The organism is Burkholderia sp. KJ006 (genome assembly GCF_000262695.1).
In the GTDB taxonomy this organism is placed as follows: Bacteria; Pseudomonadota; Gammaproteobacteria; order Burkholderiales; family Burkholderiaceae; genus Burkholderia; species Burkholderia vietnamiensis.
The window spans coordinates 797,664-1,253,453 of the sequence record NC_017920.1; the positions used below are offsets into that span (position 1 = coordinate 797,664).

Here is a 455,790-nt window from a genome sequence, read left to right on the forward strand (position 1 = left end):
GTCAGCTTCGCGGACGGCGACGGCGAGCCGCTCGAGACGGTGACGCTCGACGACGTCGAGATCGACGTCGCGTTTCCCGCCCGCTTTTTCGCGCCCTGATTCCGCTTCGTGCCGGAGGCTGCATGGCGGAATACCGGTTTTCGACGACCTGGCGCGTGGACGCGCCGCTCGCGGCCGTCTGGGACGCGATCTACCAGGTCGATCGCTGGCCCGAATGGTGGAAGGGCGCGGTGCGGACCGTCGAGCTCGAGCCGGGCGACGCGCGCGGCGTCGGCGCGCTGCAGCGCTATACGTGGAAGGGCGCGTTGCCGTACCGTCTGACCTTCGACATGCGCGTGCTGCGCGTCGAGCGGCCGCGCGTGCTCGCAGGCCGCGCGAGCGGCGCGATCGAAGGCGACGGCCGCTGGTCGTTCCGCGGCGACGGCGCGCGCACCGTCGTGCGCTACGACTGGCACATCCGCACGCGCGAACCCTGGATGAACTGGCTCGCGCCGGTCGCGCGTCCGCTGTTCACGTGGAATCACGACGTCGTGATGCGCGAAGGCGCGCGCGGGCTCGCGCGGCTGCTCGGCACCACCGTCGAGACCGACGGCCGGACGTTCCGGCCGGTCGCCGGCTGTCCGGATATGTAACGGTGCCGCACCGGTCGCCCGGTCGCCGCCAGGCGTGCCGGCCGGTTTTTCGGCGCCGTGCGATGTTCGCGGAACTTGCTGCCGGCCACGGGTCAAATTGGGGCAACGATCGGGAAATCCCGTAGGGCAGCGGCGCTTCGATGCCGCGAATCGACACCTATCTCATTGTTTTTAAACGATTTGATGCCTTCTTCGAGCGCAATTCCACCGCATTCGTGCCGCTGAAAAATCCTCCTGCTCCCCTTCTTGAATTTGTCAAAACCCGTCCATATAATTAGCACTCGCTGCACGAGAGTGCTAACAATTCTCTGCCGGGCGACCAGCCGGGCAGATTCCCTAAGCGTTCTTCAATCTCATTCAAGAGAGGAGTGAATATGAACCTTCGTCCGTTGCACGATCGCGTGATCGTCAAGCGCCTGGATCAGGAAACCAAGACCGCCTCGGGTATCGTGATTCCCGACGCAGCGGCCGAAAAGCCGGATCAAGGTGAAGTCCTGGCCATCGGCCCGGGCAAGCGCGACGACAAGGGCGCGCCGATCGCGCTCGACGTGAAGGTCGGCGACCGCGTGCTGTTCGGCAAGTACGCTGGCCAGACCGTCAAGGTCGACGGCCAGGAGCTGCTCGTCATGCGCGAAGAAGACATCATGGCCGTGGTCAACGCTAAGTAAGCGTCCACTGACGGTACATATTCCCAAGAATTCAAGGAGTTAGAAGATGGCAGCTAAAGACGTCGTATTCGGCGATTCCGCCCGTTCGAAGATGGTCGAAGGCGTGAACATTCTGGCCAACGCGGTCAAGGTCACGCTGGGTCCGAAGGGCCGCAACGTCGTGCTCGAGCGCAGCTTCGGCGGCCCGACGGTCACCAAGGACGGTGTGTCGGTCGCGAAGGAAATCGAGCTGAAGGACAAGCTCCAGAACATGGGCGCGCAAATGGTCAAGGAAGTGGCTTCCAAGACCAGCGACAACGCAGGCGACGGCACGACGACGGCAACCGTCCTCGCGCAATCGATCGTTCGCGAAGGCATGAAGTACGTCGCATCGGGCATGAACCCGATGGACCTGAAGCGCGGCATCGACAAGGCAGTCGCAGCGGCTGTCGAAGAGCTGAAGAAGATCAGCAAGCCGTGCACGACGAACAAGGAAATCGCACAGGTCGGCTCGATCTCGGCGAACAGCGACTCGTCGATCGGCGATCGCATCGCTGAAGCGATGGACAAGGTCGGCAAGGAAGGCGTGATCACCGTCGAAGACGGCAAGTCGCTGGCCGACGAGCTGGACGTCGTCGAAGGCATGCAATTCGACCGCGGCTACCTGTCGCCGTACTTCATCAACAACCCGGACAAGCAAGTCGCCGTCCTCGACAACCCGTTCGTGCTGCTGCACGACAAGAAGGTGTCGAACATCCGTGATCTGCTGCCGGTGCTCGAGCAAGTCGCGAAGGCTGGCCGTCCGCTGCTGATCATCGCTGAAGACGTCGAAGGCGAAGCGCTCGCAACGCTGGTCGTCAACAACATCCGCGGCATCCTGAAGACCGTTGCGGTCAAGGCGCCGGGCTTCGGCGATCGCCGCAAGGCCATGCTGGAAGACATCGCGATCCTGACCGGCGGTCAAGTCATCGCGGAAGAAACCGGCCTGACGCTCGAGAAGGCAACGCTGGCAGAACTGGGCCAGGCGAAGCGCATCGAAGTGGGCAAGGAAAACACGACGATCATCGACGGCGCAGGCGAAGCTGCAAGCATCGAAGCGCGCGTGAAGCAAGTTCGCACGCAAATCGAAGAAGCGACGTCGGACTACGACCGTGAAAAGCTGCAAGAGCGCGTGGCCAAGCTGGCCGGCGGCGTGGCAGTGATCAAGGTCGGTGCTGCGACCGAAGTCGAAATGAAGGAAAAGAAGGCACGTGTCGAAGACGCACTGCACGCAACGCGCGCAGCTGTCGAAGAAGGCATCGTGGCAGGCGGCGGCGTTGCGCTGATCCGCGCTCGCACCGCGATCGCAGGCCTGACCGGCGCGAACGCCGACCAGAACGCCGGCATCAAGATCGTGCTGCGCGCAATGGAAGAGCCGCTGCGCCAGATCGTCACGAACGGTGGCGAAGAAGCGAGCGTCGTGGTCGCGGCAGTTGCTGCAGGCAAGGGCAACTACGGCTACAACGCAGCGACGGGCGAGTACGTCGACATGGTTGAAGCCGGCGTCGTCGACCCGACCAAGGTCACGCGTACCGCACTGCAGAACGCAGCTTCGGTTGCAGGCCTGCTGCTGACGACGGACGCAGCTGTCGCAGAACTGCCGAAGGAAGACGCTCCGATGCCGGGCGGCATGCCGGGCGGCATGGGCGGCATGGGCATGGACATGTAATCGACTTCGGTCGATGGTGTCCGGAACGCGCAGCGATGCGCGTTCCAGCCAAAAGAAAAGACCCGCAGCGATGCGGGTCTTTTTTTATCTGCGTCAGGCCTTCGCGCCTTCGCATCTTCGCGGCAGCGGGCTGCCGCGAAAGCGTCCGTCAATGCCGATGCGACGTCCTCGGCACCGGCTCGACCTTCGTCGCGCGCGGCGTGTCGGTTTCCTCGTTGCTGCGCGCCCAGAAGAACCGGTCGGGCAGGTACGCGCCCATGCCGGGCCGGAATGCATCCCGTACCGACTGGTACAGGTATTCCTGCGCTTCGCGCACCGCTTCGGGCGGTTCCTGGCCATTGGCGAGCAGCGCGGCGATCGCCGCGCCGAGCGTGTCGGTGATGCCCATCAGCCGGTGCGGCGAACGATCCCACATGTCCTCGCGCAGCTGGCCTTCCTCGCCATACAGCGTGTTGACGAGCCGGTGCGAGCCCGTCTCCGACGACAGGATGTATTCGCAGCCCTGCGACAGCAGGTGCGACACGGCCGCGTCGAGATTCGGCGCCTCGGCGTCGCCGTCGGGCTGCGCGAGCGCGATCAGCGTCGCGTGATCGGCGACCAGCAGCGTCGTCTGCGGCGCGAGCAGATCGGCGATCGACTCGCGCAGGTCGTCCGCGGCGAGCACGTGTTCGTCGTCGAGCGTGAAGTCCGGCGCGAGCACGAGCGGCACGCCGTCGTAGTCGGCGACCACTTCCGCGATCGCGCTGACGACTTCCGCGCGCGTCGCCGCGCCGATCTTGAACGCGGCGACCGGCATGTCCTCGAGCAGCATGCGCGCCTGGGCGGCGACGACGTCTGGGTCGAGGCCGGTCACTTCTTCGCAGGCGGCCGAGTCGCGCACGGTATAGCCGGTCAGGACGGACACGCCGTGACAGCCCATGCTCGCCAGGGTCATCAGATCGGCTTGGAGGCCGGAGCCGCCGGTGGGATCGGACAGGCCGAAGGTAAGGACGATCGGAGGGGCGTTGCTGGGCATGTAGAAATGGGGCAAGAAAAAAACGGGAAAGCGACTGAGATGCGGACCGCGAGGCGAGATGGGCCGTTTGGGGCCCTGTGTTGCCCGGCAGGCCGCACGTTGCAGCCATTATGCGGCGGAAACCGGCCCGCACGATGGATTTTTTAGCGCGGCGCGACATAGTCGCGCTACTCGACCGCGATTGCTAGGCAGCCCGGCCCCGACACGGTACCATCATGGCTCCCGAATTTACCGACTTTCCCGACGCGGCTTAAGATGGAATACAAGAGCTGGATGTGCCTGATTTGTGGCTGGATTTATGACGAAGAAGCCGGGCTGCCCGAAGAGGGCATCGCACCGGGCACGCGCTGGGAAGACGTCCCGATCAACTGGACGTGCCCGGAATGCGGCGCCCGCAAGGAAGACTTCGAGATGGTCCAGATCTGATCGGGACCCCGGCCCACGGACACTCCGCTCCGGCCTCGCGGCTTCCTGGCGCTTGCACGGGCCGGCCGTCGCGAGCGACTCGACGATGACAGGCGCGCGTGTCCATGACGTCCGATCCGGCGAACATTCCCCTCCCTGACGCATTGCCCAACCCGCGCGGCGGCGCCGTGCGGGCGGCCGATGCGTGGCTCGCGGCCGCCGCCGACGCGGCCGTCGGCCACGACGATGCCGCCGGGCCGCTGTCGGCCGCCGCCGCCGTGCTGGCGGAAGCCGGCTGGCTGCCGGCCGCGCGCTTTGCCGGGCAACTGGCCGCCGCCGCGCCGCTGGTGGCGACGGAACCGACTTCCGCGGCGTGGCGCGCGGCGCTCGCCGATTTCCGCGCGGCGGTCGCGCGGCACAATCTGCGCGAGCTGGCCTGCTCGCCGCTCCTCTTCGATCATTTCCGGACGCTGCGCGCGCAAAGCGCCGCGGACCTGCACGCGAGCGTGCCGCACGACGTGCTGGCGCTCGTCGGACGCGCGCTGCCGCGGGCGACGCTGCGCGCGCTGCCCGATGCGTTCGCAAGCCGCGCGCGGGCTCGTTACGAGCAGGCTTTGCTCGGCGTGCTGCGCGCGACGGCCGGCACGCCGGACACGGCGCTCGACGAACTCGACACGACGCTCACTGCGCTCGCCGACGGGTCGCCCTACGACTTCTGGCGGCTCGGCGCCGCATGCCTGCGCGCGCTGCGCGCGAGCGCGGCGCCGGAGTTGAAGCGATTTCTCGCCCGGACCAATCTGCTGCTGCGCGAACAGGCGCAGGGCCGTCGCGAAGCGCCGCCCGAACTCGTGCGCGAGACCGTTGCATTGCTATGGCGCGATTTAGCGTTGTACGGCGCGGCGGCCGAGGACGTCGCACTCGTCGACGTGCTGCACGACTACGGTCTGACGGTCGACTGGCACGTCGCCGGCACGCCCGCGTCCGAAGCGCTGTGGGAGGCCGGCGCCGCACGTGCCGAGCACGACGCGATCGCGTCGGCGCCCACGCGCCTGCTCGGCGTCGTGACCGTCAACGCGCACGCTTATGAGGATTTCCTGCAGACGGCCGACGCGTCCATGGCCGATCTGGCCGTCGATCCGGCCGCGGCCGATGCGGGTGACGCATGGCGCGCGTCGGCGGCCGCCTATCGTGTCGGCACGGCCGCGTGTGCGCTCGGGCTTGGCCACACAGCGCTGCTGGCCGACACGCTGGGGCTCGCGTGGCGTCGTGCCGCGCACGGCGTGCCGCTCGCCGACGGCGCTCGCGCCGCGCACGCTCGCGCATCCGACATGCTGCGCGCCGCGCTGCTGAAGATCGCGGCCGGCGTGGCGCCGCCCGACCTGACGGCGGCGTCCGAAGCGCTCGGCGCGGTGCTCGCGCGGGCATGAAGCGAGACCGGCCGGAGGACGGGCGGCAGCCGTCGTTTGGCGGGGCGGCAACACGCTGCCGACAGCACGCGCGCGCATGTTAGAGTGCCGTGTGATCCGCGCGCGCCGTTGCCAGCGTGGCGCGGCGTTGCTTGTTGATCGCGGCCCGGTCAGGCCGCGGCGTCTTTGCTAAAATTCAAACCATGTCAAAGCCTTCCGATCGCATCAATCTCACCAACCAGTTCCTGATCGCCATGCCGAACATGGCGGATCCGACGTTTTCGGGAACGGTGGTCTACCTTTGCGATCACAGCGAGCGCGGCGCGCTCGGCCTCGTCATCAACCGTCCCACCGACATCGATCTCGAATCGCTGTTCAATCGCATCGACCTGAAGCTCGACATCGAGCCGCTGCTGCACATTCCCGTGTACTTCGGCGGCCCGGTGCAGACCGAGCGCGGCTTCGTGCTGCACGAGCCGGTCGAAGGCGCGAACTACAACTCGTCGATGTCGATCGAGGGCGGGCTGGAGATGACGACGTCGAAGGACGTGCTCGAAGCGGTCGCGACGGGTACCGGCCCGAAGCGCTTCCTGTTGACGCTCGGCCACGCCGGCTGGGGCGCCGGCCAGCTCGAGGAAGAAATTTCCCGCAACGGCTGGCTGACCGTGCCGGCCGACCCGCGCATCGTGTTCGACACGCCGGCCGAGGAGCGCTTCGAAGCCGCGCTCGGCCTGCTGGGCGTCAGCTCGTCGATGCTGTCCGGCGAAGCAGGGCACGCATGAGCGGCGCGAGCGCGCGCGATGCGACGTTCCTGGCGTTCGATTACGGCGAGAAGCGGATCGGCGTCGCGCTCGGCAATGCGCTGACGCGCTCGGCCCGCGCGCTCGTCGTGATTCCCAACCTGAACCGCGAGCACCGCTTCAAGGCGGTCGGCGAGCTGCTGGCCGAATGGCGGCCCGACGCGCTGGTGGTCGGCCTGCCGATGCATCCCGACGGCACGCCGCACGACATGACGCAGCAGGCGAAGCGCTTCGGCAATCAGCTGAACGGCCGCTTCGGGCTGCCCGTCACGTGGGTCGACGAACGCTATTCGTCGGTCGAGGCCGAAGCCGGGCTGCGCGAGCGCAACGTCCGCGGCCGCGCGCGCACCGACATGCTGGACGCCGAGGCCGCGCGCGTGATCCTTCAACAGTATTTCGATGAATTGTCCGACCATGAGCACCATTGACGCCGACGCGCTCTATCGCGTCCTGCTCGACCAGATCCGCGGCGCGTACGGCACCGCGTTCGCCGAGCCGGGCGGCCCGCGGCTCGCCGGCATTCACAGCGGCGGCGCATGGCTCGCCGAGCGTCTCGCGCGCGATCTCGGCGCGCCGGCCTTCGGCGTCGTGAACGTCGCGCTGCATCGCGACGACTACGCGAAGAAGGGGCTGCACAGCCAGGCGAGCCCGACGTCGCTGCCGTTCGACGTCGACGGCGCGCGCATCGTGCTGGTCGACGACGTGCTGTACACCGGCCGCACCGTGCGGGCCGCGCTCAACGAGCTGTTCGACTACGGCCGTCCGGCTGCGGTCGAGCTCGCGGTGCTCGCCGATCGCGGCGGCCGCGAGCTGCCCGTCGCCGCGCGCTTCTCGGGCGGCTCGCTCGACGTGCCGGCCGACGCGACGCTCGTGCTGGCGCGGGACGACGCCGCGCAGTTCACGCTGCGCGTCGAGGCGCGCGGCGCCTGATCGAATCGCGCAACCGTATCCCGGGCCGCCGGTTCGTACCGCGGCCCGTTTGCATAGTTGGAATCACGCACACCATGACCACCGACACCACTGGCCGCACCGGCAAGCCCGCCGCGGCCGCGAGCCCCGAGCGGTTCCGCTACGGGTTCCTGAAGGGCAACCCGCAGCTCACGAAAAACGGCGAGCTGAAACATCTGCTGTCGATCGAGGGCCTGCCGCGCTCGATCGTGAACCACATCCTCGATACGGCCGAGCAGTTCGTCAGCGTGACGGACCGCGAGGTGAAGAAGGTGCCGCTGTTGCGCGGCAAGTCGGTGTTCAACCTGTTCTTCGAGAACTCGACGCGCACGCGCACCACCTTCGAAATCGCCGCGACGCGCCTGTCGGCCGACGTGCTGAACCTGAACATCAATGCGTCGTCGACGAGCAAGGGCGAGTCGCTGCTCGACACCATCAACAACCTGTCGGCGATGCATGCCGACCTGTTCGTCGTGCGCCACGCGTCGAGCGGCGCGCCGTACCTGATTGCCGAGCACTGCGCGCCGCACGTGCACGTGATCAACGCCGGCGACGGCCGTCATGCGCACCCGACGCAGGGCCTGCTCGACATGTACACGATCCGCCATTACAAGCGCGACTTCACGAAGCTGCGCGTGGCGATCGTCGGCGACATCCTGCACTCGCGCGTCGCGCGCTCGGACATCCACGCGCTGACCACGCTCGGCGTGCCCGAAGTGCGCGCGATCGGCCCGCGCACGCTGCTGCCGGGCGGTCTCGAGCAGATGGGCGTGAAGGTGTTCCACAACCTCGACGAAGGGCTGAAGGGCGTCGACGTGATCATCATGCTGCGCCTGCAGAACGAGCGGATGAGCGGCGCGCTGCTGCCGTCCGCGCAGGAATACTTCAAGACCTGGGGCCTGACGCCCGAGCGCCTCGCGCTCGCCGCGCCCGACGCGATCGTCATGCATCCGGGGCCGATGAACCGCGGCGTCGAGATCGACTCGCAGGTCGCGGACGGCCCGCAGTCGGTCATTCTCAACCAGGTCACGTTCGGCATCGCCGTGCGGATGGCGGTGATGGGCATCGTCGCCGGCAACAACGACTGAGCCCGCGTTCGCGCGCCCCATTCAAGCAATCAACGCATTCACAGACAGCGCATGAAGATTCATATCCAAGGCGGCACGCTGATCGATCCGGTCGCCGGCACCGAACGGCAGGCCGACGTATTCGTCGCGGACGGCAAGATCGCCGCGCTCGGCACGGCTCCGGCCGGTTTCAACGCAGACCGGACCATCGACGCGACCGGCCTGATCGTCGCGCCCGGCCTCGTCGACCTCTGCGCGCGGCTGCGCGAGCCCGGCTACGAGCACAAGGCGACGCTCGCCTCCGAGATGGCCGCGGCGGTCGCCGGCGGCGTCACGACGCTCGTGTGCCCGCCCGACACCGACCCCGTGCTCGACGAGCCGGGCCTCGTCGAGATGCTCAAGTTCCGCGCGCGCAACCTGCGGCAGGCGAACGTGCATCCGCTCGGCGCGCTCACCGTCGGCCTGAAGGGCGAAGTGATCACCGAGATGGTCGCGCTGACCGAATCGGGCTGCGTCGGCTTCACGCATGCGAACGTGCCGGTGCGCGACACGCAGGTGCTGCTGCGCGCGCTGCAATACGCGAGCACCTATGGCTACACGACGTGGCTGCGTCCGCAGGACGCGTTCATCGGCCGCGGCGGCGTGGCGGCGAGCGGGGCGCTCGCGTCGCGGCTCGGCTTGTCCGGCGTGCCGGTGGCCGCGGAGACCATCGCGCTGCACACGATCTTCGAACTGATGCGCGTGACCGGCGCGCGCGTGCACCTTGCGCGCCTGTCGTCGGCCGCCGGCCTCGCGCTCGTGCGCGAGGCGAAGGCCGAGGGGCTGCCCGTCACCTGCGATGTGGGCGCGAATCATCTGCACCTGATCGACGTCGATATCGGCTACTTCGATTCGCAGTTCCGGCTCGATCCGCCGCTGCGCGGCGAGCGCGATCGCGAAGCGATCCGCGCGGCGCTCACGGACGGCACGATCGATGCGATCTGCTCCGACCACACGCCGGTCGACGACGACGAGAAGCTGCTGCCGTTCGCCGAAGCCACGCCGGGCGCGACGGGGCTCGAGCTGCTGCTGTCGCTGACGGTGAAATGGGCCGACGAAACCGGCACGCCGCTCGCGCAGGCGCTGCGCCGCATCACCGCCGCGCCGGCCGATGTGCTCCAGCTGCCGGCAGGGCGCCTCACCGAAGGCGGCGCTGCCGACCTGTGCGTGTTCGATCCGCGTGCGCACTGGCGCGTCGAGCCGCGTGCGCTGAAGAGCCAGGGCCACAACTCGCCGTTCCTCGGCTACGAATTGCCGGCTTGCGTGCGCGCGACGCTCGTGGGCGGGCACGTCGCGTTCGAGCGCCACTGAACCACGCCGGATCTTCGTCATGATCGCACTTCGCAAGCTGCGTCTCGTTTTTCATCTGTTGCGCGGGATGGCGATCGTCGCGCTGCGCTTTTCGCACGTATCGCCCGCGCGCCGTGCTGAGATGACGCGCCGCTGGTCGATCAAGATGCTGCGGATCTGCGGGATGCGCGTCGTCGTCCACAACGACGGCGCGCGCATCGATGCGGGGGCGCTCGTCGTTGGCAATCACGTGTCGTGGCTCGATATCTATACGGTCAACGCGTGGCGGCCGACGCCGTTCGTGTCGAAGGCCGAGGTGCGGCAGTGGCCGGTGGTCGGCTGGCTCGCCGAGAAGCTCGATACCGTGTTCCTGCAGCGCGAGAAGCGCACCGAGGCGATGCGCGTCATGCACGAAATGGCCGAGCGGCTGCGCAACGGCGGCGTGATGTGCGTGTTCCCGGAGGGCACCACGTCGGACGGGCAGGGGTTGCTGCCGTTTCACGCGAACCTGTTCCAGGCTGCGGTGTCGGCGGGCTGCGCGGTGCAGCCGATCTGCCTGATGTACGAGGACGCGCAGGGGCGGCAGTCGGTCACGCCGGCCTACACGGGCGAGCTGGCGCTCGGCAAGTCGCTCGACATGGTGTTGCGCGGCGGCCCGCTCGTCGCGCATCTGTACGTGTGCGAGCCGATCGCGCCGGGCGGCGATCGCCGCGCGACGTCGGCGGCGGCGCGCGACGCGATCGCGGCCGCGCTCGAAGCGATGCAGGCGCAGGTCGGCAAGCCGTCGCCCGAAGCGCTGGCGGAGCTCGAGCGGCACGCATATCCGGTGAGCGAAGTCGGCGCCGCGGCGGCCGGCGATGCGACGGCCGAGGAGCCGGTGCCGGGGCGCGAAGGCTGATGCTTCATTCGGCCCGCGCGCTGTGCGTGCGGGTCATTCGCCGCCGGGCGTGCGGCACGCGTCGCATTGCACCTGCGTGACCGTGCGCTGCGCCGGGTCGGCCGTGAGCCGGACGGCCGACAACTGGTTTCCCCATACACATCCCGAATCGAGCGCGACGAGGTTGTCGCGCAGCATCAACCCGAGCGCGGCCCAGTGGCCGAATACGACCGTCACGTTTTCAGTGCGGCGTGCCGGCGCGTCGAACCACGGCAGGTAGCCGGGCGGCGCGCTGTCGGGGCCGCCGTTCGCCTTGAACTCCATCGCGCCGTCGGGCGTGCAGAAGCGCAGACGCGTGAACGCGTTGAACGCGACGCGCATCCGGTCGCGTTTTTTCAGGTTCGGGTTCCATTGGTTCGGCTCGTTGCCGTATAGCGCCTGCAGCGTCTCTCGCCAGTCGGGGGCGCGCAGCGCGCGCTGGAGTTCGTCGGCGAGTTCGAGCGCGAGCGTGACGTCCCATTGAGGCAGCACGCCCGCGTGGACGAGGAGCTTGCCGTCGTCGAAATGTGCGAACGGGCGGTGGCGCACCCAGTCGAGCAGGGCGGCGGCGTCGGGGGCGGCGAGGATCTCGCCGATGGTGTCGCCGGGACGCTCGGTGCGGATGCCGGCTGAGACTGCGAGCAGGTGGAGGTCGTGGTTGCCGAGGACGACGGTCGCGCGGGGGCCGAGGTCGACCACGGCGCGGAGAGCGGCGAGTGAGCCGGGGCCGCGGTTGACGAGGTCGCCGGCGATCCAGAGGGGGGTGTCGGAGGGCGGCGACAGCTTGTCGAGCAGCGACTGGAAAGCGGAATGGCAGCCTTGGATGTCGCCGATGGCGAGGGGGGGGGGTGTCATGAAAGGCGAATCCTTCGGGTTTCCTGGATAAACGAAGAGTAGTCGGCGGGCGACGGCATTTTCGGGATTGTGTTCTCTACAAGGTCGTTGATTTGAAAAGAAATTTCGTTCTGAGCAAGGGTGCGGAGCGCTGTATCAAGTTGTTAGCGGCATGGCTTTTGCCTGGCGCGGCTCCCTATAATTGTCGTTTTCCCGAACAAAATTAGCATTTCATGACTTTGGCGGTCATGTCGACCGGTTAAAATTCCCGGTCTGACGCGGCGACGATGGTTGCTTGCTATGAATCTGAAGCGGTCGGTGCCCAACGGCGCCTGCCGCGCATTACTAGAGGGAGCCTCATGATCCTGGTTACGGGCGGCGCGGGTTTTATCGGTGCCAACTTTGTACTTGATTGGCTGCGCGATTCCGACGAGGCCGTGCTTAACGTCGACAAGCTGACGTATGCCGGGAACCTCCGCACGCTCAAGTCGTTGGACGGTAACCCAAAGCACGTGTTCGCGCGCGTCGATATATGTGACCGTGACGCTCTCGATGCGCTGTTCGCCGAGCATAAGCCGCGCGCAGTGCTGCACTTCGCCGCCGAAAGCCATGTCGATCGTTCGATCCACGGTCCTGCGGATTTCGTACAGACCAACGTCGTTGGCACGTTCACGTTGCTCGAGGCGAGCCGCCAGTACTGGAATTGTCTGAACGACGCCGACAAGGCAGCGTTCCGTTTCCTGCACGTGTCGACCGACGAAGTGTTCGGCTCGTTGTCGGCGACCGATCCGCAATTCTCCGAGACGACGCCGTACGCGCCGAACAGTCCGTATTCCGCGACGAAGGCCGGCTCCGACCATTTGGTGCGGGCCTACCATCATACGTACGGCCTGCCGACGTTGACGACGAACTGTTCGAACAATTACGGCCCATACCAGTTCCCCGAGAAGCTGATTCCGTTGATGATCGGAAATGCGCTCTCCGGCAAGCCGCTGCCGGTGTATGGCGATGGCCAGAACGTGCGCGACTGGTTGTATGTCGGAGACCACTGCAGCGCGATCCGGGAAGTTCTCGCACGCGGTATCCCCGGCGAGACGTACAACGTCGGCGGCTGGAACGAGAAGAAGAACCTCGACGTCGTGCACACGCTGTGCGACCTACTCGACAACGCGCGCCCGAAGGCGGCCGGTTCGTATCGGGATCAGATTACCTATGTGACGGATCGCCCGGGGCACGATCGCCGCTACGCCATTGATGCGCGCAAGCTCGAGCGCGAACTCGGCTGGAAGCCGGCGGAAACATTCGAAACCGGCCTCGCGAAGACGGTCGACTGGTATCTCGATAATCAGGCCTGGGCTGACGAAGTGGCGTCGGGCGAGTACCGCAAGTGGGTCGAGACCAACTACGGGAAACGAGCCTGAGGAGCAATGCGATGGCACGTAAAGGCATAATCCTCGCCGGCGGCTCCGGCACACGGCTGTATCCGATCACGCACGTCGTGTCGAAGCAGTTGCTGCCGGTGTACGACAAGCCGATGATCTATTACCCGCTATCGACGCTGATGATCTCGGGTATTCGCGATGTTCTGATCATTTCGACGCCGCAGGACACGCCGCGCTTCGAGTCGATGCTCGGTGACGGCGGCCAGTGGGGGATGAATATCGAGTATGCGGTGCAGCCGTCGCCTGACGGTCTCGCGCAGGCGTTCATCATCGGCAAGGAGTTCGTCGGCAATGATCCGTCTGCGCTGATTCTCGGCGACAACATATTCTACGGCCACGATTTGGCGAAGCAGCTCGAGCGTGCGCACGCGCAGGAAACCGGCGCGACGGTGTTTGCATATCACGTGCATGACCCGGAGCGTTACGGCGTCGTCGAATTCGACAGGTCGTTCCGTGCGCTGTCCATCGAAGAGAAGCCAGCGCAGCCGCGTTCGAACTATGCAGTGACCGGCCTGTACTTCTACGACAACCGGGTGTGCGACATCGCGGCCGACATCAAGCCGTCGCCGCGAGGCGAGCTCGAAATCACGGACGTCAACTCGCGATATCTTGAGAATGGCGCGCTCAATGTCGAGATTATGGGGCGCGGGTACGCGTGGCTTGACACCGGTACGCACGATTCGCTGATCGAGGCGGCCAGCTTCATCGCGACGCTGCAGAAGCGGCAAGGCCTAGTAGTCGCGTGCCCAGAGGAAATCGCCTACCGCCGGAACTGGATCGACGCGGAACAGGTGCTGAAGCTTGCACAGCCGCTCGCGAAGAACGCGTACGGGCAGTATCTCAAGAACATTCTTACGGACAGGGTTGCATGGCCATCCAAGTAACGGCGACGGCGCTGCCCGAAGTCAAGATCATCGAGCCGAAGGTGTTCGGCGATGCGCGCGGGTTCTTCTACGAAAGCTTCAACGAGAAAGAATTCGCCGAGCAGGTCGAAGCCGGCGTTGAATTCGTGCAGGACAATCATTCGCGGTCGTCGAAGGGTGTGCTGCGCGGGCTGCACTACCAGATCCAGCACGCGCAGGGCAAACTCGTGCGCGTCGTCGAAGGCGAAGTATTCGACGTCGCGGTCGATATTCGCCAGCATTCGCCGAACTTCGGCAAGTGGGTGGGCGTTATCCTGTCGAACGACAATCATCGTCAGCTATGGGTGCCACCTGGGTTCGCGCACGGTTTCGTCGTGCTGTCGGACGCAGCGCAATTCCTTTACAAGACGACTGATTACTGGTTTCCGGAACACGAGCGCAGCATCGCGTGGAACGATCCGGCGATCGGGGTCAAATGGCCCATCGATTTCGAGCCGCTGCTGGCCGCGAAGGACGCGGCGGGTAAGCGTTTGAGCGAAGCTGAAGTCTATGCGTGAGTTGGGCGTGAAACCTGAGCCGACGATTCTGGTGACGGGTGTGAACGGCCAGGTCGGATTCGAGCTGTTGCGCGCGTTGCAAGGGTTGGGGCGCGTGGTGGCGTGCGATCGTCCGATGCTCGATCTGTCCGATCTCGAGCGCGTGCGTGGTGTCGTGCGCGGGCTGAAGCCGTCGATCATCGTGAATCCGGCCGCCTATACGGCCGTCGACAAGGCGGAGACGGACATCGATGCTGCGCGTCGGATGAACGCCGATGTACCACGTGTTTTCGCGGAGGAGGCAGCGCGCAGCGGCGCGGCGCTCGTTCATTACTCGACCGATTACGTGTTCGATGGCACGAAAGAGGGCGCCTATGTCGAAACTGATGCGGTCAACCCGCAGAACGTCTATGGACTGACCAAGCTCGAAGGCGAGCAGGCGATCGCCGCGACGGGATGTGCGCACCTAGTTCTGCGGACGAGCTGGGTGTACGGCCGACGCGGCAAGAACTTCCTGCTGACGATGCTGAAGCTAGCGAGCGAGCGTCCGGAACTGCGCGTAGTTGCGGATCAGATCGGTGCGCCCACCTGGTCGAAGACTATCGCCACGGCTACGTCGCACATCGTCGCACAGGCGTTGGCTGCTGATGACGCGCACTGGTGGGCGCAGCGTTCCGGCGTGTATCACTTCACGTCGGCTGGTGCGACATCGTGGCACGGGTTCGCCGAAGTCATCTTTGCCGAGGCGATGGGCGAGCGTGCGCCGAAGGTCGTACCGATACCGGCAAGCGACTATCCGGTACCTGCGAAGCGTCCGGCAAATTCGAGGTTGTCTCTCGACAAGCTGGCCGGGACGTTCGGCCTGCACATGCCGTTTTGGGACGATGCATTACGGCTCTGTCTGAGTGAGTAACTCCAACGAACTATCGACCCGTGGGGAGCGCACGGGCATCGTGATCGTCTTCTATCGGCCGGACTGCGCGTGCGTGGCCCGGGCGAATCGGCTCGCGGCTACGTGGCCATGTGTCGTCGTCGACAATACCGAATCTGTATCCACGGCGGATGCGTTGGGACTGGACGACGAGATTGTCTATCTGGCAAACGGTTCGAACCTGGGCATTGCAACGGCGCTCAACCAAGGCGTCGAGCGATTGCTCGACGCAGGGTGCACGAGTGCGCTGCTGTTCGATCAGGATAGTGAACCCTCGACGCAACTGCTGACCGAACTGCCGCAACTGCTCGATGATGAGCGTGCGCACAATCAGCGTGTGGCTCTCATCGGGCCGGCATACGAAGATGCACGCTTGGGAGGAATCGCACCGTTTGTCCGTTTTGGCTACCTGAAGCTGCAACGCGTTGAGCCGAACGGGACACGGCCGATCGACGTCGATTTTCTGATTACGTCAGGTTCTTGCGTCAATCTCGCGGCGTGGCGCGACATCGGTCCCATGGACGATTCACTGTTCATCGATTTCGTTGATCTGGAGTGGTGCGTTCGCGCCCGTTCGAAAGGCTATGCGGTACTCGGTGCGCCGACATTGCGGCTTGCGCACGAACTTGGCGGTGAACCCGTGCGCGTGTTCGGCAGAAAATATCCGGGGCATAGTGCGGTGCGCCATTATTACCTGTTCCGTAATGCCGTGGCGCTGATCAGGCGCGGTTACGTGCCCTGGACCTGGAAATCGACCGAACTCGTCAAGATGCCGTTTCGTCTTGCGATCTACGCGCTTTTCATGCAGCCTCGCCTGACTCACTTGCGGCTGTCGCTGCTGGGCATCTGGCACGGGATAGTCGGCCGTGCCGGAGCGCTCTGATTTCGTTGGCGATAATTGTTCGAAGATTCCCTATCCATTCATTTTTTGAAAGCTTGCATGCTGAATCTCTCACTCGTTGACCTCAAGAAAAGCATCGCATCGTGGCGATTGTGGACGCTGCTCGGGTGGCTCGAAATCCGGCAACGCTACGCGCGTTCGCGCCTCGGGCCATTCTGGCTAACTATCAGTATGGGCGTGATGATCACGTCGCTGGGTATCGTCTACGGCACGCTGTTCGGGCAGAAGATCAACGAGTATCTGCCGTTTCTCGCGTGCAGTCTCGTGTTGTGGGGCATGTTTTCCGCAACCATCCAGGAAGGCAGCGTCGCATATATCAATAGCGCGTCCTATATCCGGCAGATGGCCACCCCAAAGCTGATTTATATCCTGCAAGTCGTCTGGCGGAACCTGATCGTTCTCGCCCACAATTTTCTGATTGTGATCGTGTTGCTGGCGATTTTTGGCGTAAAGCGGTGGGACACGCTGCCGATCTTCATACCGGCGCTCATGATTTATGTCATCAACGCGATGTGGATCGCAATGACGATCAGCTTGCTGTCAGCGCGTTTTCGCGACCTCCCGCAGATTGTCGGCGCATTGCTCCAGGTTGCGTTCTACGTGACGCCGGTCATCTTCCGTCCGGACTCGCTGACCCGCTTCTCGTTCATCGTCGAATGGAATCCACTCGCGTATCTGATCGACCTCGTGCGTAGTCCGTTGATCGGGCAGGTGCCGAGCGTGACGACATGGGCGGTCACGATTGGCATGGCGCTGATTGGATGGCCTTTCGCGATGCTGATGACCGGGCGCTATCTCAAGCGCATTCCGTACTGGGTTTGAGGTACGTACCATGGCATACATTGAATTGAACAACGTGACGCTTGATCTGCCGATCTTCGACGTGCAGGGGCGATCGCTCAAGAAACAAGTGCTCCGCATGGGACGGCGCAACCGGATAGCCGAAGGTAACGACGGTGTCATCGTCGTGCGTGCCCTCGATAACGTAAACCTGCGTTTCGAACGAGGTGACCGCGTCGGTCTGATCGGGCATAACGGTGCGGGGAAGTCGACGCTGCTTCGCGCGATGGCCGGTATCTACCCGCCCACCGCTGGCACGCTGTCGCGCGACGGGAAAGTCGTACCGTTGCTCGATATTGGGCTCGGCATGGACGAGAATTCAACCGGTATGCAGAACATCCGGCTCCGTGGCTTACTGCTCGGGATGTCAGATTCGGAGGTTCGTGCGAAGCAACGAGAAATCGCCGACTTTTGCGAACTGGGCGACTATCTCGATCTTCCTATTCGTACGTATTCCAGCGGGATGAAAGTGCGACTCGCGTTTGCGGTGTCGACGGCGGTCGACGCTGAAATTCTGCTGCTTGACGAGGTGATGGGCGTTGGCGATGCATCCTTCATGCATAAGGCCGAGGCGCGGCTGGCGGATCTTCACAGTCGCGCTGAGATCGTCGTGCTTGCGATGCACTCGAACTCAGAGATCCGTAAGGTGTGCAACAAGGTGCTCTGGATGGAGCGCGGAAGTGTACGGGCGTTCGGGCCGACGGAGGAGATCGTGTCGGCATACGAAGCGGCAACGGCCTGAGCAATCGTCGTAAGCTCCGAACCTGATGAACGCCGCGTTGGCCGTTCGCGGGTTCGTTGTGAGGCAGGCGGCCGCGATGGCAGCGGGCGCAATGGGTGGGCCGCAAGATATGGCAAGGTGTGGGGCAAATTGAAACTGTTGGAGATACATTCGCTGGCGAAACGGGTAGCCGGAGGTGGTGGCCTCCGCGCTGTCCTGCGCAAGGCATATGGCGTATATCGCCGCGAGGGCATCGCTGGCGTGATGCACAAACTTGTTTGGCTGCGGGCCGGTGCGCCGGGGATCATTGGTCGTGACGACTATGTCGATTGGGTGCATCGCTACGACCGGGTCGATGATGCAACGCGGGATGCCATTCGGCGGCACATCGCCGGGTTCGATCGCCTGCCGGTGATTTCCGTGATCATGCCAGTGTATAACCCCAGGCCCGAATGGTTTGCAGCGGCAATCGATTCGGTACGTGGCCAGCTTTATCCTCATTGGGAATTGTGCATCGCCGATGACGTATCGACTGATCCGGCTGTTCGCCCGTTGATCGAGCGTTACATGAGCGAGGATCGGCGTATCAAGGCTGTATTTCGCGAACAAAACGGGCATATTTCTGCCGCCTCGAACAGCGCGCTGGCGTTGGCGACGGGCGAGTGGGTCGCACTCCTCGATCACGACGATTTGCTGCCGGAACATGCGCTTTACCATGTGGCTAACGTCATCGAGCAGAATCCTTCCGCGCGCATGATCTACTCGGATGAGGACAAAATCGACGAGTCGGGTGTACGTCACGATCCCTATTTCAAGTGCGCGTGGAATCCCGACTTGTTCTACTCGCACAACATGTTCAGCCATCTTGGCGTTTACGACAGAGCGTTGCTGAATGAAGTGGGAGGGTTCCGCGTCGGGTATGAGGGCTCGCAAGACTACGATCTGGCATTGCGCTGTATCGAACGCACGGATATCGCGGCAATCCATCACATTCCACACGTGCTTTATCACTGGCGAGTTCATTCGGAGAGCACCGCGTTCAGCTCGGACGCAAAGCCGTACGCTGCGGTCGCTGGAGAGCGCGCCCTCAACGAGCATTTCGAGCGGCGGGGCGTGGACTGCACAGTCGAGCACATCGGCTATGGCTATCGAGCCCGGTATGCGTTGCCGGGAAGGCAGCCGCTCGTCAGCCTGATCATTCCAACGCGCAATGCCGCCGAACTGGTGCGCCGATGTATCAGCAGCATTTTCGAGAAAACGACGTACGCCAACTATGAAGTGATCCTGATCGACAATGGTTCTGACGATCCGGAAGCCTTGCGCTATTTCGACTCGATAGCCGGGGATCCCCGTATCCGCATTTTGCGCGATGACAGTCCGTTCAATTATTCCGCGTTGAACAATGCGGCCGTTGGACAGGCGAACGGCGAGTTGGTCGGGCTGCTGAACAACGATGTCGAAGTCATATCTCCTGACTGGCTGTCGGAAATGGTTGCGTTGGCGTTACAACCGGACGTTGGGGCCGTGGGGGCGAAGCTTCTTTATCCCGACGATACAATTCAGCATGCCGGACTAGTTTTGGGAATTCTGGGCGTGGCCGGGAACGCCCATAAACACCTGCCACGCGCGGCGCGCGGATATTTTGGTAGAGCGGGCCTCATCAACGCCTTCTCTGCAGTCACTGCGGCTTGCCTTGTCGTACGCACGTCTATCTATCGCGAGGTGGGCGGATTGAACGAGCGGGATCTGGCGATTGCCTATAACGATGTCGACTTTTGCCTTCGCGTCGGAGAGGCCGGCTACCGAAACGTGTGGACCCCATTTGCAGAGTTGTACCACCACGAGTCGGCCACGCGAGGACGTGACGACGATCCTGTCAGGCGAGCGCGCTTCGAGCGCGAGTTCGAGTATATGAAGGAACGTTGGGGGCACCGCCTGAAGCACGATCCTTTCTACAGCCCGAATCTTACTTTGGCGCGTGACGACTTTGGTTTGGCATGGCCGCCGCGGGTGGAAGTGCCCGCATAGCCCCGTGTGCCGAACTTCTCGCACATGCAGTTCTTAGAGCATCATTATTTTACGGAGTTGACGTGAACGTATATCCGGTTGTCTTATGTGGCGGCAGCGGTACCCGACTCTGGCCGATGTCGCGCGGTGGGTACCCGAAGCAATATCTGAAGCTGACGGGCAGTCATACGCTCGTACAGCAGACGGTACGGCGTTTGCATGGTATGGCGGACGTGAATTCGCCGATCGTGATCACCAATACGGAGCAGCGCTTCCTCGTTGCTGATCAATTGCGCAGCATCGACGTGACGCCATCTGCGGTCGTACTCGAGCCGGTTGGAAGGAATACGGCGCCGGCGGTGGCCGCCGCCGCGCTGCTCGCACTGGAACAGACGCCGGACGCCTTGCTGCTCGTGTTGCCTTCGGATCACGTCATTCTCGACGAAGCGGTCTTCGCACGAATCGCGTCGACTGCCCGGGACATCGCGAACGAAGGCCATCTGGTGACTTTCGGTATCGAACCTACAAGGCCGCATACCGGTTACGGCTATATTCGTCGCAGCGACGCACTGGCGTCGCATGAAGGCGCCTACGGCGTGGATGCTTTCATCGAGAAACCGGACGGTGCCACGGCGGAGCGGTTTCTCGCGGACGGTGGCTACTATTGGAACAGTGGCATGTTCATGCTCAAGGCGTCCGTGTACCTCGAAGAACTAGCGCGCTTCGAGCCCGCCGTTCTCAAGCAGGTCGAACTGGCGCTCGCGCAGGCGAAGCGTGACGATGATTTCGTGCGACTCGATCCGGCTGCGTTCCAGGAAAGCCCGAATATCTCGATCGACTATGCGGTGATGGAGAAGACCCATCGCGCAGTGATGGTGGCGACAACCGGCCTCAACTGGAGCGATATCGGTTCGTGGGCAGCGCTCGCAGAGATTTCCGCCACCAACGAGAAAGGCAATACGGTGCTGGGTGATGTGCTGACAGACGAAGTGACCGACAGCTACATTCGCGCCGATCACAGGATGGTTGCCGCGATCGGTGTCAAGGATCTCGTCATCGTCGAAACGGCGGATGCGGTGCTCGTCACCCATCGCGACGAGTCGGAACGCGTGAAGAAGATCGTCGAACGGCTCAGCGCGATGGGCCGCCATGAATCGGTCACGCACCGGAAAGTCGTTCGGCCTTGGGGCTCTTATGAAAGCATCGACCAAGGCGAGCGCTTCCAGGTCAAGCGCATCATCGTCAATCCGGGCTCATCGCTGAGTCTGCAAATGCATCATCACCGCGCGGAACACTGGATCGTCGTCCGTGGCACGGCACGCGTTTTCAATGGCGATCTGGTGACGTTGCTAAGCGAAAACCAGTCGACCTACATTCCGCTCGGTGTGACACATCGTCTTGAAAATCCTGGCAAGATCCCGCTCGAACTGATCGAGGTCCAATCCGGGGCATACCTCGGCGAGGACGACATCGTCCGCTTCGAGGATCACTACGGGCGGGTGGTTGCGTCGTCGTAAGCGCCACGTTAATCGCCGAGGTCAGATCTGGCACGCTCGTCCTGGACGCGTGTCGGTAATCGAAAGCCCGGTGGCGAAGGCGGAAAGGTGGCGCCCGAGCATCCGTGCCATCCATGAACGGAGCCGCTGTCCGCCGGTTTGGAAATGAACCTAGCCACGGTTGGGACAAGGGTATTCCCCGGCTGCCAACGTAAAGCAAACATGACTATTGAAACTGCACTCAAAAAATCCCTGCTCGTCATTCCATCGATCAATGGCGCCAAACTTCTGGAGCGAATGCTGCCAACGCTTCGGATTCCTGGTGAACTGGTCGTGGTGCTGGATCAGGGGAGTGCGGACAATACTGAAGAGGTATGTCGCAGCGCAGGCGTCGGCCTGCGGCAGCTTGGGCGAGCGCATACGTACACCGAGGCGTGCAACATCGGCGCGGAAATGGCCAAGGAGCGCGGGTGTGATTTTGTTTTTGTCGCCAACAACGATCTCACGCTTACAACCGATGTGATCCGAGAGTTGCTTGCTGAGCTTTTGACGGATCCGGACCTCGCCATCGTTGCGCCGGCACAGATCCTCATCGACAAGAGCGCCACAGAAAGGAAGCTGGCCTACCGGGCATACTGGGATCTCGAGACGTTGACTTTCAAGCACGATTTCGTTCCGCCGCCGGGCGATACGAAGCGTCTGGAGGCTGATTTTTGCGAGTTGACTCTTGCTGGCGTGCGCATGTCGGTCATCGACAAGATTGGTTTTCTCGATAACGAGTATGGGTTTTATCACGAGGATGCGGACTTCGGTTTTCGCGTGCGCGACGCCGGATACACCTGCGCATATCTGACCTACTCGCAGATCGAGCACTGGACGAGTTCGACCGTTGCTGAGAAACCGAGTGAATTCAAGCGCAACTACCTCGCGAAGAACAAGCTCCTGTTTGCCCAGAAGTTTCTTGGACACTCTGTTTCCCACAGGAATCACCACTCGAAAGAGACCAATTCCTGGAACATCGTCAACAAGAATCTTCATCCCTATTTGAGGCGCTACGGTCTCGTTCATCCTGCTGCACCCGAGCTTGTCTTTTCGCATCCGGGCGCGAAGCCTTTCGATTGTCTTTATACGGTTTGGGAGACGTCGCGCTTGCCCGAGTCGTGGCTGGAGTTCAAAGAGCGCTACAAGATGGTGCTGACGTCTTCCCGTTGGGGGGTAGAGGTACTGAAGAGCGCCGGCTTTGATCGTGTTCATTACGCTCCTCTCGGTATCGAAAGCGATGTCTTTCAACCGTGGGGACCGTCGATGCGCTTTTCGGACGGGAAGACCTTTCTGTGGTTTGCCAGCAATCAGTACCGGAAGGGGCTCGACGTCATGGTCAAGGCATGGCGTTCCTTTCATCGCTTGCGGCCTGATGCCAGGCTGATCCTGATGGGCACGGGCGTATTGAAAGCCATGCCGAATCCTGACAGCACGCGCATCTGGAAGAACTTTCGCATAGCAGAATACTTTTCGGAAGGGATCGCGGTTTACGAAAGCTTCGCAGGCATGGACGAGGAGTTTTTGGCGGCGCTTTATCGCAGTGCGGATTTCACGGTTTGCTCGTCGCGCTCGGAGGGGTTCGGGTTCGGAATTGCCGAGTCCATGGCGTGCGGTACGCCAGCCATTTTCGGGAATTTCAGCGCAATGGCTGACTTTACGATTCCTGGTGCGTTGTTGTTGAACGGAACAGAAATCCCGGCCGATTACTCCGACAAGGGTTTCGGCATGATCGGCACTTGGTGGGAGCCATCCGCCGAGCATCTGGTGACGTTGCTGCTGGAGGCGAACGACATGGACGCGGCACGATACCGGCTCCTTTCGGAGGCGGGCGTTCGAGCTATTCGCACGAAATTCTCGTGGCGCGAATGCAGTCTGTCGATCCGTCGAGCGTTGATCGCGGAAAACGAGGGGAAACTCGAGGTATCGACAGCGCGGTCGAAGACGTCTTCGAATGTACGCGGCATGGGCGGAATGCAGCTGCCGTCGTCTGGCGAAGCGGGCTGGACCACGACCGGTGCGGGCGCGTCAATGAGATGGAAGGGCGTTGTCGTGCGAGGGTTCCGTCGTAGCGGCTTTCTGGCGAACTTCTTTGCGGACCGTTTGGAGCAACAGGGCTGGAAGCACGCGCTTGCGATATCGTCGAAGCAACTGATCGCTCCTTTTTTCCGGACGCGGATGCAGTGGCTCAGACACCGCATCGCGGGCGAAGGGCAGGCATCGGACCACCAGACGCCGGTTCTCCCGATCCGCTTCACGAGCGAACCGCTGGAACTGCGCGACGGGGTCCTGTTTATTGGCTATGCCGAGGGTGCATTGGGCCTGGGGCAAGCATTCCGTGCGAATCTGACGGCGGCCGAAGCGGTCGATTTGCCGTTTTCTGTCTACCCGTTCCGAGTGGGGATCGAAAGCCGATTGATCGGGGAATACATGCCCGACCGGTACGACAAGAAGCGTCCTTACGACGTCAACGTGATCGAGGTCGCTTGCGACCAGGTGCCTGCCGTGTTTCGGGAACTGGATCCACGGCTGTTGGCGCAGTCCTATAACATCCTGTGTCCGTATTGGGAGCTTGCGAGGGCGCCGGAGGCTTGGCGCGGAAATCTTGCTCACATTCACGAAATCTGGGCACCCAATACGTTTATCGCTGATGCGTTCGCGCATATCTTCGACGGACCAATCACCGTCATGCCGCCCGCGATGGATGATACCGGCGGAGATCACCCGGGGCGGGCGCACTTCGGCATGGACGAGGAGCGCTTTTATTTCATGTTTAGCTTCGATTACTACTCGTCGCCGTTCCGGAAGAATCCATTGGGTGTCCTGCGGGCATTCCAGGAAGCTTTCCCGCTTGGCGACGAGAATGTCGGGCTGGTGATCAAGTCCACCGGGGCACCCGATCACTTCCCCGACATCAAGGCCGTCGTGATCGATGCAATGCGACAGGATCCTCGGATTCTCATGTTTGACTCGAACATGGCGCGCGACGAGATGCTTGGCTTGATCCGTTCGTCGGATGCTTACGTCTCGTTGCATCGTGCCGAAGGTTTCGGCCTCGGCATGGCGGAAGCGATGACGTTTGAGCGGATCGTCATTGGTACCGATTATTCTGGTTGCACCGATTTCCTGACTGCCGAGACAGGTTATCCGATTCCGTACCAGTTGCGACCGGTGGCGTCCAACGAATATCCGTGGTCCGAAGGGCAGTCTTGGGCGGAGCCCGATCAGGCTGCCGCAGTCGAGGTGATGCGGCGCGTTGCGGCGGATCCGTCGGAAGGGCGCAGGCGTGGCAGGGTCGCGCGCGAGCGCATCTGGCGCAGCTACGGTTCTGTTCCGGTGGGCCAGGCTATGCGTGGCCGGCTCGAAGTGATTTGGGCGGAACGTCGATCCGAACGGTTGTCACGCGATTGAGAATCAGTCGCTCAACATCGCATCGCTTGAGCGCATGACGTTCACTTGATTTATTTTGCCAAGTTCCTGTCGAGATTGCGTGAAGGGGAAAATTGATACTCCTCCAACATCTCAAACGCAATTCGGAGCACTTATGACTGTGAGCCAACTGAAGCAAACCATGAAACGCTTCGCGCGACCTTTGCTGGGTCCATTGCTGTTTCGTTTGAATCGGCCGTTGATGTTGATCGAACCCCGGCTCCAACATATCGAAAACGAACTGCGATCGTCCTCGGCAACCACGGATCGCCTGAAGCAGGAGTGCAGCCGTAGCCAGCGGACGATCGACGATCTGACTAAGGTCTGGTTGCGGGTGCGGAACGACATGAGCGGAATCGACAATCGGCTCGCACACCTGTCGGACATCGAAGAAAGGCTGCAAGCGGGGATCGAAGCGCGGCTCGACGCGGCTGTCGCAACGGCGGTCGAAAAGCGTCTTGAAATGGCGTCGAGCGGCTTTGCGCAGCCGATCGACAGTCTTCGTCAAGACATGGCGCGACGCAGTGCTGAGGTCGATGGCACATTGCGCTACTTGCTCGACCGCGTCGAGTTCGTACGTCGCGAAATGATGTACGAACTGAGCTACGGTGCCGGACGCAATGCCCGCCCGGGCGTCGTATCGGATGATGTCGTCGCGAAGATGCTGGCGCCGGACAAAGTGGAGCGGGCCAAGGTTGCGGGCAATTTCAAGGTTAACCTGGGATGTGGTCACATCGCGATGCCGGAGTACGTCAATGTCGATGCCCGTGAGGTTCCGGGCGTCGATGTGGTGGCCGATGTCGGCGCTTTGCCTTTTGACAAGGGAAGCGTCGACGAAGTGTTTTCGTCACATCTCGTCGAGCATTTCCCGCAGGAGGAACTGCGTCGGCGATTGTTACCGCACTGGCGGTCCATGTTGAAACCCGGCGGACGCTTGCGTGCGATCGTGCCCGATGGGGAAGCTATGCTCAACGCGGTTGCGGCAGGCAGCTACTCTTTCGATGAATTCCGCGAAGTGTTGTTCGGAAGTCAGGACTACAACGGCGATTTCCATTTCAACCTGTTGACGCCGGAAAGTTTCACGAAATTGGTCGAAGAAGCCGGATTCGGGCAGGTCGAAGTGCCGGTCCGCGGCCGCCGCAACGGTCAGTGCTTTGAATTCGAGCTGTCCGCGATTCGCTCGGGGTCGGCGGACGAACATCAATGAGTGCCGACGGGAAACCGGCGTGCTGAATCGTACTGGCGTGCGTACTCATCATTAGAAGATCTAATCGTGCTTTCAGATACCAAGAAGCGCCGCAGGCGAATCCTTATCGTCAGCAATCTGTTTCCACCACACGTGTTGGGTGGTGCCGAGGTTGTGGCTCGCCGTCAGGCACTCGGGCTGGCGGCGAGCGGTCATGACGTGATCGTGTTTACGGGAAGGATCGCGGAAAACGCAGACGCCCGAGGCCGTCTCGATCGAGAAGATGACGACGGGATGGTTGTGTGGCGTACCAGCGTGACGTCGTTCGAAGCCAGCGACAATTTCAGGAACGACCGCGTCGCGGAGCACTTCAGGGCCATATTGAATTCCGAGCAACCAGACTTGGTCCATTTTCACAATATGGCCGGTCTCGGGATGCATCTCATTCCATTGGCGCGACGTCGAGGCATTTCGGTCGTGGTCACGCTTCACGACCTGTGGGGGCTTTGCTACCGCGGAACGAAGCTTCGCGACGATGGTTCGATTTGCGGCAATACCGAAGAGTGCGGAACCCGTTGCAGCGCATCGATTCACCCGCATGATCTGACGCATTCGGTGCCGATGCGTTTGCGGCGAGACTATATCGTCTGGTGTCTCGGACACGCTTCGGCACTCGTGTCGCCGAGTGCCTCCCTCGCCGACGCGTACGTGCAGGCGGGCGCCGCTCAGCGCGATCGAACCTTCGTCATTTCGAACGGCATTGATCTCCGTCCGTTCCGCGAATTGAAGCGCGTGCCTTCCGCTGCGATTCGCTTTCTGTGCGTCGCCTACATGGGGGAACACAAAGGAATTCCGGATCTCATCGAAGCGGCGAAACGTCTGTCTGACGATGTATCGTTGAAAGGGCGTTGGTCGCTCACGATCGCAGGTGACGGCCACTTGCTGGGAGACACCCAACGTCAGATTGTCGATTGGGGGCTCGATGAGACTGTCCACTGCCTAGGGCGCGTGCCACGCGATCGGATCATTGAATTGATGAGTGCCAGTGACGTGATCGTACTGCCCTCGCGATGGCCCGAGAACGAGCCGGTGTCGCTTCTTGAGGCAATGGCTGCCGGTATGGCGCAACTGGCAACGGACGTCGGCGGGATCGGCGCGTTGATCGAGCAGGGAAAGACGGGGACGCTTGTGCCCCCTTGGGCTCCCGACCGGCTTGCCGAAGCGATGCGGGCATACATCGACGCACCCGAGCGCGCGCGAGAAGAGGGCGAAAGGAACGTGGCTCGCCGCGAAGGGTATACGGAAGAAGCCGCTGTTGCCCGCCTGCTTGACGTCTATGAGGACGTGCTGGCGGATCCGCGCTTATTGCCCAACGAACCGATGGTGTTGTGCGCGGGCGGTGCACCGAGCCGGGAAATTGCCGATGCGGTGCAGACGCTCCATCAGACGGAAGACGAGGTCGGCGCAGGGCGGCGCGTACGCTTGTTGTGGTACGACTGGCTGCCTGCGGACGCGTGGGCGGACGCGGCGGCCTTCTGGAACTGGAGCGAGGACATCGACTTTGCAGCTGTGTTGCAGGCCGTCCGTTGGGGACTGCCGATCATTGTCTCCGCCGAATGCAAACCTCTGTCGGTGGTGGGGCAGATGTTCGGCGGCGTTTGTGCGGTCGAGTCCGTTGCCGATGTTCGGGGCCTGCTGGCGAGCGTCGCGGTCGATCCCGCAGCATTGCCTCGCGCGTGGAATCCGCGCGGCGCCGCCGACATGCTCGCGACAATCGCGCCGCAAGCGTCCTTCCATATCCCTTGCCCAGACATTTGGCCATGAATTTGATGAAAGTAGAGCAGATGCGGCGGCGTCACTTCGTTATCTGCAACGAGCGCTTGCTACCGCGCTTCGGGGTGGATCGTCTCCTGTTGGTGCTGGGCCAAAGCTTGGTGCGGCAAGGGCATCTCGTTACGTTCGTGTGTCTACGCTGCGAAGAGGCTGCGGTTCGACAGGTTTCGCCTGCCTTGCAGATATGGGACGACGTCGGGCGTCTGTCGATCGTGTACGCGGAGGAGCGCGCGGCCGAGCATTTGCGTGAACGCTGGAGTCAGATGTTTGCCGAGCAGGGGCCGGATGTCGTTATCGTTGGCGGTTGGCCTTTTTTCTCAGCAGCATCGGTGTGCGCGGAGCGCGGCGCGAAGTCTGTCTTTATCGACGCCGGCGCGGTGCCTCAGGACGGCATGCCGGAGGGCGTGCTGCCGACCCAGCGCGAATTGCGGCGCATCCGGGCGCGCGAACTTCCCCGCTTCAGCGCCGTCCTTCCAATCAGCGCGTTCATTCGCGAAACCCAGACCTTGCCGGACCGGGGAAGCGCGGAGGGCGTGGAGACTATCCTGCTTGGCGCAGATCATTTGCAGAGTTCCCTGTTTGGCGCGCCTGACGGCAGTCACGTCGATGACGAGGCATTGAGTCGCGTACGATCTCTCGTCGCCACCGGTTTCAAGCCAGTGATGCTACTGGGGCGTTTCGAGCCGCTGGGCTACAAGAATGGCCCGGTCGGTCTGCAGGTATTTGAACGTATCCACGAGGTTGTTCCTGAGGCGAGGCTGCTGGTGTTGGCGCGCGAAGGGGAATTCGCGGTACCCGAAAAAATCGCCGATGTAGTCGTATTTCTCGGTTTCGTCGGGGATGCCGCACTCAACGAGATCATGCGCCAGTGTGAACTGGGCATGACGGTATCGCTATGGGAAGGCTTCAATTTGCCATTGGCGGAAATGCAGTGGTTGAGTCGCCCGGTACTTGCATTCAGTCTCGGCGCCCACCCGGAAGTCATTGCTGATCCATGGCTGCTCTGTGGTCAACCGGACGACATGGTCTATAAGGCTGTGCATATTTTGAGGCAGGGCATTCCGTCTCATCTGACCGAGGCCCGGTTCGAACGATTTCGGTCGTCCTTTGGCTGGAAAGCGACGCTTGAACAATATCTGTCCGCATTGGCGCGCATCGCGGATCAACCTGGGGGCGAGACGCGCCGTGCGGAATCCGCGACGTCCGCCGCCCCGCGATTGGTGCTGGTGGATTGCACCAACTCAGCCGTCGATCCCGCCAACCCCGGCGTGATTCGCGTTACACGACGTTTGTGCCGCGCGCTTCAGGGTTCGGCCGTGGTGATGCCGGTGTTCGTGTGTTGGGATCCGGACATCGAAGGCTATCGGCTCCTCACCGATCGCGAGGGAGAGACGTTGGCGACCTATGACGGACCTGTGCACATCTCGTTGCGGGAGGCGTTCGGGACTGTCGAAAATTGCCTGAAGGTGCTCGGTAACGGCAAGGCTCCGGTATTTTTTTTCCCCGAGGTCGCCTTGGATGGTACGGTGCACAGGCGCGTTTTATGGGCTCGTGCGCGGGATCTCGTTATCGGCGGCATTTTGTACGATGTCATCCCGATATCGCATCCCCCGTTTTGTGCGAGAGAAGTCGTCGAGAAGTTTCCCGGCTATCTGGAGGCACTGGCTTCGTTCGATACCATCTGGTCGATTTCGCGTGAGAGTCTCAAGGAGTTCCGGGACTATGCGGCGCGGGTGGGACTTCCATGCCCGTCGGGGGAAGCCGTCTATCTGCCAGGCCAGTTCGGTGCCAGGCCGCGTGTGCAGGCATTCGCCGAAGAGCCCGGTAACGGTGTACTGACGATCCTTTGTGTCTGCAGCATCGAACCGCGCAAGAATCACCGGACATTGGTGGAGGCCTATAGGTTGCTGCGAGCGCGTCGCCCGGATCTACCGTTGCAACTCGTTCTGGTTGGGCATCGCTTCGCCGAGGCGGACGACCTGATTGCGTGGCTCCAGCACATGATGGCGGAAGATCCAAGTATCAAATGGACCGGCTTGCTCACCGATGAAGCGCTTGCGGATGAGTTTCGCCGTGCCGCGTTTACCGTTTATCCGTCAATTGTCGAGGGTTATGGGCTACCGATCATGGAGAGCCTTTGGATGGGCACACCATGTTTGTGCCACTCCGACGGAGTCATGGCCGAACTCGCGGAAAACGGGGGCTGCATGACCGTGAACATGCTTGATGAACATGCGCTCGCAGCGGCGATGGAACAATTGGCCACGCAGCCGGCGTTGCGTCGCCGTTTGACGCAAGATGCTCTTGATCGCAAGATCTTCGATTGGGCGGATTACGGCTCGGAAATCGAGGCGCGAATAGCGGCGTGCGTCGGCTAAGGTGCCTCGACCTGCTTCGACGGCGGGGCGCGGAGCAAGCGGTGCTCGCCACGGTCCCCGCCCCGGTCGACCATAGTTCAAGTGTTTTCAGATAACTGCTCCGGTGGCCACGCGGACGCGAGGGGACCGGAGCAACGAGGAGGGGTCCTTGTGCCGGGTGATTTGACGATCGAAATGCTCGTGCCGTTCTTGCGCGTCCGCCGGTGTTCGACGGTTCACGCCCGAACTCCAATGCGACCCCTAATTTCAATATATCCGACGCTCGGTCATTGGTAGTTTGGACCGATAGGGTGTGGAGACGTCTCAGGTGGGACATGCGACATGACGAACGACAGTGGAGCGAGGGGCGTACCCGTTGCGCTGGCCAACCAGCACAGCCGCACGACGTCATCAAAAAATGTGGCTTCCCACGGTAATCTGGACAACGGATTTGTTCAGTGCGGACCGTCTCACCTCAAAAATGCTCTTAGGCGCATAGTTCAGGGATTTAAAATTTCTTTATAATTTTCGCTCGCTGTAAAGTTGCGAAGGTTGTCAGACAACCATCTTGTGTCAATTTCTCCGATTTGTGGCTACGTGAATGCTCGGATCGGCGCGCTATAAAGAGAGGCTAGGCATGACCGTATCGGGCGAGCGGGTTTTGATCACCGGAGCAGGGGGTGTAATCGGCCGCGCACTGAAGAAGGAGTTGAGCGATGCTGGGTACCAGAACGTCGTTGCAATTGCAAGCAGAGACGTTGATTTGAGGGATCAGATTGCGACGGAGCGCGCATTCGACGAGTTGCGTCCGACACTCGTGTTCCATTTGGCCGCCCGCGTCTATGGAATTATGGGGAACATGTCCAACCGTGGTGTTGCGTACCTGGACAACGTCCGGATCAACACTAACGTGATCGATGCAGCGCGCCAGACTGGTTGCCGCAAGATTGTCGCAATGGGTTCCACGGCAATTTACTCCGATCGCGTCCGCTTGCCGATGTCCGAGGACGAAATCTGGGTTGGCGAGCCCCACCACTCCGAAGCACCGTATGCGCACAGCAAGCGGAGCATGCTTGCGCAACTGGAGGCATACAAGGAGCAGTACGGTATCGACTACGCATTTTGCGTATCCACCAACTTGTTTGGGCCCTACGACAAGTTTGACGAGAAGTTCGGCCACGTCATCCCGTCGCTCGTGTCGAAGTTTCACCGGGCCGTCGACTTGGGCCAACCCCTCACGGTTTGGGGAACGGGGAAGGCCGAGCGCGATTTCCTGTTCAGCTCGGACGCTGCCTATGCCATGCGTCTCGTCGCGGAAAAACATAGCGGTGCGATCAATATCGCGACAGGTGAGTCGCACACGATCCGAGATACGGTTGATACGCTGTGTCGCATCTCGGGCTACCAAGGCGCTGTAGAGTGGGATGCGACGAAGCCAGACGGACAGAAATTGCGTGCGTACGACGTGTCGCGCCTGAAGGCCTTGGGATTCAAGCCCAGAGTGTCTTTCGAGGACGCCCTTGCAGCTACCTATGACTGGTATCGCAACAATGTTGCGACCGCCAGAAAGTAGGGCGCTTCGCACGGAGCGGGCTCGTTGCTTCGCGCGCGAGCCCGCAGTTCCCTCATCCATCGTTGCTGAGCGTGCCCACCAGATGAAATTTGTATCATACGCACAGAACTTCGAAGACGTCATGCTGTGGCGCGCTCTTGCCAAGGTAGAGCGTGGTTTTTACATAGACGTTGGCGCCTCGGAGCCGTATGCGGATTCAGTCACGGCCGCCTTTTATGAGCGTGGCTGGCGTGGCATAAATATCGAACCCATGAGCGGCCCGTTTGGTCGTCTCGTCGAAGCGCGACCGGAGGACGTCAATCTGGAAATCGCCATCGAGAATAAACGAACGGCTGCACGATATTTCGCCGTCGATGGCGGTAACGGGATTTCAACCGGCGTAAAAGCGCTGGCTGACTCGTATCGCGACTCGAATTGGGACGTCAGTCAGGTAACGGTTGCCGTCACAAAGCTGAGCGATGTTTGCGAGAAATATGTTGGTGATCGATCGATTCACTTCCTAAAGATCGATGTCGAGGGGAGTGAGCGCGAGGTGCTCGCCAGCGCAGATTTTGACAAATTTCGCCCATGGATCGTACTGGTGGAGGCCACGGAGCCGAACTCGCCAGTTCCCTCTCATTACGATTGGGAGGAACTCCTGCTGAACGCGAAATATCATTTCGTCTATTTCGACGGATTGAATCGATTTTACGTTGCCGATGAGAAATTCGAGGAATTTGCCCCGGCTTTCGCGACGCCACCAAACTGGTTCGATGGCTTCGTTCGTGCTACCGAGGCAAACGCCATGCGAAAGGCGGCAAATTTGGAGGCGAATCTGTCGGATGTGATGCGGCAGTTGAACGAAGTGCGAGATGGCTGGTTGATGGAAAGGGAAGGCCGCCAGAATATGGAGAATATGTTGGCCGAAGCACAAAAGGGATGGGCTCTGGAGAAGGGAGCACGTGAAAATCTGGAGGCAAGGCTGAGCGCCATTGATTTTCAGATCGGCAATGGTACACACGAATCCAATGGTGAATCGATGCGGGGGGCCGACGATTCCGAGCCGAACGCGAAGCGCTCCATTGACAATGAAGATGTCGGTGCGTCTCTTCGGGCAGAGATCGAAGCGTTGCGTGCACAGCTTGAGGATAGCGAGAGGCGGGTGTCGGCGCTTAATCGCGAAAGCGACAGTTGCTATCAGGAACTGTACGAGTCGTCGAGACATGCCGCATGGTTGAGCCACGAAAGAATTCGTCTCCTCTCGCGTGTCGACGAGTCCGAACGGCTCATTACGACGCTACGATCGCAAAAAGAAGAATTCGAGCGGCAAAGTGCAACTCTTCAATCGCGGAACCAACAGTTGTCAGCGGAACTCGCCGCCGAGGCACGGAAATCGGCGGACGCACTCCAAGCAGTATTCGCCAGTACGTCGTGGCGGCTCACGAAACCGCTTCGTAGTATCAAGCTCGCAATTCGACGATAGTCATGGTTTCTACGGAGCAAGTTTTGGCAGCTGAATCAGATTCGATTTGCGTGATCGGGCGGTGTACGTTTGGGACGGGCATTGGCGCGGTCACCTTCGCCGCGTGTGAGTTGCTGAGTCGATATTATCGGATCTCCATTTTTCCAACGGAGCCCCACTTCCGTTCGGAACGAGAGATCGTCCTGCCGAACGGCACTGCGATTCCTGTATGCACAGACCTGTCCAAGGTGAAGGTCGCTTTTTACACAGACGTGCTGTGGAACGGCGCATACGACTTCAACTACACGCTTGTTCCGCGCGATGCGTTGAGTTTTGCCCATGTGGCTTACGATTCCGACGAGTTGCCCCCGCAGTGGGTCAGGATTCTCAACGAGCATTTCGATTTCGCGCTATTTATGAGTCGACATCTGGAAGATGTCGCGTTGAAGTCGGGTGTCGAGATCGGCGTCGGCACACTGCCGCTAGCCCTGGATATCGAAGGGCTATTGAGCCGACCCTTCAGAGCGCAGGCGGGGAGCAAGATCAAGTTCTGCTCGATCGCTGCGTTTCATGCGCGCAAGGGCGTCGAAGCACTTGTTGAAGGGTTCATCAAGGCGTTCGGATCTCGCGACGATGTCGAACTGACCGTTCACTCGAATCTTGCAATCGGTGACAGCCTCGAGCGTGTCCGGCGACTGGTTGAGAGTCGGGATGCACGAAATATTGTGATCAGTTGTGCGCCGCTCAGTGATCAGGAAAAGAACGCGCTGATCGAAGGTTGCGACATCTTTGTCAATTGCTCCCGTGGAGAAGGCTATTCCATCGGACCGCGAGAGGCACTCGCGTTGGGCAAGGTGCTGGCAATCACCAACGTCGGCGGTCATAACGACCTGTATCTCGCGCCGGGGGTGTTTGCGATACCGGCGACGATCGTGATGCCTGCGCGGTATCCGGAGATCGATAACCTCGTTGCAGGACGGCAATATGCGGCTGACATTGCCGACATCGCGATCGCGTTGACAGATGCTTTCGAGTACGTGTCGTCCGGCCTGAGTGCACAGACGATGCGCGCGCGGCGCGAGCTTGCTGCCGAATTCAGCTTTACGAACCTGGCAGTGAACTACGCCGAATTGATCGACACCCGGCTCCGGTCCTTTCGCCCGCGGGAAAATGCGTCACGTTTCGCTAGACCGCCGGCACAATTGCTTGCCACGGTCGAGCGTGCAATCGGTTCTCGTTCCGCCGCCTTACCGGGTGTGGATCGCGTTATCGTGCAAGCGCATGACGGCGGCTTCTTCTCGGTCTTCAATGTATTCATGAGCCATTTGGTGTGGGACCAGGGTGACAAGAGATGTCACATGGTGTTGCCCGACTGGAATGTGGATCGCATGATCGATCGGCTGGGCACTGACAAATTTACGAGCTTCTGCTACGGACGCCCGGGCGAGGGGAATATCTGGTCGAAGCTTTTTCAGCCCCTTTACAGTCTCACCGAAGAGGAAATGGACGATGCAGATTTTCTGTACAAAAAGGGGCGTCCACCGCTTGCGACCTTTAATGAGCACCGCGAGCCGCAGCTCACCTATATTCACGCCTATAAGCTCTATACGAGCGGACAATTTGCTCGATTTCGCCGGCAATATCACAACGTCTTCAAGGATCACGTTCGCCTTCAGGAAAAATATCAGCAGGAACTCGACGAATTTCGCACTCGCCACTTCGAGGGAAAATTTGTCATTGCGGCGCACGTCAAACATCCGAGTCACGTCATCGAACAACCCGACGGCAAGATCGCACACGTGCAGGCGTATATCGACAAGGTCCGCTCTCAACTGAACGCTCGAGGAATCGACGAGAATTCGTCGGAATGGGCTGTATTTCTCGCGACGGATCAGGATCGTGTCGTCGATGCATTCCGGGCAGAGTTTGGTGACCGGATGGCATGCTATTCCGATGTCCGTCGGACGACGAGCGCGGAAGATGCGCGCTATGATCGGCTTACGCCCGAACAGCGACGAGCAGAAGGATTCCAGGTGCAGCACCTTGTCGCTGCGAACCAGGCTAACTGGGACGCCAGAATGGCGTGGGAAGTGATCCGGGATGCGATGACGATGTCCTATTGCCACGTACTGCTGCATATCGTGAGCAATGTTTCGACGGCGGTGTCGTACATGAATCCCGACATCGAACTCGTATTCTGTTCAGCAGACGAGCCCAGCCATGTAGGCGCGTGACCGCTGCGTCTTTTATCTGAGAAAGCGTGGCATGGCCGATGGCCATCGCCATACGAGTTGAGGCAGTTGCACATGTGGAAACATCAATGGATGAAGTATCGCGCATCGCGGTTGTGAGCTCGCCGAGAAGTGGCAATTCGTGGATCCGCTCGACGATCGCGGGAGCACTCCAGATGGAGGAAATCGCGGTCCACAATTATCTCGATGCACCGTCCGCATTGCCGGCGAGATGTTTTCTGCAGATTCACTGGTACCGTGAACCGAATTTTCAGGCGTGGCTTCGTGCCAATCGATTCACCGTGCTTACGGTGGCAAGGCATCCGCTCGATGTCCTTATTTCGGCGCTGCACTACATCAAATTCGAACCGGGAACCTCGAGGTGGCTGGAGGGGAACACGAACCTGCCGGGTAACCTCACGACTGCGAGCCCCACGTCGCGCGAGTTTCTAGAATATGCTTTAAGTACCGGAGCCGAAGATCTGTTATCGATCACCTATCAATGGTGGAACGATGCCCAGGTGCTGCGCTTGCGGTACGAGGATGCGGTTCGTGATCCTGAGCATGTGCTCGGTTCGCAGGTTGCGGCCCTGGGTGGGGATGCGAAGAGGGTTCGCCCGTTGCTCGACAGCCTGAGCATGGAGAAAATGCGCGCGACGCCGAACCGGCACGGCTGGCAGGGGAAGCCTGGTCTGTGGCGTCGCTTGATTGTCCCGCAGGATGCATTTCGGATATACAAGCGACATCAGCGTGTATTCGATTGTCTTGGATATTCCGTAAAGCCATACTTTCTGACTCGCGGATCCGCACACAGGCACTGGTTGCAGTTGCTGTAGACCGGTGTCGTTGGTCGTCCGCGCGCGGTGTGGCCCACGGGCCCATCGGCGAGCGTGCGTCGACTGCCCGGTGTCCGTGTGTTGCCAGATTTTGGTCGACCGCATGGCCGGCGGTTGAGGTCACTGACCCGCCACCATCGATACCGGCAGTTCATGCTAACTTCGTGCGTCAAGCTAAGGGCGCTGGTTGCTTCCGACACACATCCGCGACAGCGTTACCGACGGCCTGTCGACGAGCTTCTCAACGAGCGTGGCGAGAAGCAGTGAGGCAGTAAAACCGAGGATGAGCGATGCGCCGGAGGCAAACAGATAGCCTACGTTTTGCAGCCTCGAGAACAACCAGCACCCCAGTGTCATCAGAACCGGAAAGTGTATGAGATAAAGACTGAAGGACATTTTGCCGAGCCATTGGACCGTTCGACCAGATCCCAGGCGTCTCAGCCTCGCACTCAAAAGAAACCCGGTAAACAGGCAAAGCGCGCTGATTTGCCATTGGAACTGAAACGCGTCGAAGGCATGCATGACCGGAAGTTTCCGAGACAGTTCAAACACGTCGGCAATGACTCTCTGGCTGGATGACACGCTCAGCCAGATACCGGTCATCAGTAGCGTGATCCCGGCTGTTTCAGCAAAAAGCCTGGGTACCGAAAACACGCGGTCGTGAACCAGATAGAGAATAAATCCGAGCACGAACAGGCAAAGGAAACTCGTTCCTGCGACCGCGATCGCTGTCAGGATCATTGCTATCGCCGCCCATCTGGCGAAACGTTTGTATAACGAGGATAACCCGATGAGGATGATCGACCCCCAGAATTCATAGTGTACGGTCCACAGCGGTGGGTCGATGGCTTGCGAGATTTGAATGACTGGATTTAGGACACTCGCATTCTCGAACAGCGAGTTGGGACCATATCCCAGCAGCAATGAGTGGAGGAGCGCATCGCTCCAGACAAGATGAGTATTCAGTGGTGCCTGATAGAGGCCGGCTAACCATGTCGACTGACTTACTGTCCATGCTTCGGTCCGTGCAAGTGGCGCCAGACGCAAGAGGGTAAATCCAAGTATGACCGCAGTGAAGACGGGCAGAAAGAGACGTACAAACCGCTTTGCAATCTCTGCGGGAACCGAGGCTTGCGATCGAGTAAATGCAGATCCGAGCACGAATCCGCTCATCACAAAGAAAACGTAGACGGCTGTGTAGCCCTGCGCCAGCATAAATAGCGGCGAAACGCTTGCGGACTGCTCCCAATCAAAATGGACAGGAGACCCGGCTCGTACGAGCGCCGGAAGAAACGCCGCGCCGTAGTGCAGTACAACGACCTGTGACGCTGCGATACCTCGCAGGCCATTTACAAATGAAAAGAACTGCTTGCTGCGCTCGAGCGTCATTGACTGCGTTGCCTTTCGTTTTTGGGAGCGAGTGCGGATTCGCTACGTCCTTGCAAACGGCTCGGAACCACGAACGGCGGCACGGAGATGGTGCTGGATTCGTATGCTCGTTGCCGTCACGCCTCCCTAACGTCCGGAATGAGCGTCTCCAGAGTCACCCCTAGCGAATCGATTCAGCGCGTTCCGCGGCTAGGGTTATTGCAAATTATTCGTCGTCTTGATGTTATTTCCGAACAAGGCTCCGCAAATCCTATTCGAGACCACTTTGCCGAAACTTATGCTTGTTGTCTCGACATATTTGTACATTAGTGCGGCAATCGGGATCGTGAGCACGGGGGTCAGGATTCCAATAACAACGCCGGAGGCAAGATAGTGCTCCCGGAAACCGTTTCCGGTCAGGCGGTCGGCCCAATGCTCCAGTAATTCGAGAGCGAGTGGGTGCAACAGGTAGAGGCTGAATGAAATATGTCCGAGGAATTGGGATATCGGCCGATTGAAGAATCGCTTTGGCCAGGTATCCTTGTCTTCAGAAATCATGGCGATAAGCAGGAATGCAGAAAGGCCTTGAAAGACGACAACATTAGGCGAATCGTATTGAGTAAACAGGATGCCGTAGATCATGAGCAGCATGACGACTGAGGCACTGACACCTGGTACATCTTTGGCGAGTTGCTTTCCGAAATTGGTGCAAGTGAGAAAGCCCAGCGCGAAGAGAAACGCATACGTCGAAAAATATGGCAGGAATCCGAGAATTGGACTGTCTTTGAATAACAGGAGCAGAGCAAGCAGAATGAAGATCGCCTGAGCTCCATATTTTTTGTAAGACCATGCGGCGATCAAGATCAACGGGGCGGCCAGCAGTTCGACAATCAATGTCCAGGCGACGCCGTACATAGTGATCTTGGTCAATGTCGCGTTGACTAGGACGAGGTGCAGGTCGGGCACGGCACCCCATCCCGCGAATTTACGCATACCGAAGAACATGAGCATGTAGGCAGCGAGCGCTACCCAGAGCGGGGGATAGATGCGAAGGATTCGCTTGATCGTGAAATCGATTGAACTCTCCGGCATACTTTTCCGCGACCGCATGAGCGACTCAAGCAATACCTTCCCGCTTAGGACAAAGAAGATGACGACCGCGAGGCTTCCGTTGAAAGTCGCAACGAGAAATTTGGTGGCGATGGCATACGAGGAGGTTTGGGCCTGCATGGGCAGCATCAGTGCTTCGTGGGCGGCTTGCGACGGGATATTGATGCCGTGATAAATCGCCACCGACAACGCTGCCCAACCTCGAAGACCATCAAGTTGTGTGTTTCTCATGTCGATCCTGCGGAATGCTTGGAGTTTTCCCGGGGGCATGTGTCCACGACTGCGATCACCGAGATGCGCGGTCCGAGTCTGTCGTACTTTTCACGATAGACGAACGCGCCGGCCGCGATGATCGCTCGTCAAATTGCCGTGGATGTGCGACACCCGTCCGATTCGATGTTCATCGATGCCCGCGCATCAACTGTCGCTGGTTCACGGGCGTAGCGCGCGGGGACGAGTCCCGGGATGCTGCCCACGCACTTGTCGACGCTAGAGATCTGACCGCATTATTCCGGTGAGTTTTCGAGCATCCATGCGAGCGTCGCCTTCAATGGAATGGACTGGACGCTTCCGATCGCTTGCTCGAGTTGCGCGCAATTTCCGATCAGCTTGAAAACCTCGTTTTCCCGCACGAACTGCGGGTTGACATATATTTCCGGTGCCTGCCCGGTCAACTCCTGCATGATGGAGAGAACATCATGAAGTGAATGTCCGGTGCCGGAGCAAACGTTGAAAGTGCGGCCGGCATAATCGCCTTCGATTAGCCGGCGGTAGGCGGAAGCCACGGAGCGAACGTCCGAGAAATCGCGCACGACGTGCAGATTGCCCAACTCGATTCGGGGCGCCTTGTCTCGGAAATGACGAACGATCTTCGGCAGCACGAACCTGTCGTCCTGCCCCGCACCCGTGTAATTGAATGGTCTTGCAATGACGATCGGAAGCGTTCCCGCCCACATCCGCGCAACCAGCTCCATTGCGTACTTGCTGATCGCATAGTCGTTTACCGGCGCGGGCGGAGCGCTTTCATCGATTATTTCCCGTTCGCTATTGCCATAGACGTTTGCGCTACTCGCGAGCAATACCGATCGGGGACGGCACCCGGCGCGCTCGAGTGCGTCGAGCACGTTGCGGGTACCGACCACGTTGGTCTGATAGATCCCTCCAACGTCGCCATGTTGCACGAATGCAATCGCCGCAAGATGCACGACCGCGTCGGGTTTTTCAGCAGATAGCGTATGGGTAAGGCCTTCGCGGTCGAGCAGATCACAGACGTGCGCTCGCCATGGAATATCTGCTTTCTTCGAGCGAACGACACCACACACGTCGTGACCGAATCGGGTCAACTCTTCCGCGAGATAGCGGCCGGTAAACCCATCCAGCCCCGTTACGAAGACCTTTGCCATGCTTTTTAAAAGGAGAACCCGGCTTCGTTCCGGCGAATATCCGCCTCGACCATCATCTGGCAAAGCTGTTCAAGCGTTGTTTTCGGCTCCCAGCCGAGTTCTTCGCGCGCCTTGGCCGGGTCGCCGATCAACAAATCGACTTCGGCGGGCCGGTAAAACTTGGGGCTGATCCTGACGATCGTCTTGCCCGAGCGCGCGTCGACGCCAGTCTCCTGTTCGCCGCTACCTTGCCAAGCGAGCTCGAAGCCCGCCGCTTGGGCAGCCATGGACACGAAGTCACGAACGGTTTCGGTGCGATTCGTGGCGAGCACGTACGTATCGGGATGCTCGGCCTGAAGCATGCGCCACATACCTTCGACATATTCCTTCGCGAAACCCCAATCGCGCTTGGCGTCGAGGTTGCCGAGTTCCAGCACGTCAAGTTTGCCGAGGCGAATCTTCGCGAGGCTGTCCGTGATTTTGCGCGTGACGAATTCCCGCCCGCGCAGAGGTGATTCGTGATTGAACAGGATCCCACTGGCACCGAAGATGTTGTAGCTCTCGCGGTAATTGACCGTGAGCCAGTGCGCATAAAGCTTGGCGACGCCGTACGGGCTGCGGGGATAGAACGGGGTCGTTTCCGTCTGGGGGACGGCCTGGACCTTACCGAACATCTCGGACGTGCTGGCTTGGTAGAAGCGAATTGCGGGATTGACGATACGGATGGCTTCGAGCAGGTTCAGCGCACCCAGACCGGTGATCTGCGCAGTCGTCGTGGGTTGGTCGAACGAGACGCCGACAAAACTTTGCGCCGCGAGGTTATAGACTTCCGTCGCCTGCGTGGTTTGAAGCAGCCGGATGCTGGATCCGAGATCAGTCAAATCGTATTCGACGAGGTGAAGCTGGGGGTGGTCGGCAACGCCGATTTCCTCGATTCGCCAGGTGTTCACGGAGCTCGTACGGCGATAAGTGCCATACACGGTATAGCCTTTCTCAAGGAGAAGCTGTGCGAGGTAAGCTCCATCCTGACCTGTAATGCCGGTGATAATTGCAACAGTCATTTGATATTCGGTTGGTTCGTGTATTAATGTTTCGGTACACCGCTACATACTCGAGCGCGTACCTGCTTCAGGGACGCTTCCAGTCGACCGTAGCGGCCGGCGCCCGCCTGCGTCAGGACAGCGAAGTCTGGCTGGCAGCAACGGACGAATTCTATCACCCAAGAAGCGCTGTTCCGCAGCGACGGGGGCGCGAAGGTTACAATTGGCGCGCCTGCCCGATCCGGCCCGGAATCCGGGTCGCATCGTTCTGCAACGAATCCCGGTACTCTTAACGTTGGCCAATCCACCGCCAGCGCGCAATCGAAGCCTGCATGAACCCTACAAGCGCGTCGCCTCCGTCCAATTGCGGACTCTCGGTTTCCATCGTCGTTTATCAACCCGATATCGCCCGGCTCGAGCAGACGCTCGTGAGCTTGAGCGCCGCGTGTGAACACATGCGTGCCATCTCGGCAGGGCGTTCGGTCGAATTGCTCCTGGTCGATAACGGTGGCCTGGGCGACGTACGCGTGATGATTGATTCGCTGCGTGAGCACGGCATCGATTGCCGTGTTCTGACGGGGCACGGCAACGTAGGTTACGGTCGCGGTCACAATCTCGCCATCAGGCAAACTACCGGGCGCTTTCATCTGATATTAAACCCGGACATCGATCTGGACGTACATGCGCTCGCAAACGGCTGCGAGTTCTTCGACACGAACCCCGACACCGGTTTGGTCGCCCCATGGATCGGCCACGACGCCGGCGATCAGCAATATCTGTGTCGCCGCTATCCATCGGTGCTCGACCTGCTTGTCCGCGGCTTCCTGCCCGTACGCATGCGTCGGTGGTTTGCTGGTCGTCTAGCTCGCTACGAAATGCGCGATTTGATCAACGATCACGACGTCGTCTGGGACCCGCCCATCATCAGCGGCTGCTTCATGCTGTTCCGCACCGACGTCCTCAAGAAACTCGGCGGCTTCGATCCGCGCTACTTCCTCTACTTCGAGGACTACGATCTCAGCGTCCGCGCCCATGACGTCGCGCGCGTCGCGTACGTCCCGTCCGTCCGCGTGATCCATCACGGCGGCGGTGCGTCCCGTAAAGGCTTCGCCCACATCCGCATGTTTGCCGCGTCGGCGTGCAAGTTCTACAACCGCTTTGGCTGGAGGCTATGGTGAGTCGCCTCATCGTCACCGGCGCGAACGGCTTTGTCGGCCGAGCAGTCTGCCGTCGCGCGCTGGACGCCGGGCACACCGTCACCGCACTGGTGCGGCGTCCGGGGGGATGCATCGCCGGCGTGCGCGAATGGGTGCACGGTGGCGCCGATTTCGACGGGCTCGACGAAGGATGGCCAAGGGATCTGGCAGCCGACTGCATGATCCACCTCGCTGCCCGCGTACACGTGATGCGCGACGAGTCGCCGGATCCCGACGTCGCGTTCGGCGCGACCAACGTCGCCGGTACCATGCGTCTCGCCAAAGCCGCGCGCCAGCACGGCGTGCGCCGCATCGTCTACGCAAGCAGCATCAAGGCGGTCGGTGAGACCGACGGCGGCACGCCGTTGTCGGAAGCGGTGAGTCCCGATCCGCAGGAGGCCTACGGTCGCTCGAAACTGCGCGCCGAGCGCGAACTTGCGCAATTCGGTGCGGTGAACGAGCTCGACGTCGTGGTCGTTCGGCCGCCGCTGGTCTACGGTCCCGCGGTCCGGGCGAACTTCCTGCGCATGATGGACGCGGTTGCGCGTGGCCTCCCGCTGCCGCTCGGTTCCATCCCGGCACGCCGCAGCATTGTCTACGTCGAAAACCTCGCCGACGCACTGATGCAATGCGCGATCGATCCGCGCGCGGCCGGTGAATGCTTCCACGTCGCTGATGACGACGCACCGTCGGTCACCGACCTGCTGCGCTTGGTCGGCGAGGCACTCGGCAAGCCGGCGCACTTGGTTCCTGTCCCGGCCGCCGTGTTGCGGGTACTCGGTGCATTGACAGGCCGCCGGGCGGCCATCGACCGCCTCACCGGCAGTCTCCAACTCGATACGGGTCGGATCACGCGCGTGCTAGGCTGGCATCCCCCTTATACGACACGGCAGGGCCTCGAAGCGACCGCGGCATGGTATCGTTCGCGCGATACACAACAATAGCCGACATGCCTTTCCCGATATCCACGTGGCTCGGTGCGGCCGCGGTGGCGCTGGCCGCCGCCATCGCGTCGACGACCATCCTGCGCGTGCTGCTCGCGACGGGCCTTGCGTGGCGCCTCGCCACCGATATTCCGAACGATCGTTCGCTCCATACGCTGCCCACGCCGCGCGTCGGGGGATGGGGTATCGTACCGGTCTGCGTCGCCGCACTGTTTGTGTTGGCGCCGCACCTGTCTCTGATCGCCATTGCCGTAGCTGGGCTCGCCGCAATATCTCAGGTCGACGACCGGCGAGGGTTGCCGGCACGCGTGAGATTTTCCGCCCACCTCGCAGCGGTCGCTGCATTGATTGTCGTATATCCTGCCGACGCGCCCTGGTGGCTGCTGGCTAGCGTGGGTTTCGTGATGGTGTGGCTCACGAACCTATACAACTTCATGGACGGCGCCGACGGCCTCGCGGGGGGCATGGCGCTGTTCGGCTTCGGTGCGTACGCGATCGCGGCCCTCGGCGGCGGCGCACCGTCGCCGGATCTGGCCGTCGCCGGCGCCGCCGTCTCGGGCGCTGCGCTCGGCTTTCTTCTGCTGAATTTCCATCCGGCCCGCCTGTTTCTCGGCGACGCGGGTTCGATTCCGCTAGGATTCCTCGCCGGCGCCATCGGTTATTGGGGCTGGCGAGCGAACGTTTGGCCGATCTGGTTTCCGGCGCTCGTATTCGCTCCCTTTATTGCCGACGCATCTGTAACACTTTTGAGACGATTGTTACGTGGCGAAAAGTTCTGGCAGGCGCACCGTGAGCACTATTATCAGAGGATGGTGCGCGCCGGCGTAGGTCATCGTCGGACCGCTCTTTATTGGTACCTCATCATGCACGCAGGCATAATCGTTGCTCTGTGGGCCAAGGGCCGCCCAGAACCGCAGCAGTGGCTGGCGTTCTTCGCATGGTACGGCGTCCTGGCATGTATCGGACTGGTGATCGACATGCGCTGGCGACGATTTCAGTCGGCCGCCGAAAATAACTCTTGAGGTTCCCGCCGATGTTGCGATCCAAGGCATCATGGCTCTCGCTGAGCGCTTTCCTGTTTGACCTGACGGCGGTCGCCGGCGCGTGGTTGTTCGCCTACCTCGTTCGATTCAACGGTAGCATTCCGCCCGAGTTCATGAGCGGCGGCTTGACCGCGCTCATCTGGGCGCTGCCCGTCTATGCGCTCATGTTTCACGTATTCGGCCTGTATCGCGGCCTGTGGGTGTTCGCGAGCCTTCCCGACCTGATGCGAATCTCGAAGGCCGTGATCGGTGGCGGCCTGATTGTAATGATCGGCGCCGTGATGTTTCAGCCGTCCCCGATCATCCCGCGCTCGGTGCTGCTCGTGTCGCCGTTGATGCTGTTTCTCGTGATGGGCGGCGCCCGCGCGCTGTACCGCGCGACGAAGGAGTTCTACCTGTACGGCGGGCTGGTCGGGCAAGGCAAGCCGATACTCGTGCTCGGTGCCGGCACGGCCGGCGCGAGCCTCGCCCGCGAACTGTCGCGATCGGGTGAATGGCGTCTGGTCGGCCTGCTCGACGACGATCCGACCAAGCGCGGGCGCGAAATCTATGGCTATAAAGTGCTCGGTTCGTTCAACGACCTGAAGCACTGGACCGACGCGCTGAAAGTGGAATACGCGATCATCGCGATTCCGTCGGCGTCGGTCGAAACACAGCGCCGCGTCGCGACGCTTTGCGTGCGCGCCGGGATCAAGGCGATGGTGCTGCCATCGCTGACCGCCCTGATGCCGGGGCAGGGCTTCCTGTCGCAGGTGCGCAACATCGATCTCGAGGATTTGCTCGGTCGCGACGCGGTGACGATCGATACACCGCACGTCGAAGCGCTGCTGCGCGGCCGCGTGGTGATGGTGACCGGCGCGGGCGGGTCGATCGGCTCCGAGCTGTGCCGGCAGATTCTCCGCTTCAAGCCGGCGCAATTGGTCGCGTTCGACCTGTCCGAATATGCGATGTATCGGCTCACCGAGGAGTTGCGCGAGCGCTTCCCCGACCAGCACGTGGTGCCCATCATCGGCGACGCGAAGGATTCGCTGCTGCTCGATCAGGTGATGTCGCGCTATGCGCCGCATATCGTCTTCCACGCGGCCGCTTACAAACACGTGCCGCTGATGGAAGAGCTCAACGCGTGGCAGGCGCTGCGCAACAATGTGCTCGGTACGTACCGCGTCGCACGCTCGGCGATCCGTCACGACGTGCGCCATTTCGTGCTGATCTCGACCGACAAGGCCGTCAACCCGACCAACGTGATGGGCGCGAGCAAGCGGCTCGCCGAAATGGCGTGCCAGGCGCTTCAACAGACGAGCGAGGGCACGCAGTTCGAGACGGTGCGCTTCGGCAACGTGCTCGGCAGTGCCGGCAGCGTGATCCCGAAGTTCCAGCAGCAGATCGCGAAGGGCGGCCCGGTGACGGTCACGCATCCCGAGATCACGCGTTTCTTCATGACGATTCCCGAGGCGTCGCAGCTCGTGCTGCAGGCATCGAGCATGGGCCATGGCGGCGAGATCTTCATTCTGGACATGGGCGAGCCGGTCAAGATCGTCGACCTCGCGCGCGACCTGATTCGTCTCTACGGTTTTTCGGAAGGGCAGATCCGGATCGAATTCACGGGGCTGCGTCCGGGCGAGAAGCTGTACGAGGAACTACTCGCCGACGACGAAACGACCACGCGCACGCCGCATCCGAAGCTGCGGATCGCCCGTGCGCGGGAAGTGCCGGACCACCTGCTCGACGAGTTGCTGCCGTGGCTGATGCAGCACCGGGTGCTCAACGACGACGAGGTGCGGCGCGACTTGCGGCGATGGGTGCCGGAGTATCAGCCGACCGTTGCGCCGATATTGCAGAGCGTGCCGAAACGGATCACTGCCAGCGAGTGATCAGTCCGGCAATCGATCGTGGCGAGGTAATGCTCGATCGCGGAATCCATGCCGTTCAGTAGCTTACTGAACGGCATTTTTCGTTGGTGGAATCGCCGCGAATAAAATCCGGTTGATGACGAGCATTGGCCGTAACGAGCAATGCCTCGATATGTCTGCATATTTGACTACCGACGATTTCCTGCATATGTTTCCCTTAAGGTAGCCGTGCGATTGCCGTAAAGAATAAAGGTGAAAAGCCAAATACGAGCTCTACGGTCCATACCAATTCGATGAAAGCGAAACATATTGCCAGGGGAATAAGCGCGGCGCTCATGGTGCTCGCGCTTGCAGGGTGCGGCGGCGGTGACGACGACGCGAGTCCGTCGGTGACGGCTGTGCAGACCGGCAGACTGTCGGCGCTGCGCGCGGCCGGCAACGTCGTGAGTGCGGCGCCGATGAGTGCGACTGCGCCGGTCCATGTTGTGCTGGTGCTCAAGCTGAATGACGCAGCCGGATTGAGCCACTTTTTGCAGGAGGCGCGAACGCCCGGAAGCGCCAGCTTCGGGGCCGTGCTCACCGCTGCTCAGATTGCCGCACGATACGCGCCCACCGCCCAGCAGGTTACTAGTGTCAAGGCATATTTGGGCAGTAGCGGCTTCACGAACATCAAGGTGGCCGACAACAACATGATTGTCGAAGCCGACGCCCCGGCCGGCGTGATATCGGGCGTGTTCCAGACGACGCTCGTACCGGTTGCGATGGCGGACGGCACCAGCACGCACATCAATACCGTCCCGGAGACGGTGCCCGATGCGATCGGGGGTGTCGTTCAAGGGGTTCTCGGCCTCGATACCGCCACTCGCCTGCGCCCGAATTTCGTGCGCGCTTCCAATGCCGCCGCTGCGCCGACTGCGAACGCATCGCCGACGACTTCCGCCGTCGCGGTGGGTCACAATCCGACGGATTTCCCCCGTATCTATTCCGTCGGCAGTGCCCCGGCGGCGGTGAATACTACAGTGGGCATCATTGCCGAAGGAGACGTGACGCAGTCCGTCATCGACTTGTCGACGTTCGAAAGCAATAACCAGTTGCCCGCCGTACCCGTTTCTGTGATTCATGCCGGGCTGTCGAGCGCGGACACGAGCGCAACCACGGAATGGTCGCTCGATAGCCAGACCATCGTCGGGATGTCCGGCGGCCTCAAGCAACTCAATTTCTACGTTGCGCGGTCGTTTGCCTGGGGCGATATGGCGCTTGCGATCAATCGCGCCGTGACCGACAACACCGCTCGCGTCATCAACATGTCAATCGGCGGTTGCGAAAACTGGGCGCCGACGGCGGTCATCGACACGTTGTTCCAGCTCGCTGTCGCGCAGGGGCAGACTTTTTCGGTCAGTTCGGGCGATTCGGGCAGCGTGGCGTACGGTTGCAGTGGCACATCGGTGCAATACCCTGCGACGTCACCGTATGTGGTGGCCGTGGGCGGCACAACGCTCTATACGAACGGGAACGGCAGCTACGCAGGTGAGGCGGCCTGGGATTCCAGCGGGGGCGGCATCAGTGGCATCGAGCCAATTCCATCGTGGCAGTCGAATGTTCCGGCGCTCAAGGGGCGCACTTTTCGGGGCATGCCGGACATCGCGTTCGACGCTGATCCGAACAGCGGCGAAGCAGTCGTCGCGGGCGGACAACTCGTGACATTGGGTGGGACGAGCCTGTCCGCGCCGCTGTTTGCTGCAACTTGGGCGCGTATGCTGTCCGGGGCCTGCGCTACGAATCTCGGTTTTGCGGCGCCCACGCTGTACAGCGCCCAGGCCAAGACGCCATCGGTCTTTCGTGATATCACCTACGGGTCCAACGGTGCATACAGTGCAGGTTCGGGATGGGATTTCGTGACCGGCTGGGGCACGCCGAACGTCAGCGCGATGTATTCCGCGATATGTGTTCCGACGGCGGCGATTTACGGCGGAGTGATCAACCAAGGTACGACGCTCAGGCCGGGGCAAATCGTGTATTCGGGTTCCGGAAGCCATCAGCTGGCGATGCAGAATGACGGCAACCTCGTGCTTTACAACACGACCAATGGTGCTGCGGTGTGGAATTCGGGTACTTATGGAAATCCCGGAGCGTATGCCGTTTTCCAGGGCGATGGCAACTTCGTGGTGTACGACGCGAGCGGCAAGGCGCTGTGGAACTCGGCGACGAGCAGCACGTCGTACAGCCAGTTTCTCGCTGTACAGGACGACGGCAACCTGGTGATCTACCGGTCGTTCGTCCCGGTATTCGCCACATCGACTGCTTCCGGCGTATATGCGAACTCTACTACCGGCCCGGCCGTCTGGAAGGGCGGCGTTGCGCTCGGTAGTGGCCAGAGTTTTACTTCGGGCAATGGCGCGAACGTGCTGGTCATGCAGGGAGACGGAAATCTCGTGCTGCTTCGTCAGGGCGTTGCGCAATGGAGTTCGGGCACGTATGGTCATCCGGGCGCATTCGCAGCGATGCAAGCGGATGGCAATCTGGTCGTCTACAGTTCGACGGGCGTCCCGCTCTGGTATTCCGACACCAGCGGCAATTCAGGCGCGGCGACGTATGTTCAGGACGACGGTAACGTCGTGATCTATGCGCCACTGCCGCGCTGGAGCACGAATACAGCAGGCGCCTAGTTGTTTCACTCGTCGCTTCGCGACCGAATATCGTACGGCACCCGTCACCGCCGGCGGGCCGTACGAGCAGGGCAACTCGCTACCCGTGTGCTCAATGCCCCCGCCTCTCCTTCCTCACCACCATCCACTTCGGCGCCCTGAACCTGACGATGCTGAGATAAAGCCAAACGTAAGTGAGCGCAAACAGCACGACAAACACGAACAGATGCACGGTATGCCGCCAGAACAGCGTCGCCGGAATCACCGCGACGAGGCACAGCAGCCACAGATAAGGTGAGGTAAGCGAATTGCGCCGCGTCAGATCATGCGCATGCTTGGTCCCCACCGCCCACCGCATCAGCCGCTTGTACACGAGCATGTGCAGATGCACGCCGTCCGGAATCCCCGGCGACATCCCGCGGATGAACTTCTTCCGGTAGATCGAGAAGCACGTCTCGAAGATCGGATACATGAACAGCAGCACCGGATACCACGCCGACACCTCGCGATTGCGCATCACGAGCATGATCGCGAGCTCCGCCAGCATGAACCCGATGAAATAAGCGCCGCCGTCGCCGAGAAAGATCAACCCGGCCGGGAAATTCCACAGAAAGAACCCGAGCACGGCGCCCATCATGATGATCGACGCCGACATCACGACCGGGTCGTTGACGTGGAACGCGACATACGCGAGCGACGCGAACATCATGAAGCTCACCATCGAAGCAAGCCCGTTGAACCCGTCGATGATGTTGATCGCGTTCGCGAGCGCCGCGACCGCGAGCACCGTGATGAACGCCGAGATGGCCACGTAGCCCAGCAGAAAGTCGAGCGGCGGCACGCTGATGCGCTTGACCGCGATACCCAGCAGCCAGAACGCGAGCGCGGCCGCGCCCATCGTGCACAGCAGCCGCGCGCGCGGCGACACGCGCTTGGTCAGATCCTCGACGAGCCCCGACAGGAACGCCGGCATCCCGCATGCGGCGATCCCGAGGATGCTGCCGGCGATCGTCGGATAGCGCCGCGACAGGATCAGCGCGGCGATGACGACCCCGGCCAGGATCCCGATGCCGCCCACCCGCGGCACCGGCCGCACGTGGAATTTCTGCACGCCGGCCAGATCGCTGTCGACCGAGAATTTCTCGTGCAGATGCGCGTAGCGGACGATGAACAACGTGACGAGCAGGGAGGCGATGAAGCCGGACGCGAAGCTGAGCATGGGATCGCTCGAAAAATGGACAGCGGATTATACAAAACCGCGCGGGTTTCCCTCCTGCCATTTCCAGTGGTCGGCGCACATCTCTTCGATGCCGAGCGTCGCGCGCCAGCCGATGATGTCGGCGGCGGCCTGCGGGTTCGCGTAGCACTCCGCGATGTCGCCCGGGCGGCGCGCGACGAGTTCGTACGGCACCGGCCGGCCCGATGCCTTCTCGAACGCGCGCACGACTTCGAGCACGCTGTAGCCCTGGCCGGTGCCGAGGTTCACGACGAAGCTCGCGTCGCGCGTCGCGAGCGCATCGAGCGCGGCGATGTGCCCCTTCGCCAGATCGACGACGTGGATGTAGTCGCGCACGCCGGTGCCGTCCGGCGTCGGATAGTCGGAGCCGAACACGCGCAGCTTCTCGAGCTTGCCCACCGCGACCTGCGCGACATACGGCATCAGGTTGTTCGGAATGCCGGCCGGATCCTCGCCGATCAGCCCGCTCGAATGCGCCCCGACCGGATTGAAGTAGCGCAGTGTCGCGATGCGCCACGACGGGTCGGACACCTCGAGGTCACGCAGAATCTGCTCGGCGATCAGCTTCGACTGGCCGTACGGGTTGGTCGCGGACAACGGGAACGCCTCGTCGATCGGCGAGCGCTCGGGCACGCCGTATACGGTCGCCGACGAGCTGAACACGAACTGCCGCACATTGCGCTCGCGCATCACCTTCAGCACGGCAAGCAGCCCGCCGAGGTTGTTCTGGTAGTACTCGAGCGGCTTCGCGACCGATTCGCCGACCGCCTTGAGCGCCGCGAAGTGGATCGTGCCGGTGATCGGGTGCGCGTCGAACACCTTGGCGAGCGCGGCTTCGTCGCACACGTCGACCTGGTGAAACGCCGGCGTCTTGCCGGTGATGCGCTCGATCCGGCGCACGGCTTCGACCTTGCTGTTGACGAGGTTGTCGACGATCACGACATCGTAGCCGTTGTCGAGCAGCTCGACGGCGGTGTGCGAGCCGATGTAGCCCGCACCGCCGGTCACGAGGATGGTGCCTTTAGCGGTCATGCTGATGCGCTCCTTCAGAGTGTGATGCCGGTCAATGTATGAATGGTCTGCCGGTAGCGTTCGACGACCTGCTGCTCGTCGAATTCCGCGGCCACCTTGCGGCGCCCGCGCGCGCCCATCGCTTCACGTCCCGGCGCGCCGAGCTCGATCATGCGGATCATCTGTTCGGCGAGACTCGCGCCGTCGCGCACGCGGCACAGGAAACCCGTGTCGCCGTCGGCGACGACGTCGCGGCAGCCCGGCACGTCGGTCGCGACGATCGGGCGGCCCATCGCGGACGCTTCCATCAGCGTGCGCGGCACGCCCTCGCGATACGACGGCAGCACGACGCAGTCGGCCGCCGCGATGTGCGGGCGCACGTCGTGCGCCTCGCCGAGGTACTCGACGACGCCTTCGCCAACCCACGCGTCGACGTCCGCGCGGCCGATCGCGCTCGGATTGTCGACGCCGAGCGGGCCGAGCAGCTGGAAGCGCGCGTCCGGATAGCGCGCACGCACCGCGCGCGCGGCTTCGACGTATTCGCGCACGCCCTTGTCCCACAGCAGCCGGCCGATCAGGATGAACACGGGGCCGCGGCCGGCCGGCAACGGCGCCGGCGCGAACTGCTCGAGATCGACGCCTTCGCCGTGCAGCAGCCGTGCGCGCTCGGGATGCGCGAGCAACTGCTCGTCGGTGAAGGTCGCGAGATCGTCGCGATTCAGGAACCAGACTTCACGCGGGAAGCGGAACGCGAAGCGGTACAGGCGCTTCGCGACGCTGGCCGCGCGGCTCTTCTGGATGAACACGTAGCCGAGGCCCGTGGTGACGGCGATCGACGGCACGCGCGCGAGCCACGCGGCGATCGACCCGTAGATGTTCGGCTTGATCGTGTAATGAAACACGAGATCGGGCTTCAGCGCGCGGTAGTGACGCACCAGCGCGGCCAGCGTGCCGAGATCCTCGCGCGGGCTGGTGCCTTTCGATGCGACGGCGAGCGCGACGTAGCGGCAGCCCATCTGTTCGAGCAGCGGCACCGTGCGGTCGTGCGGCGCGATCACGACGACCTCGGCGCCGCGCGCGACGAGCGCACGGATCAGCCCGTGTCGGTACGTGTAGATCGCCCAGGCCGTGTTGCAGACGAGCGCGATGCGCAGCGGGGAGGTGGCGGACATGAAAAAAAGAAAAAATAAAGCGTCGAAAAAGCCGGTGCGGACTACGCGGACGGCCGCGCGGCGAACAGCGTCTGCTTGATCCGCTGCAGCGTGCGATACGGCGTCACGAAATGCAGCAGGTTCTTGGCGAGGCCGGCCCAGTCGTACGGGTTCAGCACGTTGAAGTGACGCAGCAGCAGCGACAGCGTCGAGATCAGCTGGCGGCGGCGCTTGGTCGCGCTGATCCCGCCCTCGTTGAGCTCGTAATAGAGGCCGAGCTCGGGCAGGTTCGCGCAATCGTAACGTTGCATTAACCGTAAATAAAGATCGAGATCCTCGGCCGCGCGGTACTTCGCGCGATAGTTGCCGACTTCGCGCACGGCGTCGATGCGCAGCATCACCGACGGATGCACGAGCGGCGAGCGCAGAAAGCGCGTGCGGCGCAGCGTGCGCGGGTCGGCCGGCGGCGTCAGCATGAAACGCGCTTCGCCGGCGCGCGACACCACCTGTGTCCACATGCCGACACAGGCCACGCGCGGATGCGCATCGAGATACGTACGCTGTTTCGCGAGCCGCTGCGGTGCGGCGAGGTCGCCGGCGTCGATGCGCGCCGCATAGCGGAAGCCGCGCGCGGCGAGCGCGTCGATGCCGGCCTCGAGCGCGCGCTCGATGCCGCCGTTGCGCGGCATGCGCAGCACCTCGATCGCGAGGCCCGGCAGCGCAGGCGCGACGATTGGCGGCGTGCTGCCGTCGTCGACGATCAGCACGTGCACGCGCGCATCCTCGCGAAACGACGCGAGGGTGCGCACGACGTCGTCGTGCCCGTTGTAGGCCGGCATCAGCACGGCCACGTCGTCGAGCAGGGGCGGGCAATCGGAAGGCGTCATGGGCGCAGCTTGATACGGATGTAATAAAAGTTGACGGCGGCGGCCGCGACGTAGCCCGCGGCCAGCCCGACGAGCGCGCCGTACAGGCCGAGCCGCGGGATCGCGAGCACGTTGACGAGCGCGGCGATCGCGAGCGCGAGCACCCATTTCGCCAGCAACACGAATTTTGCTTGATATTTGAGAACGATAAGATTGCCTATCGCCTCGATGCCGGCCGGCACGGACAGCCAGACGGCCCAGCGGAAGATGTCGACCGACGCCTCGTAGCCGCGGCCGAACACCTTGCCCACGACGAGCGGCGCGGCGGCGTCCAGCACCAGCGCGCCGGCCGTCATCAGCGCGGCGGTCATCGCGATCAGCCGGACGATGTTGCGGCGCAGCCGCGCGACGTCCTGCACGCGGTACACGAACGCGGGCGCGATGGTCTGCGCGAGCATCAGCGCGAGCGTGATCCAGTTCTCGTTGAGCTGCTGGGCGGCCGCATAGCGGCCGAGGTCGGCGAACGACACGTGACGCTCGAGCATCAGGCGGTCGAGCTTCAGGAACAGGTACATGCAGATCAGGCCGAGCCAGAACACGGTGCCGGCCGTCGCGAAGTGCTTGAACAGCGGCTTGTCGAACGTCCAGCCTAGCGTGCCGCCGTTACGGTGGCGGTAGTAGAGCAGCAGCGCGAAGCCGATCGCCGCGGCCTCGAGCGCCCACAGCCACGCGAAGCGGGCCGGGCCGGCGGCCGCGCGCACGAGCAGCCAGACGAGCAGCGCCTTGACCAGCGCCGTCACCATGCTGGTGACGAGCTGCGGCTTGCTGTACGTCATGCTCTGCAGCCACGCGTTGATCACGCCGACGAACGGCTCGCGGAACACCATCGTGACCGCGAGGCCCGCGAGCATCGCGCCGACGAGCGGGTCGAACGCGCCGGCGCCGATCGCGATCCAGGTCGCGGCGAGCGCGGCGGCCGACACGCCGATGCGAAGCACGAACGCGCTGCCGAGCACCGCGCCCGGTTGCGTGCCGGGTTGCGCGCCGGCGCGCTGCACGATGGTCGGAACCAGGATTTCGGCGCCGCACACCCAGGTGAGCGGCGCCAGTACGAGGAGGAGCGTATTCGCATACTGCCATTTGCCGAACACGTCCGGCCCGAAATACCGGGCCAGAAGGCCGCTGATCGCGATCGCGACGCCGATCTGCGTGAGCCGTTCGAGCCCGAGCCAGACGAGGTTCGCGACGGCCTTCGCGACGTCCGGGTTGCCGAATCGCTTCAGCATGCGCGGCGGCCGCACGCGCTGGCGGCGGCCGGGAAAGCGCCCGGAGGCGGCAGGTGGGCGGCGGCGGAACGGCTAGGCATTAAAATGGCTACGATGCGCGTCATCAAAACCCGCGATTATAAGTGGGATCGGGGCCGCTCCAGCCGTCCCGTCCGTTGCGCCGAGGGGCCCGCAGTATGATGCCGGGCGCACGCGACAGGCGGCCAGACAATTTTCCATGCAGGCAACAGAGAGAGAACTGATGATCTCCCAATCCATCTTCAAGGCATATGACATTCGCGGCGTGGTCGGCAAGACGCTCGACGCCGACACGGCGCGCGCCATCGGCCGCGCGTTCGGCAGCGAAGTGCGCGCGCAAGGCGGCGACGCCGTCGTGGTCGCGCGCGACGGCCGCCTGTCCGGGCCGGAACTCGTCGGCGCGCTGGCCGATGGCCTGCGTGCGGCGGGCGTCGACGTCGTCGACGTCGGCATGGTGCCCACGCCGGTCGGCTATTTCGCGGCGAGCGTGCCGCTCGCGCTGAAGGGCGGCGAGCGCAGCGTCGATTCGTGCATCGTCGTCACCGGCAGCCACAACCCGCCCGACTACAACGGCTTCAAGATGGTGCTGCGCGGCGCGGCGATCTACGGCGAGCAGATCCAGGCGCTGTACCGCCGCATCGTCGACGAGCGCTACGACACCGGCAGCGGCTCGTACGAAGCATTCGACGTGGCCGATCAGTACATCGCGCGCATCATCGGCGACGTGAAGCTCGCGCGTCCGCTGAAGCTCGTCGTCGATGCAGGCAACGGCGTTGCCGGCCCGCTTGCCACGCGCCTGTTCAAGGCGCTCGGCTGCGAGCTGGTCGAGCGCTTCACCGACATCGACGGCACGTTCCCGAACCATCACCCCGATCCCGCGCACCCGGAAAACCTGCAGGACGTGATCCAGGCGCTGAAGGACACCGACGCGGAACTCGGCTTCGCGTTCGACGGCGACGGCGACCGCCTCGGCGTCGTCACGAAGGACGGCCAGATCATCTACCCGGACCGCCAGCTGATGCTGTTCGCGGAGGAAGTGCTGTCGCGCAATCCGGGCGCGCAGATCATCTACGACGTGAAGTGCACGCGCCATCTCGCGCAGTGGGTGAAGGAGAAGGGCGGCGAGCCGCTGATGTGGAAGACGGGCCACTCGCTGGTGAAGGCGAAGCTGCGCGAGACCGGTGCGCCGCTCGCGGGCGAGATGAGCGGCCACGTGTTCTTCAAGGATCGCTGGTACGGCTTCGACGACGGGCTGTACACGGGCGCGCGGCTGCTTGAGATCCTCGCGAAGACGGCCGATCCGAGCGCGGTGCTCAATGCGCTGCCGGACGCGATGAGCACGCCGGAATTGCAACTCAAGCTCGAAGAAGGCGAGAACTTCCGTCTGATCGAGAAGCTGCAGAGCGAGGCGAAGTTCGACGGCGCGGACGAGGTCGTGACGATCGACGGGCTGCGCGTCGAGTATCCGGACGGCTTCGGCCTCGCGCGCTCGTCGAACACGACGCCCGTGGTCGTGCTGCGCTTCGAGGCGGAGACGCAGGAAGGGCTCGAGCGTATCCAGGCGGATTTCCGCCGCGTGCTGACGGCTGCGAAGCCGGACGTTGGCCTGCCGTTCTGAGCGCGCGGCCTGACGGCCGCCAACCGGCGCGACGGTCGCACGAGCCGTCGCGCGTTTCCCCCAAAAGCGGCGCATGCCAGCGGCATGCGGCCGCTTTTTGTCTGTGCGAGCGCCGCGGCGCGATAAAATCGCGTCTTTATGCCTGTCGCCGGCCATCCGCCGGCGTTTTTTCAGCGTGCAAAAGATCCTGATCGTGCGCGTGTCGTCGCTGGGCGACGTCGTGCACAACATGCCGGTGATCGCCGATATCCGGCGTCGCCATCCCGATGCGCAGATCGACTGGCTCGTCGAGGAGAGCTTCGTCGACCTCGTGCGGCTCGTCGACGGCGTGCGCAACGTGCTGCCGTTCTCGCTGCGTCGCTGGCGCCGGAAGCCGTTCTCGGGCGCGACGTGGCGCGAGATCGGCGCATTCCGCAAGCGCGTCGCGGCCGAACAGTACGATCTCGTGATCGATTGCCAGGGGCTCATCAAGACCGCGTGGGTCGCGAGCTGGGCGCGCGGCCCGCTCGTCGGCCTCGGCAATCGCACCGACGGCGCCGGCTACGAATGGCCGGTGCGCTTCTTCTATCGCAAGCGCGTGCCGATCGCGCCGCGCACGCATGTGGTCGAGCGCTCGCGCCAGCTCGTCGCGGCCGCGCTGGGCGACCCGGCGCCGACGCCTGCCGATCCGATCGACTTCGGCCTCGATACGCGCGCGGCGGCGCTTGCGGTCGGCGCGCTCGGCCTGAACCTGCCGGTACCCTACGTGGTGTTCGTGCACGCGACCTCGCGCGCCGACAAGCAATGGCCCGACGCCGCGTGGATCGAGCTCGGCCAGGCGCTGGTGCGGCGCGGCGCGTCGCTCGTGCTGCCGTGGGGCAACGACGCGGAGCGCGCGACCAGCGAGCGGCTCGCGAAGGAGTTCGGCGCGGCCGCGATCGTGCCGCCGCGGCTGTCGCTGCCGGCCGTGGTCGGGCTGATCGACGGCGCGGCCGCGACCGTCGGGGTTGACACAGGTCTGGTTCACATCGCGGCAGCGCTGAAGCGCCCGACGGTCGAACTGTACAATTTCGCGACGGCGTGGCGCACCGGCGGTTACTGGTCGCCGAACGTCGTCAATCTCGGCACGGCGGGGCAGCCGCCGTCGATCTCACAGGTGAAGGCGGCGCTCGCGGGCTTCGGTCTGCTGTGATGCCCGCCATACCTGCCCCGCCTTGCCTGCCTGTCACGCACGCGAACCGATCATGAGCGAATCCCAGATCATCGAAGTCCCGTCCGCCGACTGGAGCGGACACAACCTGTCGACGCCGCGCGAGCAGCTGCTGGCCGCGGTCGAGGAGGGCAAGGTGCTGTATTTCCCGCATCTGCGCTTCGCGATCGAAGGCGGCGAGGAAGCGCTGCTCGATCCGGCGCTGGCCGATCCGAAGCGCAAGAACATCAGCCTCGCGCCGAACGGCGGCGCGCTCGCCGGCGTGCTCGGCGACAGCGTCACGCAGTCGGCCGTGCGCGCGCTGGTCGCGCGCTTCCAGAAGCAGGCCGGCACGCTGGTCGACGGGCTCTTTCCCGAATATCGCGGCAAGTTGCGCGTCGCGCCGACGAGCCTGCGGCTGATGCAGGTCGAGACGCGCCAGACGTCGTGGCGCAAGGACGACAGCCGGCTGCACGTCGACGCGTTCCCGTCGCGGCCCAACTACGGCGAGCGCATCCTGCGCGTGTTCACCAACGTGAACCCGGCCGGGCAGCCGCGCGTGTGGCGCGTCGGCGAGCCGTTCGAGACCGTCGCGAAGCGCTTCCTGCCGAAGATCCGCCCGCAGCTGCCGGGCTCGGCGTGGCTGCTGAACCTGCTGCACGTGACGAAGTCGCCGCGCAGCGCCTACGACCACCTGATGCTGAACCTGCACGACAGCATGAAGGCCGATCTCGACTACCAGAAAACCTGCTCGCAGCAGACGATCCCGTTTCCGCCGGGCAGCGTGTGGATATGTTTCTCCGATCAGGCTTCTCACGCTGTGATGTCCGGCCAGTTCATGCTCGAGCAGACGTTCTTCCTGCCGGTCGACGCGATGGTGCGCCGCGAATGCGCACCGCTCGGCATTCTCGAGCGCCTGACCGGCAGGACGCTGGTTTGAGCGCGCGCCGCATCGCCGCCGGCGACGGAGCCCGTTCATGCTGAGGGCGATCTATCGCGCGCTGTGGTGGCTCGTCGCGCCGGTCGCGGTGATCCGCCTCTATGTGCGTTCGCGCAAGGAGCGCGGCTATCGCGAGCATATCGGCGAGCGCTTCGGCTACGTCGCCGGCCGCTCGCCCGACGACCGTGCGCCGCTGATCTGGGTGCATGCGGTGTCGGTGGGCGAGACGCGCGCGGCGCAGCCGCTGATCGATGCGCTGATGCGTGCGCGCCCCGACGCGCGCATCCTGCTCACGCACATGACGCCGAGCGGCCGCGCGACCGGCGAGCAGCTGTTCGGCGAGCGCGTGCTGCGCTGCTATCTGCCGTACGACATGCCGGGCGCGGTGCGCCGCTTTCTGCATGCATGGCGGCCGACGCTGGGCCTCGTGATGGAAACCGAGGTGTGGCCGACGCTGATCGACGAATGCCGCCGCGCCGACGTGCCGCTCGTGCTGACCAATGCGCGGATGTCCGCGCGGTCGCACCGGCGCGCGGCGAAATTCGGCAACGCGACGCGCGACGTGTTCGGCGGCTTCTCGCGCGTGCTCGCGCAGAGCCCGGCCGACGCGGAGCGGCTGACGTCGCTCGGTGCGCGCAACGTGGCCGTGCTCGGCAACCTGAAGTTCGACATGACGACGCCGCCGGAGCTGGCCGCGCGCGGCCATGCATGGCGCGATGCGATCGGCACGCGGCCCGTGTGGGTCGCTGCGAGCACGCGCGAGAACGAGGAGGCGCTGGTGCTGCAGGCGTTCGCCGCGATGCGTACGCCCGGCGCGCTGCTGATTCTGGTGCCGCGCCATCCGCAGCGCTTCGCCGAGGTCGAGGCGCTGGTCGCGCGTCAGGGCCTGAAGTGCGTGCGGCGTTCGGTGTGGGGTGCGAATGCCGCGGCGCTCGCAGCGGGCCGGCCCGCCGCGGCGGAGCCGTTGCCGTCCGACGTGACGGTCCTGCTCGGCGATTCGATGGGCGAGCTGGGCGCGTACTACGCGGCCGCCGACATCGCGTTCATCGGCGGCAGCCTGCTGCCGCTCGGCGGCCAGAATCTGATCGAGGCGTGTGCGGTCGGCGTGCCGGTGCTGATCGGCCCGCACGTGTTCAACTTCACGCAGGCGACCGCCGATGCGGTCGCGGCCGGCGCCGCGCTGCAGGTCGCCGATCCGCTCGATCTCGCGCACGTGCTCGACGCGCTGTTCGCGGACCACGCGCGGCGCATCGCGATGGGCGCGGCCGGCTCGGCGTTCGCGGCGCGCCATCGCGGCGCGACCGCGCGCTCGGTCGACGTGCTCGCGGCGCTGCTGCCGGCCGTCGAGCGCGGCGCGCGCACGGCGCAGCAAGTCTCCGACGACGACTGACCGCGCGCCGCCGTGCCGCCCGCGGGCCGGCGTGGCGGCAGCGGGCCGCTGCCGCGCGGCGGCTCAGACCGTCAGCAATCCCTTCTTTTCGATGAACGCGATGACGTCGGCGACGCCGTTGAGCGCCTTCAGGTTCGTCATCACGTAAGGGCGCTCGCCGCGCATCTTCTTCGTGTCGGACGCCATCACGTCGAGGTTCGCACCGACGAGCGGCGCGAGGTCGGTCTTGTTGATCACCAGCAGGTCGGACTTCGTGATGCCCGGGCCGCCCTTGCGCGGAATCTTCTCCCCGCCGGCGACGTCGATCACGTAGATCGTCAGGTCCGACAGCTCGGGGCTGAACGTCGCCGCGAGATTGTCGCCGCCCGACTCGATGAACACGATGTCAGCATCGGGGAAGCGCGACAGCATGCGATCGACGGCTTCGAGGTTGATCGACGCATCCTCGCGGATCGCCGTGTGCGGGCAGCCGCCCGTCTCGACGCCCATGATGCGTTCCTCGGGCAGGGCGCCCGCGACCGTCAGCAGGCGCTGGTCTTCCTTCGTGTAGATGTCGTTGGTGATCGCGACGAGGTCGTAGGTGTCGCGCATCGCCTTGCACAGCATTTCGAGCAGCGTGGTCTTGCCGGAGCCGACCGGGCCGCCGATGCCGACGCGCAGCGGCGGCAGTTTCTTGGTGCGGCGGGCGGACGAGGAAGCAGGTGCGTTCATGGTGTGTGGAGCAGGTTCAGGAGCGGAACAACCGCGAATACTGGGTTTCGTGCCGTGCGGACAGGATGCCCAGCTGCGGCGCGAACGTGTTGACGGCGTCGGGCGGCGTCGCGAGCGCGCGCTTCACGGCCGCGTCGATCGCGCCGCGCAGCGCGACGATGATGCGCTGGCCGGCAAGCTGGCCGAGCGGCACCGCTTTCAGCGCGGCCGAGGTCTGGTTCTCGACCCAGCCGAACGCGTATGCGGCGAGCGTCGCGTCGGCGCCGGCGTCGTGCGCGGCGGCCGCGTAGGCGAACGCGGTGGGCAGCGCGATGGGCTTCAGCGCGGCGAGCGTCGCGCGGCGCGCGGCATCGCCCCATTCGAGCGAGGCGCAAAGCTGCGCGAGCGACCAGCCCATCTGCTCGGTTTCGCGGCGCAATTCCGCCGACTCGCGGCTCGCGACGAACCACGCGTTCTCGCGCGCCAGTGCGTCGGCGTCGTGCGCGTGCCAGCGCGCGAGCTGGTGCGCGAGGAACGGCAGTTCGCCGTGCGCGAGCACGTCGGTCAGCCCACTCGCGATCCAGTCGCGCGCGGTGTCGGCGTCGCGGATCAGGTTCGCGTCGAGCGCGGCCTCGAAGCCCTGCGAATAGCTGAATGCGCCGATCGGCAGCGCGGGCGACGCGAGATGCAGCAGCGCGACGAGCTCAGTGGTGGTCATGGCCGTGGTGGCCGTGCGCGCAGCCCGGGCCGTGTTGGTGATCGTGGTCGTGATCGTGCGGATGCGGATGCGCGTGCCCGTGGTGTTCGCCGAACACCTGCTGCGCGAGCGCGTAATCCTCGGCGAACGTCGCATCGTGGCCATGCTTGTGGCCGCCGCCGTAGGCGCCGGCTTCCGGCTGGAACGGCGCCTGCGTTTCGTCGACCTGCGTGCCGAGCCGGCGCAGCATGTCCGCGAGCACCGGATCGGCTTCGAGCTTCAGGTAGCCGTCGCCGATCTCGACCGGCGTGTGCCGGTTGCCGAGGTGATACGCGGCGCGCATCAGCGTGAGCGGATCGTGCGCACGCACGAGCAGCACCGTTTCGGGCGCCGCGACGATGCGCACCAGCGCGCCGTCGTCGGCGACCAGCACGTCGCCGTCGCGCAGCACGGTGCCGCGCGGCAGCAAGACGGCGACGTCCTCGCCGGTATCGAGCGTGGCCGCGACGCGGCTCTTGCAACGGGCGTCAAAGGCGAGCGTGAGGGTCGGCGCGCGCGCGACGAGCGACGCGGCGAGCTTCACGTTGGGGGCGATGCGTTTGTCGAGCGTGCGCATGAAACGAAGACCGGCAATCAGAACAGGAAATAGCGCTGCGCCATCGGCAGCACCGTCGCGGGCTCGCAGGTGAGCAGCTGGCCGTCGGCGATCACGTCGTAGGTTTCGGGATCGACGCTGATCGACGGCCGCCACGCGTTGTGGATCATGTCGGCCTTCGTCACGTTGCGGCAGTTGCGCACCGGCACGATCCGCTTCGCGAGCCCGTAGCGCTCGGCGATGCCCGCGTCGGCGGCCATCTGCGACACGAAGGTCAGCGACGTGCGCGCGAGCGCACCGCCGCGCGTGGCGAACATCTCGCGGTAATGGACCGGCTGCGGCGTCGGGATCGACGCGTTCGGATCGCCCATCTGCGCCATCGCGATCATCCCGCCCTTCAGGATCATCGACGGCTTGATGCCGAAGAATGCCGGCTCCCACAGCACGAGGTCGGCCCACTTGCCGGGCTCGATCGAGCCGACTTCGTGCGCGATCCCGTGCGTGATGGCCGGGTTGATCGTGTACTTCGCGACGTAGCGCTTCGCGCGGAAGTTGTCGTTGCGCGCGTTGTCCTCGGGCAGCGCACCGCGCTGCACCTTCATCTTGTGCGCGGTCTGCCAGGTGCGGATGATCACCTCGCCGACGCGGCCCATCGCCTGCGAATCGGACGACAGCATCGACAGCGCGCCGAGGTCGTGCAGGATGTCCTCGGCCGCGATCGTCTCGCGGCGGATCCGCGATTCGGCGAACGCGAGGTCTTCCGCGATCGACGGGTCGAGGTGGTGGCACACCATCAGCATGTCGAGATGCTCGTCGAGCGTGTTGATCGTGTACGGGCGCGTCGGATTCGTCGACGACGGCAGCACGTTCGATTCGCCGCACACCTTCAGGATGTCCGGCGCATGGCCGCCGCCCGCGCCTTCGGTGTGGTACGTGTGGATCGTGCGGCCCTTGAACGCGGCGACCGTCGATTCGACGAAGCCGCCTTCGTTCAGCGTGTCGGTGTGGATCGCGACCTGCGTGTCGGTGTCGTCGGCGACCGACAGGCAGTTGTCGATCGCGGCGGGCGTCGTGCCCCAGTCCTCGTGCAGCTTCAGGCCGATCGCGCCGGCCGCGATCTGCTCGACGAGCGGCTGCGGCACGCTCACGTTGCCCTTGCCGAGGAAGCCGAGGTTGATCGGCCAGCCGTCGGCCGCCTGCAGCATCCGCTCCATGTGCCACGGGCCCGGCGTGCAGGTGGTCGCGTTGGTGCCGGTGGCCGGCCCCGTGCCGCCGCCGAGCATCGTCGTGACGCCCGATGCGAGCGCCTCGTCGATCTGCTGCGGGCTGATGAAGTGGATGTGCGTATCGATGCCGCCCGCGGTGACGATCAGTCCTTCGCCGGCGATCACCTCGGTGGCCGCGCCGATCGCGATCGTCACGCCGGGCTGGATGTCCGGGTTGCCGGCCTTGCCGATCGCGGCGATGCGGCCGTGCTTGATCGCGATGTCGGCCTTCACGATGCCCCAGTGGTCGAGGATCACCGCGTTGGTGATGATGGTGTCGGGTACGTCGGCGGCCACGCGCTGCGACTGGCCCATCCCGTCGCGGATCACCTTCCCGCCGCCGAATTTCACTTCCTCGCCGTAGATCGTGTAGTCGCGCTCGATCTCGATCAGCAGTTCGGTGTCGGCGAGCCGCACGCGGTCGCCCGTCGTCGGCCCGAACATTTCCGCGTACGCGCGGCGGCTCAAGCGTAGTGTCATGTGCTGTTCCTGAAGAGCGGGGCGCGGCTTACAGCGGCCCCATCACCTTGCCCTGAAAACCGTAGACGGCGCGGTCGCCGGCCAGCTCGACGAGCTCGACGGTGCGCGTCTGGCCCGGCTCGAAGCGCACGGCCGTGCCGGCCGCGATGTTCAGCCGGAAACCGCGCGCGGCCGCGCGATCGAACGACAGCGCGTCGTTGACTTCGAAGAAGTGGTAATGCGAGCCGACCTGCACCGGCCGGTCGCCGGTGTTCGCGACGACGAGCGAGCGCGTCGCGCGGCCGGCGTTCAGTTCGTGCTCGCCGTCGTCGGTGAGGATTTCGCCGGGGATCATGCGTGCTACCTCGATCACGGAATCGGATGGTGGACGGTGACGAGCTTGGTGCCGTCGGGGAAGGTCGCTTCGACCTGGATGTCGGGGATCATCTCGGGAACGCCGTCCATCACGTCGTCGCGCGTGAGCAGCGTCGTGCCGTAGTGCATCACCTCGGCGACGGTCTTGCCGTCGCGCGCGGCTTCCATCAGCGCGGCGGTGATGAACGCGACCGCTTCCGGATAGTTCAGCTTCAGCCCGCGCGCGCGGCGGCGCTCGGCCAACAGCGCTGCCGTGAAGATCAGCAGCTTGTCCTTCTCTCGGGGAGTCAGTTTCATGAAGGCAGTCGTTCAGGAAAACGTAATTGTTGTCGATGCACGGGAGGCCGGCATGCTCGCGGCTCATCGTAGCACCGCGCCGTTTTCCGGGTGGCATGTATTGCTTATGTAATCAGCAAGGTGCGTGCCATGCCGCGAGCCCGCCGGCGATGCATCGATGCGCGCTCGTGGTGCGCGATGCATGAAACGGGGGCGCGTCAGATGGGGCGTTGCGTCGGATTGGTGCGTGCGCTCAGGTTTGCCAGAGGCGCAGCGGACGTGCGTCGACGCGATGCACAATCGGGCGCAGCGCGAGCCAGCAGTCAGTGAAATGGCGTTGCAACGCCTCCATCGACGTGGCGAGCGTGCGCACCAGCACGACGCCCGGCGTCACGCAGGTCGCGCCGGCGCGCAGCGTGTCGTCGAACGGCATGCGTGCGGCGAGCGACTCGGCCAGCGCGGCGTCGCATGCGGCGCCGGCCGCCCACAGCGTGCCGTACACGGGGAAGCCGGCGAGGCCCTGCAACGCGCCGCGCAGCGGATCGTGCGCGTCGAGCAGCGCGCGTTCGGTCCAGAGCGGCCGGCCGTCGGCATCGACGAGCGTCGCGTGCGACGCGATGCGGCCGGCCGACCACGTTTCGCCGGCCGCCTGCCGGCCGAGCTGCGTCGCGTCCCAGCCGATCGCGCTCGCGTGCGCGCCCAGCGACAGCGTGAAGTCGAGCGCGGCATGCGCGGCATCGAAGAACAGGTTGTTCTGCGGCAGCCAGTCGAGCTTCGCGTGCGCGCCGACCTTGATGTCGATGCGCTGCGTCGCGTCGAGCCCGTTCGACTTGTACCACTTGGTTGCGCCGGGCGTCGTCAGCACCGCATGGGTGCCGTCGCCGAGCGCGATGTCGAGGTCGAGGCGGTCGCCGCCCGCGACCCCGCCCGGCGGGTGAACGATCACCGCATGGCAGACGCCGTCGCCTTCCGGGTACAGCGGCCGCTGCACGCGCAGCGGCCCTTCATGCAGCCGGTGCACGAGCGTCGTGCGCATGCCGTGCCGCTCGAAGCCGAGTTCGAGGCGGCCGCGCCATGACTTGGCGGCGGCGGGGCGGGACAGGGAAGCGTGGGAATCGGCGGCGGACATCGGCGGGAAGCTGGGACAGGCGGACGAAACGACGATGCTAACGCAACAATATGCGCTTGGGCGGCGCGGGTTGTCGGTTGCCGCCCGCCGTCGCCTGCCGTTGCCATTACACCGCGATCAACTCGCGCACGCCGTTCGCCTCCATATCCCGTGCCTCGCCGCCCGCGACGATCTCGCCGCGGCTCATCACCCAGTAGCGATCGGCGATCGAGCGCGCGAAATCGTAATACTGCTCGACCAGCAGCACGGTCATCTTCGATTCGTCGACGAGCTGACGCAGCGTGCGCCCGATGTCCTGGATGATCGACGGCTGGATCCCTTCGGTCGGCTCGTCGAGGATCAGCAACTGCGGTTCGCTCATCAGCGCGCGGCCGATCGCCAGCTGCTGCTGCTGGCCGCCGGAAAGGTCGCCGCCGCGTCGCGCGCGCATGTCCTTCAGCACCGGGAACAGTTCGTAGATCCGGTCGGGCACCTTCGACGGCGCCTTGCGGCTCGCCGCGCCGACCAGCAGGTTTTCCTCGACGGTCAGCCGCGGAAAGATGTCGCGGCCCTGCGGCACGTACGCGAGCCCGGCCGCGACGCGCGCATACGGCGGCAGCGTGCCGAGCGCGGTGCCGCGCCACGACACGCTGCCGCTCTTCGCCGCGACGACCCCCATCAGGCAGCGCAGCAGCGTGCTCTTGCCCACGCCGTTGCGGCCGAGCAGCACGGTCAGCTTGCCGTCGTCGGCGCTCAGGTTCACGTTGCGCAGGATATGGCTGCCGCCGTAATACTGGTTCAGTGCATCGATCTTGAGCATCGCATCATCGTCCGAGGTATGACTCGATCACCGCGTCGTCGCGCTTGACCTGGTCGAGCGTGCCTTCCGCGAGCACCGCGCCTTCGGCCATCACCGTCACGCGGCCCGTGTCGCCCGCGAGCGCGGCGACGAACTCCATGTCGTGCTCGACGACCATCATCGAGCAGGTGCCGCGCAGCGTGTTCAGCAGCTTCGCGAGCTCCATCGTCTCGTGGTCGGTCATCCCGGCCGCCGGCTCGTCGAGCAGCAGCAGCGCCGGGCGCTGCATCAGCAGCATGCCGATCTCGAGCCGCTGCTTCTGGCCGTGCGACAGCTCGCCGGCCGCGCGATACGCATCGCTTTCGAGGCCGATCAGCGTGAGCGTGTCCTCGATCTTCGCCTGCGCCGCGCGGTCGAGCCGCGCGCGCAGCGACGCGAGCCAGCCCTTGTCGGTCTGCATCGCGAGTTCGAGGTTTTCCCACACCGGATGCTGCTCGAACACGGTCGGCTTCTGAAACTTGCGGCCGATTCCGGCGCGCGCGATCTCGGGTTCGCTCATCCGCGCGAGGTCGATGGTCTGGCCGAGAAACACCTTGCCCGCATCGGGGCGCGTCTTGCCGGTGATGACGTCCATCATCGTCGTCTTGCCCGCGCCGTTCGGGCCGATCACGCAGCGCAGCTCGCCCGCGTCGATCGCGAGCGACAGCTTGTTCAGCGCGCGAAAGCCGTCGAAGCTCACCTCGATGTCCTCGAGATACAGGATCGTGCCGTGCGACGTGTCGATGCCGGCGGGCATCACGCGGCCCATCGACGCGGTGCCGCTGACCGCGAGCAGCTCGTCTTCGGCTGGCGGCGTGAACTGGTAGAGCGCTGTGCCGTTCATCCGCGCTTCCCCTTGGCGAGCAGCGTGTCGACGAGGCCCATGATTCCGCGCGGCAGCAACAGCGGCACCAGCACGAAGATCAGGCCGAGAAAGAACAGCCAGTATTCGGCGAAGTACGCGGTGAAGAAGCTCTTCGCACCGTTGACCGCGAACGCGCCGACGATCGGCCCGATCAGCGTGCCGCGGCCGCCGACCGCGACCCAGATCGCCATTTCGATCGAGTTGCCGGGCGACATCTCGCCGGGGTTGATGATGCCGACCTGCGGCACGTACAACGCGCCGGCGATCGCGCACAGCACGGCCGACAGCGTCCACACGAACAGCTTGTACGCGAGCGGGCTGTAGCCGAGGAACATCAGCCGCGTCTCGCCGTCGCGCACGGCGGTGACCACGCGCCCGAGCTTGCTCGACACGATCGCGCGCGCCGCGATGAACGCGAGCACGAGCGTCGCGAAGCTGAGCAGCAGCAACACGGTGCGGGTGCCGGGCGACGTGATCGGGAAGCCGGCGATGCGCTTGAAGTCGGTGAAGCCGTTGTTGCCGCCGAAGCCCGTCTCGTTGCGAAAGAACAGCAGCATCGCGGCGAACGTCAGCGCCTGCGTGATGATCGACAGGTACACGCCCTTCACGCGCGAACGGAACGTGAAGAAGCCGAACACCCAGGCCAGCACGGCGGGCACGAGCACGACCAGCGCGAGCGCCCATGCGAGATGCTGCGTGCCGCTCCAGTACCACGGCAACTGGTGCCAGTCGAGGAACACCATGAAGTCGGGCAGGTCGCTGCCGTACTTGCCGTCGCGGCCGATCTCGCGCATCAGGTACATGCCGATCGCGTAGCCGCCGAGCGCGAAGAACAGCCCGTGGCCGAGGCTCAGGATGCCGCAGTAGCCCCACACCAGATCGAGCGCGAGCGCGGCGATCGCGTAGCACATCAGCTTGCCGGCGAGCGTCATCGTGTATGCGGACAGATGGAACGCGCTCGCCTCGGGCGCGACCAGCGCGGCGAGCGGCACGCCGATGCCGATCGCGACGCACAGCGCGATCAGCGCGAGCCACGCGCGGCGCGACAGCAGCGCCGGACGCGGCGGCAGGCCGAGCGCGAAGCCGGCGTCGCCGCGCGCGGCGGCCGCTGCGGGCTGCGGCGCGCCCGCGACCGGGTTCGACAGGGAATCGGTGATTGAAGTCATGTCAGGCCTCCGCGCTGCGTCCCTTCGGGGCGAACATCCCCTGCGGGCGTTTCTGGATGAACAGCACGATCATCACGAGCACCGCGATCTTCGCGAGCACGGCGCCCCAGAACGGCTCGATCGCCTTGCTGACGAGGCCGAGCCCGAAGCCGCCGAGCACGGTGCCGGCGATCTGGCCCACGCCGCCGAGCACGACCGCCATGAACGAATCGATGATGTAGTTCTGCCCGAGGTCAGGGCCCACGTTGCCGATCTGCGACAGCGCGCAGCCGCCGAGGCCCGCGATGCCCGCGCCGAACGCGAACGCATACGCATCGACGCGCGCGGTCTTCACGCCGACGCATGCGGCCATCCGCCGGTTCTGCGTGACGGCGCGCACGAACAGCCCGAGCCGCGTCTTCGTCAGTACGGCCCACGCGACGAACACGACCGCGAGCGCGAACGCGAGGATCACGAGCCGGTTGTAAGGCAGGATCAGGTTCTGCATCACCGACACGCCGCCGCTCATCCACGACGGGTTCACCACCTGCACGTTCTGTGCGCCGAACAGCATGCGGGTCGCCTGGATCAGGATCAGGCTCACGCCGAAGGTCGCGAGCAGCGTCTCGAGCGGGCGGCCGTACAGATGCCGCAGCACGAGCCGTTCGAGCACGATGCCCACGAGCGCGGCCGCCGCGAACGATACCGGCACCGCGACGAGCGGATACCAGTCGAATGCGGCCGGCGCGTAGCGCTGGATCAGCGTCTGCACGACATAGGTTGCGTACGCACCGATCATCAGGAATTCGCCGTGCGCCATGTTGATCACGCCGATCAGCCCGTACGTGATCGCGAGGCCGAGCGCGGCGAGCAGCAGCACGCTGCCGAGCGACAGGCCCGCGAACACCGTGCCCACGATTTCGCCGCGACGCTGCAGCGCGTGCAGGGCGTCGAGCCCTTGCTGCGCGGCTTCGCGCACGCGTGCATCGGGCTCGGCGTAGCTGCCGTCCGCGTTCTTCGCGACGAGCGGGCGCAGCTGCTCGATCATGTCGAGATCCTGGCGCGTGGCCACCACCTGCACGGCTTCGAGACGCTTGGCCGCATCGGCGTCGTGCAGCGCGGCGATCGCCCACAGCGCGTCGAGGCGGCGCTTCAGCACCGGATGGGTTTCCTTTGCGCGTGCGCGGTCGATCATCGGCTTGAGCGCAGGGTCGGGCGACTTCAGCAGCGCGTCGATCGCGTCGCGACGCGTCGCGACATCGGGCGACGCGAGTGCGAGGCCCGAGCGCGCGCCGGCGATCTTCGTGCGCAGCAGATTGTTCAGCATCACCTGCTGCGCGTCGCCGGCCGGCGTCGCGGCCTGCGTGAGCGCATCGTGCGCGGTGTCGCCGGTCTGGATCAGCAGGCGGCCGTCGGCGGTCGCGAGCGCGTCGCCGGTCGACAGCGCATCGAGCAGCGCGGCGGCGCGCGGATCGGCGTCGGTGGCAAGGCGCTCGACTGCGGCCGTCTTCGCGTCGAAGTCGTCGCCGGCGAGCGCGGCGGTATCGGCGGCCGTCAGGGCGAATGCGGCGCGCGGCAGTGCGAGCGCGAGCATCGCGCCAGCGACGAGCGCGACGAGCGCGACGGCCGCGCGGCGAAAGCGTGTAGGCATCGGGGATTCCTGTCGGGCTGGGGAAAGCGCACGCGGGGGCCGCCGCGCGGCTGCGTGCGGCGCGGCGCCGCACGCGTGAAGCTGCACACCGCGCGCGGATGCGACCGGAGCGCCGCGTGCAACGTGCGCGACGTGTGCGACGTATGCAGCGCGTGCGCTCCGGCCGGCATCAGGCGAGCGCCGCGCGCTGCCGGCGCAGGAACGCCGGGATCGAGCTGACGACGTCCGGCTTGCCCTGGTTACCCGCGATGAACGGGCTCCACGGCTGTGCGCGCACGGCCGTCTTGGTCTTCCACACGACGTTGAATTGCCCGTCGCCGCGGATCTCGCCGATCATCACCGGCTTGTGCAGGTGGTGGTTGCCGTCCATCGTGAGCGTGAAGCCCGACGGCGCGGCGACGGTCTGGCCGATCATCGCGACGCGCACCTTGTCGACGTCGGTGCTCTTCGCCTTCTCGACGGCCTGCTTCCACATGTGGATGCCCACGAAGGTGGCCTCCATCGGATCGTTGGTCACGCGCTTCGCGCCGCCCGGCAGGTTGTTCGCCTTCACCCACGCGGCGAACTGGTCCTTGAACTTCGTGTTGGTCGGGTTCTTCACCGACATGAAGTAGTTCCATGCGGCAAGGTGGCCGACGAGCGGCTTCGTGTCGATCCCGCGCAGTTCCTCCTCGCCGACCGAGAACGCGACCACCGGCACGTCGGTCGCCTTGATCCCCTGGTTGCCGAGCTCCTTGTAGAACGGCACGTTCGAATCGCCGTTGATGGTTGAGATCACGGTCGTCTTGCCGCCCTGCGCGAAGTTCTTGATGTTCGCGACGATGGTCTGGTAATCGCTGTGGCCGAACGGCGTGTAGACCTCCTGAATGTCGGCGTCCTTCACGCCCTTCGATTTCAGGAACGCGCGCAGGATCTTGTTGGTCGTGCGCGGATACACGTAGTCGGTGCCGAGCAGGAAGAAGCGCTTGGCGCCGCCGCCTTCGGCGCTCATCAGGTACTCGACGGCCGGGATCGCCTGCTGGTTCGGCGCCGCGCCCGTGTAGAACACGTTGCGCGACATTTCCTCGCCTTCATACTGCACCGGGTAGTAGAGCAGACCGTTGAGCTCCTCGAACACCGGCAGCACCGACTTGCGCGACACCGACGTCCAGCAGCCGAACACGCACGCGACCTTGTCCTGCGTGAGAAGCTGGCGCGCCTTCTCGGCGAACAGCGGCCAGTTCGAGGCAGGATCGACGACCACCGGCTCCAGCTTGCGACCCATCACGCCACCGTTCTTGTTGATGTCGGCGATCGTCATCAGCGCGGTGTCCTTCAGCGACGTCTCGGAGATCGCCATCGTGCCCGACAGCGAGTGCAGGATGCCGACCTTGATCGGGCCGGTGCCTGCATCGGCCGCATGCGCGAACGGACTCTTGCCCGCCAGCGCGAGCGCACCGGCCATCGAACCGAACTTCAGCAGACTGCGACGTTTCATCGATATCCCCTTGACGTGTTGGTTGTGCGTGCGCCGTGGGCGGCGCCGGCATCGGTGTAACGCAAGGCATGTGCCAGTCGTGTCGATGCACGCCCGGCGTGCCGTTACGGCGCGATGCGGGGCGTCGGTGCGGTGCGCGTGGCGCGTCGTGCGGCATCGGCGATCCGTCGCGGTGCGCTCGGGCGGGCGGAAATGGTGCATCCGCGTGCGGGCGCACGCATCACGTGCGCTCGGACGGGGCGGGACGGGGCAGGAGAGGGCGCGACAGGCGACGACAGGGCGGCAACCGTCGGCGGAAATGAAACGGGCGCGCAATGCGCGCCCGTTCGGCGAATCGGTGCGACCGCGGCGAGCGGTCGGCGTGGCGGCACATGACGCGCCGCGCGGAAGGTCAGTAGCGCGGCACGGCGGGATCGACGTCGCGCGACCACGCGTCGATTCCGCCTTGCAGGTTGTACAGCTTCGTGAAGCCGCGCGATTCGAGGAACATCGCGACCTGCGCGCTGCGCATCCCGTGATGGCACACGCAGACGATCTCGGCTTCGTCGTCGAGCTCCTCGCTGCGTGCCGGAATCTGCTGCATCGGGATCGACACGCTGCCGGCGATCTGGGCGGTCGAGATTTCCCACAGTTCGCGCACGTCGAGCACGACCGGCGCCGGGCGTGCCGGATCGCGCAGCCAGTCGGCGAGCATCGCGGGCGTCAGGATCTGCATGGCTGCGCCGCCGCTCAGAACTTGAAGCGCGACGGCTCGATCGCGTTCACGAGGTGGTTCACGTAGGTTTCGAACACGTCGGCGACGCGGTACTGCTTGTCGTCGATGCGCGTGATGATCTGCGCCTTCATCACCGGACGGCCGCCGACGAATGCCGACAGGCGGCCGCCGACCTTCAGCTGTTCGAGCATCTGCTGCGGCACGACCGGCAGGCCGCCCGCGACGCAGATCACGTCGTACGGCGCCTTGGCGGGCCAGCCGAGCGAGCCGTCGCCGAGCACGACTTCGGCGTTCGTCACGCCGTCGTTGCGCAGGTTGTCGGCTGCGAACTTCGCGATCGTCGGATCGATGTCGACCGCCGTCACGTGCTGCGCGCGATGCGCGAACAGCGCGGCCAGGTAGCCGGAGCCCGCACCGATCACGAGGACGTTCTCGTGCTTCTTGACCGCCAGATCCTGCAGCACGCGCGCTTCGACGCGCGGGAACAGCATCTTGCTGGTGCCGCCCGGCAGCGGCAGTTCGAGATCGGCGAACGCCAGATCGCGGTGTTCGGGCAGAACGTAGTTTTCTCGCTTGACGATCGACAGCAGGCCCAGGACGTCCAGGTCCAGCACGTCCCACGGCCGGATCTGTTGTTCGATCATGTTGAAACGCGCGTTTTCGATATTCATGGTGTGGTCACGCAGCCAAATCGGCCGTCAGCGGGGATAGAAAAACTTCTTGATTGTACCAAACGGGGCGTCGGCAAAGCCTTCAGCCAGCCTGCAACAGACCTTTACGCATTGCTCTTCTTGATCTGCGCCTCGAAGGCGAGGTCCAGCTTGCTGACCTTGCGCGGCTTTTTGGGGCCGAATTCGTCGACGAAGCGGACGAATTCGTCGAGCGGGAGCGGCTCGCTGCGTTTTTCGGCGGTGCCGCCCGAGCGGTCGACCAGATAGAACAGGCCGCCGGCCATCGCAACGGCCGCGAACTGCGGGTTGCCGGAGCGGGCCTTCAGGCGTTCGACCGCGTTGGTCGCTTTGGTGGTGCGCATGGTGCGGATGGTTGCAGAGGCGTCGAGCCCCTTACTTTATCAAACCAGCCGCCCGCATGTGCCGCGCCGCGCTAGACGGTGCGCGAATAGCGCTGGCGTGGTGTTTGCGCCAGATACGCGTCGAAGGCCATCGCGATGTTGCGCACCACCATCCGGCCGGCCGGATGGATCGTCAGGCGGTCGCCGGCGATGCTGAGCAGCCCGTCGCGCTCGAACGGGCGCAGCGCTTCCAGCTCGCGCGCGAAGTGCTCGGCGAAGTGCACGCCGTGCGCCGCTTCGATGTGCGAGAACGGCAGCTCGAGGTTGCACATCAGCTGCGTGATCACGTCGCGGCGCAGGCGGTCTTCGGCCGTCAGACGCACGCCGCGCGCGATCGGCAGCCGGCCCGCGTCGAGGGCGGCACCGTAGCCGGGCAGGTCCTTCGCGTTCTGCGCGTAGACGTCGCCGACCTTGCCGATCGACGACACGCCGATCCCGATCAGATCGGTATCGGCCCGCGTGCTGTAGCCCTGGAAATTGCGCTGCAGCGTGCCGTTTTGCTGCGCGCGCACGAGTTCATCGGTCGGCTTCGCGAAGTGATCCATCCCGATGTAGACGTAGCCGGCCGACGTCAGCATGTCGATCGCGAGGCCGAGCAGCGCGATGCGCGTTTCGGGCGACGGCAGCGTGGTGTCGTCGATCTGCCGCTGCATCTTGAACAGGTGCGGCATGTGCGCGTAGCCGAACACCGACAGGCGGTCCGGCGCGAGCTCGATGATCGTCTCCAGCGTGCGTGCGAACACGGCGACCGTCTGGTGCGGCAGCCCGTAGATCAGGTCGACGCTGACCGAATGGAAGCCCGTCGTGCGTGCGGCCGAGATCAGGTCGGCCGTCATCGCGCGCGGCTGCACGCGGTTGATCGCCTGCTGCACGACCGGGTCGAAATCCTGCACGCCGAGGCTCAGGCGGTTGAAGCCGATGTTGCGCAGATGCACGAGCGTCGCCGGCGTGACGGTGCGCGGGTCGATCTCGATCGAGAATTCGGCGTCCATGTCCGGCGCGAGCGTGAAATGTTCGCGCGTGGCGGCCATCAGCTCGGCCGTCTCGGCATCGGACAGGAAGGTCGGCGTGCCGCCGCCCCAGTGCAGCTGCGTGACCGGGCGCGCGGGGTCGAACAGCGCGGCCTGCAGCGCGAGCTCGCGCTTCAGCTGTTCAAGGTACGGGCGGGCGCGCCGGTGGTTGTTGGTCGCGATCTTGTTGCAGCCGCAGTAGAAGCAGGCCGTGTTGCAGAACGGGATGTGGAAGTACAGCGACAGCTCGCTCGACGACGCACCGGGATCGCGCGCGGCGCGCGCGTAGTCGGCCGGATCGAAATCGTCGCGGAACTGCAGGGCGGTCGGGTAGGACGTATAGCGCGGGCCGTTCGCGCCGTATTTCGCGAGCAAATCGGGGCGGAACAGGGTGTCGGCAGAACCGGAGCTCATGATGGTCTCGCGCTATTCGAATGCGTCCGAGTATATAAACGCGCGCTCCGGCCGCATTGTGTAATAACGTCGCAGCCGGCGGTGGCACAATGTGCGGTGGGCCGCCGCACGCCGCGTCCGGTTGCCGCACCGTTTTTGTTGTCCGTTCGAGAGAGCCGAGTGTCCGTCGAAATACCTGTCCGCCCGGCGTCCGCCGATGCCGTGTCGCCGCATGCGTGCCGCCCCGGCTGCGGCGCGTGCTGCATCGCGCCATCGATTTCCTCGCCGATTCCCGGGATGCCGAACGGCAAGCCCGCAGGCGTGCGCTGCGCGCAGCTCGGCGACGATCTGCAGTGCCGGATTTTCGGCCGACCGGAGCGGCCCGCGTGCTGCTCGGGGTTGCAGCCGTCCGACGAGATGTGCGGCGTGTCGCGCGACGACGCGCTTGCATGGCTCGCGCACCTCGAGATCGCCACGCAGCCTTCGCCAGACGCGGGCGCCGGCCGTTAGCCAGCCGCCGCGCCGTCGCGCCGCGGCGCGCAGGCGGTGCGCCCGTGGAACCCGCCGCGCGCGACGCCGCACTAACGTCGGTGCATCGCACCTCATCGCACGGCCGGTCGTCCGACCGCGGCCGCGCCCGATACAGGAGATTGTCCAGCATGACCGCACCTTGCACGCCCGGCCGGCGCCGTTTCGTCGCCGCCTGCGCCGGCGCACTTGGCGTGTCGATATCGCTTGCCGCCTGCGCGTCGACGTTCCCGTTCATTCCGGATCACTACACGTTCTCGCGCGGCGACGTGCAGAAGGCCGTCGCGCGCAAGTTCCCGTACGAGCGGACCGTCGCGCAGGTCGTCGACGTCGCGCTCGCGAATCCGGCCGTCAACTTGCTGCCCGACCAGAACCGCGTTGCGGTGCAGCTGGATGCGCATTTCACGAGCCCGTTCCTGCGCGAACCGGTGAGCGGCAAGTTCACCGTGTCGGGGCAGCTGGCTTACGACGCGCCGAGCCGCTCGGTCGTGCTGAAGGAGCCGGCCGTCGACAATCTCGTGCTCGACGGCGACGCGCAAATGTACGCGCAACAGGTCGGTGCGGCGGCCGGGCTGCTCGCGACGCAGGTGCTGACCAACTACCCGATCTACACGTTCAAGCCCGAGCAACTTCAATTTGCCGGCGTGAACTACGAACCCGGTACAATTACGATTCTTACAAACGGCATACGCGTGGCGATCGTCGAGAAATGACGGCGCAGCGCGCGCGGCCGGGCGGGCCGCGGCGCTGACGTGGCCGTTTCTTTCGACTACTTCGGAGTTGGGCCACGGATGGACTGGATCCTGATCTGCAAGGCATTGATCCTCGGCGTCGTCGAGGGGCTGACGGAATTCCTTCCGGTGTCGAGCACCGGCCACCTGATCGTTGCGGGCAGCTTCCTCAATTTCAACGATGCGCACGCGAAGACGTTCGACGTCGTGATCCAGTTCGGCGCGATCCTGGCGGTGTGCTGGGAATACCGCGAACGGATCGTGTCGGTCGTGTGCGGGCTGCCGAGCCGGCCCGACGCGCGGCGCTTCACGCTGAACGTCGTGATCGCCACGATTCCGGCGATCGCGCTCGGCCTGCTGCTGGAGAAGAAGATCAAGGCCGTGCTGTTTTCGCCGGTGCCGGTCGCGTTTGCGCTGGTCGTCGGCGGCGCGATCATCCTGTGGGCCGAGGCGCGGCAGCGCGAGCGTAGCGAGCCGCCGCGCGTGCAGTCGGTTGATGCGCTGACTCCGCTGGATGCGCTGAAGGTCGGCATCGCGCAATGCTTCGCGCTCGTGCCGGGCATGTCGCGCTCGGGCTCGACGATCATCGGCGGGATGCTGTTCGGGCTCGACCGGCGTGTCGCGACCGAGTTCTCGTTCTTCCTCGCGATTCCGATCATCTTCGGCGCGACGCTGTATGAAACCGTCAAGGATTGGCAGGCGTTCACGGTCGACTCGCTCGGCCTGTTCGCGCTCGGGCTGGTTGCCGCGTTCGTCAGTGCGTTCGTGTGCGTGCGCTGGCTGCTGCGCTTCGTCGCGACGCACGACTTCACCGTGTTCGCGTGGTACCGGATCGCGTTCGGGCTGTTCGTACTGCTCGTCGGTTACAGCGGATGGCTCAACTGGGCGTGACGCCCGGCGTTGAAGGCAGTGGTCAATGACGAACGGCCCGATCGGCAGATGCCGGTCGGGCCGTTTTGCGTTGCGCGGGGTGCGTCGGGTTCAGGCGGCGCGCTTGCGGAACACCAGATCCCAGACGCCGTGGCCGAGCCGCAGGCCGCGGCGTTCGAACTTCGTGACCGGGCGGTAGTCGGGGCGCGGCGCGTAGTCGGCCGCGGTGTTTTCGAGCGTCGGCTCGGCGCCGAGCACTTCCAGCATCTGTTCGGCGTAGTTTTGCCAGTCGGTCGCGCAATGCAGGTACGCGCCGGGCTTCAGGCGCGCGGCGAGCTGTGCGACGAGCGGCGGCTGGATCAGCCGGCGCTTGTGGTGGCGCGCCTTGTGCCACGGGTCGGGGAAGAAGATGTGCACGCCGTCGAGGCTTTCCGGGGCGAGCATGTGCTCGAGCACTTCGACCGCGTCGTGCTGGATGATGCGGATGTTCGTCAGGCCTTGCTCGCCGATCAGCTTCAGCAGCGCGCCGACGCCCGGCTCGTGCACTTCGACGCCGAGGAAATCGTCGCCGGGGCGGTGCGCGGCGATTTCGGCGGTCGATGCGCCCATCCCGAAGCCGATCTCGAGGATGCGCGGTGCGCTGCGGCCGAACACGGCGTCCCAGTCGGGCAGCGTCGGTGCGTACGGGACGACGAAGCGCGGGCCGAGTTCGTCGATCGCGCGGCGCTGGCCGGTCGACACGCGGCCGGCGCGCGTCACGAAGCTGCGGATGCGGCGGTGGTGCAGCGGGTTGACTTCGTCGGCGCCGTCGGCGGCTTCGTCGGGAAGGGCGGCGTCGTCCGGCGGCAGGCCGGCTTCGTTCGGATCGTCGTGCATCATCGGTGACTGAGTAAGACTCGGTTCGGGCGCGAGGCCGTTACGCGTAGCGGTGCGCCGGATGAACGGGCACATGGTACAAAAAAGCCGCCTTCGACGAGGCGGCTCTTGCGCTGGCTGCCGGGCAGCCGAAGGTGGAGCGGGCGATGGGAATCGAACCCACGTCATCAGCTTGGGAAGCTGAGGTAATGGCCATTATACGACGCCCGCAGAACGCGCAATTGTACAGGGGGGTGGGTGGGGATGGCAAGGGGGGCGGAAGTGGTATGGCTGGATCGTAGGGCGGTGGCGTTGTTCGCCGTGACGGGGAGCACCTTCGCCATTCAGTTCAGGGGAAGGCATGTCTCTTCGGTGCTACTGCGGCATCGACGCGAATTTCGCTGCCCCAACGGATGGGTCGAATACGTTGGTCAGGCGGTTCCTGTTTGAACCCCCGGCTCGATGTATTGAGGACATCAGATGGGCTACATTTTCATGACTTGTCGCCTCCGCTACAATTCCGGCGATATAACCGGGGAGCCGTCCCCGCGAGAGCGCGAGCTACGTATCGGCTTGCAATAAATAAGAAAGATGAATAACGCATGAACATGACTGAATTAGCTCAGGCAATCCGCGGTGGCCTGATTCAACAAGATCGCTTGCTCAAGACTGACATCCCGTCACTGCCGGACAATGCACTCGTACCGTGCCGGGCCGTGATTTATTCGGAGCTCGGTCGTGACTTCAGCGTCACGCTGGACATGGTGTCCACGGCAGGCGACATCGAACTCAAGACGTTGATCGCGCAGCCGATGACGCTTTGGATTCAGCAAGTGAACAAGTCTTATCTGCCGCTCAACGGATACATCCATACGGCTCGCAGGCTGGGTGACGACGGTGGGCTCTTCAGTTATCAGCTTGTCGTCGCGCCGTGGATGTATTTCCTCAAATTCCGCCGCGACATGCGGTATTGGCAGGACAAGAGCGTCGAGCACATCTTCGCTGACGTATTCGATGTGCATCCGCAGTCCCGTGGACACTATCAATTTGTATTGTCCAAGCCTCTCTCTCCGCGTTCGTACTGCCGTCAGAGCGAAACCGACTGGAATTTTGTCCACCGGCTGATGGAACAGGAGGGCCTGTACGGATTTTGGCGCCAAGGCAAAGACGGCAAGTCGCATACGCTCGTCGTGACCGACGATATTTATGCGTTGGACGAGGTGTCGCCCGACCAGATCAGATTCAATAGGTCGGGCACAGGCGGCGATACGGATGCGTTCACGCAGTGGGCGGGTTCGCGAACTTTGCAAAGTACCGCTCATGCGACCCGCACATTTGACTACAAGGCGCCGTCCCAGGTCGACAGTCCAAACGGAACGACGTTGCCGACGAAGGCCGGCCAGGGAGATTTGCCAGAACAAGCAGAAGTTTACGAGTACACGGGCGCTTATACCTATGATCGCCAGGATCGGGGTGAGCACCTGTCGAAAATTCGTCTTGAAGAATGGGAGTCACGCGCCAAGCGATTCGTCGGGATGGGTGGAGTGCGGGGGATCGACGCTGGCCAGCGCTTCAAATTGACGGGCCATCCGGAACATGATGGTGATTCGGTCGAGCAACGCGAGTTTGCTGCGATCAAGGTTCGACGCTATATCGAGAACAACCTGCCGCTGTCGAATCGCGAGACCGGGTTGCCCCATAGCATGCAATCCGACCTTGAGCGTGCAAAGGCGCGGTATACGGGCGCGTCCGTCCACCACGATGATGGTTCCGTCGGGTTCTATCTGATCGAAATGGAGGCGCAACGAACCACGGTTCCGTATCGCAGTCCGTTCGAACATTTGAAACCGGAGATGCATCTCGAGACGGCGATCGTTGTCGGGCCACCGGGAGAAGAGGTCCATACCGATCCGCTGAACCGTGTGAAGGTCATGTTCGTCTGGGACCGGCAAAACCCGGGAGATGCTGGCGCGTCGTGCTGGGTCAGAGTCGCGCAATCGGACACCGGTGGAGGCTACGGCGGCGTGCATATTCCGCGAGTGGGTGAGGAAGTCATCGTCGGTTACGTTGGGGGTGACTGTGATCGGCCGATCGTGCTGCATCGCGTCTACAACGGTGCGGCCAGTCCGCAGTGGCATAGCAACGGGATCCTTTCGGGCTATCGATCGAAAGAATACGGCGGCAGCGGTTATAACCAGATGGTGATGGACGATGCGACAGGCCAGAGCCGTGTTCAGTTGATGAGCAGCAGCGCGAATAGTTTGCTGCATCTAGGCTATCTCGTCGAACAAAGCGGAAATATTCGTGGTGCGTATCTCGGATCGGGCTTCGATCTGCGGACGGATGCATACGGAGCCGTGCGTGCTTCGCAAGGGCTATATGTTTCGACGCATCCAAAATCAGCGGACAGTCAGCAGCTCGACGTCCGCGAAGCGCAACAGCAACTCGTCAATGCCGAAAGCATGATCGAGGCGATGTCGCAGGTAAGCGAGATGCATCAGGCGGAAAGCCTGGGTGACGGACATGATGCGCTGAAGGTGTTCACCGATGCGACGCAAAGCAGCATGCACGGCTCGCGCCCAGCGGGACGGACCGCAGGAGGCGGTGCGGGAAATGTGAACGCCTTCAAGACACCGGTCATGCTGGTGTCGAGTCCTGCCGGGATCGCACTGTCGACGCAGGCATCCGTTCATATGTCGAGCGATCAGCAAACGAACCTAGTCAGCGGCCAGAGCACGTTCATCGCCACTGGGAGGTCGTTGGTAGCCAGTGTCGCGGAGAAAATCAGCCTGTTTGTACAAAACGCAGGGATGATGTTGTTTGCGGCCAAAGGCAAGGTGGAGGTACAGGCGCATTCGGACAATATCGAAATAACGGCCGAGAAAGCGGTCAAGGTCATAGCGGCCACGCGGAATATCGAGGTGGCGGCGCAGCAGGAGATTCTACTTACCTCGGGCGGTGCCTATCTCCGGCTCAAAGACGGCAACATCGAGATTCATGCCCCTGGAAAGATCGATGTGAAGGGCGCGCAACACGCATTTAGCGGGCCAACGCGGATCGACTATCCGCTTTCTCCTGCGCCGACGTCCCGAGGTGCAGCGGCGCTGCAATACCATTACCACGACGACACGCCCGTGCACGGTGCCAAGTTCACCATCCACTACGACAGCGGCGCTACCTTTTCCGGTACCGTCGACAGCAAGGGCATGGCTGACCTGACAGGGGCGCCGCATGGGTCGGGGCGTATTGAGTTGGGTGAGGACAGCCGACCGTACGAAATCAAGGCCACCGAGCAAAATCCCGGTTACAAGGCTCATTGGGACGAATTCGACATGCAAGCCACGCTGGACCGAATGCAAGGAGGTCGGGCATGAGCAGCAGTTGGATCAGCCAGGCGGCATCCGAAGTTGGTGATTATCTGTGGAGCGGCGCCGCTACAGTGGGCGACACCGTCGTAGGCGCCGTCGCAGGCGAGTTCTCCCAAAAGCGCAATACTGGTGCCATCGTCGTCGATGCGGTCGTCAGCATGTTCCCCGTTGCGGGAGAAATTACAGCCGCGCGCGACGCCATTGCAATCACGCTTCGCATGTGCGACGACCCGAAAGTTCGTGACGACGGGCGGGAGTGGTTGGCTCTTGTGCTTTGTCTTGTCGCGGTGGTGCCGGTAGTCGGAGGTTTGCTGAAGGGGATAGGCAAGTTGTTGATGCGAGCCCTCGGCAAATCCGACGATCTGGTCAAGCTATGTCAGGAAATACTTGCCTTGATCCGCAAGGCTGGCTTTGGCAATGCTGCCGAGTGGTTCCGGCAACTCGACTTCAGCAAGTATCAATTTGCAGTGAGCAACGCATTCGGCACGATGCTCGATCGCATCCGCAATGCGCTGAATTTCATTCTGAACCGCCTCGGTACTGTTATCCCGGCTCGAGTGGCGAGTTATATCCGGAAGCTGCTGCCGATGCTGGAGGAACTGCGCAAGCTGGGTGACACGAAAATCGCGCTGGCCATCAAGGACCTGATGCGCTTGCTGGAGCATGTGCGAGGCCACATGGTAGAGGGCACCTGGGTGGATGTGAAGATAGGGGGGGGTACCACTCGGACGATGACCGAGGAGGCCCGCTTGGCACACCTTGCCGAGGAGACGAAGAGCCTGGGGCACAAGCCGATGGGCAAGGAAGACTATATACACAAGGACGGATGGCCGGACCTCAGGGAATTCAGGGTGGGCGATGCAATTGGCACCTTCAGCGTAAAGACGCCCATCAAGGCAATTACACGGAGGCCGGGCGAAGTAATGATACGTGTGGTCGATAGCCGAAGATTGGATAGCCCGTGGACGATCGCCGGCAAGTTCTGGGCGGATAAACTCGCTCCAAACGGATTTTGGTGGCGTATCCGGTGCGCGATCAAGCACGCGTGGAGCATGAATGGCAGCTATGCAAGGTTGAAGGTGCCCACTCGAGAAGCCATGGAAAAGCTCGGCATCAAGGTGCCTGCTGATTGGGATGGAATGCGTCTATGGGAGGGGCGCATTGCGGAGCAATGGGACGATGAAGGAGCGGATGCGACCATGCGCTTACTGGTCGGAGGCGACCTTCAGTTCTTCGTGGACTTCAAGCATCCGTCCAACGCTCCTGTTGCCGAGTGGATTAAAACGCAGGTCAAGCCTCAGCGGACGAATTGGACCGACTTGAGGCTGCCCGATCAAGCAGAAGCTCGGGCGCTCTTCCTGGCAGAGCGGGAACGATCGGCCAAGATCAGACACGAAGGCTATGCGCGGCGAACCACTGCCGTTGTCGGAAAACAATCGACTGAAGAACAGAACCAATGATGCTGAATACTCTCACCATGACTCCAGAGCAGGAGTCCGATGCGCGCGCCAAAGCGTTTCACCTCCTCAAGAAATGGACGAGTGTTACGTTCCTCGATCATGCAGTTGATCTGTTCAGGGATTTCCTTCACGCGTACGCCAGGCAGTTGGACACGCCGAGCCCGAATCAACAGGAATTGGAGGCAGCGTATGTCAACGATTTCCTGAGCGCGTTGATAAGGATGGATCAAGGCATTGAGACGCTGCGACAAGGTGCCGACAAGCGATCGGCTTACGATGCGCTCATAACGGGGAGCGAAAAAGGTGGTGAGCTTTTGTTCGGGCGGAGTGCGCACGAGGTTGGTCGAACGTATGACCCGTTTTTCCACGCACTTGGCGTGAGGGACTCGAGATTTTCGGATTTCGAATACGCAACTGGGTATGCGGAAGGGGCGTGGATTGAAGAGTTGAGCTGTCAGGCGCTCAAGTGCACTGTCGGCCTCAATTTTTCCGAATACCTCAGCTATGGCAAGCGTGCCGACGGCGGTACTCGTGTGTTCAAGCACTGGACGTATGAGTCGTTGTTCCAGGACCCGTTGTTTCCAGCATGGCGATATTGGCCGCCCGGTCGCAGCTATCCCGCGGAACTTCCTCCGTGCCCGCCGAAGAACGAATCCGCTGCCGGAGAGATTCATAGCGGCCAGGAGATTCCAGTCGAGGGTATCTGGGAGCCATGGTTTCCGGCCGGCAAGGTCGGTTGCCCGAGCTATTTCCTGAAAGGCAGTATCGCCCACACCTACTTGCTGGAAGGCACCAACGACGAACATGCGGTGGCCTGGCGGCTGCTGTGGGAAGACAAGCGTTACCGGGACGGCAGCATTCCGGCGGAAGAGGCGACTTATTTCCCGACGCCTGTCGTGCAATCGAGGCTCCGGGCCCTGCCCGGGGAGCCTTGTCCGCGCAGAGGTTACTGGCAAAGTCCGGCTGTCAAGGATTCGGTTCACGTCGAAGCCGGAGCGCCGATGCCGGGGCCGCAGCGCACGACGTGGGGAATGGTCATCTGGCATTACGCGGACCCGCAGCCCCATCACGCGAGTTGAGCGACAGGTTTGCTGCCCATCGGGGCGACGATGGGCCCAGTCCGGTGTGCAAGACAATCGGCGCGATCGAGTGTGATGCTCGTTGCCGCCGCCGTCTATGACCTAGCGCCGCTCGCGCACAGGTCGAACAGCACCGGAATGATCATCGACGACGAGCCTGACGCGTGCCTCGAAGCGACGCGGCTCCCAAAACGCACTCGCCACCCTCCGCCCGCCCATGTCGAAAATGAACGACTCGATGTCGGAACGACACAAGCCGCGCGCGACCATTCGAACTAACGTGACAGTCCTCTCATCCGTTCGTTCTTCAGGAGCCGACATGTCCGATTTCATCACCGTGCTGCGCAAGACCTGCCCGATGCCCGTCGTCGATGCGACCAAGTGGAAGCGCATCGGCGGCGATCCGCACACCGTGAACCTCAACGCTTACGTGTCCCGCGACGGCAGCAAGATCATGGGCACGTGGATCTGCACGCCCGGCAAGTTCGAAGTGAACTACGAGAAATGGGAGTACTGCCACTTCCTCGACGGCTATTGCATCATCACGCCGGAAGGCGAGGAACCGGTGCACCTGAAGGCCGGCGACGTGTTCGTGATCGAGCCGGGCATGAAGGGAACGTGGGAAGTCGTGGAGACGGTGCGCAAGTACTTCGTGTTCGCGTGAACGAACCGTTCGGTCCGTCCGGTGCGAAAGCGCCGGTCGGAGACCGATGCGTCCAACCGCGCGCTCCGCTAATCGACGCTCAGCGCCTTTTCGATCGCGGCGATCAATTTGAACGCGTCGTCGCGACCGATCCGCAGGCCGCGGCTGGTGTACTCGCAGCCGAACGCGTAGAAGCTCGGCAACAGCGTGATCGCATCGTTCTGTCGATCGAAGTCGACTTCGCATTTCGTCAATGGAAAGAACGGACGCACTTCGACGGGCGGCTCGTACACGACTCGCGCCCTAGTACAGCTTCCGCGGCGGCAGCATGCGCTTCGCGCGGAGTCGCTGTCTCGACACGGCGCTCGCTTTCTTGCGTTTGCGCTCGGTGGTCGGTTTCTCATACCCGGTGCGGCTGCGCAACTCGCGGATGAGTCCGGTTTTCTCGATGTTTCGCCGGAAGCGGCGCAGCGCGACCTCGACTGGTTCGTCGGGCTTGAGGATGATGGTCGTCATGCAGATCCTGTTCTAAAAGCGTGTGGTGGGAAGCTAGCCGAGTCGCGTCATGACGGCGCTCGCTATCCCGTCGGACTCGAACTCGGAATATCCGGCGCCGATCGACAGTGCGCGCACGGCAGCGAACATTTGCAACTCGGGTTGATGGCGCAACGCGGATCCGGCAAGCCGGTGTTGCGGGACAGCGTCGGTCGGGGAAATCTCGTGTCGCTCGATCAGGCCGAGCAATTCGTCGATGATCATTTCGCGCTCCGAATCGCCAGCCGACTGTCGCCGGCCGCGTCGACATGCATCGGTGGAATCGGTGGAACTACGCGAACAGCGGCTGCTCGCCGCGATTGCCATCGATGACCTGCTCTGCGTACAGCACCGACGCCCGCCGCGCATCGCCCGCCGATTCGAACGGCGTCTTGCTGGCCAACCGGAACGTCTCGCTGCGGGTCAGCGTGTCGATGGTGCCGCGCAGGCAGATCTTCACGGCCGCGTCGAAGCCGCCGTCGTAGTTGTGCGCGCTGCCGTTCCGCGACGGAACGTGCGGGTAGATCAGCGGGTAAATTTCGAAGCCACGATACAGATGCATGCTCATGAGGAACTCCTCTGTTCGTCGCGACAAATCGCACGGACGAACGCAACCGACCGGTATCACCGCTACGCGGCGCGACGGGTGGGGGTGAAAAGAAAACGATGCGTGCGGATGACGGCGCAACGCAGCAAGAGGGCAGAGGGCGGGACGAGCGATCTGGGACGTGACGCGCGCTCGGATGAATTGATCATACGCGCTTCGTGGCCGATGTCCATCTTATTCTCGACGGGGGCGCTGCAAGGCTTCGACCCCTAGCGACGCGCGTCTCGCCAAGTCGCAAATCCCCGTTCGTCATCCAATATCGCGCGGTGCGCCGACGGCTCGCGGCGCGGTCGCCGACGTCAGCCGATCGCATGCATGACGACCAGCAACAACGCCCCGACGACGATCAGCAGCACCGCATGAACGCGCGTGAGCATCACGCATGCAGTCGACGCAAGCGCGATCGCGCGGGCCGGCCACCCGCCGTCGAGCGCCTGCAGCAGCACCCAGGCCGACGCCAGAATCATCCCCGCTGCAACCGGCCGCAGGCCGGCCTCGAGGGCGACTTGCCAACGTGCGCCCTGGTGCCGCCGCCATAGATGCGCGACGCCGTAAATGAGGAACGCGGTCGGCCCGAACAGCGCGAGCGTCGCGATCACCGCGCCCCAGAAGCCGGCCACCTGCCACCCGATCAGCGTTGCAAGCAGAGAGCCGGGGCCCGGCGCCATCCGCGCAATCGCGAAGTCGTTCACGAACTGTGCGGCCGTCATCCAGTGATGAACATCGACGACCTGCCGCTGGATATCGGCGACGATCGCCTGGCCGCCGCCGATGGTGGCGATCGACAGCGGCGCGAACACGCCGGCCAGCGCGACATAGCGGGACGGCGTGATCATCGGCCGCTCCCCCCGGCCGTCGCGCGCGCCGCACGACGGTATTCGAGTGCGACGCTCAGCGTGCCGCCGATCACCACGGTCCACACGAGCGGCCAGTGCAGCACGGCCACCGACACGAACGTGAGCGTCATCACCGTCAGCGGCAGCGCACGGCGCGGCAGTCGGCGCACCGCGGTGATCGCCATCGAGATCGACAGCCCGATCGCCGCGGCCGCGGCGCCGGCGAGCGCGACGTGGGCGAGCGTGAAGCGCGTGAGTGCAGAGAGCGCGACGCCGAACAGCACGATCAGCACGGCGGGCGGCGCGATGACGCCGGTGAAGCCGGCCACCGCGCCGCGCCATCCGGCGAGCCGGTAGCCGATCCAGATCGCGAGGTTCTTCACATTGACGCCCGGCAACGCCTGCGACAACGCGAGTCCGTTCAGGAACGCCTCCTCGTCGAGCCAGCGCCGCTCGTGCACGAATGCGCGCATCATGCGCCCGCTCAATCCGCCGCCAAAGCTGGTCAGGCCGATCTGCGCGAACGCGGCGAACAAGGCGAGGATGCCCGGAGGCGGGGCGATAGCGTCTGGAACGGAGGTCGGGGCGGTCGGCATCGGGCGGGCGCTGACGTGTCGGTTGGGCAGTCGCCCATGGTAGCAAGGGCTGTCTGTCGGCACGCTGACGTGGGGCCGTCGGCGCTCATCCCGCTTTCCGCCGCGCTACGCCCGCACGACCGTCACGCCGGCAGCCTCGATCGGCTCGGTCAGGGCGACGTCGGTTTCCTGCTCGACGACCACGGCCTGCGCGAGCGCCAGCTCGCCGATCACGAATTGCGACGCCGCGCGCAATTTGGATTGCGACGCGAGCACGACCGTCTCCGCGGCGCGTGCCGCGAGCGCGCGCTTGATCGCGGCTTCCTCGAAGTCGCCGGTGCTCAGGCCCGCGACCGGATGCACGCCGGTGACGCCCATGAAATACAGGTCGGCATGGATGCGCGAGATACCTTCGAGCGCCGCTGCGCCGACCGCGACGATCGAATGCTTGTACAGCCGCCCGCCGATCAGGATGACGTCGATCGACGGATGCGCCGCCAGCGCGACGGCCACGCTCGGGCTGTGCGTGACGATCGTCGCGCGCAGGTCGGCCGGCAACTGGCTGACGAGCAGCGCCGACGTCGTGCCGCCATCGACGATCGCGACTTGTCCCGGCGCGATCATCTGGGCGGCGCGACGCGCGATGCGCCGCTTTTCCGCGGTTTCCAGCGTCTCGCGCTGCGCGAACGGCGCGACGGCCGGCGACGCCGGCAGCGCGCCGCCGTGCACGCGCTGCAACAGCCCTTCGGCGGCCAGCTCGCGCAGGTCGCGCCGCACGGTGTCTTCGGATACGCCGAATTGCGCGCTCAGTTCGACGGCCAGCACCTGGCCGTCACGGGCGAGCGTGTCGAGGATCGCTTTCTTGCGTTGGGTCGTCAGCATCGCATTGCACGAAATATCTTGAAATTGCACGAAACTGCACGTTACCATGGGCGCCGTCCTATGTCGAATGGGGAGGCCGCGATGGCCGCAACGCATGAGCGCGTCCGTATCGTCGATACGACGGTGCTGTCCGATGACTGGTACGTGCTGAAGAAGGTGACGTTCGATTTTCTGCGCCGCGACGGCACCTGGCAGCGGCTGAGCCGCGAGACCTACGACCGCGGCAACGGCGCGACCATCCTGCTGCGCAATGCGGCGACGGGCGACGTGCTGCTCACGCGGCAGTTCCGGATGCCGGCGTTCGTGAACGGCCACGACGGGATGCTGCTCGAAGCGGCGGCCGGCCTGCTCGACGATGCGACGCCCGACGCGCGTATCCGCGCGGAAGCCGAAGAGGAAACCGGCTACCGCATGCGCGGCGTGCGCAAGGTGTTCGAGGCGTTCATGAGCCCCGGCTCGGTGACGGAGAAGCTGCATTTCTTCGTCGGCGAATACGACGCGTCGCTGCGCATCGGCGACGGCGGCGGCGTCGCGGAAGAGGGCGAGGATCTCGAGGTCGTCGAGATGCCGCTGCATGCGGCGCTCGACGCGATCGAGCGCGGCGAGATCGTCGATGCGAAGACCATCATGCTGCTGCAGTACGTCGCGCTGCGGGAAACCGCCGGCGTGCGCCCGGCATGACGCCGCTGCTGGTGCTCGTCGCCGGGCCGTGGCGCAGCGGCACCGACGGCGACCCCGCGCGCATCGCCGCCAACCTGCGCCGGCTCGAGCAGGCCGCGCTCGCGGTGTATCGCCGCGGGCACGTGCCGATGATCGGCGAGTGGCTGTCGCTGCCGCTTGCCGCGGCGGCCGGCGCCACGGCGATCGGTGATGCGATCAGCGAATCGTTCCTGTATCCGGCCGCGCACCGGCTGCTGCGGCGCTGCGATGCGGTGCTGCGGATCGACGGCGCATCGCGCGGCGCAGACGCGGACGTGACGCTTGCGCGGCAGCTCGGCAAGCCGGTCTACTCGTCGGTCGAGGCGATACCGGTCGTGCAGGAGAGTTCACAAGCCTGAACGCGATGCCGTGCGGCGTGTCTGACCGTGCGTGCGGCGGCTACGGCCGGTTCGCGGCGCGCTCGGCGCTTGGCGCGGCACTGCGTTGCGCCACACCACGCCACGCCGCGCCGCCGCGGCATCGCAGCATCGCGCTCGAACCGGCGTATGATCGCGCGACATCCGCCGCCTACCGTTCGATTCTTTGCCCAGCTTCGCCATGCCGCTTTCCCGTTCCTCCGATGCGTCCGCCGCACCACTCCCACTGCCCACTGATCGCGTCGGCGCCGCCGTCGAGGCGCTCGCGCGCGCCGATGCGCTCCTCGTGACGGCCGGCGCCGGCATCGGCGTCGATTCGGGGCTGCCCGATTTCCGCGGCACGGACGGCTTCTGGCGCGCCTATCCGGCGCTGCGCCAGGAGCGCTTCGAATTTCACGAGATCGCGTCGCCGCAGGCGTTTCGCGCGCAACCGCGGCTGGCCTGGGGCTTCTACGGGCACCGTCTTGCGCTGTATCGACAGACGCTGCCGCATCAGGGGTTCGGGATCCTGCGACGCTGGATCGACGCGATGCCGAACGGCGGTTTCGTGCTGACGAGCAACGTCGACGGTCAGTTCCAGAAAGCCGGCTTCGATCCGGCGCGCATCGTCGAGATCCACGGTTCGATTCACGCGCTGCAGTGCCTGCGTCCGTGCTCGGACGACACGTGGGATGCGGCATCGTTCGTCCCCGACGTCGACGCCGCCGCGTGCCGGCTGATCGGCGAGCCGCCGCGCTGCCCGCGCTGCGGCGGCCTGGCGCGGCCGAACATCCTGATGTTCGGCGATCACGGCTGGCTCGGCGAGCGCTACGACGCGCAGCAGCGCGCGCTCGACGAATGGATCGCGCAGGCGGGGCGGGTGGTGGTGGTCGAGCTCGGCGCAGGCACCGCGATCCCGACCGTCCGGCTGACGAGCGAGCGGCTCGGCGCCGATGTGATCCGCATCAACGCACGCGAAGCGCATGCGCGCCGCGCGGACGTGATCGGGCTGCAGGGCGGCGCGCTCGCGACGCTCGTCGAACTCGAGCGCGCGTGGCACGGCGGTTGAACGCGGCGGTGCGCGCCGGCCGCCGCCGGTTGCGCGGTTACGGCTGCGCGACGAGCGCCTGAACGAGCGACGGCGCGACCGGCGAACCGAGGCCCGTCACGTAGTCGTAGCCGCCGGCCGCGTTACAGATGCTGCCGCAACTGCCGTTCGACCCGATCGTGACGTCGTGATAGTCGCTGCCGTACGCGCTCTTTCCGATCGCATACAGCATGTCGTAGGTGCCGCTCAGACGGCTCTTGCCGGCCGCCGCGCGCAGCGAATTCGCGATCGCGACGAGCGCCGACCATTGCGGTGCGCCGGCGCTCGTGCCGCCGACCTGGAACCAGCCGGCCTGCCCCTGGTACGTCACCGAGTCGTACACGGCGAAGCCGCTGGACGGATTCGCGTCGTAGCCGACGTCGGGCACGCCACGCTTGCCGGCCACCGGAATCGGCCAGCCGGCCTGACCGGCCGGCTCGCCCTCGGCGGTGCTCACGCCGCCGCCGCTGCCGCTCCACGCCGCTTCGCCGACGTAGTTGCCCGCTGCGTCGACCGACAGCGTCGTGCCGCCCACCGCGACCACATACGGCGATGCGGCCGGGTACTCGGTCCCGGTGCCGCTGTCGCCGGACGACGCGACGAACGTGACGCCCGGCACGTTGAAGTGGCCGTCGTAGGCGGTTTCCCCGCTGAACTCGTTGCCGCCGAAGCTCATCGACACGACCGACGCGCCGCGATTCACCGCAACGTCGACCGCAGCCATCAGATCGGTAAAGCTCGCCGATGCGGCCTCGACCAGCACGATCTTCGCTTTCGGCGCGATGGCGTGCACCCATTCGACGTCGAGCGACATCTCGAGCGACCAGCCGGCGTCCGTCTTGGGCCGGGTGCCGCGCGCATACACCTTGGTGAAACACCCGTTCGACGACGTGCAGGCAGGCAGCGCGAACGCGTTGCTGAAGACGCCGAGATCGGCCTCGATCTTCGGGTCGTCGTACGCGTCGACGATCGCGACGACGATCCCGTCGCCCTGGTTCGCGAGCGCATCGAATCCGTACGCGTGCCGCACGAGCGCGGGCGTGAGGCCGGCGACGGTGGCCGTGCTCGCACGCGGCTTGGTGTGGAACGGCGGGCGGGCGAATCCTTTCGGCGCGCGGTGGCCTTCGATGTACGACTGCTGGGCGCCGTCGTCGGCGAGCGCGACGCTCGACCCGAGCAGCGACGCGCACAGCGCCGGAATCAACATGGATGACAGGCGAATATTGTTCATTTTGAGAATCTCCCCGTGCCGACGGATCGACGGCGAATTGATTCTATGAAATAGCCGGAATGAATTACATCGAATATCGGCAGGATGCGGGAATGTCTGGATGAGGGTAAATACGCGGAATGCCCGGCGCATGGGGCTTGTCATGACCGGAACGGACCGCCTGGCGCAGGTTTCTCCGACTTCCGAACGGCCGCTGACTCATTAATCGATTTATTTTGTGGATTTGTAATGTTCGGCGTAATTCATCGGAAAATGGCGAATCCGGCGGCCGTGTGCGAACGATACGACGCGCCGGCATTGCGGCCGCCGCACGATTGCGCATACAGTTCGGCGTACGCCGCGCCGGCCATCCGGCGCCGTCAGCAAGGAGTTTTCGTGTTCCCTTCGATCGTCGCGATCTTCGTCGGCGCCGGGCTCGGCGCCGTGTTGCGCTGGTTCCTGGGCCTCGCGCTCAACGCGTTCGTGCCGGCCATGCCGCTCGGCACGCTGGCCGCGAACCTGCTCGGCGGCTACGCGATCGGCATCGCGGCCGTCGTGTTCACGAGCCGCGTCGGCCTGCCGCCCGAGTGGCGGCTGTTCGTGATCACCGGCTTCCTCGGCGGCCTCACGACGTTCTCCACCTACTCGGTCGAAGTGATGACGCACGCGCTGCAGGGCGAATTCGGATGGGCGTTCGCGGTGGCTGTCCTACACTTGACTGGTTCGTTCACGCTGACGGCGCTCGGCATGTGGACCGCCAGCGCGTGGTTCGCGCCGGCCTGAGCGCGCCGGCATCCGGAGAACGCGATGGACACCGTGTTCCTGCGTTTCTATGTGCATGAGCAGCAGCGGCTGCACTGGAAGCCGCTATGGGAATGGCTGCTGGAGGAAGCTAACCGGATGGGCGTCGCGGGCGGTTCCGCGTTCCGCGCGATGGCCGGCTTCGGCCGGCATCGCGTGCTGCATGAGGACCGCTTCTTCGAGCTGCAGGGCTCGCTCACGATCGAGGTCGAATTCATCGTCACCGAGGACGAGGCGCGGCAACTGCTCGAACGGCTGTCGCGCGAGAAAGTGCGCGTGTGCTACGCGATGATCCCGGCGAGCTTTGGCGTGATCGACACGCTGTCGGCGCCGCCGGCCGCGGGGCCGGCGGTGTAGCGCAACGCGTCAGATGCCGAACAGCGTCAGCGACACGGCTGCGCGCGTGACGATCATCAGCAGCACCTGCACGATCACGAACAGCAGGATCGGCGACAGGTCGATGCCGCCGAGGTTCGGGATCACGCGGCGCAGCGGGTTCAGGAACGGCGCGGTGAGCTGGTAGAGGATCGGCATCGCCGGCGAGCGCGGATTGAGCCACGACAGCAGCGCCATCAGGATCGTCATCCAGATCACGAGATTGAGCGCCCACTTCACGACGGTCAGCAGCGCGACCACGACGAGCGTCGCGATCACCGCAGCCGGGTCGAAGCCGGCCATCACGACCATCAGCACCACATAGACGAGCGCGGTGAGCAGCGCGGCGACGACGCTTGCCCAGTCGATGCCGCGCACGCCCGCGATCACGCGGCGCAGCGGCAGCACGAGCCAGTTGGTGGCCTGCAGGACGGCCTGCGTGACGGGGTTGTACGGCGGCACGCGCACGGCCTGCATCCAGACGCGCAATATCAGCGCGGCGCCGAACAGCGTGAAGACGGTATTGAGCAGAAAACGGGCGATCTCGCCGAACATCGTTGGCATCCTTTTTATGCAGTCGAGTAGCGTGCGGCCGCCAACGCCGGATGGCGGCGCATCGGCCGACACCTTATCACGCCTCGTCTCGCGGCGGGGAGGGGTGCCCGGTGGTGCGCGCGAGCGACGCTTCGACGGCCTGGGCGAGCGCCGGCAGCGTGGCCGGCGGCGCCGTGCGTTGCGCCGCGAGTGCCACCGCGCGGCGCGTCATCAGCGCGTACAGCGTCGCGTGGTCGCCGCCGCGCGCCTCGAGCAGCGCGAGCTGGCGCTCGACGATGCCGGTGTCGCCGCGCGACACCGGGCCGGCGAGCGCGTTCGCGAGGCCCTTGTCGCGGGCGGTCTCGATCGTGCCGGCGAGCATCGGCAGCAGCGCGCGCAACGCGGCGGCTTCGTCGAAGCCGAGGCCGCGCCACAGCTCGACCGCTTCCGCCAGCCCGCACAGCGCGAAGCTCGCCGCGTAATGCGCGGCCCCGTGATACAGCATCCGGCCGCCGGCGGGAATCGACAGCGGGTGGCAGCCGAGTGCGGCCACGAGCCGCATCAGCGTCGCATGCAATGCGCCGTCGGCCTCGATCGTGACCGAGCAACCGTCGATGCGCGTGAGGTCGGCGTCGGTGCCGCCGAACAGGTAGAGCGGATGAAAGCCGCCGGTGGCTGCGCCTTGCAGCCGGGCCGGATCGAGCAGTTCCACCGCCGAGGCGCCGCTGCAGTGCACGAGCGCCTGGCCGCTCGCGCGGGCCGCATCGAACCGCAGTGCGGCGGCGGCGGGCGCGAGCTGGTCGTCGGGGACGGTCAGGAAGATCAGGTCGGCCGCATCGACGACCTGCTGCGGCGTGTCGACTGCCCGGCAGCCGTCGATGCGGGCTGCGAGTTCTGCGGCGGAAGCGGCCGTGCGGCTCGCGACTGCGGTGACCGGAAAGCCGGCCGCCGCGAAACGCATCGCGACGCAGTTTGCGAGACGGCCGGCGCCGATGAAGCCGAGGCGGGGAGTATCGGGTACGGACATGGGCGGGGCGGGGACAAGAACGGGGCAGCCGCCAGTATCGCAGGAATGACGACGGCGTCGCGACGGCGCGGGCACACGTGGAGCTCGTCGAGCGCGTTGGTGCTCGCCGTGGCGAGTCGTTGCAAGAATGTATGTCGTGAGCGCGGAGCTTCGAGGGAGGACGGTTACGACCCTCAAACTGAGTGGGCCGCTTGCCCATCGGAACGGTCGGCGTCTTGTCTCGAATTTGTAATCGTTCATTACGGCACGCTGCGAGCCGTGGGGGCGTGGTCCGGTAAGAACGACCGAGTGGTGTGCCCCGCGTGGGCCGGTCGGACGAAATCCTGCGTGTCGGTGCGGCACGCGATGGCCGCGCGAGCGGGGCATCGTGGTGGCCCTCGCGGCCCGGAATTGCAATTTGCAACAAATGCGCGACCCGCCCGGAGCGGGTTTTCGCTACATTGCTTGCATGCGACGTGCGCGCCTGCCGTCGCCGACCGGAGCGCACAAATTACCGCTCCAGCAGGAGAATCGAAGTGAAAAAGCTCATTCCGTTCATCGCCGCCGCCGCGCTCGGCCTGGGTGCCGCGAGCGCCGCGCAGGCCCACGTGTCGATCGGGGTCGGCATCGGTATCCCGGTTGCGCCGGCATACCCCGTGTACGCGCCGCCGCCGCCCGTCTACTACGCACCGCCGCCTCCGCCCGTGTATTACGCGCCTGCGCCGGCGTACTATGCGCCGCCGCCGGTGGTGGTCGGCGGCTATTACGGCCGTCCGTACTGGCATCACGGTTATGGCGGCTGGGGCCACCACGGCTACTGGCGCCGCTGACGCGTCGCGCGCGGCGACGGCCGCGTGAAGCAGAACGGCGCAACGCCCGGTGACGGACGTTGCGCCGTTCTTCATTTCAGGCGCCCGATGCCGCGTGGGCGGCACGTTGCGCTCACGCGGCGTGAACGATTAGATCGCGGTAGCCGCCGACGATCACGCTATAAGAGAAATACGCGAACAGCAGCGCCGACGCGACATGGCACGCGCGCATCAGCCCCGCGCCCGCACGCTTGCGGCCGTGGCTCGCGAGCGTGCAGATGAACAGCGTCCACGCGAGGCCGCCGAGGAAGAAGCCGGACAGGAACACCGAAGCCGTAGCCGGCGTGGTCGCGCCGGCTTTCGCGATCAGTGCGCCGCCGACCGCCGCGAACCACAGGATCGCGCTCGGCGACGACATCGCCAGCAGCAGCCCGCGTACGAAGCTGCGGCGCGCGCTCGCACGCGGCGCGGGTGCGTCGCCGGCGCGGTCGTCGGCATCGGCGGGCGGCGCGATCGCTTCGCGCGCCATCTTCCACGTGAGGAACAGCAGCACCGCGCCGCCGCCGATCCAGACGATCCAGCGCACGGCCTCGAACTGCAGCAGCACGGCCATGCCGGCCAGCGCGAGCGCGGCGTAGACGAGATCGCCGACGCACGAGCCGAGGCCGAGCCAGAAGCCCGGCCGAAAGCCGTGCGACAGCGTCAGCGACAGCATCGCGACGTTGACGAGGCCGATGTCGAGACACAGCGACAGCGACAGGAAGAAGCCGTCGGACAGCATCGAGGCGGGTGGAAAGCTCATCGTCGTTGCTCGGGTGGAGTCGATGGTGCGTGCCGATGCGTGTCTGCGCACGGGCCGATCAAAGTCCGATCTCCTGCCAGAGCCGGTCCACGCGCGCCTTGACGGCCGCGTCCATCTCGATCGGCCGGCCCCATTCGCGGTTGGTCTCGCCCGGCCACTTGTTGGTCGCGTCGAGCCCCATCTTCGAACCGAGCCCGGCGACCGGCGACGCAAAGTCGAGATAGTCGATCGGCGTGCTGTCGACCATCACGGTGTCGCGCACCGGATCGACGCGCGTCGTGATGGCCCAGATCACCTCGTTCCAGTCGCGGATGTTCACGTCCTCGTCCACGACCACGATGAACTTCGTGTACATGAACTGCCGCAGGAAGCTCCATACGCCGAACATCACGCGCTTCGCATGGCCCGCGTAGCTCTTCTTCATCTGCACGATGGCCATCCGGTAGCTGCAGCCTTCCGGCGGCAGATAGAAGTCCGTGATCTCGGTGAACTGCTTCTGCAGCAGCGGTACGAACACCTCGTTGAGCGCGACGCCGAGCACGGCCGGCTCATCGGGCGGCTTGCCCGTATAGGTCGAGTGATAGATCGCGTCGCGGCGCATCGTGATGCGCTCGACCGTGAACACCGGAAACCACTCCTGCTCGTTGTAGTAGCCGGTGTGGTCGCCGTACGGGCCTTCGAGCGCGTGCTCGTACGCGGCCGCCGCATTGCCGGCCGGCCGCGGCGGCGCGCCGGCCGGGGCCGGCGCGGGCGTGCCTTGCTGCGGATAAATGAAGCCTTCGAGCACGATTTCCGCGCGCGCGGGCACCTGCAGCGTGTCGACGCCGGGCGTCAGGCACTTCGCGAGCTCGGTGCGGCTGCCGCGCAGCAGGCCGGCGAACTGATACTCGGACAGCGTGTCGGGCACCGGCGTCACGGCGCCGAGCGTCGTGGCCGGATCGGCGCCGAGCACGACCGCGACCGGATACGGTTGGCCCGGATTCCTCAAGGCGAATTCGCGGAAATCCAGCGCGCCGCCGCGATGGGCGAGCCAGCGCATGATCAGTTTGTTTCGGCCGATCAGCTGCTGGCGGTAGATGCCGAGGTTCTGGCGCGACTTGTTCGGCCCGCGCGTGATGGTGAGGCCCCACGTGACGAGCGGCCCGGCGTCGCCGGGCCAGCAGGTCTGGATCGGCAGCTTGTGCAGGTCGACGTCGGCGCCTTCCCAGACGATCTCCTGGCATGCCGGCGACGACACCGATTTCGGCGCCATGTCCCACACGGCCTTGGCGAGCGACAGCAGCTTGCCGGCGTCCTTAAGGCTCTTCGGCGGATCCGGCTCCTTCAACGCGGACAGCAGCCGCCCGAGGTCGCGCAGCGAGCCGAGCGCGGCGTCGTCGCCCGCATCGACGCCCATCCCGAGCGCGACGCGGCGCGGCGTGCCGAACAGGTTGCCGAGCACCGGAAACGCATTGCCCGGCGGCGCGTTGAACAGCAGCGCAGGGCCGCCGGCGCGCAGCACGCGGTCGCACAGCTCAGTCATTTCGAGCACGGGCGACACGGGCTGCGTGACGCGCCGCAGTTCGCCGAGCGCCTCGAGGCGCTGAATGAAATCTCGTAAGTCTTTGTATTTCATGAAGATGGTCCGGATTGCCCGCGACGCGGGCAACGGTGAGCGGGCGCAACTGCCGGTGCGGCCCCGAATCGATCGCCGATTTTACCCGCGCCGCCGCGCGCCCGCCCGCCAGTGAAAAAAGTAGACCGCGCTGGAAGCCCCTTCGGCAGGGGCCTCGCGATCTGAAGGCTGCTTCAACATTACTTTTTGTTATAATTTCGAGGTTTTATAGTGTTGACGATCTATAAAACCCTGCTAGAATCCGCTCACATTGGTTGCAGGGTAAAAGGCTTCGAGCCGCCAATCACCGATCTTCGACGCAGCGCGTCACCGTCCGCCGAATCCTGCACGGCGTCTTTCGACGGTCTTTAGTCGTAGTCTCGGCCAGCGCCACCTGACGCTGGTTTTTTGCGTGAGTGCCACCGCGTGTGCCCACCTTGCACAAGATGCAAAGGTGCTGGCCTTCTTACACCGTGGCCTCGAACGGTACTTATACCGTTTCCCCGATGCTTGTGCGTCCGACCAAGGCGTGCGGCGTCGTGATTCCGCGGCGCGTATTCTGTCTCGCCATCGAGCCGAGCGAGCCGCACGAGTCATGTTCATGGGAGATGATCTGAATGAACGCTTGGTTATCGTGGCGTCCCACAGAGCAGCATGCGCAGTTCGTGCGCGACATGCTGCGCCGGGGGACGCGTGTCAGTCACCACTTATTCAGCGTTGTCGGCTGTCTCGCTGTCGCAGTTGCGCTCGCCCTCTGGCTCGTGCCGACCGTGCGCGGGAACCTCGCAGCAAAGCTGATGCCGATCGTATCCGCGGCCATGCAAGCCGGTCCGGCCCGTCTGCTGTCCGGCCATCCGCTGCCGAACTTCGCGCCCGCCGGCGCGCAGCCGCAGCAGGAAGACGCGACCGAAACGGACGCGCTCGCCGTCGGTCTCGACGTCGCGCCTGAAACCTCCGCGCAGAACGATGCGGCCGATGCGGCCCGCAACGGCCCGTCGCCGGTCGCGCTCGCGAAACTGATTCCGACCCAGCGGGTTCCGGCCGACGCCCGTGACGATCGCACGCTCGCGTCGAACCGTGAACAGGCGCTCGTCGCCACCTACCTGTCGCGCCGCTACCGGGTCGCGCAGGAGCCGCTCGGCCAGCTCGTCAAGGCGGCGTTCCAGACCGGCCGCGACGTCGGCCTCGATCCGCTGCTGCTGCTGTCGGTGATGGCGATCGAATCCGGCTTCAACCCGTACGCGGAAAGCGGCGTCGGCGCGCAGGGGCTGATGCAGGTCATGTCGAAGGTCCATTCCGACAAGTTCGAATACTTCGGCGGCACCGATACCGCGCTGCAGCCGCTCGCGAACCTGCAGGTCGGTGCGCTGGTGCTGAAGGACTGCATCGCGCGCGGCGGCTCGCTCGCGAACGGCCTGCGCCTGTACAACGGCTCGACGAACCCGGACGACAACGCGTACGGCGCGAAGGTCATGGCCGAGCGCGGCCGCCTGCGCGACGTGGCGCACGGCCGCAACGTGCCGGTCAATGCACCGCAGGCGCCGGTCCAGGCGTCGAAGCCGATCGTCACCGCGGCCGTCACGGCAGCCGCAGGCGGCGCCAAGCGCGTGCATGCGACGCTCGACGCCGCGCAGCCGCTCGCCGCGAAGACCGCGGCACCGAAGGGCGCGCAGCAGGACGACGCGAGCGTCGACACCGCGAAGCAATCGCACGGCGAGCATTCGGAACTGGGCGCGTAACGACCGCAGGTTTCACCCGCACGAATAGAAAAAGCACCCGGTCGGGTGCTTTTTTCTTTTGTATCGACGCAGATGGACCGCCGGCCGGCGCGGTGCCACGGGTTCCGTGGCTCAGTGGTGGCCGAACAGTTTGGCCAGCCGCTCGACCGCTTCCTCGAGCCGTGAATAGGCCGTCGCATACGACAGCCGGATATAGTCGCGCGGCGCATGGACGCCGAAATCCATGCCCGGCACCAGCACGACGCCGGCGTCGTGCAGCATCGCATGCGTGAGCGCGGCGCTGTCGCCGGCTGCCGGGTGGGCAACGCCGCCGCAATGTGCGTAGACGTAGAACGCCCCGTCGGGCATCACCGGGACCTTGAAGCCGAGCCGTTCGAGCGCCGGCGCGATGAAGTCGCGGCGACGCTTGAATTCGAGGCGGCGCGCTTCGTAGATGTCGAGCGTCGCCGGTTCGAAGCAGGCGAGCGCCGCATGCTGCGCGAGCGCGGACGGACAGATGAACAGATTCTGCGACAGCTTTTCGAACGTGCCGACCAGCGCCGGCGGCACGACGAGCCAGCCCAGCCGCCAGCCGGTCATGCTGAAGTACTTCGAGAAGCTGTTCACCGTGACGACGTCGTCGCCGTACGACAGCGCCGACACGGGCGCCGCATCGTAACTGAGGCCCTGATAGATCTCGTCGACGATCGTGAAGCCGCCGCGTGCGCGCACCGCCTCGACGATCCTTTTGAGCTCGTCCGGCTCGAGCGACGTGCCGGTCGGGTTCGACGGCGACGCGAGCAGCACGCCGCGCGTGCGGTTGCCCCAGCGCGTGCGGACGTCGTCGGCGGTGAGCTGAAAGCGCGCTTCCGGGCCGCTCGGCACGAGCACCGGCCGGCCTTCGGCCGCCGCGACGAAGTGCCGGTTGCACGGATACGACGGATCGGGCATCAGCACCTCGTCGTCGCGGCCGACGAGCGCGAGGCACGCGAGCAGCAGTGCGGCCGATGCGCCGGCCGTCACGACGATCCGCTCGGGGCTGATCGTGAGGCCGTACGCGCGCGCATAGTGCGCCGCGATCGCTTCGCGCAGCGGCGCAATGCCGAGCGCGCTCGTGTACTGCGTGACCCCGCGGCGCAACGCAGCCGCGGCCGCCTCGACGACGGGCTCCGGCGCGGTGAAGTCCGGCTCGCCGATCCCCATGTGGATAACATCGCGCCCGGAGGACTCGAGCCGCTGTGCCTCCTTCATCAGTTCCATCACATAGAACGGCTGGATCGCGTCGACGCGTGCGGCGAGCGTGACGAGCGAATCGGCGGTGGTATTCATCGGTCGGGCGGAGCGGGCAGGGGAAGGGGAAACGAAAAACGGGCGCGCATGCGCCCGTCGATACACGGATCAGCTGTTGCGACGCGCCTGCGTTTCGGCGGGGCGCAGCTTCGCGGCGAGCTTGTCGAGCACGCCGTTCACGTACTTGTAGCCGTCGGAGCCGCCGAACGTCTTCGTGAGTTCGACCGCTTCGTTGATGATGACGCGGTACGGCGTTTCGACATGGTGCGTGAGCTCGAACGTCGCGATCAGCAGCACGGCGCGTTCAACCGGCGACAACTGGTCGATCGGACGATCCAGCGACGGCGTGATCGCTTCGACCAGCGTCGCGTGCTCGCGAATCACACCGTGCAGGATGGCCTCGAGCAGTTCCTTGTCGGCCTTGTCGTAACCGAGCGCGCCGCGCAGTTGCGCGTCGATCTCGCCGGAGGACGCGTTCGACAGCAGCCACTGATACAAGCCCTGCGTCGCCAGCTCGCGCGATTGTCGGCGGGCGCTCTTTTTCATGCGCGCTCCTCTTCGTCGTCTTCGTCTTCTTCTTCGTCGTCGCCGAGCTGGTCGAGCGCCATCGTCAGGTTCGCCATCTCGACCGCGACGCGAGCGGCGTCACGACCCTTTTCGGTCATGCGCGCGACGGCTTGCTCGTCGTTTTCGGTCGTCAGCACCGCGTTCGCGATCGGCAGGTTGAAGTCGAGGCCGATGCGCGTGATGCCCGCACCGCTTTCGTTCGACACGAGTTCGAAGTGGTACGTCTCGCCGCGGATCACCGCGCCGAGCGCGATCAGCGCGTCGAACTGGCCGCTTTCCGCGAGCTTTTGAAGCGCGAGCGGGATTTCCAGCGCGCCCGGCACCGATACGAGCAGCACGTCTTCACCCGACACGCCGAGGCGCTCGAGTTCTTCGACGCATGCATCGGCGAGGCCGTTGCAGACGGGTTCGTTGAAGCGGGATTGCACGATGCCGATACGCAGGCCGTCGCCTTCGAGATTCGGTTGGTATTGTCCGATTTCCATGATCTGGTCCGTGGTGTGGATGAACGGTTATAGGGCGAAAGCGCCGCGGCGGGTTACGCGTTGGACGCCGGGCAGGACTTGGCTTCGTCGCCGGGCATCGGAATGAAGCCCGTGACTTCGAGGCCGTAGCCGGACATGCTGCCCAGCTTGCGCGGATTCGACAGCACCTGCATCTTGCCGACGCCGACATCACGCAGGATCTGCGCGCCGATGCCGAACGTCTTGAAATCGACCGGCCGGCGCTTCAGCGCAGCGGCCTTCTGTTCCTCGTCGAACGCCTTGAAGACGTCGATCAGATGTTCTTTCGTGTCGCCGCAGTTGAGCAGCACGATCACGCCGAGGTCGCGCTCCGCAATCTCGCGCATCGCTGCGTCGAGCGTCCACGAGTGCGTCGAGATGCCCGTCTCGAGCAGGTCGAGCACCGACAGCGGCTCGTGCACGCGCACCGGCGTATCGACGTCGGGCGCCGGCGCGCCGCGCACCAGCGCGATGTGCGGCGAGCCGCTCGGCTGGTCGCGGTACAGCACCGCGCGGAACGTGCCGTGCGCGGTCTGCATCGTGCGCTCGGCGATCCGCTCGATGATCGACTCGGTGCGGCTGCGGTACTGGATCAGGTCGGCGATCGTGCCGATCTTCAGATCGTGTTCCTTCGCGAACTCGAGCAGATCGGGCAGGCGCGCCATCGTGCCGTCGTCCTTGATGATCTCGCAGATCACCGCGGCCGGCGTGAGCCCCGCGAGCGCGGTGAAGTCGCAGCCGGCCTCGGTATGGCCGGCGCGCACCAGCACGCCGCCCGGCTGCGCCATGATCGGGAACACGTGGCCCGGCTGCACGATGTGCTCGGGGCGCACGTCGTGCGCGACCGCCGTGGCGATCGTATGTGCGCGGTCGGCGGCCGAGATGCCGGTCGTCACGCCTTCGGCCGCTTCGATGCTGACCGTGAATGCGGTGCCGTACTGGGTGCCGTTGCGGTAGGTCATCAGCGGCAGGTGCAGCTGCTTGCAGCGTTCCTGCGTCAACGTCAGACAAATCAGCCCGCGGCCGTACCGGGCCATGAAGTTGATCGCTTCCGGCGTGACGAACTCGGCGGCGATCACGAGATCGCCTTCGTTTTCGCGGTCTTCTTCGTCGACCAGGATCACCATCCGGCCGGCTTTCAACTCCGCGATGATGTCGAGCGTGGAGGCGAGCGTCATAAAGGGGCGAGAAAAAGGAAAGTGCGTATTTTACGCCAGCCGGACCGCGTTTCGGCTGGCACGGGCCGCGCGCCCGGCAAGCGCGCCGAAAAGCCGCGCGACCGGGCCGTGACGCGAACCTGCAATGCGCGACGGCAGGACGGCCGGCCGGGCCGCCGCGCCGGGTGTTGCGCCGGCCGTCGCGCCCGGTGTCACGTGTTCGTCACGCAGGGCGTCAAGCGTGGTCGTTGCGGCCGCCGAGGTAATCGAGCTTGCCGAGTTCGACGCCGTTGTGGCGCAGGATGTCGTACGCGGTCGTCACGTGGAAGAAGAAATTGGGCAGCACGAAGTCCAGCAGGTAAGACTGGCCGGTGTACTCGATCGGGCCGACGCGCATCTTCAGCACGATCTGGCGCGCTTCGCTGCCGTCGATCTGGGCTGCGTCGAAGCTCTTCAGATAGTCGATCGTCTTCTGGACGCGCGCATGCAACTCGTCGAACGACTGTTCGACGTCCGGATAGCTCGGGATATCGACGCCGGCAAGCCGCGCGGCGCAGCCCTTGGCCGTGTCGGTCGCGATGTATACCTGGCGCACGAGCGGCAGCATGTCCGGATAGAGGCGTGCGCCGATGAACACCGACGGATCGATCTGCTTCTCGGCCGCATGCGCCTGCGCCTTGCCGAGGATGTGCTGCAGGTTGGTGAGGCCGCGGATCAGGACGGGCAGCGAAGCCTGATACATCGAGATGGACATGGAAACGACTCCTGGTGGAAAAGGGAGCAGCCGGTACGCGGCGTGGCGCCGAATCCGCTGCCGTTGCATCTTAGCGCGACGCGCCGGCGCGTGCGCGCCGTTGGCCGTCCGGCCAGGTGTCGGCACGCGCCGCCGACGGCCATCGGACGACCGCGGGCCCGCGCCCGTCGCATCAGTCCCGGTGCAGGCTCTGCGACGCGCAGATCATCCGCTCGATCGCGATGCTGTGGCCGAGTGCGCCATCGGGGGAGGTGGAGGCCGCCTGCGTGCACGGTCAGCCGCACGCAGGCGTCGGCGTCGTCCGGCGCGCCGAGCGGCCGGCGCGATTCGATGCGGCCGACGGCCGCGACGATGCCGGTGAGCATCGTGACGGCGAAGGCGCCGTTCAGTGGGCGCCCGCGGGCGGCGCGACGCGCGCGACGATCCGCAGATCGTCGCCGACCCGCTCGACGCTGTGGAACGCCAGCCGCGTGCGGCCGTCGAGGCTCGTCGGCGCGGCGAGATCGAACATCGCGGCCGCGTCGCTGCCGAGCAGGCTCGGCGCCAGATAGACGAGCAGCTCGTCGACGCACTGCTCGCGCAGCAGCGAACCGTTCAGCTTGTGGCCGGCCTCCACGTGCAGCTCGTTGACGCCGCGCGCGCCGAGCGCCGCAAGCATTCCGGGCAGATCGACCTTGCCTTGCAGGTTCGCCAGCGACACGACTTCGGCGCCGCGCGACTGCAGCACGTTCGCGCGGATCTCGCCGGCGGCGTCGAGCCGGCCGCAGAAGATCAGCAGCGGCGCGCCTTCGAGCAGCCGGGCGTCGAGCGGCAGGTCGAGCCGGCTGTCCACCAGCACGCGCTGCGGCTGACGCGGCGTGTCGATGCCGCGGACGGTCAGGAGCGGATTGTCCTCGCGCACGGTGCCGATGCCGGTGAGGATCGCGCACGCGCGCGCACGCCACGCATGGCCGTCGAGACGCGCGGCCTCGCCGGTGATCCATTGGCTTTCGCCGGACGGCAGCGCGGTGCGCGCATCGAGCGAGGCGGCGGTCTTCATCCGCACCCACGGACGTCCGCGCGTCATCCGCGACACGAAGCCGATGTTCAGTTCGCCGGCTTCGTACGCGAGCAGCCCGCAGCGTACGTCGATGCCTGCGTCGCGCAGCATCCCGAGGCCGCGCCCGGACACCTGCGGGTTCGGGTCTTCCATCGCCGCCACGACCTTCGCGACGCGCGCGTCGATCAGCGCGTTCGCGCACGGCGGCGTGCGGCCGAAGTGGCTGCACGGCTCGAGCGTCACGTAGACGGTCGCGCCGGCCACGTCGCAGCCGCGCGCGCGCGCGTCCTTCAGCGCTTGCACTTCCGCGTGATCCTGGCCGGCCGGCTGCGTGAACCCTTCGCCGATCACGTCGCCGTCCTTGACGATCACGCAGCCGACGCGCGGATTCGGCGCCGTCGTATACATGCCGCGCGCCGCGAGCGCGAGCGCGCGTTGCATGTGCGCGAAGTCGGTATCGGAGAACATGCGCGCGGGCCCGGTCAGGCGGCGAGCGCCGCGAACGCGCGGCGCGCGGCGGCGAGCGTCGCGTCGATCACCGCGTCGTCGTGCGTGCTCGACACGAAGCCGGCCTCGTACGCGGACGGCGCGAAGTACACGCCTTCGTCGAGCATCAGATGGAAGAAGCGATTGAAGCGTTCGACGTCGCTCTTCGTGACTTCCGCGAAGCTCGCCGGCACGCGCTCGGCGAAGTACAGGCCGAACATCGCGCCGATCGAGTCGGCCGCGAACGGCACGCCGGCCGCGCGCGCTTCCGCCGCGAGGCCGTCGGCGAGGCGCTTCGTCTGCGCGGTGAGCGCGTCGTAGAAGCCGGGTGCCTGGATCAGCTGCAGCGTCTTCAGGCCCGCGGCGACCGCGATCGGATTGCCCGACAGCGTGCCGGCCTGGTACACGCCGCCGAGCGGCGCGAGATGGGCCATGATGTCGCGGCGGCCGCCGAACGCGGCGGCCGGCATCCCGCCGCCGATCACCTTGCCGAGGCAGGTGAGGTCGGCCGCGATGCCGTAGTGCTGCTGGGCGCCGCCGAGCGCGACGCGGAAGCCGCACATCACCTCGTCGAAGATCAGCACCGCGCCGTGCTTCGTGCACAGCGCGCGCAGCGCGTTCAGGAATTCCGGCGTGCCGCGCACGAGGTTCATGTTGCCCGCGACGGGCTCGACGATCACCGCGGCGATTTCGTCGCCGAACGCGCCGAACGCTTCTTCCAGCTCGGCGACGTTGTTGTATTCGAGGACGGTCGTGTGCTTCGCGATGTCGGCGGGCACGCCGGCCGAGGTCGGATTGCCGAACGTCAGCAGGCCCGAGCCGGCCTTGACCAAGAGGCTGTCCGCGTGGCCGTGGTAGCAGCCCTCGAACTTGACGATGCGGCTGCGGCCCGTGAAGCCGCGCGCGAGACGCAGCGCGCTCATCGTGGCCTCGGTGCCGCTCGACACCATCCGCACCTGCTCGATCGACGGCACCAGCTTGCAGATTTCTTCGGCGATCTCGATCTCGGCCTCGGTCGGCGCGCCGAACGAGAAACCGTCGGCGAGCACGCGCTGCACGGCCGCCAGCACTTCCGGATGGACGTGACCGACGATCATCGGGCCCCACGAGCCGATGTAGTCGATGTACTGCTTGCCGTCGGCGTCCCAGAAGTACGGGCCCTGCGCGCGCGCCACGAAGCGCGGCGTGCCGCCGACGGAACGGAACGCGCGGACGGGCGAGTTGACGCCGCCCGGGATGGTCTTCTGGGCGCGTTCGAAGAGGATCTGGTTGTTGGACATGAGCGAAACCTGAGAGAAGGGCGCGGGGGCCTCGTGCACGGGCCGCGGCGCCTGGGCGGAACGATCGTCTGATTGTACCGGAGACGCACGCGGCGGGCCCGGCGCGCGCGCTGCGGCCTTTGCGCGCGCGACGCGGGCCGGCGCGCACGGGGCCGGCCGGGGCGATGCGGCACGCTTTTCGGCCAGCGGCCGGGGCGATGCGGCACGCTTTTCGGCCAGCTTCTCGGCTCGAATCTCGGCCAGCTTATGGACCCGTTTACCGGCGCGGCTTGCGCTTGCCGGTCAGCTCCGCCCAGCGCTTTTCCAGCGGACCTTCGACCATCGGCTTGATCGACGTGCCGGAGCTCTGTGCATCCCAGGTCTGCACCGAGTACGGATGCACGCGCAGCGCGTCGCGCGGGATCATGACGTCCTGATGCGCGTCGACGAGCCAGTCGTAGACGAAGTCGATGCACAGCCGGTAGCCGCGCCTGGTCGTCGCGTCGGGCACCTCGTACGGCGCGCGCGTCACGTAGCCGGAGCCGAACACGCCTTTCGGCGCCTGCGCGACGCGGTGCAGGAACACGCGGTCGCCCGGCACGATGCCGCGTGCGAAGCCGCAGCCCCATACGTCGTGCACGGCGTCGCCGGCCTTCACGCGCGCGGCGACGTCGGGCAGTTCGGGCCACGGCCATTTCTTGGGGCTCCAGATCAGCAGGAAGGCGGTCATCGGTTCGGTCGTGCGTCGATTGGGTCGGATGGGGGCAGCGGCGAGCGGCAAGCTTAATACGATTGAGACGACTCGGCGCGGGCGCGCGGGCGAAGCACGCGCTCACTGCGCGTGCGTTCGCGGCCCTACGCCGACACCGGCCGACGGCCGGCGGCGCGAAAAGTTGCGCGTACAATCAAGGGCCGATGCGCCGCCCGCGGCGCGCTCCGTCGTCTTCACTGCCACGCGCGCCGCTGCGCGCGGGCTCCCATTGCGGATACCCATGTCCCACGTCGTCCGGCGCCGGCCCGATGCCCGGCTGATCCTGTTGCTCGGTGCGCTCGCCGCCTGCGGGCCGATTGCCACCGACATGTACCTGCCGAGCCTGCCGTCGATCGCCGACGGCTTCTCCGTGAGCGCCGGCGCCGCCCAGCGCACGCTCACGAGCTTCATGGCCGGCTTCTCGATCGGCATGCTGCTGTACGGCCCGCTGTCCGACACCTGGGGCCGCCGGCCCGTGCTGCTCGGCGGCATCGCGCTATTCACGCTCGCGAGCATCGGCTGCTTCGTCGCGGGCTCCATCGACATGCTGATCTTCGTGCGCTTCCTGCAGGCGCTCGGCGCGGGCGCTGCGTCCGTGCTGGCCCGCGCGATCGCGCGCGACGCGCACGAGCCGACCGATGCGGCGAAGGTGCTGTCGATGGTCGCGATCGTCACCGCGGTCGGGCCGCTGCTCGCGCCGCTGATCGGCGGCCAGATCCTGCGTTTCGCCGGCTGGCGCGGCGTGTTCGTCGTGCTGGCGTCATTCGGCGCGCTGTGCGCGGCGACCGCCTACCTGCGCGTGCCCGAAACCTGGCCGAAGGAACGGCGCAAGAGCGCGGCCGTGCTCGCATCGTTCGCGTCGTACGGGCGCATCCTGTCCGACCCGGTCGCGTGGGGGCACATGCTGTGCGGCGGGATGGCGTTCGCGTCGATGTTCTCGTACATCACCGCGACGCCGTTCGTCTACATCGAGTACTTCCACGTCTCGCCGCAGCACTACGGGCTGCTGTTCGGGCTGAACGTCGTCGGCATCATGATCGGCAACTTCGCGAACACGCGGCTGGTGGGCAGCGTCGGCTCGCTGCGCATCATCGCGGCCGCGTCGCTCGTGAGCTGCATCGCGTCGCTCGCGGTCGCGCTCGTCGCGCTGACGGGGTGGGGCGGGCTGTGGTCGATCGTCGTGTGCCTGTTCTTCGTGGTCGGCGTGGTCGGCATCCTGTCGGCCAACTGCACGACCGACCTGATGCATCGCTATCCGCACAACGCGGGCGCATCGGCGGCCGTGTTCGGCGCGATGCAGCTCGCGCTCGGTGCGCTCGCGAGCGTCGCGATCGGCGCGCTTGCGGACGGCACGCCGTTCGCGATGGGTGTGACGATCGGCGTGTGCGGCGTGCTGTGTTTCGTCGGCCGCTGGTTCGTGCTGCGCTGGCATGGCCGGCCGGTGAAGGCCGACGCCTGACGCCCGACGCGCCGCGGCTGCGGCCCGCCATGAAAAACGCCACCGGCGCAGCGCGCGCGGTGGCGTTTCGTTTTGCGGCGCGCGCACGGCGGCGAGCGCCGCCGACCGCTGCCGAGCACCTCAGTCGCGCGCGACGTCCTTCGCCGCCGGCGACGCGCCGTGGCTCAGCCAGTCGAGCACGTCGGCCGTTTCGTCGTCGCTCGCGCGCGCACGCGCCTGCGCGACAGCTTCCGGCAGTTCGCCGGCGGTCGACGCGCGGCGGATCGCGACGCCGACCGCGAGGATGTCGATCATCACCAGATGCAGGATCCGCGAGATCATCGACAACTGCGACTCGCGCATCTCGATGTGGTCGGTTTCGAGCGCCACGGTTGCGCGCTTCGCGAGCGGCGTGTTGCTCGATGTGATCGCGATCACCTTCGCGCCCGCCTGCATCGCGACGTCGAGCACGCGCAGCAGCTCGGGCGCGCGCCCCGATTTCGACACCGCGACGATCACGTCCCCCTTGCCGAGCAGCGCCGCCGACGCGGCCTGCATGTACAGGTCGCCGTAGGCGATCGTCGGAATCCCGAAGCGGAAGAACTTGTAGTGCGCGTCCTGCGCGACGATGTTCGAGTTGCCGAGCCCGTAGAACTCGATGCGGCGCGCGCCGTTCAGGATCTCGATCGCGTTCTCGACGTGCTCGAAGTTCAGGTGTTCGCGCAGTTGCAGGATCGCCGACACCGTGTTGTCGAGCACCTTCGCGCCGAAGTCGGTGGCCGTGTCGCCGAGATGCACCTGGCTGTGGCTCATCGGAATCGTGCCGGTGAGGCCGGTCGCGAGCTTCAGCTTGAAGTCCGACAGCCCCTGGCAGCCGAGCGAGCGGCAGAAGCGGATCACCGTCGGCTGGCTCACGTCGGCCTTGCGCGCGATATCGACGATCGGGTCGTTGATGATCGAGCGCGGATGGTTCAGCGCGAGATCGGCGACGCGGCGCTCGGCCGGCGTCAGCGCGTCGCGCATCTGGCGAATCCGCTCGAACACCGCCGACGACGCACCGCCCGAGCGGTTCGACAACTGCTCCGCGAGGATCGCCGACACGCCGAGGAACGCCGGATATTCGGCGGTGATCAGGTAGGTCGGGATGTTCTGCAGATAGTGCGCGAAGCGGCCCTTCGCCTCGAAGCGCGCGCGGAACGACGAGCGCGTGAACAGCTCGCCGAGCTTGAGCGCGACGCCGCCGCCGATGTAGACGCCGCCGAGCGCGCCGAGCGTGAGCGCGACGCTGCCCGCGAACGAGCCGAGAATGCCGCAGAAGCATTCGACCGTCTCGAGCGCGAGTGCTTCGCCCGCGTGCGCGCGCTCGACGATGTCGGCCGTGTCGACGCTCGCGGCGACGCGCTTCTTGTCGCGCGCGGCGAGCGCGCGATAGATGATCTCGATGCCGGGGCCCGCGCACACCCGCTCGAACGACACGTGCGGAAACTTCTTGCGCGCGTACTGCAGCACGAGATCCTCGCGCTCGTCCTGCGGCGCGAACGAAGCGTGGCCGCCTTCGCTGCCGAGCGCGATCCAGCGGTCGTCCGCCGGGATCAGGCCCGACACGCCGAGCCCGGTGCCCGGGCCGAGCAGCCCGATCACGCTGTTCTGGCGCCGCGTGCCGCCGCCGATCTGCACGCGCTGCGCATCGGTGAGGCCGGGCAGCGCCATCGCGAGCGCGGTGAAGTCGTTGACGACGAGCAGCGTGTCGAAGCCGAGCGCGCGGCGCGTCGCCTCGATCGAGAAGCTCCAGTCGTGGTTGGTCATCGTGACCTGGTCGCCGTCGACCGGGTTCGCGATCGCGATCGCCGCGTGGTTCACGCGGGCGATCTTCACGTCCTTCAGATACTTGCGGATCGCGTCGGTGAGCGTCGGATAATCGGCGCCCGGATAGACGCGGATCTGCGTGATCTCACCCGGGCCGGTTTCCAGCGCGAAACGCGCGTTGGTGCCGCCGACATCCGCGAGCAGGCGCGGGCCGTCGGCATGCTGACCCGCGACGACGGCCTTACTTTGCGCACCAGTAGACATCGAGCTGGGTCCCCTTGTCGTTGGCCAGTTGGGAAATCGCGTTGTGCTGCAGCGTTGCGGCCGCGGCTTCGAGCACGTCGCGTTTGCGGGCGCCTGCGATCAGCAGGAACAGTCGCTCGACGCGCTTGAGCGCATCGAGCGACAAGCTCACGCGTGCATGCGGCGCGGCGCCGGGATGAACCGCGACGAAACGCTCGCGGGTCGTGATCGCGTGCTGCCATTCGGGCGCGTCGGCGAAGATCGACGCGGTGTGGCCGTCCTCGCCCATGCCCAGCACCGCGACGTTCGGCACGCGATGGTCGGCATTCGCATTGAGCGCGGCGACGTGCGCGTCGAGCGGCACGCGCGTGTCGACGAGCGGCAGGAAGCGCGCGGCGCGCGCCGCGTCCTGCAGCAGCGTGTCGCGCACGAGTTGCGCGTTGCTGGCCAGGTCGTCCTCGGGTACCCAGCGGTCGTCGACCAGCGTCACGTCGACGCCGGCCCAGTCGAGGGCCGTGTGCGACAGCGTGTGCAGAAACGGGCGCGGGCTGGTGCCGCCCGACACCGCGAGCGTCGGGCGCGCGGGGCCGGCGAGGGCCGCGCGCAGCGCGTCGCCGACGGCGCGTGCGAGCGCTTCACTTTGCGCTTCCTGGGTGTCGAAAGCGTGGATCTCAATCACATCTCCTCCGGACTGCTTTGTCTGTTCAATTCATGTGAACCATCTGACACGGTGGCGCGCGCCTGTGCGCGCGCCACCGGTCTGCATCAGTTTTCCTCTTCGAGCCAGCAGGTGCCGTGCTGCGCGAGCATCGCGCTCGACGCAGCCGGCCCCCACGTGCCCGCCGCGTACGGCTTCGGCGGCTTCAGCGTGCGTGCCCATTCATTCAGGATCGGCTCGACCCAGCGCCATGCGGCTTCCTGCTCGTCGCGGCGCACGAACAACGCGAGGCGGCCGTTGATCACGTCGAGCAGCAGGCGCTGATACGCCTCCATCTGCCCTTCCTTGAAGAACCGGTCGAACGCCAGATCGAGGTGCACGCTCGCGAGGTTCATGCCTTCGCCCGGCTGCTTCGCGAGGCAATACAGGCGAATCGTCTCGTTCGGCTGCAGCCGGATCACCAGGCGGTTCGAGCCGGGGCGCAGCGCGGGCGCGCCGAGCGCCGAGTGCGGCACCGGCCGGAAGTTGACGACGATCTCGGCGACGCGGTCGGCCAGACGCTTGCCCGTGCGCAGGAAGAACGGCACGCCGGCCCAGCGCCAATTCTCGATCTCGACCTTCAGCGCGACGAAGGTTTCGGTCGGGCTGTCGGGCTTCACGCCCGGCTCGGTCGCATAGGCCGGCACCTGCGCGCCCTTGATCACGCCCGCATGGTACTGGCCGCGCACGGCGACCTTGCCGATGTCGCGCGGATCGATGGGCTTCAGCGCGCGCAGCACGCGCAGCTTCTCGTCGCGCACCGAGTCGGAATCCATCGAATGCGGCGGCTCCATCGCGACGATCGACAGCAGCTGCAGCAGGTGGTTCTGCACCATGTCGCGCAGCGCGCCCGTATTGTCGTAGAAATCGCCGCGCGCCTCGACGCCGAGTTCCTCGGCGATCGTGATCTGGATGCTCTCGACCCATTCGCGGCGCCACAGCGGCTCGAACAGCGCGTTGCCGAAGCGCAGCGCGAGCAGGTTCTGCACCGGCTCCTTGCCGAGGTAGTGGTCGATCCGGTAGATCTGGTCTTCCGCGAAGATCTCGCCGACCGCGTCGTTGATCGCGTTCGACGAGCGCAGGTCGTAGCCGAGCGGCTTCTCCAGCACGATGCGCGCGCCTTCGTTCAGCCCAACCGACGCGAGCGCGTTGCAGATCGGCACGAACAGCGACGGGCCGGTCGCCAGATAGAACACGCGGATGCCCGCGTGCGGCGCCACCGCGTCGCGCAGCACGACGTAGTCTTCCGCGCGGCCGAGATCGAGCTTCACGTATTCGATGCGCGCGAGGAAGGACTTCCACGCGCTTTCGTCGAACGCCTTGCCGGCCGCCTTCACCGCGTGCGGTTTCACGTGCGTGTCGACCCATTCGAGATAGCCGGCCTGATCCGATTCGTGTCGCGCGACGGCGACGATCCGGCCGCCTTCCGCGAGCATGTTGCCGCGGTGCGCTTCGAACAGCGCGGGCAGGATCTTGCGCATCGACAGGTCGCCGGTGCCGCCGAAAAGGACGAAAGTAAAGCTGGAATCGGTATGCATGTGTCTCCGCCGGTTGGGGTGCTGGGAAGCGATCCGTAGTGCGATAAAAATATTTTTGACACTGAATTGTAGTTTAACTACAATCCGCCGCAAGGGGTAGCACCTGGGTGAAGAAAAAAACATGTGCGGTCGACGAACTGCACGAGCTTCGCCGGTGGAGCGCCTTGTGCCGAATGTTATCGGACATTGGCGGTGCGCATGGTTCGCGCGCCGTCGCCCCGGGCTCGCGTCGCGGCATTGCGGCGGGCCAGAAACACAAAGAGGAGACACGCCGTTGAATCTCGATTCACGCTTTCTGTAAGAGCCCGGCCGGTCATCGGCCCCGTACGCTGCATGCGTCCCGCGGCTCGATTTCCCCGTCGTTTATCAAGAAGCCGGTTCCCCGCGGGGAACTTCAAGAGTTGATTCAGTCTGGAGGAGATAAGTAATGAAAGTTCGCTCGATCATGGGCGCGCTCTGCGCCGCGGGTCTGATGGCTGGCGCCGTGGCGGCGCAGGCGGCCGAGAACGTTACGGTGCTGCACTGGTGGACTTCGGGCGGCGAGTCGAAGGCCGTCGGCGTGCTGAAGGACGACCTGCAGAAGCAGGGCTACGTGTGGAAGGACTTCGCGGTCGCAGGCGGCGCGGGTGCGGCGGCCATGACGGCGCTGAAGACCAAGGTGATCAGCGGCGACGCACCGTCGGCCGCGCAGATCAAGGGCCCGCTGATCCAGGACTGGGCCGACCAGGGCGTGCTCGTCAACATCGATTCCGCCGCCACCGACTGGAAGCAGAACCTGCCGCCGGAAATCGACAAGATCATCAAGTACAAGGGCCACACGGTCGCCGCGCCGTTCTCGGTGCACCGCGTCAACTGGCTCTACGTGAACAAGGCCGCGCTCGACAAGATCGGCGCGAAGGTGCCGACCACCTGGCCTGAATTCTTCGCGGTCGCCGACAAGCTGAAGGCCGCGGGCATCCAGCCGGTCGCGATGGGCGGCCAGCCGTGGCAGGACCTGACGCTGTGGGAAGACGTCGTGCTGTCGCAGGGTCCGGCGTTCTACAAGAAGGCGCTGGTCGATCTCGACCAGGCCACGCTGACGTCGCCGCAGATGCTGTCGGTGTTCGACACGGTGCGCAAGATCCAGGGCTACTTCGACACCGGCCGCAACGGCCGCGACTGGAACCTCGCGACCGCGATGGTGATCAACGGCAAGGCCGGCATGCAGTTCATGGGCGACTGGGCGAAGGGCGAGTTCGAGAACGCCGGCAAGAAGGCGGGCAAGGACTACATCTGCGCGCCGGTGCCGGGCACCGCGAACGCTTACACGTTCAACGTCGACTCGTTCGTGTTCTTCCAGCAGAAGGGCGAGAAGAACGCGACGCCGGGCCAGCTCGCGCTCGCGAAGACGATCATGACGCCGGCGTTCCAGGAGCAGTTCAGCCTGCTGAAGGGTTCGGTGCCGGTGCGTCTCGGCGTGAAGATGGACAAGTTCGACGACTGCGCGAAGAAGTCGTATGCCGACGAGCAGACCGCGATCAAGTCGGGCGGGTTCGTGCCGTCGCTCGCGCACGGGATGGCCCAGGGCGACGCGACCGCCGGCGCGATCACCGACGTCGTGACGAAGTTCATGAACTCGCAGCAGGATTCGAAGAGCGCGGTCGCCGCGCTCGCGAAGGCCGCGAAGGTCAAGTAACGCGCGACGGGCGCCCGGCCGCGCACGCATCGTCGGCCGGGCGTTTTTGCATGTGCAGCAAACGGGCTCGCCCGCGAGCCCGTGCCGTACCCGGCGCCGGCCCGGCCTGCGCCGCCCTCGTTCCAGGAGTCGAATCAAGTGGCTGCCCCTCTTAGCGGAAACGGATCCGGCGCTGCCGTCGCACGGCGCACGTCGCCGATGTCGGCCTTCGCCGATCGCTGGATCCCGAAGCTCGTGCTCGCGCCGAGCCTCGCGATCGCCGTGGTGTTCATCTACGGCTTCATTCTGATTACCGGCTATCTGTCGCTGACCAACTCGCGGCTGTTGCCGAACTACGAATTCGACGGCTTCGGCCGCTATACGGACCTGTTCCAGAACGACGTGTGGTGGACCTCCGCCGCCAACCTCGGCTGGTTCGGGATTCCGTTCATCGCGATCTGCGTCGGGCTCGGGCTGTTCCTCGCGATCCTGCTCGACCAGCGGATCCGCAACGAAGGCGCGCTGCGCGCGATCTTCCTGTATCCGATGGCGCTGTCGTTCATCGTCACCGGCACCGCATGGCAGTGGATCCTGAACCCCGGCCTCGGCCTCGAGAAGGTGATGCACGACTGGGGCTGGACGAGCTTCTCGTTCGGCTGGCTCGACGATCCGGACAAGGCCATCTTCTGTATCGTGATCGCGGCCGTCTGGCAGTCGACCGGCTTCGTGATGGCGCTGTTCCTCGCGGGGCTGCGCGGCGTCGACGCGGAGATCTTCAAGGCCGCGCAGGTCGACGGCGCGACGCTGCCGACCATCTACCGCAAGATCGTGATCCCGAGCATGCGCCCGGTGTTCTTCTCGGTGCTGCTGATCCTCTGCCACATCACGATCAAGACCTTCGACCTGGTCGTCGCACTGACGGCGGGCGGCCCCGGCACGTCGTCGTCGCTGCCGGCCATGTTCATGTACACGTTTTCGTTCAACCGCGGCCAGCTCGGGCTCGGCGCGGCGTCGTCGGTGATGATGCTCGCGACCGTGGTCGCGGTGCTGGTGCCGCTGATGTATATGGAATCGAGGAGCACCCGCAATGCAGCCTAAGATGACGATCAGCCGGGCAGTGATCTATGCGGCGCTGATCCTGTTCGCGCTGTATTTCCTGTTCCCGATCTACGTGATGCTGTCGACCTCGTTCAAGGATCTCGACCAGCTGCGCACCGGCAACCTGCTGACGCCGCCGTCGCACTGGACCTTCGATCCGTGGGTGAAGGCGTGGAGCGGCGCGTGCACCGGCGTGCGCTGCGACGGCATGAAGCCGTTCTTCCTGAACTCGCTGCAGATGGTGATCCCGGCCGTGCTGATCTCGTCGCTGATCGGCGCGTTCAACGGCTACGTGCTCACGCACTGGCGCTTTCGCGGCGCCGACGCGCTGTTCACGATGATGCTGGTCGGCTGCTTCATTCCGTTCCAGGTGATCCTGCTGCCGATGGCGCGCCTGCAGGGGATGCTCGGCCTCGCGAACACGATTCCGGGCCTGGTGTTCGTGCACGTCGTGTACGGGATCGCGTTCACCACGATGTTCTTCCGCAACTTCTACGTGAGCGTGCCGGCCGAGCTCGTGAAGGCCGCGCGCATCGACGGCGCGGGCTTCTTCACGATCTTCACGAAGATCCTGATGCCCGTGTCGCTGCCGATCTTCATGGTCTGCCTGATCTGGCAGTTCACGCAGATCTGGAACGACTTCCTGTTCGGGATCGTGTTCTCCGGCGTCGACTCGATGCCGATCACGGTTGCGCTGAACAACCTCGTCAACACGTCGACGGGCGTGAAGGAATACAACGTCGACATGGCCGGCGCGATCATCGCCGCGCTGCCGACGCTGCTCGTCTACGTGGTCGCCGGCCGCTACTTCGTGCGCGGGCTGACGGCGGGCGCGGTGAAGGGGTAAGCGGCTCCATCCGATACGACGAACCGGCCGCGCCGCACGCGCGGCGCATCGAAACGAACCCGACGCGGCGCCCGTGTGCGCCGCGCGAGACGAGACAGAGGATTCACAGCATGGCAAGCCTTTCCATCCGTGACGTGTACAAGACCTACCCGAACGGGGTGCCGGTCCTGAAGGGTGTCGACATCGAGATCGAGGACGGACAGTTCCTGATCCTGGTCGGCGGGTCGGGCTGCGGGAAGTCGACGCTGCTCAACATGATCGCCGGCCTCGAGACGGTGACGAGCGGCGAGATCTGCATCGACGGCAAGGTCGTCAACGACCTGTCGCCGAAGGATCGCGACATCGCGATGGTGTTCCAGTCGTACGCGCTGTATCCGTCGATGACGGTGCGCGAGAACATCTCGTTCGGTCTGAACATCCGCAAGGTGCCGAAGAGCGAGCAGCAGCAGATCGTCGAGCGCGTGTCGGCGATGCTGCAGATCCAGCATCTGCTCGATCGCAAGCCGGGCCAGCTGTCCGGCGGCCAGCGGCAGCGCGTCGCGATGGGCCGCGCGCTCGCGCGCGATCCGTCGCTGTTCCTGTTCGACGAGCCGCTGTCGAACCTCGACGCGAAGCTGCGCATCGAAATGCGCGCCGAAATCAAGCTGCTGCACCAGCGTCTCGGCACGACGATCGTCTACGTGACGCACGACCAGATCGAGGCGATGACGCTCGGCGACCGCATCGCGGTGATGAAGGACGGCGTGGTCCAGCAATTCGGCGCGCCGCAGGACATCTACGATTCGCCGTCGAACCTGTTCGTCGCGGGCTTCATCGGCGCGCCGCCGATGAACTTCATCAACGGCAAGCTCGTCGAGCAGGGCAGCGGCGTCGCGCTCGAGATCGACACGGGCCTCGCGCGCAGCGCGCTGCATCTGCCGTTCGACGCGCAGCGGATGAACGGCCACGTCGGCCGCGAGGTGATCCTCGGGCTGCGTCCGGAGCGCATCACCGACGCGCGCAACGCCCATCACGGCGAGGCGTCGAAGCTGCAGCCGATCGACGTGCGCGTCGACGTGACCGAGCCGACGGGCCCGGACACGCACGTGTTCGCGCAGGTGAACGGCAAGCGGATCGTGAGCCGCGTGCATCCGGCCGCGAACCCGCAGCCGGGGCAGACGCAGTCGCTGCTGTTCGACGTGTCGAAGGCGGTGCTGTTCGATCCGGCGTCGGAAGAGCGGATCGCGTGACGCAGCGCGTGCGCTGATGCGCTGAATGAAACGGAACGGGGCCGTCGATGGACGGCCCCGTTCGTTTTCGGGCGCCGGCGCGGCACGGCATAGGGTGGGGCGCGACGATGTCAGTGCGGCAGCCGCACGTCGAATTTGAACGTCGCCAGCCGCGCGACGAGAATGAAGCCGGTCGCGAGCAGCACGCTGTACACCGAGTCGTACTGCAGCCATGCGAGCAGCAGATAGAACCAGCAGCCGGCGAACGCGCAGGTCGCATAGGGGCGCGAATCGCGCAGGATCAGCGGGATGTCGTTGCACAGCACGTCGCGCACGATGCCGCCGACCACGCCGGTGATCACGCCCATCATCACCGCGATGAAGCGCGGCATCTCGGCGTCGAGCGCGATCGCGGTGCCGGAGATGCTGAAGATGCCGAGCCCGATCGCGTCGGCGACGAGCAGCAGGCGCTCGGCCGACAGCCGCGACAGCATCCGCAGCACGAACGGCGCGAACAGCGCGAGCACGAAGATCGCGATCACGTAGTCGTCGTGCACGACCCAGTAGAACGGCCGGCGTTCGAGCAGGATGTCGCGCAGCGTGCCGCCGCCGAACGCGGTGGCGAGCGCGACGACGAACGTGCCGACCGAGTCGAGGCGGTTCTTGCGCGCCTCGATGAAGCCGGAGATCGCAAACGCCAGCGTCGCGATCGCCTCGAGGATCGAGATCGCGAGCGTGAGCCTAGGATGCGGCACGCGGCCCCCGATCGGCCGGCGACGCGGGCGGCTGCAGCAGCACGAGCACCGCGCCGGCGCCGCCGTCGTGGCCGCGCGCCTCGCAGAACGCGATCACTTCTTCCTTCTGCACGAGCCACGCGCGCACCTTGCCCTTCAGCACCGGCTCCTTGCCGATCGAGCCGAGCCCCTTGCCGTGGATCACGCGCAGGCAGCGCAAGCCCTTCTTGCCGGCTTCGCGGATGAATTCCGCGAGCGCGTCGCGCGCCTCGTCGCGCCGCATCCCGTGCAGGTCGAGCTGCGCCTGCACGATCCATGCGCCGCTGCGCAGCTTGCGCACCACGTCACGGCTGATGCCGGGGCGGTGGTAGTACAGCGATTCGTCGCTGTCGAGCAGCGTTTCGGGATCGAATTCGTCCGACAGCGTCGCGTTCAGCACCGCTTCCTCGTCGCGCTGCGTCTGCTTCGGCACCGGGTCGGGCGGCGTGCGGCCGGCGCTCGCGCGCGGCGGCGCGTTCAGCGGCCGGATCGCGCCGATTTCATTGCGGAACAGGTTTGCGTCGGCCTCCGCCTGGCGCGTGGCCTTCGCGGCTTCGACGCGCGTGCGTTCGCGCCGTTCGGCTTCGCCTTGCAGCGACTTGCGCAAGGCGCCGAGGCCGGCGAGGCCCTGGCCGCGCAAGGCGGCGGCGTCGAGCGCGGGCGGCGGCGCGGCGGGCGCGGGGGTCACGGGGCGGGCGGCGATCTGCCGCTTCGCGGGATCGCTCGGGTGGGGCTGGTTCTTCGCCATGATTCGATAACGGGGCAGGCGCGTTCGGGCGCGCGGGCACAAAAAAACCGCTGCGCGACGGCAGCGGTTGTTCGGTCGAGCCCGCTCGGCGGCAGCGAACGCCATTGTAGCGCCGTGCCGCCGCGGGGCCCGCGGCTCGTTTCTCGCGCTTACTTCTTGTCGTGCAGGGTTTCGAGGTAGCGCTGTGCGTCGAGCGCGGCCATGCAGCCGGTGCCGGCGCTGGTGATCGCCTGACGGTAGACGTTGTCCTGCACGTCGCCCGCGGCGAACACGCCCGGCACGCTGGTCGACGTCGCGTTGCCCTGCAGGCCGCTCTTCGTCAGGATGTAGCCGTCCTTCATCTCGAGCTGGCCCTGGAACAGGTCGGTGTTCGGCTTGTGACCGATCGCGACGAATACGCCCTGCACGGTCAGGTCCTGCGTCGCGCCGGTCTTCACGTTCTTGATGCGCAGGCCCGTGACGCCCGACTCCTCGCCGGTCACCTCGTCGAGCACGTGATCCCACTTGATGTCGACGACGCCTTCCTTTTCCTTCTCCAGCAGCCGGTCGATCAGGATCGGCTCCGCGCGGAACTTGTCGCGTCGGTGGATCACCGTGACCTTCTTCGCGATGCCCGTCAGGTACAGCGCTTCTTCGACGGCCGTGTTGCCGCCGCCGATCACCGCGACCTCCTGGTTGCGATAGAAGAAGCCGTCGCAGGTCGCGCAGGCCGACACGCCCTTGCCCATGAACGCTTCCTCGGACGGCAGGCCGAGATACTGCGCCGATGCGCCGGTCGCGATGATCAGCGCGTCGCATGTGTATTCGCCCGCGTCGCCGACCAGCCGGATCGGCTTCTCGTGCAGCTTCGCGGTGTGGATGTGATCGAACACGATCTCGGTGTTGAAGCGCTCGGCGTGCTCCTGGAAGCGCGCCATCAGTTCCGGACCTTGCACGCCCTTCGCGTCCGCCGGCCAGTTTTCGACGTCGGTCGTCGTCATCAGCTGGCCGCCCTGCGCGATGCCGGTGATCAGCACCGGAGACAGGTTGGCGCGTGCCGCGTAGACGGCAGCCGTGTAGCCGGCAGGGCCGGAACCGAGAATCAGGACTTTGGCGTGTTTGGGCGTGGACATGTGCGAATCCGTAAAAGGCGGCCGCGGCGTGCGGGACAAGGCTCGCCGGACGGTCTGGGTTGACCGGTATGCCGTCATAGATGGGTATCAGACGCGCATTATAAAGGCCCCGTTGCGGCACTGCCGAACGAGAGTTTCAATCGCGGCGATAGCGTGTGGCGGCGGCACGTACCGGGCCAAGCACGCGGCGGCCGGCAGGAGCGGGGGAGCGCGGCGCAGGCGGCTGCCCGGCCGCCTGTCGCGGCGCGTTGCCGCATGCAAAAGTCCCATGCATCGAATGCGATGCACGCGTAGCGTTCGGCGTGCGCGCAGGCGGCGCCTCAGTGCGCGGTGGTCTTCGCGCGATGTAACCGTCATTTACACTTGGCGGCGCAGTGCAGCGTTTACAATAAGCGGGAACGAACGACAGGCGGGCGCGCGGCCCGCCATCTTTATACGGATTCATGGCAAAAGCTCCTTATTCCGCCCAGGCACAGGCGTTGCCGCACCGGATGTCGAAGCTCCTCACGGAGATCCGCTGGATTCTCCAGGTCGCGCTCTGCGCTTTTCTGGTGATGGCCCTGCTGAGCTACAGCCGGCGCGATCCGAGCTGGACGCATGCCGCGCAGGTCGATCACATCTCGAACTGGGCCGGGCGCGTCGGCGCGTGGACGGCCGACATCATCCTGCTGCTGTTCGGCCTGTCGGCCTACTGGCTGATCGTGCCGCTCGGGCGGCGCATCGCGGTCAACTACCGGCGCATCACGCGTCACGAGGCCGTCGTCGACGAGCCCGAGCGGCCGATCGGCTGGCTCACCGAGATCTTCGCGTTCGTGCTCGTCGTGCTCGCGTGCGACGGCATCGAGGCGTTGCGGATGTGGTCGCTGAAGGTGCAGTTGCCGCGCGCGCCGGGCGGCGTGATCGGCGAGGCGGTGGCCGGCGCGATGTCGCATGCGTTCGGCTTCACCGGCGGCACGCTGCTGCTGCTGGTCCTGCTGGCGATCGGGCTGTCGCTGTATTTTCGCTTCTCGTGGCTGTCGGTCGCCGAGCGCGTCGGCGGGGCGATCCTGTCCGCCGTCAACGTCGCGAAGCTGCGCCGCGAGGCCGAGCGCGACCGCCGGCTCGGCGAGGCCGCGGCCGTGCGCCGCGAAGGCAAGGTCGAGGAGGAGCGCGTGCGGATCGAGGATCACGAGCCCGTGACGATCGTGCCGCCGGTCGTCACGCCGGCGAAGTCCGAGCGCGTCGAGCGCGAGCGCCAGGTGCCGCTGTTCACCGACCTGCCCGGCGATTCGACGCTGCCGCCGGTGTCGCTGCTCGATCCCGCGCCGAGGGCGCAGGAAGCCATTTCCGCCGACACGCTCGAATTCACGTCGCGCCTGATCGAGAAGAAGCTGAAGGACTTCGGCGTCGAGGCGAGCGTCGTCGCCGCCTATCCGGGCCCGGTCGTCACGCGCTACGAGATCGAGCCGGCCACCGGCGTGAAGGGCAGCCAGATCGTGAACCTCGCGAAGGACCTCGCGCGCTCGCTGTCGCTCGTGTCGATCCGCGTGGTCGAGACGATCCCCGGCAAGAACTACATGGCGCTCGAGCTGCCGAACCAGCGCCGTCAGACGGTCCATCTGTCGGAGATCATCGGCTCCGAGGTCTATGCGGCCGCGTCGTCGGCGCTGACGCTGAGCCTCGGCAAGGACATCGGCGGCAAGCCGGTGTGCGCCGATCTCGCGAAGATGCCGCACCTGCTGGTCGCCGGCACGACGGGCTCCGGCAAGTCGGTGGGGATCAACGCGATGATCCTGTCGCTGCTGTACAAGGCGACGGCCGAGCAGGTGCGCCTGATCCTGATCGATCCGAAGATGCTCGAAATGAGCGTCTACGAAGGCATTCCGCATCTGCTGTGTCCGGTCGTGACCGACATGCGCCAGGCCGGCCACGCGCTGAACTGGACGGTCGCGGAGATGGAGCGCCGCTACAAGCTGATGAGCAAGCTCGGCGTGCGCAACCTGGCCGGCTACAACAACAAGATCGACGAGGCGGCCAAGCGCGAGGAGAAGATTCCGAACCCGTTCAGCCTGACGCCGGACGAACCGGAACCGCTCGGCCGGCTGCCGAACATCGTCGTCGTGATCGACGAGTTGGCCGACCTGATGATGGTCGTCGGCAAGAAGGTCGAGGAGCTGATCGCGCGGATCGCGCAGAAGGCACGCGCGGCCGGCATTCATCTGATCCTCGCGACGCAGCGTCCGTCGGTCGACGTGATCACCGGGCTGATCAAGGCGAACGTACCGACGCGCATCGCGTTCCAGGTGTCGTCGAAGATCGACTCGCGCACGATTCTCGACCAGATGGGCGCCGAATCGCTGCTCGGGATGGGCGACATGCTGTACCTGCCGCCCGGCAGCGGGCTGCCGGTGCGCGTGCACGGTGCGTTCGTCGCCGATGACGAGGTGCATCGCGTCGTCGAGAAGCTCAAGGAGCACGGCGAGCCGAACTACGTCGAAGGTCTGCTCGAAGGCGGCACCGTCGACGGCGACGAAGGTTCGGCCGGCGCGGGAACCGGCGAAGGCGGCGGCGAGTCTGATCCGCTGTACGACCAGGCGGTCGAGATCGTCATCAAGAACCGCCGCGCGTCGATCTCGCTCGTGCAGCGTCATCTGCGGATCGGCTATAACCGCGCGGCGCGGCTGCTCGAACAAATGGAACAGTCGGGGCTCGTGTCGGCGATGTCGTCGAGCGGCAACCGCGAAATTCTTGTGCCGGCGCGCGACGCGGAATGAGTCCGCGGCGCCCGAGGCGCCGGCCACCCACGGAGAAAACCGGATCATGCAGCAACATTCGTTCGTTCCTTCCCTTCGTTCGACGCGGCGCTGGCTCGGCGCGGCGCTCGCCGGCGCATCGCTGATGCTCGCGGCGACGCACGCGTTCGCGGGCGGCACCGAACAACTGAAGGCCTTCGTGTCGCAGGTGCGCTCGGCGCGGGGCGATTTCACGCAGCAGATCGTCAAGGCGCCGGCCAAGGGCGCGAGCGCCGCACAGGTCGCGCCGAAGCCGAACGACAACTCGAGCGGCACGTTCGTGTTCGCGCGCCCCGGCAAATTCATCTGGACTTATCAGAAGCCGTATCAGCAGGTGCTGCAGGCCGACGGCGACAAGCTTTACGTGTACGACCGCGACCTGAACCAGGTGACCGAGCGCAAGCTGAACGGCGCACTGGGCGCGAGCCCGGCCGCGATCCTGTTCGGCAGCAACGATCTCGACAAGAACTACACGCTGCGCGACGCGGGCGAGAAGGGCGGCATCGACTGGCTCGAGATGCTGCCGAAGGCGCAGGACACGCAGTTCCAGCGGATCGGCATCGGCTTTCGCAACGGCACGCTCGCCGCGATGGAGCTGCACGACGTGTTCGGCAACGTGACGCTGCTCACGTTCACCAACATCCAGACGAACCCGCCGCTGAAGAGCGATACGTTCAAGTTCGTCGTGCCGAAGGGCGCGGACGTGATCAACGGCTGACCGGCATCGCGCCGTTTCGCTGCACGGGCCTGCCGGCGACGGCGGGCCCGTGCTGTTTTGGCGCGCCGCGCTTGCGGCGGCGCGCACCGCCGCCGGGTCGTGCGGCTGTCATAATGGCGGGTCCGGCGGCCGTCGCGGCCGCCACCGTTTGATCTGGAGCGAGGGTTCATGTCCGACCTGTTTCAAGTCGAGCCGCGCCGGCCGCTCGCCGAGGCGCTGCGGCCGAAGACGCTCGCCGAAGTGATCGGCCAGACGCATCTCTTGGGCGAAGGCAAGCCGCTGCGGCTCGCCTTCGAATCCGGCAAGCCGCATTCGATGATCCTGTGGGGGCCGCCGGGCGTCGGCAAGACGACGCTCGCGCGCCTCACCGCGCTCGCGTTCGACTGCGAGTTCATCGCGCTGTCCGCGGTGCTCGGCGGCGTGAAGGATATCCGCGAGGCGATGGAGCAGGCGAAGGACACGCTGAATCGCACCGGCCGCCACACGATCCTGTTCGTCGATGAAATCCACCGCTTCAACAAGGGGCAGCAGGATGCATTGCTGCCGTTCGTCGAGTCGGGGCTCGTGACCTTCATCGGCGCGACCACCGAGAATCCGAGCTTCGAGGTCAACTCGGCGCTGCTGTCGCGCGCTCAGGTGTACGTGCTGAAGTCGCTCGACGACGACGAGATGCGTCAGCTGCTCGAGCGCGCGCAGCAAATTGCGCTCGACGGCCTCGCGTTCGACGACAAGGCGGTCGATACGCTGATCGGCTATGCGGACGGCGACGCGCGGCGCTTCCTGAACCTGCTCGAGCAGGCGCAGACGGCCGCGTCGTCCGCGCGCGTGACGACGATCGACGCCGATTTCGTCAGCAGCGCGATGACGCTGAACGCGCGCCGCTTCGACAAGGGCGGCGACAATTTCTACGACCAGATCTCGGCGTTGCACAAGTCGGTGCGCGGTTCGAGCCCGGACGGTGCGCTGTACTGGTTCTGCCGGATGATCGACGGCGGCGCCGATCCCAAATATCTCGCGCGGCGCATCGTGCGGATGGCATGGGAAGACATCGGCCTGGCCGACCCGCGCGCGCTGCAGATCGTGAACGATGCGGCCGAAACCTACGAACGGCTCGGCTCGCCGGAAGGCGAACTGGCGCTCGGGCAGGCGGTGATCTATCTCGCGTGCGCGGCGAAGAGCAATGCGGGCTACAACGCGTTCAACCAGGCGATGGCGTTCGTCAAGCAGGACAAGTCGCGCGAGGTGCCCGTGCACTTGCGCAATGCGCCGACCAAGCTGATGAAGGAGCTCGGCTACGGCCATGCGTATCGCTACGCGCACGACGAGCCGAACGCGTATGCGGCCGGCGAGACCTATCTGCCGGACGGCATGCGCGAACCGCACTGGTACAAGCCGGTGCCGCGCGGGCTCGAATCGAAGATCGCCGAGAAGCTCGCATGGCTGCGCGAGCTCGATCGCGACGCCGGCAAGAAGGATTGAGCGGCCGGCCGCGACGGGCCTCGGCACATCAGCGCCTGCGGCCCGGCTGCTTGTTCCAGTATTCGAACGGCTCCGCGTGGCATTCGATGTCGAGTTCGGCGACGCGTGCGTGCAGCCGCTCCTGCGCGTCCGCGATCGCGAGGTTGTAGATCGCCGGCGCGATCTCCTCGACGAAGAAGTGCAGCAGCGCACCGGCCTGGATGTTGCCGATCGGCTCGTCCATGTTTTCGGTGAAATAGCGTTGCAGCGATGCGATCGCGCGCTCGCGTACGTCCTTGTCCAGCTCGATGGCCATCGGGTTGCTCCGTTGAGGGTGGTGCGGGTGCACGCGTTGCCGGCGACGTCGCGTGCGGCCGGCGCGGCACAGACGCGGGTGCGCCGCCGGATCCGATACTGCCACGCGGCCGGCTATTTGCGGCACTGTCCGTCTGGCCGATGCCGTGGCGCCGCCGCGGTGCGTTAGAATTCGCGTCTTACACAACGATTTTCCAAGTCCTCCCATGCTCGACATCCAGTTGCTGCGCAAAGACCTCGACGGCGTCGCGAAGCGCCTCGCCGATCGCGGCTACACCCTCGACGTCGCCGCGTTCTCCGCCCTCGAAGCGGAACGCCGTGCGATCCAGACCCGTACCGAAGAGCTCCAGGCGCGCCGCAACAGCCTGTCGAAGCAGATCGGCGCGATGAAGGGGAAGGGCGAGGACACGTCGGCCGTGATGGCCGAAGTCGGCGGCATCGGCGACGAGATGAAGGCGTCGGAGGTGAAGCTCGGCGAGATCCAGTCGCGCCTGTCCGACCTGATGCTGGGCATGCCGAACATCGCGCACGAAAGCGTGCCGGTCGGCAAGGATGAGGCCGACAACGTCGAGCTGCGTCGCTGGGGCACGCCGCGCCAGTTCGATTTCGACGTGAAGGATCACGTCGACGTCGGCACGCCGCTCGGCCTCGATTTCGAAACCGGCGCGAAGCTCGCCGGCGCGCGCTTCACGATGCTGCGCGGGCCGATCGCGCGCCTGCACCGCGCGCTCGCGCAGTTCATGCTCGACACGCACACGCAGCAGCACGGCTACAGCGAGACGTACACGCCGTACATCGTGAATCCCGAGATCCTGTACGGCACCGGCCAGTTGCCGAAATTCGCGGACGACATGTTCCGCGTCGAGAAGGGCGGCGCCGAAAACACGATCACGCAGTACCTGATCTCCACGTCCGAGATCTCGCTGACGAACACCGTGCGCGAGTCGATCGTTGATGCGTCGGCGTTGCCGATCAAGCTGACCGCGCATTCGCCGTGCTTCCGCTCGGAAGCCGGCTCGTATGGCCGCGACACGCGCGGCATGATTCGCCAGCACCAGTTCGACAAGGTCGAGATGGTGCAGGTCGTCGCGCCCGACACGTCGTACGCTGCGCTCGACGAGATGGTCGGCCATGCGGAAGCGATCCTGCAGAAGCTCGGCCTGCCGTACCGCGTGATCACGCTGTGCACGGGCGACATGGGCTTCTCGGCGGCGAAGACGTTCGACCTCGAGGTGTGGCTGCCCGCGCAGAACACCTATCGCGAGATCTCGAGCTGCTCGAACACCGAGGCGTTCCAGGCGCGCCGGATGCAGGCGCGGTTCCGCAACGCGCAGGGCAAGCCGGAACTCGTGCATACGCTGAACGGTTCGGGTCTGGCGGTCGGTCGCACGCTCGTCGCGGTGCTGGAGAACTACCAGAACGCGGACGGCTCGGTCACGGTGCCGGAAGTGCTGCGTCCGTACATGGGTGGCATGGAGCGGATCGACGCACCGGTGCAGGCGTCGTAACGCGGGTCTTGCGAAGCCCTCGTAAAAAATTTTCAGAAAGGGCTTGTCAGCCGCGAAGCGATCGTCTTATAATCTTTTTCTCGCGGAAACGACCAACCGCGAAATGCAGCAAGGAAGGAGAGGTGGCAGAGTGGTCGAATGTACCTGACTCGAAATCAGGCGTACGGTTTCCCCGTACCGTGGGTTCGAATCCCACCCTCTCCGCCAAAATACGAAGCCCCGTGATTCGAAAGGATCACGGGGTTTTTCGTTTTGTCCGTGCGATCGCGAACGGAAGCGGTGTCGATGCCTTCGATGCCCCGCATGCGCGCCGGCAGGCATTCCGCTCCGCAACGTCGCCAGCACCGCCCATCCCCGCGGCTTCGCCGCTTCAGCCCCGGCCCCTTACGCCGTTAACAGAAGTCAGCAACGCGCGTTTTCCGCGTCGTCGCCGTCTTCCGATTCAAGGCCCCATGAAGCTCAGTTACAAGATTCCTCTCGCATTCGCCGTTGCGCTGCTGCTGATGTTCGGCGGCGCGCTGTACGGCATCCGCATTCTCAATCGCTCGATCGACACGTTCGCCAACGACGTCCAGACGCAGGTCGCCAACGAGCGGCTCGTGTCGGCGACGCTCATTGAATTCAAGCTGCAGGTCCAGGAATGGAAGGACACGCTGCTGCGCGGCAAGCAGCCGGAGATGCTCGACAAATACTGGCACGCGTTCGAGACGCGCGAGCGCACCGTCGATACGCTCGCCGCGCAGCTCGTCAAGCAGCTGCCGCCCGGCGACAGCAGAGCGCTCGTCGAGCAGTTCACGCGCGCGCATGCGGCGATGGGCGACGGTTATCGCCGCGGCTTCGACGCATTCAAGGCCGCGGGCTTCGAGCCTTCCGCCGGCGACGCGGCGGTCGCCGGCGTCGACCGGACGCCCGCCGCGTTGCTCGAACGCGCGGCGAAGGTGATCGCCGAGCAGAGCGCGGCGGTGTCCGCGCAGGCGAGCCGCGATGCGAGCTACGCGAGCGTGACGAGCGTCGTGCTGATGCTGATCGTGCTCGGCATCGCGATGATCGGCGCCTTCCTGTTCAGTCGCGCGATCTTGCGGCCGCTCGATCGCGCGGTCGCCTGTGCGCAGGCGGTGGCCGGCGGCGACCTCACGCGTACGGTCGACGCGGCCGGCCGCGACGAGATCGCCGATCTGCTGCGCGCGTTGCAGACGATGCAGGCGAGCCTGTCGGAGGTCGTGCACGAAGTGCGCACGCACGCCGAAGCGGTCGCGACCGCGAGCGCGGAGATCGCCTCGGGCAATCACGACCTGTCGTCGCGTACCGAGTCGCAGGCCGCGTCGCTCGAGGAAACCGCGGCCAGCATGACCGAGCTGACCGGCATCGTCGGTAAATCGGCTGAGCACGCGCAGTATGCGGCGCAACTGGCGCGCGACGCGTCCGAGGTCGCGTCGGCGGGCGGCGGGGTGATGACCGACGCCGTCCAGACGATGGACGGCATCGCCGCGAGTTCGGCGAAGGTCGGCGAGATCATCGCCGTGATCGACGGCATCGCGTTCCAGACCAACATCCTCGCGCTGAATGCGGCCGTCGAGGCGGCGCGGGCCGGCGAGCAGGGGCGCGGGTTCGCGGTCGTCGCGTCGGAGGTGCGCTCGCTCGCGCAGCGCAGCGCGTCCGCCGCGAAGGAGATCAAGGGGCTCATCGAGCAATCGACGCAGCGCGTCGATCAGGGCGCGGTGCTGATCGGCCGCGCGGGCGACTCGATCCGCGAGATCGTCGGCGCGGTCGAGCGCGTGACCACGATCGTCGGCGAGATCTCGTCGGCATCGCAGGAGCAGAGCGCCGGCATCCAGCAGGTGAACGTCGCCGTCGCGCAGATGGACGAAGCGACGCAGCGCAACGCGGCGCTGGTCGAGCAGGCCTCGGCCGCGACCCAGGCGCTCGCCGAGCAGGCGAACGCGCTGCGGCGCGCGGTAGCCGTATTCAGGCTGCCGCAGGCCGCTTGAGCGGCGCGGCCGCGACCGCCTAGGCCCGCGTCAGGTCGCGGCCGGATACTGCGCGAGCACGCGTTCGCGGATCGACGGCTTGATGTTCGACTGCGCCATGTCGCCGCCGTAATGTGCGACCACGCGCGGGTTCATCACGCGATACCAGAGCGGCGGCACATAGGCGAACAGGATCATCGTCGCGTAGCCGGCCGGCAGCTGCGGCGAGTCGTCGAAATGGCGCAGCGCCTGATAGGAGCGCGTCGGATTCGCGTGATGGTCGGCGTGGCGCTGCAGCTGGTACAGGAACAGGTTCGTGACGACGTGATTGCTGTTCCACGAATGCTGCGGCGTGCAGCGCTCGTAGCGGCCGCTCGGCAGCTTGCGGCGGCCGAGCCCGTAGTGCTCGACGTAGTTGACGACTTCGAGCAGCGACGCGCCGTACGCCGCCTGGATCACGAGGAACGGGATCACGACCGGGCCGGCCATCGCGATCGCGATGCCCCACACGACGACGGTCATCGCCCACGCGTGCAGCACCTCGTTGCGCCAGGTCCACGGCGAGCGGCCGAGCCGTTCGAGGCGTGCCTTCTCGAGCCGCCACGCCGAACGGATGCTGCCGGCCACCGTGCGCGGCAGGAACGCCCAGAACGACTCGCCGAAGCGGGCGCTGGCGGGATCCTCGGCCGTCGCGACGCGCACGTGATGGCCGCGGTTGTGTTCGACGAAGAAGTGTCCGTACGCGACCGGCGCGAGCGTGATTTTGGCGAGCCAGCGCTCGAACCGGTTGGTTTTGTGCCCCAGCTCGTGCGCCGTGTTGATCGAGATGCCGGTGGCGGCGCCGAGCGACAGCGCGAAGCCGAGGTAGTCGTACCACGCGAGCGCATGCGTGCCGACGATGCGCACGCACATGAAGAAGGCGACGTATTCGACCAGCGTCGCCAGGTAGACGATCCAGCGGTAGTAGCGCGACCGTTCGAGCTGCGGCACCACGGCTTCGGGCGGATTGTCGCGATCGTCGCCGATCAGCGTGTCGAGGATCGGGATCACGCCGAAGGCGAACAGCGGGCCGAACCACCAGAACACGTGCACGCCGGTCGACAGTGCGAGTTGCGCCGCGAGGATCGGCAACGTGATCGTCACCGCGCCGAGCAGCCACAGATAACGTTTGCCATCCGACCAGCCCGAGGCCGGTCCGTCGGTCGTTGCCATCGTCTCCCTCCATTGGGGGCCGGCTGCGCCTGCAAGCGCGGCGGCCGCTCATGTCATTTCGTCGTGGTGGTCCGCGATGCGGCATGAGGCAGGCGCGGCACCGGATCGATCGTCCGGCTGTGCCAGTTATACGACGGGCGCGGCCGCTTTCCAAACTCCGGCGCTAGGCGCGAAACTCCAAACGGCGGACCGCATGTGGGGCTCGCGGGCGGGCGGCGACGCCGGGCGATTGAAACGGGCACCGCGCGGCGCGATCTGCCCGCGCGGCCCGCGTTCTGATCAGATGAATGCATGCCCGAAGCCTGTGCGACAGCCGACGACCGACGCTGCAACGAATGTTGCGTCGCAATATCGATCGCGCGACGAGGACGGCGCGCGCCGCGTTTTCGCATGTGCGGATGCCGGACGCTGACGGTTTCGACGTCTCCGCATCGGACGTCGATTGCTCGAATGCCCGAGTGACAAGCCGGGCGAGGCGCACGGTCCGAAGGCCGGACGCGATCGTCGTGACGGTTCGCCGACCGACGGCAGCATGCTGCACCTGCACAGCGGCGGCGGCCCGCACGCGCTTGCGTTGCGTGCCGACTCTCGATCGGCGCGGCCGTTTGAAAATAACGATTTGACTCATGCCCCGCTTTCGGTTGAAGCTAGTAGCTTGCTGTCCGAAGGGGGCTGTGCCTGCATGAGTTCGACCTTGACTGTTCGTCGTATCGCTGCCGACCAAGGCAGCGTGTATCGCGAACTCCGCGCCGCGTCGCTTCGTGAGCCCTACGCGCCGGGCGAAGCGCCGGAGGCCGAATTGCTGACCGTCGACGCCGACGCGGCGGCGGCCATTGCCGCGTTGCGCGCCGCGTCCGACGAGTCGACGACTTTCCTGCTGTACACCGAAGGCCATCCGGCCGGCATGATCGGCGCGTATTTCGACAATACGCGCGAGCGGCGCGCGTTCGTCAGCGAGCTGTGGGTCGCGCACGCGGTGCGTCACCTGCGCGGCGGCGTGCTGCTGCTCGAAACCGCCACCGGCTGGCTGGCCGAGCGCGGCGCGCGGGACATCTACGCATGGATTGCCGATGCGAACCGCGACGCGATCCGTTTCTACGAGCGCGCCGGCTTCGGCAACACGGGCGAGCACGCGCCGGTCGCGCGGATGCCCGGCGCGATGAAGTCGTTGTTCGTATCCCACATCGATACACCGTGACGCGCGCCGGTGCGGGCCCGCGCCGAGCGACGAAGGCCCGTGTACGCGTCCCGCTGTCCGCGCGCTGGTCGCGCGCGCCTTGCGATACCGCTTGCCAGGTCGCCCAAAAATAATGGCCGGCCGCTTGGACGCCTGTAAAATACGCAAAAAATTTTTGCAGAGTGTCCATGTCGCTTAAAAAATCGCCATTCTTCGAGCTGCGCAGCGGATCGGTCGATACGTTGCTGTTCACCGTGAAGACGACCGATCTCGATGCGTTGCGTGCCGAACTGGTCAAGCGCTTCGAAGCGACTCCCGAATTTTTCGCCGACGACGTCGTCGCGATCGACGTCCGCCGCCTGGCGGAGGGCGAACGCGTCGCTCTCTCGGACATCCGCCAGATGCTGAACGACGTGCGGATGCGTCCGGTGGGTGTCGTCGCGCAGGCGTCGCAGGCGTGGGCGGCCGAAGCCGGCCTGCCGTTGCTCGAGGCGCGCGATCGCCGCGGAGCCACGGCGAAGCCGGAGCCGGCCGACGAGGCGCAGCCGCCTGTCGCTGCGGCGGCAGCGGAAGCGGTGCCGGAACCGGCGCCGGGGCCCGTACCGAGCGCGCTGGCGGCGGGTGCGCAGACGCTAGTGATCGACCGGCCGCTGCGTTCGGGGCAGCAGATTTACGCGAAAGGGGACCTCGTGGTGCTCGCGCCGGTCAGCCACGGCGCCGAGATCATCGCGGAAGGCAACATCCACATCTACGCGCCGTTGCGCGGCCGCGCACTCGCGGGCGTGCACGGCAACCACGATGCGCGCATTTTCTGCACGTGTCTGGAGCCGGAACTGATTTCGATCGCGGGTATCTATCGAACCACCGAGAACCCGTTGCCCGCCGACATACTGGGTAAAGCGGTGCAGATCCGGCTCGAAGAGGAAAAACTGATGATCGAACCGCTGCGCCTGACGTGATTCACGCGCTGCGCTCCGGATCGATCGGCTCTCATTGACGAACACAGGGTATTGGGTAAATGGCAAAAATCATCGTGGTGACTTCGGGCAAGGGCGGCGTAGGCAAGACGACGACGAGCGCCAGCTTCGCGTCCGGCCTTGCGCTGCGCGGCCACAAGACGGCCGTGATCGACTTCGACGTCGGCCTGCGCAACCTCGATCTCATCATGGGCTGCGAGCGTCGCGTCGTGTACGACCTCGTGAACGTGATCCAGGGCGAAGCGAACCTGAACCAGGCGCTGATCAAGGACAAGAAGTGCGAGAACCTGTTCATCCTGCCGGCGTCGCAGACGCGCGACAAGGATGCGCTCACGCGTGACGGCGTCGAGAAGGTGCTGAACGACCTGGCCGCAATGGACTTCGAATTCATCGTCTGTGACTCGCCGGCCGGTATCGAGGCCGGTGCACTGCACGCGATGTACTTCGCCGACGAAGCGCTGATCGTCACGAACCCGGAAGTGTCGTCGGTGCGCGACTCGGACCGCATCCTCGGCATCCTGTCGTCGAAGACCAAGCGCGCGACCGAAGGCAAGGAGCCGATCAAGGAGCATCTGCTGATCACCCGCTACAGCCCGAAGCGCGTGAGCGAAGGCGAAATGCTGTCGCTCGAGGACATCAGCGAGATTCTGCGCATCAAGCTGATCGGCGTGGTGCCGGAGTCGGAAGCCGTGCTGCACGCGTCGAACCAGGGCTTGCCGGCCGTCCATATCGACGGCACCGACGTCGCCGAAGCGTACAAGGACGTCGTCGCGCGCTTCCTCGGCGAGGACAAGCCGCTGCGCTTCACCGATTACCAGAAGCCGGGCCTGCTGCAGCGCCTCTTCGGCAGCAAGTAACGGAGGCCGCCCATGTCCATTCTTTCGTTTCTCCTCGGTGAGAAGAAGAAGTCCGCGTCGGTCGCGAAGGAGCGCCTGCAGCTCATCATCGCGCACGAGCGGGTCGGCGGCCGTCCGCCGGCCGATTACCTGCCGGCGCTGCAGAAGGAACTCGTCGCGGTCATTTCGAAGTACGTGCAGATTTCGAACGACGACATCCGCGTGAGCCTCGAGCGCCAGGACGATCTCGAAGTGCTCGAAGTGAAGATCGAGATTCCGCAGGCCTGATCTGTTCGCTCCCTCTCCGCACGGCGGCGCCACGCCGCCGTGCGCGTCTTACGCCCTGTTGCACTTTCGGGCACGCCGTAACACGGCGCCTGTCGGCCGCTCGCCGGCCTCCCGCATTGAACGAATACGCTCGCGTCATTCGTCAATCAGGAGGTTGTGATGGCTGTCTCTACTGTTCAACGCCGTATCGTTTCGCTGGCCTTGTGCGTCGCGGGCCTGTCGGCCGTCGTCGCGCCGCTCGCCGCGCGCGCGGACGAGATTCTCGTCGGCGCGCCGCTGATGGTGCCGTCGGGCCGGATGGTCGTCGCGGAGCCGGTCGCGATGCCGGCCGGGCAGATCGTCGTCGTCGCGCCGAACGCGCCGCCGCCGGTTCGCTACGAGGTCGTGCCGGACGCGCGCGTCGGCTACGTGTGGGAGCGCGGTCACTGGCGCTGGGAGCATGGCCGTTACGTCTGGATCGGCGGCCACTGGGAAGCCGAGCGTATCGGCATGCACTGGGTGCCCGGCCACTGGGATCAGCGCGGGTCGAACTGGTTCTGGACCCGCGGCCACTGGGCCTGACCGGGGGCTGCGATGAAACGGACCGCCATCGCGATTGCGCTCGTCACCATCACGCTCGCCGGCTGTATCGTCGTGCCGGCCCGGCCGATTTACTATCGGCCCGCGCCGGTGGTGATCTACTGAGGGTCGCGCGGGTCGGCCGCCGTCGACGCCGGCGAGTCGGCATCGGGCCGTGCCGCAGAGGTGGGCGTGGCGTCGTGGCCGGCTGCGGGTGCCGATCCGGATGACGGCGATTGCGCCTGCGTCGCGACCTCTGCGTCGCCGTCTTCTTCGCGCAGCGTGTCGAGCGGATCGGCGGGCGCATCCTGCGGCTCCGTGACGCCGCTCGCGGCCGTAGCCGCAGCCGCAGCGGCAGCCGCCGCCGGTGCCGTAGCGGACGGTGCGGCGGCCGGCGGCGCGAGATAGCGCTCCGCGAGCGTTTCATAGAGCGGCGGGGCGAAGAAGCGCGCGATGCGGCTCGACACCAGCGCGGTCGCCATCAGCGAAATCACGAGCGCGTGGCCGTTGATCATCTCCATCACGATCACGAACGACGTGATCGGCGATTGCGTGACCGCCGCGAGGTAGCCGACCATCGCGAGCGCGATCAGCATCGGCAGGCTCATGTTGCCGAACGCGAGGTGCAGCAGGTTGCCGAACCCCGCGCCGATCGACAGCGACGGCGCGAAGATCCCGCCCGGGATGCCGGGCAGGTACGACCCGACCATCGACACCATCTTCAGAAACGGATAGAACACCGACAGCTGCTCGTGGCCGTCGAGCAGCCCGCGTGCCTCGGCATAGCCGCTGCCGAACGTCGTGCCGCCCGACACGATGCCCACGACGGCGATCACGAACCCGCACAGCGCGGCGAACGCGATCGGGCGCTCGCGATACAGCACGAGCAGGCGCGCGGGCAGCCAGCGTCCGGTGTTGAGCAGCAGCCAGCTGAACAGGCCGCCGGCGATGCCCGTCACGATCGCGGTGACGAGCACGGCGACCGCCAGCATCTTCGGGAAATGCTGGCCGGCGTTGATGGTGCCGAAGTACGTGTAGTTGCCGTTCACGCCCAACGCGACGACGCCGGCGAGGATGATCGCGGTGATCAGCACGCCGCTTGCGCGCGCGGAGAAGCTGCGCGTGAGTTCCTCGATCGCGAACACGATACCGGCGAGCGGCGTGTTGAACGCCGCGGACAGGCCGGCCGCCGCGCCGGCGAGCACCAGCTGCCGTTCGATTTGTGCGTTCGAGCGCGGATAGAGGCGCCGCAGGTTGAACATCAGCGCGGCGCCGACCTGCACGGTCGGGCCCTCGCGGCCGATCGTGAAGCCGCCCAGGATCCCCAGGAACGAAACCAGCACCTTGCCGAACAGGATGCGCAGCGTCAGCAGCCGCGAGCCGAATGCGCGCGGGCTCGCATGCAGCGTCGCGATGACTTGCGGAATCCCGCTGCCCTCGGCGCCGCGGAAGAAGCGGCGGGTGATCCACGCGGACGCCGCGGCGATCGACGGCGTCAGCAGCAGCGGCAGCCAGGCGGCGTGCTCGCGCATCGTGCGGAACGTGTCGTAGCCCCAGTCGATCAGCCGCGCGTACAGCACGGCTGCGAGACCGACGGCGATGGCGCCGAGCCAGAAGACGCCGAACTGGCGCCAGATTCGCAGCGAGCGTCGGGTGAGGAACGGAAACAGACGGGAAAGCGGGGCGGGAAGCTCTGAGCGGTGCATCGGCGTCGGCCGGCAGGGCAAAGACGCATTATAGGAAGATTCGGATGCCATGGGAGCATGACAAAACTTTACGAAAACGACGCACTTTGTTGCAAATGTAATGTTGGTGTAATGTGTGGGGCCGCCAAGCGTCGTTAGCATGGCGAAATGGCCGGCCATTCCCCACAAGAAAAGTGAAACGCATCCTCATCGTAAAAGTGACCTCGCTCGGCGACGTCGTCCAGACGTTGCCTGTCGTCGCGGACCTCCATCGTGCGTTCCCCGGTGTGGCGGTCGACTGGGCCGTGGACGAATCCTGCGCCGAAGTCGTGCGCTGGCACCCCGGCGTCAGCAACGTGCTGTGCGCGCCGCTGCGGCGTTTCAAGAAGCTGCGCAACGGCGGTGACTTCAAGGCGATCTCCGCGTCGATCGGCGCGTTGCGCGCGCATCGCTACGATGCGGTCATCGATCTGCACGGCGTCTACAAGAGCGCGATCATCTCGGCGCTGGCGCGCGCGGCGCGCCGCGTCGGCTACCAGACCCAGGATCTCGGCGAGACGGGCGCCCGCTTCGCGTACTCGCATCGCTTCGGCCCGCGGCCGGACTGCGACGCGTGGCACGGGATGCGCGTGAGCGCCGGCGAGGCGCTGGGCTATGTCCCCGAAGGCCTCGCCGATCACGGGATCGTCGCGCCGCAGGACGCGCGCCTGCCGGCCGCGCTGACCGACGGCACGCCGTTCGTGCTGCTGTTTCATGCGACGTCGAATCCGGACAAGCAATGGCCGGCCGATCACTGGGCCGCGCTGGCCACGCAGATGATCGCGCGCGGCGTGCGCGTCTTGCTGCCGTGGGGATCGCCGGCCGAACACGACGACGCGCAGCAGATCGCCGCGCGGGCACCCGGCGCGATCGTGCTGCCCGCGATGTCCGTGCGCGAACTGGGCGCGGCGATCGGTCTGGCGACGCTCGTGGTCGGTGTCGACACCGGCTTCGTGCATATGGCGCACGCATTGAAGCGCCCGACCGTGATGATCTTCGTCGCGACGTCGCGGCACCATTGCGGCATCGGCGGCGCGCCGCACGCGCTGTCGATCGGCGAGCCTGGTGCGCCGCCGTCGGTTGCGCAGGTGCTCGACGCGATCGATGCGGTCGGCCCGGCGCATGGCGCGCGGCGTGTGCGCTTGACGGCCTGACGGGGCTATCGACGCCGCTGTGCGCGCGAGCGCTTCACGCGAGCAACGCTTCGACCGTCACCACCGCCGCGATCGCGGCCAGATTCGCCAGCAAGGCTTCGACGAGCAGCCCGCGCCAGCTTTGCGGCCGAAAGCGCGCGGCGAGCAGCAGCGCGCTGCCGAGCGCGAGCGCGAGGATCAGCACGAGGTCGGCGTTGTTCAGATGGACGTTCATCGCGGCGCCTCCTTGAGATGGAGAAGTTCCGGGCGCGGTGCGCCCGGCTCCGAGTATAGGCAGCGCCGCGCGCCGTACAACGGGGGCTGTCCCGGAGTTCAGACGAGCGATGCGTCGCGGGTTTCGCGCATCAGCAGCACGCCGATCAGGCTCAGTGCCGCCGCGACCGACACATAGCCGCCGACCCACGACAGGCCGCCGCGCGCGGCGAGCAGCTGCGCGATGTACGGCGCGATCGACGCGCCGAGGATCCCGCCGAGGTTGTACGCGACGCCGGCGCCTGTGTAGCGGACGTTGGTCGGGAACAACTCGGGCAGCAGCGCGCCCATCGGCGCGAACGTCACGCCCATCAGGAACAGCTCGAGCGTCAGGAACAGCGCGACGAGCGGCATCGAGCCGCTGCCGAGCAGCGGCTCCATCGCGAAGCCGGACAGCAGCGCGGCGATCGCGCCCGCGGCCAGCACCGGCTTGCGCCCGAAGCGGTCGGCCGCCCATGCCGACAGTGGCGTCGCGAGCCCCATGAACACGACGGCGAAGCACAGCAGACCGAGGAAGCTCTGGCGCGGAATATGCAGCGCCGACACGCCGTACGACAGCGAGAACACCGTCGAGATATAGAACAGCGTGTAGCAGACCACCATCGCGAGCGCGCCGAGCAGCGTCGGCTGCCAGTGTTGGGAGATCAGCGTCGCGATCGGTACGCGCACGCGCTCGTCGCGCTCGAGCGCGGCCTGGAAGGCCGGCGTCTCGGCGATCTTCAGTCGTACGTACAGGCCCACCGCGACGAGCACCGCACTGACCAGGAACGGAATCCGCCAGCCCCAGCTGTGGAACTGTTCGTCGGACAGCGACAGCGCGAGCGCGAAGAACAGCCCGTTCGACATCAGGAAGCCGACCGACGGGCCCAGTTGCGGAAACATCCCGAACCAGCCGCGCTTGCCGGGCGGCGCGTGTTCGGTCGCGAGCAGCGCCGCGCCGCCCCATTCGCCGCCGAGGCCGATGCCCTGGCCGAAGCGCAGCACGCACAGCAGCACCGGCGCGAGCGTGCCGATCGTGTCGTAGCCCGGCACGAAGCCGATCGCGGTGGTCGAAATGCCCATCACGAGCAGCGACGCGACCAGCGTCGACTTGCGGCCGATGCGGTCGCCAAAGTGACCGAACAGGAACGAGCCGATCGGTCGGGCGATGAACGCGATGCCGAACGTCACGAATGCCGACAGCGCCTGCGCGGTCGCGGAGCCGTGCGGGAAGAACACGGGCCCGATCACGAGCGCCGCGGCCGTCGCATACACGTAGAAATCGTAGAACTCGATCGCGGTGCCGATGAAGCTCGCGAACACGATGCGCCGATGGCTGACGGCGCCGGCCGAGCCGGTTGCGCGTGCAACGGCCGGGGGGAATGCGGACATGGATGTCTCCGTTTTATCGTTGGGGTGTTCGGCCGCGGCGGGCGCGGACTGGCGCAGCCCGGCGCGGCCGAGCGGATGACGCGGTGGCGTTGCGCGCCGCGTGTCGTGGCGCGGGCATTGCCTGCCGTTCGACGATGGAGACGGATAGGCCGCCGCCGCCGGATGCCGGCGTGATCGGCTCGCGTGCCGGATGCGGCGTGCGAACGCGTGCGCGGCGGGATGGCCGCGCAATCGCGAAAAATTATAGCGAGCGCGGCCGCGGAGCGGTAAGTGCGGAGTGCCGACGGTTCAATCGAGCGATTGCGCCTGCGCGGACGCGGTGCTCTGCAGCGCGAAGCGGCCGTCGTCGTTGAAGAGCCAGCCTTCCAGTATCTCCAGCCGGCCGTTGCCGTCGAGCAGTTTCGGCGGCGGAGGAGGCAGCGGCGCCGAGCGGCGCAGCGACGCCAGCGCAAGGGCTTCGGCCTCGCTGTCGCCGTTGCTGCGATAGACGGAAGCATTGACGACGCGGCCGCCGCGATCGACGGTGAACGCGACGACGACGAGCGAGCGCAGCATCGCCTGCGGCGTGCCGCGCGACACGCCCGACGGGTTGTGGTCGGCCACGCACCGCGCGACTTCGACGCGATACTGGTCGAGGTTCGCGCTGCGCACGACCGACGGGATCGTCAGCACCGAGTGCAGCGACGGCGGCGGCGTGATCGTGCAGGCGGCGAGCAGCGGGATGGCGACGAGCACGGCAATACGCCGCCGGCTGGCGCACGGGCGGAGAACGGAGCGCATGGGGAAGTGCCGGAGGGTGACGATACAAAAATGATAGGCGTCCGCGCGCGGCGTGTTATCCGGGGAAACGCATAGCGCGCGAAACGCACCGTCGCGATGCGCGGATAACGGCAACGGGGGCGGCGCCGGGGCCACGTCGCGATTCGACGCGGCGGATGCGGCCACGGCCGAACGCGTTCAGTAGCCGTGCGTCACGAGCGCCAGAACGGACAGATCCGGATGCGTGCCGTCGACGATGCTTTTACCGATGTGCACGGCTTCGCGCACCGCTTCGTCGAGGCTCGCGAAGCTCTCTTCGCCGTCGGCATGGAAGGCCACCGCATGATCGGGCAGGGCGGGATTCACGCCCGGATGGCACACATAGCCGGTGTAGGTATAACGCGCGTCGCTGCCGGGCGCGAGGCCGGGCACGACATGAATTTCGAAGCCTTCGTAATCGACGTGATCGGTCGCGGTCGACAGTTCGGTCATGGCGGTCTCCGTGTGCCGCGCGCGGGGATGGTGCGGGCGGCAGCGAGTCGCGGCGGCGGTCGTGTCGCCGTGCTGATCGAATTCTAGGCGATGGCGGCGCGGGTCGTCAGTGTTGCGTGTAGTGGGCCTTCGCTGCACGAAGCGGCTCGCAGTCGTTCTCACACCCGCCACGATCCCGCGGCAGCGCCGCTCAACGGGCGCAGCGCGCGTCCTTGCGCTGAATGACGAGGATCACCGGATATTTCTGGCCGTGATCGAGCTCCACCGGGGCGACGACGGTCAGCGTCGCCGGGTCGGAATCGTCGTACACGCTGACCTGCTCGTTGCGGATGTAGGTCACGCCGGTGCAGTTCGATGCGCGCCCGTCGTCCGACACCTTGCACTGCAGCTCGTTTTCCTTCAGGTAGTTGTACGGCGTCGGGCTCGCCAGATATTCGCGCAGGCTGCGCGGCGAGCCGCCGACGCCTTTCACGTACGCGATCGCGCACGACGGCGTTTGCGCGTCGGCGTCGGAGGCGGAATCGGCAGCCGCCGCATGCGTGCCGACCGTGGCCAGCAGCGCGACGAGCGAGGAGGCGATGAAGGGTTTCATGACGTGGGTGTCCCGTTTCGCGATTCGGAGCGCCGGATTGTAACGGCATCCGGCGGCGCGCGTCGGCGCGTTGCGGCGCTGCGCGTGCAAACGCCGCGGACACAAACAAAAACCCCGTCATTCGATGAATGGACGGGGTTTGGCGAATTTCCTGGCGGAAGCGGTGAGATTCGAACTCACGGACAGTTTCCCGTCGCCGGTTTTCAAGACCGGTGCCTTAAACCGCTCGGCCACGCTTCCACGCGAGGCGTGCATTGTAACCGAAATGCCGCGTCGTTCCGCGTCAATCGTCGCGCAGGAACAATTCCTGCAGGTCGTTGAGAAAGCGCTGGCCGAGCGGCGTCGGCGCGATCTGCGTGAAGTCGCGCGTGATGAGCCCACGGCGTTCCGCTTCGTTCAGCGCCGGCTCGATCGTGCCCATCGGCAGGCCGGTGCGTTCGGCGAAGCTGTGCACCGGAAAGCCCTCCACGAGCCGCAGCGTGTTCAGCATGAACTCGAACGGCAGGTCGCGCGCGCCCACTTCGCGTTCTTCCTGCACCGGCGTGCCGGCCATCGCCTGTTCGATGAAGGTGGCCGGATGCTTGTAGCGCGCCTGGCGCAGGATCCGGTTCGGGAACGACAGCTTCGTGTGGGCGCCCGCGCCGATTCCGAGATAGTCGCCGAAGCGCCAGTAATTCAGGTTGTGCTTGCACTGATGATTCGGCTTCGCATACGCGGACACCTCGTAGCGGCCGTAGCCGGCCTCGGCCGTGCGCTCGTGGATCCATTCCTGCATGTCGGCCGACGCGTCGTCGTCCGGCACGACCGGCGGGAACTTCGCGAACAGCGTGTTCGGCTCGAGCGTCAGGTGATAGAGCGACAGATGCGGTGGCGCATACGACAGCGCCGTCTCGATGTCGGCGCGGCATTCGGCGAGCGTCTGGTTGGGCAGCGCGAACATCAGGTCGAGGTTGAAGTTGTCGAAGGTCTGCGCGGCGATCTCGACGGCCGCGCGCGCCTGCGCCGTGTCGTGAATGCGGCCGAGCGCCTTCAGATGACCTTCGTTGAAGCTCTGGATGCCGACCGACAGGCGGTTCACGCCGCTCGCGCGAAACTGCGCGAACTTCGCCGCTTCGAACGTGCCGGGGTTCGCCTCGAGCGTGATCTCGGCATCCGCGTCGAGCGGCAGCAGCGCGCGCACGTCGGACAGCAGCCGGTCGAGGCCGGCCGCCGACAGCAGGCTCGGCGTGCCGCCGCCGATGAACACCGTATGCACCTGGCGGCCCCACACGAGCGGCAGCGCCTGCTCGAGATCGGCGCGCAGCGCGTCGAGATACTCGGTTTCCGGGAAGCGCTCGCCTTTCCATTCGTGCGAATTGAAATCGCAGTACGGACACTTGCGCACGCACCACGGAAAATGCACGTACAGCGCGAGCGGCGGCAGCGACGTGAGCCGCACCTGCCCGGGCGACGTGAACGTCGCGACGACGTGCGCGCCGGTTTGCGCCGCCTGGCTCATGCGGCCTCCGGTTGCGAAGGCGTTGCGTAGACGATCATGCGTTTTCCTCTGCGAGCCGCGCGAGCAGCGCGTCGAGCGCAAGCGCTCGATGGCTGTGCGTGTTCTTCACGGCCGGCTCGAGCTCGGCGGCCGTCGCGCCGAGCGCCGGCACGTAGAAATACGGGTCGTAGCCGAAGCCGTGCTCGCCGCGCGGGGTGTCGACGATCTCGCCGATCCAGCGCCCTTCGGCGAACAGCGGCTCGGGATCGTCCGGATGGCGCACCAGCGCGAGCACGCAGCAATAGTAGGCGCGGCGGTCGTCGACGCCGCGCAGCTGCTCGACCAGATGCGCGTTGTTCGCCGCGTCGCCGCGAGCGCCGCCGGCACGCTGCGCATAGCGCGCCGAATAGACGCCCGGCGCGCCGCGCAGCGCGCGCACGCACAGGCCGGAATCGTCGGCGATCGCCGGCAGGCCGGTGAGGCGCGCCGCATGACGCGCCTTGGTCAGCGCATTCTCGATGAACGTGCCGAACGGCTCGTCGGCCTCGGGCACGGCCAGCTCGCCCTGCGGGACGATCTCGATGCCGACCGTCGAGAACAGCGCCGCGAATTCGCGCAGCTTGCCGGCGTTGTTCGACGCGAGCACGATGCGCGACAGCGGCGCGGCAGTGCGATCGTCAGACATGGTCGGCGCCCAGAACGTCCTTCTGCAGCTGCACGAGCCGGCCGATGCCGGCTTGCGCGAGGTCGAGCAGCGCGTTCATTTCGGCGCGCGAGAACGGCACGCCTTCGGCGGTGCCCTGGACTTCGACGAAGCCGCCGGCGCCCGTCATCACGACGTTCATGTCGGTGTCGCAGCGCGAGTCTTCCGCGTAGTCGAGGTCGAGCACGGGCGCGCCTTCGTACACGCCGACCGAGATCGCCGCGACGTGATCGGTGATCGGCGAGCGCGCGAGCTTGCCGGCCGCGATCAGCTTCGACACGGCGTCGTGCGCGGCGACGAACGCGCCGGTGATGCTCGCCGTGCGCGTGCCGCCGTCGGCCTGGATCACGTCGCAGTCGATGTTGATGGTGCGCGGGCCGAGCGCTTCCAGATCGAACACCGCGCGCAGCGCGCGGCCGATCAGGCGCTGAATCTCCTGCGTGCGGCCCGTCTGCTTGCCGCGCGCCGCTTCGCGATCGCTACGCGTGTGCGTCGCGCGCGGCAGCATCCCGTATTCGGCGGTCAGCCAGCCCTGGCCGCGCTCGCGCAGGAATTCGGGCACGCGTTCCACGACGCTCGCCGTGCAGATCACCTTGGTATCGCCGAATTCGACGAGCACCGAGCCTTCGGCGTGTTTCGTGTAGTGGCGCGTGAGGGCGACCTTGCGCAGTTCGTCGGCGCGACGGCCGCTCGGGCGGGACAGGGATGACGTCATCGGGAATCGGGCACGGAAGAGGAAACCCCGATTTTAGCGCCGAACGGCGGCCTTGCCCGGCGGGGTCGCGCGCAAAAATGGGATAATGCGCGCTTCCCGCCCCGCGCCTTGCAATGCGCCGGGCGCCTCGACTTATTCCCGCCCGATCCGGGCACACCCACGGCGAGACGAACCATGATCTACAGCATGACGGGCTATGCGAGCGCGACGCGCGAACTCGCGACGGCTGCCGGCAACGGCGGCGCGAGCGTGTCGGTCGAACTGCGCACCGTGAACTCGCGTTTCCTCGACCTCAATTTCCGGATGCCCGACGACGTGCGCGCGTGCGAGCCGGCGCTGCGTGAAATGCTGATGAACAAGCTGTCGCGCGGCAAGGTCGACGTCCGTATCAACCTGCAGCGCGGCGAGCAGAGCATCGGCGCGGGCGCGCTGAACCAGACGGCGCTCGGCCAGCTCGCCGAGCTCGAGCGCTCGGTGCTCGATGCGTTCCCGGGCGTCGGCCGCCTGCGCGCCGGTGAAGTCCTGCGCTGGCCCGGCGTGCTGGCCGAGAGCGGCGTGTCCGCGGACGCGATCCGCGACGCGGTGCTCGCGTGCGGCAAGGAAGCGATCGGCGAGCTGGTCGTGGTGCGTTCGCGCGAAGGCGCGCAACTCGCGACGATGCTGCTGTCGAACGTCACCGAAATGGAGGCGATCGTCGCGCGCATCACGCCGCTCGTGCCGGAGCTGATCGCGAAACATCAGCAGAAGATCGTCGAGCGGCTGCAGGAAGCGCTCGGCCTCGCGGCGCCGGAAGGCAGCGCGACGATCGTCACGCGCGAGGAAGCGGCGGAGCGCATTCGTCAGGAAGTGACGATGTACGGCATCCGCATCGACATCGCGGAAGAGCTGTCGCGCCTCACCGCGCACCTGAACGAAACGCGTCATGTGATCGAGAAGGGCGGCCGCGTCGGCAAGCGTCTCGACTTCATGATGCAGGAACTGAATCGCGAAGCGAACACGCTCGGCTCGAAGGCGGCGGCGAAGGAGCTCGCCGACGCATCGATGGCGCTCAAGCTGTTGATCGAGCAGATGCGCGAGCAAGTGCAAAACCTGGAGTAACAGAGATGAAACGATCCCCATGCTCACTACGTTCGCTGCCCCCCGAGGGGGCGGCCCGGCGGAGGCTGTCATGACCGATTCCCATCGCGACGGCCACGCGTCGCACGCGCTGCACGGCGGCGTCTATCCCGGCAACCTGTTCATGGTCATCGCGCCGTCGGGCGCCGGCAAGTCGACGCTCGTGAACGCGCTGCTGTCGAAGGACAGCGACATCTGCCTGTCGATTTCGTACACGACGCGCAAGCCGCGCCCGGGCGAGCAGGACGGCCAGCACTATCACTTCACCACCGTCGAGGATTTCCGCGCGCGTCACGCCGCGCACGAATTCCTCGAAAGCGCGGAAGTGCACGGCAACTACTACGGCACGTCGCGCGTGTGGATCGAGGAGCAGATGGCGAGCGGCCACGACGTGCTGCTCGAGATCGACTGGCAGGGCGCGCAGCAGGTGAAGCGGCAGTTTCACAACGCGGTCGGCATCTTCATCCTGCCGCCATCGCTCGATGCGCTCGAGGAGCGTCTGAAGAAGCGCGGCCAGGACGAGCCGAACGTCATCACGCGACGCCTGCTCGCGGCCGGCAGCGAGATGGCGCACGCGTCCGAAGCGGAATACGTGGTGATCAACGAGAATTTCGATCGTGCGCTCGCGGAACTGGAGTGCATCGTCGCGGCGACGCGCCTGCGTTTTGGTTCGCAGTACGCGCGACATGCGGAGCTGTTCATCGAACTCGGCATCCATCTGCCCCACGCGGAATGACGCGAGGGTAGAGGGACATAAGGTAGAATAACGACTATATTCAGAAGGAATTTCCAACATGGCTCGCATTACCGTCGAAGACTGCCTGAAGCAAATCCCCAACCGCTTCGAACTGGCGCTCGCCGCCACCTACCGCGCGCGGCAGCTCGCGCAAGGCCATACGCCGAAGATCGAAAGCCGCGACAAGCCGACGGTCGTCGCGCTGCGCGAAATCGCTGCCGGTCAGGTCGGCGTCGAGATGCTGAAGAAGGTGCCGGTGTAACGCGCATCCGGCCCGTTCCAGCCATGTAGTGCACGCGCGCAACGACTCGACCTGGAGGCGAATATGAGCACCACCCCATCGTCCGCCTCCGCGGATTCGACCACCGAAGTCACGGCCCAGTCGCCTGCGCGCCAGTACATCGACGCGGTCCTCGAACAATCCTTCCGGCATCTGTTCGGGCCGACCGCCACACCGGAGCAGCCTCGCAAGCACGGCGTCGTTTCGATCGCGAATCTGACGACCGCGCTTGCCGAGTATCTCGGTCCGGACGAAATCAAAGAGGTCAAGGCGGCGTTCCACTTCAGCGACGAAGCCCACCTCGGTCAATATCGCCAGAGCGGCGAACCCTACATCACTCATCCGGTCGCCGTCGCGGAAATCTGCGCCGGCTGGAAGCTCGACGCGCAAGCCGTGATGGCCGCGCTGCTGCACGACGTGATGGAAGACCAGGGCGTGACCAAGAGCGAGCTGGCCGAACGGTTCGGCCCGAAGGTCGCGGAACTGGTCGATGGCTTGTCGAAGCTCGACAAGATGGAATTCCGCAGCCGCGAGGAAGCGCAGGCGGAAAACTTCCGCAAGATGCTGCTCGCGATGGCGCGCGACGTGCGCGTCATCCTCGTCAAGCTCGCCGATCGGCTGCACAACATGCGCACGCTCGGCGCGGTGCCGATGGAAAAGCGCCGCCGCGTCGCGCGCGAGACGCTCGACATCTACGCACCGATCGCGCACCGCCTCGGGTTGAACAACACGTATCGCGAGCTGCAGGACATGAGCTTCGCGAACTTCAACCCGCATCGCTACGCGACGCTCGAGAAGGCCGTGAAGGCCGCGCGCGGCAATCGTCGCGAGGTGATCAGCAAGATCCTCGAGGCCGCGCAGCGTGCGATGACCGACGCGAAGATCGACGCGGAAATCACCGGCCGCGAAAAGACCATCTACAGCATCTACCGCAAGATGCGCGACAAGCAGCTGTCGTTCTCGCAGGTGCTCGACGTGTACGGCTTTCGCGTCGTCGTCGACAACCCGCTCGACTGCTACACGTGCATCGGCGCACTGCATGCGCTGTACAAGCCGGTGCCCGGCAAGTTCAAGGACTACATCGCGATCCCGAAGATCAACGGCTATCAGTCGCTGCACACGACGCTCGTCGGCCCGTTCGGCGCGCCGATCGAGTTCCAGGTGCGCACGCGCAAGATGCACGAGATCGCCGAGGCCGGCGTGGCCGCCCACTGGCTGTACAAGAACGGCGGCGCCGATCTGAACGACGTGCAGAAGCGCGCGCACCAGTGGCTGAAGTCGCTGCTCGACATCCAGAGCGAAGCGGGCGATTCGAGCGAGTTCCTCGAGCACGTGAAGATCGACCTGTTCCCGGACGCCGTCTACGTGTTCACGCCGAAGTCGAAGATCATGGCGCTGCCGCGCGGCGCGACGGCGCTCGACTTCGCGTATTCGATCCACAGCGATCTCGGCAACCAGTGCGTGGCCGTGAAGATCAACAACGAATTGCTGCCGCTGCGCACCGAGCTCAAGAGCGGCGATATCGTCGAGGTGATCACGGCGCCGTATTCGAAGCCGAACCCCGCGTGGCTCGGTTTCGTGCGCACCGGCAAGGCGCGTTCGGCGATTCGTCACTATCTGAAGACGATGCGCCTGAACGAGTCGGTGCAGCTCGGCGAGCGGCTCGTCGACCAGAGCCTGAAGGGTTACGGGTTCGCGCTCGCCGACGTGACGCCGGAGGTGTGGGACAAGCTCGTCCAGTGGACCGGCAACAAGAGTCGCCAGGAAATCTTCGCGGACATCGGCCTCGGCCGGCGGGTGGCGGCCGTGATGGCCAAGCGCATCGAAGTGCTGATGAGCGGCCGCGACGCGGACGACGATCTGCCGAAGTCCGAGCGCCATCCCGCGCACCATGCGCCGCCGGTCGTGATCACCGGCACCGAAGGCATGTCGGTGCAGCTGTCGGCATGCTGCCGGCCGATTCCGGGCGATGCGATCATGGGCTATATCGGCATCGGCCTCGGGATGGCGATTCATACGACCGATTGCCGTGTCGCGCAGCGCATCCACCGGCGCGATCCGGGGCGCTGGATCGACGTCGAATGGGCGCCGCAGCCGGGCAGGCTGTTCGACGTCGCGGTGAAGGCGCTGGTCAAGAACACGAAGGGCATCTTCGCGCGCGTTGCGGCGGACATCACGTCGGCCGACGCGAACATCGTGCATATCGCGATGGACGAAGATCTGACGCACGAGTCGACGGTGCTGCGCTTCGTCATCCAGGTCAGCGACCGCCTGCATCTCGCGAACGTGATGCGCCGCGTGCGCACCAATCCCGACGTGATGCGGATCATGCGCGAACGCTCGACCGAGGACGGCGCGCATGCGCGTCACGACGGCGGCATGCGGATCGAGCGCGAGCGCCAGGATTACTGACGCTGCACGGTTGCGGCGAGTCGAGACGGCGGCCACGGGCCGCCGTTTTCTTTGGGGCGACGGAAGGGAAGTCGAAGAAGGGAGCGGAAAGGAAAAAAGGGCCTTCCCGGAGGAAGGCCCTTCTGAGGTGGCGCGGCTGGCAGGATTCGAACCCACGACCCCTTGGTTCGTAGCCAAGTACTCTATCCAACTGAGCTACAGCCGCACGCAAGACGGTACTGCTTCAACTGTCGGAACCTTCTGCGATGGGAAGGCCCCCAAAAAAGTGGCGCGGCTGGCAGGATTCGAACCCACGACCCCTTGGTTCGTAGCCAAGTACTCTATCCAACTGAGCTACAGCCGCACGCAACAACAAACACTACTGCTTCGAACTGAAAGGGCCTTCGGTTTGGAAGGCCCTCGAAAAGGTGGCGCGGCTGGCAGGATTCGAACCCACGACCCCTTGGTTCGTAGCCAAGTACTCTATCCAACTGAGCTACAGCCGCACGCAGAAGCGGAAGTATAGCAGGGTTGTATAAAAAGGGAAGCCTTATCCGCAAAAAATGTCGCCTGATCTTGCATGCCCGCGTTCGTGTACCCTTGGGGCATCAGTCATTCACGTATCGAATCAGCATCATGAACAAGGCGTTTGTCAAAGAATCGGAAGGCGACGACGACGATCTCGACCCCGGTCAGCCGGCGATCCCGGCGGGCACCAAGAACTACATCACGCCGGCCGGCCACAAGCGGCTCAGGGACGAGTTGCTGAACCTGATCGACGTCGAGCGTCCGGAGGTCGTGCGCCTCGTGTCGTGGGCCGCGTCGAACGGCGACCGGTCCGAGAACGGCGATTACATCTACGGCAAGCGGCGCCTGCGCGAAATCGACCGCCGGATCCGCTTTCTGACGAAGCGGCTCGATCTCGCCGAAGTCGTCGACGCGAGCCGGCAGGAGAACGTCGACCAGGTGTTCTTCGGCGCGACCGTCGATTACGCGACGCCGGACGGCGAGGACCACACCGTGACGATCGTCGGGATCGACGAGGTGGACCTCGACCGCGGCTGCGTCAGCTGGATCTCGCCGATTGCGCGAGCGCTGATCAAGGCGAAGATCGGCGATACCGTCACGTTGATGACGCCGGCCGGCCCGCAACCGATCGACGTGCTCGACGTGCGCTATCCGGCGCGGGACGACGCATGAGCGCGTAGCGGCTTGCGGCGTCGCAGCGATGCGTATCGACGTCCGCGCCGTCCGCGGCGCCCGCACGACCAGCGCCCATGACGGCTGCGATGGTTCAGAAGCGGTGCCGCATGCCCGCCGTGACGGCGATCTGCTTGTTGGTCGACGACGCGCTGCCGAGCCCGTTGATGTTCGCGCCGATCGCCAAGCCGTCCGCGTTGACGCGCTGGTATTCCCCTTGCAGATACAGGTCGGTGCGCTTCGACAGCGCATAGTCGGCCTGCAGGTTGAACTGGTGCCAGCTGGGCGACTGGCCGTCGAGGCGGGCATCGGTGTAGGTGTACGAGCCGGCCAGCGAGAATGCCGGCGTCAGCGCATAGCGGCCGTTCACCTCGTAGTTGTTGAAGCGCGTGCCGCCCGCGAGCGCGATGCCGCGCGACACACCCGACTGTCCGGCGCTGATGCCGGCCGAATCGGTGAGGCGAGTCTGCGTGAACACGAAGCCGGCGGTCGCCGGGCCGAAGCCGTAGTTCAGGCCGGCGCCCCAGGTACGCTGGCGGCCAGCCGCGAAGGTCCAGTCGCCGGCCACGGCGCCCGGGTCGCTGGCCGCGAGCGCCGGCGCGTTGACGTTGTTGTTCAGCTGCATGTAAGCGGCCGCGACGTTGAAGCCGAGGTAGCTGTATGACGCGCCGACGCTGTATGCGCGATTGTTCGCGAAGTTCGTGGCGTTCGAGAAGCCGTACAGTGCGCCGAATTTCAGGCCGCCGTAGTTCACGCTCTGGTATTTGATGGCGTTGTTGATCCGGAACGAGTTGTTCAGGTTGTCGTTGTCGAACGGGTGCGCGAACTCGGTGCCGCCGTACTGCGTGCCCGTGAGCGACAGCGGCCCCAGGTAATCGACGACGCTGTCGTATTGGCGGCCGAGCGTGAGCGAGCCGAAGCCGTCATGCGCGAGCCCGACGAATGCCTGCCGGCCGAACTCGCGGCCGTTCTGCTTCAGCGTGCCATTGTTGATGCCGAAGCCGTTCTCCAGCGTGAAGATTGCTTTCAGGCCGCCGCCGAGATCCTCGGTACCGCGCAGCCCCCAGCGGCTGCCGTTGATCGAGCCGCTCGTTTCCTGCCACGCGCTGTGGCCGCCCTGGTTGTTCGTGTAGGTGATGCCGGCGTCGATCAGCCCGTATAGCGTGACACTGCTTTGCGCATGGGCGGCGATCGCCGGAATGCCGGCCAATGCGGCAACGATCAGCGTCTTTTTCATGATCTGTCTCCAAACGATTGTTGTCGATCGAAGCCGCAGCGGGCTGTCGCGCGCATCGCCATCGAGCGGTACGCGCGTGACATGTGGGGCAGCGGCCGCTCAGTCACCAATCCGTTTTGTAGTGTATGAAGCGCCGTGGCTCCGGTAGAGAAGCGCGTGCCGCAATACTGTATTTAGGATGGCGCAAGAATGGTCGCGCGGGCGGAGTGCCCCGATTATCCGGGCATTGCGGCGGCGCAACATACGATTGCAGTCGTCAGCAGTGCGTACTGACGTTGCGCCGTCGCGACACTGCCAACGCCACCGCGCAAACAATCCGATTATTGACACATCGGCAATAGAGGTTTGTGCGGAGCATGGATAATGAAAGGATGTAATCTCGTTATACTGCAGTCTCTGCTTTCCGAAGCAGACTTTTTCGTTGACGGAAAAGATCTCCAAACCTTTGTCGGCGCGACTTCCCAGTCGCGCTTTTTTTTGCCCGTCGTTCCTGTCCTTCCCCGCGGCTTCTCCCGCGCCGCTACGAGTACGAGCGTCGCTTGCGTCTCGCAGCCGGTTCCGCGTCGTTGGTTTGCGCCTGCGGCGGCGTATAGGTCCAGTCTTCCATCACGTAGTGACGGGCATCCAGCGGCGACGCCAACAGGTTTTGCCAATGGTCGCCGTGCCAGGTCGGATCGAACTCGGTGTCACACGGCGCTTCACGGGACTCGGCCAGCGCGCGGGACTTGCGGCGTGCGCGTGCGAGTCGGCTCGCGAAGCGCTTGATTCCGTCCAGCCACATGACCTTCTCCTCCAATTGCGTGACTCCAGCATCGCAACGTGGCGCGGCTTGCGCAACCGGAAAAAACCCCGAGGATTTTACCGGCATGATTCGACCCCGGTATGTTTTTCATCACTTCGATTAACGGTGATCCATGCCCGGTAATATTGACAGGGTTTTGGCGCGAATTAGTTAATAGAAGACGAGTGTGTGCCCATTCCAATGGCATTGATGTGATTTTGATAAAGAGGGCGTTAAAAATTCGCTTGACGCGCCTGGATCGTCCAATTTATAAAGTGAGCACTCCGTCCCCGGACGCAGCGCCCATTGAGAATCGGCACGCTGTTACGGGTGTTCGGGAAGCGGCTATAAATGGTAGCTTTTTTGATCTAAACGAGTGGGGAACGAAGGTATGGATACCGGTATCGTAAAATGGTTTAACGATGCTAAAGGTTTTGGCTTTATTACATCCGACAATGGCGGCGAAGATTTGTTTGCGCACTTCTCCGAAATCCGGATGGAAGGCTTCAAGACGTTGAAGGAAAACCAGCGCGTTTCGTTCGAGGTGAAGGTCGGCCCGAAGGGCAAGCAGGCAGCGAATATCCAGGCAGCCTGACGCGCCGCGTAGTACCGATCACGTCCGGCCCCCGCATAGCGGGGGCTTTTTGCTTTTCCGGCCGCGAAAACGGTCGACGGGCGGATCGATTTCGGTTGCACTGGCCCGCGACACCCGCGCCGGTGCATACTCGCGGAAGCATCGTTTCTCCCGTCTCTTCATGTCCGACCTTTATCCGTCCGATCCTGCCAGCGAACAGCCGCTCGTCTTCGTCGACCTCGAAACCACTGGTGGATCGCCCGCCGAACATCGCATTACCGAAATCGGGGTAGTCGAAATCGGTCCGGGCCACATGTCCACATGGACGACGCTGGTCAATCCCGGGCAGCCGATCCCGCCGTTCATCCAACAGCTGACCGGTATTTCGGACGACATGGTGCGCGACGCGCCGTCGTTTGCGTCGCTCGCGCCGGCGCTGTTCGAGCGTTTGGACGGCAAGCTGTTCGTCGCGCACAACGCGAGCTTCGACCGTGGTTTTCTGCGCGCAGAATTCGAGCGCGCCGGCCTCGCATTCAACCCCGACGTGCTATGCACGGTGAAGCTGTCGCGCGCGCTGTTTCCGCGCGAGTCGCGGCATGGCCTCGATGCGCTGATCGAGCGGTATGGGCTGGTCCCCGCCGCGCGCCACCGCGCGCTCGCGGATGCGGACCTGATTTGGCAGTTCTGGCGGCAATTACACACGCTCGTGCCGCTCGAGCGCTTGCGCGACCAGATCGCACGTACGACGCGCCACTTCCGTCTGGGCGGCGACTTGACCGAAGCATGGCTCGATACCGCGCCGGCCGGATGCGGCGCCTATGCGCTGTTCGGCGAGGGCGACGAAGCGCTGTACGTCGGCCGCAGCGTGCGTGTCCGGCAGCGCTTGCGTGCGCTGCTGACCGGCGAGCGGCGCTCGTCGAAGGAAATGCGGATCGCGCAGCAGGTGCGGCGCGTCGAGTGGCGGGAGACCGGCAACGAGCTGGGCGCGATGCTTGCCGAAGCGCAGTGGATCGCGCGCCTGCGCCCGGCATACAACCGGCGACCCACGGCTGCGGCCGTACGTGCCGGTGATGCGCCCTGGCCGTTCGACGGCGCGGTCGCGTTCGAGGCGCACGGCGAGCGCAGCCTGTTTCATGTGATCGATGCGTGGCGCTACCTCGGCGTGGCCGAGTCGCTCGACGCCGCCGCGCGGCTCGCGGCGGACGGCACGGACGGCGCGTTCGAGCCCCATACGCAGCGTCTGTTGCAGACCTATCTCGCGCGCGGCCTCCAATTGATCCCGCTGGCGGCGTTCGCGGCCGCCGACTGAGAATCGCGCGCGGCTGCCTGCGATCGTGGCGGCCGGTCAGCCGATCGCGCTGGCGCCGCCCGCCGAGCAAACATGGGACAGCGCGGTGCCGAGCGCCTGCGTACGCGTCGAATCGTAGCGGGTAAGCGTCTTCCAGTTCGCGATGCTGCGCGCGAGCCGTGCCTGGCAATCCGGGGCGTCGCGCACCGGCGCGGCTTGCGCGAGCGCGGCCAGCATCTTCTGCGTGAGCTGGTCGAGCGCCGGGCGCGTGCTGGTCGCGAGGTCGGGTGGCGTTCCTTCCGGAGGCCGCGTCGCGCGCCAGTTGGCGAACAGCGCGTTTTGCACGTCCTTGCTGGCGGCGATCTGGTCCTCGAAGAAGGTGCGGGCGACCGCCGCGTCGACGCCGGCTTGGACCGCGCGCTTTTCCACCGACGCGAGCAGCGCGGCTTCGCGCGGCTTGTCTTCGATCGCCTGGTGGTTGGCCCATTTCCAGCGCGCGACCGGCTCGGCAAGCGCGAGCCGCTGCGACGCAAGGGCGACGAGATTGGTGAGCGCGGTGTCGTCGCCGTCTGCGCGCGCTGCGGGCGGCGCCGAAAGGAATGCGACACCCAGCGTGGCGACAGCGAGGCTGGCACGAATGGCTTGTTTCATCGGGACGTTCGGAAGTGGCCGCAGGGGCCGTGGCGGGAAAACCAGAAGGATAGACGAAGACGGCCGCGCGGCGGAGCGACGCGACAGCGGATATTTAGCGGACGCGCCGAACCGGCACCGTCAGGCCGTTGCAGCCCGGGTGCAAAGCGATCTGCGCACGAAACGCAGCGAGAAACCGCACGATCTCGATCGACACGCGACGGTTACGGAACGGAACGCGCGATCACTTCGGCGCGTAGAGCTTGTGCTGCTCGTCGAAGAATGCCCGGACGTGCTCGGGCAACTCGGCGAGGAACTCGACGCCGACGGGCTCCGGATCCGGGCTCATTACTTGCTCGGGCGGCGGCATGCGGGTTGGTCTTTCATCCATGATCGTTTCTCCAGCGGGTTCAATAATTATCAACCTCGCGCTCGGATTTATGCCAGAGGCGAATCGTTAGTTTTTGTCTCTGTTGTATTAACGGCACATGCGTTGGCGCGCGCTGTCCGATGCCGACTATTGCGCCGCGCAGGATCGGCAACGATCGGTCCGCTTGTTATACTTCGCGCGCACTTTTTCCTCGACCGCGATGACACGAAAGACGCGATGGATCGGCCTCGTCTGGCTGGCGCTGGTACTGAACGTACTGTCGCCAGTCATCGGCTATGCGCGCGTCGCGGCGAGCGGTTCCGGCGCGCTTCCGCTCGAGCTGTGCAGTGCGGCCGGCGCCCACCGCGTCGTGTTCGCACCGTCCGCCGACGAGCAGGGCACGGCGTCGTTCGACCATGCCGCCGTACCGCACTGCGTGTACTGCCCGGGCTTCGCGTCGAACGTCGCGCTCGCCACCAGCGTGCCTGTCTTGCCCGGCTTCGTGCGCGCGTTCGCCTACCGGGCCGTCGCACCTGTCGTGCCCGATCGTCCCGGGCAGCCTATCCGACTCGCGCAGCCGCGCGGCCCGCCTGAAAACGTCCCGATCTGATTGATATCGTCCGCGCGCCTCGACGGCGCGCGTGCCGCCCGCGGGCGCGTTCCGCGCGCCACGCCTCACGCGCGCGCTGCGTGCGCTCGCGTGCTGCGGCATTCGGTCACGTTTTCAGGAATTGATCCATGTCGTTCACCTTCGCCGCGCGCCCGCCGCGCGGACGGCTCGCGCTCGCGTGCGCGACCGCTTTCGTATGGCCGCTCGCGCAAGCGGCCCCGATCGACGGCGCGTCCGCCGATCCGACCTCCGGCGCGACGCGCGTGTCCGCCGACGGCGTGCCGTCCGCTGCCGTACCCACGCCCGCACCCACGCCCGCACCCACGCCCGCACCCACGCCCGCACCCACGCCGACCGGCGACACGCTCAGCGCCGTCAGCATCACTGCCCAGCGCCAAAGCGTCGATCCCGACACGCCGGCCGTCGTCGAGTCGATCACGCGCGAGCAGATCGACTCGCACACCAACACCAGCACCGAGGACGCGCTGAAGTACGCGACCAACCTGATGGTGCGCAAGCGCTACATCGGCGACCGCAACAGCGTGTTCGCCGGGCGCGACTTCAACGAGCTGCAGAGTGCGCGCGGGCTCGTGTATGCCGACGGCCTGCTGCTGTCGAACCTGCTCGGCTCGAGCTACGCGTATCCGCCGCGCTGGTCGCTGATCGCCCCCGACGACATCGCGCGCGTCGACGTGCTGTACGGCCCGTTTTCCGCGCTCTATCCGGGCAACGCGATCGGCTCGACCGTGCTGCTGACGACGCGCAAGCCCGACCGGCTCGAGGCGTCGGTGTCGACGCAGTTCTTCACGCAGCGCTATCGCGACGGCTACGGGTTCGCGGACAGCTTCGGCGGCAACCATCAGACGGCGAGAATCGCGAACCGCATCGGCAGGTTCTGGTTTTCGCTGTCGCTCGACCGGCTGGAGAACGATGGCCAGCCGATGCAGTATGCGAGTCCCAATGCCGCGTACAACCCGCGGCTCGGCGCGGCGGTGCCCGTGACCGGCGCGGCCACCGACATCGGGCCCAACGGCAAGCCGCGCACGATCGTCGGCGCGCAGAACATCGAGCGGACCGAGCAGCTCAACGGCACGGTGCGGATGGGCTATGCGTTCACCGACCACGTCGATGCGACCCTCACGCTCGGTCACTGGGAAAACCACTACCGGCAGCACGGCGCCACCTTCCTGCGCGACGCGGCCGGCAATCCGGTGTACGGCGGCAACGTGTCGATCGGCGGCCGCAACATGACCGTCGCGCCGAGCGCATTCGCGCCGCAGCGCGGCGACCAGGAGAACTGGCTGTACGCGCTCGGGCTGAACGGCCGGCTCGATTCCGGCTGGAGGCTGTCGGGCGTGGTGTCGGCCTACGACGTGTCGCGCGACGTGCTGCGCGCCGCGTCGACTGCACAAGGCGGTGCGGGGACGCTGTTCGACGGCAACGGCACGGGCTGGCGCACGCTCGACCTGAAGGCCGAGGCGCCGGACGTGCACGGTCATACGTTCACGTTCGGCTATCACTACGACAACTATTTCCTGCGCAACGTCACGTACAACACGGCCGACTGGCTGGCTGGGCCGAGCACGTCGGTCGCGAGCGTCTACCGCGGCGATACGCGCACGCAGGCGCTGTTCGCGCAGGACGCGTGGCGGTTCGCGCCCGGCTGGCTCGCGACGCTCGGCCTGCGCTACGAGCGCTGGGACGCCTACGGCGGCGCGCTCGGCAACGGGAGCGCCACGCTCGGCTACGCCGACCGCGGCGCGAATGCGCTGTCGCCGAAGGTCGCGCTGCAATGGGACGCGACCGACGTGTGGCGCTTCCGGCTGTCGTTCGCGACGGGCACGCGTTTTCCGACGGTAGGCGAGCTGTTCCAGGGAACGATCTCGAACAACGCGATCGTCAACAACAACCCGGGCCTGCGGCCGGAAAAGGCGATCGACTGGGATTTCACGGCCGAGCGCGACGTCGGCGTCGGCGTGGTGCGGGCGAGCGTGTTCCAGAGCGACTTGCGCGATTCGATCTACAGCCAGACGACGGTGTCGGGCGCAACGACGGTCACCAATATCTCGAACGTCGACCGCGTGCGCGTGCGCGGCGTCGAGCTCGCATTCAGCGGCCGCAACGTCGGGCTGCGCGGGCTCGACATCGACGCGAACGTGTCGGCGAGCAACGCGCAGATCCTGGCCGATGCCGCGAATCCGGCGTACGTGGGGTCGCGCTTTCCGCGCATCCCGCGCGTGCGCGCGAACCTGCTCGCGTCGTACCGCTTCGACGAACACTGGCTGGGAAGCGTCGGCGTGCGCTACTCGGGCCGCCAGTTCAACACGCTCGACAACAGCGACGTGAATCCCGACGTGTACGGCGGCACCAGCAACTTCACGATCGTCGATCTGAAGGCCCGTTACAGCTTCGACCGTCACTGGAGCGCCTCGGTCGGCATCGACAACGTGACCGACCGCCGCTACTACGTGTTCCATCCGTACCCGGGCCGTACCTTCTTTGGAGAATTGAAATGGTCGCTGTGAAATCGTTCGCGGCAGCTTGCGCGTTGTGGCTCGCAACGCTGTCGTGCGCCGCCGCGCACGATCTGCGGGATACGCACGCCGCACCGCAGGCGGCCGATCCGCATGCCGCGCACATGAGCATGCAGCCGGCGCCGGCGCAGCAGAAGCCGCCGCTCGCCACCGGCACGGCGTTCGATGCGCGGCACCGGCTGTGGGTCGCATGGGTAGAAGGCGCGCACGTCGTCGTCGCGCACTCGGATGACGCGGGCCGCACGCTGTCCGCGCCGGTCACCGTCAACGCGATGCCCGAGCCGATCTACACCAGCGCGGAAAATCGGCCGAAGCTCGCGACGAGCCCGGACGGCCGCGCGGTGTACGTGTCGTGGTCGATGCCGCTCGATGCGCCCTACACGGGGATGGTGCGCTTCTCGCGTTCGCTCGACGGCGGCGCGACGTGGAGCGTGCCGATCACCGTGCATCGCGACCGTCAGGCGATCACGCACCGCTTCGACATGATGGCCGTCGACCCGGCCGGCAACATCGCGATCGCGTGGATCGACAAGCGCGATCTCGTCGCGGCGAAGGCGGCGGGGCAGTCGTACGACGGCGCGGCCGTCTACTACGCGGTGTCGCGCGACGGCGGCGCGTCGTTCGAAGCGGAGCGCAAGGTGACCGACCACACCTGCGAATGCTGCCGGATCGCGATGGCCGTCGATCCGGCCGGCCGCATCGAGGCCGTATGGCGCAACGTGTTTCCCGGGCAGATTCGCGATCACGCGCTCGCGGTGCTGCCGATCGCGGCATCGGAGCCGGTCGTGCCGTTGCGCGCGACCTTCTCGAACTGGCGGGTCGACGCGTGCCCCGAGCACGGGCCCGCGCTCGCGATCACGCCGGACGGCACGCGCCACATCGCGTGGTTCGGCGTGGTCGACGGCCGCGCCGACGTGTTCTATTCGCGCATCGACGCAGACGGGCGGCCGCGCGGCGCGCCGTGGGCGTTCGGCGCGAATCCGGCGGCGCCGGACGAACAGGCGTCGCATGCGGCGCTCGTCGCGCGCGGCGACATCGTGTGGCTCGCGTGGAAGGCGTTCGACGGCGACACGATGCACATCAGGCTGCGCCGCTCGGACGATCGCGGCGAGCACTGGTCGGCGCCGCGCGACATCGCGTCGACGTCCGGCGCGAGCGACAACCCGCAGCTGCTCGACGATGCGGGCCGCATCTACGTGTCGTGGCGCACGCGTAACGACGGCTATCGGCTGATTCCGGTGGAGGGCGCGCAATGAAGCGAGGGTGGATCGTGGCGCTCGGCGCGCTGCTCGCGAGCGTGCCGGCATGGGCCGGCGAGCTGCAGCCGCTGCGTGCGGCCGAGGTCGCGACGCTGTACGCGAGCGCGCATGAGCGGCCGCTCGCCGTCGAGATCTGGTCGCTGGACTGCGGCTATTGTCGCGAGAATGCCGCGCATCTGGTGGCGTGGCAGCGCCGGCATCCGGACGTGCGGCTCGCGATGGTCGCGCTCGACGCTTACGACGACAGCGCTGCCGCGCTCGCCCACGCGCTCGCGCAAATGAACTTGCCGCCGCAAGTGGCGCAATACGCGAACGCGGAGCCGATGCCCGAGCGGCTGCGCGCGGCGCTCGATGCGGGATGGCGAGGAGAAATGCCGCGTACCGTGTGGATCGGCCGCGACGGTGTGCGCGACGCGCGCAGCGGCTTGCTGACGTCCGACGTGCTGGACGGCTGGCTGCGGCACGGCAACGGCCGCTGACGAGGACGGCGGCGCGCGAAGGGCTGCGCGCCGCGTCTCGGTGGGCCAGAAACGAAAACGCGCCCGAAGGCGCGCGAGAAGATCGTCAGGCCGCGCGCCTGAATAGCCGGATCACGAACAGCAGGATCACGGCGCCGATCACCGCGACGATCACCGAGCCGATGAAGCCGCTGCCGATGCTGATGCCGAGCAGCCCGGCAAGCCAGCCGCCGATCACCGCGCCGACGATGCCGACGATGATGTCGACGATCAGCCCGAACCCGCCGCCCTTGACCAGCAGGCCGGCGAGCCAGCCGGCGATCGCGCCGATGATGAGCCACATAATCAAGCCATGAGTCATGGTGATCCTCTCCTTGTGTTTGAGTCGAAATGACCGGACGCCGGCTGTTCTGCCGCATGCTGCTTGAAGGCGACAGTGCGACCCGCCGCGCCGCCTTCGCAATGTAACGCGATAGACGGGTCGGAATCGTTAAGTAATGTTATGCACGCTTAAACGCTTTTTCCAGCAGATTCGCCGGCTCACCGGGCGTGGTGCGTGGGAGAGGAGAGCGGTGTCGGGAGCGATGCTGGCTGAGCGGCGGCTGCCGCAACGTGGCGCACGGCAAGGTGTCGCAGCGGCAATCACGCGGCTGCGTAGCGCAGGCTGAATGAGAGGGAGAACGGGCGCACGCGGTGTTGCACGAACGTGGGTCGGAAAAAAGAAAAGGCCTGACGAGCATTACTCGTCAGGCCTTTATGTCTTGGTGCCGGAGATAGGAGTCGAACCTACGACCTTCGCATTACGAATGCGCTGCTCTACCAACTGAGCTACACCGGCAGCAGAGAAATGAAATTATATGGTCAAGTCCGAGATCTTGGCAATAGGTTTTGCGAAATTTTTTCAGCTTGCTGCTGCTTCTACTTCGCGAAACCGTCGATCCGGCGGGCTTGCCGCTTTCACTTCACTACGATGCGGCTTGTGAGGGCCGCATCGCGAAGGCGCGATTCTACTGAGGTCGCGCGCCTTCGTCCAGTGCTTCGATGCAAATTTATTTGCCTTCGTTGTGATAGGCGGTCACGCGCTCGACTTCGTTCTTCGAGCCGAGGAACACCGGCACGCGCTGGTGCAGGCCGGTCGGCTGCACTTCCATGATGCGCTGCGTGCCCGTGGTCGCCGCGCCGCCTGCCTGCTCGACGATGAACGACATCGGGTTCGCTTCGTACATCAGGCGCAGCTTGCCCGGACGATCGGGCGTGCGCTTGTCGGCCGGGTACATGAAGATGCCGCCGCGGTTCAGGATGCGGTGCACGTCGGCCACCATCGACGCGATCCAGCGCATGTTGAAGTTGTCGCCGCGCGGGCCTTCCTTGCCGGCGTTCAGTTCGGAGACGTAGCGCTGCACCGGCTCGTACCAGTGGCGCGCGTTCGATGCGTTGATCGCGTACTCGCGCGTGTCGGCCGGGATCTGCATGTTGCTTTGCGTGAGCACCCACGATCCGACTTCGCGGTCGAGCGTGAAGCAGTTCACGCCGTTGCCGGTCGTCAGCACGAACACCGACTGCGGGCCGTACACCGCATAGCCGGCCGCGACCTGTTCGGTGCCCGGTTGCAGGAACGATTCCTCGGTGGCCTGCTTGCCGTGCGGGCAGCGCAGCACCGAGAAGATCGTGCCGATCGACACGTTCACGTCGATGTTCGACGAGCCGTCGAGCGGATCGAACACGAGCAGGTATTCGCCGCGCGGGTAGTTCGCGGGGATCGGGAAGAACGTTTCCATTTCCTCCGACGCCATCGCGGCGAGGTTGCCGCCCCATTCGTTCGCGTCGAGCAGGATCTCGTTCGACAGGATGTCGAGCTTCTTCTGCACTTCGCCCTGGACGTTCTCGCTGCCGGCGGTGCCGAGTGCGTCGCCGAGCGCGCCCTTCGACACGTTGTAGCTGATCGCCTTGCACGCGCGGGCGACGACTTCGATCAGCAGCCGCAGGTCGGCGGGCAGGTTGTTGGTCTCACGCTGCTGCTCGATCAGGAACTTGGACAGCGTGGTGCGGCGGGCAATGGACATGACAGACTCCGAAAGGCCAAAGAATCCTTGAATTGCCGCAATTTTACCCGGCACGCCCGTCGCGCCGCCGCCTTTTTTCGTCCGGTTACATGGACGCGACGCGCCCGTGCGGTGGCCCCGCCCGAGCCTGGCCGGTGTGGAGCCGATAAAAAAGCCGGCGCCGCAACGAGGCGGCGCCGGCTTGGTCGCAGCGGCAGGCGATGCGTCGCGCGCGTTATGCGAGCGCCTTCTCGACGATCTCGCGCACGTCGCGCGATTTCGCGCCGGCCGCGACCTGCTCCAACGCTTCGCGCATCCGGTCGCGCAGCGTCGGCGTGAAGCGGCGCCACAGTTCGAGCGAGCGGGCGAGGCGCGCGGCGACCTGCGGATTGATCGCGTCGAGCGCGAGCACCTGCTCGGCCCAGAACGCATAACCCGAGCCGTCCGCCGCGTGGAACTGCGCCGGGTTCGCCGCGCAGAAGCTGAAGATCAGCGAGCGTGCGCGGTTCGGATTCTTCAGATTGAACGCGGGATGCGCCATCAGGTTGCGGACCTGCGCGAGCGTCGGCCGCGCCGGCGTGCCGCGCTGCGCGGCCTGCATCGCGAACCACTTGTCGATCACGAGCGCCTCGTTCTCGAAGCGGCGGTAGAAGTCGCCGAGCGCGCGCTCGGCCGCGTCCGTCGCACCGGCCGCAGCGCCCGCCAGCAGCGCGCCGAGCGCGGCGGCGCGATCGGTCATGTTGTTCGCCGCGTCGTACTGCGCGGTGGCGATGCGCACGGCTTCGGCCGGATCCTCGAGTTCGGCGAGATACGCGAGCGCGAGGTTCTTCAGCGCGCGGCGGCCGGCCGCGTCGGGCGTCGGTTCGTACGCGCCGGGCGTCTGATGCTGCTCGTATGCGGCCAGCCACTCGGCGCGCAGCGCGGTCGCGAGCTGGCGGCGCACGAACTGGCGCGCGCGGTGCACGGCGGCCGGGTCGGCTTCGGCCATCTGGTCGGCCAGATAGGTTTCCGACGGCAGCGTCAGCGCGAGCTCGCGGAACGCGGGCGACAGGCTGTCGTCGGTCAGCACGCGGCGGAACGCGGCGATGAAGTTCTCGCCGAGCGCGAGCGGCTCGTTCGCTGCGGCGCGCGCGGCGAGCGTGAGCAGCGCGCGCGTCGCGAGACGCTGGCCGGCTTCCCAGCGGTTGAACGGGTCGCTGTCGTGCGCGAGCAGGAACGCGAGATCGTCGTCGCTGTAGTCGTACTCGACGATCACCGGCGCCGAGAAGTTGCGCAGAAGCGACGGCAGCGGCTCTTCCGCCACGTCGACGAACGTGAAGGTCTGCTCGGCGGCCGTGAATTCGAGCACGCGCGTCGTGCCCGACGCCGCGGCTTCGCCGTCGAGGCGCAACGGCAGATCGCGGCCGTCGCGGCCGATCAGGCCGAGCGCGAACGGAATCAGCAGCGGCCCTTGCTGGGTCGCGCGCGCGGCCGGCGACGCGTCGCCGTAGCCCTGCGCGAGCGTGATCGTATAGCGTCGCGCGGCCGCGTCGTAGGCGGTGCGGACCGACACGCGCGGCGTGCCGGCCTGGCTGTACCAGCGCTCGAATTGCGCGAGGTCGCGCCCGTTCGCGTCGGCCATCGCATGCCGGAAGTCGTCGCAGGTGACCGCGTGACCGTCGTGGCGCTTGAAGTACAGGTCCATCCCCTTGCGGAAGCCGTCGCGGCCGAACAGCGTCTGGTACATCCGCACGACTTCCGAGCCTTTCTCGTAGACGGTCATCGTGTAGAAGTTGTTGATCTCGACATAGCTTTCCGGGCGTACCGGATGCGCCATCGGGCCGGCGTCCTCGGCGAACTGCAGCTGGCGCAGCACGCGCACGTCCTCGATGCGCTTGACCGCGCGGGCCGCCGACGCGACGTCGTCGCCCGCGGCCATGTCGGCCGAGAATTCCTGGTCGCGGAACACGGTCAGGCCTTCCTTCAGGCTCAGCTGGAACCAGTCGCGGCAGGTCACGCGATTGCCGGTCCAGTTGTGGAAGTACTCGTGGCCGACCACCGATTCGATGTTCGCGAAGTCGGTGTCGGTCGCGGTCTCGGGGTTCGCCAGCACGTACTTCGTGTTGAAGATGTTGAGCCCCTTGTTCTCCATCGCGCCCATGTTGAAGTCGCCGACCGCGACGATCATGAAGCGGTCCAGATCGAGCTCGAGGCCGAAGCGCCGCTCGTCCCAGCGGATCGAATGGATCAGCGAATCCATCGCATGGCGCGTCTTGTCGAGATCGGCCGGTTCGACCCACACCTGCAGCAGTTTTTCCTTGCCCGAGCCGGTCGTGATCTTCTCGTCGATCGCGACGAGCTTGCCCGCGACGAGCGCGAACAGATAGCTCGGCTTGCGGAACGGGTCTTCCCATTTCGCGAAGTGGCGGCCGTCCGGCAGCTCGCCCGAGTCGACGAGGTTGCCGTTCGACAGCAGCACCGGGTACGCGGCCTTGTCGGCGCGCAGCGTGACGACGTACGACGCCATCACGTCCGGCCGGTCGACGAAGTAGGTGATGCGGCGAAAGCCTTCGGCTTCGCACTGCGTGAAGAAGTTGCCGCTCGAGACGTACAGGCCCGACAGCGTGGTGTTCTGGTCCGGCGCACATGCGCTGTCGAGCGTGAGCTCGAACGCGTCGGGCACGTTTTCGACCGTCAGCCCGTGTTCGTGCGCGCGCACCGCGCCGTACGGCGCGCCGTCGAGCCGTGCGCCGAGGAAGTCGAGCGCTTCGCCCATCAGCTCGAGATGCGGTGCGGGCGCGGCGTCCGGGTTGCGGCGCACGCGCATCGTATTCCTGACGACCGTGCGAGCCGGTGCGAGATCGAATTCGAGTGCGACGGAGTCGATGAGGAAGGCCGGCGGCGTGTAGTCGGCGCGGCGGATCACGGTGGAGGAAGCGTTGTCGGACATGGTCGTCGAGGTCGGTGGAATGGGGATCGGGCCCGCGGCGCGGGCCGGGCGAGTCGGGTCATTGTACAAAGGCTTGCGCCCGCGTGCCGCGCGAACTTTTTGCGGGCTCGGGGAGTCCGCGTATCATCGGCATCCCGTGCGCTTCGCGCGGTGCGACGCGCGGGTGACGGATCGACGAGGATCGACATGAAACGCGAATGGATACGACGCGGTGCGGGCTGGGCGGCTGCGCTGGCCGTGGCGCTGCTGACCGGCTGCACCAGCTACGTGACGACGCAGGTCACGGCCTTCTCCGACTGGAGCGGCAGCGACGCGACACGCACCTATGCGTTCACGCGCACCGACGCGCAGAAGCAGAGCATCGAGCAGTCGACGTACGAGCCGATCGTCGCGAACGAACTGTCCGCCTATGCGTTCCGGCAGGTGCCGGCCGCGCAGGCGCGCTACCTGGTGGGGCTCAGCTATGGCGTCGGCAGCGATCTGGTGACGGTGCCGCAACCCGTCTATTACGACCCGTGGTTCATCGGTCCCGGGCCGTACTGGCGCGGCGGGCCCTGGGGGCCATGGGGCCCGTGGGGACCGATGCCGGCCGGCTACGTCGCGCAGACCTATCAGGTCTACGACTACACGCTCGGCATCCGCATCACCGAGCGTGCGACCGGCAAGGAAGTCTATAACGTGACCGCGCGCACCACCGGCGACAACGGTGCGCTGCTGTACGCGATGCCGTTCCTCGCGCGCAGCGCGCTCGCCGATTTCCCGCTGTCGAACGGCGCGATCCGCACGGTGCGGCTACCGGTCGACAAGCATGGCGGGCCGGCCGCGCCGGCTGCCAACGAGCGCGCGGTGCCGGCGGTGCCGGCCTCGGCTGCGGCGGTCGCGAAGTAAATAACGCGCGCGCCGCGCGGCCCACACGAGCGCGGCCGAGGCGCCGCGCCGCGGCCCGCTTGCTTCAGGAGCCGACGCCCAGCAACGCCAGCGCGCCGAGCACGACGAACAGCACGGCCGCGATGCCGTGTACCAGCTTGGTCGGCAGCCGGTGCGCGAAGCGGTCGCCCAGCAGGATCGCCGGCACGTTGGCGAGCATCATCCCGAACGTCGTGCCGGCCACCACGCCGATGTAATCGTGGAAGCGCGCGGCGAGTGCGACGGTCGCGATCTGCGTCTTGTCGCCCATCTCCGCGAGAAAGAATGCAACGAGCGTCGCGCCGAACACGCCGAGCCGCGAGCGCGTTGCGCTCGCTTCGTCCTCGTCGAGCTTGTCCGGTACGAGAATCCACAAGCCCATCGCGATGAACGAGAACGCGAGCGCCCAGCGCATGATCGACGGCGTGACGAGCGCGCCGAGCCATTCGCCGAGCGCGCCGGCGAGGCCGTGGTTCACGAGCGTCGCGGCTAGCACGCCGAGAATGATCGGCACGGGCTTGCGATAGCGCGCGGCCAGGACGAGCGACAGCAGTTGGGTCTTGTCGCCGATTTCAGCGAGAGCGACGGCGCCGGTGGAGATCAGGAAGGCTTGAGACACGTATGGGGTTCCACGGGCCGAGGTTGTGCGTGCGAGCGACGATTCGCCGCGCGCCGGGCCCTGATGCGGCGCGCAGTGAACCATCGGTCTCGCCAGGCCACGGTGGCTGCGTCCGCCATGGCCGAACGGCCAAGTCTGTTGACGGACGCCTCCGTCACGATGCGCGCCGGTGGCGCGGGACATCGAGCGGAGCGGCTACTCCCCAATGAGCGGCGAATTCTAGCACGGCAACGCGCGCGTGCGGCGCGCCTGCGGCTGCGCCGGCGCCGGCTGCCGCGTGGGCCGCGTCGGTGCCGGCAGCCTATGTGTCAGGCGGCGGCCCGGCGTGCGGCGCCGCGCTCGTGCACGAGCCGGCCGGCCGCGTAGGTGCGGTACACCGCGCGATCGTCGCCGAGCAGCGCGAACGCGAACAGCAGCTCCTCGAGCGACTCGGCGCGCTGCGTGCGGCGCGCGAGCAGCGGCGTGGCCTGTGGGTCGAGCATGATGAAATCGGCTTCGCTGCGCGGCGCGAGCGTGCCGACCGTGTCGGCGAGATCGAGCGCCTGCGCGGCGCCGGCCGTCGCGAGCCAGAACATGCGCGTCGCGGTCAAGTGATGGCCGGACAGACGCGCGACCTTGTGCGCCTCGTTCATCGTCTGCAGCATCGAGAACGACGTGCCGCCGCCGACGTCGGTGGCGAGCGTGACGGGCACGTCGAATTCGCCTGCCTTGTCGAAATCGAACAGCCCGCTGCCGAGGAAGAAGTTCGACGTCGGGCAGTGCGCGACCACGGTGCGCGTGTCGGCCATCCGCCGGCGGTCCTCGTCGTCGAGGTGGATGCAGTGGCCGTACACGGCGCGCGGGCGCAGCAAGCCGTAATGGTCGTAGATGTCCAGATAGCTGCGATGGCCGGGGAACAGCTCGGCCGCCCATTTCACTTCATCGACGTTCTCGGCGACGTGGCTTTGCACGAACACGTCCGGATGGCGGCGCGCGAGCTCGCCGCAGGCTTCGAGCTGCGCTTCGGTCGAGGTCGGCGCGAAGCGCGGCGTGAGCGCATACATTTGCCGCCCGTTGCCGTGCCAGCGGCCGATCAGCTCGGCGCTGTCGTCGTAGCCCGACTGCGCGGTGTCGCGCAGGAACTCTGGGCAGTTGCGATCCATCAGCACCTTGCCGGCGATCATCCGCAAGTCGCGCGCGTCGCTCGCCGCGAACAGCGCGTCGGCCGACTGCTTGTGCACCGTGCAGTAGACGAGCGCGCTCGTCGTGCCGCATGCGAGCAGCTCGTCGAGGAAGAACTCGGCGACCTCGCGCGCATGGTCCGGATCGGCGAAGCGGCGCTCGGTCGGGAACGTGTACGTGTCGAGCCACGGCAGCAGGCCGGGCGCCGGCGACGCGATCATGTCCGTCTGCGGGTAGTGGATGTGCGTGTCGATGAAGCCGGGCACGATCAGCTTGTCGCGCAGGTCATGGACGATCGCGTCGCGCGCGAGCGTCGGCGCGAGCTGCGCATGCGCGCCGTGCGCGACGACCTTGCCGTCGTCGACGATCAGTAGGCCGTCGGTCTCGTAACGGGCGGCCTGGCTCGACTGCGCCGGATCGCCGTTGAAGGTCAGCAGCTGGGAACGGAAAGCGGTTTGCGTCATCACGAATGGTCCTGCATCAAGGTAAGGCGAACAGAAGAAAACGGTCGGTGCGGCCGACGGCATCGGTCGGCCGCGCCTGCATGCGCATGCGTGTCGCGACGACGAGCATGCACGCGGGCCGCGATGACGCGTACGCGCGGGAAGGGCGCGGCCGATAGCGCCGGGCTGCCCGCAGCCGGCGGCGTGCCCGCTGTTGCTCGCGCTGCCGCAGCCGGCCGCCCGACGCACCGCGCCGGCGACCTTCGGTGCGCATCGGCGCGCAGGGCCGTTTCCGTCCGGCCGACGCATGCGGCGAGGTCCGGGCTCATGCTCGCCGGGCGCGTCGCGTGCGCTTCTTGCGCTCCGTGCGACGCGTTCGCCCGACTGAGCGCCGAGCCGTGCATCGCGAAGCGGATGTCGTTGCGGCGTTTCATCTGTCTAGCGAACCTCGATGCGGGCCGTCATCCGGCGTGCCAGTACGCGTCGAGCCGCGCGATCAGCGCGTCGCGCTGCGCGGCGTCGACGAACGACGCTTCGAAGCCGTTGCGGATCACCGCGTAGACTTCGGCGTCCGTCAATTGCAGGCCGTCGACCGTCGCGAAGTAGTTGTCGTTGACGTAACCGCCGAAGTAGGCCGGATCGTCGGAATTGATGGTCACCGCGACGCCGCGATCGAGCAGCGCCTTCAGCGTGTGCTTGGCCATGTCGTCGAACACGCACAGCTTCAGGTTCGACAGCGGGCACACGGTCAGCGCGACGCGCGTGCGCGCGAGCCGTTCGACGAGCGCCGCATCTTCGATGCTGCGCACGCCGTGGTCGATGCGGTCGACCTTGAGCACGTCGAGCGCTTCGTAGATGTAAGCGGGCGGGCCTTCCTCGCCCGCATGCGCGACGAGCTTGAGGCCCAGCGCGCGCGCCTTGTCGAACACGCGCGCGAACTTCGTCGGCGGATGGCCGAGTTCGGACGAGTCGAGGCCGACGCCGATCAGCCGGTGCCGATAGCGCTCGAACAGCGGCAGCGCCGCTTCGAACGTCGCGAGCGCATCGTCCTCGGACAGATGGCGCAGGAAGCACAGGATCAGCTTGCTCGACAGCCCGCGCTGCTCGGCATCGGTGAGCGCGCGGTCGATGCCTGCAACCACCGTCTCGATCGGCACGCCGCGTTCGGTATGCGTCTGCGGATCGAAGAACAGCTCGGTGTGCACGACGTTGTCGGCGCGCGCGCGTTCGCAGTACGCGGCCGTCATGTCGTAGAAGTCCTGCTCGGTGAGCAGCACGCTCGCGCCCGCATAGTAGATGTCGAGGAACGACTGAAGGTCGGTGAACGCGTACGCGGCCCGCAGCGCGTCGATCGACTCGTAGGCGAGCTTCACGCCGTTGCGCTGCGCGAGCGCGAAGATCAGCTCGGGCTCGAGCGAGCCTTCGATATGGATGTGCAGCTCCGCTTTCGGAGCGCGTGCGATCTTGTCCTTGAATGTCGGGGTCATGGCGTCGTTCTTGGTCGGTCAGAATGTTGGGGAAGCGTGCGCGGCCGCGTTCGCGTCGACGGCCTGCAGCAACTGCGCGGCCACCGCGATCGCGATCACTTCGGGCGCCTTGTCGACGATGCCTTCGACGCCGATCGGGCAGTGCATCCGGGCGAGCTGGGCCGGATCGATGCCGATCGCCGCGAGTCGATGATCGAACTGCGCGCGCTTGGTGCGCGAGCCGGTCATCCCGAAGTACGCATAGTCGGCGCGTCGCAGGATGCGCTCGGCCAGCACGAAATCGAGCGCGTGGTCGTGCGTCGTGACGATGAAGTACGCGTGCGGCGGCGCGGCGTCGACGGCGTCGGCCGGGCTGGCCAGCGCGTCGATCGCGAGATTGCCGATGCCGGCCAGTGTCGCGGCCGGCGGAAATGCCGCATCGGGCCCGTCGATCCAGCGCACCTGACACGGCAGCGTCGCGAGCACCTTGACGAGCGCGGCGCCGATCGGGCCGGCGCCGAACAGCACGACGGGGAACGCATGCGGCGCGATCGTTTCGGTCATCAGCGACACGCCGCCGGTTTCCCACAGCAGGCAATCGGCGCGGGCGCCGGGCGCCTCGGGCTCGCTCAGCAGCGGCGCACCTGGCGAGGGGCCGAATGATACGCTACGCACGGTCGCCGCGCCGGCCGCGACGCGCTTCGCGAGCGACATGATCCAGCCGAGATCGCCGACGTCGAGCCGCTCGAACGCGAGCACGACCGCACCGCCGCAGCACTGCCCGAGGCTCGGGCCGAGCGCGAGCCGCTCGAGCCGGCGCGCATGCGCGGTGTGCGCGCCGTCCTTCAGCAACTGCCTTGCGAGTTCGATCGCTTTCCATTCGAGGTGTCCGCCGCCGATCGTGTGGCGCGCGCCGTCGCGCGTGACGAGCATCTTGGTGCCGGCTTCGCGCGGCGCGGAGCCGTCGGTGTGCGCGACCGTCACGAGCACGACTGCTTCGCCGTGCGCGAGCAGTTGCTGCAGATCGCCGAGCCAGGCTTCCATCAGCACGCTCCGTTCGGGACGACACGGCGTGACGCGCGGCGCGTGTCGACCGGCGCGGCAAGCGGTGCGGACGAGAGCGGGGCGCGCCTGTCGCACGGCCGGTGCCGGTCGACGGCGCAGCATCGAATGCGCGTGGAAACGACGCCGCACGAGGTGCGGGCGCGATGAGGGTGACGGATGCGGATGGTGTGCGTTGTCATGATGAATCCAGTCGACATTGCGGATCGGGCGCGCGTTACGCAGGGGTGTGACCGCTTGGCCTCGCGCACGTAGATCGCCATCCAGTCGGGAAGATAACACCGCGACGCGCCGGCAACATGGCGGCGCGGTGATCCGGGCTATCAGACGGCGATCATGTCGATCATAGGCCGGCTGCGCACGGGCAGGGCGCCGAGGTGCGCGGCGCGGGCGGAAACGCGCGTGCAGAGGGGTTGCGCGAGCGAGCTGGGGAATCGGCGCGGGAGGCGTTGAGGGTTCGAGCGCGCAGGTGGAGCGGCGCCGCGCCGGCTGTCTCGCGCCCGATGGACGCGGCCGGTGCGGCTCGGCCGCGTCGCTTCAGCGTGCGAGTTTGCGGCGATGGCGCCAGAGGCTCGACACGGCGGCAATCAGCATCACCGCGAACGCGATCAGCGCCCAGCCCGGCAGCAGGATGCCGAAGATCGGCGGGTAGACCGTCTCGCACAGGCCCGCGACCTTGAACATGCCGGGGAACCATTGCGCGGGCGGCAGGCTGTCGACGATCGGCTGCAGCGTGTCGAAGCCGCAGCTGAAGCCCGGATTCAGCTGGATCGACAGATGCCGGGCCGCGGTGCCGACGCCGCCGGCCGCGGCGATCGCGATCAGCAGCTCGAGCACCCAGATGCCGCGCCAGTGGCGCATCCCTGCGGCAAGGAATGCGAAGATCCCGATCGCCGCGAAGAAGTAGCGCTGGATGATGCAGAGCGGGCACGGGTCTTCGTTCTTCACGTACTGCAGATAGAGCGCGCCGGCCAGCAGCGCGATGCACACCCAGCCGAGCAGCATCAGCAGGCGGCGTTCACGGCGGAGTGCGAGCGTGTAATCGTTCATGTCGGCGGGATTCCTGTCGTTGGTCGGTCCGATAAACAATCGCGCGATTTTAGCGCGAACGATCTGGCACGAAACTGACAGATCGTTCGCGGCGGCTCGTCGCCGACGTTGGGTCCGGCACGGCGTGCGCCGTCACGACCGTTGCGCGCTCACCGGATCGTGTTCAGCACGGCCTCGACGGCCTGGCCGATCGCGAGCAGCGCATCGTCGCGGTGCGGCGCGGCCGCGAGCATCAGCCCGACCGGCGCCGCGCCGCGCGGCTGGCACGGCAGCGACAGCGCGCATGCATCGAGGAAGTTGAACGCGGCGGGGTTGCGCAGGACCAGTGCGTTGGTGTGCGCGAACGCGGCGTCGTCGGCCTCGAGGTCGGCGATGCGCGGCGGCACGATCGGCACCGTCGGCGCGACGAGCGCGTCGAAGCGCGACCACACGGTGCGCGCCGCTTCGTCGAGCATCGCGGCGCGCGCGGCGAGCAGGTCGAGATAGTCGGCCGCGCTCGCCGGCTCGCCCTTCAGAATGCGCGCGAGCACGCGCGGGTCGTACCGGTCGCGGTGCTGCGCGAGCAGCGGGCGGTGCCAGGCGTATGCCTCGATCGGCGAGAAGCCGAACCGGTTGACGTCGGGCAGCGTGTCCAGCGCCGGAAAGCGCACGTCCGAGACGATCGCGCCGGCCGCTTCGAGATGCTTGAGCGACGCGTCGAGCGCCGCGGCGACGTCGGCGTCGACGCCGTCGGTCACATAGTTCGTCAGCACGCCGAGCCGCACGCCTTCGAGCGGACGCGCGGCCGGCACATGCGGCTCGAGGCCGGCCAGCACCCGGTCGACGAGCGCGCAGCAGGCCACCGTGAGCCCGATCGGGCCGAACGAGTCGAGCGTGGTCGACAGCGGTACGGCGCCGCCGGTCGGGATCCGGCTCGCGGTCGGCTTGAAGCCCGTGAGCCCGCACAGCGCGGCCGGGATGCGGATCGACCCGCCGGTGTCGGTGCCGAGCGCGACGGCCGCCATCCCGTCGGCCACGGAGGCCGCCGCGCCGGACGACGAGCCGCCGGCGATCCGCGCGTCGCCCGGGACGTCGCGGCGGTACGGCGAGCGCGGCGTGCCGAAATGCGGGTTCAGGCCGAGGCCGGAAAACGCGAATTCGCTCATGTTGGTGCGGCCCACCAGCACCGCGCCGGCCCGCCTGAGCCGCGCGACGGCGACCGCATCGGCCTGCGCGGGCGGCGCGCCGTCGAGCACGCGCGAGCCGGCGCGGGTCACCTGGCCCGCGACGTCGAACAGATCCTTCACCGACACCGGGATGCCGGCGAGCGGCGACAGCACGATGCCCGCGGCGCGCAGCCGGTCGTGCGCGTCGGCGGCCGTGCGCGCGTGGTCGGCATCGACTTCGGTGAACACGACGGCGCCCTGGCCCGACGGGTCGGCGATCCGCTCGAGCGCGATGTCGACGAGCGCGCGGCTGGTGGTCCTGCCGGCGGCGAGATCGTCGGCAAGCTGGGCGAGCGGGGGAAACGGCGTGAAGGTGGTCATGGGCGGCTCAGGGACGAAGATGTTGGACAAGCGTGGCGCGAAACGAATCGATGTGGTGCTCGACGGCCGCACGCGCGCCCGCGGCATCGCGCGCGGACAGGCGCTCGAACAGTTCGCGGTGTTCGCGCTGGACGGCCGACAGATGCTGCGGCTGCGACAGCGTGACGAACCAGAAGCGCAGCGAGCGCTCGTGCAGCGCGCGCAGGATTTCCGCGAGCACGTTGTTGCGCGCGGCGGCGGCGATCGTCTGATGGAACGCGCGGTCGAGCTCCATCATCCGCTCGACGTCGTGCGTGTCGACGCAGGCCTGTCCGTCGGCGAGCAGCGCGGCCAGACCGGCAAGATCGTCGGGCGTCGCGTGGCGGGCGGCGAGTTCGACGCAATGCGCTTCGTTGATGCGCCGCACGTCGACCACCGCGACGATTTCGTCGAGCGACAGCGGCTGCACCAGCAGCCCCTTGCGCGGCCTCACCGACAGCAGTCCCTCGAGCACCAGCCGGTGCACGGCCTGATGGACGGGCGTGCGGCCGATGCCGGTGCGGGCGACGAGTTCGGCTTCGTTCAGCGCGGCACCGGGCGGCAGGCGCATCGTGACGATGTCCCGCTGGATCAGCGCATATGCGCGCTCGGCGAGGCTGGCGGCCGGTGGCGCGGATCTGCCGCGGCCGGCATCGGGTACGGTGTTCATGCGAGAGCGGCGTTGATCGGCCGGCCGGACGCGGTCATCGCGTGGGCCGCCGACGGCGAGGACGATCGGTGGATAGTATTGTGATATATCACTGCTGTCCACCGTGCCGGGACGGTGGCGAAGGCGGGCGCTTCGCGGGTTCTGCGCGGAATGCGACGACTTGCAACAGTATCGACAGGATGTTGCTGGTTTACCGCGCGATCGTACGCTGACGCATAATGAATCCTCGTCAATCCAATACGCGCGAGCGACGTACCAGACCATCGTCATGAGCGAAACCACGCCTTCCCCGGCCGGTCTGCCCGGCACCTTTTCCGCTTCCCCCGATTCCCGCCGTTCCGAGCCGCCGCGAGCAGCCGATGTTCCCGCCGCTCCCGCTGCCCAGGCCGCTGCCGCCCACGACGTTGCCGACGACGGCGCCTCGCCCGTGACGGCTGCGTCCGAGCCGGGTGCCGCCGGCACGCCGGGTGCCGCTGGCGAAGCGGCGCCGCCGAAGCCCGGCGCGGCGCCGCCCGGTTTCGGCGCGCAGCCGGATTTCGACACGCCGCGGCCGCCGCCCGCGAGCGCGCAGAACGCGCCGCCCGCGTACCTGAAACAAAGCGACACGCCGTGGTCGGTGGTCGGCCGGATCATCGCGGCGCGCGCGCGGCGGCTGTTCGACCGCGCCGGCCAGCGCATCACGCAGCGCACGCTGCGCATCGGCGTGTCTGCGCGGATCTTCCATCCCGAGCCGGGCGCCAAGGGGCTGCGCGGCAAGACGCTGCAGTATCTCGAGGAATCGATCGCGCATTGGGTGATGTCGCGCGACGTGCTGGTGTTCATGATTCCGACCGTCGGGCATCAGGGCATGCTGCACCCGAGCAACATCCGCCTGCGCGACTACGCGAAGCATCTCGACGGCCTGCTGCTGCAAGGCGGCGCCGACGTGTCGCCGCAAACCTACGCGGCGTCCGATGCGCGCCCCGAATGGCCGGGCGACCGCGTGCGCGACATGTACGAGCTCGAGCTGTTCCACGAGTTCGTCGAGTCCGGCAAGCCGGTGCTCGGCGTATGCCGCGGCTGCCAGCTGATCAACGTGGCGTTCGGCGGGTCGCTGTATCAGGACATCGCCAGCGACGTGCCGACCGCGAACGCGCACGTGAGCGAGCATTACGACCAGCATCGGCACGCGATCCGCTTTCCCGATTCGTCGACGCTCGCGAGCATGTTTCCCGGGCGCAGCGAGGCGATCGTCAATTCGATCCACCATCAGGCGATCCGCGATCTCGGCCGCGACCTGAGCATCGAGGCCGTGTCGGCCGGCGACGGCATCATCGAGGGCATCCGCTATCGCCGCGCGCCGTTCGTCGTCGGCGTGCAGTGGCATCCGGAGTTTCATCGCGCGGGCGGCGCCGAGCTGCTCGACTGCACGCCGCTGCTCGACGCGTTCCTGCGCGCCGCACGCGATACCCGCCTGTAAGCCCGCGTCGGGATGGCCGGCAGCAAGCCGGCCGCGGGACGACCAATTCGAGATGCGGCCGTCCGGTTTTGCACGATAATCGCGAGTCCCGATTCGTTCGCCGGAGTCTGACGTTGGCCTCTCGAGATTTTTCCCCTGCGCGTTGCGCCACGTGGGTCGTTGCAATCGCCGCTTGCGCGTACGCCGGTGCGGCGTGGTCCGACGATGCGAGCGCGCCCGTCGCCGGCACGCGCCCGGCGGTGACGAGCCTGAGCGGCGACGCGGCCTCCGCCGGACCGGCCACGTCGCCCACGGCGGCGGCCGATGCGACCGCGCAAGGCAACGTCGCCGAACTCACGCAATTGCTGCACGACGGGCGAATGGTCGAGATGCGCACGACCTACAACGGCAGCTATGGCGCGAGCCTGATGTTCGATTCGCGCGAGATGACCTATTACGTCGCGCTGTTTCAGGACAAGCAGCTGTGGCGCGTGATCAAGTCGCAGGACAAGAGCCGCGCGCAGATGGTGTACGAGAACTTCGTCCAGCAGACGGTGCAGCTCGCGGACGTCGAACTGCGCCGCACCGAACTGCAGGCGCAGAAGGTGTTCCTCGAACGCGTGATCGCACTGCAGGCGAATCGCGCGCAGCAACTGCAGGCCGATCTGAGCATCGCGCGCAGCCAGCAGGCAGAGGTCGCGCAGCGGCAACGCTCGGCACGCGAACAGGCGCAGGCGCTGCAGGTGGAGAAGCGCGCGGCGCAGTTGCAGTTGCGCGATCTGCAGGAGGAGGTGCGGCAACTCGAGCGTCAGGCCGAGACGGGGTTGCCCGCGCACAAGTGACGACGCGCCGGTCCGTGGATCGACGTACGAACGAAACCCGGCGAAGCATGCTTCGCCGGGTTTTTTGTTTGCGGGTCAGTCAGCGGGTGTACCGGTCGGGTGCGTCGGTCAGGCGGCGGTGCGACAACCGGGCGGTCCAGTCGAAACCGGTGGTGGGCATCGTGGCCCGACGCGCGGGGAGTTCCGCCTGCAACGCATCGGCCAGCGCGATCAGCGTGAGCAGATCGTCGGCTGCATCGTGCGATGCGTCGGGATGGGGCAAGCGGTGCGGGTGGTCGAGCGATGCCGTCTGCGACGTGCGGCCTGTGATCGGCCATGCGGCCGCAGGTCGCGTAGTGGCCGACGCGTAGCGTCGCGCAGATAGCGTGCGCACGATGTTCGATCGATGCGGCGGCGTGTCCGCTGCCGCGACCGACGCGAGCGGCGATGGTGCGGGCGCGGTGGCCGCGGCGCGCGCGCGGCGCGCTGCTTCCGATGATGTCGGCACGGGCTGCGCTGCGGCGCGCGGATGAGCCGGGACGACGACCGAGGCATTCGGCGCGATCGGCTCGGTCGTCGCGACGCGCACGGCAGCCGCCGCTGGCGCGGCGTGGGGCTGCATGACGGCGGCGTGCTCACGTGCGGGCTCCGGCGCGAAACGCGGGAACGGTTCATGCGTGGCGATCAACGCGCCGATGATGCCGAGCGCGCCGATGCTCCAGCACGCGGCGTGTAACGCCCGCCGATCGCGCGGGCGTCCGGCAGTACGAACGATGGACCGATCGGCGGTGGGAGCGACAGACGGCGGCTCAACGGTCAGCGGTAGCCAGCGGCACGCGCGATGCGGCGCGTCGATGTCGACGCATGAGGTCGTCAGCGTGGCGACGCAGCGCGTGCGGCGTCCGGCGCCGGACGCGGGACGGAACGTCCATTCGCGGCCGAACGACGGCACGCCGCCGAGCGGCGCGACGCGGGGGGAGGGCGAGTTTGCCTTCGACGGGAACGGCGGGCGGCTGGATCATGGACGGATACGCAGTGCGAAGCGACCACCGCGCCGGACCGGGCGCGGATCGCCGCGCAAATCCTGACATTGTGGTGAGCCGATCGCGATCGGTCGATCAGACCGATCTGATTTTGGCGTGCCGACCGCCCCGTCTGGTACGACCCGTACGCAGCGACGCACGCCGCACGGCCGGCACCGCGGGCACTGCGGGCACAAGGCAATTGTCGGCTTCGCATGGCATTATTTTCAGACCACGCCGGCGACGTCCGTGCGCGCCGGGCCGGTGCGTCGCCCATCGCGGCCTTGCCACATCGCTGCATCGCCACGGCGCGAACGCCGCCCCATTCGAGTCGAGAGAAAAACATGTCCACCACCACGCCTGCCGTCGCGACGGAATCGAAGGTCCGCACCGTATTCCGCGTCGTCAGCGGCAACTTCCTCGAAATGTACGACTTCATGGTCTACGGCTATTACGCGTCGGCCATCGCCAAAACGTACTTCCCGAGCGGCAACGCGTTCGCATCGCTGATGCTGTCGCTGTCGGTGTTCGGCGCGGGCTTTCTGATGCGGCCCGTCGGCGCGATCGTGCTCGGCGCATACATCGACCATCACGGCCGCCGCAAGGGGCTGATCCTGACGCTGGGGCTGATGGCGCTCGGCACGCTGACGGTGGCCGCGGTCCCCGGCTACGCGACGATCGGCGTGCTCGCGCCGGCGCTCGTGCTGCTCGGCCGGTTGCTGCAGGGTTTTTCGGCGGGCGTCGAGCTCGGCGGCGTGTCGGTCTATCTGTCGGAGATCGCGACGAAGGGGCACAAGGGCTTCTATACGTCGTGGCAATCGGGTAGCCAGCAGGTGGCGGTCGTGTTCGCCGCGTTCGTCGGCGTGCTGCTGAACCGTATGCTGCCCGCCGACCAGATGACGGCATGGGGCTGGCGTATTCCGTTTCTGATCGGCTGCCTGATCGTGCCGTTCCTGTTCCTGATCCGGCGCTCGCTGAAGGAAACCGACGAATTCCTCGCCAAGCATCATCGTCCGACGATGGGGGAGATCATGCGCTCGATGCTCGAGAACTGGGGCGTCGTGATCGCCGGGATGGGGATGGTGATCATGACGACGGTGTCGTTCTACATGATCACCGCGTACACGCCGACCTTCGGCAAGGAAGTGCTGCACCTGTCGTCGCTCGATGCGCTCGTCGTGACCGTGTGCGTCGGCCTGTCCAATCTCGTGTGGCTGCCGTTGTCGGGCGCGCTGTCGGACCGCATCGGCCGCCGCCCGGTGCTGATCGCGTTCACGGTGCTCACGCTGCTGTCGGCCTATCCGGCCGTGCAGTGGCTCGTGGGGGAACCGTCGTTCCTGCGGCTGCTCGCGGTCGAGCTGTGGCTGTCGTTCCTGTACGGCTCGTACAACGGCGCGATGGTCGTCGCGCTCACCGAAGTGATGCCGGCCGACGTGCGTACCGCCGGCTTCTCGCTCGCATACAGCCTCGCGACGACGATCGGCGGCTTCACGCCGGCGATCTCGACGCTGCTGATCCACGAGACCGGCAACAAGGCCGCGCCGGGCCTGTGGTTGAGCGTCGCCGCGATTTGCGGGCTGATCGCGACGCTCGTGCTGTACCGCACGCCGGAGGCGCGCAACCAGTACAAGGCGGCCTGATGCCTCGCGTGTGACACGCCGAACGAACAACGGAGCGCCTCGCCGCTCCGTTTTTTCTGTGAGCCTCGGCCGTCAGGCCGCGCGTAGCGCGTCGGCGACTTTCGCCGCGACGTCGAGCCATTGCCCCGGCGCAGGCTGGCGGACGAGCCGTGCATGCGCGTACCACGGACAGTCGTCGCCGGTGAACCAGCGCCAGTCGGCCGCGAACGGCAGCATCACCCACAGCGGCTTGCCGAGCGCGCCCGCGAGATGGGCGACGGCCGTGTCGATCGTGACGACGCCGTCGAGCCGCTCGATCAACGCGGCCGTATCGCCGAAGTCGTTCAGCCGGCCGTCGAGGTGATGCACGCGCGGATGCGCGTCGACGCGCGCGCGCTCGTCGGCGTCCAGGGCGGGCTGCAGCACGATCCAGTCGATGTCGGGCAGCGCGAGCAGCGGCGCGAGCGCATCGAACGGCATCGAGCGGTTTTCCTGCGCCTGTCGGCGCCCGGACCATGCGAGCCCGAACTTGCGCCTCGACTGCCCGCCGAGCGAGCCGCGAAAGCGCCGGCGCGCGCTGTCCGGCGCGTCGAGATAGCGCGCGCCCGCGGCGATGTCGCCCGGTTGCAGGCCGAGCAGGAACGGCAAGCTCATCAGCGTGCATCCGAGGTCCGCAGCGGGCGTTTTCGTGGTGTCCTGCGCGACCAGCGTGACGCGCCAGCGCGCGGCGGCAGGGGCGAGCAGCGCGACGAGCTCGCGCTGCACTTCGAGCACGACGCGCGCGCAGCGCGCGCGGGCGAGCGGTACGAAGCGGACGAACTGCAGCGTGTCGCCGAAACCCTGCTCGGCGCGAATCAGCAGCGTACGCGACGCGATCGGCTCGCCTTGCCAGCGCGGCAGCGTGCCGAGCGGCGTTGCGCCGGGCGTGTCGTGACGCGCTTCGTAGGCGGGCAGCCCGCGCGTGAAGTCGCCGAGCGTAAGCAGCGTGACGGCGCGGTGCAGCCGTGCGAGCGTGAGGTCAGGCGCGACGCGCAGCGCCTGGTCGAACGCGCGCAGCGCCATCTCGTGCGCGCCGAGCGCGTGATGCGCGTTGCCGAGGTTCAGCCACGCGAGGCTGAACGACGGATCGAGGCCGACCGCGCGCTCGTAACAGGGCAGCGCGTCGCGGTGGCGGCCCTGCGCGCTCAGTGCGTTCGCGAGCCCGAAGAGGGCGAGCGGAAACGGCGGGTGCAGCGCGAGGGCCGCTTCGAATGCGGCGGCGGCCTCGGCATGGCGGCCGAGCGCTTCGAACGTGTTGCCGAGGTTGAAATGCGCGGCCACGAAGCGCGGCTCGGCGGCGAGCGCGGCCTGGAAGTGCGCGATCGCGTCGTTTGCGCGCCCCATCGCGTTCAGCGCCATCGCGAGATTGTTGTGCGCGCCGGCGTGTCCGGGGCGCAGCTCGAGTGCGCGATGGAATGCGGCGAGCGCGTCGTCGTGCCGGCCGAGCGCATTCAGCGCGTTGCCGAGATTGTTGTGGATCGAGGCGTCGTCGGGCGTGAGCCGCAGCGCGCGGCCGAACGCGTCGACCGCATCCTCGTGGCGCTGCAGCGCCGCATACGCATTGCCGAGGTTGTAGTGCGCGAGCGGAAATTCGGGCGCGAGCGTCAGCGCGTTGCGAAAGCGGTCGATCGCCTCGTCGAGCCGGCCGAGCGCCTTCAGCGCGTTGCCGAGGTTGAGCTGCAGCGCGGCGTCGCCCGGGCGCAACTCGACGGCGCGGCCGACGAGGTCGGCCGCTTCGGCATGCTGCCCCTGCTGATGCCGCAGCACGCCAAACAGATGGAGCGCGTCGGCATCGGCGGGATTGGTGGCGAGCGCGGCGCGATAGCCGTGCTCGGCCTCGGCGAGGCGGCCCGCGCGGTGCGCGGCATACGCTCGGTCGAATGCGGAATCCATGACGCTAGAACTGACGGAAAGCGCGTATTTTCCCACACTGCGCATGGCGGCCCCAGATCGGCCGATCGGCATATGGCCCCGTCACGCGGAGCGGCGTAGACTGGCAGGGTCGCGTGTCATCGAGGGTCTCATGGCTGACACACTGCTCGATATTCCACCCGTGCTGATCGTCGGCGCGGGTCCCACCGGCCTCGCCGCGGCGATGAGCCTCGCGCGTGCCCGCGTGCCGGTGCGCATCATCGACCGCCTCGCGGTGCCCGCCGCGCATTCCCGCGCGATCGGCATCCAGGCGCGCACGCTCGAGCTGCTCGAGCAGCATCGCGCGGTCGAACCATTCCTCGCGCTCGGCCACCGCGTGCATGCGGCCGCGCTGCATGCCGATGGCCGCGTGATCGCACGGCTCGATTTCGATCCGCTGCACACGAGCTATCCGTACCTGCTGCTGCTCGACCAGAGCGTCACCGAGCGCTTGCTCACCGAGCATCTCGCCGGCTTCGGCGTGACGGTCGAGCGCGGCGTCACGCTCGTCGCGTGCGAGGCGGACGGCACGTCGCTCGACGTGACGCTGCGCGGCGCCGACGGCCGCGAAGCGCGCTGCGCGCCGTCCTACCTGATCGCCGCCGACGGCGCCCACAGCACGGTGCGGCGTCTGCTGCGCGTGGGCTTCGCGGGGCGTGCGTTCGAGCAGACGTTCCTGCTCGCCGATTTCGCCGCGATTCCCGACTGGTCCGACGAAGAGATCCACCTGTTTACGACGCCCGACGGCATTGCCGGCCTGTTCCCGATGGGCGGCGGCCGCTACCGGCTCGTGGCCGATCGCCCGCCCGGCGGCGACCCGTCGCCCGACGCACCGGCACCGTCGCTCGACGAGTGCGACGCGATCGTGCGCGCGCGGATGGGTATATCGATCGCGCCGAGCGACCTCACGTGGTCGTCGTACTTTCATCTGCACAGCAGGATGGTCGAGCGGCTACGCCACGGCCGCGTGTTTTTCGCGGGCGATGCCGCGCACATTCACAGCCCGGCCGGTGCGCAGGGGATGAATACGGGGATGCAGGAAGCGTTCAATCTCGGCTGGAAGCTCGCGCGCGTGCTCGCCGCCGGCACGCCCGAGCGGCTGCTCGACACCTATCACGCGGAGCGCCATCCGATCGAGCGCGACGTGTTGCGGCAGACCGGTTTCATCACGCAGATGGTCGAAGCCGACCACGGCGCGGTCAAGCTGCTGCGCGATCACGTCGTGCCGCTGCTCGCGTCGTTCGGGCCGGTGCGCGACGCGGTGCGCCGCTCGTTCAGCGAGCTGGGCGTCCAGTACCGGAAAAGCCCGCTCACGCTCGAGCGCGTGCTCGACGGCGGGCCGCGGGCGGGCGAGCGTGCGCCCGATGCGCTCGTGCATGTGATCGACGGGCCGCTCGGCCGCGCGCCGGGGACCGCGCGGCTCTACGACCTGCACGATCCGGCTAGCTTCACGCTGCTGTTGCTCGAGGAGCCGCCCGGTATGGACATGGCAGATGTCGACGTCGACGCCGGCGCAGTGCGGCCGCCGTCGGCGGATGCACAGGCGCTCGCGCAGGGATTGGAGCGGATCATGCCGGGCGCCGTGCGTGCGTGGCGCATCGCCGATGCCGAAGCCGACGGCGCGGACGCGCTTGCGCACGCGTACGGTCGCTCGCGGCCGTCGTTCTATCTGCTGCGCCCCGACGGCTACATCGCGGCGCGCGGGCGCACCGCCACCGACGCGAACGCGCTGCTGCGCCATTGCGAAAGCTGGTTCGCGGGCATGCCGCAGCCCGCGTAGCGACGCGCGTCAGACCTGCGTCAAACGCGCGTCATGGTTGCGTAACGGGCGCGTCACGCGTCCGTCACGCGTGAACGTCTGCCGGCACGAGCGACGCGCGATGCGCGGCGATCGCGTCGCGCACGATCGGCGCGGCGCGGCGTCCGGCTTCGCTCGACGGATCGTCGAGCGCGGCGAGTAGCGCGCGGCGCATCCGCGGTTCCCAGAAGCGCCGGATATGGTCGGCGATCCCGGTCAGCGCTTCGTCACGATCGGGCATCGACTCGAAAAAGGCGCCGATCTGGTTCGCCATCTCGATCAGGTGTGCGTGGTCCATGGCGTTCTCACTTGCCCGTCGTCGCAACGCCCGGCGCGCTGGCGCGGCGCTCGAGCAGCTCGAGCTGCTCCGAGTTGAAGCGTGCGTACGAGCGTTGCCAGTCGGACGGCTGCGCAACCGGCATCACCTGCACGGCTGTGACCTTGTATTCCGGGCAGTTCGTCGCCCAGTCGGAGCTGTCGGTCGTGATCACGTTCGCGCCCGATTCGGGGAAGTGGAACGTCGTGTAGACCACACCCGGCTGCATGCGATCGGACACGAGCGCACGTAGCACCGTCTGGCCCGCACGCGACTCGATGCCGACCCAGTCGCCGCTGTGGATCCCGCGGTCCTCCGCGTCGTGCGGATGGATCTCGAGGCGGTCCTCTTCGTGCCACTGCACGTTCTCGGTCCGGCGCGTCTGCGCGCCGACGTTGTATTGCGACAGGATGCGCCCGGTAGTCAGGATCAGCGGATAGCGCTGCGTGACCTTCTCCGGCGTCGGGATGAACTGCGTGATCACGAAGCGGCCCTTGCCGCGCACGAAGGTGTCGATGTGCATCGTCGGCGTGCCTTCCGGCGCCTCGTCGTTGCAAGGCCACTGGATGCTGCCGAGCGCGTCGAGCTTCTCGTACGACACGCCGGAGAAAGTCGGCGTGAGCCGCGCGATCTCGTCCATGATTTCCGACGGGTGCGTGTAGTGCATGTCGTAGCCGAGCGCCTGCGACAGCATCAGCGTCACTTCCCAGTCCGCGTAGCCGGCGAGCGGCGGCATCACCTTGCGCACGCGCGAGATGCGCCGCTCCGCGTTCGTGAACGTGCCGTCCTTCTCGAGGAACGTCGAGCCCGGCAGCAGCACGTGCGCGTATTTGGCCGTCTCGTTCAGGAAGATGTCCTGCACGACGATGCATTCCATCGCCGACAGCGCGGCCGCGACGTGCTGCGTGTTCGGGTCCGACTGGACGATGTCCTCGCCCTGGCAATAGAGCCCCTTGAAGCTGCCGTCGAGCGCCGCGTCGAACATGTTCGGAATGCGCAGCCCCGGTTCCGGCTGCAGCGTGGCCGACCATGCGTACTCGAACTGGCTGCGCACGCTCGCGTCGCCGATGTGGCGGTAACCGGGCAGCTCGTGCGGAAACGAGCCCATGTCGCACGAGCCCTGCACGTTGTTCTGGCCGCGCAGCGGATTGACGCCCACGCCTTCGCGGCCGATGTTGCCGGTCGCCATCGCGAGGTTCGCAATGCCCATCACCGTCGTCGAGCCTTGCGCATGTTCGGTCACGCCGAGACCGTAGTAGATCGCCGCGTTGCCGCCGGTGGCATAAAGGCGCGCGGCTTCGCGCACCTGTTCGGCCGGCACGCCGGTCACTTCGGCGGTCGCCTCCGGCGAGTTCTCCGCGCGCGACACGAAGTCGCGCCATTGCTCGAACGCGCGCGTGTCGCAGCGCTCGGCGACGAACGCGTCCGCGACCAGCCCTTCGGTGACGATCACGTGCGCGAGCGCATTGATCATCGCGACGTTCGTGCCGGGGCGCAGCTGCAGGTGGTGCGTCGCCTTCACGTGCGGGCCGTCGACCACGTCGATGCGGCGCGGGTCGATCACGATCAGCTTTGCGCCTTCGCGCACGCGCCGCTTCAGCCGCGAGCCGAACACCGGATGGCCGTCGGTCGGATTGGCGCCCATCACGACGATCACGTCGGCTTGGCCGATCGATGCGAAGGTCTGCGTGCCGGCCGATTCGCCGAGCGTCGTCTTCAGGCCATAGCCGGTCGGCGAATGGCACACGCGCGCGCAGGTGTCGACGTTGTTGTTGCCGAACGCCGCGCGCACCAGCTTCTGCACGAGGTAGGTTTCCTCGTTCGTGCAGCGCGACGACGTGATGCCGCCGATCGAATCGCGGCCGTACTTCTGCTGCAGCTTGCGGAATTGCGTCGCCGCGTAGGTGAGCGCCTCTTCCCAGCTGACTTCGCGCCACGGGTCGGTGATCTTCTCGCGGATCATCGGCTTCGTGATGCGGTCCTTGTGCGTCGCATAGCCCCACGCGAAGCGGCCCTTCACGCATGCATGGCCTTCGTTCGCGAGGCCGTTCTTGTGCGGCGTCATCCGCACGACCTGCGTGCCCTTCATCTCCGCCTTGAACGAGCAGCCGACGCCGCAGTATGCGCAGGTGGTGACCACCGAGTGTTCGGCCTGGCCGAGCTGCACGACGCTTTTCTCCTGCAGCGTAGCGGTCGGGCACGCTGCGACGCACGCGCCGCACGACACGCATTCCGACGCCATGAACGATTCGCTTGCGCCGGCGGCGACGCGCGACTCGAAGCCGCGTGCGGCGATCGTCAGCGCGAACGTGCCCTGCGTCTCCTCGCAGGCGCGCACGCAGCGGTTGCAGACGATGCACTTCGACGGGTCGTACGTGAAGTACGGATTCGACTCGTCCTTCTGGTCGCGCAGGTGATTCGCGCCGTCGAAGCCGTAACGCACTTCGCGCAGCCCGACGACGCCCGCCATGTCCTGCAGTTCGCAGTCGCCGTTGGCCGGGCAGGTGAGGCAGTCGAGCGGATGGTCGGAGATGTACAGCTCCATCACGTTGCGGCGCAGCTTCTGCAGCCGGTCCGATTGCGTGCGTACCTTCATCCCGGCCTCGGCGGGCGTCGTGCACGACGCCGGATAGCCGCGCCGGCCTTCGATCTCCACCAGGCACAGCCGGCACGAGCCGAACGGCTCGAGCGAATCGGTCGCGCACAGCTTCGGTACGTTGACGCCGGCTTCGATCGCGGCGCGCATCACCGACGTGCCGGCCGGCACCGTGACCGCCTGACCGTCGATTTCGAGCGTGACGTCGGTGTCGGCATGGCGTTGCGGCGTGCCATAGTCGGTTTCGTCGAACGGATCGCGCGCGCGCGCCGCTGCGGCGCTCTTGCACGCGCATTGGCCCGAGCCGCAGCCGCCTTGGCGGACGTTCTGAGTGTCGAGGGACATGCAGGGCTCCTTCTGGGTCAGGCCGCAGCCTTGACCGGACCCGACGCGGCCGGCTGGCCGGCGGCGAGCCCGAAATCTTCGGGGAAATGGTCGAGCGCGGACAGCACCGGATACGGCGTCATCCCGCCCATCGCGCACAGCGAGCCTGCGAGCATCGTGTCGCAGAGGTCGCGCAGCAGTGTGATCTGCCGTTCGGACGTATCGCCGTTGCGGATCCGCGCGATCGTCTCCACGCCGCGCGTCGAGCCGATCCGGCACGGCGTGCACTTGCCGCACGATTCGATCGCGCAGAACTTCATCGCGTACTCGGCGAGTTCCGCGAGATTCGACGTGTCGTCGTGCAGCACGATGCCACCGTGACCGACGACCGCGCCGATCGCCGCGTACGCCTCGTAGTCGAGCGGCACGTCCCACTGATGCTCGGGCAGGTAGGTGCCGAGCGGGCCGCCGACCTGCGCGGCGCGCGCCGGCCGGCCGCTCGCCGTGCCGCCGCCGTAATCGAACAGCAGCTCGCGCAGCGTGACGCCGAACGCCAGCTCGACGAGGCCGCCGTGACGGATGTTGCCCGCGAGCTGGAACGGCAGCGTGCCGCGCGAGCGGCCCATTCCGTAGTCGCGATAGAACGCCGCGCCGCGCGCGAAGATCACCGGCGCGGTGGCGAGCGTGATGACGTTGTTGATCACGGTCGGCTTGCCGTACAGACCGGCGAGCGCGGGCAGCGGCGGCTTCGCGCGCACCACGCCGCGCTTGCCTTCGAGCGATTCGAGCAGTGCCGTTTCCTCGCCGCACACGTACGAGCCGGCGCCTTTCGCGACGTGCAGGTCGAACGCGTGCGCGGAGCCGAGCACGTGCACACCGAGCCAGCCGGCTTCGCGGGCGCGCTCGAGCGCTGTTTCGAGCGTCGCGATCGCGTGCGGGTACTCGCTGCGCACGTAGATGTAGCCGAGCGTCGCGCCCGTCGCGATGCCGGCGATGATCATCCCTTCGATCAGGCAATACGGGTCGCTTTCCATGATCAGACGATCGGAGAACGTGCCCGAGTCGCCTTCGTCCGCGTTGCAGACGATGTACTTCTGCGTCGCGGCCGCCTGCCGGACGGTGCGCCACTTGATGCCGGCCGGAAAGGCCGCGCCGCCGCGGCCGCGCAGCCCCGATTCGATCAGCGTGTCGCACGCGGCATCGCCATCCATCGCGAGCGCGTTCTTCAAGCCGGCGAGGCCGTCGTGCGCGAGGTAGTCGTCGATCGACAGCGGATCGGTCAGACCGATGCGGGCGAACGTGAGCCGCTGCTGGCGCGCGAGATACGGCAGTGCGTCGACGAGGCCGACGCCGCTCGGATGCGCGCCGCCGTCGAGCCAGTTCGCATTGAACAGCGCGGGCACGTCGGTCGCCGACAGGTTCGCGTAGCCGACGCGTCCGGCAGGCGTGCCGACTTCGACCAGCGGCTCGAGCCACAGCAAGCCGCGCGAGCCGTTGCGAATCAGTTCGATGTCGATGCCGCGCTGCTGCGCGTGCGCGACGATCGCGGCGGCCAGCGCGTCGGCGCCGAGTGCGAGCGCGGACGAATCGCGCGGCACGTAGATGCGGGTCGTCATGCGGCCTCCGGCGTGTGGGCGGCGGCCTGCGCGAGCAGCGCGTCGAATTTCTCCGGCGTGACCTTCGCGTGCAGCACGCCGTTGATCGTCATCGACGGCGATTGCGCGCACAGCCCCAGGCAGTACACCGATTCGAGGGCGACGTCGGGCGGCGCGTGTGCGTCGGCAGCATCGCCGTGCGCCGCGTCGAACCGGCAACCGGTGCGCGCCTGCGCATGCTCGGCCAGCGCTTCGCAACCCATGCTGCGGCACGCTTCGGCGCGGCACATCTGGATCGTCACGCGGGCGGGCGGCGCGGTGCGGAAGTGGTGATAGTAGGTGAGCACGCCATGCACTTCGGCACGCGACAGGTTGAGCGCCTTCGCCAGCGGCGCGACGCAGCCGGCCGGCACGTAGCCCGCATCGTCCTGGATCGCATGCAGGATCGCGACGAGCGAGCGGCCGGCGCGCGCGTGACGCTCGACCAGCGCGTCGGGCGCAGGGGAATTCGGGGACATCGCTTGTGCTCCTCCAAAGTCTCATATGTGCCGGTAATTCATATAACGCACACCGCGACTTCGTTCTGATTGATTTACAACAACGATAAGCGGAAGATTTCGTGGCCGCAATAGGAAATCGGAGTACATAAATGATTCGAATCGAATGCGACGCGTATTTGACCGTGCGCGACACGGCGGGCCGTTCGGCGAGCCTGTCGGACGTCGCGCCATTGCTCGAGCTGGTGGCCGAGACGGGCAGCATCGCGCAGGCGGCGCAGGCGAAAGGGCTGTCCTACCGGCACGCGTGGGGCATGCTGCGCGCGCTCGAGGCGTGCATCGGCGGCGAGCTGATCGAGACGGCGCGCGGCAAGGGCTCGACGTTGTCGGAACTGGGGCGGGCCGTCGTCGACGCGCAGCGCCTCGCGCACACGCGCCTCGACGGGAATCTGCGGTCGCTCGCCGCCGAGGTGGCGAGCGACCTGAACCGCCGGCTCGCGCAGCGCGACGGTGCGGTGCGCATCCACGCGTCGCACGGCTATGCGGTCGCGGCGCTGGTGGCCGCGCTGGTCGATGCGCACGCGGCCGTCGACATCAAGTACCGCGAGAGCGTCGAGGCCGTCCGCGCGCTTGCACGCGGCGAATGCGAGCTGGCCGGCTTTCATCTGCCGCGTGGCGCGTTTCGCGAACAATGCGCGCAGATCTACCGGCCGTGGCTCGACGACACGCGCCATGTGCTGATTCATCTGACGCGCCGTCAGCAAGGATTGTTCGTGCCGCGCGGCAACCCGAAGCAGGTGCGCGGGCTGGCCGATCTGGCGCGCAACGATATCCGCTTCGTCAATCGGCAGCCGGGGTCCGGTACGCGAATGCTGCTCGATCTCGCGCTGCGCTCGATCGGCGTCGATCCGGAGCGGATCGACGGCTATGCGTCCGCCGAGCTCACGCACTCGGCGATCGCGGCGTTCGTCGCGAGCGGGATGGCGGATCTCGGCTTCGGCGTCGAGCCGGCCGCCCATCACTTCGGGCTCGATTTCATTCCGGTCGTCGACGAGGATTACTACTTCGCATGCGAGCGCGCGCGGCTGGCGTCGCGGCCGCTCGCCGACGTGCTCGCGTTGCTGCGCGATCCGGCGTTCGTCGAGCGCGTCGCGCATCTCGACGGCTACGATCCAGCAGCATGCGGCACGCTGATCGGCGTTGCGGCGGGGCTCGACGGGGACGCTGCCACCGTGCCGGGCGGCAACGGAAGGTAATGCACGCGCGTGCGGCGCGCGCTGCAGCAGCAGGGGATTTGCGCTACGCTTGCCGCTTGATCAACGTTCCAACAAGCACGCCGTTCAGGCGTCATCCCGCCATGAAACTTTCCGTTCCTCTCTCCGCGGCAGCGTTGACCGCGGGGCTTCTGGTCGCCGCCACGCCGTTTGCGTTCGCGCAGAACTCCCCGGGCGTGCCCGGCGGGATTCTGAGCGATCAGTTCCGCCTGAACGAGCATCCGCAGATGCCGTTCGCGGCGTCGGCGCCGTCGCAGAAATATCAGAGCGGCAAGAAGTCTGCATTGCGTCGCAAGGGCGACATCGGCGATCCGAACGGCTGCAACCTGAAGTGCCCGATGGATACGCAGTAACCACCGCTTCCCGATCGCAGCGCGCGTAAGCACAATCGCCGCGCAGCGTGCCGGTCTGCCGAGCCCCGCGAAGCCTGCCGCTTCGCGGGGCTCGCGTTTATCCGGCGCACTCGGACGGTGCCAGTGCACCGGTGGACTATAGGGTTAACCCGTAATCCTGAAAGAATGTCTTCCAGAAACCTGCCTTATTCTTAAGCAGTTGCCTACATACACTTCCATTTGTCGGCGATGAACGGGTGTTCATCGCAAGATCAGACAAATACGGAGGTAGGTCATCATGAAGTCGCTCGTTCAAGCTGTTGTCGTTGCTGCCGCTCTCGTCGCCCCGGTCGTGTCGTTCGCTCAGTCCGGCTCGGCACTCACCCGCGCCCAGGTTCGTGCGGAACTGGTGCAACTGCAGCAGGCCGGTTACAACACCGCCCGCGGCGAAGATCCGCATTATCCGGAAGCGATCCAGGCTGCGACCGCCCGCGTCGCCGAGCAGCAGCGCGCAGTCGCGCAGGCGCAAGGCGCCGATGCGAGCGGCTACGGTGCGCAAGTGCAGGGTGCGTCGGCATCGGGTTCGCGCGCGATCGGCGTGCGTCCGGCCAGCGTTGAAGAAATGAAGTCGCTGTATCGCGGCAGCTAAGCTGCGCACTGCCCGACGAAAGCGCGGGCCGGGAGCGACGAGGTGTCGTGCTCCCGGCCCGCGCGGTCGGGCGGACGCCGTTCGGCGCGGTCGATCGCCGCGCGAGCGGCTGCGGACGTCCGTCACCTCCTGCCGCCGGCGTACCGGCGGTATTCTGCCCGGCCCGTCCGGGGCTGGGCGCTTTTTCAAATGGCGCGTGACGTATCGTTCGTTGGCAACAAGCAACCCCGCAGACGCGTGTCGTGCGGGGTTTTGTTCGTCTGTACGGGAAGTTTGCGGGGCGCTGCGGGCTGGCTGTACTAGGGCAGCTGTGTTTCAACGCGGGCCGCGATCGGGCAGAGCGCCTTCCCGCATTGGAAGAGTTCGAGACACATCCGGCAGGACAGGGGCACGACACGGAAATCGCCGCGCGGCGAAATTTCGCTCCGCACGTGTGATTGTGGGCGCTCGGACCAGCCGAACGGCAATAAAAAACCCGCGAAGCGTGACGCTGTCGCGGGTTTTTCCTGGCAACGCGCCGAACTGCGTTGCCGTGTATTTGGTGGAGGCGGCGGGAATCGAACCCGCGTCCAGAAGCGCTCCACGACTAGTTCTACATGTTTAGTTCAGTCATTTGATTTAACCGCAGCGACGCGGACGAACACGCTGCACTACGGCGATTCGCTAAGTTTTCGACCCGGACGTCGCGACGCCGCCAAGGCTTAACTGACGTATATGACCTCTGTCGGTATTGCTACCGGTCTTGCGACACTAGCCCGTCAGTGAACTAGGCAGAGGACGGCGGCCGTTAGGCTGCCAGTGCGAACGTATCGTCGTTTGCAGTTACGTTTTTCCCATTGATTAACGAGGTGACGGGTCCTCGACATGCCCTAGCCGCTTCACAACCCCTGTCGAAACCAGGTCGCCCCCGCGGATAAGATCGACCATTATAGCCCAACATCGCGCAGCAGTTCGCGCAGTTGCAGCGTCGTGTCGACGAGATGCTGCGCCTGCCAGTCGGCCGGCGCAGCGCCGTCGCCGCAGTAGCCGTACGCGGCTGCGATCGTCGCCATGCCGGCCGCGGTGCCGGCCTGGATGTCGCGCAGGTCGTCGCCGACATAGACGATCCGCTCGGGCGCGAGCGTCAGTTGTGCGGCTGCGTGCAGCAGCGGGGCCGGATGGGGCTTCGAGTGCGGCGTCGTGTCGCCTCCGACGATGCAGGCCGCGCGTGCCGCGAGGCCGAGCAGGTCGGCGAGCGGTGCGGTGAGGCGCATCACCTTGTTGGTGACGATGCCCCAGCGCACGCGGCGCGCGTCCAGTTCGTCCAGCACGTCGCCGATCCCCGGAAACAGCGCGGTGTGCACGCAGATGTCCGTCGCATAGTTGGCGAGGAACTCGTCGCGCATCGCGTCGTAGCCGGGTGTCTGCGGATCGATGCCGAACGCGCCGCCGAGCAGGCCGCGGGCGCCGGCCGACGCGAGCGGCCGCAGCACGTCGAGCGGCGTCTCGGGCAGGCCGCGCACGCGCTGCATCTTGTGGACGGCGGCGGCGAGATCGGGCGCCGTATCGGCGAGCGTGCCGTCGAGATCGAACAGCACGGCGTCGCACTGCGTCAGCCGCGGTGCGTCGAGCGTCGTGCGCTCGGTCGAAAGGGAGGTCGTCATGCCGGGTCGAGGATTACGCGCCGCGGCGGCACGCGACGAGATAGTTGATGTCGGTGTCGTTCGACAGCGCAAAGCGCTTGCCGATCGGGTGATAGGTGATGCCCTTGAGCTCGACGATGTGCAGATCGGTCGCGCGCACGAAACCGGCCAGTTCCGACGGGCGGATGAAGCGCGCGTAGTCGTGCGTGCCCTTCGGCAGCATCTGCGCGATGTACTCGGCGCCGATCACCGCGAACAGGTACGACTTGAGGTTGCGGTTCAGCGTCGAGAAGAACACCCAGCCGCCGGGCTTCACGAGCTTCGCGCAGGCAGAGACGACGCCGGCCGGCGACGGCACGTGCTCGAGCATTTCCATGCAGGTGACGACGTCGTAGCTGCCGGGCTCGCGCTCGGCGATCGCTTCGGCGGCGATCGCCTCGTAATCGACGGTGATGCCGCTTTCGAGGCTGTGCAGATCGGCGACGCCGAGCGCTTCGTTCGACAGGTCGATGCCTTTGACCTGCGCGCCGAGCCCCGCCATCGATTCGGACAGGATGCCGCCGCCGCAACCGATATCGAGCGCGCGCTTGCCGGCCAGATGCGCATGCGAGTCGATCCAGCCGAGCCGGACCGGGTTCAGGTCGTGCAAGGGCTTGAATTCGGCGTTCGGATCCCACCACCGATGGGCGAGGTCGCTGAATTTCTGGAGTTCGTGCGGATCGGCGTTGGTCATGTCGGCAAACGGGTACGGAAGGAGGGCGGTGCGTCGGTACGTCAGCCGCAAGTATATAAGCGCGCGGACAACGAGGCCAGCAAGCGCCTGGACGGGCATCAATGAAAAAGCCCCGCCGGAGCGGGGCTTTGGAGCAGTCGAAACCGCGGCTTACTGCGCCGGAACGGTCGTCTTCTGCACTTGCTGCGTACCGACCACTTCGACTTCCACGCGGCGGTCCGGTGCGAGGCAGGCGATCAGTTGCTTGCGGTTCTTCTGGTTGCAGCCCGTCGTAACCGGATTGCGCTTGCCCTTGCCTTCCGTGTAGATCTTGTTGGCCGGGATGCCCTTGCTGACCAGGTACGACTTGACTGCTTGCGCACGGCGCAGCGACAGACGGTCGTTGTACTTGTCCGAACCGATGCGGTCCGTGTAGCCGGTGGCGACGACCACTTCCGTGTTCATGCCCTCGATCTTCGATGCCAGTTCGTCCAGCTTCTGCTTGCCCAGCGGCTTGAGCGTTGCCTTGTCGAAGTCGAACAGCGCGTCGGCTTGGTACGTGATCTTCTGGCTCGAAATTGCCGGTGCAGCAGCCGGAGCGACCGGCGGTTGCGGTGCCTGGGCGACCAGTGCGCCATCGCACTTTGCGTTGGCGGTGGCCGGCGTCCAGAACGCGTCACGCCAGCAGAGCTCGTTCGTGCCGTTCATCCACACCCATTCGCCCGTACCGTTCACCCAGTTGTCGTTGACGGCTTGACGCGACGCCGGCACCGACTGTGCCGAAGCGGATGCAGCCATAACTGCGGTAGCTGCAATGAACGCGAGCTTTGAAAGTTTATTCATATTTCTCCTCTCGAAATTGAGATTACCGCAGGTTTACTGCGAGCCTGTTGACGGTGACAAGTCATACATTGCTCGAAGTATAACATTGGTGCGGCACAAAAAACGCGGCACCGCTCTGTGTAGACTTCGAGCAGCGTCTAACTTTCAGTGCGTTGGCATTTTGCCATATCGTTCCCTTCCTACGAAAAAAAATCCTCCCCACCCCAAGATCACCCCCACTTTGTGGTGCATGCGCAACACTCGCCTGCCGCAACTTTAAGAAATTGTCAAGAGTGGAGCGGGGAAATTGCGGGAAACGACGCCTATGTTTACCCGCTGCCGCGACGCCACGTCGCAGGACTCGCCCGCGCACCAAAGGAGGGCGCGATGGCGGCCGGGGCGGGCATCGCACCGCAGCTCCGATTTTTGCTGTTTACATATAGTTGGGGGGGCGCGAATTGGCTGCGGATGGGCGCATGTTAGAATCTCGCGTTGCGTTGCGCATGCAGCGCCCACGCGAAAGGCGTTCGCCGTCTTCGCTCCGAAACGATACGGATACATGGATCAATTCGCCAAAGAGACCCTGCCCACCTCCCTAGAGGAGGAAATGCGCCGTTCGTATCTCGATTACGCGATGAGCGTGATCGTCGGACGTGCCCTCCCGGATGTCCGCGATGGCCTGAAGCCCGTGCACCGGCGCGTACTGTTCGCGATGCACGAACTGAACAACGACTGGAACCGCGCGTACAAGAAGTCGGCGCGTATCGTCGGTGACGTGATCGGTAAGTACCACCCGCACGGCGATACGGCGGTGTACGACACGATCGTGCGGATGGCGCAGGACTTCTCGCTGCGCTACATGCTGATCGACGGGCAGGGCAACTTCGGCTCGATCGACGGCGACAACGCCGCGGCGATGCGTTACACCGAAATTCGCATGGCGAAGATCGGGCATGAGCTGCTGGCCGACATCGACAAGGAAACGGTCGACTTCGAGCCGAACTACGACGGCAACGAAACGCAGCCGTCGGTCCTGCCGTCGCGCATTCCGAACCTGCTGATCAACGGCTCGTCGGGCATCGCGGTCGGCATGGCGACCAACATTCCGCCGCACAACCTGAACGAAGTCGTCGACGCGTGCCAGCATCTGCTGAACAACCCGGAAGCGACGATCGACGAGCTGATCGAGATCATCCCGGCGCCCGACTTCCCGACGGCCGGCATCATCTACGGCGTGGCCGGCGTACGCGACGGCTATCGCACCGGGCGCGGCCGCGTCGTGATGCGCGCGGCCACGCACTTCGAGGAGATCGACCGTGGCCAGCGGATGGCGATCATCGTCGACGAGCTCCCGTACCAGGTGAACAAGCGCTCGCTGCTCGAGCGTATCGCCGAGCTCGTCAACGAGAAGAAGCTCGAAGGCATCTCGGACATCCGCGACGAGTCCGACAAGAGCGGCATGCGTGTCGTGATCGAACTGAAGCGCGGCGAAGTGCCCGAGGTCGTGCTGAACAACCTGTACAAGGCGACGCAGCTGCAGGACACGTTCGGCATGAACATGGTCGCGCTCGTCGACGGCCAGCCGAAGCTGCTGAACCTGAAGGAAATCCTGCAGTGCTTCCTGTCGCACCGACGCGAAGTGCTGACGCGCCGCACGATCTACGAACTGCGCAAGGCTCGCGAACGCGGCCACGTGCTCGAAGGTCTCGCAGTCGCGCTCGCCAACATCGACGAATTCATCGAGATCATCAAGGCCGCGCCGACGCCGCCGATCGCGAAGCAGGGGCTGATGGAGCGGTCGTGGGATTCGTCGCTCGTGCGCGAGATGCTCGCGCGCGCCGAGACGGAGAACGCCGCGGCCGGCGGTCGCGCCGCGTATCGTCCGGAAGGGCTGAACCCGGCGTTCGGGATGCAGGGCGACGGGCTGTACCGCCTGTCCGACACGCAGGCGCAGGAAATCCTGCAGATGCGCCTGCAACGCCTGACCGGTCTCGAGCAGGACAAGATCATCGGCGAGTACCGCGAAGTGATGGCGCAGATCGCCGACCTGCTGGACATCCTCGCGCGCCCGGAGCGGATCACGACGATGATCGGCGAGGAGCTGACGTCGGTGAAGGCCGAGTTCGGCGACGCGCGCCGCTCGAAGATCGAGCTGAACGCGACCGAGCTGAACACCGAAGACCTGATCACGCCGCAGGACATGGTCGTCACGATGTCGCATGCGGGCTACGTGAAGTCGCAGCCGCTGTCCGAGTACCGCGCGCAGAAGCGCGGCGGCCGCGGCAAGCAGGCGACGCAGATGAAGGAAGACGACTGGATCGAGACGCTGTTCATCGCGAACACGCACGATTACATCCTGTGCTTCTCGAACCGCGGCCGCGTGTACTGGGTCAAGGTGTATGAAGTGCCGCAGGGCTCGCGCAACTCGCGCGGCCGCCCGATCGTCAACATGTTCCCGCTGCAGGAAGGCGAGAAGATCAACGTGGTGCTGCCGGTCAAGGAATTCTCGGCCGACAAGTTCGTGTTCATGGCGACGTCGCTCGGCACCGTGAAGAAGACGCCGCTGGAAGCATTCAGCCGCCCGATGAAGAAGGGCATCATCGCGGTCGGTCTCGATGACGGCGATTTCCTGATCGGCGCGTCGATCACCGACGGCGCCCACGACGTGATGCTGTTCTCCGATGCCGGCAAGGCCGTGCGCTTCGACGAGAACGACGTGCGTCCGATGGGCCGCGAAGCGCGCGGCGTGCGCGGCATGCAGCTCGAGGACGGCCAGCAGGTCATCGCGATGCTGGTCGCGGGCAGCGAGGAGCAGACGGTGCTCACCGCGACCGAGAACGGCTACGGCAAGCGCACCCCGATCACCGAGTACACGCGTCACGGCCGCGGCACGAAGGGGATGATCGCGATCCAGACGTCCGAGCGCAACGGCAAGGTGGTCGCCGCGACGCTCGTCGACGCCGAAGATCAGATCATGCTGATCACGACTGCCGGCGTATTGATCCGCACCCGTGTGTCCGAGATCCGCGAGATGGGACGGGCTACGCAAGGTGTTACACTCATCAGTCTTGATGAGGGCACGAAGCTCTCCGGCCTGCAGCAGATCGCTGAAGCCGAAGAGGGTGAGGGCGAAGTCGACGAGGCGTCGGACGGCGAAGCCTGAACAACGGGATGAGACTCGAGCCGCCGCGGGCGTGAAGCGCCGCGGTTGGCGAGCAACCATTCATATTTCCACAAGGGAGTGATGATGCAAAAGCAATTCAAGCAACTGGTTCTGCTGGCTGCACTGGTGCCGACGTTCGCGATGGCGCAAGCGCTGTCGAATTCCGCACCGGCTGCGACCGCGGCAGCTGCGCCGATCGACGCCGACAAGAAGGCGGCGATCAAGGATCTGCTCGACGCGATCGACGCGCCGAAGCTCGTGTCGGCAATCGGCAACAGCGCCGAGATGCAAGCGAAGCAACTCGTTCCGGCGATCCTGTCGGACGCGCTGTCGGAAAACAAGACGCTGAACGACAAGCAGAAGCAGGCCGCCGTGCCGACGCTGCAAAAGAACGCAGTGCCGAAGCTGGTCGACGGCGCGGGCAAGGTGTTCGGCACGCAGCAGTTCCAGAACGATGCGATGTCGGCTCAGTACGACGCGTACGCGAAGTACTACAGCACGTCGGAGATCAAGGATCTGACGACGTTCTACAAGAGCCCGACGGGCCGCAAGTTCATCCAGGTTCAGGATCAGGTTGGCCGCGACGTCGTCAACGGCCTGATGCAGAAGTACATGCCGCAAGCGATCCAGGCAACGCGCACGCAGGCTGACAAGGAAGTCGCCGCGGTCAAGCCGGGCAAGTAAGCGGTCCGGGCGCGCCGCCCGGCCGTCCGGTCGGGTTTGGCGGGAGCCTGATGACAGTGCGATAATGGCCGTTTGCGCGCGAGCGCAAACGGCCATTCCTTTTTGTGGCGCGGTCTTTCTGCCGGCAGCGAGCCGGCCGCAAGCCGGTCCGCGTCCGTCCCGAGGTTATTCACGATGCGCGTCTTTAATTTCTCCGCCGGCCCAGCGGCGCTCCCCGAGGAAGTGCTGCGGCAAGCCGCCGACGAAATGCTCGACTGGCACGGCAGCGGCATGAGCGTGATGGAGATGAGCCATCGCGGCAAGGAATTCATGTCGATCCACGAAACCGCGCTGGCCGACCTGCGCGATCTGCTCGACGTGCCGGCCAGCCACCGGATCCTGTTCCTGCAGGGCGGCGGCATCGCCGAGAACGCGATCGTGCCGATGAACCTGCTCGGTTCGCGCAAGAGCGCCGACTTCGTCGTCACCGGTTCGTGGTCGCAGAAGTCGTTCAACGAAGCCAAGAAGTACTGCACGCCGCATCTGGCGGCCTCGGGCAAGACGGCCGACGGTTTCACGCGCGCCCCCGCGCGCGCCGAATGGCAGCTGTCGGACGATCCGGCCTACGTGCATCTGTGCACCAACGAGACGATCGACGGCGTCGAGACGTTCGAGATTCCCGACCTCGGCGACGTGCCGCTCGTGGCCGACGTGTCGTCGCACATCCTGTCGCGTCCGATGGACGTCGCGAAGTACGGCGTGCTGTTCGGCGGCGCGCAGAAGAACATCGGGATGGCCGGCGTGACCGTCGTGATCGTTCGCGAGGATCTGCTCGACCGCGCGCTGTCGATCTGCCCGTCGGCATTCGAATGGAAGACCGTCGCCGAGAACAACTCGCTGTACAACACGCCGCCCACCTACGCGATCTACATCGCGGGCCTCGTGTTCCAGTGGCTGAAGCGGCAGGGCGGCCTCGCGGCAATCGAGGCCCGCAACATCGAGAAGGCGAAGCTGCTCTACGACACGATCGACGCGAGCGGCTTCTATCTGAACAAGGTCGAGCCGGCGGTGCGTTCGCGGATGAACGTGCCGTTTTTCCTGGCCGACGAAACGCGCAATGAAGACTTCCTCGCCGGCGCAAAGGCGCGCGGGCTGCTGCAGCTGAAGGGCCACAAGTCCGTCGGCGGCATGCGGGCGTCGATCTACAACGCGGTGCCGCTCGAGGGCGTGAAGGCGCTCGTCGAGTACATGAAGGACTTCGAACGGCGCGACGCCTGACGGCGCGCTGTTCAAACAGCACGGCAAAACGCATGGACGACGAACTGAATTCCCGCCTGAAACCGCTGCGCGACCGCATCGATGCGATCGACGCGCAGCTGATCGCGCTCCTCAACCAGCGCGCTGCGGTGGCGCTCGAGGTGGGCGAGGTCAAGAAGCACTTCAACGCGCCGGTGTTCCGGCCGGAGCGCGAGCTGCAGGTCATCGCGCGCCTGCAGGACATGAGCGCCGGGCCGCTCGCGGGCGAGCACATCAGCGCGATCTGGCGCGAGATCATGGCCGCGAGCCGCGCGCTCGAGCAGACGATCCACGTCGCGTTCCTCGGGCCGGTGGGCACGTACAGCGAACAGGCGATGTTCGAGTATTTCGGCCAGTCGATCGAAGGACTGCCGTGCCCGTCGATCGACGAAGTATTCCGCTCGGTCGAGGCGGGCGCGGCCGCCTTCGGGATCGCGCCGGTCGAGAATTCGACCGAGGGCGCGGTGTCGCGCACGCTCGACCTGCTGCTGCAGACGCAGTTGCTGATCAGCGGCGAGCTTGCGCTGCCGATCCATCACAACCTGCTCACGCAAAGCGGCACGCTCGCCGGCGTGACGCGCGTCTGCGCGCACGCTCAGGCGCTCGCGCAATGCCAGCAGTGGCTCGCGGCGAACGCGCCGCAGCTCGAGCGGCAAGCCGTGTCGAGCAATGCCGAGGCCGCGCGTCTCGCGGCGGCCGACCCGAGCGTCGCGGCGATCGCCGGCGATCGTGCGGCCGCGCACTACGGGCTGCAGGTCGCGTTCTCATTGATCCAGGACGATCCGCACAACCGCACGCGCTTCGTGATCGTCGGCAAGCAGCCGGCCGGGCAGAGCGGTCACGACCAGACGTCGCTGATCGTCTCGGTGAAGAACGAGCCGGGCGCGGTGTTCAAGCTGCTCGAGCCGCTCGCGCGGCACGGCGTGTCGATGACGCGCTTCGAATCGCGGCCGGCGCGGGTCGGCACGTGGGAGTACTACTTCTACATCGACATCGAAGGGCACCGGGACGACGCGGCGGTGGCCGCCGCGCTCGCGGAGCTCGGCCAGAAAGCCGCGTTCCTGAAGATACTCGGTTCGTATCCGCGCGCGCGCTGATGCGCGGCGGCCCGTCGCCTGCCTCGCGCGGGCGACGCGGCGAGGCGGCGAAGGGGCAGCGCCGGCCGGGCCGCGCTGCCGACGGCGGGTTCGGGCGGTATCCGGCGCAGGTCGCGCCGGGTGTGCGCCCGGTGCCCGGGATCTGGACTTCCGTGCGCGGGCATCGTTCCGCGCGCGTCACTTGGCTCATGTCGTGTCAGGCTTTGCATTCAACAAACTGGTCATTTTCGGCGTCGGCCTGATCGGCGGATCGCTGGCGCGCGCGTTGCGCGAGCGTGCCTCGGGCGGGGCGGGCGAGATCGTCGGCGTGGGCCGGTCGCGTGCATCGGTCGAGCGCGCGCTGGCGCTCGGCGTGATCGACCGCGCGGCGGCGCTCGACGATGACGCGCAACTGCGCGACGCGCTGGCCGGCGCCGATCTGGTGCTGCTCGCCGCGCCGGTCGCGCAGACGGAGCCGTTGCTCGCGCGCATCGCGCCGTGGCTGGACGCCGCGACGATCGTCACCGATGCGGGCAGCACCAAGTCCGACGTCGTCGCGGCCGCGCGCGCGGCGCTCGGTGAGCGGATCGCCCGGTTCGTGCCGGGCCATCCGATCGCCGGCCGCGAGTCGAGTGGTGTCGAAGCCGCGTTGCCGGACCTGTACGTCGGCCGCAACGTCGTGCTGTGCCCGCTCGCGGAGAACGCACCCGAGACGGTCGCGCGGATCGACGCGATGTGGCAGGCGACCGGCGCCGACGTGCGCACGATGAGCGCGGCCCAGCACGATCGCGTATTCGCCTCGATCAGCCATTTGCCGCACGTGCTGTCGTTCGCGCTCGTCGAGCAGATCCTCGGCGAGGCCGATGCGGAGCTGAAATTCTCATATGCGGCCGGCGGCTTCCGCGACTTCACGCGGATCGCGGCGTCGAGCCCTGAAATGTGGCGCGACGTGTGCGTCGCCAACCGCGCGGCGCTGCTCGACGAACTCGACGGCTACACGCGCGTGCTCGCACGGCTGCGCGCGGCGATCGACGCCGGCGACGGCGCCGCGCTCGAGGCCGTATTCACGCGCTCGCGCGCCGCGCGCAAGGCGTGGCAGGAGCGCGGCGCGCAGCCCGCTGCAGAACCGGTCAAGAAATAACAGGACGATTCACATGGACTATCTCGATCTCGGCCCGTACTCCAGTGCCTCCGGCACCGTGCGACTTCCCGGCTCCAAGAGCATTTCGAACCGCGTGCTGTTGCTCGCGGCGCTCGCCGAAGGCGAAACGACGATCACGAACCTGCTCGATTCCGACGACACGCGCGTGATGCTCGACGCGCTCGGCAAGCTGGGCGTGCGGTTCACGCGCGACGCCGACACCTGCGTCGTCGCCGGCACGCGCGGCGCGTTCACCGCGAGGACGGCCGATCTGTTCCTCGGCAACGCCGGCACCGCGGTGCGCCCGCTGACGGCGGCGCTTGCGGTCAACGGCGGCGACTACCGCGTGCACGGCGTGCCGCGCATGCACGAGCGGCCGATCGGCGATCTCGTCGACGGCCTGCGGCAAATCGGCGCGCAGATCGATTACGAACAGAACGAAGGCTTTCCGCCGCTGCGGATCAAGCCGGCGGCGATCACGGTCGACGCGCCGATCCGCGTGCGCGGCGACGTGTCGAGCCAGTTCCTGACCGCGCTACTGATGACCTTGCCGCTCGTGAAGGCGAAGGACGGCAAGATCGTCGTCGAAGTCGACGGCGAACTGATCTCGAAGCCGTACATCGACATCACCATTCGACTGATGGAACGCTTCGGCGTGACCGTCGAGCGCGACGGCTGGCAGCGCTTCGTCGTGCCGGCCGGGGTCCGTTACCGCTCGCCGGGGCGCATCATGGTCGAGGGCGACGCGTCGTCGGCGTCGTATTTCCTCGCGGCCGGCGCGCTCGGCGGCGGCCCGCTGCGCGTCGAGGGCGTCGGCCGGGCGAGCATCCAGGGCGACGTCGGCTTCGCGAACGCGCTGATGCAGATGGGCGCGAACGTGTCGATGGGCGACGACTGGATCGAGGTGCGCGGCATCGGCCACGATCACGGCAAGCTCGATCCGATCGACATGGATTTCAACCTGATTCCGGACGCCGCGATGACGATCGCGGTCGCGGCGCTCTTTGCGAGCGGCACGAGCACGCTGCGCAACATCGCGAGCTGGCGCGTGAAGGAAACCGACCGCATCGCGGCGATGGCGACCGAATTGCGCAAGCTCGGCGCGGTGGTCGAGGAGGGGCCCGACTATCTGGTCGTCACGCCGCCTCAGCGGCTCACGCCGAACGCGACGATCGACACCTACGACGATCACCGGATGGCGATGTGCTTCTCGCTCGTCAGCCTGGGCGGCGTGCCCGTGCGGATCAACGACCCGAAGTGCGTCGGCAAGACGTTCCCCGACTATTTCGACCGCTTCGCCGCACTCGCCAAGGCCTGACCGACCGTACCCGATGAAATCGACCCGACCCTTTCACCCGACCCCCGTCATCACGATCGACGGCCCGACCGCTTCCGGCAAGGGCACCGTCGCGGCGCTCGTCGCCGCGCACCTCGGCTTTCACCTGCTCGACAGCGGCGCGCTGTACCGGCTCGCTGCGCTCGCGAGCGTGCGCTACGGGATCGACGCGCAGGACATCGACGCGCTCGTGAAGCTGATCGACGACCTCCACATCACGTTTCGCGAGGGCTGCGCGCAGCTCGACGGCGTCGACGTGTCGAACGACATCCGCGCGGAGGCGGTCGGCAACCGCGCGTCGGCGATCGCCGTGCACGGCCCGGTGCGCGTGGCGCTGGTGGCGCGCCAGCGGGCTTTCCGCAAGACGCCGGGCCTGGTTGCGGACGGCCGCGACATGGGCACCGTGATCTTCCCGGACGCCGTGCTCAAGGTGTTTCTGACGGCCAGCGCCGAGGCTCGCGCGGCGAGGCGGCATAAGCAATTGATGCAAAAAGGATTTTCTGCTAATATAGATGACTTGCTCCGGGATTTGCGTGAGCGTGACGCGCGTGACAGCAATCGCGCGGCCGCGCCGCTGAAGCCCGCGGCAGATGCCAAGCTGCTCGATACGTCGGCGCTTTCGGTCGATCAAGCGGTCGATCAGGTGCTGCAGTGGTACCGGGCGCTCGGCCAGCCGGCCTGAAAAGGCGGGCAGCAGTAGGTGCTGGGCGCGCGAGCGCTCAGCGTGTTTCAAACCCTTAACCCCGTATGGTTTCGATCTGGCTCTTTCAGCCTGCCATTCCGGCCGGCGTGGCACAGCGATCCATGCACAATCCGATTTTTATGTCCGACCTGCAAACCTCCACCCCGAATACCGAATCCTTTGCGGCTCTGTTCGAAGAGTCGCTGACCCGTCAAGACATGCGCGCCGGCGAAGTGATTTCCGCCGAAGTCGTGCGCGTCGACCACAACTTCGTGGTCGTCAATGCAGGCCTGAAGTCCGAGGCTTACATTCCGATCGAGGAATTCCTGAACGATCAGGGCGAGGTTGAGGTGCAGTCGGGCGATTTCGTGTCCGTCGCGATCGACGCACTCGAAAACGGCTACGGCGACACGATCCTGTCGCGCGACAAGGCGAAGCGCCTTGCATCGTGGCTGTCGCTGGAAAAGGCCCTCGACAACAACGAACTCGTCACCGGCACCATCACCGGCAAGGTGAAGGGCGGCATGACCGTGATGGTCAATGGCATCCGCGCGTTCCTGCCGGGTTCGCTGGTCGATACGCGTCCGGTCAAGGACACGACCCCGTACGAAGGCAAGACGCTCGAGTTCCGCGTGATCAAGCTCGATCGCAAGCGTAACAACGTCGTGCTGTCGCGTCGTGCCGTGATCGAGGCAACGCAAGGCGAAGAGCGCGCGAAGCTGCTCGAGACGCTGAAGGAAGGCGCGATCGTCAACGGCGTGGTCAAGAACATCACCGACTACGGCGCGTTCGTCGACCTCGGCGGCATCGACGGCCTGCTGCACATCACCGACATCGCATGGCGTCGCGTGCGTCACCCGAGCGAAGTCCTGTCGGTTGGCCAGGAAGTCACCGCGAAGATCCTCAAGTTCGACCAAGAGAAGAACCGCGTCTCGCTGGGCATCAAGCAACTGGGCGACGATCCGTGGGAAGGCATCTCGCGCCGTTACCCGTCGGGCACGCGCCTGTTCGGCAAGGTCACGAACATCACCGACTACGGCGCATTCGTCGAAGTGGAATCGGGCATCGAAGGCCTGGTCCACGTGTCGGAAATGGACTGGACCAACAAGAACGTCGCACCGTCGAAGGTTGTCCAGCTGGGCGACGAAGTCGAAGTCATGGTCCTCGAGATCGACGAAGACCGTCGTCGTATCAGCCTCGGCATGAAGCAGTGCAAGCCGAATCCGTGGGATGACTTCAGCCGCAACTTCAAGAAGGGCGACAAGATCACGGGCGCAATCAAGTCGATCACCGACTTCGGCGTGTTCATCGGTCTGCCGGGCGGCATCGACGGCCTGGTCCACCTGTCGGACCTGTCGTGGAGCGAAGCCGGCGAAGAAGCCGTTCGCAAGTACAAGAAGGGCGACGAAGTCGAAGCGATCGTGCTCGGTATCGACGTCGAGAAGGAGCGTATTTCGCTCGGCATCAAGCAGCTCGAAGGCGACCCGTTCAGCAACTACGTTGCAATGAACGACAAAGGTTCGATCGTCGACGGCGTGGTGAAGTCGGTCGATGCGAAGGGCGCCGTGATCACGCTGACGGGCGACATCGAAGGCTACCTGCGCGCTTCGGAAATCTCGCAGGATCGCGTCGAAGACGCACGCAACGTGCTGAAGGAAGGCGACAAGGTCAACGCGATGGTGATCAACATCGATCGCAAGTCGCGCGGCATCAACCTGTCGATCAAGGCGAAGGACTCGGCTGAACAACAGGAAGCGATCCGCGGCCTGCAGTCGGACTCGAGCGCTGCTGCGACCGGTACGACCAACCTCGGCGCGCTGCTGAAGGCGAAGCTCGACGGCCAGAACCAGTAAGCCTCGCGAGGTCTGCTGAAGTATGACCAAATCCGAGTTGGTCGCACAGCTGGCACTGCGATTTCCGCAACTTGTCCTCAAGGATGCGGATTTCGCGGTGAAAACGATGCTCGATGCGATGTCCGACGCTCTGTCGAAAGGGCATCGCATCGAAATTCGCGGTTTCGGCAGCTTCGGCCTCAACCGTCGCCCGGCGCGCGTCGGACGCAACCCGAAGTCGGGGGAGAAAGTGCAGGTGCCCGAGAAGTTCGTGCCGCACTTCAAGCCCGGCAAGGAATTGCGTGAACGCGTCGACGGTCGCGCCGGTGAGCCGCTGAAGGCTGACGACCCGGACGACGAGCGTTGAGCGTCGTGCGGTTTGCCCGGAACCTGTCCGGCGAAGGCTGAAAAGAAAGCGCCCCTAGCGGGCGCTTTTTTCATTTCCGGCGGCGGCAGGACGACGCACTCCGAACGATCTGCGCTGACGCCGAAACGCATCCTTTACAATACGGGTCGATTCGGCGACGCGAAGGGGAGTCGCGCGCCGCGGCAAACCTCAACAAAGAGAGGGCTACATGAAGTTTATCGTCTGGCTGATCCGGGTATTGGTGTTCGTGCTGCTGCTGGTGCTCGCGCTGGCCAATACGCAAACCGCGACGCTGAATTTCGTTGCCGGCTACGCGTGGCAGGCGCCGCTGATCCTGATCGGTCTCGCGTTCTTCGTCGTCGGTCTGCTGGCCGGTCTGCTGTCTGCGCTGCCGTCGATCTTCCGGCTGCGTCTGGAGAACGGACGTCTCAAGCGGGATCTGCGCGCCGCGCGTGAAACCCCGGCGGTCGTCGACCAGCCGCCGATGCCGCCCGTCATTTAACACCGACGCCGCGCGAATTTCGCGCGGTTTTCGTCTCTGCTTCGATATCTCGCATGGATCTGGATTTCTGGTGGTTGCTCGCGATTCCCGTCGCGTTCGCGCTTGGATGGGCGGCGTCACGCTATGACCTGAAGAATCTCCTGTCGGAGAGCGCCAACCTGCCGCGCTCGTATTTTCGCGGCCTGAATTTTCTGTTGAACGAACAACCGGACAAGGCGATCGACGCGTTCATCGAGGTCGCCAAGCTCGACCCCGAGACGGTCGAGCTGCACTTCGCGCTCGGCAACCTGTTTCGCCGCCGCGGCGAGACGGACCGCGCGATCCGCGTCCACCAGAACCTGCTGAGCCGCACGGACCTGCCGGTGAACGAGCGCGACCACGCGCTGTACGAGCTCGGCCAGGACTTCCTGAAGGCCGGCCTGCTCGACCGGGCGGAGGAGGCGTTCCACCGCCTCGCCGACGGCGACTACGCGCTCGGTGCGCAGCGGGCGTTGCTGACGATCTACGAGATCGAAAAGGACTGGAACAAGTCGATCGACACCGCGCGACGCATCGAGTCGATGAGCGACAAGCCGCTCGGCATCGAAATCGCGCAGTTCCACTGCGAACTCGCGCAGGATGCGCTGCAGCGCAAGAACACCGCGGCGGCGGCCGAGCAGTTGAAGCTCGCGCTGGCGGCGAACCCGCAGAACGTGCGCGCGACGATCCTGTCGGGCGACGCGGCCGAAGCGGCCGGCGATCCCGCCGCCGCGATCGGTCACTGGAAGCGCGTCGATACGCAGAACCCCGCCTACCTGCCGCTCGTCGCCGACAAGCTGATGAAGGCGTACATCGCGCTCGGCAAGCCGGTCGACGGTGCGGAGCTGCTGATGGGCTATGTCGATCGCTATCCGTCGAACGATCTGCTCGACATCGCGTATCAGCACATCGCGGCCATGCGCGGCCAGGACGCTGCGCACGCACTCGCGCGCGCCCAGATGGAGAAGTCGCCGAACCTGTCGGGCATGCTGCACCTGCTGGATGCGCAGATCGCCGCGGCCGACGAGCCGCGCCGTAAGGAGCTTGAAATGATGCGCGCGCTGATCCGGCAGCGCACCAAGAATCTGCCGCGCTATACGTGCCAGAATTGCGGCTTCCGGGCACGGCTCTTCTACTGGCAGTGCCCCGGTTGCAGCGGCTGGGAAACCTATGCGCCGCGGCGCGTCGAACCTGCGATGCCGGGCTGATCCCGGCGAGCGGCGCGACGCGTGGCGGTTGCCGCCGGCTTCGGCCGGGCGGCCAAGTTAGTCAATTACCGGGACGTACCGGAACATCTATGAAAATCACCATCATCGGCACCGGCTATGTCGGTCTTGTCACGGGTTCCTGTCTCGCGGAGATCGGCCACGACGTCTTCTGTCTCGATGTCGATCCGCGCAAGATCGAGATCCTGAACAACGGCGGGATGCCGATTCACGAACCGGGCCTGCTCGACATCATCGCGCGCAATCGCGCGGCAGGGCGGCTGCGTTTCTCGACCGACATCGAGGCGAGTGTCGCCCACGGCGAGATCCAGTTCATCGCGGTCGGCACGCCGCCCGACGAGGACGGCTCGGCCGACCTGCAATACGTGCTCGAGGCCGCGCGCAACATCGGCCGCCACATGACGGGCTTCAAGGTGATCGTCGACAAGTCGACGGTGCCGGTCGGCACCGCGCAGCGCGTGCGCGCGGTGGTCGACGACGCGCTCGCGGCCCGCGGGCTCGGCGGCAGCGTCGCGCATCGCTTCTCGGTCGTCTCCAATCCGGAATTCCTGAAGGAAGGCGCGGCCGTCGAAGATTTCATGCGGCCGGACCGGATCATCATCGGCGTCGACCACGACGAGACGGGCAGCGTGGCGCGCGAGAAGATGAAGAAGCTCTACGCGCCGTTCAACCGCAATCACGAGCGCACGATCTACATGGACGTGCGCTCGGCCGAATTCGCGAAGTACGCGGCGAACGCGATGCTCGCGACGCGCATCTCGTTCATGAACGAGATGTCGAATCTGGCCGACAAGGTCGGCGCCGACATCGAAGCGGTGCGGCGCGGGATCGGCTCCGATCCGCGGATCGGCTATCACTTCCTGTATGCGGGCGTCGGCTACGGCGGCTCGTGCTTCCCGAAGGACGTGCAGGCGCTGATCCGCACGGCCGGCGAGAACGGCCAGCCGCTGCGCATCCTGGAGGCCGTCGAGGCGGCCAACTCGGCGCAGAAGGACGTGCTGATCGGCAAGATCGAACAGCGCTTCGGCGCGGATCTGAGCGGCCGCACGTTCGCGGTGTGGGGCCTCGCGTTCAAGCCGAATACCGACGACATGCGCGAGGCGCCGAGCCGCCGGCTCATCGCCGCGCTGCTCGCGCGCGGCGCGACCGTGCGCGCGTATGACCCGGTCGCGATCGACGAGGCGCGCCGCGTGTTCGCGCTCGATTTCGAAGCAGGCGCCGACGCGCTCGCGCGTCTGCACTTCGTCGATACGCAGGATGCGGCGGTCGCCGGCGCGGATGCGCTCGTGATCGTCACCGAGTGGAAGGAATTCCGCAGTCCGGATTTCACGCGCCTGAAAGCGGAGCTGAAGGCGCCGGTGATCTTCGACGGGCGCAATCTGTACGAGCCGGATGCGATGGCCGAGATCGGCATCGACTACTACGCGATCGGACGCCCGTATGTCGACCCCCAAACCGTTTCCCGTGGGTGAGCGCACGATGAGTTCTCTTCGCGAAGTGGTGCCGGTCCCGCGCGCGCAGCTGGCGAAGTCGCGCGTGCTCGTCGTCGGCGACGTGATGCTCGACCGCTACTGGTTCGGCAACGTCGACCGCATTTCGCCGGAAGCGCCGGTGCCCGTCGTGCACGTGCAGCGTCAGGAAGAGCGGCTCGGCGGCGCGGCCAACGTCGCGCGCAACGTCGTGACGCTCGGCGCGCAGGCGGGGCTGCTGTGCGTGGTCGGCTGCGACGAACCGGGCGAGCGGATCGTCGAACTGCTGGCCAGCAGCGGCGTCACGCCGCATCTCGAACGCGACGCGGCGCTGCCGACGACCATCAAGCTGCGCGTGCTGGCACGCCAGCAGCAGCTGCTGCGCGTCGACTTCGAGGCGACGCCGACGCACGAAGTGCTGCTCGCGGGCCTCGCCCATTTCGACACGTTGCTGCCGCAGCACAACGTCGTGCTGATGTCGGACTACGCGAAGGGCGGTCTCACTCACGTGACGACGATGATCGAGCGCGCGCGCGCGGGCGGCAAACCGGTGCTCGTCGATCCGAAGGGCGACGACTGGGCGCGCTATCGCGGCGCATCGCTGATCACGCCGAATCGCGCGGAGCTGCGCGAAGTGATCGGGCACTGGAAGTCGGAGGACGATCTGCGCGAGCGGGTCGCGAAGCTGCGCGCGGAGCTCGACATCGACGCGCTGCTGCTCACGCGTTCCGAGGAGGGGATGACGCTCTTCTCGGCGGCGGGCGAGCTGCATGCGCCGGCGCTCGCGCGCGAGGTGTACGACGTATCGGGTGCGGGCGACACCGTGATCGCGACGGTCGCGACGATGCTCGGCGCCGGCGTGCCGCTCGTCGACGCCGTGGTGCTCGCGAACCGCGCGGCGGGGATCGTGGTCGGCAAGCTCGGCACGGCCACCGTCGACTACGACGAACTGTTTCATTGAGCGATCGCCGCGGCCCGACCGAGCGCCGCGCGATCGTCTCGTCATTTTTCAGGCAGGATGACCATGACCCTCATCGTCACCGGTGCAGCCGGTTTCATCGGCGCGAACATCGTCAAGGCGCTCAACGAGCGCGGCGAGTCGCGCATCATCGCGGTCGACAATCTGACGCGCGCGGACAAGTTCCGTAACCTCGTCGATTGCGAGATCGACGACTATCTCGACAAGACCGAATTCGTCGAACGCTTCGCGCGCGGCGATTTCGGCAAGGTGCGCGCGGTGTTCCACGAAGGCGCCTGTTCGGACACGATGGAAACCGACGGCCGCTACATGATGGACAACAACTTCCGCTACAGCCGCGCGGTGCTCGATGCGTGCCTCGCGCAGGGCGCGCAGTTCCTGTACGCGTCGTCGGCGGCGATCTACGGCGGCTCGACGCGCTTCGTCGAGGAGCGCGAGGTCGAGGCGCCGCTGAACGTGTACGGCTACTCGAAGTTCCTGTTCGACCAGGTGATCCGCCGCGTGCTGCCGAGCGCCAGGAGCCAGATCGCCGGGTTCCGCTACTTCAACGTGTACGGCCCGCGCGAGACGCACAAGGGGCGCATGGCGTCGGTGGCGTTCCACAACTTCAACCAGTTCCGCGCGGAAGGCAAGGTCAAGCTGTTCGGCGAGTACAACGGTTACGCGCCGGGCGAGCAGACGCGCGACTTCGTGTCGGTGGAAGACGTCGCGAAGGTCAACCTGTTCTTCTTCGATCATCCGGAGAAGTCGGGCATCTTCAATCTCGGCACGGGCCGCGCGCAGCCGTTCAACGACATCGCCTCGACCGTCGTCAATACGCTGCGTGCGCTCGACAACCTGCCGCCGCTCACGCTCGCGCAGCAGGTCGAGCAGGGCTTGATCGAATACGTGGCGTTCCCCGATGCGCTGCGCGGCAAGTACCAGTGCTTCACGCAGGCCGACCAGACGAAGCTGCGCGCGGCCGGCTACGACGCGCCGTTCCTGACGGTGCAGGAAGGTGTCGATCGCTACGTGCGTTGGCTGTCCGGCCAGGTTTAAGCGCGCGCGTCGCATCGCTAGACTGGGTCTCACGGTCGGCAGCCGCCGGCCGCTTTCATCGGAGATCCAGCACATGATCAGGAAATGGTTGGCCGCCGCGGCGCTGTCCGGCGTGATCGCGTCGGCCTGGGCGGCCGTCGACGTCAACACCGCGAACGAAAACGCGCTCGTCGGCATCAGGGGAATCGGCCCGGCGCGGGCCAAGGCGATTCTGGACGAACGCAGCGCACGTGGCCCGTTCAAGAGCGCGGACGACCTCGCATCGCGCGTGAAGGGAATGGGCGGCCATACGGTCGAGCGTCTTCAACAGGAGGGCTTGACCATCGGCGCGGCAGGCGCGGCCGGTGCGGGCGCGGCTGCTGCCGGCAAGCCGGCAGCACCGAAGCCGGCCGCCGCGGCCGCCCGCACCCCACAGAAGTAGCGCACGCGCCACCACAAGATCCTTCAGGCGCCGTCGTTGGACGGCTTCCCGCGGCATGCCGCGGGTTTTTTGCGTGGCCCGTCGCGCGTGCGCGATCGCGCATCGCATCGCACCGGTATTCCATCGCCGCGAAGGGGTTGCCCGCGCGAGCGTCAGTGCTGGTTTACAATCGATCGATTGATCGGCCTCGCACTCACGGTATCCCATGGCTTACAAAACGATTGAAGACACGATCGGCAACACCCCGCTCGTGCAACTGGTCCGCCTGCCGGACGACGAGATTCGCGCGCGCAACAACGTCGTGCTCGCGAAGCTCGAAGGCAACAACCCGGCCGGCTCCGTGAAGGATCGTCCGGCGCTGTCGATGATCAGCAAGGCGGAAGCGCGCGGCCGTATCAAGCCGGGCGACACGCTGATCGAGGCGACGAGCGGCAACACGGGCATCGCGCTCGCGATGGCCGCTGCGATCCGCGGCTACAAGATGGTGCTGGTCATGCCGGAGGATCTGTCGGTCGAGCGCCGCCAGAGCATGGCCGCGTACGGCGCGGAAATCATCCTGACGCCGGTGAAGGGCGGCATGGAACTGGCGCGCGACCTCGCCGAGCAGATGCAGCGCGAAGGCAAGGGCGTGATCCTCGACCAGTTCGGCAACCCGGACAACCCCGTCGCGCATTACGAGTCGACCGGTCCGGAGATCTGGCGCGACACCGAAGGACGCGTCACGCACTTCGTGTCCGCGATGGGCACGACGGGCACGATCATGGGCACGTCGCGCTATCTGAAGGAGCAGAATCCGGCGATCGAGATCATCGGCGCGCAACCGGAAGACGGCTCGCGCATTCCGGGCATTCGCAAGTGGCCGGAAGCCTACATGCCGACGATCTTCGATCGCAGCCGCGTCGATCGCGTCGAGAACGTGAGCCAGGCCGCGTCCGAAACGATGGCGCGCCGGCTCGCGGCCGTCGAAGGCATTTTTGCCGGGATCTCGTCGGGCGGCGCCTGCGAAGTCGCGATGCGCATCGCGCGGCAGGTCGAGAACGCGACGATCGTGTTCATCGTCTGCGACCGCGGCGACCGTTACCTGTCGACCGGCGTGTTTCCTGCGTGATCGCGGCCCACGGCCGCACGCCGTCGAGCCGATGAAAAAAGCGCCGCATCGAGCGGCGCTTTTCGTTTGTGCGAACGCTGCTTATTGCGCAGACGGGTCCGTGTCGGCGGGCGGCAGCGGCAGTGCGCCGCTCGCCTCCATTTGCGCTTTCACCGCTTCGCCGAGCTGATACACGCTGAGCGCGTAGAAGAAGCTGCGGTTGTAGCGCGTCAGCACGTAGAAGTTCTTCAGCCCGAGCATGTACTCGGTCGCGTGTCCCGGCGACGGCAGGTCGACCACGGTGACCGGCGTACCGGCTTCGGTCGTGATGTTGACGGTCGGCTCGTTGAGCGTCATGCCGGCGCGCAGCAACTGCGACAGCGCCCAGTGCGGTTCGGGCTGACCGTCGGCGGCGGCTTGCGCGATGCCGAGGCTGCCGGTGTCCGGCGTGATCCGCCAGACCACCGGGCGATCGGTTTCCCAGCCGTGCTGCTTCAGGTAGTTCGCGACGCTGCCGATCGCGTCGGCAGGACTACTGCGCAGATCGACGTGGCCGCCGCCGTCGTAGTCGACCGCGTATTCGCGGATGCTGCTCGGCAGGAACTGCGGAATGCCGATCGCGCCCGTGTACGAGCCGAGCACGGTGGTCGGGTCGAGCTGGCTGTCGCGCGTCCAGACGAGGAAGTCCTCGAGGTTCTTGCGGAACGTCGCCTGGCGGCTGTCGCGATTCGGCGTGTCGGGATAATCGAACGTGAGCGTCGTCAGCGCATCGAGCACGCGGAAGTTGCCCATGTAGCGCCCGTAGATCGTTTCGACGCCGATGATGCCGACGATCACTTCGGGCGGCACGCCGAACTCTTGCGACGCGCGCTGCAGCGTCGCACGGTTCGCCTTCCAGAATTTCACGCCGGCATTGATGCGGATCGGCTCGATGAAGCGCGAACGATAAACGCGCCAATTCTTCACCGACGGCGTGGGCGCGGGCTTCACGAGCTTCACGGCGGTCGCCGAATAGCTGACGCGCGAGAACAGCGCATGCAGGCTCGCGGCATCGAAGCCGTCGCGGCTCACCATCTCGTCGATGAATGCATCGACCTTCGCGTTGTTCGCGTAGCGCTGCGGAACGATTTCTTCTTCGAAGGTCTGGCCTTGCGGCGCCGGCTGCTGCGGTTGGGCCTGCGCGACGAGCATGCCGGCGGGCTTCGTCGGCTGCGTCTGCGCGTGCGCGGGCGAGACCGCGGCCGTGGCGGCGAGCGCAGCGGCGACGAGTGGAGCGCGAACGTGCAACAGCGTGGAGAGAAGGGCGGCGGGCTTGCTGGAATTCATGTCGAAGCGGGCGGACAGGGCGGTGGGGTACGGTGCAGTATACCCGACGCATCCCGCGCGCCGGGACGTGGCGGCGCAGCGTTGTGGTAAGTTAGCGGCGAATTCGCGGCAAGACGATGGACATCATTGATGGAGACCTGCGGCGCACCCGACGCCGCGGATGACAGCTTATGGCAACCGCCTTCTATACGCACCCCGACTGCATGCTGCACGAGATGGGAGAGTGGCATCCGGAATGCCCGGCCCGATTGTCGGCGATCCAGGATCAGCTGATCGCGAGCCGCATCGACGACCTGATCGTGCACGAATCCGCGCCGTTCGCGAGCGAGGTCGCGTTGGGTCGCGTGCATACGCAGGCTCATATCGACTACATCCGCAGCATGACGCCGGTCGACGGCTACGTCGAAATCGATCCCGACACGCTGATGAATCGCGACACCTGGCGCGCCGCGTTGCGCGCGGCCGGCGCCGCGATCGCGGCGACCGATGCGGTGATCGAGGGCCGCTACGCGAATGCGTTCTGCAGCGTGCGGCCGCCCGGTCATCACGCGGAGCCTGCGCGCGCGATGGGCTTTTGCTTCTTCAACAACGTGGCGATCGCCGCGCGGCACGCGCTCGACGTCCACGGCCTCGAACGCGTCGCGATCATCGATTTCGACGTGCATCATGGCAACGGCACCGAAGCGGCGTTCGCGAACGACGAGCGCGTGCTGATGTGCAGCTTCTTCCAGCATCCGTTGTACCCGTTCTCGGGCGCCGACCATCAGGCGCCGAACATGGTCAACCTGCCGATGCCCGCGCGCAGCAACGGGATGGCGGTGCGCGAAGCGGTCGACATGTTCTGGTTGCCGCGGCTCGATGCGTTCAAGCCGCAGATGGTGTTCGTGTCGGCCGGCTTCGACGCGCATCGCGAGGACGACATCGGCAATCTCGGGCTCGTCGAGGCCGATTTCGAATGGCTGACCGCGCAGATCGTCGAGGTCGCGCGCCGGCACGCGCAGGGCCGCATCGTCAGCTGCCTCGAGGGCGGCTACAACCTGTCGGCGCTCGGGCGCAGCGTCGTCGCGCATCTGCGCGCGCTCGCCGGCGTTTGACGCGCGCGGCGAGCTGCCGCGCATCGGCAAGCGGTCGCGGCTGCGCAGCTTGCCGGCCGCGACCGCGCCGCGCGACCTGCGCGGCTACCGGCGGGCCCAGCGCGTCCACGCAGCCCGCGCGACCTCAGCCGGCCGGCGCGTGCGCGTGAATCCACGCGATCAGCGCATCGATCACGCGCTCGCGCTCGAGATCATTCATCGTTTCGTGGAATCCGCCTTCGTAGAGCGTCAGCGTGCGATCGGGCGAGCCGACGTGCGCGCCGAACGCGCGGCTGCCGTCGGGTTCCGTCAGCTTGTCACTGGTGCCGTGATAGACGAGCACCGGCACGCGCAGCGAGCCGCGGCCGCGTTCGATGCGCGCCATCGCGTCGAGGAGTTCGGCGCCGGTGCGCGCGGGCACCGCGTCGTGGTGCACGAGCGGGTCGGCCCGATTGGCCGCGACGATCGCCGGATCGCGCGACAGCAGCGCCGCATCGATCCTGATCGCGGGGAAGCTCGGCCACACGCGGCTGATGAAGCGGCTCATCGCCAGCATCCAGCGCGGCACGTCGCGCCCTGGCGCGAGCGCCGGGCTCGACAGCACGAGGCCAGCGAGCGTGTGGCCACTGGCCGGCAGGCGTTCGATCGCATACAGCGCCGCAATGGCGCCGCCCATGCTGTGCCCCATCAGGAAGAGCGGCGTATTGCCGCGCGCGGCTTCGGCAACCAGCGCATCCGCGTCGTTCAGGTAATCGTCGAAGCGCTCGACCCACGCGCGCTTGCCCGGCGACCGGCCGTGCCCGCGCAGGTCGATCGCCAGCACCGAGATGCCCGCCGCGTTCAGCCGTGCTGCCAGCCGCTCGTAGCGCCCCGCATGTTCGGCGAGGCCGTGTACGAGCGCGACCGTCGCGCGCGGCGGCGCGCTGCCGTCCGCGGCCGGCCAGCGGTACGACGCCAGTTCGAGCCCGTCCGCGGTGCGCAGCCGGCCCATTCGCGCCGGGGGACACGCGGCCGGATCCCCGGCTGCGATGGCGGCTGCGGCGGCTGCAGCGTCGGGCGGCGTGATGGCGCTCATCTGGCGGTCTCCTTGTCGATTGATATTGGTGTTCCGGATCATAGTCGCGACCTTCGCGCGCGGGAGCCGCGGCGCGCCTCTAATTTCACTGGGTTATGAAAAGAGCGAAATTGATTATTAAGGGGAATGAGGTGTTTGCGGTAAAATCGCCGGCTATTCCAGATGCATCTGGCGGCTGACCGGCGACCCTCGCCTGCCGGCCGCCGTTTTGTTTACATGATCGAATTACGCAATCTGTCGCAGCGTTTTCCCGGGCCGTCCGGCTGGGTGGACGCATTGCACAACGTCAACCTGTCGATTCCGCAGGGCGAGGTGTTCGGCATCATCGGCCGCAGCGGCGCCGGCAAGAGCACGCTCGTGCGCACCATCAACCTGCTCACGCGGCCCACCGAAGGCAACGTCGTCGTCGGCGGGCGCGATCTCACGGTGCTGCCGGCCGGCGCACTGCGCGAGGCGCGCCGCGAAATCGGCATGATCTTCCAGCACTTCAACCTGCTGTCGTCGCGCACGGTGTTCGACAACGTCGCGCTGCCGCTCGAACTGGCCGGCGCGAGCCGTGCCGAGATCGAAGCCGCCGTGCTGCCGCTGCTCGAGCTCGTCGGGCTGTCCGCGCAGAAAGACCGCTATCCGGCCCAGATCAGCGGCGGCCAGAAGCAGCGTGTCGGCATCGCGCGCGCGCTCGCGAGCAAGCCGAAGGTGCTGCTGTCGGACGAAGCGACGTCGGCGCTCGATCCCGAAACCACGCGTTCGATCCTCGATCTGCTCAAGCGCATCAACCGCGAGCTGGGCCTCACGATCGTGCTGATCACGCACCAGATGGAAGTGATCAAGCAGGTATGCGATCGCGTCGCGGTGCTCGACGCGGGCCGCGTGGTCGAGCAGGGGCGCGTGATCGACGTGTTCCTGCAGCCGCATCACGAAGTGACGCGCGCGCTGATCGGCGACGTGATCGCGCAGGAGCTGCCGCCGGCGCTGAAGGCGCGCGTGGCCGAGCGGATGAAGACCGGCAGCGGGCATCTGTTGCGGCTCGCGTTCACCGGCACGGGCGTCGACCAGCCGATCCTGTCGGAAACGATCCGCCGCTACGAGCTCGATTTCAACATCCTGCACGGCCAGATCGACGAGATCCAGGGTCAGGCGTTCGGGTCGCTCGCCGTGCTCGCTGGCGGCGAGCCGGGCAAGGTCGGGCAGGCGCTCGCGTTCCTGCGCGAGCAAGGTGTCGTGGTAGAGGAGCTTTCGTATGTTGAGTGAGATGTTCGATATGTTCGTGCAGTCGTTCTGGGAGACGCTGATCATGGTCGGCATCTCCGGGGCGGTCGGTGCGCTCGTCGGGCTGCCGCTCGGCGTGCTGCTCTATCTGACCGACCGCCAGGGCGTGCTGCAGAACCTCGGCGTGAATCGCGTGCTCGGCGGCCTCGTCAACGCGGTGCGCTCGACGCCGTTCATCATTCTGCTGGTCGCGGTCATTCCATTTACGCGGCTCGTCACCGGCTCGTCGATCGGCACGGCCGCGGCCGTCGTCCCGCTGACGCTCGCGGCGGCGCCGTTCATTGCGCGGCTCGTCGAGACGGCGTTGCGCGAAGTCGATCGCGGGCTGATCGAGGCCGCGCAGTCGATGGGCGCGACGACGTCGCAGATCGTCTTCAAGGTGCTGCTGCCCGAGTCGCTGCCGGGCATCGTCGCGGGTCTGACGATCACGTTCGTGTCGCTGGTCGGCTATTCGGCGATGGCCGGCGCGATCGGCGGCGGCGGGCTCGGCGATCTCGGGATCCGCTACGGCTACCAGCGCTATCTGCCGGAAGTGATGTGGACGGTGGTCGCGATCCTCATCGTGTTCGTGCAGATCGTGCAATCGTTCGGCGACTGGCTCGTACGCCGGCTGAGCCACAAGTAAAAAGACCTTCATCCTTCGGGGGAGACGATGCAACGACGCTTCATGCTCAAGTTCGCGGCCGCCATTAGCGCGGCTGCACTGTTCGCGAGCGCGCATGCGCAGGCCGAAACGATCAAGGTCGGCGTGACGGGCGGCCCGCACGCGCAGATCATGGAATACGTGAAGAAGGTCGCGGCGCGAAGCGGCCTCGACATCCGCATCGTCGAATTCTCCGACTACGTGCAGCCGAACGCTGCGCTCGCCGCGGGCGACCTCGACGCGAACAGCTATCAGCACGACCCGTATCTGCAGGCGCAGGTGAAGGACCGTGGCTACAAGCTGATCAAGGTCGCGGATACCGTCACGTTCCCGATGGGCATCTACTCGAAGCGCGTGAAGTCGCTGGCCGAGCTGGCGCCCGGTGCGCGCGTCGCGGTACCGAACGATCCGACCAACGGCGGCCGCGCGCTGCTGCTGCTGCAGAAGCGGGGGCTGCTGAAGCTGCGCGCGGATGCGGGGCTGAAGGCGACGCCGCTCGACATCGTCGACAATCCGCGCAAGCTGAAGATCGTCGAGCTCGACGCGGCGCAGATCCCGCGCTCGCTCGGCGACGTCGACGCGGCCGCGATCAACACCAACTACGCGATGGAAGCCGGGTTGAAGCCGAAGCAGGACGCGATCGCGATCGAGGGCCCGAACGGTCCGTACGCGAACGTCCTCGCGATTCGCGAAGCCGACCGCGCGCGACCGTGGGTGGCGAAGCTCGTCGCGGCCTATCGGAGCCCGGAAGTGAAGCAATTCATCGAACAGAAGTTCGGCGGCGCGGTGATCGCCGCCTGGTAAGCAGTCAGCGCGAGATGCAGGGCGCGCCCGGTGCCGATTAGAGTCGATGATCCAAATCCCGGGCTTTGCGCCCGGTTTTTTTCTCTTTTAAAATAGAACGATCGTTCGCTATTACCGGCGCGCCGTCGAGGAGCGCTATCCTCGGCGGCCATGATGGGCCCGCTTGGCCGCGCAATCACGGGGCCTCGCTATAGAATGGCCTCTGGTCGTATTCGTAACTTTGGAGCGTGTGCATGAAAATCCTGGTGCCAGTGAAAAGAGTGGTCGATTACAACGTGAAGGTCCGCGTGAAGTCGGACAACACGGGCGTCGACATCGCGAACGTGAAGATGTCGATGAACCCGTTCGACGAAATCGCCGTTGAAGAGGCGGTGCGCCTGAAGGAAGCGGGCGTGGCGACCGAAGTGGTCGCGGTGTCGGTGGGCGTGACGCAGGCGCAGGAAACGCTGCGCACGGCGCTGGCGATCGGCGCGGACCGCGCGATCCTGGTCGAGTCGACCGACGGCGTCGAGCCGCTGGCCGTCGCGAAGATCCTGAAGGCGCTGGTCGACAAGGAGCAGCCGCAACTGGTGATCCTCGGCAAGCAGGCGATCGACGACGATTCGAACCAGACGGGCCAGATGCTGGCCGCGCTGGCAGGTCTGCCGCAGGCGACGTTCGCTTCGAAGGTCACGGTCGCCGATGGCAAGGCCACGGTCGCACGTGAAGTCGACGGCGGTGCGGAAACGCTGTCGCTGACGCTGCCGGCGGTCGTCACGACCGACCTGCGTCTGAACGAGCCGCGCTACGTGACGCTGCCGAACATCATGAAGGCGAAGAAGAAGCCGCTGGAAACGGTCAAGCCGGAAGACCTCGGCGTGGACGTGACGCCGCGTCTGAAGACGCTGAAGGTGGCCGAGCCGCCGAAGCGCGCGGCCGGCGTGAAGGTGCCGGACGTGAAGACGCTGGTCGAGAAGCTGAAGACCGAAGCCAAGGTGCTGTAAGAGGGAGCGGAAAGAAATGACGATTCTGGTGATTGCAGAACACGACAACGCGTCGATCAAGGCCGCGACGCTGAACACGGTCGCAGCGGCAGCGAAGATCGGCGGTGACATCCACGTGCTGGTCGCAGGCCACAACGCGCAGGGCGCGGCGGACGCGGCAGCGAAGATCGCAGGCGTGTCGAAGGTGCTGCTGGCCGACGCGCCGCAGCTCGAAGCCGGTTTGGCGGAAAACGTCGAAGCCACCGCGCTGAACATCGCGAAGGATTACTCGCACATCCTGGCGCCGGCGACCGCGTACGGCAAGAACGTCGCGCCGCGTATCGCCGCGAAGCTGGACGTCGCGCAGATCTCGGACATCACGGCCGTCGATTCGGCCGATACGTTCGAGCGTCCGATCTACGCAGGCAATGCGATCGCGACGGTGCAGTCGAGCGATCCGATCAAGGTCATCACGGTGCGTGCGACCGGTTTCGACCCGGTGGCGGCCGAAGGCGGCAGCGCAGCGGTCGAGAAGATCGACGCGGCGGCAGACGCCGGCAAGTCACAGTTCGTGAGCCGTGAAGTGACGAAGCTGGACCGTCCGGAGCTCACCAGCGCGAAGATCATCGTGTCGGGCGGCCGCGGTCTGGGCAGCGGCGAGAACTACACGAAGGTGCTGGAGCCGCTGGCGGACAAGCTGTCGGCAGCACTCGGCGCTTCGCGCGCGGCGGTCGACGCCGGCTACGTGCCGAACGACTATCAGGTCGGCCAGACCGGCAAGATCGTCGCGCCGCAGCTGTACATCGCGATCGGTATCTCGGGTGCGATCCAGCACTTGGCCGGCATGAAGGATTCGAAGGTGATCGTCGCGATCAACAAGGATCCGGAAGCGCCGATCTTCAGCGTGGCCGACTACGGCCTCGTCGGCGATCTGTTCACGCTCGTGCCGGAGCTCGTGAGCGCGCTGGGCTGATGCTGCGCGCCGCTGCGGCGGTGTGCATGTTCGAAGAGGGGGCGCGATGAGCGCCCCTTTTTTGTTGTGGTGTCGCTCGAGACGAGCGGCTGTCGTTGGCCGGGCATGGTCGCGATCGTACGGTGCCGTGTGGAACGGATCGTCGCGCACGCGCGATTGGCGGCGGCGACGCGCTCGACGGGCGACGAGCGCATGCGCCGGTTGGCTGTAGCCTCGTGGCGGGTCGCCGCTCGCACCGCCATTTTCGCTCGCCGAAACGAGAAAGGCGCCCGAGGGCGCCTTTCTTGCCGATGCAGCGGACCCGTATCGCCACGGGCCGTTCCGGCTTACGCGTATGCGGGACGCGTCTGGCCGGCCACTTCGTTCAGGTAGCGATGCACCGACAGGTCGTCGGCCTGGATCGCCGGCTTCTTGCCCGAGATCAGGTCGGCGAGCAGCTGGCCCGAACCGCACGACATCGTCCAGCCGAGCGTGCCGTGGCCGGTATTCATGAACAGGTTCGACACCGGCGTGCGGCCGACGATCGGCGTGCCGTCCGGCGTCATCGGGCGCAGGCCCGTCCAGAACGTCGCCTTCGACGTGTCGCCGCCGCCGGGGAACAGGTCGTTCACGCACATTTCGAGCGTTTCGCGGCGCGCGGCGCGCAGCTTCTTGTCGAAGCCGACGATCTCGGCCATCCCGCCGACGCGAATGCGCTGGTCGAAGCGCGTGATCGCGATCTTGTAGGTCTCGTCGAGCACCGTCGACACCGGCGCGGCCGCCTCGTTGACGATCGGCGCGGTGATCGAATAACCCTTCAGCGGATAGACCGGGATCTTCATCAGCTTCGACACGAAGTTGGTCGAGTACGAACCCAGCGCGACGACGTATGCGTCGGCGCGCACCGTCTCGCTGCCGCATTGCACGCCGGCGATCTTGCCGCCTGCGATCGCGAGCGCGTCGATCGGCGTGTTGTAGCGGAACTTCACGCCGAGCGATTCCGCGAGCGCCGCGAGGCGCGTCGTGAACAACTGGCAATCGCCCGTTTCGTCACCCGGCAGGCGCAGGCCGCCGGTGAGTTTGTGCGACACGGCGGCGAGGGCCGGTTCGGCATTCTTCAGCTCGGCCGGCGACAGCAGTTCGAACGGCACGTTCGCTTCGCGCAGCACTGCGATGTCCTTCGCCGCGCCGTCGAGTTGCTGCTGCGAGCGGAACAACTGCAGCGTGCCGCCCGTGCGGCCTTCGTACTCGATGCCCGTATCGGCGCGCAGCGCCTGCAGGCAATCGCGGCTGTATTCGGCGAGACGCACCATGCGGCCCTTGTTGACTGCATAGCGCTCGGGCGTGCAGTTGCGCAGCATCTGCCACATCCATTGCAGTTGGAAGCGCGTGCCGTCGAGGCGGATCGCGAGCGGCGCATGCTTTTCGAACATCCACTTGACCGCCTTCAGCGGCACGCCGGGCGCGGCCCACGGCGCCGCATAGCCGGGCGAGATCTGGCCCGCGTTTGCGAAGCTCGTATCGAGCGCCGGGCCGGCCTCCCGGTCGATCACCGTGACTTCATGACCGGCGCGCGCAAGGTAATACGCGCTCGCCACGCCCACCACACCGCTGCCCAGAATGACGACTCGCATAGCTGCTCCAGATGGAAGGAATCAGGTCGAGGCCGGGCGCACCTGCGGCTCCGTGTAACCTCTAGCTGATCTAGTTGTTTGCGCTATGGTATTGTCGAATATGTAGGTTTTGTTATTGTATTTTTCAGATTTTCAGCACAAACACATGAGAACGCAACGTCAGCCGGTACGCACGCTCGACAAGCTCGACCGGCGCATCCTCAAACTGCTCCAGAACGACGGCCGGATGGCGATGAAGGACCTCGCGGAGCAGGTCGGACTGACCGTGACGCCGTGCATCGAGCGCGTGCGGCGCATGGAGCGCGACGGCGTCATCACCGGTTATCACGCGCGCGTCGATCCGAGCCAGCTCGGCGCGGCGCTGCTGGTGTTCGTCGAGATCACGCTCGGCCACAAGGGCGGCAACATGTTCGAGCAGTTCCGCCGCGAAGTGATGAAGATCGACGAGGTGCTCGAGTGCCATCTCGTGTCGGGCGACTTCGATTACCTGATCAAGGCGCGCATCGGCGAGATGGCCGACTATCGCAAGCTGCTCGGCGACATCCTGCTGCAACTGCCCGGCGCCGTGCAGTCGAAGAGCTATGTCGTGATGGAGGAGATCAAGGAGACGATGACGATTCCGGTCGGCGAATGACCGCGGCCGCGCCGGCGTAGTCGGTTCCGTTCGGCTCCTCCTTGGCATGCTTCACCCAATACTGTATAAATGTACAGTATTGGGTGAAGGCGAATGGGTGAGCGCATGGACGGTCGATCCGACAACGAATTTCCGATCGCGCCGCCCGTGCCCCGCAAGGGGCGCGGCGCGGTCGACAACCTGCAAGGGCGGTACGAGACGGCGCTGCGCGAGGCGGTGGACGACGGCTGGACGCACGAAGCGGACGATGCCGATCTCCCCGCGCCGTTGCGCACGCAGGTGTTCGAGGAGCGGGCCAAGAGCATCCTCACGCGCAATCAGTCGCCGGACATTCCGTTCAGCGTGTCGCTCAATCCGTATCGCGGCTGCGAGCACGGCTGCATCTACTGCTTCGCGCGGCCCACGCACAGCTATCTGGGCCTGTCGCCCGGTCTCGATTTCGAGAGCCGCATCTACGCGAAGGTCAATGCCGCCGAATTGCTCGAGCGCGAGATCGCGCGCAAGCGTTTTGTGCCCGAGCCGATCGCGCTCGGCGTCAACACCGATGCGTATCAGCCGGTCGAACGCGATCTGCGCATCACGCGCAGCGTGATCGAGGTGATGCACGATCACGGGCTGCCGTTTGCCGCGATCACGAAGTCGTCGCTGATCGAGCGCGATCTCGATCTGCTCGGGCCAATGGCCGAGCGCGGTCAGGTCATGGCCGCAGTCACCATCACGACGCTCGACGCCGATCTCGCGCGCACGCTCGAGCCGCGGGCGGCGACGCCGGCGCGCCGCCTGCGCACGATTCGCGCGTTGCGCGACGCCGGGGTGCCGGTGGGCGTCAGCATTGCACCGATGATTCCGTTCGTCACCGAGCCCGACATGGAACGCGTCCTCGAGGCCTGTGCGGATGCCGGCGCGACACATGCGAGCTACATTGTGCTGCGGCTGCCGTGGGAAGTCGCGCCGTTGTTCAAGAACTGGCTGGCCGCGCATTTCCCGGACCGCGCCGAGCGCGTGATGAATCGCGTGCGCGACATGCGCGGCGGGAAGGAGTACGACTCGGATTTCTCGAAGCGGATGAAGGGCGAGGGTATCTGGGCCGATCTGTTGCGTCAGCGCTTCCGCCAGGCCGTCAAGCGGCTCGGGCTGAATGAGCGCGGGAACGGCGTTCTCGACATGTCGCGGTTTCGCGCTGCGGCGCCCGCGCGCGTGAGCGCGCAGCTGGCGGCGGCGAGCCGCGCGAAGCCGCGCGACGATACGCAGCTGAATCTGTTCTGAACTGAACGCGCGCGGCGGCGCTTATTGCGAAATCTGCTTGGCGGCTTCGACTTGCGACTCGAAGTACGTCTGGAACGACAGGGCGAGTGCGGTCATCAGCAGGAACGCGCCGATCAGCAGCGAGAAGATCACGACGAAGATCACCGTCCAGCCGGAGCGGCTGTGCTTGCCCGTATCGGCATTGAATTGCGCGTCCCACTTTTCGTCGGGGCGCAAGCCGTATACCAGCGCGGCGAGAAACGCGGCCAGCAGCGAGATCGCGCCGGGCACGGCGAGCCACCAGCCGAGGCCCGCGCTGCGCTGAGTCGCGGCGAGCAGCATGAACCCCGGGATTCCGATGATCGTCGCGAGCAGATGCGCCCAGCCGTACACGTCGCGAAAGCCGTACAGATAGAAGCGGTGCGCGCCGAGCGAGCCGAACAGGAACGCGAGGGCGGCGGTGAGCGTCTTCGAGCGAAAGCGGCGGGACGGGGCGGTGCTGCTGGACATGGGCGGCGGCGGAATTATCGTGGGGATCGGTGGCCGGCGTACCGGCCTGGGCGCGCGGCCCGGCACGCATTCTACGATGCGCGATCGGGTGCGGTCACTGGTTGCCTGCGTCAAGGTGCCGCATAGGTGACGCGGTAGATGGCGCCCGCGTAATCGTCGCTGATGAGCAGCGAGCCGTCGGGCAGCGGCAGCACATCGGTCGGGCGTCCCCATACGGAGCCGTCCGCGCGCAGCCAGCCGGTGACGAACGGAGTCTGACGCGCGTGGCTGCCGTCGGCCGACACCACCACGCGCATCACGCGGTAGCCGGCCTTCGTGCTGCGATTCCACGAACCGTGTTCGGCAATGAAGATGTTGTTGCGGTACGACGCGGGAAACATCGGCCCCGTGTAGAAGCGCATCCCGAGCGCCGCGACATGCGCGCCAAGTTTCAGCACCGGCGGCACGTAGCGGCGGCACACGTCGGGGCCGCCGAATTCGGGGTCGGGGGTGTCGCCGCCGTGGCAGTATGGAAAACCGAAGTCGAGGCCTGCGCGGGGCGCACGATTCAGTTCATCGTCCGGCAGGTCGTCGCCCATCAGGTCGCGGCCGTTGTCGGTGAACCACAGGTCGCCCGAATCGGGATGCCACGCGAAGCCGACCGTATTGCGCACGCCGCGCGCAAATACCTCGCGGCCGCTGCCGTCGGCGTTCATGCGGGCGATGAGCGCGTATCGGTTGCGATCGGCGGCGCACACGTTGCACGGCGCGCCGACCGGCACGTAGAGCTTGCCGTCGGGCCCGAACGCGATGAATTTCCAGCCGTGATGGTGATCGGTCGGCAGTGCGTCGGTCACGACCGCCGGCGCGGGTGGCGCGGCGAGGCGGTCGTCGATGTGTTCGATGCGCAGGATGCGCGACACAGCGGAGATGAACAGCGTGCCGTCCCGATAGGCGACGCCCACCGGCATGTCGAGGCCGGTGGCGACCACGTGGCGGGCGACGATCCGGCCGTCGCGCATCACGAATGCATGCACGCGGCCTTCCCGCGTACCGACATATAGAATGCCGCGCGGCGACCACGCCATTTCGCGGGCGGCCGGGACCGCGTCGGTCAGCAGCTCGACGCGAAAACCGGGCGGCGCGACCAGTTCGCGCACCGGCGGCGCGGCGCAGGCCGTCGCAGACGCGACGCACAGCACGAGACCGGCCAGCAAGCCGGCGAGATGGGGCTGCGTGCGGTGTGTCGGGATGGCGCGAAAGGGCGGCATGGCATCGGGCGGCGTCACGGACACGACGATTGTATGCCGGCCCCACAACGCGTCCGTCGAATTTTTGCGCGTAAGTGTTTGTTGTGGCTTTGGTTTCCGGCTATAATCGCACGTTTCAGTAGTTTCGAACCCGGTTTTCCCGAAGGATTTCATATGGTTATCATCCGTCTGGCTCGTGGCGGCTCGAAGAAGCGCCCGTTCTACAACATCGTCGCTACCGATTCGCGCAACCGTCGTGACGGTCGCTTCATCGAGCGCGTCGGCTTCTACAACCCGGTCGCCACGAAGGGCGAATCGCTGCGTATCGCTCAGGATCGTCTGACGTACTGGCAAGGTGTTGGCGCGCAACTGTCGCCGACCGTCCAGCGTCTCGTGAAGGAAGCGCAAAAGGCGCAGCCGGCTGCCTAACATGGCGCGGCGTACCGGTCGTACCGGCTGCAAGGAGCATTGATGTCCGGTCACGATTCCGGTAATGCAAGGCGCGGGCGAGCGTCGTTTGGCGCATTCGTCCGCAAGCCGGTCGAGCGCGGCGCTGCCGCGAGCACCGGTGCGGCTGCCGAGCAAGGTAGCCTCGAAGCGGCGCAGGACTGGCCCGACGATGCAGTCGAGGTCGGCGCCGTGGTCGACGCGTACGGCCTGAAAGGCTGGATCAAGGTGGCGGCGCATGCCGACGCCGGTCGCGGCGGCGATGCGCTGCTCAGCGCGCGTCGCTGGTGGCTCGAACGCGGCGCAGAGCGGTTGTCCGTCCGCATTCTGCAGTCGAAGACGCACGGCGACACGGTCGTCGCGCAACCCGCGGGTGTCGACGACCGCGATGCCGCGCTGGCTATGCGCGGCTTTCGCGTGTTCGTGCGCCGGGAAGATTTCCCGGCGTTGGCCGCGGACGAATTCTATTGGGTCGACCTGATCGGCCTCGAGGTGGTCAACGAGCAATCGGTGTCACTCGGGAAGGTCAGCGGGATGATCGACAACGGCGTACATTCGATCCTGCGTGTCGAGTATCCGACGGTCGGCAAGGATGGTGCGCCGGCCACCGACGAGCGGCTGATTCCGTTCGTCGGCGTATATGTCAAAACGGTGGATCAGGCGGCCCGTCGCATCGTCGTCGACTGGGAAGCCGATTACTAAATGAACCAGGCTACGGAGCGCGCGGTGCAGTTCGATGTCGTCACGCTCTTTCCCGAGATGTTCCGTGCGCTGACCGACTGGGGTATCACCAGCCGGGCCGTGAAGCAGGAGCGCTTCGGGCTGCGCACCTGGAATCCGCGTGATTTCACGACGGACAACTACCGCACGATCGACGATCGTCCGTACGGCGGCGGTCCGGGCATGGTGATGCTCGCAAAGCCGCTCGAGGCTGCGATCGGCGCCGCGAAGGCGGCGCAGGCGGAGCAGGGCATCGCAAGCACGCGCGTGGTGATGATGTCGCCGCAGGGCGCGCCTTTCACGCACGAACGTGCGGTGCGCATGGCGCAGGAGCCGGGCGTCGTCGTGCTGTGCGGCCGTTACGAGGCGATCGATCAGCGTCTGCTCGACCGTTGTGTGGACGAGGAAATCAGTCTCGGCGATTTCGTGCTGTCCGGCGGCGAGCTGCCGGCGATGGCGATGATGGATGCGGTCGTGCGTCTGCTGCCCGGCGTGCTGAACGATGCGCAGTCGGCCGTGCAGGACAGCTTCGTCGACGGCTTGCTCGATTGTCCGCATTACACGCGCCCCGAGGAATACGAGGGGATGCGCGTGCCGGACGTGCTGCTCGGCGGGCATCATGCCGAGATCGAGAAGTGGCGGCGCCAGGAAGCATTGAGAAACACGTTGCGGAAGCGGCCGGACCTGATCGTCCGGGCGCGCCGCGAGAAGTTGCTGAGCCGCGCCGACGAGGCGTGGCTTGCGAACCTCGCACGCGAAGCGAAAAACGCCTCCTGAGGCGGTTTCGCGGGCGGGAAATGGCGGTGCCGGGCATGCGTGCGCGGCGCCAGATGTGAATCCATCCTCTATCGGGGCCAGGCCTGGAAGCAGGCGGGCGCAAACGCCGACAAGATGGCTTTAGGAGTCAGTGATGAATCTGATTGCAAAACTTGAGCAGGAAGAGATCGAGCGCGCGCTCGCCGGCAAGACGATCCCCGAATTCGCCCCGGGCGATACGGTGATCGTGAACGTGAACGTGGTTGAAGGTAACCGCAAGCGCGTTCAGGCTTACGAAGGCGTCGTGATCGCGATTCGCAACCGCGGCCTGAACTCGAACTTCATCGTCCGCAAGATCTCGTCGGGCGAAGGCGTCGAGCGTACGTTCCAGACCTACTCGCCGCTGCTGGCGAGCATCGTCGTGAAGCGTCGCGGTGATGTGCGTCGTGCGAAGCTGTACTACCTGCGCGAGCGTTCGGGCAAGTCGGCTCGAATCAAGGAAAAGCTGGTGTCGAAGGATCGCACGGCAGCCGCTTCCCAAGAGTAAGAGCTGTAAGGAAAAAGCACCCAACCGGGTGCTTTTTTCATTCTGGCGCGACAATATGCTCGATACGACACGCGAACCCGAGAGTCCCATTGAATCGCCGCCCCATCATTGATCCCGAAGTGCTGCCGGTCGAAGGCACCGGCGCCGGCTTGCCGTCCATCGATTCACGGTTGCTGACGCCGTCCGGCCTGCGCGAACGATTCGCGCGTACGCTCGAATGGAGCGTCGAGCCGGGCGAGGCGCGGCTGCAGGAAGGCGTCGACCCGCGTAGCGCCGCCGTCCTCGTGCCGCTCGTGGTGCGCGAAACCGGCCTCACGGTGCTGCTGACCCAGCGTGCCGATCACCTGAACGATCATGCCGGACAGATCAGCTTTCCCGGCGGGCGTCGCGAGCCGTACGACCGCGATGCGGTCGCCACTGCATTGCGCGAGGCCAACGAAGAAATCGGGCTGGCCGCCGAGCCGGTCGAGATCCTCGGTGCGCTGCCCGACTACCTGACCGGCACCGGCTTCTGCGTGACGCCCATCGTCGGGCTCGTGCACCCGCCGTTTATCGTGCAGGCCGACACGCTCGAAGTCGCCGAGATCTTCGAGGTGCCGCTGGCGTTCCTGATGAGCCCCGCGAACCACCAGGTGCGCGTGTTCCGATGGGAAGGCGGCGAGCGTCGTTTTTTTGCGATGCCTTATCCGAGCGTCGAAGCGGCCGGGCATTACTTCATCTGGGGCGCAACTGCCGGCATGTTGCGCAATCTGTACCGCTTCTTGGCGGCCGGCTAGCGTCGCGCCTCGCCGCGCGCCCGTGCACCGCCGTCGCGAGCCCGCGCCGACAGCATGCTGCAGCTTACGCTGTGCTATCGTTATGCAAAAAATGACATAACTCCGAAGACGGCGCACGCATGACTTTCTTTTCGGTTCTCCTCGCTCTCATCATCGAACAGGTACGCGCGTTGTCGCCGAGCAATCCGGTGTTCGCGCTGTTCCAGTTTCATGCGGAAACCGTCGCGCATGGCCTCGACGCCGGCAAGCAGAAACATGGCGTGCTCGCATGGCTCGCAGTCGTGCTGCCGTGGGTGCTGATCGTCGCGCTGGTCTACTTCCTGTTGTACAAGGTGAGCTTCGTGCTCGCCTTCATCTGGAACGTCGCCGTCGTCTATTTCACGCTCGGCTTTCGCCAGTTCAGCCATTACTTCACCGACATCCATCTCGCGCTCAACAACGATGACGTGCCGCGCGCGCGTGAGATCCTGCACGAGTGGACGGGCCTCGATACGGTCGACATGCCGGTCAGCGAAATCGTCCGGCACACGCTGATCCATGCGGTCGTTGCATCGCATCGGCACGTGTTCGGCGTGTTCTTCTGGTACGTGCTGCCGCTCGGTCCCGCAGGCGCCGTGCTGTACCGGATCTCCGAATATCTCGCGCGCAGCTGGTCGACGCCGGGCGACGAACGCACGGCTGCGTTCTCGACCTTCGCGCAACGCGCGTTCTTCGTGATCGACTGGATTCCGTCGCGGCTGACCGCGCTCGGCTTTGCGATCGTCGGCAACTTCGAGGATGCGATCTACGCGTGGCGCAATCACACGCGCCAGTGGCCCGATGCGAACGACGGCGTCCTGCTCGCCGCCGGCAGCGGCGCGCTGGGCGCGCGTCTGGCCGGGCCGCTCGCGGAGCCGTCGAGCCTCGACGCGCTCGCGGTCGGCGACAGCGGTCCGGTGACGGTCGGCGACGACTGCACGCCGCGCACGTTGCAATCGGCGGTCGGCCTCGTGTGGCGCGCGGTGATCCTGTGGATGATCCTGCTGCTGATGCTGACGCTGGCCGTGTGGGTTTCGTGACAGTAATCCCCGCTGCGCGATGAACCAAGGCCGGCTCGATGCCGGCCTTTTCGCTGTGGCGCGGTGCGGTGCGTTCAGTCGGCGAGCGGATCGCGGGCGGCGCCGCATTGCCAGCACGCGGTGAACTGCGCGCCGAGCGTTTCGCCGCATTGGCGGCAACGCCACGGCGCGGCGTCGGCGGGCGGGCCATCGGCGGCCGCGTCGAGCAGCCGCCGCGCGAGCGCGTCGTCGCGTTCGTCGTCGAGCCACAGCTCGGGCGCGCACGCGTCGGCGGGCAAGCCGCCCAGCGCGCCGGTCGCATAGCGGTTGTGCAGTTCGCAGCCGATGCCGGCTGCCTGCAGCACGTTGGCCCAGTGCTGCGCGGTCGCGAGATCGGGGGCCTTGAAACGCATCGCGGCTCCTGTCGGTAAAGGCCGGCCTTTCCGGGCCGGACGTCTTCCCGTCCGCCGCGACGTCAGCGGACGATCTGGCTTGCCTCGTGCACCAGCTGCGCGTACAGCGCATGGCGCGACGGCGCAATGCGGCCGTCGGACACCGCGGCGAGAATCGCGCATCCGGGCTCGTGCAGATGATGACAATTATAGAAACGGCAATCGCCGAGCAACGGCCGGAATTCCGGGAACGCGCGCTCGAGGCGCCCTTCGGTCAGATGGTACAGGCCGAATTCCTGGAAACCGGGCGAGTCGATCAGCGCGCCGCCGCCGTCGAGCGGATAGAGGCGCGTGAACGTCGTCGTGTGGCGACCGCTGTTCAGCGCCGCCGAGATCTCGCGCGTCGCGGCTTCGGCATCCGGCACGAGCAGGTTCACCAGCGTCGACTTGCCCATCCCCGACTGGCCGAGCAGGATCGTCGAATGTCCGGCCAGGTGCGGCATCAGCTGCGCGCGCGCCTCGTCGGGCGCGCCCTTGACCGACAACTCGAGCACGTCGTAGCCGAGCGCGCGATAGGGCGCGAGGCGCTCGCGCGCGACCGGCAGCGCCGCCTCGACGTCGATCTTGTTCAGCACGACGAGCGGCTTCAGTTCGTTCGCTTCGGCCGCGATCAGCGCGCGGCCGAGCAGGTCCTCGCTGAAGTACGGTTCGGTCGCGAGCACGATCAGCAACTGGTCGAGGTTCGCGGCGAACAGCTTCGACTTGAACTGGTCGGAGCGGTACAGCAGGTTGCGCCGCTCGCCGATCTCGACGATCACGCCCTGATCGGCCGACGCATGCTCGTACACGACGCGGTCGCCGACCGCGATCTCGCTCTTCTTGCCGCGCGGGAAACACTGGAGCATCGGGCCGCCGTCGTCGGGGGCGACGATGTAATGGCGCCCGTGTGCGGCGATCACGCGGCCTTCGACGCGCGCTGCGCCGGACGCGCGCGCGGCGGGCTTGCGGGAAGTCGGTCGGCTCATGCGTGTCGCATCAGGCGATCGATCCGCTGCGAAGCCGGCGGATGCGAATAATAGAAGGCCGTGTAGACGGGGTCGGGCGTCAGCGTCGACGCATTGTCCTCGTAGAGCTTCACGAGCGCGCTGACGAGATCCTGCGCGTCGGTCTGGCTCGCGGCGAACGCGTCGGCTTCGAACTCGTGCTTGCGCGACGTGAGGCTGCTGAACGGCGTCGCGAAGAACAGGAACACCGGAATCGCGAGGAAGAACAGCACGAGCGCGGCGCCTGCGTTGCTCGAGTCGAGCGACGGCGTGACGCCGAGCCCCGTATAGAACCACGCGCGCTGCGCGAGCCAGCCGAGCAGGGCGAGCAGCACGAGGCTCAGCACGAACGACACGAGCATGCGCTTCATCACGTGGCGACGCTTGAAGTGGCCGAGCTCGTGCGCCAGCACCGCTTCGATTTCCTGTCCGGACAGCCGCGCGAGCAGCGTGTCGAAGAACACGATCCGCTTCGAGGCGCCGAAGCCGGTGAAGTACGCATTGCCGTGCGCCGAGCGGCGGCTGCCGTCCATCACGAACAGCCCCTTGGCCGCGAAGCCGCAACGCTTCATCAGCGCTTCGATGCGGGTGCGCAGCGCGTCGTCCTTCAGCGGTTCGAACTTGTTGAAGAGCGGCGCGATGAAGGTCGGGTAGATCAGCAGCACGAGCATCTGGAACACGACCCAGACGACCCAGGTCCACAGCCACCACAGGCTGCCGGCCTGGTTCATCAGCCACAGCACGACGAACAGCAGCGGCAGGCCGAGCACGGCGCCGAGCAGCGTGTTTTTCAGCATGTCGGTGAAGAACAGGCGCCGCGTCATCCGGTTGAAGCCGAAGCGCTGCTCGATGCCGAACTGGCGGTAGTACTCGAACGGCACGTCGATGACGCTCGTGATCGCGAGCACCGCGGCGACGAGCGCGACCTGCTGGCCGTAGCCGCGACCGAACCAGCCGGTCAGCAGCGTGTCGAGCGCGCCGACGCCGCCGAGCAGCGTCAGCCCGACCAGCACGGCCGCGCTGACGACGATCTCGGCCATCGCGAGCCGCGTGCGCTCGACCGTGTAATCGGCCGCACGCTGGTGGGCGCTCAGCGCGATGGTCGCGCTGAATTGCACGGGTACGCCGTTGCGGTGCGCGGCGACGAAGCGGATCTGCCGCGACGCGAGCCACAGCTTGGTGACGACCATCGCGAGCACGGCGATCGCGAACAGCAGGGTGAACGAAAAGGGTGACATCGAAGGCGCCAAAGGGTTCTATGCGAGAATTATATGTTCTTGCGGACCGGGGCCGCTCACGCGATGCCGGCCGCCCGGGCGGCGCCATGCGCCGTCCGCCATTTGCCAGGATGACTCATGACCGATATCGCCGCTTCCGCCAGCCAGCCCGCGCTCGTGCGCAACGAACTGAACCTCGTCTGGCTCGACATGGAGATGACCGGCCTCGATCCGGATAACGACCGCATCATCGAGATCGCCGTCGTCGTGACCAATTCCACGCTCGACATCGCGGTGGAAGGGCCCGTGTTCGCGATCCACCAGAGCGACGAAACGCTCGCGAAGATGGACGACTGGAACAAGTCCACGCACGGCCGTTCGGGGCTGATCGATCGCGTGCGCGCGTCGACCGTGACCGAAGCGCAGGCCGCCGCGCAACTGCAGGCGTTTCTGGCCGACTACGTGTCGCCCGGCAAATCGCCGATGTGCGGTAACTCGATCTGTCAGGACCGCCGCTTCATGGCGCGCTGGATGCCGGAATTCGAGCGCTTCTTCCACTACCGCAACCTCGACGTCAGCACGCTCAAGGAGCTGTGCCGCCGCTGGCAGCCCGCGATCTACAAGGGCTTCCAGAAGCGTGCGATGCACACGGCGCTCGCCGACATCCACGAGTCGATCGACGAGCTGAAGTACTACCGCGAGCACTTCCTGATTCCGGCCGCGCCCGCATCGGCCGCCTGAACGGCGCCGCGCACGCGGCGCGCGTTCAGCGCCGCGCGCTTTTCGGCCGGAACGCGGCGACCACCGCGTCGTCGGTCTCGACGTACGGGCCGCCGATCAGGTCGATGCAATAGGGCACCGCCGCAAAGATGCCGGGCACGGTCGACTTGCCGTCGGCATCGCGCAGCCCTTCGAGCGTTTCCCGGATCGACTTCGGCTGACCGGGCAGATTGATGATCAGTGCGGCGTGGTCGGCGGTCTCGCGGATCACCGCGACCTGCCGCGACAGAATCGCCGTCGGCACGAAGTTCAGGCTGATCTGCCGCATCTGTTCGCCGAACCCCGGCATTTCCTTCGTCGCGACGGCCAGCGTGGCTTCCGGCGTCACGTCGCGGCGCGCGGGGCCGGTGCCGCCGGTCGTCAGCACCAGATCGCAGCCGGCGACGTCGACCAGCTCGGCGAGCGTCGCGGAGATCGTCGGCGCGTCGTCCTGGATCAGCCGCGTCTCGGCGCGCCACGGCGAGCGCAGCGCGGCCGCGAGCCATTCCTGCAGCGCCGGAATCCCCTTGTCCTCGTAGACGCCCGCGCTCGCGCGGTCGCTGATCGACACGAGGCCGACCACGAGCTCGTCCGGGTGATTACGCTTCGTCGTCATGGTCGTCTCCGGCTTCGCCGGCCGCTTCGTCCGCATCGGCGTCGGCGTCGTCCGACCCGCTCGCGGTCTTGATCCACTGGAACAACTCGCGGAAATAGCGCGGCGGCTTGCCTTGCTGCGCTTCCTTGCGGGCATTGCGGATCAGCGTGCGGCCTTCCTGGATGTCGGCTTCCGGGTGCTGGCGCAGGAATTCGGTGAGCGCGTCGTCGTTGGCGAGCAGCTGCTCGCGCGTTCGCTCGATCCAGTGCAGGCGCGCGGTGGCGGCCTTGTTGACGCCGCGCTGCGCGTCGAGCGCGGTGCGCAGCGCCGCCGTTTCGTCGTCGGTCAGCGAGCGCATCACGCGGCCGACGTACTGAAGCTGGCGGCGCTTGCCTTCGTGATCGGTGATCCGGCGCGCCTCGCGCACGGCGTCCGCGAGGGCTTCCGGCATCGGCATCCGCTTGAGCGCGTCCTTCGGCAGGTCGACCAGCGCCTGGCCGAGCTCCTGCAGCGCGTGCATCTCGCGTTTCAACTGGGATTTGCTGGGGCGATCGTAGCCGTTGTCGACGTCGTCGTCGGCATGCTCGATCGGCTGGATTCGGGTTTTGCGTGTCATGGGCGGCATTGTATCGCGGCGCGCATGCCCCAAGCTTGTCGGTGCGTGGCCGCGGACCTTGCTATGATCGCGGGATACGCAACATTTTGATCATGCGGGCGTGTCGCCCGCCACCGGATATCACGACGATGGCAGCCAATCTCGACGTACAAGCGCGCTATTTCCCGCACACGCAGGACCAGCTCAAAGAAATTGCCTCGGACATCCTTCGCCATGCGAAGGCTCTCGGCGCGACCGACGCCGCGACCGAAATCTCCGAAGGCGACGGCCTGTCGGTGTCGGTGCGCCGCGGCGAGGTCGAGACGATCGAGCACAACCGCGACAAGATGGTCGGCGTGACGGTGTTTATCGGCAAGAAGCGCGGCAACGCGAGCACGTCGGACTTCTCGCCGGCCGCGATCAAGGACACGGTCGCCGCCGCGTACAACATCGCGCGCTTCACGGCCGAGGACGATGCGGCCGGCCTCGCCGAAGCCGAGCTGCTCGAGACCGACCCGCGCGATCTCGATCTCTATCACCCGTGGGCGCTGACGGCCGACGAAGCCGTCGAACTCGCGCGCCGCGCGGAAGACGCCGCGTTCGCGGTCAGCCCGCAGATCCGCAACTCGGAAGGCGCGAGCGTATCGGCGCAGCATTCGCAGTTCGTGCTCGCGACGTCGCGCGGCTTCCTCGCCGGCTATCCGTACTCGCGCCACTACATCGCCTGCGCGCCGATCGCCGGCAGCGGCCGGCACATGCAGCGCGACGACTGGTACACGTCGAAGCGCAGCGCCGTCGATCTCGCGGCGCCCGAAGCCGTCGGGCGCTACGCGGCCGAGCGTGCGCTCGCGCGGATGGGCGCGCGCCGTCTCGACACGCGCAAGGTTCCGGTGCTGTTCGAGGCGCCGCTCGCGGCCGGCCTGCTCGGCGCCTTCGTGCAGGCGGTGAGCGGCGGCGCGCTGTACCGCAAGACGTCGTTCCTGGTCGACAGCCTCGGCAAGCCGGTGTTCGCGCCGCACGTGCAGGTCGTCGAGGACCCGCACGTGCCGCGCGCGATGGGCAGCGCGCCGTTCGACGAGGAAGGCGTGCGCACGCGCGCGCGCAGCGTCGTCAAGGACGGCGTCGTCGAGGGGTATTTCCTGTCAACCTATTCGGCGCGCAAGCTCGGCACGCAGACGACCGGCAACGCAGGCGGCTCGCACAACCTCGCGCTGCGCAGCTCGAACACGCAGCCGGGCGACGATTTCGACGCGATGCTCAAGAAGCTCGGCACCGGTCTGCTGCTGACCGAACTGATGGGGCAGGGCGTGAACTACGTGACCGGCGATTATTCGCGCGGCGCGGCCGGCTTTTGGGTCGAGAACGGCGTGATCCAGTATCCGGTCGAGGAAATCACGGTCGCGAGCACGCTGCAGGAGATGTTCCGCCACATCGTCGCGATCGGTGCGGATTCGCTCGTGCGCGGCACGAAGGAAACCGGCTCGGTGCTGATCGAGCAGATGACGATCGCCGGGCAGTAAGCGGCACGGCGTCGGCCGCGACCAAATGAAAAGCCCGACCGGCGCGCATGCACCGGTCGGGCTTTTTGTCGTGTGCCGCGCGTCAGTCGCGCTTGCGCGCGTAGACGACGAACGCGTAGCCGAACGTGTTCGGCGCGGCGGCCTGATGCGGGTCGCGCGAGACTTCGCGCCAGTGCGCGGGGTCGGGCGCCGGGAACGCCGCGTCGCCGTCGAAGTCCGCATCGATTTCGGTGACGATCAGCTTGTCCGCGAGCATCAGGCCTTCCGCATAAAGCTGCGCACCGCCGATCAGGAACGCTTCGGCGGCGCCGTCGCGCGACGCGAGCGCGAGCGCGTCGGCGAGCGACGTGACGGTGTCGCAGCCGTCGAAGCGGCGCGCGGGATCGCGCGTCACGACGATGTTGCGACGGCCCGGCAGCGGGCGGCCGATCGACTCGTGGGTCTTGCGGCCCATCACGATCGGCGCGCCCATCGTCGTGCGCTTGAAGAACGCGAGGTCTTCGGGAAGTTTCCAGGGCAACTGGTTGTCGCGGCCGATGATGCCGTTGCGGGCACGCGCGACGATCAGGGTCAACGTCGTCATGAAGGTCGGGGAGAAGTGAAGCGGAATGGCGCCGATTCTACCGGAACGGCGGCGCCGTCAGCGCCGTGCCGATGCACGCGCATCGGCGCCGCCGCGCGTCGAATAAAAAGAGTGCCCGCCGGGGGACGGACACAGAAAAGCTGCGCGTCGCGACGGCGACGCGGGTCGCACGGTCTGCAGCGGGCATTCGATACGGGATGCTCATCGAGTGGCCGGCATGCGAGGTCGTGTACCGGCTATTGATGCGTGCGATGCGTCGTGCCGCCGGCCATCGCGTGCTGCGTATCGACGGGCAGCGGCAACGGAGCGGGCGGTGGCGTCGGCCGCGCGAGTTCGTCCCACAACGTCACCGACAGCGCGTCGGTCGACCGCGCTTCGACGGCGGCGACCAGCTCGAAGCCACCCGCGCCGTCGTGCCGCAGGCCGTCGCCGGCCGGCACCGCGCGCTCGTGCATCGCGCGTTGTTGCGCGCACACCGATGTGAACGGGCACGCGAGCGCGAACGCAATCACGAGCCGCACGCAAGGCAATGAAAAACGTGTTCGCATGGCCACCTTCTCCGCTTCGTGATGATTCAGCGAAATGCATGCCATCGAACGCGATCGGTTGTCGCGCCTGCGATTGGGCGATATGCATCGTGAATGGCGCGCGAAAATGCCGGGAAATGTTTCAGTCGTGAAACGGCGGGGCTCGGGAATACTGCGGATTCAATCGACTCGCTTCACGGATGAAAATCAGTGCGTGTGTCGATGCATTGGATGGCCGCCGCGTAGCGGTTTTATGCAGAGGATTGACTTGCATCGACCATCGAGCGATTTGGCCGTTCGCCGCTTCGCGCTGCAACCGACCTGTCGTATTCAGCGCCTATAACAAGCTGTGTTGATCAGAAAAATAGTGGACGCGAGATAAGCGCCATCATGCGCGGCCCGACGTGGTCGCGTATCGGCATGGCGAATCGAGCTGCTTCGGCTGCCCCGATTCGATCCTTTTCGCACGTCGCTTGACGTGTGCGGCAATCGTTAGACGGTTGATGAACGGGGTGAGCACATGGAAGCCGAGCAGCGGCACGTAATCTATTTCTCGCGCGAGCCGGACGATGCATTGCGCGGCTATTTCGACGAACGCGGCTGGCGTGTCGATCTCGCGGAATCGGTGCGCGACGTCCGCCGGGTCGTGCAGCACGGCGTTGCGACGGCCGGCCTGCTCGATTTCTCGCCGGGCTTCAAGCCCGCCGAGCTGCGCGAGCTCGAGGCGTGCCTGAGCATCCAGCACATCGGCTGGATCGCGGCGACCCGGCGCGGCCAGCTGCAGGACGCCACGCTGCGACATCTGATCCGCGACTATTGCTTCGACTACGTGACGATGCCGTACGAGACGGCGCGTATCGTCGAGACCGTCGGCCATGCGCACGGGATGATCGCGCTGGCGGACGCGGCGGCAACGGCGGCGGCGCCGGTGGGCGCCGGGCGTTCCGAAGGCGAAATGGTCGGCACCTGCGACGCGATGCTCGGGTTGTTCAGGACGATCCGCCGCGTGGCCACCACCGATGCGCCCGTGTTCATCTCCGGCGAATCGGGCACCGGCAAGGAGCTGACGGCCGCGGCAATTCACGAGCGCTCGACGCGCGCGCCGGGGCCGTTCGTCGCGATCAACTGCGGCGCGATTCCGTCGACGCTGCTGCAGGCCGAACTGTTCGGCTACGAGCGCGGCGCGTTCACCGGTGCGACCCAGCGCAAGGTCGGCCGCGTGGAGGCCGCGAACGGCGGCACGCTGTTCCTCGACGAGATCGGCGACCTGCCGTTCGAGAGCCAGGCGAGCCTGTTGCGGTTTCTGCAGGAGGGCAAGATCGAGCGGCTCGGCGCGCACGTGTCGGTGCCGGTCGACGTGCGCGTGATTTGCGCAACGCACGTGGACATGGAAGCGGCGTTGCGCGAAGGGCGCTTTCGCGAGGACCTCTACCATCGTCTGTGCGTGCTGAAGATCGAGGAGCCGCCGCTGCGCGCGCGCGGCAAGGACATCGAGTTGCTCGCGCGTCACATGCTCGAACGTTTCAAGGGCGATGCGCACCGCCGGCTGCGCGGCTTCTCGCCGGATGCGATCGCCGCGCTGTACGGCTACGCGTGGCCGGGCAACGTGCGCGAGCTGATCAATCGAGTGCGCAGGGCGATCGTGATGTCGGAGGGGCGGATGATCACCGCGGCCGATCTCGAGCTGAACGAGTTCGCGGTGCTCGCGCCCGTGTCGCTGAACGAGGCGCGGGAGGCCGCCGAGCGGCAGGCGATCGAGCAGGCGCTGCTGCGTCACCGCGGCCGTTTTGCGGACGCGGCGCGCGAGCTCGGCGTGTCGCGCGTCACGCTGTACCGGCTGATGTGCGCGCACGGGATGCGCGACCGCGGCGACCCGCTCGGCGGCTTCACGCCGCCGCTGCCGGAGGTTTCTCGCCACGCTTGCTAAAATTGGCGGGTACGGCCGCCCTCGCGGCCGAAGGAACCCGCATGAAACAGTACCTCGACCTCGTTCGCACCATCCTCGACACCGGCACCTGGCAGGAGAACCGCACGGGAATCCGTACCATCAGCATGCCCGGCGCGATGCTGCGCTTCGACCTGCAGCAAGGCTTTCCGGCCGTGACGACGAAGAAGCTCGCGTTCAAGTCGGCGATCGGCGAGCTGGTCGGGTTCCTGCGTGCATCGCGCAGCGCGGCCGATTTCCGTGCGCTCGGCTGCAAGGTGTGGGACGCGAACGCGAACGACAACGCGCAGTGGCTCGCGAATCCTTACCGTCGCGGCGTCGACGATCTCGGCGACGTGTACGGCGTGCAATGGCGGCAATGGCCCGGCTACAAGGTGCTGGACGCGAGCGCCGACGCGCAGATCGCCGACGCGACGCGCCGCGGCTTCCGGATCGTCACGCAGTTCGACGAAGACGGTGCGCCGAAGGTGCTGCTCTACAAGGCGATCGACCAGCTGCGCCAGTGCCTCGACACGATCATCGAGAACCCGTCCGACCGTCGCATCCTGTTTCATGCGTGGAACCCGGCCGTGCTCGACCAGATCGCATTGCCCGCTTGCCATCTGCTGTATCAGTTCCTGCCGAACGCCGCGAAGCGCGAGATTTCGCTGTGCCTGTACATCCGTAGCAACGACGTCGGGCTCGGCACGCCGTTCAACCTGACCGAAGGCGCCGCGCTGCTGTCGCTGGTGGGGCGGCTGACCGGCTATACGCCGCGCTGGTTCACGTACTTCATCGGCGACGCGCACATCTACGAGAACCAGCTCGACATGCTGCAGCAGCAGCTCACGCGCGAGCCGTACGACAGCCCGCGGCTCGAGATCGCCGAGCGCGTGCCCGACTACGCGAAGACGGGCGTCTATGCGCCGGAGTGGCTCGAGCTGATCGAGCCGTCGGACTTCTCGCTCGTCGGCTATCGGCATCATGAGCCGCTGAGCGCGCCGATGGCGGTCTGAGCGGCGACGCAAGGCCGTACGCCGCGTAGCGCGGCGCGCACGACGGAATGACGAAGGCCCGACCGGGAACGGTCGGGCCTTTTCGTTTGCTGCGCCGCCGGTTACTGGCGGTGTCGCTCCTCGTGGGCGGCGGGCGGTGGGTTGCTCGGATGCGGCGCTTCGACGTGCGGCGCCGGCTGCGGGCGAGGCTCCACGTGCGGCGCGGGCATCGACGGTCGCGGCTCCATGCGCGGCTCCATGCGCGGCGCCGGTTGCGGCCGCGGCATCTCATGCACGACGGGCGCCGGCGGCCGGTACTCGCTCACATGCGGCGGCGCGACTTCGCGGTGCGGCGCGGGCTGCGCGAAGTCGGCGCGCGGCTGCGGCGCGGGCGCCGGGCGTTCGGCGCGCGGTTGCCCATGCTGGGCCGGCGCCGCGAAATCGGCGTGCGGACGCGGCTGCTGCATCTGCGCGGACGTGTCGAAGCGGGGCTGCGGTGCTTCGTGCGGCGTGGGCTGCCGCTCGCCCGGTTGCGCGCCGGCCGGGGTTTGCGGACGCGGCGTCGGCGCTGCAGCGCGGACCGGCGGCAGCGCGTTCTGTCCGGCAGCGTGCAGCGCCGTCGGCGGGTTCGGGCGCTGCCGGTCCATCGGAGTATGCGGCTGCATCCAGACGGGCGCAGGCGCAGCTGCGGCATGCGCGCCGTCGTGCGCGGCCGGGCTGTTGCCGGCCGTCGGCGGATGCGGGGCGCCATTGCCGGCGCCCACGGCCTGATGCTGAGCGGGGCCGGGCGCTTGGGCCGCGGCGCCGTTCGCGAAGTGCGCGGCGTTCGGCGCTGCTGCGTTCGGCGTCCGCTCGCCGTTGGGCATGCCCGGCGCAGGTTCGCTCCGTGCGCCCGGTTCAGGCGCGCCCGGCATACGTGCGTTCGGCGTCGGCACGCCGGGCCGGGCCGCTTGTGCCATCCCCGCAGCCGGCTGGCCGGCAGTCGCCCCATGCGCGGGCTGCACGACCGGCCCGTGCGGATTCACGAGCTGCACGTTGCGCATCGCCCACGCGCCGCCGGCCGGGTTGCCCGGCACGTGGACCGACCGCGGCGTGTAGTCGGCCGGCACGCTGGTCTTCACGACCGGCGCACCCGCACCGGGCACGCGCGCTCCCTGGCGCGCGAGCTGCGCGGCCGCCTGGTCGCGATAGGCGGGCGGCACGGCCGGATTGCGCGTCGCGACGAACGGGTGTTGTCCGAGCGCCGCCGGCGGCCGATAAGCGGCCGTGCGCAGACCGCCGGTGAAGCTCTGCCGCACCGGCGCAATGCCCGGCGTACCCGGCATCACGTGTGCGTTGCGCCATTGCCGCGGGTCGACGTGCTGTGCGACGCGCGCGACCGGCTGACCGTGGACGAACGCGGCGGCCGGCACGGCGGTGATCGCATGCGGCGCGCGGAAGTTCACGTAGGTCTTGTTGATGTTCGTGATGTTCACCGTCTTGTTGACCGTCACGTTGTTCACGACGATGTTGCGGTTCACTCGCTCGTAGTAATGCGGGCTCCAGCCGCCCCAGCCGGGATGCCACGGTTCGCCCGGCCCCAGCGCGAACCACGCGCAGCCGGCCGCCGCGATGCCGCCGACCGTCAACGCGACGCTCCAGTCGGGTCCGCCGCCGCCGCCCACGAACGCGACCAGCGCCGGCGCATAGGCGGGCGGCTGGCTGACGACCATCGGGCCGGGCACCCAGGCCCAGCTGTCGTCGACGTAGGCCCAGCGGCCGTAGTGGTACGGCGCGAAGCCCCACGGCGCATCGTCGACCCAGGTCCAGCCCCACGGCGCCTGCCAGATCCAGTGCCCGTCGTGATACGGCGCCCAGTCGGCCGGCGTGTCGTTCGGCACCCATACCGCACCGTAGTTCGGCGTTTCGCGCCACGTGCCGTTCGCGTCGAGATCCTGGTAGCCCGGAATGTCGCGCGACACGTAGCGGGCCGACACCGAGCGTTGCTCGGCCGCGTCGCGGCTCGCGGCCCACTGGTCGAGCGGGTCCGGCGCCGGCGCGGCCGCTTGCTGGGCGACCTGCAGGTCGGTGCCGGTGAACACGACCTGCTGTCCGGGCGACAGCGGGTACTGGCCGTTGCTGCCGTAGACGGTTGCGTTGCCGCTGCGTACGGTGACCGTCGTGCTCGCACCGTCCGGCGCGACGTCGACGCGATAGTCGCCGGGGCCGGCGATGCCCAATGCGAGGTTCGGCGTGTCGATTTCGTACGATCCGCCGGGCGGCAGATTGCGCACGTGCGTCGACACCGTGCCGAGCCCGACTTTCAGCTGCGTGGTCGTGTCGTCGAGGTTCAGTACCGACAGGCTCGTCGATTCGCCGAGACGCACCGCCGTCGAGCCGATATGCAGCTCCGAGCGCGCGCCGGCGTCGTTCCACAGCTGGTCGCCCGTCGTCAGCGGTCGATTCACGGCCGCATACGACCACGTATCGGTGCCGGCCGGCTCGGTCGTCACGGCGCCGGACAAATAATCGAGCCGCGCGACGCGGCCGGGCGGATCGCCGCCCGCTTGCCGCGCGGCGGCCGCATACGGCGGCGCGGCGGTGGATTGCGCAAACGCGGCGGGCAGGCTCGCCAGTGCGGCGAACGCGAGCAGGGCGCAGCGGGCGGTACGCCTGAGCGTGAACAGGGAGTCCATCATGAGCGTCATCGTCGTTGTCTCGGCGCGTCGATTCGTGCCGTCCAGCTCACGATATCCGCTCGGGCTGTTTCAGTGCTCGGTGTTTTGTAAGTCCGAGCGCATCCGATGTAACAAAACCTGTCCAGCGGCCGCGGTTGTCGTCTGCGCGCAATGTGCGCGTCAAGCGGACGTAAGCCAGTCGTCGAAAACGCGCTGGCCGGACACGGTGACGCGCAGCACGCGCGGCCGCGCGGTGCGCTCGATCCAGCCGTGTGTGCAGAAGCTGTCGAGCAGTGCCGCGCCGAGCGCGCCGCCAAGATGCGCGCGGCGCTCGCTCCAGTCGAGGCAGCCGCACGCGAAGCGGCGCCGGCGCGCGCGCTGCTGCGCAACGTCGATGCCCCAGCGCGCGAGCGCGTGCGCGCCGGCGTCGGTGGTCTCGATCGCGTCGCCGTTCGCGTGCAGCCAGCCGCGGGCAGTCAGGCCGTCGAAGATGCGGACCGCGAGCTCGCCGGCCATGTGGTCGTAGCAGGTGCGCGCGTAGCGCAGCTCGGCCGGCACCGTACGCGACGGCGGCGGCACCGGACGGTTCGGCGCGGCGGCGCGCGCGACGTTCGCGAGCGCCTCGAGCGACGCCGCGACGTCGGACGACGCGAGCCGGTAATAACGATGCCGGCCACGGATGTCGAGCGCGAGCAGCCCGCTGTCGGTCAGGCGCGCCAGATGCGCGCTTGCCGCGGACGGCGACAGCCCCGCGATCATCGTCAGTTCTCCGGCCGGCCGCGCGCTGCCGTCCATCAGCACCCACAGCATCGCCGCGCGCCCGGGATCGGCGAGCAATGCGCCGATCCGGCTCAGGCCGGGAAAGTGGTGATCGTCCTGATCGGTCATCGTCGTGCCTCGTCGGAGCGGGTGGAGTCACTGCAGTGTAGTGGCAGCATCGATTCGATGTTTCGGGCTCGGCTGAAATGTCGGATGCGACGGCTGACGTACCGCCGTGTACCGCGGCGGCCGCCGGCCGCGCCCGCGTAGAATGGCCGCACGCGGCGGCAGTGGGCCGCCGGATGGGATGCGATCTGACGATGAAGACGATTTTTTGCCTGGTGGCGGCCGCGCTCCTCTGCGCCGCCTGTGCGCAGGGCGGCAGCGATGCCGCAGGCGGGCGGGGCGGCAGCATCGAGATGTACGGGACGATCGATCAGGGAGTCACGCTGCGCCACTGATGCGGAGGCTGTCGATGCCGCTCGCGAAGCCGCTTTCGGGCCGGTGCGCGGCTGGGTGGGAGGTTTGATGGGAAGCCCGACACGAGGCCAGATGCGAGGGGCTGATGTGAGACCCAACGTGTCCCCTGATGCGCACCCGATGCGCACCTGCACAGCGCACACTGCCACGATGCCGACGCCCCCAGCCCGCCCGCGACGCATTGCCGCAGTGCAACGTATAATGCGCCGACCGCAGCACCCCGTAGCCTGGAGCCCCCACGATGTCGCAATCTTCCCCCGTACCCGCCGCCCTCGACCGCACCGAAACCGTGTTCCGCTTCCTGGCCGAGCCGTCGTCCGTGAACTTCGGCGGCAAGGTGCACGGCGGCGCGCTGATGAAGTGGATCGACGAGGTCGCGTATGCGTGCGCGGCCGTGTGGTCGAGCCGCTATTGCGTGACGGTGAGCGTCGGCAACATCCGGTTCCAGCGGCCGATTCTGGTCGGCAATCTGGTCGAGCTGAAGGCGCGCGTCGTCGCGACGGGCCGCACCAGCATGCACATTCACGTGTCCGTGCACGCCGGCGATCCGAAGGGCGGCGTGCTGCGTCAGACGACGGACTGCCTCGTCGTGTTCGTCGCCGTCGACGAAAACGGCAACCCGGTGCCGGTGCCGCCGTTCGTCCCCGAGACCGCCGAGCAGAAGGTGCTCGCGAAGTATGCGAGCGACGTGCGCGCCGCGCTCGACAAGATCATCGAGATGAAGCCCGAGGAAGTGGCGAACGGCACGGTCTGACGGCTGCGGGCGCAGCCGTCGCGCCGCGCCCGCCGCGCCCGTCGCCACATCGCGCGAAACCCGCGATCAGCGCGAACCGATCATCTGCTCGGGCCGCACCCATTCGTCGAATTCCGCTTCGGTGAGGTAGCCGAGCGCGAGCGCGGCCGCCTTCAGCGTCGTGCCTTCCTTGTGCGCCTTCTTCGCGATCTGCGCGGACTTGTCGTAGCCGATGTGCGGATTGAGCGCGGTCACGAGCATCAGCGATTCGTTCAACAGCAGGTCGATGCGCGCCCGGTTCGGCTCGATGCCGACCGCGCAGTGGTCGTTGAAGCTCTGCGCGCCGTCGGCGAGCAGGCGCACCGACTGCAGCACGTTGTGCGCGATCATCGGCCGGAACACGTTCAGTTCGAAGTTGCCGCTCGCGCCGCCGACGTTTACCGCGACGTCGTTGCCGAACACCTGGCAGCACAGCATCGTCACGGCTTCCGACTGCGTCGGGTTCACCTTGCCCGGCATGATCGAGCTGCCCGGCTCGTTTTCCGGAATCGACAACTCGCCGAGCCCGCAGCGCGGCCCGCTCGCGAGCCAGCGCACGTCGTTCGCGATCTTCATCAGCCCGGCCGCGACCGTCTTGAGCGCGCCGTGTGCGAACACCAGCGCGTCGGCGGCCGCCATCACCTCGAACTTGCTCGGCGCGGTGACGAACGGCAGCTTGGTCAGGCGCCCGATCTCGTCGGCCACGCGCACCGCGAATTCCGGATGCGCGTTCAGCCCGGTGCCGACCGCGGTGCCGCCGAGCGCGAGCTCGTACAGGTGCGGCAGCGCCGATTCGACGTGCCGGATGCCCTGGTCGAGCTGCGCGACGTAACCGGAGAACTCCTGGCCGAGCGTGAGCGGCGTCGCGTCCTGCAGGTGCGTGCGGCCGATCTTCACGATATCGGCGAACGCCTTCGACTTCGCGTCGAGCGTCGTGCGCAGCGTGCGCAGCGCGGGCAGCAGGTGGTTGACGATCGCGTAGGCGGCCGCGACGTGCATCGCGGTCGGGAACACGTCGTTCGACGACTGGCCGCGGTTCACGTCGTCGTTCGGATGAACCTTGCGCGCTTCGCCGCGCTCGCCGCCGAGCAGCTCGCTCGCACGGTTCGCGATCACTTCGTTCAGGTTCATGTTGGTCTGCGTGCCGGAGCCCGTCTGCCACACGGCGAGCGGGAATTCACGCGGATGCTTGCCCGCGATGATCTCGTCGGCCGCATCGATGATCGCGCGCGCCTTGTCGTCGGCGAGGACGCCGAGCGCCTGGTTCACGGCGGCCGCGGCGCGCTTCACGATCGCGAGCGCGTGGATCAGCTCGGGCGACTGCTTCTCCGTCGAGATCCGGAAATTCTGCAGCGAGCGCTCGGTCTGCGCGCCCCAGAGCCGGTCGGCGGGCACGGCGATCTCGCCGAACGTGTCGCGTTCCATCCGAACTGCTTCGTTCATGATGCACTCCTGTCGGAAAGGGAAGGGCCGCGCGTCGCGCGGCGTCGGGCATGGCGTGGTGTGGCGTGATGCGGCATGAGGCAGTCGCGCCGCCGGCGCGGCGTCGCGGATGCGTCAGCGGACAAGCATAGCGCCGGCCGCGATTTCGCGTCGTGTCGCGCTTTACCGCGGCGCGGCGATCAGCGACGACGTCTTCAGATGGAAGCGCCACGCCATCAGCACGGCGACGCTCGCGAGGCCGGCCGCGAGGCCCCACCACAGGCCGCGTGCGCCGAGCCCCGCGTGAAAGGCGAGCCAGTACCCGGTCGGAAAGCCGATGCCCCAGTAGCCGAAGGTCGCCGCGAGCATCGGGATGCGCGTATCGCGCAGCCCGCGCAGCGCGCCGGAGCCCACCGTCTGCATCCCGTCGACGATCTGGAACACCGCGGCGATGCCGAGCAGCGACGCGGCGAGCGATACGGTCGCCGCGTTGGCCGGGTCGTCGAGGTGCAGATACAGGCCGACGATCGCGTGCGGCGCGAGGATCAGCACGAGCCCCGACAGCGACATGAACGCGACGCCGAGGCCGAGCGCGACGAAGCCCGCATGCCGCGCGGCGACCGGGTCGCCGGCGCCGATCCAGTAGCCGACCCGCACGTTGGCCGCCTGGCCGATCGCGAGCGGCACCATGAACGCCACCGACGCGACGTTCAGCGCGATCTGGTGCGCCGCAAGCGCCGTCGCGCCGAGCACGCCGACGGTCAGCCCGGTCGCGAGAAAGAGCGTCGATTCGACGCCGTACGTGATCGCGACCGGCCAGCCGATGCCGATCAGCTCGCCCATCATCGGCAGCTTCGGGCGCGCGGCGCTCACGAAGTGGCGGAACCGCGCGCGGCCGTGCAGCAGCCAGATCAGCGCGAACGCGGTGAGCCAGATCGTGATGGTGGTCGCGACCGCGGAGCCGAGGAAGCCGAGCCTCGGCAGGCCGTATGCGCCGTGGATCAGGCCGTAGTTCAGCACGGCATTGACGCCGATGCCGCCGATCGACACCCACAGCAGCCGCCGCGCGGCGCCGATCGCCGGCAGGAAGGCCCGCATCAGCCCGACGCCGATCAGGCTGCCGAGCGCCGCGAAGCGCAGGATGCCGGTGTATTCGCCGACGTGCTGCGCGAGCGTCGGCGGCTCGTGGAACATCAGCAGGAGCGGTTCCGACAGCGACAGCGCGACGACCGCCGGAATCGCGAGCAGCACCGACAGCACGAAGCCGGTCCAGTAGATGTGCGGCACGCGATGTTCGGCCTGCGCGCCGCGCGCATGCGCGACGCTCACGCTGACGGACGACAGCACGCCCTGCAGCACGGTCACGATGACGAAGAAGAAATTCGCGCCGAGGCCGCCGGCCGCCAGCGAATCGGGGCCGAGCGAGCCGAGCAGCACGGTGTCGGTGACGCTCATCGCCATCTGCGAGAGCTGCGCGATCGCCAGCGGTGCGGCGAGGCGCGCGGTATCGACGGCATGGCGGGAGAGCGACGGCGGCGCGGCGGCCGTCCGCGTGAGACCGGAATGCGACATGGGATGGGCGCTCGCGCGGCGACAGGCCGGCGCTGTCCGTATTTATTTTGAGAGACGCCTAGCTTACGGCTTTCTTCGAATGGTGTCGAACGCGCGCGCCGATGGCCATGTCGGGCTCAGGGGCACCGCTACGCGTCGTGGACCGCGATGCGCGTGTCGCCGAACAGCACGACCTGGCCCGCGCGAATCTTGCAGGTCTTGCGCAGTTCGACCACGCCGTCGACCTTCACCGCGCCGGACGCGACGAACATCTTCGCCGTTCCGCCGCTGTCCGCGAGGCCGGTGATCTTGAGCAGGTTGTGCAACTCGACGTATTCGCCGGTCAGCGTGAAATCCAGATTGGGCATGACGAAGGTGGCGCGGGCTGCGCGGGAGGAATCGCCCCGCATCATACGGCAGCAACGCGGGCCGCGCGAGTGCGCCGGCCTGTTGTTAGCGTCTGTGAGCGAGACGTCAGCAAATGAAACGGTGGGTAACAGTCTGAGAGATTCGAGAACCGGTGCCGCCGGGCGCGGGTCTTTCATCGTGCCTGCTGCGTGTTGCGGCAGGTCACGCGACGGAGCGTATCGATGCGTTCCGCGCCCGCAACTTCTCGAGGAGGATAGTCATGTCCAAGATTCGTACGATGCTGATCGGTGCCGCGCTGACGGTGTTTGCCACTTCGGCCGCGTTTGCCCAGACGGGAACGGCCGCGCAGGGCACGGCCGGTGCCGGCGTGCAGACCCAGGCGCCGGGCGCGGGCGAGGGCGCCGGTGCGGGCATGCAGGGCGGTGCCGGCGCGAACGCGTCGGGCAACGCGGTCGGCGACGGCGCGACCGATACGGCGGCTTCGTCGGTCCATTCGACCAAGAAGCACATGAAGCACACGACGAAGTCGGCCAAGCATCGTGCCGGCACGACCAAGTCGAAGGTCGGCGACGAAGCCGTGGAAGGCGGCGCTTCGGCTGCCGGCGGGACGCAGTAAGCGGTGTCGGGCCGCCGCTCGCCGCTCGCCCCGGACGGCGCGGCGTGACGATGTGACGACGTGGCGGCGACACTCGCGCGGCCCGGTTCGCTTGATGCGAGCCGGGCCGCGCTTCATTCGGGCAGACCGGCGCTCAGGGCCGCCGCTGTTCCGGCCCCGGCCCCGGTGCCGGGCGCGCGGCGACCGGCGCGAAGACGCTGCGCAGCCACGCGGCGAGCCGCGCGAACACGTCGTACGGCTCTTCGACGAAGATCTCCGGCTTCAGGAGCCGCAGATATTCCATCAGCTGCTGCGCTTCCTGTTTCTGGAACGATCCGTGCGACAGCGCGAGCCGCAGCAGCCCGCGCAGTTCGCCGAGCTTGTCGCGCGCCGCGCTGCCGACGCTCATCTCGCACGCGAGCTTGGCCTCGTAGATGCGCTGCCGCAGCGATTCGGCGAGTCGCCACGCGGGCGTCTGCATCATTTCCTCGAGCGCCTGGATGTCCTGCACCGCGCTCTTGATCTGCGCGGCCATCGGATCGACCAGCGACGCATCGCCCTGCGCCTCGGCGACGATCGCCTTGGCCCAGTCGCGGCACGCCTTCGCGAGTTCGTCGGGCGTCCATTCGGCGCGCGACGCGAAGCCGAAGCCGAACTCGCCGGCCTGCCGCATCAGGATCGCGACGACGTCCGGGAATTCCTTGTCGAGCGTGCGTTTCGCCCACGCGTACTGACCGCCTTCGAGCATCCGCTGCACCGCGTGCTCGGTCAGCGGCACCATGTTGTCGAGCAGCTTGGCGCGCAGGAAGTCCTCGAACGACGGCGTCGCGAATTGCGGGTCGAGTTTCAGCGACACGCGCACGAATGCGTCGTAGTCCTTGCGCAGGGACGCAAGCGTGTCGTCCTTGAGGGAAAGAGTGATCTGGCCCATGAATGGTCTCGATGGCGGCCCGTGCGGACCGGTGGCCGCCACTGTCCGCCGGTACGGGCGCGGCGTCGGCGGACCGGTTCACGCCGAGGCCGATGGCGGGTCTTCATCCGCTATATCGGCCCGCGCGACGAAAACTTGAGCACCGCCGGCGACGCTCGTCAGGCCGGCAGCCAGTGGGGGATCACGACCCCTTGCCAGAAGAAGAACACTGCGAGCCCGACCGCGATCGTCACGAGCGGCCGGCGCGTCGTCGCGGACACGAGCACGGCCGCGAGCGCACCGACGAGCTGCGGATTGCGCCAGGTGATCTCGGCCGTGCCGCCGTGCGGGGCGACGGTCATTGGCACGATGATCGCGGTCAGCACGGTGACGGGGACGAAGCCGAGCGCGGTCCGCACCAGCGGCGGGAAGGTCAGCCGCTCGCCGAACAGGAACAGCGTCGTGCGGATCGCATAGGTGATGGTGGCCATGCCGAGGATCAGCAGCGCGTAGCTCACGATGCGGCCTCCGTGCGCGAATCGGGCCGCGCGCGCTCGCGCGCGAGCGTGAGCGTGAGCGCGACGCCGACCGCGACGCCGGCGGCTACCGCACCCAGCAGCCCGAGCTTGTACGGCCAGCCCTGCCAGAAGTACGCGAGCGTGCCGGCCGTCGCGGCGGCCGCGAAGTAGCGCAGCGTGCGCAGCTGCGGCACGACGATCGAGATGAAGGTGGCCGCCATCGCGAAGTCGAGGCCGAGCGACTGCAGGCCGGGGAACGCCGCGCCGAAGCCGATGCCGGCGAGCGTCCAGACCTGCCAGTTCAGGTACATCGCGAGGCCCGAGCCGAAGAAATAGTGGGGGCCGATCGTGCCGGGCTTGAAGTGCCGGTAGTGGGCGTACGCGACCGCGAACACTTCGTCGGTCATCAGCGCGCCGAGCGTCGCGCGCCAGCGCAGCGGCAGGTGGGCGACATAGGGCGCGAGCGTCGCGCTGTACAGCAGGTGGCGCAGGTTCACGATCAGCGTGGTCGCGAGCACGACGACGAAGCTCGCGCTGCCGGCGATCAGGCCGAGCGCGATGAATTGCGCGGAGCCCGCGAACACCGTCAGGGACATCAGCGCGCCGTGCCACGCGGCGAGCGGGCCGCCGGCGACCAGCGTGCCGAAGATCACGCCGAACGGGGCGGCGCCGATCATCATCGGGATCGTGTCGCGCGCGCCGTCGAGCGATTCGGTCAACGCACGGCGCGGCGGTGCGGAGGAAGTGGGTGTCGGGTTCAAAGTGCGCGTCTCCATGACGACGGAGGATAGCGGGGCGAGGCGCGTCGCGGCTTGTACGTTCTTGCGGCGGCGCGGGGCGCTGGCGCGGGCGCCGGTGGGCGGCGCAAGACGCGTGCCGAGTAGGATGGGGGTTTGGTTGTGCTTGGTTCGGTTGCGGTGGAGGCGCAGTCGGCGGTAGTGGTGGACGCCGAAGCGAACCTGAACTGGAACTGGAAGCGAAACCGGAATCCGAGGCGAAACCGGCGCCGTAGGCGAACGAGGCGTATGCCTCAGCGCGCCTGCCAGCGCCCCGGCGGGACGCCGAACATCCGCTTGAAGTGCCGTGTGAAGTGGCTTTGATCGACGAAGCCGGTGGCCGCGGCGACGTCGGCGACCGATGCGCCCGCGCGCAACGGCGCAAGCGCGCGCTGCAGCCGCAACTGGTTGCGCCATGCGTGCGGCGGCATCCCGATCGTGCGCGTGAACAAGCGCGCCGCGTGAAACGGCGACAGGCCGACGGCCTGCGCGACGTCGTCGAGCGTGACGCTGCACGTGAGATCGGCGGCGAGCCGTTCGCGCATGGCGTCGACGCGCGGCTCGTCGGCCGCGAGCGCGTGCGGTTGCAGCCGCGCGTCGGCATGACGCGCGATCAGCGTCGACAGCGCATCGAGCAGCGCCGTTTCGGCGGCGAGCGGATCGTAGACCGGCAGCGCGCCGCTTGCCGCGCCGGCGTGCGCGGAATGCAGGGCATCCGCCGAATCCACGCGTTCACCCGCCACGCACTCGCTCCCGGCCTCCATCATTCGGTGCGCGCGCGCGAGTCGTGCCGCGAGATCGGTGTCGCGGATCACGCCGTTCGGGAACCACGGCGCGTCCTGCGGCCGGCCGACGATCATGCTGGCCAGCGTGCGCAGGTAAGCAACCGGCACGTAGCTGACGCGATAGCACCACCCTTCGTCGGTCGCGCGCGAGCCCGTGTGGACTTCGCCGGGATTGATCACCGGCACCGTGCCGGTTTCGGCGACATGGCCGCTGCCGCGGCACATGTAGCGCTCGGCGCCTTCCAGGATCACGGGAATCGTGTACGCGTCGTGCCAGTGCGGCGCGAACGTGTGGTTGCGATAGGTGGCCGTGAGCAGGTCCGCGTCCGGCAGCAGCGGCGTGCGCCAGTAGCGGGCGGAATCGGGAAGGCGGGCAGCGGGCATGGTGGGGCGCGAAGCGGTCGATCCGACAGTGTATCGTTCGTGCGCGCGGCCCGCGTGCGCCTACTTGACCGGAATCGTCGTGCCGGCCGGCATCGGCACCGCGGTGACGGCGTTCTTCGGGCTGCCGCTGACGACGCGATCGCTGTAGGTCAGGTAGACGAGCGTGTTGCGCTTCGTATCGACGACGCGCACGACGTGCAGCGTCTTGAAGATGAACGACATGCGCTCGCTGAACACGTCGGTCTGCTGCTTGAGCGGTTCCTTGAAGCTGAGCGGCCCGACTTGCCGGCACGCGATCGACGCTTCGGTCGGATCTTCGGCGACGCCCAGCGTGCCCTTGATCCCGCCGGTGCGCGCGCGCGACACGTAGCAGGTGACGCCGGTCACGAGCGGATCGTCGTACGCTTCGACGACCACGCGATCGGAGCCCGTCACGCGAAAGTGGGTGTTGACGCTGCCGACTTCCTCCGCGTGCGCGAGCGGCGCGGCGGCAACGGCGGATAGCAGCAGGGCGGAACGAGCGGCGTAAAGGAGGCGATGCTTCATCGACGTGGCCGGATGCAAATGGGAGACAGAGACTCTAGCATGCGCCGCCGCGGCGAACGGGCGCCGGAAAGACAAAAGGCCCGTCGAATGACGGGCCTTTCATTGTCTGGCTCCCCGACCTGGGCTCGAACCAGGGACCTACGGATTAACAGTCCGGCGCTCTACCGACTGAGCTATCGGGGAATAAATCGGTACATCTGCATGTGTGTTCGGTGACCAACAAAAAACCCGTCCACTTTCAACGGGCCTTTGCTTTTTGGCTCCCCGACCTGGGCTCGAACCAGGGACCTACGGATTAACAGTCCGGCGCTCTACCGACTGAGCTATCGGGGAACAAACATCAACAGCAGAGAAACGAGATTTTATGGAGTGGCTTCTGACCTGTCAATACCTTTGGGCGGCGACATGCAAAATTTTTTGCGGCGCCGCTGCTGGATCAGCGCTCGAGCAGGTGCAGCTTGTCCTGCACGTCCTTCCACTCGTCCGCGTCGGCCGGTGCCGGCTTGGTCTTGGTGATCGACGGCCAGTTCTTTGCCAGTTCGGCGTTCAGCGCGGTGAACTGCTGCTGGTCGCCCGGAACGTCTTCTTCGGCATAGATCGCGTTGGTCGGGCATTCGGCGACGCACACTGCGCAGTCGATGCACTCGTCCGGATCGATGGCGAGAAAGTTGGGACCTTCACGGAAGCAATCCACCGGGCATACATCCACGCAATCCGTGTATTTGCACTTGATGCAGCCTTCGGTCACAACGTGAGTCATTAAAACGCTCCTGCTTGGCGGTATATATGGGGTGGCGTTTGCGCCAAAAGCGGCATTGTAACTGAAGCGCAAAACCCGCATCGCGTGCTCGACTTTCCGGCTTATATCGTTTCGTGATTAGTTTATGGGGCGATGGCAGGCCTGCGCGGTGACGGCGCCGCCGCACGCGCGCGCCGGACGGCTTCACGATGGTCCGTCCCGCATTCGGGTAACATGGCCGGCAGACCGGGCGGCGCGCCGTGCGCCGGGGCCTTGTCACGATATTGGCGGTGCCGCAAACATGATCATTACTTCGCTGCTCGACACGGATCTCTACAAGTTCACGATGATGCAGGTCGTCCTGCATCACTTTCCTGCCGCAACGGTCGAGTACCGCTTCCGGTGTCGCACGCGCGGCGTCGATCTCGTGCCGTACATCGACGAGATCCGCGACGAGGTGCGCGGCCTCTGCGCGCTGCGCTTCACCGACGTCGAGCTCGACTACCTGCGGCGCATGCGCTTCATCAAGAGCGACTTCGTCGATTTCCTCGCGCTGTTCCACCTCAACGAGAAGTACATTTCGATCATGCCTTCGCCGAAGGGCAACGGCGAGATCGACATCGTGATCGAAGGGCCGTGGCTGCATACGATCCTGTTCGAGATCCCGGTGCTCGCGATCGTCAACGAAGTCTATTTCCGCAACACGCAGCGCGAGCCCGACTACCGCGAAGGCCGCGAGCGGCTGCGCGACAAGATCAAGCTGCTCGGCGCGAAGCCCGAGTTCGCCGACTGCAAGATCGCCGACTACGGCACGCGCCGCCGCTTCTCGAAGGTGTGGCACGAGGAAGTCGCGCTGACGCTGCGCGACGGGCTCGGCCCGCAATTCGCCGGCACGAGCAACGTGTTCTACGCGATGAAGCACGACCTCACGCCGCTCGGCACGATGGCGCACGAATACCTGCAGGCGTGTCAGGCGCTCGGGCCGCGGCTGCGCGATTCGCAGACCTACGGTTTCGAGATGTGGGCGAAGGAGTATCGCGGCGACCTCGGGATCGCGCTGTCGGACGTCTACGGGATGGACGCGTTCCTGAACGACTTCGACATGTACTTCTGCAAGCTGTTCGACGGCGCGCGCCACGATTCGGGCGATCCGTTCGACTGGGGCGAGCGCATGCTGCGCCACTACGAGGCGAACCGCTGCGACCCGCGCACCAAGGTGCTCGTGTTCTCGGACGCGCTCGACATCCCGAAGGTCATGCAGCTGTACGAACGGTTCCGCGGCCGCTGCAAGCTCGCGTTCGGCGTCGGCACCAACCTGACCAACGATCTCGGTTACGTGCCGCTGCAGATCGTGATCAAGATGGTCCGCTGCAACGGCCAGCCGGTCGCCAAGCTGTCCGATTCGCCGGGCAAGAGCATGTGCGACGACAAGGCGTATCTCGCGTACCTGCGTCAGGTATTCGGGATCGCGCAGCCGGTCGGCGACGACGCTTCGCAGTAGGCGTTCGCCGCACGGCGACGTGCGGCGCGGCGGGGGCGGCCGGTATAATCCGACGGTATCGCACGCCAACGTCACGAGGACCGTTCATGGACACTTCCGCTGCCCGTCGCCAGATCCTCGCACGCATCCGCGCGGCGCAAGGACGCGCGCCCGAACCCGATGCAGCGGAGCGCGACGGCGTCGCCGACTATCTCGCCCGTCATCCCGAAGGCCCGCGCCCGGCGCCGCCGGCCGACCTCGTCGCCGCGTTCGTCGCCGAAGCGGCGCGCCTGTCCACCACCGTCGACGAAGTCGCGACGCTCGCCGACGCACCGGCCGCCGCCGCACGCTATCTCGGCGCGCACGGGCTGCCGCTGCAGGCCGTCGCCTGGCGCACGCTCGCCGAACTCGACTGGGCCGGCGCCGGCCTGTCGGTCGAATGCCGCAAGCCGCGCGACGGCGATCTGGTCGGCCTGACCGGCTGCTTCTGCGCGACCGCCGAAACGGGCTCGCTGGTGCTGCTGTCCGGCCCCGACACCTATGCATCGGCCGGCCTGCTGCCGGAGACGCACATCGCGATCGTGCCGGCTTCGCGCATCGTCGCCGGTCACGAAGATGCGTTCGCGCTGATCCGTGCGGAGCGCGGCGAGTTGCCTCGCGCGGTCAACTTCATCTCGGGGCCGTCGCGCACCGGCGACATCGAGCAGACCATCGTGCTCGGCGCACACGGCCCGTACCGCGTGCACGCGATCATCGTGCGCGGCGCATGACGCGCCGGCCGCATCTCACCTCACTCGTAGAAGGACGTTCTGCATGAAACGACATGCCGCCTGGGCGGGCATGGCGTCGGGCGCCGCGCTTGGCGCGGTTCCGGCGCTCGCATCGGCCGCCACGCTCGACGGTGCCACGCTGTCCGCGCTGTGGGGCATCCCGTTCGCCGGGATTCTGCTGTCGATCGCGGTGTTCCCGCTGATCGCGCCCGTGTTCTGGCATCACCATTTCGGCAAGATCGCCGCCGCGTGGGCGGTTGCGTTCCTGGCGCCGTTCGCCGTTGTGTTCGGCGCCCGCACCGCGTTCGGTACGCTCGTGCACGCGCTGCTCGAGGAGTACATCCCGTTCATCGTGCTGCTGACCGCGCTGTACACGGTGGCCGGCGGCATCTGCGTGAACGGCAACCTGCACGGCACGCCGAAGCTGAACACCGCGATCCTCGCGCTCGGCACGCTGCTCGCGAGCGTGATGGGCACGACCGGCGCGGCGATGCTGCTGATCCGCCCGCTGCTGCGCGCGAACGACAACCGCAAGCACGTCGTGCACGTCGTGATCTTCTTCATCTTCCTGGTCGCGAATGCGGGCGGCTCGCTGTCGCCGCTCGGCGATCCGCCGCTGTTCCTCGGCTTTCTGAACGGCGTGAGCTTCTTCTGGACGACCACCCATCTGGCGCTGCCGATGCTGTTCATCTGCGCGCTGCTGCTGACGCTGTTCTTCGTGCTCGACACGTACTTCTACCGGAAGGGCGGCGAAGAGCGGCCGGCCGCGCTCGATCCGACGCCCGACGACGTCGCGCTGTCGATCGACGGCAAGATCAACTTCGTGCTGCTCGCGGCGGTGATCGGCCTCGTGCTGATGAGCGGCATCTGGAAGCCCGACGTCGCGTTCGACGTGTGGGGCACGCACGTCGCGCTGCAGAACCTCGTGCGCGACGTCGCGCTGATCGTCGTGGCGCTCGCGTCGCTCGCGCTGACGCCGCGCTCGGCACGCGAGGGCAATGCGTTCAACTGGGCGCCGATCGAGGAAGTCGCGAAGCTGTTCGCGGGGATCTTCGTGACGATCGCGCCGGTGATCGTGATCCTGCGCGCCGGCGCCGACGGCGCGTTCGCGCAGATCGTCCATCTCGTCACGGGCGCCGACGGCAAGCCGATCGACGTGATGTACTTCTGGGCAACGGGCTTGCTGTCGTCGTTCCTCGACAACGCGCCGACCTACCTCGTGTTCTTCAACCTCGCCGGCGGCGACGCGCAGGCGCTGATGACGACCGGCGCGACGACGCTCGCCGCGATTTCGGCGGGCGCGGTGTTCATGGGCGCGAACAGCTACATCGGCAATGCGCCGAACTTCATGGTGAAGGCGATCGCGGAGTCGCGCGGCGTGAGGATGCCGAGCTTCTTCGCGTATCTCGGCTGGGCGTTCGCGGTACTGGTGCCCGTGTTCCTGCTGACGTCGTGGATCTTCTTCACGGCGTAGGCGGGCAAATTTCAACCCAGCGTGCACGGCACGGCGGCGCGCGACGCGCCGCGTGCCGGCCGCGGCATGCGGAGATGGCGATGCAGAAGATCCTGGTCGCACGCCCGATTTTTCCGGACGTGATCGAACGGCTCGAACAGTATTTTGAAGTCGACTGGAACAACGGCGACGCGCTCGCGCCCGATGCGCTCGCCGCCCGGCTCGCCGACAAGGACGGCGCGCTGACGGCCGGCGACCCGATCGGCGCGGCCGCGCTCGCGGCGGCGCCGCGGCTGCGCGTCGTGTCGAACATGGCGGTCGGCTACAACAACTTCGACATGGCCGCGTTCAACGCGGCGAACGTGCTCGGCACCAACACGCCGGACGTGTTGAACGAGTCCACCGCCGATTTCGGCTGGGCGCTGATGATGGCCGCCGCGCGCCGGATCGCCGAATCCGAACACTGGCTGCGCGCCGGGCACTGGCGCAAATGGGCGTACGACGGCTTTCTCGGCAGCGACATCTACGGGTCGACGCTCGGCGTGATCGGGATGGGGCGCATCGGCCAGGCGCTCGCGCGCCGCGCGCGCGGCTTCGGCATGCAGGTGATCTATCACAACCGCTCGCGCGTCGCGCCGGAAATCGAGGCGGAGCTCGCCGCGCAGTACGTATCGAAGGACGAGCTGCTGGCGCGCGCCGATCACGTCGTGCTGGTGCTGCCGTACACGAAGGAGAACCACCACACGATCGGCGCGGCCGAGCTGGCGAAGATGAAGCGCACCGCGACGCTCACCAACATCGCGCGCGGCGGCATCGTCGACGACGCGGCGCTGGCCGTCGCGCTGCGCGACGGCACCATCGCCGCGGCCGGCCTCGACGTGTTCGAAGGCGAGCCGAGCGTGCATCCGGCGCTGCTGGAGGTGCCGAACGTCGTGCTGACGCCGCACATCGCGAGCGCCACCGAAAAGACGCGCCGCGCGATGGCGAACCTCGCCGCCGACAACCTGATCGCCGCGCTCGGCGAAGGGCCGCGCGCCGGCCAGCCGCCGAATCCGATCAACCCTGACGTGATCGGGAAGCCGCGCGCATGACCACGACGTTGTTGTTGGCGGCGATCGTCGTGCTGGCCGTCGCGCTGTCGGTGGCGGTGTTCGCGATGCTGCGCGGCGGCGGCCGCGACGATGCGGTCGTGCTCGGCGACCAGATCGAGGACGCCGCGCATGCGCAGGCGCTCGCAATCGAGCGGCTCGAACGCGAGCTGCGCGGCGAGATCGTCGACAACGCGCGCGGCTCGCGCACCGAGCTGGCCGGCAGTTTCTCGCAGCTGCAGCAGACGCTCGCGACGCAGCTCACGAGCATCGCGACCGTGCAGAACAACCAGATCGACGGCTTCGCGCAACAGCTCGCTAAGCTCGTCGCCGGCAACGCGCAGCAGTTCGACGCGATGCGCGAAAGCGTGCAGCGCCAGGCGCAGCAGGCGCGCGAGGAGCAGACGGTCGCGCTGCGGCTGTTCGGCGACACGCTGAACCGGCAGCTCACGCAACTGACCGAGGCCAACGACCGCCGGATCGGCGAAGTGCGCGCGACGCTCGAGCAGCGGCTGAAGGAAATCGAGACGAACAACGCGGCGAAGCTCGAGGAGATGCGCCGCACCGTCGACGAGAAGTTGCATGCGACGCTCGAGCAGCGGCTCGGCGAATCGTTCAAGCTCGTCTCGGACCGTCTCGAGCAGGTGCACCGCGGGCTCGGCGAAATGCAGACGCTGGCGGCCGGCGTCGGCGACCTGAAGAAGGTGCTGACCAACGTGAAGACGCGCGGCACGTGGGGCGAGGTGCAGCTCGAGGCGTTGCTCGAGCAGATGCTCACGCCCGACCAGTACGCGAAGAACGTCGCGACCGTCCCGAAGAGCAGCGAACGCGTCGAATTCGCGATCCGGCTGCCGGGCCGCGACGCCGGCACGCGCGACGCGGCGCCGGTATGGCTGCCGATCGACGCGAAATTCCCGCGCGAGGACTACGAGCGGCTGATCGACGCGCAGGAGCGCGCCGATGCGGCGGCCGTCGAAGAAGCGGGGCGTGCGCTCGAAGCGCGGGTGCGGATGGAAGCGCGCACGATTGCCGAGAAATACGTCGCACCGCCGCACACCACCGATTTCGCGCTGCTGTTCCTGCCGACCGAGGGGCTCTATGCGGAGATCCTGCGCCGGCCGGGGCTGACCGACCTGCTGCAGCGCGACTACCGCGTGACGGTGGCCGGGCCGACGACGTTGACGGCGCTGCTCAACAGCCTGCAGATGGGGTTCCGCACGCTCGCGATCGAGCAGCGTTCGAGCGAGGTGTGGCAGGTGCTCGGCGCGGTGAAGAGCGAGTTCGGCAAGTTCGGCGATGTGCTCGCGCGCACGAAGGCGCAGCTCGAAACGGTCACGCGCTCGATCGAGGCGGCCGAGCAGCGCACGCGCGTGATGGGCCGCAAGCTGAAGCAGGTCGAGGCGTTGCCCGACGAGACGGCCGCTGGCCTGCTCGGCGCGCAGGCCGCCGACGGCGCCGATGCCGACGATGCGTAGAGCGAAGCCCCACGCGCGCGGCTGAAGCGCGCTGAAACGAACGACGGGCGCCGTGGCGCCCGTCTTCTTTTGCGGCAGCGGTAGCGGCCGCGTAGCCGCGAGCGTTGCGCGTTCAGCGCGCGGCGAGCGCGTGAAGCGCGTCGCCGGTCATGCGCACGATGCGCCAGTCGGGCAGCACGGTCGCGCCCATCTTCTCGTAGAAGTCGATCGCGGGGCGGTTCCAGTCGAGTACCGACCATTCGAAGCGCGCGCAGCGGCGCTCGACGGCGAGCGCGGCGAGGTGCCGCAACAGCGCGGTGCCGAGCCCCGTGCCGCGTTGCGCCGGCTGCACGTACAGATCCTCGAGATACAGGCCGCGACGGCCGACGAACGTCGAATAGTTGTGGAAGAACAGCGCATACGCGACGATCGCGCCGTCCAGTTCGGCGACCAGCGCCTCGGCGGCCGGCCGTTCGCCGAACAGCGCGTCGGCCAGATCGGCCTCGGTCGCGACGAACAGGTGCGTGAGCTTCTCGAACTCGGCGAGCTCGCGCATCAGCGCGACGATCGCGCCGACATCGCGCGCTTCGGCCGGGCGGATCGGCGCTGCGCCGCTCACGCTTCCTCCGGCGGGTCGGACAGCACGATCTCGATGCCGCCGAAACGCGACGCGACCCAGTTGTACGCGTGGCATGCGATCCACAGCAGCACGAAGCCGAGGATCGCGTTCAGCAGCAGCGCGCTGAGGATCGTGCTGAGCTCGACCATCCCGTAGCGGATGTATGCGACCAGGATGCCGAGCAGCACGATCGGCACGCTGAACGTCAGGTAGACGAGGATCAGCGCCTTCGCGGTCTGCCCCGCGGCGATCGACGAGATTTGTTTCTTCATGTGTGGATTGCCCCCGTAGAGATATACCGATTGGAATTCAGATCAGGCCGTCGAGCGGCAGGATGTCGACCGGGGCGCCCGCGTCGACCGCCGCGCAGTCGTGGCCCAGGACGATGAAACAGTTCGCGGCCGCGAGGCCGCTCAGCGATGCGGAGCTCTGCGAGCCGGCCGGTGCGACGTGCCAGCGGCCGTCGGCCGCACGCGTCGCGATGGCGCGCAGGTATTCGGTGCGGCCCGGCCGCTTGTTCAGCCGCTGCGTGCTGAATGCGGCGTACATCGCCGGCGGTGGTGTCTGCGCGCCGGCCAGCGCGAGCAGCGCCGGGCGCACGATCGCGTAGAACGTCACGGCGGACGCGACCGGGTTGCCGGGCAGCCCGAAGAACAGCGTATGGCCGGCATCGCCGGCGGCGCGTGCGAGCGTGCCGCACGCGAGCGGCCGGCCGGGCCGCAGTGCGAGGCTCGCGAACGTCACGTCGCCGAGCCGCGTCATCACGTCCCGCGTGAAGTCCGCTTCGCCGACCGATACGCCGCCCGACGTGATCACCGCGTCGGCGCCTGCGGCGACCGCATCGCGCAGCGCGCGTTCGAGCGCCGCCGGATCGTCGCGAACGATGCCGAGATCGAGCGCGTCGAGGTGCAGCCGTTCGAGCATCGCGACCAGCATGGCGCGGTTGCTGTCGTACAGCGTGCCGTCCGCGCGCGGCTGGCCCGGTTCGCGCAGCTCGTCGCCGGTCGAGAACACGGCGACCCGCACGCGGCGGCGCACCGTGACCTCGCGCAGCCCGAACGACGCGAGCAGGCCGAGATCGGACGGACGCAGGATGCGGCCGGCGGCCAGCGCGCATGCGCCGCGCGCGAGATCCTCGCCGGCCTTGCGGCAATTCGCGCCGCGCGCGACGTCGTGCGCGGCGAAGCGGACGACGTCGCCCGCCACGCGCACGCGTTCCTGCGGAATGACGGTGTCGCAGCCGGCCGGCATCGGCGCGCCGGTCATGATGCGGATGCAGGCGCCGGGTGCGACGACGCCGTCGAACGGATGGCCGGCGAGCGCCGTGCCGGCGACCGTCAGCGCGATCTCGGCCGATGCGGCGGCCATGCTCGCGCCGCCGTCGAACGCATAGCCGTCCATCGCGGAATTGTCGTAAGCGGGAATGTCGAACGGCGCGTTCACGTCGGCCGCGAGCACGCGGTCGAGCGCATCGTGCAGCGACACGATGTCGCACGCGTCGACCGGCACCGCGAAGCGGCACGCGAGCGCCTGCGCATCGGCGAGCGACAGCGGAGCAGCGGAAGCGGGTGCGGGTGGGGAGGCGGACGAAGGTTGCGTGATCATCGGTCGGACTGCGCCGCAAGGCGTATCGGGTTCGTGGCCGGTGGCGCGAAAGGAGCGCCTGAGCGCGGACGCGCATGCGGCGGGCGGAAAACGCGGCCGATGCCGTCAGCGGCGGGCCAGCGCGGCGAGTTCCTGCCAGGAGTTGGCATTGTAAAACGCACGCTCGTCGCGAAACTCGACTTCGACCGTCTTGTGGCGTGCGTACCACGCACGCACCTTGCGCTCGCCGGCTGCGAGCGCGGCGGCGAGGTCGTCGGCGAGCGACGTGCGCAGCAGCGCGAAGGTCGGCTGCGGCGAGCGCGCGTGCTGGGCGTCGACGGTCACGGCCATCGCGATGTCGGCCCGATGCGCGTCGAAGGCCGCGTGCAGTCGCGCGACGAGGTCGGTCGGCAGGGAGGGCGTATCGCATGGCGCACAGACGACGAGCGGCGCGCGCGCCGCGCGCATGCCGGCGAGCAGCCCGGCGAGCGGGCCCGCGAAGTCCGGCGTTTCGTCCGGCACGACGCGCGCTCCGAACGGCGCGCCGAGTTCGGCATAGCGAGCGGCGTTGCGATTCGCGCTGATCACCATCTCGTCGACCTGGCCGGCGAGCCGGCGCAGCACGTGCAAGGCGAGCGGCGTGCCGTCGAGCAGCTGGAGGCCCTTGTCGGCCCCGTCCATGCGCGTCGCGCGTCCGCCGGCGAGCAGCAGGCCGGTGATCGAAGGCGTGACGGAAGCGGGCATCGTGACGGGGGAGGCGGGGCGCGGCGCGTCAGCCGCCGATGTACGACATTTCGACGCGCTTGCCCGCGCTGTCGGGCGCGGCGCTGCCGGCGGCGCTGCCGCGCAGCTGCGAATAGCGGTCGGTGCGGGCCTGCCAGATGCGGGCGATCGCAGTCGCGATCTCCGCGTCGCTCGCGCCGCCGCGCACCAGCGCGCGCAGGTCGTGGCCGCTCGATGCGAACAGGCACAGGTACAGCTTGCCTTCGGTCGACAGCCGCGCGCGCGTGCAGTCGCCGCAGAAGGCCTGCGTGACGCTGGAGATCACGCCGATCTCGCCGCGGCCGTCCGCATAGCCCCAGCGCTGCGCCGTCTCGGCGGCCGTGTGTGGCTCGAGCGGCACGAGCGGGAAGTGCTCGGCGATGCGCGCGACCACCTCCGCCGACGGCAGCACTTCGGTCATGTTCCAGCCGTTCGACGTGCCGACGTCCATGTATTCGATGAAGCGCAGGATCACGCCGGTGCCGCGAAAACGCTCGGCCATCGGCACGATCTCCGTGTCGTTGGTGCCGCGCTTCACGACCATGTTGACCTTGACCGGCGCGAGGTCCACGGCCTGGGCGGCGAAGATGCCGTCGAGCACGTCGGCGCTGGCGAAGTCGGCGTCGTTCATGCGCTTGAACAGCGCGTCGTCGAGCGCGTCGAGGCTGACCGTCACGCGCGTGAGGCCGGCATCCTTCAGCGCGCGCGCCTTGCGCGCGAGCAGCGAGCCGTTGGTGGTCAGCGTGACGTCGAGCGGGCGGCCGTCGTGGGTGGTGAGGCGCGCGAGGCGCTCGATCAGGAATTCGAGGTTCTTGCGCAGCAGCGGCTCGCCGCCGGTGATCCGGATCTTCTCGACGCCGTGTGCGACGAACAGCCGCGCCACGCGCTCGATCTCTTCGTGCGTGAGCAGCGCGCTGTGCGGCAGGAACGGGTAGTCCTTGTCGAACACGTCGCGCGGCATGCAGTAGACGCACCGGAAGTTGCAGCGGTCCGTCACCGAGATGCGCAGGTCGCGCAGCGGCCTGGCGAACCTGTCGGTCAGCGCGCCGTCGGGCGTGTGCGCGACGCCGGAGATATCGGGCATCGCGCTGACGTCGGCGAGGGGAATGATGCGTCGGGACATATCTAAAGAAGTGCGAGCCGGGCTTGTATTCTAGCCGCAAGCGGTGTTTCGGGCTGGTGAGCGCAAACCCGCGGTACGAAAAAGAAAAAGCCCGCCGAAGCGGGCTTTCTCGGGCTGCGACGCGCTTAACGCTGCGACGTCTCGACCTGCTGCATCGGGGTCGAATCGGCCGGCGGCAGCGGCTTGCGTTCGCGCGGCACGCGGGCCGCGCGCGGCAGGCGCGATGCGGCTTCCTGGGCGGCGCGGAACTTGTCGGCGTCGGTGTTCACCCACACCAGACCGGCCTGTTCCAGTACGACCTCGAGGCCGGCCGAAACGGGCGCAGCAGCCGCAGGAGCCGGCGTCGCGGGTGCCGGCGCTGCAACGGTTTCGACCGGGGCAGCTTCGACGCGAGCAGCTTCGACCGGTGCCGCTTCGACGCGAGCCGGTTCGGCCGGGGCCGGTGCGGCTTCGACTGCGACGACCGGTGCCGGCGCGGCGTGCTCGACGGGCGCGGACTGCGGCGCTTCGACGGCAGCCGGCTCGGCCGGCACTTCGAATGCGTCGGTCGGCGAAACCGCGACCGGCGCCGGGCCTGCTTCCACAGCGGCGGCCGGGGCGACCGATGCCGTTGCGGCTGCCGGAGCGGCGATGGCCGGCTCCAGCGGCGCGACCGGCGTCGCTTCGACGCGTACCGGTGCCGGTTGCGGCTCGACTGCGGCCGGTGCGGCGGCTTCGGCGTGCTGCTCGACCGCGGTTTCGGCCACGACGGCGCCTGCTGCCGCGACGGCAGCCACGGCGGCCGGTGCAGTCGCTGCGGCCGTATGAGCCGGTGCTGCTGCGCTCGACTCGGTCGCTACTTCCTGCACGGCGGCTTCATCGCCGACGCCGTGCTCGGCGACTGCGCCTTCTTCCTCGCGCTCGCGACGACCGCCACGGCGGCCGCGGCGGCGACGGCGACGTTCCTCGCCACTGGCTTCCGCGTCGGCTGCGGCATCTGCGCCGGGCAGCGCAACTGCGGCGGCCTGGTCGGCTTCCTCGTCCGGATGGTTCTCGCCACGGTTGACCGTCTCGAGCGTCGCCGCGTGTTGGGTCGGCTTACGGCGCTCACCGCGCTCGCCGCGTTCACCACGCTCGCGACGTTCGCCGCGTTCCTGGCGCTCGCCGCGCCCGGCTGCGTCGCCGGCTTCCAGCTGCTCGGCGCGCTCGCGCGGTTCACGGGGCTCGCGGGCCTCGCGTGCCTCGCGGTTTTCACGCGGCTCGCGACCTTCGCGCGGGCCTCGGCCTTCGCGACCTTCGCGGCCCTCACGACCTTCGCGGTTCTCGCGCGGTTCGCGGCCTTCACGCGGCTCGCGAGCCTCGCGCGGTTCACGACCTTCGCGCGCTTCCTTGCCTTCGCGCTCGAGGCGCGGGCCGCGGCCTGCCGCTGCCTGGTCGCGTCCGCCCTGAGCCTGCGGGCCGCCACGACGGTTACGGTTGCGATCGCCGCCGCGCTGCTCCGACTTCTCGGTGCGCTCGCGGGCCGGACGGGCAGCCGGTTCGCTGACCGGGGCCGGTGCGACCGGCGCGGGCGCCGGTGCCGCCGCCGGCGCCATGCCGAACAGGCCCTTCAGCCAGCCGATGAAGCCGCCGCTCGCCGGCGCGACCGGAGCCGGGGCGGGCGCCGGTGCGGCCGCGACCGGCTCGGCCGGGCGCGGCGCTGCCGGGCTCGGCGCCGGACGTTCGGGCGTGATGCCCTTGACCGCCGCTTCCTGCTTCGGCTTCACGTCGGCCGTGCGCTTGCTGTAGCCGGTTTCCGACTCCAGCTCGCGCGCCGCTTCCTCGGCCATCTTCCACGACGCACGCGGGTCGTCGAGGCGCGCGTCGTCGTGACGCAGGCGTTCGAGCTTGTAGTGCGGCGTATCGAGGTGCTTGTTCGGGATTAGCACGATGCCGACCTTGAAGCGCGACTCGATCTTGTTGATTTCCTGACGCTTTTCGTTGAGCAGGAAGGCGGTCACTTCGACCGGCACCTGGCAATGGATCGCCGCGGTGTTTTCCTTCATCGCTTCTTCCTGAATGATCCGCAGCACCTGCAGCGCGGACGATTCGGTGTCGCGGATGTGGCCCGTGCCGTTGCAACGCGGGCACGTCACGTGGCTGCCTTCCGACAGCGCCGGACGCAGGCGCTGACGCGACAGCTCCATCAGGCCGAAGCGGGAGATCTTGCCCATCTGCACGCGCGCACGGTCGTGCTTGAGCGCGTCTTTCAGGCGCTGCTCGACTTCGCGCTGGCTCTTGGCCGACTCCATGTCGATGAAGTCGATCACGATCAGGCCACCGAGGTCGCGCAGGCGCAGCTGGCGGGCCACTTCGTCGGCGGCTTCCAGGTTCGTGCGCGTCGCCGTTTCCTCGATGTCGGCGCCCTTGGTGGCGCGCGCCGAGTTCACGTCGATCGCGACGAGCGCCTCGGTGTGGTCGATCACGATCGCGCCGCCCGACGGCAGCGGCACCGTGCGCGAGTAGGCCGTTTCGATCTGGTGCTCGATCTGGAAGCGCGAGAACAGCGGCACGTCGTCGTGGTAGCGCTTCACCTTCGACACGTTGTCCGGCATCACGATGTCCATGAACGCACGGGCCTGATCGTAGATCTCGGTCGTGTCGATCAGGATTTCGCCGATATCGGGCTGGAAATAGTCGCGGATCGCGCGGATCACGAGGCTCGATTCCAGATAGATCAGCATCGGCTGACCCGAGTTACCGCTTTGCGACGCCGCTTCGATCGCGCGCCACAGCTGCAGCAGGTAGTTCAGGTCCCATTGCAGTTCCTCGGCGCTGCGGCCGATGCCCGCGGTACGGGCGATCATGCTCATGCCGTCCGGAATCTGCAGCTGCGCCATGGTTTCGCGCAGTTCCTGACGCTCGTCGCCTTCGATCCGGCGCGACACGCCGCCGCCGCGCGGGTTGTTCGGCATCAGCACCAGGTAGCGGCCGGCGAGCGAGATGAAGGTCGTGAGCGCCGCGCCCTTGTTGCCGCGCTCCTCCTTCTCGACCTGGACGATCAGCTCCTGGCCCTCGCGCAGCGCATCCTGGATGCGCGCGGAGCGCATGTCGATGCCTTCCTTGAAGTACTGGCGGGCGACTTCCTTGAACGGCAGGAAGCCGTGGCGGTCTTCGCCGTAGTTGACGAAGCACGCTTCGAGCGACGGCTCGATGCGGGTGACGACACCTTTGTAGATATTGCCTTTGCGCTGTTCGCGCCCGGCTGTCTCGATGTCGATGTCGATGAGCTTTTGCCCATCGACGATGGCGACGCGCAGCTCCTCCTGCTGCGTCGCATTGAACAGCATGCGTTTCATGAACGACTCCAGGCGGCTCTACTGCCGGCGCCTCGCGGTTTTGTCAGTCGCGAGAGCGGGGACGACGGCAGGCCGCACCTTGTTGTGTTGTCACGAGCACGCTGGAGCGGGAAGGATGGCGGGGAGAATTGCCTGAAGAGGCGCTTGGGCCCGAAACATGGGGCCGGCGGCCATAGGGCACCTGCGAACACGGCTTCAAAGCAGGCGTCCACACACCGCACGCTGCACAAGCGCGCTAAGCCTGAGGCCGGGGCACTGCCACGGGGCGCGCGCAATGCGTCGCGCGCGCCGACGGGCGGCAGATGCTGCGGCTTGGGCCGCAGCGGGGAGTATCGAATCCAGCCCGACTTTCCCGCCTGGGGTGTACTTCCCTGGTTTGACGTCGCCAAGCCCCGCACGCTTCGCGGGGCCAAATCGGGCGCAACGCCGTAATTTTCGCAACCGGCAGCCTGCGGACGCACTTCGCGCCGTCGGGCTGCCGATCAAATTCTTTTCAACCAACTTTCCGTTACCGCGGCGCCTTGCCGACCGAATTCGCCTGTGGGCGCGATCCTTGCCGACGAGCGGCGCCGTGCGTGCAACTTGCTGCATCTCTTTGGTTAAGGGCGAGCAGCAGACCCCCGGCGCAAGTAAAATAGCGGTTTGCGCTTGCGCCTTGCCCGATTCAGCCGGGGCCGGCCTGTCAGGCCACCCTCAACGTCAGGCTGGGCAAAATTATATTCAGTATGAATGAGTTAGGCAAAATATCCCAGAATTCGGTCGCAAGCGGTCAGGTATCGATGATCGAGATCGACGAAAACTCGGCCGGTCAGCGGATCGACAACTTCCTGTTGCGCGTCTGTAAGGGCGTGCCCAAGAGCCATGTCTACCGGATCCTGCGCAGCGGCGAAGTGCGCGTGAACAAGGGCCGGGTCGACGCCCAGTACCGTCTCGCGCTCGGCGACCTCGTGCGCGTGCCGCCCGTGCGGGTGGCGGCGGCCGATCTGGCCCGCGCCGAAACGCCGATCGTCCCGCCCGCGCAATTCGACGTGCTATACGAGGACGACGCGATGCTCGTCATCAACAAGCCGGCCGGCGTCGCCGTGCATGGCGGCAGCGGCGTCGCGTTCGGCGTGATCGAACAGATGCGGCAGGCGCGCCCGCGCGCGAAGTTCCTCGAACTGGTGCACCGGCTCGATCGCGAGACGTCCGGGATCCTGATGCTCGCGAAGAAGCGCACGGCGCTGGTGGGGCTGCACGAGCAGATCCGTGAAAACCGGATGGACAAGCGCTATTTCGCCTGCGGACACGGCCAGTGGCAGCCCGATTGGGGGCGTCGCCGGGTGGTGAAGGCGCCGCTCTTCAAGTATTCGACCGCGGAAGGCGAGCGGCGCGTGCGCGTGCAGGACGACGGCCTGCCGTCGCACACGGTGTTCAACCTGATCGAGCGCTGGCCCGACTACGCGCTCGTCGAAGCGGAACTCAAAACGGGTCGGACCCATCAGATCCGTGTGCATCTCGCGCATCTCGGCTTGCCCATCGCGGGCGACGCCAAGTATGGCGATTTCGCCCTGAACAAGGCGCTGGCGCGCGCGAACGCGCAGCCGTCGCTCAAACGGATGTTCCTGCACGCGTACCGCCTGAAGCTCGCACATCCGCTGAGCGGCGAGCCGCTGCAGTTCGATGCGCCGCTGCCGGACGAATGCCGGCGCTTTCTCGATCAACTCAGCGCTCTGCGCGATACCGCGTGACTCGCATGGCCCGACAGCAATTTGATCTGATCGTCTTCGACTGGGACGGCACGCTGATGGATTCGACTGCGCACATCGCGTACAGCATCCAGGCCGCGTGCCGCGATCTCGGCCTGCCCGCGCCGTCCGACGAGGCGTCCCGCTACGTGATCGGCCTCGGCCTGCGCGATGCGCTGCAGATCGCCGCGCCGAGCCTCGATCCGTCCGACTATCCGCGGCTCGCCGAACGCTACCGCTACCACTACCTGCTGGACGACCAGCGCATCGAGCTGTTTGCCGGCGTGCGCGAACTGCTCGCGGAATTGCGCGACGTGGGCTACCTGCTCGCGGTCGCGACCGGCAAGGGGCGCGTGGGCCTGAACCGCGTGCTCGACCAGTCGAAGCTGACGAGCCTGTTCGACGCGACCCGCTGCGCGGACGAAACGTTCTCGAAGCCGCACCCGGCGATGCTGCACGAACTGTCCCGCGAACTGGGGCAGGATCTGGCGCGCACCGTGATGATCGGCGACACGACGCACGACCTGCAGATGGCGGCAAGTGCCGGGGCGGCCGGCGTCGGCGTGTCGTACGGTGCGCATACGGCCGACGCGCTGGCCGCGCTGGCGCCGCGCTTCGTCGCGCCGGACGTCGTCGCGCTCGCGGCGTGGCTGCGGGAGCACGCATGAGTGCGGCGCCGGCCGCCGTGCGCGTCTGCGCATCGGACGCGCTCGCCGACGGCGGCACCGGCGTGCGCGTCGACGCGACGCTGCGCGGCGAGCAGGCGGTCGTGTTCTTCGTCCGCTACGAGGGCCGTGCCTACGGTTACCTGAACCGCTGCGCGCACGTGCCGATGGAGCTCGACTGGGCCGAAGGGCAGTTCTTCGAATCGTCCGGGCTCTATCTGATGTGCGCGACGCACGGCGCCATTTATGCGCCCGATACGGGCAAGTGCGTGGGCGGCCCGTGCCGCGGCGCTCGGCTGCGGCCGGTCGAGGTCGACGAGCGCGACACGCCCGACGGGCGCGCGGTTTTCTGGGTGCCGGATGCCGACCTGGTGCCCGCTGCGCCGCCTTCCGCCACGACCGACTGACGACACCACTTCAGACACCACTTCATGGCCGACCAACCGACTACTCCCGATTCCTCGTCCCGTCCCGACCCCCGCGAGCCCAACTGGGAGCGCGCGGCCCTCGAGCGGATCGCGCTGGCGGCCGTCAAGGAACAGCGCGCGGCGCGGCGCTGGAAGATCTTCTTCCGGTTCGCGTTCCTCGGCGTGTTCGCGCTGCTCGCGTTCGCGCTGATCGATTTCTCGGGCGACTCGAAGTTCTCCAGCGGGCGCCACACGGCGCTGGTGACGATCGACGGCGAAATCGCGGCCGGCACCAATGCGAACGCCGAAGACATCAACACCGCGCTGGATGCCGCGTTCGACGACGACGGCACGGCCGGCGTCGTGCTGCGGATCAACAGCCCGGGCGGCAGCCCGGTGCAGGCCGGGATGGTTTACGACGAGATCCGCCGGCTGCGCAAGACGTATCCGGACAAGCCGCTGTACGTGGTCGTGACCGACATCTGCGCATCGGGCGGCTATTACATTGCGTCCGCCGCCGACAAGATCTTCGTCGACAAGGCGAGCATCGTCGGCTCGATCGGCGTGCTGATGGACGGTTTCGGCTTCACCGGGCTGATGAGCAAGCTCGGCGTCGAGCGCCGCCTGCATACGTCGGGCGAAAACAAGGGCTTCTACGATCCGTTCTCGCCCGAGACGCCGAAGATGGACGCCCATGCGCAGGCGCTGCTCGATCAGGTCCATGCGCAGTTCATCAAGGCCGTGAAGGACGGCCGCGGCAAGCGGCTGCACGAGACGCCCGACATGTTCTCGGGCCTGTTCTGGACCGGCGAGAAGAGCGTCGAACTCGGCCTCGCCGACGGCTACGGCACGACCGACACGGTCGCGCGCGACGTGCTGAAGGCGCCGGATCTGGTCGACTACACGGTGAAGGAAAGCATCACGAACCGCGTCGCCCGCAAGTTCGGCGCGGCGGCCGGCGGGGCGGCGATGAAGGCGCTCGGCGCGGCCGGCACGTCGTTCAGCCTGCGCTGAACGGCGGTACGCGGCGCGCTGCAAGCGCGGCCCGGCGCCCGCGCCGCCCGCCGAGCGGCGGCGCGCGCCACGTGCGCCGTCAGTTCGCGAGCAGCAGGAAGATCGCCGGGCGCTTCTGCAGATTCGGCGCGGCCGCCTTTTTCCAGTCCGCCGCGGTGCGGCTCGCGATCGTCTCGGTTTCGAGCGTCAGATCGGCCGCGACGCAGATCTGCGTCGACGGCGCACAGGTCGCCACGAGTGTGTCGAGCATCGCCTGGTTGCGGTAGGGCGTCTCGATGAAGATCTGCGTCTGCCGGGCCTTGCGTGACAGTTGCTCGAGCTCGCGCAGGCGCTTCGCGCGCGCGGCCGCGTCGACCGGCAGATAGCCGTTGAACGCGAAGCTTTGGCCGTTCAGGCCCGATGCCATCAGCGCGAGCAGGATCGAGCTCGGCCCGACCAGCGGCACGACCTTCACGCCGCGCTCGTGCGCGCGGCGCACCAGCAGCGCGCCGGGGTCGGCCACCGCGGGGCAGCCGGCCTCGGACACGAGCCCGGCATCGGCGCCCGCCAGCACCGGCGCGAGCAGCCCGTCGATTGCGCCGGCCGGCGTATTGACGTTCAGTTCCTGAATGTCGATTTCCTGGATCGGCCGCGTCGTGCCGATCTTCTTCAGGAACGCGCGCGTCGTTTTCGCGTTCTCGCCGATGTAATAGCCGAGCGTGCCGGCGCGCGCCTGCACGGCAGCCGGCAGCACCGCGGCGAGCATCGCGGCGTCGCCTTCGCCGAGCGTGTTGGGGACGAGATAGAGCGTGCCGGCCGTCATGCGCGGTCTCCGTGGTGGGCGAACAGCGGGTAGCCGGCGACGCGCAGCATCCGCGTGAGCGCGATCAGCGGCAGGCCGACGAGCGCGGTCGGGTCGTCGGAATCGATTGCATCGAGCAGCGCGATGCCGAGCCCTTCGGATTTCGCGCTGCCGGCCACGTCATACGGCGTCTCGGCGCGCAGATATGCGTCGAGCTCGGCTTCGGGCAGCGAGCGGAAGCGCACGCGCGTCACCACGTCCTCGCTCTGCGTGTTGCCGGTACGGCTGTCGTACAGGCTCAGCGCGCTGTGGAATTCGACGTCGCGGCCCTGCATCGACAGAAGCTGCGCGAGCGCGCGCTCGTGCGTGCCCGGCTTGCCGATCTGGAGGCCGTCGAACGTCGCGACCTGATCGGAGCCGATCACGAGCACGCCGTCGGGCGCGTCGATCGTCGCGGCGACCGCGCGCGCCTTCGCGGCGGCGAGCCGCAGCGCCGTCGCGGCCGGCGTTTCGCCCGCGAGCGGGGTTTCGTCGAGGTCCGGCGACACGGTGTCGAACGGTATGCCGAGGCGCTCGAGGAGCGCGCGGCGATAGCGGGAACTGGAGGCGAGAATCAGCCGCGGCGGGCGGCAAACGGTATCCGGCATGGTCGGTTGGGTCGGTGAATCGTCAGGTGTGATGCGGCGTTGCGCGGACGCAAGCATAAGTGATTGACCGCAAAAGGTAAAACAGGTATGCTTTCCCGCTTTTCGTCGACAGGCTTGCGCTGTGGTGGCGCCTGTTGGGTCTTCGGAATACAGTACGTCAACCGTGTGCGGCTCGTGTCGCGCATGAAAGAGAGCGGCGCCCAACGTGTGACGTCGGCCGAGCCGGATCCCGCAAGTCAGCCCGTGGACAGGAGCGCAACATGAACACTTCTTCTGGCAAGCCGGCGGCAGCGCTGGATCCGCACGCAGTCGACCTGTTCGAATTCGCCCGCAGCGGGCGGCAGGCGGCAGGTGCGACGCGGCTGTCCCAGCTGGCGCGCATGCTGAACGAAGTGCCGGCGGACGCGTCCGATCGCGACACGGTGTTCACGTGGCAGGCCGAAGGGTTCACCCAGAAGGAGCTGCAGGACGACGGCAGCGACGGCCAGCAGCCGTACCTGCGTCTCGCGGTGCATGGCCATGCGTGGCTCACGTGCCAGCGCTGCATGGCGCCGTACGACCAGACGTTCGACGTCGACATGACGTACCGCGTCGTGGCGACCGAAGAAGAAGCTGAAGAATTTCCGCTCGACGACGATGAAGCCGATGTGATCGTGGGCTCGCGCCAGTTCGATCTCGTCGACTTGATCGAAGAGGAGTTGCTGCTTTCGCTGCCGCTCGTGCCCAAGCACGAGGTTTGCCCGGCAGTTCACGAAAGCCTCGTGTCGGGTGTGAGCGGTCCTTCGGAAGATGCGGATGAAGCGTCCGTGGAAGACGAGGACGAAGGCAAACGGCCGAATCCGTTCGCAGCGCTGCAAGCGCTGAAGAAGGACGGGGACGGCGGCAACAAACACTAAGCAGTTGTGGCGCGGGAAGGCGTAAGGGCTTTGGGCCAGGGTAGTTAAGCGCCGGATCGGGCTGTGTTAGAATCCGGAAAATCAATTAGGAGTTAGTCATGGCAGTCCAGCAAAACAAGAAGTCGCCGTCGAAGCGCGGCATGCATCGTTCGCACGATTTCCTGACGGCAGCGCCGCTGGCAGTCGAGCCGAGCACGGGTGAAGTGCATCTGCGTCACCACGTCAGCCCGAACGGCTACTATCGCGGCAAGAAAGTCGTCAAGACGAAGAACGACTAAGCGTCAAGTCACGCGTTGCGCGCTACGTTCGCCGTTCGCGTGACAACTGGTTCGCTTGACACTTTCCTGGCTCAACAAAAAGGCGGCATTCAACTGCCGCTTTTTTGTGCCTGAAATTCGTCGCATTCCATGACCGTAAAGCTCACAATCGATTGCATGGGAGGCGACCACGGCCCGTCCGTGACCGTTCCCGCCGCAGTCAAGTTCGTCCGCGCGCATCCCGATGCGCACCTGATGCTCGTCGGCATCGAAAGCGCGATTCGCGCGCAGCTGAAAAAGCTGAAAGCCCTCGACGATCCCGCGCTGACCATCGTGCCCGCCACCGAAGTCGTGGCGATGGGCGATCCTGTCGAAGTCGCGCTGCGCAAGAAGAAAGATTCTTCGATGCGCGTCGCGCTGAATCACGTGAAGGAAGGCGCGGCCCAGGCCTGTATTTCCGCCGGCAACACCGGCGCGCTGATGGCCGTTTCCCGTTACGTGCTGAAGACGCTGCCCGGCATCGAGCGGCCCGCGATCGCGTTCGCGCTGCCGAACCCGACCGGCTACACGATGATGCTCGACCTCGGCGCGAACGTCGACTGCGAGCCGCAGCACCTGCTGCAGTTCGCGGAGATGGGCCATGCGCTCGTCGCGGCGCTCGAAGGCAAGGAGCGCCCGACGATCGGCCTGTTGAACATCGGCGAAGAAGTCATCAAGGGCAACGAGACGATCAAGCGCGCCGGCGAACTGCTGCGCGCCAGCACGCTCAATTTCCGCGGCAACGTCGAAGGCAACGACATCTACAAGGGCACGGTCGACGTGATCGTCTGCGACGGCTTCGTCGGCAACGTCGCGCTGAAGACGTCCGAAGGGCTCGCGCAGATGCTGTCCGACATCATCCGCGAGGAGTTCGGCCGTTCGCTGATGTCGAAGCTGATGGCGCTGCTCGCGCTGCCCGTGCTGATGCGTTTCAAGAAGCGCGTCGACCATCGCCAGTACAACGGCGCGGCGTTGCTGGGGCTGAAGAGTCTCGTGATCAAAAGCCACGGTTCGGCCGATGCCTACGCGTTTGAGTGGGCGATCAAACGCGGGTATGATGCCGTCAAAAACGGCGTGCTGGAGCGCCTTACGCGCGCGATGGCGGATAATTCGGTGTCGCTCGGCGACGGCGAACACGACGCAGGCGGCGCAGGCCACACGGGCCCGGCCGCAGGCCAACACGCCGAACCTCCCGCTGCGCAATCCTCTAAAGCATAAATGGCCCAATCGACTCTCTATTCCCGCGTGCTCGGCACGGGCAGCTATTTGCCGCCCGACCGCGTCACGAACCAGCAGCTTGCCGATCGTCTCGCGAAGGAAGGCATCGAGACGAGCGATGAATGGATCGTGGCGCGCACGGGCATCCACGCGCGCCATTTCGCCGCACCCGACGTCACGACCAGCGATCTCGCGTACCAAGCCGCGCGCCGTGCGATCGAGGCGGCCGACATCGACCCGCAATCGATCGACCTGATCATCGTCGCGACGTCGACTCCCGATTTCGTGTTCCCGAGTACGGCCTGCCTGCTGCAGAACAAGCTCGGCATCAAGAGCGGCGGCGCGGCATTCGACGTGCAGGCCGTGTGTTCCGGCTTCGCGTACGCGATGGCGATGGCCGACAGCTTCATCCGCGGCGGCCAGCACCGCACGGCGCTCGTCGTCGGCGCGGAGACGTTCTCGCGGATTCTCGATTTCAAGGACCGCACGACCTGCGTGCTGTTCGGCGACGGCGCGGGCGCGGTGATCCTGTCCGCATCGGAAGAGCCGGGCGTGCTCGGCAGCGCGCTGCACGCGGACGGCAGCTATTCGAACATCCTGTGCACGCCGGGCAACGTCAATCGCGGCGTGATCGAAGGCAGCGCGTTCCTGCACATGGACGGGCAGGCGGTGTTCAAGCTCGCGGTCAACGTGCTGGAGAAGGTCGCGGTCGAAGCGCTCGCGAAGGCGAATCTCGCGCCCGAGCAGATCGACTGGCTGATTCCGCACCAGGCCAACATCCGCATCATGACCAGCACCTGCCGCAAGCTCGGCCTGCCGCAGGAGCGCATGGTCGTGACGGTCGACCAGCACGGCAACACGTCGGCTGCGTCGATCCCGATGGCGCTCGACGTCGCGGTCCGCGACGGCCGCATCCAGCGCGGTCAGCACGTGCTGATCGAGGGCGTCGGCGGCGGCTTCACCTGGGGCGCGTCGGTCTTCCGCTTCTGATCCGCAGCGCGCGACTGCTGCGCGCGGATCCCGAACCGGCGCGCCGTTCGCGCGCGCCGTCCGAATCGATTCAATTGGGGACGATATGAAATTTGCATTCGTTTTTCCGGGGCAGGGCTCGCAGTCGGTCGGCATGCTGAACGCATTCGCCGATCTGGCCGTCGTGCGCGAGACGCTCGCGGAAGCATCCGATGCACTCGGCCAGGATCTCGGCAAGCTGATCGCCGAAGGCCCGGCTGAAGAACTGAATCTCACGACCAACACGCAGCCGGTGATGCTGACGGCCGCATACGCGTGCTATCGCGCATGGCAGCAGGCCGGCGGCCCGGCGCCGTCGATCGTCGCGGGCCACAGCCTGGGCGAATACACGGCGCTCGTCGCCGCAGGCGCGCTCGCGTTCAAGGACGCGGTGCCGCTCGTGCGCTTCCGTGCGCAGGCGATGCAGACCGCGGTGCCGGTCGGCCAGGGCGGCATGGCCGCGATCCTCGGCCTCGACGACGACACGGTGCGCGCGGTGTGCGCGGAAGCGGCGCAAGCGGGCGTCGTCGAAGCCGTGAACTTCAACGCGCCGGCGCAGGTCGTGATCGCGGGCGCGAAGGCGGCCGTCGAAAAGGCGTGCGAGATCGCGAAGGCGAAGGGTGCGAAGCGCGCGCTGCCGCTGCCGGTGTCGGCGCCGTTCCATTCGTCGCTGCTCAAGCCGGCGTCGGACCAGCTGCGCGACTATCTGGCGAACATCGACGTGAAGGCGCCGCAGATTCCGGTGGTCAACAACATCGACGTCGCGGTGGTCAGCGATCCGGCCGCGATCAAGGATGCGCTGGTGCGCCAGGCCGCCGGCCCGGTGCGCTGGGTCGAATGCGTGCAGCACATCGCCGCAACGGGCGTCACGCACGTGATCGAGTGCGGGCCGGGCAAGGTGCTGGCGGGGCTGACGAAGCGCATCGACGGCAACCTGGTCGGCGCGTCGGTGTTCGATCCGGCGTCGCTCGACGAAGCGCTGAAGCTGGCGACCGCCTGACGCGGCGCCTTTCCTCAAGAGACGGATATTCGATTCATGGAAAAGACTCTCGACAAACAGGTCGCGATCGTGACCGGCGCATCGCGCGGCATCGGCCGTGCGATCGCGCTCGAACTCGCGCGCCTGGGCGCGACGGTGATCGGCACGGCGACGAGCGAATCGGGCGCGGCCGCGATTAGCGCCGGGTTCGCGGAAGCGGGCGTGACGGGTCGCGGCGCGGTGCTGAACGTCAACGACGCGGCTGCGGCCGAAGCGTTGATCGACGCGACCGTGAAGGAATTCGGCGCGCTGAACGTGCTCGTCAACAACGCCGGGATCACGCAGGACCAGCTCGCGATGCGGATGAAGGACGAGGACTGGGACGCGGTGATCGACACCAACCTGAAGTCGGTGTTCCGGCTGTCGCGCGCGGTGCTGCGCCCGATGATGAAGGCCCGCGGCGGGCGCATCATCAACATCACGTCGGTGGTCGGCTCGGCCGGCAATCCGGGGCAGGCCAACTACGCGGCCGCGAAGGCCGGCGTGGCGGGCATGACGCGCGCGCTGGCTCGCGAAATCGGCAGCCGCGGCATCACGGTCAACTGCGTGGCGCCGGGCTTCATCGACACCGACATGACCAAGACGCTGCCGGAAGAACAGCAGGCCGCGCTCAAGACCCAGATTCCGCTCGGCCGCCTCGGCAGCCCGGAGGACATCGCCCATGCCGTCGCGTTTCTCGCGTCGCCGCAGGCCGGTTACATCACCGGCACGACGCTGCACGTGAACGGCGGCATGTACATGTCGTAACGGTTTTCGTTTACCATCCGCGCCGTATCCCGTTTTTCAGGCGGATCGGCGCTTGATCGACCATCAAGCCAACGCGCGTTTTGGCGTCAGCAAACCTGATAAAATGCGCGCACTTGTAAATCTGAACTTTCCCTCGGAGGGGTAATGGATAACATCGAACAACGTGTCAAGAAGATCGTCGCTGAGCAACTGGGCGTCGCGGAAGCCGAGATCAAGAACGAAGCATCGTTCGTGAACGATCTGGGTGCAGACTCGCTCGACACGGTCGAACTGGTGATGGCTCTGGAAGACGAGTTCGGCATGGAAATCCCGGACGAAGAAGCAGAGAAGATCACGACGGTTCAGCAAGCGATCGACTACGCTCGCGCAAACGTCAAGGCGTAAGCGCCTTTCGCGCTCGTCCGCCACGTCGCCGCGATCTTCGCGATTGACGCGCCATCCTGCCGGCTTCGCGCCGGACGGACTAACAGCCACAGGGCTCGCAGGGCTGGTTCCTGTGGCCTCTGTGGCTTTTGTTTTTGTCATCCAATAATGGAAAAGAGGTTACCGTGAGCCGCCGTCGTGTTGTTGTTACAGGCCTGGGGCTGATTTCGCCTGTTGGCAATAATGTTGCCGACGGCTGGGCCAATCTCGTCGCCGGCAAGTCCGGTATCGCCACCGTCACGAAGTTCGATGCGTCGAACCTCGCTTGCCATTTCGCGGGCGAAGTGAAGGGTTTCAACGTCGAGGAGTACATCCCGGCGAAGGAAGCCCGCGGCATGGATACGTTCATCCATTACGGCATCGCAGCCGGTGTCCAGGCTATCCGGGACAGCGGCCTCGAAGTGAACGAAGCCAATGCGGAGCGCATCGGCGTGCTGGTCGGCTCCGGCATCGGCGGCCTGCCGATGATCGAAGACACGCACCAGACCTACGTCGATCGCGGCCCGCGCCGGATTTCGCCGTTCTTCGTGCCGGGTTCGATCATCAACATGATCTCGGGCCACCTGAGCATCATGTTCGGCCTGAAGGGCCCGAACCTCGCGGCCGTCACGGCCTGCACGACCGGTCTGCACAGCATCGGCCTCGCGGCGCGCCTGATCCAGGCCGGCGACGCCGACGTGATGGTCGCGGGCGGCGCCGAATCGACGGTGTCGCCGCTCGGCATCGGCGGTTTCGCGGCCGCGCGCGCGCTGTCGACCCGCAACGACGACCCGGCAACCGCGTCGCGCCCGTGGGACAAGGACCGCGACGGCTTCGTGCTGGGCGAGGGTTCGGGCGTGATGGTGCTGGAAGAGTACGAGGCGGCGAAGGCGCGCGGCGCGAAGATCTATGCGGAAGTCTCCGGCTTCGGCATGACCGGCGATGCGTACCACATGACCGCGCCGAACATGGACGGTCCGCGCCGCTGCATGGTCGCGGCGCTGCGCGATGCCGGCGTGAATCCGGACGAGGTGCAGTACCTGAACGCGCACGGCACGTCGACGCAGCTGGGCGACAAGAACGAGTCGGACGCGGTGAAGGCGGCGTTCGGCGAGCACGCGTACAAGCTCGCCGTGAACTCGACGAAGTCGATGACGGGTCACCTGCTCGGTGGCGCGGGCGGCCTCGAGTCGGTGTTCACGGTGCTGGCGTTGCACAACAACGTGTCGCCGCCGACCATCAACATCTTCAACCAGGACCCGGAGTGCGATCTCGATTACTGCGCGAACACCGCGCGTGACCTGAAGATCGACGTGGCCGTGAAGAACAACTTCGGCTTCGGCGGCACCAACGGCACGCTGGTATTCAAGCGCGTCTGACGTCGAATCGCTTGACGAGTCCATTCGATGCTCCGGCCGGGCGTCCGCAGCGCTTTGCGTTGCGGGCCTCGGCCGTGTCGTATGTCGTGCTGGCAGCGTTCGTCGCGGCGTGCGCCGCGTCCGTGTACCTGTTCTGGGCCCCGCGCGCGGGTGCTGCCGCCGGCGCGGGCATGGCCGCGGCGACGGCAGCGCTGCTGACGTCGTGCGCGGTGCGGGCCTTTGCGCACCGCCTGCCGGCGGAGCTGCGCATCGATGCATTCGGGGAGATCGCGGCGTTCAGCCGCGGCGGGCGCTTGCTGGCCCGCGGCCGGGTGACCGGCCATGCACACTGGAGCAGCCTGCTGCTCGTGCTGTCGGTCGGGCAAGGCGCCCGCCGCGCGCGGCCGTTGCTGATCCCGGCCGACGCGCTCGACGCCGCGTCGTTCAGCGCGCTGTCCGTGCTCGCGCGTACCGCGCGCACGACGGGGCGGGCATGATCGCGGCTCGTTACGTACCGTAACCAGCGGCCGGCGGCGGAACGCTACAATAACGCTCCGCGTTGCATCCCTAGTTAACGGATTTGTCAGGTGAGTGAAAAAGAAATCGATCAGGCTCTGGTCGAGCGCGTACAGAAAGGCGACAAGGCGGCGTTCGAACTCCTGGTCTCCAAATACCACCGCAAGATCATTCGGCTGATCTCGCGCCTCGTGCGGGATCCCGCCGAGGTCGAGGACGTGGCCCAGGACGCGTTCATCAAGGCGTATCGTGCGTTGCCGCAATTTCGCGGTGAGTCCGCGTTCTACACGTGGTTGTACCGGATTGCCGTCAACACGGCGAAGAACTACCTTGCGACGCAAGGCCGTCGGGCGCCGACCTCCACCGAGGCCGATGCCGAGGAGGCGGAAACTTTCTCCGACGCAGACCAACTAAGGGATATCAACACGCCAGAGTCGATGTTGATGAGCAAGCAGATTGCCGAGACGGTCAACGCTGCAATGGCCGTCCTGCCCGAAGAATTGCGTCAGGCGATTACGCTGCGCGAGATCGAGGGCCTGAGCTACGAAGAAATCGCGGAAATGATGAACTGCCCGATCGGGACGGTTCGGTCGCGGATCTTCCGGGCTCGCGAGGCAATCGCTGCAAAATTGCGTCCGCTGCTCGATACGCCCGAAGGCAAGCGCTGGTAAGCGCGATGGGTGCAACGACGCGGGTCGGGGTCTAGTTACGGATAGGGTCGTGAAATCACGACGGGGTGTGTGCAAGATGGGGAGCATCATGGGGTCGGTCAATACGCAGTCGCAAGCGTGCTCGCGCGGCGAGCGCCTTTCCGCTCTGGTCGACGGGGAACTGTTCGACGGTCCGGATCACGGGCAGTTTCTGGCTGAGCTGAACGGCGCGGATCGCGCGACGTGGGCCCAGTACCATCTGATCGGCGATGCGCTGCGCTCGGACGAGCTCACGCTGTCGCCGGCTCGCAGCGTCGCGTTCACCGCGCGCATGGCGGCTGCGCTCGACAGCGAGCCGCACCTGCTGGCGCCGGCCGCCGCGCCGGCTGCGCGCAAGCTGCTGTCGCTGCGCCGCAGGGTCGTGCCGGCGTTCGCGGTGGCCGCCGCGGCCGCCACGCTGACGTGGATCGTCGTGCCGCAGATGCAGACGGCCGGCGTGCCGGGCGCAGTCCAGGTCGCATCGGTCGGCGCGCCGCAAAGCGGCGGCCTGCAGCGCGTGACGGTCGCTCAGGCGTCTACGCAGCCGGCGCTGCAGGACGTCAACATCATCCGCGACGCCAGTCTCGATCAATACCTCGAAGCGCATCAGCAATTTGCGCAGCAGCCCGTCGTTACGGGCTCGATGCCGCTGATCCGCGCCGCGGTGTCCACCACGCCAGGCCAATAAACCCGATGCGGACATTGCAGTTGAATCACGCCATCTCCGGATGGAAGCGGCTGCCGGCCCTCCTGCTTTGCGCAGCCGCCCTGTTGTCCGTTCAATCCCTTCCCGCCAGCGCCCAGCAACCGGACGATCCCGTCGCCACCCGCAAGGGCGCGGCCGACTGGCTCGACCGCATCCAGCAGGCGGCGCAGCAGCAGAGCTACGAAGGCACGTTCGTCTACCAGCGCGGCGGCTACGTGCAATCGTCGCGCATTGCGCACGTCGCGTCGCGTGACGGCGAATTCGAGCGCATCGAGTCGCTCGACGGCAAGCCGCGCAAGGTGCTGCGGCACAACGACGAGTTGTATACGTTCGTCCCCGAGCGCAAGCTGTGCGTGGTCGAGCGCCGCCAGACGCGCGATTCGTTCCCCGCGCTGCTCGGTGCGCCGGGCGAGCACGTGATGTCCGTTTATGACGCGAAGCTGCTCGGCCGCGACCGCGTCGCCGGCGTCGATGCGCAGGTCGTCGAGCTCGTGCCGAAGGATGCGTACCGCTTCACGTACAAGCTGTGGGCCGATGCGCGCACCGGGTTGCTGCTGCGTTCGCAGACGCTCGACGCGAGCGATCACGTGCTCGAGCAGGTCGCGTTCTCGCAGTTGCAGACGGGCGGTGCCGCCGGCGACAAGTCCGCGATCGCGGCCGGCATGCGCAATCTGAGCGGCTGGACGGTGGTCCGCCCGCCGGTTGCGACGGTCGACATGGAAGCGCAGGGCTGGCAGATCGCGCCGACGATCGCCGGCTTCCGCAAGATTCGCGAGGTGCGCCGGCCGATGGCCGCGCGCGACGCAGGCGATCCGCCGATTCCGGTCGACCAGGCCGTCTTCACCGACGGGCTGGCGACGATCTCGGTCTTCATCGAGCCGGCCGAAAAGAATACGCGCAAGGAAGGCGCGGGCAGCACCGGCGCGACGCACGTGCTCGTGAAGCGCCGCGGCGACTACTGGATCACCGTGCTCGGCGAAGTGCCCCCGGCCACGTTGCAGCAGTTCGCGTCTGCCATAGAATACAAGGCTTCCAAGTAACGCTACGGCTCCCGACATGACGAAAATCACGCTGCGCAAAGTGCTCGCGGCGGCGGCGCTGTGCGCCTGCCTGCCGTTCGTCCCGCAAACCGCGTCCGCTGTCACGCCTCCCCCGGGCAGCCTGCCCGACTTCGCCGATCTGGTCGAAAAGGTCGGGCCGGCCGTCGTGAACATCCGGACGACCGCGAACGTGCCGGTGCCGGGGCCGCGCGGCAGCCTGCCGCCGGGCTTCGACAACGGCGACATGTCGGAATTCTTCCGGCGCTTCTTCGGCATTCCGTTGCCGCAGGCGCCCGGCAACGGCGGCGGCAGCCCGAAGGGCGCGCCGACGCCCGACAATCCGCCGGACACCGAGCAGAATCGTGGGGTCGGCTCGGGCTTCATCGTGTCGGCAGACGGCTACGTGATGACGAACGCGCACGTCGTCGACGATGCGGACACCATCTACGTCACGCTCACCGACAAGCGCGAATTCAAGGCGAAGCTGATCGGCGTCGACGATCGGACCGACGTCGCGGTGGTTAAGATCCAGGCAGCGAACCTGCCGGTCGTCGCGATCGGCGATTCGACCAAGGTGCGCGTCGGCGAGTGGGTGGTCGCGATCGGTTCGCCGTTCGGCCTCGACAACACCGTGACGGCCGGCATCGTCAGTTCGAAGAGCCGCAACACGGGCGACTATCTGCCGTTCATCCAGACCGACGTCGCGGTGAACCCCGGCAACTCGGGCGGCCCGCTGATCAACATGCAGGGCGAGGTGATCGGCATCAACTCGCAGATCTACAGCCGCACCGGCGGCTTCATGGGCATCTCGTTCGCGATTCCGATCGACGAAGCGATGCGCGTGGCCGATCAGCTGAAGGCGACCGGCAAGGTCACGCGCGGCCGCATCGCGGTGGCGATCGGCGAGGTCACGAAGGACGTGGCCGATTCGATCGGGCTGCCGAAGGCGGAAGGCGCGCTGGTGAGCAGCGTCGAGCCGGGCGGCCCGGCCGACAAGGCGGGCATCCAGCCGGGTGACATCATCCTGAAGTTCAACGGCCGTTCGGTCGACGCGGCGTCGGACCTGCCGCGCATGGTCGGCGACACGAAGCCCGGCGCGAAGGCGACCGTCACCGTGTGGCGCAAGGGCCAGGCGCGCGAGCTGCCGATCACGATCGCCGAGACGCCGGCGGAGACGACGGCGAAGGCCGAGCAGCGCAAGAGCGCGCCGCAGAAGCCGCGCCAGGCGAATTCGCTCGGCTTGACGGTCAGCGACATTCCGGCCGAGCAGATGAAATCGCTGAAGCTGAAGAACGGCGTGCAGATCGACGGCATCGACGGCCCGGCCGCGCGCGCCGGGCTGCAGCGCGGCGACATCGTGCTGCGCGTCGGCGACACCGACATCACGAGCGCGAAGCAGTTCGCCGACGTGACCGCGCAGCTCGATCCGCAGAAGGCGGTCGCGGTGCTCGTGCGGCGCGGCGACAACACGCAGTTCGTGCCGGTGCGTCCGCGCCCGAGCCAGAAGTAAGTCGCGCGCCGATGTTCACGCTTTACGGCCGCGGCTGGTGTCACCTGTGCGACGACATGCGCGACGCGCTGGCGCCGCTGGCGGCCGAGTTAGGCGTCGCGCTCGACTACGTCGACATCGACGCCGATCCGGCACTCGTCGCCCGCTATGACGAAGACGTGCCGGTGCTGTTGCTCGACGGCGTGGAGGTGTGCCGCCACCGGTTCGACGAGGCGGCGGTGCGCGGCGCGTTCGCGGCGCGGCGCTGACCCGGCCCCGGCGCGTGCAGGCGGCCGGCGGCTCCGGACGCTCGCGGTCGGGCACGCGCTCGCCGGCCGCCCCAAATTACCGCCCGGCAAAGGCCTTTTCGGCTAAAATAAGCCGTTTTTTCACCGACTTACAAGGCGTGCTCCGCAGTCGTCGAGCGCGCCTTTTTCGCTTGATCGGCACTGAATGGATCATATTCGCAATTTCTCGATCATCGCCCACATCGACCATGGCAAGTCGACGCTCGCGGATCGCATCATCCAGGTATGCGGCGGCCTCGCCGCCCGCGAAATGGAAGCGCAGGTGCTCGACTCGATGGACATCGAGCGCGAGCGCGGCATCACCATCAAGGCGCAGACTGCGGCGCTGTCCTATCGCGCGCGCGACGGCAAGGTCTACAACCTGAACCTGATCGATACGCCGGGGCACGTCGATTTCTCCTATGAAGTCAGCCGTTCGCTGTCCGCCTGCGAGGGCGCGCTGCTCGTGGTCGACGCGAGCCAGGGCGTCGAGGCGCAGACGGTCGCGAACTGCTACACGGCGATCGAGCTCGGCGTCGAAGTCGTGCCGGTGCTGAACAAGATCGACCTGCCGGCCGCGAACCCCGAGAACGCCATCGAGGAAATCGAGGACGTGATCGGCATCGATGCGACCGACGCGACGCGCTGCAGCGCGAAGACGGGGCTCGGCGTCGAGGACGTGCTCGAAGCGCTGATCGCGAAGGTGCCGCCGCCCAAGGGCGATCCGGCCGCGCCGCTGCAGGCGCTGATCATCGACTCGTGGTTCGACAACTACGTCGGCGTCGTGATGCTCGTGCGCATCGTCAACGGCACGCTGCGTCCGAAGGACAAGATCAAGATGATGGCGACCGGCGCGCAGTATCCGGTCGAGCACGTCGGCGTGTTCACGCCGAAGTCGCGCAATCTCGAATCGCTGTCGGCCGGGCAGGTGGGCTTCATCATCGCGGGCATCAAGGAACTGACGGCCGCGAAGGTCGGCGATACCGTCACGCACGTGGCGAAGCCTGCCACCGAGCCGCTGCCGGGCTTCAAGGAAGTGAAGCCGCAGGTGTTCGCGGGCCTCTATCCGGTCGAGGCGAACCAGTACGACGCGCTGCGCGAATCGCTCGAGAAGCTGAAGCTCAACGACGCGTCGCTGCAGTACGAGCCGGAAGTGTCGCAGGCGCTCGGCTTCGGGTTCCGCTGCGGCTTCCTCGGGCTGCTGCACATGGAAATCGTGCAAGAGCGGCTCGAGCGCGAGTTCGACATGGACCTCATCACGACCGCACCGACGGTCGTCTATGAAGTGGTGCAGAGCGACGGCTCGACGATCATGGTCGAGAACCCGGCGAAGATGCCGGAACCCGGCCGCATCGCCGAGGTTCGCGAGCCGATCGTCACCGTGAACCTGTACATGCCGCAGGACTACGTCGGCTCGGTGATCACGCTGTGCGAGCAGAAGCGCGGCTCGCAGATCAACATGCAGTATCACGGCCGCCAGGTGCAGCTCACGTACGAAATTCCGATGGCCGAGATCGTGCTCGACTTCTTCGATCGCCTGAAGTCGGTGTCGCGCGGCTATGCGTCGATGGACTACGAGTTCAAGGAATACCGTTCGTCGGACGTCGTGAAGGTCGACATGCTGATCAACGGCGACAAGGTCGATGCGCTGTCGATCATCGTGCACCGCTCGCAGTCGCAGTACCGCGGCCGCGAAGTGGCCGCGAAGATGCGCGAAATCATTCCGCGCCAGATGTACGACGTGGCGATCCAGGCCGCGATCGGCGCGCACATCGTCGCGCGCGAGAACATCAAGGCGCTGCGCAAGAACGTGCTGGCGAAGTGCTACGGCGGCGACATCACGCGAAAGAAGAAACTGCTCGAGAAGCAGAAAGAAGGTAAGAAACGCATGAAGCAGGTGGGTTCGGTCGAGATCCCGCAGGAAGCGTTCCTCGCGATCTTGCGCGTCGAAGACAAATAACAGGACTGATCCTTTTATGAATTTTGCGCTGATTCTTTTTGTGCTCGTCGTCGTGACGGGCGTGGCGTGGGTGTTGGACAAGCTGGTGTTCCTGCCGCGGCGACGCAAGGCGGCCGACGTGGCGATCGACGAGTTCGATCGCCAGCAGTCGCGCATCGACAAGCGTTTCGCGGACGAAAATGCGGTGCAGACGCGTGCGAAGCTGCGCGACGAGAAGCTGCGCCAGCCGTGGTGGCTCGAATACACGGCGAGCTTCTTCCCGGTGATCCTCGCGGTGTTCGTCGTGCGTTCGTTCGTCGTCGAGCCGTTCAAGATCCCGTCGGGCTCGATGGTGCCGACGCTGGTCGTCGGCGACTTCATCCTCGTCAACAAGTTCGAATACGGGTTGCGTCTGCCGGTCACGAACACCAAGATCACGCAGGGCAAGCCGCTGTCGCGCGGCGACGTCGTCGTGTTCCGTTATCCGAAGGACGAGTCGGTCGACTACATCAAGCGCGTCGTCGGCCTGCCGGGCGACACGGTCGCCTATCAGGACAAGCAGCTGACGATCAACGGCCAGCCGGTGCCCGAAACGCCGCTGCCCGACTACTTCGACGACGAGCGCCAGAACTACGCGAAGCAGTTCGAGGAAACGCTCGGCACGAAGAAGAACGCGATCCTGAACAATCCCGCGGTGCCGCCGTTCGTGATGGGCGCATACGACTATCCGTATCGCGACAACTGCACGTACAACAGCCGCGGCGTGATCTGCAAGGTGCCGCCCGGCCACTACTTCATGATGGGCGACAACCGCGACAACAGCGCGGACAGCCGCTACTGGGGGTTCGTGCCGGACAACAACATCGTCGGTCGCGCGTTCTTCATCTGGATGAACTTCAGCGACCTGAAGCGCATCGGTTCCTTCAACTGATCGCAGTCGACTCGCACGCAATGCGCGACGCACGGGCCGCGTCGCGTATTGCCGAACTACTTTAAGAACCGGCGGTAACACCGCCTCGTCACGCCTTTTCGCGTCCGGCCGTGCCGCTTCGGCCCGACCGGCGCCCGCGTTATACTCCTGCACATGCCCCTATCCCAGTTGGAAAGCCGGCTGCGCTACGAATTTCGCAATGCGGAATTGTTGCGCCAGGCTTTGACCCATCGCAGTCACAGCGCCACGCATAACGAACGGCTCGAGTTTCTCGGCGACTCCGTTCTGAATTGCGCGGTGGCGGCCCTTTTGTTCCAGCGCTTCGGCAAGCTGGACGAAGGCGATCTGTCGCGCGTGCGCGCCAATCTCGTCAAGCAGCAGTCGCTGTATGAAATCGCTCAGGCCCTGAATATCTCGGACGGGCTGCGACTGGGCGAGGGCGAGTTGCGCAGCGGCGGGTTCCGCCGCCCGTCGATTCTCGCGGACGCATTCGAAGCCATCATCGGGGCCGTGTTTCTCGATGGCGGCTTCGAAGCCGCCCAAGGGGTCATCAAGCGGCTGTACGTACCGATCCTCGACCACATCGATCCGCGCACGCTCGGCAAGGACGCGAAAACGCTGCTGCAGGAGTATCTGCAGGGGCACAAGATCGCGTTGCCCACCTACACCGTCGTCGCGACTCATGGTGCGGCGCACAATCAGCAGTTCGAGGTCGAATGCACGGTGCCGAAGCTCGACGTGAAGGTGTCGGGCTCCGGCGCGAGCCGGCGGGCGGCCGAGCAGGCTGCCGCGAAGAAGGCGCTCGACGAGGTGCTGGCCGCCGCGCCGATGCTGGCCTCGAAGCCGAAGCGCTCGAAGAATGCCCGTGGATCGAAGCATGCGGAGCCCGAAATCGTGCCGGGCGTGAAGGGCGTTCAGGAAGCGCTGGACCTGCGCTCGCCGGAACGGAAGGAACGTGCGGCGGCACGCGACGTGAAGGCGTCCGGCGGCGCTTCCGAGCCGGCCGAGCGGCCGGCTCAGGCGCCGATGGCCGCGATCCGCGCCGCGCATGTCGAAACCGTGGCGGACAAGACCGACCGCGCGGCGAAGCCGTCGGGCGACAAGCCGGCGGACAAGCCGGCCGAGAAGTCGCCGGAGCGCGGCGAAGCTGCCTTGCGTGCGGCCGACAAGCCCGCGGAAGGCGCACCGCGCGCCGCTGACAAGCCGACCGGCCAAGCGGCCGGTCAAGCAGCCGTCCAGCCGGCCGATCCGGCCTCGGCGAGCGCCGACAAATCAGCCGCTGCGTCCGACCCCGCCTCCCGCACGACGCCGCGCCCGCGCGACGGCGCAGCGTCCGACACCGAGACGCCGCCGGGCGGCGCGAGCCTCGCGGCCGCCCAGGCGCGCGCGGCCGATGCCGGCCACTGAATTGCCCATCGATCGTGCCGCGCGCCGCGCGGCCGGTTGCGAACCTGTCTCCCAAACGATATGAACACTCCCGCTCCTACCGGTTTCCGCTGCGGCATGATCGCGATCGTGGGCCGCCCGAACGTCGGCAAGTCGACGTTGATGAACGCACTCGTCGGCCAGAAGATCAGCATCACGTCGCGCAAGGCGCAAACGACCCGCCATCGCATCACCGGCATCAACACGTTCGACGACGCGCAGTTCATCTTCGTCGACACGCCGGGCTTCCAGACCCGCCACAGCACCGCGCTGAACCGCTCGCTGAACCGCGCGGTCACGTCGACGCTCACGTCGGTCGACCTGATCCTGTTCGTGATCGAGGCCGGCCGCTTCGGGCCCGACGATCAGAAGGTGCTCGACCTGATTCCGCCCGGCGCGCCGACGCTCCTGATCGCGAACAAGATCGACCGCGTGGGCGACAAGGCGACGCTGTTCCCGTTCATGCAGAAGATGAGCGCGCTGCGCGAGTTCACCGAGCTCGTGCCGCTGTCCGCGCAGCGGCCGGAAGACATCAAGCACCTGCTCGACACGATCAAGCCGCACCTGCCGGAAGGTCAGCCGATCTACGGCGAGGACGAGCTGACCGATCGCAGCTCGCGCTTTCTCGCGGCCGAAATCTTGCGCGAGAAGGTGTTCCGCTGGACCGGCGACGAATTGCCGTACACGAGCACCGTGCTGATCGACAAGTTCGAGGAGGAAGGGCGGCTGAAGCGCATCTTCGCGACGATCCTCGTCGAACGCGATATGCACAAGGCGATGGTGATCGGCAAGAAGGGCGAGAAGCTCAAGCAGATCAGCACCGAGGCGCGGCTCGACATGGAGAAGCTGTTCGACGGCCCCGTGTACCTCGAGACCTTCGTGAAGGTGAAGAGCGGCTGGGCCGACAACGAGGCGGGGCTGCGTGCCTATGGGTACGAATGACGCGCTGACGTCGACCGAAGACGCGGTGGCCGCCGGCGCGAACGACGCGCCGCTGCCGGCCCCGCCTGAACCGCCGCGCCGCAAGGCGCGGCGCGCGACGTCTCGCACGTCCGATTTCCGCATCGCCGAGCAGCCGGCGTTCGTGCTGCACAGCTATCCGTACCGCGAAACGAGCCTGATCATCGACGTGCTCACGCGCGACCATGGCCGGCTCGCGCTGGTCGCGAAGGGTGCGAAGCGCCCGCATTCCGCGCTGCGCGGCGTGCTGCAGACGTTCCAGCCGCTGCTGTTGTCGTGGTCCGGCAAATCCGAAGTGCGCACGCTCACCGGCGCCGAGTGGGTCGGCGGGATGCTGCCGCTCGGCGGCGACGGGCTGCTGTGCGGCTTCTACGTCAACGAGCTGCTCGTGAAATTCTGCGCGCGCGAAGATCCGCAGCCGCCGCTGTTCAACCATTACGTGCTGACGCTCACGCGCCTCGCGCACGGCGAACCTGCCGTGCAGGTGCTGCGCTCGTTCGAGCGCGTGCTGCTGCGCGAGACCGGCTATGCGATGGCGCTGAACCGCACGGTGGCGCGCCGCGCGGTCGAGCCCGAGCGCCGCTACGTGTTCGATCCCGAGCGCGGCGTGCGCAACGCGGACGACGACGTACCGTCGCACTGGCCGGTCGTCACCGGACAGACGTTGCTCGACATGGAGCAGGACGATTACCATCGAGCCCAGACGGTCGCGCAGAGCAAGACGCTGATGCGCTTCCTGCTGAACACCTATCTCGGCGGTACGCCGCTCGCCACGCGCCAGATCCTGATCGACCTGCAAAACCTATGAGCTTTTTCCTGACAACGCCCACCGTCATCGACCTCGGCGTGAACATCGACCACGTCGCCACGCTGCGCAACGCGCGCGGCACCGCCTATCCCGATCCGATCCGCGCGGCGCTCGCCGCCGAAGAAGCCGGCGCCGACGCGATCACGCTGCACCTGCGCGAGGATCGCCGCCACATCGTCGACGCCGACGTGCGCACGCTGCGCCCGCTGCTGAAGACGCGGATGAACCTCGAATGCGCGGTGACGGCCGAGATGCTCGACATCGCGTGCGAAGTGCGTCCGCATGACGCGTGTCTCGTGCCGGAGAAGCGCGAGGAGCTGACGACCGAAGGCGGCCTCGACGTCGCCGGCCGCTTCGAGGTCGTGCGCGCGGCCTGCAAGCAGCTCGCGGACGCCGGCGTGCGCGTATCGCTGTTCATCGATCCGGACGAGACGCAGATCCGCGCCGCGCACGAGGCCGGCGCGCCGGTGATCGAGCTGCATACCGGCCGTTATGCCGACGCGCACGACGCAGCCGAGCAGCAGCGTGAATACGAACGCATCGTCGCGGGCGTCCAGGCCGGCGCGCAGCTGGGGCTGAAGGTCAACGCCGGTCACGGTCTTCACTACACGAACGTGCAACAGATCGCCGCCATCGACGGGATCGTCGAGCTGAACATCGGCCATGCGATCGTCGCGCATTCGATCTTCGCGGGCTGGGACAATGCCGTGCGCGAGATGAAGGCCATCATGGTCGCCGCACGCGTTGCCGCGCTTCACGGCGGCGCGCGCTGACGATGCGTTCCGTGCGCGCCGGCTCGGCTTGCCACCCGGCATCGTTCGTGCATCGCGGCGCGCGCTGACATGGCGATCTACGGCATCGGCACCGACATCGTCCAGTTGAGCCGCATCGCGGCCGTGCTCGAGCGCACCGATGGCAGGTTTGCCGAGAAGGTGTTGGGCCCCGACGAGTTGCGCGTGTTCCACGCGCGGTGCGCGCGCTCCGAGGCGCGCGGCATCGCGTTTCTCGCGACGCGCTTTTCCGCGAAGGAAGCGTTCTCGAAGGCGATCGGGCTCGGTATGCACTGGCCGATGACGTGGCGTGCGCTGCAGACCCTCAACCAGCGCAGCGGCGAGCCGTACGTCGTCGCGTCGGGAGAGCTCGCCGGCTGGCTTGCCGCGCGCGGCATCACCGCGCGCGTGACGGTCAGCGACGAGCGCGACTACGCCGTGTCGTTCGTCGTCGCCGAAACCGACGCGCCGCCGCCTGCGCCCGCACCCGTTCCCCGAACCCTTTCCTGACGGATTTTCCGATTCGATGAAAACGACTCCCGGCCCGGTCATGCTCGACGTCGTCGGCACGGCCCTGTCGCGCGACGATGCGCGGCGCCTTGCGCATCCGAACACCGGCGGCGTGATCCTGTTCGCGCGGCATTTCGAAAACCGCGCGCAGCTGAGCGCGTTGACCGACTCGATCCGCGCGGTGCGCGAGGACATCCTGATCGCGGTCGATCACGAAGGCGGCCGCGTCCAGCGGTTCCGCACCGACGGCTTCACGGTGCTGCCGGCGATGCGCCGGCTCGGCGAGCTGTGGGATCGCGACGTGCTGCTCGCGACCAAGGTCGCCACCGCGGTCGGCTACATCCTCGCCGCCGAGCTGCGCGCCTGCGGGATCGACATGAGCTTCACGCCCGTGCTCGATCTCGACTACGGACATTCGAAGGTGATCGGCGATCGCGCGTTCCATCGCGACCCGCGCGTCGTCACGTTGCTCGCGAAGAGCCTGAACCACGGGCTGTCGCTCGCGGGCATGGCCAACTGCGGCAAGCATTTCCCCGGGCATGGTTTCGCGGAAGCCGATTCACACGTCGCGCTGCCGACCGACGACCGGCCGCTCGACGCGATCCTCGAGGACGACGTCGCGCCGTACGACTGGCTCGGCCTGTCTCTGTCGGCGGTGATTCCCGCGCACGTGATCTATACGCAGGTCGACCCGCGGCCGGCCGGCTTCTCGCGCGTGTGGCTGCAGGACATCCTGCGCGGGCGGCTCGGTTTCACGGGCGCGATCTTCAGCGACGACCTGTCGATGGAGGCCGCCCGCGAAGGCGGCACGCTCACGCAGGCCGCCGACGCGGCGCTCGCGGCCGGCTGCGACATGGTGCTCGTCTGCAACCAGCCGGAGGCCGCCGAAGTCGTGCTGAACGAACTGAGCGCGCGGCCGTCGCCGGAGTCGGTGCGGCGCATCAAGCGGATGCGTGCGCGCGGCAAGGCGCTCAAGTGGGACAAGCTGATCGCGCAGCCCGAGTATCTGCAGGCGCGCGGGCTGTTGACCAGCGTGCTCGCATAAGCGGCGACGCAGTCGGCGCGCTGCCGTCGCCGAAACGAAAAAGCCACGCGAAGTTGCGTGGCTTTTTCGTTGGTGCGCGAAGCGGAGGGCAGCACTGGTTCGACGAACTAATCGTCGGCGCCGGTCCGCGCCGACGACGATTGCCGCCCGCTCAATTGACCTTCATGCGCTGCAGTTTGTTGTAGAGCGTCTTCGGGCTGATGCCGAGCAGCGTGGCCGCACGATGCCGCGTGCCGCCGACTGCGTCGAGCGTCGCGCGGATCAGCAGGTCTTCGACGTCGGACAGCGGCGTGCCGACCTTGATCTGCACGCTGCTGCCGTTCAGCGCGGCGCCGGCCGCGAAGCTCGCTTCGCCGGCGCGCAGCGTTTCGATGAAGTCGCCCGACGCGTCGTATGCGAAGCGCACACGCTCGTGCAGCTCGCGCACGTTGCCGGGCCACTCATAGGACAGGCATTCGCGTACGAAGCCCGGCGCCGCGCGCTTGTCGGTCGTGCTGCGGCCGGTCGCGCGGGCCTCGCGGTTCAGTTCGTCGATCAGCGCATCGGCAATCGCGAGCGCGTCGCCGTCGCGCTCGCGCAGCGGCGGCATCGTGATCGACGCCGCATCGAGGCGCAGCCACAGATCTTCGCGCAGCGTGCCGTTGGCAACGGCCTCGCGCGCCGGCCGGCGCGTGGCCGCGATCAGCCGGAAGTCGCTCGCGATGGAGCTCGTGCCGCCGATCCGCATGAAGTTCTGCGAATCGAGCGCATGCAGCAGCGCTTCCTGCAGCACGAGCGGCAGCGCGGTGATTTCGTCGAGGAACAGCGTGCCGCCGCCGGCCTGTTCGAACAGGCCGGTTTCGCGCCGCTCGGCGCCGTCGAACGCGCCGCGCTCATGGCCGAACAGCACGCTGTCGAGCGACGCGCCATGCCGGTTCGCCTGCGCGATCATCCGGCAGTCGAACGACAGGAACGGCCCCTTGCGGCGGCGGCTCAGATCGTGCAGCGTGCGCGCCGCGAGCTTCTTGCCGGTGCCGGCTTCGCCCGCGAACAGCACGGCCGTTTCGGTGCGCGCGTTGTGCTCGATCATGTCGTACACGTGCTGCATCGCCTCGCTGCGGCCGACCAGTGCGCCGAAGCGGCCGAGGCGACGCAGCGACGCGCGCAGCGCCTGCACTTCGTCGATCAGTTCGTAAGGGCGGGGAATCCGCGCGAGCAGGCTGCGCAGCCGCGGAATGTTGATCGGCTTCAGCAGGTAGTCCCAAATGCCGTGACGCAAGCCTTCGATCGCGCTCTCGACCGTCGCATTGCCGGTCAGCACGATCACCGGCAGCGAGCCGTTCGGCTGCTGCTGCGGCAGGTGCTGGAGCAGGTCGAAGCCGCTTCCGTCCGGCAGGTTCAGGTCGACCAGGACGACGTCGGGGATCGCGCGGCCGAGCGCCGTGCGCGCCTCCGCGAGCGACGTGGCCGTGTCGACCGAGAAGCCGTCTGCGGCGAGCAGCGCGGTCAGGCCGGACAGACTGTTGGGATCGTCTTCGACAATCAGGGCGTGTGGCATGGTGAACGCGAGTCGAGTCAAGAGAGGCGGGCTGTCGGCCGTCGAGCCAGCCGCAGCCGCGTGTCGGATTAAAAACTGATTTTATGCCCCCCGGAACGCCCGACGTGCATTATTTCTCGGCCGCTATAAAACAGTTACCGATGATACAAATTGAATACCTTTAGTGCTGGATTTTGTGTTGCCGATCGTGCCGACATGTGCGCGCTGTTGCGCGCAGGCAAACAAAAAGCGCCCCGCAGGGCGCTTTGTTCGATGCGAAGTTCGCAGGCGCTTACGCGCGGCTGCGGTATTCGTTCGTACGCGTGTCGATTTCGATCTTGTCGCCGGTGTTGCAGAACAGCGGCACTTGCAGCTCGAAGCCCGTTGCGAGCTTCGCGTTCTTCAGCACCTTGCCCGACGACGTGTCGCCCTTGACGGCCGGTTCCGTGTAGGTGATCTCGCGAACCAGGATCGTCGGCAGTTCGACCGAAATGGCCTTCTCGTTGTAGAACACGACTTCGCAAGCCATGCCGTCTTCGAGGTAGTTCAGCGCTTCGCCCATCATTTCCGCTTCGACTTCGTACTGGTTGTAGTCGGCGTCCATGAACACGTACATCGGGTCGGCGAAGTACGAGTACGTCACTTCCTTGCGGTCGAGCACGACGACGTCGAACTTGTCGTCGGCCTTGTAGACCGCTTCCTGGCCTGCGTTCGTCAGCAGGTTCTTCATCTTCATCTTGACGACGGCGGCGTTACGGCCCGACTTGTTGTATTCCGTCTTTGCGATGACCCATGCGTCGCTGCCGATTTGCACGACGTTGCCTACGCGGAGTTCCTGTGCGGTCTTCATAAAAAAACTGTCCTGATCCAATCAAATAAATGGGTGCCTGAGCGTTGCGCAACGGCTGACGGCGCAAGCGGTGCGTTCCGGTAGGTGCCAAGAGCCCCAAGCGTGCGCGCTTGCGTGGTCAGCCGTCGGATAACCGCTTATTTTAACTGAGATTTTGCGTATTCCGCCAGCTTTCCGGCAAGATCGCCGACGCCCGCCAGCGTGTCGGCCCAGCGCGTCGCGTTGGCGTCCAGCGCCGCGCGGTGCTGCCGGATATCGTCCCAATCGGGCGTGCCCACGCCGTTCCACGCATGCCAGAAGCGCTCGAGCGCCGCGCGCGGCGCGTCGGCGAGGCCGGCTGCCAGGTGCGCGAGCGCGGCGTCGAGTTTCGGCAGATGCGCATCGTCGGCCTGCGGGTAGATCTGCCAGACGAACGGCTTGCGCGCCCATTGCGCGCGCACGAACGAATCCTCGCCGCGCACGAAGTTGACGTCCGCGGCCCACAGCAGCGCGTCGTAGTCGGCCTGCGGCACGAAGGCGAGCCCGTAGGCGGTCAGATTGCCGAGCGTGGCGCGCGCGCCGGCGTCGAACGAGGCGGTGCCGAAGAAGCGCGCGACGGCCGGCGAGATGCGGCCGGCCGGCACGAGCGCGACGATCGGCGTCGCGCTGTCGCGCCACTGCGCGAGCAACGCGTCGACGGCCGGATTTTCGTATGCGAACAGGCTCACGACCGTCGTGCCGGACGCCGGCGGCGCATCGCCGGTCGCGTGCCGCCACCAGGCCGTGCGCGCGGCCGCGTCGGTTTCGAATGCGGTGCGGCGTGCGTCGAGGTCGCGCTCCTTCAGCACGCCGCCGGTGCCGGCCGACAGCCCGGGGAAGAAGAAGGTCTTCAGCAGCGGGTAGCGCGGATGCGGCGACGGGCGCAGGTGGAAATCGGCGACCCAGTCCTCGGCGCTCAGGTATTCGAGATTGATCCACACCGGGCGGGGCGCGCGTCGCGCCATCGCGGCGAGATATGCGCCCGGCAGTTCGCACGCGAACGCTTCGATCACGACGTCGGCGATCTGCAGCGCGTCGCCGACGTCCGCGTGCCAGTGTTCGATCGCGATGCCGTCGAGCGTTTGCCGGTTGGCGTGCGGGTCGATCTGCGGCAGCAGTCGCGCGAAGGTGCGCAGATCGTCGACGAAGATGCGCATCTGCCAGCCGTGCTCGTGCGCGAGCTGGCGCGCGAGGCGCCAGCACACGCCGATGTCGCCGAAGTTGTCGATCACGGTGCAGAAGAGGTCGCATGCGATCGGTTCGCCGGTCGAGCGCGGCGAAGCGATGGCGGGGACGGAGTCGGAGCCGGAGGCGGGCGTGGTGCGGGACATCGAAGCGGGCCGGTGAATGCTCTAAACTGGCGATTCTAATGGACCCGTTCCGCGCCAGCGGGCACCGGATCACGCATGACATCCCCAGAAGCCGCCGATACTCCGTTCGAACCGAAGAAGATCCTCGCGCAATTGCCGCACATGCCGGGCGTCTACCGCTATTACGACGCAACGGGCGCCGTGCTTTACGTCGGCAAGGCGCGCGACCTGAAGAAGCGCGTGTCGAGCTACTTCACGAAAACGCAGCTGTCGCCGCGCATCGCGATGATGGTCACGCGCATCGCGCGCATCGAGACGACCGTCACGCGCTCGGAGGCCGAGGCGCTGCTGCTCGAGAACAACCTGATCAAGGCGCTCGCGCCGCGCTACAACATCCTGTTTCGCGACGACAAGTCGTATCCGTACCTGAAGCTCACCGCGCACCGCTTTCCGCGCATGGCGTATTACCGCGGCTCGGTCGACAAGCAGAACCAGTATTTCGGGCCGTTCCCGAGTGCGTGGGCGGTGCGCGAGAGCATCCAGATCCTGCAGCGCGTATTCCAGTTGCGCACCTGCGAGGATTCGGTGTTCAACAACCGTACGCGGCCGTGCCTGCTGCATCAGATCGGGCGTTGCACGGCGCCGTGCGTCGGCGCGATCAACGAGGACGACTACGCGATCGACGTGTCGAACGCCGCGCGCTTCCTGCTCGGACGGCAGTCCGAGGTGATGAACGAACTCGAGCAGAAGATGCACGCGTTCGCGGCCGAGCTGAAGTTCGAGCAGGCGGCGGCCGTGCGCAACCAGATGAGCTCGCTCGCGACGGTGCTGCACCAGCAGGCGATCGAGGTCGGCGGCGACAGCGACGTCGACATCCTAGCCGTCGTCGCGCAGGGCGGGCGCGTGTGCGTGAACCTCGCGATGGTGCGCGGCGGCCGCCATCTTGGCGACAAGGCGTATTTCCCGACGCACGTCGAAAGCGCGCTGACGCTCGCGGAAGGCGAGGGCGACGGCGACGGGGGGGCGGCTGCCCGCGTCGCCGGCGCCGGTGCCGGCGCGTCCGTCGAGGCGGAGGTGCTCGATGCATTCATCTCGCAGCACTATCTGGGCAACCGCGTGCCGCCGGTGCTGGTCGTCAGCCATGCGCCCGCGAGCCGCGACCTGCTCGAGCTGCTGTCCGAGCAGGCCGGCCACAAGGTATCGCTGGTGCGGCAGCCGCAGGGGCAGCGGCGCGCGTGGCTGACGATGGCCGAGCAGAACGCCCGGATCGCGCTCGCGCGACTGCTGTCCGAGCAGGGCTCGCAGCAGGCGCGTACCCGCGCACTCGCCGAGACGCTCGGCCTCGAATGCGACGATCTCGCGACGCTGCGCATCGAGTGCTTCGACATCAGCCATACGATGGGCGAGGCGACGCAGGCGTCGTGCGTCGTCTATCACCATCACAAGATGCAGTCGGGCGAGTACCGTCGCTACAACATCGCCGGCATCACGCCGGGCGACGACTATGCGGCCATGCGGCAGGTATTGACGCGCCGCTACGAGAAGATGGTCGAGCTGGCCGCGCAGGCGGCCGCCGCCGACGCCGCGACCGGCATCGACGGCGAATCGACGCGGCAGGCCGAGGCGTCGAGCCTGTTGCCGAACATCGTGCTGATCGACGGCGGCAAGGGGCAGGTCGAGATCGCGCGGCAGGTGTTCACCGAACTGGGGCTCGATACGTCGATGCTGGTCGGCGTCGCGAAAGGGGAAGGGCGCAAGGTCGGCCTCGAGACGCTCGTGTTCGCGGACGGCCGCACGCCGCTCGAGCTCGGCAAGGAGAGCGCGGCGCTGATGCTGGTCGCGCAGATCCGCGACGAGGCGCACCGCTTCGCCATCACCGGGATGCGCGCGAAGCGCGCGAAGGCGCGCCAGACGTCGCGGCTCGAGGAGCTCGACGGCGTCGGCGCGAAGCGGCGCCAGCGGCTGCTCGCGCGGTTCGGCGGACTGCGCGGCGTGGTCGCCGCCAGCGTCGAGGAGCTGGCGAGCGTCGACGGGATCTCGCACGCACTCGCCGAACAGATCTACAAGCAGCTTCATTGACGGGCCGTGCGACCGGCCGCTCGGGCCTGCGATCCCGCGTTGCGATCGCGCGTTCTTGTGGCAGGCCGGTCGACACGGCACAATTGCGAATCCTTTACTGACCCGCATGCCATGCCGTTCAACTTCCCGATTTTCCTGACGTGGGTCCGGATCGTGCTGATTCCGCTCGTCGTCGGCGTGTTCTATCTGCCGGACACGGTGATGGGCGGCGCGCACCGCAACCTCGCGGCGGCGGCGATATTCATCCTGGCGGCGCTGACCGACTGGTTCGACGGCTTTCTCGCGCGCAAGTGGAACCAGACGTCGTCGTTCGGCGCGTTCCTCGACCCGGTCGCGGACAAGCTGATGGTCACCGCCGCGCTGCTGATCCTCGTGCAGATCGCGCGGGTCGACGCGGCGATCGCGCTGGTGATCGTTGGCCGTGAGATCGCGATTTCGGCGCTGCGCGAATGGATGGCGCAGATCGGTGCGTCGAAGAGCGTCGCGGTGAACCAGCTCGGCAAGTTCAAGACCGCATGCCAGATGGTCGCGATCCCGATGCTGCTGTATTACGGGCCGCTGCCGCTCGGCGTCGCGACGATCGACACGCGCGTGTGGGGCGAATGGCTGATGTATCTGGCGGCGGTGCTGACGATCTGGTCGATGCTGTACTACATGAAGCTCGCGTGGCCGCAGATTCGCGAGCGCGGCGGCGCGTAAGGGCTTGGTAGCGGCTGCTTGCGGTGTCGGTGCCGAAGGTTTTTGGAAAAAGGGCGCGAAAAGCCCTTGACACATGAAAGTGCCTTCGACATAATCTCGCTTCTCCGCTGCACGACGAAGTAAGCGTGTGACGGAAAGCAGTAGCGCAGCAATACGCGGGAGTAGCTCAGTTGGTAGAGCGCAACCTTGCCAAGGTTGAGGTCGCGAGTTCGAGACTCGTCTCCCGCTCCAGATTTTTTCGGCAGCGTGTTGAATGGCGAAGCGCTGCTGGTGCAGGACAACGCGGGAGTAGCTCAGTTGGTAGAGCGCAACCTTGCCAAGGTTGAGGTCGCGAGTTCGAGACTCGTCTCCCGCTCCAGATTTTTCTGGCAGCGTGTTGAATGGCAAAGCGCTGCTGGTGTAGGACAATGCGGGAGTAGCTCAGTTGGTAGAGCGCAACCTTGCCAAGGTTGAGGTCGCGAGTTCGAGACTCGTCTCCCGCTCCAGGTATCGGGGAAGCAAGGCTTCCCCTTTTATTTGATGGACCGATGGTCCTCGGATAAAAATCTGTCGCATGCCTTCCAGGTATTCGGACAGTCCGCTTTTGGCGCGATAGCAAAGCGGTTATGCAGCGGCCTGCAAAGCCGTTTAGGCCGGTTCGACTCCGGCTCGCGCCTCCAAGTAGGAAGAGAAAAAGCCCTGAGAAATCAGGGCTTTTTCTTTTTCTCGCTCCACTTTCATCGTTGTAAGAAAGTCGCCGAGAGTGGTACAAAGTCGCCTCTAACCACTCAAGAAACACGCGCAACCACGCCTAAGTCGGCTCTTTGGCCGTATAGGCCGGTTCGCGTCAGCGCATGGCGACCAAGCGACTACGACCCTCCGGAACGTGGGAATACATCATCCGACGTTCGAAGCTTCTCCCAAAGCCACTTTCCTTGACGTTTCAATCTGAAGAAGAGGGCGACGCGTACGTCGCCCGGCTGGAGCAATTGCTCGATGCCGGCATTGTGCCGACGGACGTTGTTGAGCAACGCGAAGCGATCGCGACGACGCTGGACGCTGTTCGCGAGTATCTGCGGCGAGTATCGGTGCCTGATTCCGACGCTTGCGCCAGCCGAACACTTGGTTGGCGTTGACGCCGTGCCGACGTGCAACGGCCGACACCGACGCTCCCGGCTCCAATGTTTCCTGCACGATGGCGATTTTTTCTAGCGCCGTGCGCCGACGACGGCGCTCCGGCTCGGTCAGAATTTCGATGCTTTCCACGTAATGACTAGGCTTACTGATAGGCACAAGACTATCCTTTATTTTAAGAGAGTCCTTGTGTCCTCAGATACGTGGGGCCGCTCCAGTATCGTACAAGTTGCGCAAAACGGGCGGTGTCCCCGATCATCTCTGAAATTTAACAATCTTTCACAGACTTTCGTGATCCGATCCTTATGATAATTAAGCGAGCACGAAATTTCGATCGCCTGTACTTCTGCTGGCCACATCTCGGGGTATGTTTTGATAATCTTCAGAAGATTATATTTTCATGGAAAATAATCGTAGCAAATTAATTGCTGCTTCGGCAATTCCGTTGGCTTTGGGTATTCTTGCAAGCAAAGACAGCAAGGCCCAATCTTCAACATCGAATGTTTCCGGCCTTACGATCGAGCTTGGTAATTCCTCTCAACCGAATTTGGCGCATGGAATAGACAACGGCACATACTATCAAGTGGATTGTCGATTGGGTAATGCCTTCAATGGGTTTCCGTATACGGCAAATAGTGATGGGACAATTACGCTCAATCAAGGTGGAATCTATGTTGTCCTTGCACACGCAAACATAGTTTCTAGTGCGGTTGATACATATCAAATCCCCGCACAGGTCACATTTGCTGCGGGAACGGCATATCCATGGCCGGGCGTATATCAATATTCGGTTCAATCAATTCCATCACCGGTGCTGGGCTCACAGTCAACCCAGAGTTTGGGCACTATCAACCTCGTGGGTATACCTCCTCTTGGATGGGGAGCCAATACAAAAGTATGGCTTGGTTATTCCAAGGTGGTTGGCGCTCAGAACAAAGCCACTCTTAGTTTGCAGGGGGCGGTGACAATTATCAAAGTTGCGTAAATTTTAAATCTGAACCCGAGTGACGTCTCGTCATTCGGGTTTTATTTCTGGATTGGTGAGCTAAATTCCCTATAATTTAACGCCATGCGATCATTTTCTTGTTTAGTCGTGATGTGGTAATGTTGCGCAGCCGCTATTGATCGCGGAGTTTCCATCATGTTGAGTGTGGTGAAGAAATCAAGGAATTGTGATGATATATGTTACTCAGCAATGCCGATACGGTACGATGATTTTTAATCGTAACGATGACACAATTGGGCAAAGCCTGATTAAATATGGAGAATGGTCGGAGGCTGAGACATTTTTGTTTTCCCAAATCGTCCGGCAAGGAGATACTGTTGTTGAGGTGGGTGCAAACATAGGTTCTCACACAGTGATGTTATCTCAAGCAGTTGGTGACTCTGGAGTCGTTTTTGCGTTTGAACCGCAGCGACATGTTTTTCAAGTGCTCTGTGCTAATCTGGTTATAAATCACTGCCTAAATGTTCACGCGAATCAATGTGCGATTGGCGATACTGATGGAACTATTGATTTTCCAGCGATCGATCCGAGAAATCAAAATAATTTTGGTGCGACTTCAGTTTATTCGAAGAACACTGGGTTTGAGAGAATTCCTCTTAAGAGGCTTGACTCGATTGATTTTTGTCGTGTTGATTTTCTTAAGGCGGATGTCGAAGGGTTTGAAATAAATGTGCTTCGTGGTGGGTTGAGGGTCATAGAAAAATATCGACCAATATTACATCTCGAATATCTGAATCACTATACTGGCGATGAGTCGCAGCGATACCTTGAGTTGCTTTCCCCGTTGGGTTATAGACTTTGGTATTACATTACGCCTCTGTACAATAGGCTTAATTTCCTAAATAATGGGGAAAATATATTTGAGGGGCTATGGTCATTTGATGCGATAGCAGTTCCGACCGAGTGTGGGGAAATGCAGGGGCTTCACGAAATCAAGGCATCTGACGGTCACGTGAAATGCGATGATGGCGATCAATGGCGTACTGCGAAATTTGTTCGCTATTGATATTTTTGAAGCTTTGGATGGTAAAAAAGACACAAACGATCCAATCCGTCATGTCGCTTTGGTCTCAGTTACCGATTGAGTCTGAAAAGGGTGAGCGTAGCTCGCGGCGTAGCTTTGTGCACTGGACCGTGTCAGATAAGGCGAAGGTACTGCTGCATCATCAGGCGGTGCAAGTTGCTTTGCAACCAAACGGTGGGATTGGGTGCCCAGAGACACGAAAGCCCGCTGCGAGCGGGCCTTTTTACGTGCTACAGATTCGCTACAGCAAAGGGTGAGAGCCTTGCTGGATAAGCCTCACGCTTATCATTCCATCCCCTGAACTCCGGGGCGGAATACCAGGGCGGAGATCTCCGATGCTGTCCTTTTTCGGCCAAGAACAGTCGTTCGACAACGATGCCTGAATCGTCGACAATGCGTGGAAGACTGCAGTTGACCCCAGTATCAACAGCGTGAACTATAACGTCCATTGTTCCTGAGTTTCATAAACGCGACCTAGGAGTCAAGATGGCCGTGCGTGGAGCACCGTATGTCTGAAAAGAAACTTCGTGGCATTCCTCGTCGGCTTCGTGCCGTCAAGAAATGGCCAGAAAGACTCTTGAGTTGCATTCCAGGCAACGTTTGGAACGCGAATGAGCCTTACTGGAATTGGAAGATCCCGGTGCATCACAGCCTTGTTCTGGGGCGCTATGCCACACCTGCTACCCGGCGAGCGTGTGCACAAGGTCTTATAGATGCATCCGCGCATCTTCTCGCTCGCAAACCAGCCGAGATTCGGTCCGCTCGGGTGACATGCGCAATTTGCCTTCCGGACATGTTCGCGAGCGAAGTCTGCGTCTACCTCGACGAGGATTACTTCAGCGCTCAGGTTCACGAAGGCGCAAATGTATTCGGCGAAAGGAAATTCATACGCGACCGCAAACTATCCAGTGAATGGGCGTTGCACGTGCCGACTGGCATTTCTGAGTTGGGTATCATCGTCAAGAATCTTGACGAAGACGGTCGCTCGTTCGAATACGAGTGCTGGTATTTTGGTGAAATCGTTCGGTGAGCACAGGTGCCTGTAAGGCAGCGCTAACAATACGCTGACTTTTCTGCGTGATGAATGATCGTTGAGGCCAATATTGAATTCCCGTTTTGGGTCGGCTGCAGCCGACCGCGTCGGGCGCTAGTCGGCCAGGAAGAGCCATTCGACAGTACCGCTCGGATCGCCGACAATTGCACCGATTAGTATGTTTCCGGTCAGGTCCAGTGATGAAGAAAGCGGTGTGGGGGCTGCTCATAGTAGCCATCGTTTCGTGGGGAGTATGCTACATATACCCGACCAACATTATCCACTTCGGATGGATCGGAGCCCTGTTCGCATCGACGGCAGGCTTGATCGCGACGATATCGAGCTATCACACGGAAGACGTAGCCCATACGCGCGGCGGCACCATATACAAAGCAGAATCGCCAATCAAATTTTTGCTGACTTATGTTTTGCTCGGATTACTACTCGCCGCTTTTTTGCTTATAAGCATCCTCGGCAGCTTGGGGGAATTGGGGGAGTAACGGCCATAAGCACTCGCTGACTGAACCACAATGCAGTGGATCGTGGCCCGCACTTAGACTAACGGAGGTGACCCGTCGCGTATGGAAGAACGAATCTACGGTTAAAGAATTGGCCGGTGACTGTCGTAAGATAAAAATAGTGAGAGAAAATAACAGAACATGAAAAACTTAACGCGTGGTTATCGTTTTTTGACTTCGATTGCGACTTCGCTCTTTTTTCTTTCTATGGCGCCGAAGTGTCTCGCGTTTGACGAGTGGGGCTTTAAAAGTGGAACACCTAAAGCTGAGGTCGAGCAGACTGTGCGATCAGGCGGTGGAAGCATTTCAAAGTCCGGTGATGCGACAACCGTTACACGATTCGATCCTGTCAATGGTCAAGCATCAATATTCATCTTGCGATTCTGTGACGATCGCCTAACTAGTGTCTTGAAGGCGGAATCATTCACTCCAGCAACGTTAATTGATTTGCAATTTGATCTTGTGAAACAACACGGAAGTCCGGTGCTGTCAGTGCAAGATAAATCGATAAATACAAAGATGGGTGCCTTCGTTTCCCGCGAGCTGGATTACACGTGGGAACTGGCGAATGATAAAACTCAAATTATTGCAACTGTGCCTATCTCCTCACCTTTTCAGATCAACCCCGGCCTTTCCGTGGTTCACAGTGACTCGTCAGTATGCTTGAACGGGGACCGAGAGCGACCAGCGGTCAACGAGTGACGCAACGAATTTCAACGGTGACAGATACTTCATTGTTTCCGCTTAGCGTTCGGCGACCGCCCGATTTAGGTGGCGGCTGCCTACGAGGAGCAAATGACCGCTATTAGCAGGCTCGAAGGTCTCTTCCGGGTCGAAATCGGCCGTTGCAATCAGTGCGGCTTGGCCGACCGCATGACATCGTCACTGGGCTTAGGAGTTGAGGCGCGCGGCAGAGCGGTCAATGTGGATGGTCAATTGCCGCAACATCTTGATTTTATGAATAAGGTGACGGCCTGCAAAGCCGTTTAGGCCGGTTCGACTCCGGCTCGCGCCTCCAAGTAGGAAGAGAAAAAGCCCTGAGAAATCAGGGCTTTTTCTTTTCCGCCGCTCGCGCGGCGTTATCTTCAGCGACCATCCGCGTCCTCGCTCACCCATCCACCGGCTGCATCGGCGTGTCCAGCTTCAGCTGATAAAACGCCGCGTCGAGCCAGCGCCCGAACTTGAATCCCGCTTCGGCGATCGTCCCCGAATGCACGAAGCCGACACGCGTATGCAGCGCGACGCTGCCCGCGTTGGTTGCATCGATGCAGCCGACCAGCACGTGTACCTCGGCATCGCGCGCACGCTTGATCAACTCGCGCAGCAACAACTCGCCGAGCCCGCGCCCGCGATGATCGCGATGCACGTACACACTGTGTTCGACCGTGTACTTGAACGCCGGAAACGCGCGGAACGTGCCCCAGCTCGCGAAGCCGAGCAGCGTGCCCGAATCGTCGACCGCGCCGACCACCGGAAAACCGCCCGCGCGCTTCGTTGCGAACCACGTGACCATCGCCTCCGGCGGCCGCGGCCGATAGTCGTACAGCGCGGTCGAATTGACGATCGCGTCGTTCAGGATCTCGAGGATGGCCGCCGCATGCTCGGCCTCGTTGCAATCGATCAGGCGCACGTCGTCGTGCGTTTTCGGCAAATTCATGTGGACTCCTGCACCGGTCGGCTCCGGCTTTGAACGGATGCCGCGCCGCGCATGCCGACCGCGGCGGTGGCATCGCAGATCGCGACGACATAGCGCGCGCCTTGCGCCGTCGGATTGCTGAAAATCAGCGGCTGATCGACGCGCATCGCGAGACAGTCGCCTTCGTGAAGCTCGTGGAGCGCGTCGCCCAACGTGACGTCGACGCGTCCGCCGAGCACCCATACCTGCTGATGCAGCGCGCTGTCGCGGCCGCCCGTGTCGTACGCGACGCGCGCGCCGGGCGGGAAATCGACTTCGACGAGCTGGAGCGGCGACGGCCAGCCGGGCGGCGACAGATTGCGCCGCAGATAGCCCGACGCCGGATCGCGCCATTCCGCTTGCTGTGCGCGCTTGACCAGCGGCTGCACGGGCGCGTCGTCGCGCTCGCCGCCGAACAGCGCCGCCAGCGACACGCCCAAGCCGGCCGCGAGCTTGTCGAGGACGACGGCCGTCGGGCTGGCCGACGCGCGCTCGATGAGCGAGATCATCGAACGGCTCACGCCGGAGCGCGCGGCAAGCGTATCGAGCGTGTAGCCTCGTAACGTGCGCAAGTCGCGCACGCGGCGGGCGATCCGCTCGTTGATGCCTGCATCAGGCGCGGGAAGGGTAGTCGCTTCTTGCATGATGGACGGATTCTCCATCAAGCTGGAATATGGTGTCAACGAAATCACGGGCTGCCAGACTCCCGATTCGCAGTCCGACCGAATACTTGCTCCGCGCGCAGCGCCAGCGTAATATACGAAACGACTACATTTCGTTTAATTGGAGCCATATGGGCATCATCAAGATTTCCGAGCACATGCACGAACGGCTGCGCTCGACCAGCACCGCGCTGAGCCGGTCGATCAACGCGCAGGCCGAGCACTGGCTGCGCGTGGGCATGCTCGCGGAACTCAATCCGTCGCTGTCCTATGGCGATATCTGCCGGATGCTGATCGAATCCGAGGCGCGCGGCGGCGACGCCGGTACGGCGCAGCCGGCCGCTCGCGACATCGAGCAGGTGGCGTAATGGCGAAGCGCGACATTCCCATCCGCGGCGCCGCCGACATCGCGAAGTCGCGCGAAGCCGCGAAGCTCGCGTCGCAAGTGCTGACGATGATCACCGACTACGTGAAGCCGGGCGTCACGACCGACGAGCTCGACGCGCGCTGCCGCGAATACATCATCGACGAACTGCGCGCGATTCCAGCCAACATCGGCTATCACGGCTATCCGAAAACGCTGTGCACGTCGGTCAACCACGTGGTCTGTCACGGCATCCCGTCGTCGCGGCCGATGCGCGACGGCGACATCGTGAACCTCGACATCGCGGTGATCAAGGACGGCTGGTTCGGCGACACGAGCCGCATGTACTTCGTCGGCGAGCCCGGCGAACTCGCGCGGCGTCTGGTGGCGGCCACCTACGAGGCGATGCACGCGGGCATTCGCGCGGTGCGTCCGGGCGCGACGCTCGGCGACGTCGGCTATGCGATCCAGCAGGTCGCGCATCGCGAAGGCTTCAGCGTTGTGCGCGAATACTGCGGGCACGGAATCGGCGACGTGTATCACGACGAGCCGCAGGTGCTGCACTACGGCCGCCCCGGCACCGGCGTGCCGCTGCGCCCCGGGATGATCTTCACGATCGAGCCGATGCTCAACGCGGGCAAGCGCGACACGCGCGTGCTGGCCGACGGCTGGACGGTCGTCACGAAGGACCATTCGCTGTCCGCGCAGTGGGAGCACATGGTCGTGGTGACGGAGCAGGGCGTCGACGTGCTGACCGACGACGTGAAGCCGCACGCGTTCGCCGCGCTGACCGGCACGCAGGCGGCCTGACGCGCACGCCGCCAACGACGACGAGCCCCGGTCCGGGGCTCGTTTCATTTGGGCTTGCGCCTAGCGCTTGCGCCTAGGCTGACGCTTGCGCTCCTCACGCCACCGGCGTGGTTGCTACCCGCAGCATCACGCTGCTCGCTCGCGCGCCTTTTGCCACGCGTGTTCGACGAACACGCGGCACAGCGCTTCCATCCCGCTGCGGTCTTCGTCGTCGAAACGTGCGGCGACCGGGCTGTCGACGTCCCACACGCCGATCAGCGTGCCGTCTGCCGCTACCAGCGGCACGACGATTTCCGACTCCGACGCGGCATCGCACGCGATATGGCCGGGGAACGCATGCACGTCGCGCACGACCTGCGTTTGGCGCGTCTGCGCCGCCGTGCCGCACACGCCCTTGCCGAGCGCGATGTGCACGCAGGCCGGCTTGCCCTGGAACGGGCCGACCACCAGCTCCGTCCCGTCGAAGAAATAGAAGCCGGCCCAGTTCAGACGATCGAGCGAGTGATAGACGAGCGCGGAGAAATTCGCGGCGTTTGCGATCAGGTCCGGCTCCGATTCGACGAGCGAGCGGGCCTGCTCGGCGAGCGTCGCATACAGTTCGGCCTTGGAGGCGTGAGGGTCGGTGGACAGCGTGAACATGGCTGAAGTGCAGAGAAAAGAGTAAGGGGGACGCGCGATGCGCGATGCCGGCCCCGCAGTCTACGGCACGCGCCGCGCATTTGCAGCGCGTGATTCGCCGCCGTCACTGTCGCTCCCGGCCATCGCGTCGAACCGGCGCGTGCACCGGCAACCCCGATCAATCGGGTTCTAGCTCCGCGAACCGCGCAGCCAGGAAGTCGAGCAGCGCGCGCACGCCCGGCAGCAGCCCGCGCCGCGACGCGAACACCGCGTGCACGATCTCGCGGCGCGGCGCCCAGTCGGGCAGCACGTTCACCAGTTCGCCGCGCGCGAGTTCGTCGCGCACCATCATCGTCGGCAACTGCACGACGCCGACGCCCGCGACCGCCGCGGCCCGCAACGCCAGCATGCCGCCCGTCACGAGCCGCGGCTGATGGTGGATCTCCGCATGCGCCTGGTCCGGGCCGCGCAGCCGCCACACGTGCGCGGCCTGCGGCAGGCCGTGGTCGAGGCTCGGCATGCGGGTCAGGTCGGCCGGAACGGCCGGCGCGCCGTGTTCGCGCAACAACGCGGGGCTCGCGACCAGGCATTGCCCGCGCTCGGCCAGCACGCGCAGCGCGAGATCGCTGTCCTCGAGCGGCGGCGGACGCACGCGAATCGCGACGTCGATCCCTTCTCCGACCACGTCGACGCGCCGGTTCGTCGCTTCGAGATGAATCTCGACGTGCGGGCACGCGACCATGAACGCGGCGATCATCGCGCCCGCCAGCGAGTCGAGCAGCGCGACGGGGCAGCTGACCCGCACGATGCCGCGCGGCTCCTCGTGCAGCAATGCGATCGCCTCGTCGGCGGCGTCGGCCTCGACGAGCATCGCGCGGCAATGCGCGTAGTACGTCTGGCCGACGTCGGTGACGGTGAAGCGGCGCGTCGAGCGCTGAATCAGCCGCATCCCGAGGCGCGCCTCGAGCAGCGCGACGCGCCGGCTCAGCTTCGACTTCGGCATGTTCAGCGCGCGCCCGGCCGGCGCGAACCCGCCGTGCTCGACCACCTGCACGAAGTAATAGAGATCGTTGAGATCTCGCTGTTGATCGTTCATCAAATGGAACGCTGAGTGCGATTTTGCGAGTCTACCGAATCGATCGTTCCATCTCTATATTGATCGTCAGGATGCGAAACACGTGTTTCGCCGCAATTCGGAGAAGGCAAATGAAGAAGATCCGTGGTGTCTACAGCGCGCCGCGCGGCCATTGGGTCGGCGACGGTTTCCCGGTGCGTTCGATGTTCAGCTATCAGTCGCACGGCGCCCATCTGAGCCCGTTCCTGCTGCTCGACTATGCGGGCCCCGCGAATTTCGAGCCGGCGTCGGCGCCGCGCGGGGTCGGCCAGCATCCGCACCGCGGCTTCGAAACGGTGACGATCGTCTACGACGGCGAAGTCGCGCACCGCGACTCGACCGGCGCGGGCGGCGTGATCGGCCCCGGCGACGTGCAATGGATGACGGCCGCGAGCGGGATCCTGCACGAGGAATTCCACTCGGAAGCGTTCACGAAGCGCGGCGGCCCGCTCGAGATGGTGCAGCTGTGGGTGAACCTGCCCGCCGCCGACAAGATGGGCGGGCCGGGCTATCAAACGCTGCTGAACGCGGACATCCCGGTCGTCGAGTTGCCGGACGGGGCGGGTCGCGCGCGGATCATCGCCGGCGAGCTCGACGGGCGGCGCGGCCCGGCCCGCACGCACACGCCGATCGACGTGTGGGACGTGCGGCTCGCCGCAGGCGGTCATGCGCGGTTCCCGATCGCCGAAGGCCGCACGCTCGCCGTGGTCGTGCTGAGCGGCACGGTGCTCGTGAACGGCGAGACGGTCGCCCGCGAAGCGCAGTTCGTGCAATTGGGCCGCGAAGGCAGCGACGTCGACATCGAGGCGAACGGTGACGGCAAGCTGCTGATCCTCAGCGGCGAGCCGATCGACGAGCCGGTGGTCGGCTACGGCCCGTTCGTGATGAACTCGCAAGAGGAAATCCGCGCCGCGATCGACGATTTCAACGGCGGCCGCTTCGGACGGATGCCCGCATGACGTACGGCCCCGCGCAATGCGGGGCTTTTTGCATGTGCGCGGCGGCGCGGGCGCAGCGGCCGCGCTTCGCGGCATAATCGTCGGTTGCCGCGCGCCCACCGGCGCGCCCGAAACAGCACTGAGGACCGCCCATGAACGCTTCCGCATCCGCCATCTCCCCGCGTGCCGCCGACCTGGACTGGCGCTGGAAATCCTTCGACGCCCTGAGCGCACGCGAGGTCTATTCGATCCTCGAAGCGCGCAGCGCCGTGTTCGTCGTCGAGCAGAACTGCGTGTACCGCGACATCGACGATGCCGATCAGGCCGCGTGGCACCTGGCCGCGTACGACGCGGCGGGCCGCGTCGCCGGCTATCTGCGCGTGCTGCTGCCCGATGCGCAGCATGCCGACGTGCGCATCGGCCGCGTACTGACGACCGCCGCGTTCCGCGGGGCCGGCCTCGGCAATACGCTGCTCGCCCGCGCGCTCGAACACATCGCCGCGCAGTGGCCCGATACGCAGATGAGCCTGCATGCGCAGGCGCACCTGCAGCGCTTTTACGGTGCGTTCGGCTTTGAGCCGAGCTCCGACGTGCACGACGAAGACGGCATCCCGCACGTGTGGATGACCCGCGCGCGCGGCTGACGCGCGGCGCGGCGTGCCGGGATCAGTGGGCGTTGCGCGTGGCCGCCGGCCGCGCGGCGCTGCGCGCAGCGGCGCGCTCGTCGATCAGCCGGCCGCGTGCGGACAGCCGCATCCAGTGCCGCAGCGCGATCAGCGCGCCGATCACGCTCATCATCGAGCCGGGAATCCACAGCAGCAGGCCGCCGATCTGCTGGTCGCGCAACGGGCTGAGCCACGTGAAGGCGCGCCCGCAGATCGAGTAGATCGGATACAGCTCGTGCGGCGTGAAGAAGATCAGCGCGCCGAGCGCGATCTGCGGCGGGATGGCGGCGACGACGATCAGAATCCGGCGGCCCGGCGACAGCCGCGCGGGCGGCGCGGGACGCGGATCGACGACGAGCCACCAGAACAGCAGCCCGTCGATCACCATGCTCCAGTTCATCACGCGATACAGACGCCAGTCGAGCATCGCGACGAAGTGGATCGGCGACAGCAGCCAGAAATAGATCAGCCCGACGAACAGCACGACGGCCACGACCGGATGGAACACCAGGTCGAGCGCCGCGCGCACGGGCGCCCATGCGCGCGCGGGGCGCACGAAGCGTTGCCGCCAGCGAAACGGAATGCCGGCGCGGATCGCCGCGCCCGGATAGGCGAGCGCGATGAAGAACGGCCCGAGGTGATGCAGCACCAGATGCTGCGCGCGGTGCATGAAGAACTCGTGCTCGAAGAAATAGTCGAGCCGCGTATGCAGTGCGATGTAGAGCGCCGTCAGCCCGAGCCAGAACGAGAACTGCCGCAGCGGCGACACCTTCGCCTTCTTCACGCCGCGCGCGAACAGCACGGCGGCCGTCAGCACCGCGATCACCACGGTCGGCGACGGTTCCCACGGATCGAGCCAGTACAGGACGTTCATCGCACGCGCATCACTTCGCCTGGGCCGGCGACTTCACCGCAAACGGCGCGTCGACGGTTTCGCCGTCGGAGAATTTCAGGCGCAGGCGCACCGTGTCGCCCGGCTTGATCGCGTGCTTCGGCTCCTCGAGCATGAAGTGGTAGCCGCCCGGTGCGATGTCGACCTTGCCGCGCGCGGGGATCGTCAGCTTGTCGACCATTTCCATCTTCTGCGTCGAGCCGTTCGACACCGTCTGGTGCAGCATCGCCATCCCGTAGTCGGGGCTGTCGACGTCGACGAGATCGACCGGCTTGTCGCCGGTGTTCACGAGCGTCACGTAGCCGCCGGCGGGCAGCTGGTTCGGCAGCCAGCGTACCCATGCGTTCTGCGCGGTGATCGCACCGGCCGCATAGGCGTGTGCGCCGGCGCACAGCGCGGCGAGGGCGGCGAACGTCTTGAGGATCGTTTTCGGCTTCATGTCTGGTTCACGTGGTGGGGGCAGTGTCGATGATCCGCCGCACGTCGGCGGCGATGGCGTCCGGCGAGTCGCCGTCGGTCGCGAGCAGGCGCGCGCGGCCGTGGGCGTCGAAGATGTAGACGGCCGAGCTGTGCGTGACCTCGTAGCCGCCGGACGGATCGCGTTGTTCCATCTGGTACGCGACGCGGTAGCGCTTCGCGAGCGATTCGATCTGGCCGTCGCTGCCGGTCAGGCCGCGCGCGTGCGCGGCGTCGAACGCGGCGACGTACGACTGCAGCGCCTGCGGCGTGTCGCGCGCGGGATCGACCGACACGAACAGGATGCGCACGTCGTTCGCGCGCGGGCCGAGCTTCGCGAGCACTTCCATCAGCCGCGCCATCGTCTCGGGACAGACGTCCGGACAGTGCGTGTAGCCGAAGTAGACGAGCGCGACGCGGCCGCGAAACGCGCTCGCGTCGACGGGCCGGCCGTCGCCGCCGGTCAGCGTGAACGACAGGTCGGGCAGATGGCCGGTGACGTTGGTCAGGTGCCAGCCCGGCTCGTCGCGCGTGCACGCGGCGAGCGCGACGGCAACGGCCATCGCCGCGGCCATGCGCGCGAAACGGTTGAAGCTGGAGCGGCGCCGGCGCGGCGCGGGACGGGCAAGCGACATCCTGGGACTCGAATCGGACGGAATGACGTCGGTCGCGCCGCACTGGGGCGCGCGACCGGCGGTTGCCGACTGTAACGCAATTCCCGCGCCTGCGCGCTTTCGAAATCCCTGCGGTCGCGCGGGGCGGGGCAATATGTCGCAGCGGCGGCGCGGGCGGCGCGCGGCGGCCGGTTTCGCCCATCTCGGTACGCAGGCGCGGTAAGATGCGCACAATTCCATTCTCGTCGCGGCGGCCCGGCGTTTGCCGGCCGCCGCTCGGACTCTCGAATCGATGCAATCCGTTCCGGCTTCCCTGTCCCTGACCGATACCGCGTTCTTTTTCGACTTCGACGGCACGCTCGTCGAGCTCGCCCCCACGCCCGACAGCATTCACGTGCCGCCGTCGCTGCTGACGCTGCTCGATACGCTCAGGCAGCGCTCGCATGGCGCGGTCGCGGTGGTGTCGGGGCGCGGCATCGACAATCTCGACACGTTCCTGAGCATGCCGGATCTACCGATCGCCGGCCTGCACGGTGCCGAGCGTCGCGATTCGAACGGCGACACGCAGCGCATCGGCTTCAACGACGAACGCCTGCTGCGCATCGAGCGCGAGCTGGCGGCCGTGGTCGACCGTCATCCGGGCATGCTGCTGGAGATCAAGGGCGCGGCCGTCGCGCTGCACTACCGCAACGCGGCCGACCGTGAGCCGGTCGCGCGCGAAGCGGCCGAGCGCCTCGTCGCCGAATATGCGGACGCGTACGTACTGCAGCCCGGCAAGATGGTGTTCGAAATCAAGCCGAAGGGCGTCGACAAGGGGCGCGCGCTGGCCGCGTTCCTCGACGAGCCGCCGTTCGCGGGCCGCGTGCCGCTGTTCGCGGGCGACGATCTGACCGACGAGAAGGGCTTCGCGGTGGTGAACGCGCGTGGCGGCCTGTCGATCAAGGTCGGCGCCGGCGAGACGTCGGCGCGCATGCGGCTCGATTCGGTCGCCGCGCTGCACGCGCAGATCGCCCGCTGGCTCGATCTGGAGCTGCCGGGCGCATGAGCCGACTGATCATCGTTTCAAACCGCGTCGCGCCGATTTCGGAAGGCGAGCCGGCGGCTGGCGGTCTCGCGATCGGCGTGTACGACGCGCTGAAGGAGACGGGCGGCATGTGGTTCGGCTGGAGCGGCGAAGTGGTCGCGTCCGGTGCGCCGCAGATCCGCATCGAGGAGCGCGGCCCCGTGACGTTCGCGACCGTCGGGCTGTCGCGCCGCGATTACGACCAGTACTACCGCGGCTTCTCGAACGCGACGCTGTGGCCGGCGTTCCACTACCGCGCGGACCTGATCCAGTACGACCGTCACGAGTTCGAAGGCTACGGCCGCGTGAACGTGTGGCTCGCGCAGCAGCTCGTGCCGCTGCTGCAGGACGACGACGTGATCTGGGTCCACGACTATCACCTGATCCCGTTCGCGCGCGCGCTGCGCGCGTCGGGCGTGAAGAACCGGATCGGCTTCTTCCTGCACATCCCGTTTCCCGCCGCGCAGGTGCTCGTGAACGTGCCGCCGCATCGCGAGCTGGTCGAGTCGCTGTGCGCGTTCGATCTGCTCGGCTTCCAGACCGAGCCCGACCTGCGCGCGTTCTGCGATTACGTCGAGTTCGAAGCCGGCGGCGAAGTGACGCGCGACGGCCGCACGGTACGCGTGAGCGCGTTCGGCAGCACGCTGCGCGCGGCGGCTTATCCGATCGGCGTGTATCCGGACGAGATCGCGTCGCTCGCGCAGGCGGGCGAGCACGGCAAGGCCGCGCGCATGGCCACGTCGCTGCGCGGGCGCCAGCTGATCATGAGCGTCGACCGGCTCGATTATTCGAAGGGCCTCGTCGAGCGGTTCCGCGCGTTCGAGAAGCTGCTGGAGCACCAGGCGTCGATCCGCAATCGCGTGTCGTTCCTGCAGATCGCGCCGTCGACGCGCGCCGACCTGCGCGCGTATCAGGACATCCGGCTGCAGCTCGAAGCGGAATCGGGGCGCATCAACGGACGCTACGCGGAGCTCGACTGGGCGCCGATTCTGTACATTCATCGCCAGTACGACCGGCAGGTGCTGGCCGCGCTGTATCGCCTCGCGCGCGTGGGCTTCGTGACGCCGCTGCGCGACGGGATGAACCTCGTCGCGAAGGAATACGTGTCCGCGCAGAATCCGGACGATCCGGGCGTGCTGGTGCTGTCGCGTTTCGCAGGCGCGGCGCGCGAGCTGACCGGCGCGCTGATCGTCAATCCGATCGACATCGACGGCATGGCCGATGCGTTGTCACAGGCGCTGACGATGCCGCTCGCCGAGCGGCGCGCGCGTTATGCGGACATGATCGCGCAGCTGCGCGAGAACAACGTGTCGGTGTGGCGCGACAACTTCCTGCGCGATTTGCAGCGCGCGTAGCCTGGGGCGGTTGCACATCGAGCGCTGGTCGCGCGCCGCGCTGAAAAAAGGCCGCCGTGCTACGAGCACGGCGGCCTTTTTATCGTCTATCGGCGGGCGGCGCGATGCCGCGGCGTCACGCGACGCGTTCGCCGGTGGTCGGCGCGGCGCCGTCGGGCGCGTGCAGCCGGCCGTGCTGCTTCGCGAGCAGGTCGCGATACAGCCCGGGGCGGCTGCGCAGCACGTCGGGGCTGCCATCGTCGATCACCTTGCCGTTGCTCATCACGATGATCCGGTCGAAGTTGCGCAGCGTCGACAGCCGGTGTGCGATCGCGATCACCGTACGGCCGACCATCAGGCGGTCGAGCGCGCTCTGGATCGCTTCTTCCGATGCGCTGTCGAGCGCCGAGGTCGCTTCGTCGAGCAGCAGGATGGGCGCGTCCTTCAGGATCGCGCGCGCGATCGCGATGCGCTGGCGCTGGCCACCCGACAGCTTGACGCCGCGGTCGCCGACGATCGTGTCATAGCCTTCCGGCATCGCCTCGATGAACTCCGCGCAGCGTGCGTCGCGCGCGGCTGCGAGCACCTGCTCGCGGGTCGCGTCGGGGCGGCCGTACGCGATGTTGTCGTAGATGGTCCGGTGCAGCAGCGAGATGTCCTGCGGCACGAGCGCGATCGCCTGGCGCAGGCTGTCCTGCGTGATCGTCTTGACGTCCTGGCCGTCGACCATCACCGCGCCGTCCTGCGTGTCGTAGAAGCGCTGCAGCAGCGCGAGCACGGTCGACTTGCCGGCGCCCGATTTGCCGATCAGTCCGACGCGCTGGCCGGCCTCGATATGCAGGTCGAAGTGGTCGAGGATCGCGCGGCGGTGCGGATACGCGAACGTCACGCGCTCGAAGTCGACGCGCCCGCCCTTGGCCGACAGCGGCTGCGCGTCGGAGCGATCGGGCATGCCGTGCGGTTCGAGCAGCGTCTTCACGGCTTCGGACAGGCGTGCGACGTGCTGCGTGACGTCGACCAGCGCGACGGCCAGATCGCGCGTGCCGTGCAGGATCGTGAAGCCGAGCGAGCTGACGAGCACGATGTCGCCGGAGGTCGCGCGGCCCTGATCCCACAGCCACAGCGCCCAGCCGAGCAGCCCGGCCGACAGCATCGCGGTGATCACCGCGTGCAGCAGCCGCAGCTTCTCGAGATAGAGCAGGCTTTGCTGACGGGCGTCCATCTCGGCTTTCACGGTCGCGCTGAAGCGCTTCTGTTCGCGCAGCGTCATCCCGAATGCGCGCACGAGCCCCATGTTGCCGATCACGTCGACGAGCTCGCCGTCCACCGCGGCGGCCTTCGCCGCGAACGTGTGATGGCGGGCGGAGCCGCGCCCGGCGAGCTTGAACAGCACGATCGCGAGCAGCGCCGAACAGCCGAGCAGGCCGGCGGCCATCAGCGGATTCACGACGATGATCATCAGAATCGCGCCGATCACCGCGATGCACGGCGGCAGCACGTTCCACGCCATCGTGTTCTCCGACGTATAGACGGCGTTCGACGTGGCCGTGATGCGGCTCGCGAGCGTGCCCGGCTGCTTCTCCGCGTAATACGTCGGCGAATGGCCGATCAGATACTGGAACAGGTCGCGCCGCAGGTCGCCGGTCACCGCGACGAACGTGTGCGCGGCGGTCCAGCCGCCGACCCGCCACAGCAGGTTGTCGGCCGCGATCAGCCCGACGAGCAGCGCGAACGCGCTCCACAGCGGGCCCGGATGATGGCGTCCGGCCGCGAGCACGTCGATCAGATGCTTGATCGCGTATTGCGAGCCGAGCGCGCAGCCGACGGCGGCCAGCACGCTGCAGAGCACGATCAGGTGCGCGACAGGGTGCAGGCGGATGTAGCGGAACAGGAACGCGATCGGCCGATGCGCGTAGCTCGACAGCTTCGCGTTGTGGGCGTTGCGCTGGGCAGGGGTGAGATATTCCAAAATATGCGTGCGGTGATTCGGTGATTGAGCGGGGCGGCTGGAGCCCAGCCGGCGGTCGCCCGGACTGAATAATCCGGCATTGTAAACAAGGCCGTGCGTTGCGCTGTGCGAATCTTGCGCGAGCCTGGGGGCGCACGACCAGTTTTGAGATAAAATCCGGCATCCCGTTCGCCGCAAGGGCCTTACGTGTCGCAAAGGCAATGCCGGCAGCGATGACGGACATGGAGTGCCGAACGGGCCTTCCACTCTAGAACGGACGTCCGAGTCCGCGGGTTGCAAAGTGTTGCGCCTTTGTAACAAAGTAAAGAGTTTGAAATGGCGGGCGCCGTATCGGGATTAACCCTAGATAATCGGCTCCGGGTTCGGTCCCAGGTTTTTACGAACCCCTGTCAACGGGTCTTCGTTTCAAACGTTCTAAGCCTGTCGCGTCGCCGACGCTCCTTGTGCAGCGCGGGCAGCGCGGGCTCGACGCCCCCGGCAGGCTGATTCGTCCGATGATAGGACGAAATGCATCCAGCCCGGACCGCCGGCAGGTTGCCGACCCATACCTGGTTTTTAGCCGAATTTTTAGGAGTTACGCATGCGAATCGCCCAAATCGCTCCGTTGCACGAAGCGGTTCCCCCGAAGCTTTATGGCGGGACCGAGCGAGTGGTGTCCTATCTGACCGAAGCACTCGTCGAGATGGGGCATGACGTCACGCTGTTCGCGAGCGGCGATTCGCAAACGTCAGCGAAGCTCGAAGCGTGCTGGCCGCAGGCGCTGCGCCTCGATCCGACGATCCGCGACGTGATGGCCCCGCACATGCTGCTGCTCGAGCAAGTGCGCCGCCGCGCGGAAGAGTTCGACGTCCTGCACTGCCACATCGACTACTACCCGTTCTCGCTGTTCTCGCGTCAGCCGGTCCCGCATCTGACGACGATGCACGGCCGTCTCGACCTGCCCGAACTGCAGCCGATCTTCAACGCGTTCAGCGACGTGCCGGTCGTGTCGATCTCCGACAACCAGCGCATCCCGCTGCCGCAGGCGAACTGGCTGTCGACCGTGTACCACGGCCTGCCGGAAAACCTGCTGACGCCGATCCCGAACGTGAAGCCGAGCTATCTCGCGTTCCTGGGCCGCATCTCGCCGGAAAAGCGCGTCGACACCGCGATCCGCATCGCCGAGCAGGCCGGCCTGCCGATCAAGATCGCCGCGAAGCTCGACAAGGCCGACCGCGCATATTACGAAGAGAAGATCAAGCCGCTGTTCGCGCTGCCGCACGTCGAGTACATCGGCGAGATCAGCGAAGCCGAAAAGACCGAATTCCTCGGCAATGCGCACGCGCTGCTGTTCCCGATCGACTGGCCGGAGCCCTTCGGCCTGGTGATGATCGAGGCGATGGCCTGCGGCACGCCGGTGATCGCGTTCAAGCGCGGCTCGGTGCCGGAAGTGATCGACAACGGCGTGTCGGGCTTCGTCGTCGAAGACGAGCTGTCGGCCGTCGCCGCGCTCAAGCGCCTCGATACGCTGCCGCGCGAGAAGGTGCGCGCCGCGTTCGAAGCCCGCTTCTCGTCGAAGGTGATGGCGCAGAACTACGTGAAGGCGTACGAGGAACTGCTGCGCCAGAAGCGCCGCACGGTGCTGCGCGAAGTCAACGCAGGCTGACGCCGAGTCGCCGGCCGCGCTGCGGCCGGTGTCGGCACCGACGCCCCGTCCGGGTTTCCGGCGGGGCGTCGTCACATCTGCCGTGCCGATCCGTTGCGATCTGTTGTATTCTCGCCGCGCCCGACGCCGCGAACGGCGCGGGAACCGATCGGGCACGCGATCGAGCCGTCTGTCCAGACGGTAATGTCCCTATAATGGCCGTGCCGCGAAATCCGGCCCCGCACGAACATCGATAGGAGAGCAGTCTTGGCGAGAACGAAAACCACGCGCGCAGCGCCGGCCCCCGGCGCCGGCGTGATCTTCGCATTGCGCGCGATCGGTCTCGTGCTGCTCGCGCGCTGGCTGTTCTCGATGTCGCAGATGGGCTATCGCGCCTCGCTGTCGGCGATGGTGTCGTCGCCCTGGGCGTTCGTCTATCTGGTGCTGATCTTCCTGTTGCTCGCGCTGCCCGGCGCCGCCGCGCGCGCCGAGCGTCCGTTTCATCCGCTGCCGCAATGGCTGCGCCAGGCGCTGCGCGTGTTCGCGCTGATCGGTTTCCTGTTCGCCGTCTGGTCGATCGGCGCGTTCGCGTGGGCGGCCGGCTGGCGCCGCGCGCTGCATGCGGTGACGGCGACCAACGGCTGGCTCGTCGCCGCGCCCGCGTTGTATGCGGCGATCGTGTGGATGTGCCGTCCGCGGCCGCTGTGGCGCACCAACGTCGCCGCGCGCCGTTTCGCGATCGGCCGCTATGCGATTTCGCTCGACACGCTCACCCGCACCGCGATCGTCTGGATGGAGAGCCGCAAGGTCGGCCAGTACGACGCGCGCGAGCTGTCGGTGCGCTGGCCCGGCCGGCCGGCCGCGGCCGCGGCGGACGGGCTCGCCGCATCGGCCGTCGCCGCGCCGCCGCGCGGCAGCCTGTTCCGGCGGCCCAAAGTGGAGCTGCTGTGGGATTCGCCGGCGGCCGTCGGCCATAACCGGCAGACCGTGTTGCGCGCGCCGCTCGCGACCGAAGGCGACCGCGTCGCGGTCCTCGCGCTCGACGCGGCGCTCAAACAGATCGTCTAATCGCGCTCGCGCGGCGCGCGGGCGACAAGGAGCCTCAATGATCGTCCGATGGTTGCTCGCAGCGGTTCACCTGATGGCATTCGGCGTCGCGTTCGCCGGGATCGCGGCACGCAATCGCGCGCTGCGGCGCGTGATCGCGTCGGCACAGGCTGCCGACCTGCCCGGTGTGTTCAAGGCCGACGCGGTGTGGGGCGCGTCGGCGCTGGTGTTGATCGCGACGGGGCTTGCGCGCGCCTTCGGCGGTTTCGAGAAGGGCACCGCGTACTACCTTCACGAGCCGCTCTTCCACCTCAAGATGACCGCGCTCGTGCTGATCCTGCTGCTCGAAATCGTGCCGATGCTCGGGCTGCTGCGCTGGCGCGGCGCCGTGCGGCGGCAGCAGACCCCCGATCTGCGGCGCGCCCGCACCTATGTGCGGATCGGCCACTGGCAGGCGGTGCTCGTGATGGTGATCGTGTTCGCCGCGGCGGGCATGGCGCGCGGCATCGGGCTCGCCGGCTAGCGTAGCGCGGCGTCGAAGCGCGGGCGCGGCCGGCGAGCCGCGCATCGTCTCTACCGGGCCGTTGCGCGGCCCGGCTTCGCCTTACCTTTTAGCGCACCAGGCTCGGACGCTTGTTGTCGAACGTCCATCCGGGAATCAGATATTGCATGGCGGCCGCATCGTCGCGGGCGCCGAGCCCGTGCTGCTTGTACAGCTCGTGCGCGCGCGCGACCGCGTCCATGTCGATATCGATGCCGAGGCCCGGCCGCTTCGGCACTTCCACGAGCCCGTTGGCGATCTTCAGCGGCTCGCGCGTCAGCCGCTCGCCGTCCTGCCAGATCCAGTGCGTATCGATCGCGGTCACCTGGCCGGGCGCCGCCGCCGCGACGTGCGTGAACATCGCGAGCGACACGTCGAAATGGTTGTTCGAATGCGAGCCCCACGTGAGGCCCCAGTCGCGGCACATCTGCGCGACGCGCACCGAGCCCTGCATCGTCCAGAAATGCGGATCGGCCAGCGGGATGTCGACGGCCTGCAGCTGGATCGCGTGGCCCATCTGGCGCCAGTCGGTCGCGATCATGTTGGTCGCCGTCAGCAGCCCGGTCGCGCGGCGGAACTCGGCCATCACCTCGCGGCCCGAATAGCCGTTCTCTGCGCCGCAGGGGTCTTCCGCATAGGCCAGCACGTGATGCTGGTCGCGGCACAGCCGCACGGCTTCGTCCAGCGACCACGCGCCGTTCGGGTCGAGCGTCACGCGCGCGTCGGGAAAGCGCTCGGCGAGCGCCGTCACGGCCTCGATTTCGCGCGCGCCTTCGAACACGCCGCCCTTCAGCTTGAAGTCGTTGAAGCCGTAGCGGGCATGTGCGGCTTCGGCGAGGCGCACGACCGCGTCGGGTGTCAATGCGGCTTCGTCGCGCACGCGCGTCCAGTCGTCGGTCGCGTCGCGGCCGTCGCGGTAGGGCAGTGCGGTCCTGGTGCGGTCGCCGACGTAGAACAGGTAGCCGAGCATCTCCACTTGCTCGCGCTGCTGGCCTTCGCCGAGCAGCGCGGCCACGGGCACGCCGAGATGCTGGCCGAGCAGGTCGAGCAGCGCGGCTTCGAGCGCGGTGACCGCGTGGATCGTCGTGCGCAGGTCGAAGGTCTGCAGCCCGCGGCCGCCCGCGTCACGATCGGCGAACGTGCGCCGAACGTCGTTGAGCACCGCGTGGTAATTGCCGACCGGCTGGCCGACGACGCACGCGCGCGCATCGTCGAGCGTTCGGCGAATGCTTTCGCCGCCCGGCACTTCGCCGACGCCGATGCGGCCCGCGCTGTCTTTCAGGATCACGAGGTTGCGCGTGAAGAACGGGCCGTGCGCGCCGCTCAGGTTCAGCAGCATGCTGTCGTGGCCGGCGACCGGAATGGCTTGCAGATCGACGATGCGCGGCGTGTCGTGGGAAGGCGAGGCGGTGACGGCGTTCATGGCGGCGATGACGAGAGAGTAGGCGATGCCGTGCGGCAAATGCTTTGCCGCGCGCGGCGCGAGATGCGATCATTCGACAACCGACGTGCGCGGCGCACGAACCGCGCCCGTCGACAGCAACCCGCGAGGGGCGAGCGACGCGCGCCCGATGCCGGTGCCGCATCGGACGGAAGCCAGGCGCGCATGTGCGCCTCGATCCACTGCCGAACCGCACGCCGGCATCTGCACGCAGGTGCGAACGTCGATGAAGACCTATCACGGGACCGGGCAGGCACTGCGCCTGCCGTGGTCGACAGGAGATCCGTGGGGTCATCATCAGTCGTCGGATGACTTGTGACGCAGTATAATGAATCCACGGCGTTCGCTCAAACCCCGCGTAAACCCTCGGCTCACATTACGATCACTCAAAAAGGAACCGGCCTCATGTCCGTGCCCACGCTTCCCGCAGCGCCGCGCCGTCGCGCCCGCAGCCTCGCACAAGATGTCGTCGACGCGCTGACCGCGCAGATCGAAAACGGCACGCTGCGTCCCGGCGACAAGCTGCCGACCGAAACCGAAGTCATGGCGGCGCAGGGCGTCAGCCGCACGGTCGTGCGCGAAGCGATCTCGCGGATGCAGGCGAGCGGCCTGATCGAAACGCGCCACGGGATCGGCAGCTTCGTGCTGGAGCCGTCGCGTCGTCGCGCGCTCGGCATCGATCCGGCGACCATCACGACGCTGCGCGACGTGCTCGCGGTGCTCGAGCTGCGGATCAGCCTCGAGAGCGAGTGCGCGAGCCTTGCCGCGCAACGCGCGAGCGACGCGGATCTCGCCGCGCTGCGCCGCGCGCTCGACGCGATCGCCTCGGGGGCGGGCGGCGGTCACGACACCGCGCAGCTCGACTTCCAGTTCCATCTGCAGATCGCGCAGTCGACCGGCAACCGCTATTTCGTCGACATCATGACGCAGCTGGGCGCGTCGATCATTCCGCGCACGCGCGTGAATTCCGCACGCTTCGCCGGCGACGACCTCGAGCGCTACGTGGCCCGGCTCAATCACGAGCACGAGGACATCTACGAGGCCATCGCACGCCACGACCCGGAGGCCGCGCGCGCCGCGATGCGCACGCACCTCACCAATAGCCGCGAGCGGCTGCGCCGCGCGCACGAGGCGGCCGAAGCGGAGCGTGATACGCAAGCCGGCTGAGACGCATGGCCACGCGGTGACGTACGCCGCATGCAGAGTGTATTGAGATCGGTCGTCGTATGAGATGGTGGCGACCTTGTCGGCGCAGTGGCCGCCGGCGCGCGTCGCGACCGCTCGCCACGCACGCCGGGGCAGGAGCGGTCGCGACGCGCATCGTCGTCGTGGCCCGCGCCGGGCGCCCGGTACAGCCGTCCGGGCGCGGTGCTGCCGGTCGATCAGCCTCCCTTCGTCACGATGGTCTTCCACGTGCCGTTCTTCACCTGGTACAGCGTCGACATCCCGCTCTTCAGCGAGCCGTCGTTGGCGAACGAGATGCGTCCGGTCACGCCTTCGAAGTCCACTTTCTTCAGCGCCGGGCGATAGACCTTCGGATCCGTCGAATTGGCCGCCTGCATCGCCTTGATCGCGGCCCATGCGGCGTCGTAGCCGAACTGCGCGTACGACAGCACGTCGACGCCGAAGCGCTTCTTGAAGCGCTTCTCGAAATCCTTGCCTTGCGGCAGTTCATCGAGCGGCCGGCCGTATTCCCACGCCATCGCGCCTTCGGCGGCCGGGCCGGCGATCTTCACGAACTCGTTGTCCTTCACGCCGCCGCCGCCGACGAACTGCGCGGTCAGCCCGAGCTGGCGCATCTGCTTGATGAAGTTCGCGGCCAGCGAATCGAGGCCGCCGAAGAAGATCAGGTCGGGATTCTTGCCCTTCAGGCTGGTGATCTGCGCGCGGAAGTCGACGGCCTGGTTGTTGGTGAACTCGCGGCCGATGATGTTGCCGCCGGCCGCCTTCACGGCCTTCTCGAACTCGTCGGCCTCGCCCTGGCCGAACGCGGTGCGGTCGTCGATGATCGCGATGCGTTTCGCCTTCGTCACGTCGACGGCGTACTTGCCCGCGTTGCCCGCGTTCTGGCCGTCGGTCGCGATCACCATGAACATGTTCGCGAGCCCGCGCGACGTGAGCGTCGGGTTGGTGGCGGCCGGGTCGATCACCGGGATGCCGGCCTTGTCGTAGACGACCGACGCCGGAATCGTCGTGCCCGAGTTGAAGTGGCCGATCACCACCGACACGTTCTGGTCGACCAGCGCCTGCGCGGCCTGCACGCCGATGCGCGGGTCGGCCTGATCGTCCTGCACGACGAGGTCGAAATGCGCGGGCTTGCCGGCGATCTGCACCTTCTGCGCGACCGCATCGTCGAGCGCGAGCTGCACGCCGTTCTGTAGATCCTTGCCGTAGCCGGCGTTCACGCCCGTGAGCGGTGCGGCGAAACCGACCTTCACGTCGGTTGCGTCGGCGGCGCGGGCGGCCTGTTGCGAGAGGAGTGCCAATGCGGATACGACCGATACCGACAGCAGGGAATGACGAAATTTCATGTTCGTTCCTCTTGTTCTACACCAGCGGGTGGATTCCGCACGCATCCGGCAGCCGGATGCGCGCGACGGGCGGGCGGTTCAACCGCTTCTCTGATCGGGCGGGTAGGTCCGGCGTGCTGCCATTCCAGGGAAGACGCTCCCGGCAGGCTCGGCGAGGAGCCCCGATCGCTTCGATTTATAGGTCGCCGATATGTGCGGGTCTTGGCAATTTGCCGCGCATTCGATGCGGATTTGCGCATAGCTTCCGCGCGTGCGGCAGCGGCCGGTATCGGGAGTTTCCCGTCACGAGCGGACGGGCGAATGGAGGCAGGGCGGAAGGCGGGTAGGGCAGGAGGATGCGGACGGCGACGCAGCCCCGCGGCGGGGCTGCGTCGCGATTGCCGTCGTCAGTCGGACAGCGCGTCCGACGCGCTTTCTACGACGTCCTGCGTCGCGCTCGTGCGGATCGCCGGGTCGCTGGTGCTCGGCCGGCCGGTCTCGACGTGGCCCGCGAAGCGGCGCACGAAGCCGAGCGGCCGCTCGTCGCTGACGGTCAGGTCATACCAGCCGTGGCTGCCGCGCAGGTCCCAGTAGTCGTCGACGTGGGCGCCCGGCGCGAGCTCGAACGTGCGTGCGCCGCGGTGGCCGTACGCGTTGCTCACCTTGAGCCGCACCGCCTTGTGGCCGCGGTTCATCAGACGTAGCGTGATGTTGCCGTTCGCGACGTCGTAGCCGTAGACCACCTCGGGGTTCGCGCTCGTGCCGCCGACGCCGCTCGCGAACGAGCCGCGGAAATGGCAATAGAAGCCGTTCGGACCGTACACGTCGAGGTCGTACAGGCCGAGCGACGCGGCGGCGCTCCACGTGTCGGCGAGCCGCTTGCCGGCTTCGACCGTGTACGCCCACGGGCCGTCGACGCGGTTGCGCGACTGCACCTGGAACGCCGCGCCGGCGCGGCCCGTGTTCGCGAAGGTCAGCCGGAACTGGCCGCTCGCGGGCTCGACGCGGCCGTGCACGAACAGCTCGTACGGCAGCGCGCGCGCCGGACGCAGCCCGGCTTCCTGTTTCGGCACCGTCTGCAGCGCCGGCGGCACGGGGACGTAGTCGGGATGGCGCACGCGGTCGGCCGGCGCGTAGCCGCTCGTGTCCGGCAGCGTCGGCCAGGCGGCGTCGGCGTTCGAGAAGTCGAACGCCGACGTCAGGTTGCCGCACACCGCGCGGCGCCACGGCGATACGTTCGCGGCCGTGATCGGATATTGCGCACCGAAGCGCGCTTCGATGAATTGCAGCAGCGACGTGTGATCGAAGGTCTGCGAGCAGACCCAGCCGCCCTTGGTCCACGGCGACACCACGAGCATCGGCACGCGCGGCCCGAGCCCGTACGCGCCCGCCATGTGCGACGCGTCGCCGGCGAACACCTCGTTGGTCGTCGCGACGGTCGACAGCCCGTTATCGCGCGACTGCGGCGCGAACGGCGGCGGCACGTGGTCGAAGAAGCCGTCGTTTTCGTCGTAGGTGATGAAGAGCGCGGTCTTGCTCCACACTTCCGGGTTCGACACCAGCACCTTCAGCACTTGCTCGATGTACCACGCGCCGTAGTTCGCCGGCCAGTTCGGATGCTCGGAGTACGCTTCCGGCGCGCAGATCCACGACACCTGCGGCAGCGTGCCGTTCTTCACGTCCTGCTCCAGCACGTCGAACAGCGTGCCGCCGGCGCTGATGTTGGTGCCGGTGCGGGCCTTCTCGTACAGCGGCGTGCCGGGCAGCGCGTTGCGGTACTGGTTGAAGTACAGCAGCGCGTTGTCGCCGTAGTTGCCGATGTACGGGTTCTGCGTCCAGCCCCACGAGCCCTTCGCGTCGAGCCCGGTGCCGACGTCCTGGTAGATCTTCCACGACACGCCGGCCTGCTCGAGCACTTCCGGATAGGTCGTCCAGCCGTAGCCCTGTTCCTCGTTGCCGAGCACCGGGCCGCCGCCCGTGCCGTCGTTGCCGACGTAGCCGGTCCACATGTAGTAGCGGTTCGGGTCGGTCGAGCTCGGGATCGCGCAGTGGTACGCGTCGCAGATCGTGAACGCGTCGGCGAGCTGATAGTGGAACGGGATGTCGTCGCGCTTCAGGTACGCCATCGTCGTGGTGCCCTTGTTCGGCACCCACTGATCGTAGCGGCCTTTGTTCCACGCGGCATGCATGTCCTGCCAGCCGTGCGGCAGATCCTGCAGGAACTGCAGGCCGAGGTTGTCGGCGCCCGGATGGAACGGCAGCACCTCGGCCGGGCCGGCCGGCTGGTGGAACACGGACTTGCCGCTCGCGAGGCGCAGCGGCCGCGGGTCGCCGAAGCCGCGCACGCCGCGCATCGTGCCGAAGTAATGGTCGAACGAGCGATTCTCCTGCATCAGGATCACGATGTGTTCGATGTCGCGGATCGTGCCGGTACGGCGGTTCGCGGGAATGGCGAGCGCATCGCGGATCACGGGCGGGAACAGGTTCAGCGCGGCGGCGCCGGCGGTGCCGGCGGCGACGCGGAGGAAGTCACGACGGGTCGATCGGGTCATGGTCGTTATCGTGGGGTAAAGGGGAGCCGGTTGGCGGGACATGCGGAACAACGGAACAGGCTGGCGCGCCCGGACGCAGGATGCGGCTGCGTCGGTCGTGCGGACGCGAGCATAGCGAGCAAACGGTGTCATTCATGTGAAGTCGGAAACGTTTGCACGGTTTGCAGGTACGGCGCGGGTTCGGTTGGGGCAGCGATGGCCCGCGTGGACGGCGGGAGAAGGGCGGCGCGCGGCGCGCCGCGCAGGCTTCGACACGCGGCGCCGCACGCCGCGCTGCGGCTGCGTCAGGCGTCGGTCACCCACGCGCCGAACCACTCGCTCGGCCGCGCGATTTCATCCTGGGCGGCGACGAGCTCGAGCTCGTAGCGGCGTGCGTCGTAGGTCGCCTTGACCACCGCGTGCACGGCCGCGAGCGTGTGCTCGAACGCGCCGCGCACGGAATCGCCGCGCAGCCGGCGCGCGACGAAGATCGCGCTGGTGAGGTCGCCCACGCCGACCGGATGGCGCGGAAACGCATAGAGCGGACGCTGGCCGATCCATGCTTCGGTTTCGGTGACGGCCAGCATGTTGAAGCGGTCGGCCGGGCTGTTACGGTCGTGCAGGTGCTTGACGAGAATGAGCTTCGGGCCGCGGCGGATCAGGGCGCGGCACGCGTCCACGGCTTCGGCGACCGTCTCGATGCGCCGCCCCGCGAGCTTCTGCAGCTCGGTGTGGTTCGGCGACATGCCGTCGGCGAGCGCCGGCATCTCGTCGACGATGTATTCCTCGACGCCGGGCTCGGGCCGGATTCCGCCGGTCTGGCCCAACGCCGGATCGCAGAAGTACCACGCGTTCGGGTTCATCGCCTTCACCGTGCGCACGATCTCGACCGTGGCGCGCGCCTGCGCCGGCGAGCCGACGAAGCCGGACAGCACCGCGTCGCAGCGCTTCAGGCCGCCGATCGCGGCGACACCGTCGACCAGCTGCTCCATCTTCGCGGCGTCGATCGCGCTGCCGGCCCAGTGCCCGTACTGCATGTGGTTGGACAGCTGGACGGTGTTGAGCGGCCAGACGTTGACGCCGAGCCGTTGCATCGGAAACACGGCCGCGCTGTTGCCGGCATGTCCGTAGATCACGTGCGACTGAATGCTGAGGACGTTTTTCATGGGCGCTCGCCTGCAGGCGTTTCAGGGTCACGTCACAAGATACCCGAGTTCGTCGCGCGCGCGGAAGTCGCGCGGCCTTCGAGTGTTGCGCGCCGCCGTCAGCCCGACCGCGTAGAATCGCGGGGCGTGTGGCTGCCCGGCCGCCGCGCGTGCCCGTCCCATTACCGTGAGCGCCATGTTTTCGACTTCCCCGATCTTGTCCGTCGCGCGCGCCGCGTGGCTGGCCGCCGGCATCGCCGCCGCTGCGAGCGTCGCCTCGGCCGCCGCCCCGACGCCGGCCGGCAACGACGGGCCCGCGTACGGCCCGCGGCTGGAAGGGTTCGCCTATCCGGCGCCGGTGCATCGCCATGCGTTCGTGTCGCAGCGCGAAACGCTCGAAATGGACTACATGGACGTGCAGCCGGCGCACCCGAACGGCCGCACCGTCGTCCTCCTGCACGGCAAGAACTTCTGCGCGGCGACCTGGGAGGACACGATCGACGTGCTGAGCCACGCTGGCTATCGCGTGGTCGCGCCGGACCAGATCGGCTTCTGCAAGTCGTCGAAGCCGGAGCGCTATCAGTACAGCTTCCAGCAGCTCGCGCGCAACACGCACGCGCTGCTCGAGTCGATCGGCGTGAAGTCGGCGACGCTCGTCGGCCATTCGACCGGCGGCATGCTGGCGATACGCTACGCGCTGATGTATCCGAAGGCGACCGACCAGCTGGTGCTGGTGAACCCGATCGGCCTCGAGGACTGGAAGGCGCTCGGCGTGCCGCCGCTGTCGGTCGATTACTGGTACGCACGCGAGCTGAAGACGACGGCCGACGGCATCCGCCGCTACGAGCAGGCGACCTACTACGCGGGCAAGTGGGCGCCGTCGTACGAGCGCTGGGTGCAGATGCTCGCCGGCATGTATCGCGGCGCGGGCCGCGACGCGGTCGCGTGGAATTCGGCGCTCGTCTACGACATGATCTTCACGCAGCCGGTGGTCTACGAGCTCGGCGCGATTCGCGTGCCGACGCTGCTGCTGATCGGCGACAAGGACACGACCGCGATCGGCAAGGACGCCGCGCCGCCGGACGTGCACGCGAAGCTCGGCCGTTATCCGGAGCTTGCGAAGCGCACGCAGGCGGCGATTCCCGGTGCGCAACTGATCGAATTCCCGGCGCTCGGGCACGCGCCGCAGATCCAGGATCCGGACGCGTTCCACAAGGCGCTGCTCGACGGGATGGCTGCGGTCCATCCGCAGTGACGAAGTGACGAAGCGACGGGCGGGCGGGCGCGCGCCGCGAGCGGCGGCGCGGCCGCACCGTCAGCGCGTTTCGCTCGCCAGCTCGTCGCGGATCTGCGCGGCCAGCTCGAACGAGCGCAGCCGCGCCGCGTGATCGTAGATCTGGGCGGTGACGATCAGCTCGTCCGCACCCGTCTGCGCGATCCGGTCGCGTAACTGGTCGCGCACCGTGTCGCGCGAGCCGACGGCCGCGAACGACAGCGCATGCGCGACGTTCGCGAGTTCGAATTCGCTGGCCTCGAGCGCGTCGACCGGCGGCGGCAGCTTGCCCGGCGTGCCGCGGCGCAGGTTGATGAACTGCTGCTGCAGCGACGTGAAGAGGCGCCGTGCTTCTTCGTCGGTATCGGCGGCGAACACGTTCACGCCGACCATCGCATACGGCTTCGGCCACGCGGCCGACGGGCGGTATTGCGCGCGATAGAGTTCGAGCGCGCGCATCAGATAGTCCGGCGCAAAGTGCGATGCGAATGCGAACGGCAAGCCGAGCATCGCGGCGAGCTGCGCGCTGAACAGGCTCGAGCCGAGCAGCCAGATCGGCACGTCGAGCCCTGCGCCGGGCACCGCCCGCACGCGCTGGCCGGGCACCGGCGCCGCGAAATAGCGCTGCAGCTCGGCGACGTCGTCCGGAAAGGAATCGGCGCTGCCGATCAGGTCGCGCCGCAGCGCGCGCGACGTGGTCTGGTCGGTGCCGGGCGCGCGGCCGAGCCCGAGGTCGATGCGGCCGGGGTACAGCGACGCCAGCGTGCCGAACTGCTCGGCGATCACGAGCGGCGCGTGGTTCGGCAGCATGATCCCGCCCGAGCCGACGCGGATCGTCTGCGTCGCGCCCGCCACGTGGCCGATCACGACGGCGGTCGCCGCGCTCGCGATACCCGGCATGTTGTGGTGCTCGGCGAGCCAGTAGCGGCGGTAGCCGAGGCGTTCCGCATGCTGCGCCAGATCGACGGTGTTGCGGAATGCCTGCGCGGCGTCGGCGCCTTCGGGGATGGGGGCGAGGTCGAGTACGGAAAACGGAATCATCGGATGGCCTTCGAAAGGAGGGGCGCGGTGATGCGCATGCGCAACAGATGACGACGATTCTGCCAAAGGGCCGCGCCGCGCGCTGGCGACGCACGGATACCCACACGCCTTACAGGGCTGCAAGCCACGCCCGTTTCATTGTTGCGAAAATCGATCCAATCCACGAATAATTACCAAACTTTACGGTGATTCCACGTGTCTTCGCACCGACGCACAATTCTCAACGAAATGTTTGATTTTGCAGACGGCAATACGCCTGCAAAGCGCTTACGCTAATGTCGGCAGGCCGGCGCCGAAATGGTTTGCCGGCCGCGCAGCTTTGCCGAAATTGCACCAGTCCGTTTCATGTTGCTCCGCGCGTGACGGTGCGCGGGCTGCTAAAATCCTGCGCCTGTCCATGTTTTGCCGATGCCAGCCATTCGAGTCTTCCCGCATCCCGTTCCGGGTTTCGCGTGAGGGGGCGGCCGCGCGAAGCCGGGCATGGCCGCTTTCGGGGCGAGCCGTGCCGCCCCTCATACAGACGCTGCTGGAACAAGGAGTCGGGTCGTGCCCGCGTTCGTCGCTGTCGTAATACCCCATCACGTTCAACCCGGTTCGAACGATCGACGTGCCGCCCGCGGTGCCGGGAGGCATGCCGCATGATGCCGACCGTCACGCTGCTCGACTGGCTGCTGGTCGCCTTCACGCTCGCCGCGGCCGGCTATGCGCTCGTCGCGGCCTTCGCGCCGGCGCCGCGCACGCCGCGCACCGCCGCGCGCGACGGCTTCGAGCCGGTCAGCGTGCTCAAGCCGCTGTGCGGCGCGGAGCCGCATCTGTACGAGAACCTCGCGACCTTCTGCGAACAGCGCCACCCGCGCCATGAAGTGCTGTTCGGCGTCGCGTCGGCGTCCGATCCGGCGATCGCGGTGGTCGAGCGGCTGCGTGCCGACTACCCGGAATGCGACATCACGCTCGTGATCGACGCGCGCGTGCACGGCAAGAATCTGAAGGTCAGCAACCTGATCAACCTGGCCGAGCGCGCGAAGTACGGCCGCATCGTGATCGCGGACAGCGACATCGCGGTGCAGCCCGATTATCTGGAGCGCGTGACGGCGCCGCTCGCCGATCCGTCGGTCGGCGTCGTCACGTGCCTGTATCATGCGCGCAGCGTCGGCGGCTTCTGGACGCGGATCGGCGCGCAGTTCGTCGACGCGTGGTTCGCGCCGTCGGTGCGGATCACGCACCTGGGCCGCTCGAGCCGCTTCGGGTTCGGCGCGACGCTCGCCGTCACGCGCGATACGCTCGATCGGATCGGCGGTTTTCTCGCGCTGAAGGACGAGCTCGCCGACGACTTCTGGCTCGCCGAGCTGCCGCGCCGCCTCGGGCGGCGCACCGTGTTGTCCGAGGTCGACGTCGCGACCGACGTGATCGAGCCGTCGTTCGGCCCGCTGTGGCATCGCGAGACGCGCTGGCTGCGCACGATCCGGTCGCTGAACCCGATGGGCTTCGCGTTCCTGTTCATCACGTTCACCGTGCCGTGGCTCGCGATCGGCGCGGCGCTCGCGCTGCGGCTGGACGGCACCGTCGCGGGCACGCTCGCGGGCGGCGCGGCCATCGTCGGTGCGTTCGGGCGGCTCGTGCTGCATGCGCGCGGCGAGGACGGCTGGAGTGCGTTCTGGCGCGACCTTCCACTCGTGGCGGTACGCGACACGCTGCTCGCGCTCGAATGGCTGGCGGCCGCGTACGGCTCGCAGGTCGTGTGGCGCGGCGCGCGGATGACGGTGGTCGGCGGCGAGCGCGCGCCGGCGGTGGAAGGCGGCGACGGCTGCTGACGAGCATGTTGGGGGAGCCGGCCGCGCGCCCGCTCCCGAGCGAATCCGGCCCGAGGGCCGAGACGCGCCGCGCGGCCACGCCGCGCGACGCGACATGACAGAGGCGGGCGCCCACAGCGCGGCCCGCGGTTGATTGAAACTGAATCGTTGAAACGAATCGAATTATGCAGGCTACCGGAGCATTCATGAAAACGCTGTTCTTGCAGGCCCCTTCGTACGATGGCTTCGACGGCGGAGCCGGCTCGCGCTATCAGGCGAAGCGCGAAATCCGTTCCTTCTGGTACCCGACCTGGCTCGCGCAGCCGGCCGCGCTCGTGCCGGGCAGCCGCGTCGTCGACGCGCCGGCCGACGGCCTGTCGGTCGAGGAGACGCTGAAGATCGCCAACGACTACGATCTCGTGATCATCCACACGAGCACGCCGTCGTTCCCGACCGACGCGATGTTCGCGCAGGACCTGAAGAAGATGAAGCCGTCGCTGCTGGTCGGCATGGTCGGCGCGAAGGTGATGGTCGATCCGCACAATTCGCTGACGGCGAGCGACGCGATCGACTTCGTGTGCCGCGAGGAATTCGACTACACCTGCAAGGAAATCGCCGAAGGCAAGCCGTTCCCGGAGATCAAGGGCTTGAGCTGGCGCGCGAAGGACGGCTCGATCGAGCACAACGAAGCGCGTCCGATCCTCGAGAACATGGACGAGCTGCCGTTCGTCGCGCCCATCTACAAGCGCGACCTGAAGATCGACAACTACTTCATCGGCTATCTGAACTATCCGTACGTGTCGATCTACACGGGTCGCGGCTGCAAGTCGCGCTGCACGTTCTGCCTGTGGCCGCAGACGGTCAGCGGCCATCGCTATCGCACGCGCTCGGTCGAGAACGTGCTCGCCGAAGCGAAGTGGATCCGCGACAACATGCCGGAAGTGAAGGAACTGATGTTCGACGACGATACCTTCACCGACGACCTGCCGCGCGCCGAAGCGATCGCGATCGGCCTGGGCAAGCTCGGCATGACGTGGTCGTGCAACGCGAAGGCGAACGTGCCGTACAAGTCGCTGAAGATCATGAAGGAAAACGGCCTGCGCCTGCTGCTGGTCGGCTTCGAATCCGGCGACGACCAGATCCTCGTGAACATCAAGAAGGGCGTGCGCACCGATTTCGCGCGCCGCTTCAGCGCGGACTGCAAGAAGCTCGGCATCAAGATCCACGGCACCTTCATCCTCGGCCTGCCGGGCGAGACGCCGGAAACCATCAAGAAGACGATCGAGTACGCGAAGGAAATCAACCCGCACACGATCCAGGTGTCGCTGGCCGCGCCGTATCCGGGCACGACGCTGTACAAGCAGGCCGTCGAGAACGGCTGGATGGAAGAGAACAAGACGATCAACCTGGTCAGCAAGGAAGGCGTGCAGCTGGCCGCGATCGGCTATCCGCACCTGTCGCGCGACGAGATCTATCACCATCTCGAGCAGTTCTATCGCGAGTTCTATTTCCGTCCGTCGAAGATCTGGGAAATCGTCCGCGAGATGCTGACGAGCTGGGACATGATGAAGCGCCGTCTGCGCGAAGGCGTGGAGTTCTTCCGCTTCCTGCGCGCGCACGAGGCCTGATTCGTGACGACGCAGCGGGCGGCGCGAGCGCTCATCTTCACCGCGGACGACTTCGGGCTGCATCCGCGCGTGAACGCGGCGGTCGAGCGCGCGCATCGCGACGGCGTGCTCAACGCCGCGAGCCTGATGGTCGGCGCGAGCGCCGCGCAGGATGCGATCGAGCGCGCGCGGCGGCTGCCGTCGCTCGCGGTCGGTCTGCATCTGGTGCTCGCGGACGGGCCGGCCACGCTGCCCGCGCATGAGATACCGGCGCTCGTCGGCCGCGACGGGCGCTTCGGCGACGCGATGGCGAAGGACGGCTGCCGCTTCTTCTTCCTGCCGCACGTGCGCGCGCAGCTGCGCCGCGAGATCCGCGCGCAGTTCGAGGCGTTCGCGGCGAGCGGCCTGCCGCTCGACCACGTGAACGCGCACAAGCATTTCCATCTGCATCCGACCGTGCTGTCGATGATCATCGACATCGGTCGCGACTACGGGCTGCGCGCCGTGCGGCTGCCGTACGAAGCGAGCGCGAGTGCGCTGCTCAAGCCGTGGATCGCGCTCGTGCGCGCGCGGCTCGACCGCGCGGGGCTCGCGCACAATGATTACGTGGTCGGCATCGAGCATACGGGCGCCATGGACGAGCGCGTGCTGCTCGACGCGCTCGCCGCGCTGCCGCCCGGTGTCGGCGAGATCTACTGCCATCCGGCCGAAGCCGGCGACGGCCCGATCACGCCGACGATGGCCGATTACCGTCCGGCCGACGAGCTCGACGCGCTGCTGTCGCCGCGCGTCGCGGCTGCGCTGAAGGCGGCCGGCGTCGCGACCGGCGGGTTCGCCGACGTGTTCGGTCTGCGCGCGGCGCGCCGCGGCGCGCACCACGCGCGCGCAGCGGGGGCGCAGCCGTCGTGACCAAGTGGATCAAATGGCTCGGCTGGCCGATCGGCATCGGGATCCTGCTGGCGCTGGGCCTGCACGAGGGTATCGGCGACGTGTCGCGGATGATCGAGCGCGCCGGCTTCGCGCTGCTGTGGCTCGTGCCGTTTCACGCGCTGCCGCTGCTGCTCGACGCGTACGCGTGGCATCAGTTGCTCGACCGTCGCGCGACGCTGCCGTTCCTGTGGTGGATCGCGACCGTGCGCGAGGCGGTGAACCGGCTGCTGCCGGTCGTCGGCATCGGCGGCGAGCTGGTCGGCATCCGGCTCGCGCGCTGGCAGGTGGCCGACGCGAGCCGCGTGACCGCGTCGGTGATCGTCGAGGTGCTGGTGACGATCGTCGTCCAGTATGCGTTCGCGGCGCTCGGCCTCGTGCTGCTGCTGGCGACCACGCACGACATGGGCGGCGGCACGATCGGCCTCGCGCTGGTGCTGACGCTGCCGTTGCCGGTGCTCGGCGTCGTGCTGATGCGCCGCGGCGGCGTCTTCCACGCGATCGAGCGCTTCGCCGGGCGCTTGCTCGGCGATTCGCACCGCTTGCTGCAGGGCGTCGACGGCCGGCGGCTCGATCGCGACATCGATGCGCTGATGTCGCGCACCGCGCTGCTGTTCAGCGCGTTCTTCTGGCAGCTGGCCGGCTACGTGCTCGGTGCGCTCGAGATCTACTGGGCGCTCGCGCTGCTCGGCCATCCGGTGTCGATCGGCGGCGCGGTCGCGATCGAGGCGATGACGCAGGCCGTGCGCCATGCGGCGTTCATGGTGCCGGGCGGCCTCGGCGTGCAGGAGGCCACCGTCGTGCTGCTCGCGCAGATGTTCGGCGTCGATCGCGAGAGCGCGCTGTCGCTCGCGCTGGTCAAGCGCGGCCGCGAGGTGCTGTTCGGCTGTCTCGCGCTCGGCTCGTGGCAGCTGGCCGAGCTCGTGCGCACGCGCGGCCGGATCGCCGCGATCCCGGCCGCCGCGCGCGTCGCGCAGCCGCTGCGCGGCGAGCGCGAGCGTCAGACCGAATCGACCCATTGAACGGGTGACGGGCCGCGCGGCCCGTCTCGCGCTTTTGGCGCGGCGCGGGTATGCTTGCCGCGTGTTTTCTCGACGCGCAATTCTTCCGATGATCTTTCGTTTCCGGCTGTTTCCCGTGACGCTGCTGGCTGCCGCACTCGCGCTGTCCGGCTGCAACGACAAGGGCGATCTCGACGTGCAACGCATCAGGGATTTCTTCACCGCGATCAAGCCGGCGCCGCTGCTGCTCAAGGGGCTGAAGGTCGGCGTGTCGACCGAGGCCGACGTGCGCGAGACGATGGGCAAGCCCGACACCGAGCGCATGTTCACCGACGGCTCGAAACGCCTCGAATATCCGCGCGGGCCGATGGGCAACCAGACCTGGTTCGTCGATCTCGACGCGAGCGGCCATTACGTCGGCGCGACCCAGGTGCTCACCGCCGAGAATTTCGCGAAGGTGCGCCCCGGCATGAACGAGGACGAGGTGCGGCGCCTGCTCGGCAAGCCGGGCGACGTCGCGCAGTATCCGCTCAAGCCCGAGACGGTATGGAGCTGGCGCTGGCTCGAGGACGGCGTGAACACCGACGCGTTCTTCAACGTCCATTTCGGCCCGGACGGGCTCGTCTACACGACTTCGCGCTCCGACATCCTGAAGGGGCGCTGACTCCCGGCGCGTCGCGATATCGAAAAAGCGACCGGAAAATTGCAAAAAAGCCGCTTCCCTGCGTGTTGTACGACTGTCAGGGAGCGGCTTTTTTCCTTTTGAAACAGCGCCGTAGCCCGCGCGTTCAAATCGCCGCATCGTTTGCTGCGACGCAGCAATGGCGGACGAGGTGATTTGAGGCAAATATTTTCGCTTGCGACTATCCGCGTCAGCCCGGCGTGGGACAGGTATGCGCGCCGGTAACCCTGTCAACACTGGAGACGCGCGTGTTCCTTTACGGCTTTGGTCCCGTCCTGTGGGCCGGCACCGTGCAGACCATCGAGCTGTCGGTTCTGTCGCTCGCCACCGCGGTGGCGCTGGGGCTGATCGGCGCGGTGGCGAAGCTGTCGCACAACCGGGTGCTGCGAGCGATCGCGACCGGCTATACGACGCTGATCCGCTCGGTGCCCGATCTCGTCCTGATGCTGCTGCTGTTCTACAGCATTCAGATCTGGCTGAACCAGTTCACCGACCTGCTGGGCTGGGACCAGATCGACATCGATCCGTTCGTCGCCGGCGTGCTGACGCTCGGCTTCATCTACGGTGCGTACTTCACCGAGACGTTCCGCGGCGCGTTCCTGTCGGTGCCGCGCGGCCAGCTCGAAGCGGGCGCGGCCTACGGGATGAGCGGCGCGCGCGTGTTCGCGCGGATCATGTTTCCGCAGATGATGCGCTTCGCACTGCCGGGCATCGGCAACAACTGGCAGGTGCTCGTGAAGGCGACCGCACTGGTGTCGATCATCGGCCTCGCGGACGTCGTGAAGGCCGCGCAGGACGCCGGCAAGAGCACCTTCAACATGTTCTTCTTCATTCTCGTTGCGGCGCTGATCTATCTTGCGATCACGACCGTTTCCAATCTCGTGCTGATCCAGCTCGAGAAGCGTTATTCCATGGGCGTGCGGCACGCAGAACTATGATCGAGATTCTCCAGGAATTCGGCCAGGCGTTTCTTTACTGGGACGGCCAGCGGCTGTCCGGCCTCGCGGTGACGTTGTGGCTGCTGGTCGCGTCGATTTCGCTCGGCTTCGTGTGCGCGGTGCCGCTCGCCGTTGCGCGCGTGTCGAAGAAGCGCTGGGTGTCGACGCCGGTGCGCCTCTACACGTACGTGTTTCGCGGCACGCCGCTCTACGTGCAGTTGCTGCTGATGTACACGGGCATGTACAGCCTCGAGTTCGTCCGTTCGCATTCGCTGCTCGACGCGTTTTTCCGCAGCGGCTTCAACTGCGCGATTCTTGCGTTCGCGCTGAACACGTGTGCGTACACGACGGAGATCTTCGCCGGTGCGATCCGTGCGATTCCGCACGGCGAGGTCGAGGCTGCGCGCGCATACGGGATGTCGCCGTTCACGATGTACCGGCGCGTGATCGTACCGTCGGCGCTGCGGCGTGCGCTGCCGCTGTACAGCAACGAGGTGATCCTGATGCTGCACGCGACCACCGTCGCGTTCACCGCGACCGTGCCGGACATTCTGAAAGTCGCGCGCGACGCCAATTCCGCGACCTACATGGCGTTCCAGTCGTTCGGCCTCGCCGCGCTGATCTATCTTGCGGTATCGTTCGCACTCGTCGCGGCATTTCGCCGGGCGGAGCGCCACTGGCTCGCGTATCTCGCGGCCGGACGTCATTGATTTCACTTCGAGGAGAGCCAGTTGGCCGAGATCACTCAAACGAGCGCGTCCGCTTCCGTCAAGCTTGCCGCGGTCGACATTCACAAGCGCTATGGCGATAACGAGGTGCTCAAGGGCGTGTCGCTGAACGCGAAGGCCGGCGACGTCATCAGCATCATCGGCGCGAGCGGTTCGGGCAAGAGCACGTTCCTGCGCTGCATCAATTTTCTCGAGCGGCCGAACGCGGGGCAGATCGTCGTCGACGGCGAGATCGTGCGTACCAAGACCGACCGTGCCGGCGCGCTGGAAGTTGCCGATCACAAGCAGTTGCAGCGGATCCGCACGAAGCTGGCGATGGTGTTCCAGCACTTCAATCTGTGGGCGCACATGAACGTGCTCGAGAACGTGATGGAAGCGCCGGTGCATGTGCTCGGCATCACGAAGAAAGAGGCCGAGGAGCGTGCGCGCGAGTATCTGGAGAAGGTTGGTCTGCCGCCGCGCGTCGAGAAGCAGTATCCGTCGCATCTGTCGGGCGGCCAGCAGCAGCGCGTCGCGATCGCGCGGGCGCTCGCGATGCATCCGGACGTGATGCTGTTCGACGAGCCGACGTCGGCGCTCGATCCGGAACTCGTCGGCGAGGTGCTGAAGGTGATGCAGAAGCTCGCCGAGGAGGGTCGCACGATGATCGTCGTCACGCACGAGATGGGTTTTGCGCGCAACGTGTCGAACCACGTGATGTTCCTGCATCAGGGGCGGACCGAGGAGCAGGGCGATCCGAAGGAAGTGCTGGTGCGTCCGCAGAGCGAGCGTCTGAAGCAGTTCCTGTCGGGCAGTCTCAAGTAACGCGACGGGCGGTTTTCATCGTGGTCCCGGTGTCTCGTCCCGCAGGCGCCACCCGCACGACGCAGGTGGCGATCGTCGCGTTGCCGCCCGTGTCGATGTCGGGTGTGGGGCCGATCGTCGATGCGTTGAATCTCGCGAACGAGATCGACGGGCGGCTGTTGTATCGGTGGCAGGTGTGTTCGTGGGACGGGCGGCCGGTGCCGCTCGCCGGCGGTGCGCACTGGCATGCCGATGCGGCGTTCAACGATGCGATCGCGTGTGACTGGCTGATCGTCGTATCGGAGCGGTTTCAGCAGTTCGCCGACTATCGGTTGTTTCTCGCGAGCCTGGCGCGGGTCGGGCAGCGTACGCCGGTCGTCAGCGGGATTCACCACGGCGTGTGGTGGCTGGCGATGGCGGGGCAGTTGTCCGGGTATCGCGTGAGTGTGAACTGGGAGACGTATCAGCAGTTTGCCGAGCAGTTCGAGCGTTCGATCGTCACGCAGCAGATCTTCGAGATCGATCGTGATCGGGCGACCTGTGCGGGCGGGCAGGCGACGGTCGATTTCATGCTGGCGATGATCGGCCGTGAGCATGGGGCCGATCTGGCGGAGCGGATTGCCGATGCGCTGGGCGCCGGCACGCTGCGCAGCGGCGAGGAGCGGCAGCGGATTCCGTTCGTTACTGCGCCCGGCGAGCGGCATCCGCGGCTCAACGATGCGTTGTTGCTGATGGAGGCCAATATCGAGGATCCGCTCACGACCGACGAGATTGCCGGGTTGGTGGGCGTGTCGCGGCGGCAGCTCGAGCGGTTGTTTCGGCAGTATCTTGGGGCGATGCCGTCGAAGTATTACCTCAATCTTCGGTTGCTCAAGGCGCGTACGCAGTTGCAGCGGACCAGCAAGTCGGTCGTGCAGGTCAGTCTCGCCTGTGGGTTTTCTTCTGCTGCGCATTTTTCCAATGCTTATCGCGAACGGTTTGGGGTGACGCCGCGGGAGGATCGGCGGGCGTGGCTCGAGAAGCAGACCGGGGGTGGGAGTGAGCCGCGGGCTGGGGCGTTGGTCGAGCGTCATGGGGATTAGCTAGCGCGGTTTTGTCGTGCGACTTGGCGTTGGCGTGAAATACCTGTGATCGTGTCGGTCTATTAGCGTCGCCCCTGCGCGGGGCGGCGGTTACTTTTCTTTGTCTTGCCAAAGAAAAGTAACCAAAAGAAAGGCGCTCAGATAACGCGTGACCTCCCGGTGCCATGGTCACCGGAGTGGCCACCGCCTAAGTGTCCGCGCCAGTAACGAAGCCGGAGTGGTTCGAGAATAGTTCTGACATCACTCACCACACCACAGAGCGGTATACCGCCCGCTAGCTCCGTCCTCGCTTCGCTCGGACGACGGGCAACTCCCCGGTTTCAAGGTGAGCGATCCGTGTATCCGCAATGGTTCCCCATCGCGCCAGCACGGAGAAAATCGTCCGGTTGTAATCGTGAAGGGCTAATTGATCTGGAGCACTTATTTCATGGCCAGCTCGCGCACGTGGCGCAGATTTTGCGGTTGAAGTACCTTGCAGCCGAGCGCAGCGAGGATGGAGCTGGCGGGCGGTATACCGCTCTGTGGTGTGGTGAGTGATGTCAGAACTATTTCTCGAACCACTCCGGGTTCCTGTCTGGCGCGGACACTTAGGCGGTGGCCACTCCGGGTGCCATGGCACCGGGAGGTCATGCGTTATCTGAGCGCCTTTCTTTTGGTTACTTTTCTTTGGCAAGACAAAGAAAAGTAACCGCCGCCCCGCGCAGGGGCGACGCTAATAGACCGACACGATCACAGGTATTTCACGCCAACGCCAGCGCCACCAGCAAGTCAGCCCGACAAAACCGCTTCCGATAGAACCCGTCGCAATTCCGCAAGACGCTTGCGCAGCCCTTACCTAAACTTGAACCTGTTGAACCCTCTTACGAACCCGAAAGGAACGACCATGACGACCTCGACCGTGACCCGCCAGACATTCGACGAAGTGATGGTGCCAGTATTCTCCCCCGCGCCGTTCGTGCCGGACCGTGCAGAGGGCTCGCGCGTGTGGGACACGGCCGGCCGCGAGTACGTGGATTTCGCATGCGGCATCGCGGTCACGTCGCTGGGCCACGGCCATCCGGAACTGCTGAAGGTGCTCGACGAACAGGGCCGCAAGCTCTGGCACATCGGCAACGGCTACACGAACGAACCGGTCCTGCGCCTCGCGAAACGCCTCGAATCGCTGACCTTCGCCGACCGCGCATTCTTCGCGAACTCGGGCGCCGAAGCCAACGAAGCCGCACTCAAGCTCGCCCGCCGCGTCGCATTCGATCGCCACGGCGCCGACAAATATGAAATCGTCTCGTTCGTCCAGTCGTTCCACGGCCGCACGCTATTCACGGTCAGCGTCGGCGGCCAGCCGAAATACTCCGAAGGCTTCGGCCCCGTCCCGGCCGGCATCAAACACCTGCCGTTCAACGACATCGAAGCCGCCAAGGCCGCGATCGGCCCGCAAACCTGCGCGGTGATCGTCGAGCCGGTGCAGGGCGAAGGCGGCGTGATCCCGGCCGATCCGGCCTTCCTGAAAGCCCTGCGCGACGCCTGCGATGCGAACGACGCACTGCTGATCTTCGACGAAGTGCAAACGGGCGTCGGCCGCACCGGCCACTTCTACGCGTACATGGATACGGGCGTCACACCCGACATCCTCACCACCGCCAAAGCACTCGGCAACGGCTTCCCGATCGGCGCGATGCTGACGACCAACGAACTCGCCGCGCACTTCAAGGTCGGCGTCCACGGCACCACCTACGGCGGCAACCCGCTCGCGTCGGCCATCGCCGACAAGGTCGTCGAACTGATCGCCGAGCCCGCGCTGCTCGAAGGCGTGCGCGAACGCAGCGTGCGCCTGAAAGGCGCGCTGGAACGCATCAACGCACGCTTCGGCATCTTCAAGGACATCCGCGGCAAGGGCCTGCTGGTCGGCGCGGAACTGACCGCGGCGTTCGACGGCCGCGCGAAGGACTTCGTCAACGCGGCCGCCGACAACGGCCTCATCATGCTGATCGCCGGCCCGAACGTGCTGCGCTTCGTGCCGTCGCTGGTGATCCCGTTCGACCTGCTCGACGAAGGCGTGAAGCGCTTCGAAAAGGCGGTCGAGCAGGTGCTCGCGGCCCACGAAGCCACCGCGCGCTGAGCGGCGCGCCCATCGCAGACAGGAACGACGATGCTATTTGTTCGCCCCGGCAAACTCACGGATCTCGATGCGCTCGCGCAGATGGCGCGCACCGCGCAGCCGGTCCTGCACTCGCTGCCGCACGACCGCGCAGCGCTCGAAGCGCGCGTGGCGCTCTCCGAAGACTCGTTTCGCGCGGACGTCGACTTCGCCGGCGAAGAGTTCTACCTGTTCGTGCTCGAGGATTCATCGACCGGCAAGCTGCTCGGCACGGCGAGCATCGTCGCCGCGGCCGGCTACTCGGAACCGTTCTACGCGTTCCGCAACGACGCGTTGATCCATGCGTCGCGCGAGCTGCACGTGAACCGCAAGATCCATGCGCTCACGATGTCGCACGAGCTCACCGGCAAGAGCCGGCTCGCCGGCTTCTACGTCGATCCGTCGCTGCGCGGCGACGCTGCCGCGCACCTGATCTCGCGAGCGCGAATGATGTACATCGCCGCGAACCGCCGCCGCTTCACGCCCGAAGTGTTCACGCTGCTGCTCGGCGTGAGCGACGCGACGGGCGCATCGCCGTTCTGGGAAGCGGTGGGCCGCAAGTTCTTCGGCCGCGACTTCACCGACGTCGACATCGCATCGGGCGGCCGCAGCCGCACCTTCATCGCGGAAGTGATGCCGGCCTATCCGCTGTACGTGCCGCTGCTGCCCGAAGCCGCGCAGCGCGTACTCGGCGAGCCGAACGAATCGGCGCTGCTCGCGTACGACATCCACCTCGAGGAAGGCTTCGAACCCGACCGCTTCGTCGACATCTTCGACGCGGGCCCGGTGCTCACCGCGCACGTCGACCGCACCGCCTGCGTGAAGTTCGCCGCCGAGCGCACCGTGCGCGAAGCCGCGCATCAGCAGGGCGACGTCGCGTACATGGTGTCGAGCGGCAGCGGCGAAGCGTTCCGCTGCGTGCTGGCCGATCTGCCCGCCGAAGCGGCCGATGCGGCCGGCGCACATGGCGCGGACGCGCCGCTCGCCGCCGACGTGCGCGCGGCGCTCGGTGTGAAGGATGGCGATGTCGTGCGCTGCGTGCCGCTGCATCGCCGCGACGATGAAGACATGAAGGGAGACGCAGCATGATCGTCGTTCGGGTCGTACAAACGGGCGACGTCGACGCGCTCGTGTCGCTCGCGCAGGAAACCGGGCCGGGCCTGACCACGTTCAAGCCCGACCGCGACGCGCTCGCCGCGCGCATCGAACGCTCGCGCCGCACGCTCGACGGCCGCGCCGCGCCGGGCGAAGCCGGCTACTTCTTCGTGATGGAAGATTCGACGACGGGCGACATCGCGGGCGTCTGCGGGATCGAGTCGCAGGTCGGCCTCGAGCAGCCGTTCTACAACTATCGCGTGAGCACCGTCGTGCATGCGAGCCAGGAGCTCGGCGTGTGGACGCGCATGCACGCGCTGAACATCTCGCACGACCTGACCGGCTACGCGGAAGTGTGCTCGCTGTTCCTGAGCCCGCGCTATCGCACGGGCGGCGTCGGCGGCCTGCTGTCGCGCTCGCGCTTCATGTTCATCGCGCAGTTCCGCGAGCGCTTTCCGGAACGCATCTGCGCGGAGCTGCGCGGGCACTTCGACGAGGACGGCACGTCGCCGTTCTGGCGCGCCGTCGGCTCGCACTTCTACCAGATCGACTTCAACGCGGCCGATTACCTGAGCTCGCACGGCCGCAAGTCGTTCCTCGCCGAACTGATGCCGCGCTACCCGGTGTACGTCGACCTGCTGCCGCAGGACGCGCAGGACGCGGTCGGCCTCACGCACCGCGACACGCTGCCGGCCCGCAAGATGCTCGAAGCAGAAGGGCTGCGCTATCAGAACCACGTCGACATCTTCGATGCCGGCCCGGTGCTCGAATGCCACATCAACGACCTGCGCACCGTGCGCGAGAGCGTGGTCGTGCCGGCCGCGATCGGCGTGCCCGATGCGCTCGGCGACGCGAGCCGCTCGCTGGTCTCGAATACGTCGCTGCACGACTTCCGCGTCGGCGTCGCGCCGGGCGTGGTCGCGAACGGATCGTTCGTGCTGTCGGCCGACGATGCCGCCGCGCTCGACGTGAAGGCCGGCGATCCGGTCCGCGTGCTGCCGCTCAAAGCCAAACAGGGATAAACGAATCATGACGGAACTCTTCATCGACGGCGCCTGGGTCGCAGGCTCGGGCCCCGTGTTCGCCTCGCGCAACCCCGGCACCGACGCGATCGCCTGGCAAGGCGCCAGTGCGTCGGCGGCCGACGTCGAGCGTGCGGTCGCGAGCGCGCGCCGCGCCTTCGCCGGCTGGTCGGCGCTCGACTTCGACGCGCGCTGCGAGATCGTCCAGCGCTTCGCGGCGCTGCTCACCGAACGCAAGGAAGCGCTCGCCGCCGCGATCGGCCGCGAGACCGGCAAGCCGCTGTGGGAAGCGCGCACCGAGGTCGCGGCGATGGCCGCGAAGGTCGCCATCTCGATCCAGGCCTACCACGAACGCACCGGCGAGAAGCGCCAGGACATGGCCGACGGCGTCGCGGTGCTGCGCCATCGCCCGCACGGCGTCGTCGCGGTGTTCGGCCCGTACAACTTCCCCGGCCATTTGCCGAACGGGCACATCGTGCCGGCGCTGATCGCGGGCAACACGGTCGTGTTCAAGCCGTCCGAGCTGGCGCCCGGCGTGGCACGCGCGACGGTCGAGGTGTGGCATGAAGCCGGGCTGCCGGCCGGCGTGCTGAACCTCGTGCAGGGCGAGAAGGACACCGGCATCGCGCTGGCGAACCATCGACAGATCGACGGCCTGTTCTTCACCGGCAGCTCGGACACCGGCACGCTGCTGCACAAGCAGTTCGGCGGCCGTCCGGAAATCGTGCTGGCGCTCGAGATGGGCGGCAACAACCCGCTCGTGATCGGCGCAGTCGAGGACATCGACGCGGCCGTGCACCATACGATCCAGTCGGCGTTCCTGTCGGCCGGCCAGCGCTGCACCTGCGCGCGGCGGATCTTCGTGCCGCAGGGCGCGCACGGCGAGCGCTTTCTCGCGCGCCTGGTCGACGTTACGTCGAAAATCACCGCCGACGTGTTCGACGCCGATCCGCAGCCGTTCATGGGCGCGGTGATCTCGGCGCGCGCGGCCGCGAAGCTGGTCGACGCGCAGGCGCGGCTGATCGAGCAGGGCGCCCGCCCGATCATCGAGATGACGCAGCGCGATGCGCGCCTGGGCTTCGTGAACGCGTCGATCATCGACGTGACCGACGTCGCCCGCCTGCCCGACGAGGAGCACTTCGGCCCGCTCGCGCAAATCGTGCGCTACGCGCGCTTCGACGAAGCGATCGAGCGCGCGAACGACACGGCGTTCGGCCTGTCGGCCGGGCTGCTCAGTGACGACGCGCACGCATGGGAGCAGTTCCGCCGCACGATCCGCGCTGGGATCGTCAACTGGAACCGGCCGACCAACGGCGCATCGTCGGCCGCGCCGTTCGGCGGCACCGGCCGCTCGGGCAACCACCGGCCGAGCGCGTATTACGCGGCCGACTATTGCGCCTATCCGATGGCATCGGTCGAAAGCACGCAACTGAGCTTGCCCGCGAGCCTGTCGCCGGGCCTGCACTTCTGAACGAGGGAACGACGATGAACGCACAAGAAGCCAATTTCGACGGACTCGTCGGCCCGACCCACAACTACGCCGGGCTGTCGTTCGGCAACGTGGCGTCGCTCAACAACGAAAAATCGGCCGCGAACCCGAAGGCAGCCGCGAAGCAGGGGCTGCGCAAGATGAAGCAGCTCGCCGATCTCGGCTTCGCGCAAGGCGTGCTGCCGCCGCAGGAGCGGCCGTCGTTGCGCCTGTTGCGCGAGCTCGGCTTCTCCGGCAAGGACGCCGACGTGATCGCGAAGGCCGCGAAGCAGGCGCCCGAGCTGCTCGCCGCGGCGAGCTCGGCGTCGGCGATGTGGACCGCGAACGCGGCGACCGTCAGCCCGTCGGCCGACACCGCCGACGGCCGCGTCCACTTCACGCCGGCCAACCTGTGCAGCAAGCTGCATCGCGCGATCGAACACGAGGCGACGCGCCGCACGCTGTCGACGCTGTTCGCCGATCCCGCGCGCTTCGTGGTGCACGACGCGCTGACGGGCACGCCGGCGCTCGGCGACGAAGGCGCGGCGAACCATACGCGCTTTTGCGCGACATACGGCAAGCCGGGCGTCGAGTTCTTCGTGTACGGCCGCGCCGAATATCGCCGCGGGCCGGAGCCGAAGCGCTTTCCGGCGCGGCAGACGTTCGAGGCGAGCCGCGCGGTCGCGCAGCGCCACGGTCTCGACGAAACGGCGACCGTCTATGCGCAGCAGGACCCGGACGTGATCGATGCGGGCGTGTTCCACAACGACGTGATTTCGGTCGGCAACCGCGACACGCTGTTCACGCACGAGCGTGCATTCGTCAACAAGCAGGCGGTGTACGACACGCTGACGGCCGCGCTCGCCGCGCGCGGCGCGCGGCTGAACGTGATCGAGGTGCCCGACGCGGCCGTGAGCGTGAACGACGCGGTGACGTCGTATCTGTTCAACAGCCAGCTGCTGTCGCGCGCGGACGGCTCGCAAGTGCTCGTCGTGCCGCAGGAATGCCGCGAGAACGCGAACGTGGCCGCCTATCTCGATCGTCTCGCGGCGGCCAACGGGCCGATTGGCGACGTGCTGGTGTTCGACCTGCGCGAAAGCATGAAGAACGGCGGCGGCCCGGCGTGCCTGCGCCTGCGCGTCGTGCTGACCGAGGCCGAGCGCGCGGCCGTCACGTCGAACGTGTGGATGAACGACACGCTGTTCGCGTCGCTCGACGCGTGGATCGACACGCACTATCGCGACCGTATCGCCCCGGAAGACCTCGCCGATCCGGCGCTGCTCGACGAATCGCGCACGGCGCTCGACGAACTCACGCAGATCCTGCGGGTGGGCTCGCTGTATGACTTCCAGCGCTGAGTCGCGCGTGGCGGCTGCCGGGCTGCTCGACGATTTCCTCGCGTTCACGCTCGCGGGCTGCACGCCGGCCGAGCGCGACGGCGTGTGTGCGGGCGGCGCGCTGCGCTGGCGCTGGCTCGGCGACGGCCTGCTCGCGCTCGAGCCGGCCGCGGCCGGCGCGGCGGCCCGCGCGAGCGTGCTCGTGTCGGCCGGTGTGCACGGCGACGAGACCGCGCCGATCGAGCTGTTGTCGCTGCTCGTGCGCGATCTCGCGGCGGGCAGGGCCGCGCTCGGCTGCCGGCTGCTGGTCGTGCTCGGCAACGTGCCGGCGATGCGCGCGGGCAAGCGCTATCTCGACGACGACCTGAACCGCCTGTTCGGCGGCCGTCATGCACAACTGCCGGCGAGCCGCGAGGCGCCGCGTGCGCAGCAGCTCGAAGCGGCGGCCGCCGCGTTCTTCGCGGCCGCGCCGGCCGGCGGCACGCGCTGGCACATCGACATGCATACGGCGATCCGCGCATCGGTGTTCGAGCAGTTCGCGCTGCTGCCGCACACCGGTACGCCGCCGACCCGCGCGATGATCGAATGGCTCGGCGACGCGCGCATCGCGGCCGTGCTGCTGCATACTGCGAAGGGCAATACGTATTCGCATTTCACGGCCGAGCAATGCGGCGCGCTCGCATGCACGCTCGAGCTCGGCAAGGTGCGCCCGTTCGGGCAGAACGACCTGTCGCGCTTCGCGGCGGCCGACCGCGCGGTACGCCAGCTCGTGTCGCGCGCGGCCGGCGATGTGGGTGACAAGGGTGACGCCGGCGCTGCCCGCGGCGACGCGCCGCTGCCGCGCGTGTTCACCGTGATCGACCAGATCACGAAGCGCAGCGACGCGCTCGAGCTGTTCGTCGCGCCCGACGTCGCGAACTTCACCGCGTTCGCGCGCGGCACCGTGCTCGCGCAGGACGGCGATTACCGCTACACGGTCAGGCACGACGAGGAGCGCATCGTGTTTCCGAATCCGTCGGTGAAGCCGGGCTTGCGCGCGGGGCTGCTGGTCGTCGACACGACGCGCGACACGCTCGCCGCGCTCGTGTGACCGACGGCGGCGTCCGCGTGTCGCGCTTGCGCGACAGCGACATCGTCTTGCGCGTTCGCCGGCGCCGCGCGCCGCACGCGCGCCGGCGGCGGCAGCACCGCGCGGCCGCCGCCGCTTTGCCGTCGCGGGCGGCGCGGATTGGTACAATCGCGGCCTTGCGGCTGTTGCGCCGCATCAACGCGCGGCATCGGGATGGTGGTAGTGGTCCGGCGCTGCCATGATGCATGCGCCGTGGTTCCGGAACATTCGAGTATCGAGGAGAACACCTGATGAAGTTGGTTTGGCGTAAGTTGGCCGCGCACGCGGTCGTGGCAGCATCGGTCGTGGCGGCAGGCAGCGCGATGGCCGCGGATCTGAAGGAGATCCGGTTCGGCGTCGAGGCCTCGTATGCGCCGTTCGAATACAAGACGCCCGACGGCAAGCTGACCGGCTTCGACATCGACATCGGCAACGCGGTGTGCGCGAAGCTGAAAACCAAGTGCGTGTGGGTCGAGAACGACTTCGACGGGCTGATTCCGGCGCTGCAGGCGCGCAAGTTCGACGCGATCAACTCGGACATGACGATCACCGAGCAGCGCAAGCACGCGGTCGCGTTCACCGATCCGATCTACACGATCCCGAACCAGCTGATCGCGAAGCAGGGCAGCGGCCTGCTGCCGACGGCGCAAGCGCTGAAGGGCAAGCGCGTCGGCGTGCTGCAAGGCACGATCCAGGAAGCCTACGCGAAGAAGAAGTGGGCGCCGGCCGGCGTCGAAGTCGTGCCGTACCAGACCCAGGACCTCGCGTACGCCGACCTGAAGTCGGGCCGTCTCGACGCGACGTTCCAGGATTCGGAAGCGGGCGCGAAGGGCTTCCTGTCGAAGCCGCAAGGCCAGGGCTTCGCATTCGCGGGCGGCACCGTCAGCGATGCCGAGATTCTCGGCTCGGGCGTCGGCTTCGGCCTGCGCAAGAACGACGCGGCGCTGAAGACCGCGCTCGATCAGGCGCTCAAGGAGCTGAAGGCCGACGGCACGATCGACACGCTCGCGAAGAAATACTTCAGCGTGCCGGTGACGCTCAAGTAAGCGTTTCGATCCGTCGCACGATGCAGCCGGCCGCGTTCGCGGCCGGCTTGCTTTTGGGCGCGGCGCGTTGCGGGCGCCGTGCCCGCGTCACGTCGCCGGTGTGGGCTGCGTGGGAAAGAACCGCGCGAGCTCGCGCGCGAGTTCGTTGAGCACGCTCATCTCCTGCTGCGTGATCTTGCGCGCGGTCTGCGCGCCGGCCCAGTCGCCGTACAGCAGCGCGACGCTCGTCGTGCCGACGCGCACCGGCAGCAGCACGAAGGCGCGCGCATCGGGCAGCGCGTCGACGTACCACGCGGGCAGGCGCTTCGCCATCTTCGGGTCCTGCGCCTGTTCGATGAAGATGCCGACCGAGTTCGTGATCGCCAGATGGAAGACGTCGGGCTCGAAGCGCTCGGTGAACTGCAGCCGGTCGAGCGCCGCATCGACGCCCGGGCCGAAGCCGAGGCGCGCGGCGAAGATGCCGTCGTCGCGGCGCACGAACATCACCGTGCGCGTGAACGCGAGGCCCGCGAGCAGGCTTTCCGACGCGAGCGCGAGCACCGGCGTGAGCACGTGTTCGGACGGCAGCGCGCGCAGGTCCGCGAGGCCGGCTTCGATGCATGCCTTGGGCTGGCCTTGCGCGCGGGCGATCGCGTCGGCATTCGCGCGCAGCTCGACGATCTCGCGCATCACGGTGTCGCTCGCTTCCTCGCGTGCGAGCCGGTCGGCGATTTCGACCAGCGCGTCGGCTTCGATGTCGAGCGCCGCGCCGTAGCGCTGCGCGAGCGCGGCGATGTGCGCGTCGCGCTGCGGGCCGGCGGGCGTGGTGAGCGCGCTGGCGACGTCGGTCGAGCAGCGGCTCACCGCGCGCAGCCAGCGCACGCGCTCCTCGCCTTCGTCGGCGCGCGTGTCCGGCGCGAACCGGCGCTCGTCGTCGAGGTCGTCGGCGTCGTCGTCCATCTCGTCGGGCTCGACGTCGTCGTCGCCATTGGCCATCCCGGCGCGGATCACGTCGGGCAGCCGCCAGCTGGCCGCCGCCTCGAGGCCGATCGCTTCGAAGCTGACGCCCAGCACGTCGACGCAGGCGCGCTCGTCGTCACCGTCCAGCTCGGCCGCGCGGCGCCGAATCCGGTCCCATTCGCTGTCGAGATAGCAGACCACCAGCAGCTTGCCGACCTGGCGCATCAGCGTGCAGACGACGGCTTCCTCGCCGCCGCGCAGCTCCGCATGCTCGGTCAGCTTGCGCGCGACGCAGCCGGACAGCAGCGCGCGGTTCAGCTCGAGCTTCGCGTCGATGCGACGCGGCGTGCTCTGGTGGAAATGGTCGACCAGCTTCAGCCCGACGACCAGATGGCCGACGGTGTCCATGCCGAGCACCATCAGCGCTCGGGTGACGGTCGTGATGTTGCCGCCGAAGGCCATGTACATGGCGGAATTCGCGAGCCGCAGCACTTTCTGCGTGAGCGCGAAATCGGACAGCACGACGCGCACGAGCGCGGTGAAGTCGAGCTCGTCGTTCTTCATCGCGGCCATCGTCGTGCGCAGCGATTCCGACAGCAGCGGGAAGTCGCCGCGTTCGTTCATCCGGGCCCACAGCTTGTCGAGCAGCGCTGTGCGGGGCAGGTGTGCGGTGAGTGACATACGGGAATCTGTCCGGTTCGGCGTGCGCGTCAGGCGGCGTGAAGGCGCAGTTGCTGCGCCTCGAAGCGCCGTGCGAGTTCCTCGGACGGCAGCGCCTGGCACACGAGCCAGCCCTGGATATGGTTGCAGCCCATCTCGGTCAGCAGCTCGCGCTGCGCCTCGGTCTCGACGCCTTCGGCGACGAGCTCCAGATCGAGCGTCTGCGCGAGGCCGACCACGGCCGATACGATCGCGCGGTCGTTGCGCGAGGTCAGCAGGTTCTCGACGAAGCTGCGGTCGATCTTCAGCTTCGCGAGCGGGAAGCGTTGCAGGTACGCGAGGCTCGAGTAGCCGGTGCCGAAATCGTCGATCGCGAAGCGGATGCCCAGTTCGGTCAGCTCCTCGAGCAGGCCCTTGGCCTGCGCGGGGTCGTGCATCAGCAGGCTCTCGGTGATCTCGAGCACGATGCGCCGCGGGTCGATGCCCGTCAGCGCGATCGCCTCGCGCACGCTCTGCGTGAAGCGCGGGTCGCGGAACTGCTGCGGCGACACGTTGACCGCCACGTACTGCAGCGGGAGCCCCTGGCGGTCCCATGCGACGAGCTGCATGCACGCGGCCTTGAGCACCCAGTTGCCGAGATAGTTGATCAGGCCGATGGATTCGGCGAGCGGAATGAAGGTCACCGGCGGCACGAGGCCGTGCAGCGGATGGCGCCAGCGGATCAGCGCCTCGACGCCGACCACCGCGCCCGACTGGCTGCGCGTGATCGGCTGGAAGTGCAGCGAGAATTCGCCGTTGCGCACGCCGTCGTACAGGTCGGCTTCGAGCTTGAGCCGCTCGGCGTCGGCCGGATCGTCGACCGGCGCGTGGAACGACAGCGCATTGCCGCCCGACGCCTTCGCCTGCGACAGCGCGTGATCGGCACGGCGCAGCAGCGGGCTGTGATGCTGCGCGCGGTGCGATGCCGTGCGTTCGTCCGGGTACAGCGCGATGCCGATGCTCGCGGACAGGTGGACCGTCTGCCCCTGATGCACGTACGGCTCGCGCACCGCGGCCTGCAGCCGGCGCGCGAGCGCGTCGGCGGCGCTGCTCGCGCGGGCGCGGTCGGGGGCGGTCAGCACCACCGCGAACTTGTCGCTCGCCACGCGTGCGAGCTGTTCGTCCGGCGACATCAGCGCCTGCAGCCGCTTCGCCGTCTCGCGCAGCAGCACGTCGCCGGCATCGTAGCCGAGCGCGCGGTTGATGCGCTGGTAGTCGTCGAGGTCGAGCAGCAGCAGCGCCGCGCAGGTGCCCGACTCGTCGGCGGCCTGCTGCGCGCGCATCAGCGCCGGCACGAGCGAGGACAGGTTGTCGAGCCCCGTCATCGGGTCGTGGTGCATCTCGTAGGTGAGACGCGCCTCCAGCGCGCGCCACGCCGATACGTCGAACGCGGCGATCGCGAAGCCGTCGACGCCGTGGTGGCGGCTCTTGAACGCCCGGATCTCGACGTCGAGCGGGTAGGTGAGCGACTTGACGATGCACAGCGTCGTCTTCTCGACCTGGCCCGAGCGCGCGGCGCGGGCGAGCAGCGCTTCGAGCGCCGGGGTATCCTGTTCGGCGATCAGGTCGCGCAGCGTCAGCGTGTGCAGGTAGTCGCGGTGATAGCCGATGAAGCGCAGGCTGGCGTCGGACACGTACAGGAAGCGCAATTCGCGATCGACGTGCGCCAGGAAATCGACCGTGCCCACCGTCTGTTCCAGCCAGTCGCGCACGGTATCGTCGCGCCGCGGCGTGCCGGCGCGCGCAGGCATCAGCGCGCCGCCCGACCAGGCAAAGCGGCGCAGCGTATGCAAGGCGTTGCGCCAGGAGCCCTTGAGTGGCGTCTGTTTCCTGTTGGCTTCCATGTGTCTCGCTGACGTGAAGGGCTGGAACCGGTTGTCCGGAAGGAATAACGGCAGCCTGCGCGAAATCTTTAACCGTCCGGCCGGGGCTGAGACTACGTGCCGCGCCGGGTCGTACCTCCGGTGTTCGGCAGGCGAACGCCGGCATGGCCTGCATCGAGGCCGACTTTATAAGAAATGAGGACGCAGATGAAGCGAAAACTATTGGTGGGCGCCGCGGCAGCGGCGCTGGTGGCCGGCCATGCGCTGGTTGCGCACGCACAATTGAAACCGGGCCAACGGGCGCCGGATTTCACGACGCAGGCGTCGCTGGGCGGCAAGACGTACACGTACACGCTGGCCGATGCGCTCAAGCGCGGGCCGGTGGTGCTGTATTTCTACCCGGCCGCGTTCACGAAGGGCTGCACGATCGAGGCGCACGCGTTCGCGGACGCGGTCGATCGTTACAAGGCTTACGGCGCGACGGTGATCGGCGTGTCGGCGGACAACATCGACACGCTGACGAAGTTCTCGGTGAGCGAGTGCCGCAGCAAATTCCCGGTCGCGGCCGATCCGGACGCGAAGATCATCCGCGAATACGACGCGAAGCTGCCCGCGCTCGATCGCGCCAACCGCGTGTCGTACGTGATTTCGCCGGAAGGGAAGGTGCTCTACGAGTACACGAGCCTGTCGCCGGACAAGCACGTCGAGAATACGCTCGCGGCGGTGAAGGCGTGGGCCGACGCTCATCCGAAGCAGTAGGCATCGCGCCGAAGGTGTGCGGCGGCGCGGCGGGCCGGCGGTAATCGACGTCGCGGCCGCACGCGAGCGCGAGCGCCTGTTGAAGGAAATCGCGTGTCCGGGCGGCGCGAAACGCGCGATGCAATGCGAAACCCGGCCACGACGCATGGCGCCGGTGCGACGGGCTGCGCGCCCGCCCGCACCCGGTCACGGCCACGGCGCGCGTTACGCGCGCAGCGCCTGCTCGATCGGCACGCTGCCGCCGACGAAACCGATCACCTTGCGGGAAATGCCGAGCTTGATCGCTTCGATCGCGGCCCAGGCGACGTCCTGGCGCGACACGGGCGGCGGCGAGTCGAGCGGCTCCTCGGCCAGCGCGATCTTGCCGACGCCCGGGCCGTCGGCGAGCGGGCCGGGGCGCAGGATCACGTAGTCGATGCCCGACGCGATCACGCGCTCGTCGCCCTCGTGCTTCATCTGCGAGTAATGGCGCAGGGCGTCGCTGCTGCGCTCGGGCCAGTACGCGGTCAGCGAGCTGATCACCACCAGCTTCTGCACGTTGCAGGCGAGCGCATAGTCGGCGGCGCGCGCGACCGCGTCGCGATCGACCTGCTCCTCTTCGGCCGGGCCTTCCGCTTCGGCCGAGCCGGCCGCGTAGATCACGTGCGTGATGCCCTGGAACGCGTGCGAGAAATCGCCCGTCAGGTCGGCCTCGACGACCTTCGCGCCCGGCAGCGCATAGCCGTGCCGGCGCACCAGCGCCGTCACCTCGAATTCCGGCTGCTTGAGCAGCAGATCCGCGCAGGCCTGGCCCGTGCGGCCGGTGGCGCCAATCAGCAGTACCTTCGTCGTCATGAAACCGCTCCTTGCTCGATGCGTCATCCTTCCAGATAGGGACGGACGACCGTTACTCAAGTGTATGTCGAATTGCGCAGGCGGCGCGCGTGTAATTGGGGCTGTACCGCTGGCCGCGCGCCGGCGAGCCGCCGCGGCAGCGCGCCGCTCGATGCGGCTGCACGCGCGAATGGCGGAATCGGGCCGCCGACCGGCTATCATGTGCGCGATGCATTTTTCGCCGCCATGCAGTACAACGCGGCGGCCAACCGGTTGGAGTACACATGGCATTACCCCTGGACAACATCAGCATGGCCGTGTTCTGCGACTTCGAGAACGTCGCACTGGGCGTGCGCGACGCGAAGTACGAGAAATTCGACATCAAGCCCGTGCTCGAGCGCTTGCTGCTCAAGGGCAGCATCGTCGTGAAGAAGGCTTATTGCGACTGGGAGCGCTACAAGGGCTTCAAGGCGTCGATGCACGAGGCGAGCTTCGAGCTGATCGAGATCCCGCACGTGCGCCAGTCGGGCAAGAATTCGGCCGACATCCGGCTCGTCGTCGATGCGCTCGACCTCTGCTACACCAAGTCGCACGTCGATACGTTCGTCATCATCAGCGGCGACTCGGATTTTTCGCCGCTGGTGTCGAAGCTGCGCGAGAACGCGAAGAAGGTGATCGGCGTCGGCGTGAAGAAGTCGACGTCGGACCTGCTCGTCGCGAACTGCGACGAATTCATTTTCTACGACGACCTGGTGCGCGAGCAGCAGCGTGCGCTCGCCAAGCGCGAGCAGCAGCGTACCGGCAGCGGCGGCGCGAAGCGCGCGGACGAGCCGTCGCGCAAGCCGGAGCTGGAAGCGCGGCGCAGCGAGGCGATCGCGCTCGCGGTCGAGACGTTCGATGCGCTCGCGTCGGAGCGCGACGACGTCGGCAAGATCTGGGCGTCGGTGCTCAAGAGCGCGATCAAGCGCCGCAAGCCCGACTTCAACGAGTCGTACTACGGCTTCCGCGCGTTCGGCAACCTGCTCGACGAAGCGCAGGCGCGCGGCCTGCTCGAAGTGGGGCGCGACGACAAGTCCGGCGCGTTCGTGTCGCGGCCGCGGCATCCCGTTGCGGCGGAGCCGGCGGCCACGCGCGAGGCGGGCGGGCACCATGGTCACGGCGGGCGCGACGCTGCACCGACCGCGCGCGAGCCGCGCCGTCGCGGGCACGGCGCTCATGCGGGGGTGCTGGAGAGCACGCACGCGGATGCGGACGATGCAGCCGCCGTCGAGTTCGTCGACGAAGCGGCGATCGTCGCGGCGGAGGCGGCTGATGCGGCCGAAAGCACGGCGTCCGGCGAAGCGGTGGAGGCGGTGGATACGCATGGCGACGCGAAGGAAGGTCGCAAGCGCACACGCAAGAGCGCCGCGAAGAAGGCCGGCGCGAAGAAGGGCGGTGTTGCGAAGGGCGGCGATGCGAAGGGCGCTGCCCGCCATGGCGAAGCGAAGCCCGACGACGCGACGCACGACGGCGACAGGCATGGCCGAGACCAGCACGCGAACCCCGAGCATGCGGATACCCGACATGCCGACCGCCAGCACGCGCGCGCCGCGCACGACGACGACCGGCGCGTAGCGCAGGCATCGGGTGAGCCCGTTGCGCCGGCGAGCGGCGCGACGCCGCGTGAACCGTCAGCGGCCGCACCGGTTGCCGAAGCGGCTGCCGAGGCGACGGGTGAAGCATCGAGCGAAGCGAAGCCGAAGAAACCGGCCCGCAAGACGGCGCCGCGCGCACGTCGCTCGCGCAAGACGGCCGCTGCGAGCGAATAACGGGGCATAGCGGCGGTGCGGCAGTTCGACGGGGGAACGTCGGTGCCGGTGCCGCCGTTTTCCCGCACCGTTGCCCCGCGCGGACCACCTACGCCGATGGTCTGCGCAGGTCGCTTGCGCCGCTCACTCGCCGGCCACGGTCAGCGCGCCTGCATCGCCACGTCGATCACGACGCCTTTCGTGGATGGCCCGCGGCGATCACCGGAGCCGACCGCTTGCACGGCTCATTCGCCGGCCACGGTCAGCCCACCTGCATCGCCCCGTCGATCACGACGCCTTTCGCGGACGGCTTACGGCGATCACCTGAGCCAACCACCCACACCCCTCACTCCCCAGCCACCGCCGGCCCACCCGTATCGCCGCGCCGTCCGCGCCGCTTCTCACTCCACACGCGCAGTCGGTCCATGTACAGATACACGACCGGCGTCGTATAGAGCGTCAGCACCTGCGACATGATCAGCCCGCCGGCGATCGCGATCCCGAGCGGCGCGCGCAGCTCGGCGCCGTCGCCGTGACCGAACGCGAGCGGCAGCGCGCCGAGCAGCGCCGCCATCGTCGTCATCATGATCGGCCGGAAGCGCAGCAGGCACGCCTCGTGGATCGCGTCGAACGACGACTTGTGGGCGTGGCGGGTCTGGTCGATCGCGAAGTCGACCATCATGATCGCGTTCTTCTTCACGATGCCGATCAGCAGGATCACGCCGATCAGCGCGATGATGCTGAACTCGGTCTTGCACAGCAGCAGCGCGAGCAGCGCGCCGACGCCGGCCGACGGCAGCGTCGACAGGATCGTGATCGGATGGATGTAGCTCTCGTACAGCACGCCGAGCACGATGTAGACGGCCAGCAGCGCCGCGAGGATCAGGATCGGCTGGTTGTTCGTCGATTGCTGGAATGCCTGCGCGGTGCCCTGGAAGCTGCCGACGATCGTCGGCGGCACGCCGATCTGCGCCATCGTCTCGTAGATCGCCTGGGTCGCCTGCGACAGCGACACGCCGGGCGGCAGGTTGAACGAAATCGTCGTCGCGACGAACAGGCCCTGATGGTTGACCGACAGCGGCGTCGTGCTCGGGCCGAACGTCGCGATCGCCGACAGCGGGATCATCGTCGACTTGGACGTCGACACCGCGGCGCCCGACGACGCGCTCGACTTGCCGCTCGACGCGATCGCGTTCAGCGCCAGGTTGCGCGCCGAATCGGCCGCGATCGCGGCGGCGCTGGTCGCGGCCGTGCCGGCGCTCGACGTGCCGGCCGCCGTCGCGACGAAGGTGCCGGCCGTCGCGTTGGTCGTCTGCGAACCGTTGGCGCTGCCGCCCGACGTGCTGATCCACACCTGCTTGAGCATCTCCGGGCTCTGCCAGTACTTCGGCGCCACTTCCATCACGACGTGGTACTGGTTCAGCGGGTTGTAGATCGTCGACACCTGGCGCTGGCCGAAGGCGTCGTACAGCGTGTTGTCGATCTGCGAGGGCTTGATGCCGAGCCGCGCGGCCGTCGCCCGGTCGATCGTCACCATCGCCTCGAGGCCGCCTTGCTGCTGATCGGAGTTCACGTCGGTGAGCTCGGGGCGCTTTTGCAGCGCTTCGGTCAGCAGCGGCCCCCATTTGTACAGCTCGGCGCTCGAATCGCCGAGCAGCGTGAACTGGTACTGCGCGTTGCTCTGCCGGCCGCCCACGCGAATGTCCTGCGCGGCCTGCAGGAACGTGCGCGCGCCCGCGACCTGCGACAGCGGCTGACGCAGTTGCTGGATCACCTGATCGGCCGACAGCTTGCGCTCCGTGCGGTCCTTCAGCGTGACGAACATGAAGCCCGAATTGGTCTGCGAGCCGCCGGTGAAGCCCGCGACGCTCTTCACGTTCGGGTTGCCCCGCACGATGCGCATCATCTCCGAGAATTTCAGCTTCATCGCCTGGAACGACGTCGACTGGTCGGCCTGGATGCCGCCGATCATCAGCCCGGTGTCCTGCTGCGGGAAGAAGCCCTTCGGCACGACGATGTACAGATACACGTTCAGCCCGACCGTCGCGAACAGGATCAGCAGCACCAGCAGCGGGCGGCGCAGCGCCCACGACAGCGTGCGCTCGTAGCCGCGCTGCATCCGCGCAAAGCAGCGCTCGAGGAACCGGCCGATGCGGCCTTCCTCGTGCACGTCGTGCGCTTCGCGCAGCAGCCGCGCGCACATCATCGGCGTGACGGTGAGCGACACCGCGAGCGACACGCCGATCGCGAGCGATAGCGTCAGCGCGAATTCGCGGAACAGCCGCCCGACGATGCCGCCCATCAGCAGGATCGGCAGGAACACCGCGACCAGCGACAGGCTCATCGACAGCACCGTGAAGCCGACCTCGCGCGCGCCGTCGAACGCCGCCTGCAAGCGCGGCTTGCCGTTCTCGATGTGGCGCGTGATGTTCTCGAGCACGACGATCGCGTCGTCGACGACGAAGCCGGTCGCGACGATCAGCGCCATCAGCGACAGGTTGTCGATCGAGAAGCCGAGCAGGTACATCGCGCCGAACGTGCCGACGATCGAGATCGGCACCGCGACGCTCGGAATCAGCGTCGCGCGCCAGTTGCGCAGGAACAGGAACACGACCATCACGACCAGGCTGATCGCGATCAGCAGCGTGCGCTCGGTGTCCTTCAGCGACGCGCGGATCGTGGTCGAACGGTCGAGCACCGGCGTGACCGTGATGTCGGCCGGCAGCGACGCGGTGAGCTGCGGCAGCGCCGCGTTCACGCGGTCGATCGTCTCGATGATGTTCGCGCCGGGCGAGCGGTACAGAATCACGAGCACCGCGCGCTTGCCGTTCGACAGCCCGAGGTTGCGCAAATCCTCGACCGAATCGACGACGTCGGACAGGTCGGACAGCTGCACGGCCGCGCCGTTGCGGTACGCGACCACCAGGTCGCTGTACTGCGACGCGCGCGACGCCTGGTCGTTGGTATAGAGCTGGTAGTGCGTCGGGCCGAACTCGATCGCGCCCTTCGGGCTGTTCGCGTTCGCGGACGCCAGCGCGGCCCGCACGTCCTCGAGGCCGATCCCGTAGTGGAACAGCGCCTGCGGCTCGAGCTCGACGCGCACGGCCGGATTCGCGGAGCCGCTGATCGCCACCTGGCCGACCCCGTCGATCTGCGACAGCGACTGCTGCAGCACCGTCGAGGCGGCGTCGTACAGCTTCGCCGGCGACGACGTCTCCGACGTCAGCGCCACGACCATGATCGGCGAATCGGCCGGGTTGACCTTGCGGTAGGTCGGATTGCTCTTGAGCGACGTGGGCAGATCGGCGCGCGCCGCATTGATCGCGGCCTGCACGTCGCGCGCGGCGCCGTCGATGTCGCGGTTCAGCCCGAACTGCAGCACGATCCGCGCGTTGCCGACGGTGCTGGTCGAGGTCATCTCGCTGACGTCGGCGATCGAGCCGAGATGCCGCTCGAGCGGGCTCGTCACGCTGGTCGCGACGGTTTCGGGGCTCGCGCCCGGCAGCGACGCCTGCACCAGGATGGTCGGGAAGTCGACCTGCGGCAGCGGCGACACCGGCAGCCGGATGAACGCGAACAGCCCCGCGAGCGCGACGCCGAGCGCGAGCAGCGTCGTCGCGACGGGGCGGGTGATGAACGGGCGCGACAGGTTCATCGCTTACGCACCGGTCCGCTTGCCGGCGCCGGGGCCGTGCCGCTCGAACCAGCCGCGCGTCCGGCGCGCGAGGCTGTCGAAGCCGAGATAGATCACCGGCGTCGTGAACAGCGTCAGCACCTGCGACACGATCAGGCCGCCCGCGATCGCGATGCCGAGCGGCTGGCGCAGCTCGGAGCCCGCGCCGGCGCCGACGATCAGCGGCACCGCGCCGAGCAGCGCGGCGAGCGTCGTCATCAGGATCGGCCGGAAGCGCAGCAGGCACGCCTGGTAGATCGCCTCGCGCGGCGGCTTGCCTTCGACGCGCTCGGCTTCGAGCGCGAAGTCGATCATCATGATCGCGTTCTTCTTGACGATGCCGATCAGCAGCACGATGCCGATGATGCCGATGATGTCGAGGTCGTGGCCGGTGATCATCAGCGCGAGCAGCGCGCCGACGCCGGCCGACGGCAGCGTCGACAGGATCGTGATCGGATGGATGTAGCTCTCGTACAGCACGCCGAGCACGATGTACATCGTGACGATCGCCGCGAGGATCAGGAACAGCTGGTTCGACAGCGACGCCTGGAACGCGAGCGCCGCGCCCTGGAAGCGCGTCTGGAACGAGCCGGGCAGGCCGATGTCGTGCTCGGCCGCGCCGATCGCCTTCACGGCCTCGCCGAGCGACGCGCCCGGCGCGAGGTTGAACGAGATCGTGGTCGACGGGAACTGCGACAGGTGCGCGACCAGCAGCGGCGACGGCCGTTCGTGGAACGTCGCGATCGACGCGAGCGGCACCTGGCCGCCGCCGGCCGACGGCAGATAGATGTCGTTCAGCGACTGCGCGTAATGCTGCTCGCGCGGCTCCGATTCGAGAATCACGCGGTACTGGTTCGACTGCGTGAAGATGGTCGACACGATGCGCTGGCCGAACGCGTCGTACAGCGCGTTGTCGACGGTCGCCGGCGTGATGCCGAAACGCGCGGCGCTCGCGCGGTCGATCTCGACGTAGACCGACTGCCCGTTGCTCTGCAGATCGGTCGCGACGTCGGCGAGCGACGGCTCCTGCTGCAGCCGCGCGACGAGCTTCGGCACCCAGGTCGCGAACTCTTCGGGGTTCGGGCTCGTCAGCATGAACTGGTATTGCGTCGGGCTCACGGTCGAGTCGATCGTCAGATCCTGCACGGCCTGCATGAACAGCGAGATGCCGGTCACGTTCGCGACGCGCCGCTGCAGGTCGCGAATGATCTGCGCGGCCGACTCGCTGCGCGCGTCGCGCGCCTTCAGGTTGATCAGCATGCGGCCGCTGTTCAGCGTGATGTTGGTGCCGTCGACGCCGATGAACGACGTGAGGCTCTCGACGTTCGGATCCTTCAGGATCTCGGCGGCGAGCGCCTGCTGGCGCTCGGCCATCGCGCCGTACGAGATCGACTGCGGCGCCTGCGTGATTGCCTGGATCACGCCGGTGTCCTGCGCGGGAAAGAAGCCCTTCGGCACGTACACGTAGAGCAGCGCGGTCAGCGCGAGCGTGAGCAGCGCGACCACCAGCGTCGAGCGCTGGCGGTTCAGCACCCATTCGAGCGCGACCGCGTAGCGGGCGATCACCCAGTCGATCGCGCGGTGCACGCGCGCTTCGAAGCGATGGCTTTCATGCGGCGGCGAATGGCGCAGCAGCGTCGCGCACATCATCGGCACGAGCGTGAGCGACACGATCGCCGAGATCACGATCGTCACCGCGAGCGTGATCGCGAATTCGTGGAACAGGCGTCCGACCACGTCGCCCATGAACAGCAGCGGGATCAGCACGGCGATCAGCGACACCGTCAGCGAGATGATCGTGAAGCCGATCTGCTTCGAACCCTTCAGCGCGGCCTCGAGCCCAGAGTCGCCTTCCTCGACGTAGCGCGCGATGTTCTCGATCATCACGATCGCATCGTCGACGACGAAGCCGGTCGCGATGGTGAGCGCCATCAGCGACAGGTTGTTCAGCGAGAAGCCGGCCATGTACATCACCGCCAGCGTGCCGATCAGCGACAGCGGCACCGACAGGCTCGGGATGAGCGTCGCATACACGTTCGCGAGGAACAGGTACATCACCAGCACGACCAGCGCGACCGCGAGCAGCAGCTCGAACTGCACGTCGCGCACGGCGGCGCGGATCATCGTCGTGCGGTCAGTGACGATCTGCACGTCGAGTGCGGCGGGCAGCGTCTCCTGGAGCTTCGGCAACTGCGCCTTGATCGCGTCGACGGTCGCGATCACGTTCGCGCCCGGCTGGCGCTGCACGTTCAGGATGATCGCCGGCTCCGCATTCACCCAGGCGCCGAGCTTGGTGTTCTCCGAGCCGGCGACGATCTGCGCGACGTCGGTGAGCATCACCGGGCGGCCGTTCTTGTATGCGACCACCGCGTCGTTGTACTGGTCGGCGCTCGTGAGCTGGTCGTTCGCGTTGATCGTGTAGGCGCGCGTCGGGCCGTCGAAATTGCCCTTCGGCGTGTTGACGTTCAGGTTCGAGATCGTCGTGCGCAGATCGTCGAGGTTCATCCCGTACTTCGCGAGCGCGGTCGGGTTCGCCTGGATCCGCACGGCCGGCCGGTTGCCGCCCGACAGGCTCACCAGGCCGACGCCCGCGATCTGCGAGATCTTCATCGCGAGGCGCGTGTCGGTCAGGTCCTGCACCTGCGTGAGCGGCAGCGTCTTCGACGTGATCGCGAGCGTGATCACCGGCGCGTCGGCCGGGTTCACCTTCGCATAGATCGGCGGGGCAGGGAGATCGGACGGCAGCAGGTTGCCGGCCGCGTTGATCGCGGCCTGCACTTCCTGCTCGGCGATGTCGAGCGGCAGGTCGAGCGAGAACTGTAGCGTGATCACCGATGCGCCGGCCGAGCTCTGCGACGACATCTGGTTCAGCGACGGCATCTGCCCGAACTGCCGCTCGAGCGGCGCGGTGACCGACGACGTCATCACCTCCGGGCTCGCGCCCGGATAGAAGGTCTGGACCTGGATCGTCGGATAGTCGACTTCGGGCAGCGCGGCGAGCGGCAGGAAGCGCAGCGCGACGAGGCCGGCCAGCATGATCGCGGCCATCAGCAGCGCAGTGCCGACCGGCCGGAGAATGAACAGGCGGGATGGATTCATCGAGCGGCCCGCGCGTTACGGGGCCGACGCGGCCGCTGCGTGCGACGCGCCGGTGCGGTGGCCGCCGCGATGGGCGCCCGTGCGCGATGCGTCCGATGCACTGGTTGTGCCTGAAGCCCCCGACGCGCCGTTCGGCTTGTCGGCGGGGATCGAGATCTTCGAGCCTTCGCGCAGGCGATCGGAGCCGTCGGTGACCACGCGCTCTCCGACCGCGACGCCGCTGACGATGCTCGTGCGCTCGCCGTCGACCGGGCCGGTCTTGACCTTGCGCACCGTCACCGTGTTGTCGGGCTTGACGACGTACACGAACTGGCCGATCGAGCCGGTCAGCACCGCCGAGGTCGGCACGATCGTCGCATTGCGGATCACGTCGATGAGCAGCCGCGTGTTGACGAACTGATTCGGGAACAGCCGCCCCGTGGTGTTCGCGAACGTGGCACGCAGCTTCACCGTGCCGGTGCTCGTGTCGATCTGGTTGTCGAGCGTCTCGAGCGAGCCCGTCTCGAGCGGCACGGTGTTGTTGCGGTTGTAGGCGGTGACCGACAGCTTGCGGCCCGCGTTCACCTGCTCGAGGATCGCCGGCAGGTTGTCTTCCGAGGTCGTGAAGATCACGCTGATCGGCTGCAGCTGCGTGATCACGACGATCCCGTTCGTGTCGCCCGGCGTCACGTAGTTGCCGGCGTCGACCTGACGCAGGCCGACGCGGCCCGCGACCGGCGCGGTGATGCGCGCGTACGTGAGATTGAGCTTCGCGGAGTCGATCGCGGCCTGGTCGGTTTTCACCGTGCCTTCATATTGCTTGACGAGCGACGCCTGCGTGTCGACCGTCTGCGATGCGATCGAGTCCTGCGACAGCAGCGTCTGATAGCGTTTCAGATCGAGACGCGCGGTCGCGAGCAGCGCCGTGTCGCGCGCATGCGTGCCTTCGGCGTTCTCGAGCGAGACCTGGTACGGGCGCGGATCGATCTGCGCGAGCAGGTCGCCTTTCTTCACGATCTGGCCTTCCTGGAACGCGACCGACTGCAGGTAGCCCGACAGCTGGCTCTTGACGGTGACGTTCGCGAGCGGCGTCACGGTGCCGAGCGCGGACAGCACGATCGGCATCTCGCCTTGCGTCGCGGTTGCGACCGACACGGGCTGCGGCACGTTCGCCATCGCAGCGGGGCCGCCGCGGCCGCGATGGCCGCCGCCGGCCATCGCGCCGGACGCCGGGCCGGCGGTGCCGGGGGCGTCGGCGGGCGTGCGCTGCCACGGATGCCACCACAGCAGGCCGCCGACGATGACGACCGCGAGCGTGCCGATCGCGAGCGTGCGGCGCGGGCGCCGCGCGGCAGTTGGGGCAGGGTCCTTCGAAGGGGGCGTGGGCTTGGGTTGGTTGTCCATCGTGTTCTGTCGGGAAGGCGGCGCGGCGTGCCGGTAGGCGCCGTACACGCGGTAAACGCGGCAAATGCGCCGATCGCGCCGATCGCGCGTGCGCATGCAGCGCCGGCGGGGCCGGCTCGGTCCGGCCCGTCGGATCCGCGCGGGAAAGAGCGCATTGTGCGCCGCGGCTGCGGCGCGACGATGGGCATGATCCTACGTGCCGTCCCCGCTACAGTCCAGTGGCCCATCTTTCAACGGGTTACGGCCGTTACAGCACACGAAGAACGCGACGCGACGATGACGAATCGATTACACGACGCTGCGCCGCGCCGGCGAGCCGCCGATCTCGCGCGTGATCTTCGCGATGCATTCGTGCAGCGCGGGCACGACGTGTTCCTGCAGCCATTCGGGCGAGCACTGGCTCGACGCGCCGCCGCAGTTCACCGAATAGCGCTGGCCCGACGGCCCGACGAACCCGGCCGCCACGGCGTTCAGCCCTTCGCGCCACTCGCCGACCGCGAGCGCATGGCCGTCGCGGAGCGCTTCGTCGAGGCCGGATTTCAGGCGCGCCGACACGAGCGGCCAGTCGTCGCCGGCCGTCGCGCGCAGCGCGTCGAGCAGCGTGTCGCGCTCGTCGTCCTCGAGCGCCGCGAGATACGCGCGGCCGACCGCCGTGCGCGCGATGTCCATCCGCGAGCCGATTTCCAGACGCGTGACCAGCACCGCCGAGCGCGGCCGGATCACGTCGATCGCGACCATGTCGAGCCGGTCGCGCACCGCGAGGTGCACCGACAGCGACGTGCGTTCGGCCAGTTCGATCATGAACGGCCGCGAGCGTGCGCGAATGTCGAAGTTGCGCAGGAAGCCGTGGCTCAGCTCGAGGACGGACGCCGTCAGCACGAAGCGTTCGCTGTCGGGTAACTGGAACAGGAAGCCGGCGCTGACGAGCGTCGCGGTGATGCGCGATACCGTCGGCTTCGGGATACCGGTCAATTCGGTCAGCTCGCGATTGCTTACCGGGGCGTCGGCCGCAGCGATGCGGCGCAGCACGGCGAGACCGCGCGCGAGGGCGGTGATCTCGTCCGGCGACGATTCGCGATCTCGGGGCGCAGGAGGCGTTACAGATGTCGACACGTGCGGTTCTCTCTATTTCCGAAACTCGATTTCAATTTTGTTAGAATTGTACGATGATTGTCAAAACATGCATGTTCTATGGGTGAATCGTTCATCGTATGACATTTTACGGGTTCACCCTTGGGTTTACTGGGGAAACCGCCAACTCACTATTGCCGGAAAGTGAAGAGGCCGGTGCAAATACCGCTTGACTTGGCGGCTGGAAACGGAAAGAATGTCTCACGTTTTCGAAACATCGTTTCAGGAGTTTAACCCGCTACGGTGTTTCGCGCAGTCTCTCAGGTTCTAGCACGGCCCTCGGAATGGCTAGAACTTTTTTAGCGCCACGGTCTCCGTGGCGCTTTTTTTTGCCCGCCGCCGACGCAACGCCGACACCTGCGGCCGAACGCCGCAGTTTCCCCGACAGCGCAGTCTACCGCGTCAACCGCGAGTCTATCGCCCGGCCACGTCGTCGTTCGCACCGCCTTCATCGCCGTGCAAAAAAAAGCGCGACGCCCGCAATGGGCATCGCGCAGAAGACGGCGTGGAGCGCCGACGAATGAAACGTGACAATGAAGCGGGGCGCCGCGCGCCCCGGTTGACGCTCAGGCCTTCGCGAGCTTGATGCTGGTCGGCTCGGCCGTCAGATAACCGACGCTTGCGCCGAAGCGATCCTTGAAGTTCGCGCGCACGAGCGGATCGAGCGTCGGCTTGACCTTGTCGTGCAGCGGCGTCTCCCAGTCGCCCGCGTGCTGGAAGTTGCTCATGATGTAGGTCCAGCCGTTGATCTCGTCCACCGCGTGCAGGCCCGTCGATTCGGCGCCCGCCGGGCACGACAGCACGCGCGTGAGGGCTTTCGTGTCGACGTTGTACGCCCACAGGAAGTTGTTCACGTGCATGCCCGAGTCTTCGCCGATGAAGAGCGTGCGCAGCTTCTCCGAGAACTTCAGGTTGTCGGGGTTCGCGATCTTGTCCGGGTTCGCAAGGTTGCCGAGCGCGTCGGCGGCGGCCAGGTCCTCACCGACCAGCGCGGCCGGCGCGCTCATGTCGACCGGCACCCAGTCGCTGTCGATCGAGGCGCCCGTCGTGTCGCGCTGGCTGCCCTTCAGGTTCAGCGCGTAGACGGCGCCCGCGGCGATCTTCTTGTCGAGCGCGACGTCGCGCGACACCGCGTTGCCCTTGATCATCGACGTCTCGATCCGCGACATCGCCGAGTAGACGATCTTGTCGCGCGCGTTGACCGTCGTGCCCTCGAGCTTCGTGAACGCCATGCTGCCGCCGATCAGCGCCGCATAGCGGTGCGTCTCCAGGAACGCGGCGGCCTTTTCCATCCCCGGCTTCACGCGAATCCAGTTGAACTTGCCGCCGAAGTGGATCTTCGTATAGCTCGCGTCGGCCGGATCGACCGTCGCGACGTCCATGATGTCCGACGCCTTCAGCGTGTTCGCGAGCGTCTCGATCTCGCTGCTCGTCGCATGGCCGATCCTGATCCACGTGAGCGTCGCGCTGCCGGCGCCGGCCGAGGTCGTCTGCGTCCATTTCGCGACGTACAGCGTGCCGGCCGACAGGTCGGCCGCCTTGTCGGCGACGAACATGAACAGGCCGCCGTTGGTCGCGTCGTCGCCCATCAGCACGGTGCGCTGGTCCGGCATCACCTGGATCAGCTCGTGCGAGATGCGGCCGAGGCAGTAGTGCTTCTTTACCGTGCCGGTGCCGTCCGGATTCACCGTGATCTCGGGTAGATGGCCGTAGTGGTAGGGGTTCGCCTTCGTCTCGTCGCCGAACGTGTTGCGGCTGAACGCCTTGAACTGCGCGTCGGTCGCGGCCTTCGTCGCGTCCGGCTCGTATTCCTCGCTCGACAGGTGCGTGCCCCACGGCGACAGGCTCGCGCCGCAGGTGATCCACAGCCCGTGCGCCTTCGACGTGTCGACGTTGTGATACTTGACGACCTTCAGCGCGCCGGTGGCCGGATCCTGGTCGAGCGTGATGACCGCGATCGGCGACGGCAGCTGGCCGTACTGCGACGCGCTCGCCTGGTCGCGCGTCGTGTATTCGAATTGCACGACGGCGAACACCGTGTTGCCTTTCACGCCCGCCACGTTCGCGTTCTTCAGCGTGAGCAGCGAGCTGCCGTCCGGACAGTCCGAATAGAACTGGCGCTCCTTGCCGGCCACCGAGCGGTCGATGATCGGCTGGTTGTTGATGTCGTAGTAGCCGCCCGCGAGGATCGTGCCGCCTTTGCCGTCCGGCACCATGTCGCCCGTCACGAAGAACGGCCGGTACGCGAGCTTGAAGTTGCGCGACGAGCCGTCCGAGAACGACACCGCCAGCGTCGAGCCCACCGTCGTGGCGGCCATCGCGCCCGGATTGTCGAGCGTCGGCGCAGCCATCGCCGCGAACGCGGCCGACGCATAGGCGGCGGCCGGCGTGGCCGTCGGATTGTCGTCGCCGCCGCAGCCGGTCAACAGGGCCGGCAGCGCGAGGCCGGAAAGGGGCAGCATCGGCGCCCCGGCGAGGATCTTCAGGGCCTGACGACGGGAAGCATTGGGCAACGCGGGCATGTGGAGTCCAGTTTCAGATGTTGGAAGAATGGCTTTCATCGTGCAGGCGAGCGGCAAGCAAGACGAAGGCAGGTTGAAAACTGGACGGAAGTGTAGGGACGCTAGATGAAAGTTTTTTGAATTGAAAACGTAATGATAGGGCGGGCTGGCGTGAGGCGGCGCGGTCCGACGCCCGCCTCACGCGCCGACGACGCTCAGTCGCGCTCGGGCGTTGCCGAGATGCGGTGGATCGACAGATCCGCGCCGTCGAACTCGGCTTCGCGATCGAGCCGCAGGCCGACGGTCGCCTTCAGCGCGCCGTACACCAGCGTGCCGCCCGCGGTGGCGATCGCGATGCCGCCCAGCGTGCCGATCAGCTGCGACATGAACGACACGCCGCCGAGGCCGCCGAGCGCGGGCATCCCGAACACGCCGGCCGCGAGGCCGCCGAGCGCGCCGCACATGCCGTGCAGCGGCCACACGCCGAGCACGTCGTCGATGCGCCACTTGTTCTGCACGCAGGTGAACATCGCGACGAACAGCGCGCCGGCCGCGGCGCCGGTGACGAGCGCCCCGATCGGGTGCATCACGTCGGAGCCCGCGCACACCGCGACGAGGCCGGCGAGCGGGCCGTTGTAGGTGAAGCCCGGGTCGTTGCGGCCGGCCATCCACGCGGCGAGCGTGCCGCCGACCATCGCCATCAGCGAGTTCACGGCGACGAGGCCGCTGATCTTGTCGAGCGTCTGCGCGCTCATCACGTTGAAGCCGAACCAGCCGACCGCCAGCACCCACGCGCCGAGCGCGAGGAACGGAATGTTCGACGGCGGATGCGCGGCGATGCGGCCGTCCTTCGCATAGCGGCCGTGGCGTGCGCCGAGCAGCAGCACGGCCGGCAATGCGACCCAGCCGCCGAAGGCATGGACGACCACCGAGCCCGCGAAATCGTGGAACGGCGCGCCGAAGGCGTGCGTGAGCCACGCCTGCACGCCGAAGCGCTCGTTCCATGCGATCCCTTCGAAGAACGGATAGATGAAGCCGACGATGATCATCGTGGCGACGAGCTGCGGATTGAATTTCGCGCGTTCCGCGATGCCGCCGGACACGATTGCCGGGATGGCCGCGGCGAACGTCAGCAGGAAGAAGAAGCGCACCAGCGCGTAGCCGTTGTGCTGCGACAGTGAGCCGATGTCGTCGAAGAATTCGACGCCGTACGCGATCGTGTAGCCGATGAAGAAGTACGCGAGCGTCGACACCGAGAAGTCGACCAGGATCTTCACCAGCGCGTTGACCTGGTTCTTCTTGCGGACCGTGCCGAGTTCGAGGAAAGCGAAGCCCGCGTGCATCGCGAGCACCATGACGGCGCCGATCAACAGGAACAGTGTGTCGACGCCGGATTTCAGACCATCCATGCCGTTACATCCTTGCGCAAAAAATGGGCAAGGAACGCAAATTTCGAGCCAAGTTGGTGAGTGATTGCGTGTAGTTGGTGCGAAGTGCCGTACGGCGCGGCTTTCGGGTGAGGGTTGCACGAAAACGGGGCGAGCTGCCGACGGCGTCATTTCGGCAGAAAACGCACGCGTGCGGTGCGGAGTGTGCGCAACTGGTGCGCGTGCTGGCGCGTGTGGCGCGTGGTGGTGCGGTGCGATGCGCCGGTCTGGTGCGTCAGTGGCGCGTGAACATGTGGCGCGGGCGGCGCAGCCGCAGCGCGCGGGCGGTCCAATAGGTGGCGACGGCGGCGAGCCCGAGCGCGGCGATTGCCAGCGAGGCGAAGCCGGTGACCGATTGTCCGTGGCCGTCGGGGCCGAGAATGCCCTGCACGACGATCAGCGCCGCCGTCCAGAAGCCGATCACTGCCTGGGCGAGCAGGCGCGCGGATGCGACGCGGCGCGGGCGGCCGTCGTCGCGAAAGCGCCGCGCGGCAGGCGCGCGAAGACACACGAACAGGCTGGTGGCGAGTGCCGCGGCCAGCGCGATGAACCAGTCGATGAGAAAAGCCATGGGGAGCGGGAAGCGAGCGAAACGGTTGTAGGCCTGCCGACTTTAGTAGCGTTGCGCAGGCGCTTGAATCAGACGAATTCGAAATTGCACCGCGTGTTCGATCGCGACGCTTCATGGCCGCGGTGACACAGGCGGTATCATCGACACCGGTCCAACCAACCAGGCCGTACCTGCATGGCCGGAGATTGCTGATGAAGATGAAGACATGGCCGGCGCGACGCGCGCCCGGCGCGATGCTGGCGGCTGCGGCCGCTGCTACGGTGCTGTTGCTCGCGGGCTGCGAGAAGTCCGGTGCGCCGGCGAACCAACCCGATACGGCTGCGAGCGCGGCCGCCGATGCCGCGAACCATGCGGCCCAGGCGCTCGACCAGGTAGCGAGCACCGTGAGCCAGCAGCTCAATGCCGCGAAGGCCGGCATCGCGTCGGCTGCGTCTGCGGTGCCGCCGCTTTCCGCGAGCGGGCTGGCATCGGCCGCGCAGGCGCAGTTCGATGCGGCCGCGTCGGCGGTCGTCGCGCATGCGGCGTCCGAAGCCGGCGCGAAGATGGCCGAGGCGGGCAAGAAGCTCCAGCAGTGGAGCCAGCAGAACGCGGCCGGCGCAAAGCCTGCCAGCGGCCAGTGACGGCGCGCTTGCGCAAGTCGTTAAATGTAATTATAGTTGTTACACATTGTCGCCGGTCGCGGTTCGGGCCGGCGTCGTTGAGCGAGTGACGAATGAATACCAGCAGCCGGTTCGCGTTTGCCGTGCACGTGCTTGCCTTGCTGTCGATGCAGGACGGCGTGCCGTTGTCGTCCGAGATCATCGCGGGCAGCGTGAACACGAACCCGGCGCTGATCCGGCGGCTGCTGTCGATGCTGGCGGCGGCCGGGCTGACCACGTCGCAGCTCGGCGCGGGCGGCGGGGCGCTGCTCGCGCGCGAGCCGGGCGACATCTCGCTGCTCGACGTGTATCGCGCGGTCGACGATGCGCAATTGTTCGCGCTCCATCGCGAGGCGCCGAATCCGGCGTGCATGGTCGGGCGGCACATCCAGGGCGTGCTGATCGACTATATCGGCGATGCGCAGCGCGCGATGGAAGCATCGCTCGCCACGCGCACGCTCGCCGACGTCACGGCGGACGTGCTCGCATCGGAGCAACGCAGCGGCGCGGGGTAGGGCGCCGGCTGGTGAAGGCGCTGGGGCGGCGCCTGGTGGGCCGCGCGGTGGTTCGCGCAACGGAGTTCGCTCCGTTTTTTTCGGCCTTATATGTAATCGCTATAGTTACTTTTATTTCTGGAGAATCGACATGACGCACCATCCATTGAACATCGCGCTGTTCGGCGCCACCGGGATGATCGGCTCGCGCATCGCCGCTGAAGCGGCCCGCCGCGGCCATCGCGTGACCGCGTTGTCGCGCCGACCGGGCGCGGCCGGCGACGGCATCGTCGCGCAGGCGGCCGACCTGTTCGAGCCGGCCAGCATTGCGGCCGTGCTGCCGGGTCACGACGTGGTCGCGAGCGCATACGGCCCGCAGCAGGACGATGCCGCGAAGGTCGTCGCGGCCGCGCGGGCGCTCGTGGCGGGCGCACGGCAGGCCGGGCTGAAGCGGCTCGTCGTGGTCGGCGGCGCGGGTTCGCTCGAAGTCGCGCCCGGCCGGCAACTGGTCGACACCGACGGCTTCCCGCAGGCGTACAAGGCGGTCGCGCTGGCGCATCGCGAAGCGCTCGACTATCTGAAAACGGTCGGCGATCTCGACTGGACGTTCTTCGCGCCCGCCGCACTGATCGCGCCCGGCGAGCGCACCGGCACGTTCCGCACCGGCGCGGGCACGCTGATCGCCGACGCGCACGGCGACAGCCGGATCTCGGCGGAGGATTACGCCGTCGCGTTCGTCGATGCGCTCGAGCAGCACAGCTTCGTGCGCGAGATCGCGACCGTCGCGTATTGACCGCTGCCGCGCCGCCGCGCCGTCCATGCGCGGCGGCCGCCGTTGTCGTGACTTCAGGCGATTTCACCCGAACGGGTGAAGTTGCCTGTTTCGTTTGACGGGCGGCGTAACTCGGCGCCGCCCGCGCCCGAACCGGGATGAGGCGGTGTCCGACGCGCGCGGATTGGTATTTATCCCGGTCGACGGCAGCGAGTGCTTTCCATATTGTTCCCCGTTATGCTGGATGCATAGAAAAAATTTCTATCTACGAGGGACCAGGGAAATGGATGCCATCGATCGCAAGCTGTTGGAGCTGTTGCAGGCGGACGCCACATTGCCGATCGCCGAACTCGCGCAGCGCGTGAACCTGTCGCAGACGCCGTGCTGGAAGCGCGTGCAGCGACTGAAGGAAACCGGCGCGATCCGTGCGCAGGTCGCGCTGTGCGACCCGCGCAAGCTCGGCGTCGGCACCACCGTGTTCGTCGCGATCCGCACGAACCAGCACACCGAGGAGTGGGCCCAGCGCTTTACGCAAGTCGTGCGCGACATGCCGGAAGTCGTCGAGGTCTATCGGATGAGCGGCGAAACCGACTATCTGCTGCGTGTCGTGGTGGCGGGCATCGACGATTACGACCGCGTGTACAAGCAGCTGATCCGCATGGTGCCGCTGTTCGACGTGAGCTCGTCGTTCGCCATGGAGCAGATCAAGTATTCGACCGCGTTGCCGGTGCGCGACGTGTCCGAGCTGGCGTAATGCGGTGCGCGCGCACATCGGTCGGCGCTGTGCGGCGTGTTGCCTGCCCGTCAGCGGCGCGCGCCCGCGCACGGAAACGATGTTCGACGGAAAACCAGGGGCGCAGTGCGACGGCGCAACCCGGCGCGTCGTAACGGGCGCAAGCGCGTAGAATGCCCGCTTCGACGAATTCGACGGAGCCGCACCGGCCATGAACGATCAGCGCAAGAAGAACCCAGTCCGCAACGTGAGCATCCTGATCGTCGTGGCCGTACTCCTGGTGATCGGGACGATCATGTACAACGCGATCTCGCAGAAGCACGCGTACGACGAAGCCCACCCGGCCGAGGCCGCGAGCGCCGCGTCGCACTGACGTCGGCGCGGGCGCGCAGCCGCAGGCGCGTGCTCTACGGGGCGGGCGCGCTGTGCGCGTAAGAGGCGTAAGGCGCGACGGCGCGCTCTGTTGCGTCGGGACCGACGCGGCCGACGCAGCCTGCGCTCGCCTCCGAAGGCTGCCGACGCTGCCCACGCCGGTCCACCGACCGATCGACATCAGCACGGCATCGGCAGCACGTGGAACAGCAGAATGCGCTCACGCACCGTGTTGATCGCGCGCGGAATCACGCGTCACGAGGCACGCGCGGCCGGGAAGATCGGCCGGTCGAACCATTGCGCACCCGCTTAGTCACGCCGGCAGCCGGATGACGCTCGCGTCCTTGCGGATCAGCAGCGATGACGCCAGCATCTGCTTGCACTGGTGCGCGAGAACCTTCAGGTCGTGCGTGAGGTCGGCGCCCACGGCGTCCGATTTTTCCGCCGACACGACCATTTCGTCGAGCGCGCGCGTGATCTGTCTGGTCGTATCGAGATGGTCGGCCGGCGGCGGCTCGCCGGCTTCCGCCTTTTCGAGGTTGTCGAGCACGGCGGACAGGCCGCGATGCAGCGCGTCGTCGTGAACGCGCTGCCCGTCGGCTGAGCATGCGCTGCGAATCAGCGGCGCGGCGGCGGTGATCTGCGCGCCGAGCACGTGGGCCTGTACCAGCAGGTCGTTGAGTTCGGCGACGAAGCGCTGGTGCGCCTTCGGCTCGATCATCATCCGCTGGAACGCCTGCCCGAGGTTCGCGAATGCGATGTGCACGTCCTTGCGCGCGAGGCGGTAGCGATAGTCGTCGTCGAGCGCGGTGGACGGCGCTTCGATCGCCGCGGCAACGACCGGCACGGCAGCCGCGCCGTCCGCGACCGGCACGGCAGGCGCCGAGGCGCCGCGCCCGGCGCGCCACGCCGCCTCGAAATACTTGCGGGTCGATCTCAGCATGTCGGTCACGAGCTTGCCCATCAGCCGGTATTCCCAGTACGGGAAGAGCCGGCTCGCGGCGATCGCGATCATGCAGCCGACCACGGTGTCGATCGCGCGCTCGCCGATGATGCGCATGCTGCCCGGCGCGAGCAGGTGGAACATCAGCAGCACGTACGACGAAGTGAACACGACGCTCGCCGCATAGTTGAACAGCAGCAGGCTGTAGCTCATCACCATCGATCCGAACATGATCGCGATGAGCACGTGCGGCTCCTTCACCGAATAGATCAGCGCGATGCTCGCCGCGCAGCCGATCAGCGTTCCGACGATACGTTGCGCGTTGCGCTGCTTGGTCAGCGAGTAGCCCGGCTTCAGGATGATGATGGTCGTCATCACGATCCAGTAGGCATTCGTGAGCGGCAGCAGCCTGCCGAGCCAGAAGCCGACCGCGACGGCGATCGTCACGCGCAGCGCGTGGCGAAAGCTCGGCGAGCGCATGTTCAGGTTCGAGAAGATCAGCAGCGGCGACATCCGGCGCCGCTGCAGGAACCGCACGAGCGCCTTGTCGATCTTCAGTTCGGTCTGCTGCGGATCGGCGCGGCCCGACAGGTTGCGGCGCATCCGGTCGATCAGCCGCGTCGCGCTCCAGATCCGCCGGAACGTCGCGAGCACGGCCGCGTACGCCTCGGCATTGGCCGCCGCGAAGTTCTTCTTGCGCATCAGCTCGATCTCGTACTCGATCGCGCGCAGTTCGGCCTTCACGCTGATGCGCGAATGCGGCGCGCGGTTCTCGAGCACCGCGAGGCCGATTTCCTCGAGATCGGCCGCCGCCTTGCCGATCAGGTCGCGATAGAAAATGATCAGGTCCGAGCCGCCGAACGTGTTGCGCACGAGCGGATAGTCGGTATGCGCGCCGACGAACAGCTCGTGCAGGTCGACGCTGTTGATGAACAGGTTGTACATCGTCGTGCGGCCGGGATCGAGCTTGCCGCGGCGCAGCTTCGGCAGGTTGCGCAGCACGATGTCGCGGGCGGTTTCCTGCGTTTCGACCGCCGTGATCTGCTTGGCGACGAGATTGCGGTAGCACTCGTCGAGATCCGCGTCGAGGTCGTAGAACTGCGCGCGCGCCTGCAGGTAGTCCGCGCACGCGAACAGGCTCTCCGCGAGCGCCTGCTGCTCGATCCGGCGCGCCTGCCATTGCGACACGATGGTCGCCCAGTACGTGTACCAGAGGCCGCCCGCGAGAATCCAGCCGGCATTGACGAACGCCTGCAGCGGCGTGAAGTTCTCCTCCAGCGTCATCACCATCATGAACAGCGTCGCGAAGCTGATTTGCGGCCAGCGGTTGCCGTACACGACGATCAGCGACAGCACGAACGTGAGCGGGACGATCGTCAGCCACAGCGCGAAGATGTGCGGCGTGGCGAGGCCCGTCGCGAGCGCGGCCAGAAAGCCGATCACGCTGCACGCAAGCATTTCGTTGTGCTTGTACTTCAGCGGGCCCGGCATGTCGACGACGCACGCGCCGAGCGCACCGGTCGAGATCGTGAAGCCGAGCTCCCGGTTGTGAAACACGATCAGGCACAGCACCGCGGGCAGCGACACGCCGAACGCGATTCTCAGCCCACCGAAGAAGTACTGGCTGTAGAGAAACTTTCTGATTTCGACCGAATAGCGCATCGATGAACGTAATGGCAGACGAAGACGCCCGGGACAGCGTATTGACTGGCGACGAGTCTATCGTATTTCGCGGCCCGCAAAACCTGGCCGTTCGGCCGAACTTCGCCGCGCCGCCCCTTTTGCTATCCTTGTCGCTCCTGTTCGCACGGCGTGGCCGACGCGACGCTCCGACACCCGCTTCATGCTCCATCTTTTCTACTCGAACCGTCACGAAACGCTGGCCGATGCGCTGCTCGAGGATCTGGCCGCGTTCCCGGCCCACAACGGCCCGTGGGCGTCGCAACAAGTGATCGTGCCGAGCGCGGCGTTGCGCCGCCGTCTCGAGCTCGACATCGCCGCGCGCCACGGCGTCTGCGCGAACGTCGAGTTCACGTATCTCGCGCAATGGCTGTGGGCGCAGATCGGTCGCGTGTTGACCGTGCCCGCGCGCTCGCCGTTCGCACCGGATCGGCTCGTGTGGCGCTGCTACCGGCGGTTTGCGCAGACTGCGGACGGTGCGCCGTGGTTCGCGTCGCCGCGGCTCGCGGCGTACCTGAGCGCGTCGGACGACGCGATGCGCTATGAGCTGGCGCAGCGTGTCGCGACCGTGCTCGACCACTACCTGACCTATCGGCCGGAATGGCTGGCGGCGTGGCAGGCCGGCGAATCGGTGCTCGCGGGCGATGCCGCACCGCGCGGCATCAGCGACGCGGCGCGCGACGACGAGCGCTGGCAGGCGGCGCTGTGGCGCGCGCTGCTCGCCGAGTTGAGCGACAGCGGCACGCCGCCGGCGCATCGCTTTCTCGTGGAGGCGCGCAATCTCGATGCCGAGACGGTCGAACGCGCCGAGTGGCCGGAATCGGTCTGCGTGTTCGCGCTGCCCACGATGCCGCCGCTGCACGTCGCGCTGCTGCGCGAGCTGTCGCGCTGGATCGACGTGCACATTTACGCGCTCAATCCTTGTCGAGAATTCTGGTTCGACATCGTCACGGCCGCGCATGCGGAGGCGCTCGATGCGGCCGGGCGGCTCGACTATCAGGAGGTCGGCCATCCGCTGCTTGCGGAGTGGGGCCGTCAGACGCAGGCGCAGCTGCACATGCTGCACGAGCTGACCGAAAGCGCCGCGTCGGGCGATGCGTCGCGCTTCGTCGAGAACGCGGCGCCCAGCTGGCTCGCGCGCGTGCAGAACGCGATTCTCGGGCTGCAGCCCGAGGCCGAGCTCGGCGACGCGCCGGCCGAGCGCGGGATCGAGGTGCACGTGTGCCACAGCCTCGCGCGCCAGCTCGAGGTGTTGCACGATCGCCTGCTGGCATGGTTCGACGCCGACGCGACACTGCAGCCGTCCGACGTGCTGGTGGCGGTTGCCGATCTCGCGGCGGCCGGGCCGCTGATCGACGCCGTGTTCGGCACGGCGGGCGCCGGGGCGGCACGCGTGCCGTACCGGATCACCGGGCTGCCGCCGTCGCAGGCGAACCCGGTCGCGCGCGTGCTGCTCGAATGGCTCGCGTTGCCGGACCGGCAGGTCGGCGCGCCCGAGCTGGTCGAATGGTTGCGCGTCGACGCAGTCGCAGCCCGTTACGGCATCGACGCGGCCGCGCTGGAGACGGTGCAGACCTGGCTCGCGGCCGCGGGCGCGCGACGCGGGCTGTCGCCGGCGGTCAGCGACGATGCGGCGGTGCCCGCACCGCGCCATACGTTCGCCGATGCGCTCGCGCGCCTGTTCCTCGGCTATGCGATGCCCGAAGGCGCCGCGCCGATCGGCGCATGGCTGCCGATCGAGGCGGCCACGGGCAGCGAGGCCGAGCTGCTCGGCCGGCTGGCCCGCTTCACCGACGATCTCGACGGGTTCGCGCAGCGGCTTGCCGGTGCGCTCACGCCGCGCGCATGGAGCGAGCTGTTCGCCGATACGCTCGCGCGCTTCTTCGATTCGGGCGCCGCGTATGCCGATGCGCTTGCCGGCGTGCGCGACGCGCTCGACGCGATGCTTGCGGCGATGACCGAAGGTGCGCCGGACGAGGCGCTGCCCGCTGCGGTCGTGCGGGCCGGGCTGGCCGCCGCGCTCGACGATCCGGCGCGTGGCGGCGTGCCGTGGGGCGGCGTGACGTTCTCGTCGCTGACGAGCTTGCGCGGGCTGCCGTACCGCGTGATATGTCTGCTCGGGATGGACGACGGCGTGCTGCCGAGCCTCGCCCGTGCCGACGAGTTCGACCTGATGGCCGTGCTGCCGAAGCTCGGCGACCGGCAGCGCCGCGACGACGAGCGCAACCTGTTCCTCGACCTGCTGCTCGCCGCGCGCGATCGGCTGCTGATCGCGTACACCGGCCGCAGCATCCGCGACAACGCGCCGTTGCCGCCCGCGGCGCTCGTCGACGAACTGCTCGATCACCTCGCGCTCGTCACGGCCGGCGCGGACGCCGCGCCGGAGGCGGTCGACGCCGCGCGCCGCGCGTTCGTCGTCGAACATCCGCTGCAGCCGTTCGCGGCCGAGTATTTCCGGCCCGGCAGCGAACTCGCATCTTACGACGCCGAGCGCGCGACGCTGGCGTCGCTGCTCGCGGCCGAAGCCGCACGCGATGCGTCGCGGGAGCAGCCGTTCTTCGCGCAGCCGCTGGCGGCCGAGCCGGTCGAGCCGGTCGCATTCGGCGAATTCGAACGGTTCTGGCGTCATCCGGCTCGCGCGTTGTTGCGCGCGCGGCTCGGCATCGTGTTGTCCGACGCGCAGGCGGAATTGCTCGACACCGAGCCATTCGCGCTCGACTTCGCCGGCAGCGACGCGCTCGCCGAGCGCCTGCTGCCGCTGCTGATCGAATCCGACGAGCGCGACGTGCACGATCACGCGTTGCGCATCGCCGACGCGAGCCCCGAACTGCCGGGCGGCGCGACGGGCGCCGTGTGGCGCGACCAGGCGCTCGGCTCGATGACGCAGCTCGCGTCGAACGTGCGTCGTGCGCTCGCCGAAGGCGTCGCGCGGCGGCCGTTCACGCTCACGATCGCGCCTGCATGGCCCGAAACCGCCGATGAACTGTTCGGCGTGCACGACGCGATGCTGTCGGCCGATGCGGTGAGCGCGCCGCTCGAGTTGCACGGCACGCTGAACCGGCTCACGCCGGCCGGTCAGGTGATCTATCGCTACGCACGCCCGAGCGCGCGGGATTACTTGTCGGCGTGGCTGGCGCACCTCGTCTACTGCGCGGTGGAGCCCGACGGGCCGCGCCGCTCGCTGTGGTTCGGCAGCGGCGGGGCATTCGAGCTCACGCCGGTCGCGGCGCCGCTCGAGCGGCTCGCGCCGCTCGCCGCGCTGTTTCGCGCGGGCCGCCGCATGCCGCTGCGGTTCTTTCCGCGCAGCGCATGGGCGTGCGTGTCCGACGGCGACGCGAAGGCCGCGAGCGTGTGGATCAACGAACGTGTGGCGAGCGAGGCGGACGATCCGGCCATCGCGATCGCGTGGCGCGGTGCGCACCCGTCTCTCGACGAGCCGTTCGGCACGCTCGCGCGGCTCGTATTCGAGCCGATGCTCGAACATCTGAAGGAGCTCGAATGAACGCCGCATCCAGATCGCCGGCGGCGCTCGAACTCGACGTGTTCGCATGCCCGCTCGACGGCGTCAACCAGATCGAGGCCTCGGCCGGTACCGGCAAGACGTGGAACATCTGCGCGCTCTACGTGCGGCTGCTGCTCGAAAAGGATCTCGGCGCGGACGAAATCCTCGTGGTGACGTTCACGAAGGCCGCGACCGCCGAACTCCACGAGCGCATTCGCGGCCGGCTGGCGCAACTCGCGCATGCGCTCGATACGGGCGACGACGGCGGCGACCCGTTCGTCGCACGACTGCTGGAGACGACGCTCGGCGAAGGCGGCGCGCTCGATCCCGACACGGCGGCGAAGCGGATCCGGCGCGCGCTTCGCGCGTTCGATCAGGCGGCCATCCACACGATCCACGCGTTCTGCCAGCGCGCGCTCCAGGAGGCGCCGTTCGCCGCCGCGATGCCGTTCGCATTCGACATGCAGGCCGACGATGCGGCGCTGCGCTTCGAACTGGCCGCCGACTTCTGGCGCACGCGCGTCGAACCGATGGCCGCCCGCTGGCCGCGCTTCGCGACGTGGCTCGTCGATTCGGGCGCGGGCCCGGCCGCGCTCGATGCGCAGCTGGCGCGTCGGCTGAAGAAGCCGCTGGCCGCGCTGCGCTGGGACGGCGTCGCCGAGCCCGACGAGTCGGCGGAGGCCGCGGCCGCCGCCTGCTTCGAGCAGGCCGCACAAATGTGGGCCGACGAGCGCGATGCGATCGATGCGCTGCTGCGCGCCGCGCAGCCGGCGCTCAACCAGCGCTCGCACAAGCCCGAGGCGATCGCCGATGCGTTCGGCGCGTGGTCTGCGCACTTCGCGCAGCGCAATGCCGCGGCCGCGCTGCCGAAGGCCGCGCTCAGGCTCACGCGCACGGCGCTCGTGAAGGCGACCAAAAAAGGCGGCGCGACGCCCGAACACGCGTTCTTCGACGTGGCCGATGCGCTCGAAGCAGCGGTCGCGGCAGCCGACGCCGCGCAGCGCGCCCGCTGGCTCGCGCTGGTCGCCGACTGGCTCGACAGCGCACCGGCCGAGTTGGCGGAACGCAAGCGCACGCGCCGGGTCGTGTCGTTCGACGATCTGCTCGCGAACCTGTATCAGGCGCTGCAGGCGCACCCGTGGCTCGGCGAGACGCTGCGTGCGCGCTATCCGGCCGCGCTGATCGACGAATTCCAGGATACCGACCCGCTGCAGTTCGCGATCTTCGACCGGATCTTCGCGCCGCGCGGTCCGCTGTTTCTCGTCGGCGATCCGAAGCAGGCGATCTACAGCTTCCGCGCGGCCGATCTGCACACTTATCTCGCCGCGCGCGCACGCGCGAGCGCGTGCTACACGCTCGCGGTCAACCAGCGTTCGACGCCGGCGATCGTCGACGCGTGCAACCGCTTCTTCATGTCGAATCCGCACGCGTTCGTGCTCGACGGGCTCGACTATTACGCGGTGCGTGCCGGCACGCGCGTGCGGGCGCCGTTCATCGACGAGACAGATCCGGGTCCGGCCGGCGATTTCCGGATCTGGGCGTTGCCGGGCGGCGACGGCACACTGCACAAGCGCGAGGCGCAGGCACAGGCCGCGCAGGCGTGCGCGGCCGAGATTGCGCGGCTGATGCGCGGCGCGCGCGACGGGCACGCGCGGCTCGGCGATACGCCGCTGTCGCCGGGCGACATCGCGGTGCTGGTGCAGACGCACCGACAGGGCAGCCTCGTGAAGCGCGTGCTCGCCACCTGGGGCATCGGCAGCGTCGAGCTTGCGCAGGCATCGGTATTCTCGACGGGTGACGCGGAGCAGCTCGAGCGCGTGCTCGCGGCGATCGACGCGCCGGGCGACCTGCGGCGCTTGCGTGCCGCGCTCGCCGCCGACTGGTTCGGCCTCGATGCCGATGCGCTGTGGCGCATGGAGCAGGGCGATGGCGACGCATCGCGCGATGCGGCGGACGGCGCGGATGCGATGAGCTGGGTCGAGCGCTTCTCGCGTTACCGGCTGCTGTGGCGCGAGCGCGGCTTCGCGGTGATGTGGCGCACGTTCACGCGCGAGCTGCGGATCGCCGAGCGGCTGATGGCCGGCGCGGACGGCGAGCGCCGCGTGACCGACATCAACCATCTTGCCGAGCTGACGCAGGCGCGCGCGTCCGCGCAGCCGGGCATCGCTCCGACGCTGCGCTGGCTCGCCGCGCAACGGCTCGACGGCGGCGGCGAGGAGGCGCAGCTGCGTCTCGAATCCGACCGCAACCTCGTGCAGATCGTCACCGTCCACAAATCGAAGGGCCTCGAATACGCGGTCGTGTTCTGTCCGTTCCTGAACGACGGCGGGCTACGCGAGCCGCCGACGTCGGCGCTGCCCGACGCACGCGAGTATCACGACGACGCAGGCGATGCGGTGCTGCATTACGGATGCGACGACGAAGCCGCCGCGCACGCGGCGCGGCAGGTTTTGCGCGAGCAGGCGGCGGAGCGCGCGCGGCTCGTCTACGTGGCGCTCACGCGCGCCGTCTATCGCTGCTATCTGGTCGCCGGGCCGTATCTGTCGTCGCGCTCGACGCGCGAGGCGCGCCGCAGCGTGCTCAACTGGCTCGTGGCCGGCGCGGGCCGCTCGTTCGACGCGTGGCTCGACGAGCCGCCCGACGAGGCGGAACTCGGCGCAGCATGGCAGGCGCTCGCGGGTGGGCCGCTCAGCGTGGCGCCGTTGCCGGTGCCCGCGCGCCGCGAACGCGTGGCGGCCGGCCATGACGACTCGCAAGCGCTGGCGGCGCGCCGCGCGACGCGCATGTTGCGCGACGCGTGGCGCATCGCGAGTTTCAGTTCGCTGACCGCGTCGATGGCGCGCGAGGAAGCGGGCGTCGCGAGCGTGCCGGACGACGAGTTGCGGCCCGATCACGATGCACTTGCCGCGGTGAGCGCGGACCTCGCGCTCGTCGGCGCCGACACGGTCGTGTCGGCGCCGCCCGACGACGACATCCTGACGTTTCCGCGCGGCGCTGCGGCGGGCGAGTGCCTGCACCGCTTGTTCGAACTGAGTCGCTTCACCGAGCCCGATTCGTGGCTCCAGGCCGCGCTCGGCGCGTTGCACGACCGGCCGGTCGAGGCCGAGCCCGACCTCGCGGTGCGGCTGCCGGCGATGATGGTGCGGCTCGTCGACGACGTCGTGCACACGGAACTCGTGCCGGGCATGCGGCTCGCGGATCTCGATCCGGCGAGGCGGCTCGACGAAATGGGCTTCCTGTTTCCGGCGCCGTCGCTCGAGCTTGGCGCCTTGCGCCGGCTGCTGGTCGCGCACGGTTATCCGGACGTCGCGCTGGAGGCCGGTGCGCTCGCGGGCTTCATCAAGGGTTTCATCGACATGATCGTCGAACACGACGGGCGCTTCTGGATCGTCGACTGGAAGTCGAACCACCTCGGCAATACGCCGGACGCGTACGGCCCGCGCGCGCTCGACGCTGCGATGGCCGATCACGCATATCACCTGCAGGCGCTGCTCTATACGGTCGCGCTGCATCGTTACCTGCGCGCGCGCTTGCCCGATTACGACTACGACACGCATATGGCCGGCTACCTGTATCTGTTCGTGCGCGGCGTGCGGCCCGGCTGGCGCAGCGCCGGCATGCCGGCCGGCGTCCATGCGGGGCGGCCGACCCGCGAACTCGTCGACGCGCTCGACCGGATGATGGAAGGGGGCCGCGCATGAACGCGTCCGACGACACGCTCGAATTCACCGGTGGCCTGGTTGCGCGCCTGCCCGAGCCGGCGGATTTCGGCATAGCGCTGGCCGAGGGTTTCGCGCGCCGCATCGGCGAGTTGTCGCGTCGCGCGGGCGCGCCGGCCGCGGCTGCGCGCTGGGCCGCGCGCGCCGCGTTCGCGGCGAGCCGCGCGACGGCGGGCGGCCATGTGTGCGTCGCGCTCGGCGCGCTCGCGCATCGCTACGATGAGCCCGTCGACGACGTGCGCGCGGCGCTGGCAGCGAGCGGGCTGGTTGCCTATGGCACGCTCGAGCGCGGTGACGAGCGGCCGCTGATCGTCGACCGGCACGACCGGCTGTATCTGTCGCGCTATTTCGATTACGAGCGGCGTCTCGCCGAGGCGCTGGTGGCCCAGGCCGACGCGGCCGCACCGGACGACGCGCTGTCTTCCGAGCGCTTGCGTGCGAGCCTCGCGCGTTACTTCGGACCGGCGACCGGCGAGGTCGACTGGCAGCGCGTCGCGGCGATCGTCGCGCTTACCGGACGCGTGACGATCGTCAGCGGCGGGCCGGGCACCGGCAAGACGACGACCGTGGTCGGCGTGCTCGCTTGTCTGCTCGATGCGCAGCCGGGGCTTCGCATCGCGCTGGCCGCGCCTACCGGCAAGGCCGCGCAGCGGATGCAGGAAGCGCTGCACGCGCGCTCGGGCGATCTCCCGCCGGAGCTGGCGGCGCGCCTGCCCGAGACGTCGTATACGCTGCATCGCCTGCTGGGCGGCGGCGGGTCGACGGGCTTCCGGCATCATCGCGACAATCCGTTGCCGTACGACCTGATCGTGGTCGACGAGGCGTCGATGATCGACGTCGCGCTCGCCGCGCATCTGCTCGACGCGCTCGCACCGGGCGCGCGGCTCGTGCTGCTCGGCGACAAGGACCAGCTCGCGGCCGTCGAGGCCGGCGCCGTATTCGCGGAGCTCAGCGCGCGGCCGACCTTCAGTGCCGCTGCGCGCACGCGCATCGCGGCGGCGCTCGGCATCGCCGAAGGCGCGTTTGCTGTGGCATTGCCGGTGCCGGACGGCGATGCGGCGAATGCGGTTGCTGCTGTGGCTCCGGTTTCGACTTCAGCTCCCGCTCCCGCTCCCGCTCCAGACCGAACCGTTCCGCATGCTGCCGCGAGTACCGCACGCAAGCCGTCGACGCGGCGAAGTGCGGATCCGCGACAGGCGTCGTTGTTCGACGACGCGCCGCAGGCCGAAGCGGATGTGCCTGATCCGGCCGTCCCGTCTGCGGCGTCCGCACCGCCTGGCGGGCCAACTGCCACCGAACGCCCGATCGGCGATCCCGCATGGATCGAGGCCGACGAGCTCGCGTGGCTCGACGCGGTGGAGCTTGCGCCATTCGAACCGGGTGACGCTGAAACGGCGGCGCTCGCATCGGCCGCCGCATCGCTCGCGGTCGGTGCCGATACAGCGCCGCCCGCGCTCGCCCCCGCGCCGCTGGCCGACTGCGTCGTGTGGCTCGAACGCAACTACCGCTTCGGCCTCGATTCGCCGATCGGACGGCTGTCGCTCGCGATCCGTCGCGGCGACGTGCAGGCCGCGCTCGATGCGTTGCCCGCCGACGATGCGGCCGCCGCGTCGTTCCATGACGACGCCGGCGACACGCTCGCGCCGTCCACCGTCGAGCGGCTTGCACGCCGGTTCGGCGCGTACCTCGCTGCGTTGCGCACCGCGTTGTCCGAGACGGTACCCGATCCGCTGCCGCTGTTCGATGCGCTCAACCGTTTCCGGATCCTGTGCGCGACGCGCACGGGCTCGCGCGGCGCCGAGCACGTCAACGCGCTGGTGGCCGCGCATGTGCGGCAGGCGGCGCGCGTGCCGCTCGCGGTCGGCGCGCACTGGTTCACCGGGCGGCCGATCATGGTGACGCGCAACGATTACGCGCTCGGGCTGTTCAACGGCGACATCGGCATCGCGTTGCCTGACGCGCAGGGCGTGCTGCGCGTATGGTTCCGGCGCGCGGACGGCACCGCGCGCGCGGTGTCGCCGGCCGCGTTGCCGCCGCACGAAACGGCATTCGCGCTGACGGTCCACAAGTCGCAGGGGTCGGAATTCGACGAGGCCGCACTGGTGCTGCCGGCGTCGTTCGGCCGCGTGCTGACGCGCGAGCTCGTCTATACGGCCGTCACGCGCGCACGGACGCGCGTGCAGGTGATCGGCCCGCGGCGCGTGCTGGCGCAGGCGGTTGCGACGCGCACGCAGCGCGACTCGGGGCTGGCGGCCCGCGTCGACGAGGCGCTCGCGCGCCGCCGCACGGAGACGTCACGATGATGATCCGCTACACGCTCGATCCGGCCGACGTCGAATGGACGGCCGTGCGCGCGCAGGGCGCAGGCGGCCAGAACGTGAACAAGGTGTCGAGCGCGATACACCTGCGTTTCGATATCCGCGCGTCGTCGCTGCCGCCGGTGCTCAAGGAGCGGCTGCTCGCGCTGTCCGACCAGCGCATCACGCGCGATGGCATCGTCGTGATCAAGTCGCAGGAGTACCGCACGCAGGAGAAAAACCGCGAGGCGGCGCTCGCGCGGCTCGACGCGCTGATCGGCAGCGTCGCGTTCACGCCGCGCGCGCGGGTCGCGACGCGGCCGACGCGCGCATCGAAGGAGCGGCGCCTCGAGCACAAGTCGCGCCGCAGCGTCGTGAAGTCGGGAAGAGGGAAGGTGATCGACTGACGAAATGCCAGCGCGGTTGGCTGTCGGTCGCCGACCGCTGGCCGCCAACCGCCAACCGCCAACCGCCGCGGTCAACCACAGACACCACCACGACCTCCACGCTCCACCGCGAGCGCCCGACCGTCAACACCACCGCCAACTCCACTCCTCACCCGCGCCCCAGCGCCCCCTACCGCATCACCGTGCCCGCGCGGTCGAGCACGAAATCGACGCAGAACACCACGAGACGGCCTTCCGCGCGAATCGCGACGGCTGCCGTATAGCAGTCGCGGCCTTCGGTCAGCGAGAAATGCGGGCCCATCAGCGCAACGCGGCCCGGCGCGGCGATCGCGCGCTGGAAGTACGGGCGCCGCGACCAGTTGCTGTGCGTTTCCGGGAACAGCGGCGACAGCCGCGTGCCGACAGCCTGACCGGCGTCGACGCGCGCGCCGATCGACGGCAGAAACTGTTCGCCGATCTCGTCCGTGACGAACACGCGCCGCGCCGCCGGCACCGTGAACACGCGCTGCGCGGCTTCCTCCAGGCTGCCGCTCGCCGCGAACGTCGCCGCCCCGGTGAGCACCAGCCGCTCGATCGCATCGAAGCCGGGCTGCCCGTCGCTGGCGGGCCGATGCCGCTGCGCGATGAAACGCCGCCATGCGGCGTCGAGCAGCGCGGGCGCCGCCGCGCTCGCTTGCGCGATCGACGCATCCGGCTGGCCGAACCAGAAGCCCTGCACGAAATCGATGTCGGCTTCCATCAAGGTCTGCAGCGCGTCGTCGCTTTCAACGCCTTCGGCGAGCACCATCGCGCCGGCCTGATGCAGCATCGACACCAGGTGATGCATGATCCGCCGATCGTCGGCCGACGAATTCGCCCGCTCGACCAGCGAGCGGTCGAGTTTCACGATATCGGGCCGGGCGCGCCACACGCGGTCGAAATTCGAGAACCCGGTGCCGAAATCGTCGATCGCGATCAGGAAGTCGCGGTGCTGGATCATGTCGATCGTGCGGGCGAGCGCATCTTCGTCGCGCGCCGCCTGCTCGACGACTTCGAGCACGATGCGGTTCGGTGGCAATCCGAAATGCCTGCACAGCGCGTCGACGAATTCGCGCTGCACGAGGCCCGAATCGAGCACGCGCGGCGTCACGTTCAGAAACAGCCAGCCGTCGCCGATGCGTTGCGCGACGAAGTTGGCCATATGCAGGCCGCGCGCGAGCCGGTCGAGCAGCAGCACGTCGGCCGCCGCGCGCGTGCGGTCGAACAGCGCGGCGGGTGACGTCAGCGCGCCGTTTGCGTCGACGACGCGCAGCAGCGCTTCGTAGCCGACCACGCGCTTGTGCGTGATCGACAGCACCGGCTGGAACACGCTGCGCAGCGTCGTGTCGCGGTACGTCGCCACCCACCCACCGGGCGTCGGAGTCAGGCGTTCGAGCAGGGAGTCGAGCGAGAGTTCGCGGTGGAGGTCGCGGGCAGGCTTCATGTCGAAGATGCCCTGCGGCGATCGGCGAGACGGTCTCGTGCGCGCCGCGCCGAAACCGTCACACGCGCGGGTGGACGCAAAAGAACGCGGTGCATCGTAACCGCCTTGTGCGGATGAGTGCTGCGAGTGTAACGGTAACTGCGCGCCGTGCGTATCAGGGAAACTCCAGACGCAAACGCTACACCGGCGCGCGGCGCAGGCGTCAGCCGCACGCCGCTCAGGCCGCCTCGCCGCCGCGCGGGCCGAAGCCCGGAATCCGTCTGATCACGCCGGTCGCGAGCGCGGTGCCGACGAGCACGATCGCGCAGCCCTCGATCATCACGATCGACACGCGTTCGCCGAGGAACAGCGCACCCCACAGCAGGCCGAAGACGGGGATCACGAACGTCACCGTGATCGCACGGGCCGGACCGACGTGCGCGATCAGGTAAAAGAAGATGAAATACGCGACGCCGGTGCAGGCGATGCCGAGCGCGAGCACCGCGCCCCACGCATGGACGCCGATCGCCGCGGCAGGCCACGTCGCGATCGCGAACGGCACCAGCAGCACCGTCGAGCCGATCATGCTGCCGGTCGCGTTGACGAGCGGATCGACGCCGCTGAGCTTGCGCTTCGTGTAATTGGCCGCGATGCCGTACAGCAGCGTCGCGCCGAGCGCGGCTGCCGCGGCCAGCACGGTCGCGGTCGCGCCGGTCGCGCCGCGCGCGCTGGCGACCTGATCCCACACGAGCGTCAGCACGCCGGCAAAACCGATCACGAGGCCGAGCGCGCGCGGCAACGACAGTTTGTCCTTCAGCCACAGGTAGGCGACGAGCGCGCCCCACAGCGGCGTCGTCGCGTTGATCACCGACGTCACGCCGGCCGACAGCGTCAGTTCCGCAAACGCGAACAGGCAGAACGGCGCGCCCGAGTTCAGCACGCCGACGACGAACAACGGCCACGCATGCCGGCGCAACCGCGCGCCGAGATCGGCGGGCTTGAAGCGCGTGAGCGCGAGCCCCGTGAGGAACAGCGCGCCGATGCCGACCCGCAACGCCATCAGCGGCGCGACGCTGAATTCGGCGACGCCGATCCGGATGAAGAGGAACGACGCACCCCACAGGGCAGCGAGGACGGTCAGCAGAAGGGCGTTCTTGGGTGACATCGGGCGGCCGGCGAGAGGAGGAATGCGGTGGATGTTACACCGCAGGATCGCGCGTTCGTTTCACGATCGGATGAAACGACAAGAAACGGGACATCGGCGCGCGCGCCCGGCCGGCCGCGCCCCGGTGCATCAATGGTGGCGCCAGCCGCCGCGGCCGCCGAAGCCGAAGTTCAGCGACACGGCCGGCCCCCAGTAACCGCCCCACGCCGGCGCGTAGACGGGCGCCGGATAGTAGTACGCGGGGCTGGGCGCGACATACACGGGCGCCGGCTGCACCGGCGCGGCCGCGTAATAACCGGACGAATAGTAGCCGTAAGGGTAGTAGCAACCGGCGAGGGCTGCGCATGCGAGCGCCGTGGCGACGAGGGTCCTGGTCATGATGTTTCTCCGGCGGGAGCCGATGCTTCAGCTTAGCCCGCACGGCGACGCATCGGCGAGCGAAAGGGTAACGGCGCGTTTCCGGGGGCATCGCCGCGCAATGTGCCAATGCGTGCCCGCCAATGCGAAACGGCGTTTCCGCACCGCGGAAACGCCGTTTTGCCCAAGCCGCCGCGCGCGGCGGCGACCTGGAATGAGCCTGAGCGTACGCTTACTTGCCGACCTGGTTGCCGATCAGGCCGCCAGCTGCCGCGCCGCCGAGCGTCGACAGCGCGTTGCCGCCGATCGCCGCGCCGGCCACACCGCCGACGCCTGCGCCAATCGCCGTATCGCGCTGACGGCGCGTCATCGAATCGCAGGCCGACAGGCTCGCCACCGTCGCGACGAGGAGCGCGCATACCCCAAAACGCCGAATCGAGTTACGCATGATCGTTGTCCTTGTGGTAGTGGAGGGAGGTCGCACGACCGTATCGAGGCTGTGCATATGGCCAATCTACCCGCCGTCCCGTCATGCTGCTGTAAGGACTTGTTAAGGCTCGGGCGCTTTCGTAATGAATTGTTTCTCGGCCGCGGGCAGGCATGCGCGATGCGACGAACGCGCAAAACAAAGCCCGCTCGAAAGCGGGCTCGTGCAGGCGTCGGCAGACGTGTGCGGGGCCGCGGCCCGTGCGAGCCGCGGCCTCCGCATGTCCGCTTACTGGCGGTGATAGATCTCCGCGCCGGTCTTCACGAACTCGACTGCCTTGACTTCCATGCCCTTCTGCAGCGCCTCGGTTTCCGACACGCCCTGTTGGGCGGCGAACTCGCGCACGTCCTGCGTGATCTTCATCGAGCAGAAGTGCGGCCCGCACATCGAGCAGAAATGCGCGACCTTCGCCGAATCCTTCGGCAGCGTTTCGTCGTGGAATTCGCGCGCCTTGTCCGGATCGAGGCCGATGTTGAACTGGTCTTCCCAGCGGAACTCGAAGCGCGCCTTCGACAGCGCGTTGTCGCGCACCTGCGCGCCCGGGTGACCCTTGGCGAGGTCGGCGGCGTGCGCGGCGAGCTTGTACGTGATGATCCCTTCCTTCACGTCGTCCTTGTTCGGCAGCCCGAGGTGCTCCTTCGGCGTCACGTAGCACAGCATCGCGGTGCCGAACCAGCCGATCATCGCGGCGCCGATGCCCGACGTGATGTGGTCGTAGCCCGGCGCGATGTCGGTGGTCAGCGGCCCGAGCGTGTAGAACGGCGCTTCCTTGCACCAGTCGAGCTGCAGGTCCATGTTCTCCTTGATCAGCTGCATCGGCACGTGGCCGGGGCCTTCGATCATCACCTGCACGTCGTGCTTCCACGCGATCTGCGTGAGCTCGCCGAGCGTCTTCAGCTCGCCGAGCTGCGCTTCGTCGTTCGCGTCGTAGATCGAGCCGGGGCGCAGGCCGTCGCCGAGCGAGAAGCTCACGTCGTACGCCTTCATGATCTCGCAGATCTCTTCGAAGTGTTCGTACAGGAAGCTTTCCTTGTGGTGCGCGAGGCACCACTTCGCCATGATCGAGCCGCCGCGCGACACGATGCCCGTCATCCGGTTCGCGGTGAGCGGCACGTACTGCAGCCGCACGCCCGCATGGATCGTGAAGTAGTCGACGCCTTGCTCGGCCTGCTCGATCAGCGTGTCGCGGAAGATTTCCCACGTGAGGTCCTCGGCCTTGCCGTTGACCTTCTCCAGCGCCTGGTAGATCGGCACCGTGCCGATCGGCACCGGGCTGTTGCGGATGATCCACTCGCGCGTTTCATGGATGTGCTTGCCGGTCGACAGGTCCATCACCGTGTCGCCGCCCCAGCGGATCGCCCACGTCATCTTGTCGACTTCCTCGCCGATCGACGACGTGACGGCCGAGTTGCCGATGTTCGCGTTGATCTTCACGAGGAAGTTGCGGCCGATGATCATCGGCTCCGATTCCGGGTGGTTGATGTTCGCCGGAATGATCGCGCGGCCGCGTGCGACTTCGTCGCGCACGAACTCGGGCGTGATCTCGGCGAGCGCGTTCGCGCCGAAGGCCGCGGCGCCGAACGCCTGGCCCGGGTGCTGGCGGCCCATCATCGCGGCGAGCTTCGCGCCGTTCGGGCCGCTCGCCTTCAGATTCTCGAGGTACTCGGCGCGGCGCTGGTTCTCGCGGATCGCGATGTATTCCATTTCCGGCGTGATGATGCCCTGACGCGCGTAGTGCATCTGCGTGACGTTCTTGCCCGCCTGCGCGCGGCGCGGATTGCGGTGCAGGCCGGGGAAGCGCAGGTCGGCGGTGGCCGGGTCGGCCGCGCGCTCGCGGCCGTAGCCGCTCGACAGGCCGTCGAGCACTTCGGTGTCGCCGCGCGCTTCGATCCAGCGCTGGCGCAGCGCGGGCAGGCCCGCGCGGATGTCGATCTTCGCGTCGGGGTCGGTGTACGGGCCCGACGTGTCGTACACGTAGATCGGCGGGTTCTTTTCGCCGCCGAAGCCGGTCGGGGTGTCGGCCTGCGTGATTTCACGCATCGGCACGCGGATGTCGGGCTGCGAGCCGGTTACGTAAACCTTGCGCGAATTCGGCAGCGGGGCGACGGCAGCGGCGTCGACGTGGGCGTCGGCGGACAGAAACTTCGGATTGGCGTTCATGCAATCTCCTGTGTGAGCGCCGGGCAGGCGCTTCTGCGCAGGCCCGGAGCCCTTGACGAATGTGGGGCTCGAGCTAAGCAGGAGACGACGCTTGGTGAGGCGGCGGATTTCGTCAGGAGGATGGCGGCGAAATCCGTACGCTTCCCTGCGCTGGCATTATCCAGATCAGGTTCAAAGGGTATTTCTCACCCGCAATGCCGGTTGTTTGACCGGGCGCATTGCAGGACCCCCGCGTTAGCAGCGCACAAGATACACCGGCTTCGCAGCGGTTTCAACCGGCAGCCGGGCGCCGCCGCGGTGCGCCGCAGCATGGCCGCCGCCGCGAGCGCCCGCGCGGCCGGCAGCACGCCGCGCCGCCGCAGCGCATTCGCGCGTCGCGGGCGGGTGCGAAGCGGTGCAACATCGCGCGCGTTTGCGCGGCCCAAAAAAATTTCGCGGCGGCTGTCATTTCCGGCGGCGTCGTTCGTCTATTCGGCTCCTCGAACCCATGTTGTGGAGAAATCTGATGAAAAACGTACTGATCGCCGCCTGTGTCGCCGCTTTCGCCGCGCTTGCAACGAGCGCTTACGCGCAGAACGACGCGATGTCGCAGGGCGCGTCGTCGATGTCGAAGGACGCAATGGGCCACGATGCGATGAAGAAGGACGGCATGAAGAAGGACGCGATGAAAAAGCACGACGCGATGAAGCCGGATGCGATGTCGCACGATGCGATGGGCAAGGCGTCGGGCGACAAGATGGCGCCGTCGAACTGACGCAGCCGTACGGGCGCGTGGCCGCCGCGTGCGCAGCACGCCGGCCGGTTGCGCGTCGCGCTGCGCTGCGCGTGTCGTGGCGTGGCGCATCGTGCCGCGTCGTGCCCGTCCGCATCGACGCGGACGCTATCCGGAGTGTTCATCATGCCAACCCTTCCCGCCATCGGCCACGCGGCGGCCCCGCGCCCCGCGCGCCCGATTCATCCGCTGTGGGTGCGCGTGAGCCACTGGCTCAATGCGCTCGCGGCGATCCTGATGGTGCTGTCCGGCTGGCGCATCTACGATGCGTCGCCGCTCTATCCGCCGTTCGTGTTCGCGCACGGCATCACGCTGGGCGGCTGGCTCGGCGGCGCGCTGCAATGGCATTTCGCGGCGATGTGGCTGCTCGTCGGCAACGGGCTGTTCTACCTGACGATGTCGATCTCGACCGGACGCGTCGCGCGCAAGATGCTGCCCGTCACGCCGCGCGCGGTGTGGCGCGACCTGGGCGCCGCGTTGCGCGGCCGGCTCGCGCACGACGACCCGAGCGTCTACAACGCGGTGCAGCGTGCGGCCTACCTGTTCGCGATCGCCGATCTGAGCTTGCTCGTGCTGTCCGGGCTGACGATCTGGAAGTCGGTGCAGTTTCCGCTGCTGCGCGCATCGTTCGGCGGCTACGACAACGCACGCATCGTGCATTTCTGGGCGATGACGCTGCTCGTCGCGTTCGTCGTCGTGCACGTCGCGATGGCGTTGCGCGTGCCGCGCTCGCTGCTCGCGATGCTGCGCGGACGCTGATTCGTCTGCTCACGATCGAGGAACTCATCATGTCCGAATCCGAATCCCCCGGCGAGCGCCGGCCCTGGACGCTCGACCGCCAGTCGCTCGCGCTCGACGTGCGGCGCGAGCTCGAAATGCCTTCCCGGCGCCTGTTCAACCGGCGCATCCTGACGCTCGGCGGCCTGACGATGCTGAGCGGCTGCACGCTGCACGACGACGCGTCGGTGAACACGTTTCTCGAGCAGGTGTCGCGCATCAACGATCGCGTGCAGGCGTGGCTGTTCAGCGGCGAGCGGCTCGCGCCGACCTATACCGAGGCCGACATCACGCGGCCGTTCCCGTTCAATGCGTACTACGGCATCGACGAGGTGCCGCACGTCGACGCGTCGACCTACCGGCTCGTGCTGTCCGGTCGCGTGACCGGCAAGCGCGTATGGACGCTCGACGAGCTGCGCGCGCTGCCGCATGCGGAGCAGATCACGCGGCACATCTGCGTCGAAGGATGGAGCGCGATCGGCCGCTGGGGCGGCACGCCGTTCGGCGCGTTCCTCGCGCGCGCGGGCGCCGATACGCACGCGAAGTACGTCGGCTTCAAATGTGCGGACGACTACTACGAGAGCATCGACATGCCGACCGCGCTGCACCCGCAGACGCTGCTCGCGTTCGACTACGACGGCCGCCGCCTGCCGCCGGAATTCGGTTTCCCGATGAAGCTGCGGATGCCGACCAAGCTCGGCTACAAGAATCCGAAGCACATCATGGAGATCTTCGTGACCGACACCTATCCGGGCGGTTATTGGGTCGACCAGGGCTACAACTGGTTCGGCGGATCGTGAGCGGCGGGGCGGTGCGAGGCGCGCTGCGTCACGGCTGCGCACCGCGCGCGATGGTGGGCGATGGTGCGTGATGGTGCGTGATGGTGGGCGGCGTCGCGCAGCGGCCGCCCCAGCCAACCGTCGACACACGCCCGACCTACCCGCACCGCCGCATCTCACCCGTGCCGCGCCCGCAAATGTCGCGCCGAAACGTCAGTCGACATCCTTTCGGCCGGGCCGGGCGATCCTTTCGAATCCTTGATGCCATAATGCCGGGCATGCGCGCACGATGCCGTGCGCGCACATCTTGTCCGACCCTCTGCCGCCGCTTGCCGGTTCCTATTCGTCGCCGTTCGCACTGTCATGTCGTTCCGCACGCTCGTCCCCGCTTCCCCGGTCCCGTCTGGGCCGCTTGCCGGTTGCTCCGGCGTCTTGCAGCGGAGCGCGCCACTGCTGTGCGGGCGGGCTGAACGATGACGCCACTCGACCGTCTGCTGGATTTCCTCGCCGGGCTGCCCCGACTGCCATTGCGCATCCGCCTGCCGCAAAGCCGCGGCGGCCGCGTCGCACTGGCGCTGGTTTTCATCTACTTCGTCTGGGGCTCGACCTACAGCGGCCTGCATTTCGCGCTGCAGTCGTTCCCGCCGCTGCTGCTGTCGGGCCTGCGCAACCTGCTCGGCGGCATCGGGCTGTTCGTGTTCGCGCTGCGCCGCAAGCCCGCGCGGCCGACGCTCGTCGAAGTCCGCAACTCGGCGATCGTCGGCACGATGCTGGTCGCGCTGTCGTCCGGCACGATCGCGCTGGGGATGCGCACCGTCAGCAGCGGCTCGGCCGCGGTGATGGTCGCGACGGTGCCGCTCTTTGCCACCGTGATCGCGGCGGTCGCCGGGCGCCCGGTCGCGCGAGGCGAGTGGGCGGCCGTCGCGCTCGGGATGGTCGGCATCGTCGTGCTGAACTCGGGCGGCGGCGGCGCCGCCAACTCGGCGCTCGGCACCATCTGCGTGCTGGCCGGCGCGCTGTTCTGGGCAGGCGGCGCGCATCTCGCGACACGGCTGAAGCTGCCGTCCGACCTGTTCCTGTCGACGTCGCTGCAGATCGGCCTCGGCGGCCTGATGTCGACGCTCGCCGCCTGGCTGATGGGCGAGCGCATCGAGCAGCTGTCGGCCGGGCCGGTGTTCGCGTTCATCTACCTGATGGTGTTCTGCACGATGGCCGCGTATGTCGCCTACGGCTATCTGATCCGCCATACGAGCCCGATCATCGCGAGCAGCTGCATGTACGTGAATCCGATCGTCGCGGTCGCGCTCGGCGCGCTGATGCTCGGCGAACCGGTCACCACGGCGACCGTCGTCGCGACGGTCGCGATTCTCGGCAGCGTCGGGCTGTCGTTCGTGTTCGATCCGGCGCGCCGGCCGGCGGCCGACGCTTCGCCGGCCATGTCGTCGGCCGCCGTCGAGCTGCAAGCCGGCGCTGCGGCCGCGCCGGATCAGCCGTCGATGCCCGAGCCCGCGCCGATCCTCGCGCCGTCGGCCGTGCCGCTGGGGGTGCCGGCGCCGGGCGCCGTTGTCGATCCGGCCGCGGTGGTCGAGCCCGCGTCGGTGTTCGCCGTGCCGCCTGCGGACCAGCCGGCCGCCTCGCGCGCCGACGCGTGACGACGCCGCGCGGCGCCGCTCAGCTTCGGCGTGCGCCGCGGTGGTGGCACCATCCGGCGAGCGCGGTAAACAGCAAGCCGGCCGTGCACATCCCGATCCAGCCGAACGCATGCCATGCGGCGACGCCGATCGACGAGCCGAGCGCGCCGCCGATGAAGTAGCACACCATGTAGACGGTGTTCACGCGGCTGCGCGCGTCGGGCTTGAGCGCGTAGATGCGCGACTGGTTCGAGATCTGCGCGGCCTGCACGCCGACATCCAGCACGATCACGCCGATCACGAGCCCGACGAGGCTCGTGCCCGACACCGCGAAGATCGCGAACGACACCGCGATCAGCGCAATCGCGAGCGAGATGATCGTGCGCGGGCCGCGCTTGTCGGCGAAGCGGCCCGCATACGGCGCGGCCAGCGCGCCGGCCGCGCCGACGATCCCGAACAGCCCGGCGACCTGCGGGCCGAGATGGAACGGAGCGCCGGCGAGCAACAGCGTGAGCACCGGCCAGAACGCGCTGAACGCGGCGAACAGCGCGCCGCCCGTCAGCGACGCATCGCGCAGCCCGCGCAGTTCGACCGCCAGATGCCACATCGAGCCGAGCAGCTTGCCGTACGACAGCGTCGACGTCGGCGTGCTGCGCGGCAGGCGCAGCAAGATCACCGCGGCGAGCACGACGAGCGCGGCGACCGACGCGCCGAACACCGCCCGCCATCCGAAATATTCGGCGACGAAGCCGGCCGCCGTGCGCGCGAGCAGGATGCCGAGCAGCAGCCCGCTCATCACCGTGCCGACCGCCTGGCCGCGCTCGGCCGGCGGCGCGATTTCCGCCGCGAACGGCACGGCCTGCTGCGCGATCGTCGCGAGCACGCCGATCGCGAGGCTCGCGGCTGCCAGCACCGCCAGCGACGGTGCGGCCGCGGCGACGATCAGCGCGATCGACAGGCCCGCAATCTGCATCAGGATCAGCCCGCGGCGGTCGAAGCGGTCGCCGAGCGGCGCGAGCACGAACATGCCGGCCGCATAGCCGAGCTGGGTCGCGGTCGGCACGACGCCGATCCATGACGCGCGGTCCGGAAACGCCGAGCGGAACGCGTCGAGCAGCGGCTGGTTGTAGTAGATGTTCGCGACCGACACGCCGGCGATCGTCGCGAGCAGCAACAGCAGGCTGCGCGAGTAGTGCGGCGAGGCGGCGTCGGTCGAGCGGTCGGGGGCGGCGGAGGACATGGTCGCGACGGGACGGAGTGGAACGGCGGCGCGCGCGGCGCGGCGCACGCTTGTCGAGGGTGCCGATCATACCGGAGCGTCGCGAATCCTGCCGGCGTGTGGCCGCGCCGTGCGCCGCGCGCGGGGTGCGGGCGACGCGGGGCGCGAAGGTCGCGATGACGTCGTGCGCGGGAGGGCTCGGGTACGGCTCGGATCGGGCTCGGATGGCGCTTAGGTCAGGCTCGGGTCGTGCCGGTGCGTGCTTCGATCGAGCTCGAGCCGCGCACCGAGCCGCGCCGGCGCGTACCGCCGCGCAGCGCCCATACCGACGTGCGCCCACGTATGCCGACGCACACGTGCTTACCTCGCACACGGACGCACACGCCAGCGTCCCTTGCCGGCGCCGCCACTCGTCATCCCCCGCGCCGATGCCGCCCGTCAGTCGACCAGCTCGCCGCTCGGCTCGTAGAACGGATACGGCCCGTCGCCTTCGTCGACATACACGTGATGCGACACGACGCCCGTGTCGGGCGCATGCGCGTGCACCGCGAACGCGGGCGGTTCGAGCCGGAACGCGGACGGCGCATCGGCGCGCAGGTCGAACGCGACCTGGTGCGCGGGCGCCGGCACGGCCGCCGCGAGCGTGCCGCCGAAGCGCGTGAACATCGTCCGGTGCACGTGGCCGCACAGCACGCGCTCGACGTTCGGATGGCCGCGCAGCAGCGCATCGAGTTTCGCGGCCGCGGCCGGCGCGAGCCGCAGCGCATCCATGTGGCCGATGCCGGACGCGAACGGCGGATGATGCAGCGCGACGATCACCGGCCGCTCGCGTGCGGCGTCGAGCTGCGCGGCGAGCCACGCGAGCCGTGCATCGCACAGGTCGCCGTGGCTCGCGCCCGGCACCTGCGAATCGAGCGCGAGCACGCGCACCGCGCCGATATCGAGCGCGTACTGCACGAACGCGCCGTCGTGCAGCTCGGCGCGCTCGGGGAACGCGCGACGCAGCGCCGCGCGGTCGTCGTGATTACCGACCATCAGGTAGTACGGTATCTCGAGCGGCGCGAGCAGCGCACGCAGATGCCGGTATTCGTCGTCGTGGCCGAAGTCGGTCAGATCGCCGGTGACGAGCACCGCGTCGGGGCGCGGCGTCAGCGCGTTCAGCTTCGCGATGCAGCGCGCGAGCGCGGCGGCGGTGTCGACGCGCCGGTACGCGAGCTGGCCCGGGCGCTTGATGTGGAGGTCGCTGATTTGAGCAAGCAGCATCGTGGGGTCCCGGAATGTCGGTTGATCGTGGGGCGGCGTCACGCGGCGAGCGCGATCAGCCCTTCGGCCGCGATCGTCAGGCCGACCGCCGTGCCGCGCGCGAGCTCGATGCGGCCCGGCACGTCGATCACGAGCGCATCGGGCGCCGCGTGCTCGATCGTGAGCCGCGTCCGCTCGCCGAGGAACGCGCACGCGCCGATCGCGCCGCGCAGCGGCGCATGCGCGGGATCGGCCAGCTGCGCGTCCTCCGGACGGAAGAACCACTCGTCGGCGGCATGCGGCGTGACGATCGAGCCGCCCGTCGTCGCGAGCGCGCCGTCGCGCCATTGTCCCGCGAGACGGTTCAGCGTGCCGATGAACTGCGCGACCGTGCGGTTCGCCGGCCGGTAGTAGATGTCGCGCGGCGTGCCGATCTGCTCGATGCGGCCGGCGCCCATCACGACGATCCGGTCGCCGAGCTCCATCGCCTCGGCCTGATCGTGCGTCACGTAGACGGTCGTCACGCCGAGCTCGCGCAGCAGCGCATTCATGTCGCGGCGCAGCACGTCGCGCAGCTTCGCGTCGAGCGCGGTCAGCGGCTCGTCGAGCAGCAGCACGCGCGGCCGCACCGCCAGCGCGCGTGCGAGCGCGACGCGCTGGCGCTGGCCGCCGGACAGCTGATCGACCGGTTTGTCCGCATGCGCGTCGAGCCGCATCATCGCGAGCAATTCGTCGACGCGTTCGCGCAGGGCGCGCGGCGCGGTCTTGCGGATCTTCAGCCCGTAGCCGACGTTGCCGCGCACCGTCAGGTTCGGGAACAGCGCGTAGTTCTGGAACACCATGCCGACCTGGCGGCGCTCGATCGGCAGGCGCGTCACGTCGTCGCCGCCGAACAGGATGCGGCCGCCGGCGTCCGGCGTGTCGAGGCCGGCGATCAGGCGCAGCGTCGTCGTCTTGCCGCAGCCGGACGGGCCGAGCAGCACGAGCGTCTCGCCGGCGCCGATCGACAGGTCGAGCGGTTCGAGCACGCGCGTGCCGCGGAAGGTCTTCGCGCAGCCGGTCAGGGTGATGGGAGTGGAGTCGAGTTTCATGGGGCAGGGTAAGGTGTGGCGCGACATCAGCGCGCGCGGCGTCGCGCGGCGCGCGTGCCGGACGGATCGACGCCGAGCCATTGCATCGCGACGAGCAGCGGCAGCGTCATCAGCAGGAACACGATCGTGTATGCGCTGCCGACTTCGAGGCGCAGCGACGCATACGTATCGGCGAGCCCGACCGGCAGCGTTTTCGTGTCGGGCGTGTGCAGCATCCACGTCAGGTTGAATTCGCCGATCGACAGCGTGAGCACCGCGAGCGCGCCCGCGACGATGCCGGGGCGCAGGTTCGGCAGCACGATGGTCACGAAGCGCGTGACGAACGACGCGCCGAGGCTCGCCGCGCCTTCTTCGAGCGTGCGCAGCTCGGCGCCGGCCGCCACGGCAGCGACCGCGCGCACCATGAACGGCAGCGTGAACACGACGTGGCCGACGACGATGAACCACAGGCTCATCCGGAACGCGGTGAAGCCGCCGTACACGACCAGCAGCGCGAGGGCAGAGGCGAGGCCCGGCAGCGCGACGGGCAGCACGAGCGCTTCTTCGATGGCGCGCGCCACGCGGCTGTTGCTGCGCGCGAGCGCATAGCCGGCCGGCACGCCGGTGACGAGCACGATCGCGAGCGTCGCGAACGCGACGCCGAGCGACAGCGCGACCGAGCCTTGATACTGCTGCCACACCTGCTCGAGCCAGCGCAGCGTGAGGCCGCTCGACAGGCCGCGGAAATAGTTGACGGTGACGCCGGCGAGCACCGACATCACGACGGGCACGATCAGGAACGCGCACAGCAGCAGCGTGACGCTCCATTGCAGCGCGGCGATCGCGCATGCGCCGCTCACGCGCGGCGCGCGCAGCGTGGCGCCGCGCGCGTCGGATGGGGCTGGCGCCGGCGACGGCGCGGATGAACCGGAAAGCGATTGCATGACTGCGTCCTCAGGCCGCGGCGGCGGCGGTGTGGCCGGCGAACCGGCGGGCGAGCGCGAGCACGGCCCACGTGACGATGCCGAGCACGATCGACAGGCCGGCCGCCGTCGCGATGTTCGCGTTCAGCGTGAACTCGGTGTAGATCGTCATCGGCAACACGTTCAGGTCGGTCGCGAGGGTGAAGGCGGTGCCGAACGCGCCCATCGCGGTCGCGAAGCAGATCGCGCCGGCGGCGATCAGGCCCGGCGCGAGCGCCGGCAGCACGATGTCGACGAAGATGCGCCACGGCGACGCGCCGAGCGAGCGCGCCGCTTCCTCGAGCGACGCGTCGAGCTTCGACGCGGCCGCGATCACGGTGACGATCACGCGCGGAATCGAGAAGTACAGGTAGCCGACGAACAGCCCGGCGACCGAATACGCGAACACCCACTTGTCGCCGGTCAGCTTCGACGAGAGCATCCCGATCAGCCCTTGTCTGCCGGCGAGCATGATCACCATGAAGCCGACCACGACGCCGGGGAACGCGAGCGGGAAGGTCAGCAGCGCGAGCAGCACGCGCTTGCCCGCGAAGTCGCGGCGTGCGAGCAGCAGGCCGGAGATCGTCGACAGCGCGAGCGTTGCGAGCGTGACGCCGGCCGACAGCGCGACCGTTTCGCCGAGGCTCGTCATGTAGCGCGCGTTGCCGAGCAGCGCCGCGTAGCGCGCGAAGAACGCGCCGTCGGCGGACACCCGCACGAGCGCGGCCATCGGCAGCAGCCAGAAGGCGGCGAAGACCGCGAGCGCCGGCGCGACGAGCGCGACGCGCCAGCGCAGCGGAAAAGTGAGGTCGAGCATCGCGTCGTTCCTGCCGCTCACTGCATGATCTGCAGATACTGCTGGCCGAACGCCTGCTGGCCGGTCGCCATCTTGCCGAAGTCGACCGGCTTGGCCCGTGCGTATTCGCTCGCCGGCAGGAACTTCGCGGCGAGATCGGCGCCGAGCGTCTGTGCGCGCACCGGCCGCAGGTAGGCGCTCGCCCACAGCTTCTGGCCTTCGTCGGACAGCACGAAGTCGAGCACCTTCTTCGCGTTCGCGTCGTGCGGCGCGCCCTTCACGAGGCTCATCACGTACGGTACCGCGATCGTGCCTTCCTTCGGAATCACGAATTCCACGTTCGCGTGATCCTTGTACTTCGCGCGATACGCGTCGAAGTCGTAGTCGAGCAGGATCGGAATCTCGCCGGACAGCACGCGCGCATACGCGGTCTGCTTCGGCACGATCGGCGCGTTCGCCTTGAGCTTGCGGAACCAGTCGAGGCCCGGCTTGAAGTCGTCGAGGCTGCCGCCGAGCGCCTGATTCACCGCGACCGCGCCCGCGTAGCCGACGAACGCGCTCGACGGATCGAGGTAGCCGACCATCCCCTTGTATTCCGGCTTCAGCAGATCGGCCCACGAGCGCGGCACCGGCTTGCCGTCCAGCGCATCCTTGTTCACGAAGAAGCCGAGCGTGCCCGAGTGGATCGCGAACCAGTAGCCTTGCGGGTCCTTCAGGTTCGCGGGGATGTCGTTCCAGTGCGCGGGCCGGTACGGCGCGATCACGCCCTTGTCCTTCGCCTGGAACGCCGACGACACGCCGAGATAGACGACGTCGGCGACCGGGCTTTTCTGCTCGGCGATCAGTTGCGCGATCGCCTGGCCCGAGTTCTTGTTGTCGAACGGCACGCGGATGCCCGTCTTCTGCTTGATCGCCGCGATCTGCGCGGCCCAGTCGGCCCATTCGGGCGGGCAGTTGTAGCAGATGGCGGTTTCGTCGGCGTGGGCGGCGGGCGCGAGCGCGACGAGCGCGGCGCACGCAAGGGGCGCTGCGACGAGGCGCAGCAGCGAGGTCAGGCGAAAGGACACGGTGGGTCTCCGGCAGGGTGGGGTAGCTTCGCGTGCCGCGCGCGAGCGCGCGGCGGGTGCATTCGGGGGTTCAGGCGTTGCGGGTTTGCAGGTCGGCGGCCGGCGGCGCGACGGTCGCGCCGTCGCGCACCGTGTGCGGCAGGATCAGCGACGTGCGTTCGATCGACGCGCCGCCGATGCAATCGACGAGGCGGCGCCACGCATGGCGGCCGATATCCTGGTTCGGCGTCGCGACGCTCGCGAGCGGCGGCGTGAGCAGCTCGCCGATTGCGATGCCGTCGAAGCCGAGCACCGACAGGTCGTCGGGAACCGAGAAGCCCGCGCGGCGCAGGCCGCGCATCACGACCATCGCGAGCAGGTCGTTGCTGCAGAACAGCGCGGTCGGGCGCGTCGCGCGCGCGGTGAGATGCGCGAGCACCGCGTCGGGCAGCTCGGCGGCGTTGAAGTCGACTTCGACGGGCGGCAGCGTCGCGACATCGGCTTCGGCGAGTGCCTGCGCGTAGCCGAGATGACGCTGGCGCGCGCGGTCGGATGCGGCGAGCGAGCCGGCCAGCATCAGCACGCGGCGATGGCCGCGCGCGGTCAGCAGACGGACGCCGTCGTAGGCGGCGCGGCGGTTGTCGACCGACACCGACGGGCGGCGCTGCGTGTCGTTGTGCATCAGCACGTAGTGCGGGCCGTCGCGATCGAGCATGTCGAGCAGCGGATGCGTGTCGGCGTCGGCGACGGTCAGGATCAGGCCTTCGACGCGTTGTTCGCGCAGCGTTTCGATCGCGTGCCGCTCGCGGGCCGCGTCGTATTCGGTCGTCATCAGGATCAGCTTGAAGCCGGCCGCGGTCGCCAGTTCGTCGATGCCTTGCAGGCAGTCGGCGAACACCGGGTTCGCGATCGTCGGCACGACGACGCCGACGAGGCGCGTGCGCTCGCCGCGCAATTGACGGCCGAGCGGGCTCGGGCGGAACTGCAGCGTGTCGATCGCGGTGCGGATCGCCGCCAGCGTCGCGGGGCTGACGGTGTGCGGCGCGTTGATCGCACGCGATACGGTGGCGATGGAGAAGCCGGCGAGGGCGGCGACGTCCTTGATGGTCTGGGGCATGGCGTGACGCGATGTAAACGTTTTCGGCGAGTGGATTATCGAAAACGTTTGTGACTTCGCGATGACGCGCGGCGAGGCGGTTTCGCAAGAACGCGTGGCGGGGGATGCGGGCGTTCGGTTGCGCACGAGCGTGGCCGCTCCGATTGTAGCGGCGGGAGGCTGCGGCGCGGGAAACGATCGGTGGCGATGGCGGCGGCGCTCATGCGCGCGGCGCGGCGCGATGCGCCGCACCCGAATCGGGGAACGGATGCGCGAAGCAATGGTAGAATCGCGTCCGCCCTTTTGCCGGGGTGATGAAATTGGTAAACATAGCGGACTTAAACGATTGAGTGCCCGGTCGGAAACGGCCGGTGCAGAACCCTTCAAATTCGGCGAAACCCCTGATGCGCGACGCGCATCGAGGCAACACCGAGCCAAGCCTCGCGGCGCAGCGCCCGCGAGGAAGGTGTAGAGACTAGACGGGGGGCGCCTAAGGCGCACGGGCAGCGATAAAACGCCCGCGCGCGATGGCGAAGGCATAGTCCAGCGCACGAACGGCGTCGTCTTGGCGGCGCCGGCTTTGAAAGAAGCAGTGTGACGAAAATCCGCCGCCTTAATTGGCTTGCCGGTTCGAGTCCGGTCCCCGGCACCAAATATCTCCGCGAGACGCCGAACGTAGCCTGAGTGCCGATCTCCAGTGATCGCGTCCGTGCCCTTGCGGGGTTCCGGATTGCCGCGTGCGTGCAAGCGTCCAGCAGTTGCGGCCTGCCTTCGACATCGGCTCATCTCCAATTGGGACCCGCTGATCTCCGTCAGGTCTCGATCAAACTCCAAACACTCCTCGGGTCGCATGACCTGATAGCGCACGCAGTCGACCGACAATGGTGTCTTGTTGTCAGACCGGTACAGCACCTTCTGTTGCCGGCCGCGCGAGCCCAGCCTTCCAGCGGTTGTTTCAGGGCGAGCTCTCTTTGCCACGACTTTGCCTGGGTTCGGCACCGACATACGCCATTGTCTGAACGAGACGCATGAGCGAAGTGCGCCGATGCGGAAATTCATCGACGGAGCGGCCGTAGCTGGCCGGGCTCAGGAAGGTGATATGTGATTCAAGAAATCCGGCTCACCAAGCAATCGGAAAGTTTTTCCTGAAAGAATGTGAAAATCCGGTAATTTTCACGCGTGAACGTCAGATTGCCAATTCATTCGAAATAGGCCGGTATGCAAGGCGCGCTATCGTCTTGTTCAGAAAGGCATTTATAATCAGCCCTCGGCAGAAACCCCACCTGAATACCAACCAAGGGAATGCTGCATGGGCCACACCGCACTTTATAAGACGCTGCGTCTCGGCGACGCGCAATACAATCGTCTTGTCAAACTCGATACGCCGCTTGGGGTTGACTGGTTATTGCCGCTTTATGTAAAAGGAACGGCTCGACTCGGTCGCGATTACGAATTCGAGATTGATGCCGTTTCGCCACGCGGCAGCCAGATTGAGCTGAGTGCGCTACTCGCCAAGCCCGTCACGCTCTGGATCCAGCAGACGGACGGCTCGTACATGCCGATCCATGGCTACGTCCACCGTTTCAGCCGGCTGGGTGCGGATGGCCCGTTGACTTTTTACAAGCTGGCGTTCTCGTCCTGGCTTTACTTCTTGCGCCTGCGCCGCGACATGCGCGACTGGCAGGAGCAGAACGGCGAACAGATACTGGTGGACGTCTTCAATGAGCACCCGCAAGCGCGGGGCGCGTTCCGCATCGATCTGCACAAGCCGCTGCCGTCCTATTCGAATCGCGTGCAGTGGGAATACGACCTGAATTTCGTCTATCGCAGCATGGAGGAGGTCGGCGTATTTCCGTACTTCGAGCAAGCCGAAAATGGCCGATCGCACACGATGGTTGTGACGGACGACGTTTATTTCGTCCCTCAACTGAAACAGCCGGTTGTCGAGTTCGGTCCCACCGAAATCAGTGGGGAACTGGATGGATTCGCGCAGTGGAAAGAGCAGCTTCAGATCGACAGTGCGCAACTGACGTCGCGCTCGTTCGACTACAAGCGCCCCGATCTCCCTCGCCAGGTACAGGGCGTGACGGACGTGAACGGCGAGTTGCCGACCGATGGGGAAATCTACGACTACCCTGGCGCGTACATGTGGTCGGACCGCGAGCAGGGTGAGCGTCTTGCGCAGATTCGGCTTGAAGAGCGCAAATCGCGGATGAAGCGTTTTCACGGAATAGGCGGCTTGCGCTGCGCGATGCCGGGGCGGCGCTTCGAACTTCGCGGTCATCCGGTGCATGATGCGGGCAGCCAACCGGATCGCGAATTTGTTCTGCTCGGAGTCGACTGGCTGATCTGCAATAACCTGCCTGGTCTGGACGAGGCGGATCAGTTTCCCGACGGGCTGGCTGCAGAAGTTGCGCAAGCAAAGGCTGGCGCAACGGTCCGCCACGCAGACGGCAGCGAAGGTTTCTTTCAGGTGGTGGTGGAGGCGCAACCGCGCAACGTCCCGTTCCGTAGCCCGTTCGAACACAAGAAACCGGTCATGCAGTTGCAGAATGCAATCGTCGCCGGGCCGAGCGGGGAAGAGGTGTACACCGATTCACTGAACCGGGTGAAGGTGTGGTTCCACTGGAATCGCCGCAATGGCCAGGATGAACGCGCATCGTGTTGGGTACGCCCGACGTTCCTTGATGCAGGCTCCAATCGTGGGGGAATTCAGCCGCTGCGCAAGGGTGATGAAGTGGTGGTCGGTTTCATGGAAGGTGACTGTGACCGGCCCGTGATCATTGCGAGAATGTACGGGGGTGCTACGCAGCCGGTGTGGCACACGAACGGCTTGCTGTCGGGTCAGCGCTCGCGTGAATACGGCGGCACTGGCTACAACCAGCTCGTAATGGACGACTCGACGCAGCAGAATCGGGTGCACCTTTACTCGAGCAGCTATCAGTCCCACTTGCATCTGGGGTACCTGATCCAGCAGACCGACAATACGCGCGGCGCTTTCCTTGGAAGTGGGTTCGACCTTAAATCCGACGCCTACGGCGCCATTCGGGCGGGACAGGGCTTGTTCGTATCGACCCACCCGACCGCGACGAACCAGCCGTTGAACGTGACCGCAGCGTCCGAGCAGTTGGCCAGTGCGGAGACCGTTATCGATCTGACGTCGCAGGCGAGCTCGTCGAATCAGGCTGAAAGTTTGCAGGAAGGGCAGGACGCACTCAAGAAGTTCACCGACGCGACGCACTATAGCGTGAGCGGTGGGGCTGGCAGCGGCGGCCGGACCGGTGGCGGCGGCACGGGTAACGCGAACGGCTTTTCGACGCCGATCATGCTGATGGCGAGTCCTGCGGGTCTGGGGCTGTCGACTCAGGATTCAGCGCAACTGACGGCCAACCAGCAAGTCAATATCGTGAGCGGCAAGAGCACGCACGTGGCGGCCGGCAAATCGCTGATAGCGAGCGTGATGGAGAAGATCAGCCTGTTCGCGCAGAATGCAGGGATCAAGTTGTTTGCGGCGAAGGGCAAGGTGGAAATTCAGGCGCAGAGCGACGAGATGAAGCTCGCGGCGCTCAACGACGTGACGATCACGAGTTCGAACGGGAGAGTCGTGATTTCGGCAGAGAAGGAGATCTGGATCGGTGCGGGTGGATCGTACATAAAGATAACGCCTGATCTGATCGAGAACGGGACGAGCGGGCAGATTCTCGAGAAGTGTTCGAGCTGGGATAAGCCGGGGGCGTCGTCAATGCGCCTGCCTTCACCGATTGCGAGCGTGCCGAAGGGGTGTGCCTGGAAGACGGCTTCGGCGGCCGCAGATAGCGCTTCGAGCGTTGTGCTGGAGTAGTGAATATGGAAAACTCAGACGCGCTCGGTATGGACGACTCGCCGGAGGTCATCGCGATAGACGCGGCCGTCAGCAGCTTGCGCACATACTTCAGCAAGCGGCCGGAGATGCACTGCTATCTTGTCGTCGATCCGAGTCAGCGAGATTTCACGAATGACGACGAGGAAGCCCAGCGGTTCCGCCAATTGAAGCGTGCGATCGTGGAGGTGATGCACGATGCGTTTCCTGACAATCACCGGCCATATCTCGTTGAGTTGGACCTTAATACTCCGGAAGGGGCTGGAGCATTTGCGGAGAGTGTGAGGATTGCCTTCGAGGACCGTCGTCCTATGTCAATGGCCGAAGGACTGGGGCAGCGCGTCGGTGGGTGGCTCGCCAGTGACGCATCGTTGGACGAGGTCGCGGAGCATTGGGGCCGCCACGTTTTGCAGTACAACGAGGAAGGGCTGCCGTGTGTGCTGCGCTTCTACGACACGCGAGCCCTTAGTCTGATCTGGCCAGTGCTCTCCCAAGAACAACAGCAGACGCTACTAGGGCCCGTAAAGGTATGGCATGCGCTTGACGCGAGCGCTAAACCTCGCACGTACAGTGTGTTGGCCGGGTCACGTGCCGATCTGTCGTTGACGACCGAGCAGTGGCAGCAGATTCATCGTCACGGATCGGTCAATAGAGCGCTTGCGTTGTATGCCATGAAGGTTGATCGCCAACCGGAACCCTCCGAAATTGCTGCAGCAGTCGCTGCCGCGGAGCGTGCAGAGCACTATGGACTGTTCGACCGGGACGATCGCGTGGCATTTGTCGAGAGTGCTCTAGCATGGCACCCGCAGTTCGACCTACATCCGAAGGTGCTGCAGCTTTTGGGTGCTAGAGCGCCAGACAAGTTTTATACGGCAGCAGTTAGTGTATTGACGGAACAAGACATTGTAGAAATTAGAGACGGTGCTTGGTACGAGCGATTGAGCGCTTCGTCGCCCCGTTGATTGGTGTTGGCAAAATTGCCTGAATTCGATACGAAGAGAGCGTATGGCAGCAAATAACCAGAAATGTGCCAACTGTGAGAAGACGGGGTTGCCGATCTTGCCGGTGCGGTACGCAGTCTTGCCCAACACGATCAAGGCCAAGATGCCCGCCGGCATCGTCGGCGACCGTGTCACCAATGTTAGCCTCTCCGAGCATCAGTATGGTTTGCGGACCTTGCGCGACGGGTGGCTCTATCTTTTCTACGAAGTAGGTGCACGTGGTCCTAATTACTGGGAAGTGTACAAGGTGACTGAAGACGGTCGGTTATGGAAGCAGTCGCGACCGCTCCCGTCCGTTCCGACGACCCATCCGAACTGTGCATTGTGTGCCATAGCCGTACCGATGGATGTCATCGCGATCGAGCAGCCCGAACTCTGTACGGGCAAGGTCTATATCGCATTCTCGCAACTTGCATGGCATCCACGAACATTCGATAAATACGAGATTTACGCAGACTTGCGTGAACAACGCATGCAATGGATCGAGCCGTCAAAATGGATCGCTACCGGAAAGGATGGGACAGGTCACGCGGTCGTTGCAACTGAGTCGTCAGTTAACGATGTACTCGAGTACATGCCGGGCCTAGACGCAAAACAGTTGCGCCCGTTTGACGACAAGGAGCGCTTTACTGCAGACGATGGTAGCTATCGAGAAGATCTGCTTGCCCGTGAGGTGTCGCGTTATCCTTTGAACATCCGACAGGCATCGCCACTGTCGGCGAGCCAGTCGCTTGTGAAAATGATGGTCCACGTTGGACAAACGGATTCTGGTGGAGGCCGGGCTACTCCGTCGAACTATCCCCCAATGTTGTTCGCTTTGTGGGATGCGGTCGGCAACGTTCACGAACTGAACGGCTTTCGCAACGACCCGGTGTCCTGGCTCGACCGATACGGATCGCAGCAGGAAGTCGGCATGAAAGTGATGGCCCTGAATGACATCGACACGGCCAAACGTATCGTCGATTCGCGTACGAAACAGAGTCTCGCGAACCAGGAGGCCATGGCGAAAGAGGCGCATGCCATGACTCCGCTCGGCTCGGCGACAGCCCGAGCTGGTTTGGCGGCGCAACGCACCAGAGCACTGGCGGGCGCCGATGCTGCGCGTGCCAAGGAGGTCAATGCGTATTATGACGATCTCGACTGGATGGCTGCCAACAACATCCCGGGAAGCTATCAGACGCGTCTTATCCAGATTGGCCGATTTAGCCGCGCGGGCAGCGCGAGTTCAAGCGCGCCTTACCTTGGCAAGTACCGCGACGAAATCATGAACGAAGCGCGTGAATATGCGAAAGCGCAACCCGGCTTCCATGATCGGAATCTGGACGGAATGCAGAAGTTCGAATGGTCTCGATACGAAGCTCGACTTCAGCGCAAGCGCATCGAGGATTTCCGCAAGCCATACAAGAAATTGCAAGACGCGGTGTTTAAATTGCAGGAAACGCGTAGCGACGATGTCGGGAAATGGTTGCGGGCAAAACTTCTTGTGGACACGCTTGAGGACTATTACTGCGACGATCTTAGTGACAGCTTCGAGTTCGAGGTTGCGGTAGCAATGGCAATCGACGGGTTGGGGTCCACACCCAAAGGACTTACGATTCTCGATGATCTGGTGGGGCGTTGGAAGCCGACGGACAAGGAAAGCATAGTGTGGCGAGCGGTCGCCATGAATCATCCCGCAGGCCGCGAGGAACTTGGGAAATTGCTGGCGAGCGCGCTGGAGCACAAGGATAAGCCATTAGAGGACGATGGTGTCAAATATGTCGTAACGGCGGTGAAGTATATTGGAAAACTGACTGACTACTATAAGAAATATTCAAAGTTGGCGCTCGAAACAAACTCGGCGAAGATCTCATACTTGGGGGCAATGTACAAAGAGCAAGGGCGTGACGTTTTGCTCATGACTATCGGTGACCGTGTTTTCGACAAACTCCGAATCAATAAGTTGGGGGATTTTGTCGGGGAGAAGATTGTTCAGACGCTGTTTCTCCAGCGAGCGGGCTTACCGGTCGAGGATGCGCTGGCACTCGTCCGCAAGCAGGCGCTGTATGACAAAGTGAGCCGAAGCGAAATTTTGCAACGCTTTCGTACGGCGCGAACCGTGTTAGTGGCGTCGACAAAGGCGGGGCCGAACCCAACCACCGAGCTGTATGAAGTGTGGGAAAAGTTGAAGGCCGACAATGATGCGAACGCGATGAAGGAGCTTCGTCTGGGTCGTATTGCGGTGGTTGCTGCGCTATGTGAGCTGGTGAACTTCTGGCATCTGTTGTCGGAGGCCAAGGACGAAGATACCACCACCAAATTGATCAAGTCGGGCGCATCGCTCAGTGCGTCGATCATCACAATCACGATGACTCCGTACTACGGGACGCTGAAGAAGGCTGTTCGGACGATGAGTTGGAAGATGGTGGGGGGCTTTTTGTCCGGAGCTGGGGCATTTGCTGCAGCGTGGTTGGACTATGGGGCAACTCAAAAAAAGCTGAAGAGTGGCCAGTATGACGTAATGTGGGTTTTGGTCGCCAAAACGTTGCTGGGCGTCGCCTCCGGCACGGCCTTCGTCATCGACGCCATCAGTACTGCTGCACCGTTATTCAAGAAGTTGGCGGCCCGCTCAGGGAATAGAGTGGTCATCATGGCGGTCGAGACTGTTGCCTCGCGGGTGGCAATGGTTGCATCGCTCCGAGTGGTAAGCATGCTGATTACGTGGGAGGCGACGATTGCGGTGTTTGCACTTCAAGCGCTTGCCGATGTCCTGACCCCGAACGAGTTGGAATCGTGGTGTTCTCGCTGTGCATTTGGCACCGGGCAAGAGGCTATTCTTCGTGTGAAAGATCACAGTGTCGAAAAATACGCGGATATGGTAGAGCAGGAAAAAGCCTTCGATAAGGCAATGACGGAGATGGCATGAGCTTAGAGCGTGAATACCCAGTTCAGGTATTGCGAGGCACGATCAGCAGGTTGAAGTGCCGACGGCGTCAGCAGGACTTTGTCTTGAATGATACCGAGCATGCTTATATGCAGGCAACGGCCGCAGGTGCTGCGTTGGCCGGCATGGGGGCATTTGCGATCGGATTGGTCCAATCGTCGGCGAATTCCGAGGAGGAAGCTGACTGGGTGGAATTTGAACTCGACGGCAAGCAGATCGAGGGATGGCTCTGGAAGATGCCGATGACAGATGGTGACGAGGTTGAAATTGTTGCGGAACCGAGGCCGCGTGACCGGTACTTTGCGTATTCGGTCCGGAGAGTCGGGGACGATACGGTTGCGGTGTACCCGCATGCGACGAGGGGCAGGACTGCCCTTTATCGATGGCTGATGAAGATCATGCTGTGGTTTTTTGTGCCGATCTACGCCCTAATGTGCTTCATGCTGTCACGTGATGCAGGTGGTATCGACAGGACGACTCTCGTGATAGTGCTCGGCGGGGCAGGTGCCTTTTCTCTATTGATATTCTGGATCTTATTTTATCGCGCTTATCTGAAGATGAAGCGCTTTGCCAAATTGGCTGAAGTCATTTTCTCGTGCTACGGCTGGAGCGACGTACGTAGGATTAATCTGGTGCGTTCGTCGAAGCAGATGAGGTCGGAGAATCCGGATCTCGAATATGGTATTCACTATTTTCGCTATCGTTCGTAAGGTATTCTACGATGATGAATTTCATCCGCGTCGGTGATGATACAGACCACGGCGGCAAGGTGATCACGGGTTCATCGACGATGCGTTTCGACGGCCGTTTCGTTGCTCGCAAGGGGGACGAGGTAACCTGCCCCCAACACCCAGACGTCAAACCGAATTTGATCGAAGAGGGCGATGAATCAATGACGGATAACGGTGTTCCGATTGCCCGGCACGGTCACCGGGCGACCTGCGGGTGTCACCTGATTTCGAGCCTTACCTGAGCGGCACGCGCTACCGAGTGACTTGATCTTCACGGTTTGGTGATAGAGAAATCAGGCGAGCATGACTGTGCCTGGTCGTGGCGCACAACGTCGAATTTCGCCGCCAGTGTTCGCCGACATCACGACAAGCTGAACAAAGCTGGTCGCCGGCGCATGCACAGCGAAGAAGTGGTCCATCACGCCGATGAACGCGTTCAAGCTGATGGCCGCAAACGCTTGTTCGTCGATCGTCAACGTCACTTCCAGACCGCGTACGAAGCTCGGCATCGGTTTTCCTGGAAGCCAGAGTTGTTTGGCCCGATGGCTCAGGTTCGTCAGTCCATCGAGCAGTTTTGCGTGCCCCGCTGAATGAGCAGTGAATTGGCGGAGCAGGCGTTTCAGCTCGGCAAGCCCGGTGCGAGTCAATTCGATCGAGTGTGGGGCAAACTGCGTGATGAGCCGCCAAGCCGCGTCGCCTTGGCTCGACAATCGCGCGACTTCGGTCGGGGCATCCAGCATAACGATGCGTGAAACCATCGTTCCCTGCTCATTCACCAGATCACCATTTTCTGCGCCGGCTCGCATCGTGTGCGGGAAACTGCCATTCGAACAGGTAACGTCGGCCGTTATTTGTTCGATTCCGGTGTCGGTTGCCCGTCGGCCGTCGGGGCCGACCAAGCTGACCGCGGTTTCCTTCTTTCCCGATGGCGAGGCCGCGTTATGGTGCGCGAGAATCCAATAGGGGCCGGCCGGCTTGGCGGAACTGCCGTGCATGAGCGACACGAACGGATGGATGATGCTCGCTCTGGAGCTAGCCGTCGTGGCACGGACCGAGTCGACAGACCAAACTTCAACACCCGCAACGTCCGTGTTCTGGGATTGCACGGGATACGCGTTCGTGATCGGATTCCGCTTGAGTGGTAGTGACGTAAGCCGAAACAGGTTGACGATCGGCGTGCAAAAGAGCTTCAGATTGTCCGCCGACAGATTTTTTAGTTGCTGTGCCGTCCACGACTCTGAATGAACGCCACAAATGGCGAGATGCAAAGTGAGCTGCTGGCTGGAGCCCGCCGTATGCGCGAGCGCGGCGAGATCGAGGTCAACGAAATCGAATTTCTTCGGAAACGCAAAATATTCGCTCAGTAGCCGCAGCGCGGGCGGGCCGTCGTCTTCGTCGACAAGCTTCTCGGCCTGATCGTAGCCGGCGGCGCCGAGCGGCGGTGTGGCCAGCGTTGACCAGCGACGTTCGGCGTTTTCGACGAAGGCGGCCGCCGTGCGCATCGTCATCGTATCCATTGCCGCACCGACGATTTCGCTAGGGCCGTTGACATGGATGCGCAACGGGTTTGGAACGGCTTCGAAGCGAAAGTCGGGGCGCGCAGCCTCAAAGGTGATGGAGAGCAGACCGGTTGTGCCGGTGGGCAGCACGACGTTGGAGGGAACTGCGGTTGCAGACGCGTAGCGCGCCGCCGAGATTCGCACGGGAGCTAACGTTACGTCATATACGGTTCGGAACAGGCAGTCGTCCGTTTTGCTCGCCAGTTCCGTGCCGCGGGCAATAAGCGACGGCTCAGTGAGCTTGTCGAACATGTCTGAGACATCGAACTGGGCAATTGCGCACGCGGGAATGGTTCGAAGAAACTGGGGATACAGCATCCCGAGGAGCGCCTCGGCGAATTCCGGATAGTTGTCGTCGAGCCGGCTGCCTATATCCGCGGCGAGGAGAGCGAACGACTGCAGCATCCGTTCAACGTGGGGATCCTCGGAGTGGTCCCCGGAAATCCCGAGGCGAACGGCAATTTTGGGATAGCGCGTTGCAAAGATTGCAACTGATCGGCGCAGTAGTGAAAGTTCTCGTTCGTAATGCGGAAGCAGATGATCCATCGCGCGAAATTATGAACCGGCCGGACAGTAAAACGCCATGTCTCCGTCTGATGCTATTGCGCTGAACAGTGTCGGGCGCGCCAACGATTGACGTCGCTATGATAACCGCTTAACCGAACGAAACCCGCCGATTACGTCGATTGCCTCGGAGCCTTGCTGGACACGGCGATCAGCGCGCCCGGAACATTTGTACTGCAGACAACGCATTTTTGTCGCATATACCCGTTCAACGAGACGAATCGCGCCCAATGCCGGGTCCCGGTCGAGTCTTGCGAAATGCAGCGTAAAAGCATGGGCTGGTTTGTCTGGATTCGACCTGCCGAGGGTTGAAGAAAAAACACCGGCTCGTGCGAATATGGTCACGTAACCCGTATCAGTCCGCGCAACCTGATTCGTCAGCGGGCACTCGATTGCGGAACGCGCGCAGATTGACGCCACGGCCCGCATGGGGCAGCCCGCGCAGATGGCGGATTCAATTTGCCCGAACGCAAGATGGCGAGCTGAACGGGCCAGAGTTTCATAGATGGGCCGCTCAGCGCGTAGCGCCGTTCAAACTCGACGGGTAACAGGTCGTCCGCGAGACCGTGTTGACGATCGGGCTTATAAAACACGTCCGTGGCGACCATTGCACGCCCTTCGCGCTTCCTGCCGCTCGCATCGCCCGCCCACCACGCACATCGTTTGGCATCGTCGCACACGCACTTCGCCACCCGCTATCCCCCATTCGCACCGCCAACCCCCCCCGCTAACCCATTTCCCTCCCCCCAAAACACCCTCGATTCTGCACAGCACCTTTGCAACGCCGGTCACTAACAGCGGAAAAACGGCTCATTACACTGCGCCCGTCGCATCGCGGGGAAGCATCGATGCGACGCGAATTCGCAGCGCGTAAGCAAAGCGACCGGAAAACGAATGACTTGGGGGGTAAATCATCATGAACAAGCGTTGGGGGATCATCGTGCCCGCCGCATTGCTTGCCACGGCCGCGCATGCGCAAAGCAGCGTTACGCTGTACGGCAAGATCGAGGACGGCATCAACTACACGAGCAACGCACGCGGCCACGGGACCGTGCAGTTGCAAAGCGGCTACGACTACGGCAGCCGCTGGGGCATCAAGGGCACCGAAGACCTCGGCGGCGGCTATCAGGCCATCTTCCAGCTCGAGAGCGGCTTCGACGTCAACACCGGCAAGATGAGCCAGGGCGGCCGCGAATTCGGCCGCCAGGCGTTCGTCGGCATCGCGTCGGACCGTTACGGCACCTTGACGTTCGGCCGCCAGTATGACCCGAGCGTCGACATCTTCTCGCCGCTCACGGCCAACGGCAACTGGACCGGCTATCTGTTCGCGCACCCGTACGACAACGACAACACCGACTACTCGTTCCGCGTCAATAACGCCGTCAAGTACGTGTCGCCGGTGTGGCACGGCATCACCGCGGAAGCGATGTACGGGTTCAGCAACCAGTCCGGCTTTGCGAACAACCGTCTGTACGGCGCCGCGCTGCAATACCAGCAGGGCGGGCTGACGGTCGGCGCGTCGTACCTGAAGATCAACAACGCACACAACGGCGATTCGAACGGCGCGATCACTGGCGACAACACGTTCGACGCGTCGTCGCAACAGAACATCGGCATCGGCGTGAACTATGCGTTCGCGAACGCGCTGATCGGCTTCACGTACTCGCACGTCGACGTCTACGACCCGACCGCCAACGCATACTTCACCGGCACGACGCAGCCGGCCGGCGGCAGCTGGAACGCGTGGAAATTCGACAACTTCGAAGTGAACGGCCTCTATCACTTCACGCCCGCGCTGTACCTCGGCGCGGCCTACACGTACACGCAGGCGCGCGTGTCGTCGACGGTCGGCTCGTTCAATCCGAAGTGGCACCAGCTGAGCACGAAGCTCAACTACGACATGTCGAAGCGCACGTCGGTGTTCGTCGAAGGCGTCTATCAGCATGCGATGAACGCCCACACCGGCACCGACTTCGACTACGCGTACGTTCCGGGCGCAGCCGACATCTCGTCGGGCCCGAACCAGTACGTCGTGCGCGTCGCGCTGCTGCATCACTTCTGACCGACCGCTCACCCGCGGACACCGCCCGGCAAACAGCCGGGCGGCGTGCAGCCGGCGGCTGCATCGGCCAGGCTCCGGCGCCGCAACCGGTGCAGCGAATGCAGGCTCGTGTGATACTGGGCGCCGCCCGCCGCGCCGCTCGCATGTGCTTCACGCGGCCATGCGCAGCGGGCGATCGCCTTCCACGCACCTTGTCCGCTGCCCGAGCTCCGTCATGACGCACCCGACCTACCACTATTACGAACCCTCGCAAGGCCACGGCCTGCCGCACGATCCGCTGAACGCAATCGTGGGCCCGCGCCCGATCGGCTGGATTTCCTCTCGCGGCAGCGACGGCACGGTCAATCTCGCACCGTACAGCTTCTTCAACGCATTCAACTATCATCCGCCGATCATCGGCTTTTCGAGCACCACGGCGAAGGACAGCCTGCGCAACGTGCGGGAAACCGGCGAGTTCGTCTGGAACCTCGCGACGCGCGATCTCGCCGAGCGGATGAACCGGACCTGCGCCGCGGTGCCGTACGGCGTGAACGAATTCGAACTCGGCGGGCTGACCGCGATTGCGTCGCGTCTCGTCGACGTGCCGCGCGTCGCGGAAAGCGGCGTCAACTTCGAATGCAAGGTCACCGACGTGGTCCCGCTGCGCGATCATCGCGGCGGCGAGACGTCGGCCACGCTGGTGCTCGGTGAAGTCGTCGCCGTCCACATTCGCGACGATCTGCTGAAGGACGGCATCTTCGACACGTTCGGCGCGGGCATCATCCTGCGCGCGGGCGGGCCGACCGCCTACGTGCACGTCACGCCGGACAGCCGTTTCGACCTCGCGCGTCCGGACGCGTGACCAAGGCGGCCTGAGCCGTCCGGCGCGCGGCCGCCCGCACCCGCAACGCCCCGCCTGAATCGACGTTCGCGCGGGGCGTTTCGTTCGATGCGTGCCGGCACGGCCGCGTGCGCGGATTCGCGGATCGACATCCTGACGCGCCGTTCATCCGGCCGGTGCAGCGAGCGACGCGCTTCGAGCCGCACGGCCCGCCTCGCTCCGGCCGAAATCGCACAGCCGCGGGATGCAGGCTGACCTACGATGGAGCATCGCATCCGTCGTCCGTCGAACCATGTGCACCCACTACCGTGCTCCCGGCGAAGACCCGGGCATCAGCGAGCTGCGAATCGGCATCGGCGATCTGTTCGACCGCGAGCCGTGGGCACCCGACGTCTATCCCGATTACGCGGCGCCGATCGCACGCGCCGACGGCGACGGGCTCGCGGTCGTCAGCGCGGTGTTCGGCTTCTGGCCGAAGTTCATGCAGTCTGAACGCGTCGACGACAACGGCCGCAGGAAGCGCAAGCTCGACACGGTCAACGCGCGTGCGGAGACGGTCGGCTCGTCGCGGCTCTACGGCAACGCCTGGCGCAACGGGCAGCGCTGTCTGATCCCGGTGCGCTGGATCTACGAACCCTGCTACGAGACGGGCCGCAACGTGTGGCACCGGATCGGCCTGGCCGGCTGGCAGGCGTACTGTGTCGCCGGCATCTGGCGACGCTACGTAAGCGCCGACGGCCGCGAGCGCATCGGCATGGCGATGCTCACGGTCGACGCCGACGGCCATCCGCTGTTCGCGCGCATGCATCGGCCCGGCGACGACACGCGCGGCGTCGTGATCCTGCGCCGCGACGACTACGACGAATGGCTGCATGCGCGCGACGTCGAAGCCGTGCGGCTCATGCTGGCGCTGCTGCCCGCCGACGAGATGGACGCCGCGCCGGAACCGCCTCTGCCGCCGCCCGCCGGCGCTTGATCTTTCATCTTTCATACGGATCGCTGACGGTCCGGAAAGGCTGATGCGCACGGCGTGCGCGCACCATCCCGACCGCACCGAGTGCCTCGGGTAATCACCTATATCGTCCTAGTTGTATATACAACAATATCCGCTGACCAATGTCGGTGCCCGTCGTTCGAACGGCGGGCGGAAGCCGGAGAAGCAGAAGCACTTCGAGAAATTGAAGCAGGGCGGCCCGACCCGGCGATCGTGTCGGCGACACCCTCCGTGATCCTCAGCATTCTGGAGATTTTCCGTGTCGACGAATTCCAGCGAAAGAGCCGGCGGTCTGATCGAGGTGCGCTCGATCGATTTCATTCCCGATGCCGAACGCCACGGCGGCCTGCTGAGCCAGTTCACGCTGTGGCTGTCGGCGAACCTGCAGATCACGGCGATCGTCACCGGCGCGCTCGCGGTCGTGCTCGGCGGCGACGTGTTCTGGTCGCTGATCGCGCTGCTGCTCGGCCAGCTCGTCGGCGGCGCGGTGATGGCGCTGCACGGCGCGCAAGGGCCGCAACTCGGGCTGCCGCAGATGATCTCGAGCCGCGTGCAGTTCGGCGTCTACGGCGCGATGATCCCGATCGTGCTCGTGTGCCTGATGTACATCGGTTTCTCCGCGAGCGGCTCGGTGCTGGCGGGGCAGGCCGTCGCGCAGCTGCTGCACGTCGACGACGCGGCCGGCATCCTGCTGTTCGCCGCGGTGATCGTCGCGCTGACGGTGTTCGGCTATCGCGCGATCCACTTCGTCGGCCGGATCGCGAGCGTGGTGGGCGTCGTCGCGTTCGTCTACATGTTCGCGCAGTTGTTTGCGCGCCACGACGTCGGCGCGCTGCTCGCCAACAAGCACTTTTCGCTCGCGAGCTTCCTGCTGTCGATGTCGCTGTCGGCATCGTGGCAGATCGCGTTCGGCCCGTACGTCGCCGACTATTCGCGCTATCTGCCGCGCTCGACGTCGTCGGCGGCCACGTTCGCCGCGGTCGGCCTCGGCTCGGTGATCGGCGCACAGGCCGCGATGGTGTTCGGCGTATTCGCGGCCGCGCTGGCAGGCAGCGGCTTCGCGCATCACGAGGTGTCGTACATCGTCGGCCTCGGCTCGACGGGCGCGGTCGCCGCGTTGCTGTACTTCAGCATCGCGTTCGGCAAGGTGACGGTCACGACGCTCAACGCATACGGCAGCTTCATGTCGATGGCCACCATCGTCAGCGGCTTTCGCGGCAAGCGCGCGGTGTCGTCGCGCAGCCGCGCCGCGTACATCTTCGGGATGATCTGCGTGTCGACCTTGATCGCGCTCGCGGGCCGCCATTCGTTCCTGAATGAATTCACCGCGTTCATCCTGTTCCTGCTCGCGTTCTTCACGCCGTGGAGCGCGATCAACCTCGTCGACTATTACTGCTTCACGCGTTCGCGCTACGACGTGCCAGCGCTGTCCGATCCCGACGGCCGCTACGGCCGGTGGAACGCGATGGCGATCACGATCTACGTGGTCGGCATCCTGGTGCAGCTGCCGTTCATGTCGACGCACATCTACACCGGCCCGCTCGTCGACGCGCTCGGCGGCACCGACATCTCGTGGATCCTCGGCCTCGTCGTGCCGGCCGCGCTGTACTACGTCGGCGCGCGCGCGTCGCGGCGCAGCATCCCGGAGCATCTGATCCTGCCGCTCGAACACGGCGGAATTCCGCACTGACGTCACGCGCCCCGCGCAGCGTTCGCGCCGCCGCATCGCGCGGCGCCGCACCCACGGCCCGGTGCGCGCGTGCCTACGCGCCGAGCCGCTCCGCGAGCGAATGGCGCTGCATGCAGCGCTCCATCGCATCGAGAAACGCCTGCTCGGCCGCGTTCATCCTGCGCTCGCGATGCCACAGCAGGAATACGTCGACGTCGATCAGCCCGTCGTCGGGCGGCAGGCGCCACAGGCGCTGCTGCGCGACGTCGTCGCGCACGATGTGCTCGGGCAGGCAGCCGATCCCGTAGCCGGCGAAGATCAGCCGCCGCACTTCATCGAGGCTCGGCGACGACGCGACGATGCGTCCGGTGAAGCCTTTCTGATCGCGGAACACGGTGAGCGGCGACAGGCTGTCGCCGATCTGGTCGCTGGTGAACGACACGAAGTTCTCCGCGAGCAGGTCTTCCATCCGCAACTGCGTCTGCCCGAACAGCCGGTGATGGCGGCCGCAATAGATCGCATAGCGCTGGCGCAGGAAGCAGCGCATCTGCAGCTTGTCGTGCGGCGTGCGGCACAGGCCGAGCCCGGCGGTGGCCGTCTTCTGCAGCAGCGACGACAGGATGTCCGACGAACGCATCACGTCGATCTGCAGGTCGATGCGCGGATACGCGCGATGGAATTCGGCGAGGAATTCGTCGTAGACGGGCGACTCGATGCGGCTCACCGTCAATAGCCGGATCGACCCGGTGAGGTCGGCGGTGCTGTCGTCGAGCTCCGTGTCGAGGCGCGACACGCCGCCGTAGATGTCGCTCGCGATCCGGTACACGGCTTCGCCCGCCGCGGTCGGCGCGAAGTGCGCGCCGCGCCGCTCGATCAGCTTGCGGCCGAGCGCGTCCTCGAGCCGCCGCAGCGCCTGGCTGACGGCCGGCTGCGTGACATGCAGGCGCGCGGCCGCACGGCTCACGCTGCGCTCCTGCATGATCACCAGGTAAGTGCGCAACAGGTTCCAGTCGAGGCGGTCGTTGACGAAGCGGGCGAGGTCGGCGCGCATCGGGGCTCCAGGCTGAACGTCGGAACGTTGGAATGGGTATTAGCCAGATTTATACGCGAAATAATGATTTGAAATTGGACTAATGATATGTGGCCGCCGATAAAGGAGGCGTGCCGCACCCGGCGGCACGGGGCCGCGACAGACGGCCGGCCATCACGATATTGCGCGTGCCGCGGCGCGCGTCAGGAGCCCCGCATGAGCCAGTCCCTTCCTAGCGCGCGTCAGCCGGCGCGTGCCGCGACCGCGGCGTTCATCGGCACGATGATCGAGTGGTACGACTTCTACATCTACGCGACCGCCGCCGCGCTCGTGTTCGGTCAGCTCTATTTCCCGTCGCACGACCCATTCGTGAGCACGATGGCGTCGTTCGCGACGTTTGCCGTGGGCTTCTTCGCGCGGCCGCTCGGCGGCATCGTGTTCGGCCATCTCGGCGACCGCATCGGCCGCAAGAAGGCGCTGATGACGACGTTGATGATGATGGGCGTCGCGACGGTGTGCGTCGGGCTGCTGCCCGACTATTCGAAGGTCGGCGTGCTCGCGCCGGTGCTGCTGGTGGCGCTGCGCGTCGTGCAGGGGATCGCGGTCGGCGGCGAGTGGGGCGGCGCGGTGCTGATGGCCGGCGAGCATGCGCCGCAGGGCCGCCGCACGTTCTTCGCGTCGTTCGCGCAGCTCGGCAGCCCGGCCGGGCTGATCCTGTCGCTGGTCGCGTTTCGCGCGGTCACGTCGATGGACAAGGCCGACTTCCTCGCGTGGGGCTGGCGCGTGCCGTTTCTGGCGAGCGCGGTGCTGCTGGTGGTCGGCATCCTGATCCGGCTGGGCGTGAACGAGTCGCCGGAATTCGCGCGCGTGAAAGAGGCGAACCGCACGGTGAAGCTGCCGGTCGCCGAAGTGTTCCGCTCCGCGTCCGGGCTCGTGCTGCTCTGCATCGGCGCGAACACGATCGGGATCGCGGGCGTCTACTTCACCAACACGTTCATGATCGCGTACACGACGCAGTACGTCGGCGTGTCGCGCTCGCTGATCCTCGACAGCCTGTTCGCGGTCGCGATCATCCAGTTCGTCGCGCAGCCGGCTGCCGCGTGGCTCGCCGAACGCATCGGCAGCGCGCGGTTCCTGAAGATCGCCGCGCTGCTCGCGATGCTGTCGCCGTACCCGATGTTCATGCTGGTGCAGGGCGGCACGTCCGCGTCGCTGATCGCCGGCATCGCGCTCGCGGTCGTCTGCATGGCCGGCTTCTATTCGGTGATCGCCGGCTTCGTGAGCGACGTGTTTCCGGCCCACGTGCGCTATTCGGCGATCTCGCTCGCGTACCAGGTGTGCGGCGCGCTCGCCGGCGGCCTGACGCCGCTCGTCGGCACCTGGCTGGCGCATCGCTTCACCGGCCAGTGGTGGCCGCTCGCGGTGTTCTACACGGGCCTCGCCGGCATCTCGCTGCTCTGCATCGTCGCGCTCGACGCACGGCGCGCGTCCCGGCCGGCTGCCGCCGAGGCGCTCGGCTCGCGCTGAATCCCGACGCTTCGATCAGCCGCGCCGCGTGTGGGCGAACGCTGCCGGTACGCGACCGTCGCAGGGCGTGCGCGGCGGGATCGGCAGCGTGCGGAAATCGATACCCCCGACGAACGAATTCATTGGAGTGCACATGAACGACTTGCTGGAAGTCGACGGCCATCGCCTGTGGCAAAGCCTCGCCGACATGGCGCGCATCGGCGCGACGCCGCGCGGCGGCGTGCGCCGCCTCGCGCTGACGGACGACGACCGCCGCGCGCGCGACCTGTTCGCGCAATGGTGCCGCGATGCGGGGATGACGGTGCGGGTCGATGCGATCGGCAACCTGTTCGCGCGGCGCGACGGCGCCGATGCGCAGGCCGCGCCGGTGCTGATCGGCAGCCATCTCGACACGCAGCCCGAGGGCGGGCGCTTCGACGGCGTGTACGGCGTGCTCGCGGCGCTCGAAGTCGTACGTGCGCTGAACGACGCGCGCATCGCGACCGACAAGCCGCTCGAGATCGTGTCGTGGACCAACGAGGAAGGTGCGCGTTTCGCTCCGGCGATGCTCGGCTCCGCCGTGTTCACCGGCGCGCTGCCGCTCGACGACGCGCTCGCGCGGCAGGATGCCGACGGCATCGCGCTCGGCGCCGCGCTCGACGCCTGCGGCTATCGCGGCACGCACGCGCCCGGCGGCGCGGTCGATGCGTACTTCGAAGCGCATATCGAACAAGGCCCGGTGCTGGAAGCGAACGGCACGACGATCGGCATCGTCACCGGCGGCCAGGCGATCCGCTGGCTCGATGTGCGCGTGACGGGCGTGGCCGCGCATGCGGGCACGACGCCGATGGCGTATCGCCGGGACGCGTATTTCGCGTGCGCACAGATCGCGCTGGAGCTGGAGCGGATCGTCGCCGGCTACGCGCCGCGCGCGCTCGCGACGATCGGGCAGATCGGCGTCCGCCACGCGTCGCGCAACACGATCGCCGGCGACGTGACGTTCACCGTCGACCTGCGCCATCACGACGATGCGTGCGTCGACGCGATCGAGCAGGCGTTGCGCGAAGCGTGCGCGCGCGTGGCCGCCGCGCGCGACGTGCAGGTGTCGCTCGACACGTGCTGGCGCAGCCCGGCGACGCCGTTCGATGCGGCGTGCGTCGATCTCGTCGCGCGGGCGGCGCACGCGTTCGGCTATGCGAGCGAGCGCATCGTCAGCGGCGCTGGCCATGACGCGATCGTGCTCGCGCGCCGCGTGCCGACCGCGATGGTGTTCATTCCGTGCGTCGGCGGGCTGTCGCACAACGAGGCCGAGGACGCGCTGCCCGACGACGTGACGCGCGGCGCGAACGTGCTGCTCAACGCGGTGCTCGCGCGCGCCGGTGTCGCGACGCACGCGGCGGCCGCCGCGTTCGACGCGTGACGAGACGAACCGACGAGGACAACGATGAAAACCTTCTTCCATCCCGAACAGTTGCTGCACCATCCGCGCACCTACCTGTCGCGCGGCAGGATGCGCGAGCCGCAGGAGGTGCCCGAGCGTGCGGCGCGCCTCGTCGCGGCGGTGCGCGCGCTCGACTTCGACGTGTGCGAGCCGGCCGACCGCGGCACCGCGCCGATCGCGGCCGTGCACGACATGAACTACCTGCGCTTTCTCGAGGAAGCGCACCGCGACTGGAAGCGGATGCCCGACGACTGGGGCGACGAAGTGATGTCGAACGTATTCGTGCGCGACCCGAACCCGCTGCGCGGGATACTCGCGAAAGCCGCGCGCTATCTGGCCGACGGCAGTTGCCCGATCGGCGCGCACACGTGGCGCGCGGCGTACTGGTCGGCGCAGAGTGCGCTCGCGGCGGCCGCGCACGTCAACGACGGCGCGCGCGACGCGTACGCGCTGTGCCGTCCGCCCGGTCATCATGCACGGCGCGACGCGGCCGGCGGCTTCTGCTATCTGAACAACGCGGCGATCGCCGCGCAGGCGCTGCTCGGCCGCCATCGCCGCGTGGCGGTGCTCGATACCGACATGCATCACGGGCAGGGCGTGCAGGAGATCTTCTACGATCGCGACGACGTGCTGTACGTGTCGATCCACGGCGACCCGACCAACTTCTACCCGGTCGTCGCCGGTTACGAGGACGAGACGGGCGCGGCGGCCGGCGACGGCTACAACCTGAACCTGCCGATGCCGCACGGCGCGCCGGAGTCGGCGTTCTTCGAGCGGCTCGACGATGCGTTGCGCGCGCTCGCGCGTTTCGAGCCCGATGCGCTCGTGCTCGCGCTCGGCTTCGACATCTACAAGGACGACCCGCAGTCGCAGGTGGCCGTCACGACCGACGGGTTCGGGCGGCTCGGCGGCGCGCTCGGTGCGCTCGCATTACCGACGGTGATCGTGCAGGAAGGCGGCTATCACCTCGAGAGCCTCGACGCCAACGCGCGCGCGTTCTTCAGCGGGTTCGCCGTCGCACGCTGAGCGTCGCGGGCGCGGCCGCCGCGCGCATGCCGCTGACGATGAAGAGCGCATCGGCATCCCGGTGCGGGCCGGTCGCCCGTTGCCGGTCGCCGGTAACCGGTTGTCGCGCCGCGTGCCGGCGTAATGCGGATCGCGCGGCGTTTACGAATTCGCGGCAACCGGTGCGCGCCGGCGTTGCGCCCGCTGCAGCGCGACCAGCGCGAGGCCGGCCGCGGCGATCAGCGCGCCGACGAGCGGCACGGCCGGGTAGCCGAAGCCGGCCGACAGCGCGGCGCCGCCGGCTGCCGCGCCGAGCGCGTTGCCGAGGTTGAACGCGCCGATGTTGACGGCCGACGCGAGGCCCGGCGCTTCGTGGGCCGCGCGCATCACGCGCATCTGCAGCGGCGGCACCACCGCGAACGTCGCGATGCCCCACACCAGCAGCGTGAGCGCGGCGCCGACGTGCGTGCGGGCGAGCAGCGGAAAGGCGGCCATCGTCGCGATCAGCAGCACCAGGAAGCCGATCAACGTGCCGTCGAGCGAGCGGTCGGCGAGCCGGCCGCCGGCGATGTTGCCGATCGAGAAGCCGACGCCGATCAGCACCAGCATCGCCGTCACGAAGGCGGGCGTTGCGCCGCTCACGTGCGCGAGCGTCGGCGCGACGTACGTGTACAGCGTGAACATCGCGCCGGCGCCGAGCACCGTCGTCGCGAGCGCACCGAGCACGACGGGACGCGTGAGCACCGCCAGCTCCGCACGCAGGTCCGGCATCTTGCCGGCGTCGCCCTTCGGCAGCGCCGCGAACAGGCCGGCGATCGCGATCACGCCGAGCGCCGCGGTGGCCGCGAACGACATCCGCCAGCCGATCATCTGCCCGAGCCAGGTCGCGGCCGGCACGCCGCCGACGTTGGCGATGGTCAGACCCATGAACATCGTCGCGACCGCGCTGGCCTGCCGCTCGCGCGGCACCAGGCTGGCCGCGACCACCGAGCCGAGCCCGAAGAACGCGCCGTGGTTCAGGCTCGTGACGAGCCGCGCGAGCAACAGCGTCGTATAGCCCGGCGCGACGGCCGACAGCAGGTTGCCGAGGGTGAAGATCGACATCAGCGCGATCAGCGCCGAGCGGCGCGACCAGCGCGCGAGCAGCAGCGTCATCAGCGGTGCGCCGGCCATCACGCCGATCGCATACGCGCTGATCAGCATGCCGGCCTGCGGAATCGACACGTGCACGCCGTCGGCGATCACCGGCAGCAGGCCCATCGGCGCGAATTCTGTCGTGCCGATGCCGAACGCGCCGGCGGCGAGCGCCAGCAGCGGCAGCGCGGTGCCGTGGGCCGCGCGGGAGGGAGAAGTGGAGTTGGGGTTCACGCGATGCCTTCCTGTCAGCGTTGCGCAACGGCAGCGGGCCGTCGCGGACAGCCTGCAGTGTGCCCACATTGTTCTGATGAAAAAAGCCGCATGCGCACGAAATAATCTTGATTCGATGTCAAGAATGCGTGAGGCGGGCGGCGTGCCCGCGCGCTGCGACGGCCGCGTCGGCGGGCCTCGAGCAAAAAAAGCCCCGGTCACAGGGGGACCGTGACCGGGGCGAAAAGGCATCCTCTCTTTGGCACGAGGAATGGATGCGCGCGAAGTATATTTCGCGGCATTGCGATTCGAAATGACGTTAAACGGCTGTTTTTGGCGTCAATTTAAAAATACCGACACGGTAATGTTGTGCGTTATGTATTTGAAAGGATTTTCGTCGGGGTGCTGAAGTGTTTAGTGCGCGATGGCCGCGAAGCCGGTCGCGGCGGCGGGCTGGCGGCCTGCCGGCCGAACGAGCGCCGACGAGCGCGGCTGCTGTGCGCGCTTGCGCTCAGTCCGCCTGGTCGACCACTGCGTGCACGGCTTCGAGAAACCGCGCGACGACGGGAGACGCCGGCACGGCCGCGCCGTCGAACACGAACTCGATGTCGAAGCGGCTCGCCAGCTCGTCGAGCGCGACGAGCCGGACCGTGTGCGGACACGTCGGCGCCGCGCTGTGCGGCACGAACGCGCAGCCCATGCCGGCCGCGACGAGGCCGATCAGCGTCGGGATGTCGCTGCCGACCTGCGCGATGCGCGGCGTGAAGCCCGCGCGCTCGCATTGCGCGATCAGGAAGCGGTGGTGCGCGGCCGAGCGCTGCGCGTCGAACCACACGAACGGTTGGTCCGCGACGTCCGCGAGCGAGCGCGGCGCATCGAAGGGCTCGCCGGGCGGCGCGGGCATCGCGAGCACGAAGCGGTCGCTCAGCAGCCGCACGCCGGACAGGTGCGGCGCCTCGTCGCGACGCCACGCCATGATCCCGCCGTCGAGCTGGCCGCGCACCAGCGCGTCGGCCTGTTCGGCCGACAGCATCGGCGCGATCGACAGCTTCACGTCCGGGCATGCGGCGCGAAACGCCTTCAGCACGTTCGCGAACACCGGCAGCGGCAGGCAGTTCGGCAGCGCGCCGAGCCGCAGTTCGCCGAGCTGGCCGGCCGCGCTGCGCAATGCGCGTTCGCGGCTGTCCCGCACCGTGGCGAGCACGGCGGTCGCATCGCGCAGGAAGCTCGCGCCGGCCGCCGTCAGCGTGACGCCCGTCGCGCGGCGGATCAGCAGCGGCGTGCCGATCGCGTCCTCCAGCTCGCGGATCTGCCGCGACAGCGCCGGCTGCACGATGCCTGCCGCGCGGGCGCCGCCCATCACGCTGCCGGCTTGCGCGACGGCCACGAAATAACGCAGGTGACGTAGTTCGATCTGACGCATGCGGGTGGGGACTCCGGTTTCCGGTTTCGGTTGGTGCGAATGATATGCCTGGCAAGCATGGCGAATACGCTTCGATGGTATTGGAAAAGCATGGCCCGCGTGCCGTACGATGGTTGCCGTTGCCGTTGCCGTTGCCGTTGCCGTTGCCGTTGCCGTTGCTTGATCGACGGCTGCGCCCGTCCCTCGTGTTCCATCGTGATCCACCATGCCGCTCCATATTCAGACGCCGTACCTCCGTTCGCACACCGCCTCCCGCCGGCTCGGCGCCGACGTCTGGTTGAAGCTCGATGCGCTTCAGCCGTCCGGTTCGTTCAAATTGCGCGGGATCGGCGCGGTGTGCGCGGCGCGACAGGCGGCCGGCGCGCGCCGCTTCGTGTCGTCGTCGGGCGGCAATGCGGGCATCGCGGTCGCGTATTGCGGGCGCGAACTCGGCGTGCCGGTGCTGGTGGTGGTGCCCGAGACCGCGTCCGTGCGCGCACGCGAACTGATTCGCGGCGAAGGGGCCGAGGTCGTCGTGCATGGCGCGAGCTGGGTCGAGGCCAACGCGTTCGCGCTGGCGGCCGTCGGCGAGCACGACGCATTCGTGCACCCGTTCGACGATCCGGTGTTGTGGCGCGGGCACGCGACGATGGTCGACGAGATCGCGGCCGTCGGCCCGAAACCCGACGCGATCGTGCTCGCGGTCGGTGGCGGCGGGCTGCTGTGCGGCGTGCTGGAGGGGCTCGCGCGCAACGGCTGGCACGACGTGCCGGTCGTCGCGGTGGAGACGGCGGGCGCCGACTGCTATGCGCGCTCGGTCGCGCAGCGGCGTCCGGTGGAACTGCCGGCGATCGAGAGCATCGCGACGTCGCTCGGCGCGAAGCGGCCGTGCGACGCGGCGCTCGAGTGGGCGAGCCGGCATCCGGTTCATCCGGTCGTCGTATCGGATGCGCAGGCGGTGGCCGCCTCGTTGCGGCTGGTGGACGAGCACCGGCTCGTCGTCGAGCCCGCGTGCGGCGCCGCGCTGGCCGCGCTCGAACGGCCGGTGCCAGTGCTGGCCGCGGCGTCGAACATCGCGGTGATCGTCTGCGGCGGCGTGACGGCGACCATCGAGCAACTGCAGTCGTGGAGCACTACGTTGCGATGAGGTGTGGCCGTCCGTGACGCTCGGCCGGTGAATGACGGCGATCGAGCCCGATGCGTGACGGCGGCGCGAACGGACGGTGGTGGCTTGTCGGTGTGACTTCGTGGTGTCTGTCGCGCGGGTTCGGCGGGGCTGGCTCGCGATTCGCGTTGCCGTGAGCGGATGCGAGCGCGGCGCGTGAGGTGGTCGGCCGCAGCGGCGCAGATCGCTATGCGACGACGAGGACGAGGGCGTGTCGTACCCGCCGTCGGCCGCATGCACGAGCGGCGCGCTCGCGATCGGTTCCGCACACGGCGGGCGAAGCGCCGACGCATCGAAGCACTGTGTCGCGCGAAACGTCCACCGTTCCGTCGCTACGTGCGCATGGCACGCGTGGACGAGGGGCGCGTGGTCAGTTGGCCGGCGCTGCGCTGACCGCGGTCGGCGCGAACGATGCTATGGGATCGGCGGTGGGTGCGGACGCCGACGTATTGCTTGCGGAGGCCGCAGCGGCGTGCGTGGTTGCCGTTGCCGTGGGACCGGACATTGCCAAAGCTGCGCTCGAAGCGACCGGCGTGCCGCGCGTGCCGGTGGGTGCCGACGCGGAAACCGCTTCCGACGCAGCGGCATGAGGCGGCGCAGACGAAGCCGTGGAAGCGAGGACGGGAGCCGAAGCGAGTGCTGCGGCCGTAGCCGATGCAGAAGCCGCAGCATGGGCCGCAGCCGAAGCAGCTGAACCGGCTGCCGAAATCGAAGCAGTCTCGAGTGCTTGCGGTGAAGCCGGAGAGAGCGTCGCGGCCGGAGCGGACGCCGAAGCCGAGGCAGGTGCAGCGGTCGAAACAGCGGCTGGCAGCGACGCAGTAGCTGAAGCCGGGCCGTGGGCTGAAACAGGAGCGGAGGCCGAAGCCGAAGCGAGTGCTGCCTCCGAAACAGCGGCTGGCAGCGATGCCGTAGCTGAAGCCGGGCCGAGGGCTGAAACAGGACCGGACGCCGAAGCCGGTGCGGGTGCCGAAGCAGGAGCAGGAGCAGGAACAGCTGTCGACCCCGAAGCAGGTGAAGGCGAAGCAGGTGCCGCGGCCGGAGCGTGTGTCGAAACTGGACCGTGGGCCGAAACCGGAGCGGATGTCGAAGAGGCTGCCGGCGCGGAGGCCGCTGCGGGTGCCGAAGCAGGTGCCGAAGCAGGTGCCGGAGCCGGAGCAGGTCCGGAAGCCGAAGCGGCACCAGCGGCAGAAGCCCGAACCGGAGCCGCAGCCGGACCAGTCGCCGAACCCGCTCCTCCACCCGGCGTCGCCCCGCGCATCGCACTCGGCGCGACCACGGCCGACCCAGCCGCCGCCCCCACCGGCCCCCCCGAACCCGGCGCGACCCCCGTCCCCGAAAGCGGCACCGGCGCGGCCGGCGGCGTCGGTACGACCGGCGTCGTCATCTTCATCGGTTCGCCTTGCGGCGTCGGCGCCGGCTCGGGCAGCGGCGCGACATGCTCCTTCTCCGCCGCTTTCACGGTCGCGCGATCGCGGCGGGCCGGATCGATCTTCAGGAAATGGTCGACCAGATTGAAAAAGCGTTCATAGAAGACGCCCGCCGGAATCGTCTCGCTCGCCGTTTTCACGAGCGCGTCGTCGCTCGAGCCGATCGGCAGCGACAGCGAGCCGAACACGCTCAGGCCGACGCTCGCCGACGTATTGGACTTCTTCAGCGTATAGCGGTCCTGCACCGCATTCACGTACGCGATGCTCGACGAGCCGTCGGCGTTCGCGTCCGCGCACACGACGTGAAACTCGATCACGACGTGCATGTCGTTGTTCGGCTGGAAGTTCTTGCTGCCGTCGACCGCATCGTTGCGCGACGACGACACCACGTAACCCTGGCTCAGCAGCGAGCGCCGCGCGGCCTCGCAGGCCGCCTCGGACTTCGCATGGAACGTATGCGCATACGGGCTGCTCGTCGCGTCGAACTGTTCCTGCTGATAGATCGGCTTGGGCGGCGACGAGCACGCGGCCAGCACGGTGGCGGCCGCGAGCGCGCACGAAACGGAGGACAGGCGAAATCGGTTGTGCATGGCGTCTTTCAGAGGGCTCGGCGAGTTGCCGCGACGGCGGGCGAGCGCGAGGTCGCGCGACGTCGGTGCGCGCACGGCGCGCGCGGCAATCTCGTATGGCCGGGGCGTCATTATAGTTTCGTTTGATGTCGCGCTCGCTTCAGTCGGCCGGCGTCGCGCGTGCCGCCGCGAGCAGTTGCGACGCCAGCGGATGGTGCTCGCCGCGGCGCGAGCGGATCGCGTGGATTTCCTCGGTCACGTCGCCCGCCCGCCCGAGCCGGCGCAGGCCGCGCAGCAGCGCCGCATCGTTCGCGCCGAGCTCGCTGAGCGGAAACACGCCGAGGCCGCGCGCGCCGAACACGGCCATCAGCGCGCTGTCCTCGAATTCGCCGGTCACGCGCGGCACGATCCGTTCCCGTTCGAGCCACAGGTCCAGGCGCGCGCGCAGCGCCGAATGCGCGGTCGGCAGCAGCACCGGCAACTCGGCGAGACACTGCGGAAAACGCTGCCGCGCGGCCGGTGTGACGAGCGCCGCGGGGCCGTACCAGTCGACCGGCGATGCGACGAGCCGCTCGCTCGTCACGCGCAGGTTCGAGCCGGCCGGCGCGCCCTGGCCGGCCAGCACGAGGTCGAGATGATGCAGCGCGAGCTCGGCCAGCAGCGCATCGTGTTCGCCCTCGTGGCACAGTAGCCGCAGCGCGGGCGTCTCGAGCACCGGCGCGAGGATCGCATGCGCGGCGAGCTTCGAGATGCCGTCCGCGAGGCCCACCGCGAGCCGCACGGTCGGCCGGCCGGCGGCCGCGCGCACGTCGTCGGGGATCAGCCGGCCCATCTCGAAGATCACCTCGGCGCGCGCATACGCGGCGCGGCCGGCGTCGGTCAGCGCGACGCCCCGGCCGGCCGGACGCAGCAACTGATGACCGAGCGACTTTTCCAGCTCCCGGACCTGCGCGCTGATCGTCTGCACGGCCATGTCGAGCCGCTGCGCGGCGCGCGCGAAACCGCCTTCCTTCACGACGACCCAGAAGTAGTACAGATGGCGAAAATTCAGCATCGCGACGATATATCGAAAAAACCGCACCAAAGCTCAGATTCTCGCTGATTTTTCCGAAGTCGTGGATTGCCTATCATCAGGTTTTCCTCTCGCGAACCGGGCCTTCCATGGACTACCTGCTGACGCTTGCCGCCGACCCCGCCGTCTGGGCCGCGCTTCTGACCCTCGTGGTGATGGAGGTCGTGCTCGGCATCGACAACCTGATCTTCATCTCGATCCTCAGCAACAAGCTGCCCGAAGCGCAGCGCGCGCGTACGCAGCGCATCGGCATCGCGCTCGCGCTCGTGATGCGCCTCGCGTTGCTGGCCAGCGTCGCGTGGATCGCCAGCCTCACCGAACCGGTGTTCACACTGTTCGGCCACGCGTTCTCGTGGCGCGACGTCATCCTGCTGTCGGGCGGCCTGTTCCTCGTCTGGAAGGCGACCACGGAGATCCATCACCACGTGTCGCACGACGGCGACGACGACGGCGCGCGCAGCGGCGCGGCCGGCCTGACGATGTGGGCCGCGGTCGGCCAGATCGTGATGCTCGACATCGTGTTCTCGATCGACAGCATCGTGACCGCGATCGGGATGACCGAGCACGTGCCGATCATGTTCGTCGCGGTGATCGTCGCGGTGAGCGTGATGCTGTTCGCGGCACAGCCGCTCGCGCGCTTCATCGACCGCAACCCGACCATCGTGATGCTGGCGCTGTCGTTCCTGGTCGTGATCGGCATGACGCTGATCGCCGAAGGCTTCGGCTCGCATGTGCCGAAGGGCTATATCTACGCGGCCATGGCGTTCTCGGCGTTCGTCGAAGGCATGAACATGCTGGCGCGGCGCGCGAAGGCGAAGCGCGCGGCGCGGGCCGAGCGTCACTGAGCGTAGCTGCGCGTCACCGAACGAGCCGGCGGGCGGGCGACGCCCGCCGCCGATGCGCAATCCAGTCCCGAAGGAGCAGCCTGATGAAATGCCCTGTCTGCAAGACGCCGGACCTGCTGATGGCCGAGCGCCAGTCGATCGAGATCGACTATTGCCCGACGTGCCGCGGCGTGTGGCTCGATCGCGGCGAACTCGACAAGCTGATCGCGCGCGAAACCGGCGAGGTACGGCCCGATGTACGGAACGACGCACGGGCTAACGCACCGGCTGACGGGCGGCCCGATCGCCACGCGCCGCGCGGCCGAGACGGGGGCTGGCCGCGCGACGCGCGCGCCGACGACGACCGCCATCGGCACGGCGGCCAGCGGCGCAAGCGGTCGGTGTTCGACCTGTTCGATTTCGATTGAACGCGGCCGCGCGGGCGCGGGCCGCCGCATGTGAAAAATCCCCGTCCGGGACCATGCCCGGCGGGGATTTCATCGCGTGTCGTCGGCGGCCGGTTCTCGCGCGCTTACGCGCCGCCGACCGTCACGTCGATACGGCGCGGACGCGCTTCTTCGCGGCGCGGGATCGTCAAGGTCAGCACGCCGTCGCGCAGGTTCGCGTCGATGCGCGTCGTGTCGAGATCGGCGCTCAGCACGAACGAGCGCACGAAGCGCGGCACGCGCACTTCCGCATGCCGCACGCGCAGGTCGGCCGGCGTGTCGATGCGCGCTTGCGCGTCGATCGTGAGCGTGTTGTCGTGCACCTTGACGTCAAGGTTCTCGCGCGGCACGCCGGGCAGATCGGCGCGCAGCGTGACGCGCTGTGCGTCCTCGACGATGTCGACGGCCGGCGTGATCGCGGGCCGGCGCGCGCCTTCGGCAGCGGCGGCGGCCGGCTGTGCGGCGTCGGTTGGACGTTCGGTCAGGGTCTGGCTCGTGTTCATGTCGGTCTCCTGAAGTTCACTGAACGGTGATGGCACGCGGCTTCGATTCCTCGCGGCGGCCGACGCGGATCAGCAGGCAGCCGTTTTCGTAGCGCGCGCTGACCTTGTCGGGATCGGCGTTCTGCGGCAACTCGACCACGCGGCGGAATGCGCCGTGAAAGCGCTCCTGCGCATAGGTGCGCACGTCGTCGCCGCCGTCCTGCGGCACCGGCTTGCGCTCGCCGCTGATGGTCAGCAGGTCCTTGTCGATCGACACGTCGAAGTCGGCGGCGGCCATGCCGGGGGCGAACGCGACGATTTCAATCGCGTCGTCGGTCGCGCCGATGTTCAGCGCCGGGAACGCGGTGGGCCGCACCGCTCGGATGCCGGTCGGCAGTTCGCCGAACAGGCTCGCCATCTGCCGCTGCAGGCGCGTGAATTCGTCGAACAGATCGTTGCCGAAATACATACCGCTCATGATGGTCCTCCTGAACGTGAAGCGCGGAATACGCGCCGACGCAGCCCCGTCGACGCGCACGGTGCGCGTGGTGGGCATTGCCTGATGACGCTTAGTTAGTGGCCGGCGAGCGGCATTTCAAGAGGGTGGATTGCAGCGGTGGCGGCGGCGTGTCGCGACGCGTCGCCGTGGCTCACGTTCGACGCCGCCCTCGACCGCCGCCACCGTCGCGACCGCGACGCATCCCGCTACAACCCCGCCGCCGCCGCGATCAGCGTCGCCTCGAGCGCAAGCGTCGAGCGTGACGCCGCGGCCGGCCGGTCGATCACGTATTCGAGCTCGCCGAGTTCCGGCAGCCCGGCGTCGAGCCGCGCGAGTCCGGCCGGGATCACGTAGCCGGCGAACGCGCTCACGCCGAGCCCGGCGCTCGCGGCCGCCCGCAGCACCGCGATGCTGCTGCTCACGACGGCGATCCGGTAAGGGCGGCCGACCGCTTCGAGCGATTCGAGCACGCGGCGCCGCGACACGCTTGGCTCCGGATGCATCGCGAGCGGCAGCACGGCCTCGTGGCCGGTGATCGCCGAATCGGGGCCGGTGCACCAGTACAGCGGCTCGCTGCGGATCACGCGGCCGCGCCGGCTGCCGGCGACGCGCTTGGCGAACACCAGATCGTGGCGGCCTTCGTCGAGCGCGTCGAACAGATCGCCCGACAGCCCGGTCGAGATCGCCAGCTCGACGTCCGGATTGCGCTGCACGAAGCTCGCGAGCGCGGCCGTCAGATGCGCGGACGCGAAATCCTCCGACATCGCGAGCCGCACCTTGCCGGACAGCGGCGGCCCGCACACCGACGTGACGGCTTCGTCCATCAGCTCGAGAATGCGCACCGCGTAGCGCAACAGCGCGTCGCCGTGCTGCGACAGGCGCACGTTGCGCGTGTCGCGCTCGAACAGCGGCCGGTCGAGCAGCTCCTCGAGGCGGCGGATGTGCTGGCTGACGGTCGACTGCGACAGGCTCACGCGCTCGGACGCGGCGGTGAAGCTGCCGGACTGCGCGACGGCGACGAAGCTGCGCAGCAGTTCGGGCGGTAACGGACGCATTGCTAAATCCACTGAATCGGTTTCGACAACTTCATAAATCGCCGGATTTTGCGGCGCTAGTATCGGATCACGCGCCAGTGCGGCCCTTCAAGGCCGGCCGCACCGGCGGCGTAGCCCGTGTCGCGCCGGCGGCTGCTTCGGTCAGTCTAAGCCATCCGGCGTTCGGCCCGAACCCGCATCATCCCATCGACCCCGAGAACGCGCTCGCACGACGAGCCGCCGGGCCGCGGCGCCGCGCCGCAGGAGACGGACAGTCCGCCCGGGTATCGGCGGCCGGGCCTCCCTCCCGCACGCGTCAGGCGCCGCACCAAGAGACTGGAGACGACTCATGATCATCTACGGAACCGCGCTGCTGGCGTTCTGCCATCTGGCCGGGCTGTTCCTCGGCGACCTGCTGGGCGCCGCGATCGGCGTGAAGACCAACGTCGGCGGCGTCGGCATCGCGATGCTGCTGCTGATCTGCCTGCGGCTGTGGCTGCACCGGCGCGGCTGGCTGCCGAAGGAGACGGAAGCGGGCGTCGGGTTCTGGGGCGCGATGTACATCCCGGTCGTCGTCGCGATGGCGGCGAACCAGAACGTCGTCGCCGCGCTGAAGGGCGGCCCGGTCGCGCTGCTGGCCGCGCTCGGCGCGGTCGCGATCTGCGCATGCTGCATCGCGGTGCTGGTGCGCACCGGACGCGACGACACGGCCTTCGCCGGCGTGCCGCAATTCGAAGAACAGTGACGGAGGCCGCCATGCTGCAGATGCTCGAAAAAACCGTCGCCCACAACGGGCTCGTCGCGTCGTTCGCGCTGGTCGGCCTGATCATGTGGCTGTCGTCGATCGCGTCGCGCCGGCTCACGTTCGGCCGCGTGCACGGCTCCGCGATCGCGATCGTCATCGGTCTTGCGCTCGCGTACGTCGGCGGCGCGTTCACCGGCGGCGACAAGGGCCTCGCCGACGTGCGGCTGTTCGCCGGCATCGGCCTGATGGGCGGTGCGATGCTGCGCGATTTCGCGATCGTCGCGACCGCGTTCGAAGTGCAGCCGGCCGAGGCGCGCAAGGCCGGCCTCGTCGGCGTCGTGTCGCTGTTGCTCGGCACCGTGCTGCCGTTCATCGTCGGCGCGAGCATCGCGCGCGCATTCGGCTACACCGATGCGGTCAGCATGACGACGATCGGCGCGGGCGCCGTCACCTACATCGTCGGGCCGGTCACCGGCGCGGCGATCGGCGCGAGCTCCGACGTGATCGCGCTGAGCATCGCGACCGGCCTCGTGAAGGCGATCATCGTGATGGTCGGCACGCCGGTTGCCGCCAACTTCATGGGGCTGAAGACGCCGCGCTCCGCGATGATCTTCGGCGGGCTGGCCGGCACGGTGAGCGGCGTGAGCGCGGGGCTCGCCGCGACCGATCGCCGGCTCGTGCCGTACGGCGCGCTGATCGCCACGTTCCACACCGGCGTCGGCTGCCTGCTCGGGCCGTCGCTGCTGTTCTTCGCGACGCGCGCGCTGGTCGGCGCGTAGCGTGCGCCGGCGGCCCGCGCGGCTCGTGCGTGCGGCCGGCACGCGCGTGCGGCGACCGGCCGCATCCATCGCGGCGCCCTCTGAGTCGCATTCGTCATCATCATCAATCGGCGGCAGCCCGCGGCTTAGAATGCCGCTGAACCACCGAAGCGGGAGAACTCTTCATGACCGGATGGAATCACGCGCGGCAGGCGCGCGACGCACGCATCGCGGCCGGCGCGGCGTTCGCGCGCGGCAAGCGCGTCGATGCGCGCGACGCCGTCGCGCTGCTCGAAGCAGTGCTGCGGCCGGGCGATCGCGTGTGCCTCGAAGGCGACAACCAGAAGCAGGCCGACCTGCTCGCCGTCGCGCTCGCCGACGTCGACAACGCGAAGATCCACGACCTGCACATGGTGCAGTCGGGCGTCGTGCTGCCCGAGCATCTCGACGTGTTCGAGCGCGGCATCGCGAAGCGGCTCGACTTCGCCTATTCGGGCCCGCAGTCGCAGCGCATCGCGAAGCTGCTGTTCGGCGGCAAGATCGCGCTCGGCGCGGTGCATACGTATCTCGAGCTGTTCGCGCGCTACTTCATCGATCTGACGCCGCAGGTCGCGCTGATCGCCGCCGTCAGCGCCGACGCCGACGGCAACCTGTACACCGGCCCGAACACCGAGGACACGCCGACCGTCGTCGAAGCCACCGCGTTCAAGGACGGCATCGTGATCGCGCAGGTCGACCGCATCGTCGACAAGGTGCCGCGCGTCGACATTCCGGGCGACCGCGTGCATTTCGTCGTCGAGGCGGGGCGGCCGTTCTACGTCGAGCCGCTGTTCACGCGCGACCCGGCCGCGATCACCGAAACGCAGATCCTGACCGCGATGCTCGCGATCAAGGGCATCTACGAGCCGTACGGGATCAAGCGGCTGAACCACGGCATCGGCTTCAACACGGCCGCGATCGAGCTGCTGCTGCCGACCTATGGCGCGAAGCTCGGGCTGAAGGGCAAGGTCTGCACGCACTGGGCGCTCAATCCGCACCCGACGCTGATCCCCGCGATCGAATCGGGCTGGGTCGAACAGATTCACTGCTTCGGCTCCGAAGTCGGGATGGACGACTACATCCGCGCGCGCTCCGACGTCTGGTTCACCGGCCCCGACGGCTCGCTGCGCTCGAACCGCGCGTTTTGCCAGACGGCGGGCCTCTACGCGTGCGACATGTTCATCGGCTCGACGCTGCAGATCGACCTGGCCGGCCATTCGTCGACGGTCACGGCCGAGCGCATCGCCGGTTTCGGCGGCGCGCCGAACATGGGCAGCGACGCGCGCGGCCGGCGCCATCCGAGCGAGCCGTGGCTGAAGGCCGGCGCGCAGGCCGACCCCGACACGCCCGCGGCGCTCAGGCGCGGCCGCAAGCTGGTGGTGCAGATCGGCGAGACGTTCGGCGACAAGAACGTGCCGATGTTCGTCGAGAAGCTCGACGCGCTGAAGCTCGCCGACAAGCTGCAGCTCGATCTCGCGCCGATCATGGTCTACGGCGACGACGTCACGCACATCGTCACCGAGGAAGGGATCGCGAACCTGCTGATGTGCCGCGACCTCGACGAGCGCGAGCAGGCGATCCGCGGCGTGGCCGGCTACACGGAGGTCGGCCGCGGCCGCGACCGCCGGATGGTCGAGCGCCTGCGCGAGCGCGGCGTGATCCGCCGCCCGGAGGATCTCGGCATCGATCCGCTCGACGCCGACCGCCGCTGGCTCGCCGCGCGCTCGATCAAGGACCTCGTGCACTGGTCGGGCGGCCTCTATGCGCCGCCGGCCCGGTTCCGCAACTGGTGAGGAAGACGGGATGGAACAGTTGAACTATCGGTTCGCCGCGCGCGCGCGTGCGAAGGGCCGGCTGGCCGCGGCGCTCGTCGGCGTGGTCGCGTCGGGCAACCTGGAGGTGCTCGTCGAGCGCGTCCTGCCCGACGATCAATGCGAGATCGACATCCGCACCGCGGCGGTCGGCTTCGGCGCGGTGTGGCGGGCCGTCGTGGCGGACTTCGTCGAACGGTGCGCGCCGGGCGGGCTGAAGCTGTCGATCAACGACGGCGGCGCGCGGCCCGACATGGTGTCGCTGCGGCTCGCGCAGGCCGTGCGCGCGATCGAGGGGGACGCATGACGAACCCGGCGATTCACGACCACGACGCGCCCGCGTTCGTCGCGAACGACGCGAGTTGGTACGAGGCGTCCGCGCGGCAGCGCATCGACGCGCTGCTCGATGCGGGCAGCTTCGACGAATTCCTCGGGCCGGCCGAACGCGTGGCGAGCCCGCATCTGCCGCTGTTCGGGCTGCCGCAGCAGTTCGACGACGGGATGGTGGTCGGCCACGGCCGGCTCGACGGCAGGCCCGTGCTGATCGCCGCGCAGGAAGGCCGCTTCATGGGCGGCGCCTTCGGCGAAGTGCACGGCGCGAAGCTCACGGGGCTGCTGCGCGCGGCGCGCGAGGTCGGCAAGCCGGTGTTGATCCTGTTCGATACCGGCGGCGTGCGGCTGCAGGAAGCGAACGCGGGCGAGCTCGCGATCGCCGAGATCATGCGGGCGCTCGTCGACGCGCGCGCGGCCGGCGTGGCGGTGCTCGGGTTGATCGGCGGGCGCGCCGGCTGCTACGGCGGCGGCGGTCTGCTCGCGGCCTGCTGTTCGGCGCTGGCGGTGTCCGAGCAGGGACGCATCAGCGTGTCGGGGCCCGAGGTGATCGAGACCAATCGCGGCGTGGAGGAATTCGACGCGAAGGATCGCGCGCTGATCTGGCGCACGATGGGCGGCAAGCACCGGCGGCTGATCGGCGGCGCGGACCGCTACGTCGCCGATACGCCGGCCGCGTTCCGTGCGGCGGCGCTCGAACTGCTCGGCTGCGCGCCGGCGTTCGATACGGCGATGCTGCGCGCGGAGCAGGCGCGTCTCGAAGCGCGCGTCGCCCGCTTCGGCCGATGTGCGGATGCGCTCGACGTGTGGCGCGCGCTCGGCGCGGATCGGCCGGAAGCGATTCCCGGCATGCCCGACGACGCATTCGCCAAGCTCGCCGACCATTTACAGGAGCCGCAGCATGACGCTCGATGAAGTACTGACCTCGCTGTTTCCCGCGGGCCATTCGATTGCGCGCGATGGCGGCCTGCTGACGGGCTCGGCGCAACTGGGCGGCACGCGCGTCGACGTGATCGGCGTCGCCGAGCGTCTGCCGTTCGGCATCGACGAAGCGCTGGCGCTCGCGTCGCAGGTGCTCGCCACGATCGAGCGCGGCGGCGACACGCCGATCCTCGTGCTCGTCGACAGCGACAGCCAGCGGATGAGCAAGCGCGACGAACTGCTCGGCCTGAACGAAGGGCTGTCGCATCTCGCCAAATGCCTGATGCATGCGGAGCTCGCCGGGCACCGGACGATCGGCTTGCTGTACGGCCATACGGCCGCCGGCGCGTTCATCGCGACCGCGCTCGCGACGCGCACGCTGCTCGCGCTGCCGGGCGCTGAGCCGGAGGTGATGGACCTGCCGTCGATGTCGCGCGTGACGAAGCTGCCGATCGACGTGCTCGAGGCGATGGCGCGCTCGACGCCGGTGTTCGCGCCGGGGCTCGACAATCTCGTGAAGATGGGCGCGGTCGACGCGGTGCTCGATCCGGCCTGCGCGCTCGACGCGCAGGTCGGCGAGTGGCTCGCCAGGCCAGTCGATCGCGGCGACACGCGCGCCGCGCGCGGCCGCCCGGTCGCGGCCGACGTCGCGCGTCGCGTCGAGGCGCTCGCGCGTGCCGCGCGCTGACGCACCGCTGCGCCGCCACACGCTCGTCACGCTGACGGCGGCCGGGTGGTCCGCCGCGTTCGCGCGCGATCCCGCGCTCGCGGCCGATCCGGTCGTGCATGCGTGGGCTGCCGACGGCCGGCCGCTGATCGTGCGCCGCGCCACGCCCGACGAAGCCGACGCGGCGCGCGTGCCGCTCGGCATCCCGTTGCCGCCTGCCGCCGGCAAGCGGCGCGTCGCGCTGAACGTCGCGGCCGATGCCGTCGCAGCGCGTCGCGCGTTGCCGGCGCTGGCCGACGTGCTCGCCGCCGCGCCCGCCGCATGGCAGCCAACGCTGCGCGAACTGGCTGCGCTGGGTGCGCGCTGCGGCGTCGAGGGGCGCGTGTTCGGCAGCCTCGCATGGCAGACGCTGACCGGCGAACGCTATCTGAGCGACGGATCCGATCTCGACGTCGTGTTTCCGCTGCCGGCCGCGGCGCTGCGCGACGCGCTGCTCGACGGCCTCGCGGCGCTCGACGCGCGCGCGCCGATGCGCATCGACGGCGAATTGCTGCGCGACGACGGCGCCGGCGTGAACTGGCGCGAACTGTACGCGCGGCTGCCGGAAGTCGCGGTGAAGACGGCGCTCGCCGTCGAATTGATGTCGGTGGAAGCCTTCGCGCGAGGTGTGCGATGAATGCGTGGGCTGCGTGCCGCACGCTCGCGCCGTCCGGCGCCGAGCGCATCGCCGAACTCGCCGAGCGCAGCCTCGTGCTCGAAATCCGGACTTATCCGAAACCGGGGCTCGTCAGTCACGTCGACACCGGCAGCCATGCGGACATGGACGCGGCGACGTTCGCACGCAGCGCGGCCGTGCTGCGGCCGTACTTCGCGGAACTCGCCGAGGCCGGCGCGCGCGACGCGGACATGGGCGCGCTGCGCAAGATCGGGCTGCGCGCGGAACATGCGATGCTTGCGGCGACGGGTGGCGTGAACACGCATCGCGGCGCGATCTTCGGGCTCGGGTTGCTGTGCGCGGCGGCCGGCCGGCGCGCCACGGCCGATGCAGCCGGTGCGGCCGCCCGCACGATGACGCTCGGCGCATTCGTCGCACGACGGTGGGGCGCTGAGATCCTCGGCGGCCCGCGGCTGCCGGACAGCCACGGCGAGCGCGCGAGCCGTCGCTACGGCGTCGGCGGCGCGCGCGGCGAGGCGGCCGGCGGCTTCGCGACGGTATATCGCGTCGGCTTGCCGGCGTTGCGGCGCGCCGCGCGCTGGATGCCGGGCGACGCGGAAGCCGCGCGCGTCGAAGCCTGCTTCGCGCTGATCGCCGCGCTCGACGATACGAACCTGCTGCATCGCGGCGGGCGCGACGGGCTCGACTTCGCCCGCGCGAGCGCACGCGCATTCGTCGCACGCGGCGGCATCCGCGCGCGCGACTGGCGGCTGCGCGCCGTTGCCGCGCACCGCGCGTTCGTCGCGCGCCGGCTCAGCCCCGGCGGCGCGGCCGACCTGCTCGCGATGAGCGTATTCGTCGACGCGCTCGACGCGGACGAGGCGCAACGATGACGCTCGCGATCCTGTGTTCAGGGCAGGGCGCGCAGCGCGCCGACATGTTCGAGCTGACCGGTGCGGCGCCGCAGGCCGAACCGCTGTTCGCACACGCGGGCCGGCTGCTCGGCGACGATCCGCGCGACTGGGTGCGGCGCGCCGGGCCGGACGCGCTTGGCGAGAACCGCGCAGCGCAGATCCTCTGCACGTTGCAGGCGCTCGCCGCGACCGCACTGCTCGCGGCCGCGTGGCCGCGCCGCCGCTGCGTGGCCGGTTACAGCGTCGGCGAAGTCGCGTCGTGGAGCGTGGCCGGGATGATCGATCGGCACGACGCGCTGGAGCTCGCCGATGCGCGCGCGCGTGCGATGGATGCGGCCAGCGGCGGCGATGAGCGGATGGTGTTCGTGCGCGGGCTTGCGCGCGCGCAGCTCGCGGGCCTGTGTGACGGCCGCGACGCGGCGATCGCGATCGCGAATCCGGGCGATGCGTTCGTGGTGGCCGGCGCCCAGCCCGACGTCGCCGCGGTGGCCGACGCTGCGGCGGGCGCGGGCGCATTGCGCGTCGCGCCCGTGTGCGTGCGGATCGCATCGCACACGCGCCGGCTGGCGGCAGCGGTGCCGCTGTTTCGCGCGTCGCTCGCCGCGGCGAACGTGCGCCGGCCGCTACCCGGCACGCGCGTGTTTGCCGGGATCGATGGCGGGTCGGTGCTCGATGTCGACGTGGGGCGCGACAAGCTGGCGCGGCAGATCGCGGAGCCGGTCGAATGGGCGGCGTGTCTGGCCGCCTGTGTCGAGGCCGGCGCAAGCGCGTTCCTCGAACTCGGGCCGGGCCGCGCGCTCGCCGAGATGGCGGCGGCCGCGTATCCGGCGCTGCCGGCGCGCAGCGTCGCCGATTTTCGCTCGGTCGACGGCGTCGAGAGCTGGCTCGCGCGGGTCGCGGGCGACTGAACGGTAGCGCGTGGCGCGGCGCGATCGGATGCAATTCGGCGTGTAGCTCGGCACGTTACTCGGCGCGCAATCCGGCACGCGACACGGCCCGCGCGATCGCCGTGGCGCAACGGGTGTTGCGCCGGCGCAGCACCGTGTCGGCTAGCGCTTGCCACGCGAATTGGCATCGCTAAAATGGCGCGCGCCATGAGACCAGCCGCCATTCTTCTCGCCGCGCTCGGCTGCGCGGCGAGCGCCCACGCCAGCCCCATTCCGTCCGACGCCGCGTCGGTCGGCACGTACTTCTCCTATGACAATGTGGCCGCCGACGCGACCGTCGACCTGATCGACAACGCGCAGCGGCGCGTGCTGCTGGCCGGCTATGCGCATGTGCCGCCCGCGGTCGCGGCCGCGCTGCGGGCGGCGCGCGCGCGCGGCGTCGACGTGCGCGTCGTGCTGGTGCGCTCGGCGCGTGCAGGCAGGTATAGCGGCGCCGGTTACCTGAAAGCGGCCGGCATCGACGTCGCGATCGACTCGCGGCACGACGATCCCGCGCCGCGTTTCGCGATCGTCGACGACAACGTCGCGCTGCCGACGCTGTCCGAAGGCGCTGCCGCGCACGCGGAGACGGTCAACGTATTCCAGCGCGCGCCGGAGCTCGCGCAGTCTTACGCGCAGTCGTTCTGGCGTCTGTACCGGCAGGCCGCCGGGCGGTGAGCGGGCGGGGCGGGCTGCGCGGCTTATGAGCCGCGTGTCGGCGCGCTCCGCGTTGCGAGCTCCGCGCGCAGCGGGCCGGCTCGGGTTCTGGGCCGCGTTGGTCGACCGCCCAACTTTCGCGCGACGCTCTTCGTCGCGTTCCCTGCGGGCGGTGCCCGATACGCCGGTATGACCCCGCTTGCATCGGCGTCAGCGATGAACCATGCTCGTTGAACGGGCGCAGGTGCGGCTCGGCATCGATCGCGGTAGCGCGTACCGCATGTCCCGCATCTTTCATCACGCATCCCGCCCCGAAGCCCCGAAGCCCCACAACCGCGTCGCGACAGCATGGCCCCGAACCTGCCCGAATGTTTCACCGATCGCGCCGACGCCGGGCGCCGGCTCGCGCATGCGCTCCACGGCTATGCGGACCGTCGCGACGTCGTCGTCCTCGCGCTGCCGCGCGGCGGTGTGCCGGTTGCGTTCCCCGTCGCGCAGGCGCTGCGCGCGCCGCTCGACCTGCTGATCGTGCGCAAGCTCGGCATGCCGTCCGATCCGGAGCTCGCGATCGGCGCGCTCGCGACGGGCGGCGCGATTCATCTGCGGCATGCGGCGATTCGCGCGATGGGCGTGACGCGCGACCAACTGGCCGACGTGATCGCGCGTGAAGCCGCCGAGCTGCAGCGCCGCGACGCGCTGTATCGCGGCGCGCGGCCGCCGCTGCCGGTCGAAGGGCGCGTCGTGATCGTCGTCGACGACGGCGTCGCGACCGGCGCCTCGATGCGCGTCGCGCTGCAGGCACTGCGCGCGCGCCGTCCCGCGCGCATCGTGGCTGCCGTGCCCGTCGCGCCGGCCGGTGCCGCGCATATGTTCGACGACGTGGCCGACGCGTTCGTCACGGTGTTGCAGCCCGCGCGGTTCTTCGGCATCGGCCAGTTCTATGCGGATTTCGACCAGGTCGGCGACGACGAGGTGCGCGCGCTGCTCGACGCGGCACGCGTCCGGCACGACGGGATCAGCCCCGCCTGATGCGGCGCCGGCGCGGCCGCGGGCGTTCGGCTTCGGCCTGCGCGAACATCCGCTGCAGCGCCGGGTGGACGTCGGCGTGCCAATGGTCGCCAGTGAAGAGGCCGTAGTGATCGCACTCGTCGACATCGACGCGATGACGCTCGCCGGCCGTCAGCCCGCCGCACATGTCGAGCGCCGCATGGGTCTGCCCGGCGCCGGTGACCGCGTCGCAGCGGCCTTCGACGGTCAGCAGCATGACGCCGCGCAGCGCGGCCGGCTCGACGCGCCGGCCGCCCACGTCCCACGTGCCGTTGGCGAGGCACATCCGCTGGAACACGATGTCGACGGTATCCAGAAAATACTCGGCCGGCATGTCGAGCAGCGCCGTGTACTCGCGCAGGGCGCGCCGTGCGTCGGCCAGCGCCGCCATGTCGACGCGCGATGCGGCGCGCGCGTAGTTTTCGATCAACGACATGAAACGCTGCGGATACAGCAGCGCGATTTCGCCCTGCTGAAGATAGGTCGGGAACACGTGACGGCCGTGGCCGGGGAAGCATGGCGGCACGATATCGATCAGATGACGGCGGCACCACGCGAGCGAATGCGACGCGGCCGTCGTGCCGAGCGCGCTGGGATTGACGCGCGCGTCGATTGGGCCGCCGATCAGCGTGATGCTCGCGGGCGGCGGCAGGCCGCGCGCGGCGCGCAGCGCGAGCGCGCCGAGCGCGGGCACCGTCGCCTGGCATACGGCGACGACGTGCAGCGGCCGGGCGTCGCTCGCGAGCGCGTCGACGAAGCCGTCGAGCGTCGCCACGTACTCGTCGAGCCCGAAGCGGCCCGCGGCGAGCGGGACGTCGCGCGCATTGACCCAGTCGGTCACGCAGACGTCGCCGTCCGCGAGCAGCGCCTCGACGGTTTCGCGCATCATCACGGCCGCGTGCCCGGCGAGCGGCGCGCACAACAGCACGGTGCGGCGCGTGCCGGCTTGCGCGAAGCGTCGCAACTGGCAGAACGGCGTGTGCGCGACGATCCGCTCGTCGATGCCCGGCTCGCGCAGCTCGAAGCGCGGCGGGCCGGCGGCCGGGCCGAGCAGCGGCTCGAACAGGTCGTCGTAACACGTGGACGCGCTGTGCGGCAGCGTCGCGGCCGGCCACACGTCGAACGCGTGACGCGTCGCCGCGCGCCAGGCGCGCATCCATTCCCGCTGCTGTTCGACGACGGCGTACCACATGGGAGACCTTGACGCGGAAGGGGCGTGAATCTGCATTATGGTCATTCCGGACGCGCCGCGGGTGTCCGATGCGTGACCGGGTGATGCGCATCAATCGCGCGGGGGGCCGCGCGTCGCTAGGCGGCCGCCTGCGTCGCTGCTACAGTCGATGGCCCTGGTTTGTCACTCGGAGCGTTTGCAATGAAGCTGATCGGTATGCTGGATTCCCCGTTCGTGCGCCGTGTCGCCATTTCGGCGAAGCTGCTGGACCTGCCGTTCGAGCACGAGTCGGTTTCGGTGTTTCGCCATTTCGACCGGTTCCGCGAGATCAATCCGGTCGTGAAGGCGCCGACGCTCGTGACCGACGATGGAGTCACGCTGATCGATTCCTCGCTGATCGTCGACTACCTCGACCATCTCGTCGCGCCGGAGCGGCGCCTGTTGCCCGAGGCCGTTGACGCGCGGTTGCGCGCGCTCGTGCCGGTCGGCTTCGCGCTGGCCGCGGCCGAGAAGACGGTGCAGGTCATCTACGAACAGGCGCTGCGGCCGGCCGACAAGCAGCACGCGCCGTGGCTCGAGCGCGTGCTGGGCCAGCTCGAGGCCGCGTACGGCGAACTCGAGCCGCTGGTGGCGGCCGCCAACGGCTGGCTCGGCGGCGCGCGGCTGCTGCAGTCCGACGTGACGGTGGCCGTCGCGTGGCGCTTCACGCAGTTCATGACCGCCGAATATGCGCCGCTCGCGCGGATCGATCCGGCCCGTTATCCGGCGCTCGCTGCGCATTCGGCGCGGGCCGAGCAGCTTCCCGCCTTCGTCGAAACGCCGCTCGATTGAACGCGGCGGCGCATCGCGCCGATATGCGAGCGAGCGCGGGGAACGCTCTGCGATCCGCTTGAGCCGCGCCGTGTCGCTGCGCGCTGCGCGCTGCGCGGTGCGGGCGTCCCGCACGGCCCGACCGCGCGGTTCGCCGACGGCCGTGCGATAGCCCCACGCACGTTGGTCCGACCCACGGCGCGGCTACCCGGCGCGTTCGCGCAACCCCGACACAGCCGCCCCCACAGGCCCCCGAACGACGCCGTCAGCCGCACCAGCCAAGGGCGTGGCCGATTGTTCACCGGCGGCAACAAGTGACTTCGCAAATGTGCCGTTTATCGGGATCAGGGTGATCCCTAGAATTCACTCCATCGAATATGCGTTGTCTGATGGAGCCGAAGATGAGAGCCCTGATCGAATCGAGCCTGTACCACCCGTCCGTCGTGTTGCCGCTCGCCGCGCTGACGCAGCTGATGGTCGAGCGCGATTTCAATCTCGGCCAGGTCGGCCTGATCGTCGCGGCGCGCGGTGCCCAGGCTGCCGTGTCGCGCTCGCGTGCGCTGATCTTCTGCCGCGAATGCGAAGCGCACGCCTGAACGCCGCTTCGGCGAACGAATAAAGGAACGCCCGGCCGGCAGGCGCCGGTCGGGCGAATCGGAGTAGATCTGGCCCCGGCTATTGCCGGGGTTTTTATTGGGCGCTCATTGGGCGCTTGTTGAGCACTCAGGCGCGTGCGGCCGACACGACGCCGTAGATTTCGGCTTCGTCCTCGTCGCGCAGCTGGCGCACCAGCTGGTGTGCTTCGCGGTGCGTCGCGACGGCCGGCGGCGAGCCCTTGAGCGGCTGACGCGCGGTCTCGGCGAGCGCGACGACCGACACGATGCCGATCACGGCGGCGCCCATCATGTAATAGGCGGGCATCATCAGGTTTTGCGTCACGTCGACGAGCCAGGCCGTCACCAGCGGCGTCGTGCCGCCGAACAGCGACACCGACACGTTGAAGCCGATCGCGAGCGCGCCGTAGCGGATCTCCGTCGGGAACAGCGCGGGCAGCGCCGACGGCATCACGCCGGTGAAGCACGACAGCAGCACGCCGAGGATCAGCAGGCCGCCGAACACCGACGCGGTGGTGCCCGCATGGATCAGCATCATCGACGGGATCGACAGCGCCAGCAGGCCCACGCAGCCGGCCAGCATGACCGGCTTGCGGCCGATGCGGTCCGACAGGCGGCCGGCCGCGAGCGTGAGCGGCATCATCAGCACCATCACGATCAGCACCAGCACGAGGCTGTGCGACTCGTCGAAGTGCAGCGTGGACGACATGAAGCTCGGCAGGTACGACAGCACCATGTAATCGGTCACGTTGAAGATCAGCACGAGGCCGACGCAGAGCAGGAGCGCGCGCCAGTTGGCGAACAGCGTTTCGCGAAAGCGCGTCTTCGGCACGGCCTTGTCCTGCGCTTCGCGCGCTTCGGCCTGACGCTTGAACGCCGGCGTCTCCTCGAGCTTCATCCGGATGTACAGCCCGATCAGGCCGAGCGGCCCTGCGATCAGGAACGGCACGCGCCAGCCCCACGACAGCAGCGCGTCCTCCGACAGCGACGCGGTCAGCAGCGCGACGACGCCGGCGCCCATCACATAGCCGATCAGCGTGCCGAACTCGAGGAAGCTGCCCATGAAGCCGCGGCGCTTGTCGGTCGAGAACTCGGCGATGAAGGTGGCGGCGCCGCCGTATTCGCCGCCGGTGGAGAAGCCCTGCACGAGGCGGGCGACGAGCAGCAGCACGGGCGCCATGATGCCGATCGACGCGTAGCTGGGGATCAGGCCGATCGCGAAGGTGCCGACGGCCATCATGATCATGGTGGCGGCGAGCACGCGCTGGCGGCCGATGCGGTCGCCGAGCGGGCCGAACACCATGCCGCCGAGCGGGCGCACGACGAACGCGGCCGCGAACGTGCCGAAGGTAGCGAGCAGCTGCGCGGACGGGCTGCTCGACGGGAAGAACACCTTGCCGAGCGTGACGGCGATGTAGCTGTAGACGCCGAAGTCGAACCATTCCATCGCATTGCCGATGGCCATTGCGCTGACGGCGCGCTTGAGCAGGCTCTGGTCGACGACGGTGATGTCGTCCGCGGCGAGCGGGGCCTCGCCGGACGACGGGGAAGGGGAAGCAGCGATCGGGCTGACGTGTGTTGCGGTCAAGGTCATGCACTCCTTTGACTGCGCCGGAACGGATGGCCGTCCGACACGGTTTGCCGGCAAGCGCGAGGTCGTGTGCAGCGCGTCGGGGCAGGCCTTTAAGCACTTACTGCGCGAATGGCGGTAAAGAGCCGCAAGGGACTGCTTCGACGCGGGCCCGATGGGCCGCCGCGACGGTGCGCTCATGAAGAATGGGCCGCGTGATGCAGGCGGCGGATACCGGTGCGGACGAAAGTCCGGCGCTCCGGCAAGTGCCCCGGAAGGGCAACGAAACGAGAAAAGCGGGCCTGTCGGGCGGGCTTTCCTGTGGATGCAATGTCGATCGAAGCGCCGGCCTGCAGGCGCGGGCGGCATTCGATCGAGATCGAAAAAGAAAGAGATTCGAGGTTGAAACAGGCGACATGATAGCACGATGACAGACGATCGTGCAAATTGCTCGGAATCGCCCGTCCCGCGGCGGTTCCGGCGCGGCTCGCGCGGGTATGATGGGCCGCGCCGGGCATGCCGTCGCGGGGCCCTCGCGGACCCTGCGCGACGGACGCTCATTCCAAGAGGAACCGGATGACCGAACTGATCAGGATCGCGGCATTGTTCGCCGTTACCGCGGTGGCCGAAATCGTGGGCTGCTACCTGCCGTGGCTCGTGCTGAAAGGCGGGCGGCCCGTGTGGCTGCTGGTGCCCGCAGCGCTGTCGCTCGCGCTGTTCGCGTGGCTGCTGACGCTGCATCCGAGCGCGGCGGGGCGCACCTACGCGGCGTATGGCGGCGTGTATATCGGCGTGGCGCTGCTGTGGCTGCGGGTCGTCGACGGCGTCGCGCTGACCCGCTGGGACGCGGCCGGCGCGGCGCTCGCGCTCGGCGGGATGGCGATGATCGCGCTGCAGCCGCGCGCGTAGGCGCGGGTGCAGTGCAGCGGAGCGGTCGGATGCGTCAGGCCGCTTCGACGGCGTCCACTTCGGCGGACGTGCGCCAGACGCAGGTGCCCTTGACCGACTTGTCCAACTCGTCGAGCTGCGCCTGGTGCGCGGCGAGCTCGTCGTCGCTGGCCGCGACGACCGGCAGGTCGAGCGACGCGAGCGAGATGCGCTGGCCGTTCGCCGTGCCGCCGTCGGCGCCTGGGTCGTCGAGCATGTCGATCACGAGGCTGTCCTGGCCGCGCGTCATCGCGAGATAGACCTCGGCGAGCAGCTCCGAGTCGAGCAGTGCGCCGTGCAGCGTGCGGTGCGCGTTGCTGATGCCGAACCGGTCGCACAGCGCGTCGAGCGAATTGCGCTTGCCGGGGAACATCTGCTTGGCCTCGGCCAGCGTGTCGATCACGCCGTCGCAATGCTCGATGAACGGCGGCAGGCCGAGCCGCGCGAATTCGGCATCGAGGAACCCGAGGTCGAACGGTGCGTTGTGGATGATCAGTTCCGCGCCCTTCACGAAGTCGCGGATCTGGTCGGCGACTTCCGCGAACTTCGGCTTGTCGCTCAGAAACTCGGTGGTCAGCCCGTGCACGGCCAGCGCGCCCGGATCGCTGTCGCGCTCGGGGTTCACGTAGATGTGCAGGTTGTTGCCGGTGAGCCGCCGGTTCAGCAGCTCCACGCAGCCGATTTCGATCAGGCGATCGCCCGAGCGGGGATTGAGGCCGGTGGTTTCGGTATCGAGAATGATCTGGCGCATGTCGGATAAATCGGGAAAGACGGTAGGGCGGCCGGCGTTCAGGCCGCGAGGGATTCGACGCCGCGATTCGCGAGCGCGTCAGCGCGTTCGTTTTCGGGATGGCCCGCGTGGCCTTTCACCCAGCGCCACTCGATCTCGTGCTGCGCGACGAGCGCGTCGAGCCGCTTCCAGAGATCGGCGTTCTTCACCGGGGTCTTGGCCGCGGTGACCCAACCTTTTTTCTTCCAGCCGTGGATCCACTCGCTGATGCCTTTCTGCACGTACTGCGAGTCGGTATGGACGATCACGCGGCACGGGCGCTTCAGCGCCTCGAGCGCGGCGATCACGCCCATCAGCTCCATCCGGTTGTTGGTCGTGTTCGGCTCGCCGCCGAACAGCTCCTTTTCGCGGTCGCCGTAGCGCAGCAGTGCGCCCCAGCCGCCGGGGCCGGGGTTGCCCTTGCAGGCGCCGTCGGTATAGATGTCGATGGTGTCGATGGTCATGAATGTTCTTGATGGGTGGTCGGGGTGGCCGCCGGCGTGAGGCCCGGCGCGAGCACCGGCTTTTTCATCTTGATCGGGCCGATCAGGCGCATGCCGCGCACGCGCTTGACGGCCGTGACCATGTAGACGGCGCCGAAGATCGGCCACCAGCGGTCGCCGGCGGCTTCCATGAAGCCGTAGCGGGCCAGCCACTTGTCGGTGACGAGCGGCGGCCGGTAGCAGCCGAAGCGGCCGCGCTCGAGATCGAAGCCGAGCAGCTTGATCCAGTCCTTGAGCCGAATGAACGCGATCTGGTCGCGCGCGGCCGGCACGAACGGGCGGTTCGCCATGCGCCCGAACGATTGCCGCATGCCCCACAGGCTCAGTGAGTTGAAGCCGGTGATCACCAGCTGCCCTTCGGGCATCAGCACGCGTTCGGCCTCGCGCAGCAGCCGGTGCGGGTCGGACGTGAACTCGAGCGTGTGCGGCATCACGATCAGGTCGACGCTCTGCGACTCGAACGGCAGGTCGAGCAGGTCGCACCACGTGGTGCTGCGCTCGGCCGGCGCATGCTCGGGGGCGGATGCCTCGCGCGCCCACGGATACTGGTAGGGCGCGCTCGCGCCGCTGGCGGGATCGAGCACGAGGCCGCGATACGGCATGCGGTTCTCGCGCAAGGCATCGAGCTGCGGCAGCCCGAGCTGCAGCGCGTGAAACCCGAACACGTCGGACACGATCCGGTCGAGCTGCGCCTGCTCCCAGCCCAGCACGTAGCGGCCGGGCGGCGAGTCGGTCCAGGCGGGCCAGTCTATAATTTGAGGATCGGACATAACGATGATTGCGTGCCCATGAACGAGCTGGAATACGTGCCGGTGCCGGCATTCGAAGACAACTACATCTGGCTCGTGTCGGACGGCCGCGATGCGATCGCCGTCGATCCGGGTGAAGCCGCGCCGGTACGCCGCGTTCTGGCGGAACGCGGCTGGCGGTTGACCGCTATTCTACTCACCCACCATCACGCCGACCATGTCGGCGGTGTCGCCGCCCTGCGCGATAGCCAGCCGGACGATGCGCCGCTCGTCGTATACGGCCCGGCCGCCGAGGCGATCGGCGTCGTGACGCGGCCGCTGGCCGGCGGCGCTCGCGTGACGCTCGACGCGCCGGCGCTCGCGTTCGACGTGCTCGACGTGCCGGGTCACACGCGCGGCCACATCGCGTATTTCCAGGCGGCCGGCCACGGCGCCGCCATCCCTCACGTGTTTTGCGGCGACACGCTGTTCTCGTGCGGCTGCGGCCGCCTGTTCGAAGGCACGCCCGCGCAGATGCTCGCGTCGCTGGATGCGCTCGCGGCGCTGCCCGGCGACACGCGCGTGCATTGTGCACACGAATACACGCTGTCGAACATCCGCTTCGCGCTCGCGTGCGAGCCCGGCAATGCGGCGCTCGCCGCGTGGCGCGACGACGCGCAGGCGCTGCGCGCGCGCGGGATGCCGACGCTGCCGACCACGATCGCGCACGAGCGCGCGGTGAACCCGTTCCTGCGCGCGGACAGCGCGGCGATCCACGCGACGCTCGAGGCCGAGTTGCACGAAACGGTGCCCGACCGGTTGGCGGCATTCACGCTGATGCGCGAATGGAAAAACCGCTTCCGATGACGCAATCGGGAGGACTCCGTACCTCAGGCGCTACCTGTAAAAATTGCCCCAAACGTAGGATTTCGCTGAGTTTTCGGTGTTTTTATTGACGTGAAGCACGCACTTCCGTAGTATCGCCTGCAATTTCCAGCCGTCGGAAGCCGAGATTTTCATGCGACTTATATTGAGTGCGATGGTGGTCCTGCTGCTCGCCGCATGCGCGAGCCAGGGTCCTGTCGCCAACAACGCCGCCGATTCGCAGGCGGCGTCCAACTACCTCCGTAAATCAGCCACCGCGAAAGAAACCGTCGACGTCGACAAGCAGTCCGTCGGCGATCTGACCAGTGCGGATTCCGACCTGTGGGCGCGCATTCGCCGCGGCTTCCAGATGCCGGACCTGCAGAGCGACCTCGTCGACATGCAGACGACCTGGTACACGCAGCGTCCCGATTACGTGCAGCGCATGACCGAGCGCTCGCAGAAATATCTGTATCACATCGTCGAGGAGCTCGAGGCGCGCCACATGCCGACCGAGCTCGCGCTGCTGCCGTTCATCGAATCCGCCTACAACCCGCAGGCGCTGTCGGTCGCGAAGGCGGCCGGCATGTGGCAGTTCATGCCGGGCACGGGCCGCACGTACAACCTGAAGCGCAACATGTGGCAGGACGAGCGCCGCGACGTGCTGGCGTCGACGAGCGCCGCGCTCGATTACCTGTCGCGCCTGCACGACATGTTCGGCGACTGGTATCTGGCGTTGGCCGCATACAACTGGGGCGAGGGCAACGTGCAGCGCGCGATCGCGCGCAACCAGGCGGCCGGCCTGCCGACCGATTACCAGAACCTGCGGATGCCGAACGAGACGCGCAACTACGTGCCGAAGCTGCAGGCGGTGAAGAACATCATCGCCAATCCGCAGCAATTCGGTCTCGCGCTGCCGGACATCCCGAACCACCCGTACTTCGTGACCGTCACCACGTCGCGCGACATCGACGTGGCGGTGGCCGCCAAGCTCGCCAATCTGTCGCTCGACGAATTCCGCTCGCTGAACCCGTCGTTCTCGAAGCCGGTCATTCTCGGCGCGACCGAGCCGCAGATCCTGCTGCCGTTCGACAACGCGGCGGCGTTCGAGAAGAGCCTGAAGGCGTACAACGGTCAGCTGTCGTCGTGGACCACCTATACGGTCAGCGAACGCGCGCGGCCGGCTGCGATCGCCGAGAAGATCGGCGTCGACCCCGATACGCTGATGTCGGTCAACAAGATTCCGGCCGGCATGCGCCTGAAGCCGGGCTCGACGATCGTCGTGCCGCGCGGCGACGACGATGACGAGGACATCAGCGCCGACGTCGCCGAGAACGGCGTGCTGGCGATGGAACCCGACGTGCCCGACACGCGCAAGATGCTGATCCGCGTGCGCCGCAAGCAGTCGATGGCCGCGCTCGCCGGCCGCTACGGCGTGTCGGTCGGCCAGCTGAAGGCGTGGAACCGCACGCATCGCGACATCGCGATGCCGGGTCAGGCGCTGGTGCTGCACGTGCCGGTCGGCCGCGCGGTGCCGGCCGAGCCGGGCCCGGAGCGGATCGCGACGTCGGCGGCGGGCGCGCACATCGAGCGCGCGAGCCTGTCGGTGGGCGGCAAGTCGCGCGGCGGCAAGCATGCCGCGGCGAAGCCGGCTGCGCATGCGGCGAAGGCGGCGCCCGCGAAGGCAGCGCCGAAGGCCGCCGCGCACAAGGGCAAGAAGAAGTAACCCACGCGGCCGCGCGCGCAGCGCGCTGGCCGGGTCGGGCGGCGCGATTGCGCGACGATCCGACACGAAGCGACGCCGTCACCGAGGTGACGGCGTTTTCGTTTGTGCGCGGCGGCGGGCGAACGCTTCGCGCGGCAACCCGCGGCAACCGGTTGCGAGGAGAGGGCGATGTCGGCGGTGCAGATCAGGGTGCTCGCGCTGTTTGCGCTCGGCTATTTCGTGTCGTACGTGTTTCGCGGCGTCAATCTCGGCTTCGCGCCGTTCGTCACGCACGAGCTCGGGCTGTCGGCGGCCGATCTCGGGCTGCTCACCAGTCTCTATTTTCTCGGCTTCGCCGGCGCGCAGGTTCCGGCCGGCGTGCTGCTCGACCATTTCGGCCCGCGCCGCGTGGCGGCCGGGATGTTGCTGTTCGCGGCCGCCGGCGCGGCCGTGTTCGGCACAGCGCATGGTCTGGGTACGATGATGGTCGGCCGGCTGCTGATCGGCGTCGGCGTGTCGGTGTGTCTCGGTGCGGCCTTCAAGGCGCTCGCGCAGCATTTCCCGGTCAGCCGGCTGCCGCTCGTCAACGGGCTCGTGATGGCCGTCGGCGGCCTCGGCGGCGTCGCGGTGGGTTCGCCGCTCACCTGGCTGCTCGGTCTGACGAGCTGGCGCGCGATTTGCGGCGGGCTCGCGGCGCTGACGCTCGTCGTCGCGGCCGCGATCGGCTGCGGCGCACCCGAGACCGCGCAGCCGCGCCACCAGGGCGGGCTCGTCAGCCAGTTCAAGGGCACGTGGCACATCCTCGCCAGTCGCGCGTTCTGGAAGATCTCGTCGTTCTCGATCGTCACGCAGGGCGTGTTCTACGCGATGCAGTCGCTGTGGGTCGGCCCGTATCTGCGCGATGTCGGGGGATTCGACGCGCAGCACGCGGCGCGGCTGGTGTCGGTGCTGGGCTTCGCGATGATGGCGGGGTGTGTCGGCTTCGGCGCGGCGGCGCGCGCGCTCGAGCGACGCGGCGTGTCGGTCCATGCGTTCTGCAGTGTCGGGATGGCGCTGTTCGTGGCGACGCAGGTCGCGATCGTCGCGCGTGCACCGCTGCCGCCCGCGCTGTTGTGGGCCGCCTACGGGATGTTCGGCGGCGTCGGCATCCTGACCTATGCGGTGCTCGCCGCCCATTTCCCCGCGCATCTGATCGGCCGCGCGAATACGACGCTCACGCTCGCCATCTTCGTGCTGATCTTTGCGTTCCAGATCGGGATCGGTGTCGTGCTGTCGCGCTGGCCGGCAACCGACGGCTATTATCCGGCGAGCGCGCATGCGACGGCGTGGGGCGTGCTGCTCGCGCTGCAGCTCGCGAGCGCGGCGTGGTCCGCATGGCCCGCGCGCAGTGCTGGCAAGCGGGCCGATCCGGCAGTACGCTGAAGGGTGATGCGGCGGCGCAAACGGGGCCGCAGCAGCGGAGGCCACGGGCCGGCGATGGATGCGGCACGCGGCGCGCACGATCGGGCGCCCATGCCGATTGAAAATTAGGCCATTTTCGGACTATAATTTGAAAGTTTGTGCTGATCAACCTCGCACCCTAGCGCCTACCTCATTCACCCCGTTCATCCGCCGCACGCCGCCTGTCGGGCGATGCCGCGAAGCCCCGTGCGCGCTGCGCCGGCTTCGCGTGTCGACCACCCAGGGGCGTCAAGCCAGCGACCGACGCGCGTCCACGCAGCGCGGCGCTCGCGCGGCCGGGTAGACAGGTCGGCAGCAGGGTGTTCCCCAAGGAGCCTCCCGTGTTGCCGTCTTTTTCCCCCGCCTTGCTTGCACTCGCCGACGGCACGGTCTTTCGTGGTTATTCGATCGGGGCCGAAGGCCATACGATCGGTGAAGTCGTGTTCAACACCGCGATTACCGGCTATCAGGAAATCCTGACTGATCCGAGTTACGCGCGCCAGATCGTCACGCTTACCTACCCGCATATCGGCAACGTCGGCGTCAACGCCGAAGACGTCGAAGCCACGAAAGTCCATGCCGCCGGGCTGATCATCCGCGATCTGCCGACGCTCGCCTCGAACTTCCGCAAGGAGCGCACGCTCGGCGATTACCTGCGCGACGAAGGCGTCGTCGCGATCGCTGGCATCGATACGCGCAAGCTGACGCGCATCCTGCGCGACAAGGGCGCGCAGAACGGCTGCATCCTCGCCGGCTCGGACGACGAAGCAAAGGCCGTCGAACTCGCGCGCTCGTTCCCCGGCCTGGCCGGCATGGACCTCGCGAAGGTCGTGTCGACCGCCAAGCCGTTCGAATGGAAGCAGACCGAATGGCGTCTCGGCAGCGGCTACGGCATGCAGCAGGCGCCGAAGTACCGCGTGGTCGCCTATGACTTCGGCGTCAAGTACAACATCCTGCGCATGCTCGCCGAGCGCGGCTGCCACGTGACGGTGCTGCCGGCCCAGGCGAGCGCCGCCGACGCACTCGCGCTGAATCCGGACGGCATCTTCCTGTCGAACGGCCCCGGCGATCCGGAGCCGTGCGACTACGCGATCGCGGCGGCCAGGGAATTCATCGAGCGCGGCGTGCCGACCTTCGGCATCTGCCTCGGCCATCAGATCATGGGCCTCGCGGTCGGCGCGAAGACGCTGAAGATGAAGACGGGCCACCACGGCGCGAACCACCCGGTGAAGGATCTCGGCGACGGTCGCGTGGTGATCACGTCGCAGAACCACGGCTTCGCGGTCGATGCGGATTCGCTGCCCGCGAACGCGCGCGTGACCCACGTGTCGCTGTTCGACGGCACGCTGCAGGGCTTCGAGCTGACCGACAAGCCGGCGTTCTGCTTCCAGGGCCACCCGGAAGCGTCGCCCGGCCCGCACGACATCGCGTACCTGTTCGACCGTTTCACCGCACTGATGGACGCGGCGAAGCAGCGCAGCGCCTGACGCGATAGAAGCAACCGAAGCAAACGAAGAACGGGAGAGTCGCATCATGTTCGGCCACGCACTCGGCATCACCGATATCTGGACCTACGTGTTCGGCGTGGTGTTCATCATCCTGCTGCCGGGGCCGAACTCGATGTACGTGCTGTCGCTCGCCGCGCAGCGCGGCGTGAAGGCCGGCTATCGCGCGGCCTGCGGCGTGTTCGTCGGCGACACGGTGCTGATGGTGCTGTCGGCCGCCGGCGTCGCGTCGCTGCTGAAGGCGAACCCGCTGCTGTTCTCGGTCGTCAAGTACGGCGGCGCCGCGTATCTGCTGTACATCGGCGCCGGGATGCTGCGCAGCGCGTGGCGCAAGCTGCGTGCGGGCGCGGCCGACGCGCCGCAGCCGCCCGCCGGCGAGCGCTCGTTCGACACGCCGTTTCGCAAGGCGCTGGTCGTGAGCCTGCTGAACCCGAAGGCGATCCTGTTCTTCATCTCGTTCTTCATCCAGTTCGTCGACCCGGCATTCCCGCATCCCGCGCTGTCGTTCGTCGTGCTCGGGGCGATCGCGCAAAGCGCGAGCTTCCTGTACCTGAGCACGCTGATCTTCGCGGGCGCACGGCTCGCCGAGCATTTCCGTCGTCGCCGCAAGCTCGCGGCCGGCGCGGCGAGCAGCGTGGGCGGCCTGTTCATCGGTTTCTCGGTCAAGCTCGCGCTTGCCACCATGAGCTGAGCGCGGCCCGCCGACCCACGACAAAGATTACTTACTGAATTCACAAGCCATGCCAAAACGCACAGACATCAAAAGCATCCTCATCATCGGCGCCGGCCCGATCATCATCGGCCAGGCGTGCGAGTTCGACTACTCGGGCGCACAGGCATGCAAGGCGCTGCGCGAGGAGGGCTACAAGGTCGTTCTCGTCAACAGCAACCCGGCGACGATCATGACCGACCCGAACACGGCCGACGTCACGTACATCGAGCCGATCACGTGGGAAGTCGTCGCCCGCATCATCGAGAAGGAGCGCCCCGACGCGATCCTGCCGACGATGGGCGGCCAGACCGCGCTGAACTGCGCGCTGGACCTGCATCACCACGGCGTGCTCGAGAAGTTCGGCGTCGAGCTGATCGGCGCGTCGCCGGAGGCGATCGACAAGGCCGAAGACCGCCAGAAGTTCAAGGAAGCGATGACCAAGATCGGGCTCGGCTCCGCGAAGTCGGGCATCGCGCACTCGATGGAAGAAGCGACGAAGGTGCACGCCGAGATCATGGCGGAGACGGGCGGCAGCGGCTACCCGGTCGTGATCCGTCCGTCGTTCACGCTCGGCGGCTCCGGCGGCGGCATCGCGTACAACCGCGAGGAATTCGAGGAAATCTGCAAGCGCGGCCTCGACCTGTCGCCGACGCGCGAGCTGCTGATCGAAGAGTCGCTGCTCGGCTGGAAGGAATACGAGATGGAAGTCGTGCGCGACCGCGCCGACAACTGCATCATCGTGTGCTCGATCGAAAACCTCGACCCGATGGGCGTGCATACCGGCGACTCGATCACGGTCGCGCCGGCGCAGACGCTGACCGACAAGGAATACCAGATCCTGCGTAACGCATCGCTCGCGGTGCTGCGCGAGATCGGCGTCGATACGGGCGGCTCGAACGTGCAGTTCTCGATCAACCCGAAGGACGGCCGCATGGTCGTCATCGAGATGAACCCGCGCGTGTCGCGTTCGTCGGCGCTCGCGTCGAAGGCGACCGGCTTCCCGATCGCGAAGGTCGCGGCGAAGCTGGCGGTCGGCTACACGCTCGACGAGCTGAAGAACGAAATCACCGGCGGCCAGACGCCGGCGTCGTTCGAGCCGACGATCGACTACGTCGTCACGAAGATCCCGCGTTTCGCGTTCGAGAAGTTCCGTGAGGCCGATTCGCGCCTGACCACGCAGATGAAGTCGGTCGGCGAAGTGATGGCGATCGGCCGCACCTTCCAGGAGTCGTTCCAGAAGGCGCTGCGCGGCCTCGAAGTCGGCGTCGACGGGCTCGACGAGAAGTCGACCGACCGCGACGAGATCGCAATCCAGATCCACGAGCCGGGCCCGGACCGGATCTGGTACGTCGGCGACGCGTTCCGCATCGGCATGACGGCCGAAGAGATCTTCGCTGAAACGTCGATCGATCCGTGGTTCCTCGCGCAGATCGAGCAGATCATCCTGAAGGAGAAGGCGCTGTCGGGCCGCACGCTCGCGTCGCTGACGTTCGACGAGCTGCGCTTCCTGAAGCAGAGCGGCTTCTCGGACCGGCGCCTCGCGAAGCTGCTCGGCGCGACGCCGGAAGACGTGCGCCGCCGCCGCGTGGAGCTGAACGTGCGCCCGGTCTACAAGCGCGTCGACACCTGCGCGGCCGAGTTCGCGACCAAGACGGCCTACATGTACTCGACCTACGAGGAAGAGTGCGAGGCGCAGCCGACCACCAACAAGAAGATCATGGTGCTGGGCGGCGGCCCGAACCGGATCGGCCAGGGCATCGAGTTCGACTACTGCTGCGTGCACGCGGCGCTCGCGATGCGCGAGGACGGTTACGAAACGATCATGGTCAACTGCAACCCGGAAACGGTGTCGACCGACTACGACACGTCCGACCGCCTGTACTTCGAGCCGCTGACGCTCGAAGACGTGCTCGAGATCGTCGACAAGGAAAAGCCGGTCGGCGTGATCGTGCAGTACGGCGGCCAGACGCCGCTGAAGCTCGCGCTCGACCTCGAGGCGCACGGCGTGCCGATCGTCGGCACGTCGCCGGACATGATCGACGCGGCCGAAGACCGCGAGCGCTTCCAGAAGCTGCTGCAGGACCTCGGCCTGCGCCAGCCGCCGAACCGCACGGCCCGCGCAGAAGAAGAGGCGCTCGCGCTGGCGGCCGAAATCGGCTATCCGCTGGTCGTGCGCCCGTCGTACGTGCTCGGCGGCCGCGCGATGGAAATCGTCCACGAGCCGCGCGACCTCGAGCGCTACATGCGCGAGGCCGTGAAGGTGTCGAACGATTCGCCGGTGCTGCTCGACCGCTTCCTGAACGACGCGATCGAATGCGACGTCGACTGCATCTGCGACGGCGAAGCGGTGTTCATCGGCGGCGTGATGGAGCACATCGAGCAGGCGGGCGTCCACTCGGGCGACTCGGCATGCTCGCTGCCGCCGTACTCGCTGTCGAAGGAAACCGTGGCCGAGCTGAAGCGCCAGACCGGCGCGATGGCCAAGGCGCTGAACGTGGTCGGCCTGATGAACGTGCAGTTCGCGATCCAGCAGGTGCCGCAGGCGGACGGTTCGAAGCAGGACGTCATCTACGTGCTCGAAGTGAACCCGCGCGCGTCGCGCACGGTGCCGTACGTGTCGAAGGCGACCAGCCTGCCGCTCGCGAAGATCGCGGCGCGCGCGATGGTCGGCCAGAAGCTCGCGCAGCAGGGCGTGACGAAGGAAGTCGAGCCGCCGTACTTCAGCGTGAAGGAAGCGGTGTTCCCGTTCGTCAAGTTCCCGACCGTCGACCCGGTCCTCGGGCCGGAAATGCGTTCGACCGGTGAAGTGATGGGCGTCGGCCGCACGTTCGGCGAGGCGCTGTTCAAGTCGCAGCTCGCGGCCGGCTCGCGCCTGCCGGAGTCGGGCACCGTG

At 66.8% G+C, this 455,790-nt stretch carries 412 protein-coding genes, 14 tRNA genes, 1 other RNA gene, 2 pseudogenes and 2 riboswitches (2 of these 431 running past the window's edge); of the genes and pseudogenes, 246 read left to right on the forward strand and 183 right to left on the reverse strand.

The features are described from left to right. The 4 genes from MYA_RS03610 to groL all read left to right on the forward strand — a co-directional run. A protein-coding gene (locus tag MYA_RS03610) for a sigma-E factor regulatory protein RseB domain-containing protein (RefSeq protein WP_014722546.1) crosses the window boundary here: on the forward strand, positions 1–99 show its end. It extends 534 nt beyond the left edge of the window; 99 of the gene's 633 nt are visible here — the last part of the coding sequence; its start codon lies off the left edge, out of view; the stop codon is at positions 97–99. A 23-nt stretch (positions 100–122) separates the two neighbouring features. Beyond that, positions 123–632: an SRPBCC family protein gene (locus MYA_RS03615; protein WP_011883502.1), complete on the forward strand. Its 510-nt coding sequence runs from the start codon at positions 123–125 to the stop codon at positions 630–632. A 374-nt stretch (positions 633–1,006) separates the two neighbouring features. Beyond that, on the forward strand, positions 1,007–1,300 hold the full coding sequence (gene groES, locus MYA_RS03620; protein WP_004186661.1) for a co-chaperone GroES: 294 nt from the start codon (positions 1,007–1,009) through the stop codon (positions 1,298–1,300). 46 nt (positions 1,301–1,346) lie between these two features. Then, positions 1,347–2,987 (forward strand): chaperonin GroEL, encoded by a 1,641-nt coding sequence (gene groL / locus MYA_RS03625; RefSeq protein ID WP_011883504.1) that lies wholly within the window; start codon positions 1,347–1,349, stop codon positions 2,985–2,987. 148 nt (positions 2,988–3,135) lie between these two features. Here groL and MYA_RS03630 read toward each other — a convergent pair whose 3' ends face one another. Continuing rightward, positions 3,136–4,002 (reverse strand): hydroxymethylpyrimidine/phosphomethylpyrimidine kinase, encoded by an 867-nt coding sequence (locus tag MYA_RS03630; RefSeq protein WP_034194489.1) that lies wholly within the window; start codon positions 4,000–4,002, stop codon positions 3,136–3,138. Positions 4,003–4,257: 255 nt separating this feature from the next. Here MYA_RS03630 and MYA_RS03635 point away from each other — a divergent pair, with 255 nt between their 5' ends. From MYA_RS03635 to MYA_RS03670, 8 genes are all read left to right on the forward strand, one after another. Beyond that, complete coding sequence (locus tag MYA_RS03635) at positions 4,258–4,428, forward strand: rubredoxin (RefSeq protein ID WP_004186709.1); 171 nt, start codon at positions 4,258–4,260, stop codon at positions 4,426–4,428. A 104-nt stretch (positions 4,429–4,532) separates the two neighbouring features. Then, positions 4,533–5,834 carry a hypothetical protein gene (locus MYA_RS03640; RefSeq protein WP_014722548.1) on the forward strand — a complete coding sequence of 434 codons (1,302 nt, stop codon included), beginning with the start codon at positions 4,533–4,535 and terminating at the stop codon, positions 5,832–5,834. 182 nt (positions 5,835–6,016) lie between these two features. Then, positions 6,017–6,595 (forward strand): YqgE/AlgH family protein, encoded by a 579-nt coding sequence (locus tag MYA_RS03645; protein ID WP_011883507.1) that lies wholly within the window; start codon positions 6,017–6,019, stop codon positions 6,593–6,595. Beyond that, entirely contained in the window at positions 6,592–7,041 is a 450-nt protein-coding gene (ruvX, locus tag MYA_RS03650) for a Holliday junction resolvase RuvX (RefSeq protein WP_011883510.1), read from the forward strand. Before MYA_RS03645 ends, ruvX begins: the two co-directional genes overlap by 4 nt. Next, positions 7,028–7,543 (forward strand): bifunctional pyr operon transcriptional regulator/uracil phosphoribosyltransferase PyrR, encoded by a 516-nt coding sequence (pyrR, locus tag MYA_RS03655; protein ID WP_011883512.1) that lies wholly within the window; start codon positions 7,028–7,030, stop codon positions 7,541–7,543. Before ruvX ends, pyrR begins: the two co-directional genes overlap by 14 nt. Positions 7,544–7,617: 74 nt before the next feature. Then, positions 7,618–8,649 carry an aspartate carbamoyltransferase catalytic subunit gene (locus MYA_RS03660; protein WP_014722549.1) on the forward strand — a complete coding sequence of 344 codons (1,032 nt, stop codon included), beginning with the start codon at positions 7,618–7,620 and terminating at the stop codon, positions 8,647–8,649. Between the two features lie 51 nt (positions 8,650–8,700). Then, positions 8,701–9,978, forward strand: coding sequence for a dihydroorotase (locus tag MYA_RS03665; protein ID WP_014722550.1), 1,278 nt, complete (start codon positions 8,701–8,703; stop codon positions 9,976–9,978). 19 nt (positions 9,979–9,997) lie between these two features. Further along, positions 9,998–10,855, forward strand: a complete 858-nt coding sequence (locus MYA_RS03670; protein ID WP_014722551.1) for a lysophospholipid acyltransferase family protein — start codon at positions 9,998–10,000, stop codon at positions 10,853–10,855. A 33-nt stretch (positions 10,856–10,888) separates the two neighbouring features. Here the strand turns inward: MYA_RS03670 and MYA_RS03675 are convergent, their stop codons facing one another. Continuing rightward, the gene (locus MYA_RS03675; RefSeq protein ID WP_014722552.1) at positions 10,889–11,728 is read right to left on the reverse strand and encodes a symmetrical bis(5'-nucleosyl)-tetraphosphatase; all 840 of its coding nucleotides are present in this window, start codon (positions 11,726–11,728) and stop codon (positions 10,889–10,891) included. 338 nt (positions 11,729–12,066) lie between these two features. On the opposite strand from MYA_RS03675, the gene rfbB reads away from it, so the two are divergent. The 17 genes from rfbB (at position 12,067) to MYA_RS03760 (ending at position 36,369) form a co-directional block, all read left to right on the forward strand. After that, positions 12,067–13,128 (forward strand): dTDP-glucose 4,6-dehydratase, encoded by a 1,062-nt coding sequence (rfbB, locus tag MYA_RS03680; protein ID WP_014722553.1) that lies wholly within the window; start codon positions 12,067–12,069, stop codon positions 13,126–13,128. Positions 13,129–13,139: 11 nt separating this feature from the next. Then, positions 13,140–14,033, forward strand: coding sequence for a glucose-1-phosphate thymidylyltransferase RfbA (rfbA, locus tag MYA_RS03685; RefSeq protein ID WP_041493764.1), 894 nt, complete (start codon positions 13,140–13,142; stop codon positions 14,031–14,033). Further along, the gene (gene rfbC, locus MYA_RS03690; RefSeq protein ID WP_014722554.1) at positions 14,018–14,569 is read left to right on the forward strand and encodes a dTDP-4-dehydrorhamnose 3,5-epimerase; all 552 of its coding nucleotides are present in this window, start codon (positions 14,018–14,020) and stop codon (positions 14,567–14,569) included. The genes rfbA and rfbC overlap by 16 nt, the downstream gene beginning before the upstream one ends. Then, positions 14,562–15,461 carry a dTDP-4-dehydrorhamnose reductase gene (gene rfbD / locus MYA_RS03695; protein WP_041493765.1) on the forward strand — a complete coding sequence of 300 codons (900 nt, stop codon included), beginning with the start codon at positions 14,562–14,564 and terminating at the stop codon, positions 15,459–15,461. The genes rfbC and rfbD overlap by 8 nt, the downstream gene beginning before the upstream one ends. Next, positions 15,454–16,362, forward strand: coding sequence for a glycosyltransferase family 2 protein (locus MYA_RS03700; RefSeq protein WP_014722556.1), 909 nt, complete (start codon positions 15,454–15,456; stop codon positions 16,360–16,362). Before rfbD ends, MYA_RS03700 begins: the two co-directional genes overlap by 8 nt. A 57-nt stretch (positions 16,363–16,419) precedes the next feature. Further along, positions 16,420–17,202, forward strand: a complete 783-nt coding sequence (locus tag MYA_RS03705; RefSeq protein ID WP_041493767.1) for an ABC transporter permease — start codon at positions 16,420–16,422, stop codon at positions 17,200–17,202. 10 nt (positions 17,203–17,212) lie between these two features. Continuing rightward, positions 17,213–17,962 carry an ABC transporter ATP-binding protein gene (locus MYA_RS03710; protein ID WP_014722558.1) on the forward strand — a complete coding sequence of 250 codons (750 nt, stop codon included), beginning with the start codon at positions 17,213–17,215 and terminating at the stop codon, positions 17,960–17,962. A gap of 129 nt (positions 17,963–18,091) precedes the next feature. Then, complete coding sequence (locus MYA_RS03715) at positions 18,092–19,969, forward strand: glycosyltransferase family 2 protein (protein WP_041493768.1); 1,878 nt, start codon at positions 18,092–18,094, stop codon at positions 19,967–19,969. A 62-nt stretch (positions 19,970–20,031) separates the two neighbouring features. Beyond that, positions 20,032–21,465, forward strand: a complete 1,434-nt coding sequence (locus tag MYA_RS03720; RefSeq protein WP_041493769.1) for a mannose-1-phosphate guanylyltransferase/mannose-6-phosphate isomerase — start codon at positions 20,032–20,034, stop codon at positions 21,463–21,465. A 201-nt stretch (positions 21,466–21,666) separates the two neighbouring features. After that, on the forward strand, positions 21,667–24,894 hold the full coding sequence (locus MYA_RS28915) for a glycosyltransferase (RefSeq protein WP_014722561.1): 3,228 nt from the start codon (positions 21,667–21,669) through the stop codon (positions 24,892–24,894). Between the two features lie 133 nt (positions 24,895–25,027). Continuing rightward, entirely contained in the window at positions 25,028–26,119 is a 1,092-nt protein-coding gene (locus tag MYA_RS03730) for a class I SAM-dependent methyltransferase (protein ID WP_081057399.1), read from the forward strand. Between the two features lie 66 nt (positions 26,120–26,185). Next, positions 26,186–27,922, forward strand: a complete 1,737-nt coding sequence (locus MYA_RS03735; protein ID WP_158333092.1) for a glycosyltransferase family 4 protein — start codon at positions 26,186–26,188, stop codon at positions 27,920–27,922. Then, positions 27,919–30,309 carry a glycosyltransferase family 4 protein gene (locus MYA_RS03740; RefSeq protein ID WP_041493771.1) on the forward strand — a complete coding sequence of 797 codons (2,391 nt, stop codon included), beginning with the start codon at positions 27,919–27,921 and terminating at the stop codon, positions 30,307–30,309. Before MYA_RS03735 ends, MYA_RS03740 begins: the two co-directional genes overlap by 4 nt. 616 nt (positions 30,310–30,925) lie before the next feature. Beyond that, complete coding sequence (locus tag MYA_RS03745) at positions 30,926–31,861, forward strand: GDP-L-fucose synthase family protein (protein WP_041493940.1); 936 nt, start codon at positions 30,926–30,928, stop codon at positions 31,859–31,861. An 82-nt stretch (positions 31,862–31,943) separates the two neighbouring features. Continuing rightward, complete coding sequence (locus tag MYA_RS03750; RefSeq protein ID WP_041493772.1) at positions 31,944–33,323, forward strand: FkbM family methyltransferase; 1,380 nt, start codon at positions 31,944–31,946, stop codon at positions 33,321–33,323. Between the two features lie 23 nt (positions 33,324–33,346). Next, complete coding sequence (locus MYA_RS03755; RefSeq protein WP_238539580.1) at positions 33,347–35,536, forward strand: glycosyltransferase; 2,190 nt, start codon at positions 33,347–33,349, stop codon at positions 35,534–35,536. An 86-nt stretch (positions 35,537–35,622) separates the two neighbouring features. Then, the gene (locus MYA_RS03760; RefSeq protein ID WP_050991220.1) at positions 35,623–36,369 is read left to right on the forward strand and encodes a sulfotransferase domain-containing protein; all 747 of its coding nucleotides are present in this window, start codon (positions 35,623–35,625) and stop codon (positions 36,367–36,369) included. A gap of 174 nt (positions 36,370–36,543) precedes the next feature. Here MYA_RS03760 and MYA_RS29270 read toward each other — a convergent pair whose 3' ends face one another. The 4 genes from MYA_RS29270 to gmd form a co-directional block, all read right to left on the reverse strand. Continuing rightward, on the reverse strand, positions 36,544–37,758 hold the full coding sequence (locus MYA_RS29270) for an acyltransferase family protein (protein WP_081057401.1): 1,215 nt from the start codon (positions 37,756–37,758) through the stop codon (positions 36,544–36,546). Positions 37,759–37,953: 195 nt separating this feature from the next. Next, a complete protein-coding gene (locus MYA_RS03770) occupies positions 37,954–39,078 on the reverse strand; it encodes an acyltransferase family protein (protein ID WP_158333093.1) in 1,125 nt (374 codons plus the stop codon). Between the two features lie 275 nt (positions 39,079–39,353). Beyond that, positions 39,354–40,250, reverse strand: a complete 897-nt coding sequence (locus tag MYA_RS03775; protein WP_041493775.1) for an NAD-dependent epimerase/dehydratase family protein — start codon at positions 40,248–40,250, stop codon at positions 39,354–39,356. Between the two features lie 5 nt (positions 40,251–40,255). Beyond that, positions 40,256–41,290, reverse strand: coding sequence for a GDP-mannose 4,6-dehydratase (gene gmd, locus MYA_RS03780; RefSeq protein ID WP_041493776.1), 1,035 nt, complete (start codon positions 41,288–41,290; stop codon positions 40,256–40,258). A gap of 311 nt (positions 41,291–41,601) precedes the next feature. On the opposite strand from gmd, the gene MYA_RS03785 reads away from it, so the two are divergent. The 5 genes from MYA_RS03785 to MYA_RS03805 all read left to right on the forward strand — a co-directional run bounded on the left by MYA_RS03785 (position 41,602) and on the right by MYA_RS03805 (position 48,968). Continuing rightward, a complete protein-coding gene (locus tag MYA_RS03785) occupies positions 41,602–42,447 on the forward strand; it encodes a glycosyltransferase family 2 protein (RefSeq protein ID WP_041493777.1) in 846 nt (281 codons plus the stop codon). Then, positions 42,444–43,409 (forward strand): UDP-glucose 4-epimerase family protein, encoded by a 966-nt coding sequence (locus tag MYA_RS03790; protein WP_014722571.1) that lies wholly within the window; start codon positions 42,444–42,446, stop codon positions 43,407–43,409. Before MYA_RS03785 ends, MYA_RS03790 begins: the two co-directional genes overlap by 4 nt. Positions 43,410–43,414: 5 nt before the next feature. After that, positions 43,415–44,431: an MraY family glycosyltransferase gene (locus tag MYA_RS03795; protein ID WP_041493778.1), complete on the forward strand. Its 1,017-nt coding sequence runs from the start codon at positions 43,415–43,417 to the stop codon at positions 44,429–44,431. Between the two features lie 11 nt (positions 44,432–44,442). Further along, positions 44,443–46,323 (forward strand): polysaccharide biosynthesis protein, encoded by a 1,881-nt coding sequence (locus MYA_RS03800; RefSeq protein ID WP_014722573.1) that lies wholly within the window; start codon positions 44,443–44,445, stop codon positions 46,321–46,323. A 272-nt stretch (positions 46,324–46,595) separates the two neighbouring features. Beyond that, entirely contained in the window at positions 46,596–48,968 is a 2,373-nt protein-coding gene (locus MYA_RS03805) for a protease pro-enzyme activation domain-containing protein (RefSeq protein WP_014722574.1), read from the forward strand. 91 nt (positions 48,969–49,059) lie between these two features. On the opposite strand, the gene MYA_RS03810 is transcribed toward MYA_RS03805, so the two are convergent. The 5 genes from MYA_RS03810 to MYA_RS03830 are packed head-to-tail and all read right to left on the reverse strand — an operon-like array spanning position 49,060 to position 54,498. Then, a complete protein-coding gene (locus tag MYA_RS03810; RefSeq protein ID WP_014722575.1) occupies positions 49,060–50,166 on the reverse strand; it encodes an MraY family glycosyltransferase in 1,107 nt (368 codons plus the stop codon). Positions 50,167–50,193: 27 nt separating this feature from the next. After that, positions 50,194–51,216, reverse strand: a complete 1,023-nt coding sequence (gene galE / locus MYA_RS03815; RefSeq protein ID WP_014722576.1) for a UDP-glucose 4-epimerase GalE — start codon at positions 51,214–51,216, stop codon at positions 50,194–50,196. A gap of 14 nt (positions 51,217–51,230) precedes the next feature. Beyond that, a complete protein-coding gene (locus MYA_RS03820) occupies positions 51,231–52,367 on the reverse strand; it encodes a glycosyltransferase family 4 protein (RefSeq protein ID WP_014722577.1) in 1,137 nt (378 codons plus the stop codon). A gap of 41 nt (positions 52,368–52,408) precedes the next feature. Then, entirely contained in the window at positions 52,409–53,233 is an 825-nt protein-coding gene (locus MYA_RS03825; protein WP_014722578.1) for a glycosyltransferase, read from the reverse strand. Further along, the gene (locus tag MYA_RS03830; RefSeq protein ID WP_014722579.1) at positions 53,230–54,498 is read right to left on the reverse strand and encodes a lipopolysaccharide biosynthesis protein; all 1,269 of its coding nucleotides are present in this window, start codon (positions 54,496–54,498) and stop codon (positions 53,230–53,232) included. The genes MYA_RS03825 and MYA_RS03830 overlap by 4 nt, the downstream gene beginning before the upstream one ends. Before the next feature lie 241 nt (positions 54,499–54,739). Between MYA_RS03830 and MYA_RS03835 the strand changes: the two genes are divergently transcribed. From MYA_RS03835 to waaA, 4 genes are all read left to right on the forward strand, one after another. Continuing rightward, positions 54,740–56,134 carry a phosphomannomutase/phosphoglucomutase gene (locus tag MYA_RS03835; protein ID WP_014722581.1) on the forward strand — a complete coding sequence of 465 codons (1,395 nt, stop codon included), beginning with the start codon at positions 54,740–54,742 and terminating at the stop codon, positions 56,132–56,134. Between the two features lie 73 nt (positions 56,135–56,207). Further along, a complete protein-coding gene (gene waaC / locus MYA_RS03840; RefSeq protein ID WP_011883561.1) occupies positions 56,208–57,305 on the forward strand; it encodes a lipopolysaccharide heptosyltransferase I in 1,098 nt (365 codons plus the stop codon). A gap of 52 nt (positions 57,306–57,357) precedes the next feature. Continuing rightward, complete coding sequence (locus MYA_RS03845) at positions 57,358–58,242, forward strand: Kdo hydroxylase family protein (RefSeq protein ID WP_011883563.1); 885 nt, start codon at positions 57,358–57,360, stop codon at positions 58,240–58,242. 37 nt (positions 58,243–58,279) lie between these two features. Further along, positions 58,280–59,632: a lipid IV(A) 3-deoxy-D-manno-octulosonic acid transferase gene (gene waaA / locus MYA_RS03850; protein ID WP_014722582.1), complete on the forward strand. Its 1,353-nt coding sequence runs from the start codon at positions 58,280–58,282 to the stop codon at positions 59,630–59,632. A gap of 63 nt (positions 59,633–59,695) precedes the next feature. Here waaA and ureG read toward each other — a convergent pair whose 3' ends face one another. From ureG to hemN, 16 genes are all read right to left on the reverse strand, one after another. After that, positions 59,696–60,343, reverse strand: coding sequence for an urease accessory protein UreG (gene ureG / locus MYA_RS03855; RefSeq protein ID WP_014722583.1), 648 nt, complete (start codon positions 60,341–60,343; stop codon positions 59,696–59,698). Between the two features lie 16 nt (positions 60,344–60,359). Further along, a complete protein-coding gene (locus MYA_RS03860) occupies positions 60,360–61,040 on the reverse strand; it encodes an urease accessory protein UreF (RefSeq protein ID WP_011883576.1) in 681 nt (226 codons plus the stop codon). Then, positions 61,027–61,635 (reverse strand): urease accessory protein UreE, encoded by a 609-nt coding sequence (gene ureE / locus MYA_RS03865; RefSeq protein ID WP_014722584.1) that lies wholly within the window; start codon positions 61,633–61,635, stop codon positions 61,027–61,029. The genes MYA_RS03860 and ureE overlap by 14 nt, the downstream gene beginning before the upstream one ends. Positions 61,636–61,652: 17 nt before the next feature. Further along, positions 61,653–63,359: an urease subunit alpha gene (gene ureC / locus MYA_RS03870; protein WP_014722585.1), complete on the reverse strand. Its 1,707-nt coding sequence runs from the start codon at positions 63,357–63,359 to the stop codon at positions 61,653–61,655. A gap of 28 nt (positions 63,360–63,387) precedes the next feature. After that, a complete protein-coding gene (locus tag MYA_RS03875) occupies positions 63,388–63,693 on the reverse strand; it encodes an urease subunit beta (protein WP_011883582.1) in 306 nt (101 codons plus the stop codon). 14 nt (positions 63,694–63,707) lie between these two features. Then, positions 63,708–64,010 (reverse strand): urease subunit gamma, encoded by a 303-nt coding sequence (gene ureA / locus MYA_RS03880; RefSeq protein WP_006406310.1) that lies wholly within the window; start codon positions 64,008–64,010, stop codon positions 63,708–63,710. Between the two features lie 232 nt (positions 64,011–64,242). Then, positions 64,243–65,118, reverse strand: a complete 876-nt coding sequence (locus tag MYA_RS03885; protein WP_034194092.1) for an urease accessory protein UreD — start codon at positions 65,116–65,118, stop codon at positions 64,243–64,245. Between the two features lie 106 nt (positions 65,119–65,224). Then, positions 65,225–65,917: an urea ABC transporter ATP-binding subunit UrtE gene (urtE, locus tag MYA_RS03890; protein WP_014722587.1), complete on the reverse strand. Its 693-nt coding sequence runs from the start codon at positions 65,915–65,917 to the stop codon at positions 65,225–65,227. 4 nt (positions 65,918–65,921) lie between these two features. Beyond that, a complete protein-coding gene (urtD, locus tag MYA_RS03895) occupies positions 65,922–66,779 on the reverse strand; it encodes an urea ABC transporter ATP-binding protein UrtD (RefSeq protein ID WP_011883587.1) in 858 nt (285 codons plus the stop codon). Then, entirely contained in the window at positions 66,776–67,966 is a 1,191-nt protein-coding gene (gene urtC / locus MYA_RS03900; RefSeq protein WP_011883589.1) for an urea ABC transporter permease subunit UrtC, read from the reverse strand. The genes urtD and urtC overlap by 4 nt, the downstream gene beginning before the upstream one ends. Before the next feature lies 1 nt (position 67,967). Next, a complete protein-coding gene (gene urtB, locus MYA_RS03905; protein WP_014722588.1) occupies positions 67,968–69,596 on the reverse strand; it encodes an urea ABC transporter permease subunit UrtB in 1,629 nt (542 codons plus the stop codon). Positions 69,597–69,765: 169 nt separating this feature from the next. After that, positions 69,766–71,073 carry an urea ABC transporter substrate-binding protein gene (urtA, locus tag MYA_RS03910; protein WP_011883592.1) on the reverse strand — a complete coding sequence of 436 codons (1,308 nt, stop codon included), beginning with the start codon at positions 71,071–71,073 and terminating at the stop codon, positions 69,766–69,768. A gap of 391 nt (positions 71,074–71,464) precedes the next feature. After that, positions 71,465–71,788, reverse strand: a complete 324-nt coding sequence (locus MYA_RS03915; protein WP_014722590.1) for a rhodanese-like domain-containing protein — start codon at positions 71,786–71,788, stop codon at positions 71,465–71,467. 14 nt (positions 71,789–71,802) lie between these two features. After that, positions 71,803–72,459: a protein-L-isoaspartate O-methyltransferase family protein gene (locus MYA_RS03920; protein ID WP_014722591.1), complete on the reverse strand. Its 657-nt coding sequence runs from the start codon at positions 72,457–72,459 to the stop codon at positions 71,803–71,805. Positions 72,460–72,563: 104 nt separating this feature from the next. Then, positions 72,564–72,821 (reverse strand): hypothetical protein, encoded by a 258-nt coding sequence (locus MYA_RS03925; RefSeq protein ID WP_011883598.1) that lies wholly within the window; start codon positions 72,819–72,821, stop codon positions 72,564–72,566. 71 nt (positions 72,822–72,892) lie between these two features. After that, entirely contained in the window at positions 72,893–74,284 is a 1,392-nt protein-coding gene (hemN, locus tag MYA_RS03930) for an oxygen-independent coproporphyrinogen III oxidase (RefSeq protein WP_014722592.1), read from the reverse strand. A 159-nt stretch (positions 74,285–74,443) separates the two neighbouring features. Between hemN and MYA_RS03935 the strand changes: the two genes are divergently transcribed. The 3 genes from MYA_RS03935 (at position 74,444) to MYA_RS03945 (ending at position 76,413) form a co-directional block, all read left to right on the forward strand. Then, a complete protein-coding gene (locus MYA_RS03935; RefSeq protein ID WP_014722593.1) occupies positions 74,444–74,773 on the forward strand; it encodes a YkgJ family cysteine cluster protein in 330 nt (109 codons plus the stop codon). 149 nt (positions 74,774–74,922) lie between these two features. After that, entirely contained in the window at positions 74,923–75,504 is a 582-nt protein-coding gene (locus MYA_RS03940; RefSeq protein WP_014722594.1) for a DUF1439 domain-containing protein, read from the forward strand. 78 nt (positions 75,505–75,582) lie between these two features. Beyond that, a complete protein-coding gene (locus MYA_RS03945; protein ID WP_011883604.1) occupies positions 75,583–76,413 on the forward strand; it encodes an undecaprenyl-diphosphate phosphatase in 831 nt (276 codons plus the stop codon). 90 nt (positions 76,414–76,503) lie between these two features. Here MYA_RS03945 and trmB read toward each other — a convergent pair whose 3' ends face one another. Both trmB and MYA_RS03955 read right to left on the reverse strand, forming a co-directional pair. Further along, entirely contained in the window at positions 76,504–77,271 is a 768-nt protein-coding gene (trmB, locus tag MYA_RS03950) for a tRNA (guanosine(46)-N7)-methyltransferase TrmB (RefSeq protein ID WP_041493780.1), read from the reverse strand. 132 nt (positions 77,272–77,403) lie between these two features. After that, positions 77,404–77,478 (reverse strand) — tRNA-Gly (locus tag MYA_RS03955). Positions 77,479–77,849: 371 nt separating this feature from the next. Between MYA_RS03955 and MYA_RS03960 the strand changes: the two genes are divergently transcribed. The 4 genes from MYA_RS03960 to MYA_RS03975 all read left to right on the forward strand — a co-directional run bounded on the left by MYA_RS03960 (position 77,850) and on the right by MYA_RS03975 (position 83,818). Further along, positions 77,850–80,621: a type VI secretion system Vgr family protein gene (locus tag MYA_RS03960; protein ID WP_014722596.1), complete on the forward strand. Its 2,772-nt coding sequence runs from the start codon at positions 77,850–77,852 to the stop codon at positions 80,619–80,621. Beyond that, positions 80,618–82,075: a hypothetical protein gene (locus MYA_RS03965; RefSeq protein WP_014722597.1), complete on the forward strand. Its 1,458-nt coding sequence runs from the start codon at positions 80,618–80,620 to the stop codon at positions 82,073–82,075. The genes MYA_RS03960 and MYA_RS03965 overlap by 4 nt, the downstream gene beginning before the upstream one ends. Continuing rightward, on the forward strand, positions 82,072–83,154 hold the full coding sequence (locus tag MYA_RS03970; protein ID WP_041493781.1) for an Imm71 family immunity protein: 1,083 nt from the start codon (positions 82,072–82,074) through the stop codon (positions 83,152–83,154). The genes MYA_RS03965 and MYA_RS03970 overlap by 4 nt, the downstream gene beginning before the upstream one ends. Positions 83,155–83,473: 319 nt before the next feature. Then, the gene (locus tag MYA_RS03975; RefSeq protein WP_011883612.1) at positions 83,474–83,818 is read left to right on the forward strand and encodes a cupin domain-containing protein; all 345 of its coding nucleotides are present in this window, start codon (positions 83,474–83,476) and stop codon (positions 83,816–83,818) included. 68 nt (positions 83,819–83,886) lie between these two features. Here the strand turns inward: MYA_RS03975 and MYA_RS03980 are convergent, their stop codons facing one another. From MYA_RS03980 to MYA_RS04010, 7 genes are all read right to left on the reverse strand, one after another. Continuing rightward, a complete protein-coding gene (locus tag MYA_RS03980; RefSeq protein ID WP_014722600.1) occupies positions 83,887–84,090 on the reverse strand; it encodes a hypothetical protein in 204 nt (67 codons plus the stop codon). 10 nt (positions 84,091–84,100) lie between these two features. Continuing rightward, positions 84,101–84,313 (reverse strand): 30S ribosomal protein S21, encoded by a 213-nt coding sequence (gene rpsU / locus MYA_RS03985; protein ID WP_011883613.1) that lies wholly within the window; start codon positions 84,311–84,313, stop codon positions 84,101–84,103. A gap of 33 nt (positions 84,314–84,346) precedes the next feature. After that, a complete protein-coding gene (locus MYA_RS03990; RefSeq protein ID WP_011883615.1) occupies positions 84,347–84,556 on the reverse strand; it encodes a hypothetical protein in 210 nt (69 codons plus the stop codon). Between the two features lie 67 nt (positions 84,557–84,623). Continuing rightward, positions 84,624–84,899, reverse strand: coding sequence for a hypothetical protein (locus MYA_RS03995; RefSeq protein WP_014722601.1), 276 nt, complete (start codon positions 84,897–84,899; stop codon positions 84,624–84,626). Between the two features lie 338 nt (positions 84,900–85,237). Then, entirely contained in the window at positions 85,238–85,774 is a 537-nt protein-coding gene (locus MYA_RS04000) for a chromate transporter (RefSeq protein ID WP_014722602.1), read from the reverse strand. Further along, positions 85,771–86,370: a chromate transporter gene (locus tag MYA_RS04005; protein WP_041493782.1), complete on the reverse strand. Its 600-nt coding sequence runs from the start codon at positions 86,368–86,370 to the stop codon at positions 85,771–85,773. Before MYA_RS04005 ends, MYA_RS04000 begins: the two co-directional genes overlap by 4 nt. A gap of 105 nt (positions 86,371–86,475) precedes the next feature. Next, positions 86,476–87,231, reverse strand: coding sequence for a DeoR/GlpR family DNA-binding transcription regulator (locus MYA_RS04010; RefSeq protein ID WP_041493944.1), 756 nt, complete (start codon positions 87,229–87,231; stop codon positions 86,476–86,478). 81 nt (positions 87,232–87,312) lie between these two features. Between MYA_RS04010 and MYA_RS04015 the strand changes: the two genes are divergently transcribed. The 3 genes from MYA_RS04015 (at position 87,313) to MYA_RS04025 (ending at position 89,355) form a co-directional block, all read left to right on the forward strand. Next, positions 87,313–87,912, forward strand: a complete 600-nt coding sequence (locus MYA_RS04015; protein ID WP_014722605.1) for an NUDIX domain-containing protein — start codon at positions 87,313–87,315, stop codon at positions 87,910–87,912. Further along, positions 87,909–88,289: an NUDIX hydrolase gene (locus MYA_RS04020; RefSeq protein WP_014722606.1), complete on the forward strand. Its 381-nt coding sequence runs from the start codon at positions 87,909–87,911 to the stop codon at positions 88,287–88,289. Before MYA_RS04015 ends, MYA_RS04020 begins: the two co-directional genes overlap by 4 nt. A gap of 199 nt (positions 88,290–88,488) precedes the next feature. Then, positions 88,489–89,355: an SIR2 family NAD-dependent protein deacylase gene (locus tag MYA_RS04025; RefSeq protein WP_014722607.1), complete on the forward strand. Its 867-nt coding sequence runs from the start codon at positions 88,489–88,491 to the stop codon at positions 89,353–89,355. Positions 89,356–89,392: 37 nt separating this feature from the next. Here MYA_RS04025 and MYA_RS04030 read toward each other — a convergent pair whose 3' ends face one another. Then, the gene (locus MYA_RS04030) at positions 89,393–90,604 is read right to left on the reverse strand and encodes a S53 family peptidase (protein ID WP_041493783.1); all 1,212 of its coding nucleotides are present in this window, start codon (positions 90,602–90,604) and stop codon (positions 89,393–89,395) included. A gap of 375 nt (positions 90,605–90,979) precedes the next feature. Here MYA_RS04030 and crcB point away from each other — a divergent pair, with 375 nt between their 5' ends. Together crcB and MYA_RS04040 are read left to right on the forward strand one after the other, a co-directional pair. Continuing rightward, complete coding sequence (crcB, locus tag MYA_RS04035; protein WP_011883633.1) at positions 90,980–91,366, forward strand: fluoride efflux transporter CrcB; 387 nt, start codon at positions 90,980–90,982, stop codon at positions 91,364–91,366. A gap of 24 nt (positions 91,367–91,390) precedes the next feature. Beyond that, positions 91,391–91,741: a DUF190 domain-containing protein gene (locus tag MYA_RS04040; protein WP_011883634.1), complete on the forward strand. Its 351-nt coding sequence runs from the start codon at positions 91,391–91,393 to the stop codon at positions 91,739–91,741. 9 nt (positions 91,742–91,750) lie between these two features. On the opposite strand, the gene MYA_RS04045 is transcribed toward MYA_RS04040, so the two are convergent. Together MYA_RS04045 and MYA_RS04050 are read right to left on the reverse strand one after the other, a co-directional pair. Continuing rightward, a complete protein-coding gene (locus tag MYA_RS04045; RefSeq protein ID WP_014722610.1) occupies positions 91,751–92,314 on the reverse strand; it encodes a YggT family protein in 564 nt (187 codons plus the stop codon). Between the two features lie 76 nt (positions 92,315–92,390). Then, positions 92,391–93,320: a Rossmann-like and DUF2520 domain-containing protein gene (locus tag MYA_RS04050; protein WP_014722611.1), complete on the reverse strand. Its 930-nt coding sequence runs from the start codon at positions 93,318–93,320 to the stop codon at positions 92,391–92,393. Between the two features lie 515 nt (positions 93,321–93,835). Here MYA_RS04050 and MYA_RS04055 point away from each other — a divergent pair. After that, positions 93,836–94,129: a hypothetical protein gene (locus MYA_RS04055; protein WP_014722613.1), complete on the forward strand. Its 294-nt coding sequence runs from the start codon at positions 93,836–93,838 to the stop codon at positions 94,127–94,129. Between the two features lie 112 nt (positions 94,130–94,241). On the opposite strand, the gene MYA_RS04060 is transcribed toward MYA_RS04055, so the two are convergent. After that, a complete protein-coding gene (locus MYA_RS04060) occupies positions 94,242–94,910 on the reverse strand; it encodes a LysE family translocator (protein WP_014722614.1) in 669 nt (222 codons plus the stop codon). A gap of 58 nt (positions 94,911–94,968) precedes the next feature. Further along, positions 94,969–96,525 (reverse strand): UbiD family decarboxylase, encoded by a 1,557-nt coding sequence (locus MYA_RS04065; RefSeq protein WP_014722615.1) that lies wholly within the window; start codon positions 96,523–96,525, stop codon positions 94,969–94,971. A gap of 596 nt (positions 96,526–97,121) precedes the next feature. Here MYA_RS04065 and MYA_RS04070 point away from each other — a divergent pair. Then, positions 97,122–98,243 (forward strand): transglycosylase SLT domain-containing protein, encoded by a 1,122-nt coding sequence (locus MYA_RS04070; RefSeq protein ID WP_011883645.1) that lies wholly within the window; start codon positions 97,122–97,124, stop codon positions 98,241–98,243. A gap of 111 nt (positions 98,244–98,354) precedes the next feature. Here MYA_RS04070 and MYA_RS04075 read toward each other — a convergent pair whose 3' ends face one another. From MYA_RS04075 to MYA_RS04115, 8 genes are all read right to left on the reverse strand, one after another. Further along, positions 98,355–99,551, reverse strand: coding sequence for a pyridoxal phosphate-dependent aminotransferase (locus tag MYA_RS04075; RefSeq protein ID WP_014722619.1), 1,197 nt, complete (start codon positions 99,549–99,551; stop codon positions 98,355–98,357). A 69-nt stretch (positions 99,552–99,620) separates the two neighbouring features. After that, positions 99,621–100,058 (reverse strand): transcription antitermination factor NusB, encoded by a 438-nt coding sequence (gene nusB, locus MYA_RS04080; protein ID WP_011883649.1) that lies wholly within the window; start codon positions 100,056–100,058, stop codon positions 99,621–99,623. Continuing rightward, on the reverse strand, positions 100,055–100,564 hold the full coding sequence (gene ribH, locus MYA_RS04085; protein WP_011883652.1) for a 6,7-dimethyl-8-ribityllumazine synthase: 510 nt from the start codon (positions 100,562–100,564) through the stop codon (positions 100,055–100,057). Before ribH ends, nusB begins: the two co-directional genes overlap by 4 nt. A 53-nt stretch (positions 100,565–100,617) precedes the next feature. Then, on the reverse strand, positions 100,618–101,760 hold the full coding sequence (gene ribBA / locus MYA_RS04090; RefSeq protein WP_011883653.1) for a bifunctional 3,4-dihydroxy-2-butanone-4-phosphate synthase/GTP cyclohydrolase II: 1,143 nt from the start codon (positions 101,758–101,760) through the stop codon (positions 100,618–100,620). A 214-nt stretch (positions 101,761–101,974) separates the two neighbouring features. After that, positions 101,975–102,493 (reverse strand): DUF1993 domain-containing protein, encoded by a 519-nt coding sequence (locus MYA_RS04095; protein ID WP_014722621.1) that lies wholly within the window; start codon positions 102,491–102,493, stop codon positions 101,975–101,977. 385 nt (positions 102,494–102,878) lie between these two features. After that, positions 102,879–104,000: a bifunctional diaminohydroxyphosphoribosylaminopyrimidine deaminase/5-amino-6-(5-phosphoribosylamino)uracil reductase RibD gene (ribD, locus tag MYA_RS04100; RefSeq protein WP_014722623.1), complete on the reverse strand. Its 1,122-nt coding sequence runs from the start codon at positions 103,998–104,000 to the stop codon at positions 102,879–102,881. Positions 104,001–104,014: 14 nt separating this feature from the next. Beyond that, positions 104,015–105,298 carry a glutamate-1-semialdehyde 2,1-aminomutase gene (gene hemL, locus MYA_RS04105; RefSeq protein WP_014722624.1) on the reverse strand — a complete coding sequence of 428 codons (1,284 nt, stop codon included), beginning with the start codon at positions 105,296–105,298 and terminating at the stop codon, positions 104,015–104,017. 256 nt (positions 105,299–105,554) lie between these two features. Beyond that, complete coding sequence (locus tag MYA_RS04115) at positions 105,555–106,007, reverse strand: hypothetical protein (RefSeq protein WP_014722625.1); 453 nt, start codon at positions 106,005–106,007, stop codon at positions 105,555–105,557. Positions 106,008–106,269: 262 nt separating this feature from the next. Between MYA_RS04115 and MYA_RS04120 the strand changes: the two genes are divergently transcribed. Further along, complete coding sequence (locus tag MYA_RS04120; RefSeq protein ID WP_011883664.1) at positions 106,270–107,487, forward strand: Bcr/CflA family multidrug efflux MFS transporter; 1,218 nt, start codon at positions 106,270–106,272, stop codon at positions 107,485–107,487. 120 nt (positions 107,488–107,607) lie between these two features. Here the strand turns inward: MYA_RS04120 and MYA_RS04125 are convergent, their stop codons facing one another. The 3 genes from MYA_RS04125 to zwf all read right to left on the reverse strand — a co-directional run bounded on the left by MYA_RS04125 (position 107,608) and on the right by zwf (position 111,750). Next, positions 107,608–109,536, reverse strand: coding sequence for a bifunctional transcriptional regulator/glucokinase (locus tag MYA_RS04125; protein ID WP_011883666.1), 1,929 nt, complete (start codon positions 109,534–109,536; stop codon positions 107,608–107,610). Next, a complete protein-coding gene (pgl, locus tag MYA_RS04130) occupies positions 109,514–110,194 on the reverse strand; it encodes a 6-phosphogluconolactonase (protein WP_014722626.1) in 681 nt (226 codons plus the stop codon). Before pgl ends, MYA_RS04125 begins: the two co-directional genes overlap by 23 nt. 86 nt (positions 110,195–110,280) lie before the next feature. After that, on the reverse strand, positions 110,281–111,750 hold the full coding sequence (gene zwf, locus MYA_RS04135; protein WP_011883670.1) for a glucose-6-phosphate dehydrogenase: 1,470 nt from the start codon (positions 111,748–111,750) through the stop codon (positions 110,281–110,283). A 427-nt stretch (positions 111,751–112,177) separates the two neighbouring features. Between zwf and MYA_RS04140 the strand changes: the two genes are divergently transcribed. The 4 genes from MYA_RS04140 (at position 112,178) to MYA_RS04155 (ending at position 116,578) form a co-directional block, all read left to right on the forward strand. Continuing rightward, complete coding sequence (locus tag MYA_RS04140; RefSeq protein WP_011883672.1) at positions 112,178–113,425, forward strand: ABC transporter substrate-binding protein; 1,248 nt, start codon at positions 112,178–112,180, stop codon at positions 113,423–113,425. Positions 113,426–113,563: 138 nt separating this feature from the next. Next, positions 113,564–114,502, forward strand: coding sequence for a carbohydrate ABC transporter permease (locus MYA_RS04145; protein ID WP_011883674.1), 939 nt, complete (start codon positions 113,564–113,566; stop codon positions 114,500–114,502). Then, positions 114,492–115,349: a carbohydrate ABC transporter permease gene (locus MYA_RS04150; RefSeq protein WP_011883676.1), complete on the forward strand. Its 858-nt coding sequence runs from the start codon at positions 114,492–114,494 to the stop codon at positions 115,347–115,349. The genes MYA_RS04145 and MYA_RS04150 overlap by 11 nt, the downstream gene beginning before the upstream one ends. Before the next feature lie 110 nt (positions 115,350–115,459). Beyond that, complete coding sequence (locus MYA_RS04155; RefSeq protein ID WP_011883678.1) at positions 115,460–116,578, forward strand: ABC transporter ATP-binding protein; 1,119 nt, start codon at positions 115,460–115,462, stop codon at positions 116,576–116,578. 110 nt (positions 116,579–116,688) lie between these two features. Here MYA_RS04155 and MYA_RS04160 read toward each other — a convergent pair whose 3' ends face one another. The 3 genes from MYA_RS04160 to trxB form a co-directional block, all read right to left on the reverse strand. Next, positions 116,689–117,312, reverse strand: coding sequence for a trimeric intracellular cation channel family protein (locus tag MYA_RS04160; RefSeq protein WP_011883680.1), 624 nt, complete (start codon positions 117,310–117,312; stop codon positions 116,689–116,691). Next, positions 117,299–118,078, reverse strand: coding sequence for a Smr/MutS family protein (locus MYA_RS04165; RefSeq protein ID WP_014722631.1), 780 nt, complete (start codon positions 118,076–118,078; stop codon positions 117,299–117,301). Before MYA_RS04165 ends, MYA_RS04160 begins: the two co-directional genes overlap by 14 nt. 149 nt (positions 118,079–118,227) lie before the next feature. Further along, positions 118,228–119,190: a thioredoxin-disulfide reductase gene (trxB, locus tag MYA_RS04170; protein WP_014722632.1), complete on the reverse strand. Its 963-nt coding sequence runs from the start codon at positions 119,188–119,190 to the stop codon at positions 118,228–118,230. Positions 119,191–119,633: 443 nt separating this feature from the next. Between trxB and MYA_RS04175 the strand changes: the two genes are divergently transcribed. The 3 genes from MYA_RS04175 to MYA_RS04185 all read left to right on the forward strand — a co-directional run bounded on the left by MYA_RS04175 (position 119,634) and on the right by MYA_RS04185 (position 124,158). Next, positions 119,634–121,943 (forward strand): DNA translocase FtsK, encoded by a 2,310-nt coding sequence (locus MYA_RS04175; protein ID WP_011883685.1) that lies wholly within the window; start codon positions 119,634–119,636, stop codon positions 121,941–121,943. A 46-nt stretch (positions 121,944–121,989) separates the two neighbouring features. Further along, positions 121,990–122,679 (forward strand): outer membrane lipoprotein chaperone LolA, encoded by a 690-nt coding sequence (gene lolA, locus MYA_RS04180; RefSeq protein WP_011883687.1) that lies wholly within the window; start codon positions 121,990–121,992, stop codon positions 122,677–122,679. A 168-nt stretch (positions 122,680–122,847) separates the two neighbouring features. Next, complete coding sequence (locus tag MYA_RS04185; protein ID WP_014722635.1) at positions 122,848–124,158, forward strand: replication-associated recombination protein A; 1,311 nt, start codon at positions 122,848–122,850, stop codon at positions 124,156–124,158. A 28-nt stretch (positions 124,159–124,186) separates the two neighbouring features. Here the strand turns inward: MYA_RS04185 and MYA_RS04190 are convergent, their stop codons facing one another. Next, a complete protein-coding gene (locus tag MYA_RS04190) occupies positions 124,187–124,453 on the reverse strand; it encodes a DUF2164 domain-containing protein (protein WP_011883691.1) in 267 nt (88 codons plus the stop codon). Between the two features lie 205 nt (positions 124,454–124,658). On the opposite strand from MYA_RS04190, the gene serS reads away from it, so the two are divergent. The 3 genes from serS to MYA_RS04205 all read left to right on the forward strand — a co-directional run bounded on the left by serS (position 124,659) and on the right by MYA_RS04205 (position 127,948). Further along, positions 124,659–125,960 carry a serine--tRNA ligase gene (serS, locus tag MYA_RS04195; protein WP_014722636.1) on the forward strand — a complete coding sequence of 434 codons (1,302 nt, stop codon included), beginning with the start codon at positions 124,659–124,661 and terminating at the stop codon, positions 125,958–125,960. Between the two features lie 116 nt (positions 125,961–126,076). Continuing rightward, positions 126,077–126,167: transfer RNA gene (locus tag MYA_RS04200), tRNA-Ser, on the forward strand. A 245-nt stretch (positions 126,168–126,412) separates the two neighbouring features. Then, entirely contained in the window at positions 126,413–127,948 is a 1,536-nt protein-coding gene (locus tag MYA_RS04205) for a methyl-accepting chemotaxis protein (RefSeq protein ID WP_014722637.1), read from the forward strand. 30 nt (positions 127,949–127,978) lie between these two features. Here the strand turns inward: MYA_RS04205 and MYA_RS04210 are convergent, their stop codons facing one another. Then, complete coding sequence (locus MYA_RS04210; RefSeq protein ID WP_014722638.1) at positions 127,979–129,139, reverse strand: alkane 1-monooxygenase; 1,161 nt, start codon at positions 129,137–129,139, stop codon at positions 127,979–127,981. Positions 129,140–129,671: 532 nt separating this feature from the next. Between MYA_RS04210 and MYA_RS04215 the strand changes: the two genes are divergently transcribed. The 5 genes from MYA_RS04215 (at position 129,672) to MYA_RS04235 (ending at position 132,978) form a co-directional block, all read left to right on the forward strand. After that, on the forward strand, positions 129,672–130,337 hold the full coding sequence (locus tag MYA_RS04215; RefSeq protein WP_224383373.1) for a GNAT family N-acetyltransferase: 666 nt from the start codon (positions 129,672–129,674) through the stop codon (positions 130,335–130,337). A 167-nt stretch (positions 130,338–130,504) separates the two neighbouring features. Then, positions 130,505–131,275 carry a septum site-determining protein MinC gene (minC, locus tag MYA_RS04220; RefSeq protein WP_014722641.1) on the forward strand — a complete coding sequence of 257 codons (771 nt, stop codon included), beginning with the start codon at positions 130,505–130,507 and terminating at the stop codon, positions 131,273–131,275. A gap of 59 nt (positions 131,276–131,334) precedes the next feature. Continuing rightward, the gene (minD, locus tag MYA_RS04225) at positions 131,335–132,150 is read left to right on the forward strand and encodes a septum site-determining protein MinD (protein WP_011883701.1); all 816 of its coding nucleotides are present in this window, start codon (positions 131,335–131,337) and stop codon (positions 132,148–132,150) included. A 12-nt stretch (positions 132,151–132,162) separates the two neighbouring features. Next, positions 132,163–132,417, forward strand: a complete 255-nt coding sequence (minE, locus tag MYA_RS04230) for a cell division topological specificity factor MinE (RefSeq protein WP_006400798.1) — start codon at positions 132,163–132,165, stop codon at positions 132,415–132,417. A gap of 159 nt (positions 132,418–132,576) precedes the next feature. Next, positions 132,577–132,978, forward strand: a complete 402-nt coding sequence (locus tag MYA_RS04235) for a YXWGXW repeat-containing protein (RefSeq protein WP_041493785.1) — start codon at positions 132,577–132,579, stop codon at positions 132,976–132,978. 116 nt (positions 132,979–133,094) lie between these two features. Here MYA_RS04235 and MYA_RS04245 read toward each other — a convergent pair whose 3' ends face one another. After that, positions 133,095–134,681, reverse strand: a complete 1,587-nt coding sequence (locus MYA_RS04245; RefSeq protein ID WP_014722643.1) for a chloride channel protein — start codon at positions 134,679–134,681, stop codon at positions 133,095–133,097. A 173-nt stretch (positions 134,682–134,854) separates the two neighbouring features. Here MYA_RS04245 and waaC (MYA_RS04250) point away from each other — a divergent pair, with 173 nt between their 5' ends. Further along, positions 134,855–135,853, forward strand: coding sequence for a lipopolysaccharide heptosyltransferase I (gene waaC, locus MYA_RS04250; protein ID WP_041493787.1), 999 nt, complete (start codon positions 134,855–134,857; stop codon positions 135,851–135,853). Positions 135,854–135,887: 34 nt separating this feature from the next. Here the strand turns inward: waaC (MYA_RS04250) and MYA_RS04255 are convergent, their stop codons facing one another. The 9 genes from MYA_RS04255 to rph all read right to left on the reverse strand — a co-directional run bounded on the left by MYA_RS04255 (position 135,888) and on the right by rph (position 142,214). Continuing rightward, positions 135,888–136,067, reverse strand: coding sequence for a hypothetical protein (locus tag MYA_RS04255; protein WP_011883712.1), 180 nt, complete (start codon positions 136,065–136,067; stop codon positions 135,888–135,890). 98 nt (positions 136,068–136,165) lie between these two features. Then, positions 136,166–137,476, reverse strand: a complete 1,311-nt coding sequence (locus tag MYA_RS04260) for an MFS transporter (protein WP_014722645.1) — start codon at positions 137,474–137,476, stop codon at positions 136,166–136,168. A gap of 288 nt (positions 137,477–137,764) precedes the next feature. Beyond that, complete coding sequence (locus MYA_RS04265; protein WP_011883716.1) at positions 137,765–138,256, reverse strand: energy transducer TonB family protein; 492 nt, start codon at positions 138,254–138,256, stop codon at positions 137,765–137,767. A 177-nt stretch (positions 138,257–138,433) separates the two neighbouring features. Continuing rightward, entirely contained in the window at positions 138,434–138,727 is a 294-nt protein-coding gene (locus tag MYA_RS04270; protein WP_011883717.1) for a hypothetical protein, read from the reverse strand. Between the two features lie 190 nt (positions 138,728–138,917). Continuing rightward, positions 138,918–139,319, reverse strand: coding sequence for a hypothetical protein (locus MYA_RS04275; RefSeq protein ID WP_011883719.1), 402 nt, complete (start codon positions 139,317–139,319; stop codon positions 138,918–138,920). 152 nt (positions 139,320–139,471) lie between these two features. Then, positions 139,472–139,559, reverse strand: a tRNA-Ser gene (locus MYA_RS04280). 43 nt (positions 139,560–139,602) lie between these two features. Then, a complete protein-coding gene (gene hemW / locus MYA_RS04285; protein ID WP_011883721.1) occupies positions 139,603–140,817 on the reverse strand; it encodes a radical SAM family heme chaperone HemW in 1,215 nt (404 codons plus the stop codon). Between the two features lie 34 nt (positions 140,818–140,851). Beyond that, positions 140,852–141,481, reverse strand: coding sequence for an RdgB/HAM1 family non-canonical purine NTP pyrophosphatase (rdgB, locus tag MYA_RS04290; RefSeq protein WP_011883723.1), 630 nt, complete (start codon positions 141,479–141,481; stop codon positions 140,852–140,854). Further along, positions 141,474–142,214 carry a ribonuclease PH gene (rph, locus tag MYA_RS04295; protein WP_011883725.1) on the reverse strand — a complete coding sequence of 247 codons (741 nt, stop codon included), beginning with the start codon at positions 142,212–142,214 and terminating at the stop codon, positions 141,474–141,476. Before rph ends, rdgB begins: the two co-directional genes overlap by 8 nt. 174 nt (positions 142,215–142,388) lie before the next feature. On the opposite strand from rph, the gene MYA_RS04300 reads away from it, so the two are divergent. The 4 genes from MYA_RS04300 (at position 142,389) to MYA_RS04315 (ending at position 146,758) form a co-directional block, all read left to right on the forward strand. Next, on the forward strand, positions 142,389–143,312 hold the full coding sequence (locus MYA_RS04300; RefSeq protein WP_011883726.1) for a YicC/YloC family endoribonuclease: 924 nt from the start codon (positions 142,389–142,391) through the stop codon (positions 143,310–143,312). 70 nt (positions 143,313–143,382) lie between these two features. After that, positions 143,383–144,066: a guanylate kinase gene (gene gmk, locus MYA_RS04305; protein ID WP_011883728.1), complete on the forward strand. Its 684-nt coding sequence runs from the start codon at positions 143,383–143,385 to the stop codon at positions 144,064–144,066. A 58-nt stretch (positions 144,067–144,124) separates the two neighbouring features. Further along, positions 144,125–144,328, forward strand: coding sequence for a DNA-directed RNA polymerase subunit omega (gene rpoZ, locus MYA_RS04310; protein ID WP_006025620.1), 204 nt, complete (start codon positions 144,125–144,127; stop codon positions 144,326–144,328). A 63-nt stretch (positions 144,329–144,391) separates the two neighbouring features. Further along, complete coding sequence (locus tag MYA_RS04315) at positions 144,392–146,758, forward strand: RelA/SpoT family protein (RefSeq protein WP_011883730.1); 2,367 nt, start codon at positions 144,392–144,394, stop codon at positions 146,756–146,758. Between the two features lie 128 nt (positions 146,759–146,886). Here MYA_RS04315 and MYA_RS04320 read toward each other — a convergent pair. From MYA_RS04320 to MYA_RS04330, 3 genes are all read right to left on the reverse strand, one after another. Beyond that, positions 146,887–146,963, reverse strand: a tRNA-Arg gene (locus tag MYA_RS04320). 61 nt (positions 146,964–147,024) lie between these two features. After that, positions 147,025–147,101: transfer RNA gene (locus MYA_RS04325), tRNA-Arg, on the reverse strand. 65 nt (positions 147,102–147,166) lie between these two features. Then, a tRNA-Arg gene (locus MYA_RS04330) sits at positions 147,167–147,243 on the reverse strand. 130 nt (positions 147,244–147,373) lie between these two features. Between MYA_RS04330 and greB the strand changes: the two genes are divergently transcribed. Continuing rightward, the gene (gene greB, locus MYA_RS04335) at positions 147,374–147,937 is read left to right on the forward strand and encodes a transcription elongation factor GreB (protein ID WP_011883732.1); all 564 of its coding nucleotides are present in this window, start codon (positions 147,374–147,376) and stop codon (positions 147,935–147,937) included. A gap of 94 nt (positions 147,938–148,031) precedes the next feature. Here greB and MYA_RS04340 read toward each other — a convergent pair whose 3' ends face one another. After that, entirely contained in the window at positions 148,032–149,174 is a 1,143-nt protein-coding gene (locus MYA_RS04340) for a porin (RefSeq protein ID WP_014722649.1), read from the reverse strand. A gap of 520 nt (positions 149,175–149,694) precedes the next feature. After that, the gene (locus tag MYA_RS04345; RefSeq protein WP_014722650.1) at positions 149,695–149,955 is read right to left on the reverse strand and encodes a hypothetical protein; all 261 of its coding nucleotides are present in this window, start codon (positions 149,953–149,955) and stop codon (positions 149,695–149,697) included. Positions 149,956–150,346: 391 nt separating this feature from the next. On the opposite strand from MYA_RS04345, the gene MYA_RS04350 reads away from it, so the two are divergent. Continuing rightward, positions 150,347–150,550 carry a cold-shock protein gene (locus tag MYA_RS04350; RefSeq protein ID WP_011883742.1) on the forward strand — a complete coding sequence of 68 codons (204 nt, stop codon included), beginning with the start codon at positions 150,347–150,349 and terminating at the stop codon, positions 150,548–150,550. Between the two features lie 160 nt (positions 150,551–150,710). After that, entirely contained in the window at positions 150,711–151,838 is a 1,128-nt protein-coding gene (locus MYA_RS04355; protein ID WP_011883743.1) for an exonuclease domain-containing protein, read from the forward strand. Between the two features lie 36 nt (positions 151,839–151,874). On the opposite strand, the gene MYA_RS04360 is transcribed toward MYA_RS04355, so the two are convergent. Together MYA_RS04360 and MYA_RS31890 are read right to left on the reverse strand one after the other, a co-directional pair. Further along, on the reverse strand, positions 151,875–152,468 hold the full coding sequence (locus MYA_RS04360; RefSeq protein WP_011883744.1) for a chorismate mutase: 594 nt from the start codon (positions 152,466–152,468) through the stop codon (positions 151,875–151,877). A 223-nt stretch (positions 152,469–152,691) separates the two neighbouring features. Continuing rightward, complete coding sequence (locus MYA_RS31890) at positions 152,692–152,838, reverse strand: hypothetical protein (protein WP_006476612.1); 147 nt, start codon at positions 152,836–152,838, stop codon at positions 152,692–152,694. A 199-nt stretch (positions 152,839–153,037) separates the two neighbouring features. Here MYA_RS31890 and MYA_RS04370 point away from each other — a divergent pair, with 199 nt between their 5' ends. The 4 genes from MYA_RS04370 (at position 153,038) to MYA_RS04385 (ending at position 157,699) form a co-directional block, all read left to right on the forward strand. Further along, positions 153,038–153,427, forward strand: coding sequence for a DUF2946 domain-containing protein (locus MYA_RS04370; RefSeq protein ID WP_014722652.1), 390 nt, complete (start codon positions 153,038–153,040; stop codon positions 153,425–153,427). Positions 153,428–153,555: 128 nt separating this feature from the next. Then, positions 153,556–155,952, forward strand: coding sequence for a TonB-dependent receptor (locus MYA_RS04375; RefSeq protein ID WP_014722653.1), 2,397 nt, complete (start codon positions 153,556–153,558; stop codon positions 155,950–155,952). Then, complete coding sequence (locus MYA_RS04380) at positions 155,940–157,217, forward strand: sialidase family protein (RefSeq protein ID WP_014722654.1); 1,278 nt, start codon at positions 155,940–155,942, stop codon at positions 157,215–157,217. The genes MYA_RS04375 and MYA_RS04380 overlap by 13 nt, the downstream gene beginning before the upstream one ends. Beyond that, complete coding sequence (locus MYA_RS04385; RefSeq protein WP_041493788.1) at positions 157,214–157,699, forward strand: TlpA family protein disulfide reductase; 486 nt, start codon at positions 157,214–157,216, stop codon at positions 157,697–157,699. The genes MYA_RS04380 and MYA_RS04385 overlap by 4 nt, the downstream gene beginning before the upstream one ends. Before the next feature lie 85 nt (positions 157,700–157,784). Here the strand turns inward: MYA_RS04385 and MYA_RS04390 are convergent, their stop codons facing one another. The 4 genes from MYA_RS04390 to pepN form a co-directional block, all read right to left on the reverse strand. Then, on the reverse strand, positions 157,785–158,039 hold the full coding sequence (locus MYA_RS04390; protein ID WP_006476609.1) for a GlsB/YeaQ/YmgE family stress response membrane protein: 255 nt from the start codon (positions 158,037–158,039) through the stop codon (positions 157,785–157,787). A gap of 401 nt (positions 158,040–158,440) precedes the next feature. Further along, positions 158,441–158,516, reverse strand: a tRNA-Thr gene (locus MYA_RS04395). A 211-nt stretch (positions 158,517–158,727) separates the two neighbouring features. Beyond that, the gene (locus MYA_RS04400; RefSeq protein WP_011883759.1) at positions 158,728–159,741 is read right to left on the reverse strand and encodes a class 1 fructose-bisphosphatase; all 1,014 of its coding nucleotides are present in this window, start codon (positions 159,739–159,741) and stop codon (positions 158,728–158,730) included. Between the two features lie 214 nt (positions 159,742–159,955). Further along, a complete protein-coding gene (gene pepN / locus MYA_RS04405; protein WP_014722656.1) occupies positions 159,956–162,649 on the reverse strand; it encodes an aminopeptidase N in 2,694 nt (897 codons plus the stop codon). A 186-nt stretch (positions 162,650–162,835) separates the two neighbouring features. Here pepN and MYA_RS04410 point away from each other — a divergent pair, with 186 nt between their 5' ends. Continuing rightward, positions 162,836–163,537 (forward strand): DUF4136 domain-containing protein, encoded by a 702-nt coding sequence (locus MYA_RS04410; protein ID WP_011883763.1) that lies wholly within the window; start codon positions 162,836–162,838, stop codon positions 163,535–163,537. Between the two features lie 64 nt (positions 163,538–163,601). On the opposite strand, the gene MYA_RS04415 is transcribed toward MYA_RS04410, so the two are convergent. The 7 genes from MYA_RS04415 to MYA_RS04445 all read right to left on the reverse strand — a co-directional run bounded on the left by MYA_RS04415 (position 163,602) and on the right by MYA_RS04445 (position 171,570). Then, complete coding sequence (locus MYA_RS04415) at positions 163,602–164,174, reverse strand: TMEM165/GDT1 family protein (RefSeq protein WP_014722657.1); 573 nt, start codon at positions 164,172–164,174, stop codon at positions 163,602–163,604. Between the two features lie 94 nt (positions 164,175–164,268). After that, a riboswitch (yybP-ykoY riboswitch) is annotated at positions 164,269–164,390 on the reverse strand. A 92-nt stretch (positions 164,391–164,482) separates the two neighbouring features. After that, the gene (gene guaD / locus MYA_RS04420; RefSeq protein ID WP_014722658.1) at positions 164,483–165,799 is read right to left on the reverse strand and encodes a guanine deaminase; all 1,317 of its coding nucleotides are present in this window, start codon (positions 165,797–165,799) and stop codon (positions 164,483–164,485) included. 440 nt (positions 165,800–166,239) lie between these two features. Beyond that, on the reverse strand, positions 166,240–167,265 hold the full coding sequence (locus MYA_RS04425) for an adenosine deaminase (RefSeq protein ID WP_014722660.1): 1,026 nt from the start codon (positions 167,263–167,265) through the stop codon (positions 166,240–166,242). 18 nt (positions 167,266–167,283) lie between these two features. After that, on the reverse strand, positions 167,284–168,288 hold the full coding sequence (gene xdhC, locus MYA_RS04430) for a xanthine dehydrogenase accessory protein XdhC (RefSeq protein ID WP_011883770.1): 1,005 nt from the start codon (positions 168,286–168,288) through the stop codon (positions 167,284–167,286). Positions 168,289–168,843: 555 nt separating this feature from the next. After that, positions 168,844–169,356 carry a disulfide bond formation protein B gene (locus MYA_RS04435; RefSeq protein ID WP_011883773.1) on the reverse strand — a complete coding sequence of 171 codons (513 nt, stop codon included), beginning with the start codon at positions 169,354–169,356 and terminating at the stop codon, positions 168,844–168,846. A 149-nt stretch (positions 169,357–169,505) separates the two neighbouring features. After that, complete coding sequence (locus MYA_RS04440) at positions 169,506–170,882, reverse strand: amidase (protein ID WP_014722661.1); 1,377 nt, start codon at positions 170,880–170,882, stop codon at positions 169,506–169,508. A 7-nt stretch (positions 170,883–170,889) separates the two neighbouring features. Continuing rightward, on the reverse strand, positions 170,890–171,570 hold the full coding sequence (locus tag MYA_RS04445; protein WP_014722662.1) for a GntR family transcriptional regulator: 681 nt from the start codon (positions 171,568–171,570) through the stop codon (positions 170,890–170,892). Positions 171,571–171,838: 268 nt separating this feature from the next. Here MYA_RS04445 and MYA_RS04450 point away from each other — a divergent pair, with 268 nt between their 5' ends. Together MYA_RS04450 and MYA_RS04455 are read left to right on the forward strand one after the other, a co-directional pair. Next, positions 171,839–173,029: a gamma-glutamyl-gamma-aminobutyrate hydrolase gene (locus MYA_RS04450; RefSeq protein ID WP_011883779.1), complete on the forward strand. Its 1,191-nt coding sequence runs from the start codon at positions 171,839–171,841 to the stop codon at positions 173,027–173,029. A 113-nt stretch (positions 173,030–173,142) separates the two neighbouring features. Further along, positions 173,143–173,850: a DUF2968 domain-containing protein gene (locus MYA_RS04455; RefSeq protein WP_041493789.1), complete on the forward strand. Its 708-nt coding sequence runs from the start codon at positions 173,143–173,145 to the stop codon at positions 173,848–173,850. Positions 173,851–173,929: 79 nt separating this feature from the next. On the opposite strand, the gene MYA_RS04460 is transcribed toward MYA_RS04455, so the two are convergent. Further along, a complete protein-coding gene (locus MYA_RS04460) occupies positions 173,930–174,781 on the reverse strand; it encodes a hypothetical protein (RefSeq protein WP_014722666.1) in 852 nt (283 codons plus the stop codon). Positions 174,782–175,195: 414 nt separating this feature from the next. On the opposite strand from MYA_RS04460, the gene MYA_RS04465 reads away from it, so the two are divergent. After that, on the forward strand, positions 175,196–176,491 hold the full coding sequence (locus MYA_RS04465) for an MFS transporter (RefSeq protein WP_011883785.1): 1,296 nt from the start codon (positions 175,196–175,198) through the stop codon (positions 176,489–176,491). Between the two features lie 72 nt (positions 176,492–176,563). Here MYA_RS04465 and MYA_RS04470 read toward each other — a convergent pair whose 3' ends face one another. Then, complete coding sequence (locus MYA_RS04470) at positions 176,564–178,402, reverse strand: tetratricopeptide repeat protein (protein ID WP_014722667.1); 1,839 nt, start codon at positions 178,400–178,402, stop codon at positions 176,564–176,566. Between the two features lie 130 nt (positions 178,403–178,532). Between MYA_RS04470 and MYA_RS04475 the strand changes: the two genes are divergently transcribed. Beyond that, complete coding sequence (locus tag MYA_RS04475; protein ID WP_014722669.1) at positions 178,533–180,200, forward strand: FAD-dependent monooxygenase; 1,668 nt, start codon at positions 178,533–178,535, stop codon at positions 180,198–180,200. Between the two features lie 64 nt (positions 180,201–180,264). Here the strand turns inward: MYA_RS04475 and MYA_RS04480 are convergent, their stop codons facing one another. Genes MYA_RS04480 through MYA_RS04495 form a run of 4 tightly spaced genes read right to left on the reverse strand, consistent with a single transcriptional unit; the run spans position 180,265 to position 185,567 of the window. After that, positions 180,265–180,516 carry a formate dehydrogenase subunit delta gene (locus tag MYA_RS04480; RefSeq protein WP_011883789.1) on the reverse strand — a complete coding sequence of 84 codons (252 nt, stop codon included), beginning with the start codon at positions 180,514–180,516 and terminating at the stop codon, positions 180,265–180,267. Positions 180,517–180,523: 7 nt separating this feature from the next. Further along, positions 180,524–183,475: a formate dehydrogenase subunit alpha gene (fdhF, locus tag MYA_RS04485; RefSeq protein WP_014722670.1), complete on the reverse strand. Its 2,952-nt coding sequence runs from the start codon at positions 183,473–183,475 to the stop codon at positions 180,524–180,526. Between the two features lie 17 nt (positions 183,476–183,492). Beyond that, entirely contained in the window at positions 183,493–185,070 is a 1,578-nt protein-coding gene (locus MYA_RS04490; protein WP_014722671.1) for a formate dehydrogenase beta subunit, read from the reverse strand. Next, on the reverse strand, positions 185,067–185,567 hold the full coding sequence (locus MYA_RS04495; protein ID WP_014722672.1) for an NAD(P)H-dependent oxidoreductase subunit E: 501 nt from the start codon (positions 185,565–185,567) through the stop codon (positions 185,067–185,069). The genes MYA_RS04490 and MYA_RS04495 overlap by 4 nt, the downstream gene beginning before the upstream one ends. A gap of 131 nt (positions 185,568–185,698) precedes the next feature. Between MYA_RS04495 and MYA_RS04500 the strand changes: the two genes are divergently transcribed. The 3 genes from MYA_RS04500 to MYA_RS04510 all read left to right on the forward strand — a co-directional run bounded on the left by MYA_RS04500 (position 185,699) and on the right by MYA_RS04510 (position 187,801). Next, positions 185,699–186,802, forward strand: a complete 1,104-nt coding sequence (locus tag MYA_RS04500) for a substrate-binding domain-containing protein (protein WP_014722673.1) — start codon at positions 185,699–185,701, stop codon at positions 186,800–186,802. Between the two features lie 101 nt (positions 186,803–186,903). After that, a complete protein-coding gene (locus MYA_RS04505; RefSeq protein WP_041493791.1) occupies positions 186,904–187,173 on the forward strand; it encodes a hypothetical protein in 270 nt (89 codons plus the stop codon). A 277-nt stretch (positions 187,174–187,450) separates the two neighbouring features. Further along, complete coding sequence (locus MYA_RS04510; RefSeq protein ID WP_011883800.1) at positions 187,451–187,801, forward strand: DUF4148 domain-containing protein; 351 nt, start codon at positions 187,451–187,453, stop codon at positions 187,799–187,801. A gap of 539 nt (positions 187,802–188,340) precedes the next feature. Here the strand turns inward: MYA_RS04510 and ssrA are convergent. From ssrA to ompA, 4 genes are all read right to left on the reverse strand, one after another. Beyond that, positions 188,341–188,710, reverse strand: a transfer-messenger RNA (tmRNA) gene (ssrA, locus tag MYA_RS29300). A 17-nt stretch (positions 188,711–188,727) separates the two neighbouring features. Then, positions 188,728–189,444: an HAD-IA family hydrolase gene (locus tag MYA_RS04515; RefSeq protein WP_014722675.1), complete on the reverse strand. Its 717-nt coding sequence runs from the start codon at positions 189,442–189,444 to the stop codon at positions 188,728–188,730. Positions 189,445–189,457: 13 nt separating this feature from the next. Then, positions 189,458–190,156, reverse strand: a complete 699-nt coding sequence (ubiG, locus tag MYA_RS04520) for a bifunctional 2-polyprenyl-6-hydroxyphenol methylase/3-demethylubiquinol 3-O-methyltransferase UbiG (RefSeq protein WP_011883804.1) — start codon at positions 190,154–190,156, stop codon at positions 189,458–189,460. A gap of 150 nt (positions 190,157–190,306) precedes the next feature. Continuing rightward, positions 190,307–190,978, reverse strand: coding sequence for an outer membrane protein OmpA (ompA, locus tag MYA_RS04525; protein WP_011883806.1), 672 nt, complete (start codon positions 190,976–190,978; stop codon positions 190,307–190,309). A gap of 538 nt (positions 190,979–191,516) precedes the next feature. Here ompA and gyrA point away from each other — a divergent pair. From gyrA to cysM, 16 genes are all read left to right on the forward strand, one after another. Then, entirely contained in the window at positions 191,517–194,120 is a 2,604-nt protein-coding gene (gene gyrA / locus MYA_RS04530) for a DNA gyrase subunit A (RefSeq protein WP_041493792.1), read from the forward strand. 84 nt (positions 194,121–194,204) lie between these two features. Continuing rightward, entirely contained in the window at positions 194,205–194,804 is a 600-nt protein-coding gene (locus tag MYA_RS04535) for a DUF2059 domain-containing protein (RefSeq protein ID WP_011883810.1), read from the forward strand. 174 nt (positions 194,805–194,978) lie between these two features. Further along, complete coding sequence (gene serC, locus MYA_RS04540) at positions 194,979–196,061, forward strand: 3-phosphoserine/phosphohydroxythreonine transaminase (protein ID WP_014722677.1); 1,083 nt, start codon at positions 194,979–194,981, stop codon at positions 196,059–196,061. Between the two features lie 32 nt (positions 196,062–196,093). Next, entirely contained in the window at positions 196,094–197,176 is a 1,083-nt protein-coding gene (gene pheA, locus MYA_RS04545) for a prephenate dehydratase (RefSeq protein WP_011883815.1), read from the forward strand. A 193-nt stretch (positions 197,177–197,369) separates the two neighbouring features. Next, complete coding sequence (locus MYA_RS04550) at positions 197,370–198,296, forward strand: prephenate dehydrogenase (RefSeq protein WP_034194139.1); 927 nt, start codon at positions 197,370–197,372, stop codon at positions 198,294–198,296. A 13-nt stretch (positions 198,297–198,309) separates the two neighbouring features. Continuing rightward, positions 198,310–199,614 carry a 3-phosphoshikimate 1-carboxyvinyltransferase gene (aroA, locus tag MYA_RS04555; protein WP_014722678.1) on the forward strand — a complete coding sequence of 435 codons (1,305 nt, stop codon included), beginning with the start codon at positions 198,310–198,312 and terminating at the stop codon, positions 199,612–199,614. A 13-nt stretch (positions 199,615–199,627) separates the two neighbouring features. Continuing rightward, complete coding sequence (gene cmk / locus MYA_RS04560) at positions 199,628–200,314, forward strand: (d)CMP kinase (protein ID WP_014722679.1); 687 nt, start codon at positions 199,628–199,630, stop codon at positions 200,312–200,314. A gap of 140 nt (positions 200,315–200,454) precedes the next feature. Then, the gene (gene rpsA / locus MYA_RS04565) at positions 200,455–202,167 is read left to right on the forward strand and encodes a 30S ribosomal protein S1 (RefSeq protein ID WP_034176254.1); all 1,713 of its coding nucleotides are present in this window, start codon (positions 200,455–200,457) and stop codon (positions 202,165–202,167) included. Positions 202,168–202,189: 22 nt separating this feature from the next. Then, the gene (locus MYA_RS04570; RefSeq protein WP_006750752.1) at positions 202,190–202,513 is read left to right on the forward strand and encodes an integration host factor subunit beta; all 324 of its coding nucleotides are present in this window, start codon (positions 202,190–202,192) and stop codon (positions 202,511–202,513) included. A 208-nt stretch (positions 202,514–202,721) separates the two neighbouring features. Beyond that, positions 202,722–203,015 (forward strand): lipopolysaccharide assembly protein LapA domain-containing protein, encoded by a 294-nt coding sequence (locus MYA_RS04575; RefSeq protein ID WP_011883826.1) that lies wholly within the window; start codon positions 202,722–202,724, stop codon positions 203,013–203,015. A gap of 53 nt (positions 203,016–203,068) precedes the next feature. After that, a complete protein-coding gene (gene lapB, locus MYA_RS04580) occupies positions 203,069–204,241 on the forward strand; it encodes a lipopolysaccharide assembly protein LapB (protein WP_014722682.1) in 1,173 nt (390 codons plus the stop codon). An 89-nt stretch (positions 204,242–204,330) separates the two neighbouring features. Next, on the forward strand, positions 204,331–205,731 hold the full coding sequence (locus MYA_RS04585) for a UDP-glucose dehydrogenase family protein (protein WP_011883830.1): 1,401 nt from the start codon (positions 204,331–204,333) through the stop codon (positions 205,729–205,731). 7 nt (positions 205,732–205,738) lie between these two features. Beyond that, positions 205,739–206,689, forward strand: a complete 951-nt coding sequence (rfaE1, locus tag MYA_RS04590; protein WP_011883831.1) for a D-glycero-beta-D-manno-heptose-7-phosphate kinase — start codon at positions 205,739–205,741, stop codon at positions 206,687–206,689. A gap of 63 nt (positions 206,690–206,752) precedes the next feature. Beyond that, positions 206,753–207,745: an ADP-glyceromanno-heptose 6-epimerase gene (gene rfaD, locus MYA_RS04595; RefSeq protein ID WP_011883833.1), complete on the forward strand. Its 993-nt coding sequence runs from the start codon at positions 206,753–206,755 to the stop codon at positions 207,743–207,745. A 73-nt stretch (positions 207,746–207,818) separates the two neighbouring features. Continuing rightward, the gene (locus tag MYA_RS04600) at positions 207,819–208,166 is read left to right on the forward strand and encodes a ComEA family DNA-binding protein (protein WP_011883835.1); all 348 of its coding nucleotides are present in this window, start codon (positions 207,819–207,821) and stop codon (positions 208,164–208,166) included. 205 nt (positions 208,167–208,371) lie between these two features. Next, on the forward strand, positions 208,372–209,274 hold the full coding sequence (gene cysM / locus MYA_RS04605) for a cysteine synthase CysM (RefSeq protein ID WP_011883837.1): 903 nt from the start codon (positions 208,372–208,374) through the stop codon (positions 209,272–209,274). 81 nt (positions 209,275–209,355) lie between these two features. On the opposite strand, the gene mltB is transcribed toward cysM, so the two are convergent. Beyond that, positions 209,356–210,579 carry a lytic murein transglycosylase B gene (gene mltB / locus MYA_RS04610; RefSeq protein ID WP_014722685.1) on the reverse strand — a complete coding sequence of 408 codons (1,224 nt, stop codon included), beginning with the start codon at positions 210,577–210,579 and terminating at the stop codon, positions 209,356–209,358. A 170-nt stretch (positions 210,580–210,749) separates the two neighbouring features. Here mltB and MYA_RS04615 point away from each other — a divergent pair, with 170 nt between their 5' ends. Beyond that, positions 210,750–211,673, forward strand: a complete 924-nt coding sequence (locus tag MYA_RS04615) for a histone deacetylase family protein (RefSeq protein ID WP_011883840.1) — start codon at positions 210,750–210,752, stop codon at positions 211,671–211,673. A 124-nt stretch (positions 211,674–211,797) separates the two neighbouring features. On the opposite strand, the gene MYA_RS04620 is transcribed toward MYA_RS04615, so the two are convergent. Next, entirely contained in the window at positions 211,798–212,727 is a 930-nt protein-coding gene (locus tag MYA_RS04620; RefSeq protein ID WP_041493793.1) for an alpha/beta hydrolase, read from the reverse strand. A gap of 216 nt (positions 212,728–212,943) precedes the next feature. Between MYA_RS04620 and MYA_RS04625 the strand changes: the two genes are divergently transcribed. From MYA_RS04625 to MYA_RS04645, 5 genes are all read left to right on the forward strand, one after another. Beyond that, positions 212,944–213,978 carry a methionine ABC transporter ATP-binding protein gene (locus MYA_RS04625; RefSeq protein ID WP_034194145.1) on the forward strand — a complete coding sequence of 345 codons (1,035 nt, stop codon included), beginning with the start codon at positions 212,944–212,946 and terminating at the stop codon, positions 213,976–213,978. Then, positions 213,968–214,621 (forward strand): methionine ABC transporter permease, encoded by a 654-nt coding sequence (locus MYA_RS04630; protein ID WP_011883843.1) that lies wholly within the window; start codon positions 213,968–213,970, stop codon positions 214,619–214,621. Before MYA_RS04625 ends, MYA_RS04630 begins: the two co-directional genes overlap by 11 nt. Positions 214,622–214,648: 27 nt before the next feature. Next, a complete protein-coding gene (locus MYA_RS04635; RefSeq protein WP_014722688.1) occupies positions 214,649–215,443 on the forward strand; it encodes a MetQ/NlpA family ABC transporter substrate-binding protein in 795 nt (264 codons plus the stop codon). Positions 215,444–215,676: 233 nt separating this feature from the next. Then, a complete protein-coding gene (locus MYA_RS04640; RefSeq protein WP_011883847.1) occupies positions 215,677–216,426 on the forward strand; it encodes an electron transfer flavoprotein subunit beta/FixA family protein in 750 nt (249 codons plus the stop codon). A gap of 16 nt (positions 216,427–216,442) precedes the next feature. Further along, entirely contained in the window at positions 216,443–217,378 is a 936-nt protein-coding gene (locus MYA_RS04645) for an electron transfer flavoprotein subunit alpha/FixB family protein (protein WP_011883849.1), read from the forward strand. 326 nt (positions 217,379–217,704) lie between these two features. On the opposite strand, the gene MYA_RS04650 is transcribed toward MYA_RS04645, so the two are convergent. Beyond that, positions 217,705–218,991 (reverse strand): D-amino acid dehydrogenase, encoded by a 1,287-nt coding sequence (locus MYA_RS04650; RefSeq protein WP_011883851.1) that lies wholly within the window; start codon positions 218,989–218,991, stop codon positions 217,705–217,707. A gap of 145 nt (positions 218,992–219,136) precedes the next feature. On the opposite strand from MYA_RS04650, the gene MYA_RS04655 reads away from it, so the two are divergent. Both MYA_RS04655 and MYA_RS04660 read left to right on the forward strand, forming a co-directional pair. After that, positions 219,137–219,625 carry an Lrp/AsnC ligand binding domain-containing protein gene (locus MYA_RS04655; protein WP_011883853.1) on the forward strand — a complete coding sequence of 163 codons (489 nt, stop codon included), beginning with the start codon at positions 219,137–219,139 and terminating at the stop codon, positions 219,623–219,625. Between the two features lie 93 nt (positions 219,626–219,718). Beyond that, complete coding sequence (locus MYA_RS04660; RefSeq protein ID WP_041493794.1) at positions 219,719–220,891, forward strand: PA0069 family radical SAM protein; 1,173 nt, start codon at positions 219,719–219,721, stop codon at positions 220,889–220,891. A gap of 21 nt (positions 220,892–220,912) precedes the next feature. Here MYA_RS04660 and MYA_RS04665 read toward each other — a convergent pair whose 3' ends face one another. Together MYA_RS04665 and MYA_RS04670 are read right to left on the reverse strand one after the other, a co-directional pair. Next, complete coding sequence (locus MYA_RS04665; protein WP_011883856.1) at positions 220,913–221,380, reverse strand: NINE protein; 468 nt, start codon at positions 221,378–221,380, stop codon at positions 220,913–220,915. 110 nt (positions 221,381–221,490) lie between these two features. Continuing rightward, positions 221,491–222,630 carry a PQQ-dependent sugar dehydrogenase gene (locus MYA_RS04670; protein WP_014722691.1) on the reverse strand — a complete coding sequence of 380 codons (1,140 nt, stop codon included), beginning with the start codon at positions 222,628–222,630 and terminating at the stop codon, positions 221,491–221,493. 153 nt (positions 222,631–222,783) lie between these two features. Between MYA_RS04670 and rpsP the strand changes: the two genes are divergently transcribed. The 6 genes from rpsP to MYA_RS04700 all read left to right on the forward strand — a co-directional run bounded on the left by rpsP (position 222,784) and on the right by MYA_RS04700 (position 226,913). Next, positions 222,784–223,038 (forward strand): 30S ribosomal protein S16, encoded by a 255-nt coding sequence (rpsP, locus tag MYA_RS04675; protein ID WP_006476550.1) that lies wholly within the window; start codon positions 222,784–222,786, stop codon positions 223,036–223,038. Positions 223,039–223,080: 42 nt separating this feature from the next. Further along, positions 223,081–223,758, forward strand: coding sequence for a ribosome maturation factor RimM (gene rimM, locus MYA_RS04680; protein WP_011883858.1), 678 nt, complete (start codon positions 223,081–223,083; stop codon positions 223,756–223,758). Further along, entirely contained in the window at positions 223,759–224,553 is a 795-nt protein-coding gene (gene trmD, locus MYA_RS04685; protein WP_011883859.1) for a tRNA (guanosine(37)-N1)-methyltransferase TrmD, read from the forward strand. A gap of 133 nt (positions 224,554–224,686) precedes the next feature. After that, positions 224,687–225,079 carry a 50S ribosomal protein L19 gene (gene rplS / locus MYA_RS04690; protein ID WP_011883860.1) on the forward strand — a complete coding sequence of 131 codons (393 nt, stop codon included), beginning with the start codon at positions 224,687–224,689 and terminating at the stop codon, positions 225,077–225,079. 89 nt (positions 225,080–225,168) lie between these two features. Continuing rightward, the gene (locus tag MYA_RS04695; RefSeq protein WP_011883862.1) at positions 225,169–225,855 is read left to right on the forward strand and encodes a CoA pyrophosphatase; all 687 of its coding nucleotides are present in this window, start codon (positions 225,169–225,171) and stop codon (positions 225,853–225,855) included. 119 nt (positions 225,856–225,974) lie between these two features. After that, on the forward strand, positions 225,975–226,913 hold the full coding sequence (locus tag MYA_RS04700; RefSeq protein ID WP_011883864.1) for a CobD/CbiB family protein: 939 nt from the start codon (positions 225,975–225,977) through the stop codon (positions 226,911–226,913). A gap of 74 nt (positions 226,914–226,987) precedes the next feature. Here MYA_RS04700 and MYA_RS04705 read toward each other — a convergent pair whose 3' ends face one another. The 3 genes from MYA_RS04705 to MYA_RS04715 all read right to left on the reverse strand — a co-directional run bounded on the left by MYA_RS04705 (position 226,988) and on the right by MYA_RS04715 (position 229,565). Beyond that, entirely contained in the window at positions 226,988–227,305 is a 318-nt protein-coding gene (locus MYA_RS04705; protein ID WP_011883866.1) for a putative signal transducing protein, read from the reverse strand. Positions 227,306–227,367: 62 nt separating this feature from the next. Then, positions 227,368–228,309: a ribosome small subunit-dependent GTPase A gene (gene rsgA, locus MYA_RS04710; RefSeq protein ID WP_014722692.1), complete on the reverse strand. Its 942-nt coding sequence runs from the start codon at positions 228,307–228,309 to the stop codon at positions 227,368–227,370. Further along, positions 228,306–229,565, reverse strand: a complete 1,260-nt coding sequence (locus tag MYA_RS04715) for a M48 family metallopeptidase (RefSeq protein WP_014722693.1) — start codon at positions 229,563–229,565, stop codon at positions 228,306–228,308. Before MYA_RS04715 ends, rsgA begins: the two co-directional genes overlap by 4 nt. A 117-nt stretch (positions 229,566–229,682) precedes the next feature. On the opposite strand from MYA_RS04715, the gene orn reads away from it, so the two are divergent. Further along, entirely contained in the window at positions 229,683–230,285 is a 603-nt protein-coding gene (gene orn, locus MYA_RS04720; protein WP_011883871.1) for an oligoribonuclease, read from the forward strand. A gap of 25 nt (positions 230,286–230,310) precedes the next feature. Here the strand turns inward: orn and mog are convergent, their stop codons facing one another. Together mog and yjgA are read right to left on the reverse strand one after the other, a co-directional pair. Continuing rightward, positions 230,311–230,919: a molybdopterin adenylyltransferase gene (gene mog / locus MYA_RS04725; RefSeq protein WP_011883872.1), complete on the reverse strand. Its 609-nt coding sequence runs from the start codon at positions 230,917–230,919 to the stop codon at positions 230,311–230,313. Beyond that, positions 230,903–231,514, reverse strand: coding sequence for a ribosome biogenesis factor YjgA (yjgA, locus tag MYA_RS04730; RefSeq protein WP_272481909.1), 612 nt, complete (start codon positions 231,512–231,514; stop codon positions 230,903–230,905). The genes mog and yjgA overlap by 17 nt, the downstream gene beginning before the upstream one ends. A 128-nt stretch (positions 231,515–231,642) precedes the next feature. On the opposite strand from yjgA, the gene pmbA reads away from it, so the two are divergent. Beyond that, positions 231,643–233,013, forward strand: a complete 1,371-nt coding sequence (pmbA, locus tag MYA_RS04735; RefSeq protein WP_014722694.1) for a metalloprotease PmbA — start codon at positions 231,643–231,645, stop codon at positions 233,011–233,013. A gap of 82 nt (positions 233,014–233,095) precedes the next feature. On the opposite strand, the gene MYA_RS04740 is transcribed toward pmbA, so the two are convergent. Together MYA_RS04740 and MYA_RS28920 are read right to left on the reverse strand one after the other, a co-directional pair. After that, positions 233,096–233,596, reverse strand: coding sequence for a dihydrofolate reductase (locus MYA_RS04740; protein WP_011883878.1), 501 nt, complete (start codon positions 233,594–233,596; stop codon positions 233,096–233,098). 236 nt (positions 233,597–233,832) lie between these two features. After that, complete coding sequence (locus MYA_RS28920) at positions 233,833–234,144, reverse strand: hypothetical protein (protein ID WP_011883880.1); 312 nt, start codon at positions 234,142–234,144, stop codon at positions 233,833–233,835. A gap of 499 nt (positions 234,145–234,643) precedes the next feature. Between MYA_RS28920 and MYA_RS04750 the strand changes: the two genes are divergently transcribed. Then, positions 234,644–236,050: a sigma-54 dependent transcriptional regulator gene (locus tag MYA_RS04750; protein ID WP_011883881.1), complete on the forward strand. Its 1,407-nt coding sequence runs from the start codon at positions 234,644–234,646 to the stop codon at positions 236,048–236,050. 41 nt (positions 236,051–236,091) lie between these two features. Then, a complete protein-coding gene (locus tag MYA_RS04755) occupies positions 236,092–237,063 on the forward strand; it encodes a thymidylate synthase (RefSeq protein WP_011883883.1) in 972 nt (323 codons plus the stop codon). Between the two features lie 101 nt (positions 237,064–237,164). Here MYA_RS04755 and MYA_RS04760 read toward each other — a convergent pair whose 3' ends face one another. Beyond that, the gene (locus MYA_RS04760; RefSeq protein WP_041493947.1) at positions 237,165–239,717 is read right to left on the reverse strand and encodes a DUF6600 domain-containing protein; all 2,553 of its coding nucleotides are present in this window, start codon (positions 239,715–239,717) and stop codon (positions 237,165–237,167) included. A gap of 162 nt (positions 239,718–239,879) precedes the next feature. After that, positions 239,880–240,587, reverse strand: coding sequence for an ArsR/SmtB family transcription factor (locus MYA_RS04765; protein WP_011883886.1), 708 nt, complete (start codon positions 240,585–240,587; stop codon positions 239,880–239,882). Between the two features lie 191 nt (positions 240,588–240,778). Here MYA_RS04765 and MYA_RS31895 point away from each other — a divergent pair, with 191 nt between their 5' ends. Together MYA_RS31895 and MYA_RS04775 are read left to right on the forward strand one after the other, a co-directional pair. After that, positions 240,779–240,919, forward strand: coding sequence for a hypothetical protein (locus tag MYA_RS31895; protein WP_164715996.1), 141 nt, complete (start codon positions 240,779–240,781; stop codon positions 240,917–240,919). A 260-nt stretch (positions 240,920–241,179) separates the two neighbouring features. Then, positions 241,180–241,692 carry an acyl-CoA thioesterase gene (locus MYA_RS04775; RefSeq protein WP_011883890.1) on the forward strand — a complete coding sequence of 171 codons (513 nt, stop codon included), beginning with the start codon at positions 241,180–241,182 and terminating at the stop codon, positions 241,690–241,692. Between the two features lie 66 nt (positions 241,693–241,758). On the opposite strand, the gene fumC is transcribed toward MYA_RS04775, so the two are convergent. The 3 genes from fumC to MYA_RS04790 form a co-directional block, all read right to left on the reverse strand. Further along, the gene (gene fumC, locus MYA_RS04780) at positions 241,759–243,153 is read right to left on the reverse strand and encodes a class II fumarate hydratase (RefSeq protein WP_014722698.1); all 1,395 of its coding nucleotides are present in this window, start codon (positions 243,151–243,153) and stop codon (positions 241,759–241,761) included. Between the two features lie 162 nt (positions 243,154–243,315). Then, positions 243,316–244,704, reverse strand: a complete 1,389-nt coding sequence (norM, locus tag MYA_RS04785; protein WP_011883895.1) for a multidrug efflux MATE transporter NorM — start codon at positions 244,702–244,704, stop codon at positions 243,316–243,318. Positions 244,705–244,832: 128 nt separating this feature from the next. Next, entirely contained in the window at positions 244,833–245,051 is a 219-nt protein-coding gene (locus MYA_RS04790; protein ID WP_006753074.1) for an RNA-binding S4 domain-containing protein, read from the reverse strand. 260 nt (positions 245,052–245,311) lie between these two features. On the opposite strand from MYA_RS04790, the gene MYA_RS04795 reads away from it, so the two are divergent. Next, complete coding sequence (locus MYA_RS04795) at positions 245,312–245,668, forward strand: hypothetical protein (protein WP_011883898.1); 357 nt, start codon at positions 245,312–245,314, stop codon at positions 245,666–245,668. A gap of 133 nt (positions 245,669–245,801) precedes the next feature. Here the strand turns inward: MYA_RS04795 and MYA_RS04800 are convergent, their stop codons facing one another. The 8 genes from MYA_RS04800 to fdxA all read right to left on the reverse strand — a co-directional run bounded on the left by MYA_RS04800 (position 245,802) and on the right by fdxA (position 250,326). Next, positions 245,802–246,578 (reverse strand): DUF4088 family protein, encoded by a 777-nt coding sequence (locus MYA_RS04800; RefSeq protein WP_011883900.1) that lies wholly within the window; start codon positions 246,576–246,578, stop codon positions 245,802–245,804. Positions 246,579–246,736: 158 nt separating this feature from the next. Beyond that, the gene (locus tag MYA_RS04805) at positions 246,737–247,075 is read right to left on the reverse strand and encodes an AzlD domain-containing protein (protein WP_014722699.1); all 339 of its coding nucleotides are present in this window, start codon (positions 247,073–247,075) and stop codon (positions 246,737–246,739) included. Continuing rightward, the gene (locus MYA_RS04810; RefSeq protein ID WP_011883905.1) at positions 247,072–247,851 is read right to left on the reverse strand and encodes an AzlC family ABC transporter permease; all 780 of its coding nucleotides are present in this window, start codon (positions 247,849–247,851) and stop codon (positions 247,072–247,074) included. Before MYA_RS04810 ends, MYA_RS04805 begins: the two co-directional genes overlap by 4 nt. Before the next feature lie 254 nt (positions 247,852–248,105). Next, positions 248,106–249,020 carry an AraC family transcriptional regulator gene (locus MYA_RS04815; RefSeq protein WP_014722701.1) on the reverse strand — a complete coding sequence of 305 codons (915 nt, stop codon included), beginning with the start codon at positions 249,018–249,020 and terminating at the stop codon, positions 248,106–248,108. A 60-nt stretch (positions 249,021–249,080) separates the two neighbouring features. Then, the gene (locus MYA_RS04820; protein ID WP_011883909.1) at positions 249,081–249,566 is read right to left on the reverse strand and encodes a CreA family protein; all 486 of its coding nucleotides are present in this window, start codon (positions 249,564–249,566) and stop codon (positions 249,081–249,083) included. A gap of 107 nt (positions 249,567–249,673) precedes the next feature. Next, positions 249,674–249,749, reverse strand: a tRNA-Asn gene (locus MYA_RS04825). 74 nt (positions 249,750–249,823) lie between these two features. Further along, positions 249,824–249,899: transfer RNA gene (locus tag MYA_RS04830), tRNA-Asn, on the reverse strand. Between the two features lie 103 nt (positions 249,900–250,002). Beyond that, entirely contained in the window at positions 250,003–250,326 is a 324-nt protein-coding gene (gene fdxA / locus MYA_RS04835; protein ID WP_009688972.1) for a ferredoxin FdxA, read from the reverse strand. A 280-nt stretch (positions 250,327–250,606) separates the two neighbouring features. On the opposite strand from fdxA, the gene pncB reads away from it, so the two are divergent. The 5 genes from pncB to rmuC all read left to right on the forward strand — a co-directional run bounded on the left by pncB (position 250,607) and on the right by rmuC (position 256,571). Then, positions 250,607–251,806 (forward strand): nicotinate phosphoribosyltransferase, encoded by a 1,200-nt coding sequence (gene pncB / locus MYA_RS04840; RefSeq protein WP_011883913.1) that lies wholly within the window; start codon positions 250,607–250,609, stop codon positions 251,804–251,806. A gap of 86 nt (positions 251,807–251,892) precedes the next feature. Further along, on the forward strand, positions 251,893–252,555 hold the full coding sequence (locus MYA_RS04845) for a LutC/YkgG family protein (RefSeq protein WP_014722705.1): 663 nt from the start codon (positions 251,893–251,895) through the stop codon (positions 252,553–252,555). A gap of 43 nt (positions 252,556–252,598) precedes the next feature. Next, positions 252,599–254,029, forward strand: a complete 1,431-nt coding sequence (locus MYA_RS04850) for a sodium:proton antiporter (protein ID WP_014722706.1) — start codon at positions 252,599–252,601, stop codon at positions 254,027–254,029. 80 nt (positions 254,030–254,109) lie between these two features. After that, positions 254,110–255,099 (forward strand): 2-hydroxyacid dehydrogenase, encoded by a 990-nt coding sequence (locus MYA_RS04855; RefSeq protein ID WP_014722707.1) that lies wholly within the window; start codon positions 254,110–254,112, stop codon positions 255,097–255,099. After that, positions 255,096–256,571 (forward strand): DNA recombination protein RmuC, encoded by a 1,476-nt coding sequence (gene rmuC / locus MYA_RS04860; RefSeq protein WP_011883921.1) that lies wholly within the window; start codon positions 255,096–255,098, stop codon positions 256,569–256,571. The genes MYA_RS04855 and rmuC overlap by 4 nt, the downstream gene beginning before the upstream one ends. A gap of 112 nt (positions 256,572–256,683) precedes the next feature. On the opposite strand, the gene MYA_RS04865 is transcribed toward rmuC, so the two are convergent. The 6 genes from MYA_RS04865 to MYA_RS04890 form a co-directional block, all read right to left on the reverse strand. Continuing rightward, positions 256,684–257,169, reverse strand: a complete 486-nt coding sequence (locus tag MYA_RS04865) for a GNAT family N-acetyltransferase (RefSeq protein ID WP_014722708.1) — start codon at positions 257,167–257,169, stop codon at positions 256,684–256,686. Further along, on the reverse strand, positions 257,166–257,441 hold the full coding sequence (locus MYA_RS04870; protein WP_006476519.1) for a hypothetical protein: 276 nt from the start codon (positions 257,439–257,441) through the stop codon (positions 257,166–257,168). The genes MYA_RS04865 and MYA_RS04870 overlap by 4 nt, the downstream gene beginning before the upstream one ends. A 37-nt stretch (positions 257,442–257,478) precedes the next feature. After that, complete coding sequence (moeA, locus tag MYA_RS04875; protein WP_014722709.1) at positions 257,479–258,774, reverse strand: molybdopterin molybdotransferase MoeA; 1,296 nt, start codon at positions 258,772–258,774, stop codon at positions 257,479–257,481. A gap of 105 nt (positions 258,775–258,879) precedes the next feature. Continuing rightward, complete coding sequence (mobA, locus tag MYA_RS04880) at positions 258,880–259,497, reverse strand: molybdenum cofactor guanylyltransferase MobA (protein WP_014722710.1); 618 nt, start codon at positions 259,495–259,497, stop codon at positions 258,880–258,882. Positions 259,498–259,525: 28 nt separating this feature from the next. Beyond that, entirely contained in the window at positions 259,526–260,638 is a 1,113-nt protein-coding gene (gene moaA / locus MYA_RS04885) for a GTP 3',8-cyclase MoaA (RefSeq protein WP_011883929.1), read from the reverse strand. A gap of 125 nt (positions 260,639–260,763) precedes the next feature. Then, complete coding sequence (locus tag MYA_RS04890; RefSeq protein ID WP_014722711.1) at positions 260,764–263,955, reverse strand: Rne/Rng family ribonuclease; 3,192 nt, start codon at positions 263,953–263,955, stop codon at positions 260,764–260,766. Positions 263,956–264,680: 725 nt separating this feature from the next. On the opposite strand from MYA_RS04890, the gene MYA_RS04895 reads away from it, so the two are divergent. Genes MYA_RS04895 through MYA_RS04910 form a run of 4 tightly spaced genes read left to right on the forward strand, consistent with a single transcriptional unit; the run spans position 264,681 to position 267,768 of the window. Then, a complete protein-coding gene (locus tag MYA_RS04895) occupies positions 264,681–265,685 on the forward strand; it encodes an RluA family pseudouridine synthase (RefSeq protein WP_034194222.1) in 1,005 nt (334 codons plus the stop codon). A gap of 5 nt (positions 265,686–265,690) precedes the next feature. Further along, positions 265,691–266,350 (forward strand): HAD-IA family hydrolase, encoded by a 660-nt coding sequence (locus MYA_RS04900; protein WP_011883934.1) that lies wholly within the window; start codon positions 265,691–265,693, stop codon positions 266,348–266,350. Continuing rightward, complete coding sequence (locus MYA_RS04905) at positions 266,347–266,754, forward strand: Rieske (2Fe-2S) protein (protein WP_011883935.1); 408 nt, start codon at positions 266,347–266,349, stop codon at positions 266,752–266,754. The genes MYA_RS04900 and MYA_RS04905 overlap by 4 nt, the downstream gene beginning before the upstream one ends. A 24-nt stretch (positions 266,755–266,778) precedes the next feature. Then, entirely contained in the window at positions 266,779–267,768 is a 990-nt protein-coding gene (locus MYA_RS04910) for a S49 family peptidase (protein WP_014722714.1), read from the forward strand. Between the two features lie 79 nt (positions 267,769–267,847). Here the strand turns inward: MYA_RS04910 and MYA_RS04915 are convergent, their stop codons facing one another. Next, a complete protein-coding gene (locus tag MYA_RS04915; protein WP_014722715.1) occupies positions 267,848–268,570 on the reverse strand; it encodes an SAM-dependent methyltransferase in 723 nt (240 codons plus the stop codon). Then, a complete protein-coding gene (locus MYA_RS04920) occupies positions 268,567–269,196 on the reverse strand; it encodes a Maf-like protein (RefSeq protein WP_034194220.1) in 630 nt (209 codons plus the stop codon). The genes MYA_RS04915 and MYA_RS04920 overlap by 4 nt, the downstream gene beginning before the upstream one ends. Before the next feature lie 260 nt (positions 269,197–269,456). On the opposite strand from MYA_RS04920, the gene MYA_RS04925 reads away from it, so the two are divergent. From MYA_RS04925 to nagZ, 22 genes are all read left to right on the forward strand, one after another. Then, positions 269,457–270,092 (forward strand): DUF177 domain-containing protein, encoded by a 636-nt coding sequence (locus MYA_RS04925; protein ID WP_014722716.1) that lies wholly within the window; start codon positions 269,457–269,459, stop codon positions 270,090–270,092. Positions 270,093–270,190: 98 nt separating this feature from the next. Then, the gene (rpmF, locus tag MYA_RS04930; protein ID WP_006051932.1) at positions 270,191–270,370 is read left to right on the forward strand and encodes a 50S ribosomal protein L32; all 180 of its coding nucleotides are present in this window, start codon (positions 270,191–270,193) and stop codon (positions 270,368–270,370) included. A 129-nt stretch (positions 270,371–270,499) separates the two neighbouring features. Beyond that, positions 270,500–271,606, forward strand: a complete 1,107-nt coding sequence (gene plsX, locus MYA_RS04935; protein WP_041493795.1) for a phosphate acyltransferase PlsX — start codon at positions 270,500–270,502, stop codon at positions 271,604–271,606. Next, complete coding sequence (locus MYA_RS04940; RefSeq protein WP_011883955.1) at positions 271,607–272,596, forward strand: beta-ketoacyl-ACP synthase III; 990 nt, start codon at positions 271,607–271,609, stop codon at positions 272,594–272,596. It begins immediately after the preceding gene. Positions 272,597–272,681: 85 nt separating this feature from the next. Beyond that, entirely contained in the window at positions 272,682–273,614 is a 933-nt protein-coding gene (gene fabD / locus MYA_RS04945) for an ACP S-malonyltransferase (RefSeq protein WP_011883957.1), read from the forward strand. Positions 273,615–273,650: 36 nt separating this feature from the next. Continuing rightward, positions 273,651–274,400, forward strand: a complete 750-nt coding sequence (gene fabG, locus MYA_RS04950) for a 3-oxoacyl-ACP reductase FabG (protein WP_011883958.1) — start codon at positions 273,651–273,653, stop codon at positions 274,398–274,400. A gap of 144 nt (positions 274,401–274,544) precedes the next feature. Beyond that, positions 274,545–274,784 carry an acyl carrier protein gene (gene acpP, locus MYA_RS04955; protein ID WP_004197638.1) on the forward strand — a complete coding sequence of 80 codons (240 nt, stop codon included), beginning with the start codon at positions 274,545–274,547 and terminating at the stop codon, positions 274,782–274,784. Between the two features lie 164 nt (positions 274,785–274,948). After that, positions 274,949–276,181: a beta-ketoacyl-ACP synthase II gene (gene fabF, locus MYA_RS04960; protein ID WP_011883959.1), complete on the forward strand. Its 1,233-nt coding sequence runs from the start codon at positions 274,949–274,951 to the stop codon at positions 276,179–276,181. Between the two features lie 11 nt (positions 276,182–276,192). Further along, a complete protein-coding gene (locus MYA_RS04965; protein ID WP_014722720.1) occupies positions 276,193–276,657 on the forward strand; it encodes a hypothetical protein in 465 nt (154 codons plus the stop codon). A gap of 90 nt (positions 276,658–276,747) precedes the next feature. Then, complete coding sequence (gene rpoE, locus MYA_RS04970) at positions 276,748–277,347, forward strand: RNA polymerase sigma factor RpoE (protein ID WP_011883961.1); 600 nt, start codon at positions 276,748–276,750, stop codon at positions 277,345–277,347. Positions 277,348–277,435: 88 nt separating this feature from the next. After that, on the forward strand, positions 277,436–278,053 hold the full coding sequence (locus MYA_RS04975) for a sigma-E factor negative regulatory protein (RefSeq protein ID WP_011883962.1): 618 nt from the start codon (positions 277,436–277,438) through the stop codon (positions 278,051–278,053). Positions 278,054–278,058: 5 nt separating this feature from the next. Continuing rightward, positions 278,059–279,111 (forward strand): MucB/RseB C-terminal domain-containing protein, encoded by a 1,053-nt coding sequence (locus MYA_RS04980; RefSeq protein WP_011883963.1) that lies wholly within the window; start codon positions 278,059–278,061, stop codon positions 279,109–279,111. Positions 279,112–279,127: 16 nt separating this feature from the next. Continuing rightward, positions 279,128–280,621 (forward strand): DegQ family serine endoprotease, encoded by a 1,494-nt coding sequence (locus MYA_RS04985; RefSeq protein ID WP_014722722.1) that lies wholly within the window; start codon positions 279,128–279,130, stop codon positions 280,619–280,621. A gap of 11 nt (positions 280,622–280,632) precedes the next feature. Beyond that, entirely contained in the window at positions 280,633–280,869 is a 237-nt protein-coding gene (locus tag MYA_RS04990) for a glutaredoxin family protein (protein ID WP_011883965.1), read from the forward strand. A 184-nt stretch (positions 280,870–281,053) separates the two neighbouring features. Further along, positions 281,054–282,847, forward strand: a complete 1,794-nt coding sequence (gene lepA / locus MYA_RS04995) for a translation elongation factor 4 (protein ID WP_011883966.1) — start codon at positions 281,054–281,056, stop codon at positions 282,845–282,847. A 16-nt stretch (positions 282,848–282,863) separates the two neighbouring features. Then, the gene (lepB, locus tag MYA_RS05000; protein WP_011883967.1) at positions 282,864–283,757 is read left to right on the forward strand and encodes a signal peptidase I; all 894 of its coding nucleotides are present in this window, start codon (positions 282,864–282,866) and stop codon (positions 283,755–283,757) included. A gap of 153 nt (positions 283,758–283,910) precedes the next feature. Further along, entirely contained in the window at positions 283,911–285,164 is a 1,254-nt protein-coding gene (gene rnc, locus MYA_RS05005) for a ribonuclease III (protein ID WP_034194218.1), read from the forward strand. Positions 285,165–285,224: 60 nt separating this feature from the next. Next, complete coding sequence (gene era / locus MYA_RS05010; RefSeq protein WP_041493796.1) at positions 285,225–286,124, forward strand: GTPase Era; 900 nt, start codon at positions 285,225–285,227, stop codon at positions 286,122–286,124. Next, entirely contained in the window at positions 286,111–286,950 is an 840-nt protein-coding gene (recO, locus tag MYA_RS05015) for a DNA repair protein RecO (protein ID WP_011883970.1), read from the forward strand. Before era ends, recO begins: the two co-directional genes overlap by 14 nt. Then, entirely contained in the window at positions 286,947–287,723 is a 777-nt protein-coding gene (pdxJ, locus tag MYA_RS05020; RefSeq protein ID WP_011883971.1) for a pyridoxine 5'-phosphate synthase, read from the forward strand. The genes recO and pdxJ overlap by 4 nt, the downstream gene beginning before the upstream one ends. A gap of 69 nt (positions 287,724–287,792) precedes the next feature. Beyond that, complete coding sequence (gene acpS, locus MYA_RS05025; RefSeq protein WP_014722727.1) at positions 287,793–288,230, forward strand: holo-ACP synthase; 438 nt, start codon at positions 287,793–287,795, stop codon at positions 288,228–288,230. Between the two features lie 16 nt (positions 288,231–288,246). Next, positions 288,247–289,275: a beta-N-acetylhexosaminidase gene (gene nagZ, locus MYA_RS05030; protein ID WP_014722728.1), complete on the forward strand. Its 1,029-nt coding sequence runs from the start codon at positions 288,247–288,249 to the stop codon at positions 289,273–289,275. A gap of 151 nt (positions 289,276–289,426) precedes the next feature. On the opposite strand, the gene MYA_RS05035 is transcribed toward nagZ, so the two are convergent. From MYA_RS05035 to earP, 3 genes are all read right to left on the reverse strand, one after another. Next, entirely contained in the window at positions 289,427–290,812 is a 1,386-nt protein-coding gene (locus MYA_RS05035) for a sigma-54-dependent transcriptional regulator (protein WP_014722729.1), read from the reverse strand. A 271-nt stretch (positions 290,813–291,083) separates the two neighbouring features. Continuing rightward, entirely contained in the window at positions 291,084–291,641 is a 558-nt protein-coding gene (gene efp, locus MYA_RS05040; RefSeq protein WP_011883975.1) for an elongation factor P, read from the reverse strand. Positions 291,642–291,778: 137 nt separating this feature from the next. Beyond that, on the reverse strand, positions 291,779–292,990 hold the full coding sequence (gene earP / locus MYA_RS05045; protein ID WP_014722730.1) for an elongation factor P maturation arginine rhamnosyltransferase EarP: 1,212 nt from the start codon (positions 292,988–292,990) through the stop codon (positions 291,779–291,781). 75 nt (positions 292,991–293,065) lie between these two features. Here earP and uvrC point away from each other — a divergent pair, with 75 nt between their 5' ends. The 7 genes from uvrC (at position 293,066) to MYA_RS31825 (ending at position 296,862) form a co-directional block, all read left to right on the forward strand. Further along, a complete protein-coding gene (gene uvrC / locus MYA_RS05050) occupies positions 293,066–295,048 on the forward strand; it encodes an excinuclease ABC subunit UvrC (RefSeq protein ID WP_014722731.1) in 1,983 nt (660 codons plus the stop codon). Positions 295,049–295,159: 111 nt separating this feature from the next. Beyond that, positions 295,160–295,747 (forward strand): CDP-diacylglycerol--glycerol-3-phosphate 3-phosphatidyltransferase, encoded by a 588-nt coding sequence (gene pgsA / locus MYA_RS05055; protein ID WP_011883978.1) that lies wholly within the window; start codon positions 295,160–295,162, stop codon positions 295,745–295,747. A 155-nt stretch (positions 295,748–295,902) separates the two neighbouring features. After that, positions 295,903–295,978, forward strand: a tRNA-Gly gene (locus MYA_RS05060). A gap of 51 nt (positions 295,979–296,029) precedes the next feature. Beyond that, positions 296,030–296,105, forward strand: a tRNA-Gly gene (locus MYA_RS05065). Positions 296,106–296,156: 51 nt separating this feature from the next. Continuing rightward, positions 296,157–296,232, forward strand: a tRNA-Gly gene (locus MYA_RS05070). Positions 296,233–296,332: 100 nt separating this feature from the next. Next, positions 296,333–296,406: transfer RNA gene (locus tag MYA_RS05075), tRNA-Cys, on the forward strand. Positions 296,407–296,661: 255 nt separating this feature from the next. Beyond that, entirely contained in the window at positions 296,662–296,862 is a 201-nt protein-coding gene (locus MYA_RS31825; RefSeq protein ID WP_060081600.1) for a hypothetical protein, read from the forward strand. Here the strand turns inward: MYA_RS31825 and MYA_RS31690 are convergent. After that, positions 296,827–297,019, reverse strand: a pseudogene (locus MYA_RS31690) (transposase); the annotation flags it as partial. The gene MYA_RS31825 and the pseudogene MYA_RS31690 overlap by 36 nt on opposite strands. 241 nt (positions 297,020–297,260) lie before the next feature. Here MYA_RS31690 and MYA_RS30885 point away from each other — a divergent pair. The 6 genes from MYA_RS30885 to MYA_RS30895 all read left to right on the forward strand — a co-directional run bounded on the left by MYA_RS30885 (position 297,261) and on the right by MYA_RS30895 (position 301,459). Then, positions 297,261–297,845: a hypothetical protein gene (locus MYA_RS30885; RefSeq protein ID WP_148278544.1), complete on the forward strand. Its 585-nt coding sequence runs from the start codon at positions 297,261–297,263 to the stop codon at positions 297,843–297,845. A gap of 190 nt (positions 297,846–298,035) precedes the next feature. Next, positions 298,036–298,872, forward strand: a complete 837-nt coding sequence (locus MYA_RS29325; RefSeq protein WP_014722733.1) for an FkbM family methyltransferase — start codon at positions 298,036–298,038, stop codon at positions 298,870–298,872. Positions 298,873–299,398: 526 nt separating this feature from the next. Further along, positions 299,399–299,920 (forward strand): DUF3916 domain-containing protein, encoded by a 522-nt coding sequence (locus MYA_RS29330; RefSeq protein ID WP_081056110.1) that lies wholly within the window; start codon positions 299,399–299,401, stop codon positions 299,918–299,920. Positions 299,921–300,123: 203 nt separating this feature from the next. Beyond that, positions 300,124–300,423 carry a hypothetical protein gene (locus MYA_RS05085; RefSeq protein ID WP_041493797.1) on the forward strand — a complete coding sequence of 100 codons (300 nt, stop codon included), beginning with the start codon at positions 300,124–300,126 and terminating at the stop codon, positions 300,421–300,423. Between the two features lie 159 nt (positions 300,424–300,582). Further along, the gene (locus MYA_RS30890) at positions 300,583–301,143 is read left to right on the forward strand and encodes a hypothetical protein (RefSeq protein WP_146125928.1); all 561 of its coding nucleotides are present in this window, start codon (positions 300,583–300,585) and stop codon (positions 301,141–301,143) included. A 200-nt stretch (positions 301,144–301,343) separates the two neighbouring features. Continuing rightward, a tRNA-Cys gene (locus MYA_RS30895) sits at positions 301,344–301,459 on the forward strand. Positions 301,460–301,549: 90 nt separating this feature from the next. Here the strand turns inward: MYA_RS30895 and MYA_RS05090 are convergent. Next, positions 301,550–302,098 (reverse strand): GNAT family N-acetyltransferase, encoded by a 549-nt coding sequence (locus tag MYA_RS05090; protein ID WP_014722735.1) that lies wholly within the window; start codon positions 302,096–302,098, stop codon positions 301,550–301,552. Further along, positions 302,095–302,760 carry a helix-turn-helix domain-containing protein gene (locus tag MYA_RS05095; protein ID WP_014722736.1) on the reverse strand — a complete coding sequence of 222 codons (666 nt, stop codon included), beginning with the start codon at positions 302,758–302,760 and terminating at the stop codon, positions 302,095–302,097. Before MYA_RS05095 ends, MYA_RS05090 begins: the two co-directional genes overlap by 4 nt. Before the next feature lie 149 nt (positions 302,761–302,909). Here MYA_RS05095 and MYA_RS05100 point away from each other — a divergent pair, with 149 nt between their 5' ends. Both MYA_RS05100 and map read left to right on the forward strand, forming a co-directional pair. After that, a complete protein-coding gene (locus MYA_RS05100) occupies positions 302,910–303,146 on the forward strand; it encodes a ParD-like family protein (protein ID WP_014722737.1) in 237 nt (78 codons plus the stop codon). Continuing rightward, positions 303,146–303,952 carry a type I methionyl aminopeptidase gene (gene map, locus MYA_RS05105; RefSeq protein ID WP_014722738.1) on the forward strand — a complete coding sequence of 269 codons (807 nt, stop codon included), beginning with the start codon at positions 303,146–303,148 and terminating at the stop codon, positions 303,950–303,952. Before MYA_RS05100 ends, map begins: the two co-directional genes overlap by 1 nt. Positions 303,953–304,078: 126 nt before the next feature. Here map and MYA_RS05110 read toward each other — a convergent pair whose 3' ends face one another. Both MYA_RS05110 and MYA_RS05115 read right to left on the reverse strand, forming a co-directional pair. Next, positions 304,079–304,591 (reverse strand): GAF domain-containing protein, encoded by a 513-nt coding sequence (locus MYA_RS05110; RefSeq protein ID WP_014722739.1) that lies wholly within the window; start codon positions 304,589–304,591, stop codon positions 304,079–304,081. Between the two features lie 157 nt (positions 304,592–304,748). Next, complete coding sequence (locus MYA_RS05115) at positions 304,749–305,666, reverse strand: LysR family transcriptional regulator (protein WP_011883984.1); 918 nt, start codon at positions 305,664–305,666, stop codon at positions 304,749–304,751. Positions 305,667–305,776: 110 nt separating this feature from the next. Here MYA_RS05115 and MYA_RS05120 point away from each other — a divergent pair, with 110 nt between their 5' ends. Both MYA_RS05120 and MYA_RS05125 read left to right on the forward strand, forming a co-directional pair. Further along, positions 305,777–306,643, forward strand: a complete 867-nt coding sequence (locus MYA_RS05120) for a pirin family protein (RefSeq protein WP_041493798.1) — start codon at positions 305,777–305,779, stop codon at positions 306,641–306,643. Between the two features lie 131 nt (positions 306,644–306,774). After that, positions 306,775–307,266: a GNAT family N-acetyltransferase gene (locus MYA_RS05125; RefSeq protein ID WP_011883986.1), complete on the forward strand. Its 492-nt coding sequence runs from the start codon at positions 306,775–306,777 to the stop codon at positions 307,264–307,266. Positions 307,267–307,288: 22 nt separating this feature from the next. On the opposite strand, the gene MYA_RS05130 is transcribed toward MYA_RS05125, so the two are convergent. The 3 genes from MYA_RS05130 to MYA_RS05140 are packed head-to-tail and all read right to left on the reverse strand — an operon-like array spanning position 307,289 to position 309,270. After that, on the reverse strand, positions 307,289–308,161 hold the full coding sequence (locus MYA_RS05130; protein WP_014722743.1) for a cytochrome c oxidase assembly protein: 873 nt from the start codon (positions 308,159–308,161) through the stop codon (positions 307,289–307,291). A gap of 10 nt (positions 308,162–308,171) precedes the next feature. Continuing rightward, positions 308,172–308,618, reverse strand: coding sequence for a copper chaperone PCu(A)C (locus MYA_RS05135; protein WP_011883988.1), 447 nt, complete (start codon positions 308,616–308,618; stop codon positions 308,172–308,174). Between the two features lie 7 nt (positions 308,619–308,625). Further along, positions 308,626–309,270 (reverse strand): SCO family protein, encoded by a 645-nt coding sequence (locus tag MYA_RS05140; protein WP_014722744.1) that lies wholly within the window; start codon positions 309,268–309,270, stop codon positions 308,626–308,628. A gap of 271 nt (positions 309,271–309,541) precedes the next feature. Between MYA_RS05140 and otsB the strand changes: the two genes are divergently transcribed. Both otsB and otsA read left to right on the forward strand, forming a co-directional pair. Continuing rightward, positions 309,542–310,294: a trehalose-phosphatase gene (gene otsB, locus MYA_RS05145; RefSeq protein ID WP_011883990.1), complete on the forward strand. Its 753-nt coding sequence runs from the start codon at positions 309,542–309,544 to the stop codon at positions 310,292–310,294. Further along, a complete protein-coding gene (gene otsA / locus MYA_RS05150; RefSeq protein ID WP_011883991.1) occupies positions 310,291–311,667 on the forward strand; it encodes an alpha,alpha-trehalose-phosphate synthase (UDP-forming) in 1,377 nt (458 codons plus the stop codon). Before otsB ends, otsA begins: the two co-directional genes overlap by 4 nt. Positions 311,668–311,782: 115 nt before the next feature. Here the strand turns inward: otsA and MYA_RS05155 are convergent, their stop codons facing one another. Further along, positions 311,783–313,615, reverse strand: coding sequence for an ABC transporter ATP-binding protein (locus MYA_RS05155; RefSeq protein WP_011883992.1), 1,833 nt, complete (start codon positions 313,613–313,615; stop codon positions 311,783–311,785). 580 nt (positions 313,616–314,195) lie between these two features. Between MYA_RS05155 and MYA_RS05160 the strand changes: the two genes are divergently transcribed. The 3 genes from MYA_RS05160 (at position 314,196) to MYA_RS05170 (ending at position 316,809) form a co-directional block, all read left to right on the forward strand. Then, positions 314,196–315,260: a glycosyltransferase family 4 protein gene (locus MYA_RS05160; protein ID WP_011883993.1), complete on the forward strand. Its 1,065-nt coding sequence runs from the start codon at positions 314,196–314,198 to the stop codon at positions 315,258–315,260. Positions 315,261–315,506: 246 nt separating this feature from the next. Then, positions 315,507–316,307 (forward strand): hypothetical protein, encoded by an 801-nt coding sequence (locus MYA_RS05165; protein WP_011883994.1) that lies wholly within the window; start codon positions 315,507–315,509, stop codon positions 316,305–316,307. A 37-nt stretch (positions 316,308–316,344) separates the two neighbouring features. After that, positions 316,345–316,809, forward strand: a complete 465-nt coding sequence (locus MYA_RS05170; RefSeq protein WP_011883995.1) for a DUF2214 family protein — start codon at positions 316,345–316,347, stop codon at positions 316,807–316,809. A gap of 88 nt (positions 316,810–316,897) precedes the next feature. Here MYA_RS05170 and gudD read toward each other — a convergent pair whose 3' ends face one another. Beyond that, positions 316,898–318,250 (reverse strand): glucarate dehydratase, encoded by a 1,353-nt coding sequence (gene gudD, locus MYA_RS05175; RefSeq protein ID WP_041493949.1) that lies wholly within the window; start codon positions 318,248–318,250, stop codon positions 316,898–316,900. A 423-nt stretch (positions 318,251–318,673) separates the two neighbouring features. Here gudD and MYA_RS05180 point away from each other — a divergent pair, with 423 nt between their 5' ends. After that, positions 318,674–319,435, forward strand: coding sequence for a FadR/GntR family transcriptional regulator (locus tag MYA_RS05180; protein ID WP_011883997.1), 762 nt, complete (start codon positions 318,674–318,676; stop codon positions 319,433–319,435). Positions 319,436–319,650: 215 nt separating this feature from the next. On the opposite strand, the gene MYA_RS05185 is transcribed toward MYA_RS05180, so the two are convergent. The 3 genes from MYA_RS05185 to pdxY all read right to left on the reverse strand — a co-directional run bounded on the left by MYA_RS05185 (position 319,651) and on the right by pdxY (position 324,475). Continuing rightward, on the reverse strand, positions 319,651–320,799 hold the full coding sequence (locus MYA_RS05185; RefSeq protein ID WP_011883998.1) for a branched-chain amino acid ABC transporter substrate-binding protein: 1,149 nt from the start codon (positions 320,797–320,799) through the stop codon (positions 319,651–319,653). A 386-nt stretch (positions 320,800–321,185) separates the two neighbouring features. Further along, positions 321,186–323,330 (reverse strand): phosphocholine-specific phospholipase C, encoded by a 2,145-nt coding sequence (locus tag MYA_RS05190; protein WP_014722748.1) that lies wholly within the window; start codon positions 323,328–323,330, stop codon positions 321,186–321,188. Positions 323,331–323,614: 284 nt separating this feature from the next. Beyond that, a complete protein-coding gene (pdxY, locus tag MYA_RS05195) occupies positions 323,615–324,475 on the reverse strand; it encodes a pyridoxal kinase PdxY (RefSeq protein WP_011884000.1) in 861 nt (286 codons plus the stop codon). A gap of 175 nt (positions 324,476–324,650) precedes the next feature. Between pdxY and MYA_RS05200 the strand changes: the two genes are divergently transcribed. Next, positions 324,651–325,709, forward strand: coding sequence for an alpha/beta fold hydrolase (locus MYA_RS05200; RefSeq protein ID WP_014722749.1), 1,059 nt, complete (start codon positions 324,651–324,653; stop codon positions 325,707–325,709). Between the two features lie 60 nt (positions 325,710–325,769). On the opposite strand, the gene MYA_RS05205 is transcribed toward MYA_RS05200, so the two are convergent. Beyond that, the gene (locus MYA_RS05205) at positions 325,770–326,768 is read right to left on the reverse strand and encodes an LLM class flavin-dependent oxidoreductase (protein ID WP_011884003.1); all 999 of its coding nucleotides are present in this window, start codon (positions 326,766–326,768) and stop codon (positions 325,770–325,772) included. A gap of 638 nt (positions 326,769–327,406) precedes the next feature. On the opposite strand from MYA_RS05205, the gene hpnI reads away from it, so the two are divergent. From hpnI to MYA_RS05285, 16 genes are all read left to right on the forward strand, one after another. Beyond that, positions 327,407–328,579, forward strand: coding sequence for a bacteriohopanetetrol glucosamine biosynthesis glycosyltransferase HpnI (gene hpnI / locus MYA_RS05210; RefSeq protein WP_014722750.1), 1,173 nt, complete (start codon positions 327,407–327,409; stop codon positions 328,577–328,579). A 161-nt stretch (positions 328,580–328,740) separates the two neighbouring features. Further along, complete coding sequence (gene hpnJ / locus MYA_RS05215; protein WP_306306641.1) at positions 328,741–330,186, forward strand: hopanoid biosynthesis associated radical SAM protein HpnJ; 1,446 nt, start codon at positions 328,741–328,743, stop codon at positions 330,184–330,186. A 3-nt stretch (positions 330,187–330,189) separates the two neighbouring features. After that, entirely contained in the window at positions 330,190–331,074 is an 885-nt protein-coding gene (hpnK, locus tag MYA_RS05220; protein WP_014722752.1) for a hopanoid biosynthesis-associated protein HpnK, read from the forward strand. Next, complete coding sequence (locus MYA_RS05225; protein ID WP_014722753.1) at positions 331,071–332,114, forward strand: lysylphosphatidylglycerol synthase domain-containing protein; 1,044 nt, start codon at positions 331,071–331,073, stop codon at positions 332,112–332,114. Before hpnK ends, MYA_RS05225 begins: the two co-directional genes overlap by 4 nt. A gap of 88 nt (positions 332,115–332,202) precedes the next feature. Further along, the gene (locus tag MYA_RS05230; protein WP_011884016.1) at positions 332,203–332,757 is read left to right on the forward strand and encodes a hypothetical protein; all 555 of its coding nucleotides are present in this window, start codon (positions 332,203–332,205) and stop codon (positions 332,755–332,757) included. Positions 332,758–333,023: 266 nt separating this feature from the next. Further along, positions 333,024–333,713 carry an ABC transporter permease gene (locus MYA_RS05235; RefSeq protein ID WP_011884017.1) on the forward strand — a complete coding sequence of 230 codons (690 nt, stop codon included), beginning with the start codon at positions 333,024–333,026 and terminating at the stop codon, positions 333,711–333,713. Continuing rightward, positions 333,710–334,423, forward strand: coding sequence for an ABC transporter permease (locus MYA_RS05240; protein ID WP_011884019.1), 714 nt, complete (start codon positions 333,710–333,712; stop codon positions 334,421–334,423). Before MYA_RS05235 ends, MYA_RS05240 begins: the two co-directional genes overlap by 4 nt. 21 nt (positions 334,424–334,444) lie before the next feature. Continuing rightward, positions 334,445–335,245 carry an ABC transporter ATP-binding protein gene (locus tag MYA_RS05245; protein ID WP_041493799.1) on the forward strand — a complete coding sequence of 267 codons (801 nt, stop codon included), beginning with the start codon at positions 334,445–334,447 and terminating at the stop codon, positions 335,243–335,245. A gap of 20 nt (positions 335,246–335,265) precedes the next feature. Beyond that, positions 335,266–336,306: a GlxA family transcriptional regulator gene (locus MYA_RS05250; RefSeq protein ID WP_011884021.1), complete on the forward strand. Its 1,041-nt coding sequence runs from the start codon at positions 335,266–335,268 to the stop codon at positions 336,304–336,306. Positions 336,307–337,189: 883 nt separating this feature from the next. Beyond that, positions 337,190–338,422 carry an aspartate aminotransferase family protein gene (locus MYA_RS05255; RefSeq protein WP_011884023.1) on the forward strand — a complete coding sequence of 411 codons (1,233 nt, stop codon included), beginning with the start codon at positions 337,190–337,192 and terminating at the stop codon, positions 338,420–338,422. A 30-nt stretch (positions 338,423–338,452) separates the two neighbouring features. Beyond that, positions 338,453–339,529: an arginine/ornithine succinyltransferase subunit alpha gene (gene aruF, locus MYA_RS05260; RefSeq protein WP_014722755.1), complete on the forward strand. Its 1,077-nt coding sequence runs from the start codon at positions 338,453–338,455 to the stop codon at positions 339,527–339,529. Beyond that, complete coding sequence (gene astA / locus MYA_RS05265; protein ID WP_011884025.1) at positions 339,526–340,557, forward strand: arginine N-succinyltransferase; 1,032 nt, start codon at positions 339,526–339,528, stop codon at positions 340,555–340,557. The genes aruF and astA overlap by 4 nt, the downstream gene beginning before the upstream one ends. A gap of 7 nt (positions 340,558–340,564) precedes the next feature. Further along, on the forward strand, positions 340,565–342,028 hold the full coding sequence (gene astD, locus MYA_RS05270) for a succinylglutamate-semialdehyde dehydrogenase (RefSeq protein WP_014722756.1): 1,464 nt from the start codon (positions 340,565–340,567) through the stop codon (positions 342,026–342,028). Between the two features lie 14 nt (positions 342,029–342,042). Further along, positions 342,043–343,383 carry an N-succinylarginine dihydrolase gene (gene astB / locus MYA_RS05275; protein WP_014722757.1) on the forward strand — a complete coding sequence of 447 codons (1,341 nt, stop codon included), beginning with the start codon at positions 342,043–342,045 and terminating at the stop codon, positions 343,381–343,383. Positions 343,384–343,390: 7 nt separating this feature from the next. Beyond that, entirely contained in the window at positions 343,391–344,452 is a 1,062-nt protein-coding gene (gene astE / locus MYA_RS05280) for a succinylglutamate desuccinylase (RefSeq protein ID WP_014722758.1), read from the forward strand. Between the two features lie 269 nt (positions 344,453–344,721). Beyond that, entirely contained in the window at positions 344,722–345,516 is a 795-nt protein-coding gene (locus MYA_RS05285) for an ABC transporter substrate-binding protein (protein WP_041493801.1), read from the forward strand. 87 nt (positions 345,517–345,603) lie between these two features. Here MYA_RS05285 and MYA_RS05290 read toward each other — a convergent pair whose 3' ends face one another. Both MYA_RS05290 and cdpA read right to left on the reverse strand, forming a co-directional pair. After that, positions 345,604–347,136, reverse strand: coding sequence for an HDOD domain-containing protein (locus tag MYA_RS05290; RefSeq protein WP_011884038.1), 1,533 nt, complete (start codon positions 347,134–347,136; stop codon positions 345,604–345,606). A gap of 29 nt (positions 347,137–347,165) precedes the next feature. Beyond that, a complete protein-coding gene (gene cdpA / locus MYA_RS05295) occupies positions 347,166–348,905 on the reverse strand; it encodes a cyclic di-GMP phosphodiesterase CdpA (RefSeq protein WP_196480377.1) in 1,740 nt (579 codons plus the stop codon). 279 nt (positions 348,906–349,184) lie between these two features. On the opposite strand from cdpA, the gene MYA_RS05300 reads away from it, so the two are divergent. After that, positions 349,185–349,736: a peroxiredoxin gene (locus tag MYA_RS05300; protein ID WP_011884041.1), complete on the forward strand. Its 552-nt coding sequence runs from the start codon at positions 349,185–349,187 to the stop codon at positions 349,734–349,736. Between the two features lie 204 nt (positions 349,737–349,940). Here the strand turns inward: MYA_RS05300 and MYA_RS05305 are convergent, their stop codons facing one another. Further along, a complete protein-coding gene (locus tag MYA_RS05305; RefSeq protein ID WP_014722761.1) occupies positions 349,941–350,570 on the reverse strand; it encodes an SDR family oxidoreductase in 630 nt (209 codons plus the stop codon). Between the two features lie 263 nt (positions 350,571–350,833). Between MYA_RS05305 and MYA_RS05310 the strand changes: the two genes are divergently transcribed. After that, complete coding sequence (locus MYA_RS05310; RefSeq protein ID WP_041493802.1) at positions 350,834–352,357, forward strand: NYN domain-containing protein; 1,524 nt, start codon at positions 350,834–350,836, stop codon at positions 352,355–352,357. A gap of 325 nt (positions 352,358–352,682) precedes the next feature. Here MYA_RS05310 and MYA_RS05315 read toward each other — a convergent pair whose 3' ends face one another. The 7 genes from MYA_RS05315 to MYA_RS05345 all read right to left on the reverse strand — a co-directional run bounded on the left by MYA_RS05315 (position 352,683) and on the right by MYA_RS05345 (position 366,121). Continuing rightward, a complete protein-coding gene (locus tag MYA_RS05315) occupies positions 352,683–355,991 on the reverse strand; it encodes an efflux RND transporter permease subunit (protein ID WP_014722763.1) in 3,309 nt (1,102 codons plus the stop codon). 3 nt (positions 355,992–355,994) lie between these two features. After that, positions 355,995–359,108, reverse strand: coding sequence for an MdtB/MuxB family multidrug efflux RND transporter permease subunit (locus tag MYA_RS05320; protein ID WP_011884049.1), 3,114 nt, complete (start codon positions 359,106–359,108; stop codon positions 355,995–355,997). A gap of 15 nt (positions 359,109–359,123) precedes the next feature. After that, positions 359,124–360,491: an MdtA/MuxA family multidrug efflux RND transporter periplasmic adaptor subunit gene (locus MYA_RS05325; protein ID WP_041493950.1), complete on the reverse strand. Its 1,368-nt coding sequence runs from the start codon at positions 360,489–360,491 to the stop codon at positions 359,124–359,126. A 288-nt stretch (positions 360,492–360,779) separates the two neighbouring features. Then, positions 360,780–361,604 carry an IclR family transcriptional regulator gene (locus MYA_RS05330; protein ID WP_011884053.1) on the reverse strand — a complete coding sequence of 275 codons (825 nt, stop codon included), beginning with the start codon at positions 361,602–361,604 and terminating at the stop codon, positions 360,780–360,782. A gap of 584 nt (positions 361,605–362,188) precedes the next feature. Next, a complete protein-coding gene (locus MYA_RS05335) occupies positions 362,189–364,144 on the reverse strand; it encodes a PhoX family protein (protein ID WP_041493803.1) in 1,956 nt (651 codons plus the stop codon). A 194-nt stretch (positions 364,145–364,338) separates the two neighbouring features. Continuing rightward, positions 364,339–365,532 carry an ammonium transporter gene (locus tag MYA_RS05340; protein WP_011884058.1) on the reverse strand — a complete coding sequence of 398 codons (1,194 nt, stop codon included), beginning with the start codon at positions 365,530–365,532 and terminating at the stop codon, positions 364,339–364,341. A gap of 253 nt (positions 365,533–365,785) precedes the next feature. Then, positions 365,786–366,121, reverse strand: a complete 336-nt coding sequence (locus MYA_RS05345; protein WP_011884061.1) for a hypothetical protein — start codon at positions 366,119–366,121, stop codon at positions 365,786–365,788. Between the two features lie 191 nt (positions 366,122–366,312). Here MYA_RS05345 and MYA_RS05350 point away from each other — a divergent pair, with 191 nt between their 5' ends. The 5 genes from MYA_RS05350 (at position 366,313) to MYA_RS31900 (ending at position 369,131) form a co-directional block, all read left to right on the forward strand. Next, complete coding sequence (locus MYA_RS05350) at positions 366,313–366,741, forward strand: hypothetical protein (RefSeq protein ID WP_011884063.1); 429 nt, start codon at positions 366,313–366,315, stop codon at positions 366,739–366,741. A 92-nt stretch (positions 366,742–366,833) separates the two neighbouring features. Continuing rightward, a complete protein-coding gene (locus MYA_RS05355; protein WP_011884064.1) occupies positions 366,834–367,274 on the forward strand; it encodes an Rrf2 family transcriptional regulator in 441 nt (146 codons plus the stop codon). A gap of 130 nt (positions 367,275–367,404) precedes the next feature. After that, a complete protein-coding gene (locus MYA_RS05360; RefSeq protein ID WP_014722766.1) occupies positions 367,405–368,046 on the forward strand; it encodes an NAD(P)-dependent oxidoreductase in 642 nt (213 codons plus the stop codon). 262 nt (positions 368,047–368,308) lie between these two features. Then, positions 368,309–368,779: an Lrp/AsnC family transcriptional regulator gene (locus tag MYA_RS05365; RefSeq protein WP_014722767.1), complete on the forward strand. Its 471-nt coding sequence runs from the start codon at positions 368,309–368,311 to the stop codon at positions 368,777–368,779. A gap of 190 nt (positions 368,780–368,969) precedes the next feature. Then, positions 368,970–369,131: a hypothetical protein gene (locus MYA_RS31900; protein WP_011884072.1), complete on the forward strand. Its 162-nt coding sequence runs from the start codon at positions 368,970–368,972 to the stop codon at positions 369,129–369,131. A gap of 312 nt (positions 369,132–369,443) precedes the next feature. On the opposite strand, the gene MYA_RS05370 is transcribed toward MYA_RS31900, so the two are convergent. Then, positions 369,444–371,735, reverse strand: a complete 2,292-nt coding sequence (locus MYA_RS05370) for an FUSC family protein (RefSeq protein ID WP_014722768.1) — start codon at positions 371,733–371,735, stop codon at positions 369,444–369,446. 181 nt (positions 371,736–371,916) lie between these two features. On the opposite strand from MYA_RS05370, the gene recC reads away from it, so the two are divergent. The 4 genes from recC to arfB are packed head-to-tail and all read left to right on the forward strand — an operon-like array spanning position 371,917 to position 381,678. Beyond that, a complete protein-coding gene (gene recC, locus MYA_RS05375; RefSeq protein ID WP_014722769.1) occupies positions 371,917–375,255 on the forward strand; it encodes an exodeoxyribonuclease V subunit gamma in 3,339 nt (1,112 codons plus the stop codon). After that, a complete protein-coding gene (gene recB, locus MYA_RS05380) occupies positions 375,252–378,956 on the forward strand; it encodes an exodeoxyribonuclease V subunit beta (protein ID WP_014722770.1) in 3,705 nt (1,234 codons plus the stop codon). The genes recC and recB overlap by 4 nt, the downstream gene beginning before the upstream one ends. Then, positions 378,953–381,277 carry an AAA family ATPase gene (locus MYA_RS05385; protein ID WP_014722771.1) on the forward strand — a complete coding sequence of 775 codons (2,325 nt, stop codon included), beginning with the start codon at positions 378,953–378,955 and terminating at the stop codon, positions 381,275–381,277. The genes recB and MYA_RS05385 overlap by 4 nt, the downstream gene beginning before the upstream one ends. Continuing rightward, on the forward strand, positions 381,274–381,678 hold the full coding sequence (arfB, locus tag MYA_RS05390; protein WP_011884080.1) for an alternative ribosome rescue aminoacyl-tRNA hydrolase ArfB: 405 nt from the start codon (positions 381,274–381,276) through the stop codon (positions 381,676–381,678). The genes MYA_RS05385 and arfB overlap by 4 nt, the downstream gene beginning before the upstream one ends. 169 nt (positions 381,679–381,847) lie before the next feature. Here the strand turns inward: arfB and MYA_RS05395 are convergent, their stop codons facing one another. The 5 genes from MYA_RS05395 to thiC all read right to left on the reverse strand — a co-directional run bounded on the left by MYA_RS05395 (position 381,848) and on the right by thiC (position 387,288). After that, positions 381,848–383,140: a sensor domain-containing phosphodiesterase gene (locus tag MYA_RS05395; protein ID WP_011884081.1), complete on the reverse strand. Its 1,293-nt coding sequence runs from the start codon at positions 383,138–383,140 to the stop codon at positions 381,848–381,850. Positions 383,141–383,357: 217 nt separating this feature from the next. Continuing rightward, entirely contained in the window at positions 383,358–384,284 is a 927-nt protein-coding gene (locus MYA_RS05400) for a DMT family transporter (protein WP_014722773.1), read from the reverse strand. A 129-nt stretch (positions 384,285–384,413) separates the two neighbouring features. Further along, complete coding sequence (locus MYA_RS05405) at positions 384,414–384,662, reverse strand: hypothetical protein (RefSeq protein ID WP_014722774.1); 249 nt, start codon at positions 384,660–384,662, stop codon at positions 384,414–384,416. Positions 384,663–384,873: 211 nt separating this feature from the next. Further along, positions 384,874–385,089: a glycine zipper 2TM domain-containing protein gene (locus MYA_RS05410; RefSeq protein WP_034193216.1), complete on the reverse strand. Its 216-nt coding sequence runs from the start codon at positions 385,087–385,089 to the stop codon at positions 384,874–384,876. A 267-nt stretch (positions 385,090–385,356) separates the two neighbouring features. After that, positions 385,357–387,288 carry a phosphomethylpyrimidine synthase ThiC gene (thiC, locus tag MYA_RS05415; protein WP_011884090.1) on the reverse strand — a complete coding sequence of 644 codons (1,932 nt, stop codon included), beginning with the start codon at positions 387,286–387,288 and terminating at the stop codon, positions 385,357–385,359. 124 nt (positions 387,289–387,412) lie between these two features. Beyond that, positions 387,413–387,529, reverse strand: a riboswitch (TPP riboswitch). A 264-nt stretch (positions 387,530–387,793) separates the two neighbouring features. On the opposite strand from thiC, the gene MYA_RS05420 reads away from it, so the two are divergent. From MYA_RS05420 to MYA_RS05435, 4 genes are all read left to right on the forward strand, one after another. Further along, on the forward strand, positions 387,794–388,042 hold the full coding sequence (locus MYA_RS05420; protein ID WP_034193219.1) for a pentapeptide MXKDX repeat protein: 249 nt from the start codon (positions 387,794–387,796) through the stop codon (positions 388,040–388,042). 144 nt (positions 388,043–388,186) lie between these two features. Continuing rightward, positions 388,187–388,819 carry a cytochrome b/b6 domain-containing protein gene (locus MYA_RS05425; RefSeq protein ID WP_014722775.1) on the forward strand — a complete coding sequence of 211 codons (633 nt, stop codon included), beginning with the start codon at positions 388,187–388,189 and terminating at the stop codon, positions 388,817–388,819. 29 nt (positions 388,820–388,848) lie between these two features. Then, entirely contained in the window at positions 388,849–389,637 is a 789-nt protein-coding gene (locus MYA_RS05430) for a molybdopterin-dependent oxidoreductase (protein ID WP_011884095.1), read from the forward strand. A 452-nt stretch (positions 389,638–390,089) separates the two neighbouring features. Further along, positions 390,090–391,268 carry an EamA family transporter gene (locus tag MYA_RS05435; RefSeq protein WP_011884097.1) on the forward strand — a complete coding sequence of 393 codons (1,179 nt, stop codon included), beginning with the start codon at positions 390,090–390,092 and terminating at the stop codon, positions 391,266–391,268. Between the two features lie 19 nt (positions 391,269–391,287). Here the strand turns inward: MYA_RS05435 and MYA_RS05440 are convergent, their stop codons facing one another. The 7 genes from MYA_RS05440 to MYA_RS05470 all read right to left on the reverse strand — a co-directional run bounded on the left by MYA_RS05440 (position 391,288) and on the right by MYA_RS05470 (position 398,699). Further along, complete coding sequence (locus MYA_RS05440; protein WP_041493951.1) at positions 391,288–392,487, reverse strand: MFS transporter; 1,200 nt, start codon at positions 392,485–392,487, stop codon at positions 391,288–391,290. Positions 392,488–392,904: 417 nt separating this feature from the next. Next, positions 392,905–393,729: a phosphodiesterase gene (locus tag MYA_RS05445; protein ID WP_014722779.1), complete on the reverse strand. Its 825-nt coding sequence runs from the start codon at positions 393,727–393,729 to the stop codon at positions 392,905–392,907. A gap of 38 nt (positions 393,730–393,767) precedes the next feature. Further along, positions 393,768–394,799: an ABC transporter ATP-binding protein gene (locus MYA_RS05450; protein ID WP_011884103.1), complete on the reverse strand. Its 1,032-nt coding sequence runs from the start codon at positions 394,797–394,799 to the stop codon at positions 393,768–393,770. A 26-nt stretch (positions 394,800–394,825) separates the two neighbouring features. Then, on the reverse strand, positions 394,826–395,722 hold the full coding sequence (locus MYA_RS05455) for an ABC transporter permease (RefSeq protein WP_014722780.1): 897 nt from the start codon (positions 395,720–395,722) through the stop codon (positions 394,826–394,828). Positions 395,723–395,732: 10 nt separating this feature from the next. After that, on the reverse strand, positions 395,733–396,557 hold the full coding sequence (locus tag MYA_RS05460) for an ABC transporter permease (protein WP_014722781.1): 825 nt from the start codon (positions 396,555–396,557) through the stop codon (positions 395,733–395,735). A 17-nt stretch (positions 396,558–396,574) separates the two neighbouring features. After that, positions 396,575–397,603 (reverse strand): ABC transporter substrate-binding protein, encoded by a 1,029-nt coding sequence (locus tag MYA_RS05465; protein WP_011884108.1) that lies wholly within the window; start codon positions 397,601–397,603, stop codon positions 396,575–396,577. Positions 397,604–397,673: 70 nt separating this feature from the next. After that, positions 397,674–398,699 carry a LacI family DNA-binding transcriptional regulator gene (locus tag MYA_RS05470; RefSeq protein WP_011884111.1) on the reverse strand — a complete coding sequence of 342 codons (1,026 nt, stop codon included), beginning with the start codon at positions 398,697–398,699 and terminating at the stop codon, positions 397,674–397,676. 1,288 nt (positions 398,700–399,987) lie between these two features. Between MYA_RS05470 and MYA_RS05475 the strand changes: the two genes are divergently transcribed. From MYA_RS05475 to MYA_RS05495, 5 genes are read left to right on the forward strand one after another with little or no spacing between them, the layout of a single operon-like run. Then, positions 399,988–402,519, forward strand: coding sequence for a type VI secretion system Vgr family protein (locus tag MYA_RS05475; RefSeq protein ID WP_014722782.1), 2,532 nt, complete (start codon positions 399,988–399,990; stop codon positions 402,517–402,519). Positions 402,520–402,524: 5 nt separating this feature from the next. After that, on the forward strand, positions 402,525–403,499 hold the full coding sequence (locus MYA_RS05480) for a DUF4123 domain-containing protein (protein ID WP_041493804.1): 975 nt from the start codon (positions 402,525–402,527) through the stop codon (positions 403,497–403,499). 43 nt (positions 403,500–403,542) lie between these two features. Continuing rightward, on the forward strand, positions 403,543–406,443 hold the full coding sequence (locus MYA_RS05485; protein WP_014722783.1) for a T6SS effector BTH_I2691 family protein: 2,901 nt from the start codon (positions 403,543–403,545) through the stop codon (positions 406,441–406,443). Further along, entirely contained in the window at positions 406,440–407,171 is a 732-nt protein-coding gene (locus MYA_RS05490; protein ID WP_011884203.1) for a putative type VI secretion system effector, read from the forward strand. The genes MYA_RS05485 and MYA_RS05490 overlap by 4 nt, the downstream gene beginning before the upstream one ends. Positions 407,172–407,182: 11 nt before the next feature. Further along, positions 407,183–407,434, forward strand: a complete 252-nt coding sequence (locus tag MYA_RS05495; protein WP_011884205.1) for a PAAR domain-containing protein — start codon at positions 407,183–407,185, stop codon at positions 407,432–407,434. 51 nt (positions 407,435–407,485) lie between these two features. Here MYA_RS05495 and tssF read toward each other — a convergent pair whose 3' ends face one another. After that, on the reverse strand, positions 407,486–409,297 hold the full coding sequence (tssF, locus tag MYA_RS05500) for a type VI secretion system baseplate subunit TssF (protein WP_014722785.1): 1,812 nt from the start codon (positions 409,295–409,297) through the stop codon (positions 407,486–407,488). A 934-nt stretch (positions 409,298–410,231) separates the two neighbouring features. On the opposite strand from tssF, the gene MYA_RS05505 reads away from it, so the two are divergent. The 4 genes from MYA_RS05505 to MYA_RS05520 all read left to right on the forward strand — a co-directional run bounded on the left by MYA_RS05505 (position 410,232) and on the right by MYA_RS05520 (position 414,881). Further along, the gene (locus MYA_RS05505; RefSeq protein ID WP_011884212.1) at positions 410,232–411,377 is read left to right on the forward strand and encodes a porin; all 1,146 of its coding nucleotides are present in this window, start codon (positions 410,232–410,234) and stop codon (positions 411,375–411,377) included. A 214-nt stretch (positions 411,378–411,591) separates the two neighbouring features. Further along, the gene (locus MYA_RS05510; RefSeq protein ID WP_014722788.1) at positions 411,592–412,218 is read left to right on the forward strand and encodes a flavin reductase family protein; all 627 of its coding nucleotides are present in this window, start codon (positions 411,592–411,594) and stop codon (positions 412,216–412,218) included. A gap of 271 nt (positions 412,219–412,489) precedes the next feature. Next, the gene (locus tag MYA_RS05515) at positions 412,490–413,173 is read left to right on the forward strand and encodes an SOS response-associated peptidase family protein (protein WP_014722789.1); all 684 of its coding nucleotides are present in this window, start codon (positions 412,490–412,492) and stop codon (positions 413,171–413,173) included. Between the two features lie 277 nt (positions 413,174–413,450). After that, complete coding sequence (locus MYA_RS05520; RefSeq protein ID WP_014722790.1) at positions 413,451–414,881, forward strand: purine-cytosine permease family protein; 1,431 nt, start codon at positions 413,451–413,453, stop codon at positions 414,879–414,881. A gap of 73 nt (positions 414,882–414,954) precedes the next feature. On the opposite strand, the gene MYA_RS05525 is transcribed toward MYA_RS05520, so the two are convergent. After that, entirely contained in the window at positions 414,955–415,911 is a 957-nt protein-coding gene (locus MYA_RS05525; protein ID WP_011884220.1) for a LysR family transcriptional regulator, read from the reverse strand. A 195-nt stretch (positions 415,912–416,106) separates the two neighbouring features. Between MYA_RS05525 and MYA_RS05530 the strand changes: the two genes are divergently transcribed. The 3 genes from MYA_RS05530 to MYA_RS05540 all read left to right on the forward strand — a co-directional run bounded on the left by MYA_RS05530 (position 416,107) and on the right by MYA_RS05540 (position 419,863). Continuing rightward, positions 416,107–417,417 carry an MFS transporter gene (locus tag MYA_RS05530; RefSeq protein ID WP_014722791.1) on the forward strand — a complete coding sequence of 437 codons (1,311 nt, stop codon included), beginning with the start codon at positions 416,107–416,109 and terminating at the stop codon, positions 417,415–417,417. Between the two features lie 133 nt (positions 417,418–417,550). After that, positions 417,551–418,816 (forward strand): Zn-dependent hydrolase, encoded by a 1,266-nt coding sequence (locus MYA_RS05535; RefSeq protein ID WP_041493805.1) that lies wholly within the window; start codon positions 417,551–417,553, stop codon positions 418,814–418,816. A gap of 24 nt (positions 418,817–418,840) precedes the next feature. Further along, positions 418,841–419,863 carry a histone deacetylase family protein gene (locus MYA_RS05540; protein ID WP_014722792.1) on the forward strand — a complete coding sequence of 341 codons (1,023 nt, stop codon included), beginning with the start codon at positions 418,841–418,843 and terminating at the stop codon, positions 419,861–419,863. Between the two features lie 141 nt (positions 419,864–420,004). On the opposite strand, the gene MYA_RS05545 is transcribed toward MYA_RS05540, so the two are convergent. After that, a complete protein-coding gene (locus tag MYA_RS05545) occupies positions 420,005–421,210 on the reverse strand; it encodes an MFS transporter (protein ID WP_014722793.1) in 1,206 nt (401 codons plus the stop codon). 490 nt (positions 421,211–421,700) lie between these two features. Beyond that, positions 421,701–422,612, reverse strand: a complete 912-nt coding sequence (locus MYA_RS05550) for a LysR family transcriptional regulator (protein WP_014722794.1) — start codon at positions 422,610–422,612, stop codon at positions 421,701–421,703. 205 nt (positions 422,613–422,817) lie between these two features. Here MYA_RS05550 and MYA_RS05555 point away from each other — a divergent pair, with 205 nt between their 5' ends. Continuing rightward, on the forward strand, positions 422,818–423,738 hold the full coding sequence (locus tag MYA_RS05555) for a pyridoxal-phosphate dependent enzyme (RefSeq protein ID WP_014722795.1): 921 nt from the start codon (positions 422,818–422,820) through the stop codon (positions 423,736–423,738). An 868-nt stretch (positions 423,739–424,606) separates the two neighbouring features. Here the strand turns inward: MYA_RS05555 and MYA_RS29365 are convergent. Both MYA_RS29365 and MYA_RS05565 read right to left on the reverse strand, forming a co-directional pair. Then, positions 424,607–425,773, reverse strand: a pseudogene (locus MYA_RS29365) (DUF2242 domain-containing protein); the annotation flags it as partial. 139 nt (positions 425,774–425,912) lie between these two features. Beyond that, positions 425,913–426,806 carry a LysR family transcriptional regulator gene (locus MYA_RS05565; protein WP_034193230.1) on the reverse strand — a complete coding sequence of 298 codons (894 nt, stop codon included), beginning with the start codon at positions 426,804–426,806 and terminating at the stop codon, positions 425,913–425,915. A gap of 107 nt (positions 426,807–426,913) precedes the next feature. On the opposite strand from MYA_RS05565, the gene MYA_RS05570 reads away from it, so the two are divergent. Further along, entirely contained in the window at positions 426,914–427,669 is a 756-nt protein-coding gene (locus MYA_RS05570; RefSeq protein WP_011884237.1) for a TerC family protein, read from the forward strand. 83 nt (positions 427,670–427,752) lie between these two features. Next, positions 427,753–428,076 carry a TFIIB-type zinc ribbon-containing protein gene (locus MYA_RS05575; protein WP_014722798.1) on the forward strand — a complete coding sequence of 108 codons (324 nt, stop codon included), beginning with the start codon at positions 427,753–427,755 and terminating at the stop codon, positions 428,074–428,076. 104 nt (positions 428,077–428,180) lie between these two features. Here the strand turns inward: MYA_RS05575 and MYA_RS05580 are convergent, their stop codons facing one another. The 3 genes from MYA_RS05580 to MYA_RS05590 all read right to left on the reverse strand — a co-directional run bounded on the left by MYA_RS05580 (position 428,181) and on the right by MYA_RS05590 (position 430,130). Then, positions 428,181–428,597: an Hsp20/alpha crystallin family protein gene (locus MYA_RS05580; RefSeq protein ID WP_011884241.1), complete on the reverse strand. Its 417-nt coding sequence runs from the start codon at positions 428,595–428,597 to the stop codon at positions 428,181–428,183. A 16-nt stretch (positions 428,598–428,613) separates the two neighbouring features. Continuing rightward, positions 428,614–429,054, reverse strand: coding sequence for an Hsp20/alpha crystallin family protein (locus MYA_RS05585; RefSeq protein WP_011884243.1), 441 nt, complete (start codon positions 429,052–429,054; stop codon positions 428,614–428,616). A gap of 227 nt (positions 429,055–429,281) precedes the next feature. Continuing rightward, positions 429,282–430,130 carry a LysR substrate-binding domain-containing protein gene (locus MYA_RS05590; RefSeq protein WP_011884244.1) on the reverse strand — a complete coding sequence of 283 codons (849 nt, stop codon included), beginning with the start codon at positions 430,128–430,130 and terminating at the stop codon, positions 429,282–429,284. Between the two features lie 328 nt (positions 430,131–430,458). On the opposite strand from MYA_RS05590, the gene madL reads away from it, so the two are divergent. The 11 genes from madL (at position 430,459) to MYA_RS05645 (ending at position 439,561) form a co-directional block, all read left to right on the forward strand. Further along, entirely contained in the window at positions 430,459–430,854 is a 396-nt protein-coding gene (gene madL / locus MYA_RS05595; protein ID WP_011884246.1) for a malonate transporter subunit MadL, read from the forward strand. 11 nt (positions 430,855–430,865) lie between these two features. Continuing rightward, positions 430,866–431,633, forward strand: coding sequence for a malonate transporter subunit MadM (gene madM / locus MYA_RS05600; RefSeq protein ID WP_011884249.1), 768 nt, complete (start codon positions 430,866–430,868; stop codon positions 431,631–431,633). A 164-nt stretch (positions 431,634–431,797) separates the two neighbouring features. Next, positions 431,798–433,444 carry a malonate decarboxylase subunit alpha gene (gene mdcA, locus MYA_RS05605; RefSeq protein WP_011884251.1) on the forward strand — a complete coding sequence of 549 codons (1,647 nt, stop codon included), beginning with the start codon at positions 431,798–431,800 and terminating at the stop codon, positions 433,442–433,444. Between the two features lie 10 nt (positions 433,445–433,454). Continuing rightward, a complete protein-coding gene (gene mdcC / locus MYA_RS05610; RefSeq protein WP_011884252.1) occupies positions 433,455–433,769 on the forward strand; it encodes a malonate decarboxylase acyl carrier protein in 315 nt (104 codons plus the stop codon). Further along, positions 433,766–434,707 carry a biotin-independent malonate decarboxylase subunit beta gene (locus tag MYA_RS05615; RefSeq protein ID WP_014722799.1) on the forward strand — a complete coding sequence of 314 codons (942 nt, stop codon included), beginning with the start codon at positions 433,766–433,768 and terminating at the stop codon, positions 434,705–434,707. Before mdcC ends, MYA_RS05615 begins: the two co-directional genes overlap by 4 nt. Then, the gene (gene mdcE, locus MYA_RS05620) at positions 434,694–435,401 is read left to right on the forward strand and encodes a biotin-independent malonate decarboxylase subunit gamma (protein WP_014722800.1); all 708 of its coding nucleotides are present in this window, start codon (positions 434,694–434,696) and stop codon (positions 435,399–435,401) included. The genes MYA_RS05615 and mdcE overlap by 14 nt, the downstream gene beginning before the upstream one ends. After that, complete coding sequence (gene mdcG / locus MYA_RS05625; RefSeq protein WP_014722801.1) at positions 435,388–436,056, forward strand: malonate decarboxylase holo-[acyl-carrier-protein] synthase; 669 nt, start codon at positions 435,388–435,390, stop codon at positions 436,054–436,056. Before mdcE ends, mdcG begins: the two co-directional genes overlap by 14 nt. Then, positions 436,053–436,928 (forward strand): triphosphoribosyl-dephospho-CoA synthase MdcB, encoded by an 876-nt coding sequence (mdcB, locus tag MYA_RS05630; protein WP_014722802.1) that lies wholly within the window; start codon positions 436,053–436,055, stop codon positions 436,926–436,928. Before mdcG ends, mdcB begins: the two co-directional genes overlap by 4 nt. Beyond that, positions 436,925–437,857, forward strand: coding sequence for an acyltransferase domain-containing protein (locus MYA_RS05635; RefSeq protein ID WP_014722803.1), 933 nt, complete (start codon positions 436,925–436,927; stop codon positions 437,855–437,857). The genes mdcB and MYA_RS05635 overlap by 4 nt, the downstream gene beginning before the upstream one ends. A gap of 174 nt (positions 437,858–438,031) precedes the next feature. Next, positions 438,032–438,553, forward strand: coding sequence for a phospholipase D-like domain-containing protein (locus MYA_RS05640; protein WP_014722804.1), 522 nt, complete (start codon positions 438,032–438,034; stop codon positions 438,551–438,553). Between the two features lie 327 nt (positions 438,554–438,880). After that, positions 438,881–439,561 (forward strand): phosphoribosyltransferase, encoded by a 681-nt coding sequence (locus MYA_RS05645; RefSeq protein ID WP_014722805.1) that lies wholly within the window; start codon positions 438,881–438,883, stop codon positions 439,559–439,561. Here the strand turns inward: MYA_RS05645 and phaZ are convergent. Beyond that, positions 439,548–440,771 (reverse strand): polyhydroxyalkanoate depolymerase, encoded by a 1,224-nt coding sequence (gene phaZ / locus MYA_RS05650; RefSeq protein ID WP_014722806.1) that lies wholly within the window; start codon positions 440,769–440,771, stop codon positions 439,548–439,550. The genes MYA_RS05645 and phaZ overlap by 14 nt on opposite strands. A gap of 180 nt (positions 440,772–440,951) precedes the next feature. On the opposite strand from phaZ, the gene MYA_RS05655 reads away from it, so the two are divergent. Together MYA_RS05655 and MYA_RS05660 are read left to right on the forward strand one after the other, a co-directional pair. Continuing rightward, positions 440,952–441,581, forward strand: a complete 630-nt coding sequence (locus MYA_RS05655; protein WP_011884263.1) for a glutathione S-transferase family protein — start codon at positions 440,952–440,954, stop codon at positions 441,579–441,581. Between the two features lie 368 nt (positions 441,582–441,949). Next, positions 441,950–442,156 (forward strand): hypothetical protein, encoded by a 207-nt coding sequence (locus MYA_RS05660; RefSeq protein ID WP_014722807.1) that lies wholly within the window; start codon positions 441,950–441,952, stop codon positions 442,154–442,156. A gap of 127 nt (positions 442,157–442,283) precedes the next feature. On the opposite strand, the gene proP is transcribed toward MYA_RS05660, so the two are convergent. Beyond that, complete coding sequence (proP, locus tag MYA_RS05665) at positions 442,284–443,768, reverse strand: glycine betaine/L-proline transporter ProP (RefSeq protein ID WP_011884265.1); 1,485 nt, start codon at positions 443,766–443,768, stop codon at positions 442,284–442,286. A 173-nt stretch (positions 443,769–443,941) separates the two neighbouring features. Next, entirely contained in the window at positions 443,942–444,262 is a 321-nt protein-coding gene (locus MYA_RS30915; protein ID WP_148278545.1) for a hypothetical protein, read from the reverse strand. 58 nt (positions 444,263–444,320) lie between these two features. Between MYA_RS30915 and MYA_RS05670 the strand changes: the two genes are divergently transcribed. After that, complete coding sequence (locus tag MYA_RS05670) at positions 444,321–444,653, forward strand: YnfA family protein (RefSeq protein WP_011884266.1); 333 nt, start codon at positions 444,321–444,323, stop codon at positions 444,651–444,653. Between the two features lie 34 nt (positions 444,654–444,687). Here MYA_RS05670 and dnaQ read toward each other — a convergent pair whose 3' ends face one another. The 3 genes from dnaQ to MYA_RS05685 are packed head-to-tail and all read right to left on the reverse strand — an operon-like array spanning position 444,688 to position 446,713. Beyond that, complete coding sequence (gene dnaQ, locus MYA_RS05675; protein WP_014722808.1) at positions 444,688–445,422, reverse strand: DNA polymerase III subunit epsilon; 735 nt, start codon at positions 445,420–445,422, stop codon at positions 444,688–444,690. Between the two features lie 38 nt (positions 445,423–445,460). Further along, entirely contained in the window at positions 445,461–445,904 is a 444-nt protein-coding gene (gene rnhA / locus MYA_RS05680; RefSeq protein ID WP_011884268.1) for a ribonuclease HI, read from the reverse strand. Beyond that, a complete protein-coding gene (locus MYA_RS05685) occupies positions 445,901–446,713 on the reverse strand; it encodes a class I SAM-dependent methyltransferase (RefSeq protein ID WP_011884269.1) in 813 nt (270 codons plus the stop codon). The genes rnhA and MYA_RS05685 overlap by 4 nt, the downstream gene beginning before the upstream one ends. Before the next feature lie 18 nt (positions 446,714–446,731). Between MYA_RS05685 and gloB the strand changes: the two genes are divergently transcribed. From gloB to carB, 6 genes are all read left to right on the forward strand, one after another. Beyond that, entirely contained in the window at positions 446,732–447,538 is an 807-nt protein-coding gene (gene gloB, locus MYA_RS05690; protein ID WP_011884270.1) for a hydroxyacylglutathione hydrolase, read from the forward strand. A 151-nt stretch (positions 447,539–447,689) separates the two neighbouring features. Then, the gene (locus MYA_RS05695) at positions 447,690–449,261 is read left to right on the forward strand and encodes a transglycosylase SLT domain-containing protein (protein WP_011884271.1); all 1,572 of its coding nucleotides are present in this window, start codon (positions 447,690–447,692) and stop codon (positions 449,259–449,261) included. A gap of 168 nt (positions 449,262–449,429) precedes the next feature. Continuing rightward, complete coding sequence (locus MYA_RS05700; protein WP_014722810.1) at positions 449,430–450,662, forward strand: MFS transporter; 1,233 nt, start codon at positions 449,430–449,432, stop codon at positions 450,660–450,662. 359 nt (positions 450,663–451,021) lie between these two features. Continuing rightward, complete coding sequence (gene carA, locus MYA_RS05705) at positions 451,022–452,167, forward strand: glutamine-hydrolyzing carbamoyl-phosphate synthase small subunit (RefSeq protein WP_011884273.1); 1,146 nt, start codon at positions 451,022–451,024, stop codon at positions 452,165–452,167. A gap of 46 nt (positions 452,168–452,213) precedes the next feature. Then, positions 452,214–452,876 (forward strand): leucine efflux protein LeuE, encoded by a 663-nt coding sequence (gene leuE, locus MYA_RS05710; protein WP_014722812.1) that lies wholly within the window; start codon positions 452,214–452,216, stop codon positions 452,874–452,876. A 49-nt stretch (positions 452,877–452,925) separates the two neighbouring features. Then, a protein-coding gene (gene carB / locus MYA_RS05715) for a carbamoyl-phosphate synthase large subunit (RefSeq protein ID WP_011884275.1) crosses the window boundary here: on the forward strand, positions 452,926–455,790 show its 5' portion. It continues 390 nt past the right edge of the window; the window shows 2,865 of its 3,255 coding nt (coding positions 1–2,865); the start codon lies at positions 452,926–452,928; the stop codon falls past the right edge of the window.

Coding starts and splice junctions, on each gene's coding strand:
- MYA_RS04700 (WP_011883864.1), top strand. CDS start 225,975: ATGACTTTCTTTTCGGTTCTCCTCGCTCTCATCATCGAACAGGTACGC.
- thiC (WP_011884090.1), bottom strand. CDS start 387,288: ATGAACGCCAATCCGAAGTTTCTGTCCGCCGACGCCCACGTCGACGCC.
- trxB (WP_014722632.1), bottom strand. CDS start 119,190: ATGTCCACGCCCAAACACGCCAAAGTCCTGATTCTCGGTTCCGGCCCT.
- MYA_RS04005 (WP_041493782.1), bottom strand. CDS start 86,370: ATGCCGACCGCCCCGACCTCCGTTCCAGACGCTATCGCCCCGCCTCCG.
- fumC (WP_014722698.1), bottom strand. CDS start 243,153: ATGAACGAAGCAGTTCGGATGGAACGCGACACGTTCGGCGAGATCGCC.
- MYA_RS04215 (WP_224383373.1), top strand. CDS start 129,672: ATGCTGCACCTGCACAGCGGCGGCGGCCCGCACGCGCTTGCGTTGCGT.
- trmB (WP_041493780.1), bottom strand. CDS start 77,271: ATGATGCACGACGATCCGAACGAAGCCGGCCTGCCGCCGGACGACGCC.
- rdgB (WP_011883723.1), bottom strand. CDS start 141,481: ATGTCTGACGATCGCACTGCCGCGCCGCTGTCGCGCATCGTGCTCGCG.
- MYA_RS04065 (WP_014722615.1), bottom strand. CDS start 96,525: ATGAAATACAAAGACTTACGAGATTTCATTCAGCGCCTCGAGGCGCTC.
- MYA_RS04125 (WP_011883666.1), bottom strand. CDS start 109,536: ATGTCTACTGGTGCGCAAAGTAAGGCCGTCGTCGCGGGTCAGCATGCC.
- MYA_RS05475 (WP_014722782.1), top strand. CDS start 399,988: ATGGGCCACACCGCACTTTATAAGACGCTGCGTCTCGGCGACGCGCAA.
- MYA_RS04765 (WP_011883886.1), bottom strand. CDS start 240,587: ATGACCGATCAGGACGATCACCACTTTCCCGGCCTGAGCCGGATCGGC.
- MYA_RS05455 (WP_014722780.1), bottom strand. CDS start 395,722: ATGCAATCGCTTTCCGGTTCATCCGCGCCGTCGCCGGCGCCAGCCCCA.
- MYA_RS04045 (WP_014722610.1), bottom strand. CDS start 92,314: ATGTTCGGCGAGATCGCCCGTTTTCTGCTCAATACCGTCTTCACGCTG.
- MYA_RS28915 (WP_014722561.1), top strand. CDS start 21,667: ATGACTATTGAAACTGCACTCAAAAAATCCCTGCTCGTCATTCCATCG.
- acpS (WP_014722727.1), top strand. CDS start 287,793: ATGGCGATCTACGGCATCGGCACCGACATCGTCCAGTTGAGCCGCATC.
- MYA_RS05395 (WP_011884081.1), bottom strand. CDS start 383,140: ATGAAGCCTGCCCGCGACCTCCACCGCGAACTCTCGCTCGACTCCCTG.
- MYA_RS03740 (WP_041493771.1), top strand. CDS start 27,919: ATGAATTTGATGAAAGTAGAGCAGATGCGGCGGCGTCACTTCGTTATC.
- MYA_RS05320 (WP_011884049.1), bottom strand. CDS start 359,108: ATGAATCCATCCCGCCTGTTCATTCTCCGGCCGGTCGGCACTGCGCTG.
- MYA_RS05140 (WP_014722744.1), bottom strand. CDS start 309,270: ATGTCGCTTGCCCGTCCCGCGCCGCGCCGGCGCCGCTCCAGCTTCAAC.
- recC (WP_014722769.1), top strand. CDS start 371,917: ATGCTCCATCTTTTCTACTCGAACCGTCACGAAACGCTGGCCGATGCG.
- MYA_RS05350 (WP_011884063.1), top strand. CDS start 366,313: ATGAAGATGAAGACATGGCCGGCGCGACGCGCGCCCGGCGCGATGCTG.
- rfbC (WP_014722554.1), top strand. CDS start 14,018: ATGGCCATCCAAGTAACGGCGACGGCGCTGCCCGAAGTCAAGATCATC.
- mog (WP_011883872.1), bottom strand. CDS start 230,919: ATGACGACGAAGCGTAATCACCCGGACGAGCTCGTGGTCGGCCTCGTG.
- MYA_RS03670 (WP_014722551.1), top strand. CDS start 9,998: ATGATCGCACTTCGCAAGCTGCGTCTCGTTTTTCATCTGTTGCGCGGG.
- MYA_RS04670 (WP_014722691.1), bottom strand. CDS start 222,630: ATGCCGCCCTTTCGCGCCATCCCGACACACCGCACGCAGCCCCATCTC.
- MYA_RS04660 (WP_041493794.1), top strand. CDS start 219,719: ATGGGTGAGCGCATGGACGGTCGATCCGACAACGAATTTCCGATCGCG.
- MYA_RS03915 (WP_014722590.1), bottom strand. CDS start 71,788: ATGCAGATCCTGACGCCCGCGATGCTCGCCGACTGGCTGCGCGATCCG.
- MYA_RS31900 (WP_011884072.1), top strand. CDS start 368,970: ATGAACGATCAGCGCAAGAAGAACCCAGTCCGCAACGTGAGCATCCTG.
- hemW (WP_011883721.1), bottom strand. CDS start 140,817: ATGAGCCAGGCGGCGCAAACCGGCGCGCACGTCGTCGCGACGTTCACG.
- MYA_RS05290 (WP_011884038.1), bottom strand. CDS start 347,136: ATGTCACTCACCGCACACCTGCCCCGCACAGCGCTGCTCGACAAGCTG.
- MYA_RS05485 (WP_014722783.1), top strand. CDS start 403,543: ATGGCAGCAAATAACCAGAAATGTGCCAACTGTGAGAAGACGGGGTTG.
- rnc (WP_034194218.1), top strand. CDS start 283,911: ATGCCCCTATCCCAGTTGGAAAGCCGGCTGCGCTACGAATTTCGCAAT.
- serS (WP_014722636.1), top strand. CDS start 124,659: ATGCTCGACATCCAGTTGCTGCGCAAAGACCTCGACGGCGTCGCGAAG.
- MYA_RS04070 (WP_011883645.1), top strand. CDS start 97,122: ATGAACGCTTGGTTATCGTGGCGTCCCACAGAGCAGCATGCGCAGTTC.
- rpmF (WP_006051932.1), top strand. CDS start 270,191: ATGGCAGTCCAGCAAAACAAGAAGTCGCCGTCGAAGCGCGGCATGCAT.
- arfB (WP_011884080.1), top strand. CDS start 381,274: ATGATGATCCGCTACACGCTCGATCCGGCCGACGTCGAATGGACGGCC.
- MYA_RS04360 (WP_011883744.1), bottom strand. CDS start 152,468: ATGAAACAAGCCATTCGTGCCAGCCTCGCTGTCGCCACGCTGGGTGTC.
- MYA_RS04870 (WP_006476519.1), bottom strand. CDS start 257,441: ATGAAGAAACAAATCTCGTCGATCGCCGCGGGGCAGACCGCGAAGGCG.
- MYA_RS04150 (WP_011883676.1), top strand. CDS start 114,492: ATGCAGCCTAAGATGACGATCAGCCGGGCAGTGATCTATGCGGCGCTG.
- ureA (WP_006406310.1), bottom strand. CDS start 64,010: ATGAAACTGACTCCCCGAGAGAAGGACAAGCTGCTGATCTTCACGGCA.
- MYA_RS03750 (WP_041493772.1), top strand. CDS start 31,944: ATGAAATTTGTATCATACGCACAGAACTTCGAAGACGTCATGCTGTGG.
- mdcC (WP_011884252.1), top strand. CDS start 433,455: ATGGAACAGTTGAACTATCGGTTCGCCGCGCGCGCGCGTGCGAAGGGC.
- MYA_RS04515 (WP_014722675.1), bottom strand. CDS start 189,444: ATGACGACCTCCCTTTCGACCGAGCGCACGACGCTCGACGCACCGCGG.
- lolA (WP_011883687.1), top strand. CDS start 121,990: ATGCAGCAACATTCGTTCGTTCCTTCCCTTCGTTCGACGCGGCGCTGG.
- MYA_RS29270 (WP_081057401.1), bottom strand. CDS start 37,758: ATGACGCTCGAGCGCAGCAAGCAGTTCTTTTCATTTGTAAATGGCCTG.
- MYA_RS28920 (WP_011883880.1), bottom strand. CDS start 234,144: ATGCGAACACGTTTTTCATTGCCTTGCGTGCGGCTCGTGATTGCGTTC.
- MYA_RS04345 (WP_014722650.1), bottom strand. CDS start 149,955: ATGTGGCTGGACGGAATCAAGCGCTTCGCGAGCCGACTCGCACGCGCA.
- urtD (WP_011883587.1), bottom strand. CDS start 66,779: ATGAACGGCACAGCGCTCTACCAGTTCACGCCGCCAGCCGAAGACGAG.
- MYA_RS05505 (WP_011884212.1), top strand. CDS start 410,232: ATGAACAAGCGTTGGGGGATCATCGTGCCCGCCGCATTGCTTGCCACG.
- MYA_RS04665 (WP_011883856.1), bottom strand. CDS start 221,380: ATGTCCAGCAGCACCGCCCCGTCCCGCCGCTTTCGCTCGAAGACGCTC.
- MYA_RS04245 (WP_014722643.1), bottom strand. CDS start 134,681: ATGCACCGCTCAGAGCTTCCCGCCCCGCTTTCCCGTCTGTTTCCGTTC.
- ompA (WP_011883806.1), bottom strand. CDS start 190,978: ATGAATAAACTTTCAAAGCTCGCGTTCATTGCAGCTACCGCAGTTATG.
- MYA_RS03965 (WP_014722597.1), top strand. CDS start 80,618: ATGAGCAGCAGTTGGATCAGCCAGGCGGCATCCGAAGTTGGTGATTAT.
- galE (WP_014722576.1), bottom strand. CDS start 51,216: ATGACCGCTAAAGGCACCATCCTCGTGACCGGCGGTGCGGGCTACATC.
- mdcE (WP_014722800.1), top strand. CDS start 434,694: ATGACGCTCGATGAAGTACTGACCTCGCTGTTTCCCGCGGGCCATTCG.
- MYA_RS04630 (WP_011883843.1), top strand. CDS start 213,968: ATGTTGAGTGAGATGTTCGATATGTTCGTGCAGTCGTTCTGGGAGACG.
- aruF (WP_014722755.1), top strand. CDS start 338,453: ATGCTATTTGTTCGCCCCGGCAAACTCACGGATCTCGATGCGCTCGCG.
- MYA_RS05300 (WP_011884041.1), top strand. CDS start 349,185: ATGAAGCGAAAACTATTGGTGGGCGCCGCGGCAGCGGCGCTGGTGGCC.
- hemL (WP_014722624.1), bottom strand. CDS start 105,298: ATGTCCAACAACCAGATCCTCTTCGAACGCGCCCAGAAGACCATCCCG.
- MYA_RS03970 (WP_041493781.1), top strand. CDS start 82,072: ATGATGCTGAATACTCTCACCATGACTCCAGAGCAGGAGTCCGATGCG.
- MYA_RS04795 (WP_011883898.1), top strand. CDS start 245,312: ATGTCCAAGATTCGTACGATGCTGATCGGTGCCGCGCTGACGGTGTTT.
- MYA_RS04375 (WP_014722653.1), top strand. CDS start 153,556: ATGTCGTTCACCTTCGCCGCGCGCCCGCCGCGCGGACGGCTCGCGCTC.
- rpsP (WP_006476550.1), top strand. CDS start 222,784: ATGGTTATCATCCGTCTGGCTCGTGGCGGCTCGAAGAAGCGCCCGTTC.
- MYA_RS30915 (WP_148278545.1), bottom strand. CDS start 444,262: ATGCCCGGCGCGGCCCATCATACCCGCGCGAGCCGCGCCGGAACCGCC.
- MYA_RS05615 (WP_014722799.1), top strand. CDS start 433,766: ATGACGAACCCGGCGATTCACGACCACGACGCGCCCGCGTTCGTCGCG.
- recO (WP_011883970.1), top strand. CDS start 286,111: ATGGGTACGAATGACGCGCTGACGTCGACCGAAGACGCGGTGGCCGCC.
- MYA_RS04120 (WP_011883664.1), top strand. CDS start 106,270: ATGTCCCACGTCGTCCGGCGCCGGCCCGATGCCCGGCTGATCCTGTTG.
- MYA_RS04385 (WP_041493788.1), top strand. CDS start 157,214: ATGAAGCGAGGGTGGATCGTGGCGCTCGGCGCGCTGCTCGCGAGCGTG.
- MYA_RS03810 (WP_014722575.1), bottom strand. CDS start 50,166: ATGCTCAGCTTCGCGTCCGGCTTCATCGCCTCCCTGCTCGTCACGTTG.
- MYA_RS04205 (WP_014722637.1), top strand. CDS start 126,413: ATGAAGCTCAGTTACAAGATTCCTCTCGCATTCGCCGTTGCGCTGCTG.
- waaA (WP_014722582.1), top strand. CDS start 58,280: ATGCTGAGGGCGATCTATCGCGCGCTGTGGTGGCTCGTCGCGCCGGTC.
- MYA_RS05095 (WP_014722736.1), bottom strand. CDS start 302,760: ATGCAAGAAGCGACTACCCTTCCCGCGCCTGATGCAGGCATCAACGAG.
- MYA_RS04575 (WP_011883826.1), top strand. CDS start 202,722: ATGAAGTTTATCGTCTGGCTGATCCGGGTATTGGTGTTCGTGCTGCTG.
- MYA_RS05460 (WP_014722781.1), bottom strand. CDS start 396,557: ATGCTCGACCTCACTTTTCCGCTGCGCTGGCGCGTCGCGCTCGTCGCG.
- MYA_RS05535 (WP_041493805.1), top strand. CDS start 417,551: ATGAACGACTTGCTGGAAGTCGACGGCCATCGCCTGTGGCAAAGCCTC.
- efp (WP_011883975.1), bottom strand. CDS start 291,641: ATGAAGACCGCACAGGAACTCCGCGTAGGCAACGTCGTGCAAATCGGC.
- MYA_RS05490 (WP_011884203.1), top strand. CDS start 406,440: ATGAGCTTAGAGCGTGAATACCCAGTTCAGGTATTGCGAGGCACGATC.
- MYA_RS04400 (WP_011883759.1), bottom strand. CDS start 159,741: ATGTCCATTGCCCGCCGCACCACGCTGTCCAAGTTCCTGATCGAGCAG.
- MYA_RS05425 (WP_014722775.1), top strand. CDS start 388,187: ATGCCAACCCTTCCCGCCATCGGCCACGCGGCGGCCCCGCGCCCCGCG.
- rnhA (WP_011884268.1), bottom strand. CDS start 445,904: ATGACCATCGACACCATCGACATCTATACCGACGGCGCCTGCAAGGGC.
- MYA_RS03925 (WP_011883598.1), bottom strand. CDS start 72,821: ATGCGCACCACCAAAGCGACCAACGCGGTCGAACGCCTGAAGGCCCGC.
- fabD (WP_011883957.1), top strand. CDS start 272,682: ATGAAATTTGCATTCGTTTTTCCGGGGCAGGGCTCGCAGTCGGTCGGC.
- pdxY (WP_011884000.1), bottom strand. CDS start 324,475: ATGAAAAACGTCCTCAGCATTCAGTCGCACGTGATCTACGGACATGCC.
- MYA_RS04505 (WP_041493791.1), top strand. CDS start 186,904: ATGAAACTTTCCGTTCCTCTCTCCGCGGCAGCGTTGACCGCGGGGCTT.
- ureG (WP_014722583.1), bottom strand. CDS start 60,343: ATGAACGCACCTGCTTCCTCGTCCGCCCGCCGCACCAAGAAACTGCCG.
- MYA_RS05305 (WP_014722761.1), bottom strand. CDS start 350,570: ATGACGACGAAGGTACTGCTGATTGGCGCCACCGGCCGCACGGGCCAG.
- MYA_RS04470 (WP_014722667.1), bottom strand. CDS start 178,402: ATGGATTCCGCATTCGACCGAGCGTATGCCGCGCACCGCGCGGGCCGC.
- guaD (WP_014722658.1), bottom strand. CDS start 165,799: ATGACGCAAACCGCTTTCCGTTCCCAGCTGCTGACCTTCAACGGCGAT.
- MYA_RS05575 (WP_014722798.1), top strand. CDS start 427,753: ATGAAATGCCCTGTCTGCAAGACGCCGGACCTGCTGATGGCCGAGCGC.
- nusB (WP_011883649.1), bottom strand. CDS start 100,058: ATGAAAAAGAGCGCCCGCCGACAATCGCGCGAGCTGGCGACGCAGGGC.
- MYA_RS05420 (WP_034193219.1), top strand. CDS start 387,794: ATGAAAAACGTACTGATCGCCGCCTGTGTCGCCGCTTTCGCCGCGCTT.
- MYA_RS04895 (WP_034194222.1), top strand. CDS start 264,681: ATGAATGAGTTAGGCAAAATATCCCAGAATTCGGTCGCAAGCGGTCAG.
- MYA_RS04975 (WP_011883962.1), top strand. CDS start 277,436: ATGGGGTCGGTCAATACGCAGTCGCAAGCGTGCTCGCGCGGCGAGCGC.
- madL (WP_011884246.1), top strand. CDS start 430,459: ATGATCATCTACGGAACCGCGCTGCTGGCGTTCTGCCATCTGGCCGGG.
- MYA_RS04490 (WP_014722671.1), bottom strand. CDS start 185,070: ATGACGACCCGCATCTACGTGCCGCGCGATTCGTCCGCGCTCGCACTC.
- MYA_RS05530 (WP_014722791.1), top strand. CDS start 416,107: ATGAGCCAGTCCCTTCCTAGCGCGCGTCAGCCGGCGCGTGCCGCGACC.
- ruvX (WP_011883510.1), top strand. CDS start 6,592: ATGAGCGGCGCGAGCGCGCGCGATGCGACGTTCCTGGCGTTCGATTAC.
- fdhF (WP_014722670.1), bottom strand. CDS start 183,475: ATGTCCCTCGACACTCAGAACGTCCGCCAAGGCGGCTGCGGCTCGGGC.
- urtA (WP_011883592.1), bottom strand. CDS start 71,073: ATGAAACGTCGCAGTCTGCTGAAGTTCGGTTCGATGGCCGGTGCGCTC.
- MYA_RS05200 (WP_014722749.1), top strand. CDS start 324,651: ATGTTTTCGACTTCCCCGATCTTGTCCGTCGCGCGCGCCGCGTGGCTG.
- MYA_RS05205 (WP_011884003.1), bottom strand. CDS start 326,768: ATGATTCCGTTTTCCGTACTCGACCTCGCCCCCATCCCCGAAGGCGCC.
- MYA_RS03805 (WP_014722574.1), top strand. CDS start 46,596: ATGAAAGCGAAACATATTGCCAGGGGAATAAGCGCGGCGCTCATGGTG.
- MYA_RS03665 (WP_014722550.1), top strand. CDS start 8,701: ATGAAGATTCATATCCAAGGCGGCACGCTGATCGATCCGGTCGCCGGC.
- MYA_RS05035 (WP_014722729.1), bottom strand. CDS start 290,812: ATGCCACACGCCCTGATTGTCGAAGACGATCCCAACAGTCTGTCCGGC.
- rfbD (WP_041493765.1), top strand. CDS start 14,562: ATGCGTGAGTTGGGCGTGAAACCTGAGCCGACGATTCTGGTGACGGGT.
- MYA_RS05255 (WP_011884023.1), top strand. CDS start 337,190: ATGACGACCTCGACCGTGACCCGCCAGACATTCGACGAAGTGATGGTG.
- mdcA (WP_011884251.1), top strand. CDS start 431,798: ATGACCGGATGGAATCACGCGCGGCAGGCGCGCGACGCACGCATCGCG.
- MYA_RS04025 (WP_014722607.1), top strand. CDS start 88,489: ATGCCGCTTTCCCGTTCCTCCGATGCGTCCGCCGCACCACTCCCACTG.
- hpnI (WP_014722750.1), top strand. CDS start 327,407: ATGATGCCGACCGTCACGCTGCTCGACTGGCTGCTGGTCGCCTTCACG.
- MYA_RS03615 (WP_011883502.1), top strand. CDS start 123: ATGGCGGAATACCGGTTTTCGACGACCTGGCGCGTGGACGCGCCGCTC.
- MYA_RS05135 (WP_011883988.1), bottom strand. CDS start 308,618: ATGAAGCCGAAAACGATCCTCAAGACGTTCGCCGCCCTCGCCGCGCTG.
- MYA_RS03760 (WP_050991220.1), top strand. CDS start 35,623: ATGGATGAAGTATCGCGCATCGCGGTTGTGAGCTCGCCGAGAAGTGGC.
- MYA_RS04030 (WP_041493783.1), bottom strand. CDS start 90,604: ATGAACAATATTCGCCTGTCATCCATGTTGATTCCGGCGCTGTGCGCG.
- MYA_RS04940 (WP_011883955.1), top strand. CDS start 271,607: ATGGCCCAATCGACTCTCTATTCCCGCGTGCTCGGCACGGGCAGCTAT.
- MYA_RS04915 (WP_014722715.1), bottom strand. CDS start 268,570: ATGACGGCCGGCACGCTCTATCTCGTCCCCAACACGCTCGGCGAAGGC.
- MYA_RS30885 (WP_148278544.1), top strand. CDS start 297,261: ATGGAAAATAATCGTAGCAAATTAATTGCTGCTTCGGCAATTCCGTTG.
- proP (WP_011884265.1), bottom strand. CDS start 443,768: ATGACCTTGACCGCAACACACGTCAGCCCGATCGCTGCTTCCCCTTCC.
- MYA_RS04625 (WP_034194145.1), top strand. CDS start 212,944: ATGATCGAATTACGCAATCTGTCGCAGCGTTTTCCCGGGCCGTCCGGC.
- MYA_RS05360 (WP_014722766.1), top strand. CDS start 367,405: ATGACGCACCATCCATTGAACATCGCGCTGTTCGGCGCCACCGGGATG.
- MYA_RS05125 (WP_011883986.1), top strand. CDS start 306,775: ATGAACGCTTCCGCATCCGCCATCTCCCCGCGTGCCGCCGACCTGGAC.
- MYA_RS04155 (WP_011883678.1), top strand. CDS start 115,460: ATGGCAAGCCTTTCCATCCGTGACGTGTACAAGACCTACCCGAACGGG.
- urtB (WP_014722588.1), bottom strand. CDS start 69,596: ATGCCTACACGCTTTCGCCGCGCGGCCGTCGCGCTCGTCGCGCTCGTC.
- MYA_RS04270 (WP_011883717.1), bottom strand. CDS start 138,727: ATGACCGAACTGTCGACCGCGACCGATCACGTCGATTACGAAGGCTTC.
- MYA_RS03825 (WP_014722578.1), bottom strand. CDS start 53,233: ATGACGCCTTCCGATTGCCCGCCCCTGCTCGACGACGTGGCCGTGCTG.
- MYA_RS04900 (WP_011883934.1), top strand. CDS start 265,691: ATGGCCCGACAGCAATTTGATCTGATCGTCTTCGACTGGGACGGCACG.
- astD (WP_014722756.1), top strand. CDS start 340,565: ATGACGGAACTCTTCATCGACGGCGCCTGGGTCGCAGGCTCGGGCCCC.
- mltB (WP_014722685.1), bottom strand. CDS start 210,579: ATGAATTCCAGCAAGCCCGCCGCCCTTCTCTCCACGCTGTTGCACGTT.
- MYA_RS05130 (WP_014722743.1), bottom strand. CDS start 308,161: ATGAACGTCCTGTACTGGCTCGATCCGTGGGAACCGTCGCCGACCGTG.
- leuE (WP_014722812.1), top strand. CDS start 452,214: ATGTTCGGCCACGCACTCGGCATCACCGATATCTGGACCTACGTGTTC.
- MYA_RS05100 (WP_014722737.1), top strand. CDS start 302,910: ATGGGCATCATCAAGATTTCCGAGCACATGCACGAACGGCTGCGCTCG.
- MYA_RS04980 (WP_011883963.1), top strand. CDS start 278,059: ATGCGGACATTGCAGTTGAATCACGCCATCTCCGGATGGAAGCGGCTG.
- MYA_RS05170 (WP_011883995.1), top strand. CDS start 316,345: ATGATCGTCCGATGGTTGCTCGCAGCGGTTCACCTGATGGCATTCGGC.
- orn (WP_011883871.1), top strand. CDS start 229,683: ATGACCGATATCGCCGCTTCCGCCAGCCAGCCCGCGCTCGTGCGCAAC.
- MYA_RS05120 (WP_041493798.1), top strand. CDS start 305,777: ATGAAGAAGATCCGTGGTGTCTACAGCGCGCCGCGCGGCCATTGGGTC.
- MYA_RS05670 (WP_011884266.1), top strand. CDS start 444,321: ATGACCGAACTGATCAGGATCGCGGCATTGTTCGCCGTTACCGCGGTG.
- MYA_RS03660 (WP_014722549.1), top strand. CDS start 7,618: ATGACCACCGACACCACTGGCCGCACCGGCAAGCCCGCCGCGGCCGCG.
- MYA_RS05540 (WP_014722792.1), top strand. CDS start 418,841: ATGAAAACCTTCTTCCATCCCGAACAGTTGCTGCACCATCCGCGCACC.
- MYA_RS05325 (WP_041493950.1), bottom strand. CDS start 360,491: ATGGACAACCAACCCAAGCCCACGCCCCCTTCGAAGGACCCTGCCCCA.
- MYA_RS04175 (WP_011883685.1), top strand. CDS start 119,634: ATGGCAAAAGCTCCTTATTCCGCCCAGGCACAGGCGTTGCCGCACCGG.
- MYA_RS04820 (WP_011883909.1), bottom strand. CDS start 249,566: ATGAAGCATCGCCTCCTTTACGCCGCTCGTTCCGCCCTGCTGCTATCC.
- pyrR (WP_011883512.1), top strand. CDS start 7,028: ATGAGCACCATTGACGCCGACGCGCTCTATCGCGTCCTGCTCGACCAG.
- MYA_RS05635 (WP_014722803.1), top strand. CDS start 436,925: ATGACGCTCGCGATCCTGTGTTCAGGGCAGGGCGCGCAGCGCGCCGAC.
- MYA_RS05700 (WP_014722810.1), top strand. CDS start 449,430: ATGTCGGCGGTGCAGATCAGGGTGCTCGCGCTGTTTGCGCTCGGCTAT.
- rmuC (WP_011883921.1), top strand. CDS start 255,096: ATGACCACGACGTTGTTGTTGGCGGCGATCGTCGTGCTGGCCGTCGCG.
- phaZ (WP_014722806.1), bottom strand. CDS start 440,771: ATGTGGTACGCCGTCGTCGAACAGCAGCGGGAATGGATGCGCGCCTGG.
- mobA (WP_014722710.1), bottom strand. CDS start 259,497: ATGCCCGCTTCCGTCACGCCTTCGATCACCGGCCTGCTGCTCGCCGGC.
- MYA_RS03785 (WP_041493777.1), top strand. CDS start 41,602: ATGAACCCTACAAGCGCGTCGCCTCCGTCCAATTGCGGACTCTCGGTT.
- MYA_RS05435 (WP_011884097.1), top strand. CDS start 390,090: ATGACGCCACTCGACCGTCTGCTGGATTTCCTCGCCGGGCTGCCCCGA.
- norM (WP_011883895.1), bottom strand. CDS start 244,704: ATGTCGCATTCCGGTCTCACGCGGACGGCCGCCGCGCCGCCGTCGCTC.
- zwf (WP_011883670.1), bottom strand. CDS start 111,750: ATGCATACCGATTCCAGCTTTACTTTCGTCCTTTTCGGCGGCACCGGC.
- pdxJ (WP_011883971.1), top strand. CDS start 286,947: ATGAGCTTTTTCCTGACAACGCCCACCGTCATCGACCTCGGCGTGAAC.
- MYA_RS05115 (WP_011883984.1), bottom strand. CDS start 305,666: ATGAACGATCAACAGCGAGATCTCAACGATCTCTATTACTTCGTGCAG.
- otsB (WP_011883990.1), top strand. CDS start 309,542: ATGCAATCCGTTCCGGCTTCCCTGTCCCTGACCGATACCGCGTTCTTT.
- MYA_RS04740 (WP_011883878.1), bottom strand. CDS start 233,596: ATGACGACGTTGACCCTGATCGTCGCGCGTGCCCGCAACGGCATCATC.
- earP (WP_014722730.1), bottom strand. CDS start 292,990: ATGTCCCGCACCACGCCCGCCTCCGGCTCCGACTCCGTCCCCGCCATC.
- MYA_RS04650 (WP_011883851.1), bottom strand. CDS start 218,991: ATGCGAGTCGTCATTCTGGGCAGCGGTGTGGTGGGCGTGGCGAGCGCG.
- MYA_RS04450 (WP_011883779.1), top strand. CDS start 171,839: ATGAGCGAAACCACGCCTTCCCCGGCCGGTCTGCCCGGCACCTTTTCC.
- rfbB (WP_014722553.1), top strand. CDS start 12,067: ATGATCCTGGTTACGGGCGGCGCGGGTTTTATCGGTGCCAACTTTGTA.
- MYA_RS03800 (WP_014722573.1), top strand. CDS start 44,443: ATGTTGCGATCCAAGGCATCATGGCTCTCGCTGAGCGCTTTCCTGTTT.
- MYA_RS29325 (WP_014722733.1), top strand. CDS start 298,036: ATGATATATGTTACTCAGCAATGCCGATACGGTACGATGATTTTTAAT.
- MYA_RS04255 (WP_011883712.1), bottom strand. CDS start 136,067: ATGAACGTCCATCTGAACAACGCCGACCTCGTGCTGATCCTCGCGCTC.
- MYA_RS05285 (WP_041493801.1), top strand. CDS start 344,722: ATGAAGTTGGTTTGGCGTAAGTTGGCCGCGCACGCGGTCGTGGCAGCA.
- MYA_RS05585 (WP_011884243.1), bottom strand. CDS start 429,054: ATGAGCGGTATGTATTTCGGCAACGATCTGTTCGACGAATTCACGCGC.
- MYA_RS04920 (WP_034194220.1), bottom strand. CDS start 269,196: ATGCCGGATACCGTTTGCCGCCCGCCGCGGCTGATTCTCGCCTCCAGT.
- MYA_RS03995 (WP_014722601.1), bottom strand. CDS start 84,899: ATGAGCATGCATCTGTATCGTGGCTTCGAAATTTACCCGCTGATCTAC.
- ureC (WP_014722585.1), bottom strand. CDS start 63,359: ATGACACTACGCTTGAGCCGCCGCGCGTACGCGGAAATGTTCGGGCCG.
- MYA_RS04645 (WP_011883849.1), top strand. CDS start 216,443: ATGACGATTCTGGTGATTGCAGAACACGACAACGCGTCGATCAAGGCC.
- MYA_RS03885 (WP_034194092.1), bottom strand. CDS start 65,118: ATGTCCGCCGCCGATTCCCACGCTTCCCTGTCCCGCCCCGCCGCCGCC.
- MYA_RS05335 (WP_041493803.1), bottom strand. CDS start 364,144: ATGCCCGCGTTGCCCAATGCTTCCCGTCGTCAGGCCCTGAAGATCCTC.
- MYA_RS04925 (WP_014722716.1), top strand. CDS start 269,457: ATGAACACTTCTTCTGGCAAGCCGGCGGCAGCGCTGGATCCGCACGCA.
- xdhC (WP_011883770.1), bottom strand. CDS start 168,288: ATGGAAGCCTGGCTCGGCGATCTGCAGCAACTGCTCGCGCACGGCGAA.
- urtC (WP_011883589.1), bottom strand. CDS start 67,966: ATGACTTCAATCACCGATTCCCTGTCGAACCCGGTCGCGGGCGCGCCG.
- MYA_RS05555 (WP_014722795.1), top strand. CDS start 422,818: ATGCCGCTCCATATTCAGACGCCGTACCTCCGTTCGCACACCGCCTCC.
- MYA_RS04655 (WP_011883853.1), top strand. CDS start 219,137: ATGAGAACGCAACGTCAGCCGGTACGCACGCTCGACAAGCTCGACCGG.
- astA (WP_011884025.1), top strand. CDS start 339,526: ATGATCGTCGTTCGGGTCGTACAAACGGGCGACGTCGACGCGCTCGTG.
- MYA_RS04185 (WP_014722635.1), top strand. CDS start 122,848: ATGTCCGACCTGTTTCAAGTCGAGCCGCGCCGGCCGCTCGCCGAGGCG.
- rpsA (WP_034176254.1), top strand. CDS start 200,455: ATGTCCGACCTGCAAACCTCCACCCCGAATACCGAATCCTTTGCGGCT.
- MYA_RS04390 (WP_006476609.1), bottom strand. CDS start 158,039: ATGACTCATGGCTTGATTATGTGGCTCATCATCGGCGCGATCGCCGGC.
- tssF (WP_014722785.1), bottom strand. CDS start 409,297: ATGGATCATCTGCTTCCGCATTACGAACGAGAACTTTCACTACTGCGC.
- MYA_RS05430 (WP_011884095.1), top strand. CDS start 388,849: ATGTCCGAATCCGAATCCCCCGGCGAGCGCCGGCCCTGGACGCTCGAC.
- MYA_RS05180 (WP_011883997.1), top strand. CDS start 318,674: ATGTCCGTGCCCACGCTTCCCGCAGCGCCGCGCCGTCGCGCCCGCAGC.
- ribD (WP_014722623.1), bottom strand. CDS start 104,000: ATGTTCTCCGATACCGACTTCGCGCACATGCAACGCGCGCTCGCGCTC.
- otsA (WP_011883991.1), top strand. CDS start 310,291: ATGAGCCGACTGATCATCGTTTCAAACCGCGTCGCGCCGATTTCGGAA.
- rplS (WP_011883860.1), top strand. CDS start 224,687: ATGAATCTGATTGCAAAACTTGAGCAGGAAGAGATCGAGCGCGCGCTC.
- MYA_RS05695 (WP_011884271.1), top strand. CDS start 447,690: ATGCGACTTATATTGAGTGCGATGGTGGTCCTGCTGCTCGCCGCATGC.
- MYA_RS03835 (WP_014722581.1), top strand. CDS start 54,740: ATGATCTCCCAATCCATCTTCAAGGCATATGACATTCGCGGCGTGGTC.
- groES (WP_004186661.1), top strand. CDS start 1,007: ATGAACCTTCGTCCGTTGCACGATCGCGTGATCGTCAAGCGCCTGGAT.
- MYA_RS03745 (WP_041493940.1), top strand. CDS start 30,926: ATGACCGTATCGGGCGAGCGGGTTTTGATCACCGGAGCAGGGGGTGTA.
- rph (WP_011883725.1), bottom strand. CDS start 142,214: ATGACGTCATCCCTGTCCCGCCCGAGCGGCCGTCGCGCCGACGAACTG.
- MYA_RS04755 (WP_011883883.1), top strand. CDS start 236,092: ATGAAACAGTACCTCGACCTCGTTCGCACCATCCTCGACACCGGCACC.
- MYA_RS03710 (WP_014722558.1), top strand. CDS start 17,213: ATGGCATACATTGAATTGAACAACGTGACGCTTGATCTGCCGATCTTC.
- moaA (WP_011883929.1), bottom strand. CDS start 260,638: ATGTCCCGACGCATCATTCCCCTCGCCGACGTCAGCGCGATGCCCGAT.
- MYA_RS04815 (WP_014722701.1), bottom strand. CDS start 249,020: ATGCCCGCTGCCCGCCTTCCCGATTCCGCCCGCTACTGGCGCACGCCG.
- rfbA (WP_041493764.1), top strand. CDS start 13,140: ATGGCACGTAAAGGCATAATCCTCGCCGGCGGCTCCGGCACACGGCTG.
- MYA_RS04435 (WP_011883773.1), bottom strand. CDS start 169,356: ATGAACGATTACACGCTCGCACTCCGCCGTGAACGCCGCCTGCTGATG.
- MYA_RS05550 (WP_014722794.1), bottom strand. CDS start 422,612: ATGCGTCAGATCGAACTACGTCACCTGCGTTATTTCGTGGCCGTCGCG.
- MYA_RS04990 (WP_011883965.1), top strand. CDS start 280,633: ATGTTCACGCTTTACGGCCGCGGCTGGTGTCACCTGTGCGACGACATG.
- MYA_RS05365 (WP_014722767.1), top strand. CDS start 368,309: ATGGATGCCATCGATCGCAAGCTGTTGGAGCTGTTGCAGGCGGACGCC.
- rpsU (WP_011883613.1), bottom strand. CDS start 84,313: ATGACGACCATCATCCTCAAGCCCGACGAACCAGTCGAGGTCGCGCTG.
- MYA_RS04300 (WP_011883726.1), top strand. CDS start 142,389: ATGATCTACAGCATGACGGGCTATGCGAGCGCGACGCGCGAACTCGCG.
- MYA_RS05655 (WP_011884263.1), top strand. CDS start 440,952: ATGAAGCTGATCGGTATGCTGGATTCCCCGTTCGTGCGCCGTGTCGCC.
- cdpA (WP_196480377.1), bottom strand. CDS start 348,905: ATGCCTGCGCGCGCCGGCACGCCGCGGCGCGACGATACCGTGCGCGAC.
- aroA (WP_014722678.1), top strand. CDS start 198,310: ATGGACTATCTCGATCTCGGCCCGTACTCCAGTGCCTCCGGCACCGTG.
- MYA_RS29330 (WP_081056110.1), top strand. CDS start 299,399: ATGTCTGAAAAGAAACTTCGTGGCATTCCTCGTCGGCTTCGTGCCGTC.
- MYA_RS04010 (WP_041493944.1), bottom strand. CDS start 87,231: ATGCTGACGACCCAACGCAAGAAAGCGATCCTCGACACGCTCGCCCGT.
- MYA_RS04050 (WP_014722611.1), bottom strand. CDS start 93,320: ATGTCCGTACCCGATACTCCCCGCCTCGGCTTCATCGGCGCCGGCCGT.
- MYA_RS04355 (WP_011883743.1), top strand. CDS start 150,711: ATGTCCGACCTTTATCCGTCCGATCCTGCCAGCGAACAGCCGCTCGTC.
- rfaE1 (WP_011883831.1), top strand. CDS start 205,739: ATGAGTTCTCTTCGCGAAGTGGTGCCGGTCCCGCGCGCGCAGCTGGCG.
- MYA_RS03990 (WP_011883615.1), bottom strand. CDS start 84,556: ATGATCATCGACGAATTGCTCGGCCTGATCGAGCGACACGAGATTTCC.
- MYA_RS03730 (WP_081057399.1), top strand. CDS start 25,028: ATGACTGTGAGCCAACTGAAGCAAACCATGAAACGCTTCGCGCGACCT.
- MYA_RS04775 (WP_011883890.1), top strand. CDS start 241,180: ATGTCGCAATCTTCCCCCGTACCCGCCGCCCTCGACCGCACCGAAACC.
- gmk (WP_011883728.1), top strand. CDS start 143,383: ATGACCGATTCCCATCGCGACGGCCACGCGTCGCACGCGCTGCACGGC.
- MYA_RS04570 (WP_006750752.1), top strand. CDS start 202,190: ATGACCAAATCCGAGTTGGTCGCACAGCTGGCACTGCGATTTCCGCAA.
- plsX (WP_041493795.1), top strand. CDS start 270,500: ATGACCGTAAAGCTCACAATCGATTGCATGGGAGGCGACCACGGCCCG.
- lepB (WP_011883967.1), top strand. CDS start 282,864: ATGAATTTTGCGCTGATTCTTTTTGTGCTCGTCGTCGTGACGGGCGTG.
- greB (WP_011883732.1), top strand. CDS start 147,374: ATGAACAAGGCGTTTGTCAAAGAATCGGAAGGCGACGACGACGATCTC.
- ureE (WP_014722584.1), bottom strand. CDS start 61,635: ATGCGCACGCTCGACAAACGCATCGCCCCCAACGTGAAGCTCGCCGCG.
- MYA_RS04235 (WP_041493785.1), top strand. CDS start 132,577: ATGGCTGTCTCTACTGTTCAACGCCGTATCGTTTCGCTGGCCTTGTGC.
- MYA_RS04495 (WP_014722672.1), bottom strand. CDS start 185,567: ATGTCCCCGAATTCCCCTGCGCCCGACGCGCTGGTCGAGCGTCACGCG.
- MYA_RS05385 (WP_014722771.1), top strand. CDS start 378,953: ATGAACGCGTCCGACGACACGCTCGAATTCACCGGTGGCCTGGTTGCG.
- madM (WP_011884249.1), top strand. CDS start 430,866: ATGCTGCAGATGCTCGAAAAAACCGTCGCCCACAACGGGCTCGTCGCG.
- MYA_RS05405 (WP_014722774.1), bottom strand. CDS start 384,662: ATGACCAGGACCCTCGTCGCCACGGCGCTCGCATGCGCAGCCCTCGCC.
- MYA_RS03920 (WP_014722591.1), bottom strand. CDS start 72,459: ATGAATATCGAAAACGCGCGTTTCAACATGATCGAACAACAGATCCGG.
- MYA_RS04075 (WP_014722619.1), bottom strand. CDS start 99,551: ATGAATACCACCGCCGATTCGCTCGTCACGCTCGCCGCACGCGTCGAC.
- cmk (WP_014722679.1), top strand. CDS start 199,628: ATGAAATCGACCCGACCCTTTCACCCGACCCCCGTCATCACGATCGAC.
- MYA_RS04760 (WP_041493947.1), bottom strand. CDS start 239,717: ATGGACTCCCTGTTCACGCTCAGGCGTACCGCCCGCTGCGCCCTGCTC.
- MYA_RS03705 (WP_041493767.1), top strand. CDS start 16,420: ATGCTGAATCTCTCACTCGTTGACCTCAAGAAAAGCATCGCATCGTGG.
- MYA_RS04500 (WP_014722673.1), top strand. CDS start 185,699: ATGATTCGAATCGAATGCGACGCGTATTTGACCGTGCGCGACACGGCG.
- MYA_RS04275 (WP_011883719.1), bottom strand. CDS start 139,319: ATGAAACCCTTCATCGCCTCCTCGCTCGTCGCGCTGCTGGCCACGGTC.
- MYA_RS03875 (WP_011883582.1), bottom strand. CDS start 63,693: ATGATCCCCGGCGAAATCCTCACCGACGACGGCGAGCACGAACTGAAC.
- MYA_RS04440 (WP_014722661.1), bottom strand. CDS start 170,882: ATGACCACCTTCACGCCGTTTCCCCCGCTCGCCCAGCTTGCCGACGAT.
- hemN (WP_014722592.1), bottom strand. CDS start 74,284: ATGAGCTCCGGTTCTGCCGACACCCTGTTCCGCCCCGATTTGCTCGCG.
- MYA_RS04800 (WP_011883900.1), bottom strand. CDS start 246,578: ATGGGCCAGATCACTCTTTCCCTCAAGGACGACACGCTTGCGTCCCTG.
- fabG (WP_011883958.1), top strand. CDS start 273,651: ATGGAAAAGACTCTCGACAAACAGGTCGCGATCGTGACCGGCGCATCG.
- MYA_RS03960 (WP_014722596.1), top strand. CDS start 77,850: ATGAACATGACTGAATTAGCTCAGGCAATCCGCGGTGGCCTGATTCAA.
- MYA_RS04210 (WP_014722638.1), bottom strand. CDS start 129,139: ATGGCAACGACCGACGGACCGGCCTCGGGCTGGTCGGATGGCAAACGT.
- MYA_RS03830 (WP_014722579.1), bottom strand. CDS start 54,498: ATGCTGAAGCGATTCGGCAACCCGGACGTCGCGAAGGCCGTCGCGAAC.
- MYA_RS03645 (WP_011883507.1), top strand. CDS start 6,017: ATGTCAAAGCCTTCCGATCGCATCAATCTCACCAACCAGTTCCTGATC.
- moeA (WP_014722709.1), bottom strand. CDS start 258,774: ATGATCACGCAACCTTCGTCCGCCTCCCCACCCGCACCCGCTTCCGCT.
- MYA_RS05310 (WP_041493802.1), top strand. CDS start 350,834: ATGGCATTACCCCTGGACAACATCAGCATGGCCGTGTTCTGCGACTTC.
- MYA_RS05085 (WP_041493797.1), top strand. CDS start 300,124: ATGAAGAAAGCGGTGTGGGGGCTGCTCATAGTAGCCATCGTTTCGTGG.
- MYA_RS04000 (WP_014722602.1), bottom strand. CDS start 85,774: ATGATCACGCCGTCCCGCTATGTCGCGCTGGCCGGCGTGTTCGCGCCG.
- MYA_RS03820 (WP_014722577.1), bottom strand. CDS start 52,367: ATGTCCGCCACCTCCCCGCTGCGCATCGCGCTCGTCTGCAACACGGCC.
- MYA_RS05470 (WP_011884111.1), bottom strand. CDS start 398,699: ATGCCCCAGACCATCAAGGACGTCGCCGCCCTCGCCGGCTTCTCCATC.
- MYA_RS05495 (WP_011884205.1), top strand. CDS start 407,183: ATGATGAATTTCATCCGCGTCGGTGATGATACAGACCACGGCGGCAAG.
- rpoZ (WP_006025620.1), top strand. CDS start 144,125: ATGGCTCGCATTACCGTCGAAGACTGCCTGAAGCAAATCCCCAACCGC.
- MYA_RS05370 (WP_014722768.1), bottom strand. CDS start 371,735: ATGCGCTATTCGGTCGAAATCAGAAAGTTTCTCTACAGCCAGTACTTC.
- pgsA (WP_011883978.1), top strand. CDS start 295,160: ATGCCGTTCAACTTCCCGATTTTCCTGACGTGGGTCCGGATCGTGCTG.
- MYA_RS05445 (WP_014722779.1), bottom strand. CDS start 393,729: ATGCTGCTTGCTCAAATCAGCGACCTCCACATCAAGCGCCCGGGCCAG.
- MYA_RS04465 (WP_011883785.1), top strand. CDS start 175,196: ATGTCCACCACCACGCCTGCCGTCGCGACGGAATCGAAGGTCCGCACC.
- MYA_RS05480 (WP_041493804.1), top strand. CDS start 402,525: ATGGAAAACTCAGACGCGCTCGGTATGGACGACTCGCCGGAGGTCATC.
- gyrA (WP_041493792.1), top strand. CDS start 191,517: ATGGATCAATTCGCCAAAGAGACCCTGCCCACCTCCCTAGAGGAGGAA.
- MYA_RS04850 (WP_014722706.1), top strand. CDS start 252,599: ATGAAACGACATGCCGCCTGGGCGGGCATGGCGTCGGGCGCCGCGCTT.
- MYA_RS05525 (WP_011884220.1), bottom strand. CDS start 415,911: ATGCGCGCCGACCTCGCCCGCTTCGTCAACGACCGCCTCGACTGGAAC.
- MYA_RS04370 (WP_014722652.1), top strand. CDS start 153,038: ATGACACGAAAGACGCGATGGATCGGCCTCGTCTGGCTGGCGCTGGTA.
- recB (WP_014722770.1), top strand. CDS start 375,252: ATGAACGCCGCATCCAGATCGCCGGCGGCGCTCGAACTCGACGTGTTC.
- rfaD (WP_011883833.1), top strand. CDS start 206,753: ATGACCCTCATCGTCACCGGTGCAGCCGGTTTCATCGGCGCGAACATC.
- MYA_RS05515 (WP_014722789.1), top strand. CDS start 412,490: ATGTGCACCCACTACCGTGCTCCCGGCGAAGACCCGGGCATCAGCGAG.
- MYA_RS03860 (WP_011883576.1), bottom strand. CDS start 61,040: ATGACCACCACTGAGCTCGTCGCGCTGCTGCATCTCGCGTCGCCCGCG.
- minD (WP_011883701.1), top strand. CDS start 131,335: ATGGCAAAAATCATCGTGGTGACTTCGGGCAAGGGCGGCGTAGGCAAG.
- MYA_RS03845 (WP_011883563.1), top strand. CDS start 57,358: ATGAGCGAATCCCAGATCATCGAAGTCCCGTCCGCCGACTGGAGCGGA.
- lepA (WP_011883966.1), top strand. CDS start 281,054: ATGGATCATATTCGCAATTTCTCGATCATCGCCCACATCGACCATGGC.
- yjgA (WP_272481909.1), bottom strand. CDS start 231,514: ATGACACGCAAAACCCGAATCCAGCCGATCGAGCATGCCGACGACGAC.
- MYA_RS04855 (WP_014722707.1), top strand. CDS start 254,110: ATGCAGAAGATCCTGGTCGCACGCCCGATTTTTCCGGACGTGATCGAA.
- trmD (WP_011883859.1), top strand. CDS start 223,759: ATGAACCAGGCTACGGAGCGCGCGGTGCAGTTCGATGTCGTCACGCTC.
- MYA_RS05185 (WP_011883998.1), bottom strand. CDS start 320,799: ATGAAATTTCGTCATTCCCTGCTGTCGGTATCGGTCGTATCCGCATTG.
- MYA_RS04750 (WP_011883881.1), top strand. CDS start 234,644: ATGGAAGCCGAGCAGCGGCACGTAATCTATTTCTCGCGCGAGCCGGAC.
- urtE (WP_014722587.1), bottom strand. CDS start 65,917: ATGCTCAAGATCGATGCACTGAACCAGTATTACGGCGGCAGCCATATC.
- MYA_RS04620 (WP_041493793.1), bottom strand. CDS start 212,727: ATGAGCGCCATCACGCCGCCCGACGCTGCAGCCGCCGCAGCCGCCATC.
- MYA_RS04115 (WP_014722625.1), bottom strand. CDS start 106,007: ATGACCGCCTTCCTGCTGATCTGGAGCCCCAAGAAATGGCCGTGGCCC.
- astB (WP_014722757.1), top strand. CDS start 342,043: ATGAACGCACAAGAAGCCAATTTCGACGGACTCGTCGGCCCGACCCAC.
- ubiG (WP_011883804.1), bottom strand. CDS start 190,156: ATGACCAACGCCGATCCGCACGAACTCCAGAAATTCAGCGACCTCGCC.
- MYA_RS04480 (WP_011883789.1), bottom strand. CDS start 180,516: ATGGACCACGCACACCTGATCGAGATGGCGAACCAGATCGGCGCCTTT.
- MYA_RS05450 (WP_011884103.1), bottom strand. CDS start 394,799: ATGAAACTCGACTCCACTCCCATCACCCTGACCGGCTGCGCGAAGACC.
- MYA_RS04340 (WP_014722649.1), bottom strand. CDS start 149,174: ATGAAAAAGACGCTGATCGTTGCCGCATTGGCCGGCATTCCGGCGATC.
- MYA_RS04165 (WP_014722631.1), bottom strand. CDS start 118,078: ATGGCGAAGAACCAGCCCCACCCGAGCGATCCCGCGAAGCGGCAGATC.
- nagZ (WP_014722728.1), top strand. CDS start 288,247: ATGAAAACGACTCCCGGCCCGGTCATGCTCGACGTCGTCGGCACGGCC.
- MYA_RS04985 (WP_014722722.1), top strand. CDS start 279,128: ATGACGAAAATCACGCTGCGCAAAGTGCTCGCGGCGGCGGCGCTGTGC.
- MYA_RS04910 (WP_014722714.1), top strand. CDS start 266,779: ATGGCCGACCAACCGACTACTCCCGATTCCTCGTCCCGTCCCGACCCC.
- MYA_RS04350 (WP_011883742.1), top strand. CDS start 150,347: ATGGATACCGGTATCGTAAAATGGTTTAACGATGCTAAAGGTTTTGGC.
- waaC (WP_011883561.1), top strand. CDS start 56,208: ATGCCAGCGGCATGCGGCCGCTTTTTGTCTGTGCGAGCGCCGCGGCGC.
- MYA_RS05660 (WP_014722807.1), top strand. CDS start 441,950: ATGGAGCCGAAGATGAGAGCCCTGATCGAATCGAGCCTGTACCACCCG.
- map (WP_014722738.1), top strand. CDS start 303,146: ATGGCGAAGCGCGACATTCCCATCCGCGGCGCCGCCGACATCGCGAAG.
- groL (WP_011883504.1), top strand. CDS start 1,347: ATGGCAGCTAAAGACGTCGTATTCGGCGATTCCGCCCGTTCGAAGATG.
- MYA_RS03945 (WP_011883604.1), top strand. CDS start 75,583: ATGGACTGGATCCTGATCTGCAAGGCATTGATCCTCGGCGTCGTCGAG.
- MYA_RS04510 (WP_011883800.1), top strand. CDS start 187,451: ATGAAGTCGCTCGTTCAAGCTGTTGTCGTTGCTGCCGCTCTCGTCGCC.
- MYA_RS03675 (WP_014722552.1), bottom strand. CDS start 11,728: ATGACACCCCCCCCCCTCGCCATCGGCGACATCCAAGGCTGCCATTCC.
- MYA_RS04315 (WP_011883730.1), top strand. CDS start 144,392: ATGAGCACCACCCCATCGTCCGCCTCCGCGGATTCGACCACCGAAGTC.
- MYA_RS04425 (WP_014722660.1), bottom strand. CDS start 167,265: ATGACCCCGACATTCAAGGACAAGATCGCACGCGCTCCGAAAGCGGAG.
- MYA_RS05565 (WP_034193230.1), bottom strand. CDS start 426,806: ATGCTGAATTTTCGCCATCTGTACTACTTCTGGGTCGTCGTGAAGGAA.
- MYA_RS04715 (WP_014722693.1), bottom strand. CDS start 229,565: ATGTCACCCTTTTCGTTCACCCTGCTGTTCGCGATCGCCGTGCTCGCG.
- MYA_RS04380 (WP_014722654.1), top strand. CDS start 155,940: ATGGTCGCTGTGAAATCGTTCGCGGCAGCTTGCGCGTTGTGGCTCGCA.
- MYA_RS05240 (WP_011884019.1), top strand. CDS start 333,710: ATGATCGAGATTCTCCAGGAATTCGGCCAGGCGTTTCTTTACTGGGAC.
- MYA_RS03770 (WP_158333093.1), bottom strand. CDS start 39,078: ATGAGAAACACACAACTTGATGGTCTTCGAGGTTGGGCAGCGTTGTCG.
- minC (WP_014722641.1), top strand. CDS start 130,505: ATGTCGCTTAAAAAATCGCCATTCTTCGAGCTGCGCAGCGGATCGGTC.
- MYA_RS04260 (WP_014722645.1), bottom strand. CDS start 137,476: ATGTCCGCATTCCCCCCGGCCGTTGCACGCGCAACCGGCTCGGCCGGC.
- MYA_RS04020 (WP_014722606.1), top strand. CDS start 87,909: ATGACGCCGCTGCTGGTGCTCGTCGCCGGGCCGTGGCGCAGCGGCACC.
- MYA_RS04600 (WP_011883835.1), top strand. CDS start 207,819: ATGATCAGGAAATGGTTGGCCGCCGCGGCGCTGTCCGGCGTGATCGCG.
- MYA_RS03975 (WP_011883612.1), top strand. CDS start 83,474: ATGTCCGATTTCATCACCGTGCTGCGCAAGACCTGCCCGATGCCCGTC.
- MYA_RS05340 (WP_011884058.1), bottom strand. CDS start 365,532: ATGGATGGTCTGAAATCCGGCGTCGACACACTGTTCCTGTTGATCGGC.
- MYA_RS04410 (WP_011883763.1), top strand. CDS start 162,836: ATGAAACGCGAATGGATACGACGCGGTGCGGGCTGGGCGGCTGCGCTG.
- MYA_RS05685 (WP_011884269.1), bottom strand. CDS start 446,713: ATGTCCGATCCTCAAATTATAGACTGGCCCGCCTGGACCGACTCGCCG.
- MYA_RS05410 (WP_034193216.1), bottom strand. CDS start 385,089: ATGCGTAACTCGATTCGGCGTTTTGGGGTATGCGCGCTCCTCGTCGCG.
- rsgA (WP_014722692.1), bottom strand. CDS start 228,309: ATGAGCCGACCGACTTCCCGCAAGCCCGCCGCGCGCGCGTCCGGCGCA.
- MYA_RS04845 (WP_014722705.1), top strand. CDS start 251,893: ATGGACACTTCCGCTGCCCGTCGCCAGATCCTCGCACGCATCCGCGCG.
- MYA_RS05440 (WP_041493951.1), bottom strand. CDS start 392,487: ATGTCCTCCGCCGCCCCCGACCGCTCGACCGACGCCGCCTCGCCGCAC.
- MYA_RS04015 (WP_014722605.1), top strand. CDS start 87,313: ATGGCCGCAACGCATGAGCGCGTCCGTATCGTCGATACGACGGTGCTG.
- MYA_RS04810 (WP_011883905.1), bottom strand. CDS start 247,851: ATGGAGACGCGCACTTTGAACCCGACACCCACTTCCTCCGCACCGCCG.
- MYA_RS04905 (WP_011883935.1), top strand. CDS start 266,347: ATGAGTGCGGCGCCGGCCGCCGTGCGCGTCTGCGCATCGGACGCGCTC.
- MYA_RS05570 (WP_011884237.1), top strand. CDS start 426,914: ATGGACTACCTGCTGACGCTTGCCGCCGACCCCGCCGTCTGGGCCGCG.
- MYA_RS03635 (WP_004186709.1), top strand. CDS start 4,258: ATGGAATACAAGAGCTGGATGTGCCTGATTTGTGGCTGGATTTATGAC.
- MYA_RS30890 (WP_146125928.1), top strand. CDS start 300,583: ATGAAAAACTTAACGCGTGGTTATCGTTTTTTGACTTCGATTGCGACT.
- pepN (WP_014722656.1), bottom strand. CDS start 162,649: ATGTCCGACAACGCTTCCTCCACCGTGATCCGCCGCGCCGACTACACG.
- MYA_RS31895 (WP_164715996.1), top strand. CDS start 240,779: ATGAAGACGATTTTTTGCCTGGTGGCGGCCGCGCTCCTCTGCGCCGCC.
- minE (WP_006400798.1), top strand. CDS start 132,163: ATGTCCATTCTTTCGTTTCTCCTCGGTGAGAAGAAGAAGTCCGCGTCG.
- MYA_RS04475 (WP_014722669.1), top strand. CDS start 178,533: ATGGCTGACACACTGCTCGATATTCCACCCGTGCTGATCGTCGGCGCG.
- MYA_RS05315 (WP_014722763.1), bottom strand. CDS start 355,991: ATGAACCTGTCGCGCCCGTTCATCACCCGCCCCGTCGCGACGACGCTG.
- MYA_RS04535 (WP_011883810.1), top strand. CDS start 194,205: ATGCAAAAGCAATTCAAGCAACTGGTTCTGCTGGCTGCACTGGTGCCG.
- serC (WP_014722677.1), top strand. CDS start 194,979: ATGCGCGTCTTTAATTTCTCCGCCGGCCCAGCGGCGCTCCCCGAGGAA.
- gmd (WP_041493776.1), bottom strand. CDS start 41,290: ATGACTGTTGCAATTATCACCGGCATTACAGGTCAGGATGGAGCTTAC.
- MYA_RS04445 (WP_014722662.1), bottom strand. CDS start 171,570: ATGAACACCGTACCCGATGCCGGCCGCGGCAGATCCGCGCCACCGGCC.
- dnaQ (WP_014722808.1), bottom strand. CDS start 445,422: ATGCGCCAGATCATTCTCGATACCGAAACCACCGGCCTCAATCCCCGC.
- MYA_RS03630 (WP_034194489.1), bottom strand. CDS start 4,002: ATGCCCAGCAACGCCCCTCCGATCGTCCTTACCTTCGGCCTGTCCGAT.
- gudD (WP_041493949.1), bottom strand. CDS start 318,250: ATGAACGCCGTCACCGCCTCGCCTTCCCACGACACGCCGCGCATCGTC.
- MYA_RS04190 (WP_011883691.1), bottom strand. CDS start 124,453: ATGGCCATCGAGCTGGACAAGGACGTACGCGAGCGCGCGATCGCATCG.
- MYA_RS03940 (WP_014722594.1), top strand. CDS start 74,923: ATGACCGCACCTTGCACGCCCGGCCGGCGCCGTTTCGTCGCCGCCTGC.
- MYA_RS03795 (WP_041493778.1), top strand. CDS start 43,415: ATGCCTTTCCCGATATCCACGTGGCTCGGTGCGGCCGCGGTGGCGCTG.
- pheA (WP_011883815.1), top strand. CDS start 196,094: ATGGACGACGAACTGAATTCCCGCCTGAAACCGCTGCGCGACCGCATC.
- ribBA (WP_011883653.1), bottom strand. CDS start 101,760: ATGACGCTCGCCTCCACGCTCGACATCATCGCGGAGTTGAAAGCCGGC.
- MYA_RS03640 (WP_014722548.1), top strand. CDS start 4,533: ATGACGTCCGATCCGGCGAACATTCCCCTCCCTGACGCATTGCCCAAC.
- MYA_RS05580 (WP_011884241.1), bottom strand. CDS start 428,597: ATGAACACGAGCCAGACCCTGACCGAACGTCCAACCGACGCCGCACAG.
- uvrC (WP_014722731.1), top strand. CDS start 293,066: ATGACATCCCCAGAAGCCGCCGATACTCCGTTCGAACCGAAGAAGATC.
- lapB (WP_014722682.1), top strand. CDS start 203,069: ATGGATCTGGATTTCTGGTGGTTGCTCGCGATTCCCGTCGCGTTCGCG.
- MYA_RS04890 (WP_014722711.1), bottom strand. CDS start 263,955: ATGAAACGCATGCTGTTCAATGCGACGCAGCAGGAGGAGCTGCGCGTC.
- MYA_RS04585 (WP_011883830.1), top strand. CDS start 204,331: ATGAAAATCACCATCATCGGCACCGGCTATGTCGGTCTTGTCACGGGT.
- gloB (WP_011884270.1), top strand. CDS start 446,732: ATGAACGAGCTGGAATACGTGCCGGTGCCGGCATTCGAAGACAACTAC.
- MYA_RS04095 (WP_014722621.1), bottom strand. CDS start 102,493: ATGTCCATCTCGATGTATCAGGCTTCGCTGCCCGTCCTGATCCGCGGC.
- MYA_RS05400 (WP_014722773.1), bottom strand. CDS start 384,284: ATGTCACCCAAGAACGCCCTTCTGCTGACCGTCCTCGCTGCCCTGTGG.
- MYA_RS04640 (WP_011883847.1), top strand. CDS start 215,677: ATGAAAATCCTGGTGCCAGTGAAAAGAGTGGTCGATTACAACGTGAAG.
- MYA_RS05090 (WP_014722735.1), bottom strand. CDS start 302,098: ATGAATTTGCCGAAAACGCACGACGACGTGCGCCTGATCGATTGCAAC.
- ribH (WP_011883652.1), bottom strand. CDS start 100,564: ATGGAAATCGGACAATACCAACCGAATCTCGAAGGCGACGGCCTGCGT.
- MYA_RS05645 (WP_014722805.1), top strand. CDS start 438,881: ATGGCCCCGAACCTGCCCGAATGTTTCACCGATCGCGCCGACGCCGGG.
- mdcB (WP_014722802.1), top strand. CDS start 436,053: ATGAATGCGTGGGCTGCGTGCCGCACGCTCGCGCCGTCCGGCGCCGAG.
- MYA_RS04265 (WP_011883716.1), bottom strand. CDS start 138,256: ATGCGCTCCGTTCTCCGCCCGTGCGCCAGCCGGCGGCGTATTGCCGTG.
- MYA_RS05190 (WP_014722748.1), bottom strand. CDS start 323,330: ATGACCCGATCGACCCGTCGTGACTTCCTCCGCGTCGCCGCCGGCACC.
- MYA_RS05110 (WP_014722739.1), bottom strand. CDS start 304,591: ATGTTCACGCTGTCCACCGACCCTCACGCCTCCAAGGCCGAACTGTAT.
- MYA_RS04615 (WP_011883840.1), top strand. CDS start 210,750: ATGGCAACCGCCTTCTATACGCACCCCGACTGCATGCTGCACGAGATG.
- MYA_RS04790 (WP_006753074.1), bottom strand. CDS start 245,051: ATGCCCAATCTGGATTTCACGCTGACCGGCGAATACGTCGAGTTGCAC.
- MYA_RS04040 (WP_011883634.1), top strand. CDS start 91,391: ATGGACACCGTGTTCCTGCGTTTCTATGTGCATGAGCAGCAGCGGCTG.
- rimM (WP_011883858.1), top strand. CDS start 223,081: ATGTCCGGTCACGATTCCGGTAATGCAAGGCGCGGGCGAGCGTCGTTT.
- acpP (WP_004197638.1), top strand. CDS start 274,545: ATGGATAACATCGAACAACGTGTCAAGAAGATCGTCGCTGAGCAACTG.
- MYA_RS05345 (WP_011884061.1), bottom strand. CDS start 366,121: ATGGCTTTTCTCATCGACTGGTTCATCGCGCTGGCCGCGGCACTCGCC.
- MYA_RS05590 (WP_011884244.1), bottom strand. CDS start 430,130: ATGCGTCCGTTACCGCCCGAACTGCTGCGCAGCTTCGTCGCCGTCGCG.
- MYA_RS05160 (WP_011883993.1), top strand. CDS start 314,196: ATGCGAATCGCCCAAATCGCTCCGTTGCACGAAGCGGTTCCCCCGAAG.
- pncB (WP_011883913.1), top strand. CDS start 250,607: ATGATCATTACTTCGCTGCTCGACACGGATCTCTACAAGTTCACGATG.
- MYA_RS04140 (WP_011883672.1), top strand. CDS start 112,178: ATGAAAGTTCGCTCGATCATGGGCGCGCTCTGCGCCGCGGGTCTGATG.
- MYA_RS04060 (WP_014722614.1), bottom strand. CDS start 94,910: ATGAGCTTTCCACCCGCCTCGATGCTGTCCGACGGCTTCTTCCTGTCG.
- cysM (WP_011883837.1), top strand. CDS start 208,372: ATGGCTTACAAAACGATTGAAGACACGATCGGCAACACCCCGCTCGTG.
- fdxA (WP_009688972.1), bottom strand. CDS start 250,326: ATGACTCACGTTGTGACCGAAGGCTGCATCAAGTGCAAATACACGGAT.
- MYA_RS04705 (WP_011883866.1), bottom strand. CDS start 227,305: ATGCGTTTCAAGGCCCCCGATCTCGCGACCGCGCAGCACTGGGCCAAC.
- MYA_RS31890 (WP_006476612.1), bottom strand. CDS start 152,838: ATGGATGAAAGACCAACCCGCATGCCGCCGCCCGAGCAAGTAATGAGC.
- MYA_RS05230 (WP_011884016.1), top strand. CDS start 332,203: ATGATCTTTCGTTTCCGGCTGTTTCCCGTGACGCTGCTGGCTGCCGCA.
- pmbA (WP_014722694.1), top strand. CDS start 231,643: ATGGCAGCCAATCTCGACGTACAAGCGCGCTATTTCCCGCACACGCAG.
- era (WP_041493796.1), top strand. CDS start 285,225: ATGAACACTCCCGCTCCTACCGGTTTCCGCTGCGGCATGATCGCGATC.
- MYA_RS05355 (WP_011884064.1), top strand. CDS start 366,834: ATGAATACCAGCAGCCGGTTCGCGTTTGCCGTGCACGTGCTTGCCTTG.
- MYA_RS05640 (WP_014722804.1), top strand. CDS start 438,032: ATGGCGCGCGCCATGAGACCAGCCGCCATTCTTCTCGCCGCGCTCGGC.
- MYA_RS05510 (WP_014722788.1), top strand. CDS start 411,592: ATGACGCACCCGACCTACCACTATTACGAACCCTCGCAAGGCCACGGC.
- MYA_RS03775 (WP_041493775.1), bottom strand. CDS start 40,250: ATGGCAAAGGTCTTCGTAACGGGGCTGGATGGGTTTACCGGCCGCTAT.
- MYA_RS04635 (WP_014722688.1), top strand. CDS start 214,649: ATGCAACGACGCTTCATGCTCAAGTTCGCGGCCGCCATTAGCGCGGCT.